We start from the raw sequence: 416,492 nt of genomic DNA on the forward strand, positions 1-416,492 counted from the left end.
CGTTCGATCTCGCTCCACTGGGCCGCGCGCGCGCCCGCCGCGAATTCCTCGAAGCCACTGGTGTGTTCCTCGATGAAGGCCACGTCCAGCAGGCGCGGCAAACCTTCAGTACGGGCGCGGTCGTCGCGTTCCAGGATGCGCTTGGCCATGCCGATGGCGGCGGCAGTGTCGCCACCGATCCTGATCTGCACATATTGCGAACTGATGTCGGTATGTGCGGGGGTGATCATCTCCTTGGGCGATTGCGGATTGACAAAGCGCTCCAGGCCGCGTTCGCGCAAGGGATTGAAGGTGATCACCGGGACGCCGCGCTTGCGCGCCTGCTCCAGTGGATGCAGCATGCGCGGGGCATTGGTGCCGGTGTTGTGACCGAAGAAGAGGATGCACTCGGTCTGCCCGAAATCGTCCAGCGTGACCGTGCCCACCGGTACGCCGATGGTCTGCGGCAGCGCCACCGATGTGGATTCGTGGCACATGTTGGAACTGTCCGGCAGGTTGTTGGTGCCATACATGCGCGCCATGAGCTGGTACAAGTAGGAGGTCTCCAGCGAGGCGCGTCCGGAGGCATAGAACACCACCTTCTTCGGATCCATGGCACGCAATTGCGCGGCGATGTCATCGAAGGCCTCGTCCCACGAGACCGGCAGATAGCGGTCGCTGGCGGCGTCGTATTTCATGGGCTCGGTGAGGCGACCGGTGGATTCCAGTTCGAGATCGTTCCAGCTTTCCATCTCGGCCACGGTATGCCGGGCGAAGAACTCAGGCGTGGCACGCTTGCCGGTGATTTCCCAGGCGGTGGCCTTGGCGCCGTTCTCACAGAATTCGAACAGATGCGGATCCGCCGGCTTGGCCCAGGAACAGCTGACGCAGGCAAAGCCATCGGGCTTGTTCTGCTTCATCAGGATGCGCGTGCCGGTAGCGATCACGTGCTCCTGCTGCAGAATGGCCCCCAGTGCCTTGACCGAGCCCCAGCCACCGGCGGCGTTGTTGTATTCGTCGAAATGGGCTTGTTCGGGGATATCCTTGGTTTTCATGTCGCTTCTCCGAGCGTGACAGTTTCGTGGGGGACGCCCTGCGTAATCACCTGGTCGCCCTTTGGCGCGGCGCATGAACATCTTCTGCGTCCGGAGTTTCATGATGAAAGTGACGACGCAATTTGGCTGTAGGCGCTGCACCGATTTTCAGCGCTCCGGATTCCTACAGGCAGCGCTGCGACATGCCCCTGCGCTAATGAATTCCTACGGCAAACACGGCAGCGCGCCGACATCTTGCCAGCGCGAGTACGCGCATACTGCCTCCCATTGCACAGCCTGTGCGCTTGATCTTCTCCCCCGCATCATGATGAGCAGCCCCGCCCGCCGTTACGCTCCACCCTGCCCTTCCTTGCCTGCCGCGCTCGAGGAATTCATCGCGCCCGCCCTGCAGGAAGCCAGCCACGCGCAGCTGCCCATGGTCGCTGCGCGCCTGTTGCGTCAATTGGTGGTGGCGGGACTGGACCGCTTGCCCCTGCCCGGCCAGGGCGAGACGCTGGGTCGCTGGCAAGCGCTGGCCGCCGTCGCCGCTCAGGATCTGTCGCTGGCCAAATTGTTTGAAGCCCATACTGACGCCCTGGCGATCCTGGCCGAGGCCCGGCGGCCCTTGCCGCTGCATTCCATCTGGGCCGTCTGGTGTGCCCAGGGCCGACCGGGCAGCCTGCGCATGACGGCACAGGGAGATCACGTCATCCTCGACGGCGAGAAATCCTGGTGCTCCGGCGCGACCGCTGTCACCCATGCCCTGCTCGGCCACCGTGACGACGACGACCGCTATTGGCTGCTGGCGCTGGAGCTGGGTCAGCCGGGCGTCACCATCATCGAAGATGACTGGGCTGCCGTCGGCATGGCAGCCACGCGCACCGCGCGCCTGCAATTGCGCAACGTGGTAGCGCAGGTGGTCGGTGCTCCCGGCTTTTATCTGGAGCGTGCCGGTTTCTGGCACGGCGGCATCGGCATTGCCGCCTGCTGGTACGGCGCTGCCAGCGCGCTGGTAGCCGCATTGCGACAAGGCTTGAGACGGCGCGCCGACAGCCATGCGCTGGCGCGACTGGGCAGTGCGCTGTGCGGCCAGCATGCGGCAGCCACCTGCCTGCGCGAGAGTGCCGCACGCATTGATGCTCATCCACGCGCCAACGCCATGCAGGATGCCCTGCGCGCCCGTCTGATCGTGGAGCGGTCCAGCCTGCAGATCATCGATGATCTGGGGGCCGCACTCGGTCCCCACCCCTATTGCGGCAGCCGGCACAGTGCGCGCCTGCTGGCCGACCTGCCGGTGTGGCTGCGCCAGAGCCACGCCGAACGCGATCTGGCGGCGCTGGCCAGCGCCAGTCTTGAAGAGGAGCCTTCTCCATGCCTACTGTGAATGCCACGCCGTCCATCGTGACGGCAGACTCGGCGCGCCATATCGATATCGTCCATGGCACCGCCGAGGAGGTGTGGCAATCCTGCCAGCGCCTGCACGTTCTGCCCGAACTGGAGCTGTGCCACCTGGTGCCGCCACGCTCACGTGCGGTCATCCTGGCGCCGCATCCCGATGACGAAACGCTGGGTTGTGGCGGACTGATCGCCCGACTGGCCGGCATGATGCGCGAAATCGCAGTGGTGGCCGTCAGTGACGGTGAGCGCAGCCATCCGGCGACATCACCCCTGGCCGCGCGCCTGCCCCTGCTGCGTGCGGCGGAGAGCCGGGCGGCGCTGGAATGTCTGGGCGCGGGTCAGGCACAGATCCTGCGGGCCAGGATTGCGGACGGCCAGATCGGCCAACATCGGCTGGAACTGAAGGCCTGGCTGATCGCGCAATTGCGCCCTACCGACATCGTCTTTGCACCGTGGCGCCTGGACGGCCATCCCGATCACGAAACCGTGGGCGAAGTGGCCGCCGAACTGGAACACGAACTGGGCTGCAAGCTCGTGGAAGTGCCGATCTGGGGCTGGCACTGGGCGCAACCACTGGGGGGCGAATTTCCCTGGGGCCGGGCGCACAAACTCAGCTTCGATGCCGGAACCGGCATGATGAAACGGCGCGCCCTGCGCTGTTATCACAGCCAGGTCGGGCGCGACGGCCAACGCGATCCGGTGTTGCCGGCCGGCGTGCTGGCGCACTTCGTGCGGCCCTATGAGGTGTTCTTCCTATGACGACAGCGCAGTTTCCGGCCAGCGGCCATTTCGACCAGTTGTACGCGGCCAGCGACGATCCCTGGAAGACGCGCGAGCGCTGGTACGAACAGCGCAAGCGCGCCATCATCGAGGCCATCCTGCCGCGTCGGCAGTGCAATGCCATCTTCGAACCCGGATGCGGCAGCGGTGAACTGACGCTGCAACTGGCGACCCGCTGCCAGTGGCTGATGGCCTCCGATTTTTGCGCGGAAGCGGTGCGTATCGCACGGCAAAAGACCGCGCACCTGCCGCACGTCCAGGTGCGCCGGCAGTCGCTGCCCGAACAATGGCCGACGGCGGCGCAGGACATGCCGCCGCTGGGGCTGATCGTGTTTTCCGAGCTGTGCTACTACTTCGACGCCCCCAACGTGGCCGAGCTGGCGGCGCTGGCCGCCGCCAGCCTGGCGCCGCAGGGCCACCTGCTGGCCTGCCACTGGAAGAAGGATTTCGATGACCGCCTGCTGGCCACCCAGCCCATGCACCAGCTCATCGATACCCACCCGCGCCTGAAGCGCCAGGCCTGCTATGAAGACGAGGACATCCTGATCGATCTCTGGCGCAGGATCTGATCCAACCTTGATATCGCACGCACACCATCATTCTGGAAGGAGTGAGCATGATCGGCATCGTCATCCCCGCGCACGACGAAGAAGCCACCCTGCACGCCTGCTTGCGGGCCGTGCGCAAGGCCGCTTCGCATGCGCAACTGCAGGGCGAGGCAGTACGCATCGTGGTGGTGCTCGACAGTTGCAGCGATGCTTCCGAGGCCATCGCGCGCCGTCACCCGGTGAGGCTGCTGCCGCTGCAGGTCGGCAATGTCGGCGTGGCGCGCCATCATGGCGCCCGCTCACTGATTGCCGAGGGTGCACGCTGGCTGGCCTTTACCGATGCCGATACCCTGGTCTCGCCCGACTGGCTGGCAGCACAGCTGCACCTGAAAGCGGAAGCGGTCTGTGGCACGGTCACACCCGACAGTTGGCACGATCATCCCCCGGAAGTGCAGCAACGCTTCGCGCGCCACTATCGCGACCAGGACGGCCATCACCATATCCATGGTGCCAATCTCGGCGTCAGTGCAGAAGCGTATGTGCGCGCAGGCGGTTTTCCACCGCTGCGCTGTCATGAGGATGTCGCCCTGGTACAGGCCCTGCAGGGCATCGGCGCCCGCATTGCCTGGAGCGCGCAGGTGCGCGTGGTCACCAGCACCCGCCAACAGAGCAAGGCGCGCGGCGGCTTTGGCGACACCCTGCGACGATGGGCCAGCGAGGACAGTGCAGCCCTCCTGCCGGTTTAGCGCGCGTTGTCTCCTGATCGCACCACCTGCTGCGCCTGCTCGATGCTCACGTGATGATCTTCCACGGTATTGACCAGCCGCTGGCGCCTGGCACGTGAACCGAAGTTGTTGGCGTAGATCCAGGTGAATTCGGCCCCCAGCAGGAAGATCTGCGCCGAATAGTAGATCCACAGCAGCAGCAGCGCGAACGAGCCGGCCGCCCCGAAGCCCGAGGTCATGCCGGTGCTGCCCAGATACAGGCCGATCAGGTACTTGCCGATGATGAAGAGCACGGTCGTGGCCCCGGCACCGATCCACACGTCATGCCAGGACAGGGTCACGCGCGGCATGAACTTGTAGATCATCGAGAAGAGCGTGGAGAACACCACGAAGGACAGCACGAAGTTGAGCATCTGCAGCAACAGTTGCCAGCCCTCGAACCAGCCGCCCCACCAGCGTCCCAGCGCCGCCAGCGCCGCACTGACCACCAGCGAGATGATCAGCAGGAAGCCCAGACCGATGATGAGACCGAAGGACAGCAGCCGCGTACGCGCCAGTTGCCACACACCGCTCTTGCGCTTGACCGCGGGGATGCGCCAGATACGGTCCAATGCACTCTGCAGTTCGGAAAACACGGCCGTGGCGCCGATGACCAGCGTCACCACCGAAATGCCGGCGGCGATCATGCCCTCGCGCGGCTGGCTTACCGACTTCAGCAAACCCTGAATGGCGAAGGCCCCTTCGGTACCGACGATGTCGCGGATCTGGTTGACGATCTCGCCCTGCGCGGCGTCGTGGCCGAACAGCATGCCGGCCACCGCGATGGCGATCACCAGCATGGGCGCAATCGAGAAGATGGTGTAGTAGGCGATGGCCGCGCCCATGCTGGGCGCGAAGTCATCGATCCAGGCATTGATGGCGGCCAGGGTCATCTGCCAGGCCTGCTGGGCGCGCGTGCCGCCCCGGATCATCTTGACCTCGGCGGCCGGGTCCAGGTAATCGGAGGGCGCCGGTTCCAGCCTGGCCTTGACGATATCGATGCGGGCCGGCGCATCCGCTGGCAGTGGCGCTTCCTTGTTGCCCTTGGCCGCCGCCGCCCTGGCTCGCGCCGCTCCCTTGCGCCAGGCCGCGATCAGGGGCATGGCCAGGGTCACCACGCGCAAGGCGCGCTCCAGTCCCGCCGGCAGCCCATGGTGGCTGCTGCCATGGGAGGCGGTCCCGGCGTGCGCAACGCTCTGCCCCGCCGCCTGGCCCGGTAGCGATGAGGCTGCGGCACGCTGCTGGCGGCGCCTGCGTCCCAGCCATAACCCGACACCGGCGCTGAGCAGGGCACCGGCTACCAGGCCACCAGTGGATGGCACGCCGCCCTCGGCCGGATCAGGGCTGGCTGCAGTATCACGGGAAGCGGGACGAAACGGGTCGGAAGAGCTGCTCATGGAGACCTCGGCTTGACATATTGTTGTGGCAGTGTGACCGATGCGCGGTAATGATTGTTCCTTTTCGTGGGCAGCCCGTCCAGCCCTGTAGGAAGCCGCTGTCGGCGCCCCGGCAAGCAACGCGAAAACGGTGTGCGTGGTATAAAGGATGTCTTGGTGAAAGTCTTCACCGGCGGCATATCGCGTATGAACATTGCACATGAACATCGCCCATGACCCTGCCGCGTGAACATCACCCGTGAACCAGAGCGGCACGCGCCGGTCTGTCTGCATTCTCCCCAGGCCATCGCGCCTGCCCTGCGTTGTCGGCCTCGTTGCCGGAGCGGGCGGCGCCGGCCCTCCCCCAACCTGACGAACGAGGATTGCCCATGTATAAGGACGTACAGCTTTTCATCAACGGCGAATGGACCGCCAGCGCCTCCGGCCGTACCATCGATGTCGTCAACCCGGCGACCGAAGAGGTGATCGGCAAGATTGCCCACGCTGACCGCAGCGACCTGGATCGTGCGCTGGAAGCGGCCAAAAAGGGCTTCGAGACCTGGCGCAACATGTCCGCCTTCGAGCGTTCCAAGATCATGCGCCGCGCCGCCGACCTGCTGCGCGAACGCGTGGACGAAGTGGCGCGCCTGATGACCATGGAACAAGGCAAGCCGCTGGGCGAAGCCAAAATGGAAACCCTGGGCGCAGCCGATACCATCGACTGGTTCGCCGAGGAAGCCCGCCGCACCTACGGCCGCCTGGTGCCGGCCCGCGTGCCGGGTGCCTACCAGATGGTGATCAAGGAGCCGGTCGGTCCGGTGGCCGCCTTCACTCCGTGGAACTTCCCGATCAACCAGGTGGTGCGCAAGCTGTCGGCAGCGCTGGCTGCAGGCTGCTCCATCATCGTCAAGGCTCCGGAAGAAACCCCGGCCTCCCCGGCTGAACTGATCCGCGCCTATGCCGATGCCGGCGTTCCGGCAGGCGTCATCAACCTGGTCTATGGCGTGCCGGCCGAGATCTCGGAATATCTGATCCCGCATCCGGTGATCAGGAAGATTTCCTTCACCGGCTCCACCCCGGTAGGCAAGCAGTTGGCAGCACTGGCCGGCCAGCACATGAAGCGGGCCACCATGGAGCTGGGCGGTCATGCACCGGCCATGGTGTTTGATGATGTGGATGTGGATCTGGCGGCCAAGACCCTGGCCACCTCCAAGTTCCGCAATGCTGGTCAGGTGTGCGTGTCGCCGACCCGCTTCCTGGTGCAGAAGGGTGTTTTCAATGCCTTCGTCGACAAGTTCGTGACCTATGCCGAACAGCTGAAGGTAGGCAATGGCCTGGAAGCCGGCGTGAACATGGGTCCGGTGGCCAACAAGCGCCGCATCCCGGCACTGGAAGCGCTGATCGACGATGCCGTCGCACAAGGCGCACAACTGCGTACCGGTGGCAAGCGCATGGGTGACAAGGGTTACTTCTTCCAGCCGACCGTGCTGACCAACGTGCCACTGCATGCCCGCGTGATGAATGAAGAGCCCTTCGGCCCGCTGGCCCTGATCAATTCCTTCGAGACCCTCGATGAAGTGATCGCCGAAGCCAACCGCCTGCCCTTCGGTCTGGCCGCCTATGCCTTCGCCAAGTCGGCCCACACCAAGCACGCCCTGGCCGCGCGCGTGGAAAGCGGCATGCTGACCATCAATCACCTGGGCCTGGCGCTGCCGGAACTGCCTTTCGGCGGCGTCAAGGACAGCGGCTACGGTTCCGAAGGCGGCACCGAGGCCATCGAGGCTTACATCAATACCAAGCTGGTGACGCAGCTCGATGTGTGACGGCTTGAGTTGATGGGCTGATCGCCCTGCGCGATCAAAAAAAATCGGCGGACCTGCAAGGGTTCGCCGATTTTCTTTTGGCGCTACGCTTTTTATTCTTCGCCACCGCCACCCGAAGGCGGCACCAGGATATCGCGGCTGCCATTGCGCGACATGGCCGAGAGTACACCGGCCGTTTCCATCTGCTCCACCAGACGCGCGGCGCGGTTGTAGCCGATGCGCAATTGCCGCTGCACCGAGGAGATGGAAGCTCGCCGCGTCTTGAGCACGAAGGCCACCGCTTCGTCGTAGAGCGGATCGGATTCTGCATCGCCGCCCTCGCCACCGGCGAACATGTCGGCCTGGGCCGTGTCCTCGGAAATCGGCGGGGCCAGGATTTCCTCGATATAGCGCGGCTCACCGAAGGACTTCAGGTACTCCACCACACGGTGCACCTCCTCATCCGATACGAAGGCGCCATGCACCCGCTGCGGATAGCCCGAGCCCGGCGGCAGGAACAGCATGTCGCCATGGCCCAGCAGGGATTCGGCCCCCATCTGGTCCAGCACGGTGCGCGAGTCGATCTTGGAGGAGACCTGGAAGGCCACGCGAGTCGGGATGTTGGCCTTGATGAGACCGGTGATGACGTCCACCGAAGGACGCTGGGTCGCCAGGATCAGGTGGATGCCAGCCGCGCGCGCCTTCTGTGCCAGACGCGCAATCAGTTCTTCCACCTTCTTGCCGACCACCATCATGAGGTCGGCCAGTTCGTCGATGACGATGACGATGGTCGGCAGTTTTTCCAGCGGCTCGGGCGCGTCGGGCGTGAGGCTGAAGGGATTGGGGATTTTCTCACCCCGGGCAGCGGCTTCATCGAGCTTCTGGTTGTAGCCGGCCAGGTTGCGCACGCCCAGCTTGGACATCTTCTTGTAGCGCCGCTCCATCTCTTCCACCGCCCAGTTCAGCGCATGCGCGGCTTCACGCATGTCGGTCACCACCGGCGCCAGCAGGTGCGGGATGCCTTCGTAGATCGACAGTTCCAGCATCTTGGGATCGATCATGATCAGGCGCACTTCCTCGGGCGTGGCCTTGTAGAGCAGCGAGAGGATCATCGCATTGATGGCCACCGACTTGCCCGAACCCGTGGTGCCGGCCACCAGCATGTGCGGTGCGCGCGCCAGGTCGGTCACCACGGGCGTGCCGGTGATGTCCTTGCCCATGGCAATGGTCAGGTGCGAAGCCGACTTGCGATAAGCCTGCGAATGCACGATCTCGGAGAGCTTGATCATCTGTCGACGCGCATTGGGCAGTTCCAGGCCCATGCAGGTCTTGCCGGGAATGGTCTCGACCACGCGGATGGACGTCAGGCCCAAGGCGCGCGAAAGATCTTTCATCAGGTTAACCACCTGGGCGCCGCGCACGCCTTGTGCGGGCTCGACCTCGAAGCGGGTGATCACCGGACCGGCCTCGGCGCCCAGCACCGTGACCGGCACCTTGAATTCGCGCAGACGCTGCTCGATCAGGCGACCGGTTTCCTGCAATTGTTCGGGGTCGACCTCGATGCGCGATTCGGGTACTTCATCGAGCAGATCCAGCGAGGGCAGCGGGATGTCCACACGCGGCTCGTCGATATCGTCGATCCCCCCCTGCGATGCCATCGCGACCGCTTGCACATGGGCGGGGGCCGGATCGGGCATGCGTACCGTGAAGGCCGGAGCAGGCTGGATGGGCGGCTGTTCGGGCGCCGGGTCGGGCAGCATGTCGAACCAGGGAGCGTTGAAGGTGCCCAGGTCGATGGGTTCCTGCGGTTCGGGCATCGGTGCCGTGAAGGGCGGCACGGCGGGAGCGACGACCGGCGGCGGCACCGGAACCGCAGCGGGCAGCGGCCCCAGGGATGGCGGCAGCGGCTGTCCCTGCGGGCTCAGAGGCACGATGGGCGGCAACTGCGGTTGCGGTTGCGACGGCAGCAGCGCGGCCGTGTCCTGCTCGCCGCTGCTCTGCTGCAGCGAACGCATCAGGCGCGTGGGTACCACATCGGCGCGCTCGGCTGGCTTGTCTGCCGCACTCCCCGTCTCAGGGGGACGACCCACGCTGCTGATGCGAATGCTGCGCGTAGGCTGGGCCGGTGCCGGATTGCCGCGCGCAATGGAGGGCGGAATCGGACGGATCGGCGGGGATGGCGTGGCCGCGCGCGACAGGCTGGCATCGGCTGCGGCACTGGCCGCCGAGATGGCACGACTGGCAGCAGCACGCGCCAGCATGGCTTCGGTCGGACGCAGGCTTTCGAAGGCGGCCCATTCGGATTCCGGACGCGGCTTGGCGGCGGGCCCCGCCTGACGCGCATTGAGCGAGGGCCACTTGCCGCCCTGCGCGCTGCCGGTGGGCGTGGCCTGGCCGTTGCGGCTGCCGCCGGTCAGGGCCGACAGGGGGACTTTCCAATCGTCGCGCGGCGCTTGCTCGGCCGGACGTTCGGGTGCCGGGGCCGGCGTCAGGCGCGCCGGACGGGGACGCGGTGCGAAGGGCGAGGCAGGCGGTACGCGCTTGGCAGCGGCCGACGAGGGCGCGCGCGGCAGCGGTGCCCGGCGTTCCGAACCCGGCGGGAAGCTGTTGCGGGATGGGCCAGCACTGCCGTGATGACCGCTCATGCGTACCCGTTCGCTTTCGATGCTGCCGCGGCGCGGCAGCCCGAGGTCCAGCTCCGGATGCTCATCGCGCCCCACAGGGGCGCTGCGACCGAACATCGCGCTCAACACCCATTTCAATCCCAGCGCCAGCAAACCCAGCATCAGCACGGCGGCGATGCCACGGCTGATCTTGCCGCCCAGCGCATCCATGAGGGCCGCGCCCAACAGAGCGGCCCCCGGTCCTTCATCGCCGGAGACCAGTTGCGAACGCACCAGCGACTCGACCGCACTGCTGGCCCCCAGCAGCAGCAGGCTGCCGCACCACAGGCGAATGGCACCGCGCCCGCCGAAGATGGACTTGCGGCCGAGCGCGCGCGCTACCGTGCGCAGCAGCAGCGGCAGCAGCCAGAGGACCGACCAGCCAAACCATTTGACGAAAATCATGCTACTCCCAAACTCCACCGGCCTGGCAGCGCCAGACGGCCTCGTGAATCCATACGGTGCAAGCTATTGCTGCATCGCAGGCTGCGAGTGTAAACCAAACCGGCGCCCTGCCGCCGCACATCGGCTGGCCTTTTGGTGCAGAGCACGCCAAGCCTCAACGGCCATGACAATGGCAATCCATCACGTGATCATTGATCACGCCCACGCCCTGCAGATAGGCATAGATGATGGTGGAACCGACAAACTTGAAACCGCGCCTGGCCAGTTCCTTGGAAATCGCATCCGACAGCGGGGTCTTGGCCGGACAATCCGCCAGCGAGGCCCAGCGGTTGACGATGGGCTGGCCATCGACCTTGCTCCACAGATAGGCGTCGAGCCCGCCCACTTCCTCGCGCAGTTGCAGATAGGCACGCGCATTGCCGATGGTGGCCGCCACCTTCAGGCGGTTGCGCACGATGCCGGGATTGGCCAGCAATTGCGCCACCTTGCGCTCGTCATAACGGGCGATTTTCTCGGCATCCCAGTCGTCGAAGGCGGCACGGTAGCTCTCGCGCTTGTTGAGCACGGTCTCCCACGACAGCCCCGCCTGGGCTCCTTCCAGGTTGAGCATCTCGAAGAGGCGCCTTTCATCGTGGCAGGGCACCCCCCATTCGTGGTCGTGATACTGCACATAGCGCGGATTGGCCAGGTTGACCCAGCCGCAGCGGACAGGTGTTTGCGTCATGATCATGTTGCTTTCTTCATATCGGCCAGATCAGACCGGCCACAGCGGCGGCTCATCCATCAGCGCGATCTGTTCGCGCAGCTCCAGGATGCGGTCCTGCCAGTATCGTTGGGTATTGAACCAGGGGAAGGCTACCGGGAAGGCCGGATCATCCCAGCGCCGCGCCAGCCAGGCGGAATAATGGATCAGGCGCAGGGTGCGCAGGGCTTCGATCAGATACAGCTCGCGCGGCTCGAATTCGCAGAAACTTTCATATCCCGCCAACAGGTCGGCCAGTTGGCCCACCATCTCGCGGCGCTCCCCCGAGAGCAGCATCCACAGGTCCTGCACGGCCGGACCACTGCGGCTGTCATCGAAATCGACGAAGTGCGGGCCGGCGTCGGTCCACAACACGTTACCGACATGGCAATCCCCATGCAGGCGCAGCGTGCGGATCGCCCCGGCCCGGTCGTAGCAGCGACGCACGCCGTCCAGTGCCTGCTGGACCGTGGTGCGCCAGGCGGTGGCCACATCCATCGGGATGAAATCATGCGCCAGCAGCCAGTCGCGCGGTTCTTCGCCGAAGCTGGTGATATCCAGCGCGGGGCGGGCCGCGAAAGGACTGCGCAGGCCGACCGCATGGATGCGGCCAATGAAGCGCCCCAGGCGCTCCAGGGTATCGGCGTCGTCCAGCTCGGGCGCGCGGCCCCCATGGCGGCGGAAAACGGCGAAGCGGAAACCGGCATGGCGATGCAGGGTAGCGCCGTTGTCCAGACGCATGGCGGGTACCACTGGCACCTCTTCGTCGGCCAACTCCTGCGAAAATGCGTGTTCTTCGAGGATCTGTTCCTCACTCCAGCGCAAGGGACGGTAAAACTTGGCCACCAGCGGCGGGCCGTCCTCCATGCCGACCTGGTAGACGCGGTTTTCATAGCTGTTCAGGGCCAGCAGGCGACCATCGCCATACAGGCCCAGCGCATCGAGGGCATCGAGCACCGTATCGGGCGAGAGCGTGGCGAAGGAAGTGGCGTCGGGCAGATCGGGAGCGGGGGCGGCGGGATTCATCCGTCTATTGTACTGTCCGCAGGCGTGGGCGCCGCATCAGAATGCCGTGTGCCGACCGACAACACTCGCGCCCCCGGCGCAATGCCTTTACACTCCTGCCTTTAGCATCTGTCACTGGAACCATCATGCAGCTTGACCAGCCCCTTTCCGACGCCGAATTCGACGAACTCGACGATTTTCTCCTCTCCGATCGCTGCGCCGACGATGTGATGACCATGGACACCCTGCACGGCTACCTGACGGCGCTGGCCATCGGTCCGCAGGAAGTGCTGATGGCCGAATGGCTGCCGCGCGTCTGGGGCAGCCGTCCCGAAGACACGCCCAAGTTCAAGAATGGCAAGGAAGCCGAGCGCATCACCAGTCTGATCGCGCGCACCATGAACGAAATCGCCATCACCTTCGAGGTCGCACCCAAGGAATATGAACCGCTCTTCTGCGAGCGCGAGCACGAGGGCAAGCCGCTGCTGGATGCCGAAGCCTGGGCCTGGGGCTTCTGGGAAGGTATCCAGTTGCGCGCGGCGCAGTGGGATGAAATCTTCCATTCCAACCTGGCGCCGCTGATGCGTCCGATCTACCTGCTGGGCTCGGAAGAACTGGAAGAGGAAGAAACCAAGCTCATCGACGACCCGATCAAGACCCACAAGCTGGCCATCGAGATCGAATCGGCCATTCCGCACATCTACCGCTACTGGGCGCCCAAGCGCAAGTCCGCGGTCGAGCAGGTCCAGCGCGATGCACCCAAGACCGGCCGCAACGATCCCTGCCCCTGCGGCAGTGGCAAGAAGTACAAGAAATGCTGTGGGGCAGATTCGGAAGAATGATTCACCCACCCCCATGAAAAAGGCGCGCCAGATACCGGGCGCGCCTTGTTTCTTCATACAGGACGGTTTTTTCTGCCAACCGCCCTGCCACCCTGCCACCTTGCATCACTCCTTGATGAAGTGCTCGCGGTAGTACTTCAGTTCTTCGATGGATTCGAGGATATCGGCCAGGGCGGTGTGCATCTGGCGCTTCTTGAAACCGGTGGCGATCTCGGGCTTCCAGCGCTTGCACAGTTCCTTCAGGGTCGACACATCCAGGTTGCGATAATGGAAGAATTCTTCCAGCTTGGGCATGCCGCGCACCATGAAGCGGCGATCCTGGCAGATGGAATTGCCGCACATGGGCGACTTGCCGGCCGGGACGTATTGCTTCAGGAAGGCGATGATCTGCTGTTCGGCGTCGGCTTCGGTGACGGTGGAGGCCTTGACGCGGTCGATCAGGCCGGAACGGCCGTGGGTACCCTTGTTCCAGGCGTCCATGCCGTCCAGCAGTTCATCGGACTGGTGGATGGCCAGGACCGGGCCTTCGCCCAGCACATTGAGTTCAGCATCGGTAACCACCACGGCCACTTCGATGATGCGATCCTTGTCCGGATCCAGGCCGGTCATTTCCATATCGACCCAGACCAGGTTCATTTCATTGGGACGGACAGGCGCGGCGGGGGCTTGTGACATAATTCTTCCTTATTGACGGGATGGGGTCTGGCCCCATCTACTGCAGGGTTCATTGCTGGGTTCGCTCGCCCGGATCGGACCGGACGGCACGGCGCGCAAGCCTGCCACCGGCGTCGGCTGGGGCAGATCGCGGGCCTGGGCCTCGAACTTCCGCCATTTTCGCACAGGGACAGCATGTCTTCACTTTCGTTTTCGGTTTTGTTCGTCGTATTCCTGGCCATCAGCCTGGGCGTGCGTTTCTGGCTGGCCTCGCGCCACATTCGCCATGTCATCGCCCATCGCGCCGCCGTGCCGTCCGAGTTCGCGGAAAGGATCCCGCTGTCGGCCCACCAGAAGGCGGCCGACTACACGGTTGCGCGCACCAAGTTCGGTCTGGTGACGCTGCTGGTCAATGCCGCGGTCCTGATCGGCTTCACCCTGCTGGGCGGGCTGCAATGGCTCTCCAGCCTGCTGCTGGACTGGACCGGGGGTCCGGGCATGCTGTACCAGATTGCGCTGGTGGCCGGCTTCGGACTCATTTCGGGCGCAGTGGACCTGCCCTTCGACTACTACCGCCAGTTCAGGCTGGAGGCCGGTTTTGGCTTCAACAAGATGACCCCTGGCCTGTTCTTCAGCGACATGATCAAGCAAACCCTGCTGGGCGCCGTGATCGGCCTGCCGCTGCTGTGGGTGGTGCTGGTGTTGATGGAGAAGGCCGGCGCGTTGTGGTGGTTTTATACCTGGATGGTGCTGTGCGCTTTCCAGCTGCTGATGCTGGTGATCTACCCCAGCTTCATCGCGCCGCTGTTCAACAAGTTCACCGCGCTGGAGGATGACAGCCTGCGCAGCCGCATCGAGGGCCTGATGCAGCGCGTCGGTTTCGCCTCCAAGGGCCTGTTCGTGATGGATGGTTCCAAGCGCAGCGCGCATGGCAATGCCTACTTCTCGGGCTTCGGTTCGGGCAAGCGCATCGTCTTCTTCGACACCCTGCTGGCGCGCCTGGCCCCGCATGAGATCGAAGCGGTGCTGGCCCATGAACTGGGTCACTTCAAGCTCAAGCACATCGTCAAGCGCGTGGTGGTGATGTTCGGCCTGTCGCTGGCCTTCCTGGCGCTGCTGGGCTATCTGAAGGGCCAGGCCTGGTTCTACACCGGCCTGGGCGTGGAGCCGATGCTGCTGGGCAGTAACGATGCCATGGCGCTGATCCTGTTCATGCTGGTGCTGCCTATCTTCACTTTCCTGTTCTCGCCGCTGTCGTCGCTGTCCTCGCGCAAGCACGAGTTCGAGGCCGATGCCTTCGCCGCGCAGCACACCAATGCGCAGGACCTGGTCTCGGCGCTGGTCAAGCTGTATGAAGACAATGCCTCGACCCTCACGCCCGATCCGCTGCATTCGGCCTTCTATGATTCGCATCCGCCGGCGTCACTGCGCATCCAGCATCTGCATGGCGCGATGGCTGCAGCCGGCGGCAATCACTAAATTTTTCATCGTATTCAAGGCGGGCGTCATGAATGACATTGCCCGCCGCAGGAGAACCCCATGAGCATCACCGCAAGCACCCTCGCCGCTTCCCGCTGCATCCAGCCCATCGAGGCACTGGATGAGGCCGCCATCGCCAGCCACCTGGCCGCCCTGCCCGACTGGACGATCGAGGGCGGCAAGCTGGCGCGCAGCTTTGCCTTCGGCAACTATTACGAGACCCTGGCCTTCGTCAATGCAATCGCCTGGATCATTCACGCGGACGACCATCATCCGGAACTGGTCGTCACCTACAACCGTTGCAGCGTGAAGTTCGACACCCACAGCGTCAATCAAGGTCGTGGCGGTCTGTCGGCCAATGACTTCATCTGCGCGGCCAAGGTCGACGCCATCTTCGCCCAGCGTGCACCGGCCTGATGGGAGTCCGCAAGCAAGGTGCGCGCAGCGCACGGGCGGGATCGGCAACGGGCAAGGCCGAGCTGGAACCGGGGCTGGTCATTGCCGCCCACGGACGTCACTACCTGGTGCAGGCAGGTGAACAGAAACTCAATTGTGTCACCCGCGGCAAGAAGAGCGACGTGGCCGTGGGCGATCATATTCGTCTGGCGCGCACCTCTGCCGACCAGGGCGTGGTGGAGAGCATCGACGAGCGTCGCACCCTGCTCTATCGCTCGGACCAGTACAAGTCCAAGCTGCTGGCGGCCAACGTGGATCAACTCTTCATCGTGGTGGCGACCGAACCGAGTTTTTCGGATGATCTGGTCTCGCGTTCGCTGGTGGCCGCCGAATCAGCTGGCGTGGCGGCGCACCTGATCCTGAACAAGACCGATATCACCGAAGCGCTGCCGAGGACGCGCGAGCGCCTGCAGGTCTACGCGCGGCTGGGCTATCCGGTGCACGAAGTCTCGGCCAAGGCACAGCCGGAAGAAACCCGCGCGGCCTTCATGCCGCTGCTGGCCGGCAAGAGCACCATCCTGATCGGCCAGTCGGGCATGGGCAAGTCCTCCATCATCAACCTGATCGTGCCGGACGCCGATATCGCCACCCGCGAGATTTCGGCCGCGCTCGATACCGGCAAGCACACCACTACCTTCACCCGGCTGTACCAGATGGAGCAGCAAGCCAGCATCATCGATTCGCCGGGCTTCCAGGAGTTCGGGCTGTACCAGCTGTCTGAAGGCATGCTGGAACGCGCCTTCCGCGACTTCACGCCGTATCTGGGCAAGTGCCGTTTCTACAACTGCCACCATCTCAACGAGCCGGGCTGCGCGGTGCTGGAGGCGGTGCAGGCCGGCGAGATTGCGGGCATGCGGCACCAGCTGTATGCGCAGCTGGTGCATGAGTCTTCGCAGACCTTGTACTGATCCTGCTGCCGCTCAGAACTTGTAGGCCGCCGTGAAGACCAGCGCACGCGGTGCGCCCGGTGCGATCTGCGACACACCGGTGGCGCTGGCATAGTAGCGGCGGTTGCTCAGGTTGGTGATCGCCAGCGTATAGTCGGCCCGTGCCAGGCGATAGCCCAGCATGGCGTCCCAGCGGGCGTAGCCAGGCAGTTCGAGCAGGTTCTCGCGATCGGCAAAGCGCGCGCCCTCATAGACTAAGCCGGTCTCGCCGAACCAGCCCTGGGGAGGCGCATAGGCGACGAACAGGCTGCCGTTGCGCGCCGACACCCCTGACGGGCGTTTGCCCGCCAGTTGCGCCTCGGCCCTGACGACGCGTGAATTCTGCCGGGTCCAGCCACCGCGCACGAACCAGTGGCGCGCCAGCTCTCCGGCCACGCTGAACTCAATGCCGCGATTGCGTTCCAGCCCGGTCTGGCTGAATACGTCGGGCTGTACCGGATCGCGCACGATGCGGTTGTAGAGTTCCAGTTCGAACCAGGCCAGTGTGGTGCTGATTTTGCGCTGGAGCCAGTCGCTCTTGACGCCGGCTTCGAGCTGGCGGCTGAATTGCGGACCGAGGTCGTTGCCATTGCCCTTGGCGCCCGGAGACAGACCGATCACGTCGCCACCGACCGGTGCGTAGTTCTTGCTCCAGGAAGCGTAGAAATGATGCTCGGGCAGTGCCTCCCACACCGCACCGATGCGCGGGCTCAGTGCATGACTGGAGCGCTCGCTGCGCAGCTTGAGCAGGCGGCTACGCGAATCCACCTCGAAGTGATCCCAGCGCACGCCCACCAGCCCCTTCACGCGCGCGCCCAGGTCGATCTGGTCTTGCGCATAGAAACCGGTCGTCTTCACCTTGTGATAGTTCATCTGCCAGGGCTGCGGCAGCGAACCTGCGTTGTCGTGCTGGTCCGGGTCGGTCAGGGAGACCGGGCGCGCCGAGCCCATCCACAGCCTGGGCTCGCGCTTTTGCCAGCCGTACTCGGCACCGGCCAGCAACTGGTGCTGCACTGCGCCCGTGGCGAGCTTGCCCAGCACTTCCAGATTGACCTGCACATTGCGCTGCTGCAGGTTCTGCTGAAAGCGGCTGCGCTGCACGCGCCCCAGATCGGGCCCCGCGCTCACAAAGGGTTGGCTGGTGAAGGTATTGTCAAAGTCGCTGTTGAGATCGAACACGCTCACCTTCTGGCGCAGGCTCCAGTCGGGCGCGATAGCGCGTATCAGGGTGGAGCGCAGGTTCAGGCTGGTATCACGAATGAAGTCGCGTCCGGCCGCACCGAAGAAGGTGCGATCGGACGCCACCGGCAAGGTATAGGCACGGGCCGTACCATTGCGCGTGACTGCCGTGACCCGCGCCGGTACGCCGCGATCGGGGATGCGGTCGTATTCGTCGTAGTCGGCTTGCAGCAGCCAGCTGTCAGGGCCGGACTCCCACTTCAGCGCGGGCGCGAAGTATTGGCGCGTGCCCCGCACCTCATGGCGGAAGTGCGTCTCGTGCTCACGCCCGGCATTGATGCGCAGCGCCCATTGCGCTCCCAGCGGACGATTCCAGTCCACCGCCGCGCCCAACTGGCCGCGACTGCCCCAGGTGGCCGACACCAGGCCAAAGTCTTCCCGTGTGGGCTGCTTGCTGATGCGGTTGATCACGCCGCCGCCACTGCCGCGCCCGTAAAGGACGGCGGCCGGGCCCTTGAGGATTTCGATGCGCTCGATGTTGCCCAGACTGCGCACGTATTGCGCATCGTCGCGCATGCCGTCCAGAAGCGTGTCGCCCGCATTGGAAAAGCCCCGCAGCCGGAAGGCATCGAAGCGCGTATCGGAGACGTTGGACACACCCGGCACCCCGACCAAGGCGGCCGCCAGCCCACGACCACCGTAAGCCCGGACTTGGGCAGCATCGACCGCCTGCACCGTCTGCGGCACTTCGCGCACATCGGTGGCGGTGCGGGTAGCGCTCTCCAAGGGACCAGGACGCGGATCCTGCACGCTGCGCTGGCCGCGCACCTCGATCGCAGGCAGGGGGGCGGCATCGCTCCCCTCGCCTTCTTCTGCCACATCAGCGGCATAAGAAGGTATGGGAAACGCGAACAAGGCGGCCACCAGAGCCGCCGACAAGGTGCGCAGCTTCGGCGGTGAAGCAAGGAAAGAGCAGCAAGACCGCTGCAAACCCCGCAGGCGACTCGGCAAAGAAGACGTGTGCGACATGACAGCTATTCCTTTCAGGCAATGGAAAGCTGCGGATTCTAGTCGCCTAAATAGCAATAATTCTCATTTGTGATGAGGCTTTGGCCGATCGCTCGCACTTAGTGAGCATTCCTCGAAAAAGCTGGATGCGGTTTTCGAAAAGTTTCTTCACGTGGATAGAAGGAATTCGAGGCGCCCACGCGGTGGTGTGCGCGGATCTTCACCTTTGACGCAAAAAGGCCGATGCCGAGGAGTTTCTTTCAGGCAAGCACTGCGGGTATCTTTTTGAGCCGAATCCCTTATAATCTAAGGAGTTAACGACTATCGGCGGCAGGCGCCACACTGGCCGCCGTTTTTATTTATGGCAATCAAACACTACCTTCAGTTTTCCGACTTTACGCTTGATGAATACGAGTACGTGATCGAACGTTCCCGTGTGATCAAACGTAAGTTCAAGAATTACGAGCCCCATCACACGCTGGCCGATCGTACCCTGGTGATGGTGTTCGAAAAGAACTCAACCCGTACCCGCCTCTCGTTTGAGGCTGGCATGCACCAGATGGGCGGCGCGGCAATCTACCTCAACACCCGCGACAGCCAGCTTGGCCGTGGCGAACCGGTGGAAGATGCGGCACAAGTGATGTCACGCATGTGCGACGTCATCATGATCCGCACCTATGGTCAGGAAATCATCGAGCGCTTTGCCGCCCATTCGCGCGTACCTGTCATCAACGGCCTGACCAACGAGCAGCATCCCTGCCAGGTGCTGGCCGATGTGTTCACCTACATCGAGCATCGCGGCAGCATCCAGGGCAAGATCGTGGCCTGGGTCGGCGACGCCAACAACATGCTCTATTCGTGGCTGCAGGCAGCCGAGGTGTTTGGCTTCCATGTCAACGTCTCCACGCCCAAGGGTTACGACATCGATCCGGCCCAGGTCTCGCCGGGCAACAAGAATTACACCTTCTTCGCCGATCCGGCCGATGCCTGCCAGGATGCCGACCTGGTCACCACCGACGTGTGGACCAGCATGGGCTTCGAGGCCGAGAACAATGCCCGCCTGAAGGCCTTCGATGGCTGGATCGTGGACCAGGCCAAGATGGCGCGCGCCAAGAAGGATGCGCTCTTCATGCACTGCCTGCCCGCCCACCGTGGCGAGGAAGTGGCCGCCGAAGTGATCGACGGCCCGCAATCGGTGGTCTGGGAAGAAGCGGAAAACCGTCTGCACGTGCAAAAGGCCCTGCTGGAATACCTGGTGGCCGGCCGCTTCGATTAAGCCGCTCCTGCCCGCCACCGTATCGCAAGAATCACGCTCAACACTTCAATCATCGCAACGACAAGATCATGTCCAACATCCTGCAATCCGTCCCGGTCAATCAAAAAGTCGGCATCGCCTTCTCCGGCGGCCTCGATACCAGCGCCGCGCTGACCTGGATGCGCCAGAAGGGCGCCATCCCCTACGCCTACACCGCCAACCTGGGCCAGCCGGATGAGCCGGACTATGACGCCATCCCCAAGAAGGCCATGCAATACGGTGCCGAACTGGCGCGCCTGATCGACTGCCGCGAACAGCTGGCCAATGAAGGTATCGCGGCCCTGCAAAGCGGCGCCTTCCACATCTCCACCGCCGGCATCACCTACTTCAACACCACCCCGCTGGGCCGCGCCGTGACCGGCACCATGTTGGTGTCGGCCATGCGTGAAGACAACGTCGACATCTGGGGCGACGGCAGCACCTACAAGGGCAACGACATCGAGCGCTTCTATCGCTACGGCCTGCTGGTGAACCCCAACCTGAAGATCTACAAGCCCTGGCTGGACAGTACCTTCATCGACGAACTGGGCGGCCGCAAGGAAATGTCCGAGTTCATGATCAAGTCCGGCTTCGACTACAAGATGTCGGTGGAAAAGGCCTACTCGACCGATTCCAACATGCTGGGCGCGACCCACGAAGCCAAGGACCTGGAATTCCTCAACAGCGGCATCAAGATCGTGCAGCCCATCATGGGCGTGGCGTTCTGGCGCGATGACGTGGAAGTCAAGGCCGAGACGGTCACCGTGCGCTTCGAAGAAGGCCGTCCGGTGGCGTTGAACGGCAAGACCTTCGCCAGCATGACCGAGCTGATCCTGGAAGCCAACCGCATCGGTGGCCGCCATGGCCTGGGCATGAGCGACCAGATCGAGAACCGCATCATCGAAGCCAAGAGCCGCGGCATCTATGAAGCCCCGGGCCTGGCCCTGCTGTTCATCGCCTACGAGCGCCTGGTCACCGGCATCCACAACGAAGACACCATCGAACAGTACCGCGACAACGGCCGCAAGCTGGGTCGCCTGCTGTATCAGGGTCGCTGGTTCGATTCGCAAGCCATCATGCTGCGCGAAACCGCCCAGCGCTGGGTGGCGCGCGCCATCACCGGCGAAGTCACGGTGGAACTGCGTCGCGGCAATGACTACTCGATCCTCAACACCGAGTCGCCCAACCTGACCTACCACCCGGAACGCCTGACCATGGAAAAGGGCGAAGGCAGCTTCTCGGCCATCGACCGTATCGGCCAGCTGACCATGCGCAACCTGGACATCGCCGACACCCGCCAGAAGCTGTCGATCTACCAGAACACCGGCCTGCTCGATTCCAGCACTGCCGTGTCGCTGCCGCTGCTGGGCAAGGACGAAAAGTAATTCCCGCTGGATTCACCTTTACCGTTTAATGGAAGCGATTCGATGAGCACTCAATTCGACAACGTCACCGTCCTGAAAAAGGGCAACGTCTACTTCGACGGCAAGTGTGTCTCGCACACCGTGCTGCTGGCCGATGGCAGCAAGAAGACCCTGGGCGTGATCCTGCCCTCCTCGCTGAACTTCAGCACCGGCGCACCGGAAATCATGGAAATCAACGGCGGCAGCTGCCGCGTGCGTCTGAAGGGCGAAGAAGCCTGGAATACCTACGCTGCCGGCACCACCTTCAGCGTACCGGGCAACTCCAGCTTCGACATCGAAGTGACCGAGACCCTGGATTACGTCTGCCACTTCGGCTGATCCAATCGGCGCCTCAACGAAAAAGCCGTCCAGTAGCGATACTGGACGGCTTTTTTACATCTTCATCCGGGAGGCTGCCTAGATGAAGACCGGTTCCGGCTCCAGCTGCACGCCGAACTTTTCCTTCACATCCTCCTGGATTGCCCTGGCCAGCCTGGCTACCTCCGCCCCGGTCGCACCGCCCCGGTTGACCAGCACCAGTGCCTGTTGTTCATATACCCCTGCACGCCCGATGCTCTTGCCCTTCCACCCGCAGCGGTCGATCAGCCAGCCGGCGGCCAGCTTGTAGTGATCGTCATCGACGCGATAGCTGACCAGGTTGTTGTATTGCGCCAGCAAGGTATCGCGCAGACGGGCCGACACGATGGGGTTCTTGAAGAAGCTGCCGGCGTTGCCGATCTTCGCGGGGTCGGGCAGCTTGCGGGTACGGATGGCGATGACGGCCTCGGCGATGTCACGCGGACCGGGTTCAGTGATGCCGCGCTCCTGCAGAGCCTGGGCCACGTCGGCGTAGTTGGCATTGGCGTGCCAGTGCTTGGGCAGTGCGAATGTCACTGCCAGTACCACGGCGCGGTCGCGCAGTTCCTGCTTGAAGATGCTGTCACGGTAGCCGAAGCGGCAGGCTTCACGGTCGAGGGTGAGCAGTTCGCCGCTGACCAGGTCGAAGGCTTGCAGGCTGTGGAAACGGTCCTTGATCTCGATGCCGTAGGCGCCGATGTTCTGGATGGGCGCGGCACCGACGCTGCCTGGGATAAGTGAAAGATTCTCCAGCCCGCCCAGGCCCTGTTGCAGCGTCCACTGGACGAAGGCGTGCCAGTTCTCGCCGGCGGCGGCGCGCACGTAGATGAAGTTTTCATCCTCGCCGGTGATCTCTATGCCCCTACCCTGCATATGCAGCACCAGTCCGCTGAAGTCTTGTGTCAGCAGCAGGTTGCTGCCGCCGCCCAAGACCAGGCGCGGCAAGGCCATGAGGCCAGCGTCCTGGCGCAGTGCACTGAGCTGCTGGAGGTCGTCGACAGGCAGGTAAGCATGGGCACTGGCCTCGATGCCGAAGGTATTGAGGGCGCGCAGCGAAACGTCGTGCCGGACGGGAAGTGAAGAAGTGCTCATAGGGATGGGATTATATCGTCCAGGCGCGACAAAACCGCTGTCAGCGGCCTGGCGATGGCGGCGGGGGCGCCAGTCCGTTAAAATCACGGCTTGGACGCCGGCCTTCGCCGGCTGCAAGAACATAAGGAACAAGCCATGCCCTCATTCGATACCGTCTGCGAAGCCAACCTGGTGGAAGTCAAGAACGCCGTGGACCAGGCCAACAAGGAAATCTCCACCCGTTTCGACTTCAAGGGCACTGACGCCCGCGTCGAGCAGAAGGAGCGCGAGCTGACCGCCTTTGCCGACTCGGACTTCCAGCTGAGCCAGGTGCGCGATGTGCTGACCAACAAGATGACCAAGCGCAACGTCGATGTGCGCTTCCTAGACGAAGGCAAGATCGAGAAGATCGGCGGCGACAAGGTCAAGCAGGTCATCAAGGTGAAGAACGGCATCGAAAGCGACGACGCCAAGAAGATCGTGCGCGTCATCAAGGACAGCAAGATGAAGGTGCAAGCCAGCATCCAGGGCGACGCCGTGCGCATCACCGGGGCCAAGCGCGATGACCTGCAGGCGGCCATGGCGCTGCTGCGCAAGGAGATCAAGGAGATTCCGCTGGAGTTCAACAACTTCCGCGATTAAGCGGAGCGCTTCCTCCAGCAGTGACTACAACGCCGGCTTTTGCCGGCGTTTGTTTTTGGCGCCAGCTCGATGATATTCGAGAAAACGTAGCTGATTGCTTGAGGGCAAGCGGGTTTCCGCGCCGCCAAATCTACACTCCTTCCACCCAAAAATATCGGCGTCTCTTGAATTGAGCGCTGATGGGCTGTTTGGGCAAGTTGCCAACTGACGGAAGGAGCAAAGATGGAACACACGCAACCCGAAACGCTGCACCTCGCAGTCCGAGACCGACTCAATCCGCGTCGAGAAGGCGCTTGCGCCATTGGCATAACTTCGTCGCAGCTGCGGGAATATCCCGCCTCCAACGGAGGTTTGAAATGAAGATCATCGGCTGGATTCGCTATGGCGATAAAGCCGCCTGCGGCGGGATGGTGATTGAGGGTGACCAGACTTGCCGCAGCCATGGGCGGGCTTATGCCTTTCAGGGGGCTCGGGTGGCTTGCCGAAAGGACTGCATCATTGCTGATGGTTTTCCGCGCTCTACGCTCACCAATGGACAGGCTCAGGTTATTCATGGGATGAAGACCAGTGCCGGGTGTCCGTTGCTTTCTACGCTCAATGAGGTTGATGGGGTGGGCAACGCGAACGGTGAGGACATTCCAGCTCGCTTCGTGCAAGACGATGAGGGAGAGTGGATTGGGAAAATGAATGAAGGGTATGATCAGCACTTCGTCTTAACAGACGGACAAACCGGGCAGGTTCTCGCCAATCGCTATTACCGGATGACTTGCAACGGACAAATTAGCGAGGGTAAAACCGACAGCAAGGGGAGAACAAAGAAAGTATCTTCCGACGACGCCGCAGAAGTCACTATTGAAGTCATGCCGGAAGGCTACAAGGGAGCCTCTGCATGATTCCGCAAGCGATCGTCGTTGTCACAGCAGCGCTAACGTTAAAGTCAGATTCAGAGCCTGTACGCATCAGGGTCAATAAGCCACGAGGTTCGATTTATTGGGGTGGTGCCGGATTAAACGGCCCCTACATACAAGATCAAGTTTCAGCCCTCCAAGAAGCTGGGATCAAGCACATATGGATAGGAAAACGTACCTATGGCGAGTATCCGGACGCTGCACGTTCTGCAACTGATCTGCGTTATGAGGGACGCAGCGATGATCGATCTTGGATGATCGAAAGTATGGAGAATGTGCCCGCTGAGCAATTCAACCTGATTGGCTATTCCTACGGGTCATTGATGGCGGCTCACACCGCTCATGTCTACGCTTGCAACGGGCATCTCGTCGATCACTTGGTGTTGATCGCCTCTCCAATCGATGGGGACTTTCTTGAGAAACTTCAACAGAATAAAAACATCAAGAAAGTGCTCATCATTGACCTTCGCCAACACAAGGACCCGATTTACGCAGGCATGTCCCAGTGGCGTTTGATCCTGTCCAAATCAACTTTGGAAAAACAAGATGAAGCGTCTGGCACAACACGCGGCATTGGCCATTTCTATTACAGGCCAAACTCAGACGAAGGGAAGTTTCGCCGCAGGCAATTGGCAAACTATTTATATCGACAGGGCCTTCGATGATTCCAAACAGCTTTTTTTCAAATGTGCTTCGCTTCCTGGCTCTTCTTGGGGGCATGTTGTTTGCTGCGAGCGGTCCAGACTATCTGCGGGGAACGATTTCTTACGGACTATCGAATAACTGGCACTTTCAAAATGTTTCCGGATGGGGCTTTCGATTCGGACTCTGGTTTCAGTTATTGATTATTGGATTAGTGGCGGTCTCACCATTTTGGGTATGTGTTAAAAACGATACCCCGCCAAGATTTCTACCAAAGCGCAAAACGATCAACCTGATGGTCGGATTTGGGCTAATTTTTTTCCTGTTCTCTGCGGGTCTTGAAATACTGCTGAAAACGCATTTTCCTTAACAATCGCGGCAATTTACCGGATAGCGTCATGAACAAAGGTTGCCGGGCCCAAAACAACAAAGCCCTGGCTCCCACCAAGGCTTTGTTCACAACCTCACGCCAGCAGTCACCGACGCTTCAATCTCTCTTCAACGACAAGCCTCAAGCCGCGTCCCGCTCATCCCCCACCAAACGGCGCTGTTTGACCGAATCCGCCAGGCCCTGCAACACTTGCAGGCTTTCTTCCCAGTTGATGCAGCCATCGGTGATGGACTGGCCGTAAGTCAGTTCCTTGCCCGGCACCAGGTCCTGGCGACCGGCGACCAGGTGCGATTCGACCATCACGCCGACGATGCGCGTGTCGCCCGCTGCCACCTGGCGGCCGATGTCGGCGCAGACCGGGATCTGGTTTTCCGGCTTCTTGGAGCTGTTGGCGTGCGACGCATCGATCATCAGGCGCGCCGCCAGGCCGCTCTTGGCGATGTCCTGGCAGGCGGCTTCCACGCTGGCCGCATCATAGTTGGGCTGCTTGCCGCCGCGCAGGATGATGTGGCAATCCTCGTTGCCTGCGGTGGAGACGATGGCCGAGTGGCCGCCCTTGGTCACCGACAGGAAATGGTGCGGCTGCGACGCGGCCTTGATCGCATCCACGGCGATCTTGACGTTGCCGTCGGTACCATTCTTGAAGCCCACCGGGCAGGACAGGCCAGACGCCAGTTCGCGGTGCACCTGCGACTCGGTGGTACGGGCGCCGATAGCGCCCCAGCTGATCAGGTCAGCGATGTATTGCGGGCTGATCACGTCCAGGAATTCGGTACCGGCCGGCAGGCCCAGATCATTGATGTTCAACAGCAGCTCACGGGCCGCGCGCAGGCCATCGTTGATGCGGAAGCTGTTGTCCATGTACGGGTCATTGATCAAACCCTTCCAGCCGACCGTGGTACGCGGCTTCTCGAAATAGACGCGCATGACGATTTCCAGCTCGTTCTTGTGACGCTCACGCTCCACCACCAGGCGGCGCGCATATTCCATGGCTGCCTTGGTGTCGTGGATGGAGCAAGGGCCGATGACGACCATCAGGCGGTCGTCCTGGCCATGCAGGATGCGATGCAGCGCAGTGCGGGCTTCAGCGGTAGTACGCTCGACCTTTTCGGTGCAGGCGAATTCGCGGATGAGATGCGAGGGGGGGACCAGTTCTTTCATTTCTCGGATGCGAAGATCGTCAGTGCGCGGCATTTTTTTCTCCTGGTGTACTGCAAAGATTCAGCTGGAATATTGACCAAAAAAAAACCGCCATCACTGGCGGTTTTTTAGGAAATCGGTTTTGTCTTTTTACGAACGCTTACCGCTTTTCACCGCCGTGGGGCTGGAATAGCTAAAGTAAAAATAAAAGTAAGCGCGGGCGAAAGACATGTCTGGCGTCATGGGTTAAGTGAAGCAGGCATTCATAGTGCTACAAATCAGGGGCTTTGGCAAGCAACAAGACGAAAAGGAGGTGTTGCTCTGCAAATGCAATATTTATTCATAAAATGCACATCAATAGAATAATTTTTGCAAATATTATCAAAAAAACCGCCATCTACACAATAAAAAATCAACGACTACGCAAGCCTTGCGCAACACTGCGTACCCGGTCGGCTGTAGCATTCCTGCAAAAAAAGTGAAGATTTGATCTGACCACGTCAGTTTTTCCTGCTTCGGGACGACATTTTCCCGCCTTCGACATGAAAAAAACCGCCGGTCGCTGAGACCGGCGGTTTTCACCAGAAACGATGCTGCGATGAACGATCAGGCCGTGCCGCCCACGGTCACGCCATCCAGGCGCAAGGTCGGCTGCCCGACCCCCACCGGCACACTCTGGCCTTCCTTGCCGCACACGCCGACACCCGAATCCAGGCGCATGTCATTGCCGATCATGGAGACGCGGTTGAGCACATCCGGGCCATTGCCGATCAAGGTCGCGCCCTTGACCGGATAGGTGATCTTGCCATCCTCGATCATGTAGGCCTCGCTGGCCGAGAAGACGAACTTGCCATTGGTGATGTCCACCTGACCACCACCGAAGTTGACGGCATACAGGCCATTCTTGACCGAGGCCAGGATCTCGCCCGGATCCTTGTCGCCGCCCAGCATGTAGGTATTGGTCATGCGCGGCATGGGCAGATGGGCGAAGGATTCGCGACGGGCATTGCCGGTGACGTCCATCTTCATCAGGCGCGCATTCATGGTGTCCTGGATGTAGCCCTTCAGGATGCCGTCTTCGATCAGCGTGGTGCACTGAGTCGGATTGCCTTCATCGTCGATGTTGAGCGAACCGCGACGATCGGCGATGGTGCCATCGTCCACCACGGTCACGCCCTTGGCGGCCACGCGCTCGCCGATACGACCGGAGAATGTCGACGAACCCTTGCGGTTGAAGTCACCTTCCAGACCGTGGCCGATGGCTTCGTGCAGCAAAATGCCGGGCCAGCCGGGGCCGAGCACCACCGTCATCGGGCCAGCCGGAGCCGGGCGCGCATCCAGGTTCACCAGAGCGGTGGCCACCGCTTCGGAGGCATACTTTTCCAGCAGGGTCTCGGAGAAATAGCCGTAGTCATAACGCCCACCGCCACCGCTGCTGCCCATCTCGCGACGGCCATTCTGTTCAGCGATCACGGTCACCGACACGCGCACCAGCGGGCGAATATCCGCCGCCAGCACACCATCGGCGCGCGCCACCAGCACCACGTCATATTCACCGGAAAGGCTGGCCATGACCTGTTTGACGCGCGGGTCCTTGGCGCGGGCGATGCGCTCGATGCGTTCCAGCAATTGCACCTTGGCCGTGGCATCGAGCGAAGTCAGCGGATCATGCGGCAGGTACAGCGCACGGCCACCGGCCGGGGTCATGGCGCCGGCCACCTTGATCTTGCCGCTGCCCTGGCGGGCGATGGTGCGGGTCGCGGCGGCGGCATCCAGCAGGGCCGACTCGGAAATCTCGTCTGAATACGAAAACGCGGTCTTGTCGCCCGACACGGCGCGCACGCCCACGCCCTGGTCGATGGAAAAACTGCCGGTCTTGACGATGCCCTCTTCCAGGCTCCAGCCTTCGCTCTTGGTGAACTGGAAGTAAAGATCGGCGTAATCCACCTTGTGCGTGAACATGCTGCCCAGGGCCTTGAGCAGCTTGGATTCGTCCAGGCCGAAGGGAGTCAGCAGCACGTCGCGCGCCACTTGCAGGGCGCCCATGTTGGGTTCAAATAATTTCATAGCGTCTTGTCGGAAGGCAAAAAGGTCAAAGCTTGCGGTGGCGTAGCGCCGGCAAACTTTCTCGAACGTATTGTAGACGATGGGGATCAATGTCGCCGATCACAAGCCCCTCCCCCTCGGGGAGAACCGAGACGATCTCGCCCCAGGGATCGACCAGCATGCTGTGGCCCCAGGTGCGGCGGCCATTGACGTGCTCGCCGCCCTGCGCCGACGCCAGCACGTAGCACTGGTTCTCGATGGCGCGGGCGCGCAGCAGCAGCTCCCAGTGGGCGCGGCCGGTGGTATAGGTGAAGGCGGCGGGCATGACGATCAGGGCGCACTCGCCCATGGCGCGGTAGAGCTCCGGGAAGCGCAGGTCGTAGCACACTGACAGCCCGACCCGTCCGAACGGCGCCTCGAAGCTGCGTACCTCGCTGCCGTATTCGATGGTGCGGGCTTCGTCGTAGTTTTCTTCACCTCGTACGAAATTGAACAGGTGAATCTTGTCGTAACGCGCCACCCGCTGGCCATCCGGTCCATAGACCAGTGAAGTATTGAGCACCTTGCCGGAAACCGCCGACTGTAGCGGCAGCGTGCCGCCCACCAGCCACAAGCGGTGCTGGCGCGCCAGGGCGCTCATGTGCTCCTGGATGGGGCCGCTGCCATCGGCTTCGGCATGGGCCAGCTTGTCGCGCTCGTGGCGGCCCATGATGGGCCAGTATTCGGGCAGCAGCACCAGCTGCGCACCTTGCCGGGCAGCTTGCGTCACCAGCTGCGCAGCCGCATCGAAGTTCTCTTGCGGCTCGGGCGTGGAGACCATCTGGATCGCCGCCACCTTGAAGGAATCATTCATGTCTGCCTCTTGCCAGCGTGGGGTGGGTTGAAACAATGCCGCCAGTATGGCCCATCCTGACCTGCCGCGCAGGGCTGCCGCAGGACCGGATCAGGCACCGGAATTGATGCGCGCTCCCGGCTCGGGCGCCCGGCGCCGCTCAGGCGGGGCCACTGAGGGGGCCGGTGCCAGGTCATTGACCGGCTTGTCGTCGGTCTTGCCGTTCTTGTCCTTCTGCAGCACTTCGCGGGCCCGCTCGCCATCCACCGGTGTGACCTGCCCCTGCTTGACCACGATGGGATCGCTCCACGGGCCGGTCACCTTGTATTCGAAGCTGAGCGACTTCATCACCGGATTGCGCAGGAACAGTTGCGCCAGCAAGGTACTCACCCCCACCACCGGATTGACTGCCATGGCCACCACGGAGGCGGTGCCGAGGTTGATCTCGGGGATCACCACCACATGCAGATCCTGGGTTTCGCGGGCGATGTCGGCCGAACCGCTCATCAGCACCGAGGCCGTCACGCCGGTCATCTTGAGGTTGTCGGTGCTGGCGATGCCCTTGGCAATGCTGGCGGTACCGGCCACGGTGTCGAAGGCAAAACCTTGCGAGAACACGTCCCGGAAGTCCAGCGTCAGCCGGCGCGGCAGCGCCTGCAGGTTGAGCACCCCCAGCAGCTTGGCCGCACCCGGATCAACCTTCAGGAACTGGCCGGAGTGCACATCCATGTGTACCTGCCCGGCCAGGGTGGCCATATCCATGGCATAGGGCGGCGCCTTCCAGCTGAGATCGCCATCGAGCTTGCCGTGCCCGCCGCGGATGGTGCCGGGATAGCCGAAGCGTTCCAGCAGCTTGCCCGCATCCTCGATATCGAGCGCATAGGTGAAGTTGGACGTGTGATTGCTGCCGAAGCTGAGCCAGTTGCCGGCCGCCCGGAACTGCGCATCGGGATTGGCCAGCAACAGGCGGCTGATGCGCCATTCGCGGCCTACCGAGGTGACGATGTTGCTGGCATCGAGCTCCAGCCGGCCCAGCTTCTTGCCGCCCAGCTCGAACTGCTCGGCCCGGATGTCAAGGGCGGGCATCTGCAGGTGGTCGTCACTCTTGTCGGCACTGGCGGGCTGGGCCGTGTCGGCGGCGGTGCCGGACTTGGGAATGACCAGCGAGGACAGGCGCGCCGTGACCTTGCCGGCACCGCGCGCACTGGCGGGCTCGTCCCAGGTCACGGTACCGGAGGCCTGCCGGGATTCCAGGCTGATCTGCCAGGCATTGCGGCGGTGGCTGGCTTCCAGGACCAGCTGGTCGAGTTTCTTGCCCATCATGTTGAACTCGCCCACCCGGGCCGACACGCTGTCCGGCTCCAGATACTGCGTCACGTCGCTGCTGCCGAGCCGGTCGTTGCCTGCGCTGCTGGCGGCCTCGTTGCCGGCCAGCGCCTTCTTCAGGGCCAGCCACGGATCGGCATCCAGGCTGTCGGTCGCCAGCGCCAGCCTGAGACCGGAAGCAGGTGTCGGCGCCGGCTGGTTCCAGCCGATGCCGCCGCTGGTGACGCGCCAGGCATTGCCGTTGCCGGCCACGCGCTCGCGTACATAGCGCGAGGCCACATGAGGACCCAGCGCCACGCGCATTTCCTCGCGTTCGATCAGTGGATCGGAAGAGGCCAGCGGCAGCAGATCGAAGCGCATCGGCAGGCTGTCCTGCACCCCCTTGCGCAGCGGCACCGGCAAGTCCGCGCCCAGGCCGGCCAGGTTCGACTCGACCGTGACCTCCGGCTGCCCCGCACGCACCGCCACCGTCGCGGTGTAACGCGTGCCACCGGAGAAGCGCGCCAGCAGGCGCTGCAGCGAAGGATCGGGGTATTGCTTGCGCAGATTCTCGATGTTGATGGCGCCGTCCAGGCGTACCTGGCTACTGCCATCCTTCTGCGTGCCGCCGCTGATGGCCAGATTGTCGCCCAGGAATTGCCCGTGCACGCCATTGAGCGAAAAACCGCTTTCGTTGAACTCGACCTTGCCACTGGTGCGATAGATGGGCGGCAGTTCAGGCAGCAGGTCCACATCGTTGTTGGCGAAATGGAAGACGCCCTGGGCACGGGTCTCGATGGCGTGATTGAGCGGCATCTGGAACTTCAGGTCCAGCCGCGCTTCACCACTGGCCGTGGTGTGCTCCATGACGTTGCCGGTCCAGCGTGCCACCGGGCTCTGGTTGACGTATTGCAGGAAGGCCGGCATGGGGCCGTTGGCCACGCCGTCGATTTCCAGCACGGCATCATGCGATTCGACATCGGCCACGCGCGCGCTGACCGGGCCCAGCCGCGCGCCCAGGGTGCGGGCACCCTCAGCCTTGATCTCCAGTCGTGTACGGTCGATGCTGATGTGTCCCCGCCCCTCCTCCAGCAAGGGCCATTCGGGTTCCTTGCCGTCGCGACCGACATGACCGGGCGTGTAGTTCAGCTTGAGGCCGTCGAAATCACCCGCGAGCTGGAACACGCCCTTGGGCTGCTCGCCCGGCTTGGTGGTCTGGAAGGGGAAATCGGCCAGCGCGCCCTTGAGCTTGAACCGTACGTCCTTGAGATTGCCGGCCAGCAAACCCTCGGTAAGCCAGCGATGCAGCGGTTCGCTCAGGTGTTGCGGGAGATAGCGGCGAATCGCCTTCACATCGAAGCTGGTCAGCTCGCCGTGCAGGTCGACGCTGCCGAGCGAACCACCCTGCAACGGTAGCAGGTGCTGACCACTGAGACTGCCGGCCACGCCCGGCTGGGCAAACTGCATCTGGTCCAGGTCCACCTGCAGGGTCTGGTCCTTCAGGTATTGCCAGCGCGCCTGCAGCTTGAGGCTGTCAAAGGGCAGGCTGGACTCGCGGAACAGATCGGTGGGCAGCTCCACCGCCAGTTGCCGCGCATCGACCTTGACGGATCCGCCCTTCTCGCTGGCGTCAATCTCGCCGGAGAGGTTGCTGAAGCCGGGGAACGCGGCCCACTGCGCGCGCGCCGGCTGGACGCCGTTCCTGCGCGGCTCGACATGGGCCGGCAAGCCCTTCAGGCCCAGCCCCTGGAAGCGACCATTGACACGATAGGAACTCAACTCGGGATAGCTGCCCTGCCATTGCACGGTGAAGTCATGCAGCTCCCCGCGTGGCGCCAGGTCATCCAGCAACTTGCGCTGGGAGGGCGCCAGCGGCAGGCGGGCGGCCAGTTGCGACAAGGTCTGCAGATTCAGGTAGGTAGCCTTGAGGCTGGTGCGCTCGGCCTTGAGCGCAGTGGCCGGTTCATAGCTCTCGGCAATCGAGGTCGGCGGCAGGACGAAGCCGTCCGGCGTTTCGATGGAGAAATCGGTCAGCGTGACCTGGTGTCCATTGGCGCCGAAGGTCGGTACGCCATCCTCCAGATTGGGGCCCAGCGTTTCGCTGGCGGAGATGCGGCCATTGACACGCTTGAGCGAAAGCGGCTCCAGCTGGCGCGACAGGCGGGCATTGAAGTCGGTCAGGCCGAGGTCGGCGGTGAAGTTGGCCACCTTGGCATGGTCCAGGGTCAGCCAGGCCCGCACCGAACCGCGACCGCTGTTGATGGCGATCGGGTAATCGAACCAGGCGCGCCAGACCGACAGGTCGGTATTGCGCAGATCCGCATACAGCACGCCCTTCCAGCGCGCGATGTCGGAACTGCGTCCGAAGGCCGGATGACTGAAGTCGGCCCGCACATCCAGAGGGGCAGCCATGTCCTGCGGCGGGATGGCGCGCAACGACAGACGATGACGCAGCCAGCGGTTGTGCAGTACCAGGTTGACGTCTTCCAGCACCAGTTCCGGGGCACGGCGCAATTCATCATTCCAGCGCAGCTTGCTGTGACGGATCACGATTTCGCGCTGGGACAGCAACCAGTCCAGGCTGCTGCCGTCGCCGCCGGCCGGCACCGGAATACCGGCCACGTAAAACTTGCCGGCGGCATCGCGCCGGATGGCCAGGTCGGCCCCTTCGATGCTGAGGTTCTCCAGTCGCAGGGAGGCCACCAGGACGCTGCTCCAGGACAGCGTGGTAGACACGCGCGGCAGGCTCAGGGCCGGTTCGCCCTGCTGGTCATGGACGGTGAGATTGGTCAGGGAGAGCTGCGGACGCAGGCCGCTCCAGGAGGCCTCGATGACATCGATGCTGACCGCACGACCGATCTCGTGCGAGACCAGCGCCTCGATACGCGACTTGTAGTGGCCGATCTCGGGCAGCACCGCATAGCGCAGCACCAGGAACAGCGCGCAAAAGACGAAATAGGCTGCCAGCAGCAGCTTGAGGGTGAAGCCCAGGACGTGGTGGGTGGCCCGGTTCAGGCGCCGATAGCTGCCCCGCGCAAATCGCCAGCACAGCGCCCAGCGGCCAGGCTTGGGTGTGGCGTTATGTTGTTCTTGGGACATCAGGTTGCAAGGCGGCTCGGCAAATGAATGGAATCGGGCAGGCAGCATGATCGCATGGAAAACCGGCCCATGCCATCGTGACAATGGGACTATGAGGGGCAAAAACGCCGATAAGTTTAAAAAGGAAGGCTAGAATCGCTTGATTGGCTGCTCTTCCAGCAGATCGTCAGTGCGCAGTCTGCGTCAATCCCGCCGGACACGCATCACACGCGGGCGATCCGCCCTGCCTGCATTGTCGGCACGGGCCCGCCCGCTCTGAAGCGGGAGGGGCAGCGGTTTTCCTCCTTTTACACCTTGTCGTGGAGCTTTGCGGTCTCTTATGTCTGTTCATCCTCTCTCTCTGGTCGACGCCTCCACTTCCCGCTACTACACCCGCTGGACTCTGGCCGATCCGGCCCGCCCGGCCCTGGTTGCGCAGACGGCGGCGCAGCCCATGGACCGTGCCGCCATGCAGCAACGCCTGGCGGCCGACCTCGAGGCCGGCCTCGCCCTGCCGGCGGCCATGCGACGTCTGCGCAACCTGATCATCTGCAGCCTCATCACGCGCGATCTGGATGGCCGCGCCGACCTGGCCGAAGTGGTGGCCACCATGACCGGTTTTGCCGATTTCGCCGTGCAGACCCATCTGGCGGCCCTGATGCAGGAACAAATCGCGCTATATGGCATCCCGGTCGGTGAAGAATCAGGACGCCCGCAGGAAATGATCGTGCTGGGCATGGGCAAGCTGGGTGGCGGGGAACTGAATGTTTCTTCCGACATCGACCTCATCTTCGTCTATCCGGAAGATGGCGACACCCGCGCCGAGGCCGGCCAGAAGTCGCTCTCGAACCATGAATTCTTCGTGCGCCTGGGCAAGAAGCTCATCGGCGCCCTGGCCGAGATCACCGCAGACGGCTTCACCTTCCGCGTCGACATGGCGCTGCGCCCCAACGGCAACTCCGGCCCGCTGGTAGCCAGCTTCAACATGGTCGAGGAATACCTGGTGCGCCAGGGCCGCGAATGGGAACGCTATGCCTGGACCAAGGCCCGCGCCCTGACCGGTACCGAAGAAGACATCGCTGCCCTGGAAGCGATCAGCCGGCCCTTCATCTTCCGCCGCTATCTGGACTTTGGCTCCATCGATGCCCTGCGCTCCATGCACGGCCAGATCCGCGCCGAGGTCAAGCGCCAGGAAGCCCTGCATCCCGACCGCAGCAACAACGTCAAGCTGGGACGCGGCGGCATCCGCGAGATCGAGTTCACCAGCCAGGTGTTCCAGCTGATCCGGGGCGGACGCGACCCCGAGCTGCGCGACCGCTCCACCCGCACCACCCTGCGCACCCTGGCCACCAAGGAACTGCTGGCGCCCGAGGTAGTGGACCAGTTGCTGGAGGCTTATACCTTCCTGCGTGACCTGGAGCACCGCCTGCAGTATCTGGAAGATGCGCAGACCCACACCCTGCCCGTCAATCCCGACGACCTGCTGCTGGTGGCCAACATGATGGGCTACGCCGACAGCCCGGCGCTGCTGCAGGAACTGGAGCGCCAGCGCGCCATCGTGGCCGCGCAGTTCGATGCCATCTTCGCCGACAAGCAATCCGAGGGCGAAAGCGAAGGCCCCACGGTGGCCGTGAGCGAGAACGACAATCTCGAAGGGCTCACCGAGGCCCTGCGCCTGGTGGGTTTTCCCGAGGAAGATATCGACAACGGCGCGCGTCGCCTGCATCTGACCTGGCAGTCGCCGCGCATGCAGAGCCTGCCCGAGGCCAGCCGCAACCGGCTCAACACCGTCATCAACAACTGTCTGCCGCTGCTGGCCGCCTTGCATTACGACCAGTTGCCCGCGCTGGGCCGCCTGCTCGATTTTCTCGAAGCGATCGCCCGGCGCGCGGCCTACCTGGCCCTGCTCACCGAATATCCCTACGCCCTGCAGCGGCTGGTGCGCATGATCGGGGCCAGCGGCTGGGCTGCGACTTACCTCACGCGCCACCCGCTGCTGCTGGACGAACTGCTGGACGACCGCAACCTCAAGGCCGCCTCCGACTGGAACGCCTTTGCCGACACCTGCCGCCGTCAACTGGCCAGTGCCGAGGGCGATACCGAACGCCAGCTCGACATCCTGCGCGAGCTGCATCACGCCGAACTGTTCCGCCTGCTGGCGCAGGATCTGGAGGGTGATCTGTCGGTGGAAAAGCTGGCCGATGAACTCTCGGCCCTGGCCGACGTGCTGGTGCAGGTCACTCTCGAAGCGATCTGGCAGACCATCGCCCAGCGCCACGTCGAAGTCCCCCGCTTTGCCGTGATTGCCTACGGCAAGCTGGGGGGCAAGGAACTGGGTTATGCCTCGGACCTGGACGTGGTCTTCCTCTACGACGATGACGACCAGGAAGCACCGGCGCTGTATGCCAAGCTGGCCCAGCGCTTCATCACCTGGATGACCAGCCACACCCCGGCCGGTACCCTGTTCGACATCGACATCGCCCTGCGCCCGGATGGCGCCAGCGGCTTGCTGGTGTCGCCGCTGTCCTCCTTCGAGAAATACCAGTTGAATGCCGCCTGGATCTGGGAGCATCAGGCCCTGACGCGGGCGCGCTTCTGTGCGGGCGATGCGGCCATCGGCGAGCGCTTCGAGGCGCTGCGCGAACGCGTGCTGCGCCAGCCGCGCGATGTGAACAAGCTGGAAGAGGAAGTGCTGTCCATGCGCCGCCGCATGCGCGAAGCCCATCCCAACCGCAGCATGATGTTTGATCTCAAGCACGATGAAGGCGGCATGATCGACATCGAGTTCATGGTGCAGTATTTGGTATTGCGCCATGCCTGCGACCATCCGCAGCTCACCGGCGACATCGGCAACATCGCGCTGTTGAAACTGGCGGCCCAGCTGGGCCTGATCGATGGCCTGCTGGCGGCCGAAGCGGCCAATGCCTATCGGCTCTTCCGCAAGCTGCAGCACCAGATCCGCCTGCAGGGCTCGGAGCGCGCCCACATCGATGCGATCCGGGTGGAACATGAACGGGCTTGCGTGATCCGGCTCTGGCAGCAGGTTTTCGGTTGACGCCTCCAAGGCGCGGTGAAGAAAAAAACGGGAGGCGCCTTGCGGTGCCTCCCGTTTTTTCCTTTGACTTCACCTGCGTGACATCCTGTATGACCTCTTTTAATTCATTGGCTTGACCGCCACCAGGTTGATCAGGGTTTCTTCCCGATCCGCCTTGGGCTTGATGCCAAAGACACGCTCCAGCAGCCCCAGGTCTTCGCGGCTCCACCACAGGTAGGGATAGGAGATCGCCTGCGGCGCCACCTCGAACCCGGCGCTGCGCACCAGGGCCAGATATTCGCCGGCGGTCTTTTGCACCTCCATCGGATGGCGGAACAACAGGCGGATGATCCACGAGTGGATGTAACGCCTGGTCGATTCGGCGAACAGGAGAATACCGCCCGGTTTGAGGACGCGGTAGAACTCGCGGATGGCTTCTTCCTGATCGATCAGATGATGGAAGGTCTGGTGGCAGAACAACAGGTCCACGCTGTTGTCTTCCAGGTGCATGCGCGAACTGGAGCACTGGATGAATTCGGCACGCAGGCCCTCGGCCTCGGCCTCGCTGCGGGCTGCGGCGATCATGTTGGCATCGATGTCCATGGCGATCAGGCGCTGCGGAGCAAAGCGCTGGTGCAGCTTCTTGAGCGAGCGGCCCCAGCCGCACCCGACGTCGGCCACCACGGGATAGCTGCTGCGACGCTCGGCAATGAGCCGCTCCAGATCCTGCAGGGCGCGTTCCAGCACGTGCAGGGTCCAGGTCGGCGTACGCAGGAACCAGAGGCCGAAGGCGGTCTCGGGGACGTGCTCCGGCATGGCCGGAGGCAAGGGCGGTGAGTGTGAGTTCATGTCGTTATGCTTGTTGTACTGGCCGGATGCCGGGCCGGTACTGGCGGACATCCGGGTCGCCGGCGGTTCCCCCTGCCGGCTGATGGAAAAATGCCCCGCAAGCGAAGGCGCGCGGGGCATCAGATGTTACCGGCTGGCAAGCAGGACTGCAACTTTCCTGCGCCTGTTGCTGCCCTCAGTACTTGGGCGGAGTCTTCTCGTCCCGGCTGGCGCGGCGATCGCTGCTGCCATCACGCGAAGACGAGGAGCTTTCGCGGTCGCGCGAACGGGCGTTGTCGCGGTTGGAGTCGCGGTCGCGGGTGCGGCTGCTGCGGTCGCTGTCCTTGCTGTCCTTGCTGTCCTTGCTGTCCTTGCCATCCTTGGCCTTGGCGTCATCCTTGGCGGCGTCGGGCGCCGGCGCAGGCGGTGCCACGGTCTGGATGCCCTTGGCGGCCATGTATTCGTGCATGTCCTTCCAGCCGGTGAAGATGCCGGCCTTCAGGGCGTCGGGATTGCGCTGGTAGCAGTCTTCCAGGCTCTGGCCGGCCTGGCGGCAGCCGGCGCCCAGGGCAATGCCTTCGGCCTTGGCCTCTTCCGGGGTCTGCTTGGGCTTGGAAAAGCTGCTGATGTAGTCGCACGCGGACAGCGAGAAGCTGACGGCGGAAATCAGGGCCAGGTTGGCCAACAGGCGACGAGCCTGGGATGAGCTTGCTGACATGCGTTGCCTCGTTGGGTCGGTTGCTCTTGTTGTTGACGGGCCGTGCGGCCCTTGGCGGCAAATGGACAAAAGGCCATTGCAAGCGACGCTCGCAACAGCCTTCTGATCCGTTTGCAGGCTGATTCGTCTATTTTCACCGCGGCAAGCAGGCCTGCATACGAGGAAAAGAAGCCGAAACAGCCCTGAAATTGACGCTCCCGACCGGGGAACCCCGGCCAGAGCGCCAGATCACGCGTCTTATTTGGCGTTGGCCAGGGCGACGGTGGTGTCGAGCATGCGGTTGGAGAAGCCCCACTCGTTGTCGTACCAGGACGACACCTTCACCAGACGGCCGGACACCTTGGTCAGGGTGGCGTCGAAGTTGGACGATGCCGGGTTGTGGTTGAAGTCCACCGACACCAGCGGATCGGTGTTGTAGGTCAGGATGCCCTTGAGCGGACCGGATTCGGAAGCGGCCTTCAGGATGGCATTGACTTCATCCACGCTGGTGTCGCGCGAGGCCACGAAGGACAGGTCGACGATGGACACGTTGATCGTCGGCACGCGGATGGCGTAGCCGTCCAGCTTGCCGTTCAGTTCCGGCAGCACCAGGCCGACGGCGGCAGCAGCGCCGGTCTTGGTCGGGATCATGGACTGGGTGGCCGAACGGGCGCGGCGCAGGTCTTCGTGATAGACGTCGGTGAGCACCTGGTCGTTGGTGTAGGCGTGGACGGTGGTCATCAGGCCGTTTTCCAGACCGATCTTGTCGTTCAGCGGCTGCACCAGCGGGGCCAGGCAGTTGGTGGTGCAGGAAGCGTTGGAGATCACGGTGTCCGAAGCCTTCAGCACGCCGTGGTTGACGCCGAAGACGACGGTGGCATCCACATCCTTGCCGCCCGGAGCGGAGATGATCACCTTCTTGGCACCGCCCTTGATGTGGGCGCTGGCCTTTTCCTTGGTGGTGAAGAAACCGGTGCATTCCAGCACCACGTCCACGCCCAGCTCGCCCCAGGGCAGCTCTGCGGGGTTGCGCTGGGCCAGCACCTTGATGCGGTCGCCGTTGACGACGATGGAGTCGCCCTCCACGGTCACGGTACCGGGGAACTTGCCGTGGGCGGTGTCGTACTGGGTCAGGTGGGCATTGGTCTTCGGATCGCCCAGGTCGTTGATGGCGACGATCTCGATGTCGTGCTTCTTGCCGCCTTCGTAGTGAGCGCGCAGGATATTGCGGCCGATGCGGCCATAACCGTTGATTGCTACGCGAATTGCCATGCTCTTCTCCTCAAGTAGTAAAAATCAATGCAAACCGGTAGTCGGGAAAGCGACCTGCCCGACAGCTTGCACCCTGGCGGCGCCGCCCGTCGGACATGAATCCTTCTTTTCCGGCCTTTTTGTTCAGTTGTTCTTGCCGTCCCTGCCTGCCCTGCTCATCCTGCCAATCCATCCAGTCCCGCGCTCATCCGCTCAGGAGTGGAGCTTGCGCCAGACGAAACCGATCTCGTCGAGTTCACTGCCATCATCCCAGGTGAACGTTTGTTCATAAAGCCTTTCGGCCCCGAGCGACTCGAAAAATTCCCCGGCGCCTTCATTCTTGCTCAGCACCCAGGCCATCAGGCCGGTCGCACCGGCACTGATGAGGGTGGCGGCGACGTTGGCCAAGAGGCGCTTGCCCAATCCCTTGCGCTGCTCATCGGGCAGCACGCAGATCGCGGTCAGCTCGGCATCGCAGCCGAAGCGCGACTCGGCCAGCGTCATGCCGGAAGCAAAACCGATGATCTCACCGCCGCTCTCGGCCACGAAGGTGCAGGCGGCGTCCGAAGACGCTTCCAGCACCTGCTCCCACAGCTTGACGCTTTCCTCGGGCTTGAGGTGATCCAGGTAGCTGTCGGGCACCAGGCCGCGATAGGCGGCGCGCCAGGCGTCGATGCGCACACCGGCAATCGACGCAGCATCGGCCTTGCGGGCGCGGCGGAACAGGACCTCTTCCGTCATGGACGACACAGTACTCAAGCCAGTACTGCCTTGGCCTTGGCCACCACGTTCTCGACGGTGAAGCCGAAGTGCTTGAACAGCACGCCGGCCGGGGCCGATTCGCCGAAGGTATCGATACCGACCACGGCGCCTTCCAGGCCCACGTACTTGTGCCAGAAGGCGGTCACGCCGGCTTCGATGGCCACGCGCGGAACACCGCGGGTCAGCACGGAGGCCTTGTAGGCGGAGTCCTGGCGGTCGAACACGTCGGTCGAGGGCATCGACACCACGCGCACGGCGATGCCTTCAGCGGTCAGGGCGTCAGCGGCCTTGGTAGCCAGTTCGATTTCGGAACCGGTAGCGATCAGGATCACCTTGGCATCGGCCGCATCGCGCAGCACGTAGCCGCCACGGGCGATGTCCTTGACCTGGGCGTCTGTGCGCTCCTGGAAGGGCAGGTTCTGGCGCGAGAAGATCAGGGTGCTCGGGCCATCGTGACGCTTGATGGACTCGGCCCAGGCCACGGCGGTTTCAGTGGTGTCGCACGGACGCCAGTTGTCCAGGTTGGGGATCAGGCGCAGGCTGGAGACGTGTTCCACCGACTGGTGGGTCGGGCCGTCTTCGCCCAGGCCGATGGAGTCGTGGGTGAACACGAACAGCGAACGGATCTTCATCAGCGCCGCCATGCGCAGGGCATTGCGGCTGTAGTCGGAGAAGGTCAGGAAGGTCGCGCCGAAGGGCAGGTAGCCGCCATGCAGGGCGATGCCGTTCATGATGGCGCTCATGCCGAATTCGCGCACACCGTAGTTGATGTGATTGCCGCGCTGGTCGGCGCGCACGGCCACCGATTCCTTCCAGTTGGTCAGGTTCGAGCCGGTCAGGTCGGCCGAGCCGCCCAGGAATTCCGGCAGCGCCTGCGCGTAAGCCTGGATGGCGTTCTGGCTGGCCTTGCGGGTGGCGATGGTTTCCTTCTTTTCCAGCGTGGAATTGATGTAGGCGGTCACGGTCGATTCGAACGCAGCCGGCAGCTCGCCCTTGAGGCGGCGCAGCAGTTCGGCGGCCTCGGCCGGGTATTGGGCGGCGTAGCTGTCGAAGGTCTGCTTCCAGCTGGCTTCGAAGTCGGCGCCGGTGGCCTTGGCATCCCAGGCGGCGTAGACGTCAGCGGGAATCTCGAAGGGTGCGGAGGTCCAGCCCAGCGCTTCGCGCACGGCGGCGATTTCCTTGTCACCCAGGGCAGCGCCGTGCACCTTGTCGGTGCCGGCCAGGTTGGGCGAACCCTTGCCGATGACGGTGCGGCAGCAGATCAGGGTCGGCTTGTCGGCCAGCTTGGCCTGGTGGATCGCCGCGCTGACGGCTTCGACGTTGTGGCCATCGACAGCGGGGATGACGTTCCAGCCGTAGGCTTCGAAGCGCTTCGGGGTGTCGTCCTTGAACCAGCCTTCGACGTGACCATCGATGGAGATGCCGTTGTCGTCATACAGCACGATCAGCTTGGACAGGTTCAGCACACCCGCCAGCGAGCAGGCTTCGTGCGAGATGCCTTCCATCAGGCAACCATCGCCGACGAAAGCATAAGTATAGTGATCGACCACGGACAGGCCGGGCTTGTTGAATTCGGCGGCCAGCAGCTTTTCAGCCAGCGCCATGCCCACCGCATTGGTGATGCCCTGGCCCAGCGGACCGGTGGTGGTTTCCACGCCCGGGGTGATGTGCACTTCCGGGTGGCCGGCGGTCTTGGAATGCAGCTGGCGGAAGGACTTGATGTCCTCCATCGACAGGTCGTAGCCGGTCAGGTGCAGCAGCGCGTACTGCAGCATGGAGCCGTGGCCGTTGGAGAGCACGAAGCGGTCACGGTTGGCCCAGTGCGGGTTGGACGGGTTGTGACGATAGTGCTTGGCCCACAGGGCCACTGCGATTTCGGCCATCCCCATCGGCATGCCCGGGTGCCCGGAATTGGCTTTTTGAACTGCATCCATCGCCAGCGCGCGGATCGCGTTGGCCATCTTGTCGGTGGGGAGAGTGGAAATCATGTCGAGGTCTGAGTTTGCTGTGCGGGAGGCGCTGTCAGGCGCACCAATCGGGTTTTGTAGCCAAAGCGCCGCCCCGGAAGGCCAAGTGCAGCGCGGGGCCGTATTTTACCAGAGTGCGCCGGGGGGATTAAAATTCGGGACCAGCCCGTAACCGGACTGACAACTTTTTTCATGTCTTTTTGATCTTCTTCGCCCAGGACCCTGCCCCATGCCCCGCTTTTACTTCCCGCACCCCCTCGGCATTGGCTCGGCCCTGGTCCTGCCCGAGCAGATTGCCCATCACATCCAGGTGTTGCGCCTGCAACCCGGCGATACGGTGACCCTGTTCAATGGCGAAGGCGGCGAGTACACCGCCAGTCTGAGCGCCATTGAGAAGAAGCGCGCCCACGCCGAAGTGAAGACTTTTTCTCCGCGCGAAGCCGAACTGCCCTATGCGCTGACTTTGGCCCAGGCCCTGCCGGAAGGGTCGAAGATGGACTGGATCGTCGAGAAAGCCGTGGAACTGGGCGCCACCGCCCTCCAGCCGCTGGCCGCGCAGCGCTGCGTGGTGCGCCTGTCGGGCGAACGCGCCGAAAAGAAGCAGGCGCACTGGCAAGGCATCGTGCATGCTGCCGCCGAGCAATGTGGTCGCAATCGTCTGCCACAGCTGGGCGAGGTGACCGACTTCAAGCGCTGGATCGCCCAGAGCGACCTGCACCGCCGTATCCTGCTCTCCCCGCGCGGCACCGAGCCGCTGTCGGGCTGGGCGCGCCATCATCCGCCGCAGGCCGTGACGGTCATCGTCGGCCCCGAAGGCGGTTTCAGCGAGGAAGAGGAAGACCTGGCCTGCGCCCAGGGTGCGCTGATGCTGTCCATGGGCAGCCGCGTGCTGCGTACCGAGACCGCCGGGCTGGCGGCATTGGCGGCCTTGAATGCGGTGTGGGGGGAGCTTTGAAGAAAGCTTCATCCAGGTAAATTCCCGGTGGCCTGCCTGATTCCCGTGCAGCCCACCACGACGGACGTCCAAATTCGGCGCACGCCTCCCCATTTTGTCTCGCTGACAAAACTCTTCATTTACCCTCGCGCAACTTGCCTTCCAGCACTTCACCTCGCAAACCCGCGTGGTGAAGCCTTTTGCCGTTTTCCAGCCGCTTGACGGACCAGCTGGCACGCCTCCTGCTTAAAGATATTCAATCTTGTATTCAAGTTTGAATATCCACCATGACCACTACCCACGCCCTGCAGCAAGCCGCCCCCGAAGCCGCTCCGACCACCATCGCCGCCACCCTGGCGGCCTACCGGGAAGGCCGCAGCACGCCTGGCAAGGTGGTAGCCGAACTGCTGGCGCGTATCGACAGCAGCGGGCGCGATGAAGTCTGGATCAGCCGGGTGCCGTCCAAGCAACTGAAACAACAAGCCGCAGCACTGGACCTGATGTTGCAGATCAAGGGCGAAGCGGTGCTGGAGAGCATGCCGCTGTTCGGCATCCCCTTCGCCGTGAAGGACAACATCGACGTGGCCGAGATGGTCACCACCGGGGCCTGTCCCGAATTCGGCCGGCTGGCCAGCGAAAGCGCCACCGTGGTGCAACGCCTGCAAGCCGCTGGAGCACTGCTGGTGGGCAAGACCAACCTGGACCAGTTCGCCACCGGCCTGGTCGGCGTGCGCTCCCCCTACGGCGCGGTGCGCAACGCCATCAAGCCGGAATATGTCTCCGGCGGCTCCAGTTCGGGTTCAGCGGTGGCCGTGGCCCTGGGGCAGGTCATGTTTTCGCTGGGCACCGACACCGCCGGCTCGGGCCGCGTCCCCGCCGCCTTCAATCATCTGGTGGGCCTGAAACCCACCAAGGGCCTCATCAGCGCACGCGGCCTGGTGCCGGCCTGCCGCACCCTGGATTGCATCTCCATCTTCGCCCACGACGTGGCCGATGCCTGGCGCGTACTGCACAGCGCTTCCGGCTTCGATGCCGAGGATGGCTATTCGCGCCGCCCCACCATGCTGGGCGTGAAGCGCCGGGGTTATCGCATCGCCATCCCCGATCACTGCGAATTCTTTGGCGACAGCCTCGCCCAGGAAGCCTGGGAGCGCAGCCTGGCGCAGATCGCCGCCCTGCCCGGCGTGAGCCTGGCGAAAATTCCGTTCGCCCCCTTCAGTGCCGCCGCAGAACTGCTGTACCAGGGCCCCTGGGTGGCCGAGCGCCGTGCAGCCCTGGGCGACTTCTTCCAGGAGCACCGGGACGCCATCCACCCGGTGGTAGGCCAGATCACCGCCCAGGCCGACGACTACGACGCCGTAGACAGCTTCAACGCTCAATACCGCCTGGCCGACCTGCGCCGCCAGGCCGAAAACCTGCTCGAAGGCAGCGACCTGATGTTGGTGCCGACCACCACCACCTTCCCCACCATCGCCGACGTCGAGGCCGATCCGGTGGTGCGCAATGCGCAGTTGGGCCATTACACCAACTTCGTCAATTTGATGGACATGTCGGCCCTGGCCATCCCCGCCGTGTGGCGCCGTGATGGTCTGCCCGCCGGGGTCACCCTGATCGGGCCGGCCGGTGCCGATCATCTGCTGGCCGAAGCCGGCGCACGCCTGCAGCAGCAACTGGGCGGCGCGGCGCAAGCCGACGCGATTGCCGCCGCCCCGCTGCCCTTCAATGAAAGCACCATCAAGGTCTGCGTGGTGGGCGCCCACCTGGCCGGCCAACCGCTGAACTGGCAATTGCTGGAAGCCGGTGCGCGCCGCGTGGCCGTCACCCGCACCGCTGCCCACTATCGTCTTTACGCCCTGGCGGGTACCACGCCACCCAAGCCGGGCCTGGCCCGCACCGAAGGCGACGGCGCCGCCATCGCGGTGGAAGTGTGGGAAATGCCGCTGCGCCAGTTCGGCGGTTTCGTCGCCGCCATCCCGGCGCCGCTGGGCATCGGTACGGTGGAGCTGGCCGATGGCAGCAGCGTCAAGGGCTTCATCTGCGAGCCGGCCGGCATTGCCGACGCCACCGACATCACCCACCACGGCGGCTGGGTCCCCTACCTCCATTCCTTGAACTGACACCCTCACCACGGAGCTGCTCATGAAAAAGAAGTCCCCCGCCGCAATCCACGATACCACCCGCCGCGACTTCATCGCCAAAGCCGGTGCCGTCGCCGCCACCGCCGCCATCGCGGGCGCCCCGGCCATCCTGCGGGCGCAGACCGTCCCCATCCGCATCGGCTACTGGCCGGTGGCCGCCGGCCTGCCCTTCTATGCCGCAGTGGAAGCAGGTTACTTCAAGCAGGCCGGGCTGGAAGTGCAAGCGATCAAGTTCGCCGGCGCCCAGCAAGTGATGGAAGCCATGCTGGCCGGCCGCGCCGATGGCTCGGCCAATGGTACCGGTGCCGGCAACCTGGCCATCGGCGAGATCGCGCAGCCGGGTCTGTTCAAGATCTTCGCCACCAATCCCAGCAACGCCAAGTACGTGCTCGATGAATTCCTGGTGCCCAAGGACAGCACCGTCAAATCGATCGCCGAACTCAAGGGCAAGAAGGTCGCCTCCGGTCCCGGCATCCAGAACGTCACGCTGGCCAAGACCGTGCTGGAACGCGCCGGCGCCACCGGTGCCACGGTAGTGGAATTGCCCATCGGCCAGCACGTGGCCTCGCTGGCGGCCGGCCAGGTCGATGCCGCCTACACGCTGGAACCGACCGGCACCGTAGGCCGCATGAACAACACCACCCGCGTGCTGGAGGCAGGGGTCATCGCCAAGTACATCCTCGGTGATCCGATGGCGCCCTGGCATGGTGGCGCCGCCGCGCTGACCACCGAATTCATCAAGAAGAATCCGGAACTCACGCGCAAGTACATCGCCGCCTATGCCCGCGGCATCGAGCTGGTGCGCAAGCAACCGGACCAGGCGCGCGCCTACCTGAAGGGCTATACCGCCATCGAGGGTTCGCTGACCAATGAAGTCCCGCTGGCGGCCTACATGCTCTACAACGAATTCAAGCCCAGCGATATCGCCTACTTCCAGAAGTTCTACGACCTGTTCGTCGAGAAGGGCGTGTTCTCGCAACGCATCGTGGTCGACAACCTGATCTACAAGGGTTGAGCGCATCATGAACGAGACCATCGCTCCTGCCGTGACCGTGGCGCCCAAGCCTTCCGCTACCTCGACCACGGCGCCGCCGGCGACCCGGCCGCGCAAGCGGGCGGCGCTGGGCCGTCTGCTACCCCTGGTCGGTCCCGTAGCCTTGTTCGTGGTGTGGGACCTGGTGGTGCGGGCCGGCTGGATCAAGGCCATCCTGCTGCCGCCGCCGGAAGCCACTCTCATGGCCATGTTCAAGGGCCTGGCCGGGGGATCGCTGCTGCTGGATTTCACGGTGACCGTGATCCGCACGCTGGAAGCCTTTGCCATTGCCGCCGTGCTGGGCCTGCCCATGGGCGTCCTGCTGGGCAGCAACGAGCGCGCCTATCGCAGCGTGGAATTCCTGATCGACTTCTTCCGTTCCACGCCCTCCTCCGCGCTGATCCCGCTGTTCCTGCTGATCTTCGGGGTGTCCGACATCAACAAGGTCGCCATCGCCGCCTTCGGCGCCTTCCTGATCGTGCTCTTCAACAGTGCCTATGGCGTGCTCAATGCGCGCAAGCAGCGGGTGATGGCGGCCAAGGTGATGGGGGCCTCGCGCTGGCGCATCTTTTGCGACGTGCTGATCTGGGAAAGTCTGCAGGCCAGCTTCGTGGGGCTGCGCAGCGCGGTCTCGATGGCGCTGGTGATCGTGATCGTGGCAGAGATGTTCATCGGTTCCGAGAACGGCCTGGGCCACCGCATCATCGATACCCAGCAGGTATTGAACGTACGCGAGATGTACGCCGCCATCCTGTCGGCGGGCGCGCTGGGCTATGCCCTGAACGTGGTCTTCATCGTCATTGAAAAACGCATCGTGCACTGGAGCGGAAGATGAGTGTCGTGATCAGCCCCAAAATCGACCTGCCCCCGGAAACGCCCTTCGTTCCCGGGCCGCCAGGCACCCACATCACCATTCGCGGCCTGACCAAGCATTTCGCCGGCTGGCCGCTGTATGAAAACTTCGACCTGGATATCCCCAAGCACCAGATCGTTTCCATCTTCGGCCCCAATGGCTGCGGCAAGTCCACGCTCATCAACATGATCGCCGGCCTGATTCCGATTGACGCCGGACAGATTCTGTTTGACGGCAAATCGCTGGCGCAGACCAAGATCGGCTACGTGTTCCAGAACTACCGCGATGCCATGTTCCCGTGGCTGCGCACCATCGACAACATCGCCTATCCCTTGAAGCTGGAAGGCAAGTCCAAGGCCGAGATCAGGCATCGGGTCGATGAACTGGTGGCGTCCTTCGACGTGAAGTTCGACCTGATGCGCTATCCCTACGAACTCTCGGGTGGCCAGCAGCAGACCGCTTCCATCATGCGCGCCCTGGCGCCGGGGCCGGAGGTGCTGTTCCTGGATGAACCCTTCTCGGCGCTGGACTTCGAGATGACCCTCTTCATCCGTGAAAAGCTGCAACAGGTGTTCCTGCAGACCGGCACCACCATGGTGCTGGTATCGCACGACCTGGAGGAAGCGGTCTACCTGGCCGACCAGATCCTGCTGTTGACCAAGCGTCCCACGGCAGTGGCAGACATTCTGCATTACCAGGACCCACGGCCGCGCACGGTGGAAACGCTGTCGCAGCCGGGCTTCATCGCCGCCAAGAAGCTGTCCATGGAAATCTTCCAGCGCGAAGTGCGCAAGCCGGCGCGCATGCAGGCACCGGGTTCGCTGGCGCTGTCCTGAGTCGTACCGAATCAGTGATCCACCCCCACCATCCACGTTCTCATTGGAGCGCAACAACATGAAAAACCGCCGCGATTTTCTGAAACTGTCCGGAGCCGCCGCCCTGGGCGCTGCCTTCCCGCTGGAGCTGATGGCTGCCAGTCCCTTGACCGTGGGCTTCATCTATGTCGGCGCGCGCGATGACTTCGGCTACAACCAGTCGCATGCGCAGGCCGCGGCCATCATCAAGAAAATGCCCGGCATCAAGGTGGTCGAGGAAGAAAAAGTGCCCGAGACCGTGGCCGTGCAAAAGACCATGGAAGCCATGATCCAGCAGGATGGCGCCACCCTGCTCTTCGCCACCTCCTTCGGCTACTTCGATCCGCACGTGCTCAAGATCGCCGAGAAATATCCCAAGGTGCGCATCGCCCACTGTGGCGGCCTGTGGACCGCCGGCAAGCACCCCATGAACGTGGGCAGCTTCTTCGGCTACATCGAAGAGTGCGAATACCTCTCGGGCGTGGTGGCCGGCCACATGAGCAAGAGCAAGAAGCTGGCCTTCATCGCCGCCAAGCCGATTCCGCAGGTGCTGCGCAACATCAATGCCTTTACTCTGGGGGCGCAGTCGGTCGACCCGTCCATTACCTGCCACGTCATCTTCACCGGGGACTGGTCGCTGCCGGTCAAGGAAGCCGAGGCCGCCAACAGCCTCATCGACCAGGGTTGCGATGTCATCACCTGCCACGTCGATGGCCCCAAGGTGATCGTGGAGACCGCAGAAAAGCGCGGCGTCATGACCACCGGCTATCACGCCAGCCAGGCTGCGCTGGCCCCCAAGGGCTACCTGACCGGCGCCGAGTGGAACTGGGCCACGCCCTATACCGAGATCGTCAAGGCCACGCTGGAAGGCAAGCCGATGATCAACTTCCTGCGTGGCGGCCTGAAGGACAACTTCGTCAGGATGTCGCCCTACGGTGCCGCCGTGAGCGCAGCAGCGAAGAAGAAGGCCGACGAAATCAAGGCGCAGATGCTGGCCGGCAAGTTCCAGATCTTCAAGGGCCCGATCAAGGACAACAAGGGCAATACCGTGATCCCGGCCGGCACCACGCAAGTCCAGACCGACGTCGTGCTGGAGAAGATGAATTACCTGGTGGCCGGTGTGGTCGGCCAGGTCTGATCCAAGCTGCAGGATGGCCTCATGACTTCCCTCCCCGCTCCCGGCGTGGCCGCTGCCGCCAGCCCGCCCTTGCTGCGCCTGCGTTCGGCCCTGCTCAATGGTGCCGCACCGGCCTTGCCCACACTGTGCGCACTGGCCGGTACGCTGCTCTTGTTCGTGCTGTTCCTGCTGGTGCAGGGCAAGCCGGCGGGCCAGGCCTGCCTGCTGATCTTCCAGGGTGCATTCGGCACGATGTTCGCCTGGCAGAACACCTTGCAGCGCGCCGCCCCGCTGCTGTTGACGGCGCTCTGCGTGGCCTTGCCGGCGCGCGTCGGGCTCATCGTCATCGGCGGGGAAGGCGCGCTGGCGCTGGGCGGGCTGGCGGCGGCGGTGATGCCGCAGTGGCTGCCGGTCCTGCCTTCGCTGGTGATGCTGGTGGCCATGGCGCTGGCCGCGATGCTGGCCGGTGGGCTGTGGATCGCACTGTGCGGCGGGCTGCGCCAGTGGCGCGGGGTCAACGAGACCATCTCCAGCCTGCTGCTCTCCTATCTCGCCGTGGCGATCTTCAAGCATCTGGTGGAAGGCCCGCTGCGCGACCCGGCCAGTCTCAACAAACCCTCGACCCTGCCCCTGCCGGACGCTTATCTGGTAGGCTCCCTGCCCGGACTGGACGTGCACTGGGGCCTGGCCTGGGGCGCACTGGCCTGTCTGGCGGCGTGGATTTTCCTGCGCCACAGCGTGGCCGGCTTCGCCATGGGAGTGGTCGGCGGCAATATCCGCACCGCGCGGCTGGTCGGCCTGCCGGTCAATCGGCTCATACTCACCGCGTGTGCCCTGGGGGGCGCAGCGGCGGGACTGGCGGGCATGTTCGAAGTCAGCGCCGTGCAGGGCAGCGCCACCAGTGCGCTGCTGGCCGGTTACGGGTTCTCGGGCATCCTGGTGGCCTTTGCGGCGCGCCAGAATCCGCTGGCCATCATCGTCTGCGCCATCGTCATCGGCGGCGTGGAGGCCAGCGGCAGCCTGCTGCAACGGCGCCTGGACCTGCCCGACGCAACCACTCTGGTGCTGCAGGGCCTGCTGTTCTCCAACCTGCTGGCCTGGGAAGCCATCACCGGGCGTCTGTCGGCGCTCAAGCTGCGCTGGCAGCAACAGGCGCACGCCATTCCCGCCACGGAGGCCGGCCATGTATGACATCGATCTCACCACCCTGCTGCTGGCGCTGTTCGCCGGTGCGATCCGGGTCGGTACGCCCTTTCTCTTCGTCAGCCTGGGCGAGTGCCTGACCGAAAAAGGCGGGCGCGTGAACCTGGGGCTGGAAGGCATCCTGGTCTGCGGCGCCATGACCGGTTACGCCGCCTCCTTCTACAGCGGCTCGGCCTGGCTGGGCGTGCTGGCGGCCGGCTGCGCGGGGCTGTTGCTGGGCATGCTGCATGGCGTGGTATGTTCGCTGCCGCGCGTCAACGACATCGCCTTCGGCATCGCGCTGATGCTGCTGGGTACCGGCCTGGCCTTCTTCCTCGGCAAGCCCTTCATCCAGCCGCAGGCGCCGATGCTGCCGGCCATCGATCTCGGTGCCTGGAGCAGCAATGCGCGCCTGCATCACGCCTTGCAAATCAATGCGCTGTTCTTCGTCGGCGTGCTCCTGGCCCTGGTGCTGCAATGGGGCCTGTCGGCCACGCGCTGGGGACTGGCCTTGCGGCTGGTGGGCGATCATGCCGAGACCGCCCGCGCCCTCGGTTACCGGCTCACCGCTACGCGCATTGCCGCGACCGCAGCAGGCGGCTTCCTGGCCGCCGTCGGCGGCGCCTACCTGTCGCTCTACTACCCCGGCAGCTGGAACGAGGGACTCTCCAGCGGCCAGGGCTTGATGGCCGTGGCCCTGGTGATCTTCGCGCGCTGGCAACCGTGGCGCTGCCTGCTGGCCGCACTGCTGTTCGGCGCCGCCGGTGCACTGGGACCGGCCTTGCAGGCGGTGGGCGTGACCTCCGGCTATTACCTCTTCAACGCGGCCCCCTATGCGCTCACGCTCTTGATCATGATCATCACCTGCCGTCCCGACCGCACGCTGTCGAGCGCGCCGGGCGAGTTGAGCCTGACCCGATAAATCCACGATCCCCAAGGAGAAACCATGTCCGAACGCTACATCCAGGCCGAACCCTATCCCTGGCCCTACGACGGCGCCCTGAGCCCGGCCAATACCGCGCTCATCGTCATCGACATGCAGACCGACTTCTGCGGCATCGGCGGTTACGTGGACAAGATGGGCTACGACCTCTCGCTCACGCGCGCCCCCATCGAACCGATCAAGAAAGTGCTGGCTGCCATGCGCGCCGGGGGCTACACCATCATCCACACCCGCGAAGGCCATCGGCCCGACCTCTCCGACCTGCCCGCCAACAAGCGCTGGCGCTCGCGCCAGATCGGCACCAATGGCGTGGGCATCGGTGACGCCGGTCCGTGTGGCCGCATCCTGGTGCGCGGCGAACCGGGCTGGGAAATCATTGCGGAACTGGCGCCCATCGAGGGCGAGATCATCATCGACAAACCCGGCAAGGGTTCCTTCTGCGCGACCGACCTGGAGATGATTTTGCACACGCGCGGCATCCGCAACATCGTGCTGACCGGCATCACCACCGATGTCTGTGTCCACACCACCATGCGCGAGGCCAATGACCGTGGCTTCGAGTGCGTGATGCTGGCGGACTGCTGCGGCGCGACCGACTACAACAACCATCTGGCGGCGCTGTCCATGATCAAGATGCAGGGTGGCGTGTTCGGCGCGGTCTCCGATTCGTCCGCACTGATCGATGTGATCGGGGCCTGACATGCACGCCCTGGAGCTGGAGATCATCAATGCGGGCAAATCCTTCGGCAGCTTTCGCGCGCTCGACGAGGTATCGCTGAAGATCCGCGCCGGCACCATCCATGCGCTGCTGGGCGAGAACGGTGCGGGCAAGAGCACGCTGGTCAAGGGACTGGTCGGCTATAGCCCGCTGGACCAGGGCAGCATCGTGGCCGATCGCCGCGAGGTGGAGATCCACAGTGCACGCGTGCCCAACCAGCTCGGCATTGGCATGGTCTACCAGCACTTCACGCTGGCGCCCAGTTTGACGGTGGCCGAGAACCTGCTGCTGGCGCGCGGCGACCTGCCCTGGCGCATCCGCTGGGGCAGCGAGCGCGCGGCGCTGGAAGAATTCATGGCGCGCATGCCCTTCAAGCTGGCCCCGGAACGGGTGGTCAGCAGCCTCTCCGCCGGCGAAAAGCAGAAGCTGGAAATCTTGAAGCAACTCTATCTGCGCCGCCGCTTCCTGATCCTGGACGAGCCGACCTCGGTGCTCACCCCGCAGGAAGCCGACGAGGTGCTGGGACTCATGCACGCCCTGACGCGCCAGCAGGAACTGACGGTGCTGATGATTACCCACAAGTTCCACGAAGTGAGCGCCTATGCCGACGACGTCACCGTGTTGCGCAAGGGCCGCCTGGTCGGCAGCGCCCAGGTTGCGCAGACCACGCCGGATGCACTGGCGCACTGGATGATGGGTCATGCCCGCGCCGAGCAGGCTACGGTGGCGCGGGAGAAAGTGCCAGCGGACGCGGGCGTCGGGCTCGATGTGAAGAATCTGACGGTCAACAACGATCGCGGCGTGGCTGCCGTGCGGGCGCTGTCGCTGCAAGTGAAGCGTGGGGAAATTGTTGGCCTGGCCGGCATCTCCGGCAACGGCCAGAAGGAACTGGTGGAAGCCCTGCTGGGCCAGCGGCCTCACCTGCTGGGCGAGATCCATGTGGACGGTGCGCCCTATCGCGCCACCCGTGAGCAGATGCGGCGCCTGCGTGTCTTCGCGCTGCCGGAAGAACCGCTGCGCAATGCCTGCATCGCCGGCATGAGCGTGGCCGAGAACATGGCGCTGCGTCACTTCGACGTGGCTCCCTACAAACGCGGCGGCTGGCGGGTCGACCGCAGCGCCATGCAGCGTCGGGCGCAAGCGCTGATCGCCGCCTTCAACGTCAAGCCGCCTCTGCCTGAACGGCCCATCGGCACGCTCTCCGGCGGCAACGTCCAGCGCGCCGTGCTGGCACGCGAACTGGGCGAGGAAAGCCAGGACGGTGCGGCCAACGTACTCATCGTCGCCAATCCGGTCTTCGGGCTGGATTTCGCCTCGGTGGCCGACATCCACGCGCGATTGCTGCAGGCCCGCGCCCGCGGCGCAGCGGTGCTGCTGGTGAGCGAAGACCTGGATGAACTGCTGGAACTGTCCGACCGCATCCTGGTGATGACCGAGGGTCGCATCGTCCACGTGGCACAGGACGTGGCCATCCAAGGCGCGGACCGCGCCGCCCTGGGCCGCTCGATGGCGGGCCAGGCCGAACAACCTGCTCACGCCGAGGCCGCATGATCCGTATCGACGCTTTCCCCTATCCCTATCAGTTCCACCCGCGCAGCACGGCGCTGGTGGTCATCGACATGCAGCGCGACTTCGTGGAAGAAGGCGGGTTCGGCAGTGCGCTGGGCAATGACGTACGACCGCTGGGCGCCATTGTGCCGACCGTGGCCGCGCTGCTCGCGCTGGCGCGCCAGACGCAGATGCTGGTGGTGCACACGCGTGAATCGCACCTGCCCGATCTCTCTGACTGTCCGCGCGCCAAGCGCCTGCGCGGCAATCCCACGCTGGGCATCGGTGATGTGGGGCCGATGGGGCGCATCCTGGTGCGCGGTGAACCGGGCAACCAGATCCTGCCGCAGCTGGCCCCCATGGCCGGCGAGATCGTCATCGACAAACCCGGCAAGGGCGCCTTCTACGCCACCGACCTGCACACGCAGTTGCAGGAACGCGGCATCACCCATCTGCTGGTGGCCGGTGTGACCACCGAAGTCTGCGTGCAGACCTCCATGCGCGAAGCCAATGACCGCGGCTATGAATGCCTGGTGGTGGAAGATGCCTGCGCCAGCTATTTCCCCGAATTCCATCGCGCCACGCTGGAGATGCTGACCGCCCAGGGCGGCATCGTCGGCTGGCGCGCCCCGCTGGCGCAACTGCAAGGCGCCGTGGCTGCCTACGCCGGAGAAAATCCATGATGCAAGTGAACCTGCCCCACGTCGTGGCCGAGGTCGAGCAAGCCTTTGCCGATTACGAATACGCTTTGCTCATCAACGACATCCCGGCGCTGGACCGCTGGTTCTGGTATGACCCGCAGACCGTGCGCTACGGCGTGGGCGAAGTGCTGCTGGGCGGCGAGGCGATCCGCCAGTACCGCAAGACCTGCACCCCGGTGCCGGCCTCGCGCAAACTGCATCGCACCGTTGTCACCACGTTCGGCAGCGACTATGCTACGGTCTCCACCGAATTCACCGACCATACATCGGACCGCATCGGTCGCCAGATGCAGACCTGGGTGCGCATGGAGGAAGGCTGGCGCATCGTTGCCGCCCATGTCAGCCTGATGGCATGAATCCCCTGCCCCATCGAACCGGAATGCACGCACCATGACCGCCACCGTCGCCAACCCGCTCGCCGAACAGGTCTATCACCGGATCAAGGACGACATCTTCAGCTTCCGCCTGCTGCCGGGCGACAATTTCACCGAGACCGAGATGGCCCAGCGTCAGGGCGTCTCGCGCACGCCCTTGCGCGATGCGCTGTTCCGGCTGCAGCGCGAAGGCTATCTGGAAGTGGGCTTCCGGCGCGGCTGGAAGGTCTGCCCGATCGACTTCGACCGGCTCGACAATCTCTACGATCTGCGCATCGTGCTGGAAATGGCCGCACTGGACAAACTCTGCAGCCAGCAAGATCCGAGCGCCGAACTGGAGCAGTTGAACGCCATCTGGCTGGCCGAACCGCAAGCGCGCCACACCGATGCCGTCAAGGTGGCCGAACTGGACGAGGCCTTCCACACCAACCTGGTGGCCGCGGCCGGCAATGTGGAAATGACGCGGGTGCATACCGAAGTCACCGAAAAGATCCGCATCGTGCGGCGCCTGGATTTCCTCAAGAAAAAGCGCATCGAAGCCACCTACGAGGAACACGGCAAGATCCTGCAACTGATCGCCAAGCGCCGCGCCACCGAAGCGCAGATCCTGCTGCGCGCCCACATCACGCAGAGCAAGCTGGAGGTCAGAAAGATCACCATCTGGATGCTGGCCGAGGCACGCCAGCTCCAGGAGCCGGAAGCGGCGCTGGCCCGCTGACAGCGCCTGGAACAATCCTTCACATGAAAGATTGCCAACTTTTCCCGCCGGAAAGATGAAAAACTGCGCTCGATCGCGGCCTCTGCCCGCTTGATCGGCGCCGAGCCGCCACCAAATCAAGGAAAGCCGCCGAAACCATTTATAATGGAAGGCTTTTGTAACAGCGCATCTTTCCAGCGGCTCAATGAAGGTATTTCGCGGACTTCCCACAGCCGAATCGCGCGCCCCGTGCGCGCTGACCATCGGCAATTTCGACGGCGTGCATCTGGGCCACCAGGCCCTCTTGGCGCGCGTGCGCGAGGCCGCCGCCAAGCTGGGGCTGGACGCGGCGGTGATGACCTTCGAACCGCATCCACGCGAATTCTTCGCCCAGCTGGCCGGCACCCCCGAACGCGCTCCGGCGCGCATCGCCAACCTGCGTGACAAGCTCGAAGCCCTGGCCAACTCCGGCATCGACCGGGTGGTGGTGGAGCATTTCGGCAGCCATTTCGCGGCCCTCTCCCCGCAGGATTTCATCGAGAAGATCCTGGTCCAGGGCCTGCACGTGCGCTGGCTGATGGTCGGTGACGACTTCTGCTTCGGCGCCCGCCGCGCCGGCACGCTCGACACCCTGATCGCGGCCGGCAAGCAGTATGGCTTCGAGGTCCATGCCCTGCCCACGGTGACCAATGCCGGTGTACGCATCTCCTCTTCGGCCGTGCGCGCGGCGCTGGCCGAGGGCGATTTCACCCTGTCGCAGCAGTTGCTGGGCCATCCCTACGCCATCAGCGGCCGGGTCGTGCACGGCAAGAAGCTGGGCCGCACCATCGGTTTCCCGACGCTGAACATGCGCGTGGGCCACAAGCGTCCGGCGCTCTCGGGCATCTTCGTGGTGCAGGTGCATGGACTGGCCGAGCAGCCGCTGCCGGCGGTGGCCAGCCTGGGCGTGCGTCCGACCGTGGACGACAGTGGCCGGGTGCTGCTGGAAACCCACTTGCTGGATTTCCAGGGCGATTGCTACGGCAAGCTGGTGCGGGTGGAGTTCCTCGAGAAGCTGCGCAACGAGGAAAAGTACGTCGACCTGCCCACGCTGACCACGGCCATCGCCCGTGACGTGGACAATGCCCGCGCCTGGTTCCGTGAACATGCCGGCTTGGCCGTCTCGGCCACCGACCGAATTTGATCGCTGGGCGGTTGCCGGAGCCCCGCTTCGGCCACCGTCCAGCCGCCCCATCCAGCATTTCGCCAGCGCGCATCTTGGCGCGCGCGGCTCCTGAATCAACCTGCATTCAACGAAAGTCCTGTCATGTCCAATAACGAATCCTCCGCCAAACCCGGCAAACCGGAAAAAGCCGGCAAGGCCCCCTCCAAGTACCCGGTCAACATGACCGAAACCGGCTTTCCCATGCGCGGCGACCTCGCCAAGCGCGAGCCGCAATGGGTCAAGGAATGGCAGGAGAAGAAGGTCTACGAGCGCATCCGCAAGGCCTCGGCCGGTCGTCCCAAGTTCATCCTGCATGACGGCCCGCCGTATGCCAACGGCGACATCCACATCGGTCACGCGGTCAACAAGATCTTGAAGGACATGATCGTCAAGGCCCGCAACATGGCCGGCTTCGACGCGCAATACGTGCCGGGCTGGGATTGCCACGGCATGCCCATCGAGATCCAGATCGAAAAGCAGTTCGGCAAGAACCTGCCGGTGGCCGAGGTGCAGGCCAAGGCGCGCGCCTACGCCGGCGAGCAGATCGAGCGCCAGAAGGCCGACTTCATCCGCCTGGGTGTGCTGGGTGAATGGGACAACCCCTACAAGACCATGAACTTCTCCAACGAAGCCGACGAGCTGCGCGCCCTCGGCAAGATCCTGGAGAAGGGTTACGTCTATCGCGGCTTGAAGCCCGTGAACTGGTGCTTCGACTGCGGTTCGGCCCTGGCCGAGGCCGAGGTGGAATACCAGGACAAGCGCGATCCGGCCATCGACGTCGGCTTCCCGTTTGCCGAACACGACAAGGTGGCCACCGCCTTCGGTCTGACCGAGCTGCCGACCCGCAACGGCTACATCGTCATCTGGACCACCACGCCCTGGACCATCCCGGCCAACCAGGCGCTGAACGTGCATCCGGAATTCGAATACGCGCTGGTGCAGACCACCCGCAACGGTGAAGCCACCCTGCTGATCCTGGCCAAGGACCTGGTCGAATCCTGCCTGCAGCGCTTCGGCCTGGAAGGCCAGATCATCGCCACCACCACCGGCGAGAAACTCTCGCTGATCCGCTTCCACCATCCGCTGGCCAAGGCCGATGCCGGCTACGATCGTCTCTCGCCGGTCTTCCTGGGCGACTACGTGACGGCTGACAGCGGCACCGGCATCGTGCACTCCTCGCCGGCCTACGGTATCGAGGACTTCGTCTCCTGCAAGGCGCACGGGATGAAGGATGACGACATCCTCAACCCGGTCATGGGCGATGGCCGCTATGCCTCCTGGCTGCCGCTGTTTGCCGGCCTGACCATCTGGGAAGCCTCCAAGCCCATCTGCGGCAAGCTCGATGAAGTGGGTTCGCTGTTCAAGCTGGTCATGTTCGACCACAGCTACATGCACTGCTGGCGCCACAAGACTCCCATCATCTATCGCGCCACCTCGCAATGGTTCGCCAGCATGGACAACACGCCCAAGGATGGCGGCCCCAGCCTGCGCCAGACCGCGCTGCAAGGCATCGAGGACACCGCTTTCTTCCCCGGCTGGGGCAAGGCGCGCCTGCATGGCATGATCGCCAACCGTCCGGACTGGACGCTGTCGCGTCAGCGCCAGTGGGGCGTGCCGATGGCCTTCTTCGTGCACAAGGAAACGGGTGAACTGCATCCGCGTACACCGGAGCTGATCGAACAGGTCGCCCAGCGCATCGAGAAGAGCGGCATCGAAGCCTGGCAGGCACTGGACCCCAAGGAATTGCTGGGTGAAGACGCCGAGCACTACCTCAAGAACCGCGACACGCTGGACGTCTGGTTCGATTCCGGCACCACCCACCAGACCGTGCTGCGCGGCTCGCACGCACAGCAGTCGCAGTTCCCGGCCGACCTCTACCTGGAAGGTTCGGACCAACACCGTGGCTGGTTCCACTCGTCGCTCTTGACTTCCTCGATGTTGAATGGCCGCGCGCCCTACAAGGCCCTGCTCACGCACGGCTTCGTGGTCGATGGCGAAGGCAAGAAGATGTCCAAGTCCAAGGGCAACGTGGTGGCCCCGCAGAAGGTCTCGGACTCGCTGGGCGCGGAAATCCTGCGCCTGTGGGTAGCCTCGACCGATTACTCGGGCGAGCTGTCGATCTCGGACGAAATCTTGAAACGCGTGGTGGAAGCCTACCGTCGCATCCGCAACACCCTGCGCTTCCTGCTGGCCAACACTGCCGACTTCGATCCGGCGCAGCACGCCGTGCCGGTGGCGCAGATGCTGGAAATCGACCGCTATGCCATCGCCAACATGGCACGCCTGCAAGCGGAGGTGCTGGCGCACTTCGAGACCTACGAATTCCACCCGGTGGTGGCCAAGCTGCAGATGTACTGCTCGGAAGACCTGGGCGGCTTCTACCTGGACATCCTCAAGGACCGCCTCTACACCAGCGGCGTGGAGTCGGCTGCACGACGCTCGGCCCAGACCGCGGTGTGGCACATCACGCAGTCGCTCTTGCGCCTGATGGCACCGATCCTGTCCTTCACGGCCGAAGAAGCCTGGCGCTTCTTCGCCGGCAAGGAGGCCTTCGAGGCCAGCGGTGAAACCATCTTCTCGCAGGTCTACTACGCCCTGCCGGAAGTGGCAGATAGTGCGGCCCTGCTGTCCAAGTTCGCGGTGCTGCATGAAGTGCGCGCAGCCGTCACCAAGCAGCTGGAAGAAGTGCGTATCGCCGGCAGCATCGGTTCTTCCCTGCAGGCCGAGGTGGAACTGAAGGTCGCCGGCGAGAAGGCGGCCCTGCTGGAAAGCCTGGGCGATGACCTCAAGTTCGTACTCATCACCTCGGCTGCCCGCGTCACCCCGGTAGCGACGGTGGAAGAGGAAGCCGTAGTGGTCACGCCCTCGACGCATCAGAAATGTGAGCGTTGCTGGCACTATCGCGCCGATGTCGGGTCTCATGCCGATCATCCGGGCCTGTGCGGTCGCTGCTACAGCAACCTGTTCGGCCAGGGCGAACAGCGCCGCTTCGCCTGATCCGGGCGGGACGGCCTTGCTAGCGGCCCGCTGCCTTCTGCGGCGGCGGGCCGCCCACTCCAACAAGAACATCCATGGCAACCAAAAAGCGCTCCTCCTCTTCCGGTTCTTCGTCCACCCTCCAAGGGCTGCTGCCCTGGCTGGGCATCGCCACCATCGTGCTGCTGCTGGACCAGCTCACCAAGATCACCATCCTGAAACTGTTCCACTATGGCGAATCACTGCCGGTGACCGGTTTCTTCAACCTGGTCCTGGTCTACAACAAGGGCGCGGCCTTCAGCTTCCTGGCCGCCAGCGGTGGCTGGCAGCGTTATCTGTTCACCGCCATCGGCATTGGCGCGGCGGTGTTCATCATCCACCTGCTGCGCAAGCATCCCGGTCAGCGCATGTTCTGCTGGGCGCTGGCGCTGATCCTGGGCGGTGCCATCGGCAACGTGCTTGACCGCGTGGTCTATGGACACGTGATCGACTTCCTCGACGTCTACGTCGGCAACTGGCACTGGCCGGCCTTCAACATCGCCGATAGTGCGATCTGCGTGGGTGCGGTATTGTTCGTCGTGGACGAACTGCGCCGCGTCTCCAAAAAGTAGGCAAGTCCGCCCGTTCGCACGTCTGAACACGCCTGCGGTACGCCGCATTCCGGGAGCAAACAATGGATCTGGCTGGCAAGAAAATCGTACTGGGCCTCACCGGCGGCGTGGCCTGCTACAAGGCCGCCATGCTGGCGCGCGAACTGGGTCGCGCCGGCGCCGCCGTGCACGTGGTCATGACCGAGGCGGCCACGCACTTCATGACCGCCGTCACCATGCAGGCCCTGACCGGCAACCCGGTCTACACCGACCAGTGGGATGCGCGCATGGACAACAACATGCCGCACATCAATCTCACGCGCGACGCCGATGCGGTGGTGATCGTGCCCTGCTCCACCGATTTCATCGCCAAGCTGGCCCACGGGCATTGCGACGACCTGCTCTCCACCCTGTGCGTGGCCCGTCCGGCCCGGGTACCGCTGATGGTGGCCCCGGCCATGAATGTGGAAATGTGGCAGAACCCGGCCACCCAGCGCAATGTGCGTCAGATCCGCGAGGACGGCATCCTCCTGCTGGGGCCGAACGCCGGTGCGCAAGCCTGCGGTGAGGTCGGCGAAGGCCGCATGCTGGAGCCGGCGCAACTGCTGGAAGAGATCGTCGCCGCCTTCCAGCCCAAGGTGCTGGCCGGTCGCCGCGTGCTGCTGACGGCCGGGCCGACCTTCGAGCCGATCGACCCCGTGCGCGGCATCACCAATCTGTCCTCCGGCAAGATGGGTTATGCCATCGCCCGCGCCGCCCGCGAAGCCGGGGCCGATGTCACCCTGGTGTCGGGCCCGACGGCGCTGCAGACGCCTTTTGGCGTGCACCGGGTGGACGTGCAGACGGCGCGGCAGATGTATGAGGCGGTTTTGGGCAATGTGAAGGAAAAAGACTTGTTCGTGGCGGTTGCGGCCGTCGCTGACTGGCGCGTGGCCAATGCCAGCGACCAGAAACTGAAGAAACAGGACGAAAACGATACGCCGCAGCTGGAGTTCGTCCAGAATCCTGACATCCTGGCCAGTGTGGCCGCCCTGCCCCAGCGCCCGTATTGCGTCGGTTTTGCCGCCGAGTCGGAGAATCTGGAGCAATATGGCGCGGCCAAGCGGATTCGCAAGAACATTCCGCTCTTGGTCGGCAACATCGGTCACCAGACCTTTGGTCGGGATGACAATGCTCTCATGCTGTTCGACGCCCAGGGCCACAGCGCCCTGCCGCGTGCGGACAAGCAGACCCTGGCCCGCCAGCTGGTGCGCGAGATTGCGCGCCGCATGGCGGCCTGACGGTGCACGGCCCGCGTCTTGCGGGCCGTGTCTTTTGTACGCTTTTGTTTTTTGGAATCCGATTACGCCTCATGAAGACCATCGACATCAAGATCCTCGACCCCCGCATGAAAGACCAGTTACCCGCTTACGCCACCCCCGGCAGCGCCGGCCTGGACCTGCGGGCCTGCATCGATGCGCCGCTGACGCTGGCGCCGGGTTCCACCCATCTGATCCCCACCGGCCTGGCGATCCACCTGGCCGATCCGAACTATGCCGCCGTGATCCTGCCGCGCAGCGGCATGGGCCACAAGCATGGCATCGTGCTGGGCAACCTGGTCGGACTGATCGATTCGGACTATCAGGGGCAGTTGATGATCTCGACATGGAACCGCGGCAGTACCGAGTTTGTCCTAAACCCCATGGAACGCCTGGCGCAGCTGGTGATCGTGCCGGTACTGCAGGTCGGCTTCAATGTGGTAGATGAATTCGACAGCAGCCAACGCGGCGCCGGTGGTTTCGGCAGCACAGGCAAACACTGATGGAGAACCGCATGCTCGTATCCCCCCTGCCGCAGTGGCAGAAACTGAAAACCCTTGCCGTCCTGGCACCGCTGGCCTTGCTGGCCGCCTGTGCCACCCAGGATCCGGGTCCGGTCACGGACACACCGTCCAAGCCGGCCACCACGACCACCCAGGCGCCGCGCCCGGTAGCCGACAATCCCCAGCAGCAGCAATTGCGCGAACTGATCGCGCAGCAGGACCGGCTCTACCGCGTGGCAGCGCCGCTGCTGACCAGCAACGCCCAGCTGTGCCGGGGAAATTCCCGCAATCTGCTGGGTTTCACGGCCAAGAACAAGTACTCCTTCCCCATCGAATTTGCCGATACCGCACGCAGCCTGGGCTATGACGACCGCCTCCAGGTGACCGGCGTGCTGCCCGGCAGCGGCGCCGAGCAGGCTGGCATCCAGCGTGGCGACGTACTGATATCGGTGGCTGGCAAGCCCATGCCGCAAGGCACGGATGCCGAACGCCAGGCGGCCGTGCTGCTCAGCCCGCTGGTGGTCAAGAAGGCGCCCATTGCACTGGGCATCCAGCGCAATGGCCAGAACAGCATCGTCAGCGTCCCGCTGACCTACGCCTGCGCCTTCAGCATCGAGCTGGGCAATGCCGACAACGTCAACACCTACGCTGATGGCCGCCGCGTGCTCATCACGCGCGGCATGCTCAGGTTCACCCAGTCCGATGATGAACTGGCCTACCTGATCGCCAAGGAAATGGCGCACAACATCCTCGGTCACGCCATCCGCCAGCGCATGGTCTCGACCATCGCCGAAGTGATCGACAACCTGCTGCTGCCGCATCCTGACCCGACCATGACTGTCGGCACGGCCGGCATCCGCGTCTATCCGCAGGATCTGGATGCCGCGGCCGATACGCTCTCGCTGTACCTGCTGGCGCGCGCCGGCTACAACATCGACAACGTGCCGGCCTTCTGGAAGCGCCTGGCTGACCAGGTTCCGGCCAGCGTGCCCAATGGCTATACGGCGCTGCATCCCTCTACGACCTATCGCCTGGCGATGATCGAAAAGGTCACGCAGATCGTCAAGGCCAAGCAGGAGGCGGGCAAGCCGCTGGTGCCGTAAAAATGGTGATATGAAGTATTTGAAGTGAAGACGGCGCGGTGAAGACCGCGCCGTTTTTGTTTGCTTCTCGAAAATGAAGCTCTCTGCAAAACAAAGGCCACGCCGGTTTCCCGACGTGGCCTTGATGGCTTGCCTGATGTGGCTTATTCGACTTCGAGCTTCTCTTGCGGTTCTTCCGGCGGAGACGAATCGTCGCCTTCGGGGAAGTCCAGCTTGATCTGATCCTTGTCGTCCATCTCCACCGTCACACGGCCACCGCTGACCAGCTTGCCGAACAGCAGTTCGTCGGCCAGCGCCTTGCGGATCAGGTCCTGGATCAGGCGCGACATCGGACGTGCACCCATCAGCGGATCGAAGCCCTTCTTGCCCAGGAACTTGCGCAGGCTGTCGGAGAAGACGGCTTCCACCTTCTTCTCGTGCAGCTGCTCTTCCAGCTGCATGAGGAACTTGTCGACCACGCGCAGGATGATTTCCTCGTCCAGCGGGCGGAAGCTGATGATGGCATCCAGACGGTTGCGGAACTCCGGGGTGAACATGCGCTTGATGTCCGCCATTTCGTCGCCGGCTTCCTTCTTCTCGGTAAAGCCGATGGTGCGCTTCTGCAGGCTCTCGGCCCCCGCATTGGTGGTCATGATGATGATCACGTTGCGGAAGTCGGTCTTGCGGCCGTTGTTGTCGGTCAGCGTGCCATGGTCCATCACCTGCAACAGGATGTTGAAGATGTCGGGGTGTGCCTTCTCGATTTCATCGAGCAACAGCACGGCATGCGGCTTCTTGTTGACGGCTTCGGTCAGGAGACCGCCCTGGTCGAAACCGACATAGCCCGGGGGCGCGCCGATCAGGCGACTCACGGCGTGACGTTCCATGTACTCGGACATGTCGAAACGCACCAGCTCGATACCGAGGATGAAGGCCAGCTGCTTGGCCACTTCGGTCTTGCCCACGCCGGTTGGACCGGAGAACAGGAAGGAGCCGATCGGCTTGTCAGTCTTGCCCAGGCCGGCACGTGCCATCTTGATGGCCGAGGCCAGTGCTTCGATGGCCGGGTCCTGGCCGAACACCACGTTCTTCAGATCACGCTCGATGGTCTGCAGCTTGGCGCGGTCGTCCTGGTTGACCGACTGCGGCGGGATGCGGGCGATCTTGGAAATGATTTCCTCGATTTCCGGCTTGCCAATGGTCTTCTTCTGCTTGGACTTGGGCAGGATGCGCTGGGCGGCACCGGCTTCGTCGATCACGTCGATGGCCTTGTCAGGCAGGTGACGGTCATTGATGAAGCGTGCCGCCAGTTCTGCCGCCGAGGTCAGCGCCGAAGCAGAATACTTCACACCGTGGTGTTCCTCGAACTTGGACTTCAGGCCGCGCAGGATCTGCACGGTCTGCTCCACGGTCGGTTCGTTCACATCGATCTTCTGGAAGCGACGCGACAGCGCGTGGTCCTTCTCGAAGACGCCACGGAATTCGGTATAGGTGGTCGCGCCGATGCACTTCAACTGTCCGCTCGACAGCGCAGGCTTCAACAGGTTGGACGCATCCAGCGTGCCACCCGAAGCCGACCCCGCACCGATGATGGTATGGATTTCATCGATGAAGAGGATGCCGTTGGGGCTGTCCTTCAATTGCTTCAACACGGCCTTGAGGCGCTGCTCGAAGTCGCCGCGGTACTTGGTACCAGCCAGCAGCGCGCCCATGTCCAGCGAATAGACGACGGCATTCTTGAGGATCTCGGGCACGTCGCCTTGCGTCACGCGCCAGGCCAGGCCTTCGGCGATGGCGGTCTTGCCCACGCCGGCTTCTCCCACCAGCAGCGGATTGTTCTTGCGGCGGCGGCAGAGCGTTTGGATGACGCGCTCGACTTCGGACTCGCGACCGATCAGCGGATCGATCTTGCCTTCGGCGGCGGCCTTGTTCAGGTTCTGGGTGAACTGATCCAGCGGGCTTTCCTTCTGCTGGCCTTCGGCCTGCACGTCTTCCGCACCTTCCGGGGCCTTCTGCGGGTCGGCCTGCTGATCCTTGCGCACGCCGTGCGAGATGAAGTTGACCACGTCCAGACGGGTCACGCCCTGCTGGTGCAGGTAGTAGACCGCGTGCGAATCCTTCTCGCCGAAGATGGCCACCAGCACGTTGGCGCCGGTGACTTCCTTCTTGCCGTTGGAAGCCGACTGCACGTGCATGATGGCGCGCTGGATCACGCGCTGGAAGCCCAGCGTGGGCTGGGTATCCACCTCATTGGTGCCGGGCACCGTGGGCGTGTTGTCGGTGATGAAATTGGTCAGCGTCTTGCGCAGATCGTCAATGTTCACCGAGCAGGCGCGCAGCACTTCTGCGGCGGAGGGATTATCCAGCAGCGCCAGCAGCAAGTGTTCCACGGTAATGAATTCATGACGGGATTGTCTGGCTTCGACAAAGGCCATGTGCAAACTGACTTCGAGTTCCTGCGCAATCATGCTTCCTCCATCACGCATTGCAGGGGGTGCCCTGCTTTTCGAGCGTGGGTTAAAACGAGTTCCACTTTTGTGGATGCGATATCTTTGGGATACACACCACACATTCCCTTCCCATCGCGGTGAACCTTGAGCATGATCTGCGTCGCGGTTTCACGGTCCTTGTTGAAGTACTGCTGGATGACGGCGACGACGAATTCCATCGGCGTATAGTCATCATTCAACAACAAAACCTGGTACATCGGGGGCGGCTTGAGCTTGGACTCTTGCCGTTCCAGAACTGTACCGCCATCATTTTCGTGCTTGGTTGCCATGCGTTTATTGGACCATCAAAAGCTGTGCAACGCACAATGATCTCGTAACCTCTAGATGAGATAGATATTACTTGTTTTCCGGACCTTGCGCAGATGACGATGATTTATCCTAAATCAAGGGTTTCTTTCCCCATCACTCAAACAGGACCACAAAGCAGAACATGAAAACTGCTTGACTTTTGGATTTCGACCGAGAACAATGGAATTCATTGATTAGTAGTTACTAAATGTAACAACTCGTCGATACGAAAGGGGGCACGGTTTAAGGGGGGCTGCGTGACGCGCGATGCTTCTTGCTTTGACGGCTCGTGTGATAGTTATTTTTGAAAGATGCTTTTATGGCAACAGGTACTGTCAAGTGGTTCAATGATTCCAAAGGCTTTGGCTTTATCACTCCGGATGACGGCGGCGAAGATCTGTTCGCCCATTTCTCCGCAATCCAGATGAACGGCTTCAAGACCCTGAAAGAAGGTCAAAAAGTCCAGTTTGACGTCACGCAAGGCCCCAAGGGCAAGCAAGCATCGAACATCCAGAACGCCGCTTAAACCCCGGTTTCTCTAAAAGCCCCGCAATCGCGGGGCTTTTTTCATTGGGCGCCAAATCCACCCTCCCGCTGTAACGCAAAAAAAACAGCCGACGCAAGCCGGCTGTTTGTTGTTTTTTCGTCATTAATTTCAGCTCGGACATGCGCTCCACGCAGTCCGCGCGGCTTACATGTTTTCGATCATCACTTCACCGAAACCGGAGCAGGAAACCTGGGTCGCCCCTTCCAGCAGGCGGGCGAAATCGTAGGTCACGCGCTTGGCCGAGACCGACTTCTGCATGGCAGAGATGATCAGGTCCGCCGCCTCGATCCAGCCCATGTGGCGCAGCATCATTTCGGCCGAGAGAATGCTGGAACCGGGGTTCACATAATCCTTGCCGGCATACTTGGGGGCGGTACCGTGGGTGGCTTCGAACACGGCCACCGAATCCGACATGTTGGCCCCGGGCGCGATGCCGATGCCGCCGACCTGGGCCGCCACCGCGTCCGAGATGTAGTCGCCGTTCAGGTTCATGGTGGCGATCACGCTGTATTCGGCCGGACGCATCAGCACCTGCTGGAAGAAGGCATCGGTGATGGCATCCTTGATGACGATCTGGCGACCGGTCTTGGGGTTCTTCAGGCGCATCCACGGGCCGTCGTCGATCAGTTCCGCACCGAATTCGCGGCCGGCCAGCGCATAGCCCCAGTCACGGAAGGCACCTTCGGTGTACTTCATGATGTTGCCCTTGTGGACCAGCGTCACCGAGGGCTTGTCGTGGTCAATCGCATACTGGATGGCCTTGCGCACCAGGCGCTCGGTGCCTTCGCGCGAGACCGGCTTGATGCCCAGGGCCGAGGTCTCGGGGAAGCGCAGTTTCTTGACGCCCATTTCGCGCGTCAGCAACTCGATGAGCTTCTTCACTTCGGGCGTACCGGCCTGCCATTCGATACCGGCGTAGATGTCTTCGGAATTCTCGCGGAAGATCACCATGTCGGTCTTCTCCGGTTCGCGCAACGGCGAAGGCACGCCCTTGAAGTAGCGCACCGGACGCAGGCAGACATACAGGTCCAGCTGCTGGCGCATGGTCACGTTGAGCGAACGGATGCCACCACCGACCGGGGTCGACAGCGGCCCCTTGATCGAGACCAGGTACTCCTTGAGTACGTCCAGGGTTTCCTCGGGCAGCCAGACATCCTGGCCATACAGCCTGGTCGACTTCTCGCCCGCATAGATTTCCATCCAGTGGATCTTGCGCGCACCGCCGTAGGCTTTCTCCACTGCCGCATCGACCACCTTCAACATCACCGGCGTGACGTCCACGCCCACGCCATCGCCCATGATGAAGGGGATGATCGGGTTGTTGGGGACATTGAGGGTGTCATCGGCATTGGCGGTGATCTTGCGCCCTTCTGCAGGCACTTGGATATGTTGGTACGACATCGTGGTCTCCGACGGTTGAGGCGGTAGCATTAGGAAGCATCAGCGGCAACGCCCATGCAGGATCAGCGACGACCTTGCATGATTTGCCATACAAGCCGGGAATTTTAAGAGATTTCCGGGTTTTGAGCCGGGAAAATTCTGGATTGCAATGGTAATGTCTTATATAAGATATAGAACATGATCATTTGATTATCCATCAGGATTTTACGCAAGGCCATCTTTTTGCGACACTAGCGCATGCCTCTGATCCTCTTCAACAAACCCTTCGGCGTGATGAGCCAGTTCTCGGCCCATCCCGAGCGTCAGACCCTGGCTGACTACCTCGATATTCCCGCCATCTACCCTGCCGGCCGACTGGATGCCGACAGCGAGGGCTTGCTGCTGCTCACCGATGACGGCAAGCTGCAACACGCCATTGCCCACCCGCGCCGCAAGCAGCCCAAGACCTATCTGGCTCAGGTCGAGGGTCTGGCCACCCCGGATGCCCTGCAGCGCCTGCGCGACCCGCTCGACCTGGGCGACTTCGTGACCCAGCCCGGCCAGGCAAGGCTGATCCAGCAACCTGACTGGATGTGGCCGCGTACGCCGCCCATCCGCCAGCGCGCCCACCAGCCCACCAGCTGGGTCGCCCTGACCATCAGCGAAGGCAAGAACCGCCAGGTGCGCCGCATGACGGCCGCCGTCGGCCTGCCGACGCTGCGCCTGGTGCGTATTGCCATAGGTCCGTTCTCGCTGGCTACCCATCCGGTGATGCCGGGGGAGTGGCGAGAAGTCGATCCGCAAGAGCTGGAGAGCTGAGCTACCGCCCGCGCCGACGGCGGGAAACTCTTGTAAGATAGTCAATCAGACAAGTTTTTCAGCCGGCGGACCTGCCCACTTCTTCAGGAATGTTCATAAAAAAGATCTGAAACGGTGTCAACCTTCATACGCGCACTTCGTTATTGGCAGTGATTCGCACGAATCATCGTTTGCCTCACATCCCTAACATGTTGAATTGAAGGACGCAAAATGAAAAAATTGATCGCCGCTCTGATCGCTGGTCTGTTCGCAACTGCTGCTTTCGCACAAGCTCCGGCCGCGCCTGAAGCACCGAAGGCTGAAGCCGCTGCGCCGAAGGCAAAGAAGGCCAAGAAGGCAAAGAAGGCCAAGAAGGCAAAGAAGGCAGCTGAAGCTAAGTAATTAGCGTCCGCTCAATGAAAAGGCAGGCTCGTCCTGCCTTTTTTCATGTCCGCAAGGTTTGCGACCTGCCCGCAGGCACACCGCACACGGGCTGTCGCGCTGCTGCTATGCTGTGGGGCTTTGGCAGCCCGAGGCCGATCCGAATCACGACTGATAATGAACATGCGCCAATCTTCCCTTTCCCGTTTTTTCCTGCGCAGCGCCGCCGCCCTGCTGGCGCTTGGCTGCCTCTCCAGCGCCGGTGCGCAAACACCGCAGGTGCGCAGATTCCCCACCACCCAGCTCAATATCGGCATCTATCTGATCAAGGCCGAAGTGGCCCAGACCGAAGCCGAGCGCGAGCAAGGCCTGATGTTCCGCGAGAAAATGGCCGACAACGAAGGCATGGTATTCCTCTTCGGCCAGCCGGCCGGGGTGTGCATGTGGATGAAGAATACGCTGATCCCCCTGTCGGTCGCCTTCATGGATGAAAAAGGCGTCATCATCAACATCGAGGAAATGAAGGAACAGACCCTAGACTCACACTGCGCCAAGCGCCCGGCGGTGTATGCGCTGGAGATGAACAAGGGCTGGTTCAAACAGAAGAACATCAAGCCAGGCGCCAGGATCGAGGGCCTGCCCCGATAAGATCGCCAGGAACGGCGGGACGGCACTGCAAGACAGCGTCCCTGCCGATACGTCTACAAAACACAAGGCTTGTAGAGAAGCATCGCGAAAACGCAAAAAACCGCTTGAATTCAAGCGGTTTTCTTGTACTGCAGTCTGAAGCGGGCGAGGCCGCGCTTCAGTTCAAGCGCCGGAGCAATTAAGCAGCCAGGGCCTTCAGGGCAGCAGCCAGACGGCTCTTGTGGCGAGCAGCCTTGTTCTTGTGGATGATCTTCTTGTCGGCGATGCTGTCGATGGTCGACACGGAAGATTGGAACACGGAGGTTGCTGCAGCCTTGTCGCCGGCGGCGATGGCCTTGCGAACTGCCTTGATTGCGGTGCGCAGGGTCGAGCGCTGGCTCGAGTTGTGAGCGTTTTGCTTGACTGCTTGACGAGCACGCTTACGTGCCTGTGCGGTATTTGCCATGAAAATTATCCTAAATCGAGAGTCGTTTGCGCCGCAAACCCCGAGGACTCGCGATGCCAAATTCTGTAAAGCATCGGATTATAACCAGATTCCGGTAACAAGGCAATCCACTTGTCCGCATATGCCCCAATTCTGCCGTAAACACGATGCCATCCGTTGCGATGCTGCCGCAGGCTTGCCGATTTCCGCAAAGAAATTCATACCGGTTGACGAACCTGCTGACGCCGCGGCGACTATATTGGCCCGGGCGCGGGGGTCATTGTCTTTTCTTTCACATCGGCTTGAAACCACCCCTTCCCCGCCCCTGCACACGGTTCTGCCGCCGCGCCCGCCCTCCATGAACGCCGCCGGCCAACATCACCACCGCAAAAGCACCGCTGCCCACCGCTATAATGCCTCTCCATGAATCTGCATAAAACCCTCGCCGCCATCTCCGGCATGACGATGCTCTCGCGCATCACCGGGCTGGCCCGGGAAATCCTGTTCGCCCGCACCTTCGGCGCCTCCGCCTACACCGACGCCTTCAACATCGCCTTCCGCATTCCCAACCTGCTGCGCCGGCTCTTTGCCGAGGGCGCCTTCTCGCAGGCGTTCGTGCCGATCCTGGCCGAATACAAGAACCGGCGCGGTCCCGAGCAAACCAAGCATCTGGTGGACCACGTGGCCACGGCCCTGATGTGGGTCATGCTCATCACCTGCGTGGCCGGTATCATCGCCACCCCCTTGGTGGTCTATTTCATCGCCACCGGCCTGCAATATGATCACGATGCCTTCAATGCCTCGGTGCTGATGACCCGCATCATGTTTCCCTACATCGGCTTCATGGCCTTCGTGGCGCTGGCCGGGGGCATCCTCAATACCTGGAAGGAATTCAAGATTCCGGCGGTCACCTCGGTGCTGCTCAATGTCGCCTTCATCGTCGCCGCGCTGTTCGTGGCACCCTTCATGAAACAACCCATCTACGCGATGGCCTTTGCCGTGCTGGTGGGCGGCATCCTGCAGGTGGCGATCCAGGTGCCGGCCCTGATCAAGATCGGCATGCTGCCGCGCCTGTACTGGAATCCGCTGCTGGGGCTGCGTGACGAAGGCGTCAAACGGGTCTTGAAGAAGATGGGCCCCGCCGTCTTCGCCGTCTCGGCGGCGCAGATCAGCCTGATGATCAATACCAACATTGCCTCGCGCCTGGAGCATGGCAGCGTCTCCTGGCTAAGCTATGCGGATCGCCTGATGGAATTCCCGACGGCGCTCTTGGGCGTGGCGCTGGGTACCATCCTGCTGCCCAGCCTCTCCAACGCCCATGCCGCCGAGGACATGGAAGAGTATTCCGCCCTGCTGGACTGGGGGCTGCGCCTGACCTTCATGCTGGCCATGCCATCGGCCGTGGGCCTGGCTACGCTCTCCGAGCCGCTCACGGCCACCCTGTTCCACTATGGCCGCTTCGATGCGCTGTCGGTCACCATGGTCAGCCATGCGCTGGTGGCCTACGGCGTGGGCCTGATCGGCCTGATCGTGGTGAAGATCCTGGCACCGGGCTTCTACGCCAAGCAGGATATCCGCACCCCCGTCATCATCGCCGTGGGCGTACTGATCGCCACCCAGCTCATGAACAGTGTCTTCGTGCCGCTGTTCGCCCACGCCGGTCTGGCGTTGTCCATCGGGCTGGGTGCCTGTCTGAATGCCCTGTGCCTGTTCATCGGTTTGCGCCGTCGCCGGATCTATGTCCCGCGTCCGGGCTGGGGCCTGTTCCTGGTACGCCTGACCGGCGCGCTGCTGATAATGGCGGGCGTGGCGCTATGGAGCGCCGGCCACTTCGACTGGGTTGCGCTGCGCGCCCATCCGCTGCTGCGCATCGGCGCGCTGATGCTGGTATTGATGGTATGTGCAGCGGCGTATTTCGGACCGTTGTTCGCGATGGGCTTCCGCCTGCGCGAATTCAAGCGCATCGCGCGTCGCTGAAGGGGCTTGCACAGCACTTCATCACAAGCCGGGCGCACTCTGACACAAGAAATTTCATTCCCCTCCCGGCAGACCTGACGCAGCGCGCAATATTTTGATAGCATGGGTGACATGACGCTCACCTCCCTCGACTATTTTGCTTCGCTGGTGCGCCAGGATGATTCGATTCCGCTGTTCGAATCCGCCTTGACGCTGGGACAGGATTTTTATCCGGAAATGGATTTTGCCGAGGAAGAGATGGCGCTCGACACGCTGGCGCTCAAGCTCAAGCAGCGCCTGCCCTCGGATGCCTCGCAGATCCAGAAGCTGCGCATGCTGAACCATTTCTTCTTCCAGGAAATGGCCTTCGCCGGCAACGTCAACAATTACTACGATCCCGACAACAGCTACATCCACCGCGTCATCTCGACGCGACGCGGCATTCCCATCTCGCTGGCGGTGGTCTACATCGAACTGGCCCAGCACATCGGGCTGGACATGAAGGGGGTGTCATTCCCCGGCCATTTCCTGATGAAGCTGTCGGTGCAGTCGGGCGAGATCGTGCTGGACCCCATGAATGGCGCCAGCCTGTCGCGGCAGGAACTGGAAGAGCGACTGGAGCCCTATCTGGCGCACCAGCCGGAAGAAGATTTCGGTGATGAACTGCCCTTGGCGGCCTACCTGCGCGCGGCCCATCCGCGCGAGATCCTGGCGCGCATGCTGCGCAACCTCAAGGCCATCTTCATGGAAGGCCAGCGCTGGCAACAAGTGCTGGATGTGCAGGAGCGCCTGGTGATCCTGCTGCCCGAGGAAATCACCGAAAAGCGCGACCGTGGCCTGGCCTACGCCAACCTGGGCCAGGCCCAGGCGGCGCTGGAAGACCTGGAAGCCTACCTGGCCCTGCGTCCCCATGCCGAGGACGCGCCCAACCTGCGCGAGATGCTGCCCGACCTGCGCGAAGCTCTGCGCAAGCCAAGCTGATCGGCTTGGCCGGGCTTACTGCCGGCCTTCGATTTCTTCCCAGCGTTCCAGGCTCACCAGCAGTTCTTCGTCGATCTCGGCGAAGCGCTGGTTCAGCTTGACGGCTTCATCGGCGCTCTTCTTGTACAGATCCGGATCGGCCAGTTTCGCCGACAGTTCCTTCTGTTCCGCTTCCAGCGCGGCGATGCGCTTGGGCAGTTCTTCCAGCTCGCGCTGTTCCTTGTAGCTCAGCTTCTTCTTGGCCGGCGCCGGTGCTGCGGGTGCGGCCATGGTCGATTCAGCCTTGACCTCGTTCTTGTCGGCCGCCTTGGCAGCCGCCTTCGAAGCAGCGGTTGACTGGGCCGGACGCTGGCGCTCCCAATCGGAGTAACCGCCCACGTATTCACGCCAGAGGCCATTGCCTTCGGAGGCGATCACCTGCGTGACCACGTTGTCCAGGAACATGCGGTCGTGGCTGACCAGGAAGACCGTGCCTTCATACTCTTCCAGCAATTCTTCCAGCAGTTCGAGCGTATCGATGTCGAGGTCGTTGGTCGGTTCGTCCAGCACCAGCACGTTGGCCGGCTTGGCGAACAGGCGCGCCAGCAGCAGGCGGTTGCGCTCGCCCCCGGAAAGCGTGCGCACCGGCGAGCGCGCGCGTTCGGGCGCGAACAGGAAGTCCGACAAATAGGTCATCACGTGCTTGCGCTGGCCGTTGACTTCCACCCAGTCACTGCCCGGGGCGATGGTGTCGGCCAGGGTGGTTTCTTCATTCAATTGCGCGCGCATCTGATCGAAATACGCCACCTGCATCTTGGTGCCCTGCTTGACGGTGCCGCTGTCGGGCGCCTCCTCGCCCAGGATCAGCTTCAACAGCGTGGTCTTGCCCGCGCCGTTCTGGCCGATCAGGCCGACCTTGTCGCCGCGCATGAGGATGGTGCTGAAGTCGCGCACGATGGTCTTGGGACCGTAGGCCTTGTTCACATTCTCCAGTTCCGCCACGATCTTGCCGGAACGCTCACCGGTACCCACTTCCAGCTTGACCTGACCCTGTCGTTCGCGGCGCTCGCTGCGCTGCACGCGCAGGGCTTCCAGACGGCGTACGCGGCCTTCGTCACGGGTGCGGCGGGCTTGCACGCCCTTGCGGATCCAGACTTCTTCCTGGGCCAGGAATTTGTCGAACTTGGCATTCTCCACTTCCTCATTGGCCAGCAGCTCGGCCTTGCGGGCCTGGTAGGTGGTGAAGTTGCCGGGGAAGGAGAGAATCTTGCCGCGATCCAGTTCGATGATGCGGGTGGAGACGTTGTCCAGGAAGCTGCGGTCGTGGGTGATGAAGAGGATGCTGCCCTTGAAGTCGCGCAGCAGTCCTTCCAGCCAGAGAATGGAGCCGAAATCGAGGTGGTTGGTCGGTTCGTCCAGCAGCAGCACGTCAGGATTGCCCACCAGCCCGCAGGCCAGCGCCACGCGCTTCTTCATGCCGCCGGAGAGCTCGCCGATGCGGGCCTCGCGGTTCAGGTTCAGCTTGTCCAGCGTGGTCTCGACCTTGTTGCCGATGGACCAGGCATCGGCCGCATCCAGCACGGTCTGGATCTGGTGCATGCGCTCCAGCAGGGCATCGTCGTTGTCACCGCCGAACTGGCCGGTGATGGCTTCATATTCGGCCAGCAGCGCCGGCAGCTCGCCCAGGCCCGAGGCCACGGCGTCAAAGACGCTCATCTCTTCCGGGAAGTGCGGCTCTTGATCGACATAGGCTATTTTCAGGTTCTGCTGCATCACCAGCAAACCATCATCGAGCTTGGAGCGCCCCGCGATGATCTTGAGCAGCGAGGACTTGCCGGTGCCGTTGCGGCCGATCAGGCCGATGCGTTCGCCGGTCTCCAGCGAGAATTCGGCGTGATCCAGAAGGGCGACGTGGCCGAAGGCCAGTTGTGCGTCGGAGAGGGAAATGACTGCCATAGCGTGCGTGATCTGCGTGAATGCGACGGCCAGGGCCGCGCAGGATGAAAGCAAAGGCGCTTGATGCGGGAAAAAGCGCAAGAGCGGCATTGTACCGACTGCGCCGCCGAAATGCTGATTTAAGCGCAGCCACGCTCCATCGCGGGACGCAGAATCACTCCGGTTTGCATCAAAGCAACGGGATTGATGAAAAATAGCGACAAAAGCTCGAATTTCCCCGTCGTTCGGGAGCCATGTTACAACTGGTTAAGCATTGCCCAAGGCCGGGCCGCCGGGCTGGCGGCGTGATGCGGTAAGATAGCGCATTCCGATTCCCGCTCATCCCATGCCTTTTTCCTCTCTGCCAGACCTGCGCCGCCAGCGCGGCTTCCTCAATCCCAACATCGCCAAGTTCATCGGTCTGTCCATCCTCGGTCTGGGTGTGGCCGGTGCGCTGCTGGTGGTGTATGCACTGATCTTCATCAACCCGCGCCTGCCCTCGCTGGACCTGATCACCGACTACCGCCCCAAGGTACCGCTGCGCATCTGGTCCGAAGACAAGGTCTTGCTGGGCGAATTTGGTGAAGAAAAACGCAGCCTGGTCAAGCTTGAAGACATCCCGGCCGACATGAAGAATGCCGTGCTGGCCATCGAGGACTACCGTTTCTATGAACACGGCGGCATCGACTGGATCGGCATCGCCCGCGCGCTGGTAGCCGACATTCTTCGCGGCAGCGCCTCGCAGGGGGCCAGCACCATCACCATGCAGGTGGCGCGCAACGTCTTCCTGACCAAGGAGAAGACCTTCTCCCGCAAGCTCTACGAGGTGCTGCTGGCCAACAAGATCGAACATGCCCTGACCAAGGACCAGATCCTGGAGGTCTACATGAACCAGATCTACCTGGGCCAGCGCGCCTTCGGCTTCGCCGCCGCCGCCCGCACCTACTTCGGCAAGGACCTCAAGGACATCACCCTGGCCGAAGCCGCCATGCTGGCCGGCCTGCCCAAGGCTCCCTCGGCCTACAACCCCATCGTCAATCCCAAGCGCGCCCACATCCGCCAGCAGTACATCCTGCAGCGCATGCTGGAAGTGGGTTTCATCACCCAGGCCCAGTACGACAAGGCTTCCAAGGAAGAACTGAAGGTGCGCGCACCGGGCAGCCAGTACAGCATCCACGCCGAATACGTCAATGAAATGGTGCGCCAGATGGTGTACGCGCAGTACAAGGAAGACACCTATACCCAGGGCTTCAACGTCTACACCACCGTCAATGCAGCCGACCAGCAGGCCGCCTACCAGGCCGTGCGCAAGGGCGTGATGGATTACGACCGCCGCCACGGCTATCGCGGTCCGGAAGAAACCATCGCCCTGCCCGCCAACGCCGACGATCGTGCCGCGGCCATCGACGACGTGATGGACGACCACCCCGACAACGATGACATCCTGGCCGCCGTGGTGGTGGCCGCCAGCCCCAGGCAGATCGATGCGGTGCTGCGCAGCGGCGACAAGATCAGCATCAAGGGCGAGGCCCTGCGCTTCGTCGCTGCGGCCTTGTCGGAGAAGGCCAAAAAGGAGATCCGCATCGCCCCCGGCGCGCTGATCCGCGTGATGCAGGACGCCAAACAGAACTGGCAGGTGGTGCAGTTGCCGCAGGTAGAAGCGGCACTGGTCTCGGTGGTGCCGCAGGATGGTGCCATCCGCGCCCTGGTCGGTGGTTTCGACTTCACCCAGAACAATTTCAACCACGTCACCCAAGCCTGGCGCCAGCCGGGCTCGACCTTCAAGCCCTTCATCTATTCGGCGGCGCTGGAGAAGGGTTTTGCCCCGGCCTCCATCGTCAACGATGCCCCGGTTTCCTATCCGGCCGGCCCCGGCCAACCGAACTGGGAACCCAAGGATGACGAAACCCCGGCCGGCCCCATGACCGTGCGCACCGCTCTGCAGAAGTCGGTGAACCTGGTGGCCATCCGTACACTGGACTATATCGGCGTGCCCTATGCGCGGGAGTTCATCACCGGCACCTACGGCTTCGATGCCGACAAGGTCCCGCCCTACCTGCCCATGGCGCTGGGCGCGGGCCAGACCAACCCGCTGCAGCTCTCGGCGGCCTATTCGGTCTTTGCCAACGGCGGCTACAAGATTCAGCCCTACCTGATCTCGCAGATCACCGATGCGCGCGGCAAGGTGCTGTCCAAGGCGGATCCGCTGATCGTGGGCAATGGCGCGCCGCGCGTGGTGGCCGAACGCAACAGCTACATGATGACCAGCATGCTCAAGTCGGTCGCCCAGAGCGGTACCGGCGCGCGCAGCAACAGCATCGGCCGCACCGACCTGGCCGGCAAGACCGGCACCACCAATGACGCCGTCGATGGCTGGTTCGCCGGTTATCAGCGCACCCTGGCGACCGTCGCCTGGATGGGTTACGACCAGCCCAAGAGCCTGGGCAGCAAGGAATTCGGGGCGCAGCTGGCGCTGCCGATCTGGGTCGACTACATGGCCAAGGCCCTCAAGGGGGTGCCGCAGTTCGACCTGCCGGTGCCGGACGGCATCCGCTTCATCGATGGCGAACCCTACTACGACAACTTCACTCCCAACAACGGTCTGGTGACCAATGTGGGCGTGACAGTGGTGGATGCCCTGTCAAACTTCTTCGGCTGGACACCGAGCTCCACCCCGGCTGCACCGGGCGCTCAACAGGGCAATACGCAGGCGGCGCCGAACCTGCCCGGGTCCTCCCCCAGCACCCCGCGCACGCTACCGGGCGCACCGGCGGGCCGTCCCCTCAACGAGAACGCACGGCGCTTCATGGACAACACCAACCAGGGACATTGAAGCCGGGCCGGGCCTGGGGCCTGGCACCTGGCACTTCAGGAGCGGGACGGCAAAAGCAAACGGGCACTTCCGAAGAAGTGCCCGTTTCCTTTTGTCTGGCGCCCCCGACACGGATCGAACGTGTGACCTATCCCTTCATACCGCTATGGCTTTCGCCACCATCAGATACAGATGACCGGATGTTTGCAGTCTGGACTATACCTTGGCCATGGACCCTGCCCTGGCGAGCAAGATCGGGAGGCCGGAGCCGTCTAGTCTCTACACCTTCCGGCTTCCGAGGAAACCGGCTTGGCTCGGTATTGCCAGCAGCCGCAGGCTCAAAAGCATGCGCTGTCAGGGTTCACCGACTTTGACTCCATTCAGGCGGCGCCTTTCGGCATCCGCTGCCCAATTTGACTTAGGAGGGGATCGCTCTATCCACTGAGCTACGGGGGCAACAAGGCCGCTATTGTATCCGCTGCGCCCGCCCTTGCAAAGCTGCAAGCTTCCCATGCGCCGCAACGGCCTTGCACTACAATAGGCCGATGCGCTCGCCCACAATAAATATGAAGAAGCTTGCAGTCACTGCCCTGGGGACATGGATGACAGCGGGCCTGGCCATGGCCCAGCCGACGGCGGACAAGCCGGGTACGATGCCGGGCATGGCCGAACGCATGGCCGCCTGCATCGCCTGCCATGGCAAGCAGGGGCGGGCCACGGCCGATGGCTACTATCCGCGCATCGCCGGCAAGCCGGAGGGATACCTGCTCAATCAGCTGCAGAGTTTTCGTGATGGACGGCGCCGTTATCCGATGATGAATTACCTGCTGGGCAATCTTTCGGATGATTATCTCCGGCAGATCGCCGCCTTCTTCGCCGACCAGCATCCGCCCTATCCGCCGCCGGTTCCCGCCGACGCCGGCACCGCCGTACTGGATCGGGGGCGCCTGCTGGTGAGCCAGGGCAAGCCGACGCAGGGCATTGCTGCCTGCGCCAGCTGCCATGGCGTCGGGCTGGGCGGCGTACAGCCGGGCATTCCGGGATTGCTGGGCCTGCCGCACGACTATATCAATGCGCAACTGGGAGCCTGGCGCAATGGCGAGCGCACTGCCAGCGCACCGGACTGCATGGGCAAGATTGCCCGGGCCCTGAGTCCGGAAGACATCAATGCCGTCAGCAGCTGGCTGTCCTCCCAGCCGGTGCCGGCCGACTATGCCCCGGCGCGCAGCCTGCCCCAGCCACTCCCGGTGGCCTGCGGCAGCATGCCGCCGGGTCCTGCCGACGCAGGAGCGGCACGATGAACAAGATCTTGCGTCGGGGACTGGGGATGCTGCTGGGCAGCGTGCTGGCGGTCGTGGCGCTGGCCGCCGGCGTGATCGCCTGGCAAAGCCTGCGCAGCGAAGATACCGGTGTGGCCACCCCGGTCACCGATGCGCAAGCGCAGCGACTCAGGGGGCAATACCTGGCACACGCCGGCAACTGCATGGCCTGCCATACGGTGCGCGGCGGTGCGGCCTATGCCGGTGGCCGCCCCATCGCCACTCCCTTCGGCACGCTCTACACCACCAATCTCACGCCGGACAAGGCCACCGGCCTGGGCGACTGGAGCGCCGACGATTTCTGGCGCGCCCTGCACCACGGACGTGGACGCGATGGCCGTTTCCTCTACCCGGCCTTCCCCTACACCAGCTACACCCGCCTCACCCGCGACGACAGCGATGCCCTGTTCGCCTGGCTGCGCCGCCTGCCTCCCGTAGTTCAGCCCAATCGTTCACATGATTTGCGCTTCCCCTACGACCAGCGGCCGCTGCTGGGCCTGTGGCGCGCATTTTTCTTCACACCGGCTGTTTACCAGCCTGATCCGGCGCGCTCCGCCCAGTGGAACAGGGGCGCCTACCTGGTGCAAGGGGCTGGCCATTGCAGCGCCTGTCACAGCGCCCGCAACCGGGCCGGCGCCAGCATTGCGCCGCTGGCACTGGCCGGGGGCATGATCCCGGGGCTGGACTGGTATGCGCCGCCCCTGCATGGAGCAGAGCATGGCCTGGGCAACTGGAGCGAGACGGACATTGCCGCCCTGCTCAAGACCGGCGTCTCGCCGCGCGCCGCCTCGCTGGGGCCGATGTCGGAAATCGTCGGGCGCAGCCTGCAGTATCTGAACGATGAGGATATCGGCGCCATGGCGGTCTACCTGAAGTCGCTGCCGGCACAAGCCCTGCCCGAGGATGGCATGGCCGCCCAACCGGAACCCGTCGAGGCCGAACGCATCCTCAAGCAGGGCAAGAAGCTCTACGGAAGTCTGTGCGTGGACTGCCACGGCGGCCGTGGCCAGGGTAGCGCACCGGATTATCCGCCGCTGGCGGGCAACCATGCCATTGCCGGGCCAGAGCCGGTCAATGCCATCCGGGCCGTGCTCAATGGTGGATTCCCGCCCTCCACGACAGGCAACCCCTACCCCTTCGGCATGCCACCCTTCGGTCCGCAGCTCAGTGACCAGGAGGTGGCCGCACTGGTCTCCTATGTGCGCAATAGCTGGGGCAACCAGAGCGGCTTCGTTTCGGCCTCGGAGGTGAACCGCTATCGCAGCGTGCCGCTGGATTGATCCTGCGCAGCGCATCCTGGGTCCGGCTCGAAAAAAAGGCGATCCGGATATCGCCTTTTTCATTCATGGATGAAGAAACGTCAGTGCTCGGTACTGAGCTTGTAGCCCATGCCGCGCACCGTCTGCACGTAGTACGCCAGATCACCCAGCGACTTGCGCAGGCGCATGATGTGCACATCGACCGTGCGCTCCTCGATGAAGGTGTGGTCTCCCCAGACCCTGTCGAGCAACTGGGCGCGCGAAAAGATGCGTTCCGGATGCGCCACCAGATAGCGCAGCAGCTTGAACTCGGCCTGATCCAGCGCCACCGACCTGCCCGCCACGGCCACCTGGCGGCGTTCGACGTCGATGCTGATGTCGCCGTAGCGCAGTGCCTGACTGCCGATCTCGGGCGTCTTGCGACGCAGCAGGGCCTGCACCCGTGCCACCAGTTCCTTGGGCGAGAACGGCTTGGTCACGTAGTCATCCGCGCCCTCGTTCAAGCCCTTGACCTTGTCTTCTTCCATGCCCTTGGCGGTGAGCATGATGACCGGCAGCGCCGCCGTACGCTGGTCGCGCCGCAGCTCCGCCAGCAGCACCAGACCGGAACTGTCGGGCAGCATCCAGTCCAGCAGCACCACGTGCGGCAGCGATTCGGCGATCAGCTTGCGGGCCTGGGCCACGTCGGTGGCGATGGTGGTGGCAAAACCCGCTCCCTGCATCGTAAAGCGCAACAGCTCCGCGATGCTGGGTTCGTCTTCGACCATCAGGATGTGGGGGAGCTCTTTTGACATCTTCCTTGGCTTCGCTGTGGCTCGATCAGAGTACCTTGGCCGCGATACGCTGGGCCATGGTACGCGCCAGCTCGGCTTCTTCGGCTTCCACCATCACGCGGATCAGCGGTTCGGTGCCGGACGGTCGCAGCAGCACGCGGCCGCGCTCGCCCAGCGCCTCTTCCACCGCAAGCTTCTCGGCTTGCAGGGCGGCGTTGGACTTCCAGTCATAGCCGGCCGGAATCTTCACATTGATCAGCGATTGCGGAAACAGGGTGATGTCACCGGTCATCTGCGCCAGGCTCTGGCCGGCGCGCTTCAGGGCACACAGGACCTGCAGCGCCGAGACGATGCCATCACCGGTGGTATGCCTGTCCAGCGCCAGCAGGTGGCCGGAACCTTCGCCGCCGAGCAGCCAGCCCTTTTCCTGCAGCACTTCCAGCACGTAGCGGTCGCCCACCTTGGCGCGCGCGAAGGGCACGCCCATCTTTTTGAAGGCCACTTCCAGGGCCATGTTGGTCATCAGGGTACCAACTGCACCATCGACCGGGCCGGTGGCCAGGCGATCCTTGACCATCAGGTAGAGCAGTTCATCGCCGTTGTAGATGCGGCCATGGCCATCGACCATGATGAGCCGGTCGGCGTCGCCGTCCAGGGCAATGCCCAGGTCGGCGCGGTATTCACGCACCGCGGCTACCAGCGACTTGGGCGCGGTGGCGCCGCAGTCCTCGTTGATGTTCAGGCCATCGGGCTGATTGCCGATGGTGATGACTTCGGCCCCCAGCTCATGGAAGACGTGCGGGGCGATGTTGTAGGCCGCGCCGTTGGCACAGTCCACCACCAGGCGCATGCCACGCAGGTCCATGGCGCTGGGGAAGGTGCTCTTGCAGAATTCGATGTAGCGGCCGGCCGCATCCGACAGGCGGCGTGCCTTGCCCAGCTTCTCGGAGGGAACGCACTCCATGGGCTGCTCCAGGGCGGCTTCGATGTCGGCCTCGACCTGGTCGGGCAGCTTGTTGCCCTTGGCCGAGAAGAACTTGATGCCGTTGTCGTGATAGGGGTTGTGCGAGGCCGAAATCACCACGCCGGCCGACAGGCGCTGGGCGCGGGTCAGGTAGGCCACGGCCGGGGTCGGCAGTGGCCCGGCCAGCCAGACATCCACGCCAGCCGCTGCGAAACCGGCCTCCAGGGCGGCTTCCAGCATGTAGCCGGAAATGCGGGTGTCCTTGCCGATCAGCACCGTGGGACGCGCCACGCCATCCTTGGACTTGGCCAGCACCTTGCCGGCAGCATAGCCCAGGCGCATGACGAAATCAGGGGTAATGGGTGCCACGCCTACGCGACCGCGCACACCATCGGTGCCGAAATATTTTGCTGCCATGTTGATCCTTTTTATTGCTTGTCGATGTCTTGCTGGCCGGGCGAAGGCGTCGGCCTGTCTCCAGTGAAGACGATGGGTTGCTGCCCGATGATCGGTGAGGTCCGAAGCTGCATTGCCGCTGTGCCTACCGATCGGCGCGCCCGGCCTGCCACATGGCCAGTGCATCGACCGTCTCGGCCACATCATGCACCCGGATGATCATCGCGCCCTGCTGCGCCGCCGCCAGCGCCGCGCCGAGACTGCCGGCCATGCGGCGTTCCAGCGGCTTGCCGATGACGGCGCCGATCATCGACTTGCGCGACATGCCCGCCAGCAGGGGCAGGTCCAGCATGTCGATCAGTCGGCGCGTGTTCTTGAGCAAAGCCAGATTATGCTCCACAGTCTTGCCAAAGCCAAAACCGGGATCGATACAAATCCGTTCACGTCCGATGCCGGCTGCGCGCATGAGGTCGACCTGGGTCTGCAGGAATTGGGCGACCTCGGTCACCACATCTTCATATCGGGGTTCCTGCTGCATGGTCTGCGGCTGCCCCTGCATGTGCATCACGCACAGGCCGGCCTCGCTGTCCTTGACCGCATCGATGGCGCCCTCGGCACGGAAACCATTGATGTCATTGATCATGTCCACTTCGGCGGCCAGCGCTTCGCGCATGACGGCGGGCTTGTAGGTATCCAGCGAGATCGGCTTGCCGCAGTCGCGCAGGGCATAGATCACCGGCATGACGCGCTCCAGCTCTTCCTGCAAGGACAGCGGGGCGATGCCGGGACGGGTCGACTCGCCACCGATGTCGATGATGTCGACCCCGTCGGCGATCATCTGTTCGGCATGGGTCAGGGCCAGCTCCAGGCAGTGATGGCGGCCGCCATCGGAGAAGGAATCGGGCGTCACATTGAGAATGCCCATGACCAGCGGCCGGCGGCCAGACTGGACCGGCAGGCGGAACCTGCCGCACTTGAGAAATGCTTGCGTCATCTTGCTGTTGTGGGTGGTGCGGATGAGTTGTCCGACGTAGCGACCTTGCGGAGGCTGCGCCGCCTGCCATCGCTCTGCGGCTGCATGATACACCGCCGATGGACCGTCTTTATACTTTTGTCCGGCAAGCGCGTCATCGACTGCACGGTTTTTCATCTGCCAAATAAAAAAGGTGAGGATCGCTCCTCACCTTCATCAAACCTGCGGTCTCAGCCGCTCGGGCTCTTCGCCGCAGCCTTCACGCTTCAGGCCGGAGCCGTGGCGTTGGGCGAGACGTCGCCGGAACGATTGCCGTCCGAGGGCGACTTCTTGACGGGAGTCCCATTGCGCGGCGGACGCGGTTCGTCACCGTTCATGATGTCGTTGACCTGATCGGCGTCCAGGGTTTCCCATTCCAGCAGGGCCTTAGCCATGACGTCGACCTTCTCGCGGTTTTCTTCCAGCAGGCGACGGGCCAGGGCGTATTGCTCGTCGAGGATGCTGCGGATTTCAGCATCCACCTTTTGCTGGGTGGCTTCGGAGACGGTCTTGGAGGACATGCGGCCGAAGTAGGCGTCCTGCTCCGAATCTTCATACACCATGGTGCCCAGGGTCACGGACATGCCGTAGCGGGTAACCATGGCGCGAGCCAGCTTGGTAGCGCGCTCGAAGTCGTTCGAAGCGCCGGTGGACATCTGGTGCATGAAGATTTCTTCAGCGATACGACCACCGAAGAGGATAGAGATCTCTTCCAGCATCTTGTCCTTGTACATGTTCACGCGGTCATGCTCCGGCAGCTGCCAGGTCAGGCCCAGGGCGTAGCCACGCGGCATGATGGTGACCTTGTGGACCGGATCGGCCTTGGGCAGCAGCTTGGCGACGACGGCGTGGCCGGACTCGTGGTAGGCGGTGTTGCGGCGCTCTTCCTCGCGCATCACGGCCGACTTGCGTTCCGGACCCATGACGATCTTGTCCTTGGCATCTTCGAAGTCCTGCATTTCCACCAGGCGCTTGTTGCGGCGCGCAGCGAACAGGGCGGCTTCGTTGACCAGGTTGGCCAGGTCGGCACCGGAGAAACCGGGGGTACCACGGGCCAGGATGTCGGCCTTGACGTCCGGCGCGATGGGCACCTTGCGCATGTGGACGTAGAGGATCTGTTCGCGGCCACGGATGTCGGGCAGGCCGACCATCACCTGGCGGTCGAAACGGCCCGGACGCAGCAGCGCCTTGTCCAGCACGTCGGCGCGGTTGGTAGCGGCGATGACGATGACGCCGGAGTTGGCTTCGAAACCGTCCATCTCCACCAGCATCTGGTTCAGGGTCTGTTCGCGTTCGTCGTTGCCGCCGCCCATGCCGGCGCCACGATGGCGACCGACGGCGTCGATTTCGTCGATGAAGATGATGCAGGGAGCATGCTTCTTGGCGTTCTCGAACATGTCACGCACACGCGATGCGCCCACGCCGACGAACATTTCCACGAAGTCCGAACCCGAAATGGTGAAGAACGGGACCTTGGCTTCACCTGCGATGGCACGGGCCAGCAGGGTTTTACCGGTACCCGGGGGGCCGACCATCAACACACCGTGGGGGATGCGGCCGCCCAGCTTCTGGAACTTGGTCGGGTCACGCAGGAATTCGACCAGCTCCTGCACTTCTTCCTTGGCTTCGTCGCAACCGGCGACGTCGGCGAAGGTGACCGAATTGCTGTTTTCATCGAGCATGCGCGCCTTGGACTTGCCGAAGGAGAACGCACCGCCCTTGCCGCCGCCCTGCATCTGGCGCATGAAGAAGATCCAGACGCCGATCAACAGCAGCATCGGGAACCAGGAAATGAAGATTTGCGACAGGAAGGACTGCTCTTCCGGCTGGCGCACGTCGAACTTCACGCCATTGTTCAACAGGTCGCCGACCAGGCCGCGATCCAGGATGGTGGTCGCGGTCTTGACCTTGGTGCCGTCCTGAGTGGTGGCGATGATGTTGCGATCCTCGATGGTCGCGTCCTTGATGTGTCCGGCCTTGACCTCGGAGATGAAGTCCGAATACGCGATCGGCTTGGCATTGGTCGCCATGCTGCGGCTGTCGAACTGTTTGAACACCATAAACAGCACGAGCGCGATGACTACCCAGATGGCAGCCTTGGAAAACATATTGTTCACTGGAACTCCTCCGACGCCTGCGCGCCACGTTGCCTTTGTATCGTCCGATTTTACCCGGATTCAACCACCCTTACACGGAAAACCGCCGTCCGACCAGCCTCGCCCCGCCCTGCTGTGCCATCGCGCAACGCACAACAACGCGTCGCACCAGGCTGCAGGCTCATTTCTTTGCCATTCCGTCATCAGCTTGAAGACGGGCGGGGAAGGCCTGTTTGTCGCCAAGTTTGTCACCGATTCAGACAGACTAACGATTTCCAGAAATCGATATAAGGCTGAAATCGGGCAAAACAAGGCGGGAAAATTCACTAAATCGCCGGTTTTACAGCAGATTTTGCGCTGGATTGCGGATGACGAACCGGTTTTGAATCAACTTTAACCGATTTAACTGCGAGGATTTTTCAGGATTTTCCCTAGCAGAAAGATTTCGGACGACTTGTCGCGGCTGGCCTTGGGTTTCTTGGACATCACCGTCTTGAATTCGGCCCGGAATTTGTGCACCAGTTCGTTGTAGCCGGTCCCGTTGAAACACTTGACCAGCAAAGCGCCGCCAGGTTTCATGTGCAGCTGCGCAAAATCGATGGCCAGGTCAATCAGGTACTCCACCCGTGCGGCATCGGCGATGGCCACGCCCGACAGGTTGGGCGCCATGTCCGAGAGCACGAGATCGGCCTTGCGCCCCTCCAGCACGGCTTCGAGCTGGCGCACCGGCTCGTCTTCGCGGAAGTCGCCCTGGATGTAGTGCACATCGGCAATCGGGTCCATCGGCAAGATGTCCAGCCCGATGATGGTGCCGTGGATGCCGCCCCCCTCGGCACCGGCCAGCTTGTTGCGGGCGTACTGGCACCAGCTGCCGGGGGTGCAGCCGAGGTCGACGATCACCTGCCCGGGCTTGATGAGACGTTCTTCCTCATCGATTTCCTTGAGCTTGTAGGCGGCACGCGCGCGATAACCTTCCTTCTGTGCCAACTTCACATAAGGGTCGTTGATATGGTCGTGTAACCAGTTTTTGTTCAGTTTGTTCTTTGCCATTCGCGTAGAATACTGGTTTTATCTCATTGAGGGACAACTTGGCGCCGCCGAGACCTCGTCCCGAACCTGCACTCCCATGTTGAATCTGACTCCCGCCGAGCGCAGCGAACTGCGCGCCCAGGCCCATGGCTTGAACCCCGTCGTGATGGTAGGCGAAAGTGGCCTTTCCGAATCCGTCATGAAGGAAATCGACAAGAGCCTCAACGCCCACGGCCTCATCAAGGTTCGTGTCTTCGGCGACGACCGCGAAGCCCGCATCGCGATCTACGAAACCATCTGCGCCGAGCTCAAGGCCGCGCCGGTACAACACATCGGCAAGCTGCTGGTGCTGTATCGCCCGCAAAAGGACGAAGGCAAGAAAGCCGCTGCCGGCGCCAAGGGCGGCCTGCGCGAAGTGACCATCGTCAAGTCGCACGCCACCAAGCGTCCTTCGGTGAGCAAGGTCATGCTCAAGGGCAACGAACGCATCACCGCCGGTGGTCTGGTCAAGAAGGCCAAGCCGCGCCAGCGCAGCACCAAGAAGAGCGCTGGCTGATCGCCGCCACGGGGCCACGGTCCACAAAACAGAATGCCCGCTGATGCGGGCATTTTCATTTCCGGCGTCGGTGTTGCGGCAGGATCAATGCCGCATCCGCCCTGCTCTGCGCGGGACGGATGCGGCGGACTACGTCAGACGTAGCGCACTTCCAGGATTTCGTATTCCTTCAGGCCCGAGGGGGCTTCCACGGCCACCACGTCACCGGCGCTCTTGCCGATCAGGGCACGGGCGATGGGCGAGGTCACGGAAACCTTGGATTCCTTGATGTCGGCTTCGTCCAGGCCCACGATCTGGTAGGTCACCTTCTCGCCGCTGTCCAGGTTTTCCAGGTCCACGGTGGAGGCGAAGACCACGCGGCCTTCGGCGTTCAGTTCGGCCGGGTCGACGATCTGGGCCGCGCCCAGCTTGCCTTCCAGGTCGGCGATACGGCCTTCGATGAAGGCCTGGCGCTCCTTGGCCGACTCGTATTCGGCGTTTTCGGACAAGTCACCCTGCGCGCGCGCTTCGGCGATCGCATTGATGACTTCCGGACGGTCTTTGGTTTTCAAACGGTGCAATTCTTCCTTCAGAAGTTCGGCGCCACGCTTGGTAAGGGGAACTGTGCTCATAAGTCTCTTGCTCAAGGTTAGGGTTACACGGAAGACGCATCCAAGGTCCGCCGGCCGCTGAACACGCAAAAAGATCTCCGCGCCGCCAACCTGGCGGACAAGCGTTGTTTTTACGGGAACAGTCTGACTGGTGAACGGACCGTTGCTGCAGGATTCCGTCAGCTCTTCAACAACACGCGCTCTGACTCAGAGCCGCTAAGGACATGACGCCACGCGCAAATCCACATGCGTGAGGCCCGATGGCGTCATGTCCTTAGCGTCCCCGGACGGATCTGCCCTGCAACATTGAACATGTTGTGGCCGCAGGGTGTCGTCCAAAAGTCAGAGAGGGCATCGATTGCTCAGATGCCCTCTTTGCCTGCCGGCGTCAATCAAGCTAAAGCCGGCAAAAGTAACGTGTTGTGGGTTTAGTGTATAGCTTTATGCAGGCCTTGTAAATCGTAGACGTCCAGGGCGTCCAGATGGCGCATGCCTTCCACTGCGGCTTCGGCACCGGCGATGGTGGTGAAGGTGGTCACGCGGGCGGCCAGGGCCGAGGTACGGATCGCTCCGGAGTCGGCAATGGCGTTGCGCTTTTCTTCAACGGTGTTCACCACCAGGGTGATCTCGTTGTTCTTGACCATGTCCACGATGTGCGGACGGCCTTCCACCACCTTGTTGACGGTAGCCACGGGGATGCCGGCCGCGCTGATGGCAGCAGCCGTACCCTTGGTGGCAACAATCGAGAAGCCCAGCGCCACCAGGTCACGCGCCACCTGCACGGCACGCGGCTTGTCGCTGTTCTTCACCGACAGGAAGACCTTGCCGGACTTCGGCAGCTTCACGCCAGCACCCATCTGCGACTTCACGAAGGCTTCACCGAAGGTCTTGCCCACGCCCATGACTTCGCCGGTGGACTTCATTTCAGGGCCGAGGATGGTGTCCACGCCCGGGAACTTGACGAACGGGAACACGGCTTCCTTGACGCTGTAGTAAGGCGGCACGACTTCGTTCTTGATGCCCTGGCTGTCCAGCGACTGGCCGACCATGCAGCGCGCGGCAATCTTGGCCAGTTGCAGGCCGGTCGCCTTGGAAACGAAGGGCACGGTACGCGAAGCACGCGGGTTCACTTCCAGCACGAAGACGGTATCGACGGTCTTGCCATCGACTTCATTTTGCTGAATCGCGAACTGCACGTTCATCAGGCCGACCACGTTCAGGCCCTTGGCCATCAGTGCGGTCTGGCGCTTCAGTTCCTCGATGGTGTCCTTGGACAACGAATACGGTGGCAGCGAGCAAGCCGAGTCGCCCGAGTGCACGCCAGCCTGTTCGATGTGCTCCATCACGCCGCCGATGAAGGTACGTTCACCGTCGGAGAGGCAATCGACGTCCACTTCGATGGCGTCGTTCAGGAAGCGGTCCAGCAGCACCGGCGAGTCATGCGACACCTTGACGGCTTCGCGCATGTAGCGCTCCAGGTCACGCTGCTCGTGGACGATTTCCATGGCCCGGCCACCCAGCACGTAGGACGGGCGGACCACCAGCGGATAACCGATTTCCTGCGCCAGTTGCAGCGCATCGGCTTCGGTACGGGCGGTACGGTTGGGCGGCTGGCGCAGGCCGAGGTCCTGCAGCAGCTTCTGGAAACGCTCGCGGTCTTCAGCGGCGTCGATCATGTCAGGCGAGGTGCCGACGATGGGCACGCCATTGGCTTCCAGGTCCAGCGCCAGCTTCAGCGGGGTCTGGCCGCCGTACTGGACGATCACGCCAACCGGCTTTTCCTTGTCGACGATTTCCAGCACGTCTTCCAGCGTCACCGGCTCGAAGTACAGGCGGTCGGAAGTGTCGTAGTCGGTCGAGACGGTTTCCGGGTTGCAGTTGACCATGATGGTTTCGTAACCATCGTCACGCATCGCCAGCGCTGCATGCACGCAGCAGTAGTCGAATTCGATACCCTGGCCGATACGGTTCGGGCCACCGCCCAGCACCATGATCTTCTTCTTGTCGGTCGGGTTGGATTCGCACTCTTCGTCATAGGTCGAATACATGTAGGCGGTATCGGTCGAGAACTCGCCCGCACAGGTATCGACACGCTTGAAGACCGGACGCACACCCAGCTTCTTGCGCTGCTCGCGCACGGCGGTGTCGGTGGTCTTCAACAGCTTGGCCAGGCGGCGATCCGAGAAGCCCTTCTGCTTCAGCTGGAACAGGGTCGCCTTGTCCAGCGACTCCAGCGCCACATCCTTTTCCAGCCACAGTTCGATGTCGACGATCTCCTTGATCTGCGACAGGAACCACGGGTCGATGTGGGTCAGGCCATGCACTTCTTCCAGCGAGAAGCCTTGCGCGAAGGCGTCGCCCACGTACCAGATGCGGTCCGGACCGGGTTCGCCCAATTCCTTCTCGATCAGTTCGCGGTCGGTGGTCTTTTCGTTCATGCCATCCACGCCCACTTCCAGGCCACGCAGGGCTTTCTGGAAGGATTCCTGGAAGGTACGACCGATGGCCATGACTTCACCCACGGACTTCATCTGGGTAGTCAGGTGCTTGTCGGCCTGCGGGAATTTCTCGAAGGTGAAACGCGGGATCTTGGTCACCACGTAGTCGATGGACGGCTCGAAGGACGCCGGGGTCGCGCCGCCGGTGATCTCGTTGCGCAGTTCGTCGAGCGTGAAGCCCACGGCCAGCTTGGCGGCGATCTTGGCGATCGGGAAGCCGGTAGCCTTGGAGGCCAGTGCCGACGAACGCGAGACGCGCGGGTTCATTTCGATGACGATCATGCGGCCATCAGCCGGATTGACCGAGAACTGCACGTTGGAGCCGCCCGTATCCACACCGATTTCACGCAGCACCGCCAGCGAGGCGTTACGCATGATCTGGTATTCCTTGTCGGTCAGCGTCTGTGCCGGGGCGACGGTGATGGAGTCGCCGGTGTGCACGCCCATCGGGTCCAGGTTTTCGATGGAACAGACGATGATGCAGTTGTCCGCCTTGTCGCGGACCACTTCCATTTCGTATTCCTTCCAGCCGATCAGCGATTCCTCGATCAGCAATTCGGACGTCGGCGAAGCCTCCAGGCCGCGCTTGCAGATGGTTTCGAATTCCTCGGCGTTGTAGGCGATGCCGCCACCGGTGCCGCCCATGGTGAAGGACGGACGGATGATGACCGGGAAGCCGATGGTCTTCTGCACCGCCCACGATTCTTCCATCGTGTGCGACACGCCCGAACGGGCCGAACCCAGGCCGATCTTGGTCATGGCCTGCTTGAACTTGGAGCGGTCTTCGGCCTTGTCGATGGCTTCCGGGGTGGCGCCGATCAGCTCGACCTTGTACTTGTCCAGCACGCCATTGCGGTGCAGGTCCAGCGCGCAGTTCAGCGCGGTCTGGCCGCCCATGGTCGGCAGGATGGCGTCCGGCTTTTCCTTGGCGATGATGCGCTCGACAGCTTGCCAGGTGATCGGCTCGATGTAGGTGGCATCGGCCATTTCCGGGTCGGTCATGATGGTGGCCGGATTGCTGTTGACCAGGATGACCTTGAAACCTTCTTCACGCAGGGCCTTGCAGGCCTGGGCGCCGGAATAGTCGAATTCGCAGGCCTGGCCGATGATGATCGGGCCAGCGCCAATGATCAGGATGCTTTTGATGTCAGTACGCTTAGGCATTTTGTTTCTTCTCCATCATCGCCACGAACTTGTCGAACAGGGGAGCGATGTCATGCGGTCCAGGGGATGCTTCGGGGTGGCCCTGGAAGCAGAAAGCAGGTTTGTCGGTACGCTCGAAGCCTTGCAGCGAACCATCGAAGAGCGACACGTGGGTCACGCGGCAGTTGGCCGGCAGGGTCGCCTGGTCCACGGCAAAACCGTGGTTCTGCGAGGTGATCATCACCTGCTTGGAATCCAGGTCCTGCACCGGGTGGTTGGCGCCGTGGTGGCCGAACTTCATCTTGAGGGTCTTGGCGCCGGAGGCCAGGGCCATGATCTGGTGACCCAGGCAGATGCCGAAGGTCGGGATGCCGCGCTCGATCAGTTCCTTGGACGCGGCAATGGCGTAATCACAGGGTTCCGGATCGCCAGGACCGTTGGAGAGGAAGATGCCGTCCGGGTTCAGGGCCAGTGCCTCGGCTGCAGTAGCTTGCGCCGGCAGCACGGTGACCTTGCAGCCGCGCTCGGCCAGCATGCGCAGGATGTTGTACTTGACGCCGTAGTCGAAGGCGACCACGTGGAATTTCGGGGTGATCTGCTGGCCATAGCCGCGGCCCAGGCGCCATTCGGTCTCGGTCCAGTTGTAGGCCTTCCGGGTGGAGACCACCTTGGCCAGGTCCATGCCAGCCAGGCCCGGGAAGGCGCGTGCCAGTTCCAGTGCCTTGGCGGTGGCAGCAGCAATGTCGGCTTCACCGGCGACGATGGCGCCGTTCTGGGCACCCTTCTCGCGCAGGATGCGGGTCAGCTTGCGGGTGTCGATGCCGGCGATGGAGACGATGTTGCCTTCTTTCAGGTAATCCGACAACGATTGCTGGCTGCGGAAGTTCGACAGCAGGCGCGGCAGGTCCTTGATGATGAGGCCGGCGGCGTGGATCTGCGACGCTTCGACGTCTTCACGGTTCACGCCCGTGTTGCCGATGTGCGGATAGGTAAGGGTGACGATCTGGCGGCTGTAGCTGGGGTCGGTCAGGATTTCCTGGTAGCCGGTCATCGCGGTATTGAAGACCACCTCACCGGTGGTATTGCCTGCGGCGCCGATGGAAAAACCTTGGAAGACAGACCCGTCTGCGAGCGCGAGGACGGCCGGAATCGCGGGACCGGAAAGAAGAGGCAGCAAGGGTAACTCCTGAGATTGTTACCGCCGCGGCTGGATGACCGGTAGACCTTTGCGCGCCAAACTGACCGGCGCGAACACCCCGACTCATTCGGTACGGAAGCGTGGCTGGGCCTGTTGGGAACGAGGAAGAGGAATGGGTATGCGCTACGGCGGATAAAATTGGCTAAACCGCTCAATTATAGCGCAAGAGCCTCCCTCCGGCAAATCGTAGATTGCCGAAAGTTGGCGCAAATTGCACCTAAACGGGGTGCAGGCAAGGCGGGAGCGCCGGCAGACGAGGCTGCCGGCGCGGGAGAGATTACAGGCCCAGGGCAGCGATACCGGCCTTGGCGATCTGCACGTCTTCCGAGGACTTCACGCCCGAGACGCCGACGGCGCCCACGTAATGGCCATCGACCACCACCGGCACGCCGCCTTCGAGCAGGCCATCCAGGCCGGGAGCGCTCAGGAAGGAGACGCGGCCGTTGTTGATCATGTCTTCATAGATCTTGCTTTCGCGGCGACCCAGGGCAGCGGTGCGGGCCTTGGCCGGGGCGATCTGCGAGGAGATCGGGGCGGCGCCGTCCATGCGCTGCAGCCACAGCAGGTGGCCGCCGTCATCGACCACCGAGATGGCCACGTTCCAGTTGTTGGCACGGGCTTCGGCTTCAGCGCCGGCAGCGATCTTCTTGACGTCGTCCAGCGACAGGAACGGTTTGGTTTGCATGTTTGCTCCGATAGGCAGAAAAAATTGAACGCTGATTGTACGGCCAGAAAGTCTTTTTTGACATCCCGCCCGGCCAAGTCATCTTCACGCCATAGATGAAGTTTTTTGCATCACACCTGGCCTGCAACTCATTTTTCTCATGCAGCAAGGAAACTTTCTGTAAAAACGTAAATCTTTTAGCCGGGCTGTTTTCCTACCGCGTGTAGGAAAAACCCTGACCGGGAGAAACCCGCAAGCAGCCCGCTTTAAACCCGTAAATCATTTCAGTTTGACAAGCTGGCACGAATCCAGCTTTTGACAAGCCGTAAGATTTACCTTACATTCCTGCAATCCTATTTTGAGAGGATCCCGATGACCCTACGCCGATCTGACCGAATCCGACGACAAACCGCTCGCGCATGCGCGCTGGCGGCCGGCCTCTGGATCAGTGCATCGGCTCATTCCGCTGACCTTTCCCTGGCAGCGCAGGATCTTCCTCCTCCCCAAGCGACCTCCCCGCAAGCCCAGCAGTTGATCAGCAGGACCAATCTTGCGATCGCCCGCCTGCAAGAAATCACCAATCGTGCTTCCGAACTGGCCACCCAGGCGCTGGCCATGCTGGGCATCAATTACCGTTACGGCGGCAATTCGCCTGATACCGGCCTGGATTGCAGCGGTCTGGTGCGCTACGTCTTCAAGGAAGCATGGGGTACCGACCTGCCGCGCACCTCGCTGGAAATCAGCCGCGTGGGCGAAAAGGTCGGCAGCGACAACCTGCAACCGGGCGACCTGGTGTTCTACAACACCCTGCGCCGCGGCTTCTCGCATGTGGGCATCTACCTGGGTGACGGCAAGTTCATTCACTCCCCCTCGACCGGTGGCCAGGTGCGCATCGAGAGCATGGACGAGTCCTACTGGAAGAAGCGCTTCAATGGTGCGCGCCGCATCATCGCGGGCGACGACGAACAGAAATGATCACCATCACGGTGCACCGCACATAGCAAAAGGCCGCTGGAGACAGCGGCCTTTTTTTTCCTTCATATACCGCCCAAAAACGGCCCAGCCGTCAGTTACCGGTCTCCATCTGCTTCAACTTGCGCTTGATTTCCGGCATGGCCGCACTGGCTGCCTGCTCGCCGGCCAGGATGGCCACGTTGCGGCTGGCGAAGTCGCTCCCCTTCATGGCGCCCAGCCCCGGCTGCAGGACGATGTCGGCATTCTTCAGCTCATACTGGTTGATGGTCTGCCCCATGATGGCGAAGGTCTGCAGCAGCACGTCGAGGGAACTGCTGGCCGCTGCCTGCGCCTCCGGATTGGCCGAGATGTTGACCGCGATCACGAAGTCCGCCCCCATCTGCCGTGCGAAGTGCACCGGCACCGGCGCCACCAGTCCGCCATCGACATAGGTATGGTCGCCGATCCTGACCGGCTGGAACACGCCCGGCACCGCCGAGGACGCGCGCACTGCCGTACCGGCATTGCCGCGCTGGAACAGGATGGGCTGACCGGTACGCAGATCGGTGGCCACCGCGCCGAAGGGAATCTTGAATTTCTCGATGGGCACGTTGTGCACCGCCTTGTTCACGTAATTCTGCACGCCCTCCCCCTTGAGCACGCCACTGAGCTTGGAGAACAGTGGCACCGACCAGTCCGAGATGGCCGCCTCGTCCATCGCCAGCGCCAGCTTCTGCAGGGCGAAGCCGTCATTGCCGGCGGCATAGAGCGCGCCCACCAGGCTGCCGGCACTGGTCCCCGCCACCACGTCCACGGTGATGCCCTGGGCTTCCAGCGCCTTGATCACGCCGATGTGGGCAAAGCCGCGCGCAGCGCCGCCGCCCAGGGCCAGGCCGATCTTGATCTTGCGCGGAGTGGGCGCCGCCGTGGCGCTGGGTGCGACGGTGCCCTCGGCGGGTCTGGACGCAGCGCCCCCCGGCAAGAGCGAGGACGTGCCGCAGGCAGAGAGAAACAAGGCAGAAACAATGGCCGCAGCCATCAGACGGAATCGAATGCGCATGACGCGAGGGGCAGCAGTGATGAAGCCCGACATTGTACTGCAAGCACCCCGACCGTCCGGAGAGTGCCACAGGCAGTGGTGTAGAATGCGACCCCGGCTTTTCGATTCAGTCCAGACGCCTTCGGCGTCACAGTCCCATGAACATCGTCATCAACGAAGAACTGAAACAGTACATCGATCCCCTCACCCCCAACGAATATGCCGCGCTGGAACGCAGCCTGCTGGCCGAAGGCTGCCGCGATGCGCTGGTGCTGTGGGGCGAGGTGCTCATCGATGGTCACAACCGTTACGAAATCTGCAGCAAGTACGACCTGCCCTTCAAGACCATCCAGAACGACAGCTTCGGCTCGCTGGAGGACGTGCTGCTCTGGATGATCGACAACCAGCTCGGTCGTCGCAGCGTCTCGGACTTCCAGCGCGGCATGCTGGCCCTGCGCAAGCGCGACATCATCGCCGCCCGCACCAAGGCCGAGGCCAAGCCCGCCAAGGTGGCCGCCGCTACTGACCAGACCGCCGCGCCTGAAGGCGTTGGCGATGCCTCCCCCTCAGGCGATGATCCCTGGCACGCCGATGACAACACCGGTCGCATCAAGACCCGCGAAGACATTGCGCGTGCCGCCGGCATCAGCAGCGCCACCATCGGCCAGATCGACCGCATCCGCAAGACCGCCGCACCCGAGCTGGTGGAGGCGGTGCGCAATGGCGCCATCTCCATCAATGCCGCTGCCGCCGTGGCCACCTTGCCCAGCCAGGCGCAGGTCAGCGCGGTCGCCGGTGGCAAGAAGGAATTGCGCGAAGCCGCCAAGAAGGTGCGCGAACAGCAAGCCGCCACCCGCACCCCGCGCGTGCCGAAGGCGCAAGAGATGAGCGAGCAGGCCATCCCTCTGGTGGAAGGCCAGGAGAACGAACTGAGCGCCGCCCTGCGCCGCGAAATCGCTTCGCTGCAGGCGCGCGTGAGTCGCCTCTCCGAAGAAAACCAGGGCTTGCGCGCAGAGCTGGCGCTGCTCAAGGGCAACGTCCCGCCGCAGGACTGAGGCCGCTTTCCTCATGGCCACCTTCACCATCGCGCAACGCGCCGAGATCACACTGGATATCCGCAAGAGCCGCTTCATCGGCATCGTCATGCCGGTGCCGGGGCGCGAGGCGGCCATGCAGGAGATCGCCAGGATGCGCGAGGCCCATCGCAGCGCCACCCATGTCTGCTGGGCATTGATGGCCGGTGGCCAGTCCGGCATGTCCGATGACGGCGAACCTTCCGGCACGGCCGGCCGCCCCATGCTCGAAGTGCTGCGCCATCATGAACTCGATGGCGTGCTGGCCATGGTGGTGCGTTACTACGGTGGCGTGAAACTGGGTGCGGGCGGCCTGGTGCGCGCCTACACCGATGCAATTGCGACTGCGCTCAAGAGCAGCGAGCGCACCGAACGCGTGGCACAAGCCGAAATCGAGATCGGCGTGGTCTATTCGGCCGAACCGCAGTTGCGCCACTGGCTGATCCAGCAGAAATACGAACTGCTGGATAGCCGCCACGACACGCTGGCCCATCTTCACCTGCGCTTGCCTGAAGCGGCACTGTCGCAGGCCGAAGAGGCGATCCGCCGACTCTCTTCGAACGCCGAGATCAAACGCCTCAGTTGACCCGAAATGTGCGAAGATCGCGAGCGCCACGCGGCCTCGGGGGAGGCCGGACGGCCATCGTCACCACGCCACCGCGCCAACATCAGGGGAAGCCATGCCGCCAGACCAGAGTGATTTCGATCCCGTTCTCTTCATCAAGGATGGGCCCTCAGCGCCCTTGCTGGATACCAACCAGTATCCATACATGCTCAACGAGGCCGGCGTGGGTCGCCAGAGCGCCGTCGTCGTGGGCGAACTGATCACGCTGGCGCAGGAAGCACCGGCGCTCGAACGCGGCGTGACCTACCGCGACATCGCCCACTGGCAGCGCACGATCACGCCCAAGGACTGGCCCTCCTACGAGATTACCGAATTTGATTTCCGCGTTCCCGAAGTCCGTTACGAACCCCTGCCCGCCACCCCGGAGAACGCCCAGGCCTTCGGCGCGACCTTGCTGCGCAATGGCCAATGCCTGCATTTCAGCTACGACGGTCTGGTGATGGCCGAGTACACCTATGGCAAGTGGGCCGGTTACGAATCGCCGTATCTGGGCGATGGCCGCAGCCGCGAGCTGCTGACCTGGAATGCCACCGACCTGGAGTACCACGACTTCGCGCACATCTTCTTTTCGCGCGGACCCGAGCCGCTGGTGATCACGGTGGCGCGCTGGCGTCCTTATGTCAATGAAATCAGCCTGGCCGACCTGTGGGTGGAACCGGGCGACGCCCTGGTGATCCCGCCCAAGCGCATGGCCCCGCCGCCCCGGCCTGGCATGAGCGAACAGGACAAGCGCCTGCTGGTGGTGGACATGCACAACAACCGCAATTCAGCCCAGGCCTGCCGCCGCTATGACGGTCCGCCCGGCCTGTTCACGGTGACGGTGCTGGCCGATCCGGCGGTGATGTCGGCACCACTGACCCGCCCTTATTATCACGAAGAAAAACAGCCGACCTGGCACGGCATGTTGCGCTAGGGCTTTACTGCTGACCGAGCTCCCGATAGAGGTCATTGGCCCGCATCAGGTGCGCGCGCATGGCTTCGGCGGCGGCATCGCCGTCATGCGCGGCAATGGCGTCGACGATGCGCTGGTGCTCGGCCAGGGTCAGTTCCTCCGCGCCGGGCGCGCGCACCAGGGTGGTGTAGAACTCGCTGGCCCAGCGGAACATCGATTCCACCACCGAGGGAAAGATGGGATTGCCGCTGATGTCGGCGATCTCGCGGTGAAACGCCATGTCGCGTTCGATGAATTCTTCCAGGTTGACCATCGAAGCGCGGTGCGCGGCGATGGCCTCGCGCAGGCGCGCGACCTGCTCTTCGGTGGCGCGTTCGGCCGCCATGCGGGCGGTGCTGGTTTCCAGGAACACGCGCGCTTCCTTCATATGTTTCAGCATGTCCGGCTTGGTCCGCAGCAGATGCTGCGCGCCCGCCGCGATCTGGGCGATGAGGCGGTCGGCGGTTGGATCGACCACGCGCGCCCGTTCACCATGGGCAATTTCCACGAATCCCGAGCGCTCCATGGCCTGCAGCGCTTCGCGCACGGCCGGGCGGCCGACCCCGTACTGATCCATCAGATCGCGTTCGGAGGGCAGTTGCGAACCCGGCGGAAATTCCCCCTGATGAATGCGCGCCATCAGGCGCTCCAGGACTTCCTGGTATAGCTTGCGTCGCTGTATCGGTTCCGGCATGGCTGGGCTGTCTCAATTGTAGGTTTCGTTGGACGCGCACTCTACCACAATCCCGCGCCAGGACTGTGATTGCGGCCACCAGCCCGAGCCCGGATTTCAGTGGCAGCGCCCCTCCAGCACATCGCCGAAGAAACTGCGCGCGCCGACCTGCCCGCCCTTGAGCACCAGCTCCAGTCCATCGCGTCCGGGATGATCCGACCACGCCCGGCACAAGGGCGCGCCCGGCGCCAGTCCGGCGCAGACCGACAGCGCCGTGATGTCCAGCGCGCTGGCCACTTCGCCCGAGCTGTCCCCCCCGGCGATGGCGATGCGTTGCAAGGGAATCGCCTCCAGCAAGCGGCGCATGGTCGCAGCCAGCGCCAGGCCAAGCTGCTGCGCCGCCTCCGCCCGCGCCAGTCCGGCTGCGGCGGCGATGGCATCAAAGCCGGTGACGCACGGATCGTCCGGCCCTTCTGCCGAAAACACCAACGGGCTGCGCCCGTCCCGCAGCGCCGCCACGGCCGAGCTGACCAGCCGTGCCAGTTCCGCCTCGCGTGTGGTCTGCGACAACACCGCCGGCAAATCCATGCGCAGGCATACGAAACCGTGTTCGCGCGCCCAGCCGATCTGCCCCGCCGTCACCGGCGAGCAACTGCCGCTGACCGCCGCGATCACCGGCACCGGCCCGGCCTGCGGCAGTGCAGGCTGGGCAGCGATCCAGCCGCGCGTACGCCAATACGCCGTGAGCGCATATTGCAGCCCCGAGGAAGAGGCACTGAAAACGCCCTCCCCGCGCCCTTCCCAGACCAGTCGACCGGCTTCGCGCAGGGTCTCGTCATCCAGAACATCGATCATCACCACCGGCACATCCTTGCCACGCAGTGACGGCAGCCGCGTATGGGCGACTTCGGCGCCGTCGCGCAATTGCAGCATGTCCACCAGTTCGATGCGGCGCGCCGTCTGGCGGCGCAGATGGCGGCGCAGATCGGCCTCGTCCATGGGGGTGACCGGATGGCGCGCCATGGTCGGATGCCGGTCCAGCCGATGAGCTTCGCCGTCGACAGCGGCGAACAGATTGCCGAACACCTGATAGCGCTTGAGCCGTGGCGCGCCCACGATCATGGGCGAAAAGTCGCCGCGCATATGGCGTACGCCCAGGTCGATGGCACGACCGATGGAGCCGGTAGCGGGCGAAGAGTCGAAGGTGGAGCACACCTTGTATTGCATCAGCGGCGCGCGCAGCGAGGCCAGCGCTGCAAAGGGCGCGGGCAGGTGATCGTCCATCCATTGCGGCGAACGCCCCCGCGAGGCCCCGGCGATACCGATGCAGCGCACCTCGGGAAAGCGCGCCAGCAGCGCCGCGTCGGGCGTGCGCAGCAACAGCACGGTAGACAGCCCGGCGGCGCTCATGACTTCCATGGCGTCAGTGGAGCCGGTGAAGTCGTCACCGTAATAGGCCAGCAGCAAACCCGGCGGCAGACCGTCGTGATCGGGCAGCAGACTCATTTCCAGAACCCCAGCGCCGCCTGCAAGGCCGGATGTCGTTGGGCATGCTGAGCCAGCGGCACGCCTTCGATGGCAGCCACCCAGGCTTCGCGCAGCGCCTGCACACCGGCGGCCACGCCCTGCGGATGACCGAAGATGCCGCCGCCAGCCGTGTGGATCAAGTCGGCACAACCAATGGCCGCATAGGTATCGGCGGCCTGCAGACCGGTCTGGCCGGAACTGAAGACCGGCATGGTGCTGACCATCTCGGCACCCGGCACCACCGGTTGCAGGACCGAACGCGCGGCGGCCACCACGCTCTCATCGGGCTCGCTGAACTTGTTGCGCAAGCCGTTGACGTGCATGTGATCGGCCCCGGCCAGGCGCCACAGCTGCTGCCATGGCGCGTAGTCCCAGCCCAGTTGCGGGCTGCGCGTGAGATAGCCCCAACCGGCACGATGCGCGTGGATCGGCAACTGCGCATGGCGGCGCAGTTCCTGCAGACCGACCAGGCCGATGGAATTCAAGACCGCCATCACGCAGCTTCCCCCCTCGGCCAGCACCAGGTCGTGACGACGGCGCATCTGGTCGAGATCGCCGGTCAGGTTGAAGGCCACCATCACCTTCTTGCCGGTGCGCTCGGCATGCTCATTGACCACCCGCATCACCGCCCGCACCCGTTCATCGAAGGGACAGCGGCCACCATCGGCCTGCAATTCATCATCCTTGATGAAGTCGATACCACCGGCCACCAGTTCACGCACCTGCTGTACCGTCTCCTCCACCGACAGCCCGATGCTGGGCTTGATGATGGTGCCCATCAGCGGCCCGTGCGTCACGCCCGTGAGCTTGCGCGTGCCGGCGATGCCGAAGGCGGGGCCAGGATAGGCTTGCACGAAGGCGCGCGGCAGGCGCAGGTCGGTCAGCCGCAGGCCCGAGACCTGGCGTAGTTCGAACAGGTTGCCGGCCACCGTGGACATCAGGTTGGGCAGCGAGGCACCAGTGTTTTCCAGGGGCCATGACAGTTCCAGCCGGCATTGCGTATAGCGCGCGGCCGGCATGCCGCCGGGCAGGCTGGGCGTGGTGCTGTGGCCGAGGATCTCCAGCTTTTCCACCCGCGCCCCGGAGCGCTCCTTCAAGGCGGGCGTTTCGGTGGCCAGCGCCACGAAGGTGCCGCTGGATTGTTCGCCTGCGATGACCTCGGCCGCGCGGGCCGGATCATCGCCGGTTTCCAGCCAGTAGCTGGCGTAGATGCGTTCCATGCGCGCTCCTGGTCAGGTGATGCGGCGGATGCTCTCCGCGATCTCGTCGTGGTCGAAGACCTTGAGCCAATCGTCGCGCAAGAGACGCGGCAAGCCGTTCTGGATGGCCTTGTTGCAGGCGTCCGAAAACGCCCCCGGGATCTCCTTGAAGATCACCGCCCCGAGGATGTTCATGTGGCCCAGCAGGAAATCACGCGCCGCCTCTTCCGGCACGCCACGGCGTACCGTCTCGTCCATGGCTTGCTTCATTGCGTAGAGCAAGGTGGCACAGACGGTTTCCGACAGGCCCGGCTCCAGGATCGCCATCTGCTCCACCGTCAGACGATAGCTGCGCAGGATGGGCTGGTAGATGACCTTGGCCACGTCCTCCCCCAGGTCGAAGGCCGACTCGGGCCCCTGCATCAGGGCGCTGGTGATCGATTGTCGGGCCGCACCGCCGCCGAAGAAGTCGCGACGGCCTTCGCTCGTGGTCTCGTCATTGAAAATGGGCGGATGGCAGGGATGGGCCACGAAGTAGACCAGGTCCGGACGATCCGGCAGGTGGCCGGCGAAGGGTGCGGCCGCGTCCAGGGTCATCACCATCACCCCGGCGCGCAGCTTGGGGGAGATCTCGGCGGCGATCTTGCCGATCAGGGTATCGGGCACGGCCAGGATGACCACGTCCACATTGTCCAGCGCGGCATCGATGCTGACGCACTCCACGCCGACTTCCTCGCGCAGGCGCTGCTGGCCGGCCGGACTGACTTCCACGTGCGCCACGCGGTAGTCGGATTTCTTCAGATTCTTCGCCAGGCGAACGCCCATCTTGCCGCCTGCGCCGAAGAGTGCAATTTTTTCCTTCATGTGATTTCTCCTGTCATCGTTACCGGCCCGCTCACGCGGTGAGCGGGTTCATTGCTTGCTGGCCAGCGCGGCGTTGAGCCCATGCCACTGGCCATGGATTGCCTTCACTCGGCAATCACGCGTGCCTGCAGTTCGGCGGCCTCTTCACGGGCACCGGCGCCGATGGCGAAGATCACCGCCGCCGACACCGCCATGAGCGCACCCACCACGAACATCGGCGCCTGGTAGCTGCCGGTGGCATCCTTGATCGCCCCGGTGATGAAGGGCGCCATGAAGCCGGCCGCGTTGCCCACCGTGTTGATCAGTGCAATCCCTGCGGCCGCGGCCGCTCCCGAGAGGAAACGTGCCGGAATCGACCAGAAGGTCGGCAGGGCCGAGAAGATGGCGCAGGCGGTCACCGTGATGGCCAGCACCGTGGTGGCCGGGCTCTGCATGTAAAGTGCCGCCGGGATGCTGATGGCGCCCAGCAAGGCGGGCAGGCCCACGTGCCAGCTGCGCACGCCGCGCCGGGTGGCGTCACGGCTCCACAGGAACAGGGCGATGGCCGCCGGCAGGTAGGGAATGGCGGTGATCAGCCCCTTCTGGAACACATTGAATTTGCTGCCGAATTGCGCCTCGAAACCACCGATGATGGTCGGCAGGAAGAAAGCCAGGGCATACAGGCCATAGATCAATCCGAAGTACACCAGGGCCAGCAGCCACACGCGCGGATTCTTCAGTGCCGCGCCCGCATGGGCCACGTGCTCGACACGCTTGTTGCCCTGTTCGGCTTGCAGGGCGGCCGTGAGCCACTTGCGCTCGGCCTCGTCGAGCCATTTGGCATCGGCGGGCCGGTCGGCCAGATAGAACCAGGCCATCACGCCCACCGCGATGGCCGGCAGTGCCACCCCGGCGAACATCACGCGCCAGCCTTCCAGCCCGAACAGGCCATGTGCCTCGATGAGCAGCGCGGCCATCGGCGCGCCGATGACGATGGTCAGCGGCTGGGCCAGATAGAACAAGGCCAGGATATGGCTGCGATGCCTGGCCGGCACCCACAGGCTCAAGTAGAGAATGGCTCCCGGGAAGAACCCGGCCTCGGCCACACCCAGCAGGAAGCGCAGCACATACAGCCCCTCCACGCTGCTGACCCAGGTAAACAGCAACGCCACGATGCCCCAGGTGACCATGATGCGCGCCAGCCAGCGGCGCGCGCCGTACTTGTGCAGGGCCAGGTTGCTGGGGATTTCGAGCAGCACATAACCGATGAAGAAGACCCCGGCCGCAAACCCGAACTGGGCGGCGGTCAGGGCCAGATCACGGCTCATGCCATTGGGGCCGGCGAAGGAAATCGCCGTGCGATCCAGAAAATTGATGAAAAACATCAGGCCCACGAAGGGCACTAGCCGCATTGCGACCTTGCGGATGGCCGATCTTTCGACGGCGCTTTGGGGCGTCTCCATTGTTGTCTTGTCTCCTGTCGGGTTCAGAGGCTGTGCCTGATCAACGACAACCTCTACGGGTTTGGCCAGGGACGCGGGGGCTGTGCGCCTTGCGGTCGCCTGGCTGCCTTGGTTGTTTCTTTGTTATTTCGTTGTTTTTCCAGAAGGCAACGCACAGATCAAGCCGGAGAAGACCAACTGGTATAATCACTATACCATTACACCAAAAATGCTAGCTCAAATTTTTTGCATGGATGAGGTGAAGATCCTTTCACTTCGGCCGCCAAGCTCCGTCCCTTGGCGCTTTGCGGCGGGTCAGCGTCCGGCCACGAGCATCGGGCAAGGGCGAACGGAGCAGGCCTGCTGCCGGCTGAGCGGCGCAAGTGAAGCTTTGTGCTTAACAGTGAGGAAAGAGAGACAGACAGGAAGACCGCGGCAGCAGCAGCATCCGCCGCGCCCGACCATGGCCGGGCGCCGGCGCAGGATCAAACGGCGCTGGCCTCTTGGCGCAACAAGCCCACGAAGGCTTCACCCGCCCTGGACAACTGCCCGCCCTTGCGCGTGACGATGCCGATGGTCTGCGACATCGAACGCAGTTTCACCGGCAGGATACGCAACATGCCGCGCCTGACGAACATCTCGGCCACCGCCGTGGGCAGGATAGAAACCATGTCGGTCCCCTGCTGCAGCAAGGCCACCGTCACGAAGGTCGAGGCGGTAGAGATGGCATTGCCCGGCATGCTGACCCCGGCCAGGTCCATTTCGCGCTCCAGCACCGCATGCAGGGGCATGTGGCTGGGATAGGTCACCCAGCGATAGCCCGCCAGCGCCGCCAGACGCATCTGCCTGCCACGCGGGCGCGGATGTTCGCCCGAGACCACCACCGACAGCGGTTCTTCCGACAAGGGCTGATAGTGATACTTGCCGGGATTGTCGGAGACGCTGGCGCGCGCCACCAGCAAATCGAGATGGCCCTCGTCGAGCAGGCTCAGCAATTGTCGGCTGGTCTGCTCGACAATATCGATGGAGAGCTCCGGATGGCGCCGCTGCAAGGCATCCACCGCCGGCACCACCAGTTCCGGCAAGGCCCCCATGACCGCCCCGATGGCCAGCCGCCCACCGCGTCCGGAGCGGATCTGCGCCATCTCCTCGCACAGCGAACCGAGATCGGTCGCCATCAGGCGCGCATAACGGATGACGCAATGACCGAACTGATTGGGAATGAGACCGGATCGGGTCCGTTCAAACAATTGCGCATCCAGCATCGCTTCGAGCTCGGCCAGCGATTTGCTGGCGGCCGACTGGGTCATGGCCAGGGCGCTGGAGGCCTTGTGCAGCGATTGGTGCTCGTCCAGCGCGATGAGCAGTTGCAGCTGCTTCATGCGCAGGCGGGACAGGAGACTGTTGAGACGTTGCTGGCTGGGCGCGGGTTTCATGGGTGATTCCAAAAAGCGATCACATGATGGAAAGTCTTCACTATACAGGCCATCGGCGCGCCCGTATATTGAGCCCCATTGCACACCGCCATCGCCTGATGGCCCACGACAACCAAGACGGAGACTCCCATGAGCACCCCCATTTATCGCGGCGTATTCCCGGTCGCCCCGACCATCTTCGACCAGGACGGCAAGCTGGACCTGGAAGGCCAGAAGCGCGCCATCGACTTCATGATCGATGCCGGCTCCAACGGCATCTGCATCCTGGCCAACTTCTCGGAGCAGTTCGTGCTCTCCGACGACGAGCGCGTGCTGGTGCAGGACACCGTTCTGAAGCACGTGGCTGGTCGGGTGCCGGTGATCGTTACCACCACCCACTTCGGCAGCCAGATCTGCGCCGAGCGCAGCCGTGCGGCGCAAGATGCCGGCGCTGCCATGGTGATGGTGATGCCGCCCTATCACGGCGCCACCTTCCGCGTGTCGGAAAAACAGATTTACGAGTTCTATGGCCGCGTCTCCGACGCCATCGACATCCCCATCATGATCCAGGATGCACCGGTGGCCGGTACGCCCCTGTCGGCGCCCTTCCTGGCGCGCATGGCCAAGGAAATCGAGAACGTCTCCTACTTCAAGATCGAGACCGCCGGTGCCGCCTCCAAGCTGCGTGAGCTCATCGAACTGGGCGGCGACGCCGTGGTCGGCCCCTGGGATGGCGAAGAAGCCATCACCCTGATCCCCGATCTGGACGGCGGTGCCACCGGTGCCATGACCGGCGGCGGATATCCGGATGGCATCCGCAAAATCGTCGATGCCTATTTCGCCGGCGACACCGAAAAGGCTGCCGAGCTCTACATGCAGTGGCTGCCGCTGATCAACTACGAGAATCGTCAATGCGGCCTGGCGGCGTGCAAGGCACTGATGCTCGAAGGCGGCGTGATCAAGTCCGACATGCTGCGCCATCCGCAAGCCCCGATGCACCCCAAGGTGCGCGAAGGCCTGCTGCGCGTGGCGCGCCGTCTGGATCCGATGGTTCTGAGCTGGGGCAGGTAAGTCAACGCGAGCAGGTTCGCAGAGCGACCGGCCCTTTTGCAACGGGAGCCTCGGCTCCCGTTTTTCATGGGCGCGTGCAGGCTGCGCGCAGCGTCGAGAGCGCTCACTGCCACCTCAGCACGCCTGAATCGCTTCGGTAAAGCAATAGCCCACGCCATGCAGGGTGCGCAGCGGCAGATCACACATGGTGCTGTCGCGCCACTTGCGGCGCAGACGACTGACGGTCTTCTCCAGCACGCGTTCATCGAAGCTCCCCCAATCTACACCGAAGGCGTGCGCGATGGTGCAGCGGTCGGCGGCGTGGCGGGTGCTGTTGGCCAGCGCCTTCAAGAGCGCTACTTCGCGCGAGTTGATTTCCACCGCATCGTGTTGTGGCGCATGCAGCGTGCGTCCGGCCACGTCCAGCCGCCACGCCTGCGGCGCCACCCGTCGCAGCATCACATCGAGATAGGCGTTGAGCAACTCCATGCGCTGCGGCATCGCTTCACAGAAGTCGGCGCCCCGCTCCAGACCGCCGATACGGACCATCGCGCTCTCATGCTCGGCCGCCAACAGCAGGATGCCCATGCGCGCACTGGCCTGGCGAAGTTGCCGGGTCAGCAGATAGCCTGCCCCGCTGGCCCGTCCCATCTGCACGATGGCGATGTCGCCGGGCTGCACCGGCGTCAGCAATTCTTCGCCATCGGCCATCACGCGGTTGACCTTGTGCCCCTGCGCTTCCAGAAAACCGCCCAGCGCACTGTGGCGTTCACTTCTCAAGATGTCTTGCACCAACAAAATGCTGGCCATACAGGCCTCCCCTGATCTTGATCCAATCCCATGACACGTCGGACCGGCACGGCCGGACCGACCCTTTGCCGTCGTGACATGGCCGCGCACAAGATTGCTGCACGGCACCCGCCTCCTGACGCGCTCAAAATTTAGCGCAAGAGAACTGGCATTTCGCGCGCGCGGTTGTGCAAGGCAGCCTCATGGTTCTGGTACAAGGAAAAATATTTCGCGGGATGAGAATTCGCCGCAGGCAGAACGCGCTGCTTTACCTGTCTGCATGCGCGCCCTGGTTCAATGCGAAAAACAGGGTCTGAAAAAGGCGAGGTCATCTTTAACTTGAATTCACAAATCCCCGCGTTGATGTCATCTCGATGAAAGCACGTCCAAGGTCCCGGACACTGACAGTTCCTGCCTCGCAGGCATCGCCATATCGAATTTATTCGACGATTTACTCGTCGATGTTTTGCCTCCTGATCACATAGTTTTGATGGCGGGAAAAATATTTTCTGGCCGACCATTTTCGCTTCGTGTTGTCGAAATTTCGCGGTAACTTCGCGCTCATTTCTGATGAGGCGAATATGGTCTACAAATCAGCACATCCGGCACTGGCCGGACCTTTGGCAGGGCAGCGCATCCTGGTCGTCGACGACGCCGAGGAAGATCGGATGCTGCTGTCGGACTTCCTGCTGCGCCATGGGGCGCGCCTGTATGTGGCCCGCGACGGGCAGGACGGCTATCGCAAGGCGCAGACGGTACGGCCGGACCTGATCCTGATGGATATCCGCATGCCGGTCTACGATGGGCTGACCAGCTGCCGCCTGCTCAAGGCCAACTCGAGCACGCGCAATATCCCGCTGATCTTCCTCTCGGCGGCGGCGTCCACGGAGGAAAAGGTCAACGGTCTGTCGGTCGGTGCGGTGGACTACATCACCAAACCCTTCGATTTCGAGGAAGTGCGCCTGCGCCTGTGTGTGCATCTGCGTTCACTGCTGCATACCGAGCTGCCCCCTGCGGCCACGGTGGGCAGCTTTGGCCAGCAAGCCGGGTCCAGTACCTTCGACACCGTATTGTTCCAGGCCGCGCGACGGCTGATGCTCGACAAGCTGGACCAGCCGCTGAGTCTCAATGCGCTGGCCGCGGCAGTGGGCACCAATGCGCGGCGCCTGTCGAGTGCCTTCAAGCACTGCGCCGGGGTGACGGTATTCGACTTCCTGCGGGAAGAACGCATGAAGGAAGCCCGCCGGCTGCTCTCCGAGAGCACCCTCGATATCGGCGCCATCGCGCTGGCGCTGGGCTACAGCAATACCGCCAATTTCTCCACGGCCTTTCGCGAACGCTTCGGCATGCCCCCCAGCCAGTTCCGGCGCTGATGTGCGCGCGATGTGGCGACTGTCCCGATGGCGTTGGTGGCATGGGTGGCTGGGTATTGCGCTGGCCTTGCCCGCCTTGCCTGCGCTGGCCTCCCTGCCGCCCCAGACCATCGACCTGACACAGGTCCCCAGCCGCGCAGTGGTCACATCGGGCTTGCAGATCCTGCGCACGGCCGACGGCAGCTTGCCACTGGCCACCGTGCTGGAGAGTACACAATGGGAGTCGGTGCACCAGCCCATGCTGCAGGAAGGCTACAGCACCGGTGCCTTCTGGCTGCGCGGAGAACTGCGCAACCCCGGCCCGCGTTACCTCACGCGCTGGCTGACGCTGGACTCGGCACGATTGCAGGACGTCCGGCTGTATCTGCCGGCACGCCGGGAAAACGCAGCATCCCCGTCCCTGCTGCCGCAACAGGCCGGTACGCTGCATTCGCTGGCAGGAAAGGAGGTCCTCAGTCGTACCGCCTTGTTTCCGCTCACGCTGGCCCCGGGTGAGCAACGCCCTTTCGTCCTGCGGGTGGCCGGGGATTCGACCATCGACCTCAAAGTGATGCTGTGGGAACCGGCCGCGTTTCGTCAGGAGGAAGGTCGCGAGCTGGCATTTCAGTCCTTCGTGCTGGGCATCTCCCTGCTGCTGCTGGCCTATACGCTGGTCCAGGGTATCGCCTGGCGCGACCGCGGCTTCGGGTGGATGGCAGCATGGATCCTCGCGGGACTGCTGTATATCTGGGCATTCCAGGGCTATCTCTATCTTTATCTGTTTCCCGCAGGCGCTCCCTGGCTGGTCCGTGCCCCGGCGACCCTGGGCTGTCTGGCCACCCTGCTCTACGTGCGCATGAGTTATGTACTGGCCGGACTGGAGCGCCTGCGCGGCTGGAAGACCGTCTACACCGGGATGGTGGTGCTGCTGATGATGATCACCGGCTGGACCGCCCTGGGCGACTATCGTCTCACCGCGCCGCTGGCCAATGCCAGCGCTGCCCTGGCCTACCTGGTCTGGCTGGCCTCGATGCTGCATGCCTGGTGGCGCGGACTGGCGCATGCACGCTTGCTGACGCTGTCCTTCGCACTGACCTGGCTGGGGATGTCGCTCAAGCTGCTCGAGCTCAACGGTCTGGTCGAGCGCAGCCTGCTGCCGGACTGGCATTTCGCGGCGCTGTTCCAGCTGGGACTGCTGTGCATGAGCACGATGGTGGTCATCAGTCGCGCAATCGAACTGCACCGCAAGCATGAGCAGATGCAGTGGAGCATGCTCTACCAGCGTGTGCGCGAGCAATTGAAACTGGAACAGGCAGTCGCTGCCCGCACCCGTGAATTGCGTGAAGCGCTGGAGGCGGCCGACCAGGCCAACCGCGCCAAGACCGGATTTCTCACCCGCATCAGCCACGATCTGCGCACACCGCTGACCTCCATCCTCGGCTTTGCCGACATGCTGCAGACCGGCGGTGACGAGCGCGCGCGCCATGGTCGCATCATCGTGCGCAGTGCACGTCACATGCTGGCCATGGTCAATGACCTGATCGACTATGCGCGCGGCGACCGCCCGGACCTGCCGCAGCCGGCCGCCGTCTACGCCCATGCCCTGTTGCAGGAGATCGGCCAGGAGGCCGCCCTGCTGGCGCAACGCCAGCACAATGCCTTCCGCCTGCAGGTGGCGCCCAGCCTGCCGCCGGTGCTCACGCTGGACGCCCGCCGGGTAAGGCGCATCCTCGGCAACCTGCTCGACAACGCCGCCAAGTACACCCGCGATGGCCAGATCAGCTTGCAGGTGTACTGGCATCCGGCGTCAGCGCAGTCCGGCATGGGGGTCATGGAAATGCAGGTGCGCGACACCGGCTGCGGCATTCCGCTGCATTTCCAGACGCGCGTGTTTGAACCCTTCGAACGCGCCCATGCGGATCGCTCGCAGCCGGGCATCGGCATGGGGCTGGCCATCGTGCGTCAGTGGATACAGCAGATGGGGGGCCAGGTGGCGCTGGAGAGCGCGCCTGGTCAAGGCACCACGATGACGCTGCGCCTGCCGGCAGCCATTGGCAGCGAACACGACATCGCCCGCCACGATGCCCTCGAAGACGCCAGCGGCCACCTCGTGATCGATGGCGAAGGACGCCTGGTGCTGGTGGTGGAAGACCATGTCGACATCGCCCAGCTGCTGGGCGACCAGCTCGGCAGCGTCGGTTTCGCCGTGGAACTGTATGCCGACGGCGAAAGTGCCATCGCCCGCATCGCCGCACAAGATGCTCCTGAGGTGGCGCTGGTGCTGACCGACTACCAGTTGCCGGGCCTGCATGGTGATGCCGTGCTGCAGGCCGCACGCCGGCATCTTCCGCAAGTGCCGGTGCTGTTGCTGTCGGCCACGCTGCAACCGGAACGGGACGAAGAGGATGGCGAGCATTTCGATGCCTGTCTGCTCAAACCGGTCAATTTCCTGGAACTGCAGGAGACCATCAGCCGCTTGCTGGACCTGCAGAAGCAGCCGGATTCAGAACCGGAGCAAGCCGCCGCACCGCCCCTGCAGCGGCCACCTCAGGCCGAGCTGCAGCAGGCCCTGTCGCTCATCGAGATGGGGGCGGTGTCGGATCTGCTCGACTGGTGCGAGGCGCTGCAACAGTATCCTGACTGCAGAAACTTCGAAGCCACGGCCCGGCAACTGCTGATGACGGGCGATCTGTCGGGACTGGAGGCCCTGTGCCGACAGGCTGATCGAAAAGATTGAAGATTCGATCGAGACTTGCGCCGTCCGTTATTTTTTGGAATATGCGACATATATGATATCATTTTTTGATACCAATTCGCGCCATGAAAAGCACGCATCGAAGAACCCTGTTGAGCATCTTCAGCGACCCGCTGCCCCGCTCACTGGAGTGGCGCCAGATCGAATTGCTTTTCATCGCCATGGGTGCGCAGGTCATCGAGGGACGCGGATCGCGTGTGCGCTTCATGATCGGCGATGTGATCGGGACATTCCACCGCCCCCATCCATCCAAGGATGCGAAACCGTATCAGATCCGCGATGCCCGCAGCTTCCTGCTCAACGCAGGAGTGCGCATTGAGAAAGGAATGACGCAATGGGAACAATGATCTACAAGGGCTATGCTGCCCGCATCGAATACAGCGACGAAGATGAAAGCTTCATCGGTCGTATCGCCGGAATTCAGGATATCGTCGGGTTTCACGGCGACTCTGTCGCCACCCTCAAGGCCGCTTTCGAAGAGGCTGTTGATGATTATCTGGAGACCTGCGCAAAGGCGGGCAAGGCACCGCAAAAGCCGTTTTCAGGAAAATTCATGGTTCGCGTCTCGCCCGAGGTGCATGCGCATGCCGCCACGATGGCCGAAGCGCGTGGCATGAGCCTCAACGCCTGGGCAGCGCAAGCCCTGGCGCTGTATCGATGACGGCGTGCCGTTGCGGATCAGTTGCGCTCCCGACTGCGTTCATCCCCACCCGCTGACTCGCCCTCGGGCTGGGTGCGCGCCAGTTCGGCGTTGCGCTGGTTGATCTGGTACTGCTCCTCGGCATGCTCAAACGCCTGCTGCTCCTTGGGCGAACGGCTGCATGCCCCCAAGGTCAGCGGCAGCACCACCGCCAGGGTCAGGATGGCGAGCGAAGCCAATGGTAAGGGGACCGGTCGGACAGTCACGGAAAGTCTCCAAAATTATATTTCTATACGGAAATATACGCCTCACCAATCCTCACTGCAAGCCATACCTTGCGCCCTGGTGCGTTGATCCCTTCCCGTGCGGTCGGTCGATACGGCCCAGATGCGTGGCACGAAATCCTTCTGCCCTCTTGAGGCCGTCAGCAGGCTCACGCGCCTGCTGGCACAGGCGTTCAAGCTACCGTTGGAGACCCGGGCGGTGCTGCACGAGGGCAACGACTCAGTCGCGCGCCGCGATCCAGTCCCAGGTGTCACCTGCCGTCATCGGTCGGGCAATGCCATAACCCTGGCCGTATTCGCAACCGAGGTGGTGCAGGATGCGCCGGCACTTTTCGGTTTCCACGCCTTCGGCGACGACGGCGAATCCCAGCTTCTGTCCCAGATGGATCATCGACGGCACGATCTGCTGGTCGGAATAATTGCTTTCCATGGTCCGGATGAAGGACTGGTCGATCTTGAGATAATCCGCCGGGATGTTCTTGAGGTAGCTCAGATTGCTGAAACCGGCACCGAAGTCATCGATGGCCACCTTCACGCCCAGGCGCTTGATCTCCTGGATCCTGCCGTAGAGTTTCTCGGGATTCTTGCTCATCGCACTTTCGGTGAACTCGATCTCGATGAGCCCGGCAGGAATGCGGTGCTGCCGCAACAGCAACACCAGCGTCTGCACCAGGTCGTCATTGTCGAAGTCGCGTGCTGACACGTTGATGGCCACCGGAATGGCCCGCCCACGGCGCGCCCAGGCCGCGGCCTGTTCGATGCCATGCTGCAGTACCCACAAGGTCACCTGGCGGATCAGCGCAGTCTTCTCGGCCAGCGGAATGAACAGCCCTGGCGAGATCACGCCATGTACCGGATGGCGCCAGCGCAGCAGCGCCTCCACGCCGGCACACTGCCCGGAGGCCAGGGCCACCTTGGGCTGGTATTCCAGCCACAACTGCTCGCTCGAGAGCAAGGCTGCGGGAAGGGCCGAGAGCAGTTCAAAAAAATGCTTCTGCTCACGTCCCAGCGGCTGCTCATAACGGCAATACAGATTGCCGCGCTCACGCGCATTGTCGGCGGCGGTCAGCAGCGATGGCACCAGTTCATTGATGTCATCGCACTGTGCCAGCGGCATGATGCCCGCCGAAATCTCCAGGCGATGCGGAATACCCTGGTATTGGACGGTCTGGGCAAAGGCGCGCTCGACCTGCTCCATCTGCTGCTGCCAGATATCGCGCCGCTCCAGGTAGGCGAAGGTGGTGGTACCGATGCGATAGAGCGCCACCTCGCCCAGCGCCTGGCGCAGCTGTTCCTTGGCCTGGATCAGGAAGCCTTCCACATAGTCCCAGCCCAGTGCCTTGATCATGTCGCGCAGGTAGACACGATCACAGAGATCGATGGCCACCACCGTCAGCTTGCCAGCCAGCGCCTGCGTGCCCTGCCCCAGGGATGCGAGGCTGTGCAGGTCGGCCGTCAGGCGGCTGCGATTGGGCAGAGAGGTGAGGCTGTCCACGTAACTGGAGACGCGCAGCGTGTCCAGGCGGGCCATGACGATGGCCGCCAGCTGTCGCAGCGTCAGCCTTTCGGCTCGACCGAACTGCGTGCGTGGCGACTTGCCGATCACGCACAAGGTCCCCAGCCGCACACCGTCGGCAGTCTGCAACGGGGCGCCGGCATAGAAGCGAATCCCGGGTTCACCGGTCACCAGCGGGTTGTCGGCGAAGCGCGCATCCTGGGTGGCGTCAAGCACCACCATGACCTGGTCCTGCTCGATCACGTGACTGCAAAAGGACTGTGAACGCGGCGTAGCTTGCGCATCCAGTCCGTGCCGTGCCTTGAACCACTGGCGGTTCTCGGCCACCAGCGAGACCAGCGCAATCTCGGTCCCGAACAACGTGGCGGCCAGCTCGGTCACCAGATCACACAGCACGTCTGCCTGGGTATCGAGCACACAGAAGATATCGAGTACGGCCAGGCGTTGCTGCTCATCCCTGGATGGCTGGTCGTGACCGAGATGCCCGGGCAGCGGGCTGGTCAGACGGAGAAGGTCGGCGTGCATGGAGTGGCCCTGATCAGAAGGTGACCAGCTTGCTCATGTCTTCACGGCACTGGCGCACGCCGGGGCGCAGGGCCAGGCTCGGCTGGATGGCCGAAACCAGTCCGAAGCCGATATGGAGGCGAGTACCGATTTTCAGGTCCGATAATTTCATGATGGTTCTTTCCGGAGGGACAGCAAGGTTCTCTGATGACGCCCGGCGCACGCCTGCACGGAATGCGCCAGATCTTGTTTGATGCAAGACATTTCACACTTCCAAGAAAGCGTGACATACTGCCAAAAATCATTAAAACAAACGGCAATATTTCTGGATAACGATGCAACGAATTTTCATTGCAACGACTCTGAACAGATATCCGGAAAATATATCCGTACATTTACAAAAAATTTTCATAGGACATAGGACAATGTCGAAAATACAAAACTCATCCCCTCTTCCGGCGGTCACGGCCTCTTCGGAACCCGCCGAGCTTTCCGATCTGCCGTTGCTGCGTCCCGGTGCGGTGGCGCGCCAGCTGGGCATGTCGGTCGAGACGCTGCGCGCCTGGGAACATCGATACGGCATCAGCTCATCGCAGCACAGCGGCGGCGGCCAGCGCCTGTATTCACAGGAAGACCTGCAACGCCTGGTCTGGATCAAGACCCTGGTGGATGCCGGGCATCGCATCGGCAAGCTGGCCGCGCTGTCCCCGCAGGACTTGCAGGCCCTGGCGCAGGGCCTGCCTGGCGAAGTCGCCGCCCCCCTCGAGCGCCAGGCCAGCCTGCCGATGCGCCTGGCGCTGGTCGGTCCCTGGATTGCCACCAAGGCGGTGGGACAGGCGCTGGCGCAACGGCAACTGAGCGTCACTGCCGCAGTCGAGACCCTCGACGAACTGGACCTCAAACATTTCGACGGCGACCTGCTGCTGCTGGAGAGCACAGTCCTGGATAGCGATCTCGATCTGCGCCTGGAGAGCCTGCGCCGTTCCTTCATCCAGGTACCGGTGCTGATCCTCTATCGCTTCGGTGCGCCTGACATGGTGGCGCGCCTGACCGAGGCCGGGCATCGGGTGGTGCGCAAGACGGTAGAGGGGATCGATGTGGAATGGCTGTGCGAGATGATCCGGCGCATGGAGCCGACCGCCGCCCAACTCCCCGGCGACGACGACCTGCTGCCGGCGCCGCGCTTCAGCGAGAGCACCCTGGCCTCGGTGTCGGAGCAGTCCGATCGCATGCAGTGCGAATGTCCGCGCCACCTGGCCGAACTGTTGACGGCACTGGTCGGTTTCGAGCGCTACAGCCGCCAGTGCGAGGATGACTCCGTCGCAGAAGCCGACCTGCACCGTGAACTGCGCATCGCCGCCGGACGCGCCCGCCTGCCGCTGGAAGATGCACTGCAGAAGCTGGCGCGCTTCAAGGGGATTTCCCTGGCCCAGGCACGCACTCCGGAGACCATTCCGGAGCAATGGAGCACGCGATGACGGCCCGCATTGCGGCCGTGATTCATTACGCCTGGCCCAAAAAAAACAGCGCGCCCTCTGGACGCGCTGACTGCTGCATGGCCTGACCAGCCAGGCCGTCCGCCACCTCAGAACTGTTCCCAGTCCCCTTCTGTGGCGGCCGGCTTGAGGGCAGGCTGTGCCGCCGGCAAGGCCTTGGCCGGGGCACTTGCCTTGGGTACCGGCTTGCGCGGCAGCGCCGCTGCCCGTGCGGTGACGTCCACCGTACGCGCGGCACTGACGGCGGCCGGGCGCCGTACGTCATGACCACCCAGCTTGAAGACCCCGACCGTCTCCACCAGGCGGCCCGACTGCTCCTGCAGCGATTGCGCGGCGGCAGCGGCCTGCTCCACCAGCGCGGCATTCTGCTGGGTTACCTCATCCATCTGCACGATGGCCTGATTGATCTGTTCGATGCCGTCGCTCTGCTCGCCGCTGGCAGCAGTGATCTCGGCCACCACATCGGTGACGCGCTTGACGCTGGCCACCACTTCATCCATGGTGCTGCCCGCCTGCTCGACCAGGCGACTGCCGTTTTCCACACGCTCCACCGAGGCGTCGATGAGGGTCTTGATTTCCTTGGCCGCCGCTGCGCTGCGTTGGGCCAGGGTCCGCACCTCCGAGGCCACCACCGCAAAGCCGCGCCCCTGCTCGCCGGCCCGCGCCGCTTCCACGGCGGCATTCAAGGCCAGGATATTGGTCTGGAAAGCGATGCCGTCGATGACGCTGATGATGTCGACGATCTTCCTCGACGCATCGTTGATCTGTCCCATGGTCTGTACCACTTCGCCGACCACGCTGCCGCCCTGCATCGCCACCTGGGAGGCGGTCTCGGCCAGGCTGTTGGCCTGGCGAGCATTGTCGGCGTTCTGCTTGACGGTGGAGGTCAGTTCCTCCATGGCCGAGGCCGTTTCTTCCAGCGCGCCGGCCTGCTGCTCGGTGCGCGAGGACAGGTCCAGGTTGCCGGTGGCAATCTCGCTGGAGGCAGTGTTGATGGTGTCGCTGCCCTGGCGTACTTCGGTGACGATGCGGTGCAGGTTGTCGTTCATGGCCTTGAGGGCCGCCAGCAGGGTGCCAGTCTCGTCCTTGGAAGTGACCTCGATGCGCACCGTCAGGTCGCCCGCCGCCACCGCCGTGGCCACGCCTACCGCCTCATTGAGCGGACGGGTGATGGAACGGGTAATGAGCAAGGCACACAGCACCGACAGCAGAATGGCTGCGACAGACAGCACGATCACGGTGTTGACCGCGTTGGAGGAAGCATCATCCCCTTTGGCCACGCTCTGATCCATGAGCGCCACCTGGAAGGCGACCAGTTCCTTGAGGACATCAAAGTATTTGTCCTGTGCAGGTATCGCTTCGCGGAAGAGAACTTCTCCCGCTTCGACCTTCTTCTGCTGGCGCAGCAACTCCACCACCTTGTCGCGCGACTTGGCATATTCACCACGCACCTCCTTGACCTTGGCGAACAATTGCTTGCCCTGAGGGGTAGCAAGGCGCTTTTCCAGATCGGCCATCTGTGCGTTGATCTCGCGCGTATTGCTCAGCGAGCGCTCCACATAGTTGTTCGTAGCGGCCTGATCGGGGGCGATGATCGCATTGCGCAACGCCCGTGCGGCTGAATTGACCCTGTCGTTGATCTGGTTGACCAGCACCACCTTGGCGTAGCGGTCATTGACGATTTCATCGGTGATGGCACTCACCGTCCACAGATTCTTGACCGCCACCACGCCGATCACGCACATCACGGCAATGAGTGCGGCGAAACAGACGCCCAACCGGACACTGATCTTGATATCCGACATTTTCATACGATCCCCTTTTCATTTTTGAACCTGAGCAAGCCCAGGCAACCCCTCTGCCCAACCGACCGCTGTCAGCTGTTTGAAAGCAATATAAACGATTTATTTAACGTATTCGGCAAAAAGATCTTTTACTTCATACGTTTCGTCGCATTTCAGCGCCACAGTTGCCGAGTCATTCACGCGCTCGTGAAGAACAGTGAGCATTGCCTGCCGGAAAACAACATTCCGGGCGGAAACAAGTGCGATTTCAGAACAATTGAACAGATTCCTTCAGGCAAGGCGCGACTTAATCCACATCAAGCTTCACGTGTTTAAGGGCCGAAAAACTATTGCAATAAAATAAACCAAAAACAATTTACATTAAAATACAAATGTTGAATTTGATTAATTTGATTCAAGATAGCCTTGACTCAGCAGAAGTCAGCCCGGAGTCCTGCCATGCCCCTCAGACGTCTCAACAACAAGGTCAGGATCATCTCGCTGGTGCTGGCCATCCTTGGCACGGCGCTGTTCGGCTATGCCCTGCTCAATGGCAGCCTGAGCAGCCGGGAAGCGGCGTTCAAAAGCGGCGAGACTGCCACCCTCAATATCGCCACCGGGCTGTCGATCCAGGTCAACCTGAGCTTTCGCGCTGCCGACCTGCTGATCCAGGAGATCATGGCGCTGGAGCACCAGCCCCAGCTGCCCGCCGTCGAGCTGAAGCGCCTGATCCAGGACCTGCTGGCGCGCCAGAGCCGGCTGTTTCCGGAGATGGACAGTGTGCTGGTCATTGATGAACAGGGACACACACTGCAACGCTGGCCGGCCCTGCAAGCCGTGGAGGTGGTGCCGGGCATGGAGCCGCTATCGACTCCCTCAACCCTGCGCAAGGACCTCCAAGACAAGCCCACGGACCTGCAGATCGGTACGCCCGTCATCAGCAGCGTGACCGGACGCTGGATCATTCCGCTGACCCGCCTGCGCCAACGCGACGGCCATCCTGCCGGCCTGGTCCGGGTGGGGGTCAGCCTGGATCATTTCATCGGTCTCTTCAATGAGGTTGATATCGGCAGGCAGGGTTCGCTGGTGCTGGCCACCACGACAGGCACCATGCTGCTGCGCCGTCCCTACGGCCCCCAGTTTCTCGGCAAGAGCATGGCCGATCTGCCGCTCTACCGCGACAATGCGCAGCAGCGGCGCTCCGGCTGGGCCATGATCCGGTCGGCCCAGGATGACGTGGTGCGGCTGAACTACTTCACACATGTGCCGGACTATCCGCTGTTCGTCACGGCTGCGCTGTCCCATGACGACATGCTGGCCGACTGGCGCGAGGCGCAACGCGCCCACCTGCTGGTGGTGATCTCGGCGGTGCTGCTGGTGAGTCTGCTGACGGTCTATCTGCTGCGGGTGGTGCGCATGCGTGACCTGGCCGAGGAAGAAATCGAAAAGAAGAATCTTTCCCTGAAGCTGCTCACCGAAAACCTGCGGGCCCAGGCCATGCTCGATGGCATGACCGGCATCCCCAACCGCCGCTACCTGGACGAACAGCTGCAGCAGGTCATGCACAATGCCAGTCGCAGCAAGAGCGCGCTGTCGCTGGTGATGTTCGACGTGGATTACTTCAAGAAGTACAACGACCTGTACGGTCACATCCAGGGCGACTACTGCCTGCAGGACATCGCCCGCACCCTGCGCGCCGTGCTGCGTCGCCACGGCGACCTGGCAGCGCGCTACGGGGGCGAGGAATTCGCCCTGCTGCTGCCCGACACGGACCTGGCTGCCGCACACCGGATCGCACAGAAGGTCCTCGATGCGGTGCGCGCCCTGAAGATCCCGCACCAAGGCAATGCCGGCGGCGTGGTCACCATCAGCGCCGGCGTCATGAGCTGCGTAGCGCGTGCGGACATGCAGATCGGGGATATCTTCAAGGCCGCGGACCGGGCCTTGTACCGCGCCAAGGAAAACGGCCGTGACCGGGTCGAGGACTGCCAGTTGCCGCGACCGGTGGTACTGGGCAAGCAACAGGACGCATCGGCCACCCGCGATGGCACGACCTGATCTGCTGCCGCGTGTTCAGCGCAGGCGCGCCGGACTCAAGGCTGCCGCCTCCACACCGAAGCGGGCGATATGCGCTGGCACGGGTTCGCCCCTGACCAGGGCGGCATAGGCTTCGCCGGCGGCCGGTGAGGACTGGATGCCGTAACCACCCTGCCCCGCCGCCCAGAAGAAGGCGGGCAGTTGCGCATCGTAGCCGCCGACGAAACTGCCATCGGCGACGAAGGATCGCAGGCCGGCCCAGACATGGGCCGGACGGCGGATTTCCAGCGTCGTGCCGTTCTGGATATGGTCGATGGCGATGGCGATGTCCAGCTCCTCGGCCTGCACGTCGTGCGCTGCGACCGCATCGGCGTTGGCCGGCGAACCCAGCAACAGGCCGGCATCCGGCTTGATGTAGAAGGATTCATCAACCGGCATGAACATGGGCCAGTGCGCACTGTCTGGCGGTGCGGCAAAGGTGAAGGCCGAGCGTCGCTTGGGTACCAGCCCGATGGGCGCCGCCCCGGCCAGAGCGCCGATCTCGTCGGCCCAGGCACCGGCAGCATTGACAATGACGCCGGCGTTGAACTCTCCCTGACTGGTGTGCACGTGCCAGTGGCCCTCAGCCGGCACATGCTGCAGCGACAACACCTCGGCATTGCACAGCACGCGCGCACCCGCGGCCCGCGCACCGCGCAGGAAACCCTGGTGCAGGGCATGCACGTCGATGTCGCTGGCGTCTTCCTCATAGACCGATCCGATCAGGTCGGTCTCACGCAAGACCGGCACCATGGCACGGGTCTGGTCCGCATCGAGGCGCTGAACCTTGTCGGAGACCGAACGTACCAGCGCCTCATGGGCATCGAGCTGTTCCCGCAAGGCAGCAGTAGCGTAGAACAAGGCGCCGCGCGGCGTGAGCAGCGCGTGTTCGGCAAAGCCTTCGGGCGGATGATCGAAGAAGGCGCGGCTGGCACAGGTCAGTGCCCGCACCTGGGGCGGGCCGTAGCTTTCCATGTAGAGCGCGGCTGAACGGCCGGTACTGTGATAGCCCGGCTGCGATTCGCGCTCCACCAGCAATACGCTGCCGTGACGCGCCAGCCAGTAGGCAATGGAAGCACCGGCAATGCCGGCGCCGATGATGAGATAGTCGACGCGGCCGTGCTCATTCATGGACATGCTCCTGAGGCAGCTTCAAAGCGCGGCAATGACGGCCACTTCCACATCCAGTCCCGGCGCCATCAGCAGGGCCTGCACGCAGGCGCGCGTGGGCGCGTGACCGGCCGGCACCCAGGCGTCCCACACCGCATTGAAGGCGGCGAAGTGCTCCGGGCTGGAGAGCCAGACATTGGCGCTGACGATACGCTCGCGCGCAATGCCCTGCGCCTGCAACTGTGCATCGACCTTGGCCAGCACTTCGCTGGCCTGCTGCGCGATGGGCGCACCCGCGTGGTCGGGTACCTGTCCGGCGACGAAGGCGAAATTGTTGGCCAGCACCAGCTGGCTCATGCGGGCATTGGTGTTGAAGCGTTGTATCGTGCTCATGGAATCTCGAAGAAATGGAATGATATAAATTCTAAAAATTATATAAATGTTTTATACCGCAGACTGTGCCGCCACCGCCGTCGCCCCGCCATCCAGGACAGGCGGATGGGTGACGATGGAGTTCAACGGTGCGTGGACGGTCTTGAGCTTGTGCAGATCGGGACGTGGCCGACGCAATGTCTCCTCGCCCGCAAACGCCGCCTCCAGTGCTCCCGCCCAGGCCAGCAGGCGGGCATCGTCGCGGAAGGCACCGGTCACCTGCAGGCCGAAGGGCATGCCGCGATGATCGCGTCCGCACGGCAGCGAGATCGAGGGATTGGTCGCCAGCGTGACCACATAGGTCAGGGCCAGCCAGCGATAGTAATTCTCCAGCGCCACGCCGTTGACCTCCTTGAGGTACAGCTCGCTCCAGGGGAAGGGCGAGACCGGCGTGGTCGGCGAGAGGATCAGGTCATAGCGCGCATAAAGCTGCTGGAAGCGGCGGAACAGGCGGGTCTGCTCACTCTGCGCCCAGGCACAGTCGGACAGGCTCATGGCCGCCCCCATTTCGTAATTGGCGCGGGTATTGGGGCCCAACGAGGCAGGGTCGCGCCGATAGGCGGCCTCGAACCCCGCCACGAAGGCTTCGGCACGGATCACGTCGAAGGCGCGATGGGCCTCGCCCATGTCGACCTCGACCGGTTCGCAGACCTGCACGAAACGCCCGATGGCGGCCATCTTCTGGCGGAAGACCTGGCGGATGCCATCGTCCACTGCGCACACGCCGAAGTCCTCGGTATAGCCGATGCGCAAGCGTGAAAGGTCCACTGGCGGCAGCGCTGCGAAGGCCCCTTCATCGACCGCATAGCTCAAGGGATCGCTGGCATGCAGCCCCAGCGTGGCGCGCAATTGCAGCACGGTGTCGGCCACATCGCGGCCCATGGGACCGACCACCGAGATCGGTGTCCAGCCCAGCAGCTTGCGCTCGCTCGGCACCAGCCCCGGCGACGGGCGAAAACCGACCACGCCGCACTTGGCCGCCGGAATGCGCAGCGAGCCGCCGGTATCCGAACCTGAGCACAGGGGCAGCAGATCCGCCGCCAGCGCTGCGGCCGAACCACCGGAAGAACCGCCGGCATTGAGCAACGGATTGAAGGGATTGCCGGTGGCGCCCCACACCGTATTGCGGCTGTTGGCGCCCGCCCCCATCTCCGGCACGTTGGTCTTGCCGGCCACGATGGCACCGGCGGCACGCAGGCGGGCTACCAGCGCGTTGTCGCGCGCGGGAACATTGCTGCGATAGATGGGCGAACCGTAGGTGGTGAGCAGACCTTCTGTCTCTTCCAGATCCTTGATGCCGATGGGCAGCCCGTGCAGCAGACCCAGCGGGCGAGCGTCCATCACGGCCTGCTCGGCCGCGCGCGCCTCCTGGCGGGCGCGCTCGAAGCAGGTGGCGGTCACGGCATTGATATGGGGATTGAGGTCTTCGATGCGGGCGATGCAGGCGTCCAGCAATTCGACCGGAGAGACTTGCTTGCTGCCGATCAGCTGGCGCAGTTCGACGGCACTTTTTTCGACGAGGATGTCAGACATGAATTTCCTTGAAGTGGGATCAGGCCGGCTGTATCTGCTCGGTGCTCTTGCTGGTGCGGATGAACAGGCTGACCAGCACCGAGAACAAGGCCGCGCCGATCAGGAAGCTGAAAGCGTAGTCGTAGTTGGCAAAGGCGCTGACCAGGAAGCCGATCACCAGCGGCGAAATGAAGCCCGCCAGTTGTCCGCCCAGGTTGACCATGCCCACGCCGCTACCGACCAGTTGGGCCTGCAGCAGCTTGGTCGGCAGCGCGATGCAGGTTGCCAGTACGAAGGACTTGAAGAAATACGCCAGGCATTGCCAGGCAATGACACCTTCCACGCTGCGGGCAGTGTACATGCAGTAGACGAAGATGGCCGTGAGCAGGGAGGAGCCGATCAGCAGCAGCTTTTCGCGACCATCGAAGAAGCGCACCATGACCCAGCCGCCAATGGCGGTGGACAGCCCGGCCATGACATAGGGCAGCGGCAGCAACAAACCCACCGCCTTCAGGTTCAGCCCGCGTACGGTCATCAGATAGGTCGGCATCCAGCTGTCGAGTCCCTTGTTGATGATGGACAGGCCAAACCACACACCCACGATCTTCCACATCAACGGCATCTTGAGCAGGGCCGCAAAAGCCTCCTTGTTGATGGCCTTGGGACCATCCTTGCCGGGCAGCACCGGCCGCACGCAGAACCAGTACACCAGCGCGAACACCAGCCCGACGATGCCGATGGTATGGAACACCGGACGCCAGCCGAAATGCAGGATCAGCGGGGCAATCAGCAGCGGTGCCAGCATGCTGCCGATGTAGTTGGACGACATCAGCAGCGAAGACATCTTGGGCCGTTCGGCCCGGCTGAAATGTTCGGCCACGCCCTTGACGCTGGCCGCCGGAAACGCGCCCTCGCCCAGGCCGAAGATGAAGCGGATCACCACCAGGCTGGTAATCGACCAGGCCATGCCGGTGATACCGGTGAAAACCGACCACAACAGGATGGAAACGACGATCACGGGCCGCGAACCGTAACGATCGGCCAGCCAGCCGCCGGGCAGTTGCAGCAACGAATAACCGAGGAAGAAACTGGAGAGCAGGATGCCCAGCTCCGAGGGCTTGAGCTGGAATTCACCGGCGATCTGGGTCGCCGCGAAAGTGATGGCGGCGCGGTCGATATAGGACACGCACCAACCCAGATAAAGCAACACCAGCACCAGGTATCGGTAACGTCCCTCGCCCTGCGCCTTCGTCATTGCAGCCCTTGCAGCATCCATGAAGCCTCCCTCGCAACGCGATGGCGGGCAAGCTTGCCGCCGATCGGTGAGCCAATCCTAAGCCCGCACATGGTTTGCCACAAGTACAAGTTTTCGAATTAGTGATTGCCGAATCGGCAAACCGTTCCTACAATCGCTGCATGTCCCATATCCCTACCCGCATCTTGCAGGAGACCGCCGTACGCTACTTCCTTGAAGTCGTGCGGCGCGGCTCCATTACCGAAGCGGCCCATACCCTCAACGTAGCCTCCTCGGCCATCAGCCGCCAGATTGCCCGCCTCGAAGCCGAGCTCGACACCCCGCTGTTCGAGCGCGTCTCGCGCGGCATGCGGCCCAATGCCGCAGGAGAATTGCTGGCCGCGCATGCGCTGCGCCAGCAACTGGAAGCCGAGCGCATCGGCAATGAACTGGCCGCCCTGAAAGGCTTGCGGCGCGGGGAAGTGAAACTGGCCACCACCGAAGGCTTCGCGCTGGAATTCGTCCCGGTGGCCATCGAGCAGTTCTGCGCTCAGCACAAGGGCATCCGTTTCCAGCTGTCGGTGGGCAACGCAGTCCATGTGGCGCAGCAGATCCGCGAAGGAGCAGTGGACCTGGGCCTGACCTTCACGATGGCACCGGATCCGGACATCAAGGTGGAGTTCGCCCAGCGCGCCCCCATCATGGCAGTGATGCGACCGGACCATGCCCTGGCCCATCGCAGGCAGGTCAGCCTGTCGGAGCTGGCGCCCTACCCGCTGGCCATGCCGCAGAAGAACATCACCATGCGACGCCTGATCGACGCCTGCTGCAGCCGCCGTAACGTCCTGCTGGAGCCGACGCTGGCGGCCGACTCCATCAGCGCCCTGCTGTGCTTCGTGATGGCCGGCCAGGGCATCGGTTTCTCGGCCGCGCTGCCGATCCGCAGGCTGGTACGTGAAGGGCAGCTGGCGGCCCTGCCCATCCGCGACAAGGACATGAATACCCTGCAGCTGGAAATCCAGTCCCTGGCCGGACGCACCCTGCCCGATGCCGCCCGCGCCTTCCTCAACACCCTGATTGCGCGCGCCAGCGCACGGCATTAGGCGTCTTCCTCCAGCAGCGCGCCGGCACCTTGCAGGACCAGCAGCGGCGCCAGGTGAAAGGAATGTTCCAGGCGCGCCTGCGGATCTTCCATGTGCTCGGCGATGACGCCCATGCAGGCCGCCACCAGGCAACGTGCCACGTCGATGGGGGTCAGCCCGCGCCGCAACTGGCCACGCTCATAGGCGATATTGAGGACGGCGGTGAGATGCTGCAAGGCGCGCAGGCTCAGTGACTCGATGCGCTCGCCCAGTTCCTCGGGCAGCTCGGGCGTGCCGCGATAGCGCAGCACCACCTCCATGCGCCGACGCTGGCGCACATTGCGCAGGAAATCGAGCAGCTTGAACCACAGTACTTCGCGCAACAACATCAGCGGCTGCTCGCTCTGGCGATAGACCGCCAGTTCGGGACCGATGTCGAACGGCCAGACCAGGTCATCGAAGACCGCCTTGACCAGCGCCACCTTGTCCGGAAAGTGCCAGTACACGGCCCCGCGCGTAAAGGCGGCGCTGGCGGCCACGTGCTCCAGCGTGGTGGCGCGCACCCCGCGCCGGGCAAAGGCAGCCAGTGCCGCGTCGAGCAGAATGGCGCGGGTCTTGGCGGCGCGCGGGCTCATGGCGCGGCGGTGGCCGGATCGCTCGCCACGGGGGTGCCGGTGCGCTCCACCCAGCCGCCGCCCAGCGCCTTGTAGAAAGTCACCAGGTTGGTCCAGCGCGACAGACGCGTACCGATCAGGGTCTTCTGTGCCGAATACAACGTGCGCTGCGAATCGAGCACGTCCAGATAGCTATCCACACCACTGTTCAAGCGTGCCTGCGAGAGGTGATACGAGGCGTCGCTGGCCTCCACCAGATCCTCCTGGGCCTTGAGCTGGCGGCCCAGGGTATTGCGCTGGGCCAGCGCGTCCGAGACTTCCTGGAAGGCGGTCTGGATGGCTTTCTCGTACTGGGCCACGCTGATGTCGCGGCTGATGGTGGCGATATCCAGATTGGCCTGATTGGCGCCGCCATCGAAGATCGGCAAGGAAATCTGCGGCACGAAACTCCACGAACCCGACCCACCCTTGAACAAGCCGGCCAGCCGCGCGCTGGCCGTTCCCGCATCGGCGGTCAGGCTGATGCTGGGATAGAAGGCCGCACGCGCCGCGCCGATATTGGCGTTGGCCGCGCGCAGGGAGCGCTCGGCCTCGACGATGTCGGCGCGGCGCTGCAGCAGTTCCGAGGGCAGCCCGGGCGGAATGCTCGCCAGCGGACTGGCGGCGGCCAGGGCGGTATCCGGCAGGCCGTGCGGCAACAATCGGTCCGGCAGGTCCTTGCCCACCAGCAGCACCAGGGCATTGCGGTCCTGATCGACCTGGGCGGTGTAGCTCTCCACATCCACGCGGGCACTTTCCACGCTGGTCTGCGCCTGGCGCAAGGTCAGTGCCGAGGCCGAACCCAGTTCGAAGCTGCGCTGCGTGAGCGCATAACTGCTGCTCTGGCTGGCCAGCGTGTCCCTGGCCAGGCGCAGGCGATCCTGGTCGGAGGCCAGGGTCAGCCAGGCCGTGGCCACTTCGGCGATCAGGCTGATCTGGGTACTGCGCCTGGCTTCGGCGGTGGAGAGGAAGGATTGCAGCGCCTGTTCCTTGAGGCTGCGCACGCGTCCGAACAGGTCCAGTTCATAGGCGCTCAAACCCAGCGTGGCGGTATAGCTGCGTGAGGTCAGCGCACGGCCGGTGGCCGACAGGTCGGCCGGCGTGCGGCTGGCCGATTCGCTGGTGGCGGCGTTGATGGTCGGGAACAGTGCGGCACGCTCCACGCCATACTGGGCGCGCGCCTTTTCGATGTTGAGCACGGCCACGCGCAGGTCACGATTGTTGGCCAGACTCAGACTTATCACTTCCTGCAATGTCGGATCGGTGAAAACATCACGCCAGCCGATATCAGAAACGGCCGTCGCCGGCGTGGTGCTGGCGGGCGCTGCACTGTGGTCGCCCGCAAAGCGGCTGGCGACGGGCGCGGCGGGACGCTGGTAGTCCGGCATCAGGGTGCAGCCGCCCAGCAGCGTGGCCAGCAGCAGCGGCGTCATCAGGAGACGGGGGCGTTGCGCGGCGCGGGTGGTCGGAAAGGATTTCATGTCAGTGCTCCGGAGAAATCGCGGGTTGGCCTTGCGGCGCGGAAGACGGCTTGCGGGCGAACAGTTTCATGATGATCACGAAGAACAGCGGCACGAAGAAGATCGCCAGCACCGTGCCCGAGAGCATGCCGCCGATCACCGCCGTCCCCAGCGCATGCTGGGCACCGGCGCCGGCACCACTGCCCAGTACCAGCGGCAGCACGCCGAGGATGAAGGCCAGCGAGGTCATGAGGATAGGACGCAGACGCATGCGCACCGCTTCCATGGTGGCTTCCACCAGGCTCTTGCCGTGCTCGTAGAGATCCTTGGCGAACTCCACGATCAGGATGGCGTTCTTGCAGGCCAGGCCGATGGTGGTCAGGAGACCTACCTGGAAATAGACGTCATTCATCTTCCAGGTCAGGATCGCACCCAGCAATGCGCCGAACACGCCCAGCGGCACCACCATGATCACCGAGAACGGCACCGCCCAGCTCTCGTAGAGCGCCGCCAGCGCCAGGAACACGATCAGGATCGAGATCGAGTAGAGGATGCCGGTCTTGCCGCTGGAAGTCTTTTCCTGCAAGGACAGTCCGGTCCATTCATAGCCGATGCCGGGCGGCATCTTGGCCAGGGCCGCTTCCACGATGGCCATGGCCTGACCGCTGGAGGCCGCGCCCGGCAGGGCCATGCCGAGGATCTCCATGGACGGCACGCCGTTGTAGCGTTCCAGGCGCGGCGAGCCGGAGGCCCAGCTGGCCGTGGAGAAGGCACTGAACGGAACCATGGTGCCGGCGCTGTTGCGCACATACCAGCGGTCCAGGTCCGAGGGCAGCATGCGGTATTGCGCATCGGCCTGCAGCATCACCTTCTTCACGCGGCCCTTGTCGATGAAGTCATTGACGTAGCTGCTGCCCCAGGCGGTGGCGATGGTGTCATTGATGTCGGACATGGATACCCCCAACGCACCGGCCTTGTCGGTGTCGACATGGAGGCGGAATTCCGGCGTATCTTCCAGCCCGTTGGGGCGCACCGCCACCAGACGCTTGTCCTGCGACAGGATGCCGAGCAACTGGTTGCGGGCCTGCATCAGGGCAGCATGGCCGAGGTTGGCTTCATCCTTCAACATCAGGTCGAAACCGGTGGCATTGCCCAGCTCGGACACCGCCGGCGGGGCGAAGGCAAACACGCGGGCATCGCGGATGCGGGCGAAGGCGGCACCGGCCTTGGCTGCCACGTCGGTCACAGAGAGCCCCGGGCCCTTGCGCTCATCCCAGGGCTTGAGCTTGATGAAGGCAAAGCCCATATTCTGCCCGCTACCGGCGAAGCTGAATCCGGAGACGGCAAAGATGCCCGATACCGCATCCTTCTGGTCTACCAGGAAATGATGCTCGACCTGCCGGATCACTTCGTCGGTACGCGCCTTGGTCGCGCCGGAGGGCAACTGCAGGATCGCAAACAGCGTGCCCTGGTCTTCATCCGGGAGGAAGCCCACCGGCAACTTCATGAAGCCGGTCACCACCAGTGCCAGCAGCACCGCATAGGCCGCCATGTAGCGCCAGCCACGACCCAGCATGTGGCGCACGATGCCCTGATAGCGCAGGTTGCCGCGATCGAACTGTCGGTTGAACCAGCCGAAGAAACCGGTGCTCGCCAGCGCATGCCCCTTGGCCGCAGGCTTGAGCAGCGTGGCGCACAGGGCCGGCGTCAACACCAGCGCCACCAGTACCGACAGCGTCATGGCCGAGACGATGGTGATGGAGAACTGGCGATAGATCACCCCGGTGGAACCGCTGAAGAAGGCCATCGGCACGAACACCGCCGCCAGCACCAGCGCCACCCCGACCAGGGCACCACTGATCTGGCCCATGGACTTGCGGGTGGCCTCCCTGGGCGGCAAGCCCTCCTCGGACATCACGCGCTCGACGTTTTCCACCACCACGATGGCATCGTCCACCAGCAGACCGATGGCCAGCACCATGGCAAACATGGTCAGGGTATTGATGGTGAAGCCGAACACGGCCAGCACGCCGAAGGTTCCCAGCAACACCACCGGCACGGCGATGGTCGGGATCAGCGTGGCGCGGAAATTCTGCAGGAACAGGTACATCACCAGGAACACCAGCACCACCGCCTCGATCAGGGTGCGCACCACTTCCTCGATGGAGATGCGCACGAAGGGCGTGGTGTCATACGGCTTCTGCACCTTCATCCCGGCGGGGAAGAATTTCTCCAGCTGGGCCACGCGCGCATCGATGGCCTTGACGGTATCGAGCGCATTGGCGCCGGTGGCCAGTTTGATGGCCAGGCCGGCGGCGGGCTTGCCGTTGTAGCGACCCACCGAGGTGTAGCTTTCGCTGCCCAGTTCGATGCGGGCCACGTCGGCCAGCTTGACCTGGGCCCCGCCGGTGAGCGTGCGCAGCACGATGTTGCGGAACTGCTCGGCCGTGCGCAGGCGGGTCTGGGCCGTGATGGTGGCGTTGATCTGCTGGTTCTCGGCGGCCGGCAAGCCGCCCAGCTGACCGGAAGACACCTGTACGTTCTGCGCCTGGATGGCGTTCTTCACGTCCAGCGGCGTCAGGCTGTAGCTGTTGAGCTTGTCGGGATCGAGCCAGATGCGCATGGCATATTGCGAACCGAAGAGCGTGGTATCGCCCACCCCTTCGACCCGACTGATCGGATCCTGGATGTTGGCCGCGACGTAGTCCGACAGGTCCGAGCCGCTCATGCTGCCATCTTCCGAGGTAAAGGCCAGCACGTTGAGGAAGTTGGTGGCCGACTTGGTCACCGTGATGCCCTGCTGCTGGACTTCCGAGGGCAGCAGGGGCGTGGCCAGCGAGAGCTTGTTCTGCACCTGCACCTGGGCCGTATCCGGATTGGTACCGTTCTCGAAGGTCAGCGTAATGGTCACCGTGCCGGACGATTCACTGGTGGAGGCCATGTAGCTGAGACGATCCAGCCCCTTCATCTTCTGCTCGATGATCTGGGTCACGGTATCTTCCAGCGTCTTGGCCGACGCCCCCGGATAGTTGGCAGTGATGGCGATGGCCGGTGGCGCGATGGCCGGGTACTGCGCAATCGGCAGGGTCAGCACCGAAATGGCGCCGGCCAGCATGACGATGATGGCGAGGACCCAGGCGAAGATGGGGCGGTCAATGAAGAAGCGAGCCATGATCTGTTCCCGCCTTTCAGTTGGTGTGGGTGCCGGTGCCGCTGGCCGTGGCCACCGTGGCCTTGGGCGACCACGGCACCACGTTCACCTTGGCCCCCGGGGTGGCGCGCTGCAGGCCATCGACCACCAGCTGGTCGCCTTCCTTGAGACCGCTGCTGACCAGCCACTGGCTGCCGATGGCGCGATCAGTCACCAGGGCGCGCTGTTCCACCACGCCCGCTGCATTGACCACGAAGGCCACCGGCTTGCCGGCACCATCGCGACTGACTGCCTGCTGCGGCACCAGCAGGCCCTGCTGGCGCACCCCCTCCTCCAGTACGGCGCGCACATACATGCCCGGCAGCAGATCGGTCTTCGGATTGGGGAACACCGCGCGCAGGGTGATGGCCCCCGTGTCCTGGTTGACCGTCACGTCCGAGAACTGCAACGTCCCCTCCTGCGCATAGGTGCGGCCATTCTCCAGCACCAGCCTGACCTTGGCGCCATTGCCCGACTTCTGCAGCTGGCCATTGGCCAGCGCTTCCTTCAGGTTGAGCCAGGTGGTACTGGACTGGGTGACGTCGACGTAGATCGGATCGAGTTGCTGGATGGTGGTCAGCGCCGTGGTCTGGTTGGCAGTCACCAGCGCACCCGGGGTCACGCTGGACTTGCCGATGCGCCCGGAGATGGGCGCGTCGACTCTGGCGTAATCGAGGTTGATGCGGCTGGTCTGCACGTTGGCGCGGGCCGAACCCACATCGGCCTCGGCTTCGCCGAGCGAAGCGACGGCGTCATCGTAATCTTGCTGGCTGACCGCCCTGATGGCCACCAGCTCCTTGTAGCGGCTGGCCTTCAGGCGCGCCGTCTTCACGCTCGCCTCGGCCTTGGCCAGCGCCGCCACGCTGCTGTCATAGGCGGCCTGATAGCTGGCCGGATTGATCTGGTACAGCACCTGGCCCGCCTTGACGTCACTGCCCTCACGGAAGCTGCGGGTCTTGATGATGCCGTTGACCTGCGGCCGTACGTCGGCGATCTGGTAGGGCGAGGTTCGCCCCGGCAGTTCCGTGTGCAGTTCCACCGGTTGCGCATGCACCGTCATCACCCCCAGCACGGGCGTGCCCGCTGCCGGTGGCGGCCCGCCCGGCGGCTTGCCGCAGGCACTGAGAACACTGAGGATGGCCAGTGCAGCGACGGGCCGTAGTAGGGGTGGGGTGCGCATGAAGGACTCTCCGGAAAAGAAGGAAGATTTTTATAACGATACCGAACTGTACAGTATTATTAATTGACAGTTCTTTCCCGGTCAAGCAATACTGAACACATCTGTACGAAAAAGACACTTGTAAAGAAATCACGGAGACCAGCAATGAGAGTCAAGACCCCTGCCCGGCGCGAGGCCATCCTGGCCGTGGCGGCCGACGTCTTCAAGGAGATGGGTTTCGAGGGTGCGTCCATGGCCGAGATCTCGGCCCGCATCGGTGGCTCAAAGGCCACGCTGTATGGCTACTTCAAGTCGAAGGAGGAGCTGTTCGTGGCGGTGACCCACGGCGAGGCCAAGAAGCAGATGGAGCCTGCCCTGGCCGCACTGGACCAGGAGGTGGACGATCTGGCGAAGACCTTGCAGGTCTTTGGCGAGAAGGCGGTGAGTTTCCTGTGCCAGGAGAGCACCTTGCAGACGCACCGCATGATCGTGGCCGAAGCCGGCCGCAGTGACATCGGCCGACGCTTCCACGAAGAGGGACCGAAGATGGGGATGGAGCGCATCGCCGCCTTCCTGAAGAAGCAGATGGCAGCCGGTCGCCTGCGACCGGCCGACCCCATGCTGGCGACCCAGCAGCTGTGCGCCCTGCTCGATTGCGAGACGGTCAAGCCGATGATGCTGGGACTCGAAACCAGCATCTCGCGGCCGCGCATGAAGCGCATGGTAGGCCGCGCGGTAGAGACCTTCCTCGCGGCCTACGCCATGCCTTCCGACTGAGAACGACGGTCCTCAGAAGGTATGCCGGATCCCGAATTGCACGCCGGTCTCGCTGGCACCTGCATCCGGGCTCAAGGCCTGGCTGGCCGTGAAGCTGGCACCGGTCATGCGATAGGCGGCGGTATTCTGGTTGATCAGGCGTGAGGCCACCGCATACAGCCGCGTCCGTTTGGAGAGGTCGTAGTTCACGATCAGGCTGAACTGGCGCGCGTTGTTGTTGTAGCGCGAACTGTCCTTGACGTAGCCGCCGCCTGCACCGACGGTGGTCTGCGCATTGATGCGGTAGTCGGCCGAGAGGCTGTAGGTATTGTGATAGTCGCCCGCCGTATTGCCGACCACGGCTCCGGCCGGATCGTACTTGCCGGCCGGGTTGGTGAAGACATTGCCGGTGGTGGCCGAGATCACTTCATTGGTGCGGAAGAAGGCCAGGTAGACCTTGCCGCTGCCGTACTCAACATTGCCGCCCAGCATGAACTGTTTCACGCTGTTGGTGTTGGTGGCGTTGTTGGCGTTGAGATAGGCGCTGGCCACGTAGAGCGGCCCTTGCTGGGTCTGCATGCCGATCTGGTAGACCGCATTGCCGGCGGTGCTGCCGGCGCGCTCGCCGACCGAGTAATGCAGCTCCAGCGTGGTATTGGCAAACTTGGGCGAGATGTAGCTGATGTCGTTGTCCACCCGCGCCAGCCAGTTGGCGAAGTTGTTGTAGGCCGAGCCATAAGTGGCCGCACCGAACGCATCCATGTTGCCCGAGTAGAGGAACATGACACTGTTCTGCCGCCCCACGCGCACCTCGCCGAAGCCGCCACCGAGGCCGACCCAGGACTGGCGGTCAAAGTAGCGGTAGCTGTTCTGCAGGCCGCCGGTACTGGGATCGAAACCGGTTTCCAGATTGAAGCTGGCGCGATAGCCGCCGCCCAGATCCTCGACGCCCTTGAAGCCGAGACGGCTGGTCATCTGTCCATTGTTGCCCATGGCCCAGAGCGAGGTGTCCTTGCCGCCGACGGTGCTCTTCTGGTAGGCCGTATAAACATCCACTACGCCATAGATGGTGACGGAACTCTGCGCGAAGGCAGCGGGGGCAGCAGCCAGCAGCAGGGCTGCCGGGATGAGACGGATGGGATGTTGCAACTGCATAAGGAATCTCCTCCTGTGGGTAAATCGGTCTGGTTGATCCAGTGTTCTTGTCAATGTCGATGGCGTGCATCAAGGGCGCGCTGCCGGATAGCTCGCATGTCAGTTCAGATCGGTGTGCGCCTCTTCTGCGTGGGCGCTCTGTTCTTCCCCTCGCTGCTCCTTGCCAGGTTCAGCCTGCGGGTCACACAAGATCAGTCGATGTATTTCAGGCCGGCAGCTTCCAGCGGCAAGCGCATCTTGTACATGTCCAACCCCAGTACGCCGGCGGCCAGTTGGGCACGCTTCTCGCCTTCCAGGGCTTCGCGCTGCTGCGCTACCCCGGCCACGCGCGTGGCGTCGGCAGCGGGCACGACCACCACCCCATCGTCATCGGCCACGATCACGTCGCCCGGATTGACCAGCGCCCCGGCGCAGATCACCGGTACGTTGACCGATCCCAACGTGGCCTTGATGGTGCCCTTGGCACTGATGGCACGGCTCCACACCGGAAAGCCCATTTCCTTCAATACCTTCACGTCGCGCACACCGGCATCGATGATGAGTGCCCGCGCACCGCGCGCCATGAAGCTGGTGGCCAGCAGGTCGCCGAAATAGCCATCGGTGCACTCGGCCGTGATGGCCGCCACCACGATATCGCCAGGGCGGATCTGCTCGGCCACCACGTGCATCATCCAGTTGTCGCCGGGGTGCAGCAGCACCGTCACGGCCGTGCCCGCGATGGTGGTGCCGGGATAGATGGGACGCAGGTAGGGCTTCAACAGGCCGGTACGACCCTGGGCCTCATGCACGGTGGCCACGCCGAACTGGCCAAGCTGCTGCACGGCGCCCGCCTCGGCCCGTTCGATATGGCGCTTGACCACGCCAAGCTGGTTGATCAGGGGGGTGCTCATTGGCTCAGTCCTTTCGCATTGAGGGCGGCATCCAGGCGCGGATAGACGCGACGGGCATTGCCTTCGTAGATCTGGTGGCGCTCTTCGGGGCTCAGTGCGGCGGCCTCGATGTAGCGTTTGGTGTCGTCGTAGTAGTGGCCGGTCTGCGGATCGATGCCACGCACCGCGCCGATCATCTCGGAGGCGAACAGCACGTTCTGCACCGGGATCACGCGCGTGAGCAGGTCGATGCCCGGCTGGTGATACACGCAGGTATCGAAGAAGATGTTGTTGAGCAGATGCTCTTCGAGCAGCGGCTTTTTCATCTCCTGTGCCAGGCCACGGAAGCGCCCCCAGTGATACGGCACAGCACCGCCACCGTGCGGGATCAGGAACTTCAGCGTCGGAAAATCCTTGAACAGGTCCGAGCTCAGGCACTGCATGAAGGCAGTGGTGTCGGCATTGAGGTAATGCGCACCGGTGGTGTGGAAGCAGGCATTGCAGCTGGTGCTCACGTGGATCATGGCGGGCACCTCCAGCTCCACCATCTTCTCGTAGAGCGGATACCAGGAGCGGTCCGACAGCGGCGGCGCAGTCCAGTGCCCGCCCGAGGGATCGGGATTGAGATTGATGCCGACGAAACCATATTCCCGCACGCACTTTTCCATCTCCGCAATCGAGGTGCGGATATCGGCCCCCGGCGACTGCGGCAGCATGGCCGCGCCGATGAAGTGATCGGGGAACAGTTGCGCCACCCGATGGCACAGTTCATTGCAGATGGCCGCCCAGGTCTGGCTGGTGTTGAGATCGCCAATGTGATGCGCCATGAAGGAGGCGCGCGGCGAAAAGATGGTCAGATCCGCCCCGCGTTCGCGCATCAGACGCAGCTGGTTGTTTTGGATGGACTCGCGCAGTTCGTCATCGCTGATCTTGAGCTCGGCCACCTTGGGACCGAGTTCGGGCGTATTCAGGTTGGCGATCTGCCGGTTGCGCCAGTCTTCCAGCGCTTTGGGGGCCGTGGTGTAGTGGCCATGGCAGTCGATGATGAGAGAGTCTCGCATGGAGTTCAGGAATGTTCTGTCAGGAGTTCGGCGGGAATCAGCACTTCCCCGCGCAGGATGGGACGCGCCGTGCGCAGCAGCGCGGCACGCAGGATCTGTTGCTGGTCGTGCGGATCGAGCTCCAGCTCGACGCTGAATTCGCCGCTGGGATGCTCCACCGAGACGGTGCGTTGCAAGCCGCTGCCGGTGGCGACCAGGCCTTGCGCAACCGACGCTTCCAGCACGCAGGCCGTGGCGACGGTAACGGCCGCCAGTACGCCGATGGCTTCATGGCAGACGTGCGGAATGAAGCAGCGGGTCGAGACCGTGCCGCCTGCCGTCGGCGGCGACAGCAGGCACATCTTGGGATAGTTCCGGTCGGTCACGTCGCCCAGGCCCATGAGCGGACCGCAGGCCAGGCGCAGCGCTTCGAGCCTTTGCTTGAGGACCTCGTCAGCGTTGAGGACGGCCACACCTTCATCACCGGCCAGGCCGAAATCAGCCGCGCGCACCAGTACCATGGGCATGCCGTTATCGATGAGCGTGGTAACGATTTCGCGCTGCTCGCCGCCGGGCACTGCATAGCGCACGCGATCCAGTACGCGGCCGGTGGGCAGCATCGTCGGGCACACCGAACCGGCGGTATCAAGGAAATTGATGCGCACCGGCGCTGCCGTTCCCGGCACGCCATCGATGCGGGTATCGCCCCGGTAACGCAGGCGGCCACCCGGTGTCTGGACGGTGACGTCGCACTGCATGCCGGTGTTGAGGGTGAGGATGCGGGCAGTAGTGGTCTCGGGACCGGCGGCAATGAGTCCGCGTTCGATGGCAAAGGGCAGCACCGCAGCCAGCATGTTGCCGCAATTGGGCGTGGTATCGACCCGGTCCGACTCGGGCTGCAACTGTGCAAACAAGAAATCCAGATCCACGCCGGTGACGCGACTGCGACTGACGATACCGGCCTTGCTGGTCAGCGGATGCGCGCCGCCCAGACCGTCGATCTGGCGCCGGTCGGGCGAGCCCAGTGCGGCCAGCAGCACGCGATCCCGCGCAGCGCTGTCCTGCGGCAGATCATCGGCCACGAAGAAGGGGCCGCGCGACGTGCCGCCCCGCATCAGGGTGCAGGGGATGGCCAGGAGGTCGGATGCCTCAGGCTCGCCAGGGCAGTGAAGGTCGAGGTCGGACAAGGTTCTTTACCGTTGATGACAATGGCGCCGAGTATGCGTGAGCGCCCTCCCGGCTTGGTTGCGTTGTGGCCCTTCCTCTGTTCTAATTTTCTAATCGCGCTCAGAATTCAACCGACCTGGAACGACCCGTCATGACCCTGCTCAACCTGCGTCACCTGCACGTCTTCAATGTCGTCGCCACCACCGGCGGCGTACGCCGTTCCTCCGACACGCTGCTGCGCGCCTCCTCTGCGGTAGCACGCTCGGTGGCAGCACTGGAGCACAGCCTGGCCACACAACTGTTCGAGCGCAAGGGGCGTGGCATGCTGCCCACCGCTGCCGGCGAGGCTGTACGGCTGAGGGTGGAGCGCATCGAAGCCGAATTGCGCGAGGTGCGCGATGATGCACTGCGCCTGCGCGACCGCAACGGCAAGCCGGTGGGCAGCCTCGATGCCTTGTTCAACGAGCGGCGCCTGCAGGCAGCCGCACTGCTGGCCGAGACGCATCACATGCCCAGCGTGGCGCGCCTGATGGAAGTCTCCCCCTCGGCGGTCAGTCAGGCGCTGTCGATGCTGGAGGGTATCCTGGGACAGGCGCTGTTCTTCCGCACCGCGCACGGCATGCTGCCCACCGATGCCGGGCGTCGCTGGACCGAGCGCTTTGGTCGCGCCCTGGCCGAACTGCGCCATATCCCGGAAGATATCGCCGCACTCGATGGCGTGGTGCAAGGGACAGTGACCGTCGGTGCCCTGCCGCTGGCGCGCTCGCAGCTGCTGCCCAAGGCTATGACGCGCGTGCTGGCCAGGCATCCGCGCCTGCAGATCCGTTCGCTGGAAAGCCCCTATGAAGAGCTGGCGGCCGGTCTCATGAGCGGGCGTATCGATTTCATCGTCGGCGCCCTGCGCGCCTTTTCCAGTGACACCTTCGACATGCGCCCGCTGGTGGCTGACAGTGCCGCGCTGATTGCACGCGCGGGTCATCCGCTGGCCAGCCGCAAGAAACTGTCCCTGCGCGATCTCGACGGCTATCCCTGGGTGCTCTCGCGGGCCGGGACGCCGCTGCGCGATTCCATCGAGCAATTCTTCCGCGACAGTCACTGGCCAGCACCCCGCCCGGCGGTGGAGACCGGCGACCTGGCGCTGCTGCGCGGACTGCTGGTGGGCAGCGAGATGCTCACCGTGATCTCGGCCCATCAGCTGCAACACGAAATCGCTACCGGCCAGCTCACCACCCTGCCCTTCGCCATGCGTGGCATGGAACGCCGCATCGGACTCATGCAGCGCAAGGGAGCGCATCTGTCTCCGGGCGCAAGCGCCCTGCAGGAAGCCATCGAAGCGGTCGCCACCGGCATGGACTGAAGCGCGCCGGAAGGCGGCATGGCGCTCACCGGAGGGCGCTGCGAGCGCGCCTTGCGGATCTGCTTGAAATCCACCGTGATTAGCAAATGGCAACACTCAGGTAGCCGAAAGCAATACTCGCCATTGATCCCCGTCTTACACTTTGCAGCAAGTCAAGGAGCCCTGATCGCACCTTGACCGGCAATCCCCAAGCCGCGTGCATACAAGCCGGCAGATCCCGACAAATCGACACCATCACGGAGACTTAATGAATACAGCACAATCGCTGGACGTGCGTTCGCACATCAACGGACGCAAGATGTCCGGCTATCAATGGCTGCTGCTGATCCTGTGCTTCCTCATCGTGGCCACCGACGGTATGGACGTGGCCATCATGGGCTTCCTGGCACCGGCCATCACCAAGGAGTGGGGCATCTCGCGCGCCGCCTTCGGCGTGGTCATGAGTGCCGCGCCGATCGGCCTGGCCATTGGCGCATTGCTGGTCGGTCCGCTGTCGGACCGTTATGGCCGCAAGAAGCTGCTGATGACGGCGGTGGCCTGGTTCGGCGTGTGCAGCCTGGCTTGTGCCTTCGCGCACGACGTGGTCACGCTCTCCGCCCTGCGCTTGCTGACCGGCCTGGGCCTCGGTGCAGCCATGCCCAATGCCACCACCCTGCTCTCGGAATACGTCCCCGAGCGCTCGCGCAGCACCCTGCTGGCCATCATGTTCACCGGCTTCAATCTGGGTTCCGGCCTGGTCGGCTTCCTGGCCGCCGCCCTGCTGCCCGAGCACGGCTGGCGCAGCGTGCTGATGGTAGGCGGTGCCATTCCGCTGTGCTGCCTGCCCTTCTACCTGTGGCTGGTCCCCGAGTCGGCCCGTTTCATGGTGGTACGCCACTATCCTGCCCAGCGCATTGCCCGCACCCTGGCGCGCGTGTGCGGTGGCAGCTTCGCCGCCGACCAGACCTTCAGCGTCAGTGAACCGCCGGTCAAGGGTGGCCAGCCGGCCAAGGTACTGCTCTCGGACAGTTATCGCAAGACCACGCTGTCGCTGTGGGGCACTTACTTCATGGGCCTCTTGGTGATTTACCTGCTCTCCGGCTGGCTGCCCACGCTGATCAAGGATGCCGGCCTGCCCATCGAAAAGGCCGCCAGCATTACCGCCCTGTTCCAGCTGGGCGGCACCGTCGGCGCGCTGGTGGTAGGCTTCCTGATGGACCGCTGGTCGCCCAGTCGTGCCATCGCCGCGGCCTACATCGCGGGTGCCGTCTTCATCCTGCTGCTGGCTTGCGGCAGTGTGCAGTCGGGCATGTTTGCGGCCTACGTGCTGCTGGCCGGCTTCTGCATGAGCGGCGCGCAGACCGGACTGAACGCCTTTGCCCCCTCCTGCTATCCGACCGTGGTGCGTGCCACCGGCGTATCGTGGATGCTGGGGGTGGGCCGCTTCGGCAGCATCCTGGGTTCCTTCGCCGGTGGCGTGCTGCTGTCGATGGGCTGGGGCTTTGGTGCCGTCATCGCCATTCTCGCGGTCCCCGCTACGCTGGCGGCGCTGATCATCGTCTTCATCCAGATGGGGCAGCGTCCGGCGGCTGCGGTTTGATCAAGTCGCCGCATCAATCACATCGGATTCATCTGTTACAGGAATAAATCGTCATGGCCAACATCGTCGGCGCCATCGCCACCTCCCACACACCGACCATCGGCTTCGCGCTGGATGCCAACAAGCAGCACGATGCGGTCTGGGCGCCCATCTTCAAGGCTTACGAGCCGGTGCAGCAATGGCTGAAAGAGAAGCAACCGGACGTGCTGCTGGTGGTCTACAACGACCACGTGAGCTCCTTCTTCTTCGACCATTACTCCGCCTTTGCCCTGGGGGTGGGCAGCGAGTACCAGGTCGCCGACGAAGGCGGGGGTGCCCGCAAGCTGCCCGCCGTTGGTGGCCATGCCGCGCTGGCGCGCCATATCGGCAGCTCGCTCATGGCCGATGAATTCGACATGGCCTTCTTCCAGAACAAGCCGCTGGACCATGGGTGCTTCTCGCCCTTGTCGATGCTGTGGCCGCACCAGGAGGGCTGGCCCGGCCAGATCATCCCGCTGCAGGTCGGCGTGCTGCAGTTCCCGATCCCGACCGCACGCCGCTGCTACAAGCTGGGCCAGGGTCTGCGCCGCGCCATCGAAAGCTATCCGGAAGACCTCGATGTGGTCATCGTCGCCACCGGCGGGCTGTCGCATCAGGTGCATGGCGAGCGCGCCGGCTTCAACAATACCCCGTGGGACCACCAGTTCCTGGACCTGCTGCAGCACGACCCGGAAGCCCTGACCCGCCTGACCCATGCCGAGCTGGCGACCCTGGGCGGACTGGAAAGTGCCGAGGTCATCATGTGGCTCATCATGCGCGGCGCCATGCCGGCGGGTGTGAACTGCCTGCATCGCGAGTATTACCTGCCCTCCATGACGGGTATTGCGGTGGCCGTCTATGAACCGGCGGTCATGGTCGATACGGCCTTGCAGGCCGCCGAAACGCAGCGCCATCGGGAGCACGTGGCACACCAGCTGAAAGGGATAGAGCAGCTTGCCGGCACCTACCCCTTCACGCTGGAAACGGCCAACACCCGCTACCGCATCAACCGCTACCTGTACCAGCTGATCCAGCCGGCGTTCCGTGAGCGCTTCCTGGCTGATCCGCAGGCGACCTATGAGCAAGCCGGCCTGACACAGGAAGAAAGCGACATGATCAGCCGTCGCGACTGGCAGGCGATGATCCGCTATGGCGTGATCTTCTTCCTGCTGGAAAAGCTGGGCGCGGTGGTCGGCGTATCGAACCTGCATATCTACGCGGCCATGCGCGGGCAGTCGCTGGAAGAATTCCAGAAGACGCGCAATGCACCAGGGGCGCTGTACTCGGTGGCGGGAGCGGCGTCGGACAAGGCGGCCGACTGGAACAAGACCGGGACAAAGTAAGCGTCTTTTGCTTGCTGACGTACCAGGCATCGCGCCCTCCCTCGGAGCGGCGCGATTTTTTATGGGCGTTACTAGAACCCATTTCATAAATAGGCGTGAGTGCGAGCGAGTCCCGTTTGGGATGAAGTGCAAGGCGCGAGTGGGTCAAGACTGGGCGTCTTGACCCAAATTCGTAACGCAGCAATTCGCCCAAACGGGCCGCTCCCTCCGGGTTCTGTCCAGAAAGGGCGCTGGCCGCGTTGCGCTCCTTGCGTGTGGCACCGCCACACGACGCGTCGCGCGCCTTGCCAGCGCCCTTTCTGGACAGAACGCATCTCACGCCTATTTATGAAATGGGTTCTATTTTCCCCTGATGGAGCATCACGATGCGGTCGCATGATGCGATGGTTTCGGGGCGATGTGCAATCACGATTCTGGTCAGTTGAATATTTGCCAGTTCTTCATTGATCTTGCGCTCGTTTTCCAGATCCAGCTGGCTGCTGGCTTCGTCAAGCAACAGGATGCGCGGTTGTTTGTAGAGCGCTCTGGCGAGCAATATACGTTGCTTTTGTCCTCCGGAAACGATGTTGTCCAACTCCCCGACCATGGTCTGATAGCCCATAGGCATGGCGGCGATGTCTCGATCAATGGCAGCAAGGTTTGCGCAGTATTTGACGCGCTCCTCGTCGCTGGGAGATGCAAAGAAAGAGATGTTCTCAAGCAGAGAGCCTGTGAGCAGAATATCGTCCTGCATGACGGTCCCGATCATTTCTCGATAGCGTTGCAGACCAATATGGTGGATAGGAACGCCATCAAGCAGGATCTCTCCCTCCGTTGGACGCAACAGCCCCAGCAGGATCTTGCACAGTGTCGTCTTGCCTGAGCCACTTGGCCCCGTGATGGCCAGCGACTGTCCGGCAGTGATGGTCAGGTCGATGCCATCGATGAGCCATGGGGCATCCTCGCCGTAGCGAAATCGCAGATTACGGACGGTGAGCGTTCCTTTCAGCTCGTGGGTACTGGCTTGCTGGTCAGGTCGTGGTTCTGCGGGCTCCATTACGATATCGGCCAGACGCTGTGTGTGGACATCGAGCATGTTGATATTGATCGCGAGGTCTGTCAGCGTAAGGATTCGTTGAGAAAACGTGGTTGCGTAGCTAATGAAGGCCATTAGCATTCCCACAGTCAGGATGTTTTCCATGACCATTTCTGCACCGAGATAAAACAGGACGAGACCCTGGGTCGAAAAGATGGCCGTGCTGGTGAGTCTGAATAGAATCGTCAATTTCTGTGTTGCAGTTTCGCGATTCAAAACATCCTGCTTCAGATTTTGCCAGCGGGCACAGCGATGTGCTTCTTGTCCGAATAACTTGACCGGCAAGTGCGCCCTCACAGTCTCCAGGAAAAATGAGTTTTCTTTCGCGCTCAGGACAAGGCGTTCTCGTGATGCTTCGCGCAAAGGCTGATAGAGGAAGACGCGCAAGAGCGTATAGCCAAACATGGCGATGACCACAACCAAGGTCAGCTTGGGGCTATAGAGAAGCATCATTCCCAAGGCAATCACCGCCATTGCCCCGTCGAGAAGGTTCTCCGCAAACAATCCGCTCAAGCTGCCTTGGATGGTGGAGATGCTGCCAAATCGGGAGGCAATGTCACCCAGCGTGCGCTTCTGAAAATAGAGAAACGGCAGTCGGCAAAGGTGGGCGAAGACGCGCGTACCCCATTGCAGGGAGATGTCGACCTGCCAGCGCATGAGTAACCAGCTTCTGGCCAAGCTGATCGCTGTCTGTACGATGATGGCTAATCCAAAACCCAGCGTCAGTACCGTTAATAGTTCTCTATCCCCGCTGGAGATCACTTCGTCAATGATGAATTGATTGAACAATGGAGTGCAGATGGCCAGCATTTCGAGAGCGAGTGCGAGCGTGATCAATTGCAAGAGAGCGCGGCGAAGGCCAATGATGGGGCCGCTGAGCTGCCTTGGTGAAATCTTTTTGCGTTCATCCAGAGGGGTGAATTCTGAGGTGGGCAGAAGTTCGAGCGCAACGCCAGTGAAGCATGCTGACATGCTCTTCAGATCAAGTGTGCGTTCTCCCACGGCAGGATCGAGAATGGTCACGGATACTCGCCCTCTGGCATTTTTTCTTGCCTTTGTCATGACGACGAAATGATTCAATTGCCAATGCAGAATGCACGGCGTTCTGAGATGACAGATCGCGTCGAGATCAATGCGCAGAGCGCGAGAGGACAGATGCAGCCGGGCTGCGTAGCCTATCAGCTGCCTTAATGTTGAGCCATTTGCGCTTGTGGCGAAGCGTCGGCGTAGTTCAGATAAATCGATCTGGTGGCCGTGGTAGCTCGCGATCATCGCCAGGCACGCCAAGCCGCATTCGCTTCTTTCATCTTGAGCGACGACTCGGGTGTGGTTCATTGGACTGCCAGTTGAGTTGGACGGATAGCGTTGATAGCCATGTTGATCAGATGAGGTTCGTTGCCCGAGGGGGCGGGTTCATGATCGATGGCTGGCAGTTTGCTGGCTACGAGAGGGGGGAAGGGCTTCAGGATGAGGTAACTGCTTCGGGAAGATTGAACTCCGGCTTGACGTGGTTGTATTCCCGCAGAGTTCTCTTGAACCCATGCAAGTTGTCCTGATCCAGCAGCAGATGCTTGAGGCAGTCTGCCATCTCCTCAAGATGTTGCCTTTCATTCTTGTGATCTGATAGTGACTGGCGAGCGCTGAGATGTTCAGTCAGCATGGACTGGCATATCCAGGTGGCGTAATGCGCCAGCCTTGCAGGATGCACGCCGGCAGCAATATGAAAGGTTTCTTCGTTGCCAGGAATGGCGGTGTGCCACCAGCCCCGGGGGACGTAGAGGATGTCGCCCGCATTGAGATAGGTATCCAGGATTGGTTCGCTCGGGCAATCCTGCTTGCGTGCCTGGCTGGTTTGATTCGGCATCGGGAGCAGGTAGGTCGGTGCATACACTTTCCAACGCTTGCGGCCGATCAGTTGGACCGCGAACACGTCATGCGTATCCCAGTGATTGCCGAACGATTCCTTCTCACCGAAAGCAGCATAGCCGTTGGCAACCACCGGTTGATCGGTAAAACCGGAAAGGAAATCGCAATACTGTTTGATCTTTGGCGAGAATATCTCCATTCGGTCGATGATCAGTGTCGAACCGGCACTCAGGTGCTTGTACAGCGCCTGTTGTATGAACCGGTGAGAATGGAGGCCAACGTGGAGATGCGGCTCCGTATATTCCGTTTGAGGGATTACCTTGGTTCCGTCGTGTAGCCGGGTGTAGGAGCACATCGGTTGCATCGCGTGGAGTACCTCATTGATGTGCTGCCAGTTGAGTTCCGGTTCAAAGGCCTGGCGTTCCAGATAGATGTCTTGTTCGTAGAACTGGCTGAGAAATTCGTCTTTGCCGATCGAAAAATTGAACATGAGCGTCTCTTTCAGTTGGGCCTTTCGCCCCCGGATGGGATGCGAAAGGCAATGCTGTAAAGGTGTTTAGTCGCCGTCCTGCGATTGCGTAGGTGGCGGAGGTGGTGGCTCTGAGATGTAGTCTTGCAGCTTGCTGCCAAGATACCCTCCGACTGCGCTGCCCACCGCCGAGCCAGTTCGATAGCCAACTGCAAATCCAATCAGCGCTCCGCCAACTGTGCCGATTCCGGGAATCACCGATCCCAAAGCGGCGCCGGTTGCTGCGCCGGCGAATCTTCCGCCAATCGTTCCTATAGCACCGCCAGCCAGCCCACCAATCAATGCACCACCATCACCGCCGCCGCTTACAATTTCGATTTCGAGTGGAGTTAAATTTCGCATCATTTCCTTTCTGTGAGAGATTTACATGTCTGATTTATTGGTGGCGCGCTTCTCAACCCACCCATGAACTAGGCTCAACCCTATTCGTATTGGAAGCAGATATTCCAAGTGCAATTCCTTTCCCTTAATTCGAAAGACCGTACAGACCAAGGCGATGCTGATCGGGAAAATCACGTCCCAGAACGCGCTACGAGATTCGAAATGTCGCCTGTACGGTTTAGGCATGAGTTGGGCTAATGCCAAGCAAAGGATGATCGCCAGTAATGAATATCTTAGATATAGCCAAAAAATGGGGGTTGCGAAGATTGCGAAGATGGTTAAGGTCGAGATGAGGCCTGTCCATTGCCATAGTAGATAACGCGTGTGCATTCTTTTCCTCGTTAAGTTGCCGGAGAAATTGTTCAGGATCAGTCTTTACTCTCCGGTGCGACTGTTAGCAGAGGTACCGTGACTCACCGCAAGATGGCGTGGTGATTAAGTCTTGGACCTGTACTTGATGTCGTTACTTTGTTGTGATCTTTTTCTTGCGTGGAGCCGCAGTGCTGCGGTCGGATAGGGGAGTATCGAGAAACCGATAGCCATCCATGCCTTCAGAGCATGTTGGCTAAAAAAATAAGTTGATACGAAGATGTGAGTCGAAAAAACGAACGAGGCAAAAACGATTGCCACCTTCCCAGCGACTTGCCAAGGAATGAGAAATGCTCGGCACATGAAATTGGCAAGCAGGTATGCGGTCAGGACGTTAAAAAAGATGAGATTTGTGCTTGTATAGAACGCGATGAGCGATTGATTCATTAGATTTCCTTGTTCTCTTCGATTAGATGGAGATACGACTAGGCCAAGTAGCTATCTTTTTTGAGAGGAGGCTAGTAAAGGATCGACAATCCACTGCCAGATCGCGCGGCGATCCAAGTTGACACTTGCTGTCAAAGTCATGCCCGGCTTGAGTCGGTGAGCCTTCCCGTAGATATCAATGCTCTGTTGGCTCAACTTCACGTTCACGCGATAGAGTCCTTCATTGGCGGTAGACGCGCCCGTTGAATCAACTGAACTAAGGCTGATGCGAGTTCCCATGAGAGCGGAGCGCATCTCGCCTGGCGCAAACGGCGTAAGACTCATCCCTGTCACGATCCCTCTCTGCAGACCGAATCGTTGGTAGGGGTAGGCGTCGTATCGAAGCAAGACCTCTTGCCCTGGTGCGATAAATCCAGCAGTCCGACTGGCCGTATAAAGGTGCGCCTCAAGAACGGGTTCGGCACCGGATTGCTGATCTGAATGCGTCGGTAGAAGATGAGCCAGCATTTGCCCGGCCTGTATGCTCTGACCCGTTTGATAAGCGATCGCCGTCACTTTTCCAGCATGCGGGGCCGTCAGAGTATTGTTGTGACGGCTCCTGTTCTCCAGGATCTCTTGCTGCAACGCTGCCATTGATGCCGTGATGCGATTCAGATCAGTTTCCAACGATGTTTGGGCCTGCTCCGTTTCGGCGTTCATGGCAATACGGTTTTTTTCAAGTTGCACTCTGTTTCGTTGCAGTGCCTTGAGCCTGGATGTCGCATCGAGCAACTCTTCCAGCGTTTGCTGTGCCTGTACGGTAGATACGTCGCCACTTCGCAGCAGTGAGGCAAACCGGTTTTTTGTCTGCTCGGCCAACGCTTTCTTTTTCTGCGCGAGTTCAATCTCCTGAGCTAGTGCGATGAATTCATCCTGCAGATTTTGCTCACGTCGCCTGATGTCATTGATCTTCTCCTGATATTGCTGATGCCTTAGCCGCTTGTCCGCATCGAGTAGCAGGCGCCGCGCATCCAGTTCCCGCGCGAGCAGGTCGCCAATATGGCCGTCTTGGGCGTGCCGTTCGTTGACGATTTCAAATAGCGCCTGGCCAGTTCTGACCATTTCTCCTTCTTTAACAAGCACCGCCTTCAAGACGCCCGCCGCTGGAGAGGCAATCATTGCCGTTCCGTCGGTGGGCACCACAACCCCCGCCAATCTTGCTTTCCTTGTCACCGAGCCGTGGATGGCGAAAAGCACCACAAACAGCGTCAGAAAGGAGGCCATTGCGGTGACAACCCAGCCGGGAATAGGCTGCGCGAGCCTGAGTGATCCTGTTTCGAGATCGGCTGCGGCGCGTATTGATTCTGCCCGATATAAGGGAAGATTCGATGATGTGTCAGGAAATGTAATGTTCAGCTCTCAGTGCGTTACGCTGGGCTGACTGGCCGTGGTGGCGGGCTGGCGGCGTTTGAAATGAGCCGCTAGATTGCACGATTTCGAATCGAAAAAGTTCGAAAGTGAAACTGGTCTTAAAAGACGTGCGCGATTCTCGAACTTGATCGAGATGAAAATCGGCCGCATGAAGCGGCCGATCTTGAAGTGTGGGAATTCAACTCAGGAAATCAGTAACGATACCCCAACGTCAGCAAAATGGTCCGGTCATCCCCCAGAGCCACCGCCTTGGCCAGACCGCCCGCATAGTAATGCGTGTTGAAGATGTTCTTCACGTTCAGTGCAGCGCGCCAGCGCTCGGCGTTGTAGGCCACACCGGTATCGACCAGCACGTAGCCGGGCAGGGTATAGCCATTGGTGCGCATCATGCTCTGCCCATGCACGCCACCATTCCACTCCCAACCGGCCAGTTGGCCCTTGAAGCGATAGCGCGCGCTGGTGGTGAAGTTGTGGCGCGGCACGTTGTCCAGCCACTGGCCCACGGTAGTGGTGCGCTGGCCGCCGTCGTCGGTCACGATGGCCGCCGTGTAGGAGTAGCCCGCGTTGAGACTGAGGCCATTGCGCAAGTCGGAGGTCACGCTGATCTCGCCACCTTGCGAACGTTGCTCACCCACTGCAACGCTGAAGCCGGTGTTGTTGGGATCGCTCACCAGCACGTTGCGGCGGCGCAGGTCGAACACGGCCACGTTGAGGCTGGTACGGCCTTCGTCGAGGTCGAATTTCACGCCGGCTTCCCATTGCTTGCCGGTCTCTGGTTTGAAGGTGCCGCCACTCACATCGGTGCCGCTGTTCGGATAGAACGAGGTCGCATAACTGATGTATGGACGTACCCCGCGAAGCAATTCATACATCAATGCTGCCGAGCCCGTCGTGGCGCTGGCCGGATTGTCGGTATGTACGCCGGTACGCAGATTGGTCGAGTAGGTCGAGGCATTGTCGTAGCGCAAGCCCGTCAGCAATTGCCAGCGTTCGCCGAAGCTGATCTTGTCGCGCGCATACAAGCCGGTATCGCGAATGCTGGTCGAAGTATAGGTCGCGGGCGTGGTGGGGCAATTCAAACGTGCGCCATACACGGGGTTGTAGACGTTGAGCGCGGCTACCGTACAGGTATAGGAGCGCGTATCTTCGCGCGAGTTGAGATAGTCGGTGCCCAGCGTGATCTCGTGCTTGCCGAAGGCCGTCCTGAAGCTGCGCTGGACATTGGTGTCGATGCTGAAGGTCTGTCCGTCATAGGTCTGATCCGTACCAGTGCGGGTGAGGCTGCTGCCGGTGCGGGAGAGGGCATTGTTGGCCACCAGTTGTCCACTCATCCCGAACTGCTGGTAACGCACATTGTTGTTGAGCGTCCAGCCATCATCGAAGCGGTGCGTCAGCGCATAGCCGATGCGGGTCTCGTTGGCGGCATACGGGCGCGCGCCCGGTTCGCCGATGAAGAGGCTGCGCGGTAGCGCACCGTTGACGTTGCTGTTGATCGAGCCCGATAGCGGCAGACCCTGCTGGCGCACGTAGTTGCGTTCCTGGTAGCTGGTCAGAATGGTGAAGTCGGTGCGCGCACCGAGGTCCAGCGACAGCGAGGGCGCGATGTAGCGGTTCTTGAACCAGACATTGTCGGTGGCGTCGTCCGAATTGGAAATGAGGCCATTGATGCGGAAGGCCTGCTTGCCGTTTTCGGACAGGGATTTGTTCATGTCCACGGTAGTCTGGTAGAAGTCGTGGCTGCCCACGGTCACGTCGACGTTGGCAAAGTCGGTTCCCTGCGGGCGCTTGCTCACCATGTTGACCAGGCCACCCGGCAGGACCAGTCCATACAAGAGCGAGCCTGGTCCCTTGAGTACTTCCACCTGCTGCAGGCCGAACAACTGCTCGGCCACGCGCGAGCTGGCCGTCGTGCGCAGGCCATCCAGATACAGCGAATCCGAGGCGACCTGGCCGCGGATGATCAGGTCATCCCAGCCGCGCCGTCCGTATTGCTGCGCGACCACCCCAGGCACGTTCTCCAGCGCATCGGCCAGAGAAACGGCTTGCTGGCTGTCCAGCATGGAGCGCGTCACCACCGAGACCGATTGCGGCGTCTGCGACAGCGGGGTATCGGATTTGTTGACCTGGCTTTGGGTGGCCTTGAACTTGGTGTCGTTGACGCCATCGGCAACCACATCGACGGTGGGCAACTGGGTCGTGGCCGTGCTGTTGTCCGTGCTGCTGGCAGTCTGCGCCAGGACGGTGGAAGCGGGCAATACGGAGAAGGCGAGCAGAACGGCGAGAGCGCCGGGAGTGAGCGAGGGCATGAATCAGATAATAATGAGAATAATTACTATTCATGATATCGCATTCTTGTGCCTGGCAACAAATTTTTACTGATCGTTTGCATCTTGTCGCCTGGCGCTGGTGCATTGAGTTTGGCGCGTTGCATCAATCAGGAGCCGGGTTTCATACCTTGGACGGCGGGAATGACGCAATCGCCCGAAAGCACCCGTCTCACCAGCTGATCCTTTCATATTGCCGAGCGAGAACATGAGCGCACCATTCATGGCATCTGTTCAAATTTTTCATCTGAAATAAGTTTGACCCGCCAGAATCCCGCTGCTATCTTGGAACCGGTTCCAAAAGATTCATATAAATGATCAGCCCGGAACCTTCAGGCAAATCACTCGACGCAGTTCAACGATTTGGCGGGCAATAGTGAGACAACACACCAAGACCGGCACCGACCGGGTCACCATTGCGCAGGTTGCGCGGGAGGCCGGGGTGTCCAAGACCAGCGTATCGCGGTACCTGGGCGGCGAGTTCGACGCGCTCTCGGCACCGCTGCGCGATCAGATCGGCAAGACCATTGCGCGCCTGGGCTATCAGCCCAGCCAGATGGCGCGCGGTCTCAAGGGTGGCCGTACGCGGCTCATCGGCATGCTGGTGGCTGACATTCTCAATCCCTATTCGGTGGCCGTGCTGCATGGTGCGGAAGCGGCCTGCCAGAAGCATGGCTATACGCTCATGCTGTGCAACACCGGCAATGACGAGGCGCGCGAGAAGCAGTCGCTGGCGGCTCTGCATTCCTACAGCGTCGAAGGGCTTCTGTTCAATACCCAGGGCCGCAACGTGACGCCACTGCGCGAGCTGGGACAGGCGGCCTTTCCGGTGGTTCTGCTGGATCGCCATGTGGAGGGCTGCGATTTCGACCTGGTGGGACTCGACAACGTCAAGGCCGCGCAACTGGCCACACGGCATCTGCTGGCGCAAGGCTATACCGATATCGCGCTGGTGGTGCAGCCGCTGCTGGGCGTGAGTTCGCGACAAGGGCGACAGGCCGGTTTCTTGCAGGCGATGGCGCAGCGTCCCGATTGCTACGGCCAGACGCTGGAAGTGGACGTGGATCAGCCCGGCCATGTGGCCACGATGCTGCGCGAATTCTTCTTGCGCCGGGCGGCAGCCGGCGGCGGGCGGCTGGCCCTGCTGGCCGGCAACGGCATGGTGTCGCTGCAGATCGCGCTGGCCTTGCAGAGCATGACGCTGCGCTTTCCGGATGACGTGGGCTTGCTGTGCTTCGATGAGCTGGCCTGGTCGCCTCTGGTGGGCAGTGGCATCAGCACCATCGAGCAACCGACCTACGACATCGGTTTTACCGCCATCGAACGCCTGCTGGTGCGCATCCACGGCGAACGTTCGGTGCGCATGGAAATGCTGCTGGATCCCCGTCTCATCTGTCGCGGCTCCACCGCCAGCGTGGAGGGGCATCCGCAACGCGCGTTGGCACGCAGTATCGCCGCCAGGATCAGTCCGGCGCCGGTCGCCGCCATGCGCTGTACCTGAGCCGGTCGCTGGAACCGGTACCAAAGGGCAGGGCAACGAAGGCCGGAGTTCGCCTTACTGGTAAGACCTTGCAACAGGACGGAAGAGCAGCAAGGCCAGAGCAGCTCGCAATCGCATCACGCAATCGCATTCCGGCCCTCGGGCCGTATCACAGACCTGCACGCGGGAAGCAAAGCAGGCAGCAACAAAGAGGGGCACCAGAATCCACGCAGCCACCTGCGATAGCGGGCGGCGGGATTGGGCGCCTGTCGCACTCAACGGACTGCCGTCCACACGGCATTGATTGATCAGGAGACCAGGATGAGCATCAAGAAAATTTTCAACGCAAAATTCGTCGCACTGACGCTGGCTGCCGCCTGCGCAGTGGCGGCCACCGCCAGTGCCAGCGCGCAGAGCATCGCCGAGCTGACCAAGAAGGGCAAGATCACCATCGGTGTGGTCAGCGGCACGCCACCCTTTGGTTCGGTTGACGCCAAGGGTACGCCCATCGGCTATGACGTCGATGTGGCCAATCTGATCGGCAAGTATCTCGGCCTGCCGGTGGAGATCGTGCCGCTGGTGCCGCCGGCGCGCATCCCGGCGCTGGAGTCGGGCAAGGTCGACATGCTGGCCGCCACGCTGGCGCCCACACCCGAGCGTGCCAAGTCGGTGCTGTTCACGATTCCCTACAGCGGCTTCGAGCTCTCCATCGTCGGCCCGGTCGGCACCAGCTACAAGAAGCTGGATGACCTGGTGAAGAAGAAAGTGGGCGTCTCGCGCGGTTCCACCAACGACACCGCGCTGACCCGCCTGGCGCCTCCGGGCACGGTGCTGGTGCGCTTCGAGGATGACTCCACGGTGACTCAGGCGCTGCTGTCGAACCAGGTCGATGCCATCTCGATTCCCAACACCATGGCCAATGAGATCGTCAAGAGCCGCGGCCAGGGCAAGATCGAAGTCAAGTTCCCGTACTCGGTGCAACCCAATTCGATGACCGTGCGCAAGGGTTCCTACGAGCTGCAGCAGTGGCTCAACAACTTCATCTACTACGTCAAGCTCAACGGCGAACTGGATGCGATCTCGCGCAAGTGGGCCGGTCCGCTGCCCAACCTGCCGGTGTTCTGATTCCGACATACGGAACCTGTCTTGCAGAAGCGACTGCGCAGGCATGACCTGCGCAGCCTGAAAAGAACAGATCACGCGCCGCTCAGGGGATGAACGGGCGGCGCGGATTTGTCGGAGGAGCACACGATGCAATACGATTTTCAGTTTGCGTTCATCTTCCAGCATCTGGATCAGTTGCTGGTCGGCGCACTGCTCACCATACGGCTGAGCGCGCTGTCGATGATCTGCGGTTTGGCCGTCGGCATTTTCGGCGCCATCATTTCCATCCACGGCAGCAGGCCGGCGCGCCTGGTGGTCACCTCCTATGTCGAGCTGATCCGCAGTACGCCTTTCCTGGTGCAGTTGTTCATCATCTTTTTCGGCCTGCCGTCGATCGGCGTGCAGGTCAATGCCAACATTGCCGCGCTGGTGGCGATGACGGTCAATCTCGGCGCCTATTCCACCGAGATCGTGCGGGCCGGCATGATGGCCATCCACCCCTCGCAGATCGAAGCGGCGCAGGCACTGGCCTTGACGCGCTGGCAGGTGATCCGGCATGTGGTCCTCACGCCTGCGCTGGAAAAAGTCTATCCGGCCCTGGCCAGCCAGTTCACGCTGATGATGCTGGCTTCCAGCATCGTCTCGGCGATCTCGGCTGAAGAGCTCACTGCCACGGCCAACCTGCTTGATGCCGAGACCTTCCGCAGCTTCGAGATCTACCTGGTGGTGATGGTGCTCTACATCCTGCTGGCCCTGCTGTTCCGCCTGGCCTTCTGGCTGATCGGTCTGGTGGTCTTCAAACGCCGTCGCCGCCTGGGCGTGGCCCGTCCGAGGAGAATGTGATGCTTGCTGATTTTTCTTGGGACAATTTCCTGTTCCTGCTGGAAGCGGCGCGCTGGACGCTGCTCTTGTCGGCCCTGGCTTTCGTCGGCGGCGGCATCGCCGGCTTCCTGGTGGCCCTGATGCGGACCTCGCATCTTGCCCCGCTGCGGCTGCTCTCGGCAGTGTATATACAGATCATCCAGGGTACGCCGGTGCTGATCCTGCTGTTCCTGTCCTTCTACGGACTGGCGATCTTCGGCTACAAGCTCCCGCCCATGGTGGCCGCCACCATCGCCATGACGATCTATTCCAGCGCCTATCTCGGCGAAATCTGGCGCGGTTGTATCGAAGCCGTGCCGGTGCCGCAGTGGGAAGCCTCGACCGCCCTGGCCATGACGCGCTGGCAGCAGTTGCGCTACGTCATCCTGCCGCAGGCGGTGCGGATTTCGCTGCCGCCGACCGTGGGCTTCCTGGTGCAGATCGTCAAGAACACTTCGATTGCCTCCATCATCGGCCTGGTGGAACTGGCGCAGGCCGGCAAGCTGGTCAGCAATGCGACCTTCCAGCCCTTCCTGGTCTTCCCCATCGTGGCCGGTATTTACTTCGTTTTCTGCTATCCGCTGTCGCGCTTCGCCTTTATCCTGGAAAGGAAATACCATGCCCATCGTTGAGATTGACAACATCACCAAGCGCTTCGGCAGCAACCAGGTCTTGAACGGCATTTCACTGTCGGTCGAGCGCGGCCAGGTGGTGGCCGTCATCGGGCGCTCCGGGTCCGGCAAGAGCACCATGCTCCGCTGCATCAACGGCCTGGAAACCATCGATGGCGGCAGCATCACCGTGGCCGGTCACAAGCTGACCCACAAGCACGAACACCTGATCGAATTGCGCAAGGATGTGGGCATGGTGTTCCAGCATTACAATCTCTTTCCGCACCTGACCGTGGAGGAGAACATCATGCTGTCACCCCGCATCGTCAAGAAGACCGCCACCGAGACCGCCCGCGAGACCGCCATGAAGGTCTTGAAGCAGGTCGGCCTGGACCACAAGCGCGACGCCTATCCCGAGCAGCTCTCCGGTGGCCAGCAGCAACGCGTGGCGATTGCCCGCTCGCTGGCCATGGAGCCGCAGGTGATGCTGTTCGATGAAGTGACCTCGGCGCTGGACCCGGAGCTGACCGCCGAAGTTCTGAAGGTCATGGAAGAGCTGGCGCGCGGCGGCATGACCATGCTGCTGGTGACGCACGAGATGGAGTTTGCGCGTCGGGTGGCGGATCTGACAGTTTTCATGCACCAGGGCAAGGTGTGGGAAGCACGTCCTTCGGAGGAGTTTTTCGCCGATCCGCAGACACCGGAAGCCAAGCAGTTCATCGGCGCAGGGTCGATCAAATGAGCCCGGTCCTGGTCGCCGCCTCGGCCTATGGGGCCGATCTGGTGCGGCGGGTTGGTCATGCTGACCTCATCCCCATGGTGGCGGCGGCCGGGGCCGCAGGCCTTGAAATTCGGCGCGAGCTGTTCGATGGGCCGCAGGACCTGCTTGCCTTGCGCGCACTGCTGGAGCAGCACAAGCTGTTTTCGGTGTATTCCGCACCGTTTGAGTTGTTTGGAACCGAGGGACGTTTCGACCGTGAGCAGATCAGTCTGGCGATGAGCGAGGCCGAAGAGATCGGGGCGCGTTTCCTGAAGGTATCACTCGGACATTTTTCGGCGGGCAGCGATCTGCAATCGCTGCTGCGTTTTCTCTCGCAGGCCCCCATCGAAGTCTTGCTGGAAAACGACCAGACTCCGCAAGGGGGGAGGCTGGAGCCCATCGTCAGTTTTCTGGCGCTCTGTACCGGCAATGGCTATGCCTTCGGCATGACCTTTGACATGGGCAACTGGCACTGGCAGGGCGTCGACCCCGAGACTGCCGCGCGCTCTCTGGGGCCGCACGTGCGCTACGTACATTGCAAGGGCGTGCAGGAGGACCAGGGCAAGCTCAAGGCGGTGCCCTTGCAGGCACAGGACCATCACTGGCCGGCCATGCTGGGGCATTTCCCTGCGGGCATCTTGCGCGCCATCGAATTCCCGCTGGTGGGCACCGATCTGGAAGAAACGACGCGCCGCCACGTGGCGATGCTGGCAGCGGTCTGAGGACAAGCACAATGACGATGCAGCTGGATGTGGTGACCTGGGGGGAAGCCCTGGCACTCTTGGTGGCCGATGAAGTCGGCCCCTTCGAGGAAGTGGAAAAATATACGCGCCGCCTGGCCGGTGCCGAGACCAATGTGGCCATCGGTCTGGCGCGGCTGGGCTTGAAAGTGGGTTGGGCCAGTCGCGTGGGCAACGATGCCTTTGGTCGTTTCATCCGCAAGCGGGTGGCGCAGGAAGGTGTGGACGTCAGCCGCGTACTCACCGACATGGAATTTCGCACGGCCATCCAGTTGAAGGCCAAGGCAGTCGATGGGGCAGATCCGGCCATCGAGTATTACCGCAAGGGCTCGGCGGCCAGTCATCTGTCGCTGGAGGATTTCGATGCCGCGTATTTCGGCTTGGCGCGGCACCTGCACGCCACAGGCATCGCGCCGGCCTTGTCGCCCACGACGATGGCCTTTGCTCATCACGCCATGGATTTCATGCGGGCGCAGGGCAAGACGATTTCCTTCGATCCCAACCTGCGCCCCATGCTGTGGCCGTCGCGCGAGGTCATGGCGCAGCAGTTGAATGCGCTGGCCTGCAAGGCCGACTGGGTGCTGCCGGGGCTGTCGGAAGGCACGCTTCTGACCGGATATGAAGATCCGCGCGCCATTGCCGGCTACTACCTGGAGCGCGGTGTGAAGATGGTGGTCATCAAGCTGGGCGCCGAGGGCGCTTACTGGCGCAATGGTGAAGGCGAGGGCAGGGTGGCCGGCGTGCCGGTGAAGGAAGTGGTCGATACCGTGGGGGCCGGGGACGGCTTTGCGGTCGGCGTCATCAGCGCGATGCTGGAAGGTTTGTCGGTGCCCGAGGCTGTCATGCGCGGCAATCGCATCGGGGCGTTTGCCATCCAGGTGGTCGGTGACATGGAAGGCTTGCCTACCCGGGCCGAGCTGGAGGCGGCCTCGGCCTGATTTGACTCTTACAGGAATCGCCATGAAGCCGCACGTAGTCGTCTACAAAAAATTGCCCGAGCATCTGCTGCAGCGCCTGCAGGCGGAATGTGAGGTCACGCTCTTTGACCGTATTACGCAAGACAACCGCGCCGATTTCCTCGCGGCCCTGAAGACCGCCCATGGCATGATCGGCGCCAGCCTGCCGATCACCAACGACATGCTGGAGGGCGCGCCGCTACTCAAGATCGCCTCCACCATCTCGGTGGGCGTGGACAATTTCGACCTGGATTATTTTCGTCGGCGCGGGCTGATGCTGGCGCATACGCCCGGCGTGCTCACCGAAGCCACTGCCGACACCATCTTTGCCTTGATCCTCTCCACTGCGCGCCGGGTGGTGGAACTGGCCGAATACGTCAAGGCCGGACGCTGGAAGGGCAGCATCGGCCAATCCCAGTTCGGCGTGAACGTGCACGGCAAGACGCTGGGCCTGATCGGCATGGGCCGCATCGGCTCTGCGGTGGCACGGCGGGCGCATCATGGTTTCGGCATGCCCATCCTATATCACAACCGTCGCCCCGATCCCGAGGCCGAGCGCGAACTCGATGCGCGCTACGTCAGTCAGGACGAATTGCTGGCCCAGGCAGACTTCGTCTGCGTCATGCTGCCCCTGAACGCCGATACCGAACGCCTGATCGGCGCACGCGAATTTGCGCTCATGAAGCGCAGCGCCATCTTCATCAATGCTTCGCGCGGGCGCATCGTCGATGAGGCGGCGCTGATCGCGGCCCTGCAGGACAAGACCCTCTACGGTGCCGGCCTGGATGTGTTTGAAGTCGAGCCGCTGCCCGCCGAATCGCCCTTGCTGCAACTCCCCAACGTGGTGGCCTTGCCCCACATCGGTTCGGCCACCCATGAAACCCGGCTGGCCATGGCCGAGCTGGCCGTCTCCAACCTGCTGGCCGGCCTGCGCGGCGAACCGGTACCCCACCTGGCGGTCTGAACGGTGCGGTGTTGCCTATGGGCAGGCCGCGCGTCAATTCCGCTGCATGAAGTTTTTTTCAGCTTCTCTTCATTTCCTCTTCCGCTCACGTGAATCTTTGGTGTATGCTGCGAACATTAAAAAGAACGATCGTGCTAAAAACCGGTAGGCACCCCGTTTTGCTTTTATAATCCTGCGGAAGTTTACGTTTACGTCAATTCCTTTTTGCAAGGGCCATGCGATGAAAGTATTAGTACCAGTCAAGCGCGTCGTGGATTACAACGTCAAGGTGCGCGTCAAGAGCGACGGCAGCGGCGTCGATATCGCCAACGTCAAGATGTCGATGAACCCGTTTGACGAAATCGCGGTGGAAGAAGCCGTGCGCCTGAAAGAAGGCGGCAAGGTGACCGAAGTGATCGCCGTCTCCGCCGGCGTGACCCAGTGCCAGGAAACCCTGCGCACCGCCATGGCCATTGGTGCCGATCGCGGCATCCTGGCCGAAGTGGCGGCCGATGTCGAACTGCAACCGCTGGCCGTGGCCAAGATCCTCAAGGCCCTGGCCGAGAAGGAACAGCCGCAGCTGATCATCCTGGGCAAGCAGGCCATCGACGATGACTGCAACCAGACCGGCCAGATGCTGGCAGCCTTGCTGGGCTGGCCGCAAGCTACCTTCGCCTCCAAGGTCGTACTGGAAGAGGGCAAGGTCACCGTGACCCGTGAGGTGGACGGCGGCCTGGAAACCCTGGCCCTGACCCTGCCGGCCATCATCACCACCGACCTGCGCCTGAACGAGCCGCGTTACGTCACGCTGCCCAACATCATGAAGGCCAAGAAAAAGCAGCTCGATACCGTCAAGCCCGAAGAACTGGGCGTGGACGTCGCCCCGCGCGTGAAGACCCTGAAGGTCACCGAGCCGGCCAAGCGCAGCGCCGGCGTGAAGGTGCCGGATGTCGCGACCCTGGTCGCCAAACTGAAAAATGAAGCCAAGGTGATCTGATCATGACCGCACTCGTTATTGCCGAACACGACAACGCCAGCCTCAAGGGCAGCACCCTCAACACCATCACCGCCGCAGCACAAGCCGGTGGTGACGTCCACGTCCTGGTGGCCGGCGCCAACGCCAAGGCCGCCGCTGACGCTGCCGCCCAAGTGGCAGGCGTGGCCAAGGTGCTGCTGGCTGATGCCCCGCAATTTGCCGATGGCCTGGCCGAAAACGTGGCCGAACAAGTCCTGGCCATCGCCAAGGATTACAGCCACATCCTGGCGCCCGCCACTGCCTACGGCAAGAACATCCTGCCGCGCGTGGCCGCCAAGCTGGACGTGGGCCAGATTTCCGACATCACCAAGGTGGAGTCGGCCGATACCTTCGAACGTCCGATCTACGCCGGCAACGCCATTGCCACCGTGCAATCGATCGACCCGATCAAGGTCATCACCGTGCGCACCACCGGTTTCGATCCGGCCGCGCAGGGTGGTTCGGCGGCCGTGGAAAGCATCCCGGCCGTGGCCGATTCGGGCAAGTCCAGCTTCGTGGGCCGTGAAGTGGCCAAGTCGGATCGTCCGGAACTGACCGCAGCCAAGATCATCGTTTCCGGTGGCCGTGGCATGGGCTCGGCGGAAAGCTTCAAGATCCTGGAGCCGCTGGCCGACAAGCTCAACGCCGCCATGGGTGCATCCCGTGCCGCTGTCGACGCAGGCTACGTGCCCAACGACTGGCAGGTCGGCCAGACCGGCAAGATCGTCGCGCCGCAGCTCTACATCGCCGTCGGTATCTCCGGCGCGATCCAGCATTTGGCCGGCATGAAGGACTCCAAGGTCATCGTCGCCATCAACAAGGACGAGGAAGCGCCGATCTTCTCGGTGGCTGACTATGGTCTGGTGGGTGACCTCTTCGAGGTCGTGCCCGAGCTGGTCAAGCAGCTTGGCTGATCTGGTCTGAACCGTAGTATCCGCCCCGGCTCAAGCCGGGGTGTTTTCGTGTACCCAAGGAACGCCGGCAGAGCGTTCCCAATGGAGGTTGGAGATGAGTTACACCGCGCCCGTGAAGGATATGTTGTTCGTCATGAACGAACTGGCCGGTCTGGCAGCCGTGAATGCGCTGCCCGGCTGCGAGGATGCCACGCCGGAAACGGCCGAGGCCATTCTCGAAGAAAACGCCCGTTTCTGCAGTGAAGTGATCGCCCCGCTGAACCATTCTGCCGACAAGGCGCCCAGCAGCTGGTCCGACGGCAAGGTCACCACCAGCCCCGGTTTCAAGGAGGCCTTCCGCCAGTTCGGTGAGGCCGGCTGGCAAGGCGTGCAGCATCCCGTGGAGTTCGGCGGACAAGGCCTGCCCAAGCTGCTGGCCACGCCCTGCATCGAGATGCTGAACTCGGCCAATCTCTCCTTCGCGCTGTGCCCGCTGTTGACCGATGGCACCATCGAAGCGCTGATGACGGCTGGCACGCAGCAGCAGAAGGAAACCTTCATCGCCAACTTCATCTCCGGCAAGTGGACCGGCACCATGAACCTGACTGAGCCGCAGGCCGGCTCCGACCTGGCGCTGGTGCGTACCCGTGCCGTGCCGGAGGGCGACGGGACCTACAAGCTCTTCGGGACCAAGATCTTCATCACCTATGGCGAGCACGACATGGCCGAGAACATCGTCCATCTGGTGCTGGCCCGCACGCCCAATGCGCCTGAAGGCGTGAAGGGCATTTCACTCTTCATCGTGCCCAAGTTCCTGGTCAATGCCGACGGTTCGCTGGGCGCGCGCAATGACGTGCACTGCGTCTCGATCGAACACAAGCTGGGCATCAAGGCCAGCCCGACTGCCGTGTTGCAGTTCGGTGACCATGGTGGCGCCATCGGCACCCTGGTCGGTGAAGAGAATCGCGGCCTGGAATACATGTTCATCATGATGAATGCGGCACGCTTCGCCGTGGGCATCCAGGGGCTGTCGGTGTCGGAACGTGCCTACCAGAAGGCCGTGTCCTATGCCCGCGACCGCATCCAGTCGCGCGACCTGGCCGGCTCGCCCGGTCCGGTGGCCATCATCCACCAGCCCGATGTGCGTCGCATGTTGATGTCCATGCGCGCCCAGATCGAGGCGGCGCGGGCCTTGTCCTATGTGGCCGCAGCTACCTCGGACGCGGCGCACTTCAGCGATGACGAAGCGACCCGCAAATCCAACCAGGCCTTCTACGAATACCTGGTGCCCATCGTCAAGGGCTGGATCACCGAGATGTCCATCGATGTGACTTCCACCGGCGTGCAGGTGCATGGCGGCATGGGCTTCATCGAGGAAACCGGCGCGGCCCAGCATTATCGCGATGCGCGCATCCTGCCGATCTACGAAGGCACGACTGCCATCCAGGCCAATGACCTGGTGGGCCGCAAGACCGTGCGCGACGGCGGTGCCGTTGCCAAGGGCATCATCGCCCAGGTGCGCCAGACCGTGTCCGAGCTGCAGGGCGATGCGCAATTGCAGCCCATCGCGGCGCGCCTGGCCGACGCCGCCGATGCGCTGGAGCAGGTGGTCGAGTATGTGGTGGCCAACGTCAAGAGCGATATCAAGGCGGTCTTCGCGGGTAGTGTCCCGTACCTGAAGATGGCTGGCGTGGTGCTGGGCGGCTGGCAGATGGCGCGTGCAGCGGCCATTGCGGCGGGCAAGCTCAAGTCCGGCGAGGGCGACGGCAAGTTCTACGAAGCCAAACTGGCGACTGCGCGTTTCTATGCCGAGCAGATCCTGCCGCAGGCGCTGGCCTATCGCACGGCCATCGTCGATGGCGGTGCTGCGGTGATGGCGCTGGCCGAAGACCAGTTCTGATCCGCGTCTGCAAGCAAAGCCCGGCATGCTGCATTGGCGGCATGCCGGGCTTGTTCATTGGGGCAGGGCAGTGGTCAGCCGAAGGCGCCGCCCGTAAAGAGCAAATCGAAGCTGCGCGCCAGCAGGGCGATCACGCCCAGGGCACCCAGCCCTACGGTCAGGACCAGGATCAGCGCCAGGATCCAGTGCGAGTCCGAGGACTGGCCGCTGGCGGCGTTGTGGCGTGCATCCCATTTTTCGTCAGGGGTGAGGCCGATGACCAGCGCTTCCAGGCAGGCGATCAGGGCCGAGAGCACGAAGGGCAGTCCCGTGAAGAGCTTGGGGGAGTCCGGCCGAGCCGCCATCAGGGCCAGTGACAAGGGAATGGTCAGTACATGCAGCCAGCCGAAGCGGTCGCGGCCTCCGTAGAGGTAAAAGCGATGCAGACCGATGCTGCCGAAGACAGTGGCCAGGAAGGTCGTCAGGGTCTTGTTCTTGTGGCGGGGCGATGGGGGCATGCTGCTTGTCTCTTTATTCTGTTGTACGCCGACGCAAGTGAAGCCGGCGGTCATTTTGTCGTCATGGGTCGGAGCAGTATAGCCCAGCCCGTGGCGGGCAGGCATTTCCGGCAGGACAGTCGGCAACCCCGCTGTCCTGCCCGGATGGGGGCAAAAGTGATGTCTTTTGGCATCACTTTTGCCGTGTTTTGGGGAGTTTCAGGGCTTTTGTGCGTTGGTCTCTGGCACAAAAGCCCCAAGCAACTTGCCCGGGTGGGCGGAAGTCCGTTATAATCTGCGGCTTTTCCGTGTCCGTATTCTTACTGGAACCATTATGGTCGTTATTCGTTTAGCTCGTGGCGGCGCCAAGAAGCGCCCCTTCTACAACATCGTTGCAACCGACTCGCGCAATCGTCGCGATGGCCGTTTCATCGAACGCATCGGCTTCTACAACCCGGTCGCTTCCGGCAAGGAAGAAACCGTGCGTATCGCTGCTGACCGTCTGGCTCACTGGCAAGGCGTTGGCGCACAACTGTCGCCGACCGTTGCTCGCCTGGTCGCTGAAGCCGGTTCCAAGGCTGCTGCTTAATACAGGTTTTCCTGTCTGATTCCGCGCCGGTTCTGCTGGCGCCCGGATGAAGAACAGGTCTGGTGTACTCATGACTCATCCAGCCCAGGCGGGGTTCTCCGCACCCGACGATCTCGTGACCGTCGGCCATGTGACCGGAGCCTACGGAATCCAGGGCTGGATTCGCGTGCGTCCTTATTCTTCCGAGGCAGATGCCTTGTTGAATGCCAAGACCTGGTGGCTGGAGAAACCCGGCCAGCCCAAGCAGGATGTCGATGTCATGCAGTCCAAGGGGCACAGCGGCGATGTCGTTGCGCGCCTGACCGGGGTAGCGGACCGCAATGCGGCCGAAGCCATGAAGGGAACGGTGGTCTCCATCTCCCGCAAGCACTTCCCGGCGCTGGATGACAATGAATTCTACTGGGTCGATCTGATCGGCTCGGCAGTGGAAAATCTCCAGGGTGAACACCTGGGCGTGGTGTCCGACATGATGGACAACGGCGCCCATCCCATCCTGGTGGTGAAGGCCCCGGTGCAGGAAACTGCGCCAGCGCTGCAACCGCAACCCGCTGCCGACGCAAAGCCGAAAAAGGGTGCCAAGGAGAAATCCGCGGCGTTGCCCGAATTGCTGATCCCGTTTGTCGACCAGTTCGTCAAGACGGTGCAGCAGAGCGAAAAGAAGATCATCGTCGACTGGGACAAGGATTACTGACCTTCAAGGTCAGTTTTTTCTTTTCCGGCGCTGATGTCGGCAGATTCAAAAGATTCAAAAGAACCCAGGAAATGGAGGCGTGATGCAGTTTGATGTCGTCACTCTGTTTCCCGAGATGTTCGCCGCGCTGACGCAATCCGGCATTACCCGCCGGGCGCTTGAGCAGCAGCGCTGGGGCTTGCAGTTGTGGAATCCACGTGAATTCACCACTGACAATCACCGCACCGTGGATGACCGCCCCTATGGCGGCGGTCCCGGCATGGTGATGCTGGCCAAGCCGCTGCAGGCTGCCATCGAGGCGGCGCAGCAGCGACAGCAAGCGCTGGGCCTGGCGCGGCCGCGTGTGATTTATCTTTCACCGCAAGGTGCACCGCTGACGCATGAGCGCGTGGTGCGGCTGTCGCAGGACAGCGGGGCAGTGTTGCTGTGCGGACGCTATGAAGCGATTGACCAGCGCCTGCTCGACAAGTGCGTGGACGAGGAAATCAGCATCGGCGACTTCGTCCTCTCCGGCGGTGAATTGCCGGCGATGGCGCTGATGGATGCAGTGATCCGGCTCTTGCCGGGTGCGCTCAACGACAGTGCCTCGGCAGTGGAAGACAGTTTCGTCAACGGACTGCTGGATTCGCCCCATTACACGCGTCCGGAAGTCTATGAAGGCGAGCCGGTGCCCTCCATCCTTCTGGGTGGGCACCATGCCGAGATCCAGAAATGGCGCCGGCAGCGGGCACTGGAGGCCACGCAGGCCAAGCGTCCCGACCTCATCGTCCGGGCCCGCGAGCAGGGCTTGCTGAGCAAGGCCGATGAAAAGTTTCTGGGCAGTCTGGCGCAGCCTTGAAGGTTTGTAGCAAATGCAGTACCGCAGGCCCGGCAACGGACCTGCACCGTGCGGTGGCCGATGTCACCGTGTTTGAAACCCCATCCTCTACCGGGCTTTACAATCCGCCCTCGTGGCAATGGCGCCGGCAAGATGGTTACAGGAGCAAAAAATGGATCTGATCCAGCAACTCGAGCAAGAAGAGATCGCGCGTCTCGCCAAGAACATTCCCGACTTCGCCCCCGGCGACACCGTGATTGTCAACGTGAACGTGGTTGAAGGTACCCGCAAGCGCGCTCAGGCTTACGAAGGCGTGGTCATCGCCCGCCGTAACCGTGGCCTGAACTCCAACTTCATCGTCCGCAAGATTTCTTCGGGCGAAGGCGTGGAGCGTACCTTCCAGCTGTACTCGCCGCTGATCGCCTCGATCGAAGTCAAGCGTCGTGGTGACGTGCGTCGTGCCAAGCTGTACTACCTGCGCGAACGTTCGGGCAAGTCGGCACGTATCAAGGAAAAGCTGCCCAGCCGTGCGGCAAAGGCTGCTGCTGCCGAGTAATCGGTCGCCTGTTGATGCGTCAGAAAAAGGGGTGTCTCACGACGCCCCTTTTTTGTTTCCGACGCCCAATGGAAGTTGAAGTGGAAGTCCTGCCAACCTAACGATCAAGCGAGCACAACGTGGCCAGTTTCGATCCTCTCAATCTGCCGGTGGATGACGTCGCCGGCGAAAGTGCGCTGGATGCCGCGCGCCTGAATGCCGACTGGCTGCGCCGGCGCTTCGCCGACCCGCCGCGCTGGGAGCCCGAGCACAGCGGCGACCAGATGGCCCGGCTGGCCGAGTCCAAGGGACGTTTCCGGCTGGCCTCGGTGCTGATCCCGATCGTGCTGCGCGAGCAAGGTTTGACGGTTCTCTTCACTCAGCGCACAGCTGACCTGAAAGACCATGCCGGACAGATCAGCTTCCCCGGTGGTCGCCGCGAAGACTACGACGGCTCGGCCATCGACACCGCCCTGCGTGAGACCGAAGAGGAAATCGGCCTGGCGCGTCATCACATCGAAGTCATCGGTTCGCTGCCCGATTACTTCACCGGCACCGGTTATCGCGTCACGCCCGTGGCGGGCTTGATCCAGCCGCCGTTCGAGACCATCGGCGATCCGCGCGAAGTGGCCGAGATTTTCGAAGTTCCGCTGGCTTTCCTGATGGATGGCGTGAACCATCAGCGTCGTTCGGTGGAGCTGCCGGCACCGGTCGGTCGACGCAGCTTCTATACCATGCCCTATGAACGTTACTTCATCTGGGGCGCCACCGCCGGCATGCTGCGCAACCTGTTCCACTTCCTGCGCAGTTGACAGTGCAATATGTCGCGCCTCTGCGACGCTATGTCTCTGTTAGTGTTCAAGTAAGTAAAAATCCGTGACATTGCGCGCTTGATCCTGCTGGGTGAATCAATTGTTTGATTCCCCTCTTGCACTGCGCTATCGTACGGGCTATAGAGACCCCTAAGGCAGCTTGATGACATTTCTTTCCATTCTCTTTGCGCTGTTAATCGAACAACTCAAACCACTGCGCGCAGACAATCCGGTATACGCGTCGATCAAGTCTTTCGCGGCCACGATTGAAGGCTGGTTCAACGCCGGCCACGCCCATCATGGGCGCCTGGGCTGGGTGGTGATGGTAGGTGCCCTGACGGTGCCGGTGGCACTGGTCTACTGGCTCTTGCTGCATGTGAGCCTGGTGGCCGCCTTCGCCTGGAACGTGCTGGTGGTCTACATGACCCTGGGTTTCCGCCACTACAGCCATTACTTCACTTCCATCCAGCTGGCGCTCAACAGTGGCGACGAGATGACCGCGCGTACCCTGCTGGCCGAATGGACCAGGCAGGACACCACGGGCATGGATGTGAGCGAAATCTCGCGCATCGCCTCCGAGCGTGCGCTCATCACTACGCATCGCCATGTGTTCGGGGTGTTCTTCTGGTTCCTCATGCCGGTGGGGCCGGCGCTGGCGGTGATGTACCGCGTCGCCGAATATCTGTCGCGCGCCTGGAACGAGCCGGATCACATGAAGTTCGAAGCTTTCGGTCGCTTTGCCGCCCAGGCCTTCTACTGGATCGACTGGATCCCGGCCCGTCTGACCGCCTCCGCCTTTGCCGTGGTGGGCAACTTCGAGGAGGCCATCTATGCCTGGCGCAACTTCGCCCGCCGCTGGGACGATGAGGCCGCCGGCATCATCCTGGCCGCCGGTGGCGGCGCCATGGGCGTGCGCTTCGGCACCGAGAAGGAAGCAGCGGCCGGTATCATCCTGCCGGCTGACGCTGCCACGGTCGATTCCATGCCCGAGGAAACCGACGGCCTGCCTGGCGACACACCCTCGCCACGCACCCTGCAAAGCACCGTGGGCCTGGTCTGGCGCGCCTTGCTGCTGTGGATGTTCCTGTTGCTGCTGCTGTCGGTGGCGGTGTGGATGGGCTAGGCGGAAAGATGGATGAAAAAGCGGGCGCAGGCCCGCTTTGTTTTTGGGAACGCATTTCTCGCCAACCCGGTATACTTCCGGCTTCACTTCACAAGATCGCCACTTGCCTGGCAGCAGCATGCCCCGGCAATCGCAGAGCGGCATGCAGGAGCCGGGGAGACCGGTAGAAGCCAAGTCTTCTATAAGATATAATACTCAGTACCGCGCAGGCACCCAGGCAGAGCATCGCCGAGGCACCGCGCGCTCCAGGGCTCCGGTCCCACCAGGACAAGGGCATTCGGTTGCAAGCGCTTTAGAAGAACTGCATGTATGGCTGATCCCATCAAACCCGCAAACGCACCGGCCAAAGAATTCATCATCCTGGGCAAGACCTCGGATGGCCGGCAGTTCCGCCCCAGCGACTGGGCGGAGCGCCTGTGCGGCGTGATGTCGTGCTTCCGTCCTGAAGGCAGCGGCGGTCGCAATGCACACCTGAAATATTCTCCCTACGTGTTGCCTACCCACATCGATGGCGTGCGCTCGGTGGTGGTCAACGAAGCCCTGCGCGAGCTGGAACCACTGGCCTATCACTTCGTGGTCAACTTCGCCAAGGACAACGACCTGCAAGTGGTCGAGGCCTGTGTGCTGCCCGATCCGCCCAAGGACAACAAGGCCGGCTGATTCCTCGCTGCCGCTGCCGCTGCCGCGCCGGTCTTGCTGCGGCATTGCCAACCCCTCGCCAGCTTCATGCCGCCGCGTCCTGCGGGCGGTCCCGCCAGCAGTTACACTAGATGTCACATTGTCAGTCTCGTCGGTGACTCAGCCTTGTCATTGCGCCAGAGTCTCACGGGATCATCGGGCCGCTTGCGGCCCTCTCATCACGGAGAACCAGCATCATGAACCACCGCATGGAGCGCGACACCTTTGGCCTGATCGAAGTCCCCGCCGATCGCCTGTGGGGCGCGCAGACCGAACGTTCGCTGCACCACTTCCACATTTCCACCGAGCGCATGCCGGCCGAGCTGATCGTGGCCCTGGCCGCCGTCAAGCGCGCCTGTGCCACGGTCAACCGCGACCTGGGCAAGCTGGACGGCAAGAAGGCCGAGGCCATCATTGCGGCTGCCGATGAGGTCATCGCCGGCAAGCATCCGCTGGAGTTTCCGCTGTCGGTCTGGCAGACCGGGTCCGGCACCCAGAGCAACATGAACATGAACGAGGTGCTGGCCAACCGCGCCTCCGAACTGCTGGGCGGGGTGCGCGGCGAGGATCGCCTGATCCACCCGAATGACGACGTCAACCGTGGCCAGTCCTCCAACGACATCTTCCCGACCGCCATGCACGTGGCGGCCTGCATGGCTGTGGCCACGCACCTGATTCCGTCGCTGCACACCCTGCGCGCCACGCTGGCCGACAAGTCTGCGCAGTTCGCCGACATCGTCAAGATCGGCCGCACCCACCTGCAGGACGCCACGCCGCTGACGCTGGGCCAGGAGTTCTCGGGCTACGTGGCGCAGCTGGATCATGCCGAATCGGCCATCATCGCCACCCTCAACGCCATCTCCGAGCTGGCCGCTGGTGGCACGGCCGTCGGTACCGGGCTCAATGCCCATCCCGAATTCGGCGAGCGCGTGGCGGCCGAGCTGGCCAAGTACTTCGGTTTCCCCTTCAAGACGGCGCCCAACAAGTTTGCCGCCCTGGCCGGACACGATGCCCTGGTGGCCGCGCACGGCGGACTCAAGACCCTGGCGGCGGCCATGATGAAGATCGCCAACGACGTGCGCTGGCTGGCTTCCGGCCCGCGTTCCGGGTTGGGTGAAATCACCATTCCCGAGAATGAGCCGGGCAGTTCCATCATGCCGGGCAAGGTCAACCCGACCCAGTGCGAAGCCATGACCATGCTGTGCGCCCAGGTCTTCGGCAACGATGTCGCGCTCAACATTGGCGGTGCCAGCGGCAACTTCGAGCTCAATGTGTTCAAGCCGGTGATCATTCACAACTTCCTGCAGAGCGTTCGTCTGCTGGGCGATGGCATGGCCAGCTTCGAGGAGCACTGCGCGCGCGGCATCGAAGCCAACCACAGCCGCATCGGCGAGCTGATGGAAAAATCGCTCATGCTGGTGACGGCCCTGGCCCCGCACATTGGTTACGACAAGGCTGCCAAGATCGCCAAAGAGGCGCATCACGACGGCACCACCCTGAAACAGGCGGCTCTGGCGCTGGGCTATGTGACAGAAGAGCAGTTTGCCGAGTGGATCAAGCCGGAGCAGATGACGCGGCCGGGTTGAGCAGTGCGATCTCGCCCCGGTTGCAGGGGCGCCGGAAGTGTTGCGTTACCGGAGACTGCGACCATCAACGGCCTTGAAGAAGGCCGTTTTGTTTTTTGCGGCACGCATGAGATCGTGCTTCGCGGGCGCGACAAGCCCCTGATTGCAAAGCCTTTTCAACCCCGTGTATATCTCTGTTGATTAGGGTTACGAAATGAAACATCTCAAGATTTCACCGTGCCCCGCGCGTATATTGCTTTCCTGCGCCAGATGCGTCTGCAAGCCGCAGCCGGAAAGGATTCCAGGCTCACACGAGTGCGTGGGGAACGCGCCCGTGATGCCCTCTGGCAAATATTTCAGGCATTTCAAACATTCTGCGACACACCCAAGGGCAACGACATGAAAAAACTAGCGGCAATTGGCCTCTGCGGCATGCTGGCAACCGCCGGCCTGGTCGCCAGTGCCTCGGCCTATGCGCATGGACGCTTCTATGGTGGCGTGGTCATCGGTGGCCCTCTGTGGGTGCCGCCCCCGGTCTACTATCCGCCGCCGGTGTATTACCCGCCGCCGGTCTACGTGGAGCGCGTGCCGGCGCCGGTCTATGTGGAACCGCAGCGTCAGGAGTACTGGTATTACTGCTCCGATACCAAGTCTTATTATCCCTACGTCCAGAACTGCCCCAGTCCGTGGATGAAGGTGGTGCCCAACACGCCGGGCGTGCCGGGTGGCGCGCCACCGCAGTGAGTCAAGCCGCCTGCGTCGTCTGTCGTCGATCCCCCCGATAAAGGAAACATCGTGAAGCCCCTCTACAAGACCGCTGCTACCGTTTCCGCTCTGGGCGCCATGCTGGCGCTGGGCGGCTGCGTGAGCGTACCCACCGGCCCCTCGGTCATGGCCATGCCCGGCAAGGGCAAGACCTACGAACAGTTCCGCGCCGACCAGCAGCAATGCCAGCAATACGCGCAGGACGCCATCGGCGGGCAGGCCGCGCAGACCCAGAACAATGCCGCCAACAGCGCCGCTGTCGGTACCGCCGTCGGTGCCGTGGCCGGCGCACTGATCGGGGCCGCCTCGGGCAACGCCGGAGCGGGTGCCGCCATCGGCGCCGGTGGTGGCTTGCTGGTGGGCAGTGCCGCCGGCAGCAACGCGGCAGCAGGTGGCAATTACTCGATGCAGCAGCGCTACGACATGACCTACACCCAGTGCATGGTCAGCAAGGGTAACCAGGTCCAGCAGCCGGTCCAGACCACCACCGTCTACACCTATCATCCACGCTACTACTATGCGCCGCCGCCGCCTCCGGGGTATTACGGCCCGCCGCCGGTGTATTACGGTCCACCGCCGGGCGCCTATTGAGCGCTCGCACAAAAACCGTCTCTGCGGAGGCGGTTTTTTCTTATGCAGCGCAACATGGCGCGCTGCCGGTGCTATACTCGCCGCCATGCTTTTCCGAAATCAACTTGCGAAAACCCAGCATTGGTGGCGCGCCTGAACGAGGCGGCCCGTTTTCACACAGCTTGACCATGTGACCATGATGCCGCCGGTTCCGGCGGCATTGTTTCTTCAGCTTCGGGACCGGCGGCATTCCAGATAACGATCAGGAATGACCATGTCTTCGAACGCACCGAGCAATACCTCCTCCGCCTTGCCTGTGGTCCTCACCGGCGATCGCCCCACCGGGCCACTGCACCTGGGCCACTACATCGGCTCGCTCAAGTCGCGCGTGGCGCTGCAGGAAACCTCGCGCCAGTTCCTGCTGCTGGCCGATACCCAGGCCATGACCGATAACGTCGGCCGCCACCAGAAGGTCACCGACAATGTTCTGGAAGTGGCGCTGGACTACCTGGCCGTAGGCATCGATCCCGAGAAGTCGACCATCTTCATTCAGTCCCAGGTGCGCGAGCTGTATGAACTGTCGATGGTGCTGCTGAACCTGGTGACGGTCTCGCGCCTGGAGCGCAACCCCACCATCAAGGAAGAAATCCGCCTGCGCGGCTTCGAGCGCGATATCCCGGCCGGTTTCCTGACCTATCCGGTCAGCCAGGCCGCCGACATCACCGCCTTCAAGGGCCAACTGGTGCCGGTGGGCAGTGACCAGTTGCCCATGATCGAGCAGACCAATGAGCTGGTGCGCAAATTCAATGCCACCGTCGACCGCGAAGTGCTGGTCGAGTGCAAGGAAGTGCTCTCCGAAACCGGCCGCCTGCCCGGCATCGACGGCAAGGCCAAGATGAGCAAGTCGCTCGGCAATTCCATCCCCCTGGGGGCTACGCCGGCCGAGATCAAGCAGGCCGTGCATCGCATGTACACCGACCCCAACCATCTTCGGGTGGACGATCCGGGCCAGGTCGAGGGCAATGTGGTCTTCACCTTCCTCGATGCCTTTGATCCCGACCGCGACGCCGTGGCCGAACTGAAGGCCCACTACACCCGAGGTGGCCTGGGCGACAGTGTGGTCAAGCGCCGTCTGGAAGGCATCCTGCAGGAAATGCTGGAACCCATCCGCACCCGCCGCGAAGAGTTCGCCAAGGATCGCGGCGAAGTGCTGGCCATCCTGAAGCGCGGCACCGAACGCGCCAGCGCCGTGGCCGCGCAGACCATGGCCGAAGTCAATGCTGCCCTGGGCCTGAACTACTTCGGTTAAGGCACATTTGCCGACTATATGAAAACCGCCGCATCCCATCCGGGTTTGCGGCGGTTTTTTTATGCCTGCGTGAAGGTTTTTACCGATTTTTGGGAGGCGTCATCGGCGGCAGTTCCAGCAGGACTTCCAGCCCGCCCTCCGGCAGGTTGCGCAGGCGCAGCTGGCCGTGATGGTTCTCGGCGATGTTGAGCGCGATGGTCAGGCCCAGCCCGGTACCGCCGGTATCGCGCGAGCGCGAGGTCTCCAGGCGATAGAAAGGTTCGAACACGGCCTCCAGTTCGGCCTCCGGAATGCCCGGCCCCTGGTCGCGGATGCGGATGGCGATCTTCTGCTGTTCCAGCGCGATACTGACGCGGGCTGACTTGCCGTACTTGCAGGCATTGTCGATGAGGTTGGTCAGGCAGCGCCGCAGCGCGCCCGGCTGGGCCATCACGAAGGCGCGGGTGCTGCCTTGCAGGGTGACGTCCTGGCCGGCATCGGCGGCGTCGGCGCAGACGCTGTCGAGCAGGGAATCGATGTCCAGAGCCTGGATCTTCTCGGAAGAATCCATGCTGCGCGCCAGGTCCAGCCCTTCGCGCACCATGCCGTGCATGACGCCCAGGTCGTCGATGAGCTTCTGCTGCAAGCCGGGATCGCTGACCTTTTCCAGTCGCAGCCGCATGCGCGTCAGGGGTGTCTGCAGGTCATGCGTGATGGCCGCCAGCATGTGGGTGCGATGCTGGATCTGGCGACGGATGCGTCCCTGCATGGCGTTGAAGGCATGGGCCGCCTGGCGGATTTCGGTGGGACCGGTTTCGGCCAGCGGGGCGTGGTCGATGTCGCGGCCCAGGCGCGAAGCGGCTTGCGCCAGCTGGCGGATAGGGCGGGTGGCCATGCGCGCCACCAGCCACGCCAGCATGGCAATGAGTACCAGGAACAGCAGGATATATTGCAGACCGAACAGACCGGCCGGCCCGCCCGGTCCGCCGCGCCCGCGCAGGGCCGGGGGCTCGCCCGGCTGGTGCAGGCGCAGGCGCATGAGCGCCTGGTCATGCAGGCTGATGTAGATGACGCGACAGGTATCGCGGCGCGGTCCACGCCCGTCATCGGCATGCAGCGGCGGGCATTCGCTCTCACGCTGCACGGCGATCTTGCGGTCCTCGCCCAGGCGCGCCTGCAGCATCTCGATCAAGGGACTGCTGCTGCTGACATTGGAGCCGATGGCGTCGTTCATGTCGTCCACCATGCGCGCCTCGAAACCGAAGTTGGTCGCCGCCTGCAGCACGATGGGCCGTTGCGCGGGAGGGATGTTGTCCACCGCCTGCACGATCTGCTCGACGCGGTCGGCCAGATGCTGGAAGCGCAGCTCACGCAAGATATTGCGGCGCTCGTTGCCGGCCAGCCAGTTGGTGGCAAACACCGCCACCACGATACCGCCCAGCAGCAGGAAGAAGATGCGGTTGCCGATGGAGCCGAGGAAATTCTTCATCCCGGGCGGCCCGTCCCTTCGGCCGTCACGGTCGTGGCCAGCACGTAGCCCTCGTTGCGCACGGTCTTGATGATGGTGGGGGTACGCGCATCATCGCCCAGCTTCTGGCGCAGGCGGCTGATCTGGATATCCACCGAACGGTCGAAGGGATCGGATTCGCGGCCTTGCGTGAGCTCCAGCAACTGGTCGCGGTTGAGCACGCGGTTGGGATGGTCGAGGAACACCTTCAGCAGCCGGAATTCCGCCCCCGACAAGGCCACCACCACACCCTCCCGGCTCACCAGGTGACGCGCGGTGAGATCCAGGGTCCAGCCGGCAAAGCGCATGGTGGCAACGTCCGGCTGGGCCATGTTGGGCGGCAGCGCCTGGGTACGGCGCAGCACGCTGCGGATGCGGGCAAACAGTTCGCGCGGCTCGAAGGGCTTGGCCAGGTAGTCATCGGCGCCCATCTCCAGCCCCAGGATGCGGTCCAGCGGCTCGCCGCGCGCGGTCAGCATGATGACCGGTACCGAGGAGGTGGCGCGCAGGTTGCGGCAGATGGTCAGACCGTCTTCGCCGGGCAGGGTCAGATCCAGCACGATCAGGTCCACGCGCGACTCTTCCAGTACCCGGCGCATTTCGCTGCCATTGGTGGCGGTCAGGGTGCGCAGGCCATTGCTGTCCAGATATTCGGCCAGCAGGGTGCGGATGTCGCGGTCGTCATCGACGACGAGGATGTGAGTATTTGTATCCATGGACCGCATTATGCCGAACTTGTCCGTCCCTGCAGGGGGGATTTGTATCGGGTCTTTACAAGGAGCAGGGCAGAAATAAAACGATACCTGCGCGGCCCGCGTATATACAAAACGATACAAATGACGCCACAGCGGAAAAATCCTTGATACACGCCGCCGGTTTAATGGGAACCATGCCAGGACAGCACGTCGCTGTTCAAAAGCATAACGAGCACCACCCCCTGAAAGGAGCAAGCCATGTTGACATTCAAGAACCGTATCCTGGCCGGCGTCGCCGCCGTAAGCATCAGCGCCGTCACCCTGTCGGCCTTTGCCCAGATGCCCCCGGGCGGCCCGCAAGGTCATGCGCCAAGCCCGCAACAGATCGCCAAGTTCGAGCAGATGCGCGCCAAGCACCAGGCCGAGCTGCACGACAAGCTCAAGATCACCGCCTCCCAGGAAGCCGCCTGGAAGCTCTTCCTCGACAAGACCAAACCGGCCCCGTTCGACCCGGCCGGCCGTCCCGACAAGGCAGAATGGGCCAAGCTGAGCACCCCGGAACGTCTGGACAAGCAGCTTGACATGATGCGCAAGCGTGAAGCCTTCGCCGAGCAGCGCATCGCCGCCACCAAGGACTTCTACGCCACTCTGTCGCCGGAGCAGCAGAAGATCTTCGATGCCGAGCACGCCAAGATGGAGCGCCATCGTTGGGAAAAGATGGAACACATGCGCCACGGCGACCGCAAGGGTTCCCCGCATGGCGGCAAGCCGGCTCCGGATGCCCCGCCGGCCAACTAAACCGGGGCAGGCATGACCTGCCGCTGCGCCGGTGCAAGCCTGATACCGGCGCAGCGTGCAGTTCCACCCGACAGCCTTGCGTTTGCCCGCAAGGCTGTTCTCGTTGGCACATCGTGCAATGGCGGCAATAGCTGGGTACACTGCGTGCCAGCCCGCCGACTTGATCGGTTCACAGGTTTTCCTGACATGACAAATACTCCCAATTCCCGGCAGCCGTCTCCCTCCAACAGCTCTTCCCGTGGCAGCATTCTGCGCCGCTGGTGGTTCTGGGTCCTGGTAGCGGTGCTGGCCGCAGGTGGCGGCGCCAAATGGTGGTCCAAGAAGAAGACCGAACAGGAGCAGATGGCGGCCATGGGTGGCCCGGGCGGACGTCCCGGTGGCCCTGGTGGGCCGGGTGCGCGGCGCCCCGGTGCCGGCGCCTTTGGCAGCCAGACCATGCCGGTGGGCGTGGCCACGGCCCAGGTGCAGAACGTGGATGTGTTCCTCAACGGTCTGGGTTCGGTGACCCCGACGGCCACGGCCACCGTGCGGGCCCGCGTGGATGGACAACTGATGAAGCTGCATTACAAGGAAGGCCAGGTGGTCAAGGCCGGTGAGCTGCTGGCCGAGCTCGATCCGCGTGCGCTGCAGGCCGCGCTGACCCAGGCCGAAGGGCAGCTGGCGCGCGATCGCGCCTTGCTCGCCTCGGCCCGGCTGGATCTCAAGCGCTACCAGACCCTGCTGTCGCAGGACTCGATTGCCAGCCAGCAGGTCGATACCCAGGCCGCGCTGGTCAAGCAATACGAGGGCACGGTCAAGGCCGATGAAGGCAGTGTCGCCAGCGCCCGTCTGCAATTGTCGTTCACCCGCGTCACCGCCCCGATCAGCGGCCGCCTCGGCCTGCGCCAGGCCGACGTGGGCAACAACGTCACCACCAGCGATACCAATGGGCTGGTCATCATCACCCAGTTGCAGCCGATCACGGCCATCTTCAGCATCCCCGAAGACAATATCCCCAAGGTCTTGCAGCAACTGCAGAGCGGCCGCAAGCTGCCGGCCCAGGCCTGGGACCGCGAGCAGAAGAAGAAACTGGCCGATGGCGTGTTGTTGACCATCGATAACGTGGTCGACTCCACCACCGGCACGGTCAAGCTCAAGGCCCAGTTCCCCAATACCGATTACGCGCTCTTCCCCAGCCAGTTCGTCAACATCCGCCTGCAACTCAAGACCGAGAAGGGCGCCACCGTCATCCCCACGGCCGCCATCCAGCGCGGGGCCAAGGGCTTGTTCGTGTATGTGGTCAAGCAGGACAACACCGTCACCGTGCGCCCGGTCAAGACCGGCCCGGTGCAGGATGACCAGACCGTCATCACCGATGGCATCAGCGCCGGTGAAACCGTGGTCATCGATGGCATCGACCGCCTGCGCGAAGGCGCCAAGGTGGAAGCGGTCACGCGCGGCGGCGCCGATGATCCGGCCAACAAGCTCACCACCGAGAATCCGGAACGTCGCCCTGGCAAGCGGGGGCAGGGCGGTCAAGCGGCCCAGGGCGGCGAGGCCAACCTGAGTCCGGAAGAGCGGCAGAAGCGCTGGGCCGAACTCAACAAGCGCATCGATGCCGGTGAATTCGGCGAAGAAATCAAGAAGCTGCCCGAAGACCAGCGTCGCCAGAAGATGATGGAGCTGCGCCGCCAGCGCGAAGGCGGCGCCAACAATGCAGGCAACGCCAACGGCGCCAAGTAAGCACCCTCAGTCCGATTTGCCCAATCTGCACAAGGCTCACGCATGAATCCCTCGCGCCAGTTCATCCTGCGGCCGGTCGCCACATCCTTGCTGATGCTGGCGATCCTGCTGGTGGGCATCGTCGCCTACCGGCTCTTGCCGCTGTCGGCCCTGCCCGAAGTCGATTACCCGACCATCCAGGTGGTCACGCTCTATCCCGGTGCCAGTCCGGACGTGATGACCTCCTCCGTCACCGCACCGCTGGAACGCCAGTTCGGCCAGATGCCGGGCTTGAAGCAGATGTCTTCCACCAGCTCCGGCGGGGCCTCGGTGATCACGCTGCAATTCAATCTTGATCTCAGCCTGGACGTGGCCGAGCAGGAAGTGCAGGCCGCCATCAATGCCGGCAGCAACCTGCTGCCCTCGGATCTGCCGATGCCGCCGGTCTACAGCAAGGTCAATCCAGCCGATACGCCCATCATCACGCTGGCGGTCACCTCCAGGACCATTCCGCTACCCAAGGTGCAGGACCTGATCGATACCCGTCTGGCGCAAAAGATTTCGCAGTTGTCCGGCGTCGGTCTGGTGAGCCTGTCGGGCGGCCAGCGTCCGGCCGTACGCATGCAGATCAATCCGCGCGCCGTGGCCGCGCTGGGCCTGAACCTGGATGACGTGCGCACGGCCATCGGCAACGCCAACGTCAACCAGGCCAAGGGCAGTTTCGACGGCCCCACGCGCGCCTCAACCATTGACGCCAACGACCAGCTGCGCTCGGCCGATGAATACCGCAACCTGATCATCGCCTACAAGAACGGTGCGCCCATCCGCGTCTCGGATGTGGCCGATGTGGTCGACGGTGCAGAAAACGTCCGCCTGGGCGCCTGGGCCAACCAGCAGCCGGCGGTGATCGTGAACATCCAGCGCCAGCCCGGTGCCAACGTGATCGCCGTGGTCGACAGCATCAAGAAGATCCTGCCGCAGTTGCAGGCCAGCCTGCCCGGCGCCATCGATGTCCACATCCTGACCGACCGCACCACCACCATCCGCGCTTCGGTGGCGGACGTGAAGTTCGAGCTGCTGCTCTCGGTGGCGCTGGTGGTGATGGTGATCTTCGTCTTCCTGCGCAACGTGCCCGCCACCATCATCCCCAGCGTGGCGGTGCCGCTGTCGCTGGTGGGCACCTTCGCGGTGATGTACCTGGCGGGCTTTTCGATCAACAACCTCACGCTCATGGCGCTGACCATTGCCACCGGCTTCGTGGTCGATGACGCCATCGTCATGATCGAGAACATCTCGCGTTACATCGAAGAGGGCATGAAGCCCATGCAGGCCGCACTCAAGGGCGCCGAGCAGATTGGCTTCACCATCATCTCGCTGACCTTCTCGCTCATCGCCGTGCTGATTCCATTGCTCTTCATGGGTGATGTGGTCGGTCGACTGTTCCATGAATTCGCGGTCACGCTGGCGGTCTCCATCCTCATCTCCGCCGTGGTCTCGCTCACGCTCACGCCGATGATGTGCGCGCGCCTCTTGCGCCACCAGCCGGAACAACAGCAGGGCTGGTTCTATCACAAGAGCCAGGCTTTCTTCGACCGCATCATCGCGCGCTATGGCGTGATGCTGGAATGGGTGTTGCAACGCCAGAAGCTGACCCTGCTGGTGGCAGTGGCCACACTGGGCCTGACCGTGCTGCTCTACGTGTTCGTGCCCAAGGGTTTCTTCCCGCTGCAGGATACCGGTGTCATCCAGGGTATCTCGGAGGCCACGCAATCGATCTCCTTCGGCGCCATGGGCGAGAAGCAGCAGCAGCTGGCCAAGGTGGTGCTGGAAGATCCGGCGGTGGAAAGCCTGTCCTCCTTCATCGGAGTGGACGGCACCAACGCTACGCTCAACAGCGGCCGCATGCTCATCAATCTGAAGCCGCATGAAGAGCGTGATGTCTCGGCCTCCGACGTGATCCGCCGCCTGCAACCCAAGCTCACCCAAGAGGTGCCGGGCGTGACGCTCTACATGCAGCCGGTGCAGGATCTGACCATCGAAGACAGCGTCTCGCGCACGCAATACCAGTTCACGCTGGAAGACGCCGACCCGACCACTCTGAGCACCTGGGTGCCCAAGCTGATCGCGCGTCTGCAGCAGGTGCCGCAACTGGCCGACGTGGCCAGCAACCTGCAGGACCAGGGCTTGCAGGCCTATATCGAGATCGACCGCAATGCCGCCTCGCGCCTGGGCATCACCACGGCCGCCATCGACAATGCGCTCTACAACGCCTTCGGCCAGCGCTTGATTTCCACCATCTACACGCAATCGAACCTGTATCGCGTGGTGATGGAGGTCAAGCCGGAATTCCAGCGCGGGCCTGAAGCGCTGGACAGCATCTTCCTGGTCACCTCCGCCGGCGGCCAGGTGCCGCTGTCCTCGATTGCCACCGTGACCGAACGCACGGCCCCGCTGGTGGTGAACCACATCGGCCAGTTCCCGGCGGCGACCATCTCCTTCAACCTGGCCAAGGGCGCTTCCCTGGGCGAGGCGGTCAAGGCCATCAAGGTGGCCGAAGACGAGATCGGCATGCCCGACTCCACCGTCACCAACTTCCAGGGCGCGGCGCTGGCCTTCCAGGCCTCGCTGTCCAACACGCTGTGGCTGATCCTGGCGGCCATCATCACCATGTACATCGTGCTGGGCGTGCTCTACGAGAGCTACATCCATCCCATCACCATCCTCTCCACCTTGCCCTCGGCGGGTGTGGGTGCCTTGCTGTCGCTGATGATCTCGGGCACGGACCTGGGCATCATCGGCATCATCGGCATCATTCTCCTGATCGGCATCGTCAAGAAGAATGCCATCATGATGATCGACTTCGCCCTGGAAGCCGAACGGCATGAAGGCAAGAGTCCGCGCGAGGCGATCTACCAGGCTTGCCTGCTGCGCTTCCGCCCCATCCTGATGACCACCATGGCAGCGCTCCTGGGGGCGCTGCCGTTGATGCTGGGAACCGGGGTCGGTTCCGAGCTGCGCCAGCCGCTGGGCATCACCATGGTGGGTGGTCTGCTGGTGTCGCAGGTGCTGACCTTGTTCACCACGCCGGTGATCTATCTCGGTTTCGACAGCCTGGGCCGCCGCCTGCGCGCGCGCTTCGGACTGCGCGAACCGGGCCATGGCGGCGAGGATGACGATGACGGCAAACCGGCCACCCTGCCGCCTGCGGTGTAAGCGGATGCGCGCATGAATATCTCGCTTCCCTTCATCAAGCGGCCCATCGCGACCACGCTGTTGACCATTGGCATTGCGCTGGCCGGCATGGTGGCCTTCCGCCTGCTGCCGGTCTCGCCGCTGCCGCAGGTGGATTATCCGACCATCTCGATCTCGGCCTCGCTGCCCGGGGCCAGCCCCGAGACCATGGCTGCAACCGTGGCCACGCCACTGGAACGCGCTATGGGCGCCATTGCGGGCGTGACCGAGATGACCTCGACCAGCTCCCAGAACTCCACCCGCATCACCTTGCAGTTCGACCTGAGCCGCGATATCGACGGTGCCGCCCGCGACGTGCAGGCCGCGCTCAATGCCGCGCGCAACCTGCTGCCTACCGGCATGCCGAGCAACCCGACCTATCGCAAGGTCAACCCGGCCGATGCGCCCATCCTGATCCTGGCCATGACGTCGGACACCATGACCCAGGGCCAGATGTACGACGCCGCCGACAGCATCGTGGCGCAGAAACTGTCGCAGGTACGCGGCGTGGGGCAGGTGAGCGTGGGCGGCAGCTCGCAGCCGGCGGTGCGCATCGAGTTGAACCCCACGGCCCTGAACAAGTACGGTATCGGCAGCGCGGATGTGCGCACGGCCGTGGCTGCCACCAATGCCAACCGTCCCAAGGGCTTGCTGGAGGACGATGGCCGCAACTGGCAGATCTATGCCAACGACCAGGCCAAGACCGCCGCCGAATATGCCCCGCTGATCGTTGCATATCGCAACGGTACGCCGGTTCGGGTGCAGGACGTGGCCGAGGTGCGCGACTCGGTGGCCGATGTGCGCAATGCCGGTTCTTCCAACGGCAAGCCCTCGGTGCTGATCATCATCAACCGCCAGCCCGGCGCCAACATCATCGAGACGGTCGATAGCGTGCGTGCGCTGCTGCCGCAGTTGCAGGCATCGATTCCGGCCGCCATCGACATGAAGGTGGTGCTGGACCGCACTCCCACCATTCGCGCCTCCTTGAAGGAAACCGAATTCACCCTGATGCTCTCGGTGGCGCTGGTGATCATGGTGGTGTTCCTGTTCCTGCGCAATGCGCGGGCCACGTTGATCCCCGCAGTGGCCGTGCCGGTCTCGCTGATCGGCACCTTCGGCATCATGTACCTGGCCGGTTTCAGCCTCGACAATCTCTCGCTGATGGCGCTGACCATTGCCACCGGCTTCGTGGTCGATGATGCCATCGTGGTGCTGGAGAACATCTCGCGCCACATCGAGGCCGGCATGAAGCCTTACAAGGCGGCCTTGCTGGGAGCGCGCGAAGTGGGCTTCACGGTGCTGTCGATGAGCATCTCGCTGATCGCCGTCTTCATTCCCATTCTGATGATGGAGGGCATCGTCGGGCGGCTCTTCCGCGAGTTCGCCATCACCTTGTCGGTGGCCATTCTGGTCTCGCTGGTGGTGTCGCTGACCACCACGCCGATGATGTGTGCGCAACTGCTGCGCCATGATCCGCAGGCCGATGAGGCCCGCCGCAAACGCCGTCATCCCTGGCTGCAGAAGATCGCCGACCAGAGCGCGGCCATCTTCGCCGACATGCTGCTGGCCTACGAGCGCACCCTGGCCTGGGCGCTCCGTGCGGCACCGCTGATGATGCTCATTCTCCTGGCCACCATCGCCCTGAATGTCTACCTCTACAAGGCCATCCCCAAGGGCTTCTTCCCGCAGCAGGATACCGGGCGCCTGATCGGCGGCATCCGTGGCGACCAGGCCATCTCCTTCCAGGCCATGCGCACCAAGCTCAACGAGTTCATCGATATCGTCAAGGCCGATCCGGATGTGTCCGATGTGGTGGCCTTCACCGGTGGACAGCGGCGCAATGGCGGCTTCATGTATGTCACGCTCAAGCCCCTCTCTGAACGAAAAGACAGTGCCGACAAGGTGGTCGCGCGGCTGCGCATCAAGACCGCCAAAGTGGCCGGTGCGCGGGTGTTTCTGGTGCCGGTACAGGACATCCGCATCGGTGCGCGCCAGAGCGATTCGCAGTATGAATATTCGCTCAAGTCCGACGATGTGGGCCTCTTGCGCATCTGGGAGCCCAAGATACGCCTGGCGCTGTCCAACCTCAAGGAGCTCGAAGACATCAGCACCGACCAGCAGGACAACGGCCTGCAGACCACCCTGACCATCGACCGCGAGACGGCCATGCGTGCCGGGGTCACGCCGCAGCTGATCGACTCGACCTTGTCCGACCTGTTCGGCCAGCGTCAGATCTCCACCATCTACAGCGGCATGAACCAGTACCACGTGGTGATGGAAGCCGCACCGCAATACTGGCAGAGCCCGGAGATCCTGCGCGATACCTACGTCAGCCTGGCCGGTTCCTCCAATCTCTCGCCCACCACCTCCAGCCTGTCGACCCCGCCGGCGCTGTCGGCCTCGGGCAAGTTGAACGCCAATACCGGGCTGGCGCAGACCATCTCGACGGCGGCCTCGCGCCAGATTCCGCTGGCGGCGTTCTCACGCTTCGAGCCCACCACCACGGCGCTGTCGGTCAGCCATGAGGGCCAGTTCGTGGCCTCGACCTTGTCCTTCAACCTGGCCGAGGGGGTCTCGCTGTCGCAGGCCACCGCCGCCATTGACCGCGCCATGGCGCAACTGGGCGTACCCACCAGCGTGCTGGGCACCTTCGCGGGCACGGCCAATGCCTTCCAGGCCTCCACCTCCAGCCAGCCCATCCTGATCCTGACGGCCTTGCTGGCGGTCTATATCGTGCTGGGCATTCTGTACGAAAGCCTGATCCATCCCATCACCATCATTTCCACGCTGCCCTCGGCGGGCGTGGGGGCGCTGCTGGCCTTGATGGTGACCGGCACCGACTTCAGCCTCATCGCGCTGATCGGCGTGATCCTCCTGATCGGCATCGTCAAGAAGAATGCCATCATGATGGTGGACTTCGCCATCGATGCCGAACGCAATCGCGGCCTGTCACCGCGCGACGCCATCTTCGAGGCCTGCAAGCTGCGCTTCCGCCCCATCATGATGACCACCATGGCCGCGCTCCTGGGCGCCATCCCGCTGGCCATCGGCCACGGCGATGGCGCTGAACTGCGCCAGCCGCTGGGCATCTCGATTGTGGGCGGGCTGGTGGTGAGCCAGCTGCTCACGCTCTACACGACCCCGGTGGTGTATCTGTACATGGAACGCCTGAGCGCCTGGGGCCGCCGCCGTTTCGGCCGCAAGAACAAGACAGAAACCTCGGCGGCCTGAGGCTGCCGCCATGGAGAAACGCATGACGCAACAAGACCTGTTCAAACTCAAGCCGCTGCTGGCGGTGCTGGCAGCCAGCTTCGCGCTGGCAGCCTGCTCGGTGGGGCCTGACTATGTCCGTCCGCAGATGGACACCGGCCCGGCCGTCTTCAAGGAAGGCCAGCACTGGAAGCCGGCCCAGCCGCGTGACCTGATGGCCGATGGCAAGTGGTGGGAAATGTTTGGCGATCCGCAATTGAATGCGCTGGCCGATCAGGTCGACATCTCCAACCAGAACCTGGCCCTGGCCGAAGCCAATTTCCGCAGCGCCGTGGCGCTGGTGCAAAGTTCGCGCTCGGCCTATGCGCCCACGCTGTCGGCCTCGGCCGGTGCCTCGCGCGGGCGCTCCGGCTCTGCCGGTTCGTCCTCAGCCACATCCTCCGGCACGTCCACCTCGTCCAGTTCATCGGGCAGCGTGCGCAACGCCTATACCTTCTCGCTGACGGCCTCGTGGGAAGCGGACATCTGGGGCAAGGTGCGGCGCGACGTCGAATCCAGCCAGGCCAGCGCCCAGGCCAGTGCAGCCGATCTCGCCGCAGCGCGCCTGTCGGCGCAGGCCCAGCTGGCGCAGAACTATCTGCAACTGCGCGTGCTGGATGCCCAGCAGCAATTGCTGGAAGACACGGTCCAGGCTTACCAGCGCTCGCTGCAAGTCACGCAGAACCAGTATGCCGCCGGGCTGGCGGCCAAGTCCGACGTGATCCAGGCGCAGACGCAACTGAAATCGGCCCAGGCGTCGGCGCTGGACAATGGCGTCACACGGGCGCAGGTGGAGCACGCCATCGCGCTGCTGGTGGGCAAGACGCCGGCCCAGTTCTCGCTGCCGCGCGCGCCGCTCACGGCGGTGGCGCCGCCGGTGCCGCAGGGGGTGCCGTCGATGCTGCTGGAGCGTCGTCCCGATGTGGCCGCTGCCGAGCGCCGCGTGGCCTCGGCCAATGCCAAGATCGGCGTGGCCAAGGCCGCCTACTTCCCCAGCCTGACGCTGTCGGCCTCGGGCGGTTATCAGAGCTCCACCTTCGCCGACTGGTTCACGCTGCCGGGACGTGTGTGGTCGCTGGGCCCGCAACTGGCGCAGACCATTTTCGATGGTGGTGCGCGCGCAGCGGCCACCGATCAGGCCATCGCCACCTATGACGGGACGGTGGCCACCTACAAGCAGACGGTGCTGACGGCGTTCCAGGAAGTGGAAGACAACCTCGCCGCGCTGCGCATCCTGGAGCAGGAAGCGGCCGTGCAGGGCGAGGCCCTGCAGGCTGCGCGCCAGGCCGTTACGCTGGTGACCAACCAGTACAAGGCGGGGACGGTGAGCTACGTCAACGTCATCACGGCCCAGGCCACTGCGCTGTCGGCCGAGCTGACTTCGCTCAGTATCCTCAACCGCCGCATGGCCGCCAGCGTACTGCTGGCCAAGGCGCTGGGCGGGGGCTGGGACGGGCATAGCCTGGATGACCTCGGCCCGCTGCAGCAGCAGACGGCTGACAAGGCCAGGGGCCTGAAGGACAACGCAGCGCTGCGTTGATCCGAGTTGCGTATGGAGCGTGCTCAGGCGGTGACCAGTACCGCCGGCAGCGCCCCGCGCAAGGCATTGCAGACCACGATCTCCTGCGCTGCCATCAGGTCGGCGCGGGTGATGACGACTTGCACGGCATCCCATTGCGGATCGGCCAGCAGCACCTGCCGCATGACGCCCGGCAAGACCCCGCAAGCCAGCGGCGGCGTGCACCAGCGGCCGCCGATCTTGACGAAGACATTGCTGCGGCCGCCCTCGGTCAGTTCATCGCGTTCATTGAAGAACAGCAGGTCGAAGCCGCCGCGCCGTTCGGCTTCTTGCCAGGCGGCGTCGTAGCGGGCGCGCTGGCTGCTCTTGTGGCGCAGGAAGGGGTCATGGCTGTCGGTGGCCGTGTCCGCCAGGAAGACCTTGACCGGCGTACTCAACGGGGTCAGCACCGCATGCTGGATCGCGATGCCACCGTGGATATCCAGCGCCAGCCGCAGGCGATAGGCCGTCTGGTCGGAAAGTTCAGCACAGCGCGCATCGAGTTGTGCTCGGATGGCCGTCGCATCGAAGGGATAGCCCAGTAGTGAAGCAGATTGCTTCAGACGCTCCAGATGCAGCGCCAGATGGCGGCAACCGCTGCGGGTGGCATGGATGGTTTCGAAGAGCGTGAAGCTTTGTGTCAATTCCGTGAGGAAACCTGATTTCAGCTGGCATTCCGCAAATTCGGAGGCAGCCTCGCTGTCGTGGACGATGCCTGCACCCACACCCATCACGCCGCTGCGCATGCCCTGCTGCGGGGCTTGCAGCTCCAGCGTGCGGATCGGCACCGAGAGGCAGAAATCCCCAATGGCATGCCCGCCCGCGCGCGGCGCCTCGAACCAGCCGATGGCCCCGGTATAGAGTCCGCGCGCTTCGGTTTCCAGCTCGTCGATGATCTCCATGGTGCGGCGCTTGGGCGCACCGGTGATCGAGCCGCAAGGGTAGAGCGCAGCAATCGCATCGGCCAGGGTGACGTCCGCGCGCAGGCGGGCGCGGATGGTGGAGGTCATCTGCAGCACCTGGCCGTAGCGACGCACGTCGAACAGATGCGGTACCTGCACCGAGCCCGGGACTGCCACGCGGCCCAGGTCGTTGCGCAGCAGGTCGACGATCATCAGGTTTTCTGCGCGGTTCTTTTCATCGTGGGACAGGGCCAGGGCGCGTTGCGCATTGAGCGTGTCCGCACCTTCCTCTCCGACCGGTACGGCCCGCGCGGTACCCTTCATGGGCTTGGCTTTCAGCGTTCCCTGCTGATGGGCGACGAACAGTTCCGGCGAACACGAGAGCACCATGCCACCGCTCTCATCGCGCAGCAGCGCACCATACGGCACCGGCTGGCGTGCACGCAGGCGGCGGTACAGGGTGATGGGGTCGCCCAGCACGTCGAAGTGCAGGCGATAGGTGTAGTTGACTTGGTAGGTATCACCGGCTGCGATGTAATCGCGGATACGATCGATGGCCGCAGTGAAAGCGGTCTCATCGACGCTGCTGCGCAGACGGGTGATGCCGGCGCTGTCGGAGCGTACTTGGGTGGACAGCCACGCATCCACTTCGGCAGCAGACAGAGGCGCGCAGTGGGCAAACAAGAGCACGCGCGCCAGGGGGCCGGACAGCGGGTGATGCGGCAGGCGCTGCAGCGCCGCGCCCAGTTCATAGCGCCACAAGGCCACGGCGTGCTGTCCCTCGGCCAGCGCTGCCTGCATCTCGTCCAGCATCGCCGGGAAGTGCGCGGCATCGGTGCAGGCCAGCGTGCGCACATGCCCGGTGTAGAGGCGCGAGCGCGGTTCGGCCGGGCTGGCCTGGTGGTCGTCGAGGAGGGCGAAACATTCGTTCATGAGGCGTGGGCAGCGATGACAGCGAGGGGAGGGGCCAGGGCGGCCGCCGGCAGCATGATAGCGTAAAAGGTATACTGCAAGGCTTGCCGGGCGGCTTGCAAGCCCGGTCATTGTGGCTGCATGCGGCCCGGCTGCCCCTTCATTCTTTCTTGCTCATGGCCATTCCCCGCACCTTCATCATTCCCTTGATCGTCGCCTGTGCGCTGTTCATGGAACAGATGGATTCCACCGTCATCTCGACCTCGCTGCCGGCGCTGGCGCTGGACATGCACGTCGATCCGATTTCACTCAAGCTGGCGCTGACCTCCTATCTGGTCTCGCTGGCGGTCTTCATTCCGATTTCCGGGTGGATGGCCGACCGCTTCGGTTCGCTCACCATCTTCCGCGCGGCCATCTGCGTCTTCATGCTGGGCTCCGTCCTGTGCGGGGTCTCCTCGACCCTGCCGCACTTCGTCGCCGCCCGCTTCCTGCAGGGCATCGGCGGGGCCATGATGGTGCCGGTCGGACGCCTGGTGATCCTGCGCAGCGTGGAGAAGGTCAACCTGGTCAAGGCCTTGTCCTATCTCACCATCCCGGCCTTGTTCGGCCCGGTGCTGGGGCCGCCGCTGGGTGGTTTCATCACCACGTACTTCCACTGGCGCTGGATCTTCTTCATCAACATTCCCATCAGCATTCTCGGACTCTATCTGGCCACGCGCTTCATTCCCGACCTCAAGGCCGAGCAGGTAGCCCGCCTGGACATCCTGGGTTTCATCCTCTCGGCGCTGGGCTGCTCGCTGCTGATGATGGGCCTGGCCACCTCGGGCCGCCATCTGGTCGCGGGGGATATCTCGCTGGCCTGTGTGGTGGCGGGGGCTCTGTTTCTGTGTGCCTATGTGTGGCATGCACGCCGCACCACGGCACCGCTGATCGATCTGGCATTGCTGAAGATTCCGACCTTGCGTGCCGGTGTGTTCGGCGGTTCACTCTATCGCGTGGGCATCGGTGCCATTCCCTTCCTGCTGCCGCTGATGCTGCAACTGGGCTTTGGCTATACGCCTTTCCATTCGGGCCTGCTGACCTGTGCATCGGCCGCCGGTGCGATGTTCATGAAGACCATCGCCGCGCGCTTCCTGCGTCGCTACGGGTTTCGCCGCGTATTGCTGGTCAATGGCGCGCTGGGCGTGCTGGGGCTGTGGGCCATGGCCACCTTCACGCCGCAGACGCCTTACCTGCTGATGGTGATCATCCTGCTCATCGGTGGTTGCTTCCGGTCGTTGCAGTTCACCAGTCTCAATGCGATTTCCTACGCCGATGTCGACAAGGTGCGCCTGAGCCAGGCCACCAGCATGGCCAGCGTAGCGCAGCAATTGTCCATCGGCATGGGCGTGGTGCTGGCCGGGTTTGCACTGCAGATGTCCAATGAAATCCAGGGCCATGCCACGCTGGTGGCACAGGACTTCTGGCCGGCCTTCCTGGTGGTGGGCGCGGTGGCCTCGCTGGCGCTGCTGATGCTGCGCCAGCTGCCGCCGAATGCCGGTGCCGAGATGGCGGGCCAGCAGGACAACAAGCCGGCCTGACGCACCCACGTCCGGCCACGGCACAACGAGGAGAAGCATGCAGCCCATGACGTACAAGTCCCTGTGGTTTCCGCTGGGCGCGGTCCTGATCTGGGCCGGCAATACCGTCATCAGCAAGATGTCGGCAGGGGTGATTGCGCCGGAGGATATCTCCTTCTACCGCTGGGTGCTGGCGGCGCTGCTGATGTCGCCCTTCCTGGCGCGCCCGACCTGGGCGGCGCGTGCGCAGATCCGTCCTCACCTGGGCAAGATCCTGGTGCTGGCCCTGCTGGGCATGGTGTTGTTCCAGAGTCTGGCGTATTTCGCCGCGGCCACGGCCTCTGCCACCAGCATGGGCATCATCGCCTCGCTCATGCCGCTGCTCACGCTGGTACTGAGCATCAAGCTGCTCTCTGAGCCGCCGACGATCGGCACCCTGGCCGGTGGCATCCTCTCGCTTTTCGGCCTGGCGGTGCTGATCGGGCGCGGCCATCCGCTGGCGCTGTTCGACCAGGGCGTGGTCACGGGTGACCTGCTCATGCTGCTGGCCACCATCGCCTATGGACTCTATGGCGTCATGCTGCGTCGCTGGGCGCTGCCGCTGCGTACCTGGCAACTGCTCTACATGCAGGTGCTGACGGCGGTGGTGCTGCTCTTTCCCGGTTACGTGCTGGGCCATCATTCGCCGATCACGCGCGATAACCTGCCCATCCTGCTGTATGCGGGGATTGCCGCTTCCATCCTCTCGCAGTTCCTGTGGATGCGCGGCGTGGCGTATCTGGGGGCCAGCCGCTGTGCCATTTTCGTGAACCTGATGCCGGTCTTCACTGTCATCATTGCAGTGCTGGCGCTGGGCGAGCAATTGCACGCCTACCACGCCATTGGTGGGCTCATCACGCTGGCCGGCGTGATCATGGCCCAGGTCTTCAAGCAGCGCCTGCGCTGGCGCACCGGCTGATCTGACAAGAACAGGAAAGAGACATGATCGATCCCGCCATGATCGTCAATTGCACGGTCTACAAGAAGGGCAAAAAGCTGCGCGACATCAGCCTCGACGACATCAGCGACGTGCTGGAAGAGGAGGGCACATTCGTCTGGCTGGGCCTGTTGGAGCCCAATGTCGAACTGATGAACAAGATCAAGGAAGAATTCTGCCTGCACGAGCTGGCCGTGGAAGACGCCTACGCGGCCCACCAGCGGCCCAAGATCGAGGAATACGGCGACACCCTCTTCGTGGTGCTGCACACGGCCCAACTGGCCGGCGGCGAAGTGCTCTTCGGCGAGACTCACATTTTGACCGGTCCGCGCTTCGTGGTCACGGTGCGGCATGGCGCCTCGCGCAGCTATGCCAAGGTGCGCGAGCACTGCGAGATGCTGCCCGAGCGGCTCATGCGCGGCCCCAGCTTCGTGCTCTATTCGATCATGGACTTCGTGGTCGACAACTATCGTCCCATCATGGACGACCTTGAAACCAAGTTCAGCCAGTATGAGGAACAGCTCTTCAATCCGGGTGCCTTGAGCGGCAAGGCCTACCTGCAGGAGCTGTACCAGTTGAAGCGCCAGCTGATCCGCCTGCGCTCGGCCGCCACGCCGCTGCTGGACGTCTGTACGCAATTGCTGCGCTTCCATGAAGGGCTCATCACCAAGGAAGGCAAGGCTTATTTCCGCGACATCTACGACCACGTGGTGCGCTTCATCGATACCGGCGACCGCCTGCGCGAAATGGTGGAGTCGGCCGTGCAGATCAACCTGGCCCAGGTCACCATTCATCAGAACGAGATCGTCCAGACCCTGGCCGGCTGGGGTGCCATCCTGGCCATCCCGACCATGATCTTCAGCCTCTACGGCATGAACTTCGCGCACATGCCGGGACTGTCCTGGCAATGGAGCTTCCCGCTGGTACTGGGCGGCATCGTCACCGCCTGCACGCTGTTGTGGCGGCGGCTGCGCAAGGCGGGCTGGCTTTAACGGGGGCACGTTCCTGCTTCGCTTGTAAAGACTTCCTGCGGGTGCGGCAATATGCCGCACCCGCAGGCTCGTTTGCGTCGCTACACTGCGCACGCACTGCGCGCAGAGTGTGCATCCTGCCCACATGTGCAGGACTCGCGTTCTAAATGCGATTCATTTCTCTTGATAATTGCAACAAAGTTGCATTAGAATCCCGCCCTGACCGCGCAAGACGGTCTCTCCATCGCGGCCAGGCAGTCCACGCACCCAGCCGCAGCACAACGACATCACAAGGGAAAAGATGAAAATGACCGCACTGCGGGCGGCCGTGCTGGGCGCGCTCGCCATCGGCTACGGCCAGCAACCGGCCTGGAGCGCCGAGGCCCTCACCAACACCGGCACCGACAGCGGCCTGGGCCAGGTGGTCGTCACCGGTACCAGTCAGCGCCAGCAGTATCGCCAGAGCACCACATCCAGCGCCACCCGTACCGAAACGCCCCTGCAGGAACTGCCGCAGTCGGTGCAGGTAGTCTCGCGCCAGCTGATGGACGACCTCGGGGCCACGCGCCTGGATGACGTATTGCTCTACGTGAGTGGCGTGGCCAAGCAGAACAACTTTGGCGGGCTGTGGGACAACTATTCGATCCGCGGGTTTTCCGGCAGCGAGAATGGCGGCATGAACATCCTCTGGAATGGTTTCGCCTCCAATCGTGGCTACGCGCCGCCGCGCGATACCGCCAACGTGGAGAGCATCGATTTCCTCAAGGGTCCGGCGGCGGCGCTCTATGGCAACAGCGAACCGGGCGGCACCGTCAACGTGGTCACCAAGAAGCCGCAGTTCAAGGCGGCCCATTCCCTTGATCTGTCGGTGGACAGCCGGGGCGGCTATCGCAGCGCGGTGGACTCCACCGGGGCGCTCAACAGCGAAGTGGCCTACCGGCTCAATGCAGCCGTCGAGCACAAAAACAGCTTCCGCGACAACGTCAGCAGCGACCGCCAGTTCCTGGCACCGGCGTTCACCTGGGTGCTCAGTGAGCGTACCGTGCTGAACTATGAAGGCGAGTACCTGCGCCAGAAGGCGCCGCTGGATCGCGGCATCGTCGCCGTCAACGGCAATCCGGGCGTGCTGCCGGTCTCGCGCTTCCTGGGCGAGCCTGGTGATGGCGACATGACGATGCAGAACACCAATCACCTGCTGACCCTGGAACATCGTCTCGACGACAACTGGCACCTGCGCACCGGTGTGTTCCACAAGGATGGCACGCTGGATGGCTATTCCACCGAAGCCTCGGCCCTGCAGGCCGACAATACCACCCTGCGCCGCCAGCGCCGCTACCGCGACTACAGCTGGCACGATACCGCGCTGCAGGCGGAACTGGGCGGCAAGCTGCACACCGGTGGCATACAGCATGAGGTCCTGGTGGGGACCGAAGTGGACTGGCTCACGCTGGATCAGCGCATGTTGCGCGTGAACCCGAGCGCTGCGGCCCCCTATGCCGTCAACATCTACGACCCGGTCTACGGCCAGGCGCAGCCCACCCCCACCCCCAACACCAATACCAGCGAACGCCAGATCAGTACCGCGCTCTATCTGCAGGACCAGATCAGCCTGAGCGAGCGCTGGAAGCTCCTGGCCGGCATACGTGCCGATGGCTTCCGTTCCACTCTGAACAACTGGCGCACCGGCACCACCACCCGCCAGGACAAGAGCGCCTATTCGCCACGCCTGGGCCTGACCTACCTCGTCACGCCCGCGTGGTCAGCCTACGTCAGCGCCAGCAAGTCCTTCCGCCCCAACAGCGGCAGCGATGCCAGCGGCAATGCCTTCAGCCCCGAAACCTCGCGTGCGGCCGAAGTCGGCCTGAAGTTCCAGAGCGAAGACCAGCGCAGCGGCGCCACCCTGGCCGTGTTCGACATCAGCAAGCAAAACGTGCTGACCACCGATCCGGCCAATCCATCCTTCTCGATTGCGGCCGGTGAAGTGCGCAGCAAGGGCGTGGAACTGGACGCCAATGCGCGTCTGGGCCACCACTGGCGGCTGACCGGCAACCTGGCCTATACCGACGCCTACGTCAGCAAGGACAACACCCTGACGGTCGGTTCGCGGCTGATCAACGTGCCGCGTGTATCGGGAAGTGTACTGGCAGTGTTTGAAGATGCGTCTGCAAGTGGCAGGCCCTACGGTATCGGTGGTGGCCTGAACTATGTGGGCAACCGTACCGGTGACCAGGCCGGCAGTTTCAAGCTGCCCGCTTACGTGACGGCGCGTGCTCTGGCCTACTGGCAGTTCACCCCCAAGATGAAGCTCTCGCTGGACCTGAACAATCTCTTCAACAAGCGTTACTACAGCAGCTCCTACAGCACTGTGTGGATCATGCCGGGCGAGGAACGTACCGCCACGCTGGCGCTGAACGTGAAGTTCTGAAGAGGCCTTGCTTGAAGCGTTATTCTCAGATGTCACGTCGGCGCGCCTTGCTGGCACTGCTGGTCGCCAGCCCGTGGCCGCAGGCATGGGCGCATGGCGATGAGGCGGCCAGCGCCCATGCCATCACCGGGAGCGACAGCGATGTCCTGACCGTGGTCGGGCCGTGGGAACTGACCGGGCTCGATCCCTCCCGCGCCGGGTACATGTTCGCCCGCATGGAAGTCGTGCAGACCCTGCTGGAGGTGGACGATGCCGGGCAGTTGCAGGCGGGGCTGGCGACGGCCTGGCAGGTCAGCGCCGATGGCCTGCAATGGCGCTTTGCGCTGGCCCGCGGACGGCGCTACCACGATGGGAGCGAAGTCACGCCCGCCAGCATCCTGGCCTGTCTGCAGCGCGCCGCTGTCCTGCCAGGTGTACTGCAACTGGCAGGCATCACGGCCATGACTGTGCAGCAAAGTGATCTGGTGGTGTCTCTGCTCCAGCCCTTCGGCCCGCTGCCTTATCTGCTCACGCATTACTCCACGCAGATCCTGGCGCCGGCCAGTTTCGATGCACGGGGCAAGGTAGTGGCCATCCTCGGCAGCGGCCCTTTCCGCATCAAGTCGATCAGCCTGCCGCAGCAGTTTGATGTCGAGCGGGTGGAGGGCGGGGCGGGCAGGGCGGTACGGCGTGCGCGCTACATTAGCGTTTCACGCGCGGAAACGCGTACGCTGCTGGTCCAGAGCGGCCAGGCCGATCTGGCCTTTTCGCTCGATCCGCCCAGCATCCGCGCGCTGCAGAATAGTCCGCATGCCGTGCTGCTGTCGGCCATGCTGCCGCGTACCACCATCCTCAAGCTCAACGCCGGCCATCCTTTTCTGGCCGATGTGCGGGTGCGCCACGCCATCTCCCTGGGCATCGAGCGCGAGGGCATCGCCCGTGCCTTGCTGCGCGATGCCGACCTCGGTGCGACGCAACTGCTGCCGCCGTCGCTGGCACGCTGGCATGATGCCCGCCTGCCGCCGCTGCATACCGATCTCCGGCAGGCGCGCCGCCTGCTGGAAGAAGCCGGCTGGCGCCTCGGTACCGATGGCGCCCGCTGGAAGGATGGCCAGAAGCTGCAACTGAGCCTGATCACCTTCGTCGATCGTCCCGAGCTGCCGCTCATCGCCACCGCCCTGCAGGAAGAAATGCGCCAGATCGGCATCGCCGTGCGCGTACAGATCGGCAATTCCAGCGACATCCCGGCCGGTCATCGCAGCGGCCAGTTGCAGATGGCGCTGGCCGCGCGCAACTACGGCAACCTGCCCGACCCGGTGGCCAGCCTCTTGCAGGACTTCGGCCCGCAAGGGGGCGACTGGGGCGCCATGGGCTGGCATGACGGAGAAGTCCCGGCCCTGCTGGCCCGGCTGGCGGCGCTCCCGAGCGGCGACGCCAACACCGGGCGAGCCGAGCGCGAGCGCATCGTGGCCGTCTTGCAGGCGCAGTTGCCGGTGATCCCGGTGCTGTGGTATCGCCAGACCTGTGCCGTCAGTCGTCGCCTGCGCGGCGCCAGCATCGATCCCTTCGAACGCAGTTATCGCATCGCTTCCCTGCAATGGACCTGACCCGCCTTCTGCTGCTGCCACCGGCCACGCGCCGGCAACTGGCCGGCGCCTTGAGCCAGCGCCTGCTGCAAGCCGCCCTGGTGGCCTTGCTGGTGGGCACGCTCTGTTTCTTCATGACACGCCTGCTGCCGGGCGACATGGCCTATCGCATCGCCGCCGGTCGTTACGGCTACGACATGGTGACCACCGAGGCCGCCCTGGCCGTGCGCGCCGAACTGGGCCTGGACCAACCCTGGTTCATGGCCTTGAGCCAATGGTGGAGTCGTCTGCTGCACCTGGACCTGGGGGTGTCCCAGGTGACGGCGCTGCCGGTGCTGGTGGAAATCGCGCATCAGCTGGGCCCCACGCTGCGCCTGTCCTTCCTGGCGATGGTGCTGTCGCTGCTGATCGGCCCGCCCCTCGGTGTGCTGGCCGGACTGCATCCGGGTGGCTGGATCGATCGCGCCACGCTGGCAGTGTCGGTGTTGTTGCGGGCCTTGCCTTCCTTCCTGTTGGGCCTGGTGCTGGTCCTGCTGTTCTCGGTGCAGCTGGGCGCCTTGCCGGCAGCTGGGCATACCGACCACGGTGGCATTGTGTTGCCGGCGCTGACGCTGGCACTGGGGCTGGCGGCAGTGTCCTGCCGGGTGGCGCGCGATGCCATGGTGCAGGTGCGCGCCTCCGATTACTTCGCCTTCGCGCTGACCAAGGGACTCACGCCCGGGCAAGCCTTGCTGCGCCATGGCGTGCGCAATGTGGCCGCACCGGTCACGGCCTATCTGGGAGTGCAACTGGTGATGCTGGTCGAAGGGGTGGTGCTGGTGGAGACCATCTTCGCCTGGCCCGGCATCGGTCACGCCTTGGTGCATGCCATCTTCGGACGGGACGTGCCGATGATCCAGGGCACGGCGCTGGTGCTGGGCCTGTTGTTCGTTCTCTTCAATGCGCTGGTCGATGCCGCCTGCGCCTTCATCGATCCGCGCCGCCGACCATGAATCCGTCTACCTCCGAATGGCCGTTGCAGCCGGGCACACGGCGCTGGCGACCCGCGCAGATCGCGGGCCTGTTGCTGCTGTTGTTGATTTTCCTGTTCGCCTGGCTGGGGCCGCTGCTCATCGATGCCGATCCGGCGCGCCAGCAATTGGCGCGCTTTCTTGAAGCGCCCAGCCTGGCCCATCCACTGGGCTACGACCAGCTCGGTCGCGACATGCTGGCAAGACTGGCGCATGGCGCGCGGCTGTCCCTGGCGCTGGCGCTGCTGAGCGTGCTCTCGGCGGCGCTCCCCGGGGTACTCATCGGCTTGCTGGCGGCCTGGTGCGGCGGCTGGACCGAGCGTGTGCTCTCCGCCCTGGCCGATGCCGTGCTGGCCCTGCCGGGCCTGTTGCTGGTGTTGCTGCTGGCGGCCTTTGCTCCGGGCGGCTTCTGGCCTTTGTATGTGGGCATCTCGCTGGCCTTGTGGGTGGAATATTTCCGCGTGGTGCGCGCCGCCAGCCGCATCCTGCTGGCCAGTCCGCAGGTGGAAGCCTCGCGCCTGCTGGGATTCGGGGCCGTCTACATCATGCGCCGCCATCTGCTGCCGGCGCTGCTGCCACGGTTGTTGACGCTGATGCGCTTCGGCCTGGCGGGTGCGGTGCTGGCGATGTCGGCCTTGGGTTTCGTCGGCGTCGGGCTGCAGCCGCCCACGGCGGAACTGGGCGTGATGATGATCGAACTGCTGCCGTATTACCGCGAAGCACCCTGGCTGTTGGGCGGGCCGGTGCTGGTGCTGTTCCTCACCTTGCTGGGTTTGCTGTTGTCGTCAGGACAGAAGGAGCAGGAATGAACATTCTTTCCTCGAATGCGGCATTGCGGGTGCAGGACCTGTCGGTCTGGCACGGCCAGAGCGCGCTGGTACAGGGCATCGATTTCTCCATTGCGCGCGGTGGGGTGATGACGCTGCTGGGCGAGAGCGGTTCGGGCAAGTCGCTGCTGGCCCAGGCCATCATGGGCAATCTGCCGGCCAGCCTGCATGCCAGCGGCCGGATCGAGATCGATGGAGCGACCACCGAGGCCGCCGATGCCGCGTCACGCCGGCGCGGCTGGGGGCGGCGCGTGGCGCTGCTGCCGCAGGAGCCCTGGCTGGCGCTGGACCCGACCATGACGGTGGCGCATCAGGTGGCCGAGACCTATGAGCTGGTCAGCCATCCCGCCGCCGACAGCCGCCACGAGAGCCTGCGCGGCGCGCGCCGCCAGGCCCGTACGCTGGCCGGGCAGGCCCTGGCCAGCCTGGGGCTGGAGGCGGCGGCCGATCATTACCCGTTCATGATCTCGGGCGGGATGGCCCAGCGCGTGGCATTCCTGGCCACCCACGCCGCGGGCGCGCCGCTGTTGATCATCGATGAGCCGACCAAGGGGCTGGATGCGGACCGGCGCGGCGAGGTGCTGACGCTGTTGCAGAGGGCGCAGCAGCAGGGCATGAGTCTGCTGTGCATCACCCATGATGTGTGGCTGGCGCGCGCGCTGGGCGGCGAACTGGCGGTGATGCTGGAGGGGCGCATGGTCGAGCGCGGCCAGGCTGAAGCACTGCTGGCGCAGCCCGGGCACGCCTACACGCGTCGACTGCTGGCGGCTGATCCGGCGTGCTGGGCGCAACCGGCAGCGACCGTGTCCACGGCATCGGCTCCGGCCTCCTCCGTGCTCGTCGAGCTCAGCGAGGTGGCCAAGTCCTTCGGTGAGCAGCCTTTGTTCAGCGGCATCAGTGCACGTCTGCATGCCGGGGAAATCGTCGCCGTCAGCGGCCCCAGCGGCGTCGGCAAGACCACTTTCGGCAATATCGTGCTGGGCCTGCTGCGGCCCGATGCCGGACAGGTCACGCGGGCGGCCGGTCTGGCGCGCACCGCCTTCCAGAAGATCTATCAGGACCCGGCGGCGGCCTTTGCGCCCACCGTCACGCTGCGTCAGTCGTTGCGCGATCTGGTGCGCCTGCATGGACTGGACTGGCAGCCTCTGGAGGATCTGCTGGCGCGCATGCGGCTCTGTCCCAGTCTGCTGGAGCGCCTGCCGCGCCAGGTCTCGGGCGGGGAGTTGCAGCGCATTGCGCTGGCGCGCGTGCTACTGATGCGTCCGGCCCTGATCTTTGCGGATGAACCGACTTCGCGCCTGGACCCGCTGACCCAGCAGGAGGTCATCGCACTGCTGGTGGAGCAGGCCAGGGAGGCGGGTAGCGCCGTGCTGCTGGTGACGCATGATGCCCAGATCGTGCGCTGCGTGGCAGACCGGCGCCTGCTGCTGGGGCCACCGCCCTAGGGCCTGTTCAGGGGCTGCCTTGCCGGTCGTCGTCGTGCTGCGGGTAAGCCGTCTCCTTCTGGCTGCCCAGCAGCACATTGGTCCATTTCCCCTGGGCTGAGCTGGCCCCTTCCGGCAGGAGCATGTAGGACAGGCTCTGCAGGCCGCAATACTGTTCCAGATAATCGCGCGCGTGCGCCATGCGCTCGCGCAGTTGCGTGATGCTGTCCTTGCCGCCGGGCCGCATCGGCAGGAATTCGAAGACCACTTCCGGATGCAGGAATTCGGTGAGGTGCTGGATGACCTGCTCGACATCGGGCGCCTCGCTGCTGAATTCGTGATGGGCCGGGGCCGCTTCGTCACGCAGCTGGTAGCGGATCAGGCAGCGCATCTTCACCTCCGCCCCGGGTGTTCGGGGATCATCGCCAGGCGCGGATAGTCGTGCTGGATCGCACGGTCGCGACCCTGTTCCTTGGCGCGGTAGAGGGCGGCGTCGGCGGTGTCGATCAGTTCGCGGGCATCGACCTGTGCACCCTTGCCGCTGGCCAGGCTGGCGACTCCTACGCTGATGGTGACGTGTCCTACCGAGCTGCCTTCATGCGGGATATCGAGGGCGCGCACGGCCTGTACCAGCCGGTTGGAAATGGCATGGGCGCTGGCAGCGTTGCAGTTGGGCAGGATCAGCGCAAATTCCTCGCCGCCATAGCGTGCCACGATGTCGCCCTGGCGACGTGCCACGCTGTTGAGGGCAGCCGCCACCTGCTTGAGACAGATGTCGCCGGCAGCATGACCATAGGTATCGTTGTAGCGCTTGAAGTGGTCCACATCCACCATGATCAGCGAGAGCGACTCGCCGGAACGGTTCAGTCGCGCCAGTTCAGCGGTGAGCGCCGCATCGAAGTAGCGGCGGTTGAAGACGTCGGTCAGGCCGTCCTTCTGCGACTGCGCTTCCAGGGTGCGATAGAGCCTTTCCAGTTCGGTCCGGGCGGTGATGGCTTCGAGCTCGGCATTTTCGCGTCCGGCCACCTGCGCCACCAGGCGGTTGCCGCCATAGCCGATGACGATGAGCAGAAGCAGCACCGCGATGCCGCGGATCCACACGCGCCGTGTCCAGTCTTCCAGGACGTCGTCCTTGGCCAGCGCCACGGCGACGAACAGGGGATACAGGCTGCAATGCTGGAAACTGGTCAGGCGCACGATATCGTCGCGCGGGGAGCGCATCTCGAAGCTTCCTTCTTCGGCCCGGCTGAGGTATCGGGTCACCAGCACGGACTTGGAGATGTCCAGGCCAATGGAATAGCTCAGCAGCGGCTGACGATAGATCACGGTGCCTTCGTTGAGGCCGAACAGGATGGCGCCGTCGCGGCCGATGGCGAACTGTTCGTAGTAGCGCTGGAAGTGGCTGAGGTCGACATCGGCCACCACCACCCCGGCAAAGCTGCCGTCGGTGTGGTTCACGCGCCGGCTCATGGTCACGATCCACTGGCCGTTGGTGCGGCTGCGCATGGGCTTGCCGATGTAGGCCTGGTCGGTGCGCAGGCGCTGGTGATGCAGGAAGTAATCGTCCTGGATGTAGCGGTGTTCCAGGGTGGCCTGCGAGGTACCGATGGCCAGGCCCGTTTCGTCATACACCATCAGACTGGCCAACTGCGGTACGGCCGCCACCGAGGCCACCATGAAATCATGGGTACGCTGGCGCCCGGCCACGCCGGGACCGTCATATTCCATATGCTCCTGGATGCCTTGCAGGACCACGTCGATTTCCTTGAAGGACTGGTCGGCATGCTGGGTCATGGCCAGTGCCATGTTGGAGGCATTGCGGATGGCCTCGTCGGTGGCCACCTCATAGGCACGCCAGGCCGACCACGCCTCCAGCAGCAGGATGACGAGACAGACCACGACCACGAACAGCTTGGCTGTTCTGGATGCGCGCTGGATTCTGTGTTCTGGCATGTTGTCGCTTTCCCCCGGAAACGGCTTTACCCCCCGGCGCCTTGTTGCCTGTCTGCATTGTTGTGCAGGCTGTTGGGCGCGTCTATCAGGGATGTCCTGAACTTGTATCGAGATTAACAGATTCCCCTGATGCAAGGGCGAGCCGCCGTTGCCTGTACCCCTCAGTCGTAGCGGCGGCTGAACAGGATGTTCAGGCCATTGATGGTGCCGGCCCGCGCCACCACCGACCAGCGTCGCGAGATCTGCCAGGTAGCCTTGGCTACGCTGGCCGCGCCCTGCAGGCTCTGCTCGTAGCCCAGCGTGATCTTCTGGGTGATGGCCTTGCCCAGGTTGACCACCTGGTCATCGGTCAGCCCCGATTCGCTGGAACCGATGCTGAACTGGTCCAGCCCGATATCCTTGGCGATGCGCTTGCCGCCCATGTTGCCCACCAGCGCCAGGGCCTGGCTGCTGGCGGTGCGCTGGCCGATGCTGGAACTGTCGGTGCCGTGACCGAACATCATCCAGGACAGTTTTTCGTCATCCGGCACATTGGGTTCGGACACCAGTTGCACGCGTGGCTGGTTGACGTTGCCGGTCACCGAGACCCCGGCTTCGACATCCTGGTTGCGGCGCATGGCCAGGATGTTGATGTTGGGATTGGCGATCGGCCCCTGGAAGTTGATGATGCCGCGCTCGATATTGAGTTTGGTGCCAAAAGCTTCATAGCTGCCCTCGGCCACGTTGATGGTGCCCGTGGCGCGCAGCGGGGAGAGCGGTTCGCTACGAACATTCATATCACCCCGCAAACGCAGGTCGGCGCCGCTGCCACGGAAGCGGAAGTCGTTGCCCAGATCGAGCGCCAGGTTGATGACGGGGGCGAACTTGCTGGCCGGTTTCTCGGTGGCCGCTTCCAGTTTCTGTTGTGACGAGGCGGCTGCACCGACGCGGTTCTTGCCGCTGCGGCTGACGATGACCACGTCATCGCCCAGCTTGGGCGCGCTGCTCTTGGGCAGGTCGAAGAGGGCACGGTCGACGGTGAACTTGCCATCGACCCGCAACTGTTCGTTGACGTTGCTGATCTTTCCTTCGCCGGAGAGCATCAGCTGGCGGTCGGGGCTGGCGAACAGTTCCAGATGGTCGGCGGTGAGGGTGGCGTTGAGGTCGGGATTATCCGCACCCAGCTGGATCTTGCCACCGGCGCGCAGGGTGCCGCGTCCGCCGTGGAACTCGATCTGGCGCAGCTCGATCACGTTGCTGTCCATGACGATACGCACGATGCCATCCTTCAACTGGATACCCTGGTCGAATTCGGTCACGGCCAGGTTGTCGCCATTGATGGCGCCCGACAGGCGCGGCTGGGCGAGCGTGCCGCCGGCGTTGAGGGTGGCGGCCAGCTTGCCGTTGAGGCTCACTTGCGGGCCGATCAGGTCGCCCACGCGCTTGAGTTCCGGTACATCGAGGCTGGCCTTGAGGTTCAGCGGCGATTCGGGCGCGAGGGCTAGCAGTGCATCTACACGACGCAGGCCGACCTCACCACCCAGCTCCAGCGTACCGATGCGCGCGGCGTTGACGCGCCCGGTGACATTCATGCGTTCGCCCTGGAACTGGCCGCGCAGCTGCAGTTCGGACAGGCCCAGCGCCGCTTCGCCCACGCTGGTGGTGACCCGCAGATCGCCCGACTTGCGCGCGATCTGCAGGTAGCCGCTGGCAGTCTCGGCCAGGCTGAAGTCCCAGTCGCTGTCCAGCACCAGGTCGGTCTTGACGGGCGGCGGCGTCCCGGTGAACTGCTGCACCAGTTCAAGTACCCGGCCCACATCCAGCGCGCGCACCTGTCCCGCCGAAGCCAGTCGGCCCTGGTGGTAGGACAGGCGCTTCAGTTCCAGCGCGCTGTGGTCGATCTCGATGCGGGTGCTGCCGGTCTCGATGTCGTCGGCCGACGCATCCAGTGTGAGCGGGCTGGTCAGGGCGATGCGCGGCAGGCCCTGGTTGCTGAACTGGTCCAGGCTGCCGGCCCAGCCATAGTTGCCACGGGTCTTTTCGGTGAGCTTGCCGTGCGCGGCCAGGTTCAGGTCCAGCGGCTGGTCGGCCAGCTTGCCCCTGGCCTGCATGGACAGGGTGTGGCTGGCATAGGTGCCATCCAGTTTCAGGGCCAGGCGTGCCAGTTCGGCGTGCGGACCGCTGTAGCCGTCGCCTTCGATGCTCAGGGACAGGCGGTTGTCGGGCGAGGCCACACCGGCAGCCAGGTTGCTGTGCAATTCGCTCTGGCCCGTCAGGTGATGCAGCTTGTGCGCACCGAAGGCCAGCTGCTCGGCCTGCAGGCTGGCCAGCAGGTTGGGGCGCTCGCGCGTGCCGGTGAGGATGCCATCCACCCGCAACAGGCCGGCCAGTCCATAGCCCAGCCGCGCGAGCTGCGGCGCATCGACCTTGAGCCTGAGCTTGTCGCGGGCGGCACCGAAGCTGCCGTCCAGGTCCAGCGTATTGCCGGCGATCTGCACATTGGCGTGGCTGGGCATCAGGCGCATGCCGGCCAGGTTGATGTCGCCCTGGCCGCGCATGGGCAGGGCATCGTAAGTACTGTCGTGGATGCGGAAACCCAGCTTGAGCTTCAGTTCCGGAGAGAGCGCACCGGCGGCGTCGAAGTCCATGTTGATGCGCGCCGGGATGGGCTTGGAGGTGGTCGCGGCAACGCGCTTGCGGCCCTTGCCGGAGGTGGTCGGGGGCGGCCTCACCGCCTGCAGCACGGCGCTCGGATCGAAGTCCACCAGCCGGCCTTTGAAGGCGTAATCCATTGCATTGGCGGTCTGCAGGGTACCGGAGGTCTCCAGGCGCGATTTGCCGGCGCTCAGCGAGGCGTCGCGCAGTTGTACTTGATCCTTGCCGATGAGGCTGTCCACATGCAGCTTCAGGGTGCTGTCCTGCAGGGTCAGCAGGAGTTGCTGGGCGTCGGGCGCAAGCGTGACATCCACCGGCCCGGAAAGCCGGGTTGGTCGCACCTGGTGATGCAGCTGGTTCAGGTCCAGGTCGCTCACGCGCAGCTTGAACTGTCCCGCCATGGGCTCAGCCTTGCCGGGCTCGCTGCTGCCGGGACGAAACTGCCCGCTGCCTTCGATGCGTGCGTGCTGCGGCAGGCGGATCTCCAGCCGCGACAGGGTTTGTTGCTGCAGGTCCAGCTTCAGGTCGGCGCTGGCCGAGAGCAACGGCAAGCGTTGCTGGTCCAGGCTGCCGGGGCGGGCATTGTCGATCTCCACACGGCCCGCCACCTGCAAGGGAGCGTCGGCGGCCAACCCGGCAGGTGGTGCCAGGTCGGCGCGCAGGTTCAGGTCGGCGGCGGGCGCTGCGGCGTTGAAGGCTTGCGGATTGAGGTGCTGCAGGTCCACCCTGGCACGCTTGAGCGGGACACTGGCAAAGGGCGTGGCGACGATGTCGGCATTACCCTTGAGCTTGTCGCCGCCCGCCGTGAGCGCGATGCCCAGTTCCTGCAGCGAGCCCGACAATTGCGCGTTGAGCTGGTATTGCTCCTTGTTCTCGCCGTACTGGTAGGCCCCGGCCAGTTCCAGCCCGCCACCGATGGCAAACGGCGGCTTGCCGTTCAGGTGCAGCAAGGCAGTGGCGTCGCCGAAGGCGGTGCTGAGGCTGTCCAGCACCAGCGTATGTTGCACGCCGTCGGAGTTGCCATGCAGCTTGAGCTTGGCGAGTTCGGTGGTGGAAGTCCCCTGGATCAGTTTGAGGCTGGCCACGCTGATCTCGTGGATCTCCAGCGCCAGCGGGATCTCCAGCGAGGCCGGCAGGGTGCTCGGTTCGGAGGGCGAGGGTTGCTGGTTCAACTGCACGTTGCCCACGCGCAGGTAATCGAGGTTGAACTTGCGGCGCAACAGCGCCAGGTGCCAGCGCGCGTCGACGCTGTCGATGTCGAGGATGCGCTTCTCATCCTGGTAATGCAGGTCGCGCAGCCGCAGGCCGTCGGCGACCGTGCCGCCCAGCAGCTGGCCGGAAAGCTTGCCGTCCAGGGCCTTGACGGCGGTGTCCCAGAGCAGCCGCGCACCGCTTTCGGTATGGGTGGCCAACAGGGCGGCAGCGGCAATGGCCAGTACCAGCGCGGCCACGCTGCCGCCGCTCCACGCGGCGATGCGACGGCCGCTGCGGGCGCGACGACGCGGCGGCGGTGTGGCGGGGGCTTGTTGCGGATCGTGTTGCGGTTCGCTCATGCTGGGTGGTGATTCGAATTCAGTTCATCGGGAGGTGGGCGCGCTGCCGGTCCGGCGCTAGAACGCGATGCCCAGCGAAACGTGCGGCCGGATCTGGTGCTTCTGGATACCATAGGCCAGGTCCAGGTTGAGCGTGCCGACCGGACTGCGCCAGCGCGCACCGGTACCGACCCCGTGATAGAAGGTCTTGTTGTTCCAGTTGTCGGCGGCTGCGCCCACGTCATAGAAGACCGCCGCCCCCCAGTTCTCGCTGAACCAGCGCTGGTACTCCGAGCTGCCCACGGCCAGGTACTTGGTCGGATAGACGGTACCGTTCTGCTCGTTGCCGATGCTCTGGTAGCTGTAGCCGCGCACCGAATCGTTGCCGCCGGTGCGAAACAGCAGCGAGGGCGGCACCGCTCCGGCACTGCCCGCCGTGAAGACCCCGCCCAGTTCTGCGCGCAGCACCACGATGTCGCGCTTGCCGACCGGCACGAACTGCTTGAAGCGGCCATACAGGCGCGAGAAACTTTGGTCGGTCAGCAAGCCCTTGAGGGCGAAACCGGCTTCCAGGGTCAGCAGGTTGCCCTTGCGTGGGAAGATCGGGTCATCCACGTTGCGGCGCGACCAGGCAAAGCCCGGCACCAGCGCGCGGTGCTTGCCGGGCGTGACGATGGTGTTTGCGGGCAGGGTGCTGCCGTCTTCCTGGCTGAGCTCGTCGCGGTAATAGGTCAGCGAGTAGGTGGTGTCGTAGTTCTCGCTGTTGCGTGCGCGCTTGAACCCGACCTGCTGGCTGCGCAGATCGATGCCTTCCAGCTTGGTCCGGTCGTAGGAGGTATTGAGGCTGTTGACGAAGGCCTTGTCGTCCGGCGGCATGGCCAGCGACAGCACGCCGTACTGGCGCTTCTGCTCCAGCCGCAACTGACTGTCGAAGACGTAGGCCTTGTTGAACACGTTGTAGTGCGAGTAGCGGCCCTCGACCTGGGCGCCGGTATCGGTGCTGTAGCCCACGCCGGCGCGGATGCGCTGGGTCGGGAACTCGGTGACCTGTACCTTCACCGGGGTCTGGTCGGGATGCGCGGGATCGTCATCGATGGCCACGATGGCATTGGAAAAATACGGCGTGTTCTGGATCTGCCGTTGCAGGGCCAGCAGGCGGTTGACGTCATAGGATTCGCCCACGATGAGCGGATTGACGTGGCGGATGATGCTTTCCGGGTAGCGCCGGGTGCCGGTGATCTGCACAGGCCCCAGCGTGAAGGCCGGACCGCTGTCATAGCGCACGGCCAGCTCGGCCTGGTGCTCGTCGGGATCGATACGCGCCTCGGAGCTGGCGATGCGGGCAGCGGCGTACTTCTTCTGCTGCAGTTTTTCCAGGCCGGCGTTCTTGGCGCGGTCCCAGTCTTCCTGGCGGAAGGGCTGGCCGACCGGCAGCGCCCAGTCTGCGCGGATACGTGCCACGGTGGCCTGGTCCTCGCGCGCGGCCACGCCGGTGACGCCGATGTCGGTCGCACTGATGGCGGTGCGCGGACCGGGGTCTACGCTGATGGTGATGCGGCGTACCGCCTTCTTGCCCTCCGCGCCGGCGTCGTCCTGCTGGCTGACCTTGGTGACGGGCGTGAAGTAACCCTCGGTGGAGGTCAGCTCACGCACCTGGTCGGCGGCGGTATCCATCATGAACTTGAGCTGCTCATCGCTGATGTCGTCGCGGTCCTGGTAGCGCGAGAGGTCCAGGAAATCCTTGAGCAGCGACTGCACCGGCCGTGGGGCGTCGATCTGTACCTTGTAGGCGGCGTGGGCGGTATCGGCGGCGCACCAGAGGAAGGCGATGGCCAGACTGCGGGTCCAAGTCATTGATTCACTGCATCATCGGTTGTCGGTTGAGGCGGCCTGACGCGCCGCAAGGCAAGTCGGGTAGGATGAGGGCTGGCGGCATGCCACCCAGACCTGACCTGTGCGCGGTGCGGATAGTTCCTGGCCGTGCAGGCGGCGCAAGCTTCATTTTCGGCTCGCCCTGCATGTCATCCTGTGACCCGGTGCCATGCACGCCGCTTGCGGTATTGCCGGTGCAAGCCCCGGAGGGCCTGCCCGCCTGTTCATCCCGCTATTGTAATGCCCCGGCAGTGGTTGTCGTACGGGCAATCTGGCAGTTCATCGAAGGAGAATCCTGTGAGCAGTACCAGTAGTGTGAGCTTTGATGCGTATTCGGAAAAGGCGACTTGCGAGCGCCTGTTGTGGGTGCATCGCTGGACCGACAAGCTGTTGAGCTTTCGCACCACGCGCCCGGCCGGCTACGGTTTCACGGCCGGGCAGTTTGCGCGCCTGGGCCTGGAGATCGATGGCGAGGTGGTCTCGCGTGCCTATTCGATCACCTCGGCCGAAGGGGATGATTACCTGGAGTACTACGCCATCATCGTCCCGGAAGGAAAATTCACTTCACGCCTGAACCAGCTTCAGCCGGGCGATGCCGTCTGGGTCGAAAAGCTCAGTTACGGTTTCATGACTGCCGATCGTTTCGTCGATGGCCGCCAGTTGTGGATGCTGGCCACCGGTACCGGCCTGGGGCCATATGTCTCGATCCTGCAGCAGCCCGAGGTATGGCAGCGATTCGAGGATTTGATCGTGGTCCACGGTGTACGCCAGCGCGAGGAACTGGCCTATGCCGAAACCTTCGCCCGCTTGCAGCAGCAAGCCCGCGAGCAGGACTGGCCGGCGCGCCTGCATCGGCTGTGCTGCGTCACGCGCGAGGCCGACCTGCCGGTCGCCCCAGGCTGGCTGGGCGGGCGCATCACGACTCTGCTCCGGGACGGCCGGCTGGAACAGGCCAGCGGCCTGGCCCTGAGCCCCGAGCACAGCCGCGTGATGGCCTGCGGCAATCCGGACATGGTCACCGAGGTGCGCGAGTTGCTGCGGGAACGCGGCATGACGCCGCTGCGGCGTACCGGTGGCGGGCAGTTCGTGACCGAGGATTACTGGTGATGCAGGAGGAGCCCCGGTGCAAGCCCTTGAGGCGTCAGCCGGACAAAGCCAGGACGCTGCGATGCAGCTTGGGCGTACCTGGGCTTGATGGTGCGTGCTGGTGAGGAGCGATGAGAATTCCGTGGGAACCTCACACGATATCGAGCCAGGCCACAAATATTTTTTAGATATCTTCACTAAAAGCTCGGGATCGAATATTTTCTATTGACACCTCGAAATAATTCGATTTTTTGTGGGAATAACGCACTTTCCTTTCTATTTTCTTCAGATTTTCTCTATCTCCTAACGATGGAAGTTTTCGCGATGCCGTAGTGGCATCGCCCGACATGGGGAGCCGACATCGATGCAGACAAATCGAGGGCGCCAGCCGAGGCAATACAAAGGCGATATATGGGAGGATGAACGCGGGCAATGATGTCGCGGAGTCGCCACCTGTCAGTCAATTGAACCATTTGGGGGTAGCATGAATTTGAAGAAAGTCCTGCACGTTGCCATAGCCGATGATCATCCCATCGTGTTGGGCGCGCTTCGGGGTGAGCTGGCGCGCCTGCCGGAAATCCGTATCGACCTGGAAGTCGAGAATGGCGAAGCCCTGATCAACGCGCTCAAGCGTTCGCCCTGCGAGATCGTCATCACCGACTTCGCCATGCCGGCCGATGACAGCGACGAGTCTGATGGCTTCGCGCTGGTCAAGCGCCTCAAGACCGAGCATCCGTCGACCAAGGTGATCGTCTATACCGCCATGAACAATGGTGCGGTCATCCGGCGCCTGTATCGCATGGGCGTGTTTGCCGTCATCAACAAGCGCGAGAAGACCGACGAGCTGATCAATGCCTGCCTGGCCACCCAGAGCAGCAAGCAGCTGTATTTCCCGGTCTCGCTGCGCGGCGAGCTGGAGATGAGCTGGGCCCAGGGCGAGGGCTTCGGCCTGGTGCGTGAGCTGACCCAGAGCGAGCTGGAAGTGGTGCGTCTGTTCGTGGAAGGGCAGTCTTTGGGGGAAATCTGCGTGCGCCTTTCGCGCACGCCCAGCACCATCAGCACTCACAAGAACAATGCCATGCGCAAGCTGGGATTGAGTACGGATGCGGAGCTGATCAAGTATGCGTATTCGACGGGGATGATCAACTGACGCAGGAAAGTGCCCGGCACCGCATTGGTGCCGGCCTTGTCGGGGAGGGGAGCAGAGGAGGTAAGGCGGCGCGGCCCGCCAAAACAAAAAGCCCGGTCACCAGGACCGGGCTTTTTGCTTGAATCTGTGGGGTGGCTGATGGGACTCGAACCCACGACGACAGGAATCACAATCCTGGACTCTACCAACTGAGCTACAGCCACCGTCGACTGTCAGACAGACTCGCGTCCGTCATCAAGTAAGCAAAAGATTATACAAACACTTGAAGGGAATGGCAACACAATTTCCATGCAAATTGGCAATTCCGCTGAAATTCCTTCCTCACCCAGCCAGGATCTGCTTCACCCACCGGCTTGCGGCAGCAAGGCCCGTACCGGGGGATCGAGCTTGAGCAGCCCCCGGAAGGCCTGTTCCAGCGTCGTGCCGCTGGCCGTGGTGAAGCCGGCCAGCGACCCGGTGGCGGCCCGGGTCTGCAAGCCCTCGGTCTGCAGCAGGCGTTGCAGTTGCCGGGTGACGGCCTGGCCGGTATCGATGATCTCCGGGACCTCACCGATCAGGCGTTTGCATACGCTCTCGATGGCCGGGCGCACGAAGGGGTAGTGGGTGCAGCCCAGTACCAGCGTATCGGCACCCTGCTCCAGGAGGGGCGCCAGATAGCGCTCCAGCAGTTGCACCGTCGCAGGCGAGAACAGTTCACCTTTCTCGATCAGGTCCACCAGGCCCACGCAGGCCTGGGGCAGGTAACGCACCTGATACTGCGCCTGCATCTGCTGCTGCAACAAGGCAAAGCGCGTACTGGCCAGCGTGCTGCGCGTGGCCAGCACGCCGACGGTGCCGCTGCGGGTTTGCTGGGCAGCCGGTTTGAGGCCGGGCTCGATGCCCACCACGATCAGTTGCGGCCAGTGCGCGCGGATGGCCTGGATGGCGGCGGCGGTGGCGGTATTGCAGGCCACCACCAGGGCCTTCACGCCTTGCTCCAGCAGGAAGGAGGCGATGGCCAGGGAGCGCTCCACGATTTGCGCTTCGGTCTTGTCGCCATAGGGCGCATAGCCGGAGTCGGCAAAGTAGAGCAATTGTTCGCGCGGCAGGGCGGCGTGGATGTGACGCAGCACCGACAGGCCGCCGATGCCGGAATCGAAAATGCCGACCGCGGCATCAGCTGCGGTCGGCATTGCGGTAGTGCTGTCAGACCCTGCGGCAGAAGGCACGCTGACCTGCTTGACGGCTTCATTCATGGTGCTGCGCGCGCTCCTGCTGCGAGGCTTGCCTGAGTTTGATCAGGCCGTGGTGACGGGGATCTTGGAAAGCGACACGCTCTGGGCGATCTTTTCCTTCCATTCGGCCGGCCCGGTGTTGTGCACCGAGATGCCGTTGGCGTCCACGGCCACCGTCACCGGCATGTCCTTGACGTCGAACTCGTAGATCGCTTCCATGCCCAGGTCGGCAAAACCCAGCACCTTGGCCGACTTGATCGCCTTGGAGACCAGGTAAGCCGAACCACCCACGGCCATCAGGTAGGCCGACTTGTGCTTCTTGATCGCCTCGATGGCAGCCGGGCCGCGCTCGGACTTGCCGATCATGGAGATCAGGCCGGTCTGCTCCAGCATCATGTCGGTGAACTTGTCCATGCGGGTGGCGGTGGTCGGGCCAGCCGGACCCACCACTTCGTCGCGCACCGGATCGACCGGGCCGACGTAGTAGATCACGCGGTTGGTGAAGTCCACAGGCAGCTTCTCGCCCTTGGCCAGCATGTCCTGGATGCGCTTGTGGGCGGCATCGCGGCCGGTCAGCATCTTGCCGTTCAACAGCAGGGTCTGGCCCGGCTTCCAGGAGGCGACTTCTTCCTTGGTCAGGGTGTCCAGGTTGACGCGCTGGGACTTCTCGGTGTCGGCTACCCAGTGCACTTCAGGCCAGTCCGACAGCGACGGCGGTTCCATGTAGGCCGGGCCGGAGCCATCCAGCACGAAGTGGCCGTGGCGGGTCGCGGCACAGTTGGGGATCATGGCCACGGGCTTGGAGGCCGCATGGGTCGGGTGCATCATGATCTTCACATCCAGCACGGTGGTCAGGCCGCCCAGGCCCTGTGCGCCGATGCCCAGCGCGTTGACCTTCTCATAGAGCTCGATACGCAGCTCTTCGGTCTTGTTCTGCGGGCCGCGCTTCAAGAGCTCGTACATGTCGATGTCTTCCATCAGCACTTCCTTGGCCATCAGCATGGCCTTCTCGGCGGTGCCGCCGATACCGATGCCCAGCATGCCCGGCGGGCACCAGCCGGCACCCATGGTTGGCACGGTTTTGAGGACCCAGTCCACCAGGTTGTCGGAAGGGTTCAACATGACAAATTTGGTCTTGTTCTCGGAGCCGCCGCCCTTGGCCGCGATCTGCACGTCCACGGTGTTGCCGGGCACCAGTTCCATGTGGATCACGGCCGGGGTGTTGTCCTTGGTGTTCTTGCGCTCGAACTGCGGGTCGGCCACGATGGAGGCGCGCAGCACGTTGTCCGGGTGCGAGTAGCCGCGACGCACGCCTTCGTTGACGGCGTCGGCGATCGAGCCCGAGAAGCCTTCGAAGCGCACGCCCATGCCGATCTTCAGGAAGACATTGACGATGCCGGTATCCTGGCAGATCGGGCGCTTGCCCTCGGCGCACATGCGCGAGTTGGTCAGGATCTGTGCGATGGCATCCTTGGCGGCCGGGCTTTGCTCGGTCTCGTAGGCGCGGGCCAGATGCTGGATATAGTCGGCCGGATGGTAGTAGCTGATGTACTGCAGCGCGGCGGCGACGGATTCGATGAGATCGTCTTGCTTGATGATGGTCATGGCTGGTTCTCTCGGTTTGGATGAGGCAAAGTCAGTGCGGCTTGTCGGACGATTCGGTCGGATGCACCATCAGCCGGTCGCAATATGCGATGGCCATGGCCGACAAGAGGAAGGCGATATGGATGCCGGTCTGGGCGATGAGCGTCTTGGCATCATACAGATTGGCGTTGATGAAGGTTTTGAGCAGGTGGATCGACGAGATCCCGATGATGGCCGTGGCCAGCTTGACCTTCAGGACGGAAGCATTCACATGCGAGAGCCACTCGGGCTGGTCCGGGTGGCCTTCCAGGTTCATGCGGGAGACGAAAGTTTCATATCCGCCCACGATCACCATGATCAGCAGGTTGGAAATCATCACCACGTCGATCAGCGCCAGCACCACCAGCATGATGGTTTGTTCATTGAGCTTTTCCGGGCGGATGGCGCCGGGAATGGCCACGGCGTCCAGGATGTGAGCCAGCGAACTGGCACTGCCCATGGCCGCACCGATCAGGTCCACCAGCTCGACCCAGAAGTGATAGACGTAGACGCACTGCGCCAGGATCAGCCCCAGATAGAGCGGCAGTTGCAGCCAGCGGCTCATGAAAATCAGGTTGGGCAGGATGCCGATCTTGCGGGGAGGCTGGGGCGACGAGTTTTTCATGGGTCTGGGCTACGCGTGATTCTGGCGATGGTGGCGATATCCGAGGAGGGCGCCGACTGCGGAGGACCAGCGCGGCTTCGGATTTGGGGCCGTATTCTACACGCCCTTCGCCCATTTCCGGGGACCCGCCTCGCAAGCGCCGTGGACAGTGCCTGCGGGAAACATCGACCTGTGCCAGAATGCCAATATGTTGTCTTGAACATCAGAGAACATTGCATCGATATGAAGGTCTGCGTCCATGGAGCCAGCGCACTACTATGCGGCTCCGACGCCTACCAAGGCGCCGTCATCGCCGGTCAGCCCTGATGCAAGCGGCTTCCCGCCCGGATGGGTGCTGCTTGTGTAAGGACTGAGTAAGTGAAACGGCCTATGTTTTGCGGAAAGCAAAAACAAACCTTTTGGAGACTACCGTGGCAGACATCGAGACATTCAAGCAAGAGAACCGCGTATTCGCGCCGCCGGCCGAGCTGGTCAAGCACGCCGCCATTTCGGGCATGGACGCCTACCAGGCCCTGAACGCCGAATTCGAAAAAGACTACGAAGGCAGCTGGGCCAAGCTGGCCAAGGACAACCTGAAGTGGCACAAGCCCTTCACCCAGACGCTGGATGAATCCAACGCACCGTTCTACAAGTGGTTCGCCGATGGCCAGGTGAACGTTTCGTACAACTGCCTGGACGTCAACCTGGACAACGGCAATGCCGACAAGACTGCCGTCATCTTCGAATCCGACGACGGCAAGGTCACCCGCGTGTCCTATCGCGAACTGCACCAGAAGGTCTGCCAGTTCGCCAACGGCCTCAAATCGCTGGGCATCAGGAAGGGTGACCGCGTGGTCATCTACATGCCCATGTCGGTTGAGGGTGTGGCCGCCATGCAGGCGTGTGCGCGCATCGGTGCGACGCACTCGGTGGTCTTTGGCGGCTTCTCCGCCAAATCCCTGCACGAGCGCGTCATCGACGCTGGCGCCGTGGCCGTGCTGACCGCGGATTACCAGGTGCGCGGCGGCAAGCAGCTGCCCTTGAAATCCATCGTCGATGAAGCCCTGGCCATGGGCGGCTGCGACACCCTGAAGCACGTGGTCGTCTACAAGCGCGCCGGTGCCGAGATCAACTGGGTCGAAGGGCGCGATTTGTGGCTTTCCGACGTGGTGGCCAACCAGCCCGATACCTGCGAGCCGGAATGGGTGGATGCCGAGCATCCGCTGTTCATCCTCTACACCTCCGGTTCCACCGGCAAGCCCAAGGGCGTGCAGCATTCCTCGGCCGGCTACCTGCTGTGGGCCGTGCTGACCATGAAGTGGACCTTCGACATCAAGCCTGATGATGTCTACTGGTGTACTGCCGACATCGGCTGGATCACCGGCCACACCTACATCGCCTATGGCCCGCTGGCCGTGGGTGCGACCCAGATCGTCTTCGAAGGCGTACCCACCTATCCGAACGCTGGCCGCTTCTGGGACATGGTGGCGCGCCACAAGGCCACCATCTTCTACACTGCACCGACGGCGATCCGGTCGCTCATCAAGGCCGCCGATGCAGATGAGAAGGTCCACCCGAAGCAATACGACCTGTCCTCGCTGCGCATCCTCGGTTCGGTGGGTGAGCCCATCAATCCGGAAGCCTGGATGTGGTACTACAAGAACGTTGGCCGCGAGAATTGCCCCATCGTCGACACCTTCTGGCAGACCGAGACCGGCGGCCACATGATTTCACCGCTGCCGGGCGCAACGCCCCAGGTACCCGGTTCCTGCACGCTGCCGTTGCCGGGCATCACGGCAGCCATCGTCGATGAGACTGGCAATGACATCCCCAATGGCAATGGCGGCATCCTGGTGGTCAAGCGTCCTTGGCCGTCGATGATCCGTACCATCTGGAACGATCCGGAGCGCTTCAAGAAAAGCTACTTCCCGGAGGAGCTGGGTGGCAACATCTATCTGGCTGGCGACGGCGCGGTGCGCAACAAGGAGACCGGCTACTTCACCATCACCGGGCGTATCGATGATGTGTTGAACGTCTCCGGCCACCGCATGGGCACCATGGAAATCGAATCGGCGCTGGTCGCCAACAGCATCGTGGCCGAGGCCGCCGTGGTCGGCAAGCCCGATGAAACTACGGGTGAATCGATTTGCGCCTTCGTGGTCTTGAAGCGTCCGCGTCCGACCGGAGACGAGGCCAAGCAGATTGCCAAGGAGCTGCGCGACTGGGTGGCCAAGGAAATCGGTCCGATTGCCAAGCCCAAGGAAATCCGTTTCGGCGACAACCTGCCCAAGACCCGTTCCGGCAAGATCATGCGTCGTCTGCTGCGCGTGCTGGCCAAGGGCGAGGCGATCACGCAGGACGTCTCCACACTGGAAAATCCGGCCATCCTGGATCAGCTCAAGGAAGCGCAGTAAGCCTGATACTGCCGTTGCAAGGCGGCGGCAGGCAAACCGGCGGGGCAGGGCGTTGTGGTAGCGATGCCTGGTCCTGCCGGTTTTTTTATGGTCTTTTTGAAAAACATGCAGAAAAGACTTGGCTTCGCCGAGAAGCTTGCTATAATGCGTGGCTTCGCTGAACGCGAACCCAAATCCAGGAGAGGTGGATGAGTGGTTTAAGTCGCACGCCTGGAAAGCGTGTATAGGTTCATAGCCTATCGGGGGTTCGAATCCCCCCCTCTCCGCCAGTAGTGCTAAAAGCCCCGCATTGCGGGGCTTTTTTATTGCTCGCTACTTTGCCGGACGATCCCGAATCAGAACCGCACTTTCAGATAGGCCGATGGCCCGGTCAGCTTCACATCGAGTGCGGCTTGCGAACTGCCGCCATCGCGGTCGATATGAATGCGGGTGATGCCATAGTCGGCGCCAATGCCGAGGTTTTTCAGCGGATACCATTCCACGCCCAGAGCCGCGCCATAGATGTGTCCGGTCACCGTCCCCCAGTTTTTCTTGACCCCCGAAGCCTCGGCATACAGTCGCAGGTCCTTGCTGAAAGCGTGCTTCCATCCGAGCTCAAGAAGCGGTGCGAAGGTCTTTTCGGTATCGCTTTCATCGAGGGAACCGGTGGTGCCGTTGAAGACACCATTGGCTCTGAGATCATAGTGGGCGCGGTAATAACCCGCGCCCAGGCCGATGCCGAACACGTCATCGCCCTTGCCCAGCCACCACTTGTAGGCCAGCGAGGCGAAGTCCACCTCGATATTGGCGTTGGCTGTGCCGGCCAGGATGGCTGGCGTACCGCCGACGTTGAATGAGCGCGAAGTGCTGTAGCTGTAGTCGTTGCGGTAGCGGAAATAATCGAAGGACAGCCCCTGGCTGTCTCCCAGCAGAAGTTCGGCGCGCAAGCGCGGCAGGGTGGTGCGGTTGCGGTCGATGTCACCGCTGTCAGCGGAGCCGTAGCGCGTATTGGCCTGGACGTTGAAGGTCGGATTGACGTAATAGCCGCCTGCCGACAGGCTGAAACGATCCAGCGCCGGTGAGGGATCTGCATGGGCGCCTTGAGCAAGCAGGCTCAGTGCAACCGTGCCGGAAAGAGAAGCCATCAGGCGAAATGTCCTGATGGGCAAGCAAGGACGTGCGAGCGAATCGAGCTTCATAGTGGTCACTACCCCAGAAAATGTATGGTCACAGGACCGGTCCGACGGACCGGAAAGGCTGGATCATCCTAGAGCAGTCACTTCGGGCGCAGCGATCAGCGCTTTTCTCTAACTTTTGTAGGAAAGGGCGAGCCGGCATTGCCGAGAGGAGGGAAATCGTAGTCACAAGCTGATCTGCACGGTTGTCCGTGCCAACGCCGTAGCCGTCGTCAAATCCCTTCTTGGGCAGCTGAAAATTGCTTGTGCTGCGCTTCGCAGGGAGACAGATTCTGTCCCGCTCAGCTGTCCTTTTGCCCGGCCGCTGCCGGCTTCAGTGCACCGTCACCCCGGCGCCGGCTCCCACCTCTGCGGACTGTGGCAACACGTCCTGTTCTTCGATGAACAGCAGGAATTCCATATGATTGCGGGCATGCACCCATGCCGCCAGCGTCCGTCCGCTGTGCGCCTGCAAGGCGCCGATACGCCTGCCGATCAGACCACCTGCGTACTGGCGTATCTCACCGGGCTCGGCACCGGCAGCCGACATCGCGACCAGGCAATTGCGGGTGGCATTGCGGATGAGGTCGCCCACGATCAGGTTGGCCCCGGCCATCTCGGCCAGCTTCTCTATGATCAGGACATATCGGTCGGCAATCTCTTCTGCAAAACTGTTTAGCATGATTTCTCCCATCCCCCGAGCTTATACTGTGTTGGCTCTTTGATACCATCGGGAGAATCCTGAGTCGCCTTGCCGCGCCGTGGCGCGCTACGCGCATCTCAGGCAATCTCTGATGGCAATGCCCGCCCGGTTGAACAATAATGGCGCCACGAGACGTCACCGTTCAGGGGAGAGCAATGCAAGTGTGTCCGATCAAGGTGGCGTCCAGGGCGGCCAAGGGGTTTGTGGCGGCCGTCTGCATCATCATCCTCGTGCTGGAGGCCTGGACCTCCTGGCACGAGCGCAGCACCGAGATGGACGAATCCTTCCGCGCCACGGCCAACATGGCGCTGGCCCTGTCGCAGCATGCGGACCAGGCGCTCGACGAGGTCGACATCGTGCTCAAGGCCGTGATGGAGCAGGTTCAGGACAAGCGGCTGGCGACCACGGACGACGAGCGCCTGCACAACTTCCTGGTCCGCAACGTAAGTGAGGTGCCGCAACTGGCGGGCCTGTTCGTCTATGACGAAAAAGGCCGATGGATCGCCTCCTCCCAGCCGGTTCTCGAAACACGATTCAACAACAGCGACCGCGACTATTTCCAGCATCACCAGGCGCATCGGGCCGATACCACCTTCATCGGCAAGCCCATCCGCAGCAAGTCGACCGGACACTGGGTCCTCACCATGAGCCGCCGCGTCAGCAAGCCCGACGGTTCGTTTGGTGGCGTCGTGCTGGCCACGCTGGACATTCAGTTCTTCGAACGCTTCTATCGCAAGTTCGATATCGGGCAGCAGGGTGCCATCCTGTTCGGCTCGAACGACGGCACGGTCCTGTATCGCCGGCCACTGCTTGCCGATTCCATGGGCAAGTCGCTCGCGCAGTCGCCTTTGTTCCAACAGCACATCAAGGTGCAAGAGGCGGGTGCGTTAGAGAGCCGGTCGACGCAGGACGGTATCTTGCGCATCCATGGCTTCAAGCACCTTGCCAATTACCCGCTCTTTGTCATCGTGGCCGTGTCCGAGGACGAAGTCCTGCACGGCTGGGCCAGGCATGCCATCGTGCGCGGCGTGGGCATCATTGTCCTGCTGCTTGCGATCTGCTACGGCGGTACCAGGATGGTGGCGCAGGTGTCACTGCGGGAGCGGGCACAAGCTGATGCGGTAAGGGCGCAGGCGGAACTTGAGGCCATGTTCGAGTTGCTGCAGACTCAGTCGCGCCGTGACGGATTGACCGGCGCCATCAATCGCCGCCATTTCGATGAATTGCTGGAGGCCGAAGCGGCGCGCTTTGCGCGAGTGGGCGGGGCGTTTTCGCTGCTGATGATCGATGTCGATCACTTCAAGCAATACAACGACCGGTACGGCCATGTGGTGGGTGATGTCTGCCTGAAGAACATTGCAGCGGCCATCTCCGGCGCCGTCCAGCGGGAGATCGATACCGTGGCCCGCTACGGGGGCGAAGAGTTTTCCGTGCTGTTGCCTGAGTGCGGCAGCGCCGGTGCCCTCGTCGTGGCCGAACGGATAGAGGCAGCCGTCAGGGCCCGGGCTATCCCGCACGCATCCAGCGTCGAGGGTACGGTCACGGTCAGTATCGGCATTACCTCCATCACCTCCGACGAGGGCTTTTCCTACCTCCCGCGCGAACTCATCGAAAGCGCCGACAAGGCTCTTTATCAGGCCAAGGAGGCCGGGCGTGGCAGGGCGGTCTACCGCGAATTCCCCGTCAGGAAACCCAAGCTGGCCTGGTCCGCCTAGCGGTCTGAGGCTGGCAACGAGCAGCCTCAGTCGGCCGCGTCCACGGCCTGCATGGCGCGCTCGCGGATCTTCTCCATGGCGCGCAGGAGGGCCTCGCGCTCGGCACAGCTCAAGGCCTGCAACAGATAGGCTTCACGCGCCTGCACCATCGGGACGATCTTGCGGTACAGCTTGCGGCCCTGCGCCGTTGGCCGCACGATGCGCGCGCGTGCATCGTCCGGACAGGGCTGGCGCAGTACCAGTCCTTCCTGTTCCATGCGCGCCAGCGCGCGGCTGACCTGCATCTTGTCCAGCGAGGTGTGGGGCACCAGAGCACTGGCCTGCATCTGCCCCTCTTCGGCCAGGGCAGCCAGAATGCGCCACTCGTCACGGCTCAGCCCGAAGCGGTCCGCATAGACACCGGCCACCGAACGACTGACCGCCTCGGCCAGTTGCGCCAGTTGATAGGGAAAGAAGGATTGCAGTTTCATTCCCGCATGGTAACAGACGTTACCAATTCAACGCAGCCGTCCTGCGCTTGATCCATGTCAAGACCCCTGCCTGTGCTGCCGTTCTTGCCCATCTTCCACATTGACCCTGGCCGTCGGCTGTCCATATAGTAACAACCGTTACTAATTCGAAGAACGCCCTCCAGGAGACTGTCATGAAGATCGATCGCATCCATCACGTTGCCTACCGCTGCAAGGACGCCAAAGAAACCGTGCTCTGGTACCAGAAATACCTGAACATGGATTTCATTCTGGCCATCGCCGAAGACCAGGTGCCCTCGACCAAGGCACCTGACCCCTACATGCACGTCTTCCTCGACGCCGGCCAGGGCAATGTGCTGGCCTTCTTCGAGATCCCCAATTCTCCGCCCATGGGGCGCGACACCAATACCCCGGCCTGGGTGCAGCACATCGCCTTCAAGGTCGACAGCGAAGCCACGTTGCGGGAAGTCATGCAGCGCCTGCGGGCCGATGGCATCGACGTGGTCGGCGTTACCGATCACACCATCTTCAAATCCATCTATTTCTTCGATCCCAGTGGCCACCGCATCGAACTGGCCGCCGATTGCGCCAGTGCGCAGCAGATGCAGTGCCTGGACGAGGTGAAGTGGGACATGCTCGAAGAGTGGTCGCGGACCCGCCGTGCGCCCCGGCACGCTGCCTGGATGCACGCGCAGGAATTCACGGCGGCAGACCATTGATCCGATAAAAAAATGACACCAGCATCACCCGCTCATTGACAGGAGACACCCATGCAGAGCACTTATACCTATCCCCGTTTCGCCTACCGGCAATCTGATGAACAGCGCAGCGGGCAACCGTTGCGCCATCCGGTGGTCATCATCGGCGCCGGCCCCATCGGCCTGACGGCCGCACTGGAATGCGCAGCACGCGGCCTGCCCGCCGTGGTGCTGGATGACAATGACACGGTCAGCATCGGTTCGCGTGCGGTCTGCTATGCCAAGCGTCCGCTGGAAATCTGGGACCGCCTGGGCGTGGCGCAGCGCATGGTGGACAAGGGCGTGGGCTGGCAACTGGGCAAGGTGTTTTTTGAGGAGCGCCAGGTCTACCAGTTCGACCTGCTACCGGAGACCGGGCACAAGATGCCGGCCATGATCAACCTGCAGCAATACTATCTGGAGCAGTATCTGGTGGAAGCCTGTCTGGCGCAGCCGCTCATCGAGCTGCGCTGGAAGCATCGCCTGCTGGCCCTGGAACAGGACGACGACGGTGCCACCCTGAGCGTGGAAACGCCGGATGGCATCTTCACCATGCAGGCACAATGGATCATCGCCTGCGACGGTGCCAACAGTGATACGCGCAAGATGGTCGGCGCGCAATTTACCGGTCAGTTCTTCCAGGACCGCTTCCTTATCGCCGATGTCATCATGAAAGCCGATTTCCCTACCGAGCGCTGGTTCTGGTTCGATCCGCCTTTTCATCCCGGCCAGAGCGTATTGCTGCACAGGCAGTGCGACAACGTCTGGCGCATCGATTTCCAGCTCGGCTGGGACGCCGATCCGGAGGAAGAGAAGAAGCCCGGCAAGGTCATCCCGCGCATCCAGGCCATGCTGGGCGAGGGTGTGGAGTTCGAGCTGGAATGGGTGTCGGTTTACCAGTTTGCCTGCCGCCGCATCGACAACATGCGCGTCCAGCGGGTACTCTTTGCCGGTGACGCGGCGCACCAGGTCTCCCCCTTCGGCGCACGTGGCGCCAATACCGGCGTGCAGGATATCGACAACCTGATCTGGAAGCTCAAGCTGGTCATCGATGGCCAGGCACCGGCCAGCTTCATCGACAGCTATCACGAGGAGCGCGCCTTCGCCGCCGACGACAACCTGCGCCAGTCCACGCGCTCCACCGATTTCATCACGCCCAAGAGCCGTGTCAGTCGTGTGCTGCGCGATGCCGTGCTGACCCTGGCCGAGCGCGAGCCGTTCGCGCGGACCCTGGTCAACAGCGGGCGCCTGTCCACGCCCACGCCTTATGTGGCGTCCTCGCTCAATACCCCCGACAACGTCCTGTTTGGCCCACGCATGGTGCCCGGCACCCCCTGCGCCGATGCGCCGGTGCGGCAGGCAAGGCGGCCGGGCTGGCTGCTGGATCAGTTGGGGGAGGGCTTCACCGTACTGGTGTTCGGTAGTGGCGAGACCCCTGCCAGCCTGCATGCGGCAGGCCTTGAGATTGTGGTCAAGACCATCGGCCCGGCCGGTTCCGGGGCCATGCTGGAGGATGTGCAAGGCTTGGTCGCACAGCGCTATGCCGCGCGCGAGGGATGCACCTACCTCATCCGGCCGGACCAGCACGTTGCAGCCCGCTGGACTCGCTTCGACCCGTTGCAGGTGGCCGCCGCGGTTGAGCGCTGCGTCGGTCTTTGCACGACGTGACGCGACAACGGCAGCACGAGGCTGCCGTTGATGTTTTCTGCCGGTGTGTGCAAAGCGCTCACCGCAATCCGCAGGAATCAGTAGATGTCCAGTCCGAAATACTGGGCCACGTCACCTTCGGTCCAGTCCTTGATGACATTGCGTTCCAGCAGCACACGATATTCCGAGCGCTGCACGCCACTGCCCTGCTGCACGATACGACTCTCCAGGGTATAGATGGTCCGGTGGATGCGGGTCGTCATGGAGGCGTGCTTGATGATGCTGCCCGGTTCCGGTTCCTGCTGGTCGTCATTGGCGGGGATGTCCATCGCGCTCTCTCATTTCATCTGTGCGCGCCGCGCCAGGATCTTCTCGATCTTTTCCTTGAGCGTGGTGGCGTTGAAGGGTTTGACGATATACCCATCGGCGCCTTCCTGGGCCGCCGTGACGATGTTCTCCTTCTTGGCCTCGGCCGTGATCATCAATACCGGCAGATGCGCCAGCGCCGGCGTGGAGCGGATTTTCTTCAACAGGGTCAGGCCGTCCATGACCGGCATGTTCCAGTCGGTCAGCACGAAGGTAATGTTGGAAGCACCTGACTCCAGGATCTTCAGGGCCGTGGAGCCATCATCGGCTTCCACGATCTTGGTGTATTCGAGTTCCTTGAGCAGGCCGCTGACAATGCGGCGCATCGTCGAAAAGTCATCGACGACAAGAAAATGTTGGTCTGTATCAGCCATGGTGTAAAGCTACCTTGAGGAAGCGGTGTGAGTTGCGCGGGTTGCAAAAAGCATGCCGACGCCGCGCTGCGCGCAGTAATGCAGTCAGTCAGCGGATCAGTTGCTCAGCGCCCACTTGCCTGCGTTGTTCTTGCAATAGCGCAATTTCAGCGGCTCGGTCCCGCGCTTGCTGGAGACCACCAGGTCCACCTTGGCGCAGGGCGGGGTGCTCTGCTCGAAGGTCGGCGTGATCTTGGCCGTGGTGGAGGGCTTGGGGCCATCGGTCCACTGCGAGGTCTTGCCGCTCACGCCCGCATCCAGCGAGGCGCTGATGGCGGCATAGAGGGAGTTGATCTGTTCCTTCTTCAGGTCGGCCACGGCCGTGTTGGAGAAGAAGTCCAGGTTGGCCTGGGCATGTGCAGGGTAGCTCAGGGCTGCGGCGCAGATCAGGCCGGCCTGGGCGGCCAGCTTCAGAAAGCGGACGCGGGAGAGGGAACGCTTGTTCATGGCTTGCTCGTTTCTCGATGTCGGAATGTGAATGGCGCCGCCGGCCATCGGGGGGAAAGGGCAGACGGCGTTCCAGTCACTGTTTATACCAGAAGTCACCTCAGCCCCAAACCTGCGCTTGCACGGTAAAGCCCCCGCTTTTCCCGCTTTGCGACGCGCACCGACTCGTCATAATGCGCCAGGCTGGACAGTATATACATACGCTGCATGTTGCACGCAAGCGCCGTCTACAGGCGATGCAAACGATTGCAGCGATTCAATTCCAATACAAAAAAGGGGAAGCAATGAAGTCATGCCTGATGCGCGCCAGCATGGTTCTGGCAATACTGACCGGGATGTTGTCCGCCTTGCCATCTCCGGCATGGGCGCAGACGCCCGTTGCTCCGGCGGTGCAGGCGGTGGCCTCGGGTGTGCGCTATCAGCTGATCGGCCGTTGGGATGTCGACCGGCTCAATGCCATTCTGCAAAAGGACACGCCCGCCTTCTCCGGTGTCCAGGTCAATTACACGCCCGCGCGCAATGCCGTGCTGCTCTATCGGGTGACCTATCCTTCGGTGATTCCGGAGCGCGGCAATCAGCCCATCCTGGCGTCCGGCCTGCTGGCATTGCCCGATACGTCCGCCAGATCTTATGCGCTGGTGTCCTACCAGCATGGCACCGTGTATGAGCGCCAGCAGGTACCTTCCTTCCCCGAGCAATCTCCGGAAACGCAACTGATGATTGCCCAGTTCGCCGGCCAGGGCTATGCCCTCATCGGTGCCGATTATTTCGGCATGGGCATTTCCACCGAGCCGGAAGGCTACATGGTCAAGGGCAGCCATCAGCAGGCCACCTACGACATGTTGCTGGCGGCGCGCAGCGTGCTGGCCAGCATGGGCGTGCGCGACGACAAACTGTTCCTCTCGGGCTGGTCCCAGGGCGGCTTCGTGACCATGGCCTTCCTCGAAAAGCTGGAGGCGGCCGGCATCAAGGTCGATGCCGCCACCACCGCCAGTGCGCCCCTGGATGTGTTCGCACTGCTTGAAGGCTTTCTTACCTATCCGCGTCCCAATGATGCGGCCTGGCTCAACAGCATCGTGATCCTCTCGGCCTTCGCCTTCGAGAATTACTACGGTGTACCGGGGCTGGCGCGTTCGGTACTCAAGGATTCCGTCTATGACGTGGCCAAGAAAGCCTATGATCGCCAGCCCTTCAATGTGGCCGACATTCCGACCGACCTGCACAAGTTGATGCGCCCTGAATATTTCGACCCGCAATACTTTGCCCAGTCCGCCTACGGGCGCCTGATCGCGGCGACCCAGGCCTATCGCTGGGTCATCCGTTCCGACGTGCGCAATTATTATGGCGAGACGGACGAAGCCATCACCCCTGGCGTAGGCCGCATGGCGATGACCTACGCGCAAGCCATGGGCGCGGGCAATCCGCATGTGCAGGCGGTGTCGACCGGACCGACTACGCATCGCGGCACTTTTGCCACGGCCGTGCCGGCGTGGAAACGCTGGTTCGATGAGAAGATGGCCGGCAAGTAAGGCGCCTGGCGCGGTGCCGACGGCAGCGCGCCGTGCCAGCCGAAGCGGCTGTTCAGGTCGTGCAATGAAAAAAGGCCATCCGGATGAACGGATGGCCTTTTGCATGGCCGGAGGTGGTGCCGAGCATGGTTCAGGTTTCGGGCAACTCGCCTTTGGCAGCCAGATCAATGGCGCGCACGATGGCGACGGCCTTCTCGATCACTTCAGCCTGGCTGGAAACCCGCATGCTTTTCTTGAGGTGATGGATGTGATCGCGGGTCTTGCGGCTCACCGGGACATTGAGGAAACCATCCGGTTCGGTCAGAAACTGCGGCGGAACCACCACGACGGGTTCGATGGTCTTGGAACGCTTGGGCATGGGTATCTCCCTTGTGATTGGTCTGGAATGAGGTTGCTGAAGTGCCTGCGGCAATATAACTTCGATCGTAAAGGCAGAAGAACTTATTTCTTCGATTTTACGATTTTTGTCGGGCCGCTCTTATTTGGCGGGAATGCCGGTGCCGATCTTTGGCGCGATCGCAACAGCGAAGATGCCCCCGCTTTTTATTCCTGCTTGAAGTTCGTGTCAAGCGAATTCCCATAATATTGTCCCTTTGGGCCAGTCCTGCATTCCTTAGATTTTGCTTCGTCGCGATCAATCGTGCACGGCGGCCGGCCTCTCCGCTTTCGCTCGGGGGATGGGCGTTGGCGCGTGGGCCGGCATGGTGGTGTCGGATCCGGAAACCTTAGAACTTCGGGCAGGCACCGCAGAGATCGGGAGCGATATCCGGAGCGATATCGGATTTCCCCCGGGTGCTCCGATGACGGAAATGATTTCCGCTATCCGGGGCTGGCTGGCATGGTCCTTGCAGGGAAGAAGATCGCGTCCGGCAGCTCCTGCTTCATGGCAACGATGCGGGACGCGTACGGATTGCGGCGTGTGATTTTCTAAGTCTTTGTCTGCCGCACCGTTGACGATATCCACGACAACAAGGGAACCTTCATGAAGTTCATCAAGACCATCATTGCCCTGGCCGCTCTGGCCACTCTCAGCGCTACCGCCTGCGCCGACAACCTGGCCGACATCCAGAAGGCCGGCGTGGTCAGGATCGGTGTGCCGCAGGACTTTGCGCCGTATGGATCGGTCACGGCTGATCTGCAGCTGCAGGGGCTGGACATCGAGGTCGCCAAGCTGGTCGCCAAGGGCCTGGGTGTGAAGGCCGAACTGGTACCGGTGCCGATCTCCAGCCGCATGGCGTTCCTGCAGACGCACAAGATCGACCTCATCATCTCCACCCTGGGCAAGAATGCCGAGCGTGAAAAGGTGATCGACTTCTCGCAAGGCTATGCGCCCTACAACAACAGTGTCTTCGGCGTGGCCGCCATCAAGGTCGCGGGTCCGGCTGACCTGGCCAACCAGACTGTGGGCGTGGCCCGTTCCACCTTCGAAGATCTGATGCTCACTGACAGCGTTCCCAAGAGCACCACCATCAAGCGCTACGAAGACAACAACGGGCTGATCTCGGCCTACGTGTCCGGTCAGGTGCAGTTGGTTGGCACCGGCGATTTCGTGGCCTATGCGCTGGCCGAGAAGACACCCGCCAACAAGCCGCTGCTCAAGTACATCATCAACGTCTCGACCTGCTATGTAGGCATGAACAAGGGTGAGCCCGCGCTCATGGCCAAGGTCAATGAGGCGCTGACTGCCTCCAAGAAGAGCGGTGAGCTCAATGGCATCGTCAAGAAGTGGCTCAATGTGCCGCTGCCGGAAAAGATCGCCACGACTTACCAGTAAGCGATCCGGCCCGCAAGGACGGCCCGCCCTGGCGGGCCGTTCTGCTTATTGGAAAGTGGTAGCCATCTTGGCGGGCAAGGGCACGTTCAGCCATTTCTGCACGATGGCATTAAGTTCGCCATTTTTCTTGGACGCGGTCAGGACCTCATTGACCTTGTCAAGCAAGGCCGCTTCGCCCTTGTTGAGGCCGACGCTGCAGCTGGATTCCTGGATGATGTACTTGAGCACCGGCTTGTTCTCAGGAGCCTTCTCGGCCAGCGCATAGGCCACGAAATCGCCGGTGCCGACCAACTGCACCTGACCGGACACGTAGGCCGAGATCATGGCGTTGTTGTCTTCGTAGCGCTTGATGGTGGCGCTCTTGGGGGCCGTGTCGGTCAGCTGCAGGTCCTGGAAGGTGCCGCGCGCCACGCCCACGGTCTTGCCCGCCAGGTCGGCCGGGCCGCTCACCTTGACTGAGGCTACCCCGAAGACGCTGTTGTTGTAGGGCGCATAGGATTGCGAGAAGTCGATCACCTTTTCACGCTCGGCATTCTTGCCCAATGTGGAGATGACCAGGTCCGCCTTGTGCGTCTGCAGGTAGGCGATGCGGTTGGCGCTGGCTACCGGCACCAGTTGCACCTTCACGCCCATTTTTTGCGCGATCAGCTTGGCCACATCGATGTCCAGGCCCTGCAGTTGCAACTCCGAGTTGACCGAGCCGAACGGCGCGAAGTCCTGCGGCACGGCGATGCGAATGGTGCCGGCCTTCTGGATGTCGGCCAGCGCGTCGGCCCGTGCGAGTTGGGTGGACAGGCCCAGCAGGGCCAGCGAGACGGCCAGCACCGGTTTGGCAAATTTCATGTAAATCCCTTTCGTTGAATGGACTGTGTCGTGCCGGGGCGGGTTTGCAATGACCATGCCAGGCCTGGCGCGGGAGCGGCGGCCCGGTTGCAAATGCGCCGCAACAGGCGCCCACGCTATCGTCCGGGATGGTGCCGATCCGGCATGATGTGATGCCGATATGGACTGGCCGATGGAGGGGCAAGGTCGGGGCGATGTTGGGGCGGGCGGGCACCAAGTTTGTACCTGTCCCGGAGAGTGATAATGTGATCGCCCGCCTGGCGCGGCACGAAAAAAAACCACGGATCACACCGTGGTTCTGCTCAACGGCCGGGTCGTGGCCGCGCCCGTGAGGGGGACGGACGCTTCAGTCGCCGGTCAGTGCGGCAGCCTCGACTTCATGCGCCAGCACTTGTCGTACGGTGGCCACGACATAGTCGATCTCGGCCTCGCTGGTACCGCGTCCCAGCGAGAAGCGCACGGCATTGCGCGCCACCTCGGGCGAGCGGCCAATGGCCAGCAGCACGAAGGAAGGGGCCGACGCCGCCGAGTTGCAGGCTGAGCCGGCCGACACCGCAATGCCCAGCAACTGGCTGCCCAGCGTGCCATAGCGCGTGGGCGGAAAGCTCACGTTGAGGTTGTGCGGCACGCGCGCCTCGGCGCTGCCGTTCAACTGTACGCCCGGCAAGTTCGCCAGACCCGACCACAGGCGGTCGCGCAGGCAGCGGATGCGGCGTCCTTCTTCTTCCAGCAATTCTCCCGCCAGCGCAAAGGCCTCGCCCATGCCCACGATCTGGTGTGTGGCCAGGGTGCCGGAACGCATGCCGTTTTCATGGCCGCCGCCATCGATCTGCGCTTCCAGTGTCAGATCCGGGGTGCGACGCACGTACAGGGCACCGATACCCTTGGGGCCATAGACCTTGTGCGCCGAGAAGGACATCAGGTCTACCTTCAACTGCTGCAGGTCGATGGCGATCTTGCCGGCAGCCTGCACCGCATCCACGTGAAAGATCACGCCGCGTTCGGCACATACTTCGCCCAGTTCGGCAATCGGCTGTATGACGCCGATCTCGTTGTTCACATACATCACCGAAACCAGCAGCGTATCCGGCCGCAGTGCCGCGCGCAGCTGCGCTGCCGTGATCAGGCCGTCTGCATCGGGCTGCAGGATGGTCACCTCGAAGCCCGATTTCTCCAGCGTACGCATGGTGTCCAGCACGGCCTTGTGTTCGGTCGCCACCGTGATGAGATGCTTGCCTCGCCCCTGGGCACGCAGCGCGTGGGCACTGCCTTTGAGCGCCAGGTTGTTGGATTCGGTCGCCCCCGAGGTCCAGATGATTTCATCGGCCCGGGCACCGACCAGGCCCGCCACTTGTGCACGTGCCCGGTCGACCGCGCGCCGCGCCTCCCAGCCAAAAGGATGGGAACTGCTGGCCGCATTGCCGAACTTCTCCGTGAGGAAGTCGCACATGACGCGGGCCACACGCGGGTCAACCGGCGTGGTGGCGCCATAGTCCAGGTAGATGGGGAAACGAAGATCGGCCGACGGGCCGCAGGGAGCAGGGGCGTTCATGACGGTGTTCCGGAGAGTGCAGCGTATTCCAGTTGAGCAAGGTGACCAGCGACCAGCACATACAGTAACGCCGTCGCCCGCATCCGGAAAACGACTTTGCGCTTATTTGTATATACGATTTGTAGAGATTGCCCGCGAGCATCGCCACTGGCCAGGCCGCAAGGCAGGAGGACGGCGAGATTCGCGATCACATGCCACCTCACGTATTTGCTTATACAAAATTATTATACTGAAATAGAATACAAGCAAACCTATAATTCGAAAATCATATGCAAGCACTTTGATCAAGGAATGCGATTTCCATGGACCTGAACCAGCTGGAAGCCTTTGCTGCGGTAATGACCCTGGGCAGTGTGACCGGTGCCGGCCGCAGCCTGGGCCGTTCGCAGCCGGCCGTCAGCAAGGCCATCGGTGATCTCGAGGCCGAGCTGGGCTATGCCCTGTTCGATCGCAATGGTCCGCGCGTCACGCCCACGGCGAAGGCTTTTCTGCTCTATGAAGAGGTGGAGCGCTCGCTGGTGGGCCTGCGCAGCATCCGCGAGCGTGCGCAGGAGATCGCCCGCGAAGAAGTCCATCCCGTGCACCTGGTGGCGACGCCTGCCCTGGCCTCGACCATCGCCCCGGCGGCCCTGCAGTTGCTGGCTGCCGACAGAGAGCGAGCCTTCCCCGAACACGTCCACCTGCGCAGTGCCTCGGCCGAGCAGGTGGTGCATGCAGTCCTGCACCGTACCGTCAGCCTGGGGCTGACCTCGCTGCCGGTGGCCCATCGCGGGCTGGAGTTGCACTGGATCGGCGAGGCACCCTGCGTGGCGGTGGTGCGCGCCGACCATCCGCTGGCCGGTCGCGACAAGCTCACCCGCGCGGCCCTGCGTGGCCAGCGCGTCATTACCATGTCCAACCGCTATCGCCTGCGCCAGCGCGTGGAGTTGGCGCTGGGCGAAAACAGCCAGCTCGATGTGGCCATCGATACCAATACCTCCTTCAACGCCATCATGGCCGCCCGTGCCGGGCTGGGGGTGGCGCTGGTGGAGCCGGCCACGGCCTATGGCATGCCCATCGAGGGCATGGTGGTCAAGCGCCTGGCGGTGGAGATTCCGTTTTACTTCGGCGTGGTCACGCCCTATGGCAAACCGGTCGAAGGCGTCACGCAACGTCTGATCGATGCCGTGGAAAAGGCCGCCCGCATGACCTTGCAGGGCTTCGTCAAGCGCGATGCCAGCCTGCATGACGAATTGTTGTAAATGATTTGGCAGCACGCAGTTAGAACCCAAGCAAGCAGCGTCAACCGGGAAGGGCGTTGCATCACAAAACCCGAATCGAGACGATCGCAGGCCCTTGCCCGCGACGTCTCTTCATGCTTTTGACGAGGCGCTATGCACGAGACCGAACCGACCCTGATCCCCGCTGCTCCCCCGCAAGGACTGGCTGCCCTGGAGGCGCGCCTGCGCCAGGATCTGCAATGGCTGGCGCTGCCCGGCAAGTCCTGGACCCCGGCCATCCTGCGCGATGGCGTGCCGGTGATCGACGTGGCCATCATCGGCGGCGGCCAGGCCGGCATGGCCGCCTCGGTGGCGCTGTCGCACCTGGGCATTCCCAATGTGATCTATGACCAGTCGCCCAAGGACTTCGAAGGCCCCTGGGCCACCACTGCGCGCATGGAAACCCTGCGCTCGCCCAAGACCCTGACCGGTCCCGCACTGGGCTTCCCGGCGCTGACCTTCCGTGCCTGGTTCGAGGCCCAGTTCGGGCTGGACGCCTGGGAAGCGCTGGACAAGATCCCGCGCCTGCAATGGATGGAGTACCTGCGCTGGTTCCGTCGCGTCATGCAGCTCGATATCCGCAACGAACACCGCGTGCTGGCCGTGCAGCCGCGCGCCGATGGCATCGTGGCGCTGCAGCTGCAATCGCCTGCGGGCACATCGACCGTGCTGGCGCGCCGCGTGGTGGTGGCCACCGGCCGCGACGGCCTGGGTGGCGCCTACCTGCCGCCGCTGGCCGATCAGTTGCCGCGCGATCGCTGGGCACATTCCTCGGACCTGTTCGACTATGCCAGCCTCAAGGGCAAGCGCGTGGGCGTGATCGGTGGTGGCGCCTCCGCCATGGACAGTGCTGCCACCGCACTGGAAGAGGGGGCTGCGCGAGTGGATATGCTGATCCGCCGCAAGGACCTGCCGCGCATCAACAAGGGCAAGGGATCGGGCAGCCCCGGCCTGGTTAACGGTCACCTGCACCTGTCGGACGAATGGAAGTGGCGCATCCGCCACTACGTCAATGCGCAGCAGGTGCCGCCGCCCTCCGGCAGCACCCGCCGCGTCTCGCGCTTTGCCAATGCACGCTTCCTGCTGGGCACCGCCATCGAATCGGTCAAAGTCAAGCCGGACGGCACGCTGCTGCTGCAGACCAATCGCGGCCCGCTGGAACTGGATTTCCTGTTCTTCTCCACTGGCTTCAAGATCGACTGGAGCCTGCGTAGCGAATTCAAGGACATCGCCCCGCACATCCTCAACTGGAGCGACCGCTACACTCCGCCGGCCGGCGAAGAAGACCAGGAGCTGGCCGACTCGCCCTACCTGGGGCCGGTATTCGAGTTCCAGCAAAAGACCCCGGGCAGCCTGCCGGGCCTGGAGCGCATACATTGCTTCTGCTATCCGGCGGCGGCCAGCCATGGCACGGTTTCCGGCGACATCCCCGCCATCAGCGATGGCGCCTACCGCCTGGCGCAGGGAATTGCTGCACTGATGTACGGCGAAGACGTCGAGTATCACTACCGCAATATCCAGTCCTATGAAGAACCGGAACTGGAAGGCGACGAGTGGAGCGAATCGCCCTGGGAGCTGCCCGCATGAGTGCAGCGATCGCAAAGAGCGTGTTGCAGGCGCTGATGGTGGTGCTGTTGATGACGGTGATCGTCTTCTTCGGTCTGCACATGATCGGCAATCCGGTCGATATCCTCATCGGCCAGGATGTCGATCAGGTGGACCGCCTGCGCATCATCCAGGAACTGGGACTGGATCAGCCGGTGTGGCGCCAGTACCTGGCCTTCATCAATGGCGCGCTGCACGGCAATCTGGGCAACAGCTTCGTCTACAACACTCCGGCCATCCTGCTGATCTTCCAGCGCCTGCCGGCCACGCTGGAACTGGCCTTGGCGGCGTTGCTGCTGGCCTTGCTGGTCGGGGTGCCGCTGGGGCTGTTCGCGGGCATGAAGCCGGATCATCCCTTCTCGCGCCTGGTGATGACCACCAGCATCTTCGGGTTTTCGCTGCCGACCTTCTGGATCGGGCTGATGTTGATCATGGCCTTCTCGGTCACGCTGGGATGGCTGCCTTCGGGCGGACGCGGCCAGACCGCCGAACTGTTCGGTGTGCAATGGTCGTGGCTCACCGCCGATGGCTGGCGTCACATGATCCTGCCGGCCATCAACCTGTCGCTGTTCAAGATTTCGCTGGTCATTCGCCTTACCCGCGCCAACGTGCGTGAGGTGCTGCCGATGGACTACGTGAAGTTCGCCCGTGCCAAGGGCTTGTCCCCGGCGCGCGTGGTGCTGATGTACGTGCTGCGCAATACGCTCATCCCGCTGGTGACCGTAGTCGGGCTGGAGTTCGGCTCCACCATTGCCTTTGCGGTGGTCACAGAAAGCATCTTTGCCTGGCCTGGCGCGGGCAAGCTGATCCTGGACAGCATCAACGCACTGGATCGTCCTGTCATCGTGGCTTACCTGATGGTGATCGTCTGCATGTTCGTCACCATCAATCTGGTGGTCGATGTGCTCTACAAATTGTTGGACCCGCGTGTGCGGGTGGAGGCCCGTGCATGAGCGCGCCGCAGACCGAAGTGACGATGACGCAAGAACAGGTGCGCGCCCGCGTGGCCGAGCTGTCGGCCTTCCGGGCCCCGCGCCGCGAGTCCCCATGGCGGCGCGTGATGCGCCATTTCGTGGCCTCGCGTTCGGCCATGCTGGGACTGGTGATCGTGCTGCTGCTCATCGTCGGCGCCATCGCTGCTCCGTGGATCACGCCGCAGAATCCGTATGACCTGATGCAGCTCGATGTGCTTGATGCACGCCTGCATCCTGGCACGATTAACGGTGCAGGCAGCTTTACCTATTGGCTGGGCACCGATGGCCAGGGCCGCGATCTGGTCTCGGCCATTCTCTATGGCCTGCGCATCAGCGTGGGCATCGGCGTGGGCTCAGCCCTGATCGCCGGTGTCATCGGCACGCTCATTGGCCTGCTGGCCGCGTATGCCGGTGGCAAGGTCGATACGCTGCTCATGCGCTTTGCCGACTTGGTGTTGTCCTTCCCTTCGATCCTGGTGGCAATGCTGATCCTGGCCTATGTGGGCAAGGGCATCTTCAACGTGATGGCCACGCTGGTGGTGCTGGAGTGGGCGTATTACGCGCGCACCGCACGCGGCCAGGCACTGGTGGAGCGGCGCAAGGAATACGTGGAGGCCGCGCGCGGCCTGAATCTGTCGTCCTGGCGCATCATGGTGCGCCACATCCTGCCCAACTGCCTGCCGCCGCTCATCGTCATCGGTACCTTGCAGGTGGCGCGCGCCATCACGCTGGAGGCGACCTTGTCCTTCCTCGGCCTGGGGGTGCCCATTACCGAACCCTCGCTGGGCCTGCTCATCTCCAATGGTTACCAATACATGCTCTCGGGCGAATACTGGATCAGCTTCTATCCCGGCATCACGCTGCTGGTGGTGATCGTGGCCATCAACCTGGTCGGTGACCGCCTGCGCGACATCCTCAACCCACGGTGGCAGAAATGAGCGCGCCCACTCTCGACGTGCGCAACCTGCGCACGCATTTCTTCACGCCCGAAGGCGTGCTGCCGGCGGTCGACGATGTTTCGCTGTCGGTCGGTCGTGGCCGCATTCTTGGCCTGGTCGGTGAATCCGGATCGGGCAAGAGCGTGACCGGCTTTTCCATCCTCGGCATGGTCGATGCGCCGGGCCGCATCGTCGGCGGCGAGATCCTGTTCCAGGGCCGCGACCTGGTCAGCATGGACAAGACTTCGCTGCGCGAGCTGCAGGGCAACCGCATCGCCATGATCTTCCAGGACCCGATGATGACCCTGAACCCGGTCCTGAAGGTGGAGGCGCAGATGGTCGATGCCGTGCTGGCGCACAGCAAGGTCGGCCGCCAGCAGGCGCGCGAACTGGCCCGTGACACTCTGGGCATGATGGGTATCGCCAGCCCGGAGGAACGGCTGCAGGCCTATCCGCACCAATTGTCGGGCGGCATGCGTCAGCGCGTGGCGATTGCCATCGCGATGCTGCACAAGCCCGACCTCATCATTGCCGATGAGCCGACCACGGCCCTGGATGTGACCATCCAGGCGCAGATCCTGTCGGAAGTGCAGAAGCTGGCGCGCCAGCATGGCACCGCGCTGATCTGGATCACGCACGACCTGTCCGTGGTGGCGGGCCTGGCCGATGAAGTGGCGGTGATGTATGCCGGGCGCATCGTCGAGCAGGGCAGTGTGGATGCGGTGCTGGATGCGTCGCTGCATCCCTATACGCAGGGCCTCATCGGCAGCCTGCCCAGCAACAACCGGCGCGGTGCGCGTCTGCGCCAGATTCCCGGGATGACGCCCAACCTGCTGCACCTGCCGCCGACCTGCGCCTTCGCTGCCCGCTGCGAGCGCCTGTCCCGGCAGTGCCTGGTGGCCCCCGCGATCAGCGAGCCCCTGCCGGCGCACCGGGTGCGCTGCCATCACCCCATCCCAAGCACACAGAGCAACGAGCACCATGGATAAGGCCGTCATCCCTCTGATCGAAACCCGCGCCGTCAGCCGCCGCTTCGGCGAGCGCCGCCAGGGCTGGCTGGAACGCCAGTTGCAGGCGCGCGGCTGGAGCCGACCGCCGGCCGTTACCCATGCGCTGGACCAGGTGGACCTCAGGGTCTTGCCTGGCGAAGTGGTCGGCCTGGTCGGCGAATCCGGCTGCGGCAAATCCACCCTGGGCCGGGTAGCCTGCGGCCTGCTTGATCCTTCCGATGGCCAGGTACTGGTCCATGGGCGCGAGCGCGCCAGCCTCAACGGCAGAGAAGAGGCCGAGGCACGCCTGCAGGTGCAAATGATTTTCCAGAATCCGTATGCCAGCCTGAATCCGCGTTTGCGCATCGACCAGATCGTGGGCGAAGCGGCGCAAGTGAATGGAAAGGTCGAGGGCGACCTCGATGCCTACGTCTGCCAGCAGTTGCTGCGCGCCGGTCTCGATCCGGCCCTGCGTGACCGCTATCCGCACCAGTTCTCCGGCGGCCAGCGCCAGCGCATCGGCATCGCCCGCGCACTGGCAGTGCAGCCGCAGATGCTGGTCTGCGACGAGGCAGTGGCGGCGCTGGATGTATCGATCCAGGCGCAGATCCTCAATCTGTTCATGGACCTGCGTGAGCAACTGGGTCTGACCTATCTCTTCATCAGCCATGACCTGGGGGTAGTGGAGCACGTGTCGGACCGCGTGGTCATCATGTACCTGGGGCGTGTGGTGGAAAGTGCGCCGGTGGCCGAATTGTTCGGCCAGCCCAACCATCCCTACACGCAGGCGCTGCTGGCCGAGGTGCCGCGCATGGGAGCACGCAAGAAGGAATTCACCGCCATCAAGGGCGAGATTCCCAGCCCGCTCAATCCGCCCACTGGTTGCCACTTCAACCCGCGCTGCCCGCATGCCACGCAGCGTTGCCGTGAAGAGCAGCCTGTGTTGCGCGAGATCGCGCCGGGACACAGGAGTGCCTGCCATCTCAATGATGGCCGTTGACAAGGTTTGTTGAAATGTTCTACCTACCGTTCGGACTGAGCAAGGGGGCCGTCCAGAAAGCCCCGAACTGATGTATCCGTAGTGCTTCCACCCTGACCACAGAGGAACCCGACCATGAAGAAGACCCTCCTGACCCGCCTGCTGGCCGTCGCCCTGACCGGTGCAGCCCTGGCCGCTGCCGCCGATGCGGCGCATGCGCAGAACCTGAACATCGGCTTTGCCGATCCGCTGTCCTCGCTGGATCCGCAACTGAACAACCATGCCGGTGACCGCTCCGTGGACCTGCATTTCTGGGACCTGCTGGTCCAGAACGATTACAACAAGCTGGTGCCCGGCCTGGCCGTGAGCTGGAAGAACATCGACCCCAAGACCTGGGAATTCAAGCTGCGTCCCAACGTCAGGTGGCAGGATGGCAAGCCCTTCACAGCCGATGACGTGATCTTCTCCTACCAGCGCGCCCGCGCGGTGCCGGGCAGCGTGGCCACCTTCGCCGGCTACCTGCGCACGGTGGAATCGGTCACGGCCAAGGATCCGCTGACGCTGGTCATCAAGACCAATGTTCCCAATCCGGACCTGCCGCTGAATCTGGCCTCGGTGCATATCGTGAGCAAGCACGTGGGCGAGAAATCGACCACCGAGAACTACAACAGTGGTGCCGCGATGATCGGTACCGGCCCTTACAAGTTCGTCTCCTACATCCCGGGTGATCGCGTGGTGATGCAGCGTAACGACGACTACTGGAATGGCAAGGCGCTGTGGGAAAAGGTCAACTACCGCTACATCAACAATGGTGCGGCGCGTACCGCTGCGTTGCTCTCGGGTGATGTGGATGTGATCGACAAGGTTTCGGTGTCGGACCTGGCCAGGCTCAAGCAGTCACCCGATATCAAGGTCTATCCCTACAACGGCCTGCGCGTGCTGCTGATCCAGCCGAGCTTCCATGAAGGCCCGAGCCCCTTCATTACCGACAACAATGGCAAGCCGCTGGAGAAGAACCCGCTGCTGGACGTGCGCGTGCGCCGTGCCATGTCGCTGGCCATCAACCGCAAGGCCCTGATCGACCGCATCCTGCAGGGTGCGGCCACCGAGGCCAACCAGTGGATGCCGGCCGATACCTTCGGCTACAACCCGGAGATCAAGAACATCCCCTTCGACGCTGCGCAGGCCAAGAAGCTGTTGGCCCAGGCCGGTTTCCCGGAAGGATTCAAGCTGACCATCCACGTGCCCAACGACCGCTATCCGCAGGCGCCGGAGACCATGCAGGCGGTGGCGCAGTTCTGGACCCGCATCGGCATCAAGACCCAGGTCGAGGTGCTGCCGTGGGCGTCGTATTCCTCGCGTGCCAACAAGAACGAGTTTGCCGTCTCCGTGCTGGCCTGGGGTAACGGTACCGGTGAAGCCAGCTATGCGCTGGTCAATGTGCTGGGGACGGTCGATCCCAAGAAGGGGATTGGTGCCTCGAACTGGAACCACTACAGCAGCTCGGCCGTGGACAAGGCCCTGGCCGATTCGACCGCCGAGTTCGATGCGGCCAAGCGTGAGGCCATTCTGCGTGGTGCTGCCAAGACGGTCTCGGACGATGTGGGCGTGATTCCGCTGTATCACTACCAGAACATCTGGGCGGCCAGGAAGGGCCTGAAGGTCACTCCGATCACCAGTGACCGTACCACCGCCATGATGGTGACGCAGGACAAGAAGTAAGCGCATGCCCAACTTCTCGATTGACGTCAGCCCGGCCGACGACCTGATCGACGTACCCCGCCGCATCATCGTGCGGGGTGCGCATCCGGGCGAGCCGGTGCGCATTTCCTCGTCTACCTTGCGGGAGGGTATCGAGTGGCGCAGCGCCGCCTGCTACATTGCCGATGCCTACGGCAATGTCGACGTGAGCATGAATCCCGCCATCGATGGCGATTACTACGGTATCGATCCCATGGGGCTGCTGTGGTCGCAGAAGCCGGTGCAGGCCGGCCGGCGCGATCTCTTCCATGCCGATGTGCTGGCGCCGCTGGTGACCACGCTGACGGTCTCTTCACTGGATCAGCCCGGGCTCGCACCTTGTGTTCCGGCCAGTACCGAGCTGGTGCAACGGCTGGCCGGTGCCGGCGTGATCCGGCGCGAGGTGCGGGAGCAGGGGCTGGTCGGTACGCTGTTCCTGCCGGCCACGCCGGGGCCGCATCCGGCGGTGATGATTCTCAACGGGTCCGGTGGCGGCATCAATGAACCGCGTGCCGCGCTGTATGCGGCGCGTGGTTATGCGGCCTTTGCGCTGGCGTATTTCAAGGCGCCGGGCCTGTCGGACTACATCTCCAATACACCGCTGGAATATGTTGAACGCGGTCTGGACTGGTTGCGTGCCGAGGTACGTCCCTTGCACGATTTCGTCGCCATCAGTGGGCAGTCGCGCGGCGGCGAGCTGGTGTTGCTGCTGGCTGCGGTCTTCCCGCAGAAGGTCTCGGCGGTGTTGGCCTATGTACCCAGTGCCCTGGTACACAGCGGCCAGAACGCGGCTGACCCGGCCGTGGGGCGGGAAGGTCCGACCTGGTTGCTGCGCGGTGAACCCTTGCCGCATCAATGGCAGGACAACCGCACGGCCAGCTGGGCACCGTTTGACGAAGGCCCGGCCCCGCACCGTCATGCGCTGGCCATGCTGACTGCGCTGCAGGATGAGGATGCGGTGGCGCGTGCCCGCATTCCGGTGGAGAAGATCACGGCACCGGTGTTGCTGCTGTCGGCCACCGATGATGGTTCCTGGCCTTCCAGTCTGTATTGCGCGATGGTGCGTGACAAGCTGGCCGAGGTGTCGCATCGCTGGCCGGTGGTATGGCGCGACTATGCGCATGCCGGCCATTCGATTCTGTTCCCGTTTGTTCCGACCACGCAGACCACGTATGCGCACCCGGTCTCGGGGCGCATCAGTACCGGTGGCGGCGAGCCCGCCGCCAATGCCCGCGCCGATCTCGACGCCTGGCAGCAGGCGCAGCACTTCCTGCGCGAGGCGCTGGCCAGGCACACATCCACAAAGGAAATTTCATGAGTACCCCTGTCTACGACATCAGCAAGGATGTCATCGACCAGTTGGCCGGTCTGGCCGCTGGCAGTCCCCTGCACGGCCTGCGCCATCAGCGCGACAAGGTGGCCGTGGCGTCACAGGGCAGCTATGACACCTTGTTCGATCCGGCTCTGGAGGGCATCGGCCTGGACGAGCGTCTGCTGGTGGCGCTGTACGCCTGCCGTCTGGCGGGTGCGTCCGATCTGGCTGCGCACTACCGCGAACGTGCGCAGGCGGTGTCGGCTGATGCCGGGCAACTGGCGGTGGCTGAGAGTGGCGCGCCTGAGCAATTGCCGGAGGGCCGTTTGCGCGCCATGCTGGTCTTTACGCGCGCGTTGACGCAGCGGCCGGTGGAAGGCGACAAGGCGGCGATCGAGAAGCTGCCGGCCGCTGGCATCAGTACGCCTGCGGTGGTGGCGCTGTCGCAGCTGATCGCTTTCGTGTCCTATCAATTGCGTGTGGTCGCGGGCCTGAAGGCCATGCGTGCTGCCGCTGCCCAGTAAGGAGAGTCGACATGAGCGACATCATCAAGGCCAATGGCTTTACCAATGAGTCCCTGGAGTGGGATGCCTGGCTGGATGTGATCCAGCTGGAAGCGGCCAGTGAGGACCAGATCAAGGTGCTGGAAGAAAGCCATCCCAAGGCCAAGACCTCGGACTATTACCTGTTTCTGGCGCATCAGCCGGACATCCTGCGTCAGCGCTCGGCTGCATTCAACGCCATCATGTATGCGCCAGGCGGGTTGTCGCGCGCCGAGCGGGAGCTGGGTTCGCTGGTGGTTTCGCGTATCAATGGCTGTGTGTATTGTGCGTCGGTCCATGCACAGCGTTTTGAGCAGTTGGCCAAGCGTAACGATACGGTTCGGCAGGTGTTCGATTCGCCTTATGGGGCAGGGGTGGACGCGCGCGAGCAGGCCATCGCCAAGTTCTCGGCGGAACTGACCGAGACGCCTGGTGATATCAGCGCCGGGCAGATCAAGGCGCTGTATGACGTGGGCTTGAACGAGCTGGAAGTGCTGGATCTGATTCATTCGGTGGCCATCTTCGCCTGGGCCAACCGCTTGATGCTCAACCTGGGTGAGCCGGTGTTTGCCGATGGCAGCAAGGCTGAGGCCAAATAATCATTTGCATGAGGAGACTGTGATGCACATTCCGGATCATCTGGTCTATGCCGATACCCATGAGTGGGTGAAGCTTGAAGACGACGGGACACTGACCATCGGTATTACCGATTTCGGTCAGGAACAGTTGGGGCCGCTGGTGTATGTGGATATGCCAGCGGTGGGCAAGGTGTTGGCACAGGGGGCTGAATCGGGCATCGTCGAGTCCAACAAGACAGCTTCTGATCTGCATGCGCCTGTTGATGGGGAGGTGATTGCTGTCAACGAGGTGCTGCTTGATGCGCCTGATGCCATCAATGCGGCGCCTTATGAACAGTGGATCTTCAAGCTGAAGCCGGCTGTGCCTTTCTCTGCTGATGGGTTCCTTGATGCGACTGGTTACATCAAGCTGATTTCCTGACTTGTTCCCGTTGCTGGTTGATGTTGTCTTGGCGGGGTGTGTTTTTGTTTTTGCTGTTTTGGGTAGTCTGCACGGAATTTCTTCCTGCGCTCTAGCTTAATGCTTATCTTTCTCCGGTCGGGAGGACGCGCCGGGGGCGGCCCGGCAGCCGCTCACTTTTCTTGTCTCGCCAAGAAAAGTAAGCAAAAGAAGGCGACCCCAGAGAGCCAGCCCTCCTACGGAGGGTCCCCGTCGCAGCGGAGCGAAAAGTGGGAAGGATAGAGTCGCTTCGCTCCGACTATCCTTCTGATCCACTTTTCGCTCCACTGCGACGGCTGGCTCTATGGGGAGATTCCACTCGTGCTCGCCTGCGGCCTCGCCCGGTCTCCGACTCGCCTTCGGCTTTGTGTTGGCTCGCCTGTGGCATCGATTTTTTCTTCGATCAACGTCCTGATTTGGTTTTTATTGTTTAAATTATTAATGTTCTTTCGTCCTGAGTAGTCGCGCAGCGACGTATCGAAGGCGAAAGAACGCCAACGCAAAGCCGAAGGCGAGGCGTTTAGGTCGTCCGCATCTGCGCCGCCGATTCAGAAGCCAACAAAACGGATCAGAAAAATAGTCGGAGCGAAGCGACTCTATTTTTCCCGTTTTGTTGGCTTCTGAATCGGGGACCCTCCGAAGGAGGGCGGTGCAGCTGCGGTCGCCTTCTTTTGCTTACTTTTCTTGGCGAGACAAGAAAAGTGAGCGGCTGCCGGGCCGCCCCCGGCGCTCCGTTCCGACCGGAGAAAGATAGGCATTAAGCTAGAGCGCAGAACAGCAATCCGTGCAGACTACCCAAAAACCAAAACCAAAAACCAAGCCCACCAAAACAACATCCACCAACACAAAAAGGAAAAGATCACCCCCCGGAAGGATACTGCTCCCGCATCGCCCGCTTGTTGAGTTTCCCCACGCTGGTACGCGCCAGTTCAGGCACGAAGCGCACCCGATCCGGCACGCCATAGCGAGAAATCGTCCCTGCTTCAGCGGCCGCCATCACATGCTGCCGGATATCCTCTTCGGAAACATTGGCCGCATCCTTCTTCAGCACGACCAGAGCAACGGGCCGCTCTCCCCACTTGCCATCCTGCACCCCGATGACTGCCGTTTCAGCCACGGCAGGATGTCGTGCGATGATGTCCTCGATCTGTAGAGAAGAGACCCATTCGCCTCCGGTCTTGATGACATCCTTGATCCTGTCGGTCACCTGCAGATAGCCCTCGGCATCCAGATGGCCGATATCTTGCGTATGCAGCCACCCACCGCGCCACAATTCTTCCGATGCGTCCGGTTGATGCAGATAGCCCTGAGTCAGCCAGGGGGCGCGCACCACGACTTCGCCGGTGCTCTTGCCATCCCGAGGACAGTCGTTCATCTCGGCGTCCACCGTGCGCAAGGCCACCAGCGGCAAGGGCCGCCCGGTCTTCACCCGCAGCGTGGCTTCGCGCTCACCGCCCAGCTCCGCGGTCGGCACCTGCGCCAGCGTCAATACCGGACAGGTCTCCGACATCCCGTAGCCGGTAAAGACATCAATCCCCCGATCCCGCGCCATCCGCGCCAGACTCCCGGTCATCGCCGAACCGCCAATGATCATCTTCCACCCAGACAGATCCACCTCGCGCGCCTGCTCGGAAGTCAGCACCATTTGCAGAATGGTCGGCACACAATGCGAGAACGTCACCTTCTCCTCACGGATCAGCTTGCAGATGGTATCGGGTACATAACGCCCCGGATATACCTGCTTGACCCCCGCCATCGTCGCGACATAAGGCAGCCCCCACGCATGCACATGGAACATCGGCGTCAAGGGCATATAGACATCGTCCCGATGCAAACGCCCCTGCTGCGGCGCCAATGCCAGCCCGGCCGTGGTGCCCAGCGTATGCAGTACCAGCTGCCGATGGCTGAAATACACCCCCTTGGGCAAGCCCGTCGTACCGGTGGTGTAGAAGGTGGTCGCGCGCGCGTTCTCGTCAAAGTCAGGGAAGTCATACCGGCTGCCAGCCTCGGCCAGCAAGGCTTCGTACTCCCCCGCAAAGCCCGGTCCCTGCGGACAGGGACTGCCATCGTCGGTGAGCAGAACACAGCGCGTCAGCGTGTTCAGCTCGCCCCGGATCTGCTTCAACACCGGCATGAAATCCGAATTGACCAGCAAGATATCCGCCTGGGCATGATTCAAGGTGTAGGCAATCTGCTCCGGCGACAGACGCACATTCACCGTCTGCAACACGCAACCCATCATCGGCACCGCGAAGAAACATTCCAGATAGCGATTGCTGTCCCAGTCCATCACGGCCACCGTATGGCCTGCCTGCACTCCCATTTCCTTGAGCACATTGGCCAGCCGCTGCACCCGCTCGTAAAAGCCGGTATAGCTCAGGCGACGCGCACCGTAAATGATTTCCTGCTCGGGGGCGGTGGCCAGGGCGCTGTGCAGCAACTGCTTGATCAACAGCGGATAGCCATAGGCCGACGGGGTTTGCTCGATCGCTTGGGGCATGCCGGAGTCTCCTTTGTTGTGCGGCGGCAGGGCCGCCTCTTATGTCTTATGGACAGGATGGATGAAACGAACCCCGATGATACCGCCAAGTCCCCGACAGCATGGTCGTCGGGACGACGAAATTGCGCATCGTCCCGAGCTCGCCCTGGCAAGATCAGCGCTTTTCTTCCAGCGAGGTCACGGTCAGGGCACCATCGACCCGGTCGGCAGTAAAGCGGATCTTTTCACCTTCGCGCGCCCGCGCCAGGATCTCGGGCGTGGCTTTGAACACCATCGTCATGCCACCCATCTGCAAATTGGGAATCTCGCCATGACGGATGGTCAGCTTGCCATTGCCGGTGTCGACCTTGCGGATTTCACCCTCCACCTGCGGCGCATCACCCTGTGCGTGAGCCGCCCATGCGTCAAGACAAAGGACTACGGTGATGAGGAGCTTGCGTAACATGATCTTTCCTTTCATGAAGTCGTCAGCGAAGCACAGTCGCTGATTCAAAAAACAGTCATTCAACAATGAGATTGCCGGGGCCTTCAATGAGTCGAACATTCAATGATGCCCCTGATGCCCGCCGGGCTTGATGACCTCCAGCGTGGCCGGTGCGCCGGAGCCGGACTGGTCCGGTGTCGCCCGCCGTGCCTCGGGCATCTCGCCTTGCCATTCGCGCGCCACCGTGCCGGCAGGGGCGCGATACCAGCCAGGGTCCCGATAGTCATCCCGCGCCAGCGTGCGCCTAACCTTGACGGTGCTGAACATGCCACCCATCTCGATGGGTCCGTACGGTCCCCGTCCGGTCATCATGGGCAGAGTGTTGTCCGGCAGAGGCATCTCCATCTCGCCCATCGAGCCGCCCTTGTCGCCCATGACCATGTAGTCGGGAATGAGCCGGCTGATCTTGTTCACTACCTTGGACTGGTCAACCCCGATCATGGTCGGCACGTCATGGCCCATGGCGTTCATGGTGTGGTGCGCCTTGTGACAGTGCAGGGCCCAGTCGCCTTCTTCGGTGGCGTCAAACTCGATGGCGCGCATCTGGCCCACGGCAATGTCGGTGGTGACCTCAGGCCAGCGTGCCGATGGCGGCACCCAGCCGCCATCGGTGCCGGTGACGCTGAACTCGTGACCATGCAGATGCAGCGGATGATTGGTCATGGTGAGATTGCCCACGCGGATGCGCACCCGGTCGTTCTGTCGTACCACCAGCGGGTCGATGCCGGGGAAGGCACGACTGTTCCAGGTCCACAGGTTGAAGTCCAGCATGGTGCTGACCTTGGGGACGGCTGCCCCCGGCGCAATGTCGTAGGCATTCATCAGGAACACGAAATCGCGGTCCACCCGCATGAAGCCGGGGTCTCTGGGATGCGTGACCCAGAAGCCCATCATGCCCATGGCCATCTGCACCATCTCGTCGGCATGGGGGTGATACATGAAGGTGCCGGCCCGTTTGGCCGTGAATTCGTAGACGTAGGTCTTGCCCGGCGGGATGGCCGGCTGCGTCAGGCCCGATACGCCATCCATGCCGTTGGGCAGGCGCTGGCCGTGCCAGTGCACCGACGTTGCCTCAGGCAGCTTGTTGGTGACGAAGATGCGCACCCGGTCGCCTTCCACCACTTCGATGGTCGGGCCGGGGCTCTGGCCGTTGTAGCCCCACAGCCTGGCCTTCATGCCGGGGGCGATTTCACGTTCCACCGCTTCGGCCACCAGATGGAATTCCTTGACGCCGTTCTTCATGCGCCAGGGCAGGCTCCAGCCGTTGAGCGTGACCACCGGCTGATAAGGGCGGCCATTGGCAGGTTGCAGTGGCGGCTGCGTCGCGGCGCTGGTTTGCAGCGCGGCTTCGGGCAGGCTGGCGGCGCCCGCGCGGCTGAGGGCGCCGGCGCTCACCGCCAGGGCCGCGCCTTGCAGGAAGTGGCGGCGTTGTTTGTCGGTCGGGTTCATGGTTGCTTTCCTGGTTGGGGATGGCCGCCCAGCGCCTGTTGCAGGCCGGCGTCGGCGATCCAGAAATCACGCTGGGCTTCGATGGCGGCGTTCACGGTGGCAGCCTGTTCGCGGGCGTCGGCCAGCAGGGCGAAGACGCTGATGAGCATGCCGTTGTAGCGCAGTACGTTTTCCTCGGCGATGCGCTGGCGTAGCGGCACCAGTTGATCCTGGAAACGTCGTGCAAGCGCATAGGCATCCTCCCGCTCGCGCCAGGCCAGGCGCGCCTGGGCGCGGGCATCGAGCACGCTGGCGGCCAGTTTGTGCGCGCCTTGCAGATAGATGGCCTCGGCCTTGGCCACGCGCGCCTGGCCCCAATCGAACAAGGGAATCTCCAGCGAGATTTCGTAACCGTTTTCGGGCGGCTTGCCACTCTCGGTGGTCCGCACTGCGCCCAGGTCCAGCACGTTGATCAGGCGCGTGGTGCGGGTCAGGCCCAGCGAGGCTTGCAGGCCCTCCAGTTCGGTGCGCGCAGCCTGCACGTCCAGGCGCTGTTGCAGGGCTTGCTGTTCGATGTCGTCCACCGTATCAAGCTGCCGGGGCAGTGCCGGCAATTGCGCGGGCAGGGCGAAATCCGGCGCCAGGCCCAGCAGGCGGGCCAGCGCTTCCTTGTGTTGCGCCGCCTGCCGACGGGCCTGTTGCAGGCTGGCCTGGGCCTGTCCATAGAAGAACTGCTCGCGCGCCGCATCAAGCTGGCTGATATTGCCCAGCCGCGCCATCTGCGCGGCCAGTTCATGCGCGGCCTCGGCGGCGTCGGCTACTTGCTCCTGATACTGCAAGCCCTGCTGCGCGGCGACCGCCCGATAGTAGGCTTGTCGGGTCTGTGCTGCGACCGTCAGCACGCGCCCGGCCAGCCACAGACGGACCTGCTCGAAGCGCCGTTGCTCGATGCGCGAGGCAGCCGGCAGGGTGAGCAGGCGCATGAGGCCCAACGACAGGCTGCGTTCGATCTTCAGATCGTCACCGGCATGGGTGCGCTTGAAAGAAAACCCCGGATTGGGCAGCCGCCCGGCTTGCACCAGGTCGGCTTCGGCCACGCCGAGTTGGGCGAACTCGGCCTGCAGGTCCGGATTGTGGATGAGCGCAATCTGCACCGCATCGTCGGCGTTGGCCAGGCGCGCTGCACCGTCGGCAGGATCGTGCAGCAACTGGCGCACGCGCTCCTTGCTGGCCTGGGTTTGTTGCGGGGTACGGTTCCAGGCAGGGGCCTGGCCGAGACGCGCGCTGCTGCTCTGCGCGAGCTGGTCGAAACCGCCGTCGGGCGACAGCTGCGCGCAGCCGGCCAGCAAGGTGCAGGCGGCCACGGCGGCAGTCCGCCAGGGACGTGAAACGTGGGACATCATGGAATCCTCGTCTGATGATGATCGTCATGCCCCGCACGCGCCGGGTTCGGCACGTGCGGGCTTAGACACACGCGAAGGTGTGCAGGGCGATGTCAGGCGAGGGCAGGGGGACGGTCGGGATTTTCCGGCAGATAGCCGACGAAGCCGGAAGCCGGCAGCGCGTTGAACTCGCGCGAGGGAAGATCGGGAGCAGGCGGTGCAGTCAAGGCCAGCGGCAGCAGGCCACCGACGGTGCAGGCGGCGCAGAAGCTGCAGGAGCCGTGGGCCTGTGGCTGTTGCTGTTGCTGATGTTCGGTCTGTGTATCATCGGCAGCGGCCACTTGCGCTGCTGCCACATGATCCGCGTGATGTCCTTGATGCGCCTGATGTGCCTGCGGCATCGCCGACGCGTGATGCTGCAGCGACTGCTGTTGTCCGGGCGCGCAGGGCTGCAGCACTGCGGCCCATCCCTGGACGGGAATGGCCAGTGCCAGCAACCAGAGCAGGAGGAGTTTTGCGCGCAGCATCATGGGCGGCAGTATAGATCGCCGCTGCGCCGGCGATCAAGTTGTTGCGCCGGACTCAGGTGGCGGCCTTGCGCTGGCGCAAGCCGCGCACCAGACGCAGTCCGTTGAAGACCACGATCAGGCTGGCTCCCATGTCGGCAAACACCGCCATCCACAACGAACTCATGCCCAGCAGCGCCAGCGCCAGGAACACCGCCTTAATGCCCAGCGCAATGCTGATGTTCTGCACCAGTACCGTATGGGCCTTGCGGCTCAAGCGGATGAAGTCGGGGATTTTGCGCAGGTCGTCATCCATCAGCGCCACATCGGCCGTCTCCAGCGCCGTGTCGGTACCGGCTGCGCCCATGGCGAAACCGATGTCGGCGCGCGCCAGCGCCGGGGCATCATTGATGCCATCGCCCACCATGCCCACGCTGCGCACGCCATGGCGCGCAGCGAGTTCCTCGATCACCTTGAGCTTGTCCTCCGGCAGTTGCTCGCCACGGGCATCAGCAATCCCGGTCTGCGCGGCGATGGCCTGGGCCGTATGGCCATTGTCGCCGGTCAGCATGATGACCTCCACGCCCAGCGCCCGCAGCCCGGCCACCGCTTCCTTGCTGCCGGGACGCACGGTGTCGGCCACGGCGATCAACAACTGCGGCTGATCTTCGCGGCATAGCAGGGTAGTGGTCTTGCCCTGTTTTTCGAAGGCTTGCAGACGGGCTTCCAGTTCCGGGCTGCATTGGCCCAGCTCATGCACCAGACGGTGATTGCCCAGGTGCAGCATTTGTCCGCCAATGCGCCCCTGTACGCCGCGTCCGGCCAGGGCGGCAAAGTCGCTGACCTCCAGGGTGACGATCCCTTCCTGATCGGCAATGGCGCGCGAGACCGGATGATCCGAGCGCGCCGCCAGTGACACCGCCAGTTGCAGCAGGGCCTGCTGGTCGGCATCGGCATGCAGCGAAACCACGTCGGTCACGCGTGGCTTGCCGAAGGTGAGGGTGCCGGTCTTGTCCAGCGCCAGGGCGCGCAGCTGGCGGCCTTGCTCCAGGTAGACGCCGCCCTTGATCAGGATGCCATGGCGCGCCGCCGAGGCCAGGCCGCTGACGATGGTCACGGGGGTGGAGATGACCAGCGCGCAGGGGCAGGCGATCACCAGCAGCACCAGGGCCTTGTACAGCCAGGGCTGGAAGGGTGCGCCGGCCAGCAGCGGTGGCAGTAGCGCCACCAGCACGGCCATCACGACGACGGCCGGGATGTAGTAGCGCGCGAAATGGTCGACGAAGCGTTGCGTAGGCGCGCGCTGGCCCTGTGCCTGCTGCACGCTCTTGACGATGCGCGCCAGCGTCGAATCGCCTTGCACGGCTGTCACGCGCATCTCGAAGGCGCCCTGTTCATTGATGGTGCCGGCGAAGACCGGGTCACCTTCCTGCTTCTGTACCGGTATGCTTTCGCCGGTGATGGCGGCCTGGTTGATGCTGGTGCTACCAGACAGCAGTACACCATCCAGCGGTACACGTTCCCCAGGGGCCACCCGTACAGTGTCGTCCACTGTCACGGTACGGGCCGGTACAGTTGACCAGACACCGTCCTCGCCGCGCCGGGTCGCCATGTCGGGCGTCATCGCCATCAGTCCGGCAATGGCATGGCGGGCGCGGTCCAGTGACAGGGCTTCGATCATCTCGGCCAGGGTGAACAGCACGATCACTACGGCAGCTTCCGGCCACTGGCCGATCGCGGCGGCGCCGATGACGGCCAGCGACATCAGGAAATTCATGTTCAGCGAGACATTGCGCAGCGCGATCCAGCCCTTCTTGAGCGTACCCAGTCCGCCCAGCAGGATGGCGGCGATGGCCAGGGCGATCACGGGCAGCGAGCGTTCATCCCCGCTGGTCCAGGCCAGTACTTCGGCGCCCAGAGCGGCCACGCCGGCCAGACCCAGCAGCGCCCAGCGGCGCGCCGGGATGCGATAGGCGGCGGCCTGGTCGGGGGCGTCACGTCCGGCTTCGGCGTCCAGCGAGTCGGACTTCACGGCAGGCAGCATGTCCAGTGCCTTCAAGGTGTCCACCAGCGGGGCGATGGAAGGCAACTGGTGTTGCACGGTCAGCTCGCGCTGGATCAGGTTGAAGGCCAGCGTACCCACGCCGGGCATCTGCGCGAGACGTTCGCGGATGAGCTTTTCTTCGGTCGGGCAATCCATCTTCTGGATGAAGAAGACCGCCTCTTCGGTCGCCCCCTCCAGCTGCGCCGCCGCCACCGGGGCAGAGACCGCCTCGTTGCTGGCGCAGCCATGGCCGGCGCAGCAGCCGTGGGCCTGTGTCCGGGGAGCATGCGCGTGGTCATGGTCATGCTGGTCATGCTGGTCATGCGAGTGATGGTGATCGTGCTTGTGCTTGTGCGAATGGGCAGTCATTGAGCGCTCCTTGTGCAGCCAACAGGTTTCAGGGGTATATTAAAAACCCTGAAGTAACTACAAGGTCAAGCGAGGATCGTCATGGATACGCTCAAGATCGGCGACCTGGCCACTCAGGCCGATTGCCCGGTGGAAACCATCCGTTATTACGAGAAGCAGGCGCTGTTACCCGCGCCCACGCGCTCGCAGTCCAACTACCGCCTCTATGGTGTGCGGCATGTGGAGCGCTTGCAGTTCATCCGTCATTGCCGCTCGCTGGACATGACGCTCGACGAGGTGCGCGAGCTGCTGCGCCTGCGCGATGCGCCCGAGCAGAATTGCGGGGAAGTCAACGCGCTGCTGGACAAGCACATCGGCCACGTGGCCCAGCGCATTGCGCAGTTGCAGGCGCTGCAGGCGCAGCTGCAGCAGTTGCGCGCCCAGTGCGAGGTGGAGCAACCGGCGCGCGATTGCGGCATCCTGCAAGGGCTGGCCAGCCTGCCCGATGACCTCAAGCCGGCCAACCTGGGCAGCCATGGCGGCGGCTGCCATTGAGGCCCGTCTTCAGGCCGGGCGTGCCAGCCAGGCCAGCACTTCCTCGATCACTTCATCGGGCTTTTCACGCTGCGGGAAGTGACCTGCGCCGGCGATGAGCACGCGGCGATAAGCGTTGCCGAAATGCTGTTGCTTGTCTTCGGAGGTGGAGGGATCATTTGCGCCGTCGTCGGTCCCGTGCAATACCAGGGTCGGGACCATGATGCGCGGTGTTTCCTGCAGCCGGGCTTCCAGCGCCGCATAGGCCGGATCGCCATCGGCGAAGCCCCAGCGGTGACGATAGGAATGCAGGCAGATATCGGCCCAGTCCGGATTGTCGAAGGAGGCGGCCGTATTGGCGAATTCGCTGTCGGCGAACTTCCATGAAGGCGACCAGGTATTCCACATGAAGCGCGTGAGCGCGCGGCGTTCATTGCGCAGCTCGGCCTCGCCGCGCGAGGTGGCCAAGAACCAGTGGTACCAGTAGTTGCGGGCTTGCGGCAGGGACAGTGTCTGGTCCGGGGTATTGGTTCCCCAGCCCACGGAGAGGGCGATGCAGTGGCTGATGCGTGCGGGCGTCTGCGAGGCCGCAATGTAGGCCGCCCGCGCGCCCCAGTCGTGGCCGATGACGCCATAGCGCTCCAGCCCCAGAGCATCGGCAAAGGCCATCAGGTCGCTGCCCAGTGCGGCCAGCTGGCCGCTGCGGGGCGTCGATCCGGACAGGAAAGAGGTCGGACCGTAGCCGCGCAGGTAGGGCCGGATCACCCGGTAGCCGGCCGCCCGCAAGGGCCGCAGGAAGGAGTCCCAGGTGCGTACGTCATCCGGCCAGCCATGCAGCAGGATCACGGCAGGCGCCTCGGGCGGGCCGCTGGTCTCAAAGCCGATGCGCAGCCTGTCGGTTTCAACGAAACTCAAGTGATTGCTCTGTGGCATCTTGGACATCCCCCCTTTATCTTTATGCTGGTGATCTTGACCCTACCCGGATAACGTAATTTTGAGTGACATATGAAGGGTAATTATCATCGCAAGTCCGGTTGCGCGCTGCAAGCCTGGCATTTTTTGCTCTGGTGAAGGATTTCACCGTTTTGCCAGGATGGCTTGCCTCATCCACACGGTGATCCCCGGCGGCCAGGGCGGCATCGTCATGTGCGCGCCTGCGCATCGGTGCAGCACGGTGCTGCGGCTCCGAGCGCATCGAGGATGGGGCAGTCGGGGCGGCTGTCGCCATGGCAGTCCTGCACCAGCCGTTCCAGCGTGGTCTTCATGCCTTGCAGTTCGCGGATGCGTTGCTCCAGTTCGCCGATGTGGGTCTGCGCCAGTTGCTTGACCTTGCGGCTGGAGCGCGACTGGTCCAGCCACAGTCCGATCAGGTCGCTCACCTGGGCCATGGAAAACCCCAGTTGCCGGGCCTGGCGGATGAAGCGCAGCAGGTGCACCTCGCGCTCGCCGTAGACGCGGTAGCCGGCATCGGTGCGACCGGCCTTGGGGATGAGTCCCGTTTCTTCATAATGGCGGATCATCTTGGCCGAGACACCCGAGGCGCTGGCGGCTTGTCCGATATTCATGTTCACTTCTCCGTTGTAGCGGGCCCATGCGGGCGCCAGCGGCGCAGCAGCAGGGCATTGCTGACCACGCTGACGCTGGAAAACGCCATCGCCGCGCCCGCCAGCATGGGATTGAGCAGACCGAAGGCGGCCAGCGGAATGCCGACCAGATTGTAGATGAAGGCCCAGAACAGGTTCTGGCGGATCTTGCCGTAGGTACGACGGGAGATGTCGATGGCATCGGCCGCCAGACCCGGGTCGCCATACATCAGCGTCACGCCGGCGGCCTGCATGGCTACGTCGGTGCCGCTGGACATGGCCATGCCCACATCGGCGGCGGCCAGCGCGGGCGCATCATTGACGCCATCCCCGACCATGGCCACCACGTGCTTGCCGCCTTCACGCAAGGCCGCTACCGCCTCGGCCTTGTCGCCCGGCAGCACTTCGGCACGTACCTCCCGGATGCCCAGTGCCGCAGCGACCTGTTGCGCCGCGCCCCGGTTGTCGCCACTGAGCATGGCGGTACGCATGCCCAGGGCGTGCAGGGTGGCGATGGCTTCCCGTGCGCCCGGCTTGATCTCGTCGCCGAAGGCCAGCAGGCCCAGGATACGGACTTCCCCGGCCTGGCGTTCGGTCAGCCAGGACAGGGTGCGGCCCTGTGCCTGCAGCGCGTCGGCCCGTGCTTGCAGGGCTGGCGCGCTGGCCTGCAACTGCTGCATCCAGCCACTGCTGCCCAGACAGAGCATCCGGCCTGCGACTTCGCCTTCGATGCCCAGTCCGGCCACGCTGCGCACCTGGCCGGCCGGTGGCACGGACAAGGACTGGCGGGCCGCTGCCGCCTCCAGTACGGCGCGTGCCAGCGGATGTTCGCTGCGTGCCTGCAGGGCGGCGGCCAGGGCCAGCAAGTGGTCTTGCTGATCCTCTGCGGTGGCGGCTGCGCCGTACAGTTCGGTCAGGCGCGGACGGCCCACGGTGAGCGTACCGGTCTTGTCGAAGGCGATCACATCGACCCGATGCGCAATCTCCAGCGCCTGCGCATCCTTGATGAGGATGCCGTGACGCGCCGCCACGCCGGTCCCGGCCATGATGGCCGTGGGCGTGGCCAGGCCCAGCGCGCAAGGGCAGGCGATGACCATCACCGCCACCGCATTGAGCAGGGCCTGTTGCCAGTGTCCTGTGGCCAGGCCCCAGGCGCAGAAGGTGATGGCCGAGATCAGCAGCACGGCAGGCACGAAGACGGCACTGACCTGGTCCACCAGTCGCTGGATCGGCGCCTTGGCCGCCTGGGCCTGTTCCACCATGCGCACGATGCGCGCCAGCATGGTTTCGGCGCCGATGGCAGTGGCCTCGAAGACCAGCACACCGTCGGTATTGATGGCGCCGGCGGCGAGCTGGTCGCCGGCTTGCTTGGCCTGCGGACGACTCTCGCCGGTCAGCAAGGCTTCGTCCAAATGGCTGCGACCCTCTTTGACGATGCCGTCGACCGGGACCCGCTCGCCCGGACGCAGCACCACCAGGTCCCCCACGCGCACCTGCGCCAGCGGCACGTCGATGTCCTGTCCGTCACGGCGTACCCGGGCACGGTCCGGCCGCAAGGCGTTGAGCGCCGCGATGGCATCGGCGGTCTGCCGCTTGGCGCGGCCTTCCAGCCATTTGCCCAGCAGCACCAGGGTGATGACCACGGCCGAACTTTCGAAGTAGAGATGCGGCATGGTCATGGCGTGATCGGTCATGGCCGGCAGGCTCAGCCATTGCCACAGCGACAGTCCGTAGGCCGCACTGGTGCCCAGGGCCACCAGCAAGTCCATGTTGCCCGAGCGGGCGCGCAGCGCACCCCAGCCCGCATGATAGAAACGCCAGCCCAGCCAGAACTGTACCGGCGTGGCCAGCAGCCATTGCCACAGCGGGGGCAGGCTCCAGGTGATGCCCAGCGGGGCCAGCAGCATGGGCAAGACCAGCGGCAGCGACAGCGCGGCCGCGACCGCCACCGGCCACCAACTGGGCAGGCCTCGTGCGGTGCCGGCCGGTGCGGCAGTCTCTTCGGGAATGTGTTGGCGGGCCTGATAACCGGCCTTTTCGATGGCGGCAATCAGGATGGCCGGGGCCACGGTATCGGCCGTGGCGATGCTGGCGCGTTCGGTGGCCAGGTTGACGCTGACGTCGGTTACGCCAGGGACTTTCTTGAGGGCCTTCTCCACGCGCATCACGCAGGAGGCACAGCTCATGCCTTCGATGTCGAGGCTGATCTCGGCGGCAGCTGGGGTGGAAGTGGACATGGCGACAACTCCGGAAGGATGGATCGAAGCCTGTATCATCATCCTTCCCATGATGGTAAGGTCAAGCCCGATTCTCGCATGGATGCCTGTTCTTGCGCTTGACCTTGCCATGGCAGGAAGGTTTAAGCTTCCGTCACTGACTTCATTTCATGAAAGGAAACGCCATGAGCACCACCTTCACCGTCAACGACATGACCTGCAACCACTGTGCAGGCGTCATCACCAAGGCTGTCAAGGAGGTGGATGCCAATGCCAGGGTCGACATTGCAGTGGCCGACAAGCGCGTGGTCATCGACAGCAGCCTGCCGGCGCAACAGTTTGCCGAGGCCATCGAGGAAGCAGGCTATACCCCGGTCGCGGCCTGAGGACCTACTTGCTGAGCAATCGCATCGCTCCCTCCAGCCCATCCATGGTCAGCGGGAACATGCGGTTGTTCATGAGCTGGCGGATCAGCGCGATCGATTGCCGGTATTGCCACAGGCCTTCCGGCTCGGGATTGAGCCAGACGAAGTGCGGGAAGGTGCTGGTGAAGCGCTGCAGCCATTCGGCGCCCGCTTCCGCATTGTTGTATTCCACCGAGCCGCCCGGCTGCACGATTTCGTAAGGGCTCATGGTGGCATCGCCCACGAAGATGAGCTTGGTATCCGGCGTGTACTTGCGCAGCACATCCCAGGTCGGGAAGCGCTCGGCGTGGCGGCGGCGATTGTTCTTCCACAGATAGTCATACACGCAGTTGTGGAAGTAGAAGAAATCCATGTTCTTGAACTCGGTCCGGGCCGCCGAGAACAGTTCTTCGGTGCGGGCGATGTGGTCATCCATCGATCCGCCCACATCGAAGAGCATCAACACCTTGATCTTGTTCTTGCGCTCGGGCTGCATGCGGATGTCGAGGTAGCCGGCATTGCTGGCAGTGGCGCGGATGGTGTCGTCCAGCGCCAGTTCTTCCTCCAGTCCTTCCCGGGCAAAGCGGCGCAGGCGGCGCAGCGCCACCTTGATGTTGCGCGTGCCCAGTTCGCGTTCGCCGTCGTAGTCCTTGTATTCGCGTTCCTCCCATACCTTCACCGCGCTGCGCTGGCCGCCCTTGCCGCCGATGCGGATGCCTTCCGGATTGAAGCCGCCGTGGCCGAAGGGCGATACCCCGCCGGTGCCGATCCATTTGCTGCCGCCTTCGTGGCGCTCCTTCTGTTCTTCCAACAATTGCTTCAAGCGATCCATCAGCTTGTCGTAGCCGAACTTCTCGATGGCGGCCTTCTGCTCGGGCGTGAGATCGCGCTGCAATTGCTTGACCAGCCATTCCAGCGGAATCTCCGGCCGCTTCTCGAAGATCGTTTCGATGCCCTTGAAGTACGCTCCGAAGGCGCGGTCGAACTTGTCGAAGTGGGCCTCGTCCTTGACCAGCGTCAGGCGCGAGAGAAAATAGAACTCATCCAGCGAAGGTGAAATGACCTGCTTGTCCATCGCCTCCAGCAAGGTGAGGAATTCCTTGATCGAGGCCGGTACGCCAGCCTGTTTCACGGTGTAGAAGAAGTCGATCAGCATGGCACCCGTCTGGCCGCCGTCTCAGCGGCCCAGCTTGAATTGAAGATGACGACGCACCGTCGGCCACTCCGATTCGATGATGGAAAACACGACCGTGTCGCGGTAGGAACCGTCCGGCATGCGCTGGTGATTGCGCAGGATGCCATCCTGCTTTGCCCCCAGTCGCGCGATGGCCGCACGCGATTGCTGGTTCATCCAGTGGGTGCGGAATTCGACGGCGATGCAGTGCATGTCCTCGAAGGCGTGCGTCAACAGCATCAGCTTGCACTCGGTATTGATGCCGGTACGCTGGGCGCTGGCGGCATACCAGGTGGAGCCGATCTCCACGCGCCGGTTGGCCACGTCGGCGTTCATGTAGGTGGTCATGCCGCACAGCGCGCCGGTGTCATTGCGACGGATCACGAAGGGCAGCATGCTGCCCTGCTGCTGCAGATGCAGGCGGCGTTCGATCTCGGCGCGCATGGTTTCCGGCTTGGGGATGGCGGTGTACCAGAGCTTCCACAGCTTGCCGTCCGAGACGGCGGCGATGAGCGCATCGTGATGCTCGGCATGCAGCGGCTCGACAGTGGCAAACTGGCCCTTCAGGGTGATCGGCGAAAGGAATTGCATGACGGCTCCCGAAAATGGAGACAGCTTCAGCGATTGTTGCGCGACATGAAGACCAGCCGCTCGAACAGATGCACGTCCTGCTCGTTCTTGAGCAGGGCCCCATGCAGGGGCGGCACCACGGCCTTGTTGTCGGGATTGTGCAGGGTCTCGGGCGCGATATCCTCGGCCATGAGCAGCTTGAGCCAGTCGATCAGTTCCGAGGTCGAGGGCTTCTTCTTGATGCCCGGTACCTCGCGCACCTGATAGAACGCCTCCAGCGCGCGCGCCAGCAGATCGCGCTTGATGTGCGGGAAGTGCACATCGACAATCTGCTGCATGGTCTGTTTGTCGGGGAACTTGATGTAGTGGAAGAAGCAGCGGCGCAGGAAGGCGTCCGGCAATTCCTTCTCGTTGTTGGAGGTGATGACCACCAGCGGGCGGTGCTTCGCGCGCACCAGTTCACGCGTCTCGTAGACGTAGAACTCCATGCGGTCGATTTCGCGCAACAGGTCGTTGGGGAACTCGATATCGGCCTTGTCGATCTCGTCGATCAGCAGCACCACCGGTTCCTCGGCGGTGAAGGCCTGCCACAGCACGCCCTTGACGATGTAATTGTGGATGTCCTTGACGCGCTCGTCGCCCAGTTGCGAATCGCGCAGGCGCGACACGGCATCGTATTCGTAGAGGCCCTGCTGGGCCTTGGTGGTGGACTTGATGTGCCACTGCAGCAGCGGGCGGCCCAGGGCGGCCGCCACTTCCTCGGCCAGCATGGTCTTGCCGGTGCCGGGTTCGCCCTTGATGAGCAGCGGACGTTGCAGGGTGAGGGCGGCATTGACGGCCAGCTTGAGGTCATCAGTGGCGACATAATGCTCGCTGCCGGTGAATTTGCCCGGCTTGGCGGAAGCGGTGGAATGATCTGGCATGGATGCTGTCCTTGTCAGGTTGCAGTGGTCGGCGTGCCGACAGGATGCGGCATTGCAGCAGCCGTGCCGGACGTTTCCATGAGTATAAGGGAAAAGCTGCACACCTCCGCGACCGCTTGAAATTGGTGAAAACGTTCCTATATCAAGGGCTACGCATGCAACAAACTGACAGCGCCCCAGGCGCTCACTGCCCATGAAATTTCTTTTCTTCAAGATGCTGGTGGTGTGGAGACGAATGCGTCACGGCATGCAGGCGCGTTACATGGATCGCCATGATGTCGGCCGGCAACTGGAGGTCTTGATGCGCCGCATCGATCCCGCCGCCAGCTGGCATGAGCGGGCCAACTGGATGATCGACGTGGCCGAATGGCTGCGCCATCGTCCGGCCGTCTCGCTGCTGGATCGCCAGGCCTGGCACCAGGTGCGGCGCCAGCGTCTGGCCATCATGCTGGACTGGCTGGACCAGCACCGCGACGTGCGGCGCGCGGTCCAGAACGCGTTGCAAAAGACCCTGCGCGAAGCCACCGGCCCCGAACTCTTTTCCACCACCGGCCTGCCGCACGAGCCTGGCTTCTTCGGCGAACTGAGCGAACGCCTGGCCCGGCTGGTCCTGCCGCGCCACCTCTCGCCGACCGATCTGTCCTCGCTCTTCACGGCCATGTTCCCCGATCCGGACGACGCCGCCTGGTTGCTGGAGCTGGACAATGACCTGCTGCAACGGCTGTGGAAACTGATGGCCGATGATGGGATTTCCCACATGTACTGGCAGCAGATCGAGGAAGCCATCACCTACCTGACCACGACCGTGGTGGCCGACGGTATCAGCCCGGCCTTCCGCCAGCGCCTGGAACCCAAGATGCCGATGCGCGCCACGCCCTTCCTGGCGCTGCGGCGCGAGATGGAAACCTGGTTGCGCGCCCAGCCGGGCGATCTGGGTGCCTTGCGCAGCGTGCGCATGCTGGTGGCGGTATGCCATGCCCAGACCGATCGTATCTATGCGCACCTGGATGAGTACGGGGTCTCGGTCAGCCTGGTGTATCGGGTCGAGCGCATGCGCGCGCACCTGCAGCGCATCGGGCGGCTCATCGACGTGCGTTCCGGCGTGCCCGGCCCGGTCATCAGCCCGGCCATCCCCGGCATGGTGGCCAGGCCGGCTGCATTGGCCGGGGCAGGGCGCATGCAGTTGCTGCTGTGCGACCTGATCTCCGCCCATCACCATCGCGATTCGGTACGCGGCCTGATGCGACGCAGCTTTGCCCTGCTGGCGCGCAAGATGGTGGAGCGCAATGCCGATCATCGCGAGCAGGCCATTGCCCGTGACGGTGCCGGTTACCGCCGCGTGATGCGCGCGGGCCTGCTGGGCGGGGCGGTCATCGCCGCCACCGCGCTGCTCAAGCAGAGCCTGTCCACGCTGGGCGTGGTGCACTTCGTCGATGGCGCTCTGGCTTCACTCAACTACGCCGCCAGCTTCCTGCTCATTGCCGCGCTGGGCGGTGTGCTGGCCACCCGCCAGCCGGCCGTGACGGCCCCCGCGCTGGCCTCCCGGATGGGGGACCTCGATAGCGAGGGCATGCGCGATCTCATCGCCGAATCCGGCCAGCTGCTGCGCTCGCAGTCGGCGGGCATCTTCGGCAACCTGCTGGCCGTGATTCCGGTGACGGCCGCCTTGTGCGCGCTGGGCTGGTTTGCGCTGGGCGCCAGGCCCATGCCGCTTGACCAGGCGCGCCAGGCCATCAGCGCGCTTTCGCTGGTGGGGCCTACCCCGTTGTATGCCGCATTGACCGGTGTCTTGCTCTGGCTGGCCAGCCTGGCGGCGGGGTTTGCTGACAACTGGTTCGCCCTGCGCCGGGTACGCGAGGTGGTGTCCAACCATCGCCGCCTGGTGCACGCACTGGGTGCCTTGCGTGCCCAGCGCTGCGCTGCCTGGCTGGAGCGCAATGTCGCCACCATCGCCGGTAGCCTGGCCTTGGCCCTGCTGCTGGGGATGGCGCCGGTCGTGGCCGCTTTCTTCAGTCTGCCGCTGGATATCCGCCATGTGACGCTGGCCGCCGGCACGCTGACGGCGGCGGTCTTCAGCCTGGGCTGGGATGCGCTGATGACGCCGGCCTTCTGGTTGGCGGCCGGTGGCGTGGTTGTCACGGCCTTGTTGTCGGTGGCGGTCGCCTTCGCCTGTGCCCTGGCGCTGGCGCTGCGCTCGCGCGACCTGCCGCGTCGGGCCCGCAACATCGCCATGCGGGCGGTGTTGCGCCGATTCGTCGCGCGGCCCTTGTTCTTCATCCTTCCGCAAAAGACCGATGCGGCAGTGCAGGATGACTCCGCAGACGACGAGGAAGGCGACGATGACGGCGAGGGCGGGTCCCCCGAGGATGAGCCGCAGCCGCGCCTGGCTTCACTTGAGCACAAGCAAGATATGCAGGTTCAGACCACACAACATGTCGCCTAGGCTTGGCATCAGCCAGATGCCATAGCGTTAATATTGCAGCGCATATAATCCGTGAATCGCCCGCCCGGCCTTGCCTGGCGGGCGATTGCGTCTGATGGTGCGGGTTTGCAGGCAGGGATGACGCTGCCGGTTTTATTGGTTAGAATCGGAAGCGTTTTTTGCGCAAGGCAGGGGGAGTGGAGAGACAAGCTTGATCCGAAACATCGGTTCAGCCATAGCAGAACAGCCAAACCTGCAATACCAGGGCAATCGAACAAGCACGATAAAGTTTGCCGCTGGCAGCAAAAAAGATGCGTTTCGTCGGGTGTCCGTCGCGCCGTCGTTGAGGCGGGGCGGATGGCAAGTTCACTCACTTACCCTGCTCACATGAAAAAACACCTCGTGTTTCTTGCCCTGGCCGGCATGCTTGGCAGTGCGTCTGCGGCCGACATTGTCGGCAATGCCAAGGCTGCTGAAAACAAAGTCTCCATGTGCATCGGTTGCCATGGCATCCCCGGCTACAAAGCCAGCTATCCCGAGGTCTACCAGGTGCCGATGCTGGGCGGGCAGTCTGCCAAGTACCTCGAGAATGCGCTGCGCGCCTACCAGAAGGGGGAGCGCAAGCATCCGACCATGATGGGCGTGGCCGCCAGCCTGTCGGACCAGGACATCGCCGACCTGGCCGCCTACTATTCGCAGCAGAAGTGAGGGGGAGCCACGAGATGAAGAACAATCTGATTGCCCTGACGCTGCTGGCCGCCACGGCCCTGCTGTCGCAAGCGGCCAGCGCTGCCGACGTGGCCCATGGCCGCGCGCTGGTGGAGAAGTACAATTGCGCCTCCTGCCACGGCAAGGACTACAACTCGCCCATCGACCCGGGCTATCCCAAGCTGGCCGGCCAGCATGCGGACTACCTCAAGCATGCGCTGACGGCCTACCGCCGTGGCGACACTGCCATGAATGGTCGCACCAACGCCATCATGTCGGCCCAGGCCAAGCCGCTGACCGACCGAGACATCAACGACATCGCCGCGTATCTGCACAGCCTGCCGGGGAGCCTGGTGCTGCGCAAATAAGAAGGGCCCGTTCTGCAGGGAAAAAAACCACGCCGGCGGGGTGTTGCGGCGTGGTTTTTTGTTGTCTTGCGCGCTTCTATCCCTGTGCCCGTCGCTTGATATTGTCGATATAAGCTGCCCCGTCCGGCGGCAAGCCGCTGCGCTGGGCGTTCCAGATCATCTCGCCCAGGGCTTCCATGATCTCGTGATGGGCCTCATGCTCCGAGCCGCGGCGCTGCGCCAGCAACTGAAAGGCGCCGCGGATGCCGGGGGGCTGGTCGATGGAAATCTGCTCCGTGATCGACAGGTGCATTGACAGATGCAGGAAGGGATTGCTGTGGCCGCGCTCGATGGAATAGTCGGCCGCCAGTGCTTCGTCCACGTCGCGCAGGGCTTCATGGTATTCCGGATGCTGGACGATCCAGTCGCGGGCGATGGCTTCCAGGGGCGTGAGCACCTGATTGCCCTGGTGCTTGCGGTAGGCTTCGCAGAAGAAGCGGCGGACATCGTGCTGGGACGGCGTGAACATGGCGGTGCATCAATCGGAGATAAAGCGCTATTCTACGCCGGTCTGTCCGCCGCATCAGGAGCCGCCTCCGGAGCGGCGACATGGCAGGCGGATATGAAGTAATATTCTTTCCCTAAGACAAGCATCAAAATAATCCATCCAAGGCAGTACCCGGCCGCATCGCCGTGACGCGATGGGGGGAAACGCAAGGCCGGGCAGCGAGAAGGGATAAGGCATGCGTTTTGGTGAAGGCCGGATTCGGCCTGTGCGCCGCTCAGTGTCGTGGTCATGGACAAGACCGTTGTTGTGCGTGGCGCTGGTTGCCGCGGGCTGGTTGGCGCAGGGTGCGCTGGCGGCGCCTTCGGCCGCCGGCAAGGCGGCCATGACCAGCGACGAGCCGTCGGGCGATGAAGCAACGCTGGCCATCGGCTTTGCCGGCCCCCTGAGCGGGCCGTCGCTGGGCGTTGGTCGCAGCATGCGCAATGGCGTGCAACTGGCGCTGGACGAGGCCAACCGGCGCGGTGTGGTCATCGGTGGCACGCGCTACCGTCTCAAGCTGATCGCGCAGGACGATCGCGCCGACCCCGGTACGGCGCAATATGTGGCGCGCTATCTGGTGAGCCAGCACGTCATCGGCGTGGTCGGCCACTGGACCAGCGGCACCAGCCTGGCCGCTGCTCCGGTCTACCATGCGGCAGGCGTGATCCAGGTCACGCCCTCGGCGATGAGTCGCACGCTCACGGCGCTGTCCTATCCGCGCATCTTCCGTACCATTCCCAACAACGAGAGCATCGGCCGCTGGTCGGCCCGCTACGCGGTCGAGAAGCTCGGTGTGCGCACCGTGGTCACCCTGGACGACCGCACGCCCTTCGGCCAGGGCCTGGCCGAACAGTTCGCCCGCGAAGTACAGGCGCAGGGCGGCAAGGTGCTGGCCCGGTACGACGTCAGCGACAAGACCTCCGACTTCAACGCCCCGCTGCTGCAAGCCCGCAGCTTGAAGCCGGACCTGATTTTCTTCGGCGGACTGGACTGGCAGGCCGGCGTGCTGGCCAAATCCATCCGTCGATTGAAACTGGAGGCGCGCCTGATGACCTCGCCCGGTACGCTGGGCTTGCCCTTCCTCATGCGCGCCGGACCCGATGCCAACGGGGCGCTGGTGCTGGAACCCGGTCCGCCGCAGGACAAGATGCCGGGCTGGCGGCATTTCCGCCAGCGCTACATCGATGCCTTCGATTCGGAAATCGACCTCTATGCGGTCTTTGCCTATGAGGCGGCGCAATCCATCATCCTCGGTCTGCGCCATGCCGGCAGCACCGATCCGGAGGTGATTGCCCGCGCCATGCACCGCCTGCGCTTCGAGGGCGTGAGCGGACCGGTCGCCTTCAACGAGGAAGGCGACCTGCTCAACCCGACTTTTACCCTCTATGAAGTTCAGGACCAGCGCTGGGTGCCTATCGCCCGTCTGAACGGGCTTCCTCGCTAGGGCCCGTTCACACGCCCTTGGCTGGAAGTGGCGTTTTCTGCTTGAATTCGCACAGGTCGGCGATCAGGCAATTCCAGCACTGGGGCTTGCGCGCGATGCAGGTGTAGCGGCCATGCAGGATCAACCAGTGGTGCGCATCCTGGCGGAATTCAGGCGCGACGAACTTGATGAGCTTGCGTTCGACTTCGTCCACGTCCTTGCCTGGTGCAATGCCGGTACGGTTGGAGACCCGGAAGATGTGTGTGTCCACCGCGATGGTGGGATGGCCGAAGGCCGTGTTCAGGACCACGTTGGCGGTCTTGCGGCCCACGCCGGGCAAGGCTTCCAGCGCTTCGCGCGACTCCGGTACCGCGCCGCCGTGCTGCTCGATCAGGATGCGGCAGGTCTCGATGACGTTCTTGGCCTTGGTGCGGTACAGCCCGATGGTCTGGATGTAGGGCATGAGCTGCTCCACCCCCAGGCGGTAGATCGCCTCGGGCGTGTTGGCCACCGGATAGAGCTTGCGCGTGGCCTTGTTGACCGAGACGTCGGTGGCCTGGGCCGAGAGCAGCACGGCGATCAGCAGTTCGAACGGGGTGGTGTATTCCAGTTCGGTGGTGGGGGTTGGATTGGCCTGGCGCAGGCGCTCGAAGATCTCGCGGCGTTTGGTCGGGTTCATGGCTGTTCGCGTCCGGTCGTGGGGCTGGCTTGTTCGGCTTGCAGTTTCTTCAGGCGCGCGCGCTCCATGGCGGCCTGGATGATGGCTTTCTTGCGGGCCAGTTCGGCTTGTTCCTCGGGCGTGCCGGCCGCGGCCGCTTCCACTTCCTTCAACTTGGCGGCGGCCTTGGCAGCCAGGCGGGCGTCGTTTTCTTCCTTCTCGCGCTTCAGGCGCAAGGTGCGCCAGTCGTGGCGCGCACGGGCGGCGTCGGCTTGCTCCTGGCTCCATGCCTGCCAGCCGGTGCGACCGGGCGTGGCCTCGACCATGTTGATGCAGTCGACCGGGCAGGGCGCCACGCACAGATCACAGCCGGTGCACAGCGATTCGATGACGGTGTGCATCTGCTTGGCCGCACCGGCAATCGCATCGACCGGGCAGGCCTGGATGCAGAGTGTGCAGCCGATGCAGATGGCTTCATCGATCACTGCGACACGGCGTGGCTGCTCGCTGCCGTGGGCGGGATTCAAGGGGATCACCGGCTGGCCCAGCAATTGCGCCAGCCGCGCCACGCCTTCGGCACCGCCCGGCGGGCACTGGTTGTACGCAGCGCGGCCTTCGGCCATGGCTTCGGCATAGGGACGGCAAGCCGGATAACCGCACTTGGTGCATTGGGTTTGTGGCAGCAGGTCTTCGAGGCGGTCGGCCAGGGTGGCGGACGCGGTGGTGGCGGATGGCGGCACGGCGGTCAGGCAGTTCAACGGAATAAGGGCGCTATTATCCGGCCAAACCGCCGCCAAGTCATGCCGGCAGCTCAAAGCAAAACTGCGCCACCGTCGGGACGGGGCGCCGTTCTTGCCGTGATGGCGGTACTTACGCGTTGGCGCGGATGAATTCGCCGATCTTGGGGCAGACGATCTCGCGCCAGCGACGGCCCGAGAAGATCCCGTAGTGGCCGGCCTTGGGCACGGTGAAGTGCTGCTTGCGCGACTTCGGGATGCTGCTGCACAGTTCCTGGGCCGCCTGGGTCTGGCCGGAGCCGGAGATGTCGTCCAACTCGCCTTCGATGGTGAACAGGGCGACCGACTTGATGTCCTGCGGACGTACCAGCTGGCCTTCGATTTCCCAGGTGCCACGGGCCAGATTGAAGTCCTGGAACACGACCTTGATGGTTTCCAGGTAGAACTCGGCCGGCATGTCCAGCACGGCGTTGTACTCGTCGTAGAACTTGCGGTGTTCCTCGGCCGAGGCATCGTCGCCATCGCGCAGGTGCATGTAGAAATCCCAGTGGCTCTGGGCGTGACGGCGCGGGTTCATGGCCACGAAGCCGGCATGTTGCAGGAAGCCGGGGTAGACCTTGCGGCCAAAGCCGGGGTAGTTGGCCGGTACGCTGTAGATCACCGTGTTTTCGAACCAGGAGAAGGGCTTTTCGGTGGCCAGGTCGTTGACCGCCGTGGGCGACTTGCGGGCATCGATGGGGCCGCCCATCATGGTCATGCTCTTGGGCAGCTTGGGATCGTTGGCGCTGGCCATGAGCGAAATGGCCGCCAGTACCGGTACGGTGGGCTGGCAGACCGAGATCACGTGCACGTCCGGACCGAGGGTGCGGATGAAGTCCTGCACGTAATAAACATAATCGTGCAGGTGGAAGTCACCCTGTTCGACCGGAACCATGCGCGCATCGGTCCAGTCGGTGATGAAGACGTCATGTTCCTGCAGCAGCGCCCTGACGGTCTCGCGCAGCAGGGTGGAATGGTGGCCGGACAGGGGCGCTACCACCAGCACGGTGGGCTGCTTCAACGCGGCGCTCTGGCGGGCCGACAGGTCCTTCTTGAAGTGGATCAGGCGGCAGAAGGGTTTGGTTTCGACCACCTCCTCGGTGATGCCGACCGGCTTGTCATCGACAGCGACTTCGCCGATGTTGAATTGCGGCTTTTCGTATTCCTTGGACAGGCGATACAACAGCTCATAGCCGGCGGCAATGCGTTGCGAGAAGGGGGTGTGGGCGAGCGGAGAAACCGGGTCCGAGAACAGTTTGGCCGAGGTTTCGGCCCATTGCATCATGGGGTTCAGGAACGCGCGATTGAGTTCATGCAGTTGATAAAGCATAGCTGACCTTTATACAAGCACCGGCTGGCTTTCCCGTCCGGGCGGATAACCCGGACCAGGTGCGCAGCAAGCATGTGCCACAAACGTTTGGCGACGATCATCGGCTGACAAAGTTCATATTGTGTTTAACTTGTCAACTTCTTCCTTGTTGCGACGCAGTAGCATAGCATGCTTTGCCTTACGCCCCGCTTGCTGGTCAGACCAGTGGTGCCAGTCCCACAGGTTTCTGCAAAAACCTTCATAAATGAAAAGCCCCCGTACCGGACGGGGGCTCTGCAGGCCGCTTGCAGCGGCGCTGATGATGTTGCGACCAATAAATCAGTCGAACACCGGGCTTTCCACGCCCAGGATCTTGTGCAGCTTGGGCGAGGTGGTGGTGTACTGCATGTGGATCTTCTTTTCCGGGAAGATGTAGGGCGCAGCGCCGAAGGCAGCCAGCGCGGCTTCGTGGAAGCCCGACAGGATCAGCTTCTTCTTGCCCGGATAGGTGTTGATGTCGCCCACGGCGAAGATGCCCGGGACGTTGGTCTCGAACTTCTCGGTATCCATCACCTTGAGCTGCTTGCGCTCGATTTCCAGGCCCCACTCGGCGATCGGGCCCAGCTTGGGCGACAGGCCGAAGAAGACCAGCAGCATGTCCAGCGGCAGACGGCGGGTGACGCCGTCGGCGCCGGTGACCTTGACTTCGGCCAGCTTGCCATCCTTGATCTCGGTGCCGGTGACCTGGCCGATCAGGAGCTGCATTTCATACTGTTCGCACAGTTCCTTCATCTTGGCCACCGAAGCCGGGGCGGCGCGGAATTCTTCACGACGGTGCAGCAGGATCACCGATTCAGCCTTGCCCACGAAGTTCAGCGCCCAGTCCAGCGCGGAGTCGCCGCCGCCGCAGATGACGATGTTCTTGCCTTCGAACAGGGCCGGGTCCTTGACGCGGTAGAACACCTGCGAACCTTCGAACTGTTCGATGCCTTCGACCTTCAGGGTACGCGGCTGGAACGAGCCCACGCCGGCGGCGATGAAGATGGTCTTGGTGATGAACTTGGTGCCGGTGGAGGTTTCGACGTCGAAACGGCCATCTTCGCGCTTGTTCACCAGGGTCACTTCCTGGCCTAGGTGGAAGGTCGGCGAGAAGGGCTCGATCTGTTTCAACAGGTTGTCGGTCAGTTCCTGGCCGGTGCAGACGGGCACGGCGGGGATGTCATAGATGGGCTTGTCCGGATACAGCTCCACGCACTGGCCACCGACCACGGGCAGCGAATCGATCACGTGCGCCTTGATTTCCAGCAGGCCGAGTTCGAATACCTGGAACAGGCCCACCGGGCCGGCGCCGATGATGACGGCATCGGCATCGATGACACCGTTGACTGCCGCAGTCTGGACATTGTTTTCCATGATTTTCTTGATATTCCTGTTTCAGTAGATCAGATCAGTAGGGCGGCTTTTCCCTTGCGCGGCGCGCTGGCTGGCGGCGGGGCCGCTGGCGGGGGAGAGGCCAGGTAAAAGAGATGCGAGATGCTTGCCAAGAGCGCACAGGACTGCAAAGCAGCGGGCAGTTCAGCCCGGCCATGCGGCTCTCAGGGGTATTGCTGGCGGCCAAATGCAAACGGCTGCGCATCTGGCGTGGGCGATGAAGCTGCCGGGCTGGATGCGCAACCGCCATTGTCGACCGGGACAGGCCCGGCCCACTTGATTCTCCGCAGGAATCAGCGCTGCAGGTATTGCAGCTTGTCGGTCTTGTCCTTCCATTCCTCGGCTTCCGGCAGCGGTGCCTTGGTCTTGGTGATGGAGGGCCAGTTGCGGGACAGATCGGCGTTCAGGGCGATGTACTGCTGCTGGTCGGCCGGCACGTCTTCTTCCGCGTAGATCGCATTGACCGGGCACTCGGCCACGCAGACGGCGCAGTCGATGCACTCATCGGGGTCAATCGCGAGGAAATTGGGGCCTTCGCGGAAACAATCCACCGGGCAAACATCCACACAATCCGTATAGCGGCAACGGACGCAGGAATCGGTGACAACGTGGGTCATAACTGTCCTATCTGTAAAATTTCTTCAAACCGATGGCTAACTGCGCCGCAATTGATGGCAATATGGCACGGTTAAAATCATGTTGCGGCTGGTCAACCTTTGTTGAGGTGCTTTTGCCGGTATCTGGCGTCTTGTGGACGCCTGGAGGAGGCCCTTGAAGGCTTTCGAGATGCCGCTGCGCAACCCGCCGCAAAGCCTTGTATTTTAAGGTAATTCGATTTTTCCCACAAATGAGGCTTATACAGATTACGTATAAGTAAATAAACAAGCGCGCGATAAGCCCAGCCGTCGCCAGGGTCCCGTGGCCTGCCGCTCCAGCCCATGGAGCAGGTCCGCCGACAGGACGCGGCTTACCGCACATCAATACAAGGAAGTTCCGGCGTGAACGCTGCAGGCCCCCAGTCCTCCCCCCGATTCCGTCTTTCCCTGCTGCCGGCCCTGCTGGGCAGGCTGGCGGTGACCGTTGCGCTGGCGCTGCCACTGGCCGCCGGTGCTGCCGAGCCTATCCTCATCGGCGAGATCAACAGCCAGGCGCACGCCGCGGCTGCCGCACAAGCCTACCGCAACGGCCTGGCACTGGCGCTGGAGCAGATCAACGAGTCCGGCGGCATCCACGGTCATCCCTTGCAGATGATCAGCCGTGACGATGAGGGCGATGCCGACCAGGCTGCCCGCAATGCACGCGAACTGGTCAGCAAGGAGCATGTGCAAGTGCTGACCGGCACCATGCCCTCCGACGTGGCCCTGGCGGTCGCGCGCCAGGCCGCCCGCAGCAAGACCGTGCTGGTGGTGGGTGATGCACTCTCCGATGCCGTGACCCTGGACAAGGGCAATCGCTACACCTTCCGCGTACGTCCCTCCACTTACATGCTGGCCGCGATGCTGGCCGAACAAGCCGCGCGCATGCCGGGCCGACGCTGGGCCATGGTGGCGCCCAACTATGAATACGGCCAGAGTGCGGTGGCCAGTTTCAAGATGCTGTTGAAGCAGGCGCGTCCGGATGTGGAATTCGTCAGCGACCAGTGGCCGGCGCTGGGCAAGATCAAGGCCGATGACGTCGTACGGGCGATCCGTCAATCGCGTCCGGATGGCATCTTCAACGCCACCTTCGGCGAAGACCTGCAAAAATTCGTGCAGGCGGGTAATGACCAGCAGTTGTTCAAGGGCGTGCAGGTGGTGTCGATGACCTCGCCCGTTGGGCAAATCGTGGAGCCCGGGCAGAGTGAAGCGATCCACGACTGGGTCGCCGTCGGCTACCCCTGGGACCAGATCAATACGCCCGAGCACCAGCGCTTCCTGGATGCCTATCTGAAGAAATTCAGCGAGCCGCCGCAATTGTCGGCGCTCATTGGCTACAGCACCATGATGGCCATTGCAGGCGGTCTGAAGAAAAGCGAGGGCACGCCAGGAGACGCGCTGCTGGACGCGTTGCGCGGCCTGCGCTGGTCTTCGCCGCTGGGTGAGCTGAGCTTGCGCGCACTGGACCAGCAAGCCTCGATGGGGGCCTTCATCGGTCTGGTCTCGCAGAAGGACGGTCGCAGCACGATGCGCCAATGGCGCTACCTGGACGGTACGCCCTACCTGCCGCCACCGACCTACGTACGCACACGGCGTCCGGCTTCGGCGGGCAGGTAAGTCGCGCTTTCGCACCGCATCCACACCGCAAAGCCCCCTCAGGGCAGGGGGCTTTGCCTTGGGCGATCTCGGTTAAGATAGCGGTCGCGACGCTTCAGGGCGTGGCCAACGCATCGTGCGGACCGCTCCGGGGCGGCCCGCCATGCACGTGGACCATCAACATGGCAGCATGCGGCCTGTCCGCATCCGGACTTCATGATCATCACATCCCTACTCGACACCGACCTGTACAAATTCACGATGATGCAGGTGGTTCTGCATCACTTCCCCGGCGCCCAGGTCGAATACAAGTTCAAATGCCGCAACGAGCACATCGATCTGACCCCTTACGTCGACGAGATCCGTGCGGAGATCGCCGCACTCTGCCGGCTGCGCTTCAAGGAAGAGGAACTGAACTATCTGCGCGGCCTGCGCTTCATCAAGAGCGACTTCGTCGATTTCCTCGACCTGTTCCACCTGAACGAAAAGTACATCACCGTCCAGCCTGATCCGGCCGGCAATGGCGAGATCGACATCCAGGTCAAGGGGCCGTGGCTGCACACCATCATGTTCGAGGTGCCGGTGCTGGCCATCGTCAATGAAGTGTATTTCCGCGCCACCCAGCGTTCGCCGGACCTGGAAGAGGGCAGGGCGCGCCTGCGCAAGAAGATGTCGGTCATCACCGATGACCCCGAGCTGGCCGGCTGCAAGATTGCCGACTATGGCACCCGCCGCCGCTTCTCGCGCAGCTGGCATGCCGAAGTCATCGACGAGATGAAGCAGCACATGGGGAGCCACTTCGCTGGCACCTCCAACGTGATGTACGCCATGCAGCACGACCTGACCCCGCTGGGCACCATGGCCCACGAATACCTGCAGGCCTGCCAGGCGCTGGGGCCGCGCCTGCGCGATTCGCAGACCTTCGCCTTCGAGATGTGGGCGCGCGAGTATCGCGGCGACCTCGGCATTACGCTCTCGGACGTTTATGGCATGGATGCCTTCCTGCGCGACTACGACATGTACTTTTGCAAGCTCTTCGATGGTGCGCGCCATGATTCGGGCGATCCCTTCGAATGGGGCGAGCGCCTGATCCAGCACTATCGCGACAATCGCGTCGACCCTTCCAGCAAGGTGCTGGTGTTCTCTGACAGCCTGGATTTCGACAAGGTGCGCGCGCTCTACCTGCGCTTCAAGGATCGCGCCAAGGTGGCCTTCGGCGTGGGGACCAATCTGACCAATGACCTCGGTTATACGCCCTTGCAGGTCGTCATGAAGATGGTTCGCTGCAACGGCCAGCCGGTGGCCAAGTTGTCCGATACGCCGTCCAAGAACATGTGCGACGACCCGGCCTATGTGAATTATCTGCGCCAGGTGTTCCAGATCAAGGCTTGACCGGATTTGAACGATACCTGAAAGTTTTTCCACTCGGGCGTTTTTGCGCGCGCGCGGCAGGTCGGCTGCTATAGTGTGACTCCTCGGGATGGCCTGCGCCGGCAGCTGCCCCGAAGAGTTTATTCATCTGCATCCCATCAGGACCACATTTGCTGACACGACCGACTGCCCCCGCCCTCTTTGCCATCGTGGCTGCGCTGCTTCCCCTGCCGGGATGGAGTGCCGAGCTGGATGGTGCCGTTCTCTCGCTGGCCTGGGCCTTGCCCTTTGCCGGTGTCCTGCTGTCCATTGCCGTGCTGCCGTTGCTGGCACCGCGTTTGTGGCATCGCCATTTCGGCAAGGTCGCCGCAGCCTGGGCGCTGGCCTTCCTGCTGCCCTTTGCCGCCGCGCACGGTGCGCATGCGGCGCTGGCCATCAGCGTGCATGCACTGGTGGCGGAATATCTGCCCTTCATCATCCTGTTGACGGCGCTGTTCACCGTGGCCGGTGGCATCTGCGTGCGCGGCAACCTGCATGGCACGCCCGCCTTGAATACGGGATTGCTGGCGCTGGGCACGCTGCTGGCCAGCATCATGGGGACCACGGGCGCGGCCATGCTGCTCATCCGCCCGCTCATCCGCGCCAATGATGACCGCAAGCACACCGTCCACGTGGTGGTGTTCTTCATCTTCCTGGTCGCCAATGCCGGCGGCTCGCTCACGCCGCTGGGTGATCCGCCGTTGTTCCTGGGCTTCCTCAAGGGGGTCGATTTCTTCTGGACCGCGCGCCACCTGCTGGGGCCGATGGCCTTCCTGTGCGGCGCGCTGCTGCTGGTGTTCTACCTGCTGGACCGCCATTTCTACCTCAACCGCGAAGAGCGTCGCCCGCTCGATCCCACGCCCGACTCGGCGCTGCAGCTGGAGGGCAAGCTCAATTTCCTGCTGCTGGGGGCCGTGGTCGGCCTGGTGCTCATGAGCGGCCTGTGGAAACCGGGCGTGGCCACCGAATTGCTGGGCACGCCGCTGGAATGGCAGAACCTGCTGCGCGATGGCGCCTTGCTGGTGGTGATTCTGCTTTCGCTATGGCTGACGCCGAAGACGGCACGCAGCGGCAATGAATTCGGCTGGGGACCGATGCTGGAAGTGGGCAAGCTCTTTGCCGCCATCTTTCTGACCATCGCCCCGGTGATCGCCATGCTGCGCGCGGGCGAGCACGGCGCCTTTGCCGCCGTGGTACGCGCCGTCACGGGGCCTGACGGCAAGCCGGACGATGTGATGTACTTCTGGATGACAGGCTTGCTGTCGTCTTTCCTGGACAATGCGCCGACCTACCTGGTGTTCTTCAACACTGCCTCCGGCGATGCACGGGAACTGATGGGGCCGCTGGCCTCGACGCTGGCGGCCATCTCCGCCGGCGCGGTCTTCATGGGGGCCAACAGCTACATCGGCAATGCGCCCAACATGATGGTCAAGGCCATCGCCGAGGAGCGCGGCATTCGCATGCCCAGCTTCTTCGGCTACATGGCGTGGTCGGCGGGCATCCTGGTGCCGCTGTTCATCGTCATGAGCTTCCTGTTCTTCTGAGTGTTTCACCCCTTCCGATAACGAAAACCAGACCACGAGACCCCGCATGAAACCCAAGATCTTCGTCGCCCGCGCCGTCTTCCCTGAAGTCCTGGCCCGCCTGGAACAGCACTTCGAGGTCGAATCCAACCAGGATGACCGCATCTACACTGCCGATGAGCTGCTGGCCAAGGCCCGCGGCAAGGATGGCCTCTTCACCACCCCCAGCGAACCGGTGACGGCTGCGCTCTTCGCTGCCAATCCACAACTGAAGGCGGTCTGCAACATGGCCGTGGGTTACAACAATATCGATGTGGCTGCCGCCACCCAGGCCGGCGTCATGGCCACCAATACGCCCGATGTATTGAATGAAACCACTGCCGACTTCGGCTGGGCGCTGATGATGGCGGCGGCGCGCCGCATCACCGAATCCGAGCACTTCCTGCGCGCCGGCCAGTGGAAGAAGTGGAGCTATGACAGTTTCGTCGGCCCCGACATCCACGGCGCCACGCTGGGCATCATCGGCATGGGCCGTATCGGCCAGGCCATCGCCCGCCGTTCGCTGGGCTTCGACATGCAGGTGCTGTACCACAACCGTTCCCGCCTGACCCCCGAGCTGGAAGCGCGCGCCAACAACGCCCGCTACGTCAGCAAGGAAGAATTGCTGCAACAGGCCGACCACGTGGTACTGGTGCTGCCCTACTCGAAGCAGACGCATCACACCATCGCCGCCCCCGAGCTGGCCTTGATGAAACCGACCGCCACGCTCACCAACATCGCGCGCGGCGGCATCGTCGATGACGCGGCACTGATCGCCGCCCTGCGCGAAGGCCGCATCGCGGCGGCCGGGGTGGATGTGTTCGAGAATGAACCGGCGTTCAAGCCCGAATTCCTCACCCTGAGCAACGTCGTGCTGACTCCGCACATTGCCAGCGCCTCCACGCCCACGCGCCTGGCCATGGCCAATTGTGCGGCCGACAACCTGATTGCGGCGCTGTCGGGCCAGCGTCCGCCCAATCTGCTCAATCCCGACGTGGCTGCGCGCTGATGCGGCCAGCAAGCCCGGCCCTGAAGCAAAACGGGCGCACCTGATCCCAGGTGCGCCCGTTTCTTCTTCGGCAGACGGAGCCTCTGGAGGAGGCCGCCGTCGTGACCGCATCAACCCTTCAGTTCATTGAAGATGTCGATGTATTCCTGCTGCGCCTGGGCCTGTGGCTTGCCCTTGAGCGCGGCCCAGGCGTCGAACTTGGCGCGGGCCACAAAGTCGGTCATGCCGGGGCGTTCGCCCTGGACGTCGCCATTGCTGCCCTGCTTGTAGAGACCGTACATCTTCAGCAGGGTCATGTTGTCGGGACGCTCGGGCAGGGTCTTGGATTCTGCGACGGCGGCTTCGAACTGTTCTTGCAGGGTGCTCATGTCTCTCCTCCCTCAGGCTCAGACGGCCAGCAGTTCGACTTCGAAGATCAGGGTAGCATTCGGGGGAATCACACCACCTGCGCCACGGGCGCCATAGCCCAGGCCGGCCGGAATGATGAGCTTGCGGATACCGCCAACCTTCATGCCCTGAACGCCTTCATCCCAGCCCTTGATGACGTGGCCGGCACCCAGCGGGAACGCGAACGGGTCATTGCGGTCCTTGCTGGAGTCAAACTTGCTGCCGGCACTGCCGTCTGCATTTTGCAGCCAGCCGGTGTAGTGCACGCTGACGTGGCTGCCGGCCTTGGCTTCATCGCCAGCGCCAACGTTGATTTCTTCATATTGCAGCCCGGAAGCTGTCGTGATCGTGGACATCGGTTTCCTTTCGGTGAGGGGATGGGTTGGCAGCCGGATCGTCCGTATCCTGACCGAAACTGACGACGCAGGATGTCCACCGGAAACATCTTGCGCACCAGCTCGTGCATCAGGTGCCGCAGGCGTGCTGCGACTGGCTTTCAGGCCGCCCCGGCGCGTCATGCGACCGGATCGGCAGGCAGTGTAAACCAAAAATCTAGAAATTTTTCATATTGCCTCAGTGGGCTGTCAGCGGGAACGTGTCAGCCAGCGTTAAGAGCCGAGGACGTGCCCTGTGGCCTGTTCACACTTGATCTGCGAGATGTGCAGATCAAGTGTGAACAGGCCCTATCACGATAGATCAGGCATTTTTGAGTAAAGTTCGTCATGTTGCGTCGATTCAGCCAACTTTTATCCCTTTCCTTCCGCGCAGCATGCGTCTCGGCGATCTTGGCCGTGTCGGCCCATGCCAACGTGGTGGTGGTGCTCAATTCCGGTGACGCATCGGTGTCGCTGCTGGACGAAACCGGCGAGAAGGAGTTGTCGACCTTCTCTGTGGGCAAGGAACCGCACCACCTGATGGCCACCCCGGACAACAAGTCGCTGATCGTGGCCAGCGCCACCGGCAACCAGCTCTTGTTCCTCGATCCCAGGACCGGTGCGGTGCAGCGCAAGCTGCGCGACATCATCGATCCCTACCAGATCGGCTTCAGCCCCGACCAGAAGTGGTTCGTCGCCACCGGCCTGCGCCTGGACCGTGTCGATGTCTACAGCTATGACGGCCACGATCTGAAGCTGTCCAGGCGCATCCCGCTGGCCCGGACCCCCAGCCACATCGCCTTTGACAATGCCAGCACTACCGCCTTCGTGACCCAGCAGGGCAGCGACCAGATCAGCGCCATCGACCTGGCCACCCAGCAGGTCAAGTGGACCATGCCGGTAGGCAAGCTGCCGGCCGGCATCATCATGACCCCCGACAACAAGTACCTGATGGTGGGCATCATGGGCAGCGACTATGTCGAGGTGATCGACTGGCGCACCCAGAAGATGGTCAAGAAGATCAAGACCGGCGTCGGCGCCCACAACTTCCGTGGCCAGGGTGACAAGCGCTACGTCTATGTTTCCAACCGCGTGGCCAATACCATCAGCGTGGTCGACATGACGACGCTGGAAAACGTCGGCACCATCAAGGTCCCCGGGGGGCCGGACTGCATGGAAGTGACCGCCGATGGCAAGACCATGTGGACCACCCTGCGTTGGAGCAAGAAGGTCGCCGTGATCGACCTGGCCAGCCGCTCGGTGACCAAGGTGATTCCGGTGGGCCGCTCGCCGCACGGCATCTACCTCTACAACCGCGCCCCGGACCTGTAATGCCTTGTTCACCCAGGAGGACCGACCGATGACGCTGCGTCCTGTCAATCCCTCCCTGCGCGGCCTGTTCCTCTTCGCCATCCTGGCGGCAGGGCAGGCCGTTGCGCAACCGGCAAGCCCGCAAGTGCCCGCCTGCAAGGGCAGGATCTATCTCACCTTCGATACCGGCAGCCAGTCCCAGGCCGAGCTGATCGAGCAGACCCTGCTGCGCCACCATATCAAGGCCACCTTCTTCCTCGCCAACGAGAAGACCATCCACGGCGACTATTCCCTAGACCCTGCCTGGGCGCCCTTGTGGAAGCGGTTGGTGGCCGAGGGAAACGCCTTCGGTACACATACCTTCGACCATGTCTACGTGCTGCGCGACCTGCCCGAAGGCCGCATCGAGGTGCGACCGCAATTCGGTGCCCAGGCCGGCAAGAAGCTACAGTGGACGCCGGCCCAGTATTGCGAGGAAATGAAGCGCGTCGACCAGCGTTTCCAGCAACTGACCGGCCACAAGCTCGATCCGCTCTGGCGGGCGCCCGGGGGACGGCTGACGCCCAACCTGCTCAAGGCCGGACAGGCCTGCGGCTATGCCCACGTGGCCTGGGCCCCGGCCGGTTTTTCGGGCGATGAACTGCCCAGCGACAGGTTTCCCAACGAGATGCTGTTGAAGAAAGCGCTCGCCGGACTCAAGGATGGTGATATCTTCCTGGCCCATATGGGCATCTGGTCGCGCCAGGATCCGTGGGCGCCAGCCGTGCTGGAGCCGCTCATCAGCGGGCTGGAGCAGAAGGGGTTCTGCTTTGCCACCCTGCGCGATCATCCGTCCTACCGACATCTGTTTGCCGCCGCCAAGGAACACTGAGCCCGCACGTCAGTCCAAGCCGGCGCCGGCCCAGGGGAGGGGAGCTGCTGTCGGCACCGTCTTACCGAATCCATGCTATCCATGATCCAGACCATTTCCGACCTCTTTGCCACCGTCCAGGGCTGGCTCTTCGAGACCCTGGTACAACCGCTGGTGTTCTTCACCGGCATGGGCGAATTCGTCGAGGAAGCCTTCACCGGCACCGAATTCGTCCTGGTGGGCATCTGTGAACTGGTGATCCTGTTCCTGATTCTGCGCCCGCTGGAGTCCATGATCCCGGTCCATCCCATCACCGACCCGCGCGCGCGCTGGAACGATTTCATCTACACCGTGCTGCAGCGCCTGGGCATCATTCCCATCCTCGCCTTCCTGCTGCTGGATCCGACGCTGTCCTATCTTCAGGACGCCCTGCACCTGGAAGGCTGGGGCACTTTCAATCTCGACCAGATCTGGCCTGGCGTGACCGATCGCGCCCTGGTCAGCTTCCTGCTCTACATGGTGGTGCTGGACCTGTTTGAATACCTCTACCACCGGGCCCAGCACAATGTGCGCTGGATGTGGGCGCTGCATAGCCTGCACCACAGCCAGCAGAACATGAACCTGTGGAGCGACGACCGCAACCATATGCTGGACAACCTGGTGCACGACATCATCTTCGGTCTCATCGCCCTGGTGATTGGTGTGGAACCCTCGCAGTACATCCTGCTCATCTCGCTCTCGCGCATGCTGCAAAGCCTGCAGCATGCCAACGTGCGCATCCACTTCGGCCGCCTGGGCGAATACCTGCTGGTGTCGCCGCGCTTCCATCGCACCCATCACGCCATCGGTGTGGGGCATGAAAGCCGGGGCCGCAACTCCTTGGGCGGACACAACTTCGGGGTGCTGTTGTCGATCTGGGATCTGCTCTTCCGTACCGCCCATTTCAGCCAGAGCTTCGCCATGACCGGCGTGCGCGACCAGCTGCCGCCACCGGCCGGCAAGGGCCGCGACTACGGACGCGGCTTCTGGGCACAGCAGTGGCTGGGCTTGAAACGCCTGGTCGAACTGACCCGCAGGAAGCCCCGCTGATGCGTCTTTTCATCGCCTCCTTCGGGCGCGCCCTGCTGGCGCAGCTGCATATCCGCATGCTCTGGCTGACGGCGCTCCCCTTCGTGGTTTCGTTGGGTCTGTGGGCGGTGTGCCTGTGGCTGGGGCTGCAACCCATCATCGACTGGCTGCAAGGCTACTTCGTCTCGCATGGCATGTTCGGCGAGATCGGCGGCATGCTGGCCTGGTTCGGCATGGGGGCGCTCAAGACGGTGCTGGTGCCATTGCTGGCCATGTGGACGCTGCTGCCCCTGATGATCCTTACCGCCCTGGTATTCGTGGGCCTGTTCACCATCCCGGCCATCGCCCGCCATATCGGTACCCGCCACTATCCCATGCTGGACAAGCGCCATGGCGGCAGCGTAGCCGGCAGTCTCTGGACTTCGCTGTGGTGCTTCGCCGTTTTCACGGTGCTGTGGCTGGCCACGATCTGGGTATTCCTGATCCCGCCGCTGGCCTTCGTGATCCATTCCCTGCTGTGGGGCTGGCTGACCTATCGGGTGATGGCCTATGACACCCTGGCCGACTACGCCAGCACCGAAGAACGGCGTGCCGTGCTGCACCTGCATCGCTGGCCGCTGCTGGCCGTGGGCACCATCGCCGGTGCGCTCGGCGCGGCGCCCACGCTGCTGTGGCTGGGCGGGGTGCTGTCGGTGATTCTGCTGCCCGCGCTGGCGGCGGTGGCGATCTGGCTGTATGTGGTGGTGTTCGTCTTCACCGGCTTGTGGTTCCAGTTCTACTGCCTGGAAGCGCTGCTGCGCTACCGCAGCGGCCAGGCGCCCGATGCTCCAGCGCAGGTGGACGTCATCGATGTGACGCCACGTTGACGCCACCTTGACCCTGGTTTGATGGCGTCTGCCTGAGACGAAGGCGGGGCAGGGCGATCCGTCCGCGGCCTGAATCGGGCATAATCGCCGCAGTGTTTCATCAACCTTTCGGGCAGACAGACTCATGGCATTCGGACTCATCATCATCGGCGACGAGATCCTCTCGGGCCGCCGTATTGACAAGCATTTTCCCAAGGTCCTGGAGTTGCTCGGCCAGCGCGGACTGCAACTGTCCTGGGCCGAGTACCTCGGCGACGACCCCGAGCGCATCACCGCCACCTTGAAGCGCACCCTGGCCAGTGGCGACGTGGTGTTCTGCACCGGCGGCATCGGTGCCACGCCCGACGACCATACCCGCCAGTGTGCCGCGGCGGCGCTGGGCGTACCGGTGGTCCTGCACCCCGAGGCCAGGGAGAAGATCCAGGAGCGCATCGCCGACATGGGCCGCGAAGCCGGCACCACGCCCGACTTCAATGCCCCCGACAACCTGCACCGTCTCAAGATGGGTGAATTCCCGCAGGGCGCCTCCATCATTCCCAACCCCTACAACAAGATCCCCGGTTTCTGGCTCAACAACACCAGCGGCACCGGCGCGCACTATTTTGCACCGGGCTTCCCGGTGATGGCCTGGCCGATGTTCGAATGGGTACTGGAAACCTATTACGCCGACCAGTTCCACCGCCAGGCCTGGGCCGAGCGCTCCATGCTGGTGTTCGAGGCGATGGAGTCGACCCTGACGCCACTGATGGAAGCCATCGAGGCGCAATTCCCGCTGGTGAAGGTGTTCAGCCTGCCGCACGTGGGCGACAACCAGACCCGCCGCCACATCGACCTGGGCGTCAAGGGGGACCCGTCCCAGGTGGAGCCGGCTTTCGAGACGATGCAGGAAGGCTTGCGCGCGCTGCGTGCCGAATTCCAGATCAGCAACTGAGGCGACGGCAAGCGCGGGTGAAGACGCAGGTCAAAAAAATGCCCCGGCCAGACCGGGGCATTGCTTTCTGCGGGCGAACCCGAAGATTACTTCTTGGCAGCGCGGGTCACCTTGGCACCGGCCTGGGACATCTGTTCCACGGCATTGGTGACGTTGGCTTCCATCACTTCGGCAGCCTGCTTGGCGTTCTTGGTGAACTGTTCGTAGCCGGCGCTCATGTTGCCGATGGCCGACTTGAACATGGAGATGGCCTGCTCGGAACCAGCCGGGGCGTTCTTGGCCACTTCGTCGATCATCGCCACGACCTTGCGGTTGACTTCGGCGATCTGGGCTTCGGCAGCCTTGGTCAGTTCAGCCTGGGTGCTGGAGAAGATACCGCTGAGGTGACGGCCATAGGCGACCGACTTTTCCAGCGTCGGCTGGGCGTGCGAGCTGGTCAGAGTGAAAAATTCCTGCGGATCCTTGGCCGAAAACAGCTTCTGGGCTGCGGCCTGGCTTTCTTCGAGCGAGGACTTGGCCGCCTTCAGGTTCAGGTCCACCAGTTTTTCCATGCCTTCAAAGGTCTTGCTTGCCAGCTGGCTGAACAAAGCGATTTGCGCTTCAGCGTTGGCTTTGGCAGCAGCGGAAAATTGCTCGGTGTAGGTCGTCATGTTGAAACATCCTTCTCGTTGATGGGTTGATGACAAGGCAGCGACAGTGATTGCTTACGGACCGATCAGTGTTGAAAGGTGGATCTCCGATGTAATTTCTTGTTTGAATATGATGCGATGCACAAACGGATTCTAGTTCAATCGTGCATAAAGTCAAACGTTTCATCGCGCGGGAATCACGAAAAGCGCTTCAAAATTGATCCAAGTCTAATCAAGGACTTAGCGCATTTTTGAGGATTTTCTGAAAAGAGATGCCATTCCGGACTACCTTTTGCGTTGCAGCATCAAAAGCAGTTATCGTTCCGCGTCGCGCAATCGTTTGCGCTGCGCAGCAAGCGTTCTTGTTGCGGTGCGGCAAGCATGAAAACAAGATGGGAAAAAATTGTGAAGGCTTACTACAGTGATCACTTCGTTTTGCCCTTGCCACCGGGGCACCGCTTCCCGATGGTGAAGTATCGGATGATCCGTGAGGGCGCGGCGGCAGCCGTACCGGATCTGGATTTTCACGAAGCCCAGCCTGCCAGTGATGGCGAACTGGCGCTGGCGCACCATCCTGACTATATCGCCCGTGCCAGTGCTGGCCAACTCACATCTGCCGAGCAGCGCGAGATTGGCTTCCCCTGGTCACCGCAGATGGTGGAACGCTCGCGCCGGTCTTCCGGCGCCACCATCGCCGCCTGCCGCGCCGCCTTCAGCGAGGGCCTGGCCGTCAACCTGGCTGGCGGCACCCATCATGCCTATGCCGATCATGGCGCCGGTTTCTGCGTCTTCAACGACGCTGCCATCGCGGCCCGACTGATGCAGGCTGAACGTCGTGCCGCGCGCGTAGCCATTGTCGATCTGGACGTGCACCAGGGTAATGGCACCGCCTCGATACTCGCGCGCGATGAATCCGTATTCACCTTGTCGCTGCACGGACAGAACAATTATCCATTCGAGAAAGAGCAGAGCGATCTCGACGTGGCCCTGCCCGACGGCGTGGGCGACGCCGATTACCTGCAAGCCCTGCGCCTGGCCCTGCATACGCTGCAACAGCGCTTCGCGCCGCAGTTGCTGATCTACCTGGCCGGCGCGGACCCGCACGAGGGGGATCGTCTGGGCAAGATGAAACTGAGCCTGGCGGGCCTGGCGGCGCGGGACGAAACTGTCTTCGGCTACGCCCACGAGCACAAAATCCCGGTTGCGGTTACGATGGCGGGCGGTTACGGAAGAGATATCGAACAGACCGTGGCCGTCCATATACAAACGATAAGACTCGCCAGCCTCCATGCCGCCCGCTGGAGCGAACGATGAGATGACCCGGGCGCACCGGCGTGCGCCCGCTGATGGAAAAGAAATGATGCAATCCGCCGCCGGTGCCCGCCGGCCTCGCCAGCTCCTGATGAGCCTGGTGCCCTTGTTGTTCGTGCTGATCTGGAGTACCGGCTTCATCGTGGCCAAGTTCGGCCTGCCGTATGCGCCACCGCTGACCTTCCTGCTGCTGCGCTTTACCGGTGTGCTGGTCGTGCTGCTGCCGCTGGTACTGCTGTTTCGCGCCCCCTGGCCGCATGGTCGGATCCGCCATGTCGCCGTGGCCGGCGTGCTGCTGCAGGCCGGTTACCTGGCCGGTGTCTGGTGTGCCATCAAGATCGGCATGCCGGCCGGCCTGTCGGCTCTGATCGTCGGCCTGCAACCCATCCTGACCGCGTTCGCCGCCCCCTTGCTGGGCGAATCGGTGCGCGGTCGGCAGTGGGTCGGCCTGGCCCTGGGGCTGTGCGGGGTGGGACTGGTGGTGGCCAACAAGATTTCCCTGATCGGCCTGTCCACCGCCAGCATTGCGCTGTGCGTGTTCGCCTTGCTGTGCATCACCGCCGGTACGCTGTACCAGAAACGCTATTGCTCGCACTTCGATCTGCGCACCGGCACCGTGATCCAGTTCATGGCCTCCATCGTGGTGGTGCTGCCCTTTGCCGTGGCCATCGAAGGGTTGGACTGGCACCTCGGCAACGTCCACTGGACCCCGCAATTCATCGGCGCACTGCTGTGGTCGATCCTGGCGCTGTCCATTGGCGCCATCTTCCTGCTGTTCGCGCTGATCCGCCGCAGTGCCGCCACCAGCGTCACCAGTCTGCTGTACCTGACGCCGCCGACCACGGCCATCATGGCCTGGCTGATGTTTGGCGAAGCCTTCAGCCTCATCGGCGCGCTGGGCATGCTGGTGGGCGTGATCGGCGTGGCCTTCGTGGTCCGCAAGTAGGCAGCTCGGGCCTGCTTCAGTCGGCGCTGGCCGGCATCAGCGTCACCAGCTTCAGCTCCGGTCGGTTGGTGACGCGGAAATTGACCTGGTGATAGCGCAGCTCCCCCAGTTGCGGATGTTGGAAGTGGCGCTCGCCGCCTTCGCGCTCGACCACATCCTGCAGATGCCAGGCCCGCTGGAAGAGCGGGCAGGTCGCCGACAACTCCGTCACCAGCGCCAGCAGTTCCGGATCATCCAGCAGGCTGGCGCTGTCGGCCCGAAATTCCGCCACCAGGCGTCGCGCCCGCTGTTCCCATTGCACCGTCAAGCTACGTGCGGCCGGGCTGGAGAACATGAAGCGCAGCAGGTTGGGCGGCTTTTCCCGGCCATCCAGCCAGCCCGTGAAGAGCTTGCGGGCGGCCGGATTCCAGGCCACCGCATTGCAGTAGCGATCCAGCAGATAGGCGGGGGTGCGGAACTGGCTGACCACCTCCAGGATTTCCGGCGCTACCACCGTGGCCGCCTGCTGCTCCGGCAAGGCCGGATCTTTCTTGCCCGCCAGTTCAAACAGATAGGCACGCTTGGCGCGTGGCAGGTGCAGTGCATCGGCGATGCGCGCCAGTGCCTGGGGCGAGACCGAATCGGTGCGTCCCTGCTCGATCCAGGTGTACCAGGTCACGCTGATGCCGCACAGTTGTGCCACTTCCTCGCGCCGCAGACCCGGTGTGCGGCGGCGGCCATGGGCCAGGTGCGGCAGGCCGGCCTGGGCCGGAGCGGTCTGTTCGCGCTGGGATTTGAGAAAGTCGCCGAGGGCGCGGCGGGCGAGATCGGGTTCCATGAGGCGGGTAGGGTGGTGGTCGGGGTAATAGTATAAATGCTTCACTTGTAACAGGATAAGAAATCGCTAGACTGGCGATTCCTCCACAGCACAGCTGTGTTTTCCTTCATATCGCCCCGGAGCCCCGCCATGCGCAGCCATCAGCAAGTCGTCACCGAACAGTTCGGCACTACCGCCGCCGCCTATCTCACCAGCAGCGTCCACGCCCAGGGCGCGGACCTGCAGGAACTGGCGCAGATCGCCGCTTCCCTGCCGGGCGCACGGGTGCTGGATTTGGGTTGCGGTGGCGGCCACGCCAGTTTTGCCGTGGCGCCGGTGGTGGAGAAGGTGATTGCCTATGACCTGTCCGAAGAGATGCTGGCCGTCGTCGCCACCGCGGCCGCCGAGCGCGGCCTGGACAATCTGGCGGTACGCCAGGGTAGCGCCGACCGCCTGGATTTTCCCGATGCCAGTTTCGACCTGGTTTGCACCCGCTTCTCGGCCCACCATTGGCGTCAGTTGCCGCAGGCCCTGGATGAAGTGCTGCGCGTGCTCAAGCCGGGCGGACGCTTCATCGTCATCGATACCGCCGCCCCGGCCGATGTCCTGGCCGATACCTATGTGCAGGCCATCGAGCTGCTGCGCGATACCTCCCACGTCCGCAATATCAGCCTCCACTCCTGGCGCAAGCTGCTGGTGGCCGCCGGTTTTGCCGTCACCAGCGACAAGACCTGGAAGCTGCGCCTGGAATTCGACTCCTGGGTGGCCCGCATGCGCACTCCGCAAGACCATATCACCGCCATCCGCGCGCTCTGGCAGGCCGCTCCGGCTGAAGTGAAGGACTATTTCGCGCTGGACCAGGCCTGTTCCTTCTCCATCGACGTGGCCATGCTGGATGTGCGCAAGCCCTGATCAACCGACCTCTGCCGACGCTCCGCCCGGCCCCTGGCCGATGCAGGCGGGGCGTCAACGTCAGGTGACATTCCCCCGTTATCCGTTCACTCCAGAACATCGTAAAGCGAATATCTGGGACAGCTATTGCCGTCTGTTATCGCGATTGTGACAAGCAGCTGACAGCTACACTGGCGGCCAATTCGTTTCGTTGGCCTGGGAATTGCTTGATAAAAATCGAAAAATATCGAGCACCAACCCGGCAAAATTGCAGGAAAATCCCGAAAAAGTGTGGGGCACCGTATCGGTCGCGGAGATAGAAACGCGTTTAAAAAAATGCGCTAACGTCTTAATTCTCTTGCGAAAAATCTGCATTTTGCTACACTGCCAACGTTTCTCTTGTGTACTTTCAGGGTAAATTGGGGGGAGTTCCACCTATGATCAAATCAGCGCTGGCCATTTTCACATCACTACTGTTCATCCACGCTGGTTTGGCACCTGCCGCCGCCCAGACGGTCAACAATGCCGCCCGGAAAGCGCCGGCCAAGAAAGTCGTCGCCAAGCGCCCGGCCCAGGCGGTCAGCAAGACGGTGGCCAAGGGCTCCCTGAACAGCCGCGAAAAACTGGTTCGCAAGGTCAGTGTGGTCAAGGGCAAGCGTCATATCAGCTACCAGCGTGTCTCGGCCGCGCCTTCGGTGCCGGTGGTGCCGCCGGTGATGACGGCGGGCGACCTGGCCGGGCTGAACCTCACCCCTGATCCCTTGGCCCTGCGCTCCAATGTCGCTCTGGTGATCGACGAGGCGAGTTCGCAAGTCCTGTTCGAGAAGAATTCTTCAGTCGCCCTGCCCATCGCCTCGGTCACCAAGCTGATGACGGCACTGGTGGTGGTGGAAGCGCGCCAGAACATGGAAGAAGTGCTCACCGTCACCGATGACGATGTCGACCGTGAGAAGCACAGCAGCTCGCGCCTGCGCGTGGGGGCCACCCTCAGCCGCGACGACATGCTGCATATTGCCCTGATGAGTTCCGAAAACCGTGCCGCCTCGGCCCTGGGACGCAACTATCCGGGCGGCCTGCCGGCCTTCGTGGCGGCGATGAATGCCAAGGCGCGTTCGCTGGGCATGATGGATACCCATTACGTCGATTCGACCGGCCTGTCCAGCCAGAACGTGGCCAGCGCCCGCGACCTGGCCAAGCTGGTGGTGGCGGCGTATCACTATCCGATCATCCGCCAGTACTCCACCGATCCCAAGTACATGGTCGAGCCCAGCGGCCACGCCATGCAGTACAACAGCTCCAACCGCCTGACCTCCAACAAGGAGTGGGACATCGGCCTGCAAAAGACCGGTTTCATCAACGAAGCCGGTCACTGCCTGGTGATGTACACCCGTATCGAGGGACGTCCCATCGTGATGGTATTCCTGGACTCCAAGGGCCGCCTGTCTCACGTGGGCGATGCCACGCGCATGCGCAAGTGGCTGGTGGAAGACCAGCCCAACCTGACCCGCGTAAAAATGGTACGGGCCGACGAGGGTTAATTTCTGCTTCCGTTTTCCCAATAAAAAAGCGAACCCGCGGGTTCGCTTTTTTTATACTCTTTCATTCCCTTCATTCCCTTCATTCTCTTCCATTAGCTGCAGCATGAAGCTTCAGTCGCGTTCCTGGCGATACCCCAGCGCCGACGAAATCTGGCTGGCCGTGCTCACCAGGTCATCCACCCATTCATCCTGCAGGCGGTCGGCCGGTGCCGAGATCGACAGGCCCGCCACCAGCTTGCCGCTGTCGTCGCAGATGCCGGCGGCCATGCAGCGCACGCCCAGCTCCAGTTCCTCGTTGTCGCGCGCGTAGCCGAGCGCGCGCACCATCGACAGTTCGCGCTCCAGCTTGCTCAGATCGGTGATGGAATTCTTGTTGTGCCCGGCCAGCCCGGTACGGGTGGCATAGGCGCGCACGTTCTTGGGATCATCCACCGACAGAAACAGCTTGCCGGTCGAGGTCAGGTGCAGCGGCGCCCGGCCACCGATGGCGCGCACCACCTGCATGCCGGAACGTTCAGAAAAGGAGCGATCGATATATACGATTTCGTCCGCCTGGCGCACCGACAGGTTGATCGTCTGGTGCGTCTTGCGATGCAGCGCGCGCATGAAGTCCAGCGCCGCCTCGCGCACCGACAGCCGGCTCTTGACGATATTGCCCAGCTCCAGCAGGCGCATGCCCAGCCGATAGGTACCCGGCTCGACGCGATCAACGAAACGCTTGACCACCAGATCGTTGAGGATGCGGTGCGCCGTCGACGGATGCAGATCGGTCGCCGCCGACAATTCCTTCAGACTGACCGGGTCGGGATACTCCGCCAGCGCGTCGAGCAGCGAGACCATGCGCTCGATGACCTGGATGGAAATGTGTTCTGTCTCGCCTGCAGCTTCTTTTTTCATGGCGCGGCCTGGTGCGTTGCAATATGACGGTTATACCACAATGTGAAAAGAACAAAAAGTCCGAGCGTGCTTTTCTTGAATGACGGGAGCTTCACCCGGAACATCGATCCCCCCGCAAAGTGGCGCCGGACGGGGAGGGTGGGATGGTGGTATTTCCGCACGCTCGTCCCGGTACGCAAGGCTTGGGCGAGATGGATCGGTGGTCTTGTTGCTGCGCCCTGATCTTTCATATCTGTTTTGTGCATATCGAGAGAAGAAAGTATTCGTTCTTTTTGGTCAGCCGGCTCATTAACCTGTGTTCTCCAAAACAACAGAACATGCGGGAACGGATATGCTCAAGAAGATCATCAAATCGGTCGCCGCCGCCCTGGTGCTGGCACAAGCCGCACACGTGGCACAGGCGGCCGATATTTCGCTGCTCAATGTCTCCTACGACCCGACGCGCGAACTCTATGCCGACTACAACAAGGCTTTCGCCAAGTACTGGAAGCAAAAGACCGGTGACAACGTCACCATCAAGGCTTCCCACGGGGGCTCGGGCAAGCAGGGCCGTTCGGTGATCGACGGCATCGATGCCGACGTGGTGACGCTGGCGCTGGCCTACGACATCGACGAAATCTCGGAAAAGGCCAAGCTGCTGCCGGCCGACTGGCAAAAGCGCCTGCCGCACAACAGCTCGCCCTATACCTCCACCATCGTGTTCCTGGTGCGCAAGGGCAACCCCAAGGGCATCAAGGACTGGGACGACCTGATCAAGCCAGGTGTGTCCGTCATCACCCCCAACCCCAAGACCTCGGGCGGCGCCCGCTGGAATTATCTGGCGGCCTGGGCCTATGCCAAGCGCAAGGGCGGTAGCGACGACGCTGCCCGCGACTACATCGCCAAGCTCTTCAAGAATGTTCCGGTGCTGGATTCGGGCGCTCGCGGCGCCACCATCACCTTTGTCGAACGCGGCATCGGCGACGTGCTGCTGGCCTGGGAAAACGAAGCCCTGATCTCCCTGAAGGAATGGGGGCCCGACAAGTTCGATATCGTCGCGCCCTCCCTTTCCATCCTGACCGAGCCGCCGGTGGCGGTGGTGGACAAGGTGGCCGACCGGCGCGGTACCCGCAAGGTAGCCGAAGAATACCTGAAGTACCTGTACTCGGACGCGGGCCAGGAGATCATCGCCAGGAACTACTACCGTCCCATCGATCCCAAGATCGCTGCCAAGTACGCTGCGCAATTCCCGAAGCTGAATCTGGTGACCATCGACAAGGAGTTCGGCGGCTGGCAGAAGGCGCAGAAGACGCACTTCGCCGATGGCGGCACCTTCGACCAGCTCTACGCGCCCAACAAGAAGTGACCTGAACCTGCAAGAGGGACCGGCCTGGCCGGTTCCATCTACCCCTCAGCACAAGCACACGACATGAGCATCCTGTTACTGGCCGGCAGCCCCTCTGCCCCCTCCCGTTCCACCCGTCTGCTGCACCACGTCGGCGACAAGCTGGCCCGGCGCGGCCACCGCTACGCCCGCCTGGACGTGCGCGATCTGCCGGGGCAGGCCATCCTGCGCGCCGACTGGAACGATGCCCATATCCAGGCCGCGCTGGCCACTGTCGAAGAAGCTTCCGCCGTCGTGGTGGCCACCCCGGTCTACAAGGCGGCCTACAGCGGCATCCTGAAAGCCTTCCTGGATTTGCTGCCGCAGTTCGGGCTGACCAACAAGCTGGTATTGCCCCTGGCCACCGGCGGCAGCCAGTCGCACATGCTGGCGCTGGATTATGCGCTGCGCCCGGTGCTGTCGTCGCTGAACCCCCGGCACGTGCTGCCCAGCATCTACGCTACCGAGGTGCAAGTGAGCTGGAGTGAAGAAAAAGGTCTGGTGCTGGACGCTCCCATCGAAGCCCGCGTCAATGAGGGCGTGGAGCAGTTGTCGGCCAGCCTGTCGGCTCTGCATCAGGTCGCACCTGAAGAATTTGGCGAGATTCCCTTCTCGCAGCTGCAATACAGCGTCTCTTACTAAGTAAGTAACTAATAACTAACTAACTAACGAACGAACTCACGGCCCCTGCGCCTGGCAAGACCGCCGGCTGGTATGGCGGAAGGGCCGCGCTACGTCCAAACATCTGGAATCAGGAGAAAAACGTGTCCGCCAACAAGAAAAAGAGCATCCAACTTTCCCGTCGCCGCTCGCTGGGGCAACTGTCCGCCATCGCCCTGGGCGCGTTGACCATCGGCCTGGGCAGCAGCCCGGTACAGGCGCAGCAAACCAGGCTGCTGCGCATCGGCTATCAGAAGGCAGCCAATACCCTGGTGCTGTTGAAAGCCCATGGCGCGCTGGAAAAGCGCCTGCAAGTACTGGGCGTGGAAGTGAAATGGGCCGAGTTCACGGCCGGTCCGCAATTGCTGGAAGCCTTGAACGTCGGTTCGGTCGATTTCGGCTATGTCGGTGAAGCCCCGCCGATCTTCGCCCAGGCCGCCGGTGCCGACTTCGTCTACACCGCCTATGAAATCCCGACCCCGGAGGCCGAGGCACTGCTGGTCCCCAAGAATTCCTCCATCCAGAGCGTGGCCGAACTCAAGGGCAAGAAGGTCGCCTTCAACAAGGGTTCCGACGTGCACTGGCTGGTGGTGGCCTTGCTCAAGAAGGCCGGTCTGCAATACGGCGATATCGAGCCGGTTTATCTGGCGCCGGCCGATGCCCGCGCCGCCTTCGAGCGCGGTGCGGTGGATGCCTGGGCGATCTGGGATCCGTTCCAGGCCGCTGCCGAAAAACAGATCGGCGCACGCCGCCTGGCCAGTGGCGCGGGGGTGGTCAGTCATCATCAGTTCTTCCTGAGTGCGCGTCCGTTCGCGGTCAGGAACCTGCAGGTGCAAAAGATCCTGCTGGAAGAAGTGACCCGCGAAGGGGAATGGGTGCGTACTCACACCGCCGAGGCGGCGGCCCAGCTCGCCCCGATCCAGGGCTTGGATGCGGACATCATCGAAACCGGCCTGAAGCGCTACGCCCACATCTACAAACCGGTCGATGCGCAAGTGCTGGCCGAGCAGCAGAAGATCGCCGATGCCTTCTATCAGCTCAGGCTGATCCCCAAGCCGCTCAAGGTCAGTGATGCCGTCCTCAAATGATCTGCAGTTTTAAATTATTTAAATAATGTAAATAATTTAAATAATTTGAACAATTAAAATAATTTTTATCACACCGGTTGAATTGTCGAAGCACAGGAGTCTTTCATGAACGTTTTCTGGTTTATCCCCACCCACGGCGACAGCCGCTATCTTGGTACTGCCGAAGGGGCGCGCCCGGTCACCCATGACTACATGAAACAGGTCGCCGTGGCCGCCGATACGCTGGGCTACGACGGCGTGCTGCTGCCCACCGGCCGCTCCTGCGAAGACGCCTGGGTGGCCGCGGCCAGCCTGATCGATGCCACCCGGCGCCTGAAATTCCTGGTGGCGGTGCGCCCCGGCCTGACTGCACCTACGCTGTCGGCGCGCATGGCCGCCACCTTCGACCGCCTCTCCAATGGCCGCCTGTTGATCAACGTGGTCACCGGCGGCGATCCGGTGGAGCAGGAGAGTGATGGTGTCTTCGGTAGCCACGCCGAGCGTTATGAAATCTCCGATGAATTTCTCAAGATCTGGCGTGAGGTCCTGAGCAAGACCCATACCGGCGAAGAGACCCATTTCACGGGCAAGCACCTCAGCGTCAAGGGCGCCAAGGCGCTCTATCCGCCGGTGCAGCAACCCTATCCGCCACTGTACTTTGGTGGCTCCTCGGAAGAGGCCATCGACCTGGCCGCCGAGCAGGTTGATGTCTACCTGACCTGGGGCGAACCGCCCGCCGCCGTGGCCGAGAAGATCGCCCGCCTGCGCGAACGCGCCGCCCGGGCAGGGCGCACGCTGCGTTTCGGCATCCGCCTGCACGTCATCGTGCGCGACACCAATGAAGCCGCCTGGCGCGCCGCCGATGAACTCATCAGCCGTCTCGATGACGAGACCATCGCCAAGGCCCAGGCCAACTTTGCCCGCATGGATTCGGAAGGGCAGCGGCGCATGACCGCTCTGCACGGCGGCAGACGCGACAAGCTGGAAGTGAGCCCCAACCTGTGGGCTGGCGTCGGCCTGGTACGCGGCGGTGCCGGCACGGCACTGGTGGGAGACGGCCCGACGGTGGCTGCACGCATGAAGGAATATGCGGATCTCGGTATCGATACCTTCATCCTGTCCGGTTATCCGCACCTGGAAGAATCCTACCGTTTCGCCGAACTGGTGTTCCCGCTGTTGCCGCGTGCCCGGCGCGGGACCCCGACCGGCTACAACCTGACCGGTCCCTTCGGCGAGATCGTCGGCAATACCGAACTGCCCAAGGCCGCGCCGGTGCGCGTGTCGGCCAGCTGAGGTCAGCATGACGAGTGCCTCCGATACCGTACTGCCGGGCGCTGCCAGCGCCGCGCAGCCATCGGCCAAGACCAAGGCCGTCGCCAAGAAATCGCGCCCGCAGCGCGATGCCTGGATTGGCTGGATCCTGCCGCTGCTCTTGCTGGTGGGGTGGGAAATCGCCGCCCAGGCCGGCTGGCTCTCCAGCCGCATCCTGCCCGAACCGTTCGCGGTGCTCAAGGCTGCCTGGCAGCTCTCGGCCACCGGTGAACTGTGGCACCACCTGGCCGTCTCCAGCGCGCGCGCAGCCTCCGGCTTTGCCGTCGGTGCCGGGCTGGGGCTGATCCTGGGACTGCTCTCGGGCAGCCTGCGTTGGGCCGAATTGCTGCTCGATACCACCCTGCAGATGGTGCGCAACATCCCGGCGCTGGCCTTGATTCCGCTGGTGATCCTGTGGTTCGGCATCGATGAAACGGCCAAGCTGTTTCTGGTCGCCGTGGGCGTGTTCTTCCCGGTCTATCTCAATACCTTCCACGGCATCCGCGCGGTGGACCGGGGTTTGATCGAGATGGCGCGCAGCTATGGTCTGTCGGGCTGGCCGCTGTACCGCGACGTGATCCTGCCGGGCGCCTTGCCCTCCATTCTGGTGGGCCTGCGCTTTGCGCTGGGGCTGGTGTGGGTGCTGCTGATCGTGGCCGAGACCATTTCGGCGCAGGCCGGCATCGGCTACATGACCATGAATGCCCGCGAATTCCTGCAGACCGATGTGGTGCTGGTGGGCATCCTGTTGTACGCCCTGCTGGGCAAGCTGGCCGATACCGCGGCGCGGGTGCTGGAGCGCTACTGGCTGCGCTGGCATCCCGGCTACCAATGACATCCCCCATGAACGCATCAGGAACCCATCATGCGCAATGACCTCCAGGAACACCAGCAGTTGAGCCGCACCGCCACCCGGGGCGTGGGCCTGAGACTGCGCGCCGTGTCCAAGGTATTCAGCGGCCGCAGCGTGCTGCACGACATCGATCTGGATATCGAACCCGGCGAATTCGTCGCCATCGTCGGTCGCAGCGGCTGCGGCAAGAGCACCTTGCTGCGCCTGGTGTCCCGGCTCGATGGCGCCAGCGGCGGCGAAGTCCGCTATGAACACGCCGGCAGCGGCCCGGCCGAGGTTCGCATCATGTTCCAGGAGGCGCGCCTGCTGCCGTGGAAGCGGGTCCTGGCCAACGTGGCGCTGGGCCTGCCGGCACAGGCGGCGCCACAAGCGCTCAAGGCGTTGCGCCAGGTCGGCCTGGAGCAGCGCGCCGGTGAATGGCCGGCGGTGCTTTCCGGTGGCCAGCGTCAGCGTGTGGCGCTGGCGCGCGCGCTGGTGCACGACCCGCAATTGCTGCTGCTGGATGAACCGCTGGGCGCCCTCGATGCGCTTACCCGCATCGAGATGCAGACCCTGATCGAATCGCTCTGGCGCGAACGTGGTTTCACCGCCTTGCTGGTGACCCACGACGTACAGGAAGCCATCGCCCTGGCCGACCGCGTGCTGCTGATCGAGGATGGACGCGTGGCGCTGGACCAGCGCATCGACCTGGCGCGCCCGCGTTCACGCGGCCAGGCCCAGTTTGCCGCGCTGGAAGAAGCCATCCTGGCGCGGGTGCTGCGGCACCCCGGTAGTGAGGCGGTGACAGAGCCATCTGAAGCTTTCTTCACACCACGTGGCGTACAGCAGGTGCAGTGGGCGGTGTGAGTTTGAGCGCATGAAGGTTTGACCCGATTTTCGGTTCTGTAGTCGTATCCCATTTCAACCCCTGCGGCGCGGCAGGTGCCGACGCCGTTTCATCAAGGAGCAAAGCATGACCATTCAGGCAATCAACGTCCGTAACCAGTTCAAGGGCAAGGTCAAGGCCATCATCGAAGGCTCGGTGGTATCCGAAGTGGATGTGGAAACCCCGGCCGGCATCGTGACCTCGGTCATCACCACCCGCTCCGTGAAGGACCTGGGCCTGACCATCGGCAGCGAAGTGGTGGCGCTGGTCAAGGCCACCGAGGTGTCGATCGCCAAGTTGTGATCGCATGAGCTCCCCGCCGCTGCGCATCGTCAGCGGCGCGGGATCTTTGCCCGCAGCCCCATGGCCTCAGGCATACTGCATGAATCATCACTCGCTGTGGAGCCTGCATGAGTCTGACCTCTCCTTCTTCCTCCATCACGCCGGCGCGGCTGGCGGATTTTCGTGTATTGGTGGCACCGGGCCTCTCCGACAGCGGCCCGGAACACTGGCAGTCGCGCTGGCAGCGGCTGTATCCCGCCTTCGAACGGGTGCAGCAGGAGGATTGGGAAACCCCCGACCTGCCGCGCTGGTCGGCCCGCCTGGGCGAAGTGCTGGCGCGCGATGGCCGGCCTACGGTGATCGTGGCGCACAGCTTTGGCTGCCTGACCACCGTGCATCGCACGGCGGCCCTGCAGGCGGCCTCCGAGGGCTCTGCGCATCCCATCGTGGCGGCCTTGCTGGTGGCGCCCGCTGACCCGGTCAAATTCAGCCTGAGCGCAGCGGTGCGGCACAAGCTGCCGTATCCCGCCTTGGTGGTGAGCAGCGAGAACGACCCGTGGATGAGCGCCGAGCGCGCCCGCCACTGGGCCGAGGCCTGGGGCGCGCAGTTCCGCTCGGTGGGCGCACGCGGCCACATCAATTCCGAATCCGGACTGGGCGACTGGACCGAAGGGCAACAGTGGCTGCTGGAGTTGCTCGAACGCATCAATTGAGCGTTTGCTGTCGCCGTTCCCAAGCGCATCAGGCCCGGTGAAGACCGCGGTTTATGCGCTTTTCTTCTAAAGACATGCAAAAAGCTTCGTTCTCTTTATAACCAGTGGGTGCGAATATCGCGCATCCATAGTCGCATTGGTAATAACAAGAGAACGACATGTCTTCTTCCCCTGTATCCCTTGCCGCCCCCGGGGCGGTGCCGGCCAAGGCCGCTGCCGGCACCAGTGGACGTGTGCTGCCCGGTTTCCGGCTGTCGCTGGGCTTCACCATCTTCTACCTGGCGCTGATCGTATTGATCCCGCTGTCGGCCTTGTTCCTGAAGACCTTCACCCTGACCTGGAGCGGCTTCATCGACGCGGTGACCTCGCCGCGCGTGATGGCTTCCTATCGCTTGAGCTTCGGCGCTTCGCTGATCGGCGCCTTCCTCAACGTGATCTTCGGCGGCATCGTGGCCTGGGTGCTGGTGCGTTATCGCTTCCCCGGCAAGCGCATCATCGATGCCCTGGTGGACCTGCCTTTCGCCTTGCCCACTGCGGTGGCCGGCATCGCCCTGACCACGCTGTATTCGCAGAACGGCTGGCTGGGCAAGCTGCTGGTGCCGCTGGGCATCAAGGTCGCTTTCACGCCGCTGGGCGTGCTGGTGGCGCTGACCTTCATCGGTCTGCCCTTCGTGGTGCGCACCGTGCAACCGGTGCTGGAAGAAGCCGAGCGCGAGCTGGAAGAAGCTGCCGCCAGCCTCGGTGCCAGCCGCTGGCAAACCTTTGTCCGGGTGATCTTCCCGACCATTCTGCCGGCGCTCTTGACCGGGTTTGCACTGGCGTTTGCGCGCGCCTCCGGTGAATACGGCTCGGTGGTCTTCATCGCCGGCAACATGCCGATGGTGTCGGAAATCACGCCGCTGTTCATCGTCACCAAGCTGGAACAATACGACTACGCCGGTGCCACGGCCATCGCCATGGTGATGCTGGTGGTGTCCTTCCTGCTGCTGTTGACCATCAATCTGCTGCAAGCCTGGACCCGCAAGCGCGGCCAGTCGGAGAGGAACTGAGATGAGCGCCACCCCCGGTTCCGTCCTCCACCAGGCCCAGGCGATTGCGCGTGGCGAACCGCCCTTGACGCCGGCTGCCACCACCGAACCGTTTTGGGTCCGGGCGCTGCTGATCGGCATCGCGCTGGTGTTCCTGACCCTGTTCCTGTTCGTGCCACTGGTGGCCGTGTTCTACGAAGCCCTGCGCAAGGGATGGGATGTCTATGTTGCGTCCATCACCGAAGCCGATGCCTGGTCTGCCATCAAGCTGACCCTCATCACCGCCGCCATCGCGGTACCGCTGAACCTGGTCTTCGGGGTGGCTGCCGCCTGGGCCATCGCCAAGTTCGAGTTCCGTGGCAAGAACGTGCTGCTGACGCTGATCGATTTGCCGTTCTCGGTCTCGCCGGTGATCTCGGGCCTGATCTACGTGCTGCTGTTCGGCCTGCAAGGTTATCTCGGCCCCTGGCTGCGCGAGCATGACATCAAGATTCTCTTCGCCGTGCCGGGCATCGTGCTGGCCACGCTCTTCGTGACCTTCCCGTTCGTGGCGCGCGAGCTGATCCCGCTGATGCAGTCGCAGGGCAGCGAGGAAGAAGAAGCCGCGCTGGTACTGGGCGCCTCCGGCTGGCGCACCTTCTGGCACGTCACGCTGCCCAACATCAAGTGGGGCCTGCTGTATGGCGTGATCCTCTGCAATGCCCGCGCCATGGGCGAGTTTGGCGCCGTCTCGGTGGTGTCCGGTCATATTCGCGGCGAGACCAATACCATCCCGCTGCAGGTCGAGATCCTCTACAACGAATTCAACATCACCGGCGCCTTCGCCGTGGCGTCGCTGCTGGCCTTCCTGGCCCTGGCCACGCTGGTGATCAAGAGTGTCATCGAGTGGCGGCTGCACCAGCAGCACAGCGCCAGCGAACAAGTCTAAGGAGTCACCATGAGCATCGCAGTCCATCACATCCAGAAGCGTTTCGGCAGCTTCACCGCGCTCAACGACGTTTCGCTCGATTTTCCGACGGGCGAACTGACGGCCCTGCTGGGGCCGTCCGGCTGCGGCAAGACCACGCTCTTGCGCATCATCGCCGGTCTCGAATCGCCCGATTCCGGCCAGGTGCTGCTCGATGGCGAAGACGCCTCGGCACGCCACGTGCGTGAGCGCCAGGTCGGGTTCGTGTTCCAGCACTATGCGCTGTTCAAGCACATGACCGTGTTCGAGAACATCGCCTTCGGCCTGCGCGTCAAGCCGCGTGCGCAACGTCCCTCGGAGGCCATCATCGGCGAGAAGGTCAAGCGTCTGCTGGAACTGGTGCAACTGGACTGGCTGGCCGAGCGCTATCCGCCGCAGCTTTCGGGCGGCCAGCGCCAGCGCATTGCCTTGGCCCGGGCACTGGCGGTGGAGCCGCGCGTGCTGCTGCTGGACGAACCCTTTGGTGCCCTCGATGCCAAGGTGCGCAAGGAACTGCGCCGCTGGCTGCGGCGCCTGCATGATGAACTGCACGTCACCAGTATCTTCGTCACCCACGACCAGGAAGAAGCGCTGGAAGTGGCCGACCAGGTAGTGCTGATGAACAAGGGGCAGGTCGAGCAGATCGGCACGCCCGAGACGGTCTACAACCATCCGGCCTCACCCTTCGTCTACGGCTTTCTGGGCAATGTGAACCTGTTCCATGGTCGCCTGCATGAAGGCGTACTCGATGCCGGTGGTGCGCGCTTCGAGGCCCCCGGCCACGACGATATCCGCGATGCAGCCGGCGTCGGTTTCGTGCGTCCGCATGATCTCGACGTGGAACGCTATGCGCCCGGTGCCGAAGGCATCGTGGTACAACTTCGGCGCGCGCATGCCATCGGTCCGTTGGCGCAACTGGAACTGGAGCGCGATGACAATGCCGAGCTGATCGAAGCCGTCATCCCCAATGAACGCTTCGCGCAACTGGGCTTGAAGAACGGCGAGACGCTGGTGGTGCGTCCGCGCCGCCTGCAGGTCTTTGCACAGCAGGAAGGAGGGCAGGCACGATGAATTTCCAGCAGCTGCGTTCCATCCGCGAAGCCGCGCGTTGCGGCTTCAACCTGACCGAAGTGGCCAATGTGCTCTTCACCTCGCAACCCGGCGTGAGCCGCCAGATCCGAGAGCTGGAGGAAGAGCTGGGCGTGGAGATCTTCGAGCGCAACGGCAAGCGCCTGACCGGCCTGACCGAACCCGGCAAGGGCATCCTCGGCATCGTCGAGCGGCTCCTGCTGGAAGCCGAGAACCTGCGCCGTGCCAGCAAGGAATACGCCGGTGAGCAGAACGGTACGCTCTCCATTGCCACCACCCACACCCAGGCGCGCTACGTGCTGCCGCGCGTGGTGCAGGCGTTTCGCGATGCCTTCCCGCAGGTGCGCATCGCCCTGCAGCAGAGCGCGCCGGAACACATCGCCGAATGGGTCATCTCGGGCAAGGCCGACATCGGCATCGCCACCGAAGGCCTGTCGCAGTTCAAGGAACTGGTGTCCTTCCCCTGCTATACCTGGAGCCACGTGATCGTGGTGCCGCAAGGCCATCCTTTGCTGGGGCTGGAGCAGGTCACGCTGGAAGACTTGGGCACCTGGCCGCTCATCACCTACGACGTCGGCTTTACGGGCCGGGGCCACATCGATGAAGCCTTCCGCCAGGCCGGCATCGAACCGGACATCGTGCTCACGGCCATGGATTCCGACGTGATTCAGCAATACGTCTCGCTGGGCATGGGGGTGGGGCTGGTGGCCTCGATGGCGGTGGATCAGGGCAAGCATCAGGAGATGGTGGCCATCCATGCCTCGCACCTGTTCAAGGCCAATATCGCGCGGCTCGCAGTGCGGCGGGGAGCGTATCTGCGCGGCTATGCCTTCGATTTCATCCAGCAGTTCGCGCCGGAGCTCAAGCGCGCCGACATCGTCAATGCGCTCAATGAGGCCAATGCGCAATCCTGAAGGGATGGTCGGGCAGGGGAGGCTGGCCAGATGGTGTGGCATGTCGCGGGGGAGTGGAACTGTACCGGGCCACTTCCCCGAAGTGACAGAACAAAGGCCGGGCAGTGTTTGCGCACTGTCCGGCCTTTGTCATTGCGGGCGGGGTGGTGCCGCTTACACCGTGCGGGTCGGTGTCGTGGTGAAGGTGCTGGTATCCGTACTGCTGGGCTGGGCGGTAGTGGACTGGGCCACTTGGGTGGACTGTCCGGTGGCTTTCAGGATGTCGTTGAAATTGATGGCTGGCTTCTTCTGCGCCTGCTGGCCGCCGGCTGGTGCGTTGCCGTGATAAATGGCGGAAATGGAATTGATCGACATGCGTACACTCCTCAAGTAAGGCTGTCCCCCGGGCAGCGCCCAGACCGGTATTGCCGGGGCAGTATAGGGGGGGACTTGGTGTCTGCTGCGGCGGTTTACCGAAACTTGCGCATCTTTACCTGTCCTGCATGGACGGCGTGCGCTGCTTACTTGCGCAGGCGCGCGGCGCACTGATCGCGCAGGCGGGTATCTTCGGGCGCATCGTCATCGGCCTGTGCCCCGTCCGGATGTGCGCACCGCCGGTAGCGGGCGACGTAGCGTTCAAACTCGGCGCGTGCCTGGGCCTTGGGCAGGCTGGCCAGTTTCAGGATGAAGCTGCGGCTGCCGATCTCGAAGTGCTGGTAATCGATGGGTTGTTTCCACTGGCCGCCCCAGACCAGGAATCCGTGTTCATAAAAGACGCTCACCACCTCCTCGGCCATGCCCGGTTGCAGCGGCATGCGTTGCAGATAGGCTGCGCCCTTCGGCGGCAGGACCTCCTGTTCGGTGCTGCCCGCCTTGCTGACATACGGGTTTTGCAGCGGGTTGATGTCGATGGCCGCGCCATAGGCATGCTTGGACCAGCCACCACCGCCCGTCATGGGTCGGCCATTGAAGGCCGAACTGTTGTTGGCGGCCATGGAGCGCTGGTCGTCGCCTTCATAGGCTTCCAGCGGCTGGGCACCGGCCAGCGGGAAGGAGCGCAGCAGCAGCTCGCCGAACAGCGCTTCCACCTGGGGCGCCAGGGCATCGAGCACCACCACGCTGCCGTGGCGGGTGGCGCCGTCGAAATCGGTGTAGTCGAAGCTGACCGTGGCCAGTTGCGTGCAGCGCACCGGATTGCCCGAGGTGATGACCTTGTTGTTGCGCATCTGGGCGCACTGGGCGGGCGAGACCGGCCTGATGTCGGCATGGGCGGCCAGCGGCAGGCTCGTGGCCAGGACGCTGGCGGCCATGGCCAGCAAGCGGCAGACAGGCAAGCGGGCGAGGGCAGGGAAGCGGGCGGTCAGAGTCGTCATGGAAGGCGATGATACGGGTTTTTCGCCGGGAAAGTGTTGTCATGGATGCCACACTGCCTGTGATGGCTGACATCAAGATGCGCTGTTTTCTGACAGCCTGGGCGGGCCGGAGCGGGAATAATCGGGGTCCAGAAGCTGTCGAATTCCGGCAAGCGGGCGCTCTGTGCCTGGCGGGCCGCCATTTCGGCAAATCCCTTCAACAACCTTAGGAGGCATCACATGCAGATTCGTCACACCCTCTTGGCTGCCGCCGTATTCACCGCTGTTCTGGCAGGTTGCAACAAGCGCGACGAAGCGCCGGCCGCTCCTGCTGCCGCCCCGCCGGCCGCATCGGAACCGGCACCGGCAAGCACTGCCCCGACCACGCCGGCGCCGGCCGATTCCGGTACCGCTGCGGGCTCGACCGCCATGCCGGCTGCTCCGACCCCGACCACGCCTTCGGATTCCTCGGCCACCAGCCCGAGCACGCCGCCGGCCACCACTGGCGACAGCGGTACGCAAAAGTAAGCGCCACATCATAAGAGCCAACAAGAACGGCAACAGCCGCACCCTCTCCCGCAGTGGGAACAGCACTGCATACGCCGCGACGGGCGACTGTCGCGGCGTTTTCTTGTTTGGCGGGGGGGCAGGGTGGATTGCGGCTTTTTCAGGGAAATGTGAAGCTTCTTGCTGATGACCTGGCCTGCAGGCCGGATCTGTATCAGTGCGCGAAAAATCTTTCCGAACTTTTTTTTGCGGCCCGTAGTCGTACAGGTGGTTGAACTGTTCCTTCAACCTCCCTCTTGATAGGGAACTTGCCCGCAGTGTATTGGCTGCGGGCTTTTTTTTGTCTTGTGGGAGCCTTACGTGGTCATCCAAGTCCTCAAATTAACCTATGTTGCTACGCAAGTCAGTGATCTCGTAAAGATCTCGATGTAGGTTGAAAAGATGCCGAGTACCGAGATAGCTCGCTGGGCTCAAGATCCTGGTGCTTACCCCTGCAAGGTAATTCTTCCAGAAGCTGGCTGGTCAAGATCTAAGTTCAGTACTGCCATTCAAGTAGCGGTTTTCGCCGCTACTTCCCCCCATCCCCCTTCACCACCGCAATCATGGCCCCGAACGCCGGACCCATATTGGCTTCCAGCGTGGGATACATGCGCGAGATGCTGCCATCCAGGTACAAGGCGTCACTGCATTTGAGTTCATCCCGAAGGAAACTGGCGAAATCGTAAAAGCTGATCGGATTGCGCGCAATGGCCAGCGTGACCATGCCGCCCGCGTCCAGGCAGACCGCATTGCGCACCACCTTGTTGGCCGAATCGGGATCGAAGCGCGGATTGATCTGGCCGTCCACGATCATCAAGGGCCCTGATTGCGTGGCATAGCGCGTCACGGCATTCCACAGGCCCAGCTCGGCTTGATAGTCGGAGGTCTCGACGATGTAAGCCTGACGCTCGCTCAACACGAACACCCCATTGGGTTGCAGATAGAAATTGCCATACGCGTTCTTGCGCGTATTGAGGCGGCGCAGCTGGTTGCCGCCTTCCACATACAAGCCCAGCGGCTGCAACTGCTTGTCATAGATGCCGGCATTGGTGGCACACACCATCTGCTGACCCTGATCGCGTAAATGCGCGTCGAGCCGGCTGAAATTGCCCAGCGGCGTGCCGTTGGCATCCTTCCAGTACATGCGGATGCTGTCGCTGCGCGGATCGGCGCGGCAGGTGCTGATGAAGACCCGGTGATACTGGTACTGGCGCACCTCTGCCGCCTGCGCCCGCGGGCTGTTGCCTCCCAGGAGCAGTCCCGGTACCAGGCTTGCTGTGGCCAGCAGTCGCAGGAGGGCAGGGTGCAGGTGGCGGGAGGGAAAAAGAGGGAAGCGAAGCATCGAAACCAGGTCTTGTTCTGCGGGAATGCGGAGGGCGAGGCGGTATTGTAAATGGCGCAAGCCGGGCTTGCCACGGGAAATCCGGATCAGGCCGTAAAGCCAGTCCCATCAAGCCTTTCAGGACAATGCACCGAATTGGATCTTGTTGCAGTGCGGTTCTGCACCGAATGTGGGAAAATGAAGAAAAACAGCATGAAATGTGCGAAAAATCGAAGGCGGCAGCGCATAAATGATGGGGTTTGACGAAATTTCAAAAAAAATTTGCCCCAAATGACGGCAGTGTTACACTCTGCCCCCATGTTGCGGCCAGCCTCCCGTAAAACGGGGTCAGGTATCCACAACCCTACGCGCGCCGGCCTGCTGGCCAGGTAACGGCGCCTCTTGAATCCATTCCATCCCGGAGGAAACGACAATGAAGTTTGCAAGCCGTCTGACCAAGATCGCCCTGGCCGCCGCCACCTTCGCCGGCTGTGCCGCCTCGGCCGGCCTGGCCCACGCCGAAACCGTCAAGATCGCCATCGCCGGTCCCCTGACCGGTGCCGTGGCCCAGTACGGCGACATGGTCAAGGCCGGTGCCCTCACCGCCATCGAACAGATCAACGCCGCCGGCGGCGCCAACGGCAACAAGTTCGAAGCCGTCATGATGGATGACGCCTGCGAACCCAAGCAGGCCGTGGCCGTGGCCAACAAGATCGTCAGCCAGAATATCAAGTACGTGATCGGTCACGTCTGCTCCGGCTCCACCATTCCGGCTTCCGATATCTACGAGAACGAAGGCGTGGTCATGATCACCCCCTCGGCCACTGCACCGCAGCTGACCGAAGCCAAGCCGCACAAGTTCATCTTCCGCACCATCGGCCGCGACGACCAGCAAGGTCCTGCCGCCGCCCGCTACGTGATCGAGAAGCTCAAGCCCAAGAAGGTCGCCGTGCTGCACGACAAGCAGTCCTACGGCCAGGGCGTGGCCTCCTCGGTGAAGGCGGCGCTGGATGCGGCCAAGGTGCCGGTGGTGGTGTTCGAAGGCATTAACGCTGGTGACAGCGACTACTCGGCCATCGTCACCAAGTTGAAGTCGCAGGGGGTGGACTTCGTCTATTTCGGCGGCTACCACCCGGAGATGGGCCTGATCATGCGCCAGGCGCGTGAGCAGGGCGTCAAGGCCGTCTTCATGGGCCCCGAAGGCGTGGGCAACAAGGACATCACCGCCATCGCCGGCCCGGCCTCCGAAGGCATGCTGGTGACCTTGCCGGCCGACTTCGCCGCCGACCCGGCCAATGCCGCCCTGGTCAAGGCCTTCGCTGCCGCCAAGCGTGACGCCAACGGTCCGTTCCAGATGCCGGCCTACTCGGCCGTGAAGATCATCGCCGACGCCATCACCGGCAGCAAGTCCACCGATCCCGAAAAGGTCGCGGCCTACATCCATGCCAACAGCTTCAAGACCCCCATCGGCAACGTCGAATACGACAAGAAGGGTGACCTGAAGGCCTTCAAGTTCGTGGTCTTCACCTGGCACAAGGATGCCACCAAGACCGAAGCCAAGTGATTCTCTTCGAATCGCTGGCCTGACTGTCTGACCTGACGTCAAACCGCGAAATGCCCCATTGCTTCGGAATGGGGCATTTCCACTTTCCGGGTTCCCTCATGAATGAATTGCTCCCTCAACTGACCCAGCAGCTCGTCAACGGGCTCTCGCTGGGTGCGATCTATGCCCTGATCGCCATCGGCTACACCATGGTCTACGGCATCATCGGCATGATCAACTTCGCCCACGGCGAAATCTACATGATCGCTTCCTACGTCGGCCTGGTGACGCTCACAGCCATCGGCGTGCAGTCCGGTTATCCCTTGCCGCTGCTCTTGGGCGGTGCGCTCATCGTCTCGGTCCTGGTGACGGGCCTCTATGGCTGGACCGTCGAACGCGTGGCCTATCGTCCGCTGCGCGGCGGGCCGCGCCTGGTGCCGCTGATCTCGGCCATCGGCATGTCCATCTTCCTGCAGAACTATGTGCAGATCGGCCAGGGCGCACGCGACATGTCGGTGCCGGTGCTGATCTCGGGCGCGCTGGAGTTCCAGATGGGCAGCGACTTCACCGTCACCGTGCCGTATTCGCGCATGGTCATCGTGGGCGTGACGCTGGTGCTGATGGTGGCCCTGACGCTGTTCATCGCACGCTCGCGCATGGGCCGTGCCTGCCGCGCCTGCGCTGAAGACATGGGCATGGCCAACCTCCTGGGCATCGATACCAACAAGGTGATTTCCTTCACCTTCGTCCTGGGCGCGATGCTGGCGGCGGTGGGCGGCGTGTTGATTGCGCTGACCATCGGCAAGCTCAATCCCTACATCGGCTTCATCGCCGGCATCAAGGCCTTCACGGCGGCGGTGCTGGGCGGCATCGGCAGCATTCCCGGCGCCATGCTGGGCGGCGTACTGCTGGGTCTGGCCGAGACCTTCGCGGCCGGCTACCTGCCTTCCGAATACAAGGACGTGGTGTCCTTCGGCCTGCTGGTGCTGATCCTGCTGTTCCGTCCCACGGGCCTGTTGGGCAAGCCCGACATCGAAAAGGTCTGAGCCTGCTGCGCTCGACGGACAACGACAAATTCAAGGAGGCGTGATGCCTGAGACTTTCAAGAATGCCGTGGCGGCGGCGCTGGTGACCGCCGTATTGACCATCCCGCTGCTGGGCATGCAGCTGCAGCTGGAGGGCTACCGCGTGGTCCTCAATACCCACTGGACCCCGGTGCTGGTGGCGGTGCTGGCCGTGTTCCTGTTCCAGCTGGCCAAGCCGGCGCTCTTGCGCACCCGCGCCGGCATCAAGCTGCCGACGCTGCCGCGCATGCAGCCGGGCCAGCAGCGCGCGGCCATGATGATCCTGCTGATGGCCGCGCTGGTGTGGCCCTTCTTCGGTTCGCGCGGCTATGTGGACGTGATGACTCTGGCGCTGATCTACGTGGTGCTGGGCCTGGGCCTGAACATCGTGGTCGGTTTCGCCGGCCTGCTCGACCTGGGTTACGTCGGCTTCTATGCCGTGGGTGCCTACACCTATGCGCTGTGCAACCAGTACTTCGGCCTCTCGTTCTGGGAGTGCGTGCCGCTGTCGGCGGCTGCCGCCGCACTGTTCGGCTTCCTGCTGGGCTTCCCGGTGCTGCGCCTGCGCGGTGACTACCTGGCCATCGTCACGCTGGGCTTCGGTGAAATCATCCGTCTCTTGCTCAACAACATGACCAGCCTGACCGGCGGACCGGATGGCATCTCCGGCATCCCCAAGCCGACCGTGTTCGGCGTGGTGATGGCGCGCAATCCGCTGACCGAAGGCGGCACCACCTTCCACCAGATGTTCGGCCTGAGCTATCAGGGCGCGCATATGGTGATCTTCCTGTACTTCCTGGCCTTGCTGATGGTGCTCTTTACCTGGTTCGTCACCAGCCGCCTGCTGCGCATGCCCATGGGCCGCGCCTGGGAAGCGCTGCGTGAAGACGAGATCGCCTGCCGCTCGCTGGGCATCAATCCAACCCGCGTGAAGCTTTCCGCCTTCACGCTCGGTGCCGCCTTCGCCGGCCTGGCCGGTTCCTTCTTCGCCGCCCGCCAGGGTCTGGTGACGCCGGAATCCTTTACCTTCATCGAGTCCGCCCTGATCCTGGCCATCGTCGTGCTGGGGGGGATGGGCTCGCAGCTGGGCGTGATTCTGGCCGCCATCCTGCTGACCGTATTGCCGGAACTGGCGCGCAGCTTTGCCGAATACCGCATGCTGATCTTCGGCCTGGTGATGGTGCTGATGATGATGTGGCGTCCGCAAGGATTGCTCCCTGCAACCCGTCCGCACGTGGAGTTGCCGCAATGAATTCGTCCATGAAAACCATGCTGGAAGTGTCCAACCTGTCGATGCGCTTCGGTGGCCTCCTGGCCGTGGATGGCGTCTCGCTGGCCGTGCAGGAGCGCGAAGTCTTCGCCATCATCGGTCCCAACGGGGCCGGCAAGACTACCGTCTTCAACTGCATCAGCGGCTTCTATCAGCCGACCTCGGGCGAGATCGCTCTCGATGGCGTCTCGATTGCCCGCCAGCCCAGCCACCAGGTGGCGCAGCAGGGGCTGGTGCGGACCTTCCAGAATATCCGCCTCTTCAAGTCCATGACCGTGGTGGAAAACCTGCTGGTGGCACAACACCAGCAGGTCAACACCAACCTGCTGTCGGGCCTGCTCAAGACCGCGGCCTATCGCCGCTCCGAGCAGGAGGCGCTGCAACGCGCGGCCTACTGGCTGGATCAGCTCGGCCTGACCGCACTGGCCAATCGTGAGGCGGGCACGCTCTCGTATGGCCTGCAACGCCGCGTCGAGATTGCCCGCTGCATGATCACCAGGCCGCGCCTGCTGCTGCTGGATGAACCGGCTGCCGGCCTGAACCCGCAGGAGAAGCAGGAGCTGTCGCAACTGATCGACCGCCTGCGCCGCGAGCACGGCGTGGCCGTGCTGCTGATCGAACACGACATGAGCCTCATCATGGGCATCTCCGACCGCATCCTGGTCATGGAGCACGGCAAGCCCATCGTCACCGGCACCCCCGAACAGGTGCGTAGCGACGAGCGCGTGATCAAGGCTTATCTGGGAGAAGAATGATGCTGCAGTTTGACAAGGTGCATACCCACTATGGCGCCATCGAGGCCCTGCACGGCGTATCGCTGAAGGTGGAAAAGGGTGAGATCGTCACCCTCATCGGTGCCAACGGTGCCGGCAAGACCACCCTCTTGATGACGCTGTGCGGACGTCCGCGTGCCTCCGGCGGTCGTGTGATCTTCGAGGGCCAGGACATCACCCAGCTGCCGACCCACGAGATCATGCGCCGGGGACTTGCCATCTCGCCGGAAGGCCGACGCGTCTTCCCCAGTCTGACCGTGCTGGAGAACCTCCAGATGGGCGCCTTCTTCGCCAGCAATGACGAGATCGAGCAGGGCGTCGCGTACGTTTTCGGCCTTTTCCCGCGCCTCAAGGAGCGAGCGGCCCAGCGGGCCGGGACCATGTCCGGCGGCGAGCAGCAGATGCTGGCCATTGGCCGCGCCCTCATGAGCAAGCCGCGCCTGCTGTTGCTGGACGAACCCACGCTGGGCCTGGCCCCGCTGGTGATTGCGCAGATCTTCGAGATCATCCGCACCATCCGCGACAGCGGCGTGACGGTGTTCCTGGTCGAGCAGAACGCCAACAAGGCCCTGGGCGTGGCCGACCGTGGCTATGTGCTGGAAAACGGCCATGTGGTCATGTCCGATACCGGTGCCAACCTGCTGGCCAACAGCGACGTGCGCAAGGCTTATCTGGGCCACGGCTGAATTGTCCGTTGGCTGTCCGTTGACTGTCTGATCGCTGTCCGATGACGGCCCGGTCCTCACCCGACCGGGCCGTTGTCTTGTGGACCGGCCAGATGAAGCGGCAGGGCAGGGTGAACAGGTCATGTCAGGTGATGTGTACCGAAAACTGTCAGGGTACTGTATTGGTGCGTAGAGAGATTTGTTTGTAAAGTGTATGGGAGTGTCTGCTGCGAGTGACATCCGGGATTGTTTCGGGCTATCCTCGACGCTCGATGAGGAAAAGCATGAAAAAGATTTCGCAGCAACTCAAGCAACTGGGCATGGGCAGCCTGCTGTTGGCCGGGGCCTGGCTGGTTCCCGCTGCGGCGCACGCAGACCGCCTGGGGCAGATAGAGGCGCGTGGCGTGCTGATCTGCGCCACGCTGTCCAAGAATGAGCCGCTGGGATTTTCCGATCCGCTGACCGGCCAGATCGTCGGGTTTGATGTCGACATGTGCAGCGCGGTCGCTCGCAAGCTGGGCGTACAGATGCAGCACCGCAGTGTGACGGTGGAGGGGCGTCTGCCGGCGCTCATGAAGGGGGAGGTGGACCTGGTCTCGGCGGCCTTGGGCTATACCCGCGAACGCGCGCGCCTGATCGATTTCACGGCCTCGCATTACCAGAACCCGATCAAGCTGATCGTACAGAGTGATTCCGGCCTGAACCTGGTCTCCGACCTGGACGGCAAGCGCATCAGCGCCAATCGCGATTCCACCCCGGAGCAGGCGGTGCGGCGCGTGCTGCGCAAGGCCAGCTTGCTGACCTTCACCGACACACCGCAATCCTTCCTGGCGCTGGCGCAGGGCCAGGTCGATGCGCTGGCCATTTCGATGCCCTCGGGCATTCGTTTCGTCAATGAGTCGGGCGGACGGTTCCGCTTCGTCGAAGGCGCACTGGCCTGGGAGCCCACTGCACTGGGCGTCAAGAAGGGAGAGCACCGGCTGCTCGATGCCGTCAACCAGGCCCTGGCCGCACTGGAAAAGGAGGGCGAGATCGATGCCCTGTGGACCAAGTGGTATGGTCCCAAGACCAAGTTCAATATTCCCCGCGACAAGAAGTTGACGCCCATTTCGGCGTTCCGCTAAACGCCCTTTTCTTCCCTGTCTTCCCGGCGCCCCCGCGCAGAGTCATGTCTGTTACTTCCGTTCTTCCTTGCGTTTCTCCCGATCATGACGGCCTGCCGCCGCGCCAGCGCCTGCTGGCCATCGCCACGGTGGTGTTGGGCCTGACCATCGCCGTGCTCGACGGCTCCATCGCCAACCTGGCCTTGCCGGCCATGGCGGCCGATCTCAAGGCCAGCGATGCCGATGCGATCTGGGTCATCAACAGCTATCAGATCGCCATGGCGGTGTGCCTGCTGCCGCTGGCGTCGCTGGGAGAAGTGATCGGCTACCGGCGCGTCTACCTGGGCGGGCTGTTTCTCTTCACGCTGGCCTCGCTGGCCTGCGCGGCCAGCGGCGACATGCTGCAACTGAGCCTGGCGCGGGTACTGCAGGGACTGGGCGCAGCCGGGATCCTCTCGGTCAATACCGCACTGATCCGCTTCATCTATCCGGCCCGCCTGCTGGGTCGTGCCATCGGCTACAACGCCCTGGTAGCCGGCACCGGCAATGCCCTGGGCCCGACCGTGGCCGGCCTGATCCTGCATCTGGCCTCGTGGCACTGGCTGTTCCTCATCAACATCCCGCTCGGCCTGGTAGCGCTGGTCGTGGGCAACCGCGCCTTGCCGGCCAATCCGCTCTCGGAACGCCGTTTTGATCGCCAGAGCGCCTTGCTTTGCATGGGCTTCATCGGCTTGCTGCTCTATACCATCGATGCCGTCGGTCATCTGCAAGGCGGCTGGGTGGTGGCACTGTGCGCGCTGCTGACTGCCATCAGCCTGGTGCTGCTGTTGAAGCTGCAATCGCCCAGTGCGCCCATGTTGCCGCTGGACCTGTTGCGCATTCCCCTGTTTGCGCTCTCCATCGGTACTTCGTTCTGCTCCTTCGCGGCGCAGATGTCGGTCTTCGTGATGCTGCCCTTCCTGCTGCAGAATCAACTCGGCATGAGCGCAGCGCGCGCCGGTCTGTTGCTGACGGCCTGGCCGATTGCGGTAGCGCTCACCGGTGTGGTGGCGGGCAAGCTCTCGGATCGCATCTCGGCAGGCTTGCTGGGCGGGGTGGGGCTGGCGGTGATGTGCCTGGGCTTGCTGGCCCTGCTGACGGTGGACCGCAGCACGCCCGATGGCGTGATGCTGGCCATGTTTGCGGTATGCGGGGTTGGCTTCGGGCTGTTCCAGTCGCCCAACAATCGCACCATGATCAGCGCCGCGCCACGTGAGCGTACGGGCGGTGCCAGCGGCATGCTGGGAACGGCACGCCTGACCGGGCAGACTGTGGGTGCCTCGGTGGTGGCCATGCTCATGGGCATATCGGCCACGCCCTATGCGCCGGTGCTGTGCTTTGCCGCTGCCCTGGCGGGTGCGGCTTGTCTGGTGAGCCTGTCGCGGCTGCGTTATTGAGCCGGCAGAATCTTCAAGGAAGCGAAACCGGCCTCAAAGCACCGCTGCCGCCAGCTCGCCACGGGCATGCTGGTGTGCGGCATGGGCGGCCACCGACAGGGCCATGGTGAGATAGTTTTCGCCGCGCCTGCGCTGTCGCGCCTGCTGCTGTTCCAGCACGAACAACTGCTGGTAGAGCGTGCGGATCTGCTGCTGCAGCAACTGACGCTGCTGCTTGCCGTCGCGGTTGGCCGGGAAGCGGGCCAGGGATTGGGTCTGCTGTTGCAGCAGCAGGATACGATGACTCAATTGCGCCACCAGTTCGGCGGGGTCATGGTCCAGCGTGTCTGCCATGGCCGGTTCAGCTGGGGCGTGGGCAGGTTTTTCTTGTTCATACGCGACGTTCATGCGGACTCCGGCCCGTTGGGCGCAAGGGATTGCAAGGGGACAGCGGTGTTGCCTTTGCATGGATTTACGGCGCTCCCGGCGCGATCTTGAGTCTCGGAAAGTAAAAAAACGAAAAGACGCAGGCCCGGCCAGGGCGCTGCGTCTTTTGCATGGCGGCTGCAGGAGCGCGTTCGCCCGGCGGTCAGATCACGCCACGGCGCATCTGGTCCAGCTCGATGGATTCGAACAGAGCCTTGAAATTGCCCTCGCCAAAACCGTCATTGCCCTTGCGCTGGATGATTTCATAGAACACCGGGCCGATCAGGTTCTGGGTGAAGATCTGCAGCAGCAGACCCTGGCCCGCCGTGGGGGCGCCGTCGATGAGGATCTTCAGCTCGCGCAGGGCATCGAGGTCTTCGCCATGACCGGGGATGCGCCGCTCCACCAGGTCATAGTAGGTGGCGATGGTGTCCTGCAGCGGCACCCCACGTGCATACAGGGCGCGCACGGTCTGGTAGATGTCGTCGGTGCCCAGGGCAATGTGCTGGATGCCTTCGCCGTTGTACTGCTTGATGAATTCCTCGATCTGCGACTTGTCGTCGGCGCTCTCGTTGATGGGAATGCGGATCTTGCCGCAGGGGCTGGTCATGGCGCGCGAACGCAGGCCCGTGACCTTGCCCTCGATGTCGAAATACTTGATCTCGCGGAAGTTGAACAGGCGCGTGTAGAACGAAGACCAGGTATCCATCGCGCCGCGCATGACGTTGTGGGTCAGGTGGTCGATGTAGGTCAGGCCGACGCCCTTGGGGTTGCGCTCCACGTCGGGGAAGAACTGAAAATCGACATCATAGATGGAGCCGTTGTCGCCATAGCGATCCACCAGATACAGCAGCGAACCGCCGATGCCACGAATGGCAGGAATGTTCAGTTCCATCGGACCGAGCTTGGCTTCCACGCCTTCAGCGCCCAGTTCCAGTGCACGTTTGTACACATGGGCTGCATCCCGCACCCGGAAGGCCATGGCGTTGACCGAGGCGCCGTGCACCTGGGCAAAGGCGGCGGCATTGCTGTGGGGTTCGCCGTTGAGGATGAAGTTGATTTGGCCCTGGCGATACAGGGTGACATTCTTGGAACGGTGGCGCGCCACCGCCGTGAAGCCCATCAGCTCCAGCACGGCGGCAATGCCGGCCGGATCGGCGGCAGTGTACTCGACGAACTCGAAGCCGTCGGTGCCCATGGGGTTGTCGAACAGGTCGCCACTGACGGTGGTGGCGGTATTGGCGGTATTGACGGCTGCGGTGGCGAACTGGGTGTCTGCGTGGCCCATCTGGTGTCTCCTCGAATAGGGAGGGCCGACAAGCGCGGCCCATGCGAGGAGTTTATTGCGTCAAGACTGCAATTTGTGATTGTTTTTTGCGCGATATATTAGATAATATGCACAAATAATTCTTAAATATGAACTTTGGAGAGACAAATGAGCATCATCAACGTGGATCGCTACGACCTGGCCTTGCTGACCGAATTGCAGCGAGACGGCCATATTACCAATAGCGCGCTGGGTCTGAAAGTGCATCTGTCCACTTCGCAGATCAGCCGTCGCGTACAACGGCTGGAAGAAGCCCACGTCATCGAGCGCTATACCGCCGTGCTGGACCCGGCCGTGGTCGGCCTGGGCGTGACCGCCTTCACCACCGTGACCCTGGACCGCCAGGGCGAAACCCGTGGCGAACTCTTCGAGAAAGCCGTGGAATCCATGCCGGAAGTGACCGAGTGCTTTTCCGTCACCGGCGAGGGCGACTACATCCTGCGCATCGTCGCCCCCGACCTGGCGGCGTTTTCCGAATTCATGATGACCCGGCTGCTGCGCCTGCCGGGCGTGACCAACGTCAAGTCCAACATCACCTTGAAGAAGGTCAAGCAATCGCACGAGCTGCCGCTGGAACACGTGATGCAGCCGGTGAAGTCGCGCCAGCGCATCCGTTTCTCGCAGTGAGCTGAACCACATGATGTGAAAATTCAATGATGGATGGCTGCCATCATTGAATTGTCCGATGATGCGTTTCATCCACGCAGCAATTCAAAAGCAATGATCGGAGTGCATCGTCGGTAGCACGCGCCTAGAATCAGTGCCATCTGATTCCGGGAGCACTCCATGCTGACCATGACTTCTACCCCCATGCCGGGCCCGGCCACCGATGCTGCGCTCCTCGACCCGCAAACCTGCTGGCAAGCCGTGCAGCAGCGCGATGCCGGCTTCGATGGTCGGTTCTGGTATTCGGTGCGCAGCACCGGTGTCTATTGCCGGCCCTCCTGTGGCGCACGGACGCCCTTGCGCAGGAATGTGGACTTCCATGCCAGCTGTGCGGCGGCCGAAGCGGCTGGTTTTCGTCCCTGCCAGCGCTGCAAGCCTGACCAGCCCCCCCTGCACGAACGCCAGGCCCGCGCCATCGCGCAGGCCTGCCGCCTGATCGAGCAGGCCGGTGAACCGCCTGACACCGCCACCCTGGCCCAGGCCGCGGGTCTGAGTCGCTATCACTTCCATCGTCTGTTCAAGCAACAGACGGGGCTCACCCCCAAGGGCTATGCCGAGGCCTACCGCGCCGCACGCCTGCGCGCGCAACTGGGCGGCAGTGCCAGCGTGACCGAGACGCTCTACGAAGTCGGCTTTGCTTCCAGCGGAGGCTTCTATGCCCGCAGTACCGCGCAGTTGGGCATGCAGCCTGACGTCTACCGGCGCGGCGGCCAGGGCGAGAAAATCCGCTTCGCGGTGGCGCAATGCTGGCTGGGGGCCTTGCTGGTGGCAGCGACCGAACAGGGCATCTGCGCTGTCGCCCTGGGCAGCGAGCCCGAGCCCCTGTTGCAGCAACTGCAGGACCGCTTTCCCCACGCCGATCTCGCCCCCGGTGATGCCGCCTTCGAGCAGACTCTCGCGCAGGTACTGGCAGCGCTGGACGACCCTCGCCAGGGCACTGCCTTGCCGCTGGACATCCGTGGCACGGCCTTCCAGCAGCGCGTCTGGCAAGCCCTGCGTGCGGTGCCGCCAGGCATCACGCTGACCTACGCCGAACTGGCCGCGCGCATCGGTCAGCCCAATGCCGTGCGCGCCGTAGCCAATGCCTGTGCCCGCAACGAGATCGCCTTGCTGATTCCCTGCCATCGCATCGTGCGCCTGGATGGCACGCCCTCGGGCTATCGCTGGGGTATCGCGCGCAAGGCCGCCTTGCTCGCGCATGAAGCAGGGAGCCGGGACGACGCCCCCTCCTGAAGGCTTTGTCGTGCGCGGCTACAATAGGTTTTTCTTCATGGCTGGAGTTGCGCATGCACGTACTTGGCAAGGCCGGTCTCGCGTTCGCTGGCGCGGTACTGATCCTGGGTGGCGTCGTCGCCTGTTCACCGCTGACGGCCATCAATGCCCTCACGCCCACTTCCTCCTACGTCAAGACCGAAGGCGTGGCGTATGCCAACACCGATAACCCGCGTCAAAAGCTCGACATCTATCGCCCGGTCGGCGCCCCGCAAGCCGGTTCCGGTCCTGGCTTGCCGGTGGTGGTCTTCTTCTATGGCGGCAGCTGGAACGAGGGCAGCCGCAAGGACTACGCCTTCGTCGGCGAGGCCTTGAGTTCGCGTGGCTACATCGCGGTGCTGCCGGACTACCGCGTCTATCCCGAAGTCCGCTATCCGGATTTCGTCAAGGACAGTGCCCAGGCCGTGGCCTGGACCCTGCGTTCGGTGCGCGAGCTGGGTGGCGATCCCCAGCGCGTCTTTGTCATGGGACATAGTGCCGGTGCCTACAACGCCGCCATGGTGGCGCTGGACCCACGCTGGCTGCACGCAGCGGGCGCCTCGCCGGATGCTCTGCGCGGCTGGATCGGACTGGCCGGACCGTATGATTTCCTGCCCATCGAAAACGCGGACGTGAAACCGGTTTTCTTCGCCCCCGATTCCCCGCCGGATTCGCAACCGGTGCGCCACGTGCAGGCGGGTGCGCCCCCTGCGCTGCTGATCGCCTCGCACAAGGATCGGCTGGTCTCGGCCGAACGCAACACCGCTGGCCTGGCCAGGCTGCTGCGCGCCCGGCAGGTGCCGGTGGTGGAGCGCTACTTCGACAACACATCGCATGCCTCGCTGGTCGGCAGTCTGGCCAGGCCGCTGCGCTTCATCGCGCCGACATTGGATGAAGTGAGCCACTTCATCGACAATCCCCCCCCACGTCCGGAGCCCGCGCGGTGAGCGGCGATCTCTTCGCTGGCCTGGCGCGTGATCCTTCGATGGAGACCCTCACCGAGGGCGCGCTGCTGCTGCGCGCCTTTGTCGATGAAGACGAAGCGATCCGGTTGATGGCCGCCATCGACACCGTGCTGGAAGCTTCGCCCCTGCGCCACATGCAGACACCGGGAGGCTTTCGCATGTCGGTAGCGATGAGCAATTGCGGTCGGTATGGCTGGGTGACGGATCGTCGCGGCTATCGCTATCAGTCACGCGATCCGCTGGTCGAGCGCGACTGGCCGGCCATGCCCGCCCTCTTCGCGGCATTGGCCGGGCGGGCGGCGGCGGCGGCGGGTTTCGCCGGATTCGATCCTGACGCCTGTCTCATCAATCGCTATGAACCTGCTGCCCGCATGTCGCTGCACCAAGACAAGAATGAACTGGACATGACCCAACCGATTGTCTCGGTCTCGCTGGGCTTGCCTGCGACTTTCCTCTTCGGGGGCATGGCACGCACCGACAAGCCGCAGCGCATGCGCCTGGAAAGTGGCGATGTGGTGGTGTGGGGCGGCCCGGCGCGCCTGGCCTTCCACGGCATCGATCCGTTGCGCGAGGGCGAGCATGCGCTCACCGGACGCTGCCGCTACAACCTTACTTTCCGCCGCGCCCGTTGAGCGCTCCCCATCGTGCAGCATGTCTTGTCGGCAGAGAACTCGCCTCAGAATGTCCATTGCAGGTTGACGCCTCCCGTCACGGCGGCGGTCTGGAAACCTTGCGGCTTGGATAGCGGCGTGCCCACGAACATCTCATAGCTCAGCCTGGTTACGCTGCCGCGCAAGCCCAGTGCGGCGCCCGTCAAGCGCTGGCCGGTGAGGAACTGGGCCATCGGGCCTGCTACCGCGCCGGTATCGACGGCGGCAAACACTTCCTGCCCGCTCTCTCCCATTTCCAGCGCCAGCTCATCGCGCAGGAACCAGCCGCGTTCGGCCTGCAGGGTCAGCTCGCCGTCGAAACCACGGACCGTGTAACGTCCGCCGATGGAGAACTGATCCTGCGGCGGCAATCGGCCACGGTTCCACTGCGCGCGCAGCGTCCCGTCGTAGCGCAGCCTTGCACCGCCCAGCCGGAACGGCGCATTGAGCGAGGCATCCAGCAGCCACAGACCATAGCGGGTACCGATCTGCGGCAGGTCGAAGGAGGAGGCCGGTTCGGCCCCTTGCGTATCGAGCGAACGGCGATAGGCCAGAGTGGCGTCGGCAATCACATCGCCCAGGAACTGCCGGTGATTCAGGCCCGCCTCCCAGGCCGTGGTGCGGCGTTGCTGGGCGCCTATCTCGAGGTCATCGACGGCGTTGTAGGCCTTGCGCAGCAAGGCTTTGCCAAAGATCACGCTCTTGCTGCCGGCATCGCGGGAGAGCAGGCGTGACAGCTTGAACTCGGTGGTTTCGGCGCGCCCGCTGTAGACGAAATTCTCGAAGGCACCGGCGACCGTCTGGTGATAGCGGTTGCCCGACATGGTGAGGGCGGCCATCCAGTTGCCCCAGGGCAGGGAGTAATGCAGCGTGTAGGCCTGGCTGCCGTGATCGCCATCGTGATGCAGGCTGCGGCTCACGCTCGCGTAGAAGAGGTCATTGAGGGTCCACCAATTGTCATAGGACAAAGTAATCCCGGCCAGGTATTTGCCGGTGGCCTTGCTGCCGCCATCATCGAGCGATGCCGTGAGACGGAAGGGGAAGGACTGCCGGTAATGGATCACCAGGTCACTATCACCTGCCTGGGCGCCCTCATCCTCGGAGGGCGTGATCTTGATATCGGCCTGGACGGTAGGCAGACGCTTGAAGTTTTCCAGTCCCTGCTCGATATCGCGCAGGTTGAGGATATCGCCAGGACTGACCGGCAGGGCATTGAAGGCGGTCCCGCGCGCGTCGGCATCGGCCGCAAAGCGGATGTGGCGCACACGGCCCGGGACCACGCTCAACACCAGCCGTCCCGTGGACAAGTCCTGCGGACGCGCCAGCACGCGGGTGGTGGTGTAGCCGCGCGCGACGATGGCGCTCTCCACGCGAGCCAGCACCAGGTTGACCCCTTGCGAACCGAGGCAGCGGCCAGTCGCACCCTGCGGCCCGGTCACGCTGTCGAGCGCAAAGCGGAAGCGGTCGGCCTCCTCACCCTCCAAGGTAATCAAGGTGATCCTCCGGCACGGTTGCTCGTGCTCGGGAAATTCCTGTGCCATCACGTCGTCGGCGGGCACGCCCAGCTTCACGTCGGGACGCGGCTCTTGTTGCTGGCGCAAAGCGCGTTCTCGCTGGCGTTGCAACTGCTCCTGGTTGACGGCGGTTTGCGCGACGGCAAGTGGAATGACCAGGTTCAGACCGAGGATCAGCGCAAGGTGGCAAGAGGGAGAGCGAAAAATTGAAAACATGTAAAGACGTCCCTGAGCCGCACCGGACAAGGATTCAAAAGGAATTGAGATGCCAGAAAAACAAGTGTTGGATTTTGCCGACAGGAAAACTTCCCGCGTGATGAAAAATCACCCTTCCTCGTTAACCTAAATTAACATCCAGCCCCTGGCAAGCAAAACATTTCCAACCGGCAACGAAAAACAACAAAGCGCTGACCGGTCACAACAACAACAGCTCCAGGGGTGTTCCATGAATCGTCAGCGTTACCGGCTGGTTTTCAACCGGCCTCGTGGCCAGTGGATGGCCGTTGCAGAAATCGCCTCCGGCCTGCGGCCGCACGGTGGCAGCGCGTGTGGTGGTACGGCCACGGCGGGCCTGTTGTCGTCGGTCCTGCGCTTCTCGCTGCTGGCCGTATCGGTGGCGCTGACCATGAACACGGTGGCCCATGCGCAGATCCTCGGCGACCGCAACGCCCCGCGCAACCAGCAGCCCACCGTGCTGGTCACGCCCAATGGCGTGCCGGTGGTCAACATCCAGACGCCCAGTACGGCCGGGGTGTCGCTCAACAGTTATCGGCAGTTCGATGTCGGCGCCCGTGGCGCCATCCTCAACAATGCCCGCAGCACCACGGCCACGCAGCTGGGGGGCTATGTGGCTGGCAACCCGTGGCTGGCCACGGGAGCTGCGCGGGTGATCGTCAACCAGGTCAACTCGGCCAACCCCAGCTACCTGCGCGGTTACCTGGAGGTGGCGGGGGCGCGGGCCCAGGTGGTGGTGGCCAATGCGGCCGGCATCAGCTGCGCGGGCTGTGGTTTTCTCAATGCCAGCCGCGCCACCCTCACTACGGGCGTACCGCAGATAGTCAGCGGCCAGCTGGAGAGTTATCGGGTGGCGCGCGGTGCGGTCCGCATCGAGGGCAATGGCATGGATGGCAGCCGCACCGACTACGCCGAGATCATCGCGCGCGCAGTGCAGGTCAACGCGGGCATCTGGGCCCCGGAACTCAAGGTCAGTACGGGCCTGAACACGGTGAGTGCGGATCACACCAGCGTGGTCCCTGGCGTAGCCGCCACCGAGGCCGCACCGGCGGTGGCCATCGATGTGGCGCAACTGGGCGGCATGTACGCGGGCCACATCTACCTGAGCGCCACCGAACATGGGGTGGGTGTGCGCAATGCGGGCGCCATCGGCGCATCGGTAGGGCAGGCCGTGGTGACGGCCGACGGTCGCCTGGAAAACAGCGGCAGCCTCACCGCCAAGGGTTTGCTGACCGTGCAGACGAACGACGGCATCAGCAATACCGGCGAGCTGGGCAGCCAGAGCGCGGCCCGCCTGGCCACCAGCGCGCTGGACAATCGCGGCAGCATCGTCAGTGCCGGTGCCTTGAATGTGCAGGCCAGCGGGGCGCTGCAAAACACTGGCAGCATCGGTGGTGAAGGCAAGGTGCAGATGAGCGCGGCCAGCATCGACAACCGCAGCAGCATCGGCAGCAGTACCGACCTGGCGCTGCAGGCGTCGGCGGACATGCGCAACAGCGGACAGGTGAAGGCGGCGCAGTCGGTCGATCTCAAGGTCGGTAGTCTCGACAACAGCGGCGGCCTGATCCGCTCGGATGCCACCGTCCACGTGCAGGCCGCAGTGCTGCGCAACGATGACACCCTGGCCAAAGACCAGGGCATGGAAGGCGCCACCGTCAGCGTCGCCGCCGCCGAGATCAGCAACCGTCAGGGCGCCATGCGGGGCGATGCCATCACGCTGGTGGCCGACAGCCGCATCGACAACCAGGGCGGCCTGATTTCCGCCACCCGCAGCGCCACCCTGAGCGATGCCAACCCGAGCGGCCGTGCGCTGGTCATCGACAACGACAAGGGCACCGTCATCGCCGGACAGCAGACCAGCGTGTTGGCCTATTCCTTCACGGGGGACGGCAGGTTCCTGAGCCAGAAGGACCTGCGCATCGATCTGGTGGGATCGATTCTTCATACCGGCCAGATAGGGGCCAGTGGCGACCTCGACCTGCGCACGACGGGCCGGTTTGCCAATGCCGGTGCCGTCGGGGCGGGCGGCACGCTCATGCTGACGGCAGCCACCATCGACAATCGCGCCAGCGGCTCGCTGGTGGGCAATAGCGTGCGGCTCAAGGCCACGGACATCCACACCTTCATCAACCGTGGCGTGATCGATGGCGTCAACACCGTCATCGAGAGCAGTACCGTCAACAACCTCGGCACGGGGCGCATCTATGGCGACAACGTCGCCGTCGGTGCCGATGTATTGAACAACCAGGCCGAGACCGTCGACGGCGTGACCAGCGCTCCGGTGATTGCGGCGCGCAAGCGGCTCGACATCGGTGCGGGCGTCATCAACAACAGCGAGCACGCGCTGATTTACTCGGTGGGTGACATGGTCATCGGCGGGGCGCTGGATACCGACAAGAAGGCCAGCGGCAGCGCGCGCGAACTCAACAACAGCAGCGCCACCATCAACGCGGAGGGTACAAGGCAAGGAGATCAGCGTCACGGCAGGCCGCGATATCAACGCTCAGGCAGCCTACGTCAACGCCGAAGGCTCGTTGTCCGCCACGGCGGCCAACAACATCAACATCGGCACCGATGTGAGCACGGCCAGCGCGCGAGACCAGCACAAGAAGAGCGACAGCGGCGGCATGCTGGCCTCGCGCACGGTTACCACGGATGACAGCAGCAGCCAGGCCATCAATCAGGGGACAACCTTCTCGGGCAATACGGTGGCGGTGCGGGCGGGCAATGACATCAACGTCAAAGGTAGCAATGTTGTTTCCACCGAAGGCACTGGCCTTGCCGCAGGCAACGACATCAACATCGTGGCTGCCGTTGATAACAATACGCAAAGCAATTTCCGTCAGGAGAGAACCAGCGGCGTGATGGGATCAGGCTTCGGCGTGACCATAGGCACCCGAGAGCAAAGCCATGACGGAAAGACACAAGACCAGACGGCTTCTGCGTCTACCGTGGGTAGCACGGATGGGAACGTCAGCGTTGTGGCGGGCAATCGCTATGCGCAAGTCGGCAGCGATGTGCTGGCGCCGAAGGGGGATGTGGATATCGCGGCCAAGTCGGTCGAGATCCGTGCGGCAGAGCAAGCCAGCAAGAGCACCACGGAAGACAAGTATAAGCAAAGTGGCCTGACGGTGGCGGTGACCAGCCCGGTGATCTCGGCTATCCAGACGGTAGACCAGATGGCGGAAGCGGCGAGCAAGACCAAGGATGGTCGCGTAAAGGCATTGGCTGCGGCGACAGCAGGCATGTCGGCCTACAGCGCCGTGGGAGAGATGCAGAAGGGCGCTACCGAGGGTTCAGCCAACATCGGCATCAGCGCTACGATTGGCAGCAGCCAGAACAGCAACCGCACGGAACAGAATACGGTGACGCAGCGGGGTTCTGCTCTTGCTTCGGGTGGCAACATGAGCATCCGTGCTACAGGCGATGGCACCAACAGCAACATCACCATTGCGGGCAGCGACATCAACGCCAAGGGCGATCTGGCATTGAGGGCGGACAACGATATCAATCTCATCGCTGCGCAGAACTCGGACGAACAGCATAGTAACCGGTCGTCCTCGTCCTGGGGTGTGGGTATCCATGAATATTGATTTTGCAATGGCTAAAAAAATGGCGCTTGATCATCTTGAGCGTCTTTCCCAAGAACCTGGCGGGGTCCCATATGCAATATTTGAATCTCTTGTTCGAGAAGAAGATGATGGTTGGTATTTTCCATACCAGTCTACGAAGTATATGGTGACAGGAAATTTTGGAGATTCACTTGTAGGTAACTGGCCAATATTTGTAAGTCGGAGGGGGGATTATGTTGGATCCCGTCGGCCGGGAATGCCGCTTTTAAGAAGTGAACGCCCCTTTGCGTAACCCTTATGAACCGTTGACCTTGACGTGAGCTGTGACCTGCCCCTGATTTTTCGGACCGCCAAGAATTGGAAAAGCCCGCGACCCAACGCCGCTAAAGTGCTACCAACATCAATAGGAGAACACATGCCCCTGCCCGAAACTCCCTTCCAGCATCTCGACGCACGCTTTCGCCGCATGGTCATCGACACCGCTCAGGTCGATTGCCTCTACCGGGGTTGCCGCTGGGCCGAAGGTCCGGTGTGGTTGCCCGCTACCCAGGAACTGATCTGGAGCGACATTCCCAACAACCGCCTGATGCGCTGGTCCGAAGGTGCCGGGGCGGGCGTATTTCGTCAGCCCTCCCACTTCAACAACGGCAATACGCTGGATCGCGAGGGTCGCATCGTCGCTTGCCTGCATGGCGACCGCGCGGTGGTGCGTACCGAGCATGACGGCAGCATCACGACGCTGGCCTCGCACTGGCAGGGCAAGCGCCTCAACTCGCCCAATGACGTGGTGGTCAAGTCCGATGGTTCGATCTGGTTCACCGATCCGGACTACGGCATCAACAGCGATTACGAGGGCTACCAGGCCCAGAGCGAGATCGGCGCCTGCAACGTCTATCGCATCGATGGATCGAGCGGCGAGATCAGTCTGGTTTCCGGCGACCTGGAGCGTCCCAATGGCCTGGCCTTCTCCACCGATGAAAGCCGGCTCTACATCGCCGACACCGGTCTGACTCACCGTGCGGGCGGGCCACATCACATCCGTGTGTTCGATGTGGTCGATGGCACCACGCTCAAGGGCGGGGAGGTGTTTGCCACCATCGATCCGGGCCTGGCCGACGGTTTCCGGCTGGATGCGCAGGGTAACATCTGGACCTCGGCCGGCGATGGCGTGCATTGCTATGCGCCGGATGGCACCTTGCTGGGCAAGATCCTGATTCCGGAAGTGGTGTCCAATGTGGTCTTCGGCGGAGCGCGCGGCAATCGCCTCTTCATCACCGCCACCACGTCGCTCTACGCGGTGTACCTGGCGGTCAACGGGGCCGTGCGGCCCTGAGCGGCCGCAGCCGCGCCGTCTGCATCACTGGCCCGGTGTGCGCACCGGGCGCGTCTTTTTCATGGTCACGCCCAGTCCGGCGACGATGGCCACGGCACCGGTCATCATCGACACCGACAGCGTCTCGCCCAGGATCCACGCCGAGGCCAGTACGCCAAACAGGGGCGAGAGCGCATTCAACATCAGCGCCTTCACGCCCAGGCGCGCTACCACCCAGTTGAACAGGGCGACACTGACGATGCTCACCAACACGCCGTGATAAGCGCTCTGCAGCAGCAGTGCCGACGTCGGCTTGCTGAAGGTCTGCGTGCCCAGCCACGGCAGCGCCAGCAGCACGCAGAGCAGTGACAGCACTTGCGTGAGCGCCACCGCATCCAGCGGCGCAATCTTCCAGGCGCGATTGAGCATCAGGTAACTCGACCACATCAGCGCCGAGAGCACGAACAGCAGATCGCCCCGCCACGCGCCATCCGGAACCAGTGCGCCGCTGGCGAGGATGCCATTGAGCGCCACCAGTACCAGCCCCGCCAGCAGCAGCGCCACACCCCACAGAGAGATGCGTTCGCGCTGCCCCAGAGCGAAGCGGCTGATCGCCATGCCGAACAAGGGTGTCAAGGCCGGATGGATCAGCGCGCCGTGCGAAGCCGGTGCGTAGTTCACGCCCGCCACCAGCACCAGGCTGAACAAGGGACCTGACAGCAGGAACAACACCAGCCCGCGTCCCCAGCCAACACCGCAGGCATGCCAGAGCCCGCGCCGCCATGCGAAGGGCAGGATCAGCAGGCCGCTGGTGAGAAAGCGCATCAAGGTCGCATCCAGGGGCGTGAGCCCTTGCTGGAAACCATAGCGCGAGATCACGGGCTGCACACCCCAGATCAGCGCGACCAGGATGCCGGAGAGGAGCGGAGCAGGCATGGCGAAATCGTTGAATGAAAACCGTACAGTAGGGTAGGTCGGGTTGACTGACTTTCGTACTTGGGTCAAGAATGTTTGAATTTCCGCCAAACTGCGAGGGGAGCTTCGTGATGGCGGTGTTTCAATGATCGGGCGCTCATCTTCGAATGTACGCCAAGCGAGACCAGACCATGCGCAAGCCTTCTCCCTCCCGTTCCCCGCTGCCCATCGACCGCGTGGATCGTATCGCGCGCCCCGTGGTGGCGGCCGGGGCCGATTATGCGCGCGGTTCGCTGCAGGCCTGGCACAGCCATCGCCGGGCACAGTTGCTGTTCGGACTGGGTGGATTGATGCAGGTGGTGACGCAGGATGGTGCCTGGGTGGTGCCGCCGCAGCACGCGGTGTGGATTCCTTCCGGGCGCGAGCACCAGAGCCGCATGCTCTTGCCGGTGACTACCTGCAGCGCCTTTGTCGAGCCCGAACATGCGCCCCGCGCCGCGCAGACCTGCCAGGTGCTGGAAGTGCACCCGCTGCTGCGCGAGCTGCTGATCGAAGCCACCCGCATCGATCCGCACTACGCACCCCATAGCCGCGAAGAAACCCTGATGCACCTGCTGCTCAAGGAGATCGGCCGGGCCCGCGAGATTCCAATGCACGTGCCGCTGCCGCAGGAGGAGAAGTTGGGGGCGCTGTGCCGGGATTTCATGCGGGCGCCGTCGATTCGCTCGCGTCCGGCCGAGTGGGCGGCGCAACTGCACATGAGCGAGCGCAGCTTCACCCGCAAATTCCTGGCGCAGACCGGCATGGGCTTCCAGCAATGGCGGCTGCGCGCCTGCATCGTCAACGCGATCTCGCGGCTGGCGCTGGGGCATTCGGTGACGGCCATTGCCTATGACCTGGGCTATGAACAGCCGGCGACCTTTTCGACCATGTTCAGGCGCATGACGGGGCAGGTCCCCTCCGCCCACGTGGCGGCCCTGGCGGCGCATGGTGGCAGCCCGTAAGCCGCTTGTTAGGTAAATTCCTTCATATTCTGGCTCACTCTGGTGTAAATTAGACCGACATCGTACAACCTGCCGGACCACCGGTGTGACGATGGCATTCGCGCAGGGGCTGCGGATCAAACAACAACGATAGTTCGCCTTACTCGGGAGGATTCACCATGTCATTTCTGCAATCGCTGCGCGTGTCTGCGCGGCTGGCCTTGCTGTCCGCTTTATTCCTGGTCGCCATGCTGTTCATGGTGAGCTGGAGCATCCTCAGTCTGCGCAGCATCAGCGCCCAGGAGCGCCAGATGTACAAGGAGCAGGTGGCGCCGATGCAGACGCTCAATACCGCCGCTCTGGCTATGGCGATCCACTTCCGGCGCGGTTATTCCTACCTCTATCCGAATGTGGGAGACCCCAATTCCCGCGCCGGTACGCGGGCTTTCAATCAAAAGGCGGAAGCACAGATCCAGGCTGCCTTTGATTATCTGCAGCGGGCTGAAAAGACTCCCGAACTGGAGCCGCTGGTGGCGACCCTGAACCAGGCCTGGCCGGTATATCGTCAGTCGTTCCAGACCTTGATGGAAAAGGCGGACCAGGGCGATACCGCAGGCGCGCTGGCCGAGTTGCAGAAGAATACCGATCCGGCGCACGTCAAGCTGCGCGACGTCTTCCTGAAGATCGTCAAGATCTATGACCAGGCGGTGCAGGACCACATCGATCGTTCGGCTGCAAGCGTCGAACGCACAGCCTGGTATCTGGTGGCCTTGCTGGGCGCGATGGTGGTGCTGGGGCTGGCCTTCGCGGCGCTGATCCAGCGCTCGATCACGCGCCAGCTGGGCGGCGAGCCGCGTTATGCGATGGAAGTGGCGCAGACCATCGCGCAGGGCGATCTGGCCAGTGCGGTGCGCTTGCGTGAGGGGGACCGTCACAGCCTGCTGGCTGCCATGGAAGGCATGCGCTTGCGTCTGTCGCATCTGGTGCAGGAGGTCTATAAAAGCTGCCACGCCATCGATACCGGCGCCTCCGAGATCGCCGACGGCAATCTGAATCTGAGCCAGCGCACCGAAGAACAGGCTTCCAATCTGGAGGAAACGGCGGCGTCCATGGAGCAACTGACCGGCTCGGTCAGGCATAACGCACAGACTGTGGGTCAGGCCGTGCAGCGTGCCGATGCGGTGAGCCATGCCGCCAGCCAGGGCGGCGAAGCGGTGGCGGGCGTGGTGGCGCTGATGGGCGACATCGCCTCCAGTTCGGCGCGCATCAAGGAGATCATCACGGTGATCGATGGCATTGCCTTCCAGACCAATATTCTGGCGCTCAATGCGGCGGTGGAAGCGGCGCGCGCCGGCGAGCAGGGGCGCGGATTTGCCGTGGTGGCGTCGGAGGTGCGCACGCTGGCCCATCGCTCAGCCCAGGCTGCGCGCGAAATCAAGATCCTCATCGAGGAGAGCGTGAGCAAGGTGGACAGCGGTTATGCCAAGGTGCAGGAGGCATCGGAGGCCATCGGAGGTGTGGTGACGCAGGTGCGTCAGGTGGCGGCGCTGGTCGGCGAGATTGGTGTGTCCACTCAGGAGCAGACCCAGGGCATTTCCCAGGTCGGCACCGCCGTGGAGCAACTCGACGATGTGACCCAGCAGAACGCGGCATTGGTGGAGCAATCCGCCGCCGCAGCGGAAAGCCTGAGCGCTCAGGCCAGCAAATTGGTTACGCTGATGCAGTCCTTCAGACTGCCCGGTGAGACGGGCGCGGCAGCACCCGTGATTTCGGCAGCACCCGTGATTTCGGCTGCACCGGCTGCGCTGTCGCTGACCTGACCGCACGCATAAAAAAGGCCGGAGCAATTCACTCCGGCCAACCATTCTGCGAGGGATGCAGAAGAGACTATCGAGGATGGACCCGTTCGCTCATCAGGCGCCTGCCAGGCGCGGTGTCTGCACGTGGCCGCCCGAGGACAGGTAGCGCGCTACCGACAGGTCTTCATGGGCGATGGCGGGGCGGCGGCCCGAGATCAGGTCGGCCAGCAACTGGCCCGAGCCGCAGGACATGGTCCAGCCCAGCGTGCCGTGGCCGGTGTTGATGTACAGGTTCGACACTGGCGTGGCACCGACCACCGGCGTGCCGTCCGGCGTCATCGGGCGCAGCCCGGTCCAGAAGCTGGCTTGACTGGTATCACCGGCACCGGGGAAGAGGTCGTTGACCACCAGTTCCAGCGTGGCGCGTCGCTTGGCCTTGAGGGCCGTGTCATAGCCGACGATCTCGGCCATGCCGCCCACGCGGATGCGGTCGTCGAAACGGGTAACGGCGATCTTGTAGGTCTCATCAAGAATGGTCGAGACCGGAGCGGCCGAGGCATCGGTGATCGGTACGGTGATCGAGTAACCCTTGAGCGGATACACCGGAATGGCAGGCAGCCCCGGCACCTCGCGCAACATCTGCGGCGAGTAGGAACCGAGGGCCACCACGTAGCTGTCGGCTTGTACCAGTTCCTTGCCGCAGACCACGCCGGCGATCTTGCCACCGGCCATGGTGAGGGCGTCGATGGAGACGCCATAGCGGAACTTCACGCCCAGTTGCTCGGCCATCTGCGCCAGGCGCGTGGTGAAGAGTTGGCAGTCGCCGGTTTCATCGTTGGGCAGGCGCAGGCCGCCGGTGAGCTTGCCGCGGACTTTTTCCAGTGCCGGTTCGGCGCCGCCCAGTTGCCCGGGCGTCAGCAGTTCGAAGGGGACACCGGCTTCCTGCAGCACGGCGATGTCCTTGGCGGCGCCATCGAGTTGCTCCTGCGAGCGGAACAGTTGCAGCGTGCCTTGCTGGCGGCCTTCATAGGGGATGCCGACGTCGGCGCGCAGGTCGCGCAGGCAGTCGCGACTGTATTCGGCCAGGCGCACCATGCGTTCCTTGTTGACGGCGTAGCTGTCGGCATTGCAGTTGCGCAGCATCTGCCACATCCAGCGCAGTTGATTGAGGGTGCCGTCCGGGCGGATGGCCAGCGGGGCGTGTTCCTGGAACATCCACTTGATGGCCTTGAGCGGAATGCCGGGTGCAGCCCACGGTGAAGCGTAGCCGGGGGAAATCTGGCCGGCATTGCCGAAGGAGGTCTCCAGCGCGGGGCCGGGCTGGCGGTCCAGCACGGTCACGTCGTGGCCGGCCCTGGCCAGATACCAGGCGCTGGTGACCCCGATGACACCGCTTCCAAGAATGACGACGCGCATGCTGAACTCCCCGTGTTGATGATGCCGCTGCAATAGGCTGCTGGATTAGAAGATTCAGCTATCATATGGGTGAATAAGCAGTGTTTGTTCGCGTATTTATGGCTGATTTCATGAACGATTCATGAAAATGGCGCTGAAACGGGAAAATTTCATGAGAACTCAGCAACAGTCCGTCCGCACCCTCGACAAACTCGATCATCGCATCCTGGCGGTGCTGCAAAAGGATGGCCGCATCTCCATGAAGGAACTGGGCGAGCAGGTCGGCCTGTCGGTCACGCCCTGCATCGAACGGGTCAGGCGCATGGAGCGCGATGGCGTCATCAGCGGCTATTACGCGCGCGTCAATCCGGAGTCATTGGGGGCGACCTTGCTGGTGTTCGTGGAAATCACGCTCAACCACAAGTCCGGCAACATGTTCGAACAGTTCCGCCGTGAGGTGCTGCGCATTCCCGAGGTGCAGGAGTGTCACCTGGTCTCGGGCGACTTCGACTACCTCATCAAGGCGCGCATCCGCGGCATGGCCGAATACCGCAAGCTGCTCGGCGACATCCTGCTGCAACTGCCCGGGGCGGCGCAGTCCAAGAGCTATGTGGTGATGGAAGAGATCAAGGAAACCCTGGCGCTGCCGCTGGATGATTGAGCCCGGCAGACGCCTGTACAGATTGGCGTACGGATAACAGTACAGTGGCCGGACAGTTCCGGTACGCAAAGCAGACACCAGCATCAGTCACTACAGTACAGATAGCTGCCATGTCCTTGCGTACGCGGCTTGACAGGCACTGTGCTTGAATCCGTCGTGTCTTCCTGTGCATTCCGGTTGGGACGTGTGTGACCTAGACTTCACCTACACTGGACTCCACTCCGACCCGAGACATCATGCCTTCCAAACCAAGAATCGAGCAATACAATCAACCCGCAGGCGGCTGGGGCGCACTGAAATACGTGGCGCTGAACCTGGTCAAGGAACACGTGGCCGACGGCAAGGGATTGCGTACCCTGTTGTCGCAGAACCAGCCTGACGGCTTTGATTGTCCCGGTTGCGCATGGCCGGACCGCGAACACACCTCCACCTTCGAATTCTGCGAAAACGGCGTCAAGGCCGTGGCCGCTGAAGCCACCAAGAAGCGTGTCACCCCCGAGTTCTTCGAGCAGCACACCGTGACCGAATTGATGCAGCAATCGGATTACGAGCTGGAAGAACACGGCCGCCTGACCCATCCCATGGTGTACGACGCCGCCACCGACAAGTACAAGAAGATCGACTGGTCCGCCGCCTTCGAACTGATGGCCAAACACCTGAACGCCTTGCCCGATCCGGACATGGCTGACTTCTATGTCTCCGGCCGTGCCAGCAACGAAGCGGCCTTCCTGTTCCAGCTGTTCGTGCGCCAGTACGGCACCAACAATTTCCCCGACTGCTCCAACATGTGCCACGAGCCCACCAGCGTGGGCCTGCCGGGAACGGTCGGCATCGGCAAGGGCACGGTGCTGCTGGAAGACTTCGATCATTGCGACACGCTGCTGCTGTTCGGCCAGAACCCGGCCACCAATCACCCGCGCATGATGGGCGAGCTGCGTCATGCTTCCAAGCGCGGTGCCACCATCGTGGCCATCAACCCCTTGAAGGAACGCGGCCTGGAACGCTTTGCCGATCCGCAGAGCAAGGTCGAGATGCTGACCATGGGCAGCACCCGCATCAGTTCCATGTTCATCCACCCCACGCTGGGGGGCGATCTGGCGCTGATCAAGGGCGTCATCAAGCGCACCATCGAACTGGATGACGCGGCCAAGGTGGCCGGTACCGAGCGCGTCATCGACGTGAAGTTCATCGAGGAACACACGGCCGGCTTCGAGGAATTCGCCGCCCAGGCGCGCGCCGAAAGCTGGGACGACATCGTCGCCGAGTCCGGCGTCTCGCGCGAGGACATCGAGAAACTGGCCCAGGTCTACGTCAAGGGCAAGGCCGTGATCGCCACCTGGGGCATGGGCCTGACCCAGCACAAGTACGCGGTGGCTACCATCCAGCTGCTGTCGAACATGATGATGCTGCGCGGGAACATCGGTCGTCAGGGCGCCGGGCTGTGCCCGGTGCGCGGCCACTCCAACGTGCAGGGTGACCGCACGGTCGGCATCGACGAGAAGCCGACCCCGGCCTTCCTGGATCGTCTGGAACAGGTGTTCGGTTTCAAGGCCCCGCGCCATCACGGCAATGACACCGTGGGTTCGGTCATGGCCATGCTGGAAGGGCGCACCAAGGTCTTCATCGGTCTGGGTGGCAATTTCGCCATGGCTACGCCCGACACCCCGCGCACCTTCGAGGCCATGCGCTCCTGCAACCTGACGGTGCACATCACCACCAAGCTCAACCGCAGCCACCTGGTGCATGGCAAGGATGCGCTGATCCTGCCGACCATGGGCCGCACCGAGATCGACGTGCAGAAGTCCGGTCCGCAGGGCGTGACGGTGGAAGATTCGATGAGCATGGTGCACGTCTCCTACGGCATCAACAAGCCGGCTTCCGAACACCTGATGTCGGAGACGGCCATCGTGGCGCACCTGGCCGAAGCCACCATGAAGTCTCGCAACAATGGTCCGAAGATCGACTGGCTGTGGTACGCCGAGGATTATTCGCGCATCCGCGATGCCATCGAGAAGGTGTATGACGCCTTCAAGGGCTACAACGAGCGCATCGCCAATCCGGGCGGCTTCCACCTGGGCGTGGCCTCGCGCGACCGCGTCTGGAAGACCGGCAGCGGCAAGGCCAACTTCATCGTCCATGAGATCCCCAAGGACACGCCCATTCATCGCGCCCGCGCGATCCATGGCGAGAAGCTCTTGACCCTGATGACCACTCGTTCGCACGACCAGTACAACACCACCATCTATGGCATGGACGACCGTTATCGCGGCGTGTTTGGCCAGCGCCGCGTGGTCTTCATCAACCCGGCGGACCTGCAGATGCTGGGTTTGAAGGATGGTGAATGGGTCGACATCACCAGCGTCTGGGATGACGGCGTGGAGCGCCGCGCCGATGGTTTCCTGCTGGTGGAATATGACATTCCGCGCGGTTGTATCGGCAGTTACTATCCCGAGACCAACCCGCTGGTGCCGCTGGAAAGCTTTGCCGACAAGGCGCGTACGCCTACTTCCAAGTCCATTCCGGTGCTGTTGTCGCGTTCGGCGGTACAGCGTTCGGCGGCGTGATGGAGGCGGACATGAGCATCATCGAGATGTCCGCCCCGCAGGATGCGGATTTGCAGGCCCGCGCGCAGCAGATGGGCGTGCCACCCGAAGTGCTGCTGATCGTCGAAACCCTGCAGGCCGATGCCGAAGAGAAAGAGGGCGGGGCGCTGTCGCTGGCGCGCTTGTCCAAGCGCACGCAATTGCGCATGAGTACCTTGCGGCGGTTTCTCTCGGCGCTGGAAGAGGCTGGTGTGGTGAAGGTCGAGATGAATGAGGATGGGACCGGCAGCGTGAGCTTGCTGGTGTCGCCTCAGTAAATGCGGTTTGCGGTGCACCGATCAGGCGCGCCGCACACTCACCCCGCCAGTTCTTCCACCAGTTTCCCCACCAGCTTCAAGGCCTGCTCGGTTTCCTTCGACCAGGCATAGCTGTAATTCAAGCGAATGAAGTGACTGTACCGGTTGGTCGCCGCAAAGATGCGCCCCGGTGCCACCGTGATCCCCAGCGCCAGGCTGCGGCGATACAACTCCATCGCATCGACCCGATGCGGCAATTCCACCCACAACACATACCCGCCTTGCGGCTCGGACACCTGCGTGCCCGCCGGGAAGAAGCGCAGCACGAAATGCCGCATCATGTCGCGCTGCTGGGCGAAGGCGCGGCGTACGCGTCGCAGGTGGCGCTCATAGCCGCCCTGCGTCAGGTATTCGGCAATCGCGCGCTGCGGCGCCGTCGGGGTGGCCAGCGTGTTGAGAAACTTGAGTTTCTCGACCTGCGCCCGATAGCGTCCCGGCATGGCCCAGCCGATGCGATGCGCTGAGGTCAGGCTCTTGGAGAAGGACGAGCAGTGCAGCACCAGCCCTTCGCGGTCGTAGTTCTTCAGCGAAGAAGGATGGGCATTGCCGTAATACAGTTCGCTGTAGACGGCGTTTTCGATCAGCGGCATCTGGTGCTGTTCGGCCAGGCGCACCAGTCTTTCCTTTTCGCTGTCCGGCATCTGGAAGCCCAGCGGATTCTGGAAGTTGGGCATCACCATGCAGGCCGCCACCGGTTGCGTCTTCATTCGTTCTTCCAGCACCCCCACGTCGATGCCGCGTTGCGGATCGGTCGGGATCTCCAGTGCCCGCATGCCCAGGCGTTCGATGGCGTGCAGCATGGCGTAGAAGGTCGGCGTCTCCACCGCAATCGTGTCGCCGGGACGGGCCACGGCTTGCAGGCAGAGATTGATGGCCTCGGTGGCGCCGACGGTGACGACGATTTCCTCGGGATCGACCTTGAGTCCGTTTTCCAGATAGCGGCGGGCGATCTGGCGCAGCAGGTCGGGATGTCCCGGCGGCAGGTCGTCGAACACGCTGGACTGGCTGGCGTGACGCGCGATGCGGCCGGCATATTGCGCCAGCCGGTGCGAAGGAAACAGCGCCGGATTGGGATAGGGTGAGCCCAGCGGCACGGTGCCATCCTGCTGGATGGTCTTGAGCGTAGCCAGCACCAGGCGGCTGACGTCGACTTCGGTGGATTCCTGCCAGGCCGGGTGATCGGCCTGCGAGGGCGGCCTGATGACCGGGCGGGGAACGGCCTCGGCCTGCTCGCGCACGAAATAGCCGGACTGCGGCTGGCTCTCGATGATGCCGCGGCTTTCCAGCAGTTCGTAGGCGCGCACCACGGTAGTGACGCTGACCTTGTGCTGCTGGCTGGCGATGCGTACCGAAGCGATGCGCTCGCCCGGGCGCAGCACGCCGTCGCGGATGGAGGCCGCGAGCTGGTCGGCAAATTGTTTGTAAAGAGGCGTGACGGCCATGGGGCGGGTTTCTTGATGGTGTTAGAGTTGTCGCCTCGCATTTTACAAGGACCGCGCCATGATCACCGTGCATCACCTGAACAACTCCCGCTCCCAGCGCGTGCTGTGGCTGCTCGAAGAGCTGGGCCTGGACTACGAGATCAAGTTCTACCAGCGCGACCCCAAGACCATGCTGGCCCCGCCGGAACTGCTGAAGGTGCATCCGCTGGGCAAATCCCCGGTCATCACCGATGGCGATCTGACCATTGCCGAATCGGGCAACATCGTCGAGTACCTGCTGGAGCGCTATGGTGCCGACAGCGGCCTGCTGCCCGCAGCCGGTACCCCCGAGCGCCTGCGCTACCGCTACTGGCTGCACTTCGCCGAGGGCTCGGCCATGCCCTGGCTGCTGCTGGGGTTGATCTTCAGCAAGATGCCCAAGGCCGTGCCGGCCCTGATCCGTCCGATTGCCAACATGCTCTCCACCGGCATGCGCAGCCGCCTGGTGGCGCCGCAGATCGAGCGCCAGATGCGCTACATGGAAGCCGAACTGGGCAAGGATGGCTGGTTCGCCGGCCAGACCCTGAGCGGCGCGGACATCCAGATGAGTTTCGTGGTGGAAGGCATGCGGGCGCGCGGCGGGCTGGATGGGCGCTCTCCCAACCTGCTCAAGTTCCTTGAAGCCATCCACGCGCGGCCGGCCTATCAGCGTGCGTTGGAGAAGGGCGGACCGTACGAGCTGCTGCGCTGAATCACGCCTCGCATTGCAGTCCTGACGGCATCTCCTTCCACTGCGGTGGGGCGGGATGCCGTTTTTGTATCTTCATGTATCGCAAAGTAAAAGTGCTTGCTATGGCTGGCGATGCAAGGATGAGTCCAGATATAATTGAGAATTATTATTATTTGGTGCGGGGCTGCCCATCCTCGTGCCGTTCTCTTTCCCAACCTCGCTGCCGTCTCATGAAGCCCGCTGCCGCCCATTCGCTCCCCGTCGTCGCCGACCAGAAACGTCGCGCCTTCTGGCTCAAGCAGCTGCACCAGTGGCACTGGATCAGTTCCGGTATCTGCCTGGTGGCCATGCTGGTCTTCGCGGCCACCGGGCTGACGCTGAACCACGCCGCCCAGATCGAGGCCAAGCCCCAGGTCACCCATCGCAAGGCCACGCTGCCCGCGCCCCTGTTGGCATCGCTGCGTCAACAGGCTGAAGCGGCCGATGCCAACGGCGGCAGCAAGTCGCCACTGCCTGCGGCCCTGCGTGACTGGACCGAGCGCGAGCTGGCGGTGAGCGTCGATCATCACGACGCCGAATGGTCGGCCGACGAGCTCTACGTGGCCCTGCCGCGACCGGGCGGCGATGCCTGGCTGCGGGTGGGGCTGGAGGATGGTCAGGTCGAATACGAAAAGACCGACCGCGGCTGGATCTCCTACTTCAACGATCTGCACAAGGGCCGCAATACCGGCGTGGCCTGGAGCTGGTTCATCGATGTGTTTGCGGTGGCCTGCCTGGTGTTCTGCATCACCGGCCTGTTCCTGCTGCAGATGCACGCCGGCAAGCGCCCGGCGACCTGGCCGCTGGTGGCGCTGGGGCTGGTGGCGCCCTTGCTGCTGGCGCTGCTCTTCATTCACTGAATTCGTCGTTTCCCTCAGCCAGACAAGCTCTTGCGGCTTGCAGCCAATCATTCTGTCTTCTTTAGCGAGGTCCCATGAAGCGTAGCAAGTCCGCCCTGTTGAAACCGACTGCCCTGGCCCTGGCCATGGCGGCGCTGTTTGCCGCTGCCGCCCCGGCCGGTGCAGCGGAGATGACTCTCCGGATCGATATCCCGACCCTGAACGTGGCCGAGTATCACCGTCCCTACCTGGCCGCCTGGATCGAGCGTGCCGACCAGAGCGTGGCCGCCAACCTGGCGGTCTGGTACGACATGAAGAAAAAGGACAAGGAAGGCGAAAAGTGGTTGAAGGACATGCGCCAGTGGTGGCGTCGCAGCGGGCGCGAGCAGCAGATGCCCATCGATGGCGTCAGCGGTGCCACCCGCGCCCCGGGTGAACAGAAACTCAATTTCGGCTCCGGCAAGGGACCGATCGCCAACCTCGCTCCCGGCGACTACGTGCTCATGGTCGAAGCCGCGCGTGAAGTCGGTGGCCGCGAACTGGTGAAGCTGCCGTTCCAGTGGCCGCCCAAGTCGACCCAGAGCGCCAAGGCTCAGGGCAGCAGCGAATTGGGGGCCGTGACGCTGGACCTGAAGCCCTGATCCCGTCCACCCGCTTTGATTTCCTCACCAGATCAACCAGAACAATCAGATCAACCAGCTCAATCAGAACAAGGAAGCTGCCATGTCGTTATCCCTCCCGCATTTCGCTGCTCGCTCCATGAAGATCGCCGCCTTGGCCCTGGCCATGAGCCTGCCACTGTCGGCCCATGCCCACCGCCAGTGGCTGCTGCCCTCGGCCACCGTTCTCTCGGGCAATCAAGCCTGGGTCACGGTCGATGCCGCCGTCTCCAATGACCTGTTCTATTTCGAACACTTCCCCTTGCGCCTGGATGGGCTGGTGGTGACCGGTCCCGATGGCAAGCCGGTGCAAGCCGTCAATGCCTCTACCGGCAAGTACCGCAGCACCTTCGATGTGCAACTGAGCCAGCCGGGTACCTACAAGATCGCCGTGGTCAACCATGGCGTCTTCGCCAGCTACAAGGTGGATGGTCAGCAGAAGCGCTGGCGCGGTACTGCCGAGACCCTGGCCAAGGAAATCCCGGCCAATGCCACCGACCTGAAGGTGACCCAGATGAACAGTCGCGTGGAAACCTTCGTCACGGCCGGCAAGCCGAGCCAGGCCGCGCTGGCCACCACCGGCGTGGGCCTGGAGCTGCAACCGCTGACCCATCCCACCGACCTGGTCGCCGGCGACACCGCTAGCTTCCAGCTGCTGCTCGACGGCAAGCCGGCGTCGGATGTGGACGTGGAGCTGGTGCCCGGCGGCATCCGCTACCGCGACAAGCTGCAGGACACCAAGCTCAAGACCGATGCCCAGGGCAAGTTCAGCGTGAAGTGGACAGGTCCCGGCATGTACTGGATGGAAGCCAGCGTCTCCGACCAGAAGACCTCGCTGCCGCAGGCGACCCAGCGTCGCGCGACCTATATCGCAACCTTCGAAGTGCTGCCCTGATCGCGCCTGACTGCATTTGATTGACCCCGATGGCGCCTGTATTGCAGGCGCCGTTTTCATTGCCGAAGATGACGATGTCCCACCGCGTCCTGATCCCCGTCGACCTGCAAGCCCCGTCCATCCTGCCGCCCGATGTGGCGCTCCGGCGCCTGTCCGGGCAGACCATGGGGACCACCTGGAGCGTGCAGGCGCTGGCCCCGCGCAGCGTCACGCCGCAGACCATTGCCGCAGCCATCGAGGCGCAGTTGCAGCGGGTCATCGACGAGATGAGCACCTGGGAGCCCGATTCCCTCATCAGCCGCTTCAACCACGCCCCGGCAGGCAGCTGGCACGCGCTGCCGCAAGCCTTCTTCACGGTGCTGGATGCCGCGCTCACCATGGCCGTGGACAGCGATGGCGCCTTCGATCCGACCATCGGTCCGCTGGTGGATTTATGGGGTTTCGGCGCCGGCAGCGTTGCGCGGGAGGCCCTGTGCCTGCCGCAACCGGCGCTGCTGGAGCGCACCCGCCAGCGTTGCGGCTGGCAGCGCATCCTGCTCGACCGGGCGCAGCGCCAGGTGCAGCAGGCGGGCGGAGTGCATCTGGATTTCTCCGGCATTGCCAAGGGGTATGCAGTGGACCTGGTGGCGCAGGCGCTGCGCGACTGCGCTTGCGTGAGCTGGCTGGCCGAGGTAGGCGGGGAACTGGTGGGGGAAGGGGTCAAGGCCGATGGCCAGCCCTGGTGGGTGGCGCTGGAACGCCCGCCGCAGGATGATCATCCCGGCATGGTGGTGGCCCTGCACGGCCTGGCCATCGCCACCTCGGGTGACTATCGTCGCTATATCGACCGCGACGGCCAGCGCCTTGCCCATACCATCGATCCCCGTACCGGTACACCGGTGCGCACTGCACTGGCCTCTGTTACGGTACTGCACCGGCAATGTATGGTGGCCGATGCGCTGGCGACGGTGCTCACTGTACTGGGCGAAGAAGCCGGACTGTCCTTTGCCCGTGAACGCGGCATTGCCGCCCTGTTCATCAGCCGCCAGGCCAATGGCTTCCGCGAAAGTCTGACCCCGGCGCTGGCCGCCATGCTGGCGTGAGCGGCATGATGCAGACCCGTTACCTGATGGCCGCGCTGGTGGCGCTGACTTACCTGGTGTTCTGCGTGATGACCTTCATCGTCCATCGCCGTGCGCAGCAGCGTCGACAAGCAGAGTGGGGAAGTGTACAGGCCACTGGCCCGCAGACCGTACTGGTCGTTTTTGCCAGCCAGACCGGTACAGCTGAGCGACTGGCCTGGCAGACCGCGCAAAGTTTGCGCGCAGGTGGCCTGGTGGTGTGCGTGCTTCCTGCCGGACAGTTGACCGATGCCCATCTGCAAGCCACGCGCCTGGCCCTGTTCGTGGCCAGCACCACAGGCGAGGGTGACGCCCCCGATGATGCCTCCGCACTGGCCCGGCAACTGGGCAGCAGCGACAGCGCCGCTTTGCCGGACCTGCGTTTCGGCGTGCTGGCCCTGGGCGACCGCAGCTATCAGCAATACTGCGCGTTCGGCCATGCGCTGCACGCCTGGCTGTGCCGCCGCCACGCACAGCCGCTATTCGATGCCATCGAGGTCGACAACGGCGACGAAGGTGCGCTGCGTCACTGGCAGCATCAACTGGGTGTCTTGAGCGGCCACAGCGATGAAGCCGACTGGAGCGCGCCCGCTTATGGCCGCTGGCGTCTGGCCGGGCGGCGCGTGCTCAATCCGGACAGCCAGGGGGATCCGGTGTTTCACCTGAGCCTGACGCCGCTCGACTTGCCCTCGCCAGAGTGGCAGGCAGGCGATATCGCCGAGATCGGCCCGCAGAACAGCGGGGCTGCCGTGGATGCCTTCCTGCATGCGATCGGGCGCCAGGGCGAGTCCCTGCGTGCTGCGCTGGCCACTCGGCTGCTGCCGCACGAGGCCGACCAGCTCGCCGCATTGCGCAGCTTGCCCGATGAAGAATTGCTGGCAGCCTTGCCGGCGCTGCCGCATCGTGCCTACTCGATTGCCTCGCTGCCCGCCGATGGCGCGCTGGAATTGATGGTGCGCCTGATGCACCTGCCCGATGGCCGCCCCGGCCTGGGCTCCGGCTGGCTGGGGCTGCATGCGCGGCCGGGTCAGGAGATCGCCCTGCGCGTGCGCAGCAACGGCAGTTTCCACGGCCCCGGCGATGATCGCCCCTTGATCCTGATCGGCAACGGGACCGGCCTGGCCGGCTTGCGTGCGCATCTGCGCCAGCGCGTGGCAGCCGGACAGCGGCGCAACTGGCTGCTGTTCGGCGAGCGTTCGCGCCAGCATGACTTCTTCCATCAGCAGGAACTGCTGGACTGGCAGGCCCAGGGCTGGTTGCAGCGGCTGGACCTGGCGTTCTCGCGTGACCAGCCCGAGCGTATCTACGTGCAGGACAAGGTGCGCGAGGCCGCCGACGCATTGCGGCAGTGGGTGCAGGAGGGCGCCAGTCTCTACGTCTGCGGCAGCCTGCAGGGCATGGCCGGCGGCGTGGCGCTGGCCTTGCAGGAGATCCTCGGTGAACCTGCCCTGCAGACACTGGCCGAGCAGGGCCGTTATCGGCGCGACGTGTATTGAGGCGGGGAGCGGGCACCTGGCAGGCATGCACAAGGCTTCATCTGATCCGTGTTTGGCGTGAAATTTGCTTTTTCTCCCCGTTGCGCGAGAGAATGTCACGTCAAATCAATGAGATAAGAACAACATGAACAACATGAGCATATTCACCAGTCTGCTGCTGATCCTGCTCCTGGTCGTGGTCAGCGCCTTTTTGTCCTGCGCCGAGATCTCCATCGCCGCCTCGCGCAAGATCCGTCTCGAAATGATGTCCAAGGAAGGCGTACAGAACGCCGACCGCGTCTTGTCCTTGCAGGCCCAGCCGGGCAATTTCTTCACGGTAGTGCAAATCGGCCTGAATGCCGTGGCCATTCTGGGCGGGGTGGTGGGTGAGCCCGCACTCACGCCGCACATGCGTGAGCTGATCAGCACCTTCTATACTGGCCCGCTGCTGGAAAATGCCAGCTTCGCCATGTCCTTCCTGGTGGTGACGGCCTTCTTCATCCTCTTTGCCGACCTCATGCCCAAGCGCCTGGCCATGGTCGCGCCCGAGCGCGCGGCGGTGGCGCTGGTCAAGCCCATGCTGCTGCTGGAGACAATCTTCAAGCCCCTGGTGTGGTTCTTCAACAGTCTGTCGAAGTGGATCTTCACGCTGTTCGGACTGCCGCAGGTGCGCCAGGAAGTGATCACGCCCAACGAGATCCACGCCATGGTCGATGCCGGCGCCCAGGCCGGTGTGCTGCTCACGCAGGAGCATCACCTCATCGAGAACGTGTTCGAACTGGAAAGCCGCTACGTGCCCTCGGCCATGACGCCGCGTGACAGCATCGTCTATTTCCTGCTGACCGACAGCGAAGACATGATCCGCCAGAAGATCATCGACCATCCGCATTCGCGCTTCCTGGTCTGCGATGGGCATATCGATGCGGTGCTGGGCTATATCGACAGCAAGGATGTGTTGAAGCGCCTCTTGAAGGGCGAACAGTTTTCCCTGACTGACAAGGGGCTGGTACATACGCCCTTGTCCATTCCCGACTCGCTGAACCTGTGGGAAGTGCTGGAACGCATGAAGGCCATGGATGAAGACCTGGCCATCGTGGTCAATGAATATGCACTGGTGGTGGGCATCATCAGCATCACCGACGTGACGGGCGTACTCATGGGTAATCTCCTGGCCATCACCGAGGAAGAGCAGCAGATCGTGCGACGCGATGAAAACTCCTGGCTCATGGATGGTCTCACGCCCTTGAATGATGTGATGAACGAGCTGGACATCGACGAATATCCCAATCCGGTGGGTTATGAAACCCTCGCGGGTTTCATCATGTACATGCTGCGCAAGATCCCCAAGAAGACCGATTTCGTGCTCTTTTCCGATTTCAAGTTCGAGGTGGTGGACATCGAGGGCAATCGCATCAACCAGTTGCTGGTGACGCGCTTCAAGCAGGACAAGGCGGAAAAATCGGACAAGTCGGACAAATCGGACAAATCCGATCAACACCGGCAAGCGAGCAAAACCGAATAGCAGCCCGCCACAAATTCATTTCAATTTTTCAGAATTTTCCTATGCCCAAAGGCCGTGTAAATCTGGATACTCCCGTCCAGTCGCTTGCTTGAAAGACTGGTACTCGGGGAAAGCAGGCGGCTGTGATACCTGTAGCAATCTGTAGCAAAACGTAGCAGAGGTAGTCGTGGGCTGGCCCGCATCCGCAAGGATGCGGGCTTTTTTGTCTGGACGCGGCGTGAGCAGCCTTTGCAGCATTGCAGTACAGTCGAGAGTGTCTGCAGATGAATGAAGTGGAAACCGGAAGTGGGAAAAGACGTCAAGAGCCCCTGTGTCTCGCTGTGCAAGCTCAAACACGAAGTCTGTACCGGATGCGGCCGCACCCGGGAGGAAATCAAGGACTGGAAATCCATGAAGCGCAAGGAGCAGCTCCACACCGTGGAGCTGGCTGCCAGGCGCCTGAAGGCATTGAAGAAGAAGTAGGGCGCAGGACCGCAGGGCTCAGCTGCGACCGCCGTGATTGCGCTCGGAGATCTGGGCGTTGAGGGTCCAGAAGTCATAGAGCACCCCCAGCAGGAAGAAACCGCCCGTGAAGAAATACACGATGCCGCTGATCCACTTGCCGATGTACAGACGATGGGCACCAAAAATGCCCAGGAAGGTCAGCAGCAACCAGGCCACCGAATAATTGATCTCGCCAGCCACGAAACGGCGATCAGCCTCGCGGTCCATCGACGGGATCAGAAACAGGTCGACAATCCAGCCGATGCCCAGCAGGCCCAGCGTGAAAAACCAGATCGTGCCGGTGACCGGCTTGCCATAGTAAAAACGGTGTGCGCCCAGGAATCCGAAGATCCAGAGCAGATAGCCCAAGGTTTTGCTGTGGGTGTCGTTGTTCATTCCGGTTCCAAATGAGAGGGTGGCTGGAAATGCGGTGATATGAAGATTGCTTCGTGCAGCAAGCCGCACTGCATTGTGCCACGGGCGCATCGATAAAGTGCCTCGCCGGCCAGGTGAAGCTACTTGTCAGAAGGCGGCAGCCTGTCTGCCAAAGTGTTCATATCGTTGTGGCGATCCGACGGCTTGCCCGCAAGAAAAGGCCAACTGGTATAAACTGTTGAACTTCAGGAGGCCGAAGAACGAAGAGCCTCCCTGGAATTCCGCCACTGTCATTGTCCCCGTTGCCAACTGTGCGACCTTCGCTGCTCATTCCGCTCATTGTCGGCTGTGCGCTGTTCATGGAAAACATGGACGCCACCGTGCTGGCCACCTCGCTGCCCGCGCTGGCGCGCGATCTCAACCAGGACCCGATCACCCTCAAACTGGCCATGACTGCCTATGTCGCGGCGCTGGGCGTGTTCATTCCGATTTCCGGCTGGATGGCTGACAAGCTGGGGGCGCGCAAGGTGTTCAGTTCGGCCATGATCGTCTTCATGACCGGTTCCATCCTCTGCGCGGTTTCGGGTTCTTTGGTGACCTTCGTGGCTGCGCGCTTCCTGCAGGGTATCGGCGGGGCCATGATGGTGCCGGTGGGACGGGTCATCATCGCCCGTTCGGTGGACAAGTCCGAGCTGGTCAAGGCGGTCAGCTATCTCACCTTGCCGGCGCTGCTGGGGCCGGTGGTCGGGCCGCTGCTGGGCGGCTTCATCACGACTTACTTCCATTGGCGCTGGGTGTTCCTGATCAATATCCCGTTCTGCTTCCTGGGGTTGTATCTGGCGCACCGCTTCATCGAGAACTTCAAGGAAGACGATCCGGCACCGCTGGATGTGAAGGGTTTCGTACTCACCTCGGTGGGCGCGGCCATGATCATGCTGGGCCTGTCGCTGTTCGGCAGCCACCTGGTCGATGGCGCCACGCCGGTGGCCATGTGTTCCATCGGCGCCATCGCGCTGGCGATGTACTACCGCCATTCCACCCAGATCCCGTATCCCTTGCTGGACTTCCGCCTGCTGCGTATCCCCACGCTGCATGCCAGCGTGGTGGGGGGCTCTCTGTTTCGCATCGGTCTGGGCGCGGTGCCCTTCCTGTTGCCGCTGGCCCTGCAGGAGGGACTGGGCATGACCGCCTTCCAGGCCGGCAGCATCACCTGTGCCTCGGCCTTCGGCTCGCTCTTCATCCGTCTGCTGGCCAGCCGGGTGCTGCGTCGCTATGGTTTTCGCACGGTGCTGATGGTCAATGCGGTGTTCGCCGGTATCGCGCTGGCGGCCTATGGCATCTTCAGCATTCATACGCCTTACCTGCTCATCGTCACCATCGTGTTGATGGGCGGGGTGTTCCCGGCGCTGCAGTTCACCTGCCTGAACTCGATCGCCTATGCCGACATCGACAATCGTGACGCCGGCCGCGTGACCAGCCTGGCCAGCGTGATCCAGCAACTCTCGCTGGGCTTGGGCGTGACGGTGGCCGGTATCGTGCTGCAACTGTCCAATCATCTGCAGGGCCACGCCACCATCGTGGAAACTGACTTCTGGCCGGCCTTCCTGGTCATCGGCCTGTTTTCGGTGGCTTCGGTGCCGATCAGCGGCAAGCTGCCGCGCAATGCCGGGCTGGAGCTGTCACGCGGCAAATGAGGAGCAGGTGGGGGCAGCCTGCTATCATCCCCGCATCCTGAACCATGGAGTCGCGCATGCCCAATTCCCGTTTTCCCGTCTCTGCCGTGCGCCGCGCTTTGGCTGTCGGCCTTGTGCTCACCTGCAGTGGCGCATTCGCCTTTTCTCTCTCGGACCTGAGCAACCAGGACGCCACCGCCGGCCTCAAAGCGGCGCTGGAGAAAGGGGCCAGCAGCGCCGTGGCCAACCTGGGGCGGCCCAATGGATTCCTCGGCAATGACAAGGTCAAGATCCAGCTGCCTGGCGCCCTGGAGCAGGCCATGCCCATCCTGCGCATGACCGGCATGGGCAGCCAGGTCGATGGCCTGGTGGCCGACATGAACCACGCCGCCGAAGCCGCCGTCCCGCTGGCCAAGCCACTGCTGATGAACGCCGTCAAGTCCATGTCCGTGAGCGACGCCAAGAATATCCTGGCCGGCGGCGATACCTCCGTCACCGACTTCTTCCGTCAGAAAACCTCGGGTGAACTGGCCGTGAAGTTCCTGCCCATCGTCAAGCGGATCACCGACAAGAACGGCCTCTCCGGCCGCTACAACGCCGTCATGGGCCAGGTTGCCAAGTCCGGGCTGGTGGGCAGCTCACAGAGCACGGTCGAAGGCTATGTCACCCAGCGCGCCCTGGACGGTTTGTTCCTCATGATCGGCGAGGAAGAAAAGGCCATCCGCAAGGATCCCGTGGGCAGCGGCAGTGCCATTCTCGGCAAGGTCTTCGGCGCCATGCGCTGAACGCAGGACAGCGACGCGGCCCTCTGCTCGCGTTTCCCCAAAAAATTTCGCCGGCCTCGTACAGAGGTCCGGCGATTTTTTTTTTGCCCGCTCTTGTCGGATCGTCAAGCTCGGCGGGAACCGCGTGGGGCAAGGGATAGCGCCGCACTGGCGGTTTTCGGGATGCCCACTTTTAGTAGCATATTGCATGCTGTTGGGAACTTTTAAAAGTGCTTCAGATCTGTAAGTTATCGATTTACATTGCTACATTGCTGGACAGCATTAAGCGATTGCTTTAAACTACCGTTTGTCTACGCGACATCCTTGTTCAACAACGACCCTATAGCAGTGTCCGATCCGCAATGTGCGGGTTGTCCAAATTTCCGGCTGGCAGCGCGAATGCTCTCCCGTTCTCCACGGTGACCCGTTCCCATCCCTGTCCGGTAAGCATCATGCCGAGGCTGGCTTCATCGCTTCGGTTTCATCGCTGCCTTTGCAGCTTCGGTTCGCATCCAAACGATACGCCCAACGGGGCAAGCGAACCTCCAAAAAATTGATTCCAGAAACCCGTCGTAGCGGCGTCATGTCGCCTCGGCTATACCAACAGGGGGTAACATGACACGTGTTCGTCACGTCTTCGCCGGCGCGCTTGGTTTTGCGCTGGTTATCGCAGGCCTGGTCTGGTGGATAGGTCCGGACGTCATCCATAAGTATCGTGGTGACCTGGTCTACTACACCGGCAAGCATCTGGAACTGGTCTTCAGTTCGATGGTGCTGGCACTGCTCACCGGCATTCCGGCCGGGATTGCGCTGTCCCGCCCGGGTGCGCAACGCAGTGCAGAAAAGTTCATCCAGATCTTCAACATCGGCAACACCATTCCGTCCATTGCGGTGCTGGCGCTGGCACTGGCGGCCTTCGGCATCGGCAATGGTCCGACCATCCTGGCGTTGTGGCTGGCCTCGCTGCTGCCCATCGTGCGCAATACCTACGAGGGCTTGAAGAACGTGCCGGCGGCCATGAAGGAAGCGGCCCGCGGCATCGGCATGAAGCCGTACCAGATCCTGTTGCGGGTGGAATTGCCCAATGCACTGCCCATCATCGTGGGCGGCGTGCGCACGGCACTGGCGATCAATGTCGGCAGCGCACCACTGTCGATGCTCATCGGTGGCGAGAGTCTGGGCGGGCTGATTTTCCCGGGCATCTACCTCAACAACCATGGCCAGCTGCTGCTGGGGGCTTCCGCGACCGCCTTGCTGGCACTGGTGCTGGATGCCCTGGTGACCTCGCTGTCGGGCTTCTACCTGGCGCGTCGCGGACTGCGGGCCTGATCCGACATTTCATTTCCATCACAAGAACGACCGCACGCCGGCAGCATCGGGCACAGCGGTAGAGAGGAAAGCATGACAAGCAAGACCATTGCGAAATACGCCCTGTGCGCCCTGGCGCTGGCGCTGGCCATGTTCGGCACGGCCCGGGCGCAGGCGCAGACCCTGGTCATCGGCGGCAAGAACTTCACCGAGCAGTTGCTGCTCTCGGACATGACCGCGCAATACCTGCGCGCCAAGGGTTATGACACCGAACTGAAGAACGGCCTGGGCACCACCCTGATGCGTTCGGCGCTGGAAAGCGGTCAGCTCGACATCGTCTGGGACTACACCGGGACCGCCCTGATTGTCTACAACCACATCGAGGACAAGCTCGATGCCGACCAGATCTACCAGAAGGTCAAGGAGCTGGACGCGCCGCGCGGCCTGGTCTGGTTGAATCAATCGGAGCTCAACAATACCTACGCCTTCGCCATGCCGCGCGAACTGGCCGAGAAGTACCACATCCGCTCGCTGCAGGACCTGGCCGAGCGCATCAACGAAGATGAAAAGGAGGGGGGCAAGCCGCACCTCATGGGCGTGGACTACGAGTTCGCCTCGCGCCCCGACGGCCTGGGCCCGATGCAGCAGTTGTACGGCTTCAAGCTGGATCGCAGCGAAGTCAAGCAGATGGACCCCGGTCTGGTCTACACGGCGCTGAAGAATGAACAGCTGTTCGTCGGCCTGACCTACGCCTCGGACGGCCGCATCAAGGGTTTCGATCTGCAACTGCTGGATGACAACAAGGGTTACTTTGCCGCCTACAAGGCCACTCCGGTGGTGCGCCAGGAAATCCTTGAGAAGAATCCCGAGCTGGCCGCGCAACTGAATGCCCTGTCGGCCAAGATCGACACGGCGACCATGACCGAACTGAACAAGCGTGTCGACATCGACCAGGAACCGGTGGCCAAGGTGGCTGCCGATTTCCTGAAGCAAGCCGGCCTGATCTGAGGAGGGGACCATGAATATCTTCGACTACCTGCAATCGGACTGGCGCAACATCCTTGATCTGACCCTGCAGCATCTTGAGCTGGTGGGCATCGCGGTGAGCCTGGCCATTGCCATCGGCGTACCGCTGGGCATCCTGATCGTGCGGGTGCGCTGGCTGGCCGGTCCCCTGATGGGACTGGCGACCATCGTGCTGACGCTGCCTTCGATTGCGCTGTTCGGCCTGATGATCCCGGTGTTCTCGCAATTTGGCGCCGGCATCGGCCCCTTGCCGGCCATCACGGCCGTGTTCCTGTACTCGCTCTTGCCGATCATGCGCAACACCTATCTGGCGCTGGAGAACATCGAGGCCGGTATCAAGGAAGCCGGCATCGGCATCGGCATGACCTTCTGGCAGCGCCTGCGCATGGTGGACCTGCCGCTGGCAGTTCCCGTGATCCTGGGCGGTGTGCGCACTGCCGTGGTGATGAACATCGGCGTCATGGCCATTGCGGCCATCATCGGTGCCGGTGGGCTGGGCGTGCTGATCCTGCATGCCATCAGCCAGAGCAACATGCAGAAACTCGTGGTGGGCGCGGTGATGATCAGCGTGCTGGCCATCATCGCGGACACCCTGCTGGAACGTCTGCAGAAAATCCTGACACCCAAAGGAGTACAAAAATGATCGAACTGGACCAACTGAGCAAAACCTACACCCAAAAGGATGGTACGCAGGTCAAGGCGGTGGATGCCGTCAGCCTGAAGGTGGCTGAAGGCGAGATCTGCGTCTTCCTCGGCCCTTCGGGATGCGGCAAGACCACCACCCTGAAGATGATCAATCGCCTCATCAACCCGACCTCGGGCCGCGTGCTCTTGAACGGCCAGGACACCTCCGGCATCGATGAAGTGGAACTGCGCCGCCACATCGGCTACGTGATCCAGCAGATCGGCCTGTTCCCCAACATGACCATCGAGGAAAACATCACCATCGTGCCGCGCCTGTTGGGCTGGGACAAGAAGCGTTGCCAGGAGCGTGCCACCGAACTGATGGCCATGGTGGCGCTGGATCCGAAGAAATTCTTGAAGCGCTATCCGCGCGAACTCTCCGGTGGCCAGCAGCAGCGTATCGGCGTCATCCGTGCGCTGGCGGCCGATGCGCCGGTGCTGTTGATGGACGAACCCTTCGGCGCGGTCGATCCGATCAACCGTGAATCGATCCAGAACGAGTTCTTCCAGATGCAGCGCCAGCTCAACAAGACCGTCATCATGGTCAGCCACGATATCGACGAAGCCATCAAGCTGGGCGACCGGGTGGCCGTCTTCCGCGCCGGCAAGCTGGTGCAGTTCGATAATCCCGATACCTTGCTGGCGCGTCCCAAGGATGATTTCGTCAGCGCCTTCGTGGGGCAGGACCATACCTTGAAGCGCCTGCTGCTGGTACGTGCCGGCGAGGCCGCCACCACGCCGGCGACGGCCCATCCGGATGTGTCCTGCGACCAGGCCCTGGCGCTGATGGATGATCAGGATTCGCGCTATCTGACCATCATCGATGCCGACAACCGGGCGCTGGGCTATCTGACCCGTCGCGACGTGCGCGGCAACACCGGGGTGGCCGAGGACAAGGTGCGTCCCTTCACCATGAATGCCGATCCGGAAGAGAACCTGCGCGTGGTGCTCTCCAAGATGTACAAGCACAGCACCAGCTGGATGCCGGTCATCGCCAATGATGGCAGCTATGTGGGCGAAGTGACGCAGGATTCCATCGCCAGCTATCTGAGCTCCGGGAAGTCGCGCGGGATGGCGATGGCGGCTTGATCGTGCTTGGCCTGATGTGAAGCAAAAAGCAAAAAAGCAGGAAGACGGAAAGGGCGATGCGCAGGCATCGCCCTTTTTTTATTGCGCTTGCGGGAGGTCGAGGTCTTCGAGGAAGGCTGCCACGATGGGCGTGCGCTCGCTGCTGCGATGGGTGACCACGCTGATGTCCACGTCATAGGCCAGCTTGGCCCGGTTCAAGGCGCGCATCTGGCCGCGCGCCTCGTACTGACGACCCATTTCCTCGGGCAGGTAGCCCAGGTGCTGGCCGGAGAGGATGAGGATGGACATGGCTTCCATGTTGCCGGTCATGGCCATGATGTTGCGTTGTTGTAGCGGCAGGTGTTCGGGCGGCACCGGGTAGTCGCGCCAGGCCCAGGAGCAAGCGGCGGCCTGTTCCGGTGCGATCTCGCCGGGCTGGTCGAACAGGGGATGGGGCGGGGCGCAATAGGCCACCTGGCGTTCCAGTGTCAGTGGGGTGTACTGCAGGGCCGTCACACGGCGCCAGAAGTAGCCGATGGCAAGGGCGATGCTGCCCTTGAGCAGCATCTCTTCCAGTTCGCCGGGTGGGCGCACCAGCAGTTCGATGCGTACCGCTTCGTCGCGCTCACGGAAGCGACGGATCACTTCGGCCAGGCGGTGATTGTGTTGCGCCGGAGTGTGGCCCATGAGGCCGATGGACAGCGTGCCGACCAGGCGCTTGTCGAGATGGCGCGCCTGCATGCCAAATTCATCAAGCGCTTCCATCATGCGTCGTGCCGCCAGGGCGAATTTCTCGCCTTTGGCGGTCAGCCGGAAGCCGGAACGGCCGCGCTCGCAGAGGCGGTAGCCGAGCCGGGTTTCGAGCGTGTTCAACTGGGTGCTGATGGTGGATTGCCCGACGTTGAGCCGGGCCTGGGCCGCCGAGACACCGTGGGAATCGACCACCGCCAGGAAGACGCGGATCAGGCGCAGGTCCAGATCGAAGATGTTGTTGAGCATGGGGGTGCGGGGTTGGAGGCGTGGTCGATTTTACATCGATAATTATCGATGCGAGCGTCGTCAGATCGAGATATTTCCATCTTCAATGGCTCGCTAGAATCGACTGCATCTTACTGAACACTCAAGGATGCAAATCGATGGAACATGATCTCTATCAACCTCTCGGCGGTAACGTAATGCCGCGTTTTGGTGGTATCGCCACCATGATGCGGCTGCCGCATGTGGACAATCCGCTCGGGCTGGATGTGGGTTTCGTGGGCGTACCGCTGGATATCGGCACCTCCAACCGCTCGGGGACGCGTTTCGGGCCGCGCCAGATCCGTACGGAATCGGTACTGCTGCGCCCCTACAACATGGCCACCCGTGCCGCGCCCTTCGATTCCCTGAAGGTGGCCGATCTGGGCGACGTCGCCCTCAATCCTTACAGCCTGCTGGATTCAGTGCGCATGATCGAAGAGGCGTATGAGCGCATCTATGCCACCGGCTGCAAGACCATCAGCCTGGGAGGCGACCACACGCTGACCTTGCCCATCCTGCGCGCCATGGCGCGTCATCGCGGCCCGGTCGGGCTGATCCACGTGGATGCCCATGCTGACGTCAATGACACCATGAACGGCGAGAAGATCGCCCACGGCACACCGTTCCGGCGCGCCTTCGAGGAAGGCTTGCTGGACCCGCAGCGGGTGGTGCAGATCGGCCTGCGCGGTACCGGCTATCACGCCGACGACTTCGACTGGTGCCGCGCCCAGGGCTTCCGGGTGGTGCAGGCCGAAGCCTGCTGGCACCGTTCGCTGGTGCCGCTGATGGAAGAGGTACGTACCCAGATGGGGGATGGCCCGGTCTATCTCACCTTCGACATCGATGGCCTGGACCCCGCCTTTGCCCCCGGCACCGGCACGCCGGAGATTGGCGGGCTGACGGTGCAGCAGGGCTTGGAAATCATTCGTGGATGCAAGGGGCTCGATATCGTCTCGGCCGATGTGGTGGAGGTGTCGCCGCCCTATGACCAGGCCGGGACTACCGCGCTGGTGGCGGCCAATCTGGCGTATGAAATGTTGTGCATCCTGCCGGGCGTGAAATACCGGGCCTGAGGCAGCGGAACTAACGGGATGTGAAGGATCCGGCAAAAAAGCAAAAAGCCTGCATGGGTCGATGCAGGCTTTTTTGCAGGCAATCAGATTGACAGCGTTCAGCTCAGCGGCTTCTGCATGAACATGGCCTTGCCGGTTTCGGCTTTCAGTTCGTAGCCCTCGAAGCCGCAGGCGCGATACAGCGAGCGCGCCACTGCATTGCCTTCCAGGACCTCCAGCGTGAGCTTGCAGCAACCCAGCTGGCGGGCTTGTTCTTCGACCGCCGCCAGCAGCAGCCTGGCCACGCCCTGGCCGCGATAGGCCGGCATCACGGCCAGGTCATGCAGATTGAGCAGCGGCTTGCAGGCGAAGGTGGAGAAACCTTCGATGCAGGTCGCCAGACCCGCCGGGGTCTCGCCATCGAAGGCCAGGAAGACATGGGCGGTGGGACGTTTCTTCAGTTCGGCGGCCAGGTTCTCGCGCACGTAGTCGGAGAGCTGCTTGCCGCCGCCCATGGCGTCGCAAGCGTAGGCATTGAGCGTCTCGAACAGCGCTGCCGCGTGGGCGGCGTTGCCGAGGTCGGCCTTGATGACGGTCACACTCATGTCGTTCCTTTTCTTGTGATGGATGATGAACGTTGTTGATCAGCAGGGGCTGGCTGCGGACTTACTTGCCCGCTGCGCGCTGGCCGCCATGGGTCAGGGCCGACGGACGCGGACCACCCTGGCGCTGCTGCTGGCCGGCATTGCGCGGCTGGCCGTTGGCATTGGCAGGCTTGGGAGCGCGGTTGGCATTGTTGCCGCCGTTGCCCGCATTGCCACCGTTGCCGCCGCCATTGCCACGTCCACCCTGGCCGCGGGCGGCATTGCCGTTACCGTTGCTATTGGCTGCTGCGCGCGGCTTGGCGGCTTGACCATGACCGGCGTTGCCACCGGTCGGCTTGGGTGCTGCTGCATTGCCGTTGCCGGCTGGCTTGCGCGGGGCGCTGCGTTGACCACCACGTCCGCCACCGTTCTGGTGACGGCCCTGGCCGCTGCGCAGCTGGATCGGTTGCGGCTTGGCGGTCGGATCGGGTTCGAAACCGGCGATCACTTCCACAGGGATTTCGCGCTTGATGAAGCGCTCGATGTCGTGCAGCAGGTCGCGCTCATCCACGCAGACCAGCGAGACGGCTTCGCCGGTAGCGCCGGCGCGGCCGGTGCGGCCGATGCGGTGGACGTAATCTTCCGGCACATTGGGCAGATCGTAGTTGACCACGTGTGGCAGCTGGTCGATGTCGATGCCACGCGCGGCGATGTCGGTGGCGATCAGGGCGGTCAGCTTGCCGTCCTTGAATTCGGCCAGGGCCTTGGTGCGGGCCGACTGGCTCTTGTTGCCGTGGATCGCCATGGCGGTGATGCCGTCGCGCGCCAGTTGCTCGACCAGCTTGTTGGCGCCGTGCTTGGTGCGGGTGAAGACCAGCACCTGCTTCCACTGGTGGGTCTTGATCAGGTGCGCCAGCATGGGGTGCTTCTTGTCGCGGTCGACCGGGTGGATCTTCTGGGCGATCACTTCCACGGTGGAGTTGCGGCGCGCCACTTCGATCAGGGTCGGGTTGTTCAACAGGCTGTCGGCCAGCTTCTTGATTTCATCGGCGAAGGTGGCCGAGAACAGCAGGTTCTGGCGCTTGGGCGGCAGCGCGGCCAGCACCTTGCGGATGTCGCGGATGAAGCCCATGTCCAGCATGCGGTCGGCTTCGTCCAGCACCAGGATCTGGATGTGCTGCAGGTTCACGGTGCCTTGCTGCATGTGGTCCAGCAGGCGGCCGGGGGTGGCGACCAGAATATCGACGCCGCGCTTCAAGAGTGCGATCTGCGGATGGATGCCGACGCCGCCGAAGATGCAGGCGGAGGTCAGCGGCAGGTACTTGCCGTACTGGCGCACGCTTTCTTCGACCTGGGCTGCCAGTTCTCGGGTGGGCGCCAGGATCAGCGCGCGGATGGGCAGGTGGCCGTTGATCTTCTGGCGCGGCATGGCCGAGAGGCGTTGCAGCAGCGGCAGGGTGAAGCCGGCGGTCTTGCCGGTGCCGGTCTGGGCGCCAGCCAGCAGGTCACCGCCGGAGAGCACGGCGGGGACGGCTTGGGCCTGAATCGGGGTGGGGGAGGTATAGCCTTGTTCGGAAACGGCACGAACGATTTCGTCGGACAAGCCGAGCGCGGAAAATGACATGAGACTCTGAAATTGGGGTTTGGCCTGTGGCCCCTTGCGGGCGCCAGTCGCAGGCAAACGGGTTGGAACTTGAGGAGGGCGCGGACTTGACTGGCTATACGCCGCGCAGGCCGCAGTATAACAGCGCAGCCCGCGTACGACGTGAATTATTTTGAGACAGGCCCGCGCTCAGCTCATCGTTGACGCTGTGCCAGAAAGCTCAGCACGGGCGGCAAAACCAGTGCGCTCTGCATCAGCCCGCCGAAGTGGGTCACGCCCGGCAAGCTGACGAATTCACCCTGCGGCAACAAGGCCGCCGTACGTTGGACCGCCGCATGACGCGCATCGGCATCGCCGCAGAAGAGCAGGCAGGGCAGGTCCATGCGGGCCAGCAGGTCTTCCTGCGAGGGGCGCGGCTGCTGGGCGGCAGCGGCCAGCGCCTCCAGGTCATTGGCACGGATGAGCATCTTCACTTGCGCTGAAATCTGTTCGTCGAGCAAGCCTTCGAAGGTGGCGATGAAGGCTTCCGGATCGCGTCCGTCGATGCCGTGGAAGCCATCCCAGCTGCGATCTTCATACGGGTGCGCAGCACCCAGGATGAGGCTGTGCAGCCGTTCGGGCGCATGGCGCACCAGGCCGTAGCCGACCCAGCCGCCCAGCGAATAACCGAAGAAGTGGGTTCGTTCAATGCCCACTGCATCCAGCACGGCCAGGGCATCGCGGCAACGCTGCACTTGGGTGTAGGCGGCTGGATCATGCGGCTTGTCGCTCTGGCCGTGGCCCAGCGCATCGAACTGGATGACCTGGTAGTGCTCGCGCAACACCGCCGTGAAGCCGAAGAAACGCCAGGCTTCCAGGCTGCTTGTAAAGCCGTGGTGCAGCAGCAGGGACGGGCCCCGGCCCTCGACCTGGTAGTGAATCTTGCGGTTGTCGCTGAGGGCAAAGGGCATAGGGCTTCCGGTCGTATTCTGGTCAGGATGGATCAGTTCTTTTCGTCGGCCAGCTTCTTGCAGCGGCGCGCCAGCATCTCGCGCGAGCGCGCGCAGATTTCTTCATTGCTGAGATCTTCGATATGCGTGGCAATGGACCAGACATGACCGAAGGGATCGCGCAGGGTGCCGGAACGATCACCGTAGAACTGGTTCTGTACCGGGCGCAGTTGTACCGCCCCGGCGGCAAGCGCCTGGGTGAATACCGTATCGACATCGGCGACATAGATCAGCAGGCTCACGCCTGCGCCACCCAGGGTTTGCGGGCTCAGGAAACCGAGTTCGGGATGTTCGTCGGCCAGCATGATGCGGGCATTGCCGATCTGGATCTCGGCATGCCAGACCTTGCCGTGCGGGCCGTCCAGTCGCATGATCTCGGCCGCGTCGAAGGCGCGCCGGTAGAAGGCGATGGCATCAGCCGAGGTCTTGACGATCAGGTAGGGAGTGACGCTGTGGTAGCCGGGCGGCAACGCGCAATGGGCCTGCTCGTTGCTGGCTTGCTGGGAAGGAATGTTCATGTCGTCTCCTCGGTCTGCGCCGGTAGCCGCACTATAGCAGCAATGCCGGACGCCATGAGGAGACGGGTTTATTGCAATGGCGTCGTTCAGGCGAATTCGGAGAGCAGGTTCACTTGCTGCGCGAAGATCTTCGGACTGCCGGCGATGACGTCGCCCTTGTAGAGGTAGTCGGAGTCACCCTTGAAGGTGCCCACGATACCGCCCGCTTCGGTCACCAGCAGGGAGCCGGCGGCGATGTCCCAGGGCTTCAGGCCCTTCTCGAAGAAGCCGTCCAGGCGGCCGGCGGCCACATAGGCCAGGTCCAGGGCGGCCGCGCCCGGGCGGCGCAGGCCGGCGCTGTGCTCGGTCATGACCTTGAACATGGTGACGTATTCGTTCAGGCCATCGAGGTCACGGAAGGGGAAACCGGTACCGATCAGGGCATCGGCGATCTTGTCGCGCTTGCCCACGCGGATGCGCTTTTCGTTCAGGTAGGCGCCAGCACCCTTGGAGGCGGTGAACAGATCGTTGCGGGTGGGGTCGTAGACCACGGCTTGCGTGATGATGCCGCGCTGTTGCAGGGCGATCGAGACACAGTATTGCGGGAAACCGTGGATGAAGTTGGTGGTGCCGTCCAGCGGATCGATGATCCAGACGTTTTCGTTTTCATCGTGCAGGTTGTCGGACGCACCCGATTCCTCGGCCAGGATGGCGTGGTCGGGGTAGGCGTTCTTGAGCACGTCGATGATGGCATCCTCGGCTGCCTTGTCCACCTCGGTGACGAAGTCGTTGTGCGACTTCTTCGACACTTTCAGCAGCGACACGTCGAAGGACGCGCGGTTGATGATGGTAGCGGCGCGGCGGGCTGCCTTGATCGCCGTATTGAGCATGGGTGGGATGATCATTCCGATGGTTCCGTTAAAATTGCGGCCACCGAAGACGATGGCTGCGTTGCTCATCGTCGCCATGGCCGACCAGCCGGCTTTCCGCGACAAGCATGCGGAACAGCTGGCCAGGCGAAACCCGGCAGTCAAACCAGTGCGACGATGAAATTAATGAGCGTTGCGCCGCCCGCGGCTGTTATGCTTGCGGGTTTGCCAGGCAGTCCAGGGGCAGTGGCGTCGGTCAAGTCGGTCAACAAGTCGACCTGGGTTGACAGCCTTGCTGCAACATTGGCGTTTTGCCAACATCCTATCCTGGGGCGCGAATCCCGCTATTTTAAATGAACAAGCAAGTGTCAGGACAATCTCTTTTCAGCCGTTTGCGTTTCGTGCTGGTCAATACCAGCAGTCCCGGCAACATCGGCTCGGCCGCACGGGCCATCAAGACCATGGGCTTTTCGGAGCTGGTGCTGGTCAATCCGCGCTTTCCGGACGCGGTGAAGGAAGATGAAGCCATTGCCTTCGCCAGCGGCGCGCTCGATGTGTTGCAAAATGCACGCATCGTTGGCAGCGTGGAAGAAGCGTTGCAGGGATGCAACTTCGCTGCCGCTGTCAGTGCCCGTTTGCGTGAATTCTCGCCGCCGGTGGTGTCGCCGCGCGAGCTGGCGGGGCAGCTTTCCCGTGATACCGGCTTGAATGCCGCCCTCTTGTTTGGCAATGAGCGTTTTGGCCTGCCCAATGAGGTGGTGCAGAAGTGCAATGCCTTGCTCAATATTCCCGCCAACCCGGACTATTCCTCGCTGAACCTGTCGCAGGCGGTGCAGGTGCTGGCCTATGAATGCCGCATGACCGAGCTGGAAGTGCAGGGTGGCCCGATGCAGACCAGTGGCGATGCGCGTGCGCCGGGCGAGGTGGGTTTCCACGGGGAGAGCGCCAGCGTGGCCGAGATCGAGGGTATGTTTACGCATCTGGAGCAGGCTCTGGTGGCCATCGATTTTCTCAACCCGGACAATCCCAAGAAGCTGATGCCGCGCTTGAAACGCATGTTCTCGCGCGCCCGGCTGGAGACCGAAGAGGTCAACATCCTGCGCGGCATCGCCCGCCAGATTCTGGAACCGAAGCAGGCCAAGGCCGGCCGGCAAGAACAAAACGAACAAGGAGAAGGCTGACATGGCCAAGCTGACCCTGGACCGCATCCTGCAATCGCAGGGGTTCGGTTCGCGCAAATATTGCCGTGAACTCATCGAGGATGGTGAAGTGTCGATTCATGGCGAGGTGGTGGACGACTACCGCGCCACCCCGGATACCAACGGCCTGGTGCTGACCATCTTCGAGGAAGAGTGGGAATACCGCGAACACGTCTACATCGCCATCAACAAGCCGCAGAACATCGAATGCTCGCGCAAGCCCAGCCATCATCCGGGCGTGTTGACGCTGCTGCCGGAACAGTTCACCTGGCGCGACGTGCAGCCGGTGGGGCGGCTGGATCACGACACGACCGGCCTGCTGCTGATGTCCGACGACGGCGCGTTCATTCACGCGCAGTCCTCACCCAAGCGCCACGTGCCCAAGGTCTATGCGGCCACCACGGCCGAGCCGGTGACCGAGGCCTTGATCGCGCAACTGAAGGCCGGCGTGCAACTGCATGACGAACCGGCGCCGCTGTCGGCTACCCGTTGCCGTCAACTGGGTGAGAACCTGCTGGAAATCGTGCTGGAGCAGGGCAAGTATCACCAGGTCAAGCGCATGCTGGCCGCAGCCGGCAACCATTGCAGCGCCTTGCAGCGCACCGCCATCGGCGGCTTGCAGCTGGAGGCGCTGGAACTGGAAGAAGGGGAGTGGACGTATCTGGATGCCGGGCAGATGGCCTTGCTGGTGCCGGATGCAGAGTAAGCCAGGGCTCAGTAACGCAGGGCATCCGCTGACAGGGCGCGGCGTTCGTGCAGCACGCGCAGCAGACTGAAGGTGTCATCGCGCGCGCGATAGAACAGAAGGTAAGGGAAGTGATCCAGCCGCCACATCCGCAGCGAGCGATCCGGCAGAAGGTGGGCATAGCGCCGCGATCCCATGCCGGGTTGCCTTGTCAGGTCGTGTAAGGTGGTGGTGAGTTCTTCCGTGAAGCGTTCGCCCAGGTGTGGCGAAAGTGCAGTGTAATGGTCGGTGATGTCGAGGATGTCGCGTTGCGCGACGGGGGACAAACGCATGCGCATGCGCACCTGTCATGCTGTCTTGTTACGGATGCGCTCGCGTAGTTGACTGGCGAGCTCGTCAATGGTGATGTCGATGGCGGGGCCGGATTGCAGGCCCTCGTCGATCAGCGCCAGAAGCTTTTGCTCTTCCTCTGTCCGCGGGCCGATGGCGGACGGCCCGGCGTCGCGGGCCACAGGGTATTTGTCGGCGAGGAGGTGGGTGGCGGAAGTCATTCGGCGATTATAGACCTGGCCATTTGAAATACCGCTGTCGGTTTTTGCCGGAACCTTGTTCTTTCCGATTTTCCCGAAATTCTTCTGCCCCACCCACTCGCGCCCGCTCAATGCCGCGCGTCACTCGCCTCGCTCGCACCACCCACATCGGCCACGAACAGCTGTGCGCAATCGACCGCATCGAACTCGTAATGCTGGCCGCAGAAATCGCAGTCGATGGCCAGCTTTTCCATCTGTGACAGTGCCTCAGCCACTTCTTCCTGACCCAGCATCTTCAACATGTTGCCGACCTTCTCGCGCGAGCAGGAGCAGTGGAATTGCGGATGCACCGGGTCGAAGACGCGGATGGTCTGCTCCCAGAACAGGCGGTGCATCAGCGTGGCGATGTCGGTGGAGAGCAATTCCTCGCGCTTCAAGGTATCGCCCAGCATGACCATGTGGTTCCAGTCTTCCAGTTCACCTTCCGGCTTGGCAGTCGGCGCTGCGGTACCGCCAATGGAAGGCAGCTTCTGCAGCAGCAGGCCGCGCGAGACCTTTTCATCCGCGGCCAGCCACAGCTTGGTATCGAGCTGTTCGGAGCGCAGCATGTAGTTCTCGATGACAGTGGCCACGCTCTCGCCATCCAGCGGCACTACGCCCTGGTAGGCTTGCTGGCCGGGCAGCTTGTCCTTGGGATCGAGCGTGATGACGAAGCGCCCATGACCATTGGCGTTGACCAGATCGGTCAGCGTGGCATCGTCAGCCATCTCGGCACCGTCAGCCAGCTTGGCAGTGGCGCGCAGTTGCAGCTCGGAGTCGCATTCGACCACCAGCAGCTTGACCGGGCCGTCGCCATGGATCTGCATGACGATCATGCCGTTGAACTTCAGATTGGCCGACAGCAGGGCCGAGGCGGCCAGCATTTCGCCCAGGAGCGTACGGACCGCAACGGGATAGTCGCGGCGCGCTTGCACCTGGCGCCAGGTATCGGAAATCTCGACCAGTTCGCCTCGTACGGGCGCGTTGTCGACCAGGAATTTTTGCAGCGTGTCTTTCATCGTTTCCTTTGCTTGACCGCTCAGGCTATGCGCTTGAGCTGGGTCTTGAACTGTTGCGCGCGCTGCACGTAGCTGTCGGTGCCAGCCCGCATGCGCGCGATATCTTCTTCACTCAACTGGCGAACCGCCTTGGCGGGAGCACCGATGATCAGGGAGTTGTCGGGAAACTCCTTGCCCTCGGTGACCAGGGCACCGGCGCCGACCAGGCAGTTCCTGCCGATCTTGGCGCCATTGAGTACCACTGCCTGGATGCCGATGAGCGCACCTTCACCGATGGTGCAGCCATGCAGCATGGCCTGGTGCCCGACCGTGACGTTCTTGCCGATCACCATCGGATAGCCCACATCGGTGTGCAGCACCGCCCCTTCCTGCACGTTGCTGTTCTCACCGATGGTGATGAGCTCATTGTCGCCACGAATGGCCACGTTGAACCAGACGCTGGAATGCGCCTCCATCTTCACCTTGCCCACGACCGTGGACGACTCGGCCACGAAGGCGGTGTCGTGGATCTCGGGAATGTCCTCTGCCAATTGGTAGATCGCCATAATAAAATTGTCTCCTCGTTACCTGCTGGTCGGTGGGTGATGCCTCGGCTCTGCCTTGTCCCGGCTTGCATTATTGGACATTTATCTTCATATTTTTTCATATGGAGGCAAAGTCGGCGTCCTCAACCGCGTATTCTACCTTCCCTGAAAGTCAGTTCCTTGGATCACGTCTCGTCCCCAGATGAAGTCTTTTCATTCACCCGCCTGCGTAGCGCCGCGCTGTCTTGCCTGAGGGAAACGCGTCCTGCGCTCAAGTGCAGTTCCGTGCGGGCCTTGCGCCTTGCCTGGCAGGCGGGGCAGGTAGCGCTGGAAACAGACGACCTGGCCGCCACCGAATCTGCCACCGGCATCCCTGGCCGCCCGGCGCGTCCCGAGCTGGTTTCGCCGCTGGAGGTGAAGCATCGTTCCATGGGCACACCTGAGGGCAGGGCTGCGCTGATCCACGCGCTGGCGCATATCGAGTTCAATGCCATCAACCTGGCGCTGGATGCGCTCTGGCGCTTTGCCGGCATGCCGCGCCAATTCTATGAAGACTGGCTGCAGGTGGCCGACGAGGAAGCCTGTCACTTCAGTTTGTTGGCCGATCATCTGAAGACGCTAGGCTACCGCTATGGCGATTTCACCGCCCACAACGCCTTGTGGGACATGGCCGAATCGACCAAGGACGACGTCCTGGCCCGTATCGCCCTGGTGCCGCGTACGCTCGAAGCGCGCGGGCTGGACGCGGCGCCGCCGGTGCGCGCCAAGCTGGCGCAGGCCGGTGACCTGGCGGCCGCCGAGATTCTGGATATCATCATGCGCGACGAGGTCGGCCATGTACTCATCGGCAACCGCTGGTTCAACTGGCTGTGCGCGCAGCGCCAGCTTGATCCCGTGACAAGCTTCGCCGAGCTGTGCCGGCGCCACCGGGCGCCGCCGCTGCGCGGCCCCTTCAATCTGGAGGCGCGCCGCGCGGCTGGCTTTTCTGATGAAGAAATGTTGATGTTCAGCGACGTTTCGCGATGATCGACGGATTTGCAAGAAATGTAAGCAATTTTCGCAGCGGCAGGCAGGCGCTTGCCGCTGTGCTATCGTCACCCCCATCCCGATAGCTCGGGATCGTCAACCATGAATGGAAAGGATGAGAACATGAACAAGATGTCCAAACTGCTGGCCGGCGTGGCGGTGAGTCTGGCGGCCATTACCCTGCTGGCGGCCTGCCAGAAGAAGGAAGAGCCGGGTCCGGCCGAAGCGTTGGGCAAGAAGATCGACGGTGCGGTGCAGGACGCCGGCAAGAAACTCGATGAAGTGAGCGGCCAGACCAAGGACCAGGCTTCCGAGTCCGGTTCCAAGCTCGATGGCGCCATGGACAAGGCCAAGGCCGACGCCAAGGAAGCCTACGAAAAGACCAAGGAAGGCGCCAAGGAGCTGGCCCAGAAGACCGGTGAAAAGATGGAAGAAGCCGGTCAGAAGCTGCAGGACGCATCCAAGAAGTAAGCCCACCCTGGCCCCGCCGGAGGCGGTGCAGCCTCATCCGAGAAGCCGTCCCGCTCCCGCCGGACGGCTTCTTGCTTACAGGGCGCAAGCGGACGCTGCGCTCAGTCGCGGGCGTTGTGGATCAGGTCGATCACCATCTTCTGGATCGAGGGTTCCAGTGCCAGGGCGACGTGGCCGATGCCGATGACCGGGATGTTCCAGGCGCCCTCCAGGTGGGCCGAGCTTTGCGGCGAGATGATGTTGTCGTGCTGGGAATAGATCGACACGATGTGGCCCAGCGCATCGGCTTCTTCGGTGGCGGCCAGCTTTTGCAACCATTCGCTGCTGCGTCCTTCTTCGTAGCGGCCCAGCCAGTTCATTTCACCGCAGTTGATGCCGATGCCGAAGTTGGCAATGGCCGTGCCATGGTGTGGCGTGCCCAGGGTGATCACGCGGGCCACGCGGTCGCAGCCGTGATCGCGCAGGTAGGCGCGGGCAGCCAGTCCGCCCATGCTGTGGGCGAGGATGACGATCTTTTTCTGCCCGGTCTCGGCCAGTACGCGTTGCACGGCTGCATGCACCAGGGGCGCGTAGTCATCGATGCTGCCGAAGACCGGTTCCATGTCCAGCGCGTAGTGGGTAATGCGGGCTTCGCGCAGCTCCAGGCTCATCCAGCGCCAATAGCCGCTGTTGCAGCCGTAGCCGTGGATGAGCAGCACCGGCAGCGAGGTCGTGTCGGGGTAGCTGAACTGTTCGAAGCGCAGGAAGGGCATGCCCCAGGACGAGCACAGCATGGTGGCGCGGAATTCGCGCAGGAACAGTGTAGCGATCTGCAGCCAGGTGATCTCCACCGGGTTGGAGGTGCGGCCGCGATAGGGCCAGGTCAGGAAAAAGCTGTTGGCGGTGATTTGGGCGCGCAGCAGCAGCACGATCAGTACGCCCCCTCCTGCAGCGGCCAGGATGGGCCAGTCGAAATGCCGCAACAGGAAGTAGAACAGGATCGCGATGCCGAACTGGATGAGGAGCAGGGTTCTGGAGATGCGTGAAATCATGCGGGCGTCGGTCGGAGGCGGTCAGGTCCAAGGGCATGCGGCTGCAACCCTTCGGCCGAGAGCATAACAGAGCGCGGCGGGGCGCTCATGTCGTCTTCATGACTTGGCGTCAGGCGGACTGTCGGCGGCCCGGGGGCGCGGCGTGAGGTCGACCAGGCGGGTGCCGGCCAGGCGGTCGTGCAGGAACTGGCCATGCGGATCCATGCGCGCGGTCATGGCCCACAGCAGCAGGTTGGCTGCGGGGATCAGAAACAGCAACCAGGCCTGGCTGCGCGTGAGCGAAGCCAGCGCCAGGCCCGGCAGTATCCACAGCCAGGCCAGCAGGAAGCGCAGCAGGGCGCGCCAGGGGCGCAGCGGCAGGCCGTCGCGGTCGACCACGCGAAAACGCCAGGTCTTCATGGCCAGCGTCTGTCCGCCGTGGGTCCAGAACCAGATGAAGTAGGCCGCCAGTACCAGGAACAGCCAGCCCTCCAGGGCATGACGCAGGTAAAGCGCGTGGCGCTGCTGCAGCAGTGTCGAAAACAGCCAGCCCGACATGAACAGCACGCCAAACAGCAGCATGGATTCATAGAGCATGCTGCTCATGCGGCGGCGCAGGGAGGGCGTGGTCAGTTCCGGCATGGTTCCTGTGGATTCCGTTCTGGATGGGGTGATCTGAAGCCATCGGCGCGTGGTGAGCGACATGGCCGCCAGATGGTAATGCAATCAGGCGCGCTTGCCTATGCGCATGCTTGAGGCAGGGCAAGAATGTGCATCATGCGCTGAGTTGTCCTGGCTATGGATGTGCCAATGCCGCCGCATGCAGGGGGCGGCGGCAGGAAGGCTGAGAAGGTAGGGGCAGCAGGTGAAAGCGGGCAGTATCTGCCCGGGCTTACTTGCTATCGCTCGATTCCGTGGTGCCAGGGACGACGGCTGCACTGACGGCCACGGTCGTGGGTGCCGATGCCGTCGGCGCCATCGCGGGCACCGGGGTGGCTTGCGAGCCCGGCACCAGCGCAGGCGCCGGTGCTGTGGCAGGGGTGGGGGCGGGGACGACAGGCAACGGCCGGTCCAGTGCCTCGGCGGGCAACTGGATGGCCGGGGCTGCCGCAGAGGGCGAGGTCGGCAACTTGGCCACGCGTCTGGGCAGCCGGGATTCGGCCAGCTTCTTTTTCTGTTCTTCGGAAAGTTGCTGGTACTTGGCCCATTGCTCGTGCTTTTCTTCCGCATCCAGCTTCTTGGCGCGGGCGTAATTGGTACGGGCGGCGCTGCGCTCGGCCGGCGTGAGCTTGACCCAGTCGCGCATGCGCTCGTGCAGGCGCTGTTGCGCTTCCGGCTTCATCCTGGTGTAGCGCTTGCCGATTTCCAGCCATTTTTCCCGCTGCAGCTCACTCATGCGCGGCCATTCGCCGGTCAGCGGTTCCAGGGCCTGGCGCTGGGCGGGCGACAGGTTGGCCCAGGCCAGCTTGTTCTCCGGTTTGCGGGCAGCAGACTTGCCGGTCGACTTGTTGGCATGCGTGGCAGCGGCTGCCGGCGCGGGGGATGGTGTCGTCGCTGTTGTGCCGGGGGCGGCAGCCGGTGCCGGGGTGACGCTGGCTGCTGCCGGTGCTGCAGCGGTCGGGGCGCTTTGCGCCGGCGCATTCTGTGCCACGGTCCAGGCGCAGCTCAATCCACCGGCCAGCACCGCCAGCGCCAGCGCAATGCGCCAGGGGCGAACGCAAGCCTTTGCAGCAGTGCCGGTGGTCTTGTGCATCGTCTTATTGTCCCTTTTCGGCCAGGTAGGCGTTGAAACCATGATCCAGATAAGCCGACAGCGGCAGCTCGTCGGAGAGTACGGCCGCATCGATGTCAGCCAGGTAGCTCACGCGCTTGGCGTGTTCGTGCTGATAGATGCCGGCGAACAGAACGATGCCCAGCAGCAGCGGGGCAGCCACGCCCAGGCGATTCCACCACGACGGTTTTTCGGATGACATCATGGCGCCACCCAGGGCACCGGCCAGCACGGGCTGCTGCACGCGCACGTGGATCGGCGCCTGCTTCTTGCGCGCCAGCGCGACGCGGCGGGCCGCCGCCAGGCTTTGCAACGTGTCGTCGGACAGATTGTCCAGATTGGCGTCAAGCGCCAGCTTCACCTTGTAGGCGAACTGCATTTCCTTGTTGGTCATAATGAGATTCCTTTGGCTCTGAGAGCTTGAGCCAGCGCGTGTGTTGCGCGGGAGCAATGGGTTTTGACGCTACCTTCGGAGCAACCCATGGCGGCGGCTGTTTCCGCCACGTCCATGTCCTGCCAGTAACGCATCAGGAACGCTTCCCGTTGACGTGTCGGCAGCTTTTGTATCTCCGCATCGATGAGGTTCAGGGTCTGCTCGCGCTCGACCTTGTCGGCGCTGGATTCGGCCGCTTCCGTGCCGTCTGCCGACTCCAGGCTCTCGAGCAGGTCGAAATCCTCGCCGCCCTCGCCGTCGCCGCCATTGCCGCCAAAGCTGGAGAACAGGCTGACCCAGGTGTTGCGCACCTTTTCGCGGCGGAAGAAATCGTGAATGGTGTTCTGCAGGATGCGCTGGAACAGCATCGGCAGTTCCTCGACCGGCTTGTCGCCGTATTTCTCGGCCAGCTTGATCATTGCATCCTGAACGACGTCCAGCGCCACTTCATCCTTGCGCACGGCATACACCGCCTGTTTGAAGGCGCGGCGTTCGACACTTTCAAGAAAATCGGAGAGTTCTTTGTCAGTTGCCATGCAATACGGTGTGCCGGATGGGTCACCGGCCAGATCAGTTAAAAACCTTCATCCTGGCCAGCCTAGATGCGAAAAATGCAAGAAATCGTCAAAAAGCAGACCGAATGCTAGCAAAAATGGTCCTCCTTGTCCTGAAGTTTATCCGCGGCCGCGTCGGCGAACGCGAGTATTGACAACGATTTCACCGGAATTCGCTTGACCAAAATGATGCAACGCATTACTGTCCTGTTCTCCGCCTCCCACATCTGGGGCGTTTTTGTTCCTTGCCGGTGCTTCACATAAGGTCGTGCCGGTGCGAGGAAACGCTTTATAGGTTTAAAGCTTGTTTGTTCTAACCCGTGCCACAAGCGCGAGGAATCAGTAAAAGTCGAACTTGATCCAAGGCTGAACGAGTCGCGTTGAGCGGCGTTTCAAACTCCACTACGGTTGGAGCGCAGAAACGGCGTGACCGCACAATAAAGGGATGCTGCCGGCAAGACGACGAATGCGATTCCGTCAGGAGAGAACATCCGATCAATTTCCAATGGACCTTGAAAGGAAGCAGCATGAGTGCTGAGCAACTCACCGGCGCGGACATACTCGTCCGATGCCTGGCTGAAGAGGGTGTTGAACACGTCTTCGGCTATCCTGGTGGCGCCGTCCTCTACATCTACGACGCAATCTTCAAGCAAGACAAATTCCAGCACATCCTGGTTCGTCACGAACAGGCCGCCGTGCATGCCGCTGACGCGTATTCGCGCAGCTCGCAGAAAGTCGGCGTGGCCATCGTCACTTCCGGTCCTGGCGTGACCAATGCGGTCACCGGCCTGGCGACGGCCTACATGGATTCGATTCCCATGGTGGTGATCTCCGGCCAGGTGCCGTCGACCGCCATCGGCCAGGACGCGTTCCAGGAGTGCGACACCGTCGGTATCACCCGCCCCTGCGTGAAGCACAACTTCCTCGTGAAGGATGTGAAGGACCTGGCGGAAACCGTCAAGAAAGCCTTCTATATCGCCACCACCGGCCGTCCCGGCCCGGTCCTGGTCGATATTCCGAAGGACATCACCATGCACACCTGCGCCTACGAGTATCCGAAGGCGGTGGAAATGCGTTCCTACAAGCCGGTCGACAAGGGCCACTCGGGTCAGATCCGCAAGGCGCTGCAACTGCTGCTGTCGGCCGAGCGCCCGATGATCTATACCGGCGGTGGCATCATCCTGGCCAATGCCGCGCCGGAGCTCAACAAGCTGGTCGATCGCCTGGGCTATCCCTGTACCAATACCCTCATGGGTCTGGGCGCCTATCGTTCGTCCAGCGACAAGTTCGTGGGCATGCCCGGCATGCACGGTACCTACGAAGCCAACATGGCCATGCAGCACTGCGACGTGTTGATCGCCATCGGCGCGCGCTTCGATGACCGCGTGATCGGCAACCCGAAGCACTTCGCTTCGCATGCCCGCAAGATCATTCATATCGATATCGATCCGTCGTCGATTTCCAAGCGCGTCAAGGTCGACATCCCCATCGTGGGCAACGTCAAGGACGTGTTGCAGGAACTGCTGTCGCAACTGGATTCGGCCGAGACCCGCCAGAACGGCGCGGCGCTGGATGCCTGGTGGAAGCAGATCAACGAATGGCGCAAGCGTGACTGCCTCAAGTTCGCGACCTCCGACGAATTCATCAAGCCGCAATCCGTGGTGCAGAAGGTGTGGGAAGTGACCAAGGGCGATGCCTTCATCACCTCCGACGTCGGCCAGCACCAGATGTGGGCTGCGCAATACTACGGTTTCGACAAGCCGCGCCGCTGGATCAATTCCGGTGGCCTGGGCACCATGGGCGTGGGCCTGCCGTACGCCATGGGCGTGCAGATGGCCAACCCCGATGCGACGGTCGCCTGCATCACCGGCGAAGCCTCGATCCAGATGTGCATCCAGGAGCTGGCGACCTGCAAGCAGTATCACCTGACGCCCAAGATCATTCTGCTCAACAACCGCTTCCTGGGCATGGTGCGCCAGTGGCAGCAGATCGACTACGGTTCGCGCTATTCCGAGTCCTACATGGATTCGCTGCCGGACTTCAACAAGCTGGCGGAGTCCTACGGCCACGTCGGTATGAAAATCGAGAAACCGGGCGATGTCGATGGCGCGCTGCGCGAAGCCTTCGCCATGAAGGACAGGCTGGTCTTCATGAACTTCATCACGGATCAAACCGAGAACGTCTGGCCGATGGTCAAGGCGGGCAAGGGTTTGACTGAAATGTTGCTGGGTTCGGAGGATCTCTAACATGCGCCATATCATTTCTGTGCTGCTGGAAAACGAAGCCGGCGCATTGTCCCGTGTCGTGGGTCTGTTCTCCGCACGCGGCTACAACATCGAAACGCTCACCGTTGCACCCACCGAAGATTCGACCCTGTCGCGTATGACCATCGTGACCTCGGGTTCGGATGATGTGATCGAACAGATCACCAAACACCTGAACCGCCTGATCGAGGTGGTGAAGGTCGTCGATCTGACCGAAGGCGCGCACATCGAGCGCGAACTGATGTTGATCAAGGTGCGCGCAGTGGGCAAGGAACGGGAAGAGATGAAACGCACTGCGGATATCTTCCGTGGCCGCATCATCGACGTCACCGAAAAGACCTACACGATCGAGCTGACCGGCGCCAAGAGCAAGCTGGACGCCTTCATCGACGCCCTGGATCGCACCGCGATCCTGGAAACGGTCCGTACCGGCGGCTCCGGCATCGGCCGTGGCGAGCGGATCCTGAAGATCTGATCGACCGCGCCAGGCAGTACGCATCACACACATACACATACATTCAAATTCGAGTTACTCGGAACATAGGAAAAAATCATGAAAGTTTTCTACGACAAAGACGCAGACCTGTCCCTGATCAAGAACAAGAACGTGACCATTATCGGTTACGGTTCGCAAGGCCACGCCCACGCCCTGAACCTGAAGGATTCCGGCGTGAAGGTGACCGTTGGCCTGCGCAAGGGCGGTGCGTCCTGGTCCAAGGCTGAAAAGGCCGGCCTGAAGGTCGCTGAAGTCAACGACGCCGTCAAGGATGCCGACGTCATCATGATCCTGCTGCCCGACGAAAACATCGGCCAGGTCTATGCCGAAAACGTCGCGCCCTTCGCCAAGCAAGGCGCCACCGTGGCCTTCGCCCACGGCTTCAACATCCACTATGGCCAGGTCGTGCCGCGCGCTGACCTGGACATCATCATGATCGCCCCCAAGGCCCCCGGCCACACCGTGCGTTCGACCTACAGCCAGGGTGGCGGCGTGCCGCACCTGATCGCCGTGCACCAGGACAAGTCCGGCAGCGCCCGTGACCTGGCCCTGTCGTACGCCACCGCCAACGGCGGCGGCCGTGCCGGCATCATCGAAACCAACTTCCGCGAAGAAACCGAAACCGACCTGTTCGGCGAACAAGCCGTGCTGTGCGGCGGTACCGTGGAACTGATCAAGGCCGGTTTCGAAACCCTGGTCGAAGCTGGCTACGCGCCGGAAATGGCTTACTTCGAGTGCCTGCACGAGCTCAAGCTGATCGTCGACCTGATCTATGAAGGCGGTATCGCCAACATGAACTACTCGATCTCCAACAACGCCGAATACGGCGAGTACGTGACCGGCCCGCGCGTGATCAACGCCGAAAGCAAGGCTGCCATGAAGAAGGTGCTGGAAGACATCCAGACCGGCGAATACGCCAAGAGCTTCATCCTGGAAAACAAGGCCGGTGCACCGACCCTGATGTCGCGTCGTCGCATCAACGCCGAACACCAGATCGAAATCGTGGGCGAGAAGCTGCGCGCCATGATGCCCTGGATCAAGGCCAACAAGCTGGTCGATCAAAGCAAGAACTGATCTGCCGCTGGCAGCGCAAGACCCTGAAAACGCCACGGTTCGCCGTGGCGTTTTTTTTTCGTCCATGTGCGGTGTCGCCCATGGTCATTGCGTTACGGCTTGTTGCACTTGGCCAAGAACCAATTCTTGACACCTGTCGTCGAAGTGCCGGGTAGATGCTTGGCAGATGAAGCTATCATCACCCCCGTCACCGACCAAGAATAAAGAGGATCCCTTATGACACCTTCCCGCAAACTGATGCTGGGCGCCGTCCTGGCCACGGCCTGCATCGCTGCCCAGGCGCAGACATCGAACAGCGCCCCGGCGACTGTCCCGACCACCGGCACCCTGGTCGTGGTCCCGGCCAGCGGAGAAATCAGCGTACCGAACGATCAGGCGCGCGTGACCCTGCAGGTCGAAGAGCAGGACAAGGACAAGTCTGCCGCCGCCTCCCGCGTGAACCAGAAGATGAAGCAGGGCATCGAGCTCCTCAAGCGGCAGGATCCGCAGGCCGCGCTGAAGAGCTACGGTTATTACACCTACGCGGTCTATGCGGAACCACCGCAGGTCACGCCGCAGCAGCCCCGTCAACCGGCCAAGGCGCGTCAGGTCGTGGGATGGCGGGTCGGCCAGTATCTGGAGATGACCACCGAGAACCTGGCGGCGCTGCCCAAGACCGTCTCCTCAGCCCAGGCCCTGATGAGCCTCAATGGCCTGCAATTCGGCTTGAGCCCGGCAGCGGCCAGGAAGCTGGATGCGACCCTGGTCAATGCCACCTATCGCAACCTGGAAGAGCGCATCGGCTTCATCGCCAATGCCATGCACCGTGCGCCATCGGATGCGGTGGTTGAAACCGTGGACTTCGAAGGCTCCGGCAACTATGCCGCAGCGGCGCCCGCGCCCATGATGGCCAAGGCCATGATGCGTTCGGACATGGCGCAGGAAAGTACATCGGTCGCCGAGCCCAGCTTTGAGCCGGGTGAATCCACCGTCAACATGCGCCTGGTGGGCAAGGTGCGCTTCAAGTAAGCCAATGAACCGAAGCGTTCGGTCCGAACGCTTCATATCAAGAATCGTCAACCCGCTCGGGTTGGCAGGGGAGGGAGGCTATAATCGGCCTCCCTTTCCGTTTCAAGAAGATCATCTCATCATGCGGACCTTCACCAAGCTGCTCCTGCCGCTCTTCACCGCCCTGGTGGCCAGCACGGCCCATGCCGACATCTGTGCCGACCTGCGCGCCATCCACCAGCAGTCGCAGTCGCATTTTGACGGCTGGAAGAAAGACGGCCCCGATTCCGTCATGAAGAGCGAGAAGCGCGGCCCGATCTATCTGTCCAACTTCATGCTCGATGGTGCCGAGAGTTGCGCCATTGCCGACAATTCCTCGGTCTATACCTGCATCTGGCGCTATCCCACGTCGGCCGACATGGGTCGCGCCTATCAGCGCCTGGTCAACGATGTGAAGGCTTGTGCGCCGCTGGCGAAAGAGCCCCCCGGTATCATCGCCGACGAGCCGCAGGAGCGCCGTCAGGGCGACTTGCGCCAGATCACGGAAGTCACCGGCCTGGACTACGCCGACGCCGAAGTGACGATTCTGATCGGACAGATGCAGCTGACCGGTCCGCGCGGCCTGGCGCGCAATGAGCTCAAGCTGAGCTTCTCGCGCCCGCAACCGCGCTGAGGCGGTCCGCCCGGCCCGGATGGCCCGGCTCATGTCGTGCGGCGCCTCGAAACATTGTGCTCAATGGCCCGAGATGCACCGCCACCGGCCTGGTGGCGGTGCATTTCATTGCATTTAACGGGCGCTGGACTAGAATAGGCACGCTTTTACTTTTGAACTTTCCGCGAGTACCGCGCGATCCCTGGAGCAACATTGAACAACAACCACTATCCCCATCCCATCATCGCCCGCGAAGGCTGGCCCTTCCTGACCATCGCCGTGGTCGTGGCAGCGCTGGCAAGCTATTTCTGTGGCGCCTGGTCCTTCCCGCTGTGGATCATCGCGCTGTTCGTGCTGCAGTTTTTCCGCGACCCGCCGCGCGTCATCCCGCAAGCCGCCAATGCCGTGCTGTCCCCGGCCGATGGCCGCATCGTTGTGGTGGCCCGTGCCCATGATCCCTACACTGACCGTGAAGCCCTGAAGATCAGCGTCTTCATGAACGTCTTCAACGTCCATTCCAACCGTGCCCCGGTGGATGGCAAGATCGAGAAGGTGCAGTACTTCCCCGGCAAGTTCGTCAATGCCGACCTCGACAAGGCCTCGCTGGAAAACGAACGCAACGCCCTGGCCATCACCACCACCAGCGGCCACAGCGTGACCTGCGTGCAGGTGGCTGGCCTGATCGCCCGCCGTATCCTCTGCTACGTGAAGGCCGGCGACACCCTGGCCCGTGGTCAGCGCTATGGCTTCATCCGTTTCGGTTCGCGCGTGGACGTGTACCTGCCGCTGACGGCCACCCCCAAGGTCACCGTCGGTGAAAAGGTCTCGGCCACCGAAACCATTCTGGCCGAACTCTGATCACACCACGAAGGCCTCACCGCGGCCACCCCTGCATGCGCTTGCAGCGGTACCACGGATGAGGCCCAAGCGCAGACTGCGTACTGCGATTTCCGTCCTCCTCACTGATAGATATCGATGCCCACATTACGACGACGCAAGGCCAAGCCCGGCATTCCCTTCCCGAAATCCCTGCGCCGCCCCAAGGTCGCGCAACTGGACGAGGCCGGGCAGGTAGTGGCGCGGCGGCGCTCGCGCGGCATCTACCTGTTGCCCAACGCCTTCACCACGGCGGCGCTCTTCTGCGGGTTCTACGCCATCGTGATGGCCATGAACCTCAAGTTCGACTATGCCTCCATCGCCATCTTCGTGGCCATGGTGCTGGACAGCCTGGATGGTCGCGTGGCCCGCATGACCAATACCCAAAGCGAATTCGGCGCCCAGTATGACAGCTTGTCCGACATGGTCTCCTTCGGCGCCGCGCCGGCGCTGGTGGTCTATGAATGGTCGCTGCGCGGCATGGGCAAGCTGGGCTGGCTGGCGGCCTTCGTCTACTGCGCCGGCGGTGCGCTGCGCCTGGCCCGCTTCAATACCAACATCGCCGTGGTCGACAAGCGTTACTTCCAGGGCTTGCCCAGCCCGGCCGCGGCCGCCCTGGTGGCCGGTTTCGTCTGGCTGATGGATGACCTGCGCTTTGCCGGTACCGACCTGAGCTGGTACGCCTGGGTCATTACCCTCTACGCCGGCATCACCATGGTCACCAATGTGCCGTTCTACAGCTTCAAGGATGTCAACTTCCGCAAGCCGGTGCCCTTCATTGCGGCGCTGCTGGTGGTGGTGGCACTGGTGCTCATTTCCAGCGACCCGTCCAAGGTATTGTTCGGACTGTTCGTGCTGTATGGCCTGTCCGGCTATGGCGTCTATGTCTGGCGCCGCATGAACGGCAAGCCGGTCAGCATCGTGCAGACCACGGATGAGCACGGGGATGCCCCGCATTGATCCGGTTTTCTTGTAGAACAAGAAAAAAGGCAACGCAACACACCCGGCTCAGACCGGGTGTTTTTTCGCTGGCTATCGGGGCTATCGGTTTTTATCGTTTCCATTCAGACATCGGAAAATGTAACTGAAGGAAACAGCAGCGACATCTGACCATGCCCGGCCTTGCCCATGCCCCCGGAGTTGCCTAGAATCGACGGGTAGCAGTCTTTTCCTGCATATTCCACATTGGCGGCATGAACATGGCCATCGATACTTCATTGACAACCCTCGGCGGTTCCGACCCCTACGGCCTGCCTGCCGGTGTCGTCCCCGGCAATCCGGTCAAGCCAGCCAACAACCCTGCGGCCCTGGCTCAGGCGGTCGCGCTGTCGACGGATGCTTCGGTGATCGTCACTCTGGGAGGCGGCTCGGCCGACAATGCCGGGCTGACCTACAATGCTGCCGGTCTGTTCGACAGCTTTGTCAGTGCCGGTACGCCGGTGAGCACCCCGGACAGCACACAGACCGAGGCCACCCAATCCTATTACCAGGGCGTGCTGGGCAGCATTTCCGTCCCTTCTTCTTCCAACACGGGCATCTACGACGGCTCCGGCATGTTCAGCGGACAGGCCCTGGCTTCGCCGCTGTCCTTGCTGCTCAAGTCCAATCCCGACCTGACCGGTTCCATCGTCGAAGACATCGTCAATCAGAGCGTGGTCGGCGGCCTGATCTCGACGACGGCCTGAGTCCGTTCCCTTTTTCTTTCAGTGCGTTCAAGCGGCGATGAGTGTGGCCAGATGACTACACAGTGCGGGGTCCTGGGCGCTGCGTTCGCTGATGCGGTGATCCACACCCGGCAGGTCGATGATGCGGCAGTGGCTGGCCGAGGTGGCGTGCTGGCTGATCAGTTCGGCGATCTCCGCCGGAATGACGGCATCCTCGGCGGCGCGAATCAGGGTCAGTCGTCCGCGATAGGCGTGCATCATCGGCAGCAGATCGGCGTCGCGCCAGCTGTGTGGCCGTCGCAAGGCGGCGCTGAAGGCTGGTCCGAAGGGCAGGGCGAAGGCTGCACCATCGTAGAGCGCACCCACCAGGGTGACCACATGGGTGATCTGGTTGTCCGGCCGGCAGGCCAGGCGCAGGGCGATCTCGCCGCTCATGCTCACGCCCACGACGGTACGGGGAGCGACCGTCAAGCGATCCAGGGCGGCCTGCGCTTCGTCCAGGCGTTTGGTCAGGGAATTGGGTAGCAGGGCGCTGCTCTGCCCATGGCCGGAAAAGTCGATGGCCGCACTGGCGCAACCGCGTGCGGCCAGGGACTGGCGCAAGGGCCACTGACGCTGGCGATCGCCTTGTCCGGCACCATGCAGTACCAAGGTGTGAACCGACTGGCCCACCGTGCTGCCCAGGATATCGGCTGCCAGCGTTTCCGCACCGACCGCCAGGGTCAGTTCTTCACGCGCACAGGGTGCAGGCGCCGGCACGATGTCAGTCGTCCGGGTGGCGCCGTTCGACGCCGGGCGTGCTGGCGTAATAATGGTGTTTTGCTTCATACATCAGGCTGTCCGCCCGCTGCACCACCTGCTCCAGGCGCTCGCCTGGAGCGCCGGTGGCGGCGCCCATGGACAGGCTCAGCGGCATGCCCGAGTAGTACTGATTGTTCACTTCGACCAGTTTCTCGATCTGTTCCATCAGCAACTGGCAGCCACGCTCGTCGGTGGCCGGCAGCAGGATGGCGAATTCGTCACCGCCGGTGCGCGCCACGCTGCCGGGACGTTCCACCGCCTTGCCCAGCACTTCGCCCACGCGCCGCAGCAGGGCGTCGCCGGTGGCATGGCCCAGCTCATCGTTGACTTGCTTCAAGCCATTGAGATCGGCCACGATCACGCTGACCGGGAACGGTCCCTTGCGCTCTAGGCGGTTCAGTTCATCGACCATGTAGGCGCGATTGTGCAGCTTGGTCAGTTCATCGTGCTTGCCGAGAAATTCGAGATAGGCTTCGGCCTTCTTGCGGGCGGTGATGTCGGTCAGGGCCACCAGCACCAGGTCCCAGTTGTTCTCGTGACCGGGGAAGACCGAGAATTGCAGGTGCACGTGCAGGGTCTCGCCGGTGAGAGAGTAGTTGACCACTTCGCGGTGGTGCAGCAGGTTGCCGTTCCACAGCTCGATCAACTGTTCGTTGAAATGCGGTCGCATGTCGTCGCGGAACACGTCGGACAGGCGCGAGAGCAAGGTCGCCTTGTCCGGCGCGCCGAACATGGACAGCGTCTGCAGGTTCACGTCGATGACGCGGATCTCCTGCATGCAGCGTTCCACGAATTCCGGATGCACATCCGTGAAAGTGCGGAAATCGGTGATGCCGATGCGATGCAGGTCGTCGAAGAGGCGCTTGACTGCGCTGAAATCTTCCACCCACAGCGAGATGGGTGAATATTCAAACAAGCCGCGCGCATAGTTTTCGCTGCGCGAGAGTTTCTTGCGCGCGGTTTCGCGTTCGGTCACGTTCTCGATGGCCAGCAGGACGTAATCCCAACTCTCTTCACTGCCGGGCATGATGCGGCCGGAGAGCTGGATGTCCAGACGCTTGCCGCCCAGGGTGTAATTCACGGTATAACTGGAAAAGGTGCTGCGGCCTTCCCATAACTGCACCATCTCGTCGATGAAGGTGTCGATCATGTCATCCCGGAACACCTTGTCCAGGTTCGCCACCAGATGCGCCAGGTCGCGCGCTTCATACCATTCCAGGGTGCGACGGTTGACCGCGACCACGCGGATCTGCATGGCGCAGGCCTGCGCCCGGCGGGGATCCTGGCTCAGGTAGCTGCGCAGGTCGGTCACGCCGTCGGCGCGCCATTGGTCGAACAGCCGCTTCAAGCCGCTGTAATCCTCTTTCCACAAGGAAACGGGGGTCAGGTCGAAAGTCTCCTGTTCGGAAAGAGTCGGAACGGGGCGAGCGGGGGAGGATTCGTTCTGCATGACACTTCATCTTTTGCTGATGATGAAGTGTAATGGTTTTACGGAAACTTCTGCATTACTTCCCACCCCGGTTTTTCCGTTTTGCGCAACTTTATCGCTGAAATCCTGATCCAGATGCGTATTTATTAACTAAAAGTTAACTTCGATCACATCGGCTTTGCACATCCGGCATCCCGTACGCGGCGGCTGGCCGCCCAGCGCCGCATGCCACGCACCCAGCCCGGCAGGCGGTCAGACCAGGGCTGTCGCAGCGGCCGCAGGCACAACAGCTCGCCGCCTTGCGGGGCCAGGATGCCGATCCAGCCCTCATGCGCCAGCACCATCTGCTCGCCATCGGCCAGCCGGGTGTGGCGGCTGACCAGGCGTTCGCCTTGCCACTGCGCCGATTCGGTCACGCATACCTGCGGGGCCTGGCAGAGCAGCTGGCTGCCCGCAGGAAGCCACAGTTGCAGATGCTGGCCCATCGCCAGTGGCAGGACCTGGACGGTGGTGCGGGCAGGAAGCGGGGCAGTCATGGTGTTCTCCTTGTCGAATGGGTCAGCCTGCAGTCTAGGGAGGACGATGCAGGCGCAACAGGCACAGGAAAATTCACTCTGCTGCGTAACAGGCTGATTGTTTTTGCTCTGTTATCCCTGCTTTTCGCCTACTCTGTATCTGTTTCGGTTCCGACCTCAGGACGATGATGACTGTTATGGATACCAGCCTGCTCCTCCCCGACCTGCAGCCTGCGGCACCGCCGCCGGGCACTCCCGCCTCGGCGCTTGCCGCCGCTCCCGATTCCGACTCCGGCCCCGGCCGTCAGCCGCTGTACCGGCGTCTGGCCGGGCATTACCAGGGCGCCATCCAGACCGGCACGCTGGTGGCGGGTGACCGTATGCCGTCGGTGCGCGATCTCATGCGCCAGCACCAGGTGAGCCTGTCGACGGCCCTGCAGACGCTGCGGCATATGGAAGAGGGCGGCTGGCTGGAAGCACGTCCGCGTTCCGGCTATTTTGTGCGCCAGCCGCGCCGCTCGGCGATCCGACCGGTGCAGGAGCCCAAGAGCCTGATGGCCATCGATCCCGAGCAGTATGTCGGCATCCATGAAAAGGTCTCCAAGTACATCGCCCTGCGCCAGAGCGGCGCACCCCGCATCGACCTCTCCGGCATGACCTGTGCCCCCGAGCTGTATGCGGTGGAGACCTTGAAGCAGGCCGCCATGCGCGCCCTGCGCGAGCGGCCCGAACTGCTCACCAGCGCCATGCCGCACAACGGCAACGCCACCTTCCGCCAGGCGGTGGCGCGGCGCGCATTGCATCACGGCATGCGCATCGATCATGAAGAAGTGGTCGTCACCCACGGTTGTATCGAGGCGCTCAACCTGGCCCTGCGTGCCGTGGCCGGACCGGGAGACACCATTGCGGTGGAGTCGCCCACTTATTTCGGCCTGCTGCAGGCGCTGGAAAACCTGGGCATGAAGGCGCTGGAAATCCCGACCAGTCCGCACACCGGCATCTCGGTGGAGGCGCTGGAGCTGGCAGTGCGCAGCTACGGCAACATCAAGGGGGTGGTGGTGGTACCCAACCTGCAAAATCCGCTGGGCTGCATCATGCCCGAGGAGCACAAGGACCGGCTGGTCAGGCTATGTGAAGAATTGCGCCTGCCCCTCATCGAGGACGACGCCTACACCGAGCTGGCCGATGGCAACGTGGCGCCTTCCAGCCTCAAGAGTCGTGACCGCAGCGGCAATGTGATCTATTGTGCATCGTTGAACAAGGTGCTGGCCCCGGGCATGCGGCTGGGATGGATGAATGGCGGACGCTGGCATGAGCGGGTCAAGATGCTCAAGTTCACCCATACCCGCGCCAACGAGGAGTGGACCCAGGTCACCGCCGCCGATTTCATCGCCAGCCCGGCCTATGACCGCCATCTGCGCCGCCTGCGGCAGTTGTTGAAGGAGCAGCGCGAGCGCATGGCCGAGTCGATTGCGGCCTATTTCCCGGAAGGCACGCGCCTGAATGTGCCCAATGGCGGCGTGGGGCTGTGGGTGGAACTGCCGGTGCAGGTCTGCTCGCAGCAGCTGTTCGAGCGGGCGCTGGTGGAAGGCGTGGGGGTCTCGCCGGGGGCCATCTTTTCCAATTCCAACCGTTACGGTCACTTTTTGCGCATCTGCTGTGGCCATCCCTTCACCCGTGAACTGGACCAGGCCTTGCGCCGCTTGGGCAGCATCGGCCACAGCCTGGCCTTTCCCTAGCGGCAAGCAGGAATTCAGGAGAATCAGGCATTGCCCGAAAGGGCAGTCTGCTGCAGACTTGTAAAGACATGTAAAGAGCGCGGACAGTCCGTCCCGCGCCTCACGCGCTTTACGAGGGGGGAGCAGGCCATGCCTGAGCAGCAGACCACGCACATCCAGCAATCGCACGCGGCCCGCCTGAATGCGGCCATCGACGCCCACATGGCCGGGCGCCTGGAGGAGGCGCGCGCCGTCTACGAAGCGGTGCTGGAAGACGATCCCATCGAACCGGTAGCGCTGCACTTCTACGGCATCTGGCTGCACCAGGCCGGGCGTCATGCCGAGGCGCTGGACAAGCTGGAGCTCTCCAGCGCCCTCGAACCCGACAATGCCGCCTGGCACAACGACCTGGGCAATGTGCTCTTTGCGCTGGGCGAACTGGACGGTGCGGCCCAGGCCTATGGCGCCGCGCTGGAGATCACGCCTGCGGATCACATGATCTGGAACAACCTGGGGGCCGCGCACCTGCAGCAGGGGCGCCGCGACGAGGCCATCGCCGCCTTCCGGCGCGCCGTCGAGATTGCGCCGGAATTTCTGCCGGCGCTGCTGCACCTGGGCAATCTCTTCGAGGCGGCAGGGGACAAGATGCAGGCCTCGCACTACCAGTGCCGCGCTTATGTGCTGCCGCCGATGGAGGGCAAGTCCTGGGAGATGGTCGGGATTTCCTTCTACTTCCTGGGTCGCCTGGAAGAGGCTGCACAAGCCTATCGTGCCTGGCGTGACAGCGAACCCGACAATCCGATTGCCGCCCACATGCTGGCGGCCTGCTCGCAGCATGATGTGCCGATGCGCGCCTCGGATCGCTACATCGAATCGCACTTCGACCGTTATGCCGAGACCTTCGAGGCCAATCTGCTGGACAGTCTGGGCTATCGCGGCCCCGGCCTGATTGCTCAGGGCGTAGCGCTGGCAGCACCAGCGGCCGGCCAGTGCGCCACCGTCGACATCGGCTGCGGCACCGGGTTGTGCGGTGTTCATCTGCGGCCCTGTTCGCATCATCTGACCGGTGTCGACCTGGCCGGCAAGATGCTGCAGAAGGCTGCCGCCACCGGCTACTACGATCAACTGGAAAAAGCCGAGATCAGCGATTACCTGCAACGGCATCCGCAATCCTGCGACCTGGTCACGGCAGCCGATACGATGATCTATTTCGGCGATCTGCAGAACGTCTTCACGGCTGTCGCCACGGCTTTGAAGCCGGGCGGCCATTTCATCTTCACGGTGGAGGTGCTGACCCCGCAGGATGCGGTCAAGGAAGGCTATTGCCTGCATGCCAGCGGACGCTATCGCCACGGTCGCGCTTATGTGCAGTCCCTGTTGCAGGCCGCGGGCATGGAGGTACTGCACCAGAGCGACGAGGTCTTGCGCGAGGAAGTGCGTCAGCCGGTGGCGGGCATGCTGTTCGTGGCGCGCCGGCGGTGAGCCGGCGGCCACTGCGCAGGGCTTCGATCAGGCCGCTGCCTTGAGCGCCGCTTCTACCTGGTCACGATAGGGGATGGGCTGCACCGCACCGTAACCGGTGGTGGAGAGGGCGGCTGCGACATTGGCATAGCGTGCCGCCTGGAAGGGATCGCGCCCGGCCATCAGCTCGGCCATGAAGGCCCCGCCAAAGCAGTCACCTGCACCGGTGGCATCCAGTGCCTGGACCGGATAGGGGGCCACCATGCGGCGCTGCTCCGACGTGGCGACGTAGCAGCCTTCCTGCCCCAACTTGAAGGCCACCAGCTTCACCCCGTAGGCCAGCAACTGATCGACGATGGCGTCGCGATCATTCAGACCCGTCAGCATCGAGACATCTTCCCAGCTAGGCAGGCAGACATCACAGAGACGCAAGGCGGCGGCCATCTTCTCGCGGGCGCGTGGTAGCGGCCACAGGCGCAGCCGCAGGTTGGTATCCAGCGAAGTGGTCACGCCGGCTGCGCGCGCCTGGACCATCGCTGCCAGCCCGGCCTCGCAGGCACTCTCGCTGATGGCCAGGCTGATGCCTGACAGGTGCAGCGCACCGGCGCCGGCGATGGCCTGCAAGGGCAGATCGGCTGCGCGATAGCGGCTGGCGGCCGAACCGGCGCGACGATAGTGGAAGTGATGGCCCTGCGCGTCGTGCGTGACGAAATACAGGCCGGTACTGGCGCCGGCCTCCATGCTCACGTGCTGCACATCGACGTTCTCGCGCCGCCACAGGTCCAGCAGGTCCTGGCCGAAATGGTCGTCGCCCACCGCGCTGACATAGCCAGATACCGCGCCCTGGCGGGCGGCGGCGATGGCGAAGTTGGAGGTGTCGCCGCCAAAGCCCTGCAGGTACTGGCGCGGGGTCTCGATGCGCTGGTTGAATTCCACCATGGCTTCGCCGTAGGCGAGGATGGGTTTGCTCATTGCAGGTCTTCTCCGTGGCGATCAGAAGAAGGTCTGCACGATGTCGATGACATCGAAGTGTTGGTCCACCACCACCAGGTGACGCCACTTGTCGAAGGTCAGGCAGGGGTGCGAGATGTCGAAGGCGATCATGTCGCCGACCTGGATGTCGTCTCCCTCGGTAATCTTCAGATAGGCGTGCTGGTCCATCATGCCGGTCACTTCCCAGTGGGACGGGGTGGCTTGCGGTTGCGTATCCTGGCCCGGGCGGAAGCGCGTGACCGGGGCCGGCAGGCCGGCGTCGAAAGCGGCGTCGCGCTTGCCCAGGGCGATGATGGCCTTGTCGCGCTCGGGAATCGATTGCACGTAGGCCCACAGTTGCAGCGCAGGTTGCAACTGGCTGCGCATGCTGTGCGCCACCGGATTGCGCACCTGGATCTGCGATTGCGCGGCACGGTAGATGCCCACGTCATGGGTGAGATAGCAGCCCGGGCGCAGCACCACTTCCAGCGCCGCACCGATGTCGGCCTGGCCGAATTCTTCGGCCACCACGTCGTACCAGGCCGAGCCGGCCCCGGTCAGTATCGCCGGACCCTGCGCCAGGCGGCGCGCCAGGTGGCCTTGCGTGGACAGGTCCTGCAGGCAGGCTACCGCGCGTTGCAGGAAGCGGCGGATGTCGACTTCTTCCTTGAGCACGCCCTCATACACTTCCACGCCAGCCAGGGCAATGCTGTCCCAGCGCGCAATGGCTGCAAGTACCGCCTGCTGTTGCGCTTCATCGCGCACGCCGGTGCGACCGCCCGCGGGCCCCAGTTCCAGCAGTACGTTGAGGGTTTGCTTGCGCTCGGCGAAGAAGCGGCCCAGTTGATCGGCCAGTGCAGCCGAATCGACCAGGCAGAAGAATTCGAAGGAGGGATCGGCCAGCAATTCGGAGATGATGGCCATGTTGCGCTTGCCCACCAGCTGGTTGGCCATGATCACGCGGCGCACGCCGTGGTGATAGGCCGCCAGGGTCTGGTGCGCGGTGGCCAGGGTGATGCCCCAGGCACCGGTGTCGAGCTGGCGCGCAAACAGCTTGGGTGCCATGGTGGTCTTGCCGTGCGGGGCCAGTCTGACCTGGTACTGGCCGACGAAATCCTGCATCCACTTCAGGTTGTGGGCGATCTTTTCCTCATACAACACCGCGGCCGGCAGGCTGATGTCTTCATTGAGCAGGTTCCAGCGCACGTTGCCGCCCTGTTGCGGCGTCAGCGGTTGGGTCAGTGCGCCCAGCCCCTTGTTGAGCGGATCGATCATGCCGGCCTGAAACTGGTTCTGGTAGTTTGTATCACTCATCGCTTTAATTCCTGTGAAATTAGGATTGACGTAATAATATCCTTGAATTTACTATGTTTACGCCGTGTTAGTAAATAACATAAATTGTTTCCGCGGCGCCTTCCGGGGTCGCTGGTTTGATCGCCCGCCCATTCCCGCAGACTGAATTTTTCTTCCCATGGCACAGACATTGGACATCATTTCCCGCATCACCGAGCGCAGCAGCACCTTGCGCCTGGCCGAACAGAAGGTGGCTGAAGCGATCCTCGGCGATCTCGCCGCCGCTGCCAGTGCCAGCATCGGCGAACTGGCCGAGAAGGCCGGTGTGTCGGTGGCCAGCGTAACGCGCTTTGCCAAGGCCATGGGGTGCCGCGACGTGCGCGAGTTCAAGTTCCTGCTGGCGCAGGCGGTGGCCGTGGGACAGCGTTTCTTCGATGGCGCCAGGACGGTGCCCTCGGACCAGCCGCCCGAACTGGCTGACGTGGTGTATCGCGACATCCATGCCGTGCTGGAGCTCAACCGCGCCATGCTCAATCCGGAGATGCTGATGCAAGCCGCGTACCTGCTGCTGGGTGCGCGCATGATCTACTGCTTCGGCATGGGCGGCGGCTCCACCATGATGTCCGATGAGGCGCGCTATCGCCTGGTGCGCCTGGGCCGTCCGGTGGCCACCTATCACGATGCGGTGTTGCAGAAGATGGTGGCGGCGACCCTCGACAAGGAGGACGTGCTGCTGGTCTTCTCGACCACCGGCAGCGTACCGGAGCTGCTGGCCAGTTGCGAGGTGGCGCGCGAATACGGCGTCAAGCTCATCGCCATTACCGCGCTGGGTTCGCCGCTGGCCAAGATGGCCGATGTGCTGCTGCCCATCAAGACGCTGGAAACCGACCTGATTTTCAAACCATCCTCGTCGCGCTACGCCATGATGGCGACGCTGGACATGCTGGTGCTGGAGCTGGCCTTGCTGCACAAGGAAAGCAGCCAGGAACGCCTGCGCCGCCTCAAGTACGTGCTCGATGCCCATCGCGGCGGCGGCGACCTGCACCAGCCACTGGGAGACTGACATGACATCCATCCCGCATGCTGCCGCTAGCGACAGGCACTGCGACACCCTGATCCGCCATGCCCTGGTCATCGACGGCAGTGGCGCCGAGCCGGTCGCGGCCGACGTGGCCGTGCGCCACGGACGCATCGTCGCCGTAGGCCGGCTTGATGGCTGGCAGGCCCGGCAGGAGATCGACGGCACCGCCCGTGTACTGGCGCCGGGCTTCATCGACGTACATACGCACGACGATACCAACGTCATCCGCACTCCGGAGATGTATCCCAAGCTGTCGCAGGGCGTGACCACGGTGGTGGTCGGCAACTGCGGCATCAGTGCCGCCCCGGTCACGCTCAAGGGGGACCCGCCGGATCCGATGAACCTGCTGGGCAAGTCGGAGGCTTTTCACTATCCCAGCTTTGCCAGCTACGCAGAGGCCGTCAACGCCGCGCAGCCCGCCATCAACGTGGCGGCGCTGGTGGGGCACACGGCCCTGCGCAACAATCACATGGATCGTCTGGACCGCGCCGCCACCGACGCGGAAATCGCCGGCATGCGCGCGCAATTGCGCGAGGCGCTGGAACACGGCGCGCTGGGTCTTTCCACCGGCCTGGCCTATGGCAACGCCATCAACGCGCCCACCGAAGAAGTGCTGGCCCTGGCCGAGCCGCTGGCCGAATTCGGCGGCCTCTACGCCACCCATTTGCGCAGCGAATTCGCCGACATCCTCAATGCGATGGAGGAAGCCTTTCGCATCGGCAAGCATGCGCGTGTGCCGGTGGTGATCTCGCACCTCAAGTGCGCCGGCGTGGAGAACTGGGGACGCAGCAGTGAAGTGTTGCAGGCGCTGGAAGCCGCCTCGCGTCATCAGCACGTGGGCTGCGACTGCTATCCCTATACCGCCAGCTCGTCCACCCTGGACCTCAAGCAGGTCACCGCCGACTACGACATCCAGGTGACCTGGTCGGAACCGCATCCGGAGCAGGGCGGCAAGATGTTGCAGCAGATCGCCGCCGACTGGGGCGTGGACCTGCATGCCGCCGCCGCGCGCCTGATGCCGGCCGGCGCCGTCTATCACTGCATGTCGGACGACGACGTCAATCGCATCCTCTCCCATCCGGCCACCGTGGTCGGCTCGGACGGGCTACCCAACGATCCCTTGCCGCATCCGCGCCTGTGGGGCGCCTTCCCGCGTGTGCTGGGCTACTACAGCCGCGAACAGAAACTGTTTTCGCTGGCCACCGCCGTACACAAGATGACCGGCCTGTCGGCGCAACGTTTTGGTCTGGAGCAGCGCGGCCTGGTGCGTGAGGGCTATCACGCCGACCTGGTGCTGTTCGATCCCGAGACCATCCGCGATGCCGCCAGCTTCACCGATCCCATGCAGCCGGCCCATGGCATCGATGCGGTGTGGGTCAATGGACAGCTGGCCTATCGCGGGCAGGACAAGCAGGCCACCCGCGCCCGTGCGGGACGCTTCCTGGCGCGCACGGTGCAGAAAACGCCAGCCTGAGTGGCAGAAAACCTCAGGGCTGGATTGTCAACTTCAGGTTTCAAATCGACTTTTCAAATTCGAGTTCAACAAAGGAGCAGCAATGAGCATTCAACGATTCGGTGTGGAAGGTGGCAGCGGCACCGGTGGTCAGCATCTGCCGTTCGCGCGCGCAGTGGCCGCCGACGGCTGGTTGTACGTGTCCGGCCAGGTGGCCATGGAAAACGGTGAAGTGATCGACGGCGGCATCGTGGCGCAGTCACACAAGGCCATCCAGAACGTGCTGGCGATCCTCAAGGAAGCCGGTTATGGCCCGGAGCATGTGGTGCGCTGTGGCGTGTGGCTGGATGATGCGCGCGATTTCCAGTCCTTCAACAAGGTCTTCAAGGAATACTTCGGCGCCAACCCGCCTGCGCGCGCCTGCGTGGTCTCCAGCATGGTGGTCGATTGCAAGGTCGAGGTCGATTGCGTGGCCTTCAAGCGCTGATGTGGTCAGCACGGGGCAGGGCACGACTTCGCTTCGCGCTTGAACCAACACGAAAAGAATAAAAAGAAAAAAGAACAAAAAGAATAAACGCTATAAAAAATTTAAAAGATTTGCAGATTTTTTGTTCAAGTATGCCGGCAGGGGTGTGACGACGTCGGCGGTGTCTTTTACCTTCTGAAGAGGAGCAACAGATGGAGGCTGTACAAGGAAGTGCGCTACTGGTCTATGCGCTGGTGGCGGTGATCGCACTGATCGTGCTGATCGCCAGATTCAAGATGAATCCGTTCATCGTTCTGATCGTGGTGTCGCTGGTGCTGGGTCTGGCCGTGGGGATGCCCATGGGCGGCATCGTCAAGGCCTTCGAGACCGGCGTGGGCGGTGCCCTGGGGCATATTGCGCTGGTGGTGGGTCTGGGCACGATGCTGGGCAAGATGATGGCCGAATCGGGTGGTGCCGAGCGCATTGCCAATACCATGATCAAGGCCTTCGGTGAAAAGAACGTGCACTGGGCCATGATGACGGTGGCTTTCATCGTCGGTCTGCCGGTGTTCTTCGAGGTTGGTTTCGTGCTGTTGGTGCCGATCGCCTTCAACGTCGCCAAGCGTACCGGGACCAACATGGTGCTGGTGGGCATTCCCATGGTGGCCGGTCTGTCGGTGGTGCACGGCCTGATCCCGCCGCACCCGGCCGCATTGCTGGCGGTGACCGCCTATAGCGCCGATATCGGTCGCACCATTCTGTATGCGCTGATCGTCGGTATTCCCACGGCCATCATTGCCGGTCCCATCTTCGGCAAGCTCATTTCCAAGGTGGTCATTCCCAATCCGGACAATCCGCTGAGCGCGCAATTCGTCGACCAGAGCAAGAAGGACCGTGAACTGCCGGGCTTCGGCATCACGCTCTTCACCATCCTGTTGCCGGTGGCGTTGATGTTGATCGGCAGCTGGGCCGACCTGTTCTTTGCCCCCAAGAGCTTCGCCAATGATTTCCTGCGCCTGATCGGCAACTCCGTCATCGCGCTGTTGATCGCCACCCTGGTGAGCTTCTGGACCTTTGGTCGTGCCCGTGGCTTTGGTGCCGACCAGATCCTGAAATTCACCAACGAGTGCCTGGCGCCCATTGCCAGCATCACGCTGGTGGTCGGTGCGGGGGCAGGCTTTGGGCGCATCCTGATGGATGGCGGCGTTTCCAAGGCCATTGTCGGCGTGGCCACCGATGCCCATCTGTCACCGCTGCTGCTGGGCTGGTTCGTGGCTGCGCTCATTCGTGTGGCCACCGGCTCGGCGACGGTGGCCATGACCACAGCCTGCGGCATCGTCGCGCCCATCGTCTCCACCGTTGGCGGTGTGCGTCCGGAACTGATGGTGCTGGCCACCGGCGCCGGTTCGCTGATCCTGTCGCACGTCAATGACGGCGGCTTCTGGCTGGTCAAGGAATACTTCAACATGACCGTGCCGCAGACCTTCAAGACCTGGACCGTGATGGAAACCCTGGTCTCGGTGCTGGCGCTGCTGTTCACGCTGGCACTGGCGACGGTGGTGTAAGCCCATCGGGCAAGGCCGCAGAAAGAAGGCTGCCCGGCGTGAACCGGGCAGCCTTCTTTCGTTTGTGTGGGATAGATGTTCTGCGATCAGAAGCGCAAGCGTGAGTCGTCAAAGCGCGGGTCGGGGCCGTTCTCCACCTTTTCCACGGTGCCCTGGTCGTTGAAGTAGACCGTCATCTGCGAATTCCAGACACCGCTTTCCTTGTAGCCATAGTTCCAGGCCTCGAAGGGGATGCGGGCATAGCGCGTCACCTCGGTGGGGCGACCAACCCGGCGCAGTACGTCAAGCTTGGTGTCCTGCTTTGGACGGATCGCGCGGAAATTCTCGATGGTCCACACTTGCGCATAGGAAATGAGCCGATGGTCGGGACCGATGCGCGCCATGTACTGGTACTGGCCGAAGGCGCCGGCCGCGTATTCGAAGACGCGCACGTTGCCATCCGGATACACATTGCTGGGCGGCCCCAGACGGGCGACTACCTGGTCTTCCGGTTCACCCGGTTGTACTGGCGGTTGCAGCAGCGAGGCGCAGCCGGCCAGGCTGGCTGTGGCCAGCAGGACGGCGGCCAGGCGCGGGCGGATGCGCAGGAAGAGGGAAGCGGGGTGCTGCATGGAAACTCCTGGTCAGGTTGTCATTCCTGCACGGCAAGGCCGACTGCTGCGCCAGTGCGACGCCGGTGTCTGCCAATGTTGGTAGGAATGGCTTTTTGCTATATAATTTCGCGTCCGGTCGGTTTGGCCGGATTCTCATTTTTTGTTCACGGTATGCAGGGCAGGATATTTTCCAACGCTCCGCACACCGCTTGTGAAAGGTAAAAGCAATGTCCATCGAAAAAGCAGCCAAGGCTGCCATTATCTCCGAAAACGCCCGCGGCACGAACGACACCGGTTCTCCGGAAGTGCAAGTCGCGCTGCTGACCGCACGCATCAACGACCTGAACGGCCACTTCAAGGCCCACGTCAAGGATCACCACTCCCGTCGTGGCCTGATCAAGATGGTCAACCGTCGCAAGAGCCTGCTGTCCTACCTGAAGAACAAGGACGCTGACCGTTACCGCGCCCTGATCGAGAAACTCGGTCTGCGCAAGTAATTTGACTCCGCGTCTGGGTCTCGGGGTTTGCGCCCCGGACCACCACGAAATGCCTGCGTCACTCGTTGACGCGGGCATTTTGTTTTTTGCGATTCGGCAAGCTCAGGCGTAAGCCGGGGCCAGCGCCATCGTAAAGCGCCCTCCCTCGGGGCAGGAGTACATCATCGTTTCATCGCGGCAGGCTGTTTGTTGGATCAATGCCGCGTTCGTCGTGAGTGACCGGTTTCGCCGGCCACTGTGGTGAGGTGAACGACAGCGCCTGAAAATCTGTCGGCAAAAGGAAGCCGTGCACCGCGGACACAGTCGGGGCCGGCTCCATAAAAGAAAGGAAATACCGTGTTCAATAAAGTAAGCAAGACCTTCCAGTACGGTCAGCATCAAGTGACCCTGGAAACCGGCGAAATCGCTCGCCAGGCTTCTGGCGCCGTGGTGGTGTCGGTGGAAGACACCGTCATCCTGGCCACCGTGGTGGCCCGCAAGGAAGCCAAGCCCGGCCAGGATTTCTTCCCCCTGACGGTCGACTACATCGAGAAGACCTATGCAGCCGGCCGTATCCCCGGCGGTTTCTTCAAGCGTGAAGGCAAGCCTTCCGAAAAGGAAACCCTGACCTCGCGCCTGATCGATCGTCCGATCCGCCCGCTGTTCCCGGAAGGCTACCTCAACGAAGTGCAGGTGATCATCCACGTGCTGTCGGTGAACCCTGAAATCGATCCGGACATCCCCGCCATGATCGGTGCCTCGGCAGCCCTGTCGCTGGCCGGCATCCCCTTCAATGGCCCCGTGGGCGCAGCCCGCGTGGGTTACATCGACGGCCAGTACGTCCTGAACCCGACCACTTCGCAACTGAAGTCCTCGCAACTGGACCTGGTGGTGGCCGGTACCGAAACCGCCGTGCTGATGGTGGAATCCGAAGCCGATCAACTGTCCGAAGAAGTGATGCTGGGCGCCGTCGTGTTTGGTCACGACCAGTCCAAGGCCGTCATCGAAGCCATCCACGCCCTGGTGCGTGAAGGCGGCAAGCCGGAAGTGCAATGGTCCGCCCCGGCCAAGAACGAAGCCCTGATCGCCCGCGTGGCGCAACTGGCCGAAGGCCCGCTGCGCGAAGCCTACCAGACCAAGGACAAGCAGGCCCGTACCGAAAAGCTCAAGGCCGTCTCGGCCCAGGTCAACGAAGCCCTGGTCGCCGAAGCTGCTGCCAACAACGGCGTGGCTGCGGACGCTGCCGAAGTCGGTTCCATCCTCTTCGACCTGGAAGCCAAGATCGTGCGTTCGCAGATCCTGGAAGGCGAACCCCGCATCGATGGTCGCGACACCCGCACCGTGCGCCCGATCTCGATCCGTACCGGCGTGCTGCCGCGTACCCACGGTTCGGCCCTGTTCACCCGTGGCGAAACGCAAGCCCTGGTCATCGCGACCCTGGGTACCGCACGTGACGAACAGAAGATCGATGGTCTGCTGGGTGAATACTCCGACCGCTTCATGCTCCACTACAACATGCCTCCGTTCGCCACCGGCGAAACCGGTCGCGTGGGCACCCCGAAGCGTCGTGAAATCGGCCACGGCCGCCTGGCCAAGCGCGCGCTGATCGCCGCGCTGCCGGCTGCTGACGAGTTCAGCTACTCGGTGCGCCTGGTCTCGGAAATCACCGAGTCCAACGGTTCCTCCTCGATGGCATCGGTGTGCGGTGGCTGCCTGGCACTGATGGACGCCGGCGTGCCGATGAAGGCCCACGTGGCCGGCATCGCCATGGGCCTGATCAAGGAAGGCAACAAGTTTGCCGTGCTGACCGACATCCTGGGCGATGAAGATCACCTGGGCGACATGGACTTCAAGGTGGCCGGTACTGCCAACGGCATTACCGCCCTGCAGATGGACATCAAGATCCAGGGCATCACCAAGGAAATCATGCAGGTCGCGCTGGAGCAGGCCAAGGAAGGTCGTCACCACATCCTGGGCAAGATGCAGGAAGCCGTGCCGGCCGGTCGTGCCGAACTGTCCGACTTCGCACCGCGCCTGATCACCATCAAGATCAATCCGGAAAAGATCCGTGACGTGATCGGCAAGGGCGGCGCCGTCATCCGCGCGCTGACCGAAGAAACCGGCACCCAGATCGACATCAGCGACGAAGGCGTGGTCACCATCGCCTCCGTGGATGCGTCGGCTGGTCAGGAAGCCAAGCGCCGCATTGAAGAGCTGACCGCTTCCGTGGAAGTGGGCAAGATCTACGAAGGCACCGTCCTGAAGCTGCTGGACTTCGGCGCCATCGTCCAGGTCCTGCCGGGCAAGGATGGCCTGCTGCACATCAGCCAGATCGCCAACGAACGCGTCAACGCCGTGGCCGACTACCTCAAGGAAGGCCAGCAAGTGCGCGTCAAGGTTCTGGAAACCGATGACCGCGGCCGCCTGAAGCTGTCGATGAAGGCTGCCCAGGCTGAAGAAGGCGACGCCGCCGCTCCGCAAGAAGCGCAGTAATCCCTTCTGCCTGACCAGGCAACAAGAAAATCCCCCGTGCCGCAAGGCCGGGGGATTTTTTTTGTGTGCACAAGAGGATGCGGACAATCTGCCCAAGTGATTTCGAACCAAAAGTATGCGATTCTGTCCGTCTGCTTTGAGGGACATCAAGGTTCCGGTGTGCCGCGCTCATCAGGGGGAGGCGTGGCACTGCCATGCAGGCAGATCCGAATAGAGAGTAGGGGACAGCTGTGCAGCCGTATCACATCAAGGTGACTGGCTTGCGCGGATAGAACAACACATTACTTTTGAAAGGAAGGCAATGCCCCATGTCATCATCATCGGTTGCGGCTTCGGTGGTCTGGCCGCCGCGCGTGAGCTGGCCCAGGCCGATGTACGCATCACCATGATCGACCGCAGCAACCATCACCTGTTCCAGCCCTTGCTGTATCAGGTCGCCACGGCCGGGCTGTCGGCCCCGGCGATTAGCGCACCGATCCGCGCCATCCTGGCGCAGCAGACCAATCTCACCACCCTGATGGCGGCCGTCACCGGAATCGATACCGCCGCCAGGTCCGTCACCCTGGAAGACGGCAGCGTGCTCGGCTATGACTACCTGATCGTGGCCACCGGTTCCACCCACAGTTACTTCGGCCACGATGACTGGAGCGCGCTGGCACCAGGACTGAAGACGCTGGAAGATGCCTTCGAGATCCGCAAGCGCATCCTGATGGCCTTCGAGCATGCCGAGCGTGAGACCGATGCACGGCGCCGCCAGGAATGGCTGACCTTCACCGTCATCGGGGGTGGCGCCACCGGCGTGGAGATGGCCGGTACGCTGGTGGAGATTGCACGCCACACCTTGTCGGGCGAATTCCGCAATATCGATCCGCATTCGGCACGGGTGGTGCTGGTGGAAGGTTCCGAACGTGTGCTGGGCGCCTATCCTGCCGACCTCTCCGAGAAAGCCCGCGAGCAGTTGCACAGGCTAGGCGTGGATGTGCGCACCGGTTGCCGCGTGGTGCACATCGACGAGACCTGCGTGCGCTATGCCAATTTCGATGGCGAGCAAAGCCTGGCCACGCGTACCGTCATCTGGTCGGCAGGTGTAGCGGCTTCTCCGCTGGGCAAGAAGCTGGGTGTACAGGTGGACCGTACTGGTCGTGTACCGGTCACGCCGCAGCTCTGTATTGCTGGTCACGAGGAAGTGTTCGTGATCGGCGATCTGGCGGCGGCACAGTCGGAAGGCAAGCCGGTGCCGGGCGTGTCACCGGCGGCCAAGCAGATGGGCCGCGTTGCGGCGCGCAACATCAAGCATCACATTGCGGGACAGACGGCGGAGATTTTTGTCTACAAGGATTACGGATCGCTGGCCACCATCGGTCGACGTGCGGCCATTGCCATGGTCGGCAAGCTCAAGTTCTCGGGCTATCCGGCCTGGCTGTTCTGGCTGTTCGTGCACGTGTATTTCCTGATCGGTTTCCGCAACCGTCTCATGGTGATGGCGGACTGGGCCTGGGCGTATTTCACCTTCAAGCGCAGTGCGCGGGTGATCTCGGCCACCATGCCCGAGCAGGCCGAGCAGCCTGTCTTGCGCAAGGAAGTCGCTGAGTAGATTTCGTCGCTCTTGCAGCAAAGAACCTCGCTTCCGTTTCCGGGAGCGAGGTTTTTTACTTCAGTGCTGCGGGTGGCTCAGTCTTCCAATGCCAGCATGGCGAAGCTGGCCAGCCAGTGACCACCACTGTAGTGGCTGCCGACCACCTGATCGATGGAGGCGGCGATGTGGCGCGCGACGGCGGCCTCGATGGCGCTGCGCGCAGCGTGATTGGCGGGCAGGTGGCGCAGGACGTTCTTCATGCACCAGGCGCGGGAAAGGTTCAGGCCGTCCAGGTGGGCGATCTTGGGATCGGTCGGGTCCGACACATGCGCCGGCTGCATGATCTGTTCGGTAGCGGCCACGCGCGGCAGGTAAAGGTCGAACCAGGTCGCAAAGTCCTGCGCCGGCAGCACCTTGCTCATCAGCAGTGCTTCGGTCAGTGCGCCGGAAATGTACTCGTCACCACCGGGTTCGTAGTGGGCCGGGTAGTCGGTGTCCTTGCCGTAGTAGCGTTGTGCGCTGGCCAGGATCGCCTGCTCCAGTGCCTCATCCTTGACGTGGCGCGCCTGGTCCAGCGCCAGCGCCAGGGCGAAGGCGGTGTTGTAGTGGGTGCCTACGCGGATCGGATAGCTCAGCTTGGACAGGTATTCCAGCAGGCGACGGCGGATCTCCAGCGTCAGCGGCTGCATCGCGGCGCGCCAGGTGGCAGCGCGCGCCAGGGCCGATTGCGCCAGCTCCTGGTCCAGTGCGAGGATCCAGCCAAAGCCATAAGGACGCTCGAAGGAGGCGCGGCCATCGACGCGGAAATAATCGGTCTCGCGCTGCATCAGTTCGGTCGTGAAGTGCTCATCGAAGATGGTTTCGATGTCGCTGCGGGCGGGCAGTGCGGGATAGCGTCGCGCACAGCGCAGCAGCAGCCAGAAGCCGTGCACCGCAGAGTGCCAGTCATAGCAGCCGTAGAACACCGGGTGCAGGGCACGCGGTGAGAGTACGTCCTGGGCGCCGTGGAGCACGTGCATGATGTGATTCGGATATTCCTGGCGCAGATAGGCCAGCGGCATGCGGGCAAATTCTTCCGCCCGTTCCTGTGTGAGCTGCATGGGGACTCCTTGAGGCAAAGTGGACGACCCGGCCGGTACTGCGCATCCGGCCGGGTCTGGCGTTCCGGTCAGATCAGCGGAAGGCGAGGAAGTACATCAGGAACACGTTGACCGTCAGCAGCGTCAGTGCGGTCGGAATCTGGACCTTGATGACCTGGTACTTGTTCTTCAGTTCCAGTAGCGCCGCCGGCACGATGTTGTAGTTGGCCGCCATCGGCGTCATGAGCGTACCGCAATAGCCCGAGTACATGCCGATGGCCACCAGCGGCGCCGGGTCGGCATGATGCCCCACGATCAGGAAGGGCAGGGCGATGCCCGCGCTCATCACCGGGAAGGCGGCGAAGGCATTGCCCATCACCATGGTGAACAGTGCCATGCCGACGCAGTAGATCACCACCACCAGGAAGCGGTTGTCGGGATTGACGAACAGGCTGACCACGTGCTGTACCGACGTCCCGGTCTTGGCGGCGACGAAGACACCACCCAGCATGGCCAGCATCAGCGGCAGGATCGCGGCCCAGCCAATCGAATCCACCAGGCGGCGCGACTGGCGTACTGCCTGCAGCGGGGTGCCACGCGTGAGCACGCAACCGGCGATGAGCGCGCAGATGCAGGCCACGCAGAGTGCGGCCAAGGTCAGTTGCTTCTGGTCCAGCAGCATCAGGCCACCGACCGAGACACCCTTGAGCAGCACGGTACAGGCCACCGTGATCACGGGGATCAGCACCGCCGGGAAGAACAGCCAGTTGCCCAGCTTCCTGGACGAGGCCACGCGCTCTTCATGCGAGGAAGTGGCATAGCTGCCCATGGAGAGCATGCCGGTGCCGGCAATGAGCGAGATGATGATGACGGTGCCGCCGATGATGCGGTGGGCCATGGACTTGCCAAGGTGTTCCACCAGCAGGTCACCGAACAGGAATACCGCGCCGAAGAGGAACCAGAACAGCGCCGTGGTGAAGCGCTTGGGATTGCCCTTGTCGCGCAGGGTCATGACGGTCAGCATCATGACGATGATGCCGATGAGATAGTAGATGCGGTTGATCGAGATGAGCGTGTTCATGCGGACACCTTGGCAGCGGATTGAGTGGCCTTCCACGCCTCGACATCGCGGCGGATGGAAGCATCGAGGCGGGTCAGGCGGAACATGTGGATCACCAGCGCCGACAGGGCAGTGGGGATGGCCCACAAGCCGATGTGCAGCGGCTCGATGTTGGTGATGCCGTTTTCCTTCAGGAAGGCATCCATCAGCAGCACCGCGCCGAAGGCGATGAAGATGTCCTCGCCGAAGAACACGGCGACGTTGTCACAGGCCGCCGCGTGGGCCTTGATCTTGTCGCGGATGTGTTGCGGCAGGTCTTCGCCGTAGGCGCTCACGGCGGCACCTTCGGCCATCGGTGCCAGCAGCGGACGCACGGTCTGCGCCTGGCCGCCCAGGTAGATCAGACCCAGTGCGGCGGTGCCTTCACGCAGGATGAAATAGAGCATCAGAATGCGTGCCGAAGTGGCGCTGGCGATGCTGGAGATCCACGCCTGGGCGCGTTCCTTCAGACCGTAATGTTCCAAGAGGCCGATGATCGGCAGGATCAAGAGGAAGGTCGCCAGCGAACGGCTGTTGACGAACTTCTCGCCAAAGGTTTCCAGCAGCATGCCGAAGTCCATTCCGACCGACAGGCCGGTGGTGAGACCGGCTACCGTGACCACCAGCAGCGGGTTGAAACGCAAGGCAAAACCGGCCACGACGATCGGTATCCCGATCAGTGGCAGCAGTGTCGTACTCTCCATGAAAAACTCCCTATGTGAATGAGGAAAAATCCTGCCGCCAATGTGCAAGGTCCGTGCCACCTTTGTCGTGGAAAGCCGCGCCCAGACTGACTTTGCGTCAATCTGCAAAGCGTAGGGGCGTGACTTTTCCTGCGACCTCGCGGGCCTCGGATTGGCGACCTTTCTTGTTGTTTTTGGAACGAAACTACAGCTTGCGACACCCCTGTATCAGCAGCAGGTGCCTTCTTTCCGGCGTCTTGCGACCACGCCGGGAAAAAACTTTCACACCGCCGCGCGCACGGCAATCTGCTCGGCGTGCAGGCGTGCCCGAATCTGGCGCGCAAAATCCAGGGCGTGCGCGCCATCTCCGTGCAGGCACACGGTCTGTGCATTGACTTCGACCAGACTGCCGTCGATGGCCTTGACCTTCTTCTGCTTGACCAGCATCAGGGTCTGGGCGATGGCGTCGGCATCGTTGGTAATCATGGCGCCGGGCTTGCTGCGTGCGACCAGGCTGCCATCGGCTTCATAGGCGCGATCGGCAAACACTTCTTCGACCGCATTGAGATCGGCATGGCGGGCGGCGGCGATCAGTTCGCTGCCGGCCAGGCCATACAGGCTCAGTTCGGGATTGAAGGTGCGGATGGCGGCGCAGATGGCATTGGCCAGCACGGCATCCTTGGCGGCCTGGTTGTAGAGCGCGCCGTGCGGCTTGACGTGGGTCATGCGAGCGCCCTCGGCGCGCACGATGGCGTCCAGTGCGCCGAGTTGATAGAGCATGCCGCTGAAGATTTCCTCGGGCGGCAACTGCATGGCGCTGCGCCCGAAGTTCTCGCGGTCGGGGAAGCTGGGGTGGGCGCCGATGGCCACGTGATTCTGGATCGCCCAGCGCACGCTGCGGCGCATGGTGCTGGCATCGCCCGCATGCCAGCCGCAGGCGATGTTGGCGGAGCTGACCAGGGTCAGCAGTTGTTCGTCGGTGTCGCAGCCTTCGCCGAGGTCGGCATTGAGATCGATATACATGGCGTTCCCTTATTTCTTGTAGAGCGTGGCGCGCGACCAGTCCAGTGCGGCGACCGTGGCGCGGATGGAATCGAGATAGCGTTGCTGTTCTTCGGCGGCGGCCAGGGCGTCGGCCATCTCGCAGGGCTCCAGCCGCAGCGTGGCGTTCAACGGGGCTTGCGCCAGCTTCCAGAGGTCGGCACCGATGATCACGCCGATCTTGGGGTAGCCGCCGGTAGTCTGGGCATCCCCCATCAGGATGATGGGTTGGCCCGAGGGTGGCACCTGGATCACGCCCGGCACCACGCCGTGGGAGAGCATGTCGCGACCTTGCTTGCGTTTGAGTTCGGGACCTTCGAGGCGATAACCCATGCGGTTGCTGTTGGGGGTGACGCGCCAGGTGTCGGACCACAGCGCTTCCCGCGAACTCTTGCTGAACTGTTCGAATTCGGGGCCGGGCAGCACGCGCAGCGTGACGTGCTGGCTGTGTTCATCGGCACGCAGGGCCAGGCCACTCCAGCGCGGGGAACGTACGCCGAAGGCGGGACCATGGACCGCGACAGAGGCAGCGCTGGCGTCGCCGATGGGGAGCTTGTCGCCGCGCTTCAAGGCACGTCCCTGATGGCCGCCGAAGCCGGCCTTGAGGTCGGTGCTGCGCGAACCCAGGACCAGCGGCACATCGATGCCACCGGCTACGGCCAGGTAGGTGCGCATGCTGTGACGTGGCGCCTGCTCGGGTGAATCGGCTGCCGCCAGGCTGAACTTGAGCACGCTGCCGGCACGCACCGGAATGCTCCAGCAGGCGGCGATGGGTTTGCCATCGAGGGTGGCACCGATGTCGTCGCCACCGAGGGCGATGCGGGTATCGCGGGTGAAGCGCAGCTCGGCCACGCCCATGGTGATTTCCAGTCCGGCCGCATCGACCGGATTGCCGACCAGCAGGTTGGCGCTGGCCAATGCCAGCGTATTGAGCGCGCCACCGGGATGGATGCCCAGGCTGCGATGGCCATAACGGCCCATGTCCTGCACCGAAGCCAGCATGCCGGGTTGGATGATGTCGATCATGAGGCCACGCGCTCCACGGTAAAGCGTACTCGGTCGCCGGGACGCAGCAGCGTCGGCGGTTGCTGGGAAGGATCGAAAAGCTGCAGGGCGGTGCGGCCGATGAGTTGCCAGCCGCCCGGCGAGGCCATCGGGTAGATGCCGGTCTGCTCGCCGCCGATGCCCACCGATCCGGCCGGAATGCTCACGCGCGGCGTCGTGTGGCGCGGCGTGGCCAGGCTGGTGTCGAGCCCGCCCATGTAGGCGAAGCCGGGCAGGAAGCCCAGGAAATACACCACGTACTCGGCATTGCTGTGGCGCTCGATGACCTCCCCGGTCGACAGGCCGGTGTGACGGGCCACGTTGTCCAGGTCAGGGCCGACGTTGCCGCCGTAGACCACGGGGATCTCGACCGTGCGGCCTTCGCTGCCTGCGCTGGCGAGCCGGGGCCAGGTCTTCAGGATGCGCTCGCTCAGCGTGTCCAGGTCGGCGACGGGTCGCCGGGTGATTAGCGTCAGGTTGTTCATGCCTGGCACGACTTCGCTGACTTCTTCCCATTCACTGGCCAGTGCGGCCAGGGCCCAGATGCGTTGCTGCTGGGGCAGGGTGGCAGGGGACGGCAAACTGCAGAGCAGTGCGCGGTCGCCCAAGGGGTGGAGCTGGGGTGGCTGCATGTGTCTCTCGCCTCGCCGGTGATTTTGTTGAGAACCCGCCGATGCCGCTGTCGGGGTCAAGGTGCGTCTGGTGATGCCCTGCTTTTTTGCGGATATTACATTTCAAAGAAAATATAAACAATATGTCGATAAATTATTTATTTAATCTTTGCGCTATAGTGTTGCCATTCTGTCGTCCTGACCCCTACGCTTCCCATGAGCCAAGAGAACAACGAGACCTCTGTCTCCCTTCCGCCCGATGTGCAGGCCGCCGCCGAGGCGCCGCGCCCGACCAAGATCGTGTCTTCGCAGCACCTGGTCTCCGAGCGCAGCGCCGAACTGTCCGAACTGGAATACGCCCTCATCATGGCCAGCAATGCCTTCAATCGCTGGATGGTGCGCTGCATGGCGGCTGCGGGAGCCAAGGACATGACGGCCATCGAGGTGTCCTTGCTGCATCACGTCAACCACCGCGATCGCAAGAAAAAACTGGCTGATATCTGTTTCGTATTGAACGTCGAGGACACCCACGTGGTCACCTATGCCTTGAAGAAGCTGGTGAAGGCCGGCTACGTGAAGAGCGAGAAGGCCGGCAAGGAACTGCTGTTCTCGACCACCCCGGCGGGGCAGGCGCTGTGCATGAAGTATCGTGAGGTGCGCGAGCGCTGCCTGATCGAGGTGCAGGTCGAAAGCGGCATCCCCAACCAGGCCATCGGCGAGGCGGCGCAATTGTTGCGCAATGCGTCCGGGCTGTATGACACGGCGGCACGGGCGGCGGCTTCGCTTTGAGACATAGATAACTGAAGGATAGGACAGATGCGCGCAATCGAGATCAAGGAATTTGGCGGCCCCGAGGTACTGCAGGCCTGTGAACGGCCCGTGCCTGAGCTCAAGGCGGGGGAGATACTCATCAAGGTGCATGCGGCGGGCGTGAATCGTCCGGACGTATTCCAGCGTACCGGCAACTATCCGGTGCCGCCGGGCGCCTCGGACCTGCCGGGCCTGGAAGTGGCAGGCGAAATCGTGGCGGGTGAGCTGGGTGAGAGCGGCTTCAGGCTGGGTGACCTGGTCTGTGCGCTGGTGCAGGGTGGCGGTTATGCGGAGTTCTGTGCCGCGCCGCTGGCCCAGTGCCTGCCGGTGCCCAAGGGCTTGAGCGCGCTGGAGGCCGCAGCCTTGCCGGAAAATTACTTCACGGTGTGGAGCAACGTCTTCGACCGGGGACAACTGTCAGGTGAACAATCCTTGTTGGTGCAGGGCGGCTCTTCGGGCATCGGCGTGACGGCCATCCAGATCGCCCGTGCGCTGGGTCATCGCGTGTTCGCCACGGCGGGCAGTGCCGACAAGTGTCGCGCATGTGAAGAATTGGGCGCGGAACGGGCCATCAATTACAAAACCGAGCAGTTCGAGGATGTGGTCAAGGAATTGACTGGTGGCCGGGGTGTGGACGTGATCCTGGACATGGTCGGCGGCAATTACCTGCCGCGCGAGATCAAGGCCCTGGCCGACGATGGCCGCCTGGTCTTCATCGCCCAACTGGGCGGCAGCAAGGGCGAGCTCGACATGGGGCAGGTCATGCGTCGTCGCCTGACCATCACCGGGTCGACCCTGCGCCCGCGCCCGGTGGCGTTCAAGGCGGCGATCGCGGCCAACCTGCGGCAACACGTGTGGCCCCTGATCGAGGCTGGCAAGATCAAGCCGGTCATTCACCACCGTTTCCCGCTGGAACAGGCGGCACAGGCGCATGCCATGATGGAATCGAGCACCCACATCGGCAAGATCATGCTGGAACTGTGATCCGGCAGGCGCGCGGAGCCGGGCGGGACAGTCCGGCTTTGCGCCAAGCGGCCGTACCGGATACAATGCGAGGTTATCCAAATTGACACCCATCTCGTAGAACTCAGCCTATGCGTCGCAAACTCGTAGCCGGTAACTGGAAAATGAACGGCAGCCTGGCTGCCAATGCGGCCCTGGTGGCTGGTATCAAGGAAGGTCTGCCGGCCGAGGTCTGCGACGTCGCCGTGTGTGTGCCGGCGCCTTATCTGGCGCAGGTGCAGGGCGCGGTGGCTGGTTCGGCCGTGGCGCTGGGGGCGCAGGACATGTCCGCGCACGCCTCTGGTGCCTTTACCGGTGAGGTGTCGGCAGCGATGCTGCAGGAATTCGGTGTGCAATATGTCATTCTGGGTCACTCCGAGCGTCGCGCCTATCACGGCGAGAGCGATGCGGCGGTGGCGGCCAAGACCGTGGCAGCATTGAAGGCCGGCCTGGTGCCGGTGGTCTGCGTGGGGGAAACGCTGGAACAGCGCGAAGCCGGACAGACCAATGAAATCGTGGGTGGTCAGCTCGATGCGGTGCTGACGGCGCTGGCTGTCGAGGATGCTGCGCGCATCGTCGTGGCCTACGAGCCGGTCTGGGCGATTGGTACCGGCAAGACGGCCACGCCGGAAATGGCGCAGGAAGTGCATGCGATGCTGCGTGCGCGTCTCGGCGCCAAGAGCGCGGAAGCGGCGGCCAAGGTGCGTATCCTGTACGGCGGCAGCATGAAGCCGGACAATGCGGAGCAGTTGCTGGCGATGGCCGACATCGATGGTGGTCTGATCGGTGGTGCGGCATTGAAGGCGGCGGATTTCCTGGCCATCATCAAGGCGGCCTGAAGTGGAGTAAGGGGTTTGTCAGTTGCGGAGGCGATACTTTGACGCAGATGCAGCAGGCGATTGAAACATCAAGAGTGGACTTGTTTAAATGAATACTTTGTTTTTGGTTGTGGTTGTAGTTCAGGTGCTGGCAGCGCTGGCGATCATCGGTCTGGTCTTGCTGCAGCACGGCAAGGGCGCTGACATGGGTGCGGCTTTCGGTTCTGGTGCCTCGGGCAGTCTCTTCGGTGCGACCGGCTCGTCGAACTTCCTGTCGAAGTCGACGGCGGTGGCCGCAGGTATTTTCTTCGTGGCGACCCTGGGTCTGACCTTCATCGGCAATCATCACGTGGCACAAAGCGGCAGTGTGATGGATAATCTGCAAGTTCCGGCGGCCCCGGCCCAGCAGGCAGCGCCTGCAGCGCCCGCCGCACCGGCTGATGCAGGCAAGCCGGGTGACCAGTCGAATCAGATCCCGAAATAAGCTTTTGCTGATTCTGAAATAATCGAAGAATTAAGTAGGAAGAATCTTTCTTTTTCGCTGATTGTGCATTGAACAAGAGTAACAAATGAAGGTACAATAGCAGCTTCAAGCCGACGTGGTGAAATTGGTAGACACGCTATCTTGAGGGGGTAGTGGCGAAAGCTGTACGAGTTCGAGTCTCGTCGTCGGCACCATAGAAATGAAATGAAAAGCCAGCGAAGGTCCTAGTGCCTGAGCTGGCTTTTTGTCGAGGAAGTTTCTGATTGATATTGAGAATCATTCCCATCGATAAACCAACGCATAGCGGCCAATCGTGAACCTCGAAAATTACTTCCCAGTCCTCCTGTTTATTCTTGTTGGCATCGGCGTCGGTGTCGCTCCCCAGCTCCTCGGTCGTCTTCTTGGTCCGCACAAGCCGGACGCTCAAAAAACTTCTCCTTACGAATGCGGCTTTGAAGCATTCGAAGATGCGCGCATGAAATTCGATGTGCGCTACTACCTGATCGCCATCCTGTTCATCCTGTTTGATCTGGAAACCGCCTTCTTCTTCCCTTGGGGCGTGTCCATGCGTGAGCTGGGCTGGCAAGGTTTCGTCACGATGATGGTCTTCATCGCTGAATTTGTTGTCGGATTTTGGTACATCTGGAAAAAGGGTGCCCTGGATTGGGAGTAAGCCATGTCTATTGAAGGCGTATTGAATGAGGGGTTTGTTACCACCTCGCTGGATAAGGTAATCAACTGGACCCGTACCGGATCCCTGTGGCCCATGACCTTCGGTCTGGCGTGCTGCGCAGTTGAAATGATGCACGTCGGTGCCTCGCGTTACGACCTCGACCGCTTCGGTGCGGTGTTCCGTCCGTCGCCGCGCCAGTCCGACCTGATGATCGTGGCTGGTACCCTGTGCAACAAGATGGCGCCGGCGCTGCGCAAGGTCTACGACCAGATGCCGGAACCGCGCTGGGTGATCTCCATGGGCTCCTGTGCCAATGGCGGTGGCTATTACCACTATTCGTACTCGGTGGTGCGTGGCTGCGATCGCATCGTGCCGGTCGACGTGTATGTGCCGGGTTGCCCGCCGACGGCGGAAGCGCTGCTGTACGGCGTTATCCAGCTGCAGAACAAGATCAAGCGCACCAACACCATCGCGCGCTAAGAGGGCAGTATGACGACAAAATTGGAAACTCTCGAAGCCGCCCTGCGTAATGCGCTTGGAGGGTATCTTCAGAACCTGACCGTGGCCCTCGGTGAAGTCACCGTGGTGGTCAAGGCCGCTGACTACCTGTCGGCCATGCGCGTGCTGCGCGACCATGCCGACACCCGTTTCGAGCAATTGCTGGACCTGTGCGGCGTGGACTACTCCACCTATGGCGACGGTGCCTGGGATGGTCCGCGCTTTGCCGTGGTGTCGCACCTGATGTCGATCTCGCACAACTGGCGTGTGCGCGTGCGCGTGTTCGCGCCGGATGATGACCTGCCCATCGTGGCTTCGGTCGATCCGATCTGGAACTCGGCTGGCTGGTATGAGCGTGAAGCGTTTGACTTCTACGGCATCCTCTTCGACGGCCACCCCGACCTGCGCCGCATCCTGACCGACTATGGCTTCATCGGCCACCCGTTCCGCAAGGACTTCCCGGTGTCCGGCTACGTCGAAATGCGTTACGACGCCGAACAGAAACGCGTCATCTATCAACCCGTAACGATCGAGCCGCGCGAAATCACGCCGCGCATCATTCGTGAAGAAAACTACGGGATCAAATAATGGCAGAGATCAAAAACTACACGCTGAACTTCGGTCCCCAGCACCCGGCCGCGCACGGTGTGCTGCGCCTTGTGCTGGAGCTGGACGGTGAAGTCATCCAGCGCGCCGATCCCCACATCGGTCTGCTGCACCGTGGTACCGAAAAGCTGGCCGAACAAAAGACCTTCCTGCAATCCGTGCCTTACATGGATCGTCTGGACTACGTCTCGATGATGAGCAACGAGCACGGTTACGTGCTGGCCATCGAGCGTCTGCTGGGTCTGGAAGTGCCGCTGCGCGCACAGTACATCCGCGTGATGTTCGATGAAATCACCCGCCTGCTGAACCACCTGATGTGGATCGGCGCGCACGCGCTGGACGTGGGTGCGATGGGCGTGCTGCTGTATGCCTTCCGTGAACGCGAAGACCTGTTCGACTGCTACGAAGCTGTCTCGGGTGCCCGCATGCACGCGGCCTACTATCGTCCGGGTGGCGTCTATCGCGACCTGCCGGACAGCATGCCGCAGTACAAGGCTTCCATCGTGCGCAACGAGAAGGCCATCCGCGAACTGAACGAAAACCGTCAGGGCTCGCTGCTGGACTTCATCGAAGACTTCACCAATCGTTTCCCGACCTATGTCGACGAATACGAAACCCTGCTGACCGACAATCGCATCTGGAAGCAACGTCTGGTGGGCGTAGGCGTGGTTTCGCCGGAACGTGCACTGCAGATGGGCTTCTCCGGCCCCATGTTGCGCGGTTCGGGCATCGCCTGGGACTTGCGCAAGAAGCAGCCGTATGAAGTGTATGACCTGCTGGACTTCGATATCCCCGTGGGCAAGAACGGTGACTGCTACGACCGTTACCTGGTCCGTGTGGCCGAGATGCGCCAGTCCAACCGCATCATCAAGCAGTGCGTGGAGTGGCTGCGCAACAATCCGGGTCCGGTCATTACGGACAACCACAAGATCGCGCCTCCCAAACGTGCGGACATGAAGTCCAACATGGAAGACCTGATCCACCACTTCAAGCTGTTCACCGAAGGCTTCCGCGTGCCTGCCGGCGAGGCGTATGCTGCCGTCGAGCACCCCAAGGGTGAATTCGGTATCTACCTGGTCTCCGACGGTGCCAACAAGCCGTACCGCCTGAAGATCCGTGCCCCGGGCTTTGCCCACCTGCAAGCCCTGAACGAAATGGCCAAGGGCCACATGATTGCCGATGCGGTCACCATCATTGGTACGCAAGACATCGTGTTCGGGGAAATCGACCGATAAGTCGAAGAGCAATAGTCAAGGCGGGCTTCTCAGGAAGCCCGTCAAGTTTGGGGAATATCCAATAACCGCGCAGATCTGATGCGCATGGATGGCCAACGATATGCTGTTAAGTCAAGAAGCCCTTAAGAAAATCGATCGCGAACTCGCGAAATACCCGGCGGACCAGCGCCAGTCTGCGGTCATGTCCGCGCTGCGCATCGCCCAGGTGGAACATGGCTGGCTGCCGGCCGAGCTGCAGCAGGAAATTGCCGACTACATCGGCATGCCCGCCGTGGCCGTGCAGGAAGTCGCGACCTTCTACAACATGTTCAACACCAGCCCGGTGGGCAAGCACAAGATCACCGTGTGCACCAACCTGCCGTGTCTGCTGTCGGGTGGCGAGCGCGCCGCCCATCACCTGAAGCACAAGCTGGGCATCGATTATCGCGAAACCACGGCCGATGGCCAGTTCACGCTGATGGAAGGTGAATGTATGGGCGCTTGCGGCGACGCACCGGTCATGCTGGTCAACAACCATCAAATGTGCAGCTGGATGTCCAACGAAAAGATCGACGCGCTGCTGGAGGAACTGAAGAAATGACCTGCCTGCACGACCGCCACATCAAACCGCTGATCCTCGCCGACTTGAATGGCGAGAACTGGCATCTCGAGGATTACGTCAAGCGCGGCGGCTACGATTCGCTCAAGCGCATCCTCAACGAGAAGATCACTCCGGAACAAGTCATCGCCGACCTCAAGGCCTCGGGCCTGCGTGGCCGCGGTGGTGCGGGTTTTCCGACCGGCCTGAAGTGGAGCTTCATGCCGCGCCAGTTCCCGGGCCAGAAATACCTCGTCTGCAATACAGATGAAGGTGAGCCGGGTACTTTCAAGGACCGTGACATCATTCGTTACAATCCGCACGCGCTGATCGAAGGCATGATCATCGGCGGCTATGCCATGGGCATCACGGTCGGCTACAACTACATCCACGGTGAAATCTTCGCCGAGTACGAGCGTTTCGAAGAAGCCCTGGAAGAAGCCCGTGCGGCCGGCTTCCTGGGTGACAACATCCTCGGCACCGGTTTCAGCTTCCAGCTGCATGCGCACCATGGTTACGGCGCCTACATCTGCGGCGAGGAAACCGCGCTGCTGGAGTCGCTGGAAGGCAAGAAGGGCCAGCCGCGCTTCAAGCCGCCGTTCCCGGCCAGCTTCGGTCTGTACGGCAAGCCGACCACCATCAACAATACCGAGACCTTCGCGGCCGTGCCCTTCATCTTCAAGGTGGGCCCGCAGGCCTACGCCGAGATGGGCAAGCCCAACAACGGCGGCACCAAGATCTTCTCGATCTCGGGCGACGTCGAGCGTCCGGGCAACTACGAGATCCCGCTGGGCACGCCGTTCTCCACCTTGCTGGAACTGGCCGGCGGCATGCGCGGTGGCAAGAAGATCAAGGCCGTCATCCCGGGTGGTTCGTCTGCACCGGTGATCCGTGGCGACGTCATGATGGACACCACCATGGACTACGATGCCATCGCCAAGGCCGGCTCGATGCTGGGTTCGGGCGCGGTGATCGTGATGGACGAGACGCGCTGCATGGTCAAGTCGCTGCTGCGCCTGTCCTACTTCTACTATGAAGAATCCTGCGGCCAGTGCACGCCGTGCCGCGAAGGCACCGGCTGGATGTACCGCATGGTGGAGCGTATCGAAAACGGTCACGGCAAGATGGAAGATCTGGACGTGCTCAATTCGGTGGCCGACAACATCCAGGGGCGCACCATCTGTGCGCTTGGTGATGCAGCGGCGATGCCGGTGCGCGCGTTCGTGAAGAATTTCCGCGAAGAGTTCGAATACCACATCGAGCACAAACACTGCCTGGTTCCGGCATACATCTGAACAGGGCAGGGGATGCCGCGCGGGATGCGATGAGCCTTCCGCCGGTATCGTTGGCAAAGAATATTTAGCTTGGGCAAACAGCCATGGTTGAAATTGAAATAGACGGCAAGAAGGTTGAAGTGCAAGAAGGCAGCATGGTCATGGACGCTGCCAACAAGATCGGCACGTACATCCCTCACTTCTGCTATCACAAGAAACTGTCCATCGCGGCCAACTGCCGCATGTGCTTAGTCGAGGTCGAAAAGGCCCCGAAGCCGCTGCCTGCCTGCGCCACGCCGGTCAACAACGGCATGATCGTGCGCACCGCCAGCGACAAGGCTGTCAAGGCCCAGAAGGGCGTGATGGAATTCCTCCTGATCAACCACCCGCTGGATTGCCCCATCTGCGACCAGGGCGGTGAGTGCCAGCTGCAGGATCTGGCCGTCGGTTACGGTGGTTCTTCCTCGCGCTACCAGGAAGAAAAGCGTGTCGTGGAGCCCAAGGACGTCGGTCCGCTGATCTCCATGAAGGAAATGAACCGCTGCATCCACTGCACCCGCTGCGTGCGCTTCGGCCAGGAAGTGGCCGGCGTGATGGAACTGGGCATGCTGGGTCGCGGTGAACATTCCGAGATCACCACCTTCGTCGGCAAGACCGTGGACTCCGAACTGTCGGGCAACATGATCGACCTGTGCCCGGTCGGTGCGCTGACCTCCAAGCCGTTCCGCTACAGCGCCCGTACTTGGGAACTGTCGCGCCGCAAGTCGGTGAGCCCGCACGACAGCGTTGGCGCCAACCTGATCGTCCAGGTCAAGAATGGCAAGGTCATGCGCGTGCTGCCCTTCGAAAACGAAGAAGTCAACGAGTGCTGGATCTCCGACAAGGACCGTTTCGCCTACGAAGCGCTGGACAGCGCCGAGCGTTTGACCAAGCCGATGTTGAAGCAAGATGGCAAGTGGCAGGAAGTGGACTGGCAGACCGCGCTGGAATACGTCGCTCATGGCCTGCGCAACATCCGTCACGAACATGGTGCCGACGCCATCGCCGCGCTGGCTACCCCGTACTCCACCCTGGAAGAACTGAGCCTGCTGCAGAAGTTGGTACGCGGCGTCGGTTCGGATAACGTCGACTTCCGTCTGCGTCAGTCCGACTTCGGTCTGGATGGCCAGATCAAGCCGTGGCTGGGCATGTCCATCGTCGAATTCTCGCAGTTGAACCGCGTCTTCGTGATCGGTTCCTTCCTGCGCAAGGATCATCCGCTGCTGTCGGCGCGCCTGCGTCAGTCGGTCAAGAGCGGTGCCAAGCTCAGCGTCCTGCATGCCACCGACGACGATCTGCTCATGCCGGTCGCCAACAAGATCATCGCCGCTCCCTCGGCATGGCTGTCCGCATTGGCCGAAGTGGCCGTGGCCGTGGCGGAAGCCAAGGGCGTGGCTGCTCCCGCCGCCTACGCTGGCGTGGTGGCATCGGACGCTGCCAAGGCGACTGCTGCCAGCCTGCTGTCGGGCGAAGGCCGTGGCGTGTTCCTGGGCAATGCCGCCGTCCAGCATCCGCAAGCTGCGCAGCTGCATGCAGCCGCGCAGTGGATCGCCGAACAGACCGGTGCCAAGCTGGGCGTGCTGACCGAAGGCGGCAACGCCGTCGGTGGCTACCTGGCCAATGCCGTGCCGACCCCGGGCAAGGGTGCCAACGCCGCTGCCGTGTTCGCACAGCCGCGCAAGGCTTACCTGCTGTTGAACGCCGAGCCGGAACTGGACAGCTACGATCCGCAAGCCGCTCGTGGTGCTCTGAACCAGGCCGAGATGGTCGTGGTGATGTCCGCTTTCAAGCATGGAGCCGACTACGCCGACGTGCTGCTGCCGATCGCGCCCTTCACCGAAACTGCCGGTACCTTCGTCAATGCCGAAGGCCGTGCACAGAGCTTCAACGGCACCGTCAAGCCGGCCGGCGATGCGCGTCCGGGCTGGAAGGTCCTGCGCGTGCTGGGCAACCTGCTGGAACTGGAAAACTTCGACTACGAAACCGCCGAATCCATCCGCGACGAGCTGCTGGGCAAGGAAACCGACCTGTCGGCCCGCCTGAACAACATCGCCAGCGTGCAAGCGCAGGCTGTGCAAGCTGCGGCCGCTGGTGTCGAGCGTGTGGCCGATGTACCCATCTACTTCGCTGACGCCATTGCACGCCGTTCGCCGCCGCTGCTGGAAACCCGCGACGGCCAGGCGCCCAAGGCATGGCTCTCGGCGGCGCTGGCCGCCAAGCTGGGCGTGGCCGAAGGCGACCAGGTCAAGGTCAAGCAAGGCTCGGGCAGCGCTGCGCTGACCGCCGCCATCGATAAGAAACTGCCGGAAAACGTGGTTCGCGTCGCTGCTGCGCACGCCTCCACCGCTGCACTGGGCGGCATGTTTGGCGCAATCGTCGTGGAGAAAGCGTAAAAATGGATCACCTGATCGCCCAAATCAACAACGTGGGACCGGCCCTGCTGGGTCCGACCCTGTTCACGCTGGTGTGGACTCTGGTCAAGATCCTGGTGGTGATGGTGCCGCTGCTGCTGTGCGTGGCCTACATGACCTACTGGGAGCGCAAGCTGATCGGCTGGATGCACGTGCGTCTGGGCCCCAACCGTGTGGGTCCGGCCGGCCTGTTGCAGCCCATCGCTGACGCCGTCAAGCTGATCTTCAAGGAAATCTCGACCCCGTCCAAGGCCAACAAGGCGCTGTTCTACCTGGCCCCGGTGATGACCATCATGCCGGCGCTGGCCGCCTGGGCGGTGGTGCCGTTCTCGCCGGAACACGTGCTGGCCAACGTCAACGCGGGCCTCTTGTACCTGATGGCCATTACCTCGATGGAAGTCTACGGCATCATCATCGCCGGCTGGGCCTCCAACTCGAAGTACGCCTTCCTGGGGGCCATGCGCGCCTCGGCGCAGATGGTGTCCTACGAAATCTCCATGGGCTTCTGCCTGGTGGTGGTACTGATGGTCACCGGCAGTCTGAACATGACCGATATCGTGCTGGCCCAGACCAAGGGTCAATTCGCCGGCATGGGTCTGAACTTCCTGTCCTGGAACTGGCTGCCGCTGCTGCCGATCTTCGTGATCTACTTCGTCTCCGGCGTGGCCGAGACCAACCGTCACCCGTTCGACGTCGTGGAAGGCGAATCCGAAATCGTGGCCGGTCACATGATCGAATACTCGGGCATGTCCTTCGCGATGTTCTTCCTGGCCGAATACGCCGCGATGATCCTGATTTCGATCCTGACCGCACTGCTGTTCTTCGGCGGCTGGTCGGCACCGCTGGCAGCGCTGGACTTCATCCCGGGCTGGATCTGGCTGGGCTTGAAGACCTTCTTCTTCCTGTCGCTGTACGTGTGGATCCGCGCATCGTTCCCGCGCTATCGCTATGACCAGATCATGCGTCTGGGCTGGAAAGTGTTCATCCCGCTGACCCTGGTGTGGCTGGTGGTCGTGGCGATCTGGATCCAGTCGCCCTGGAATATCTGGAAATAAGTTGGAAGGCTGAGGCTAAAAATGGAAGCTATTAAGGATTTTTTCGGCAGCCTGATGCTCCGCGAACTGTTCAAGGGCCTGGCCCTGACCGGTCGCTACCTGTTCAAGCGCAAGATCACCGTGCAGTTCCCCGAGGAAAAGACGCCGATGTCCCCGCGTTTCCGCGGCCTGCACGCGCTGCGCCGTTATCCCAACGGTGAAGAACGCTGCATCGCTTGCAAGCTGTGTGAAGCGGTCTGCCCGGCGATGGCCATCACCATCGAATCCGAGCAGCGTGAAGACGGTACCCGTCGCACCAGCCGCTACGACATCGACCTGACCAAGTGCATCTTCTGCGGTTTCTGCGAAGAGTCCTGCCCGGTCGACTCGATCGTTGAAACGCACATCCTGGAATACCACGGTGAAAAGCGGGGCGACCTGTACTACACCAAGGAAATGCTGCTGGCAGTGGGTGACCGTTACGAAAACGAAATCGCCGCTGCGCGCGCAGCCGACGCCGCCTACCGTTGAACGGTGCTGCCGGGTGGCCCTGTATTGCGGGGCAGCCGGGCAGGGTGGTGCAGGGCTTGCGGCAATGTGTTGGATGTATTGCGATGGATGGCGTGCTTGCGCTGCCCGTGCTGATTGAATGAACCAACTTCTGGTTGATTATGGAATTTAAAACTGTCTTGTTCTACGTGTTCGCGGTGCTGGTGGTAATCTCCGCCGTTCGCGTCATCACGGCCCGCAACCCGGTGCATGCGGCGCTCTTCCTGGTGCTGTCGTTCTTCTCGGCGGCCGGCCTCTGGATGCTGCTCAAGGCCGAGTTCCTGGCCATCGTGCTGGTGCTGGTGTATGTCGGTGCGGTGATGGTGCTGTTCCTGTTCGTGGTGATGATGCTCGATATCAACATGGACAAGCTGCGTGAAGGCTTCTGGGGCTACTTCCCGCTGGCCGCTACCATCGGCGTGGTCATCGTGCTGGAAATGGCGGCGGTGCTGCTCAACAGCTTCTGGGTCGCCGAGTCGCAGGTTCCTGCCGCCTCCGACACGCTGGGCCAGACCAAGCCGCTGGGCAAGCTGATCTTCACCCAATACGTGTACGGTTTCGAAATCGCGGCCGTGATCCTGCTGGTGGCCATCGTCGCTGCGGTCGCGCTGACATTGCGCAAGCGCAAGGACAGCAAGTACTTCGACCCGGCCCAGGCCGTCAAGGTCAAGGCATCGGATCGTGTGCGCCTGGTCAGCATGAAGGCCGAATCCACCCGCAACGAGCAGCCCGCCGATGGCGCCGCTGCTGCGGCCGACAAGCCGGCCGCTGGTCAACAATCTTAAGAAGGGCGCACAAGAATCATGGCAATCACGCTCTCCCACTACCTGATCATCGGCGCGATCCTGTTCGCGATCTCGATCGTCGGCATTTTCCTGAACCGCAAGAACATCATCGTTCTGTTGATGGCCATCGAACTGATGCTGCTTGCGGTCAACATGAACTTCATTGCTTTCTCGCATTACCTCGGTGACGCGGGCGGACAGATCTTCGTGTTCTTCATCCTGACCGTGGCTGCGGCTGAGTCCGCCATCGGTCTGGCGATTCTGGTGGTGCTGTTCCGTAACCTGGATACCATCAACGTGGAAGACCTCGACAGCCTCAAGGGCTGAGTCGGCATCCGCAGCGTCCGTTTTTGCGTTCTGGTTTGAATTTCATTTAAAGATGGGAGGCCCCCTTGCAGCAGATGGTGCAGGCGGGGCAGCCAATAAGCGATAAGGTTCATCATGGCTGGGCAACTTAACCCACATCTTCTTCTTGCTGTACCCCTGGCGCCGCTGGCAGGCTCGGCCATTGCCGGTCTGCTGGGTACCAAATTCTTCGGCAACGTGGTTGGCCGCAAGGTGTCGCATACCGCGACCATCCTGGGCGTGCTGATCGCCGCCATCATCTCCATCCAGACCCTGCTTGCAGTGCTGGACGGCGCCACCTACAACGGTACGCTGTACAACTGGATGACGGTGGCAGGCCTGAAGCTGGAGATCGGCTTCATGGTCGACAGCCTGACCGCGATGATGATGTGCGTGGTGACCTTCGTCTCCTTGATGGTGCACATCTACACCATCGGCTACATGGCTGAAGATGAGGGCTACAACCGCTTCTTCTCCTACATCTCGCTGTTCACCTTCTCCATGCTCATGCTGGTCATGAGCAACAACTTCCTGCAGCTGTTCTTCGGCTGGGAAGCGGTGGGCCTGGTGTCCTATCTGCTGATCGGTTTCTGGTATACCCGTCCGACCGCGATCAAGGCCAACATGAAGGCCTTCCTGGTCAACCGCGTCGGTGACTTCGGCTTCATCCTGGGGATTGGCCTGCTGCTGGCTTACGCCGGTTCGATGAACTACACCGAAGTCTTCGCCAAGCGCGCCGAGCTGGCCCAGCTGACCCTGCCGGGTACCGACTGGATGCTGCTGACCGTGGCGTGTATCTGCCTCTTCGTGGGCGCCATGGGCAAGTCTGCGCAGTTCCCGCTGCACGTCTGGCTGCCGGACTCGATGGAAGGCCCGACCCCGATTTCCGCACTGATCCACGCCGCCACCATGGTGACGGCCGGTATCTTCATGGTCACCCGCATGTCGCCGCTGTTCGAACTGTCCGACACCGCGCTGTCCTTCATCCTGGTGATCGGTGCCATCACGGCGCTGTTCATGGGCTTCCTGGGCACCATGCAGAACGACATCAAGCGCGTGGTCGCATACTCCACGCTGTCGCAGCTGGGTTACATGACCGTCGCACTGGGTGCCTCGGCCTACTCGGTGGCCGTGTTCCACCTGATGACCCACGCCTTCTTCAAGGCGCTGCTGTTCCTGGGTGCCGGCTCGGTCATCATCGGCATGCACCACGATCAGGACATGCGCAACATGGGCGGCCTGCGCAAGTACATGCCCATCACCTGGATCACCTCGCTGCTGGGTTCGCTGGCCTTGATCGGCACACCGTTCTTCTCGGGCTTCTATTCCAAGGATTCGATCATCGAAGCCGCGGCCGAGTCGCACCTGCCGGGTTCGGGCTTTGCCTACTTCGCCGTGCTGGCCAGTGTGTTCGTGACCGCCTTCTACTCCTTCCGCATGTATTTCATGGTCTTCCATGGCAAGGAGCGTTTCGGCCAGGCCCACGGCCATGATGATCACCACGCCCCGGCTGCGGCGCACGGCGTGCATGACGACCATGCGCACGATGCCCATGACGATCACGGTCACGACGACCATCATCACGGCCTGGCTCCGGGTCAGAAGCCGCACGAGTCGCCGCTGGTGGTGACACTGCCGCTGATCCTGCTGGCCATTCCCTCGGTCATCGTCGGTTTCTTCGCGATCTCGCCGATGCTGTATGGCGACTTCTTCAAGGGTGTGATCTTCTTCGGCGAAAACCACAAGGTCATGGAAGAGCTGGCGCACGAATACCACGGCCCGGTCGCCATGGTGCTGCATGCCTTCACCAGCGCGCCGTTGTGGCTGGCCATCTCCGGTGTGGTCGTGGCGTACTACTGCTACATGATCAACCCGCGTGTACCGGCCTGGTTCAAGGAAAAGTTCAGCATCATCTACACCATCCTGGACAACAAGTACTACATGGACAAGTTCAACGAAGTTGTCTTCGCCGGCGGTGCCCGCCTGCTGGGCAGCGGACTGTCCACCGTGGGCGACCGTGGCATCATCGACGGCCTGTTCGTCAACGGCAGCGCCAAGGTTGTCGGCTGGTTCTCGAAATTCACGCGTCTCTGGCAGTCCGGTTACATCTATCACTATGCGTTCGTGATGATCATCGGGGTGCTGGGTTTCCTGGTGTGGTTCATGCCGTTCCCGTTCGCCAAATAAGCTGTCCGAGTAAATAACAACCATGATGCAGTCAACATTTCCCATCTTGAGCCTCGCGATCTGGGTACCGATCGTCTTCGGCATCCTCGTCCTGGCACTGGGCCGCGACAGCAATCCGGGCCTGACCCGCTGGCTGGCGTTGTTCGGTTCGCTGGTCGGCCTGGTCGTTACTTTCCCGCTGATCCAGCACTTTGATCCGCTGGCGCACGGTTACCAGTTCGTCGAAAAGACGCCCTGGATCGACCGTTTCAGCATCAGCTACTTCCTGGGCCTGGACGGCATCTCGCTGTGGTTCGTGCCGCTGACCGCCTTCATCACGGTCATCGTGGTGCTGGCCGGCTGGGTGGTGATCCAGAAGCGCGTGGCCCAGTACATGGGTGCCTTCCTGATCCTCTCCGGCATCATGATCGGCGTGTTCTCCTCGCTGGATGCGATGCTGTTCTACGCCTTCTTCGAAGCGACCCTGATCCCGATGTTCATCATCGTGGGCGTCTGGGGTGGCGACAACCGCGTGTACGCAGCCTTCAAGCTGTTCCTGTACACGCTGCTGGGTTCGCTGCTGATGCTCATCGCCCTGATCTACCTGTACTACGTGTCGGGCGGCAGCTTCGAGATTCCGACCTGGCATCAGGTGCCGTTGTCGATGCTGGAACAGAAGATCCTGTTCTTCGCCTTCCTGGCTGCCTTCGCCGTGAAGGTGCCGATGTGGCCGGTGCACACCTGGTTGCCTGACGCCCACGTGCAGGCGCCCACCGGTGGCTCCATCGTGCTGGCGGCGATCATGCTCAAGCTGGGCGCCTACGGTTTCCTGCGCTTCTCGCTGCCGATCCTGCCGGACGCCAGCCATGCGCTGTCGGGCTTCATGATCTTCCTGTCACTGGTGGCCGTGATCTACATCGGTTTGGTGGCCCTGGTCCAACAGGATATGAAGAAACTGGTCGCCTATTCGTCGATCGCCCACATGGGCTTCGTGACCCTGGGCTTCTTCATGTTCAACGACATGGCCCTGCAGGGCGGTATCGTGCAGATGATTTCGCACGGCTTCGTGTCCGGTGCGATGTTCATGTGTATCGGCGTGCTGTATGACCAGATGCACACCCGCGAGATTTCCCAGTACGGCGGTGTGGTCAACAAGATGCCGCGCTTTGCCTTCTTCTTCATCCTGTTCTCGCTGGCCAACTGCGGCCTGCCGGCCACTTCCGGTTTCGTTGGCGAATTCATGGTGATTCTGGGTGCGGTGAAGTTCAATTTCTGGATTGGTCTGTTGGCCGCTACCGCTCTGATCCTGGGCGCGGCGTACTCGCTGTGGCTGGCCAAGCGCGTCATCTTCGGTGCCGTGAGCAACCATCACGTGGCCGAGCTGGTGGATGTGAATTCCCGCGAATTCCTCATCCTGGGCCTGCTGGCGATCGCTACCCTGGTCATGGGTATCTATCCCGGCATCATCACCGACAGCATCCAGACCTCGGTGACCGACCTGCTGAAGCATGTGGCGGTCTCCAAGATCAACTGATCTGCGCAGTCTAGAGAAGTGAAGGGCGGGGCGCTCGCGTCCCGCCGATAACCAAGCTGGGCAACAACGAGTAACGAGACGAGCCGGTGTGGCATTGCCGGTCGGGCGGCGCGATCAAGGTCGCGACACAAGCGGGCGTACACAAGCGGTAGTAACTAAATGAATAACATGAATCTGATCCCTGTCTATCCGGAAATATTTCTGCTGATCGCGACCTCCGCGATCCTGCTGATCGATATGTTCCTGCCGGAAAGCAAGCGCGTCATCACCTATCTGCTGTCCCTGGCGGCGCTGGTGGTATGTGCGGTACTGAGCTTTGCAGACCTCAATACGGGCGCCACGGTCTACACGTTCAACAACATGTTCGTGTCCGATCCGCTGTCGAACCTGTTGAAGCTGTTCACCTACCTGGGGGTGGGCGTCACGCTCATCTACTCGCGCCAGTACAACACCGCGCGCGGCATCACCGGCGGCATGTTGGGCGGTGAATACTATGCCCTGGCGCTGTTCGCGCTGCTGGGCCAGATGGTCATGATTTCCGGCAACAGCTTCCTGTCGATCTATCTTGGTCTGGAACTGATGTCGCTGTCGCTGTATGCCCTGGTGGCGCTGCGTCGTGATCACGCCGCTTCCACCGAAGCCGGCATGAAGTACTTCATCCTGGGTGCGCTGGCTTCCGGCTTCCTGCTCTACGGCATGTCCATGCTGTACGGCGCGACCGGCGGTGCGCTGGAATTGAACGAGGTCTTCCGCGCCATCGTCTCCGGTACCGTGGACCGTACCCCGCTGGTGTTCGGCATCGTGTTCGTGGTGGCTGGCCTGGCCTTCAAGCTGGGTGCCGTGCCCTTCCACATGTGGGTGCCTGACGTCTACCAAGGCTCGCCCACTCCGGTGACCCTGCTGCTGGGTGCCGCTCCGAAGCTGGCGACCTTTGCCATCACCTTCCGTCTGCTGGTCGAAGGCATGCTGCCGCTGGCCGTGGACTGGCAGCAGATGCTGATGGTGCTGGCCGTGCTGTCCATCATCCTGGGCAACGTGACCGCCATCGCACAGACCAACATCAAGCGCATGCTGGCCTACTCGACCATCTCGCACATGGGCTTCATGCTGCTGGGCATGATGTCGGGCGTGGTCGATGGCAACCTGTTCTCGGCCGTCAACGCCTACAGTTCTTCGCTGTTCTATGCGGTGACCTACGTGATCACCACCCTGGGTTCCTTCGGCGTCATCATCCTGCTGTCGCGTTCTGGCTTCGAAGCCGATACCCTGGAGGACTTCAAGGGTCTGAACCAGCGTAGCCCCTGGTTTGCGGCCGTGATGATGATCATGATGTTCTCGCTGGCCGGTATTCCGCCGCTGGTGGGCTTCTATGCCAAGCTCTCGGTGTTGCAGGCCGCCATGGCTACGGGGCAGATCTGGCTGCCGGTGCTGGCCGTGATCTTCTCGCTCATCGGTGCTTTCTATTACATCCGCGTGGTCAAGGTGATGTACTTTGATGAGCCCACCGATACCAGCAAGATCGTCGCCACGCCGGAAATGCGCGTCGTGTTGAGCCTGAACGGCATTGCTGCCCTGGCCATCGGCCTGTGGCCGGGACATCTGATGGATGCTTGCACCAATGCCATCGTCAGCACCCTGGCGACCTTCCTCAGCAAGGTCGTGGCGTAAGGAGGCAGGGAAATGAACGTTTCCCTGTTCAGCTGGATCGTGATCCTGTTGGCCGCCCTGGCGGCCAATTTGCCTTTCTTCAACCAGCAACTCTTTGGCCTGATTCCCTTGAAGAAGGAGGCGGCCTGGGTCAAGCCGATCTGGCTGCGCCTGGTGGAACTGCTGGTGCTGTATTTCGTCGTCGGCGTGGTCGCGCATCTGCTCGAAGGCGGCATCGGCAACGTCTTTTCGCAGGGCTGGGAATTCTATGCCGTCACTGCTTGTCTTTTCCTGGTACTGGCCTATCCGGGCTACGTGATGCGCTATCTGCGCAAGCAGCACGCCTGAAACGCTCTGCAAGAGGCGCCGGTCAGTGACTGGCGCCTTTTTTCTGGTGTCTGTCCCCGCGCGGCGGCCAGTCGTTCTTCCTCTTCAACTCCACTCCCTCGCTCACATCATGGACGCTCATCTCAAAGAGACGCAGAAAGACACTCGCCAGGTCTACGACGGCCATTTCCTGAAGGTCCAGAAGGACACCATCGTGCTCCCCGATGGCAAGCAATCCACGCGTGAATATATCAAGCACCCTGGTGCAGTAACGGTGTTGCCGCTGTTCGATGATGGTCGTGTGCTGATGGAACGGCAGTTCCGCTACCCGCTGGACCGCGTCTTCATCGAATTTCCGGCCGGGAAGATCGACCCGGGCGAAGATACTCTGGACTGCGCCAAGCGTGAACTGAAGGAAGAAACAGGGTATACCGCGACCGAATGGCAATATGTCTGCACCATCCACAACGCCATCGCCTATTCGGATGAACATCTGGTGCTGTACCTGGCGCGCGGCCTGAGCGAAGGGGAGCGTGAACTGGACGAGGGTGAATTCCTCGACATCTACAAGGCGCCGCTGGCCGAGCTGCTGGAACAGGTGCGCAATGGCCAGATTACCGATGTGAAGACCGTGATCGGAATCTTCTGGCTGGAGAAGATCGTCAACGGCAGCTGGACACCGCCGGAGCGTCCGGCAGGCGTCTGAGAGCAGGGCTGGTCCAATGAAAAAGCCGCATCCCGTGACGGAGGCGGCTTTTGTTTTTCGCGGCGGGGCAGGATATCTTACATGCCCGAGTAGTTCGGCCCGCCGCCGCCTTCCGGCGTCACCCAGACGATATTCTGTGTCGGATCCTTGATGTCGCAGGTCTTGCAGTGCACACAGTTCTGCGCATTGATCTGCAGGCGGTCGGAATTGTCCTCGTTCTTCACGAATTCATAGACACCTGCCGGGCAATAGCGCGATTCCGGGCCCGCGTACTTGGCCAGGTTCACTTGCACCGGAACGTTCTTGTCCTTCAGCGTCAGGTGCGCGGGCTGGTCTTCACCGTGGTTGGTATTGGAGATGAAGACTGAAGACAGGCGGTCGAAGGTCAGCTTGCCGTCCGGCTTCGGATAGGCGATCGGTGCGAAGTCCGAAGCCGGGCGCAGGCATTCGTGGTCGGCGTGGGTATGGCGCAGGGTCCATGGCGCCTTGCCAGCGAAGAGCACCTGGTCGATACCGACCAGCAGGGTGCCGGTGATCAGGCCCTTGCTCATCGAGGGCTTGAAGTTGCGCGCCTTGTGCAGTTCTTCCTTCAGCCAGGAAGCCTCGAAGGCTGCCGGGTAAGCCGCCAGCTCGTCGGACTGGCGATTCTCGCCCAGCGCCGTGAAGGCGGCGTCTGCGGCCAGCATGCCGCTCTTGATCGCGGCATGGCTGCCCTTGATGCGCGAGGCATTGAGGAAGCCCGCATCGCAACCCAGCAAGGCACCGCCAGGGAAGACCAGCTTGGGCAGCGATTGCACGCCACCCGCAGTAATGGCACGCGCGCCATAGGAGATGCGCTTGCCGCCTTCGAAGAACTTGCGGATCTCCGGATGCGTCTTGTAGCGCTGGAATTCCTCGAACGGCGAGAGATACGGATTCTGGTAGGCAAGTCCCACGACGTAACCGACGGCGACCTGGTTGTTCTCCAGGTGATACAGGAAGGAACCGCCGTAGGTGTCATTGGCCAGCGGCCAGCCGGCGGTGTGAACCACCAGTCCGGGCTGGTGCACTTCGGGCTTCACCTCCCACAGTTCCTTGATGCCGATGGCATAGGTCTGCGGATCACGGCCGGCATCGAGCTTGTACCTGGCGATGAGCTGCTTGCCCAGGTGGCCGCGCGCACCTTCGGCGAAGAAGGTGTATTTCGCATGCAGTTCCATGCCCAGCTGGAAATCACCGGTCGGTTCGCCTTCCTTGTTGATGCCCATGTTGCCGGTGGCCACGCCCTTGACCGAACCATCCTCGTGATACAGCACCTCGGCGGCCGGGAAGCCGGGGAAGATCTCCACACCCAGTGCCTCGGCCTGCTGGCCCAGCCAGCGGGTGACATTGGACAGCGAGATGACGTAGTTGCCATGGTTCTGGAAACAGGTCGGCAGCAACCAGTTCGGGGTCTTGTAGGCCTTGGTCTCGGAGAGGAACAGGAAGCGGTCCTCGCTGACCGGCGTATTCAGGGGCGCACCTTGCTCCTTCCAGTCCGGAATCAGCTCGGTCAGCGCGCGCGGGTCCATTACCGCGCCGGAGAGGATGTGGGCGCCGACTTCGCTGCCTTTTTCCAGCACGCAGACCGACACTTCCCGGTTCTGTTGCGCAGCCAGCTGCTTGAGGCGAATCGCCGCCGACAGGCCAGCAGGGCCGCCGCCGACGATGACCACGTCATATTCCATCGATTCGCGAGGGCCGTATTGTGCGAGCAAGTCTTGAGAAGAAGTCATGGGTGTCCCGTGTTATGTGAACTGCCTGTTTTTCGAACGATCGTGCTATTGTTAAGTATTTTTCGAAGGAACGCTAGAGGGAATGGCGATTTCGCCGCCATTTTTATTCAGCTTCTGGCGTTCATGTCTGAAACAATGCACGCAAACGGCGTCCCGTGTCGGCAGCAGCCTTCAGCAGAGACCGATCCGGAGGGTTTTCCGCAGGTGCCGTATTTTATGGGATTTTTCCGACCGGGCTCATGCCTGATTGGATCGAGTTGATCCGTCATTGCCAGCTTGCATCAGGTGAATGCCCGGCCGTTAGCGAGTGCATGACTCCGTAATGACGCAGAAAACGCGCGGTGATGAGGGATGCCACTGCGTCGTAAATGCGACAGCTCCGGCATGTCGCGCATGAAAAAAATTACATTCATTGATGAATCAAACCGGGAAAGGACCCACGATGAGCAGTCACGAAGCCGCCGCAACGAAGCCCTTGTATGTCTCGCAGCAACGCATCCGCTGGGGCGACATGGATGCCTTCGGCCACGTCAACAACACCCTCTATTTCCGCTTCATGGAGCAGTGTCGCATCGAGTGGCTGGACGAGGTCTTCGGGCCCACCATTGCGGGCGAGCAAGGACCGGTGATCGTCAACGCCCACTGCAATTTCCGGCGCCAGATGAAGTATCCCGCCAGCATCGTCGTGGAGATGGGCGCAGGTCATCTGGGACGCACGAGTGTGGAAACTACGTATATCATCCGCGACGCCGCCGATGAGCAGATCATTTATGCTGACGGTGCTGCAAAAATCGTCTGGGTCGATTTCAAGAAAGAGAAATCCACTGCACTGCCTGACCAGCTGCGACAGCTCCTGACAAGCTTGTAAGTTTGGCGCAAGGAAACTGGGACAGAATCGGCCCCGACACTCCCGCAAGGATTCGCCGCAGAGCGAAGGGAGAGCGGAGAATTCGTTCACACGGAGCGATTTTCAAAAGCGCTACGCTCGCTTGCGTGCTAGCCAACAATTACATTCTGGAGGATGACATGAGCTACAAGACCCAAACCTTTGTTGCCGCGGCCCTGATGAGCCTGGCCCTGACTTCGCAGGCGGCCGATCCGATCAAGATCGGCGTTTCCGGCCCCTATACCGGCGGCTCTGCCCCGATGGGCGTGTCCATGCGTGACGGCGTCAAGCTGGCCGTGGCCGAGATCAACGCTGCAGGCGGCCTGCTGGGGCGCCAGATCCAGCTGGTCGAGCGCGATGACGAAGCCAAGAACGAACGCGGCGTGCAGATCGCACAGGAACTGATCAACAAGGAAAAGGTGGTCGCCACCGTCGGCTTCATCAACACCGGCGTGGCCCTGGCCTCGCAGCGCTTCTACCAGGAAGCCAAGATTCCGGTGATCAACAACGTGGCCACCGGCACCGTGATTACCAAGCAGTTCGAGAAGGATAAGGACAACTACATCTTCCGCACCTCGGCCGCTGACAAGATCCAGGCCAAGATGATCGCTGACGAAGCGGTCGACAAGCAGAAGTTCACCAAGGTTGCCATCCTGGCCGACTCCACCAACTACGGCCAGCTCGGTCGCGAAGACCTGGAAAAGGTGCTCGCCGAAAAGAAGATCACTCCGGTGGCCGTGGAGAAGTACAACATCAAGGACGTGGACATGACGGCTCAGCTGCTCAAGTCCAAGCAAGGTGGTGCCCAGGCCGTGCTGACCTACGGCATCGGCCCGGAACTGGCTCAGATCGCCAACGGCATGGAAAAGCTGAACTGGCACGTGCCCATCATCGGCAGCTGGCCGCTGTCGATGGGCAACTTCATCGACAACTCCGGCAAGAACGGCAATGGCGCCCGCATGCCGCAGACCTTCATCCAGGACGGCAGCACCCCCAAGCGCAAGGCCTTCATCGAGGCCTACCAGAAGGCCTACAAGGTTGACCGCATGCCCTCGGCCGTCTCGGCTGCCCAAGGCTACGACTCCGTCCTGCTGCTGGCCGCTGCCATCAAGCAGGCTGGCAGCACCGATGGCGACAAGGTCCGCGCTGCGCTGGAAAACCTCAACACCAAGGTCGAAGGCGTGGTCACCACCTATGACAAGCCGTTCACCCACACCGATCACGAAGCCATCAAGCCTTCCATGGTCGTGATGGGCGAGGTCAAGAACGGCCGCGTCATCCTCGGCAAATAAGAATCGACTCGCTTCACGCACAGTAGTCGAAGAGGCCAGTCCTTGCGATCCGGGGGCTGGCCTTTTTTACACGATCTGTTGACGATCTTTTAACGGTGCCGGTCACGGCTGCCGCAGGGTCGTTGCAGCTCTACGCCGCCACCCGGCGGTAGCCGCTTCTTGGAAATCACAATGGACATCCTCTTACAACTGGTCTTCTCCGGGATCGCGCTCGGCATGATTTACGCCGTGATCGCCTTCGGTTACCAATTGACCTTTGCCACGTCCGGCACGCTCAACTTCGGCCAGGGTGAAGCCCTGATGCTGGGCGCGCTGGTCGGACTCTCCGTGGTTGGCAACATTCACGGCGGGCCTTATCTCAACTACTGGCTGATGATCCCCATCGTGCTGGTATTCGGTGCCCTGCAGGGCATGTTCGTCGAATGGATCGGCGTGCGGCCGGCCATCAAGATCAAGTCCGAATTCGGCTGGATCATGTCCACCATCGCGCTGGCCATCATCTTCAAGAATGTCGCCGAAAACATCTGGGGCAAGGACGATCTGCCGTTCCCGTCACCGATTTCCGACAAGCCTTTCCAGGTCCTGGGCGCCAACGTGCAGCCCATGCAGGTGCTGGTGGTGATCGGCGCCCTGCTGATGATGGCGGCGGTCGAATTGTTCAACCGCAAGTCGATCTACGGCAAGGCCGTGGTGGCCACCTCCAATGACCGCGATGCGGCCGGGCTGATGGGCATCAATACCAGCATGGTGATCACTTTTTCATATGCCCTGTCTTCCGCCACTGCCGCCTTCGCCGGCGTACTGGTGGCTCCGCTGACGCTGACGGGTGCCACCATGGGCGCGGCACTGGGCCTGAAGGCCTTTGCGGTCGCCATCATCGGTGGCCTGACCTCGGGCATGGGCGCCATTGTCGGTGGCCTGATTCTGGGCGTGGCCGAGACCTTGACCGGCTTCTACATCTCCACCGGCTACAAGGAAGTCCCGGGACTGCTGCTGCTGCTGCTGGTCCTGGCGGTGAAACCTGCAGGCCTGTTCGGCAAAACTGCGATCAAGAAGGTCTGATGCCATGAACAAGAAAATCCTGCTGCTGTCCTTGCTGGGCATTGTCGCGTTGGGCGGCATTCCCATGGTGGTGCACAATCCGTATTACCTGCACCTGATCGAAACCATCCTCATTTACGCCATCCTGCTGTTCGGGCTGGACATCGTGGTCGGTTATACCGGCCAGGTCTCGCTGGGTCATGCGGGCCTCTTCGGTATCGGCTCCTATGCGGCCGGCGTGCTGTTCTTCAAGCTGGGCATGCCGATCTTCGTGACGGTGCCGGCGGCCATTGCCGTGACCGCCGTGTTCGGTGCCATCCTGGCGCTGCCTGCACTGCGTGTGACCGGTCCTTATCTGGCCATGGTGACACTGGCCTTCGGCACCATCATCCAGATCCTGATCAACGAGATGACCTTCCTCACCGAAGGTCCGATGGGCATCAAGCTGCACAAGCCCATGCTGGGCGGCGAGAAGATGGATGAAGTGCAGTTCTTCTACCTGGTGGCGATCCTGATGGTGATCTCCATGCTGGTGGTGCATCGCATCCTCAAGTCCAACCTGGGCCGCGCCTTCCAGGCGCTGCGCGACAGTCCCATCGCCTCGGACTGCATGGGCGTGTCGGTGTATCGCTACAAGGTGTATGCCTTCATCATCAGCGCCGCGCTGGCCGGTCTGTCAGGCGCCCTGTATGCGTATTCGGAAGAGTACATCTCGCCCAATACCTACAACTTCGAGCTGACGATCCTGTTCCTGCTGGCGGTGATCATGGGCGGGCGCAAGTCGCGTATCGGCTCGCTGATCGGCGCGATGATCGTGGTGATGCTGCCCAGCCTGCTGTCCGACATTGCCCTGTTCCGTCAGATCGCCACCGCGCTGGCCGTGATCGTGGTGGGCGGTGCGGCCGTGCAACTGTCGAAAAAGACCGCCACCGTTCGCGGCGTGGCCGTGCCGGTGGTGGCGACCATCGCCATGGCGGCCTTCTCGTACAAGCTGGAAAACATCACCGACTGGCGTCTGACCATCTTCGGTCTGATGACGCTGTTCGTGGTGTATTACCTGCAGGATGGCATCGTTGGCTTCGTGCGCAACCTCTTCGGTCGCATGTGGAGCAAGCACATGCCCGTGGCGCAGCAGCTCGCCGGTGACAAGGAGCGTGCCGTCATCACCACCGACTCGGTGGAGGAAGCAGGCGCCACGCTGCTGAAGGTGAACCAGATCCTGATGCAGTTCGGTGGCCTCAAAGCCTTGAACCGCGTGGATCTGGATGTGCGCAAGGGGAGTGTGCACGGCTTGATCGGTCCCAACGGTTCCGGCAAGAGCACCATGATGAACGTCTTGACCGGCATCTATCGTCCCACCGATGGTGTGGTGGAATACGATGGCCGCCCGATTTCCGGCAGTGCGCCCTCGGCCATCGCCCTGGGTGGCGTGGCACGGACTTTCCAGAACGTGCAACTCTTCGGTGAAATGACTGCGACCGAAAACGTTCTGGTGGGTCTGCATCACACCTTCAACAGCAACGTCGTTGACGTCATGGTCAACACCCCGCGTTACGCCCGTGAAGAACAGGCCGCACGCGAACGGGCTGCTGCCATCCTGGAGTTCGTGGGGTTGGCCGACCTGGCCAATGAAGAGGCGCGCAACCTGCCTTACGGCAAGCAGCGCCTGCTGGAGATCGGCCGCGCACTGGGCCTGAACCCCAGTCTGCTGCTGCTGGATGAACCGGCCGCAGGCTTGACCGCCCCGGACATCAAGGAGCTCGTCGCCATCATCCGCAAGATCCGCGAAGCCGGCATCACCATCATCCTGATCGAACACCACATGGACGTGGTCATGTCGATCTGCGATACCGTCACCGTGCTCGACTTCGGCCAGAAGATCGCCGAAGGCAAGCCGGCCCAGGTCCAGGCCGACCCCAAGGTCATCGAAGCCTACCTCGGCAGTGGCGCAGGCGATGCCCACGACAACACATCCAGCCCCGCGGGAGCCTGAACATGCTGACCATTTCCAATTTGCACGCCGCTTACGGCAAGGTCGAGGTGCTGCATGGCATCTCGATGGACGTCCCCAAGGGCAAGGTAGTCACCCTGATCGGTTCCAACGGCGCCGGCAAGACCACGACCATGCGCGCCATCTCCGGCATGATCAAACCTAAGGGCGGGGAAGTCACGCTCGGCGGCAAGAACATCACCGGGCTGGATTCGCACCGCATTGCCCGCTACGGGCTGGCGCACTCGCCGGAGGGCCGGCGCGTCTTCGCCACCATGAGCGTGACCGACAACCTGCTGCTGGGCGCCTTCCCGCGCTTCACGCGCGCGCGTCCCAAGGGCGATATCGCGCATGACCTCGAGCGGGCGCTGGAGCTGTTCCCGCGCCTGAAGGAAAGGCAGACCCAGCTGGCCGGCACGCTCTCTGGCGGCGAGCAGCAGATGCTGGCCATGGCACGCGCTGTGATGTTGAATCCGGAGGTCATCCTGCTGGACGAGCCCTCGATGGGGCTGGCGCCGATCCTGGTGGACGAGGTGTTTCGCATCATTTCGCGGCTCAAGGAGCAGGGCGTGACCATGCTGCTGGTGGAGCAGTTCGCGGCGGCCGCACTCAATGTTGCGGACTACGGCTATGTGTTGGAGAATGGCAAGATCTCCGTTCACGGACCCGCCGACAAGCTGCAGAACGACCCGGCGGTCAAGGCCGCCTATCTGGGCGGCGGCGCGCATCACTGACCGGCTGCGGTTGTCGGCAGCATCAGCCATGCGCCTGGCGTAATACTTGGGCTCGCACGTCGCGCAAGCTGATAGCGTGTCCGGTATATTGAGGGGGAGCCATACCCCCTTGAAGGCTGATTCAGGCGCACCCCCCGGTGCGCCTTTTTATTGGTGCTGGTCATCGAACCTTCTCAGACAGGGCGGTCCGGCAGAAAGACAAGCTGTACAAACTGTGCAGTCAGAGGAGCAAGCATGTCCGCAGGGGAGCAGACGACTGTCGAGATGCCGGGCGCGGTCTTGTTTGCCAGCCTGTGGGGCGGGCCGCTGGCCGGGCGCGTACCCATCGTGCTGTTGCACGATTCGCTGGGCGCGGTCGCCTTGTGGCGGGACTTCCCGGCCCGCCTGGCGGCGTACACGGGCCACCCCGTGATCGCCTACGACCGTCCGGGTTTCGGCCGGTCCACGGCGCGCAGCGATGCTCTCACCCTGGACTTCATTGCTGCTGAAGCGCACACGTCGCTAGCGGCCGTGTTGCGCCATTTTGGCGTGGACGAGGTCATCTTGTTCGGCCACAGCGTGGGGGGTGGCATGGCGGTGTCGGCTGCGGCGCAGTGGCCGCGGCGGGTGGTGGCCGTCATCACCGAATCGGCGCAAGCCTTCGTTGAGGATCGGACCCGGCAGGGCATCGAGGACGCGCGCGCCAGCTTTGCCGACCCGGCGCAACTGGCGCGCCTGGCGAAATATCATGGCAACGACCTGCAGCAGGCGCGCTGGGTGCTTTCGGCGTGGACTGACACCTGGCTCTCGGCGGACTTTGCCGACTGGTCGCTGGCGCCGATGCTGGCGCGGCTGGCATGTCCGCTTCTGGCGCTGCATGGCGATCTGGATGAGTTTGGAAGTCTGGCGCATCCGCGCATGATGGCAAGCCTGCCATCGGCGTTCCCGGGGCAGGGGCAGTATCAGGTGCTGGCGCAGTGTGGTCATGTCCCGCACCGCGAGCAGACGGATCAGGTGCTGCGGGCGGTGAAAGAATTCCTGCTGCTGCACGGCCTGCACTGAACCCGTGAGCAACCCCCTTTATTCTTCACTTTGCCGCTAGTTGTAGTGCGCGCGCCCTCAGTCGAGCGGATGCTGCCGACGATATGCCTGCAGTCCCAACAAATACATCGTGCGGACAAACAGTGCGCGGGAACGGTAGGTTTGTCGCGCCAAGAGGTCAGCTTCCTCGAATTCCGCCTCGTTTAATCGAAAATTCACCAGACGCGTCGCCCCTTTTGCGGGCTTGCGTTCGTTTTGTTGCTTGGGTGCCATAAGATGTCTCCTCGCTGTTGGACTGAAAGCAATATTCTAGGAGAGGTCCTTTTCATATGTCATCGAATAAAACTGAATTTTTGACAATACTTGGTGATCGTCTTGCACAAGAGCGCGGCCGCTGCGGTCATACCCAGAAATCGGTAGCCGACCAGCTCGAGATCACGGCGCGTACGCAGATCAAGTACGAGATCGGTGAAACCGCACCGGACGCCTACTATCTACACGGCCTGGGGGAGATCGGCGTCGATATCACCTATGTGCTGACCGGTGTGCGTGGCGCCACGCCCAGTGCCGAAGAGAGTGAACTGCTGTCCTGTTACCGCGCGGTGGATGCCACCACCCGCAGTGCGTTGGTGCAACTCTTGTCGGGGCTGTCGAAGATGTCGAAGGGGAAGAAGAAGCGCGATTTCCCGACGGCGACCGAGACCCGACGTATCCGGCCCGGACGACAACGCAAGGTGACCGTCGCACAGCCCGTGGTGGAGGGGGCTGATTCGCCGGAGGCAGGGTCTGCTGACCATACCGGGCGCATGCGGCAGTGGCCTGGCGATAAATAAGACGTTCAGCAGCAGGGAGGGGGCAAGATTGTCGTCGCAACGGTGATCGCGAGGGGCCGCGGTCCACATTCAACCAGTCCACAGAAACAAAAAAAGCACCACGATTGCTCGTGGTGCTTTTTGTTGTTGGTGGGGCGTCACAGATTCGAACTGTGGACCTACGGATTAAGAGTCCGCTGCTCTACCAGCTGAGCTAACGCCCCGTGGTGCGCCTGAAATCATCAGGTCGACCGGGAAGTGAAAAAGGCCTCGGTGCAAGAGGCCTTTGAAATTTTGGTGGGGCGTCACAGATTCGAACTGTGGACCTACGGATTAAGAGTCCGCTGCTCTACCAGCTGAGCTAACGCCCC

At 62.9% G+C, this 416,492-nt stretch carries 373 protein-coding genes and 5 tRNA genes (1 of these 378 running past the window's edge); 234 read left to right on the forward strand and 144 right to left on the reverse strand.

All coding sequences use genetic code 11. The features are described 5' to 3' along the window. Positions 1–1,034 carry the 5' portion of an FdhF/YdeP family oxidoreductase gene (locus HWE01_RS02570; protein WP_241821022.1) on the reverse strand. The gene continues 1,288 nt to the left of window position 1, outside the view, so 1,034 of the gene's 2,322 nt are visible here — the first part of the coding sequence; it begins with the start codon at positions 1,032–1,034; its stop codon lies off the left edge, out of view. Between the two features lie 349 nt (positions 1,035–1,383). On the opposite strand from HWE01_RS02570, the gene HWE01_RS02575 reads away from it, so the two are divergent. Genes HWE01_RS02575 through HWE01_RS02590 form a run of 4 tightly spaced genes read left to right on the forward strand, consistent with a single transcriptional unit; the run spans position 1,384 to position 4,485 of the window. Further along, positions 1,384–2,397, forward strand: coding sequence for an acyl-CoA dehydrogenase family protein (locus HWE01_RS02575; RefSeq protein ID WP_241821023.1), 1,014 nt, complete (start codon positions 1,384–1,386; stop codon positions 2,395–2,397). Continuing rightward, the gene (locus tag HWE01_RS02580; protein WP_241821024.1) at positions 2,385–3,170 is read left to right on the forward strand and encodes a PIG-L deacetylase family protein; all 786 of its coding nucleotides are present in this window, start codon (positions 2,385–2,387) and stop codon (positions 3,168–3,170) included. The genes HWE01_RS02575 and HWE01_RS02580 overlap by 13 nt, the downstream gene beginning before the upstream one ends. Continuing rightward, positions 3,167–3,760, forward strand: coding sequence for an SAM-dependent methyltransferase (locus HWE01_RS02585; protein WP_241821025.1), 594 nt, complete (start codon positions 3,167–3,169; stop codon positions 3,758–3,760). The genes HWE01_RS02580 and HWE01_RS02585 overlap by 4 nt, the downstream gene beginning before the upstream one ends. Before the next feature lie 47 nt (positions 3,761–3,807). After that, positions 3,808–4,485 carry a glycosyltransferase family 2 protein gene (locus HWE01_RS02590; protein ID WP_008326981.1) on the forward strand — a complete coding sequence of 226 codons (678 nt, stop codon included), beginning with the start codon at positions 3,808–3,810 and terminating at the stop codon, positions 4,483–4,485. Here the strand turns inward: HWE01_RS02590 and HWE01_RS02595 are convergent. Further along, positions 4,482–5,900 carry a YihY/virulence factor BrkB family protein gene (locus HWE01_RS02595; RefSeq protein WP_175343099.1) on the reverse strand — a complete coding sequence of 473 codons (1,419 nt, stop codon included), beginning with the start codon at positions 5,898–5,900 and terminating at the stop codon, positions 4,482–4,484. The genes HWE01_RS02590 and HWE01_RS02595 overlap by 4 nt on opposite strands. A gap of 368 nt (positions 5,901–6,268) precedes the next feature. Here HWE01_RS02595 and HWE01_RS02600 point away from each other — a divergent pair, with 368 nt between their 5' ends. Next, a complete protein-coding gene (locus HWE01_RS02600) occupies positions 6,269–7,702 on the forward strand; it encodes an NAD-dependent succinate-semialdehyde dehydrogenase (protein WP_008326977.1) in 1,434 nt (477 codons plus the stop codon). A 92-nt stretch (positions 7,703–7,794) separates the two neighbouring features. On the opposite strand, the gene HWE01_RS02605 is transcribed toward HWE01_RS02600, so the two are convergent. The 3 genes from HWE01_RS02605 to HWE01_RS02615 form a co-directional block, all read right to left on the reverse strand. Continuing rightward, positions 7,795–10,749 (reverse strand): DNA translocase FtsK, encoded by a 2,955-nt coding sequence (locus HWE01_RS02605; protein ID WP_241821026.1) that lies wholly within the window; start codon positions 10,747–10,749, stop codon positions 7,795–7,797. Positions 10,750–10,903: 154 nt separating this feature from the next. Then, positions 10,904–11,473: a DNA-3-methyladenine glycosylase I gene (locus HWE01_RS02610; protein ID WP_241821027.1), complete on the reverse strand. Its 570-nt coding sequence runs from the start codon at positions 11,471–11,473 to the stop codon at positions 10,904–10,906. Positions 11,474–11,503: 30 nt separating this feature from the next. Further along, the gene (locus HWE01_RS02615) at positions 11,504–12,517 is read right to left on the reverse strand and encodes a serine/threonine protein kinase (protein WP_175343101.1); all 1,014 of its coding nucleotides are present in this window, start codon (positions 12,515–12,517) and stop codon (positions 11,504–11,506) included. 125 nt (positions 12,518–12,642) lie between these two features. On the opposite strand from HWE01_RS02615, the gene HWE01_RS02620 reads away from it, so the two are divergent. Beyond that, complete coding sequence (locus HWE01_RS02620) at positions 12,643–13,338, forward strand: UPF0149 family protein (protein WP_008326972.1); 696 nt, start codon at positions 12,643–12,645, stop codon at positions 13,336–13,338. Between the two features lie 105 nt (positions 13,339–13,443). Here the strand turns inward: HWE01_RS02620 and orn are convergent, their stop codons facing one another. Further along, entirely contained in the window at positions 13,444–14,013 is a 570-nt protein-coding gene (gene orn, locus HWE01_RS02625) for an oligoribonuclease (RefSeq protein ID WP_008326970.1), read from the reverse strand. 174 nt (positions 14,014–14,187) lie between these two features. Between orn and HWE01_RS02630 the strand changes: the two genes are divergently transcribed. The 3 genes from HWE01_RS02630 to rsgA are packed head-to-tail and all read left to right on the forward strand — an operon-like array spanning position 14,188 to position 16,835. Then, a complete protein-coding gene (locus tag HWE01_RS02630; RefSeq protein WP_241821028.1) occupies positions 14,188–15,471 on the forward strand; it encodes a M48 family metallopeptidase in 1,284 nt (427 codons plus the stop codon). Between the two features lie 60 nt (positions 15,472–15,531). Next, positions 15,532–15,888, forward strand: a complete 357-nt coding sequence (locus tag HWE01_RS02635; protein ID WP_241821029.1) for a 4a-hydroxytetrahydrobiopterin dehydratase — start codon at positions 15,532–15,534, stop codon at positions 15,886–15,888. Further along, complete coding sequence (gene rsgA, locus HWE01_RS02640) at positions 15,888–16,835, forward strand: ribosome small subunit-dependent GTPase A (protein WP_175343105.1); 948 nt, start codon at positions 15,888–15,890, stop codon at positions 16,833–16,835. Before HWE01_RS02635 ends, rsgA begins: the two co-directional genes overlap by 1 nt. A 12-nt stretch (positions 16,836–16,847) precedes the next feature. On the opposite strand, the gene HWE01_RS02645 is transcribed toward rsgA, so the two are convergent. Continuing rightward, positions 16,848–18,956 (reverse strand): TonB-dependent receptor, encoded by a 2,109-nt coding sequence (locus HWE01_RS02645; RefSeq protein ID WP_502798416.1) that lies wholly within the window; start codon positions 18,954–18,956, stop codon positions 16,848–16,850. Positions 18,957–19,401: 445 nt separating this feature from the next. On the opposite strand from HWE01_RS02645, the gene argF reads away from it, so the two are divergent. The 3 genes from argF (at position 19,402) to ppnP (ending at position 22,076) form a co-directional block, all read left to right on the forward strand. Further along, positions 19,402–20,316, forward strand: coding sequence for an ornithine carbamoyltransferase (argF, locus tag HWE01_RS02650; protein WP_008326965.1), 915 nt, complete (start codon positions 19,402–19,404; stop codon positions 20,314–20,316). A 68-nt stretch (positions 20,317–20,384) separates the two neighbouring features. Continuing rightward, complete coding sequence (argG, locus tag HWE01_RS02655; protein ID WP_008326964.1) at positions 20,385–21,719, forward strand: argininosuccinate synthase; 1,335 nt, start codon at positions 20,385–20,387, stop codon at positions 21,717–21,719. Positions 21,720–21,761: 42 nt separating this feature from the next. Beyond that, on the forward strand, positions 21,762–22,076 hold the full coding sequence (ppnP, locus tag HWE01_RS02660) for a pyrimidine/purine nucleoside phosphorylase (protein WP_006463128.1): 315 nt from the start codon (positions 21,762–21,764) through the stop codon (positions 22,074–22,076). A gap of 78 nt (positions 22,077–22,154) precedes the next feature. Here the strand turns inward: ppnP and murB are convergent, their stop codons facing one another. Next, positions 22,155–23,186, reverse strand: a complete 1,032-nt coding sequence (murB, locus tag HWE01_RS02665) for a UDP-N-acetylmuramate dehydrogenase (protein ID WP_241821031.1) — start codon at positions 23,184–23,186, stop codon at positions 22,155–22,157. Positions 23,187–23,321: 135 nt separating this feature from the next. Here murB and HWE01_RS02670 point away from each other — a divergent pair, with 135 nt between their 5' ends. The 4 genes from HWE01_RS02670 (at position 23,322) to HWE01_RS02685 (ending at position 25,727) form a co-directional block, all read left to right on the forward strand. Next, positions 23,322–23,807 (forward strand): YajQ family cyclic di-GMP-binding protein, encoded by a 486-nt coding sequence (locus HWE01_RS02670; protein WP_034333613.1) that lies wholly within the window; start codon positions 23,322–23,324, stop codon positions 23,805–23,807. A 356-nt stretch (positions 23,808–24,163) separates the two neighbouring features. After that, complete coding sequence (locus HWE01_RS02675) at positions 24,164–24,700, forward strand: PAAR domain-containing protein (protein ID WP_241821032.1); 537 nt, start codon at positions 24,164–24,166, stop codon at positions 24,698–24,700. Next, positions 24,697–25,380, forward strand: a complete 684-nt coding sequence (locus HWE01_RS02680; RefSeq protein WP_034350026.1) for an alpha/beta fold hydrolase — start codon at positions 24,697–24,699, stop codon at positions 25,378–25,380. Before HWE01_RS02675 ends, HWE01_RS02680 begins: the two co-directional genes overlap by 4 nt. Beyond that, entirely contained in the window at positions 25,377–25,727 is a 351-nt protein-coding gene (locus tag HWE01_RS02685) for a hypothetical protein (RefSeq protein ID WP_157174192.1), read from the forward strand. The genes HWE01_RS02680 and HWE01_RS02685 overlap by 4 nt, the downstream gene beginning before the upstream one ends. Positions 25,728–25,868: 141 nt before the next feature. Here HWE01_RS02685 and aroG read toward each other — a convergent pair whose 3' ends face one another. From aroG to HWE01_RS02705, 4 genes are all read right to left on the reverse strand, one after another. After that, a complete protein-coding gene (gene aroG / locus HWE01_RS02690) occupies positions 25,869–26,942 on the reverse strand; it encodes a 3-deoxy-7-phosphoheptulonate synthase AroG (protein WP_088755959.1) in 1,074 nt (357 codons plus the stop codon). Between the two features lie 552 nt (positions 26,943–27,494). Then, a complete protein-coding gene (gene tldD, locus HWE01_RS02695; RefSeq protein WP_175343110.1) occupies positions 27,495–28,955 on the reverse strand; it encodes a metalloprotease TldD in 1,461 nt (486 codons plus the stop codon). Positions 28,956–28,980: 25 nt separating this feature from the next. Then, complete coding sequence (locus HWE01_RS02700; RefSeq protein ID WP_008326951.1) at positions 28,981–29,787, reverse strand: carbon-nitrogen hydrolase family protein; 807 nt, start codon at positions 29,785–29,787, stop codon at positions 28,981–28,983. A 90-nt stretch (positions 29,788–29,877) separates the two neighbouring features. Continuing rightward, complete coding sequence (locus HWE01_RS02705) at positions 29,878–34,170, reverse strand: YhdP family protein (RefSeq protein ID WP_241821033.1); 4,293 nt, start codon at positions 34,168–34,170, stop codon at positions 29,878–29,880. Between the two features lie 319 nt (positions 34,171–34,489). Here HWE01_RS02705 and glnE point away from each other — a divergent pair, with 319 nt between their 5' ends. After that, positions 34,490–37,204, forward strand: coding sequence for a bifunctional [glutamate--ammonia ligase]-adenylyl-L-tyrosine phosphorylase/[glutamate--ammonia-ligase] adenylyltransferase (gene glnE / locus HWE01_RS02710; protein ID WP_241821034.1), 2,715 nt, complete (start codon positions 34,490–34,492; stop codon positions 37,202–37,204). 99 nt (positions 37,205–37,303) lie between these two features. Here the strand turns inward: glnE and HWE01_RS02715 are convergent, their stop codons facing one another. The 5 genes from HWE01_RS02715 to tkt form a co-directional block, all read right to left on the reverse strand. Continuing rightward, positions 37,304–38,032, reverse strand: a complete 729-nt coding sequence (locus tag HWE01_RS02715; protein ID WP_034350506.1) for a class I SAM-dependent methyltransferase — start codon at positions 38,030–38,032, stop codon at positions 37,304–37,306. A 175-nt stretch (positions 38,033–38,207) separates the two neighbouring features. Continuing rightward, the gene (locus HWE01_RS02720) at positions 38,208–38,729 is read right to left on the reverse strand and encodes a hypothetical protein (RefSeq protein ID WP_241821035.1); all 522 of its coding nucleotides are present in this window, start codon (positions 38,727–38,729) and stop codon (positions 38,208–38,210) included. A 237-nt stretch (positions 38,730–38,966) separates the two neighbouring features. Further along, positions 38,967–39,980: a type I glyceraldehyde-3-phosphate dehydrogenase gene (gap, locus tag HWE01_RS02725; RefSeq protein ID WP_008326926.1), complete on the reverse strand. Its 1,014-nt coding sequence runs from the start codon at positions 39,978–39,980 to the stop codon at positions 38,967–38,969. A 192-nt stretch (positions 39,981–40,172) separates the two neighbouring features. Continuing rightward, positions 40,173–40,700: a GNAT family N-acetyltransferase gene (locus tag HWE01_RS02730; RefSeq protein ID WP_008326922.1), complete on the reverse strand. Its 528-nt coding sequence runs from the start codon at positions 40,698–40,700 to the stop codon at positions 40,173–40,175. Positions 40,701–40,714: 14 nt separating this feature from the next. Beyond that, a complete protein-coding gene (gene tkt, locus HWE01_RS02735) occupies positions 40,715–42,757 on the reverse strand; it encodes a transketolase (RefSeq protein WP_299539404.1) in 2,043 nt (680 codons plus the stop codon). 160 nt (positions 42,758–42,917) lie between these two features. On the opposite strand from tkt, the gene HWE01_RS02740 reads away from it, so the two are divergent. The 19 genes from HWE01_RS02740 (at position 42,918) to HWE01_RS02830 (ending at position 63,454) form a co-directional block, all read left to right on the forward strand. Beyond that, entirely contained in the window at positions 42,918–43,643 is a 726-nt protein-coding gene (locus tag HWE01_RS02740) for a 16S rRNA (uracil(1498)-N(3))-methyltransferase (RefSeq protein WP_008326917.1), read from the forward strand. A 266-nt stretch (positions 43,644–43,909) separates the two neighbouring features. After that, positions 43,910–45,739: an allophanate hydrolase gene (atzF, locus tag HWE01_RS02745; protein WP_241821037.1), complete on the forward strand. Its 1,830-nt coding sequence runs from the start codon at positions 43,910–43,912 to the stop codon at positions 45,737–45,739. Between the two features lie 22 nt (positions 45,740–45,761). Further along, complete coding sequence (locus HWE01_RS02750; protein WP_241821038.1) at positions 45,762–46,775, forward strand: ABC transporter substrate-binding protein; 1,014 nt, start codon at positions 45,762–45,764, stop codon at positions 46,773–46,775. A 7-nt stretch (positions 46,776–46,782) separates the two neighbouring features. Then, on the forward strand, positions 46,783–47,628 hold the full coding sequence (locus tag HWE01_RS02755; RefSeq protein ID WP_241821039.1) for an ABC transporter permease: 846 nt from the start codon (positions 46,783–46,785) through the stop codon (positions 47,626–47,628). Then, positions 47,625–48,482 carry an ABC transporter ATP-binding protein gene (locus HWE01_RS02760; protein WP_034350020.1) on the forward strand — a complete coding sequence of 286 codons (858 nt, stop codon included), beginning with the start codon at positions 47,625–47,627 and terminating at the stop codon, positions 48,480–48,482. Before HWE01_RS02755 ends, HWE01_RS02760 begins: the two co-directional genes overlap by 4 nt. A 58-nt stretch (positions 48,483–48,540) precedes the next feature. Then, positions 48,541–49,638: a BMP family ABC transporter substrate-binding protein gene (locus HWE01_RS02765; RefSeq protein WP_034350017.1), complete on the forward strand. Its 1,098-nt coding sequence runs from the start codon at positions 48,541–48,543 to the stop codon at positions 49,636–49,638. Between the two features lie 21 nt (positions 49,639–49,659). Continuing rightward, positions 49,660–50,808 (forward strand): ABC transporter permease, encoded by a 1,149-nt coding sequence (locus HWE01_RS02770; protein ID WP_175343119.1) that lies wholly within the window; start codon positions 49,660–49,662, stop codon positions 50,806–50,808. Then, complete coding sequence (locus tag HWE01_RS02775) at positions 50,801–51,721, forward strand: ABC transporter permease (protein WP_008326900.1); 921 nt, start codon at positions 50,801–50,803, stop codon at positions 51,719–51,721. Before HWE01_RS02770 ends, HWE01_RS02775 begins: the two co-directional genes overlap by 8 nt. A 24-nt stretch (positions 51,722–51,745) precedes the next feature. Continuing rightward, positions 51,746–52,441: a biuret amidohydrolase gene (gene biuH, locus HWE01_RS02780; RefSeq protein ID WP_241821040.1), complete on the forward strand. Its 696-nt coding sequence runs from the start codon at positions 51,746–51,748 to the stop codon at positions 52,439–52,441. Position 52,442: 1 nt separating this feature from the next. After that, the gene (locus HWE01_RS02785) at positions 52,443–54,011 is read left to right on the forward strand and encodes an ABC transporter ATP-binding protein (RefSeq protein ID WP_008326896.1); all 1,569 of its coding nucleotides are present in this window, start codon (positions 52,443–52,445) and stop codon (positions 54,009–54,011) included. Continuing rightward, on the forward strand, positions 54,008–54,691 hold the full coding sequence (locus tag HWE01_RS02790) for a cysteine hydrolase family protein (protein WP_008326894.1): 684 nt from the start codon (positions 54,008–54,010) through the stop codon (positions 54,689–54,691). Before HWE01_RS02785 ends, HWE01_RS02790 begins: the two co-directional genes overlap by 4 nt. Continuing rightward, positions 54,688–55,065 carry an oxalurate catabolism protein HpxZ gene (gene hpxZ, locus HWE01_RS02795; RefSeq protein ID WP_008326892.1) on the forward strand — a complete coding sequence of 126 codons (378 nt, stop codon included), beginning with the start codon at positions 54,688–54,690 and terminating at the stop codon, positions 55,063–55,065. The genes HWE01_RS02790 and hpxZ overlap by 4 nt, the downstream gene beginning before the upstream one ends. Before the next feature lie 34 nt (positions 55,066–55,099). Next, complete coding sequence (locus HWE01_RS02800) at positions 55,100–55,801, forward strand: GntR family transcriptional regulator (RefSeq protein ID WP_008326886.1); 702 nt, start codon at positions 55,100–55,102, stop codon at positions 55,799–55,801. A 184-nt stretch (positions 55,802–55,985) separates the two neighbouring features. Beyond that, positions 55,986–56,963, forward strand: coding sequence for a bifunctional riboflavin kinase/FAD synthetase (locus tag HWE01_RS02805; protein ID WP_241821041.1), 978 nt, complete (start codon positions 55,986–55,988; stop codon positions 56,961–56,963). Between the two features lie 123 nt (positions 56,964–57,086). Beyond that, complete coding sequence (ileS, locus tag HWE01_RS02810) at positions 57,087–59,981, forward strand: isoleucine--tRNA ligase (RefSeq protein WP_241821042.1); 2,895 nt, start codon at positions 57,087–57,089, stop codon at positions 59,979–59,981. A gap of 74 nt (positions 59,982–60,055) precedes the next feature. Continuing rightward, entirely contained in the window at positions 60,056–60,571 is a 516-nt protein-coding gene (gene lspA, locus HWE01_RS02815; RefSeq protein WP_008326883.1) for a signal peptidase II, read from the forward strand. A gap of 62 nt (positions 60,572–60,633) precedes the next feature. Beyond that, positions 60,634–61,830, forward strand: a complete 1,197-nt coding sequence (gene coaBC, locus HWE01_RS02820) for a bifunctional phosphopantothenoylcysteine decarboxylase/phosphopantothenate--cysteine ligase CoaBC (RefSeq protein ID WP_241821043.1) — start codon at positions 60,634–60,636, stop codon at positions 61,828–61,830. A gap of 71 nt (positions 61,831–61,901) precedes the next feature. Then, entirely contained in the window at positions 61,902–62,351 is a 450-nt protein-coding gene (gene dut, locus HWE01_RS02825) for a dUTP diphosphatase (protein ID WP_008326876.1), read from the forward strand. Between the two features lie 11 nt (positions 62,352–62,362). Then, positions 62,363–63,454 carry a M48 family metallopeptidase gene (locus tag HWE01_RS02830; protein WP_241821044.1) on the forward strand — a complete coding sequence of 364 codons (1,092 nt, stop codon included), beginning with the start codon at positions 62,363–62,365 and terminating at the stop codon, positions 63,452–63,454. 143 nt (positions 63,455–63,597) lie between these two features. Here the strand turns inward: HWE01_RS02830 and clpA are convergent, their stop codons facing one another. Further along, on the reverse strand, positions 63,598–65,901 hold the full coding sequence (gene clpA, locus HWE01_RS02835; protein ID WP_008326864.1) for an ATP-dependent Clp protease ATP-binding subunit ClpA: 2,304 nt from the start codon (positions 65,899–65,901) through the stop codon (positions 63,598–63,600). Continuing rightward, on the reverse strand, positions 65,898–66,212 hold the full coding sequence (gene clpS, locus HWE01_RS02840; RefSeq protein ID WP_013233417.1) for an ATP-dependent Clp protease adapter ClpS: 315 nt from the start codon (positions 66,210–66,212) through the stop codon (positions 65,898–65,900). The genes clpA and clpS overlap by 4 nt, the downstream gene beginning before the upstream one ends. Before the next feature lie 338 nt (positions 66,213–66,550). On the opposite strand from clpS, the gene cspE reads away from it, so the two are divergent. Further along, positions 66,551–66,757, forward strand: a complete 207-nt coding sequence (gene cspE / locus HWE01_RS02845) for a transcription antiterminator/RNA stability regulator CspE (protein ID WP_006463169.1) — start codon at positions 66,551–66,553, stop codon at positions 66,755–66,757. A gap of 165 nt (positions 66,758–66,922) precedes the next feature. Here cspE and icd read toward each other — a convergent pair whose 3' ends face one another. Next, on the reverse strand, positions 66,923–68,179 hold the full coding sequence (gene icd, locus HWE01_RS02850; RefSeq protein ID WP_175344499.1) for an NADP-dependent isocitrate dehydrogenase: 1,257 nt from the start codon (positions 68,177–68,179) through the stop codon (positions 66,923–66,925). A gap of 237 nt (positions 68,180–68,416) precedes the next feature. Between icd and HWE01_RS02855 the strand changes: the two genes are divergently transcribed. The 3 genes from HWE01_RS02855 (at position 68,417) to HWE01_RS02865 (ending at position 69,985) form a co-directional block, all read left to right on the forward strand. Further along, entirely contained in the window at positions 68,417–68,977 is a 561-nt protein-coding gene (locus HWE01_RS02855; RefSeq protein WP_008326861.1) for a pseudouridine synthase, read from the forward strand. A gap of 210 nt (positions 68,978–69,187) precedes the next feature. Then, positions 69,188–69,358 carry a hypothetical protein gene (locus tag HWE01_RS02860; protein WP_006463172.1) on the forward strand — a complete coding sequence of 57 codons (171 nt, stop codon included), beginning with the start codon at positions 69,188–69,190 and terminating at the stop codon, positions 69,356–69,358. A gap of 162 nt (positions 69,359–69,520) precedes the next feature. Beyond that, positions 69,521–69,985 (forward strand): DUF192 domain-containing protein, encoded by a 465-nt coding sequence (locus tag HWE01_RS02865; protein ID WP_241821045.1) that lies wholly within the window; start codon positions 69,521–69,523, stop codon positions 69,983–69,985. A 178-nt stretch (positions 69,986–70,163) separates the two neighbouring features. Here HWE01_RS02865 and rpsT read toward each other — a convergent pair whose 3' ends face one another. Continuing rightward, complete coding sequence (rpsT, locus tag HWE01_RS02870; protein WP_006463174.1) at positions 70,164–70,430, reverse strand: 30S ribosomal protein S20; 267 nt, start codon at positions 70,428–70,430, stop codon at positions 70,164–70,166. Positions 70,431–70,832: 402 nt separating this feature from the next. On the opposite strand from rpsT, the gene murJ reads away from it, so the two are divergent. After that, entirely contained in the window at positions 70,833–72,386 is a 1,554-nt protein-coding gene (gene murJ, locus HWE01_RS02875; RefSeq protein ID WP_241821046.1) for a murein biosynthesis integral membrane protein MurJ, read from the forward strand. A 111-nt stretch (positions 72,387–72,497) separates the two neighbouring features. After that, on the forward strand, positions 72,498–73,346 hold the full coding sequence (locus HWE01_RS02880) for a SirB1 family protein (RefSeq protein WP_034350500.1): 849 nt from the start codon (positions 72,498–72,500) through the stop codon (positions 73,344–73,346). A 15-nt stretch (positions 73,347–73,361) separates the two neighbouring features. On the opposite strand, the gene HWE01_RS02885 is transcribed toward HWE01_RS02880, so the two are convergent. Next, positions 73,362–75,281: an ATP-binding cassette domain-containing protein gene (locus HWE01_RS02885; RefSeq protein WP_175344495.1), complete on the reverse strand. Its 1,920-nt coding sequence runs from the start codon at positions 75,279–75,281 to the stop codon at positions 73,362–73,364. A gap of 325 nt (positions 75,282–75,606) precedes the next feature. Between HWE01_RS02885 and HWE01_RS02890 the strand changes: the two genes are divergently transcribed. The 3 genes from HWE01_RS02890 to HWE01_RS02900 all read left to right on the forward strand — a co-directional run bounded on the left by HWE01_RS02890 (position 75,607) and on the right by HWE01_RS02900 (position 80,671). Further along, positions 75,607–78,093 carry a penicillin-binding protein 1A gene (locus HWE01_RS02890; protein WP_008326854.1) on the forward strand — a complete coding sequence of 829 codons (2,487 nt, stop codon included), beginning with the start codon at positions 75,607–75,609 and terminating at the stop codon, positions 78,091–78,093. A gap of 545 nt (positions 78,094–78,638) precedes the next feature. Beyond that, positions 78,639–79,373 (forward strand): c-type cytochrome, encoded by a 735-nt coding sequence (locus tag HWE01_RS02895; protein ID WP_241821047.1) that lies wholly within the window; start codon positions 78,639–78,641, stop codon positions 79,371–79,373. Beyond that, on the forward strand, positions 79,370–80,671 hold the full coding sequence (locus HWE01_RS02900; protein WP_241821048.1) for a c-type cytochrome: 1,302 nt from the start codon (positions 79,370–79,372) through the stop codon (positions 80,669–80,671). The genes HWE01_RS02895 and HWE01_RS02900 overlap by 4 nt, the downstream gene beginning before the upstream one ends. Positions 80,672–80,751: 80 nt before the next feature. On the opposite strand, the gene HWE01_RS02905 is transcribed toward HWE01_RS02900, so the two are convergent. From HWE01_RS02905 to ftsH, 4 genes are all read right to left on the reverse strand, one after another. Further along, the gene (locus HWE01_RS02905; RefSeq protein WP_008326843.1) at positions 80,752–81,444 is read right to left on the reverse strand and encodes a response regulator; all 693 of its coding nucleotides are present in this window, start codon (positions 81,442–81,444) and stop codon (positions 80,752–80,754) included. Positions 81,445–81,469: 25 nt separating this feature from the next. Further along, complete coding sequence (gene glmM, locus HWE01_RS02910) at positions 81,470–82,804, reverse strand: phosphoglucosamine mutase (RefSeq protein WP_175344490.1); 1,335 nt, start codon at positions 82,802–82,804, stop codon at positions 81,470–81,472. A gap of 124 nt (positions 82,805–82,928) precedes the next feature. Beyond that, positions 82,929–83,777, reverse strand: coding sequence for a dihydropteroate synthase (gene folP / locus HWE01_RS02915; protein ID WP_241821049.1), 849 nt, complete (start codon positions 83,775–83,777; stop codon positions 82,929–82,931). A 245-nt stretch (positions 83,778–84,022) separates the two neighbouring features. Next, entirely contained in the window at positions 84,023–85,912 is a 1,890-nt protein-coding gene (gene ftsH / locus HWE01_RS02920; protein ID WP_008326840.1) for an ATP-dependent zinc metalloprotease FtsH, read from the reverse strand. Between ftsH and HWE01_RS02925 the strand changes: the two genes are divergently transcribed. Continuing rightward, positions 85,884–86,288 (forward strand): hypothetical protein, encoded by a 405-nt coding sequence (locus HWE01_RS02925; RefSeq protein ID WP_241821050.1) that lies wholly within the window; start codon positions 85,884–85,886, stop codon positions 86,286–86,288. The genes ftsH and HWE01_RS02925 overlap by 29 nt on opposite strands. Before the next feature lie 5 nt (positions 86,289–86,293). Here the strand turns inward: HWE01_RS02925 and HWE01_RS02930 are convergent, their stop codons facing one another. Then, a complete protein-coding gene (locus tag HWE01_RS02930; RefSeq protein WP_008326838.1) occupies positions 86,294–86,941 on the reverse strand; it encodes an RlmE family RNA methyltransferase in 648 nt (215 codons plus the stop codon). 76 nt (positions 86,942–87,017) lie between these two features. Here HWE01_RS02930 and yhbY point away from each other — a divergent pair, with 76 nt between their 5' ends. After that, positions 87,018–87,476, forward strand: a complete 459-nt coding sequence (gene yhbY, locus HWE01_RS02935) for a ribosome assembly RNA-binding protein YhbY (RefSeq protein WP_008326832.1) — start codon at positions 87,018–87,020, stop codon at positions 87,474–87,476. A 134-nt stretch (positions 87,477–87,610) separates the two neighbouring features. Here the strand turns inward: yhbY and greA are convergent, their stop codons facing one another. From greA to HWE01_RS02955, 4 genes are all read right to left on the reverse strand, one after another. Continuing rightward, on the reverse strand, positions 87,611–88,087 hold the full coding sequence (greA, locus tag HWE01_RS02940; protein WP_013233401.1) for a transcription elongation factor GreA: 477 nt from the start codon (positions 88,085–88,087) through the stop codon (positions 87,611–87,613). Positions 88,088–88,494: 407 nt separating this feature from the next. After that, the gene (gene carB / locus HWE01_RS02945; RefSeq protein ID WP_241821051.1) at positions 88,495–91,728 is read right to left on the reverse strand and encodes a carbamoyl-phosphate synthase large subunit; all 3,234 of its coding nucleotides are present in this window, start codon (positions 91,726–91,728) and stop codon (positions 88,495–88,497) included. Further along, positions 91,721–92,884 carry a glutamine-hydrolyzing carbamoyl-phosphate synthase small subunit gene (gene carA / locus HWE01_RS02950; RefSeq protein WP_008326829.1) on the reverse strand — a complete coding sequence of 388 codons (1,164 nt, stop codon included), beginning with the start codon at positions 92,882–92,884 and terminating at the stop codon, positions 91,721–91,723. The genes carB and carA overlap by 8 nt, the downstream gene beginning before the upstream one ends. Before the next feature lie 298 nt (positions 92,885–93,182). Then, complete coding sequence (locus HWE01_RS02955) at positions 93,183–93,590, reverse strand: GlcG/HbpS family heme-binding protein (RefSeq protein ID WP_008326828.1); 408 nt, start codon at positions 93,588–93,590, stop codon at positions 93,183–93,185. Positions 93,591–93,941: 351 nt separating this feature from the next. Between HWE01_RS02955 and HWE01_RS02960 the strand changes: the two genes are divergently transcribed. Beyond that, entirely contained in the window at positions 93,942–94,544 is a 603-nt protein-coding gene (locus HWE01_RS02960) for a C40 family peptidase (protein WP_034350010.1), read from the forward strand. A gap of 91 nt (positions 94,545–94,635) precedes the next feature. On the opposite strand, the gene HWE01_RS02965 is transcribed toward HWE01_RS02960, so the two are convergent. Further along, positions 94,636–95,583 (reverse strand): patatin-like phospholipase family protein, encoded by a 948-nt coding sequence (locus HWE01_RS02965; protein WP_034350496.1) that lies wholly within the window; start codon positions 95,581–95,583, stop codon positions 94,636–94,638. 137 nt (positions 95,584–95,720) lie between these two features. Between HWE01_RS02965 and HWE01_RS02970 the strand changes: the two genes are divergently transcribed. The 3 genes from HWE01_RS02970 to HWE01_RS02980 all read left to right on the forward strand — a co-directional run bounded on the left by HWE01_RS02970 (position 95,721) and on the right by HWE01_RS02980 (position 98,173). Further along, on the forward strand, positions 95,721–96,617 hold the full coding sequence (locus tag HWE01_RS02970) for a ParB N-terminal domain-containing protein (protein ID WP_008326825.1): 897 nt from the start codon (positions 95,721–95,723) through the stop codon (positions 96,615–96,617). Positions 96,618–96,630: 13 nt separating this feature from the next. Next, positions 96,631–97,221: an IMPACT family protein gene (locus HWE01_RS02975; protein WP_241821052.1), complete on the forward strand. Its 591-nt coding sequence runs from the start codon at positions 96,631–96,633 to the stop codon at positions 97,219–97,221. A gap of 94 nt (positions 97,222–97,315) precedes the next feature. After that, positions 97,316–98,173: a hypothetical protein gene (locus HWE01_RS02980; RefSeq protein ID WP_241821053.1), complete on the forward strand. Its 858-nt coding sequence runs from the start codon at positions 97,316–97,318 to the stop codon at positions 98,171–98,173. Positions 98,174–98,177: 4 nt separating this feature from the next. Here HWE01_RS02980 and HWE01_RS02985 read toward each other — a convergent pair whose 3' ends face one another. From HWE01_RS02985 to HWE01_RS03010, 6 genes are all read right to left on the reverse strand, one after another. Then, positions 98,178–98,885, reverse strand: a complete 708-nt coding sequence (locus HWE01_RS02985) for a transcriptional regulator NanR (protein WP_008326821.1) — start codon at positions 98,883–98,885, stop codon at positions 98,178–98,180. 96 nt (positions 98,886–98,981) lie between these two features. Then, positions 98,982–100,370, reverse strand: coding sequence for a 3-oxo-isoapionate kinase OiaK (gene oiaK / locus HWE01_RS02990; RefSeq protein ID WP_241821054.1), 1,389 nt, complete (start codon positions 100,368–100,370; stop codon positions 98,982–98,984). Further along, the gene (locus tag HWE01_RS02995) at positions 100,367–101,611 is read right to left on the reverse strand and encodes a ribulose-bisphosphate carboxylase large subunit family protein (protein ID WP_241821055.1); all 1,245 of its coding nucleotides are present in this window, start codon (positions 101,609–101,611) and stop codon (positions 100,367–100,369) included. The genes oiaK and HWE01_RS02995 overlap by 4 nt, the downstream gene beginning before the upstream one ends. Before the next feature lie 12 nt (positions 101,612–101,623). Then, on the reverse strand, positions 101,624–102,454 hold the full coding sequence (locus HWE01_RS03000; protein ID WP_175344481.1) for a phosphogluconate dehydrogenase C-terminal domain-containing protein: 831 nt from the start codon (positions 102,452–102,454) through the stop codon (positions 101,624–101,626). Positions 102,455–102,558: 104 nt separating this feature from the next. After that, the gene (locus tag HWE01_RS03005; RefSeq protein ID WP_008326817.1) at positions 102,559–103,896 is read right to left on the reverse strand and encodes an MFS transporter; all 1,338 of its coding nucleotides are present in this window, start codon (positions 103,894–103,896) and stop codon (positions 102,559–102,561) included. Between the two features lie 464 nt (positions 103,897–104,360). Beyond that, complete coding sequence (locus HWE01_RS03010) at positions 104,361–105,311, reverse strand: LysR family transcriptional regulator (protein ID WP_008326816.1); 951 nt, start codon at positions 105,309–105,311, stop codon at positions 104,361–104,363. A 129-nt stretch (positions 105,312–105,440) separates the two neighbouring features. Between HWE01_RS03010 and HWE01_RS03015 the strand changes: the two genes are divergently transcribed. Continuing rightward, a complete protein-coding gene (locus HWE01_RS03015) occupies positions 105,441–106,361 on the forward strand; it encodes a dihydrodipicolinate synthase family protein (protein WP_241821056.1) in 921 nt (306 codons plus the stop codon). A 114-nt stretch (positions 106,362–106,475) separates the two neighbouring features. On the opposite strand, the gene HWE01_RS03020 is transcribed toward HWE01_RS03015, so the two are convergent. After that, positions 106,476–107,150, reverse strand: coding sequence for a response regulator transcription factor (locus HWE01_RS03020; RefSeq protein ID WP_241821057.1), 675 nt, complete (start codon positions 107,148–107,150; stop codon positions 106,476–106,478). Between the two features lie 560 nt (positions 107,151–107,710). Between HWE01_RS03020 and HWE01_RS03025 the strand changes: the two genes are divergently transcribed. From HWE01_RS03025 to HWE01_RS03040, 4 genes are all read left to right on the forward strand, one after another. Continuing rightward, the gene (locus HWE01_RS03025) at positions 107,711–108,502 is read left to right on the forward strand and encodes a response regulator transcription factor (protein ID WP_008326794.1); all 792 of its coding nucleotides are present in this window, start codon (positions 107,711–107,713) and stop codon (positions 108,500–108,502) included. A gap of 10 nt (positions 108,503–108,512) precedes the next feature. Then, entirely contained in the window at positions 108,513–111,218 is a 2,706-nt protein-coding gene (locus HWE01_RS03030; RefSeq protein WP_241821058.1) for a hybrid sensor histidine kinase/response regulator, read from the forward strand. Between the two features lie 110 nt (positions 111,219–111,328). Beyond that, positions 111,329–111,583, forward strand: coding sequence for a type II toxin-antitoxin system HicA family toxin (locus HWE01_RS03035; protein ID WP_241821059.1), 255 nt, complete (start codon positions 111,329–111,331; stop codon positions 111,581–111,583). Continuing rightward, positions 111,580–111,897, forward strand: coding sequence for a type II toxin-antitoxin system HicB family antitoxin (locus tag HWE01_RS03040; protein WP_237713516.1), 318 nt, complete (start codon positions 111,580–111,582; stop codon positions 111,895–111,897). Before HWE01_RS03035 ends, HWE01_RS03040 begins: the two co-directional genes overlap by 4 nt. A gap of 17 nt (positions 111,898–111,914) precedes the next feature. Here the strand turns inward: HWE01_RS03040 and HWE01_RS03045 are convergent, their stop codons facing one another. The 3 genes from HWE01_RS03045 to HWE01_RS03055 all read right to left on the reverse strand — a co-directional run bounded on the left by HWE01_RS03045 (position 111,915) and on the right by HWE01_RS03055 (position 114,352). Next, positions 111,915–112,142 carry a hypothetical protein gene (locus HWE01_RS03045; protein ID WP_034350005.1) on the reverse strand — a complete coding sequence of 76 codons (228 nt, stop codon included), beginning with the start codon at positions 112,140–112,142 and terminating at the stop codon, positions 111,915–111,917. A gap of 238 nt (positions 112,143–112,380) precedes the next feature. Then, on the reverse strand, positions 112,381–114,201 hold the full coding sequence (locus tag HWE01_RS03050) for a putative bifunctional diguanylate cyclase/phosphodiesterase (RefSeq protein ID WP_241821060.1): 1,821 nt from the start codon (positions 114,199–114,201) through the stop codon (positions 112,381–112,383). 13 nt (positions 114,202–114,214) lie between these two features. Further along, entirely contained in the window at positions 114,215–114,352 is a 138-nt protein-coding gene (locus HWE01_RS03055; protein WP_241821061.1) for a hypothetical protein, read from the reverse strand. A gap of 253 nt (positions 114,353–114,605) precedes the next feature. Here HWE01_RS03055 and HWE01_RS03060 point away from each other — a divergent pair, with 253 nt between their 5' ends. Next, the gene (locus HWE01_RS03060) at positions 114,606–115,658 is read left to right on the forward strand and encodes a MerR family transcriptional regulator (RefSeq protein WP_241821062.1); all 1,053 of its coding nucleotides are present in this window, start codon (positions 114,606–114,608) and stop codon (positions 115,656–115,658) included. A 107-nt stretch (positions 115,659–115,765) separates the two neighbouring features. On the opposite strand, the gene HWE01_RS03065 is transcribed toward HWE01_RS03060, so the two are convergent. After that, positions 115,766–117,487: a methyl-accepting chemotaxis protein gene (locus HWE01_RS03065; protein WP_241821063.1), complete on the reverse strand. Its 1,722-nt coding sequence runs from the start codon at positions 117,485–117,487 to the stop codon at positions 115,766–115,768. A gap of 432 nt (positions 117,488–117,919) precedes the next feature. Between HWE01_RS03065 and HWE01_RS03070 the strand changes: the two genes are divergently transcribed. Then, entirely contained in the window at positions 117,920–119,518 is a 1,599-nt protein-coding gene (locus tag HWE01_RS03070; RefSeq protein WP_241821064.1) for a sensor domain-containing diguanylate cyclase, read from the forward strand. Positions 119,519–119,533: 15 nt separating this feature from the next. Here the strand turns inward: HWE01_RS03070 and HWE01_RS03075 are convergent, their stop codons facing one another. Genes HWE01_RS03075 through HWE01_RS03090 form a run of 4 tightly spaced genes read right to left on the reverse strand, consistent with a single transcriptional unit; the run spans position 119,534 to position 123,845 of the window. After that, complete coding sequence (locus tag HWE01_RS03075) at positions 119,534–120,667, reverse strand: NAD(P)/FAD-dependent oxidoreductase (protein ID WP_241821065.1); 1,134 nt, start codon at positions 120,665–120,667, stop codon at positions 119,534–119,536. Positions 120,668–120,688: 21 nt separating this feature from the next. Continuing rightward, positions 120,689–121,039: a RidA family protein gene (locus HWE01_RS03080; protein ID WP_008326782.1), complete on the reverse strand. Its 351-nt coding sequence runs from the start codon at positions 121,037–121,039 to the stop codon at positions 120,689–120,691. 51 nt (positions 121,040–121,090) lie between these two features. After that, a complete protein-coding gene (locus HWE01_RS03085) occupies positions 121,091–122,611 on the reverse strand; it encodes an amidase (protein WP_241821066.1) in 1,521 nt (506 codons plus the stop codon). A gap of 19 nt (positions 122,612–122,630) precedes the next feature. Then, on the reverse strand, positions 122,631–123,845 hold the full coding sequence (locus HWE01_RS03090; protein WP_502798417.1) for an MFS transporter: 1,215 nt from the start codon (positions 123,843–123,845) through the stop codon (positions 122,631–122,633). A gap of 161 nt (positions 123,846–124,006) precedes the next feature. Between HWE01_RS03090 and HWE01_RS03095 the strand changes: the two genes are divergently transcribed. Next, positions 124,007–124,927 (forward strand): LysR family transcriptional regulator, encoded by a 921-nt coding sequence (locus tag HWE01_RS03095; RefSeq protein WP_034350002.1) that lies wholly within the window; start codon positions 124,007–124,009, stop codon positions 124,925–124,927. Here the strand turns inward: HWE01_RS03095 and HWE01_RS03100 are convergent. The 4 genes from HWE01_RS03100 to HWE01_RS03115 are packed head-to-tail and all read right to left on the reverse strand — an operon-like array spanning position 124,924 to position 131,389. Continuing rightward, positions 124,924–125,541 carry a TetR family transcriptional regulator gene (locus HWE01_RS03100; protein WP_241821068.1) on the reverse strand — a complete coding sequence of 206 codons (618 nt, stop codon included), beginning with the start codon at positions 125,539–125,541 and terminating at the stop codon, positions 124,924–124,926. The genes HWE01_RS03095 and HWE01_RS03100 overlap by 4 nt on opposite strands. Continuing rightward, the gene (gene adeC, locus HWE01_RS03105) at positions 125,538–127,040 is read right to left on the reverse strand and encodes an AdeC/AdeK/OprM family multidrug efflux complex outer membrane factor (protein WP_283817506.1); all 1,503 of its coding nucleotides are present in this window, start codon (positions 127,038–127,040) and stop codon (positions 125,538–125,540) included. The genes HWE01_RS03100 and adeC overlap by 4 nt, the downstream gene beginning before the upstream one ends. Position 127,041: 1 nt before the next feature. Continuing rightward, entirely contained in the window at positions 127,042–130,191 is a 3,150-nt protein-coding gene (locus HWE01_RS03110) for an efflux RND transporter permease subunit (RefSeq protein WP_241821069.1), read from the reverse strand. A gap of 16 nt (positions 130,192–130,207) precedes the next feature. Then, on the reverse strand, positions 130,208–131,389 hold the full coding sequence (locus HWE01_RS03115) for an efflux RND transporter periplasmic adaptor subunit (protein ID WP_008326772.1): 1,182 nt from the start codon (positions 131,387–131,389) through the stop codon (positions 130,208–130,210). Between the two features lie 144 nt (positions 131,390–131,533). Between HWE01_RS03115 and HWE01_RS03120 the strand changes: the two genes are divergently transcribed. Then, complete coding sequence (locus tag HWE01_RS03120; protein WP_175344466.1) at positions 131,534–132,145, forward strand: TetR/AcrR family transcriptional regulator; 612 nt, start codon at positions 131,534–131,536, stop codon at positions 132,143–132,145. A 12-nt stretch (positions 132,146–132,157) separates the two neighbouring features. On the opposite strand, the gene HWE01_RS03125 is transcribed toward HWE01_RS03120, so the two are convergent. From HWE01_RS03125 to HWE01_RS03140, 4 genes are all read right to left on the reverse strand, one after another. Further along, a complete protein-coding gene (locus tag HWE01_RS03125) occupies positions 132,158–133,279 on the reverse strand; it encodes a porin (protein ID WP_241821070.1) in 1,122 nt (373 codons plus the stop codon). Between the two features lie 191 nt (positions 133,280–133,470). Continuing rightward, positions 133,471–134,154 (reverse strand): 4-carboxy-4-hydroxy-2-oxoadipate aldolase/oxaloacetate decarboxylase, encoded by a 684-nt coding sequence (gene ligK, locus HWE01_RS03130; RefSeq protein ID WP_299539401.1) that lies wholly within the window; start codon positions 134,152–134,154, stop codon positions 133,471–133,473. Positions 134,155–134,165: 11 nt separating this feature from the next. After that, the gene (locus tag HWE01_RS03135; protein WP_241821072.1) at positions 134,166–135,209 is read right to left on the reverse strand and encodes an amidohydrolase family protein; all 1,044 of its coding nucleotides are present in this window, start codon (positions 135,207–135,209) and stop codon (positions 134,166–134,168) included. A gap of 5 nt (positions 135,210–135,214) precedes the next feature. Then, positions 135,215–136,375, reverse strand: coding sequence for a 4-oxalomesaconate tautomerase (locus HWE01_RS03140; protein ID WP_283817507.1), 1,161 nt, complete (start codon positions 136,373–136,375; stop codon positions 135,215–135,217). A gap of 131 nt (positions 136,376–136,506) precedes the next feature. Here HWE01_RS03140 and HWE01_RS03145 point away from each other — a divergent pair, with 131 nt between their 5' ends. The 3 genes from HWE01_RS03145 to HWE01_RS03155 all read left to right on the forward strand — a co-directional run bounded on the left by HWE01_RS03145 (position 136,507) and on the right by HWE01_RS03155 (position 140,652). Then, entirely contained in the window at positions 136,507–137,712 is a 1,206-nt protein-coding gene (locus tag HWE01_RS03145) for a LysR family transcriptional regulator (RefSeq protein WP_241821073.1), read from the forward strand. A gap of 247 nt (positions 137,713–137,959) precedes the next feature. Continuing rightward, the gene (locus HWE01_RS03150) at positions 137,960–139,291 is read left to right on the forward strand and encodes an MFS transporter (protein ID WP_241821074.1); all 1,332 of its coding nucleotides are present in this window, start codon (positions 137,960–137,962) and stop codon (positions 139,289–139,291) included. 53 nt (positions 139,292–139,344) lie between these two features. Then, on the forward strand, positions 139,345–140,652 hold the full coding sequence (locus tag HWE01_RS03155) for a gallate dioxygenase (protein WP_175344461.1): 1,308 nt from the start codon (positions 139,345–139,347) through the stop codon (positions 140,650–140,652). Between the two features lie 325 nt (positions 140,653–140,977). On the opposite strand, the gene HWE01_RS03160 is transcribed toward HWE01_RS03155, so the two are convergent. The 4 genes from HWE01_RS03160 to HWE01_RS03175 form a co-directional block, all read right to left on the reverse strand. Next, positions 140,978–143,062: a peptidase domain-containing ABC transporter gene (locus HWE01_RS03160; protein ID WP_241821075.1), complete on the reverse strand. Its 2,085-nt coding sequence runs from the start codon at positions 143,060–143,062 to the stop codon at positions 140,978–140,980. Positions 143,063–143,189: 127 nt separating this feature from the next. Further along, entirely contained in the window at positions 143,190–144,083 is an 894-nt protein-coding gene (locus HWE01_RS03165; protein ID WP_241821076.1) for a JmjC domain-containing protein, read from the reverse strand. Between the two features lie 1,227 nt (positions 144,084–145,310). Next, positions 145,311–146,522, reverse strand: coding sequence for an HlyD family secretion protein (locus HWE01_RS03170; protein ID WP_241821077.1), 1,212 nt, complete (start codon positions 146,520–146,522; stop codon positions 145,311–145,313). Between the two features lie 338 nt (positions 146,523–146,860). After that, entirely contained in the window at positions 146,861–148,975 is a 2,115-nt protein-coding gene (locus HWE01_RS03175) for a TonB-dependent siderophore receptor (RefSeq protein WP_241821078.1), read from the reverse strand. Positions 148,976–149,369: 394 nt separating this feature from the next. Here HWE01_RS03175 and HWE01_RS03180 point away from each other — a divergent pair, with 394 nt between their 5' ends. The 11 genes from HWE01_RS03180 to HWE01_RS03230 all read left to right on the forward strand — a co-directional run bounded on the left by HWE01_RS03180 (position 149,370) and on the right by HWE01_RS03230 (position 160,256). Beyond that, positions 149,370–150,494 (forward strand): LacI family DNA-binding transcriptional regulator, encoded by a 1,125-nt coding sequence (locus HWE01_RS03180; protein WP_241821079.1) that lies wholly within the window; start codon positions 149,370–149,372, stop codon positions 150,492–150,494. Positions 150,495–150,794: 300 nt separating this feature from the next. After that, on the forward strand, positions 150,795–151,598 hold the full coding sequence (locus HWE01_RS03185) for a transporter substrate-binding domain-containing protein (protein WP_008327168.1): 804 nt from the start codon (positions 150,795–150,797) through the stop codon (positions 151,596–151,598). 126 nt (positions 151,599–151,724) lie between these two features. After that, positions 151,725–152,420: an amino acid ABC transporter permease gene (locus tag HWE01_RS03190; RefSeq protein ID WP_008327177.1), complete on the forward strand. Its 696-nt coding sequence runs from the start codon at positions 151,725–151,727 to the stop codon at positions 152,418–152,420. After that, positions 152,420–153,070: an amino acid ABC transporter permease gene (locus HWE01_RS03195; protein ID WP_008327181.1), complete on the forward strand. Its 651-nt coding sequence runs from the start codon at positions 152,420–152,422 to the stop codon at positions 153,068–153,070. Before HWE01_RS03190 ends, HWE01_RS03195 begins: the two co-directional genes overlap by 1 nt. Next, the gene (locus HWE01_RS03200) at positions 153,057–153,791 is read left to right on the forward strand and encodes an amino acid ABC transporter ATP-binding protein (protein WP_008327183.1); all 735 of its coding nucleotides are present in this window, start codon (positions 153,057–153,059) and stop codon (positions 153,789–153,791) included. The genes HWE01_RS03195 and HWE01_RS03200 overlap by 14 nt, the downstream gene beginning before the upstream one ends. Then, positions 153,788–154,531, forward strand: coding sequence for a sugar phosphate isomerase/epimerase family protein (locus HWE01_RS03205; RefSeq protein WP_241821080.1), 744 nt, complete (start codon positions 153,788–153,790; stop codon positions 154,529–154,531). Before HWE01_RS03200 ends, HWE01_RS03205 begins: the two co-directional genes overlap by 4 nt. A gap of 11 nt (positions 154,532–154,542) precedes the next feature. Next, positions 154,543–155,487: a sugar kinase gene (locus HWE01_RS03210; RefSeq protein WP_283817508.1), complete on the forward strand. Its 945-nt coding sequence runs from the start codon at positions 154,543–154,545 to the stop codon at positions 155,485–155,487. 22 nt (positions 155,488–155,509) lie between these two features. Beyond that, positions 155,510–156,469 (forward strand): 2-hydroxyacid dehydrogenase, encoded by a 960-nt coding sequence (locus HWE01_RS03215; protein WP_241821081.1) that lies wholly within the window; start codon positions 155,510–155,512, stop codon positions 156,467–156,469. A gap of 220 nt (positions 156,470–156,689) precedes the next feature. After that, positions 156,690–157,445 carry an electron transfer flavoprotein subunit beta/FixA family protein gene (locus tag HWE01_RS03220; RefSeq protein WP_034350081.1) on the forward strand — a complete coding sequence of 252 codons (756 nt, stop codon included), beginning with the start codon at positions 156,690–156,692 and terminating at the stop codon, positions 157,443–157,445. Between the two features lie 2 nt (positions 157,446–157,447). Continuing rightward, positions 157,448–158,377: an electron transfer flavoprotein subunit alpha/FixB family protein gene (locus HWE01_RS03225; protein WP_039787724.1), complete on the forward strand. Its 930-nt coding sequence runs from the start codon at positions 157,448–157,450 to the stop codon at positions 158,375–158,377. A gap of 94 nt (positions 158,378–158,471) precedes the next feature. Next, positions 158,472–160,256: an acyl-CoA dehydrogenase gene (locus HWE01_RS03230; RefSeq protein WP_008327194.1), complete on the forward strand. Its 1,785-nt coding sequence runs from the start codon at positions 158,472–158,474 to the stop codon at positions 160,254–160,256. A 74-nt stretch (positions 160,257–160,330) separates the two neighbouring features. Here HWE01_RS03230 and HWE01_RS03235 read toward each other — a convergent pair whose 3' ends face one another. Continuing rightward, positions 160,331–160,753, reverse strand: a complete 423-nt coding sequence (locus HWE01_RS03235) for an NINE protein (protein WP_175343035.1) — start codon at positions 160,751–160,753, stop codon at positions 160,331–160,333. A 313-nt stretch (positions 160,754–161,066) separates the two neighbouring features. Between HWE01_RS03235 and rpsP the strand changes: the two genes are divergently transcribed. The 11 genes from rpsP (at position 161,067) to trpS (ending at position 170,186) form a co-directional block, all read left to right on the forward strand. After that, positions 161,067–161,321 (forward strand): 30S ribosomal protein S16, encoded by a 255-nt coding sequence (rpsP, locus tag HWE01_RS03240; RefSeq protein WP_008327198.1) that lies wholly within the window; start codon positions 161,067–161,069, stop codon positions 161,319–161,321. Between the two features lie 70 nt (positions 161,322–161,391). Beyond that, positions 161,392–162,012 (forward strand): ribosome maturation factor RimM, encoded by a 621-nt coding sequence (gene rimM / locus HWE01_RS03245; protein WP_241821082.1) that lies wholly within the window; start codon positions 161,392–161,394, stop codon positions 162,010–162,012. Between the two features lie 82 nt (positions 162,013–162,094). Next, the gene (trmD, locus tag HWE01_RS03250; protein WP_034350083.1) at positions 162,095–162,850 is read left to right on the forward strand and encodes a tRNA (guanosine(37)-N1)-methyltransferase TrmD; all 756 of its coding nucleotides are present in this window, start codon (positions 162,095–162,097) and stop codon (positions 162,848–162,850) included. Between the two features lie 151 nt (positions 162,851–163,001). After that, positions 163,002–163,385, forward strand: coding sequence for a 50S ribosomal protein L19 (gene rplS, locus HWE01_RS03255; RefSeq protein WP_008327243.1), 384 nt, complete (start codon positions 163,002–163,004; stop codon positions 163,383–163,385). Between the two features lie 119 nt (positions 163,386–163,504). Continuing rightward, complete coding sequence (locus HWE01_RS03260; RefSeq protein WP_241821083.1) at positions 163,505–164,176, forward strand: CoA pyrophosphatase; 672 nt, start codon at positions 163,505–163,507, stop codon at positions 164,174–164,176. A gap of 163 nt (positions 164,177–164,339) precedes the next feature. Then, complete coding sequence (locus HWE01_RS03265; protein ID WP_175343031.1) at positions 164,340–165,299, forward strand: CobD/CbiB family protein; 960 nt, start codon at positions 164,340–164,342, stop codon at positions 165,297–165,299. Between the two features lie 309 nt (positions 165,300–165,608). Continuing rightward, positions 165,609–165,959 carry a DUF3579 domain-containing protein gene (locus tag HWE01_RS03270; protein ID WP_008327247.1) on the forward strand — a complete coding sequence of 117 codons (351 nt, stop codon included), beginning with the start codon at positions 165,609–165,611 and terminating at the stop codon, positions 165,957–165,959. A 215-nt stretch (positions 165,960–166,174) separates the two neighbouring features. Next, complete coding sequence (fumC, locus tag HWE01_RS03275; RefSeq protein ID WP_008327248.1) at positions 166,175–167,563, forward strand: class II fumarate hydratase; 1,389 nt, start codon at positions 166,175–166,177, stop codon at positions 167,561–167,563. A gap of 378 nt (positions 167,564–167,941) precedes the next feature. Then, on the forward strand, positions 167,942–168,286 hold the full coding sequence (locus HWE01_RS03280; protein WP_008327249.1) for a hypothetical protein: 345 nt from the start codon (positions 167,942–167,944) through the stop codon (positions 168,284–168,286). A 51-nt stretch (positions 168,287–168,337) separates the two neighbouring features. Continuing rightward, the gene (locus tag HWE01_RS03285; RefSeq protein WP_241821084.1) at positions 168,338–168,898 is read left to right on the forward strand and encodes a glycine zipper family protein; all 561 of its coding nucleotides are present in this window, start codon (positions 168,338–168,340) and stop codon (positions 168,896–168,898) included. Between the two features lie 253 nt (positions 168,899–169,151). Next, the gene (trpS, locus tag HWE01_RS03290) at positions 169,152–170,186 is read left to right on the forward strand and encodes a tryptophan--tRNA ligase (RefSeq protein WP_241821085.1); all 1,035 of its coding nucleotides are present in this window, start codon (positions 169,152–169,154) and stop codon (positions 170,184–170,186) included. Between the two features lie 79 nt (positions 170,187–170,265). On the opposite strand, the gene HWE01_RS03295 is transcribed toward trpS, so the two are convergent. Further along, positions 170,266–171,654, reverse strand: coding sequence for an ATP-binding protein (locus HWE01_RS03295; protein WP_175343028.1), 1,389 nt, complete (start codon positions 171,652–171,654; stop codon positions 170,266–170,268). Continuing rightward, positions 171,651–172,388 carry a response regulator gene (locus HWE01_RS03300; protein WP_008327256.1) on the reverse strand — a complete coding sequence of 246 codons (738 nt, stop codon included), beginning with the start codon at positions 172,386–172,388 and terminating at the stop codon, positions 171,651–171,653. The genes HWE01_RS03295 and HWE01_RS03300 overlap by 4 nt, the downstream gene beginning before the upstream one ends. 237 nt (positions 172,389–172,625) lie before the next feature. Between HWE01_RS03300 and HWE01_RS03305 the strand changes: the two genes are divergently transcribed. The 5 genes from HWE01_RS03305 to HWE01_RS03325 all read left to right on the forward strand — a co-directional run bounded on the left by HWE01_RS03305 (position 172,626) and on the right by HWE01_RS03325 (position 182,886). Beyond that, positions 172,626–173,165 (forward strand): Spy/CpxP family protein refolding chaperone, encoded by a 540-nt coding sequence (locus HWE01_RS03305; protein WP_241821086.1) that lies wholly within the window; start codon positions 172,626–172,628, stop codon positions 173,163–173,165. A gap of 186 nt (positions 173,166–173,351) precedes the next feature. After that, positions 173,352–174,887: an MdtA/MuxA family multidrug efflux RND transporter periplasmic adaptor subunit gene (locus tag HWE01_RS03310; protein WP_241821087.1), complete on the forward strand. Its 1,536-nt coding sequence runs from the start codon at positions 173,352–173,354 to the stop codon at positions 174,885–174,887. A 42-nt stretch (positions 174,888–174,929) separates the two neighbouring features. Next, a complete protein-coding gene (locus tag HWE01_RS03315) occupies positions 174,930–178,079 on the forward strand; it encodes an MdtB/MuxB family multidrug efflux RND transporter permease subunit (protein ID WP_241821088.1) in 3,150 nt (1,049 codons plus the stop codon). Positions 178,080–178,091: 12 nt separating this feature from the next. Continuing rightward, the gene (locus tag HWE01_RS03320) at positions 178,092–181,328 is read left to right on the forward strand and encodes an efflux RND transporter permease subunit (RefSeq protein ID WP_175343024.1); all 3,237 of its coding nucleotides are present in this window, start codon (positions 178,092–178,094) and stop codon (positions 181,326–181,328) included. A gap of 22 nt (positions 181,329–181,350) precedes the next feature. After that, the gene (locus tag HWE01_RS03325) at positions 181,351–182,886 is read left to right on the forward strand and encodes an efflux transporter outer membrane subunit (RefSeq protein WP_241821089.1); all 1,536 of its coding nucleotides are present in this window, start codon (positions 181,351–181,353) and stop codon (positions 182,884–182,886) included. A 23-nt stretch (positions 182,887–182,909) separates the two neighbouring features. On the opposite strand, the gene HWE01_RS03330 is transcribed toward HWE01_RS03325, so the two are convergent. Next, complete coding sequence (locus tag HWE01_RS03330) at positions 182,910–184,739, reverse strand: chorismate-binding protein (protein ID WP_241821090.1); 1,830 nt, start codon at positions 184,737–184,739, stop codon at positions 182,910–182,912. 155 nt (positions 184,740–184,894) lie between these two features. On the opposite strand from HWE01_RS03330, the gene HWE01_RS03335 reads away from it, so the two are divergent. The 8 genes from HWE01_RS03335 (at position 184,895) to HWE01_RS03370 (ending at position 195,496) form a co-directional block, all read left to right on the forward strand. After that, positions 184,895–186,298, forward strand: coding sequence for a DHA2 family efflux MFS transporter permease subunit (locus tag HWE01_RS03335; protein WP_034350089.1), 1,404 nt, complete (start codon positions 184,895–184,897; stop codon positions 186,296–186,298). A gap of 46 nt (positions 186,299–186,344) precedes the next feature. Beyond that, the gene (locus HWE01_RS03340; RefSeq protein WP_034350523.1) at positions 186,345–187,235 is read left to right on the forward strand and encodes a DMT family transporter; all 891 of its coding nucleotides are present in this window, start codon (positions 186,345–186,347) and stop codon (positions 187,233–187,235) included. 23 nt (positions 187,236–187,258) lie between these two features. Continuing rightward, positions 187,259–188,245, forward strand: a complete 987-nt coding sequence (locus tag HWE01_RS03345) for a magnesium and cobalt transport protein CorA (RefSeq protein ID WP_008327273.1) — start codon at positions 187,259–187,261, stop codon at positions 188,243–188,245. Positions 188,246–188,525: 280 nt separating this feature from the next. Next, complete coding sequence (locus HWE01_RS03350; RefSeq protein WP_241821091.1) at positions 188,526–190,649, forward strand: TonB-dependent siderophore receptor; 2,124 nt, start codon at positions 188,526–188,528, stop codon at positions 190,647–190,649. A 29-nt stretch (positions 190,650–190,678) separates the two neighbouring features. Then, entirely contained in the window at positions 190,679–192,235 is a 1,557-nt protein-coding gene (locus HWE01_RS03355) for an ABC transporter substrate-binding protein (protein WP_241821172.1), read from the forward strand. Beyond that, positions 192,226–193,206 carry an ABC transporter permease gene (locus tag HWE01_RS03360; protein ID WP_008327283.1) on the forward strand — a complete coding sequence of 327 codons (981 nt, stop codon included), beginning with the start codon at positions 192,226–192,228 and terminating at the stop codon, positions 193,204–193,206. Before HWE01_RS03355 ends, HWE01_RS03360 begins: the two co-directional genes overlap by 10 nt. Then, positions 193,203–194,033 carry an ABC transporter permease gene (locus tag HWE01_RS03365; RefSeq protein ID WP_008327284.1) on the forward strand — a complete coding sequence of 277 codons (831 nt, stop codon included), beginning with the start codon at positions 193,203–193,205 and terminating at the stop codon, positions 194,031–194,033. Before HWE01_RS03360 ends, HWE01_RS03365 begins: the two co-directional genes overlap by 4 nt. Next, positions 194,030–195,496, forward strand: coding sequence for an ABC transporter ATP-binding protein (locus tag HWE01_RS03370; protein ID WP_241821092.1), 1,467 nt, complete (start codon positions 194,030–194,032; stop codon positions 195,494–195,496). Before HWE01_RS03365 ends, HWE01_RS03370 begins: the two co-directional genes overlap by 4 nt. Before the next feature lie 7 nt (positions 195,497–195,503). Here the strand turns inward: HWE01_RS03370 and HWE01_RS03375 are convergent, their stop codons facing one another. From HWE01_RS03375 to HWE01_RS03390, 4 genes are all read right to left on the reverse strand, one after another. Next, positions 195,504–195,866: a hypothetical protein gene (locus HWE01_RS03375; RefSeq protein ID WP_241821093.1), complete on the reverse strand. Its 363-nt coding sequence runs from the start codon at positions 195,864–195,866 to the stop codon at positions 195,504–195,506. A gap of 2 nt (positions 195,867–195,868) precedes the next feature. After that, positions 195,869–197,428, reverse strand: a complete 1,560-nt coding sequence (locus HWE01_RS03380) for a sensor domain-containing diguanylate cyclase (RefSeq protein WP_241821094.1) — start codon at positions 197,426–197,428, stop codon at positions 195,869–195,871. A 161-nt stretch (positions 197,429–197,589) separates the two neighbouring features. Next, positions 197,590–201,615 carry a translocation/assembly module TamB domain-containing protein gene (locus tag HWE01_RS03385; protein ID WP_241821095.1) on the reverse strand — a complete coding sequence of 1,342 codons (4,026 nt, stop codon included), beginning with the start codon at positions 201,613–201,615 and terminating at the stop codon, positions 197,590–197,592. 57 nt (positions 201,616–201,672) lie between these two features. Beyond that, positions 201,673–203,448 carry an autotransporter assembly complex protein TamA gene (locus HWE01_RS03390; RefSeq protein ID WP_175343012.1) on the reverse strand — a complete coding sequence of 592 codons (1,776 nt, stop codon included), beginning with the start codon at positions 203,446–203,448 and terminating at the stop codon, positions 201,673–201,675. 315 nt (positions 203,449–203,763) lie between these two features. Between HWE01_RS03390 and HWE01_RS03395 the strand changes: the two genes are divergently transcribed. Together HWE01_RS03395 and HWE01_RS03400 are read left to right on the forward strand one after the other, a co-directional pair. Continuing rightward, entirely contained in the window at positions 203,764–204,573 is an 810-nt protein-coding gene (locus HWE01_RS03395) for a ferredoxin--NADP reductase (protein WP_241821096.1), read from the forward strand. A gap of 463 nt (positions 204,574–205,036) precedes the next feature. Further along, entirely contained in the window at positions 205,037–205,702 is a 666-nt protein-coding gene (locus HWE01_RS03400; protein ID WP_008327293.1) for a response regulator, read from the forward strand. Positions 205,703–205,829: 127 nt separating this feature from the next. Here the strand turns inward: HWE01_RS03400 and HWE01_RS03405 are convergent. The 4 genes from HWE01_RS03405 to HWE01_RS03420 form a co-directional block, all read right to left on the reverse strand. Then, a tRNA-His gene (locus tag HWE01_RS03405) sits at positions 205,830–205,905 on the reverse strand. 138 nt (positions 205,906–206,043) lie between these two features. Continuing rightward, positions 206,044–206,937 carry a glutamate racemase gene (murI, locus tag HWE01_RS03410; protein ID WP_008327294.1) on the reverse strand — a complete coding sequence of 298 codons (894 nt, stop codon included), beginning with the start codon at positions 206,935–206,937 and terminating at the stop codon, positions 206,044–206,046. Between the two features lie 42 nt (positions 206,938–206,979). Continuing rightward, positions 206,980–208,521 (reverse strand): fumarate hydratase, encoded by a 1,542-nt coding sequence (locus HWE01_RS03415; RefSeq protein WP_008327295.1) that lies wholly within the window; start codon positions 208,519–208,521, stop codon positions 206,980–206,982. A 31-nt stretch (positions 208,522–208,552) separates the two neighbouring features. Then, entirely contained in the window at positions 208,553–209,164 is a 612-nt protein-coding gene (locus HWE01_RS03420) for a YqhA family protein (protein ID WP_008327296.1), read from the reverse strand. Between the two features lie 410 nt (positions 209,165–209,574). Here HWE01_RS03420 and acs point away from each other — a divergent pair, with 410 nt between their 5' ends. Then, positions 209,575–211,557 carry an acetate--CoA ligase gene (gene acs / locus HWE01_RS03425; protein WP_008327298.1) on the forward strand — a complete coding sequence of 661 codons (1,983 nt, stop codon included), beginning with the start codon at positions 209,575–209,577 and terminating at the stop codon, positions 211,555–211,557. Positions 211,558–211,735: 178 nt separating this feature from the next. Then, positions 211,736–211,826, forward strand: a tRNA-Ser gene (locus HWE01_RS03430). A gap of 66 nt (positions 211,827–211,892) precedes the next feature. On the opposite strand, the gene HWE01_RS03435 is transcribed toward HWE01_RS03430, so the two are convergent. Then, positions 211,893–212,681, reverse strand: a complete 789-nt coding sequence (locus HWE01_RS03435; protein ID WP_008327311.1) for a hypothetical protein — start codon at positions 212,679–212,681, stop codon at positions 211,893–211,895. A 364-nt stretch (positions 212,682–213,045) separates the two neighbouring features. After that, the gene (locus tag HWE01_RS03440; protein ID WP_241821097.1) at positions 213,046–213,393 is read right to left on the reverse strand and encodes a hypothetical protein; all 348 of its coding nucleotides are present in this window, start codon (positions 213,391–213,393) and stop codon (positions 213,046–213,048) included. Positions 213,394–213,569: 176 nt separating this feature from the next. Here HWE01_RS03440 and HWE01_RS03445 point away from each other — a divergent pair, with 176 nt between their 5' ends. Beyond that, positions 213,570–215,129 (forward strand): sensor domain-containing diguanylate cyclase, encoded by a 1,560-nt coding sequence (locus HWE01_RS03445; protein WP_241821098.1) that lies wholly within the window; start codon positions 213,570–213,572, stop codon positions 215,127–215,129. Between the two features lie 26 nt (positions 215,130–215,155). On the opposite strand, the gene HWE01_RS03450 is transcribed toward HWE01_RS03445, so the two are convergent. Then, a complete protein-coding gene (locus tag HWE01_RS03450; protein ID WP_241821099.1) occupies positions 215,156–215,599 on the reverse strand; it encodes a MarR family winged helix-turn-helix transcriptional regulator in 444 nt (147 codons plus the stop codon). Between the two features lie 173 nt (positions 215,600–215,772). Here HWE01_RS03450 and HWE01_RS03455 point away from each other — a divergent pair, with 173 nt between their 5' ends. Then, positions 215,773–216,318, forward strand: coding sequence for a VOC family protein (locus HWE01_RS03455; protein ID WP_241821100.1), 546 nt, complete (start codon positions 215,773–215,775; stop codon positions 216,316–216,318). A 51-nt stretch (positions 216,319–216,369) separates the two neighbouring features. Next, positions 216,370–218,004, forward strand: a complete 1,635-nt coding sequence (locus HWE01_RS03460) for an FAD-dependent oxidoreductase (RefSeq protein WP_241821101.1) — start codon at positions 216,370–216,372, stop codon at positions 218,002–218,004. Positions 218,005–218,081: 77 nt separating this feature from the next. On the opposite strand, the gene HWE01_RS03465 is transcribed toward HWE01_RS03460, so the two are convergent. From HWE01_RS03465 to HWE01_RS03475, 3 genes are all read right to left on the reverse strand, one after another. Further along, positions 218,082–218,312 (reverse strand): hypothetical protein, encoded by a 231-nt coding sequence (locus HWE01_RS03465; protein ID WP_008327323.1) that lies wholly within the window; start codon positions 218,310–218,312, stop codon positions 218,082–218,084. A 9-nt stretch (positions 218,313–218,321) separates the two neighbouring features. Continuing rightward, positions 218,322–218,723, reverse strand: coding sequence for a response regulator (locus tag HWE01_RS03470; RefSeq protein WP_034350101.1), 402 nt, complete (start codon positions 218,721–218,723; stop codon positions 218,322–218,324). Positions 218,724–218,819: 96 nt separating this feature from the next. Further along, positions 218,820–219,209 carry a hypothetical protein gene (locus HWE01_RS03475; protein ID WP_241821102.1) on the reverse strand — a complete coding sequence of 130 codons (390 nt, stop codon included), beginning with the start codon at positions 219,207–219,209 and terminating at the stop codon, positions 218,820–218,822. A gap of 284 nt (positions 219,210–219,493) precedes the next feature. Here HWE01_RS03475 and HWE01_RS03480 point away from each other — a divergent pair, with 284 nt between their 5' ends. Further along, a complete protein-coding gene (locus tag HWE01_RS03480; protein WP_081486027.1) occupies positions 219,494–220,738 on the forward strand; it encodes an alpha/beta hydrolase family protein in 1,245 nt (414 codons plus the stop codon). 130 nt (positions 220,739–220,868) lie between these two features. Here the strand turns inward: HWE01_RS03480 and HWE01_RS03485 are convergent, their stop codons facing one another. Beyond that, positions 220,869–221,096: a hypothetical protein gene (locus HWE01_RS03485; protein WP_008327329.1), complete on the reverse strand. Its 228-nt coding sequence runs from the start codon at positions 221,094–221,096 to the stop codon at positions 220,869–220,871. 624 nt (positions 221,097–221,720) lie between these two features. On the opposite strand from HWE01_RS03485, the gene HWE01_RS03490 reads away from it, so the two are divergent. Then, complete coding sequence (locus tag HWE01_RS03490) at positions 221,721–222,512, forward strand: transporter substrate-binding domain-containing protein (protein ID WP_008327332.1); 792 nt, start codon at positions 221,721–221,723, stop codon at positions 222,510–222,512. 45 nt (positions 222,513–222,557) lie between these two features. On the opposite strand, the gene HWE01_RS03495 is transcribed toward HWE01_RS03490, so the two are convergent. Together HWE01_RS03495 and HWE01_RS03500 are read right to left on the reverse strand one after the other, a co-directional pair. Further along, entirely contained in the window at positions 222,558–223,355 is a 798-nt protein-coding gene (locus HWE01_RS03495) for a transporter substrate-binding domain-containing protein (protein ID WP_008327334.1), read from the reverse strand. Between the two features lie 346 nt (positions 223,356–223,701). After that, a complete protein-coding gene (locus tag HWE01_RS03500) occupies positions 223,702–224,907 on the reverse strand; it encodes an aminotransferase class V-fold PLP-dependent enzyme (RefSeq protein ID WP_008327336.1) in 1,206 nt (401 codons plus the stop codon). A gap of 302 nt (positions 224,908–225,209) precedes the next feature. On the opposite strand from HWE01_RS03500, the gene HWE01_RS03505 reads away from it, so the two are divergent. The 11 genes from HWE01_RS03505 to gcvH all read left to right on the forward strand — a co-directional run bounded on the left by HWE01_RS03505 (position 225,210) and on the right by gcvH (position 236,244). Further along, positions 225,210–226,148, forward strand: coding sequence for a LysR family transcriptional regulator (locus tag HWE01_RS03505; protein WP_008327337.1), 939 nt, complete (start codon positions 225,210–225,212; stop codon positions 226,146–226,148). A gap of 132 nt (positions 226,149–226,280) precedes the next feature. Continuing rightward, entirely contained in the window at positions 226,281–227,753 is a 1,473-nt protein-coding gene (locus HWE01_RS03510; RefSeq protein ID WP_241821103.1) for an NAD(P)-binding domain-containing protein, read from the forward strand. Continuing rightward, a complete protein-coding gene (locus HWE01_RS03515) occupies positions 227,750–228,724 on the forward strand; it encodes an ABC transporter permease (RefSeq protein WP_241821104.1) in 975 nt (324 codons plus the stop codon). Before HWE01_RS03510 ends, HWE01_RS03515 begins: the two co-directional genes overlap by 4 nt. Beyond that, positions 228,721–229,683 carry an ABC transporter permease gene (locus HWE01_RS03520; protein ID WP_175345108.1) on the forward strand — a complete coding sequence of 321 codons (963 nt, stop codon included), beginning with the start codon at positions 228,721–228,723 and terminating at the stop codon, positions 229,681–229,683. Before HWE01_RS03515 ends, HWE01_RS03520 begins: the two co-directional genes overlap by 4 nt. Beyond that, positions 229,680–230,672, forward strand: coding sequence for an ABC transporter ATP-binding protein (locus HWE01_RS03525; RefSeq protein ID WP_241821105.1), 993 nt, complete (start codon positions 229,680–229,682; stop codon positions 230,670–230,672). The genes HWE01_RS03520 and HWE01_RS03525 overlap by 4 nt, the downstream gene beginning before the upstream one ends. Next, positions 230,665–231,672 (forward strand): ABC transporter ATP-binding protein, encoded by a 1,008-nt coding sequence (locus tag HWE01_RS03530; RefSeq protein WP_175345110.1) that lies wholly within the window; start codon positions 230,665–230,667, stop codon positions 231,670–231,672. The genes HWE01_RS03525 and HWE01_RS03530 overlap by 8 nt, the downstream gene beginning before the upstream one ends. A gap of 114 nt (positions 231,673–231,786) precedes the next feature. Beyond that, positions 231,787–233,373, forward strand: coding sequence for an ABC transporter substrate-binding protein (locus HWE01_RS03535; protein ID WP_241821106.1), 1,587 nt, complete (start codon positions 231,787–231,789; stop codon positions 233,371–233,373). A gap of 4 nt (positions 233,374–233,377) precedes the next feature. Further along, on the forward strand, positions 233,378–234,709 hold the full coding sequence (locus tag HWE01_RS03540; protein WP_241821107.1) for an acyl-CoA thioester hydrolase/BAAT C-terminal domain-containing protein: 1,332 nt from the start codon (positions 233,378–233,380) through the stop codon (positions 234,707–234,709). Further along, complete coding sequence (locus HWE01_RS03545; RefSeq protein WP_008327345.1) at positions 234,706–235,227, forward strand: CMD domain protein; 522 nt, start codon at positions 234,706–234,708, stop codon at positions 235,225–235,227. The genes HWE01_RS03540 and HWE01_RS03545 overlap by 4 nt, the downstream gene beginning before the upstream one ends. Before the next feature lie 11 nt (positions 235,228–235,238). Then, positions 235,239–235,844 (forward strand): peroxidase-related enzyme, encoded by a 606-nt coding sequence (locus tag HWE01_RS03550; protein WP_008327346.1) that lies wholly within the window; start codon positions 235,239–235,241, stop codon positions 235,842–235,844. Between the two features lie 22 nt (positions 235,845–235,866). Further along, positions 235,867–236,244 carry a glycine cleavage system protein GcvH gene (gcvH, locus tag HWE01_RS03555; RefSeq protein ID WP_241821108.1) on the forward strand — a complete coding sequence of 126 codons (378 nt, stop codon included), beginning with the start codon at positions 235,867–235,869 and terminating at the stop codon, positions 236,242–236,244. An 877-nt stretch (positions 236,245–237,121) separates the two neighbouring features. On the opposite strand, the gene HWE01_RS03560 is transcribed toward gcvH, so the two are convergent. The 6 genes from HWE01_RS03560 to HWE01_RS03585 form a co-directional block, all read right to left on the reverse strand. Beyond that, positions 237,122–238,762, reverse strand: coding sequence for a fatty acid--CoA ligase (locus tag HWE01_RS03560; protein WP_241821109.1), 1,641 nt, complete (start codon positions 238,760–238,762; stop codon positions 237,122–237,124). A gap of 154 nt (positions 238,763–238,916) precedes the next feature. Then, positions 238,917–239,207, reverse strand: a complete 291-nt coding sequence (locus tag HWE01_RS03565) for a copper-binding protein (protein ID WP_034350108.1) — start codon at positions 239,205–239,207, stop codon at positions 238,917–238,919. A 99-nt stretch (positions 239,208–239,306) separates the two neighbouring features. Next, a complete protein-coding gene (locus HWE01_RS03570; protein ID WP_241821110.1) occupies positions 239,307–240,695 on the reverse strand; it encodes a multicopper oxidase family protein in 1,389 nt (462 codons plus the stop codon). Continuing rightward, positions 240,692–242,077, reverse strand: a complete 1,386-nt coding sequence (locus tag HWE01_RS03575) for a TolC family protein (RefSeq protein ID WP_241821111.1) — start codon at positions 242,075–242,077, stop codon at positions 240,692–240,694. Before HWE01_RS03575 ends, HWE01_RS03570 begins: the two co-directional genes overlap by 4 nt. A gap of 92 nt (positions 242,078–242,169) precedes the next feature. Further along, positions 242,170–242,586, reverse strand: coding sequence for a DUF2946 family protein (locus HWE01_RS03580; RefSeq protein ID WP_241821112.1), 417 nt, complete (start codon positions 242,584–242,586; stop codon positions 242,170–242,172). Between the two features lie 52 nt (positions 242,587–242,638). Continuing rightward, complete coding sequence (locus tag HWE01_RS03585) at positions 242,639–244,975, reverse strand: heavy metal translocating P-type ATPase (RefSeq protein ID WP_241821113.1); 2,337 nt, start codon at positions 244,973–244,975, stop codon at positions 242,639–242,641. 81 nt (positions 244,976–245,056) lie between these two features. Here HWE01_RS03585 and cadR point away from each other — a divergent pair, with 81 nt between their 5' ends. Next, positions 245,057–245,509, forward strand: a complete 453-nt coding sequence (gene cadR / locus HWE01_RS03590; RefSeq protein WP_008327380.1) for a Cd(II)/Pb(II)-responsive transcriptional regulator — start codon at positions 245,057–245,059, stop codon at positions 245,507–245,509. Positions 245,510–245,518: 9 nt separating this feature from the next. On the opposite strand, the gene HWE01_RS03595 is transcribed toward cadR, so the two are convergent. From HWE01_RS03595 to HWE01_RS03605, 3 genes are all read right to left on the reverse strand, one after another. Then, positions 245,519–246,421, reverse strand: a complete 903-nt coding sequence (locus HWE01_RS03595) for an alpha/beta fold hydrolase (RefSeq protein WP_241821173.1) — start codon at positions 246,419–246,421, stop codon at positions 245,519–245,521. A gap of 209 nt (positions 246,422–246,630) precedes the next feature. After that, positions 246,631–247,053: a Cu(I)-responsive transcriptional regulator gene (cueR, locus tag HWE01_RS03600; RefSeq protein WP_008327386.1), complete on the reverse strand. Its 423-nt coding sequence runs from the start codon at positions 247,051–247,053 to the stop codon at positions 246,631–246,633. Between the two features lie 2 nt (positions 247,054–247,055). After that, on the reverse strand, positions 247,056–249,308 hold the full coding sequence (locus HWE01_RS03605; RefSeq protein WP_241821114.1) for a heavy metal translocating P-type ATPase: 2,253 nt from the start codon (positions 249,306–249,308) through the stop codon (positions 247,056–247,058). Positions 249,309–249,472: 164 nt separating this feature from the next. Between HWE01_RS03605 and HWE01_RS03610 the strand changes: the two genes are divergently transcribed. Continuing rightward, positions 249,473–249,673: a heavy-metal-associated domain-containing protein gene (locus HWE01_RS03610; protein ID WP_008327390.1), complete on the forward strand. Its 201-nt coding sequence runs from the start codon at positions 249,473–249,475 to the stop codon at positions 249,671–249,673. A 4-nt stretch (positions 249,674–249,677) separates the two neighbouring features. Here the strand turns inward: HWE01_RS03610 and HWE01_RS03615 are convergent, their stop codons facing one another. Genes HWE01_RS03615 through HWE01_RS03625 form a run of 3 tightly spaced genes read right to left on the reverse strand, consistent with a single transcriptional unit; the run spans position 249,678 to position 252,358 of the window. Next, on the reverse strand, positions 249,678–250,847 hold the full coding sequence (locus HWE01_RS03615) for a vWA domain-containing protein (protein WP_008327392.1): 1,170 nt from the start codon (positions 250,845–250,847) through the stop codon (positions 249,678–249,680). A 21-nt stretch (positions 250,848–250,868) separates the two neighbouring features. Continuing rightward, positions 250,869–251,456 carry a GNAT family N-acetyltransferase gene (locus tag HWE01_RS03620; protein ID WP_008327394.1) on the reverse strand — a complete coding sequence of 196 codons (588 nt, stop codon included), beginning with the start codon at positions 251,454–251,456 and terminating at the stop codon, positions 250,869–250,871. A gap of 26 nt (positions 251,457–251,482) precedes the next feature. Beyond that, positions 251,483–252,358, reverse strand: coding sequence for an AAA family ATPase (locus HWE01_RS03625; protein WP_008327395.1), 876 nt, complete (start codon positions 252,356–252,358; stop codon positions 251,483–251,485). Positions 252,359–252,551: 193 nt separating this feature from the next. On the opposite strand from HWE01_RS03625, the gene HWE01_RS03630 reads away from it, so the two are divergent. The 3 genes from HWE01_RS03630 (at position 252,552) to HWE01_RS03640 (ending at position 255,856) form a co-directional block, all read left to right on the forward strand. Further along, complete coding sequence (locus tag HWE01_RS03630; protein ID WP_241821115.1) at positions 252,552–254,801, forward strand: site-specific recombinase; 2,250 nt, start codon at positions 252,552–252,554, stop codon at positions 254,799–254,801. A 366-nt stretch (positions 254,802–255,167) separates the two neighbouring features. After that, positions 255,168–255,488: a c-type cytochrome gene (locus tag HWE01_RS03635; protein WP_034350112.1), complete on the forward strand. Its 321-nt coding sequence runs from the start codon at positions 255,168–255,170 to the stop codon at positions 255,486–255,488. Positions 255,489–255,502: 14 nt separating this feature from the next. Continuing rightward, positions 255,503–255,856, forward strand: coding sequence for a c-type cytochrome (locus tag HWE01_RS03640; protein WP_008327398.1), 354 nt, complete (start codon positions 255,503–255,505; stop codon positions 255,854–255,856). Between the two features lie 76 nt (positions 255,857–255,932). Here HWE01_RS03640 and HWE01_RS03645 read toward each other — a convergent pair whose 3' ends face one another. Then, entirely contained in the window at positions 255,933–256,364 is a 432-nt protein-coding gene (locus HWE01_RS03645; RefSeq protein WP_008327399.1) for a DUF1841 family protein, read from the reverse strand. A gap of 280 nt (positions 256,365–256,644) precedes the next feature. Here HWE01_RS03645 and HWE01_RS03650 point away from each other — a divergent pair, with 280 nt between their 5' ends. After that, positions 256,645–257,826, forward strand: a complete 1,182-nt coding sequence (locus HWE01_RS03650; protein ID WP_502709268.1) for a branched-chain amino acid ABC transporter substrate-binding protein — start codon at positions 256,645–256,647, stop codon at positions 257,824–257,826. Between the two features lie 7 nt (positions 257,827–257,833). On the opposite strand, the gene nth is transcribed toward HWE01_RS03650, so the two are convergent. The 5 genes from nth to fdxA form a co-directional block, all read right to left on the reverse strand. Then, the gene (gene nth, locus HWE01_RS03655) at positions 257,834–258,484 is read right to left on the reverse strand and encodes an endonuclease III (protein WP_175343159.1); all 651 of its coding nucleotides are present in this window, start codon (positions 258,482–258,484) and stop codon (positions 257,834–257,836) included. Then, on the reverse strand, positions 258,481–259,203 hold the full coding sequence (gene rsxB, locus HWE01_RS03660) for an electron transport complex subunit RsxB (protein WP_241821117.1): 723 nt from the start codon (positions 259,201–259,203) through the stop codon (positions 258,481–258,483). The genes nth and rsxB overlap by 4 nt, the downstream gene beginning before the upstream one ends. Positions 259,204–259,333: 130 nt before the next feature. Further along, positions 259,334–260,569: a polyhydroxyalkanoate depolymerase gene (locus tag HWE01_RS03665; protein WP_008327412.1), complete on the reverse strand. Its 1,236-nt coding sequence runs from the start codon at positions 260,567–260,569 to the stop codon at positions 259,334–259,336. A 318-nt stretch (positions 260,570–260,887) separates the two neighbouring features. Beyond that, on the reverse strand, positions 260,888–261,961 hold the full coding sequence (locus tag HWE01_RS03670; RefSeq protein ID WP_008327414.1) for an NAD(P)/FAD-dependent oxidoreductase: 1,074 nt from the start codon (positions 261,959–261,961) through the stop codon (positions 260,888–260,890). 311 nt (positions 261,962–262,272) lie between these two features. Beyond that, positions 262,273–262,596: a ferredoxin FdxA gene (gene fdxA, locus HWE01_RS03675; RefSeq protein ID WP_034350114.1), complete on the reverse strand. Its 324-nt coding sequence runs from the start codon at positions 262,594–262,596 to the stop codon at positions 262,273–262,275. A 381-nt stretch (positions 262,597–262,977) separates the two neighbouring features. Here fdxA and HWE01_RS03680 point away from each other — a divergent pair, with 381 nt between their 5' ends. From HWE01_RS03680 to HWE01_RS03695, 4 genes are all read left to right on the forward strand, one after another. Continuing rightward, complete coding sequence (locus HWE01_RS03680; protein WP_008327418.1) at positions 262,978–264,231, forward strand: ABC transporter substrate-binding protein; 1,254 nt, start codon at positions 262,978–262,980, stop codon at positions 264,229–264,231. A 195-nt stretch (positions 264,232–264,426) separates the two neighbouring features. Continuing rightward, complete coding sequence (gene pncB, locus HWE01_RS03685; protein WP_008327420.1) at positions 264,427–265,602, forward strand: nicotinate phosphoribosyltransferase; 1,176 nt, start codon at positions 264,427–264,429, stop codon at positions 265,600–265,602. A 149-nt stretch (positions 265,603–265,751) separates the two neighbouring features. Further along, entirely contained in the window at positions 265,752–267,164 is a 1,413-nt protein-coding gene (locus HWE01_RS03690; RefSeq protein ID WP_502798414.1) for a sodium:proton antiporter, read from the forward strand. Between the two features lie 46 nt (positions 267,165–267,210). Next, entirely contained in the window at positions 267,211–268,191 is a 981-nt protein-coding gene (locus HWE01_RS03695; RefSeq protein ID WP_175343162.1) for a 2-hydroxyacid dehydrogenase, read from the forward strand. A 110-nt stretch (positions 268,192–268,301) separates the two neighbouring features. On the opposite strand, the gene HWE01_RS03700 is transcribed toward HWE01_RS03695, so the two are convergent. Both HWE01_RS03700 and HWE01_RS03705 read right to left on the reverse strand, forming a co-directional pair. Beyond that, positions 268,302–268,559 carry an acyl-CoA-binding protein gene (locus HWE01_RS03700; RefSeq protein ID WP_008327426.1) on the reverse strand — a complete coding sequence of 86 codons (258 nt, stop codon included), beginning with the start codon at positions 268,557–268,559 and terminating at the stop codon, positions 268,302–268,304. An 18-nt stretch (positions 268,560–268,577) separates the two neighbouring features. Next, a complete protein-coding gene (locus tag HWE01_RS03705; RefSeq protein WP_008327428.1) occupies positions 268,578–268,934 on the reverse strand; it encodes an FKBP-type peptidyl-prolyl cis-trans isomerase in 357 nt (118 codons plus the stop codon). 366 nt (positions 268,935–269,300) lie between these two features. On the opposite strand from HWE01_RS03705, the gene HWE01_RS03710 reads away from it, so the two are divergent. The 5 genes from HWE01_RS03710 to HWE01_RS03730 all read left to right on the forward strand — a co-directional run bounded on the left by HWE01_RS03710 (position 269,301) and on the right by HWE01_RS03730 (position 273,978). Next, positions 269,301–270,284 (forward strand): YVTN family beta-propeller repeat protein, encoded by a 984-nt coding sequence (locus tag HWE01_RS03710; RefSeq protein WP_034350116.1) that lies wholly within the window; start codon positions 269,301–269,303, stop codon positions 270,282–270,284. Between the two features lie 28 nt (positions 270,285–270,312). Then, positions 270,313–271,134: a polysaccharide deacetylase family protein gene (locus tag HWE01_RS03715; RefSeq protein WP_008327430.1), complete on the forward strand. Its 822-nt coding sequence runs from the start codon at positions 270,313–270,315 to the stop codon at positions 271,132–271,134. An 81-nt stretch (positions 271,135–271,215) separates the two neighbouring features. Further along, on the forward strand, positions 271,216–272,202 hold the full coding sequence (locus HWE01_RS03720) for a sterol desaturase family protein (RefSeq protein ID WP_241821175.1): 987 nt from the start codon (positions 271,216–271,218) through the stop codon (positions 272,200–272,202). Next, positions 272,202–273,047 (forward strand): EI24 domain-containing protein, encoded by an 846-nt coding sequence (locus HWE01_RS03725; RefSeq protein ID WP_008327432.1) that lies wholly within the window; start codon positions 272,202–272,204, stop codon positions 273,045–273,047. Before HWE01_RS03720 ends, HWE01_RS03725 begins: the two co-directional genes overlap by 1 nt. Positions 273,048–273,171: 124 nt before the next feature. Continuing rightward, complete coding sequence (locus HWE01_RS03730; protein ID WP_008327433.1) at positions 273,172–273,978, forward strand: competence/damage-inducible protein A; 807 nt, start codon at positions 273,172–273,174, stop codon at positions 273,976–273,978. An 86-nt stretch (positions 273,979–274,064) separates the two neighbouring features. Here HWE01_RS03730 and HWE01_RS03735 read toward each other — a convergent pair whose 3' ends face one another. Next, complete coding sequence (locus tag HWE01_RS03735) at positions 274,065–274,628, reverse strand: phasin family protein (RefSeq protein WP_008327434.1); 564 nt, start codon at positions 274,626–274,628, stop codon at positions 274,065–274,067. 360 nt (positions 274,629–274,988) lie between these two features. Here HWE01_RS03735 and HWE01_RS03740 point away from each other — a divergent pair, with 360 nt between their 5' ends. Further along, positions 274,989–275,921: a histone deacetylase family protein gene (locus HWE01_RS03740; protein WP_175343163.1), complete on the forward strand. Its 933-nt coding sequence runs from the start codon at positions 274,989–274,991 to the stop codon at positions 275,919–275,921. 43 nt (positions 275,922–275,964) lie between these two features. After that, the gene (locus HWE01_RS03745; RefSeq protein ID WP_034350122.1) at positions 275,965–276,864 is read left to right on the forward strand and encodes a DMT family transporter; all 900 of its coding nucleotides are present in this window, start codon (positions 275,965–275,967) and stop codon (positions 276,862–276,864) included. A gap of 16 nt (positions 276,865–276,880) precedes the next feature. Here the strand turns inward: HWE01_RS03745 and HWE01_RS03750 are convergent, their stop codons facing one another. Next, the gene (locus HWE01_RS03750; protein WP_241821118.1) at positions 276,881–277,681 is read right to left on the reverse strand and encodes a helix-turn-helix transcriptional regulator; all 801 of its coding nucleotides are present in this window, start codon (positions 277,679–277,681) and stop codon (positions 276,881–276,883) included. 129 nt (positions 277,682–277,810) lie between these two features. Here HWE01_RS03750 and HWE01_RS03755 point away from each other — a divergent pair, with 129 nt between their 5' ends. After that, complete coding sequence (locus HWE01_RS03755; protein WP_008327440.1) at positions 277,811–278,572, forward strand: class I SAM-dependent methyltransferase; 762 nt, start codon at positions 277,811–277,813, stop codon at positions 278,570–278,572. Positions 278,573–278,988: 416 nt separating this feature from the next. Next, a complete protein-coding gene (gene pbpG / locus HWE01_RS03760) occupies positions 278,989–280,089 on the forward strand; it encodes a D-alanyl-D-alanine endopeptidase (RefSeq protein ID WP_008327441.1) in 1,101 nt (366 codons plus the stop codon). 111 nt (positions 280,090–280,200) lie between these two features. Here the strand turns inward: pbpG and HWE01_RS03765 are convergent, their stop codons facing one another. Next, positions 280,201–280,986 (reverse strand): IclR family transcriptional regulator, encoded by a 786-nt coding sequence (locus tag HWE01_RS03765; protein WP_008327443.1) that lies wholly within the window; start codon positions 280,984–280,986, stop codon positions 280,201–280,203. A gap of 331 nt (positions 280,987–281,317) precedes the next feature. Between HWE01_RS03765 and HWE01_RS03770 the strand changes: the two genes are divergently transcribed. The 12 genes from HWE01_RS03770 (at position 281,318) to HWE01_RS03825 (ending at position 292,077) form a co-directional block, all read left to right on the forward strand. Continuing rightward, positions 281,318–282,331 (forward strand): sulfate ABC transporter substrate-binding protein, encoded by a 1,014-nt coding sequence (locus tag HWE01_RS03770; protein WP_008327445.1) that lies wholly within the window; start codon positions 281,318–281,320, stop codon positions 282,329–282,331. Between the two features lie 63 nt (positions 282,332–282,394). Then, positions 282,395–282,991 (forward strand): NADPH-dependent FMN reductase, encoded by a 597-nt coding sequence (gene ssuE / locus HWE01_RS03775; RefSeq protein WP_241821119.1) that lies wholly within the window; start codon positions 282,395–282,397, stop codon positions 282,989–282,991. Positions 282,992–283,113: 122 nt separating this feature from the next. Continuing rightward, on the forward strand, positions 283,114–284,097 hold the full coding sequence (locus HWE01_RS03780; RefSeq protein ID WP_241821120.1) for a sulfonate ABC transporter substrate-binding protein: 984 nt from the start codon (positions 283,114–283,116) through the stop codon (positions 284,095–284,097). A gap of 105 nt (positions 284,098–284,202) precedes the next feature. Then, positions 284,203–285,369 carry an FMNH2-dependent alkanesulfonate monooxygenase gene (gene ssuD / locus HWE01_RS03785; RefSeq protein WP_241821121.1) on the forward strand — a complete coding sequence of 389 codons (1,167 nt, stop codon included), beginning with the start codon at positions 284,203–284,205 and terminating at the stop codon, positions 285,367–285,369. 7 nt (positions 285,370–285,376) lie between these two features. After that, positions 285,377–286,222, forward strand: a complete 846-nt coding sequence (gene ssuC, locus HWE01_RS03790; RefSeq protein ID WP_008327462.1) for an aliphatic sulfonate ABC transporter permease SsuC — start codon at positions 285,377–285,379, stop codon at positions 286,220–286,222. Positions 286,223–286,252: 30 nt separating this feature from the next. Continuing rightward, entirely contained in the window at positions 286,253–287,086 is an 834-nt protein-coding gene (locus tag HWE01_RS03795; protein WP_241821122.1) for an ATP-binding cassette domain-containing protein, read from the forward strand. Between the two features lie 106 nt (positions 287,087–287,192). Beyond that, the gene (locus HWE01_RS03800; RefSeq protein WP_006464491.1) at positions 287,193–287,408 is read left to right on the forward strand and encodes a TOBE domain-containing protein; all 216 of its coding nucleotides are present in this window, start codon (positions 287,193–287,195) and stop codon (positions 287,406–287,408) included. 107 nt (positions 287,409–287,515) lie between these two features. Beyond that, a complete protein-coding gene (locus HWE01_RS03805) occupies positions 287,516–288,100 on the forward strand; it encodes an RBBP9/YdeN family alpha/beta hydrolase (RefSeq protein ID WP_175343170.1) in 585 nt (194 codons plus the stop codon). Between the two features lie 158 nt (positions 288,101–288,258). Then, on the forward strand, positions 288,259–289,149 hold the full coding sequence (gene cysT, locus HWE01_RS03810; protein ID WP_008327465.1) for a sulfate ABC transporter permease subunit CysT: 891 nt from the start codon (positions 288,259–288,261) through the stop codon (positions 289,147–289,149). A 1-nt stretch (position 289,150) separates the two neighbouring features. Next, a complete protein-coding gene (cysW, locus tag HWE01_RS03815) occupies positions 289,151–290,056 on the forward strand; it encodes a sulfate ABC transporter permease subunit CysW (RefSeq protein WP_008327466.1) in 906 nt (301 codons plus the stop codon). A 9-nt stretch (positions 290,057–290,065) separates the two neighbouring features. Continuing rightward, entirely contained in the window at positions 290,066–291,145 is a 1,080-nt protein-coding gene (locus HWE01_RS03820) for a sulfate/molybdate ABC transporter ATP-binding protein (protein WP_008327467.1), read from the forward strand. Continuing rightward, positions 291,142–292,077, forward strand: coding sequence for a CysB family HTH-type transcriptional regulator (locus tag HWE01_RS03825; RefSeq protein ID WP_241821123.1), 936 nt, complete (start codon positions 291,142–291,144; stop codon positions 292,075–292,077). The genes HWE01_RS03820 and HWE01_RS03825 overlap by 4 nt, the downstream gene beginning before the upstream one ends. 153 nt (positions 292,078–292,230) lie before the next feature. Here the strand turns inward: HWE01_RS03825 and HWE01_RS03830 are convergent, their stop codons facing one another. Together HWE01_RS03830 and HWE01_RS03835 are read right to left on the reverse strand one after the other, a co-directional pair. Beyond that, positions 292,231–292,431 (reverse strand): hypothetical protein, encoded by a 201-nt coding sequence (locus HWE01_RS03830; RefSeq protein ID WP_008327471.1) that lies wholly within the window; start codon positions 292,429–292,431, stop codon positions 292,231–292,233. A gap of 146 nt (positions 292,432–292,577) precedes the next feature. Next, positions 292,578–293,429, reverse strand: coding sequence for a M15 family metallopeptidase (locus HWE01_RS03835; RefSeq protein ID WP_241821124.1), 852 nt, complete (start codon positions 293,427–293,429; stop codon positions 292,578–292,580). A 219-nt stretch (positions 293,430–293,648) separates the two neighbouring features. Between HWE01_RS03835 and HWE01_RS03840 the strand changes: the two genes are divergently transcribed. After that, positions 293,649–293,936 (forward strand): hypothetical protein, encoded by a 288-nt coding sequence (locus tag HWE01_RS03840; protein WP_008327473.1) that lies wholly within the window; start codon positions 293,649–293,651, stop codon positions 293,934–293,936. A 547-nt stretch (positions 293,937–294,483) separates the two neighbouring features. Here HWE01_RS03840 and HWE01_RS03845 read toward each other — a convergent pair. Beyond that, positions 294,484–295,296, reverse strand: a complete 813-nt coding sequence (locus HWE01_RS03845) for a phosphodiester glycosidase family protein (protein ID WP_050978069.1) — start codon at positions 295,294–295,296, stop codon at positions 294,484–294,486. Between the two features lie 412 nt (positions 295,297–295,708). Here HWE01_RS03845 and HWE01_RS03850 point away from each other — a divergent pair, with 412 nt between their 5' ends. The 7 genes from HWE01_RS03850 to HWE01_RS03880 all read left to right on the forward strand — a co-directional run bounded on the left by HWE01_RS03850 (position 295,709) and on the right by HWE01_RS03880 (position 303,129). After that, positions 295,709–296,839: a branched-chain amino acid ABC transporter substrate-binding protein gene (locus tag HWE01_RS03850; RefSeq protein WP_008327475.1), complete on the forward strand. Its 1,131-nt coding sequence runs from the start codon at positions 295,709–295,711 to the stop codon at positions 296,837–296,839. A 98-nt stretch (positions 296,840–296,937) separates the two neighbouring features. Next, a complete protein-coding gene (gene livH, locus HWE01_RS03855) occupies positions 296,938–297,864 on the forward strand; it encodes a high-affinity branched-chain amino acid ABC transporter permease LivH (protein ID WP_034350126.1) in 927 nt (308 codons plus the stop codon). A 43-nt stretch (positions 297,865–297,907) separates the two neighbouring features. After that, a complete protein-coding gene (locus HWE01_RS03860) occupies positions 297,908–299,134 on the forward strand; it encodes a high-affinity branched-chain amino acid ABC transporter permease LivM (protein ID WP_175343176.1) in 1,227 nt (408 codons plus the stop codon). Continuing rightward, positions 299,131–299,907, forward strand: coding sequence for a high-affinity branched-chain amino acid ABC transporter ATP-binding protein LivG (gene livG / locus HWE01_RS03865; protein WP_175343177.1), 777 nt, complete (start codon positions 299,131–299,133; stop codon positions 299,905–299,907). Before HWE01_RS03860 ends, livG begins: the two co-directional genes overlap by 4 nt. After that, complete coding sequence (locus HWE01_RS03870; RefSeq protein ID WP_241821176.1) at positions 299,907–300,611, forward strand: ABC transporter ATP-binding protein; 705 nt, start codon at positions 299,907–299,909, stop codon at positions 300,609–300,611. Before livG ends, HWE01_RS03870 begins: the two co-directional genes overlap by 1 nt. Positions 300,612–300,874: 263 nt before the next feature. Beyond that, complete coding sequence (locus HWE01_RS03875) at positions 300,875–301,714, forward strand: ABC transporter substrate-binding protein (RefSeq protein ID WP_008327491.1); 840 nt, start codon at positions 300,875–300,877, stop codon at positions 301,712–301,714. Positions 301,715–301,758: 44 nt separating this feature from the next. Further along, the gene (locus HWE01_RS03880; RefSeq protein WP_241821125.1) at positions 301,759–303,129 is read left to right on the forward strand and encodes an MFS transporter; all 1,371 of its coding nucleotides are present in this window, start codon (positions 301,759–301,761) and stop codon (positions 303,127–303,129) included. 33 nt (positions 303,130–303,162) lie between these two features. Here HWE01_RS03880 and HWE01_RS03885 read toward each other — a convergent pair whose 3' ends face one another. Next, a complete protein-coding gene (locus HWE01_RS03885) occupies positions 303,163–303,516 on the reverse strand; it encodes a FlxA-like family protein (RefSeq protein WP_241821126.1) in 354 nt (117 codons plus the stop codon). 181 nt (positions 303,517–303,697) lie between these two features. Next, positions 303,698–304,822, reverse strand: coding sequence for a 4-hydroxyphenylpyruvate dioxygenase (hppD, locus tag HWE01_RS03890; protein ID WP_175343181.1), 1,125 nt, complete (start codon positions 304,820–304,822; stop codon positions 303,698–303,700). Positions 304,823–304,969: 147 nt separating this feature from the next. Here hppD and HWE01_RS03895 point away from each other — a divergent pair, with 147 nt between their 5' ends. The 4 genes from HWE01_RS03895 to alkB all read left to right on the forward strand — a co-directional run bounded on the left by HWE01_RS03895 (position 304,970) and on the right by alkB (position 308,375). After that, positions 304,970–305,488, forward strand: a complete 519-nt coding sequence (locus HWE01_RS03895; RefSeq protein ID WP_008327495.1) for an Lrp/AsnC family transcriptional regulator — start codon at positions 304,970–304,972, stop codon at positions 305,486–305,488. Positions 305,489–305,647: 159 nt separating this feature from the next. Next, positions 305,648–306,760: a bifunctional DNA-binding transcriptional regulator/O6-methylguanine-DNA methyltransferase Ada gene (ada, locus tag HWE01_RS03900; RefSeq protein ID WP_008327501.1), complete on the forward strand. Its 1,113-nt coding sequence runs from the start codon at positions 305,648–305,650 to the stop codon at positions 306,758–306,760. A gap of 53 nt (positions 306,761–306,813) precedes the next feature. Then, positions 306,814–307,725, forward strand: coding sequence for an alpha/beta hydrolase (locus HWE01_RS03905; RefSeq protein WP_008327503.1), 912 nt, complete (start codon positions 306,814–306,816; stop codon positions 307,723–307,725). After that, a complete protein-coding gene (gene alkB, locus HWE01_RS03910) occupies positions 307,722–308,375 on the forward strand; it encodes a DNA oxidative demethylase AlkB (protein ID WP_008327504.1) in 654 nt (217 codons plus the stop codon). The genes HWE01_RS03905 and alkB overlap by 4 nt, the downstream gene beginning before the upstream one ends. Positions 308,376–308,419: 44 nt before the next feature. On the opposite strand, the gene HWE01_RS03915 is transcribed toward alkB, so the two are convergent. Continuing rightward, on the reverse strand, positions 308,420–310,123 hold the full coding sequence (locus HWE01_RS03915) for a ShlB/FhaC/HecB family hemolysin secretion/activation protein (RefSeq protein ID WP_241821127.1): 1,704 nt from the start codon (positions 310,121–310,123) through the stop codon (positions 308,420–308,422). A gap of 229 nt (positions 310,124–310,352) precedes the next feature. On the opposite strand from HWE01_RS03915, the gene HWE01_RS03920 reads away from it, so the two are divergent. From HWE01_RS03920 to HWE01_RS03935, 4 genes are all read left to right on the forward strand, one after another. After that, positions 310,353–312,800, forward strand: coding sequence for a two-partner secretion domain-containing protein (locus tag HWE01_RS03920; RefSeq protein ID WP_241821128.1), 2,448 nt, complete (start codon positions 310,353–310,355; stop codon positions 312,798–312,800). Next, positions 312,769–313,734 (forward strand): hemagglutinin repeat-containing protein, encoded by a 966-nt coding sequence (locus HWE01_RS03925; RefSeq protein WP_241821129.1) that lies wholly within the window; start codon positions 312,769–312,771, stop codon positions 313,732–313,734. Before HWE01_RS03920 ends, HWE01_RS03925 begins: the two co-directional genes overlap by 32 nt. Then, the gene (locus HWE01_RS03930) at positions 313,724–314,005 is read left to right on the forward strand and encodes a YrhB domain-containing protein (protein ID WP_081486033.1); all 282 of its coding nucleotides are present in this window, start codon (positions 313,724–313,726) and stop codon (positions 314,003–314,005) included. Before HWE01_RS03925 ends, HWE01_RS03930 begins: the two co-directional genes overlap by 11 nt. 123 nt (positions 314,006–314,128) lie before the next feature. Beyond that, complete coding sequence (locus tag HWE01_RS03935; RefSeq protein ID WP_008327513.1) at positions 314,129–315,046, forward strand: SMP-30/gluconolactonase/LRE family protein; 918 nt, start codon at positions 314,129–314,131, stop codon at positions 315,044–315,046. A gap of 24 nt (positions 315,047–315,070) precedes the next feature. Here the strand turns inward: HWE01_RS03935 and HWE01_RS03940 are convergent, their stop codons facing one another. Continuing rightward, entirely contained in the window at positions 315,071–315,961 is an 891-nt protein-coding gene (locus tag HWE01_RS03940) for a DMT family transporter (protein WP_008327514.1), read from the reverse strand. 170 nt (positions 315,962–316,131) lie between these two features. Here HWE01_RS03940 and HWE01_RS03945 point away from each other — a divergent pair, with 170 nt between their 5' ends. Together HWE01_RS03945 and HWE01_RS03950 are read left to right on the forward strand one after the other, a co-directional pair. After that, positions 316,132–316,944, forward strand: coding sequence for an AraC family transcriptional regulator (locus tag HWE01_RS03945; RefSeq protein ID WP_034350538.1), 813 nt, complete (start codon positions 316,132–316,134; stop codon positions 316,942–316,944). 158 nt (positions 316,945–317,102) lie between these two features. After that, positions 317,103–318,743 carry a methyl-accepting chemotaxis protein gene (locus HWE01_RS03950; RefSeq protein WP_175343198.1) on the forward strand — a complete coding sequence of 547 codons (1,641 nt, stop codon included), beginning with the start codon at positions 317,103–317,105 and terminating at the stop codon, positions 318,741–318,743. A gap of 93 nt (positions 318,744–318,836) precedes the next feature. On the opposite strand, the gene HWE01_RS03955 is transcribed toward HWE01_RS03950, so the two are convergent. After that, a complete protein-coding gene (locus tag HWE01_RS03955; RefSeq protein ID WP_241821130.1) occupies positions 318,837–320,138 on the reverse strand; it encodes a D-amino acid dehydrogenase in 1,302 nt (433 codons plus the stop codon). 151 nt (positions 320,139–320,289) lie between these two features. Here HWE01_RS03955 and HWE01_RS03960 point away from each other — a divergent pair, with 151 nt between their 5' ends. The 3 genes from HWE01_RS03960 (at position 320,290) to HWE01_RS03970 (ending at position 323,638) form a co-directional block, all read left to right on the forward strand. Then, positions 320,290–320,778 (forward strand): Lrp/AsnC ligand binding domain-containing protein, encoded by a 489-nt coding sequence (locus HWE01_RS03960; RefSeq protein WP_034350541.1) that lies wholly within the window; start codon positions 320,290–320,292, stop codon positions 320,776–320,778. Positions 320,779–321,014: 236 nt separating this feature from the next. Beyond that, entirely contained in the window at positions 321,015–323,342 is a 2,328-nt protein-coding gene (locus tag HWE01_RS03965; protein ID WP_241821131.1) for an FdhF/YdeP family oxidoreductase, read from the forward strand. An 11-nt stretch (positions 323,343–323,353) separates the two neighbouring features. Beyond that, positions 323,354–323,638: a helix-turn-helix domain-containing protein gene (locus HWE01_RS03970; protein ID WP_008327525.1), complete on the forward strand. Its 285-nt coding sequence runs from the start codon at positions 323,354–323,356 to the stop codon at positions 323,636–323,638. Positions 323,639–323,676: 38 nt separating this feature from the next. Here the strand turns inward: HWE01_RS03970 and HWE01_RS03975 are convergent, their stop codons facing one another. After that, positions 323,677–325,119, reverse strand: a complete 1,443-nt coding sequence (locus HWE01_RS03975; RefSeq protein ID WP_008327526.1) for an aminotransferase-like domain-containing protein — start codon at positions 325,117–325,119, stop codon at positions 323,677–323,679. A 58-nt stretch (positions 325,120–325,177) separates the two neighbouring features. Between HWE01_RS03975 and HWE01_RS03980 the strand changes: the two genes are divergently transcribed. From HWE01_RS03980 to HWE01_RS04015, 8 genes are all read left to right on the forward strand, one after another. Then, positions 325,178–325,849, forward strand: coding sequence for a glutathione S-transferase family protein (locus HWE01_RS03980; protein ID WP_008327535.1), 672 nt, complete (start codon positions 325,178–325,180; stop codon positions 325,847–325,849). 209 nt (positions 325,850–326,058) lie between these two features. Then, positions 326,059–326,727 carry a PepSY-associated TM helix domain-containing protein gene (locus tag HWE01_RS03985; protein ID WP_241821132.1) on the forward strand — a complete coding sequence of 223 codons (669 nt, stop codon included), beginning with the start codon at positions 326,059–326,061 and terminating at the stop codon, positions 326,725–326,727. Positions 326,728–326,801: 74 nt separating this feature from the next. Next, complete coding sequence (locus tag HWE01_RS03990; protein WP_008327538.1) at positions 326,802–327,347, forward strand: DUF2271 domain-containing protein; 546 nt, start codon at positions 326,802–326,804, stop codon at positions 327,345–327,347. 82 nt (positions 327,348–327,429) lie between these two features. After that, complete coding sequence (locus HWE01_RS03995) at positions 327,430–328,260, forward strand: DUF4198 domain-containing protein (RefSeq protein WP_241821133.1); 831 nt, start codon at positions 327,430–327,432, stop codon at positions 328,258–328,260. Positions 328,261–328,334: 74 nt separating this feature from the next. Next, positions 328,335–329,342, forward strand: a complete 1,008-nt coding sequence (locus tag HWE01_RS04000) for an FAD:protein FMN transferase (RefSeq protein WP_241821134.1) — start codon at positions 328,335–328,337, stop codon at positions 329,340–329,342. A gap of 5 nt (positions 329,343–329,347) precedes the next feature. Continuing rightward, positions 329,348–330,856, forward strand: a complete 1,509-nt coding sequence (locus tag HWE01_RS04005) for a sulfite reductase subunit alpha (protein WP_241821135.1) — start codon at positions 329,348–329,350, stop codon at positions 330,854–330,856. Positions 330,857–330,989: 133 nt separating this feature from the next. Continuing rightward, a complete protein-coding gene (gene paeA, locus HWE01_RS04010) occupies positions 330,990–332,357 on the forward strand; it encodes a polyamine export protein PaeA (RefSeq protein ID WP_192811557.1) in 1,368 nt (455 codons plus the stop codon). Positions 332,358–332,624: 267 nt separating this feature from the next. Then, positions 332,625–332,819 carry a DUF1289 domain-containing protein gene (locus HWE01_RS04015; RefSeq protein WP_008327546.1) on the forward strand — a complete coding sequence of 65 codons (195 nt, stop codon included), beginning with the start codon at positions 332,625–332,627 and terminating at the stop codon, positions 332,817–332,819. A gap of 18 nt (positions 332,820–332,837) precedes the next feature. On the opposite strand, the gene HWE01_RS04020 is transcribed toward HWE01_RS04015, so the two are convergent. Continuing rightward, a complete protein-coding gene (locus tag HWE01_RS04020) occupies positions 332,838–333,236 on the reverse strand; it encodes an NINE protein (RefSeq protein WP_008327547.1) in 399 nt (132 codons plus the stop codon). A gap of 338 nt (positions 333,237–333,574) precedes the next feature. Here HWE01_RS04020 and HWE01_RS04025 point away from each other — a divergent pair, with 338 nt between their 5' ends. The 6 genes from HWE01_RS04025 (at position 333,575) to HWE01_RS04050 (ending at position 339,759) form a co-directional block, all read left to right on the forward strand. After that, positions 333,575–334,909 carry an MFS transporter gene (locus tag HWE01_RS04025; RefSeq protein ID WP_081486064.1) on the forward strand — a complete coding sequence of 445 codons (1,335 nt, stop codon included), beginning with the start codon at positions 333,575–333,577 and terminating at the stop codon, positions 334,907–334,909. A 56-nt stretch (positions 334,910–334,965) separates the two neighbouring features. Beyond that, the gene (locus HWE01_RS04030) at positions 334,966–335,673 is read left to right on the forward strand and encodes a DUF4197 domain-containing protein (protein WP_241821136.1); all 708 of its coding nucleotides are present in this window, start codon (positions 334,966–334,968) and stop codon (positions 335,671–335,673) included. Positions 335,674–336,267: 594 nt separating this feature from the next. After that, complete coding sequence (locus HWE01_RS04035; RefSeq protein WP_008327554.1) at positions 336,268–336,981, forward strand: ABC transporter permease; 714 nt, start codon at positions 336,268–336,270, stop codon at positions 336,979–336,981. 72 nt (positions 336,982–337,053) lie between these two features. Further along, a complete protein-coding gene (locus HWE01_RS04040; protein ID WP_008327557.1) occupies positions 337,054–337,968 on the forward strand; it encodes a glycine betaine ABC transporter substrate-binding protein in 915 nt (304 codons plus the stop codon). A gap of 10 nt (positions 337,969–337,978) precedes the next feature. Then, positions 337,979–338,629 (forward strand): ABC transporter permease, encoded by a 651-nt coding sequence (locus HWE01_RS04045; RefSeq protein WP_241821137.1) that lies wholly within the window; start codon positions 337,979–337,981, stop codon positions 338,627–338,629. Then, on the forward strand, positions 338,626–339,759 hold the full coding sequence (locus tag HWE01_RS04050; protein ID WP_008327561.1) for an ABC transporter ATP-binding protein: 1,134 nt from the start codon (positions 338,626–338,628) through the stop codon (positions 339,757–339,759). The genes HWE01_RS04045 and HWE01_RS04050 overlap by 4 nt, the downstream gene beginning before the upstream one ends. A gap of 78 nt (positions 339,760–339,837) precedes the next feature. On the opposite strand, the gene HWE01_RS04055 is transcribed toward HWE01_RS04050, so the two are convergent. Continuing rightward, positions 339,838–340,737, reverse strand: coding sequence for a LysR family transcriptional regulator (locus HWE01_RS04055; protein ID WP_241821138.1), 900 nt, complete (start codon positions 340,735–340,737; stop codon positions 339,838–339,840). Positions 340,738–340,874: 137 nt separating this feature from the next. Between HWE01_RS04055 and speB the strand changes: the two genes are divergently transcribed. Continuing rightward, positions 340,875–341,828, forward strand: coding sequence for an agmatinase (speB, locus tag HWE01_RS04060; RefSeq protein ID WP_008327564.1), 954 nt, complete (start codon positions 340,875–340,877; stop codon positions 341,826–341,828). Positions 341,829–341,926: 98 nt separating this feature from the next. On the opposite strand, the gene HWE01_RS04065 is transcribed toward speB, so the two are convergent. The 5 genes from HWE01_RS04065 to HWE01_RS04085 all read right to left on the reverse strand — a co-directional run bounded on the left by HWE01_RS04065 (position 341,927) and on the right by HWE01_RS04085 (position 346,385). Then, a complete protein-coding gene (locus tag HWE01_RS04065) occupies positions 341,927–342,412 on the reverse strand; it encodes a GNAT family N-acetyltransferase (RefSeq protein ID WP_241821139.1) in 486 nt (161 codons plus the stop codon). Positions 342,413–342,473: 61 nt separating this feature from the next. Then, entirely contained in the window at positions 342,474–344,015 is a 1,542-nt protein-coding gene (locus HWE01_RS04070; RefSeq protein ID WP_241821140.1) for a DEAD/DEAH box helicase, read from the reverse strand. Positions 344,016–344,188: 173 nt separating this feature from the next. Beyond that, positions 344,189–344,944 (reverse strand): alpha/beta fold hydrolase, encoded by a 756-nt coding sequence (locus HWE01_RS04075; RefSeq protein WP_008327567.1) that lies wholly within the window; start codon positions 344,942–344,944, stop codon positions 344,189–344,191. A 32-nt stretch (positions 344,945–344,976) separates the two neighbouring features. Next, positions 344,977–345,501 (reverse strand): VOC family protein, encoded by a 525-nt coding sequence (locus HWE01_RS04080; RefSeq protein WP_008327569.1) that lies wholly within the window; start codon positions 345,499–345,501, stop codon positions 344,977–344,979. Positions 345,502–345,587: 86 nt separating this feature from the next. Further along, a complete protein-coding gene (locus tag HWE01_RS04085; protein ID WP_006712869.1) occupies positions 345,588–346,385 on the reverse strand; it encodes an inositol monophosphatase family protein in 798 nt (265 codons plus the stop codon). Between the two features lie 317 nt (positions 346,386–346,702). On the opposite strand from HWE01_RS04085, the gene HWE01_RS04090 reads away from it, so the two are divergent. Next, complete coding sequence (locus HWE01_RS04090; protein WP_241821141.1) at positions 346,703–347,530, forward strand: RNA methyltransferase; 828 nt, start codon at positions 346,703–346,705, stop codon at positions 347,528–347,530. Position 347,531: 1 nt separating this feature from the next. Beyond that, positions 347,532–348,254, forward strand: coding sequence for a pseudouridine synthase (locus HWE01_RS04095; protein WP_241821142.1), 723 nt, complete (start codon positions 347,532–347,534; stop codon positions 348,252–348,254). An 8-nt stretch (positions 348,255–348,262) separates the two neighbouring features. On the opposite strand, the gene HWE01_RS04100 is transcribed toward HWE01_RS04095, so the two are convergent. From HWE01_RS04100 to HWE01_RS04115, 4 genes are read right to left on the reverse strand one after another with little or no spacing between them, the layout of a single operon-like run. Then, positions 348,263–348,565, reverse strand: a complete 303-nt coding sequence (locus HWE01_RS04100) for a type II toxin-antitoxin system RelE/ParE family toxin (RefSeq protein ID WP_241821143.1) — start codon at positions 348,563–348,565, stop codon at positions 348,263–348,265. 15 nt (positions 348,566–348,580) lie between these two features. Beyond that, positions 348,581–348,895 carry a hypothetical protein gene (locus HWE01_RS04105; RefSeq protein ID WP_241821144.1) on the reverse strand — a complete coding sequence of 105 codons (315 nt, stop codon included), beginning with the start codon at positions 348,893–348,895 and terminating at the stop codon, positions 348,581–348,583. Further along, positions 348,892–349,821: an Hsp33 family molecular chaperone HslO gene (hslO, locus tag HWE01_RS04110; RefSeq protein ID WP_008327581.1), complete on the reverse strand. Its 930-nt coding sequence runs from the start codon at positions 349,819–349,821 to the stop codon at positions 348,892–348,894. The genes HWE01_RS04105 and hslO overlap by 4 nt, the downstream gene beginning before the upstream one ends. A 20-nt stretch (positions 349,822–349,841) precedes the next feature. Beyond that, complete coding sequence (locus HWE01_RS04115; RefSeq protein WP_008327583.1) at positions 349,842–350,366, reverse strand: gamma carbonic anhydrase family protein; 525 nt, start codon at positions 350,364–350,366, stop codon at positions 349,842–349,844. Between the two features lie 159 nt (positions 350,367–350,525). Between HWE01_RS04115 and HWE01_RS04120 the strand changes: the two genes are divergently transcribed. Then, positions 350,526–351,371 (forward strand): ferritin-like domain-containing protein, encoded by an 846-nt coding sequence (locus HWE01_RS04120; protein WP_241821145.1) that lies wholly within the window; start codon positions 350,526–350,528, stop codon positions 351,369–351,371. Between the two features lie 123 nt (positions 351,372–351,494). Further along, the gene (locus HWE01_RS04125; RefSeq protein WP_034350146.1) at positions 351,495–351,842 is read left to right on the forward strand and encodes a hypothetical protein; all 348 of its coding nucleotides are present in this window, start codon (positions 351,495–351,497) and stop codon (positions 351,840–351,842) included. A gap of 101 nt (positions 351,843–351,943) precedes the next feature. Here HWE01_RS04125 and HWE01_RS04130 read toward each other — a convergent pair whose 3' ends face one another. The 5 genes from HWE01_RS04130 to HWE01_RS04150 form a co-directional block, all read right to left on the reverse strand. Beyond that, on the reverse strand, positions 351,944–352,873 hold the full coding sequence (locus HWE01_RS04130; RefSeq protein ID WP_008327587.1) for an esterase/lipase family protein: 930 nt from the start codon (positions 352,871–352,873) through the stop codon (positions 351,944–351,946). A 96-nt stretch (positions 352,874–352,969) separates the two neighbouring features. Then, positions 352,970–353,494: an RDD family protein gene (locus HWE01_RS04135; RefSeq protein ID WP_008327588.1), complete on the reverse strand. Its 525-nt coding sequence runs from the start codon at positions 353,492–353,494 to the stop codon at positions 352,970–352,972. A 250-nt stretch (positions 353,495–353,744) separates the two neighbouring features. After that, the gene (locus tag HWE01_RS04140) at positions 353,745–354,605 is read right to left on the reverse strand and encodes a DUF3106 domain-containing protein (protein WP_241821146.1); all 861 of its coding nucleotides are present in this window, start codon (positions 354,603–354,605) and stop codon (positions 353,745–353,747) included. Positions 354,606–354,609: 4 nt separating this feature from the next. Next, the gene (locus tag HWE01_RS04145) at positions 354,610–355,017 is read right to left on the reverse strand and encodes a DUF3619 family protein (protein WP_008327590.1); all 408 of its coding nucleotides are present in this window, start codon (positions 355,015–355,017) and stop codon (positions 354,610–354,612) included. Continuing rightward, entirely contained in the window at positions 355,014–355,592 is a 579-nt protein-coding gene (locus HWE01_RS04150) for an RNA polymerase sigma factor (RefSeq protein ID WP_008327591.1), read from the reverse strand. Before HWE01_RS04150 ends, HWE01_RS04145 begins: the two co-directional genes overlap by 4 nt. A 545-nt stretch (positions 355,593–356,137) precedes the next feature. Between HWE01_RS04150 and HWE01_RS04155 the strand changes: the two genes are divergently transcribed. The 8 genes from HWE01_RS04155 (at position 356,138) to HWE01_RS04190 (ending at position 363,644) form a co-directional block, all read left to right on the forward strand. Continuing rightward, positions 356,138–357,856: an acetolactate synthase 3 catalytic subunit gene (locus HWE01_RS04155; protein ID WP_008327593.1), complete on the forward strand. Its 1,719-nt coding sequence runs from the start codon at positions 356,138–356,140 to the stop codon at positions 357,854–357,856. A gap of 1 nt (position 357,857) precedes the next feature. After that, positions 357,858–358,349, forward strand: a complete 492-nt coding sequence (gene ilvN / locus HWE01_RS04160; protein WP_008327594.1) for an acetolactate synthase small subunit — start codon at positions 357,858–357,860, stop codon at positions 358,347–358,349. 78 nt (positions 358,350–358,427) lie between these two features. Beyond that, positions 358,428–359,444, forward strand: coding sequence for a ketol-acid reductoisomerase (gene ilvC / locus HWE01_RS04165; protein ID WP_006712890.1), 1,017 nt, complete (start codon positions 358,428–358,430; stop codon positions 359,442–359,444). 216 nt (positions 359,445–359,660) lie between these two features. Beyond that, positions 359,661–360,452 (forward strand): SIMPL domain-containing protein, encoded by a 792-nt coding sequence (locus tag HWE01_RS04170; protein ID WP_241821147.1) that lies wholly within the window; start codon positions 359,661–359,663, stop codon positions 360,450–360,452. 121 nt (positions 360,453–360,573) lie between these two features. Continuing rightward, entirely contained in the window at positions 360,574–361,104 is a 531-nt protein-coding gene (locus HWE01_RS04175; protein ID WP_241821148.1) for a vesicle formation protein, read from the forward strand. A gap of 192 nt (positions 361,105–361,296) precedes the next feature. Further along, positions 361,297–361,941 (forward strand): phosphatidylserine decarboxylase, encoded by a 645-nt coding sequence (locus HWE01_RS04180; RefSeq protein WP_175343226.1) that lies wholly within the window; start codon positions 361,297–361,299, stop codon positions 361,939–361,941. 117 nt (positions 361,942–362,058) lie between these two features. Further along, positions 362,059–362,919 carry a CDP-diacylglycerol--serine O-phosphatidyltransferase gene (gene pssA / locus HWE01_RS04185; protein WP_241821149.1) on the forward strand — a complete coding sequence of 287 codons (861 nt, stop codon included), beginning with the start codon at positions 362,059–362,061 and terminating at the stop codon, positions 362,917–362,919. 239 nt (positions 362,920–363,158) lie between these two features. After that, positions 363,159–363,644, forward strand: a complete 486-nt coding sequence (locus tag HWE01_RS04190) for a hypothetical protein (RefSeq protein WP_237713524.1) — start codon at positions 363,159–363,161, stop codon at positions 363,642–363,644. A gap of 27 nt (positions 363,645–363,671) precedes the next feature. Here the strand turns inward: HWE01_RS04190 and HWE01_RS04195 are convergent, their stop codons facing one another. The 3 genes from HWE01_RS04195 to HWE01_RS04205 all read right to left on the reverse strand — a co-directional run bounded on the left by HWE01_RS04195 (position 363,672) and on the right by HWE01_RS04205 (position 366,389). After that, entirely contained in the window at positions 363,672–364,451 is a 780-nt protein-coding gene (locus tag HWE01_RS04195) for an alpha/beta fold hydrolase (protein WP_241821150.1), read from the reverse strand. Then, on the reverse strand, positions 364,387–365,874 hold the full coding sequence (locus tag HWE01_RS04200) for a sensor domain-containing diguanylate cyclase (RefSeq protein WP_008327612.1): 1,488 nt from the start codon (positions 365,872–365,874) through the stop codon (positions 364,387–364,389). Before HWE01_RS04200 ends, HWE01_RS04195 begins: the two co-directional genes overlap by 65 nt. A 146-nt stretch (positions 365,875–366,020) precedes the next feature. After that, positions 366,021–366,389 carry a hypothetical protein gene (locus HWE01_RS04205; protein ID WP_241821151.1) on the reverse strand — a complete coding sequence of 123 codons (369 nt, stop codon included), beginning with the start codon at positions 366,387–366,389 and terminating at the stop codon, positions 366,021–366,023. Positions 366,390–366,565: 176 nt separating this feature from the next. Between HWE01_RS04205 and HWE01_RS04210 the strand changes: the two genes are divergently transcribed. Both HWE01_RS04210 and HWE01_RS04215 read left to right on the forward strand, forming a co-directional pair. Then, entirely contained in the window at positions 366,566–368,107 is a 1,542-nt protein-coding gene (locus HWE01_RS04210) for an aminotransferase-like domain-containing protein (protein WP_175343228.1), read from the forward strand. Positions 368,108–368,236: 129 nt separating this feature from the next. Then, the gene (locus tag HWE01_RS04215) at positions 368,237–369,568 is read left to right on the forward strand and encodes a tetratricopeptide repeat protein (protein WP_241821152.1); all 1,332 of its coding nucleotides are present in this window, start codon (positions 368,237–368,239) and stop codon (positions 369,566–369,568) included. A 27-nt stretch (positions 369,569–369,595) separates the two neighbouring features. Here the strand turns inward: HWE01_RS04215 and HWE01_RS04220 are convergent, their stop codons facing one another. After that, positions 369,596–370,519, reverse strand: coding sequence for a sugar kinase (locus HWE01_RS04220; RefSeq protein ID WP_241821153.1), 924 nt, complete (start codon positions 370,517–370,519; stop codon positions 369,596–369,598). Between the two features lie 21 nt (positions 370,520–370,540). Beyond that, positions 370,541–371,833 carry an amino acid deaminase gene (locus HWE01_RS04225; RefSeq protein ID WP_241821154.1) on the reverse strand — a complete coding sequence of 431 codons (1,293 nt, stop codon included), beginning with the start codon at positions 371,831–371,833 and terminating at the stop codon, positions 370,541–370,543. Positions 371,834–371,990: 157 nt separating this feature from the next. On the opposite strand from HWE01_RS04225, the gene HWE01_RS04230 reads away from it, so the two are divergent. The 4 genes from HWE01_RS04230 to HWE01_RS04245 all read left to right on the forward strand — a co-directional run bounded on the left by HWE01_RS04230 (position 371,991) and on the right by HWE01_RS04245 (position 376,377). Then, a complete protein-coding gene (locus HWE01_RS04230) occupies positions 371,991–372,875 on the forward strand; it encodes a MurR/RpiR family transcriptional regulator (protein WP_008327623.1) in 885 nt (294 codons plus the stop codon). A gap of 1 nt (position 372,876) precedes the next feature. Next, positions 372,877–374,367 carry an N-acyl-D-amino-acid deacylase family protein gene (locus HWE01_RS04235; RefSeq protein WP_008327627.1) on the forward strand — a complete coding sequence of 497 codons (1,491 nt, stop codon included), beginning with the start codon at positions 372,877–372,879 and terminating at the stop codon, positions 374,365–374,367. Positions 374,368–374,449: 82 nt separating this feature from the next. Continuing rightward, complete coding sequence (locus tag HWE01_RS04240) at positions 374,450–374,833, forward strand: RidA family protein (protein WP_006712914.1); 384 nt, start codon at positions 374,450–374,452, stop codon at positions 374,831–374,833. Between the two features lie 191 nt (positions 374,834–375,024). Then, positions 375,025–376,377, forward strand: coding sequence for a GntP family permease (locus HWE01_RS04245; protein ID WP_008327628.1), 1,353 nt, complete (start codon positions 375,025–375,027; stop codon positions 376,375–376,377). Positions 376,378–376,463: 86 nt separating this feature from the next. Here the strand turns inward: HWE01_RS04245 and HWE01_RS04250 are convergent, their stop codons facing one another. Continuing rightward, positions 376,464–376,988, reverse strand: a complete 525-nt coding sequence (locus HWE01_RS04250) for a hypothetical protein (protein ID WP_008327629.1) — start codon at positions 376,986–376,988, stop codon at positions 376,464–376,466. A 209-nt stretch (positions 376,989–377,197) separates the two neighbouring features. Here HWE01_RS04250 and rpsO point away from each other — a divergent pair, with 209 nt between their 5' ends. The 3 genes from rpsO to HWE01_RS04265 all read left to right on the forward strand — a co-directional run bounded on the left by rpsO (position 377,198) and on the right by HWE01_RS04265 (position 381,533). After that, positions 377,198–377,467, forward strand: coding sequence for a 30S ribosomal protein S15 (gene rpsO, locus HWE01_RS04255; RefSeq protein WP_006712917.1), 270 nt, complete (start codon positions 377,198–377,200; stop codon positions 377,465–377,467). A gap of 336 nt (positions 377,468–377,803) precedes the next feature. Beyond that, on the forward strand, positions 377,804–379,939 hold the full coding sequence (gene pnp, locus HWE01_RS04260) for a polyribonucleotide nucleotidyltransferase (RefSeq protein ID WP_241821155.1): 2,136 nt from the start codon (positions 377,804–377,806) through the stop codon (positions 379,937–379,939). Positions 379,940–380,240: 301 nt separating this feature from the next. Continuing rightward, positions 380,241–381,533: an NAD(P)/FAD-dependent oxidoreductase gene (locus HWE01_RS04265; RefSeq protein ID WP_241821156.1), complete on the forward strand. Its 1,293-nt coding sequence runs from the start codon at positions 380,241–380,243 to the stop codon at positions 381,531–381,533. Positions 381,534–381,610: 77 nt separating this feature from the next. Here the strand turns inward: HWE01_RS04265 and HWE01_RS04270 are convergent, their stop codons facing one another. The 6 genes from HWE01_RS04270 to pxpB all read right to left on the reverse strand — a co-directional run bounded on the left by HWE01_RS04270 (position 381,611) and on the right by pxpB (position 387,093). Continuing rightward, on the reverse strand, positions 381,611–382,615 hold the full coding sequence (locus tag HWE01_RS04270) for a DUF2891 domain-containing protein (RefSeq protein ID WP_241821157.1): 1,005 nt from the start codon (positions 382,613–382,615) through the stop codon (positions 381,611–381,613). A gap of 73 nt (positions 382,616–382,688) precedes the next feature. Continuing rightward, complete coding sequence (locus HWE01_RS04275; RefSeq protein ID WP_008327638.1) at positions 382,689–383,675, reverse strand: DUF979 domain-containing protein; 987 nt, start codon at positions 383,673–383,675, stop codon at positions 382,689–382,691. Beyond that, positions 383,672–384,397 (reverse strand): DUF969 domain-containing protein, encoded by a 726-nt coding sequence (locus HWE01_RS04280; protein WP_008327640.1) that lies wholly within the window; start codon positions 384,395–384,397, stop codon positions 383,672–383,674. The genes HWE01_RS04275 and HWE01_RS04280 overlap by 4 nt, the downstream gene beginning before the upstream one ends. Positions 384,398–384,658: 261 nt before the next feature. After that, on the reverse strand, positions 384,659–385,399 hold the full coding sequence (gene pxpA, locus HWE01_RS04285; protein ID WP_175343238.1) for a 5-oxoprolinase subunit PxpA: 741 nt from the start codon (positions 385,397–385,399) through the stop codon (positions 384,659–384,661). Between the two features lie 9 nt (positions 385,400–385,408). Beyond that, positions 385,409–386,443, reverse strand: coding sequence for a 5-oxoprolinase subunit C family protein (locus tag HWE01_RS04290; protein WP_241821158.1), 1,035 nt, complete (start codon positions 386,441–386,443; stop codon positions 385,409–385,411). Then, positions 386,440–387,093 (reverse strand): 5-oxoprolinase subunit PxpB, encoded by a 654-nt coding sequence (gene pxpB / locus HWE01_RS04295; RefSeq protein WP_241821159.1) that lies wholly within the window; start codon positions 387,091–387,093, stop codon positions 386,440–386,442. Before pxpB ends, HWE01_RS04290 begins: the two co-directional genes overlap by 4 nt. A 195-nt stretch (positions 387,094–387,288) precedes the next feature. Here pxpB and HWE01_RS04300 point away from each other — a divergent pair, with 195 nt between their 5' ends. The 21 genes from HWE01_RS04300 to HWE01_RS04400 all read left to right on the forward strand — a co-directional run bounded on the left by HWE01_RS04300 (position 387,289) and on the right by HWE01_RS04400 (position 406,592). Further along, positions 387,289–387,861 (forward strand): winged helix DNA-binding protein, encoded by a 573-nt coding sequence (locus HWE01_RS04300; RefSeq protein ID WP_081486035.1) that lies wholly within the window; start codon positions 387,289–387,291, stop codon positions 387,859–387,861. 27 nt (positions 387,862–387,888) lie between these two features. Next, the gene (locus HWE01_RS04305) at positions 387,889–388,866 is read left to right on the forward strand and encodes an NAD(P)H-quinone oxidoreductase (protein ID WP_008327650.1); all 978 of its coding nucleotides are present in this window, start codon (positions 387,889–387,891) and stop codon (positions 388,864–388,866) included. Positions 388,867–388,976: 110 nt separating this feature from the next. Beyond that, complete coding sequence (gene tpiA / locus HWE01_RS04310) at positions 388,977–389,723, forward strand: triose-phosphate isomerase (protein WP_241821160.1); 747 nt, start codon at positions 388,977–388,979, stop codon at positions 389,721–389,723. Positions 389,724–389,811: 88 nt separating this feature from the next. Continuing rightward, the gene (gene secG, locus HWE01_RS04315) at positions 389,812–390,186 is read left to right on the forward strand and encodes a preprotein translocase subunit SecG (RefSeq protein WP_081486037.1); all 375 of its coding nucleotides are present in this window, start codon (positions 389,812–389,814) and stop codon (positions 390,184–390,186) included. A 109-nt stretch (positions 390,187–390,295) separates the two neighbouring features. Then, positions 390,296–390,380: transfer RNA gene (locus HWE01_RS04320), tRNA-Leu, on the forward strand. A 119-nt stretch (positions 390,381–390,499) separates the two neighbouring features. Beyond that, positions 390,500–390,859 carry an NADH-quinone oxidoreductase subunit A gene (locus HWE01_RS04325; protein ID WP_006712939.1) on the forward strand — a complete coding sequence of 120 codons (360 nt, stop codon included), beginning with the start codon at positions 390,500–390,502 and terminating at the stop codon, positions 390,857–390,859. Between the two features lie 3 nt (positions 390,860–390,862). Further along, positions 390,863–391,339, forward strand: coding sequence for a NuoB/complex I 20 kDa subunit family protein (locus tag HWE01_RS04330; protein WP_006712940.1), 477 nt, complete (start codon positions 390,863–390,865; stop codon positions 391,337–391,339). A gap of 9 nt (positions 391,340–391,348) precedes the next feature. Further along, positions 391,349–391,945: an NADH-quinone oxidoreductase subunit C gene (locus HWE01_RS04335; protein ID WP_034330585.1), complete on the forward strand. Its 597-nt coding sequence runs from the start codon at positions 391,349–391,351 to the stop codon at positions 391,943–391,945. Next, the gene (locus HWE01_RS04340; protein ID WP_241821161.1) at positions 391,945–393,198 is read left to right on the forward strand and encodes an NADH-quinone oxidoreductase subunit D; all 1,254 of its coding nucleotides are present in this window, start codon (positions 391,945–391,947) and stop codon (positions 393,196–393,198) included. Before HWE01_RS04335 ends, HWE01_RS04340 begins: the two co-directional genes overlap by 1 nt. Positions 393,199–393,286: 88 nt before the next feature. Next, a complete protein-coding gene (nuoE, locus tag HWE01_RS04345; RefSeq protein WP_006712943.1) occupies positions 393,287–393,778 on the forward strand; it encodes an NADH-quinone oxidoreductase subunit NuoE in 492 nt (163 codons plus the stop codon). After that, positions 393,775–395,070, forward strand: a complete 1,296-nt coding sequence (gene nuoF / locus HWE01_RS04350; RefSeq protein ID WP_008327658.1) for an NADH-quinone oxidoreductase subunit NuoF — start codon at positions 393,775–393,777, stop codon at positions 395,068–395,070. The genes nuoE and nuoF overlap by 4 nt, the downstream gene beginning before the upstream one ends. Positions 395,071–395,153: 83 nt before the next feature. Beyond that, positions 395,154–397,481 (forward strand): NADH-quinone oxidoreductase subunit NuoG, encoded by a 2,328-nt coding sequence (gene nuoG / locus HWE01_RS04355; RefSeq protein ID WP_241821162.1) that lies wholly within the window; start codon positions 395,154–395,156, stop codon positions 397,479–397,481. Positions 397,482–397,483: 2 nt separating this feature from the next. Next, positions 397,484–398,554, forward strand: a complete 1,071-nt coding sequence (gene nuoH, locus HWE01_RS04360; RefSeq protein ID WP_008327660.1) for an NADH-quinone oxidoreductase subunit NuoH — start codon at positions 397,484–397,486, stop codon at positions 398,552–398,554. 21 nt (positions 398,555–398,575) lie between these two features. Next, positions 398,576–399,064: an NADH-quinone oxidoreductase subunit NuoI gene (gene nuoI, locus HWE01_RS04365; protein WP_008327661.1), complete on the forward strand. Its 489-nt coding sequence runs from the start codon at positions 398,576–398,578 to the stop codon at positions 399,062–399,064. 140 nt (positions 399,065–399,204) lie between these two features. Beyond that, positions 399,205–399,867: an NADH-quinone oxidoreductase subunit J gene (locus HWE01_RS04370; RefSeq protein ID WP_034350155.1), complete on the forward strand. Its 663-nt coding sequence runs from the start codon at positions 399,205–399,207 to the stop codon at positions 399,865–399,867. An 18-nt stretch (positions 399,868–399,885) separates the two neighbouring features. Then, positions 399,886–400,194, forward strand: a complete 309-nt coding sequence (gene nuoK, locus HWE01_RS04375; RefSeq protein WP_006712949.1) for an NADH-quinone oxidoreductase subunit NuoK — start codon at positions 399,886–399,888, stop codon at positions 400,192–400,194. Positions 400,195–400,308: 114 nt separating this feature from the next. Next, entirely contained in the window at positions 400,309–402,399 is a 2,091-nt protein-coding gene (gene nuoL / locus HWE01_RS04380; RefSeq protein WP_008327675.1) for an NADH-quinone oxidoreductase subunit L, read from the forward strand. A 22-nt stretch (positions 402,400–402,421) separates the two neighbouring features. Beyond that, positions 402,422–403,912, forward strand: a complete 1,491-nt coding sequence (locus HWE01_RS04385; protein WP_008327677.1) for an NADH-quinone oxidoreductase subunit M — start codon at positions 402,422–402,424, stop codon at positions 403,910–403,912. A 159-nt stretch (positions 403,913–404,071) separates the two neighbouring features. After that, positions 404,072–405,580: an NADH-quinone oxidoreductase subunit NuoN gene (nuoN, locus tag HWE01_RS04390; protein WP_034350156.1), complete on the forward strand. Its 1,509-nt coding sequence runs from the start codon at positions 404,072–404,074 to the stop codon at positions 405,578–405,580. Positions 405,581–405,592: 12 nt separating this feature from the next. Next, a complete protein-coding gene (locus tag HWE01_RS04395) occupies positions 405,593–405,907 on the forward strand; it encodes a DUF2818 family protein (protein ID WP_175343245.1) in 315 nt (104 codons plus the stop codon). A 109-nt stretch (positions 405,908–406,016) separates the two neighbouring features. Continuing rightward, the gene (locus HWE01_RS04400; RefSeq protein WP_241821163.1) at positions 406,017–406,592 is read left to right on the forward strand and encodes an NUDIX domain-containing protein; all 576 of its coding nucleotides are present in this window, start codon (positions 406,017–406,019) and stop codon (positions 406,590–406,592) included. A 77-nt stretch (positions 406,593–406,669) separates the two neighbouring features. On the opposite strand, the gene HWE01_RS04405 is transcribed toward HWE01_RS04400, so the two are convergent. After that, positions 406,670–408,346 (reverse strand): electron transfer flavoprotein-ubiquinone oxidoreductase, encoded by a 1,677-nt coding sequence (locus HWE01_RS04405; RefSeq protein ID WP_241821164.1) that lies wholly within the window; start codon positions 408,344–408,346, stop codon positions 406,670–406,672. A 442-nt stretch (positions 408,347–408,788) separates the two neighbouring features. Between HWE01_RS04405 and HWE01_RS04410 the strand changes: the two genes are divergently transcribed. The 6 genes from HWE01_RS04410 to HWE01_RS04435 all read left to right on the forward strand — a co-directional run bounded on the left by HWE01_RS04410 (position 408,789) and on the right by HWE01_RS04435 (position 415,330). Further along, the gene (locus HWE01_RS04410) at positions 408,789–409,214 is read left to right on the forward strand and encodes an acyl-CoA thioesterase (protein WP_241821165.1); all 426 of its coding nucleotides are present in this window, start codon (positions 408,789–408,791) and stop codon (positions 409,212–409,214) included. Positions 409,215–409,372: 158 nt separating this feature from the next. Next, on the forward strand, positions 409,373–410,524 hold the full coding sequence (locus HWE01_RS04415) for an ABC transporter substrate-binding protein (RefSeq protein ID WP_008327686.1): 1,152 nt from the start codon (positions 409,373–409,375) through the stop codon (positions 410,522–410,524). 171 nt (positions 410,525–410,695) lie between these two features. Continuing rightward, complete coding sequence (locus HWE01_RS04420; RefSeq protein WP_241821166.1) at positions 410,696–411,586, forward strand: branched-chain amino acid ABC transporter permease; 891 nt, start codon at positions 410,696–410,698, stop codon at positions 411,584–411,586. Between the two features lie 4 nt (positions 411,587–411,590). Continuing rightward, a complete protein-coding gene (locus tag HWE01_RS04425) occupies positions 411,591–413,558 on the forward strand; it encodes a branched-chain amino acid ABC transporter ATP-binding protein/permease (protein WP_241821167.1) in 1,968 nt (655 codons plus the stop codon). Positions 413,559–413,560: 2 nt separating this feature from the next. Continuing rightward, a complete protein-coding gene (locus HWE01_RS04430) occupies positions 413,561–414,289 on the forward strand; it encodes an ABC transporter ATP-binding protein (RefSeq protein ID WP_008327689.1) in 729 nt (242 codons plus the stop codon). A gap of 234 nt (positions 414,290–414,523) precedes the next feature. Continuing rightward, on the forward strand, positions 414,524–415,330 hold the full coding sequence (locus HWE01_RS04435; protein ID WP_241821168.1) for an alpha/beta fold hydrolase: 807 nt from the start codon (positions 414,524–414,526) through the stop codon (positions 415,328–415,330). A gap of 57 nt (positions 415,331–415,387) precedes the next feature. Here HWE01_RS04435 and HWE01_RS04440 read toward each other — a convergent pair whose 3' ends face one another. Next, positions 415,388–415,582, reverse strand: coding sequence for a hypothetical protein (locus HWE01_RS04440; protein WP_034350158.1), 195 nt, complete (start codon positions 415,580–415,582; stop codon positions 415,388–415,390). Positions 415,583–415,662: 80 nt separating this feature from the next. Here HWE01_RS04440 and HWE01_RS04445 point away from each other — a divergent pair, with 80 nt between their 5' ends. Continuing rightward, a complete protein-coding gene (locus HWE01_RS04445; RefSeq protein WP_237713525.1) occupies positions 415,663–416,142 on the forward strand; it encodes a helix-turn-helix domain-containing protein in 480 nt (159 codons plus the stop codon). Positions 416,143–416,269: 127 nt separating this feature from the next. On the opposite strand, the gene HWE01_RS04450 is transcribed toward HWE01_RS04445, so the two are convergent. Together HWE01_RS04450 and HWE01_RS04455 are read right to left on the reverse strand one after the other, a co-directional pair. Further along, a tRNA-Lys gene (locus tag HWE01_RS04450) sits at positions 416,270–416,345 on the reverse strand. 71 nt (positions 416,346–416,416) lie between these two features. Continuing rightward, positions 416,417–416,492, reverse strand: a tRNA-Lys gene (locus tag HWE01_RS04455).

This window comes from Herbaspirillum sp. C7C8, from assembly GCF_022627875.1.
In the GTDB taxonomy this organism is placed as follows: Bacteria; Pseudomonadota; Gammaproteobacteria; order Burkholderiales; family Burkholderiaceae_D; genus Herbaspirillum.

Coding starts and splice junctions, on each gene's coding strand:
- HWE01_RS02580 (WP_241821024.1), top strand. CDS start 2,385: ATGCCTACTGTGAATGCCACGCCGTCCATCGTGACGGCAGACTCGGCG.
- HWE01_RS02585 (WP_241821025.1), top strand. CDS start 3,167: ATGACGACAGCGCAGTTTCCGGCCAGCGGCCATTTCGACCAGTTGTAC.
- HWE01_RS02590 (WP_008326981.1), top strand. CDS start 3,808: ATGATCGGCATCGTCATCCCCGCGCACGACGAAGAAGCCACCCTGCAC.
- HWE01_RS02595 (WP_175343099.1), bottom strand. CDS start 5,900: ATGAGCAGCTCTTCCGACCCGTTTCGTCCCGCTTCCCGTGATACTGCA.
- HWE01_RS02600 (WP_008326977.1), top strand. CDS start 6,269: ATGTATAAGGACGTACAGCTTTTCATCAACGGCGAATGGACCGCCAGC.
- HWE01_RS02605 (WP_241821026.1), bottom strand. CDS start 10,749: ATGATTTTCGTCAAATGGTTTGGCTGGTCGGTCCTCTGGCTGCTGCCG.
- HWE01_RS02610 (WP_241821027.1), bottom strand. CDS start 11,473: ATGACGCAAACACCTGTCCGCTGCGGCTGGGTCAACCTGGCCAATCCG.
- HWE01_RS02615 (WP_175343101.1), bottom strand. CDS start 12,517: ATGAATCCCGCCGCCCCCGCTCCCGATCTGCCCGACGCCACTTCCTTC.
- HWE01_RS02620 (WP_008326972.1), top strand. CDS start 12,643: ATGCAGCTTGACCAGCCCCTTTCCGACGCCGAATTCGACGAACTCGAC.
- orn (WP_008326970.1), bottom strand. CDS start 14,013: ATGTCACAAGCCCCCGCCGCGCCTGTCCGTCCCAATGAAATGAACCTG.
- HWE01_RS02630 (WP_241821028.1), top strand. CDS start 14,188: ATGTCTTCACTTTCGTTTTCGGTTTTGTTCGTCGTATTCCTGGCCATC.
- HWE01_RS02635 (WP_241821029.1), top strand. CDS start 15,532: ATGAGCATCACCGCAAGCACCCTCGCCGCTTCCCGCTGCATCCAGCCC.
- rsgA (WP_175343105.1), top strand. CDS start 15,888: ATGGGAGTCCGCAAGCAAGGTGCGCGCAGCGCACGGGCGGGATCGGCA.
- argF (WP_008326965.1), top strand. CDS start 19,402: ATGGCAATCAAACACTACCTTCAGTTTTCCGACTTTACGCTTGATGAA.
- argG (WP_008326964.1), top strand. CDS start 20,385: ATGTCCAACATCCTGCAATCCGTCCCGGTCAATCAAAAAGTCGGCATC.
- ppnP (WP_006463128.1), top strand. CDS start 21,762: ATGAGCACTCAATTCGACAACGTCACCGTCCTGAAAAAGGGCAACGTC.
- murB (WP_241821031.1), bottom strand. CDS start 23,186: ATGAGCACTTCTTCACTTCCCGTCCGGCACGACGTTTCGCTGCGCGCC.
- HWE01_RS02670 (WP_034333613.1), top strand. CDS start 23,322: ATGCCCTCATTCGATACCGTCTGCGAAGCCAACCTGGTGGAAGTCAAG.
- HWE01_RS02675 (WP_241821032.1), top strand. CDS start 24,164: ATGAAGATCATCGGCTGGATTCGCTATGGCGATAAAGCCGCCTGCGGC.
- HWE01_RS02680 (WP_034350026.1), top strand. CDS start 24,697: ATGATTCCGCAAGCGATCGTCGTTGTCACAGCAGCGCTAACGTTAAAG.
- HWE01_RS02685 (WP_157174192.1), top strand. CDS start 25,377: ATGATTCCAAACAGCTTTTTTTCAAATGTGCTTCGCTTCCTGGCTCTT.
- aroG (WP_088755959.1), bottom strand. CDS start 26,942: ATGCCGCGCACTGACGATCTTCGCATCCGAGAAATGAAAGAACTGGTC.
- tldD (WP_175343110.1), bottom strand. CDS start 28,955: ATGAAATTATTTGAACCCAACATGGGCGCCCTGCAAGTGGCGCGCGAC.
- HWE01_RS02700 (WP_008326951.1), bottom strand. CDS start 29,787: ATGAATGATTCCTTCAAGGTGGCGGCGATCCAGATGGTCTCCACGCCC.
- HWE01_RS02705 (WP_241821033.1), bottom strand. CDS start 34,170: ATGTCCCAAGAACAACATAACGCCACACCCAAGCCTGGCCGCTGGGCG.
- glnE (WP_241821034.1), top strand. CDS start 34,490: ATGTCTGTTCATCCTCTCTCTCTGGTCGACGCCTCCACTTCCCGCTAC.
- HWE01_RS02715 (WP_034350506.1), bottom strand. CDS start 38,032: ATGAACTCACACTCACCGCCCTTGCCTCCGGCCATGCCGGAGCACGTC.
- HWE01_RS02720 (WP_241821035.1), bottom strand. CDS start 38,729: ATGTCAGCAAGCTCATCCCAGGCTCGTCGCCTGTTGGCCAACCTGGCC.
- gap (WP_008326926.1), bottom strand. CDS start 39,980: ATGGCAATTCGCGTAGCAATCAACGGTTATGGCCGCATCGGCCGCAAT.
- HWE01_RS02730 (WP_008326922.1), bottom strand. CDS start 40,700: ATGACGGAAGAGGTCCTGTTCCGCCGCGCCCGCAAGGCCGATGCTGCG.
- HWE01_RS02740 (WP_008326917.1), top strand. CDS start 42,918: ATGCCCCGCTTTTACTTCCCGCACCCCCTCGGCATTGGCTCGGCCCTG.
- atzF (WP_241821037.1), top strand. CDS start 43,910: ATGACCACTACCCACGCCCTGCAGCAAGCCGCCCCCGAAGCCGCTCCG.
- HWE01_RS02750 (WP_241821038.1), top strand. CDS start 45,762: ATGAAAAAGAAGTCCCCCGCCGCAATCCACGATACCACCCGCCGCGAC.
- HWE01_RS02755 (WP_241821039.1), top strand. CDS start 46,783: ATGAACGAGACCATCGCTCCTGCCGTGACCGTGGCGCCCAAGCCTTCC.
- HWE01_RS02760 (WP_034350020.1), top strand. CDS start 47,625: ATGAGTGTCGTGATCAGCCCCAAAATCGACCTGCCCCCGGAAACGCCC.
- HWE01_RS02765 (WP_034350017.1), top strand. CDS start 48,541: ATGAAAAACCGCCGCGATTTTCTGAAACTGTCCGGAGCCGCCGCCCTG.
- HWE01_RS02770 (WP_175343119.1), top strand. CDS start 49,660: ATGACTTCCCTCCCCGCTCCCGGCGTGGCCGCTGCCGCCAGCCCGCCC.
- HWE01_RS02775 (WP_008326900.1), top strand. CDS start 50,801: ATGTATGACATCGATCTCACCACCCTGCTGCTGGCGCTGTTCGCCGGT.
- biuH (WP_241821040.1), top strand. CDS start 51,746: ATGTCCGAACGCTACATCCAGGCCGAACCCTATCCCTGGCCCTACGAC.
- HWE01_RS02785 (WP_008326896.1), top strand. CDS start 52,443: ATGCACGCCCTGGAGCTGGAGATCATCAATGCGGGCAAATCCTTCGGC.
- HWE01_RS02790 (WP_008326894.1), top strand. CDS start 54,008: ATGATCCGTATCGACGCTTTCCCCTATCCCTATCAGTTCCACCCGCGC.
- hpxZ (WP_008326892.1), top strand. CDS start 54,688: ATGATGCAAGTGAACCTGCCCCACGTCGTGGCCGAGGTCGAGCAAGCC.
- HWE01_RS02800 (WP_008326886.1), top strand. CDS start 55,100: ATGACCGCCACCGTCGCCAACCCGCTCGCCGAACAGGTCTATCACCGG.
- HWE01_RS02805 (WP_241821041.1), top strand. CDS start 55,986: ATGAAGGTATTTCGCGGACTTCCCACAGCCGAATCGCGCGCCCCGTGC.
- ileS (WP_241821042.1), top strand. CDS start 57,087: ATGTCCAATAACGAATCCTCCGCCAAACCCGGCAAACCGGAAAAAGCC.
- lspA (WP_008326883.1), top strand. CDS start 60,056: ATGGCAACCAAAAAGCGCTCCTCCTCTTCCGGTTCTTCGTCCACCCTC.
- coaBC (WP_241821043.1), top strand. CDS start 60,634: ATGGATCTGGCTGGCAAGAAAATCGTACTGGGCCTCACCGGCGGCGTG.
- dut (WP_008326876.1), top strand. CDS start 61,902: ATGAAGACCATCGACATCAAGATCCTCGACCCCCGCATGAAAGACCAG.
- HWE01_RS02830 (WP_241821044.1), top strand. CDS start 62,363: ATGCTCGTATCCCCCCTGCCGCAGTGGCAGAAACTGAAAACCCTTGCC.
- clpA (WP_008326864.1), bottom strand. CDS start 65,901: ATGATTGCGCAGGAACTCGAAGTCAGTTTGCACATGGCCTTTGTCGAA.
- clpS (WP_013233417.1), bottom strand. CDS start 66,212: ATGGCAACCAAGCACGAAAATGATGGCGGTACAGTTCTGGAACGGCAA.
- cspE (WP_006463169.1), top strand. CDS start 66,551: ATGGCAACAGGTACTGTCAAGTGGTTCAATGATTCCAAAGGCTTTGGC.
- icd (WP_175344499.1), bottom strand. CDS start 68,179: ATGTCGTACCAACATATCCAAGTGCCTGCAGAAGGGCGCAAGATCACC.
- HWE01_RS02855 (WP_008326861.1), top strand. CDS start 68,417: ATGCCTCTGATCCTCTTCAACAAACCCTTCGGCGTGATGAGCCAGTTC.
- HWE01_RS02860 (WP_006463172.1), top strand. CDS start 69,188: ATGAAAAAATTGATCGCCGCTCTGATCGCTGGTCTGTTCGCAACTGCT.
- HWE01_RS02865 (WP_241821045.1), top strand. CDS start 69,521: ATGCGCCAATCTTCCCTTTCCCGTTTTTTCCTGCGCAGCGCCGCCGCC.
- rpsT (WP_006463174.1), bottom strand. CDS start 70,430: ATGGCAAATACCGCACAGGCACGTAAGCGTGCTCGTCAAGCAGTCAAG.
- murJ (WP_241821046.1), top strand. CDS start 70,833: ATGAATCTGCATAAAACCCTCGCCGCCATCTCCGGCATGACGATGCTC.
- HWE01_RS02880 (WP_034350500.1), top strand. CDS start 72,498: ATGACGCTCACCTCCCTCGACTATTTTGCTTCGCTGGTGCGCCAGGAT.
- HWE01_RS02885 (WP_175344495.1), bottom strand. CDS start 75,281: ATGGCAGTCATTTCCCTCTCCGACGCACAACTGGCCTTCGGCCACGTC.
- HWE01_RS02890 (WP_008326854.1), top strand. CDS start 75,607: ATGCCTTTTTCCTCTCTGCCAGACCTGCGCCGCCAGCGCGGCTTCCTC.
- HWE01_RS02895 (WP_241821047.1), top strand. CDS start 78,639: ATGAAGAAGCTTGCAGTCACTGCCCTGGGGACATGGATGACAGCGGGC.
- HWE01_RS02900 (WP_241821048.1), top strand. CDS start 79,370: ATGAACAAGATCTTGCGTCGGGGACTGGGGATGCTGCTGGGCAGCGTG.
- HWE01_RS02905 (WP_008326843.1), bottom strand. CDS start 81,444: ATGTCAAAAGAGCTCCCCCACATCCTGATGGTCGAAGACGAACCCAGC.
- glmM (WP_175344490.1), bottom strand. CDS start 82,804: ATGGCAGCAAAATATTTCGGCACCGATGGTGTGCGCGGTCGCGTAGGC.
- folP (WP_241821049.1), bottom strand. CDS start 83,777: ATGACGCAAGCATTTCTCAAGTGCGGCAGGTTCCGCCTGCCGGTCCAG.
- HWE01_RS02925 (WP_241821050.1), top strand. CDS start 85,884: ATGGCAGCCTTGGAAAACATATTGTTCACTGGAACTCCTCCGACGCCT.
- HWE01_RS02930 (WP_008326838.1), bottom strand. CDS start 86,941: ATGGCAAAGAACAAACTGAACAAAAACTGGTTACACGACCATATCAAC.
- yhbY (WP_008326832.1), top strand. CDS start 87,018: ATGTTGAATCTGACTCCCGCCGAGCGCAGCGAACTGCGCGCCCAGGCC.
- greA (WP_013233401.1), bottom strand. CDS start 88,087: ATGAGCACAGTTCCCCTTACCAAGCGTGGCGCCGAACTTCTGAAGGAA.
- carB (WP_241821051.1), bottom strand. CDS start 91,728: ATGCCTAAGCGTACTGACATCAAAAGCATCCTGATCATTGGCGCTGGC.
- HWE01_RS02955 (WP_008326828.1), bottom strand. CDS start 93,590: ATGCAAACCAAACCGTTCCTGTCGCTGGACGACGTCAAGAAGATCGCT.
- HWE01_RS02960 (WP_034350010.1), top strand. CDS start 93,942: ATGACCCTACGCCGATCTGACCGAATCCGACGACAAACCGCTCGCGCA.
- HWE01_RS02965 (WP_034350496.1), bottom strand. CDS start 95,583: ATGCGCATTCGATTCCGTCTGATGGCTGCGGCCATTGTTTCTGCCTTG.
- HWE01_RS02970 (WP_008326825.1), top strand. CDS start 95,721: ATGAACATCGTCATCAACGAAGAACTGAAACAGTACATCGATCCCCTC.
- HWE01_RS02975 (WP_241821052.1), top strand. CDS start 96,631: ATGGCCACCTTCACCATCGCGCAACGCGCCGAGATCACACTGGATATC.
- HWE01_RS02980 (WP_241821053.1), top strand. CDS start 97,316: ATGCCGCCAGACCAGAGTGATTTCGATCCCGTTCTCTTCATCAAGGAT.
- HWE01_RS02985 (WP_008326821.1), bottom strand. CDS start 98,885: ATGCCGGAACCGATACAGCGACGCAAGCTATACCAGGAAGTCCTGGAG.
- oiaK (WP_241821054.1), bottom strand. CDS start 100,370: ATGAGTCTGCTGCCCGATCACGACGGTCTGCCGCCGGGTTTGCTGCTG.
- HWE01_RS02995 (WP_241821055.1), bottom strand. CDS start 101,611: ATGGAACGCATCTACGCCAGCTACTGGCTGGAAACCGGCGATGATCCG.
- HWE01_RS03000 (WP_175344481.1), bottom strand. CDS start 102,454: ATGAAGGAAAAAATTGCACTCTTCGGCGCAGGCGGCAAGATGGGCGTT.
- HWE01_RS03005 (WP_008326817.1), bottom strand. CDS start 103,896: ATGGAGACGCCCCAAAGCGCCGTCGAAAGATCGGCCATCCGCAAGGTC.
- HWE01_RS03010 (WP_008326816.1), bottom strand. CDS start 105,311: ATGAAACCCGCGCCCAGCCAGCAACGTCTCAACAGTCTCCTGTCCCGC.
- HWE01_RS03015 (WP_241821056.1), top strand. CDS start 105,441: ATGAGCACCCCCATTTATCGCGGCGTATTCCCGGTCGCCCCGACCATC.
- HWE01_RS03020 (WP_241821057.1), bottom strand. CDS start 107,150: ATGGCCAGCATTTTGTTGGTGCAAGACATCTTGAGAAGTGAACGCCAC.
- HWE01_RS03025 (WP_008326794.1), top strand. CDS start 107,711: ATGGTCTACAAATCAGCACATCCGGCACTGGCCGGACCTTTGGCAGGG.
- HWE01_RS03030 (WP_241821058.1), top strand. CDS start 108,513: ATGTGGCGACTGTCCCGATGGCGTTGGTGGCATGGGTGGCTGGGTATT.
- HWE01_RS03040 (WP_237713516.1), top strand. CDS start 111,580: ATGATCTACAAGGGCTATGCTGCCCGCATCGAATACAGCGACGAAGAT.
- HWE01_RS03050 (WP_241821060.1), bottom strand. CDS start 114,201: ATGCACGCCGACCTTCTCCGTCTGACCAGCCCGCTGCCCGGGCATCTC.
- HWE01_RS03055 (WP_241821061.1), bottom strand. CDS start 114,352: ATGAAATTATCGGACCTGAAAATCGGTACTCGCCTCCATATCGGCTTC.
- HWE01_RS03060 (WP_241821062.1), top strand. CDS start 114,606: ATGTCGAAAATACAAAACTCATCCCCTCTTCCGGCGGTCACGGCCTCT.
- HWE01_RS03065 (WP_241821063.1), bottom strand. CDS start 117,487: ATGAAAATGTCGGATATCAAGATCAGTGTCCGGTTGGGCGTCTGTTTC.
- HWE01_RS03070 (WP_241821064.1), top strand. CDS start 117,920: ATGCCCCTCAGACGTCTCAACAACAAGGTCAGGATCATCTCGCTGGTG.
- HWE01_RS03075 (WP_241821065.1), bottom strand. CDS start 120,667: ATGAATGAGCACGGCCGCGTCGACTATCTCATCATCGGCGCCGGCATT.
- HWE01_RS03080 (WP_008326782.1), bottom strand. CDS start 121,039: ATGAGCACGATACAACGCTTCAACACCAATGCCCGCATGAGCCAGCTG.
- HWE01_RS03085 (WP_241821066.1), bottom strand. CDS start 122,611: ATGTCTGACATCCTCGTCGAAAAAAGTGCCGTCGAACTGCGCCAGCTG.
- HWE01_RS03090 (WP_502798417.1), bottom strand. CDS start 123,845: ATGACGAAGGCGCAGGGCGAGGGACGTTACCGATACCTGGTGCTGGTG.
- HWE01_RS03095 (WP_034350002.1), top strand. CDS start 124,007: ATGTCCCATATCCCTACCCGCATCTTGCAGGAGACCGCCGTACGCTAC.
- HWE01_RS03100 (WP_241821068.1), bottom strand. CDS start 125,541: ATGAGCCCGCGCGCCGCCAAGACCCGCGCCATTCTGCTCGACGCGGCA.
- adeC (WP_283817506.1), bottom strand. CDS start 127,040: ATGAAATCCTTTCCGACCACCCGCGCCGCGCAACGCCCCCGTCTCCTG.
- HWE01_RS03110 (WP_241821069.1), bottom strand. CDS start 130,191: ATGGCTCGCTTCTTCATTGACCGCCCCATCTTCGCCTGGGTCCTCGCC.
- HWE01_RS03115 (WP_008326772.1), bottom strand. CDS start 131,389: ATGCGCACCCCACCCCTACTACGGCCCGTCGCTGCACTGGCCATCCTC.
- HWE01_RS03120 (WP_175344466.1), top strand. CDS start 131,534: ATGAGAGTCAAGACCCCTGCCCGGCGCGAGGCCATCCTGGCCGTGGCG.
- HWE01_RS03125 (WP_241821070.1), bottom strand. CDS start 133,279: ATGCAGTTGCAACATCCCATCCGTCTCATCCCGGCAGCCCTGCTGCTG.
- HWE01_RS03135 (WP_241821072.1), bottom strand. CDS start 135,209: ATGCGAGACTCTCTCATCATCGACTGCCATGGCCACTACACCACGGCC.
- HWE01_RS03145 (WP_241821073.1), top strand. CDS start 136,507: ATGACCCTGCTCAACCTGCGTCACCTGCACGTCTTCAATGTCGTCGCC.
- HWE01_RS03150 (WP_241821074.1), top strand. CDS start 137,960: ATGAATACAGCACAATCGCTGGACGTGCGTTCGCACATCAACGGACGC.
- HWE01_RS03155 (WP_175344461.1), top strand. CDS start 139,345: ATGGCCAACATCGTCGGCGCCATCGCCACCTCCCACACACCGACCATC.
- HWE01_RS03160 (WP_241821075.1), bottom strand. CDS start 143,062: ATGAACCACACCCGAGTCGTCGCTCAAGATGAAAGAAGCGAATGCGGC.
- HWE01_RS03165 (WP_241821076.1), bottom strand. CDS start 144,083: ATGTTCAATTTTTCGATCGGCAAAGACGAATTTCTCAGCCAGTTCTAC.
- HWE01_RS03170 (WP_241821077.1), bottom strand. CDS start 146,522: ATGGCCTCCTTTCTGACGCTGTTTGTGGTGCTTTTCGCCATCCACGGC.
- HWE01_RS03175 (WP_241821078.1), bottom strand. CDS start 148,975: ATGCCCTCGCTCACTCCCGGCGCTCTCGCCGTTCTGCTCGCCTTCTCC.
- HWE01_RS03185 (WP_008327168.1), top strand. CDS start 150,795: ATGAGCATCAAGAAAATTTTCAACGCAAAATTCGTCGCACTGACGCTG.
- HWE01_RS03190 (WP_008327177.1), top strand. CDS start 151,725: ATGCAATACGATTTTCAGTTTGCGTTCATCTTCCAGCATCTGGATCAG.
- HWE01_RS03195 (WP_008327181.1), top strand. CDS start 152,420: ATGCTTGCTGATTTTTCTTGGGACAATTTCCTGTTCCTGCTGGAAGCG.
- HWE01_RS03200 (WP_008327183.1), top strand. CDS start 153,057: ATGCCCATCGTTGAGATTGACAACATCACCAAGCGCTTCGGCAGCAAC.
- HWE01_RS03205 (WP_241821080.1), top strand. CDS start 153,788: ATGAGCCCGGTCCTGGTCGCCGCCTCGGCCTATGGGGCCGATCTGGTG.
- HWE01_RS03210 (WP_283817508.1), top strand. CDS start 154,543: ATGACGATGCAGCTGGATGTGGTGACCTGGGGGGAAGCCCTGGCACTC.
- HWE01_RS03215 (WP_241821081.1), top strand. CDS start 155,510: ATGAAGCCGCACGTAGTCGTCTACAAAAAATTGCCCGAGCATCTGCTG.
- HWE01_RS03220 (WP_034350081.1), top strand. CDS start 156,690: ATGAAAGTATTAGTACCAGTCAAGCGCGTCGTGGATTACAACGTCAAG.
- HWE01_RS03225 (WP_039787724.1), top strand. CDS start 157,448: ATGACCGCACTCGTTATTGCCGAACACGACAACGCCAGCCTCAAGGGC.
- HWE01_RS03230 (WP_008327194.1), top strand. CDS start 158,472: ATGAGTTACACCGCGCCCGTGAAGGATATGTTGTTCGTCATGAACGAA.
- HWE01_RS03235 (WP_175343035.1), bottom strand. CDS start 160,753: ATGCCCCCATCGCCCCGCCACAAGAACAAGACCCTGACGACCTTCCTG.
- rpsP (WP_008327198.1), top strand. CDS start 161,067: ATGGTCGTTATTCGTTTAGCTCGTGGCGGCGCCAAGAAGCGCCCCTTC.
- rimM (WP_241821082.1), top strand. CDS start 161,392: ATGACTCATCCAGCCCAGGCGGGGTTCTCCGCACCCGACGATCTCGTG.
- trmD (WP_034350083.1), top strand. CDS start 162,095: ATGCAGTTTGATGTCGTCACTCTGTTTCCCGAGATGTTCGCCGCGCTG.
- rplS (WP_008327243.1), top strand. CDS start 163,002: ATGGATCTGATCCAGCAACTCGAGCAAGAAGAGATCGCGCGTCTCGCC.
- HWE01_RS03265 (WP_175343031.1), top strand. CDS start 164,340: ATGACATTTCTTTCCATTCTCTTTGCGCTGTTAATCGAACAACTCAAA.
- HWE01_RS03270 (WP_008327247.1), top strand. CDS start 165,609: ATGGCTGATCCCATCAAACCCGCAAACGCACCGGCCAAAGAATTCATC.
- fumC (WP_008327248.1), top strand. CDS start 166,175: ATGAACCACCGCATGGAGCGCGACACCTTTGGCCTGATCGAAGTCCCC.
- HWE01_RS03280 (WP_008327249.1), top strand. CDS start 167,942: ATGAAAAAACTAGCGGCAATTGGCCTCTGCGGCATGCTGGCAACCGCC.
- trpS (WP_241821085.1), top strand. CDS start 169,152: ATGTCTTCGAACGCACCGAGCAATACCTCCTCCGCCTTGCCTGTGGTC.
- HWE01_RS03295 (WP_175343028.1), bottom strand. CDS start 171,654: ATGAAGAATTTCCTCGGCTCCATCGGCAACCGCATCTTCTTCCTGCTG.
- HWE01_RS03300 (WP_008327256.1), bottom strand. CDS start 172,388: ATGGATACAAATACTCACATCCTCGTCGTCGATGACGACCGCGACATC.
- HWE01_RS03305 (WP_241821086.1), top strand. CDS start 172,626: ATGTTGACATTCAAGAACCGTATCCTGGCCGGCGTCGCCGCCGTAAGC.
- HWE01_RS03310 (WP_241821087.1), top strand. CDS start 173,352: ATGACAAATACTCCCAATTCCCGGCAGCCGTCTCCCTCCAACAGCTCT.
- HWE01_RS03315 (WP_241821088.1), top strand. CDS start 174,930: ATGAATCCCTCGCGCCAGTTCATCCTGCGGCCGGTCGCCACATCCTTG.
- HWE01_RS03320 (WP_175343024.1), top strand. CDS start 178,092: ATGAATATCTCGCTTCCCTTCATCAAGCGGCCCATCGCGACCACGCTG.
- HWE01_RS03325 (WP_241821089.1), top strand. CDS start 181,351: ATGACGCAACAAGACCTGTTCAAACTCAAGCCGCTGCTGGCGGTGCTG.
- HWE01_RS03330 (WP_241821090.1), bottom strand. CDS start 184,739: ATGAACGAATGTTTCGCCCTCCTCGACGACCACCAGGCCAGCCCGGCC.
- HWE01_RS03335 (WP_034350089.1), top strand. CDS start 184,895: ATGGCCATTCCCCGCACCTTCATCATTCCCTTGATCGTCGCCTGTGCG.
- HWE01_RS03340 (WP_034350523.1), top strand. CDS start 186,345: ATGACGTACAAGTCCCTGTGGTTTCCGCTGGGCGCGGTCCTGATCTGG.
- HWE01_RS03345 (WP_008327273.1), top strand. CDS start 187,259: ATGATCGATCCCGCCATGATCGTCAATTGCACGGTCTACAAGAAGGGC.
- HWE01_RS03350 (WP_241821091.1), top strand. CDS start 188,526: ATGAAAATGACCGCACTGCGGGCGGCCGTGCTGGGCGCGCTCGCCATC.
- HWE01_RS03355 (WP_241821172.1), top strand. CDS start 190,679: ATGTCACGTCGGCGCGCCTTGCTGGCACTGCTGGTCGCCAGCCCGTGG.
- HWE01_RS03360 (WP_008327283.1), top strand. CDS start 192,226: ATGGACCTGACCCGCCTTCTGCTGCTGCCACCGGCCACGCGCCGGCAA.
- HWE01_RS03365 (WP_008327284.1), top strand. CDS start 193,203: ATGAATCCGTCTACCTCCGAATGGCCGTTGCAGCCGGGCACACGGCGC.
- HWE01_RS03370 (WP_241821092.1), top strand. CDS start 194,030: ATGAACATTCTTTCCTCGAATGCGGCATTGCGGGTGCAGGACCTGTCG.
- HWE01_RS03375 (WP_241821093.1), bottom strand. CDS start 195,866: ATGCGCTGCCTGATCCGCTACCAGCTGCGTGACGAAGCGGCCCCGGCC.
- HWE01_RS03380 (WP_241821094.1), bottom strand. CDS start 197,428: ATGCCAGAACACAGAATCCAGCGCGCATCCAGAACAGCCAAGCTGTTC.
- HWE01_RS03385 (WP_241821095.1), bottom strand. CDS start 201,615: ATGAGCGAACCGCAACACGATCCGCAACAAGCCCCCGCCACACCGCCG.
- HWE01_RS03390 (WP_175343012.1), bottom strand. CDS start 203,448: ATGACTTGGACCCGCAGTCTGGCCATCGCCTTCCTCTGGTGCGCCGCC.
- HWE01_RS03400 (WP_008327293.1), top strand. CDS start 205,037: ATGAATTTGAAGAAAGTCCTGCACGTTGCCATAGCCGATGATCATCCC.
- murI (WP_008327294.1), bottom strand. CDS start 206,937: ATGAATGAAGCCGTCAAGCAGGTCAGCGTGCCTTCTGCCGCAGGGTCT.
- HWE01_RS03415 (WP_008327295.1), bottom strand. CDS start 208,521: ATGACCATCATCAAGCAAGACGATCTCATCGAATCCGTCGCCGCCGCG.
- HWE01_RS03420 (WP_008327296.1), bottom strand. CDS start 209,164: ATGAAAAACTCGTCGCCCCAGCCTCCCCGCAAGATCGGCATCCTGCCC.
- HWE01_RS03435 (WP_008327311.1), bottom strand. CDS start 212,681: ATGGCTTCTCTTTCCGGCACGGTTGCACTGAGCCTGCTTGCTCAAGGC.
- HWE01_RS03440 (WP_241821097.1), bottom strand. CDS start 213,393: ATGCTAAACAGTTTTGCAGAAGAGATTGCCGACCGATATGTCCTGATC.
- HWE01_RS03445 (WP_241821098.1), top strand. CDS start 213,570: ATGCAAGTGTGTCCGATCAAGGTGGCGTCCAGGGCGGCCAAGGGGTTT.
- HWE01_RS03450 (WP_241821099.1), bottom strand. CDS start 215,599: ATGAAACTGCAATCCTTCTTTCCCTATCAACTGGCGCAACTGGCCGAG.
- HWE01_RS03455 (WP_241821100.1), top strand. CDS start 215,773: ATGAAGATCGATCGCATCCATCACGTTGCCTACCGCTGCAAGGACGCC.
- HWE01_RS03460 (WP_241821101.1), top strand. CDS start 216,370: ATGCAGAGCACTTATACCTATCCCCGTTTCGCCTACCGGCAATCTGAT.
- HWE01_RS03465 (WP_008327323.1), bottom strand. CDS start 218,312: ATGGACATCCCCGCCAATGACGACCAGCAGGAACCGGAACCGGGCAGC.
- HWE01_RS03470 (WP_034350101.1), bottom strand. CDS start 218,723: ATGGCTGATACAGACCAACATTTTCTTGTCGTCGATGACTTTTCGACG.
- HWE01_RS03475 (WP_241821102.1), bottom strand. CDS start 219,209: ATGAACAAGCGTTCCCTCTCCCGCGTCCGCTTTCTGAAGCTGGCCGCC.
- HWE01_RS03480 (WP_081486027.1), top strand. CDS start 219,494: ATGAAGTCATGCCTGATGCGCGCCAGCATGGTTCTGGCAATACTGACC.
- HWE01_RS03485 (WP_008327329.1), bottom strand. CDS start 221,096: ATGCCCAAGCGTTCCAAGACCATCGAACCCGTCGTGGTGGTTCCGCCG.
- HWE01_RS03490 (WP_008327332.1), top strand. CDS start 221,721: ATGAAGTTCATCAAGACCATCATTGCCCTGGCCGCTCTGGCCACTCTC.
- HWE01_RS03495 (WP_008327334.1), bottom strand. CDS start 223,355: ATGAAATTTGCCAAACCGGTGCTGGCCGTCTCGCTGGCCCTGCTGGGC.
- HWE01_RS03500 (WP_008327336.1), bottom strand. CDS start 224,907: ATGAACGCCCCTGCTCCCTGCGGCCCGTCGGCCGATCTTCGTTTCCCC.
- HWE01_RS03505 (WP_008327337.1), top strand. CDS start 225,210: ATGGACCTGAACCAGCTGGAAGCCTTTGCTGCGGTAATGACCCTGGGC.
- HWE01_RS03510 (WP_241821103.1), top strand. CDS start 226,281: ATGCACGAGACCGAACCGACCCTGATCCCCGCTGCTCCCCCGCAAGGA.
- HWE01_RS03515 (WP_241821104.1), top strand. CDS start 227,750: ATGAGTGCAGCGATCGCAAAGAGCGTGTTGCAGGCGCTGATGGTGGTG.
- HWE01_RS03520 (WP_175345108.1), top strand. CDS start 228,721: ATGAGCGCGCCGCAGACCGAAGTGACGATGACGCAAGAACAGGTGCGC.
- HWE01_RS03525 (WP_241821105.1), top strand. CDS start 229,680: ATGAGCGCGCCCACTCTCGACGTGCGCAACCTGCGCACGCATTTCTTC.
- HWE01_RS03530 (WP_175345110.1), top strand. CDS start 230,665: ATGGATAAGGCCGTCATCCCTCTGATCGAAACCCGCGCCGTCAGCCGC.
- HWE01_RS03535 (WP_241821106.1), top strand. CDS start 231,787: ATGAAGAAGACCCTCCTGACCCGCCTGCTGGCCGTCGCCCTGACCGGT.
- HWE01_RS03540 (WP_241821107.1), top strand. CDS start 233,378: ATGCCCAACTTCTCGATTGACGTCAGCCCGGCCGACGACCTGATCGAC.
- HWE01_RS03545 (WP_008327345.1), top strand. CDS start 234,706: ATGAGTACCCCTGTCTACGACATCAGCAAGGATGTCATCGACCAGTTG.
- HWE01_RS03550 (WP_008327346.1), top strand. CDS start 235,239: ATGAGCGACATCATCAAGGCCAATGGCTTTACCAATGAGTCCCTGGAG.
- gcvH (WP_241821108.1), top strand. CDS start 235,867: ATGCACATTCCGGATCATCTGGTCTATGCCGATACCCATGAGTGGGTG.
- HWE01_RS03560 (WP_241821109.1), bottom strand. CDS start 238,762: ATGCCCCAAGCGATCGAGCAAACCCCGTCGGCCTATGGCTATCCGCTG.
- HWE01_RS03565 (WP_034350108.1), bottom strand. CDS start 239,207: ATGTTACGCAAGCTCCTCATCACCGTAGTCCTTTGTCTTGACGCATGG.
- HWE01_RS03570 (WP_241821110.1), bottom strand. CDS start 240,695: ATGAACCCGACCGACAAACAACGCCGCCACTTCCTGCAAGGCGCGGCC.
- HWE01_RS03575 (WP_241821111.1), bottom strand. CDS start 242,077: ATGATGTCCCACGTTTCACGTCCCTGGCGGACTGCCGCCGTGGCCGCC.
- HWE01_RS03580 (WP_241821112.1), bottom strand. CDS start 242,586: ATGATGCTGCGCGCAAAACTCCTCCTGCTCTGGTTGCTGGCACTGGCC.
- HWE01_RS03585 (WP_241821113.1), bottom strand. CDS start 244,975: ATGACTGCCCATTCGCACAAGCACAAGCACGATCACCATCACTCGCAT.
- cadR (WP_008327380.1), top strand. CDS start 245,057: ATGGATACGCTCAAGATCGGCGACCTGGCCACTCAGGCCGATTGCCCG.
- HWE01_RS03595 (WP_241821173.1), bottom strand. CDS start 246,421: ATGCCACAGAGCAATCACTTGAGTTTCGTTGAAACCGACAGGCTGCGC.
- cueR (WP_008327386.1), bottom strand. CDS start 247,053: ATGAATATCGGACAAGCCGCCAGCGCCTCGGGTGTCTCGGCCAAGATG.
- HWE01_RS03605 (WP_241821114.1), bottom strand. CDS start 249,308: ATGTCCACTTCCACCCCAGCTGCCGCCGAGATCAGCCTCGACATCGAA.
- HWE01_RS03610 (WP_008327390.1), top strand. CDS start 249,473: ATGAGCACCACCTTCACCGTCAACGACATGACCTGCAACCACTGTGCA.
- HWE01_RS03615 (WP_008327392.1), bottom strand. CDS start 250,847: ATGCTGATCGACTTCTTCTACACCGTGAAACAGGCTGGCGTACCGGCC.
- HWE01_RS03620 (WP_008327394.1), bottom strand. CDS start 251,456: ATGCAATTCCTTTCGCCGATCACCCTGAAGGGCCAGTTTGCCACTGTC.
- HWE01_RS03625 (WP_008327395.1), bottom strand. CDS start 252,358: ATGCCAGATCATTCCACCGCTTCCGCCAAGCCGGGCAAATTCACCGGC.
- HWE01_RS03630 (WP_241821115.1), top strand. CDS start 252,552: ATGAAATTTCTTTTCTTCAAGATGCTGGTGGTGTGGAGACGAATGCGT.
- HWE01_RS03635 (WP_034350112.1), top strand. CDS start 255,168: ATGAAAAAACACCTCGTGTTTCTTGCCCTGGCCGGCATGCTTGGCAGT.
- HWE01_RS03640 (WP_008327398.1), top strand. CDS start 255,503: ATGAAGAACAATCTGATTGCCCTGACGCTGCTGGCCGCCACGGCCCTG.
- HWE01_RS03645 (WP_008327399.1), bottom strand. CDS start 256,364: ATGTTCACGCCGTCCCAGCACGATGTCCGCCGCTTCTTCTGCGAAGCC.
- nth (WP_175343159.1), bottom strand. CDS start 258,484: ATGAACCCGACCAAACGCCGCGAGATCTTCGAGCGCCTGCGCCAGGCC.
- HWE01_RS03665 (WP_008327412.1), bottom strand. CDS start 260,569: ATGCTTTATCAACTGCATGAACTCAATCGCGCGTTCCTGAACCCCATG.
- HWE01_RS03670 (WP_008327414.1), bottom strand. CDS start 261,961: ATGGAAAACAATGTCCAGACTGCGGCAGTCAACGGTGTCATCGATGCC.
- fdxA (WP_034350114.1), bottom strand. CDS start 262,596: ATGACCCACGTTGTCACCGATTCCTGCGTCCGTTGCCGCTATACGGAT.
- pncB (WP_008327420.1), top strand. CDS start 264,427: ATGATCATCACATCCCTACTCGACACCGACCTGTACAAATTCACGATG.
- HWE01_RS03695 (WP_175343162.1), top strand. CDS start 267,211: ATGAAACCCAAGATCTTCGTCGCCCGCGCCGTCTTCCCTGAAGTCCTG.
- HWE01_RS03700 (WP_008327426.1), bottom strand. CDS start 268,559: ATGAGCACCCTGCAAGAACAGTTCGAAGCCGCCGTCGCAGAATCCAAG.
- HWE01_RS03705 (WP_008327428.1), bottom strand. CDS start 268,934: ATGTCCACGATCACGACAGCTTCCGGGCTGCAATATGAAGAAATCAAC.
- HWE01_RS03710 (WP_034350116.1), top strand. CDS start 269,301: ATGTTGCGTCGATTCAGCCAACTTTTATCCCTTTCCTTCCGCGCAGCA.
- HWE01_RS03715 (WP_008327430.1), top strand. CDS start 270,313: ATGACGCTGCGTCCTGTCAATCCCTCCCTGCGCGGCCTGTTCCTCTTC.
- HWE01_RS03720 (WP_241821175.1), top strand. CDS start 271,216: ATGATCCAGACCATTTCCGACCTCTTTGCCACCGTCCAGGGCTGGCTC.
- HWE01_RS03725 (WP_008327432.1), top strand. CDS start 272,202: ATGCGTCTTTTCATCGCCTCCTTCGGGCGCGCCCTGCTGGCGCAGCTG.
- HWE01_RS03730 (WP_008327433.1), top strand. CDS start 273,172: ATGGCATTCGGACTCATCATCATCGGCGACGAGATCCTCTCGGGCCGC.
- HWE01_RS03735 (WP_008327434.1), bottom strand. CDS start 274,628: ATGACGACCTACACCGAGCAATTTTCCGCTGCTGCCAAAGCCAACGCT.
- HWE01_RS03740 (WP_175343163.1), top strand. CDS start 274,989: ATGAAAACAAGATGGGAAAAAATTGTGAAGGCTTACTACAGTGATCAC.
- HWE01_RS03745 (WP_034350122.1), top strand. CDS start 275,965: ATGATGCAATCCGCCGCCGGTGCCCGCCGGCCTCGCCAGCTCCTGATG.
- HWE01_RS03750 (WP_241821118.1), bottom strand. CDS start 277,681: ATGGAACCCGATCTCGCCCGCCGCGCCCTCGGCGACTTTCTCAAATCC.
- HWE01_RS03755 (WP_008327440.1), top strand. CDS start 277,811: ATGCGCAGCCATCAGCAAGTCGTCACCGAACAGTTCGGCACTACCGCC.
- pbpG (WP_008327441.1), top strand. CDS start 278,989: ATGATCAAATCAGCGCTGGCCATTTTCACATCACTACTGTTCATCCAC.
- HWE01_RS03765 (WP_008327443.1), bottom strand. CDS start 280,986: ATGAAAAAAGAAGCTGCAGGCGAGACAGAACACATTTCCATCCAGGTC.
- HWE01_RS03770 (WP_008327445.1), top strand. CDS start 281,318: ATGCTCAAGAAGATCATCAAATCGGTCGCCGCCGCCCTGGTGCTGGCA.
- ssuE (WP_241821119.1), top strand. CDS start 282,395: ATGAGCATCCTGTTACTGGCCGGCAGCCCCTCTGCCCCCTCCCGTTCC.
- ssuD (WP_241821121.1), top strand. CDS start 284,203: ATGAACGTTTTCTGGTTTATCCCCACCCACGGCGACAGCCGCTATCTT.
- ssuC (WP_008327462.1), top strand. CDS start 285,377: ATGACGAGTGCCTCCGATACCGTACTGCCGGGCGCTGCCAGCGCCGCG.
- HWE01_RS03795 (WP_241821122.1), top strand. CDS start 286,253: ATGCGCAATGACCTCCAGGAACACCAGCAGTTGAGCCGCACCGCCACC.
- HWE01_RS03800 (WP_006464491.1), top strand. CDS start 287,193: ATGACCATTCAGGCAATCAACGTCCGTAACCAGTTCAAGGGCAAGGTC.
- HWE01_RS03805 (WP_175343170.1), top strand. CDS start 287,516: ATGAGTCTGACCTCTCCTTCTTCCTCCATCACGCCGGCGCGGCTGGCG.
- cysT (WP_008327465.1), top strand. CDS start 288,259: ATGTCTTCTTCCCCTGTATCCCTTGCCGCCCCCGGGGCGGTGCCGGCC.
- cysW (WP_008327466.1), top strand. CDS start 289,151: ATGAGCGCCACCCCCGGTTCCGTCCTCCACCAGGCCCAGGCGATTGCG.
- HWE01_RS03820 (WP_008327467.1), top strand. CDS start 290,066: ATGAGCATCGCAGTCCATCACATCCAGAAGCGTTTCGGCAGCTTCACC.
- HWE01_RS03825 (WP_241821123.1), top strand. CDS start 291,142: ATGAATTTCCAGCAGCTGCGTTCCATCCGCGAAGCCGCGCGTTGCGGC.
- HWE01_RS03830 (WP_008327471.1), bottom strand. CDS start 292,431: ATGTCGATCAATTCCATTTCCGCCATTTATCACGGCAACGCACCAGCC.
- HWE01_RS03835 (WP_241821124.1), bottom strand. CDS start 293,429: ATGACGACTCTGACCGCCCGCTTCCCTGCCCTCGCCCGCTTGCCTGTC.
- HWE01_RS03840 (WP_008327473.1), top strand. CDS start 293,649: ATGCAGATTCGTCACACCCTCTTGGCTGCCGCCGTATTCACCGCTGTT.
- HWE01_RS03845 (WP_050978069.1), bottom strand. CDS start 295,296: ATGCTTCGCTTCCCTCTTTTTCCCTCCCGCCACCTGCACCCTGCCCTC.
- HWE01_RS03850 (WP_008327475.1), top strand. CDS start 295,709: ATGAAGTTTGCAAGCCGTCTGACCAAGATCGCCCTGGCCGCCGCCACC.
- livH (WP_034350126.1), top strand. CDS start 296,938: ATGAATGAATTGCTCCCTCAACTGACCCAGCAGCTCGTCAACGGGCTC.
- HWE01_RS03860 (WP_175343176.1), top strand. CDS start 297,908: ATGCCTGAGACTTTCAAGAATGCCGTGGCGGCGGCGCTGGTGACCGCC.
- livG (WP_175343177.1), top strand. CDS start 299,131: ATGAATTCGTCCATGAAAACCATGCTGGAAGTGTCCAACCTGTCGATG.
- HWE01_RS03870 (WP_241821176.1), top strand. CDS start 299,907: ATGCTGCAGTTTGACAAGGTGCATACCCACTATGGCGCCATCGAGGCC.
- HWE01_RS03875 (WP_008327491.1), top strand. CDS start 300,875: ATGAAAAAGATTTCGCAGCAACTCAAGCAACTGGGCATGGGCAGCCTG.
- HWE01_RS03880 (WP_241821125.1), top strand. CDS start 301,759: ATGTCTGTTACTTCCGTTCTTCCTTGCGTTTCTCCCGATCATGACGGC.
- HWE01_RS03885 (WP_241821126.1), bottom strand. CDS start 303,516: ATGAACGTCGCGTATGAACAAGAAAAACCTGCCCACGCCCCAGCTGAA.
- hppD (WP_175343181.1), bottom strand. CDS start 304,822: ATGGGCCACGCAGACACCCAGTTCGCCACCGCAGCCGTCAATACCGCC.
- HWE01_RS03895 (WP_008327495.1), top strand. CDS start 304,970: ATGAGCATCATCAACGTGGATCGCTACGACCTGGCCTTGCTGACCGAA.
- ada (WP_008327501.1), top strand. CDS start 305,648: ATGCTGACCATGACTTCTACCCCCATGCCGGGCCCGGCCACCGATGCT.
- HWE01_RS03905 (WP_008327503.1), top strand. CDS start 306,814: ATGCACGTACTTGGCAAGGCCGGTCTCGCGTTCGCTGGCGCGGTACTG.
- HWE01_RS03915 (WP_241821127.1), bottom strand. CDS start 310,123: ATGTTTTCAATTTTTCGCTCTCCCTCTTGCCACCTTGCGCTGATCCTC.
- HWE01_RS03920 (WP_241821128.1), top strand. CDS start 310,353: ATGAATCGTCAGCGTTACCGGCTGGTTTTCAACCGGCCTCGTGGCCAG.
- HWE01_RS03925 (WP_241821129.1), top strand. CDS start 312,769: ATGCTGGCCTCGCGCACGGTTACCACGGATGACAGCAGCAGCCAGGCC.
- HWE01_RS03930 (WP_081486033.1), top strand. CDS start 313,724: ATGAATATTGATTTTGCAATGGCTAAAAAAATGGCGCTTGATCATCTT.
- HWE01_RS03935 (WP_008327513.1), top strand. CDS start 314,129: ATGCCCCTGCCCGAAACTCCCTTCCAGCATCTCGACGCACGCTTTCGC.
- HWE01_RS03940 (WP_008327514.1), bottom strand. CDS start 315,961: ATGCCTGCTCCGCTCCTCTCCGGCATCCTGGTCGCGCTGATCTGGGGT.
- HWE01_RS03945 (WP_034350538.1), top strand. CDS start 316,132: ATGCGCAAGCCTTCTCCCTCCCGTTCCCCGCTGCCCATCGACCGCGTG.
- HWE01_RS03950 (WP_175343198.1), top strand. CDS start 317,103: ATGTCATTTCTGCAATCGCTGCGCGTGTCTGCGCGGCTGGCCTTGCTG.
- HWE01_RS03955 (WP_241821130.1), bottom strand. CDS start 320,138: ATGCGCGTCGTCATTCTTGGAAGCGGTGTCATCGGGGTCACCAGCGCC.
- HWE01_RS03960 (WP_034350541.1), top strand. CDS start 320,290: ATGAGAACTCAGCAACAGTCCGTCCGCACCCTCGACAAACTCGATCAT.
- HWE01_RS03965 (WP_241821131.1), top strand. CDS start 321,015: ATGCCTTCCAAACCAAGAATCGAGCAATACAATCAACCCGCAGGCGGC.
- HWE01_RS03970 (WP_008327525.1), top strand. CDS start 323,354: ATGAGCATCATCGAGATGTCCGCCCCGCAGGATGCGGATTTGCAGGCC.
- HWE01_RS03975 (WP_008327526.1), bottom strand. CDS start 325,119: ATGGCCGTCACGCCTCTTTACAAACAATTTGCCGACCAGCTCGCGGCC.
- HWE01_RS03980 (WP_008327535.1), top strand. CDS start 325,178: ATGATCACCGTGCATCACCTGAACAACTCCCGCTCCCAGCGCGTGCTG.
- HWE01_RS03985 (WP_241821132.1), top strand. CDS start 326,059: ATGAAGCCCGCTGCCGCCCATTCGCTCCCCGTCGTCGCCGACCAGAAA.
- HWE01_RS03990 (WP_008327538.1), top strand. CDS start 326,802: ATGAAGCGTAGCAAGTCCGCCCTGTTGAAACCGACTGCCCTGGCCCTG.
- HWE01_RS03995 (WP_241821133.1), top strand. CDS start 327,430: ATGTCGTTATCCCTCCCGCATTTCGCTGCTCGCTCCATGAAGATCGCC.
- HWE01_RS04000 (WP_241821134.1), top strand. CDS start 328,335: ATGTCCCACCGCGTCCTGATCCCCGTCGACCTGCAAGCCCCGTCCATC.
- HWE01_RS04005 (WP_241821135.1), top strand. CDS start 329,348: ATGATGCAGACCCGTTACCTGATGGCCGCGCTGGTGGCGCTGACTTAC.
- paeA (WP_192811557.1), top strand. CDS start 330,990: ATGAGCATATTCACCAGTCTGCTGCTGATCCTGCTCCTGGTCGTGGTC.
- HWE01_RS04015 (WP_008327546.1), top strand. CDS start 332,625: ATGAAGTGGAAACCGGAAGTGGGAAAAGACGTCAAGAGCCCCTGTGTC.
- HWE01_RS04020 (WP_008327547.1), bottom strand. CDS start 333,236: ATGAACAACGACACCCACAGCAAAACCTTGGGCTATCTGCTCTGGATC.
- HWE01_RS04025 (WP_081486064.1), top strand. CDS start 333,575: ATGGAAAACATGGACGCCACCGTGCTGGCCACCTCGCTGCCCGCGCTG.
- HWE01_RS04030 (WP_241821136.1), top strand. CDS start 334,966: ATGCCCAATTCCCGTTTTCCCGTCTCTGCCGTGCGCCGCGCTTTGGCT.
- HWE01_RS04035 (WP_008327554.1), top strand. CDS start 336,268: ATGACACGTGTTCGTCACGTCTTCGCCGGCGCGCTTGGTTTTGCGCTG.
- HWE01_RS04040 (WP_008327557.1), top strand. CDS start 337,054: ATGACAAGCAAGACCATTGCGAAATACGCCCTGTGCGCCCTGGCGCTG.
- HWE01_RS04045 (WP_241821137.1), top strand. CDS start 337,979: ATGAATATCTTCGACTACCTGCAATCGGACTGGCGCAACATCCTTGAT.
- HWE01_RS04050 (WP_008327561.1), top strand. CDS start 338,626: ATGATCGAACTGGACCAACTGAGCAAAACCTACACCCAAAAGGATGGT.
- HWE01_RS04055 (WP_241821138.1), bottom strand. CDS start 340,737: ATGCTCAACAACATCTTCGATCTGGACCTGCGCCTGATCCGCGTCTTC.
- speB (WP_008327564.1), top strand. CDS start 340,875: ATGGAACATGATCTCTATCAACCTCTCGGCGGTAACGTAATGCCGCGT.
- HWE01_RS04065 (WP_241821139.1), bottom strand. CDS start 342,412: ATGAGTGTGACCGTCATCAAGGCCGACCTCGGCAACGCCGCCCACGCG.
- HWE01_RS04070 (WP_241821140.1), bottom strand. CDS start 344,015: ATGTCATTTTCCGCGCTCGGCTTGTCCGACGAAATCGTTCGTGCCGTT.
- HWE01_RS04075 (WP_008327567.1), bottom strand. CDS start 344,944: ATGCCCTTTGCCCTCAGCGACAACCGCAAGATTCACTACCAGGTCGAG.
- HWE01_RS04080 (WP_008327569.1), bottom strand. CDS start 345,501: ATGAACATTCCTTCCCAGCAAGCCAGCAACGAGCAGGCCCATTGCGCG.
- HWE01_RS04085 (WP_006712869.1), bottom strand. CDS start 346,385: ATGATCATCCCACCCATGCTCAATACGGCGATCAAGGCAGCCCGCCGC.
- HWE01_RS04090 (WP_241821141.1), top strand. CDS start 346,703: ATGAACAAGCAAGTGTCAGGACAATCTCTTTTCAGCCGTTTGCGTTTC.
- HWE01_RS04095 (WP_241821142.1), top strand. CDS start 347,532: ATGGCCAAGCTGACCCTGGACCGCATCCTGCAATCGCAGGGGTTCGGT.
- HWE01_RS04100 (WP_241821143.1), bottom strand. CDS start 348,565: ATGCGTTTGTCCCCCGTCGCGCAACGCGACATCCTCGACATCACCGAC.
- hslO (WP_008327581.1), bottom strand. CDS start 349,821: ATGAAAGACACGCTGCAAAAATTCCTGGTCGACAACGCGCCCGTACGA.
- HWE01_RS04115 (WP_008327583.1), bottom strand. CDS start 350,366: ATGGCGATCTACCAATTGGCAGAGGACATTCCCGAGATCCACGACACC.
- HWE01_RS04125 (WP_034350146.1), top strand. CDS start 351,495: ATGAACAAGATGTCCAAACTGCTGGCCGGCGTGGCGGTGAGTCTGGCG.
- HWE01_RS04130 (WP_008327587.1), bottom strand. CDS start 352,873: ATGATTTCACGCATCTCCAGAACCCTGCTCCTCATCCAGTTCGGCATC.
- HWE01_RS04135 (WP_008327588.1), bottom strand. CDS start 353,494: ATGCCGGAACTGACCACGCCCTCCCTGCGCCGCCGCATGAGCAGCATG.
- HWE01_RS04140 (WP_241821146.1), bottom strand. CDS start 354,605: ATGCACAAGACCACCGGCACTGCTGCAAAGGCTTGCGTTCGCCCCTGG.
- HWE01_RS04145 (WP_008327590.1), bottom strand. CDS start 355,017: ATGACCAACAAGGAAATGCAGTTCGCCTACAAGGTGAAGCTGGCGCTT.
- HWE01_RS04150 (WP_008327591.1), bottom strand. CDS start 355,592: ATGGCAACTGACAAAGAACTCTCCGATTTTCTTGAAAGTGTCGAACGC.
- HWE01_RS04155 (WP_008327593.1), top strand. CDS start 356,138: ATGAGTGCTGAGCAACTCACCGGCGCGGACATACTCGTCCGATGCCTG.
- ilvN (WP_008327594.1), top strand. CDS start 357,858: ATGCGCCATATCATTTCTGTGCTGCTGGAAAACGAAGCCGGCGCATTG.
- ilvC (WP_006712890.1), top strand. CDS start 358,428: ATGAAAGTTTTCTACGACAAAGACGCAGACCTGTCCCTGATCAAGAAC.
- HWE01_RS04170 (WP_241821147.1), top strand. CDS start 359,661: ATGACACCTTCCCGCAAACTGATGCTGGGCGCCGTCCTGGCCACGGCC.
- HWE01_RS04175 (WP_241821148.1), top strand. CDS start 360,574: ATGCGGACCTTCACCAAGCTGCTCCTGCCGCTCTTCACCGCCCTGGTG.
- pssA (WP_241821149.1), top strand. CDS start 362,059: ATGCCCACATTACGACGACGCAAGGCCAAGCCCGGCATTCCCTTCCCG.
- HWE01_RS04190 (WP_237713524.1), top strand. CDS start 363,159: ATGGCCATCGATACTTCATTGACAACCCTCGGCGGTTCCGACCCCTAC.
- HWE01_RS04195 (WP_241821150.1), bottom strand. CDS start 364,451: ATGAAGCAAAACACCATTATTACGCCAGCACGCCCGGCGTCGAACGGC.
- HWE01_RS04200 (WP_008327612.1), bottom strand. CDS start 365,874: ATGCAGAACGAATCCTCCCCCGCTCGCCCCGTTCCGACTCTTTCCGAA.
- HWE01_RS04205 (WP_241821151.1), bottom strand. CDS start 366,389: ATGACTGCCCCGCTTCCTGCCCGCACCACCGTCCAGGTCCTGCCACTG.
- HWE01_RS04210 (WP_175343228.1), top strand. CDS start 366,566: ATGGATACCAGCCTGCTCCTCCCCGACCTGCAGCCTGCGGCACCGCCG.
- HWE01_RS04215 (WP_241821152.1), top strand. CDS start 368,237: ATGCCTGAGCAGCAGACCACGCACATCCAGCAATCGCACGCGGCCCGC.
- HWE01_RS04220 (WP_241821153.1), bottom strand. CDS start 370,519: ATGAGCAAACCCATCCTCGCCTACGGCGAAGCCATGGTGGAATTCAAC.
- HWE01_RS04225 (WP_241821154.1), bottom strand. CDS start 371,833: ATGAGTGATACAAACTACCAGAACCAGTTTCAGGCCGGCATGATCGAT.
- HWE01_RS04230 (WP_008327623.1), top strand. CDS start 371,991: ATGGCACAGACATTGGACATCATTTCCCGCATCACCGAGCGCAGCAGC.
- HWE01_RS04235 (WP_008327627.1), top strand. CDS start 372,877: ATGACATCCATCCCGCATGCTGCCGCTAGCGACAGGCACTGCGACACC.
- HWE01_RS04240 (WP_006712914.1), top strand. CDS start 374,450: ATGAGCATTCAACGATTCGGTGTGGAAGGTGGCAGCGGCACCGGTGGT.
- HWE01_RS04245 (WP_008327628.1), top strand. CDS start 375,025: ATGGAGGCTGTACAAGGAAGTGCGCTACTGGTCTATGCGCTGGTGGCG.
- HWE01_RS04250 (WP_008327629.1), bottom strand. CDS start 376,988: ATGCAGCACCCCGCTTCCCTCTTCCTGCGCATCCGCCCGCGCCTGGCC.
- rpsO (WP_006712917.1), top strand. CDS start 377,198: ATGTCCATCGAAAAAGCAGCCAAGGCTGCCATTATCTCCGAAAACGCC.
- HWE01_RS04265 (WP_241821156.1), top strand. CDS start 380,241: ATGCCCCATGTCATCATCATCGGTTGCGGCTTCGGTGGTCTGGCCGCC.
- HWE01_RS04270 (WP_241821157.1), bottom strand. CDS start 382,615: ATGCAGCTCACACAGGAACGGGCGGAAGAATTTGCCCGCATGCCGCTG.
- HWE01_RS04275 (WP_008327638.1), bottom strand. CDS start 383,675: ATGAACACGCTCATCTCGATCAACCGCATCTACTATCTCATCGGCATC.
- HWE01_RS04280 (WP_008327640.1), bottom strand. CDS start 384,397: ATGGAGAGTACGACACTGCTGCCACTGATCGGGATACCGATCGTCGTG.
- pxpA (WP_175343238.1), bottom strand. CDS start 385,399: ATGTATATCGATCTCAATGCCGACCTCGGCGAAGGCTGCGACACCGAC.
- HWE01_RS04290 (WP_241821158.1), bottom strand. CDS start 386,443: ATGATCGACATCATCCAACCCGGCATGCTGGCTTCGGTGCAGGACATG.
- pxpB (WP_241821159.1), bottom strand. CDS start 387,093: ATGCAGCCACCCCAGCTCCACCCCTTGGGCGACCGCGCACTGCTCTGC.
- HWE01_RS04300 (WP_081486035.1), top strand. CDS start 387,289: ATGAGCCAAGAGAACAACGAGACCTCTGTCTCCCTTCCGCCCGATGTG.
- HWE01_RS04305 (WP_008327650.1), top strand. CDS start 387,889: ATGCGCGCAATCGAGATCAAGGAATTTGGCGGCCCCGAGGTACTGCAG.
- tpiA (WP_241821160.1), top strand. CDS start 388,977: ATGCGTCGCAAACTCGTAGCCGGTAACTGGAAAATGAACGGCAGCCTG.
- secG (WP_081486037.1), top strand. CDS start 389,812: ATGAATACTTTGTTTTTGGTTGTGGTTGTAGTTCAGGTGCTGGCAGCG.
- HWE01_RS04330 (WP_006712940.1), top strand. CDS start 390,863: ATGTCTATTGAAGGCGTATTGAATGAGGGGTTTGTTACCACCTCGCTG.
- HWE01_RS04335 (WP_034330585.1), top strand. CDS start 391,349: ATGACGACAAAATTGGAAACTCTCGAAGCCGCCCTGCGTAATGCGCTT.
- HWE01_RS04340 (WP_241821161.1), top strand. CDS start 391,945: ATGGCAGAGATCAAAAACTACACGCTGAACTTCGGTCCCCAGCACCCG.
- nuoE (WP_006712943.1), top strand. CDS start 393,287: ATGGCCAACGATATGCTGTTAAGTCAAGAAGCCCTTAAGAAAATCGAT.
- nuoF (WP_008327658.1), top strand. CDS start 393,775: ATGACCTGCCTGCACGACCGCCACATCAAACCGCTGATCCTCGCCGAC.
- nuoG (WP_241821162.1), top strand. CDS start 395,154: ATGGTTGAAATTGAAATAGACGGCAAGAAGGTTGAAGTGCAAGAAGGC.
- nuoH (WP_008327660.1), top strand. CDS start 397,484: ATGGATCACCTGATCGCCCAAATCAACAACGTGGGACCGGCCCTGCTG.
- nuoI (WP_008327661.1), top strand. CDS start 398,576: ATGGAAGCTATTAAGGATTTTTTCGGCAGCCTGATGCTCCGCGAACTG.
- HWE01_RS04370 (WP_034350155.1), top strand. CDS start 399,205: ATGGAATTTAAAACTGTCTTGTTCTACGTGTTCGCGGTGCTGGTGGTA.
- nuoK (WP_006712949.1), top strand. CDS start 399,886: ATGGCAATCACGCTCTCCCACTACCTGATCATCGGCGCGATCCTGTTC.
- nuoL (WP_008327675.1), top strand. CDS start 400,309: ATGGCTGGGCAACTTAACCCACATCTTCTTCTTGCTGTACCCCTGGCG.
- HWE01_RS04385 (WP_008327677.1), top strand. CDS start 402,422: ATGATGCAGTCAACATTTCCCATCTTGAGCCTCGCGATCTGGGTACCG.
- nuoN (WP_034350156.1), top strand. CDS start 404,072: ATGAATAACATGAATCTGATCCCTGTCTATCCGGAAATATTTCTGCTG.
- HWE01_RS04395 (WP_175343245.1), top strand. CDS start 405,593: ATGAACGTTTCCCTGTTCAGCTGGATCGTGATCCTGTTGGCCGCCCTG.
- HWE01_RS04400 (WP_241821163.1), top strand. CDS start 406,017: ATGGACGCTCATCTCAAAGAGACGCAGAAAGACACTCGCCAGGTCTAC.
- HWE01_RS04405 (WP_241821164.1), bottom strand. CDS start 408,346: ATGACTTCTTCTCAAGACTTGCTCGCACAATACGGCCCTCGCGAATCG.
- HWE01_RS04410 (WP_241821165.1), top strand. CDS start 408,789: ATGAGCAGTCACGAAGCCGCCGCAACGAAGCCCTTGTATGTCTCGCAG.
- HWE01_RS04415 (WP_008327686.1), top strand. CDS start 409,373: ATGAGCTACAAGACCCAAACCTTTGTTGCCGCGGCCCTGATGAGCCTG.
- HWE01_RS04420 (WP_241821166.1), top strand. CDS start 410,696: ATGGACATCCTCTTACAACTGGTCTTCTCCGGGATCGCGCTCGGCATG.
- HWE01_RS04425 (WP_241821167.1), top strand. CDS start 411,591: ATGAACAAGAAAATCCTGCTGCTGTCCTTGCTGGGCATTGTCGCGTTG.
- HWE01_RS04430 (WP_008327689.1), top strand. CDS start 413,561: ATGCTGACCATTTCCAATTTGCACGCCGCTTACGGCAAGGTCGAGGTG.
- HWE01_RS04435 (WP_241821168.1), top strand. CDS start 414,524: ATGTCCGCAGGGGAGCAGACGACTGTCGAGATGCCGGGCGCGGTCTTG.
- HWE01_RS04440 (WP_034350158.1), bottom strand. CDS start 415,582: ATGGCACCCAAGCAACAAAACGAACGCAAGCCCGCAAAAGGGGCGACG.